This is a genomic window from Chryseobacterium sp. IHB B 17019 (assembly GCF_001456155.1).
In the GTDB taxonomy this organism is placed as follows: Bacteria; Bacteroidota; Bacteroidia; order Flavobacteriales; family Weeksellaceae; genus Chryseobacterium.
Genome location: NZ_CP013293.1, coordinates 230,687 through 692,059, shown reverse-complemented (window position 1 = coordinate 692,059; position 461,373 = coordinate 230,687). Strand labels below are relative to the sequence as shown.

The window sequence follows — 461,373 nt, the reverse complement described above, 5'->3', positions numbered from 1 at the left end:
AAATGATAATATTGTATCCTCGTTATTGTTTTGATATTTCGTTTTGTACGGCAGCCATTACTCCTTCAATTTGCCCCAAAGCGAGCATTCTTCCTAAAAATGAATAACCGGGATTGTAGCCTTTATCGATATCGTCCGTTAATAATCTTCCGTGATCCACACGCATTGGCAAATCCGGATTTTCTTTTTCGAATATTTTAATTACTTCAATTAATTTTCCTCTCCCGCCCAAATGATGAGCTTCAATAAAATCGCCGTTTTCAAAGACATTGGTACTTCTTAAATGGACAAATTTTGTTCGGTGGGCGTATTTTTGGGCAAGTTTCGGAACATCATTCTGAAGACCGGCACTTAAGGAACCGGTGCAGAAAGTCAGTCCGTTGTGGGGATTATCAACAGCATTTAAGAACCAGTCGATGTCTTCTTCGTTGGTCACGATTCTGGGTAGGCCTAACAATGAAAACGGCGGATCATCGGGATGTACACACATCTGGATATTCCATTTTTCGCAGATGGGCATTATTTTTTCAAGAAAATATTTCATATTCTGACGGAGCTGATTTTTATCAATTCCATCATATAAAGCCAGTAAGCTTTTGAAAATAGCTACCGGATTCTGATCGCCTTCCTTGATGTTTCCGTTAACAAAACCTTGTGTTTTTACAATGATCGAGTCTATCAAATCATTATTATCTTCCTGCGATAAAGTATTTTTTAACTGTTCTACTTTTTGAAGAATTTCTGCATTATAATCGTTTTCTGCACCTTTTCGCTGCAGAATATGAATTTCAAAATAAGCAAATTTGGCTTTATCAAAGTATAATGACGACGAGCCGTCTTCCCACTGATAAAACAAATCTGTACGAGCCCAGTCCAGCACCGGCATAAAGTTGTAACAAACCGTTGTTACGCCAGATTTACCCAGATTTTCGAGACTCTGAATATAGTTTTCTATTAATTGGTCCCTTTTTTCCCCTCCATATTTTATCGCTTCGCTCACTGCCAGACTTTCTACGACCGACCAGCGAAGTCCGAAACTTTCTATATAATTTTTATAATCATTAATTGCTTCCAACGTCCAGACTTCCCCGTTCGGAATATCGTGAAGTGCAGAAACAATACCTTCTACCCCGATTTGACGGAGCATATTGAGTTGTATTTTGTCTTTTTTGCCAAACCAACGCCAAGTTTTTTCCATAAACTTTATTTTTCATTAAAACAAAGCAGATGTAATAAATACATCTACTTTGCTTCTGTTAACATGAATGTGTATGCCTATTAATTGTAACCGGGATTTTGATATTTAGCCTTGATATCCGGAGAAACTTCCATCGCATCCAACTGACTTTGAGGAATGGGTCTTAAATAATGGAATTTCTGAATAGTACGTGTTACAGTCTGCGGAGTGTGATCTCCATAATTAGAGCCTCCTATCTGATAAGTAGCTGCATATTCCTGCCATTTTTGTGTTCTGACAAGATCATACCATCTGTAAAACTCACCATAATATTCTCTGGATCTTTCTGCCAAAATATAATCAATAGTAATAGTTGAAGGCGTAGCTGCAATCATAGCAGCACTGTTATCCGCTGTATAAGTAACATTTTGAGCATTATTAAATTTCCATTTTCCAGCTCTTGCACGAATCACATTGATAAGATCTCTTGCGCTCATGGCTCCTGAAGCACCTTTTACAGCAGCTTCTGCCGCGATAAAATAAAATTCTGAAAATTTAGCTGCATTAAATGGACGAGTTAAACCCGCATTAGGGAATCCTAAACCATTACCATTATCTGTACGGTAAGTTCCTATTTTCCATAAACCAGGAAAAACCATTCTGCTAATACCATTCGGTGCAATCACCCAGTCTGCTCTTCCCGGTAATGTGCCGGCTCCTACACCGCTTTGCCCCGCTCCTGAAGGATAGGTTGGTGTTTGAGAATCATCATTCAGGAAAGTAAGAATGGGATCATTCGGCTGAACAGGTAAATTATTGGCATTATATAATACCGGTATATTGGTAAGGCCTGTTGCTTCTTTGTTCCAATTTCCTCTATAGCTGGTCACAAAAGTTCCATCGTAACGGGAATCATTTGTTTTATCTGCAAAGGTATTTTTTATAACTCCGATTGTAGGACACATACGTACCCAAGGACGGCCTAACGTCTGAGTAGCAGCACGCTGAACAGAACTACCGGCGTCCCATGTAGTAGAAGATTTACTGCTTTTAATATTTGTATAATTCCAGGTCTGCATCCAGGCTGCAAAATTATCCGGGCTCCATCCGGAACCAAATCCTACAGGATCGCTTTCATTATAATATGAGCTTGATGATGTGTGATCTGCATACAGCATACATTCACTATTTCTGTCATTGGATCCTACATTTACATCATAATAAGTAGGCTGTAAAGAATAAGGTCCAGGATTATTAATTCCTTCTAATGCTATATCATAAGCCTGCTGGAAATACCATTGGGCGTTATGACCATCCGGATCCGTTCTTGCAGCTTCAGGATATGTGGGAATATCATTAGGATTTTGCAGCCACCAGCCGTAAGTAAGGTATGCTTTAGCCAAAAATAATTTTGCCACATTTTTTGTAACTCCGCCCGTAACCCTTGGAGAAGCAGGTAAATTCTCTATCGCTTTTTTAAGATCAGGAAATATGGCTTTGCTATAAACCTCAGGTACAGTGTTTCTTACTGAGGTTGCAGATGGCGCAATATTAAAAGCCAGCTCCCCGGAACCAAGGTCTAACGGAACACCCCCATAAGTCTGCACCAATAAAAAATAATCAAATGCCCTAAAAAATCGAGCTTCTGAAATCAAAGATTCTGCGATTCCGAAAGACGGACCTTTTTCAATAATTCCATTAGCGGTATTGATGTATGGAAACACAGAGTTCCAAACCATACTCGGAGGAAATGTGGATGGAGTAATATTTCCATTTCCCGACATATCCAATTCTTTGAAATTACCATCAGCCTGCTGCCCAAAGGTTGATTCATCTGTACCATTCTGGCAGTTACTCATAAAATATCCATTCCCGTACAACATACGAAGATGTCTGTATAAAGATGTAACACCCTGATTGATGCCTTGTTCTGTATTAAAATACTCAACAGTATAATTTGTTCTCGGCTCTTCATCCAATATCTCATTACATCCTGTGAATGTTAATGATAAGAAGATTACTCCTGCTATGATTTTTTTATTATATTTTATCATGACTCTATAGTTTTAAAAGGTTAAATTAAGCCCCATTAAGTAGTTTCTGGTAGATGGATTATTGGTTCCGATGATTAGCTGGCGTGGTCTATAGCCGCTTACCGCCTGGTTTTGATCACCAACGGAGTTTGGTTCCGGATCCATTCCTGAAAATTTATGATAAGGAGAAAATAGTACAAGAGGATTGGTTACGGTAAAGTATATTCTTAGTGTAGTAATTTTCAGATCCTTTAAAATATCTTTGTTAAAATTGTATCCCAAGGTAATGGTACGCAGTTTCAGGTAGGAAGCGTCAAACATGGCTAAAGTTGAAGAATACTTAGGATTGTCACCACTCAAATGGCGGCCCGGACGTGGATAGTAGGCATCGGTATTGTCTTCTGTCCAGTAATCTACATCCACATTATTTCCTCTTCCGGTTAATCTATTAAGATAACTTGCTGATCCGTATAATGAACTGATCAGGATTCCGCCTTTTTGGAATGCTCCAACTGTACTTAATTCAAAGTTTTTATAAGCAAAGCGCATATTAAATCCTCCCTGGAAATCGGGTGCCGTATCAAAAATCTGTCTGTCTGCTTCACCTATGGCTCTTACAGGAGTACCATCAGCATTATAGCCTCCGGTGTAAAGAACTTTAATAGATCCTATAACATCAGCTGGAGTTCCCGGCTCCAAAATACTTTGGTAAGGATCACCTGCCTGCCATAAGCCAACATACTGAAAATCATACAACGCGTTGATGTTATGTCCCACAAACCAAAGATTGTTTACATCTCTGTCAATTCCGGACGACAGCGCTAAGATTTTATTTTTATTGGTATAAAGATTAACTCCTGCATCCCAGGAAAAACCTTCGGGATTATCGAAAATAATACCATTTAAAGAAAATTCCCAACCTTTATTTTCTGTCTCAGCAACATTTTTAGTTACAAATGAAAGCCCTGATGAAGCGGGAAGAGATTTATTAGATAATAGATCAAAAGTATGAGTTTTGTAATATTCAACAGTTCCGGTTAACCTATTACGAAACAATGCGAAATCTACACCATAATTTTGAGTCTTAGAATATTCCCATCCAAGATCAGCATTCGGTGCCTGATTTACATAAACTCCAGTACCATTACTAGTACCAAAATTATAAGGAACAACCGTTAAAGAACCCAATGTAGAATATGGAGAAACTGCCTGATTAGATGTCTGTCCCCAACCTGCTCTAATTTTTAAAAGATTAAGAGCTTTTATACTTTCCATAAAAGATTCATTGGTAATATTCCATCCTACTGATAATGCAGGATAGGTATGCCATTTGTTTCCCGGAGCTAAAACTGATGCTCCATCTGCACGCAATGTTGCCGTCAACATATACTTATTATCAAAAGTATACATTACCCTTCCCATTGCAGAAATAAGACCTGTTTGAGAATAGATCTGATCATTGGGATTAACTGAGATATCAGCTTGTGGAGACTGTCCCAAATTGTAATACTGGAAAAAATCTGCAGGAACATTTTTTGCACTCATGTAAGTACTTATATATTTGTTACCCTCTGCTGAATATAGTCCAACGGCATTGATTTTGTGCTTGCCAAAAGTGCGGTCGTATGTCAGTAAATTTTCCAACACCCAGTGGTAGGTCTGGTTATTTCCTCTTCCTGCAGATGATGCAGTAGCAGGGTTTGTACTGAAAACACCTACTCCTGTGTAATTACCACTATTGGTAGTACGGTAATCTAAACCTACATTAAGCCTGTATTTTAATCCGTTAAGAGGAAGCGTCACTTCTCCGTATAGGTTATTATATGATGCAAATATTTTACTTTCGTCAACGTATTTTTCATCAAGGTTATTCAATCTTTCTCGGGTAAAAATCCATGTATTATCATTACCTCCGGCGGTATTCATCAAAGATCTTAAACTTCCATCTGCATTATAAGGATTTACAAGGGGCGAATATCCTACTACTGCTCCCGAATTAACTCCATTACCTTCTGATTTTGTATAGTTGGTGTTGGTTGTAAAACCAAACTTGAATCTTTTACCAATTTGCTGATCCAGAGCCAGACGCATAGAAAATCGCTCATAATTTTGCAAAGGAATCAATGCATCCTGTTTAAAATAAGACAAGCCAGCACTATAATTTCCACCTTCAGTTCCACCGGAAACACTGATATCATGATTGGTCATCATTGCCGGTTTATAGTATAAACTTTGCCAGTCTGTATTAATATCATTAGATTCATCTGCCCCGTTTGTATAGATTCCCGCATCTGCACGAAGCTTGGCAAACTTTGGCCCGTCCATCATTGGGTATTTGGAAAACAAGGTCTGAACTCCTGTAAAAGTACTGTAAGAAAAACGAGGTTTTTGACCTTTTGTTCCTCTGTTTGAAGTTACTAAAATTACCCCGTTTGCCCCTCTGGAACCATAAATGGCTGTTGCAGAAGCATCTTTCAAAATATCAATACTTTTAATATCGCTTGAACTAATGTCTGACAAGGAACCCGCAAAAGGAATCCCATCAAGAACTACAAGAGGATTATTATCTCCCGATAAAGATCGTGTTCCCCTGATACGAATCTGCATCGCAGCACCCGGCTTTGTGGATGATTGAGAAATATCAACACCCGCCGTTCTACCCTGCAATGCCTGTGTGATGTTTGCAGAAGGTACTTCACGCAGTATATCACCTTTTACACTAGCTACAGATCCTGTTACAGATTCTTTCCTTTGAGTTCCATATCCAATTACAACAACTTCTTCAATCTTCTTCTCTTTTGTAATAGTATCTTTTTTACTCTGCGAATACATTAAACCGGAAGGCAAAAGAGCCATAGCAAAAAACAGGGATGCTCTGTTGGTTTTATTTAATAAAAATACATTCATAATTATTATTTTAGAGTTAGTGTTTAAGAAAGCCAATGTCATTCTAATTCTATCGGCTTTCTTATATTTTATTAGATGGACATATTTACAAGTGCCTCAAATAGTTCCTGCTTACCACTTTTTGGCTGAGGCTCTCCTATTTCATGTGCTATCTTTTGTAAATCCTCTAATGTAAGTTTACCATCTTCAAAAGCTTTCCCATGTCCATTATCAAAAGATGAATATCGCTCTGTCCTCAATTTTTTATAATCTGAGTTTTCCAAAACGTCAGCTGCTGCAAGCAATCCTTTTGCAAAGGCATCCATACCGGAGACATGTGCAATGAAAAGATCGCCTGTATCAATAGAATTCCGACGGATTTTTGCGTCAAAATTAATACCGCCTGATCCCAATCCTCCATTAGGAAGAATAACCAGCCATGCCTGTGCAAGCTCAAAATAATCTACCGGAAACTGGTCGGTATCCCAGCCATTCTGATTATCACCTCTATTGGCATCAATGCTTCCTAGCATTCCTGCATCTACAGCTGCCTGCAGTTCATGTTCGAACGTATGTCCTGCCAATGTTGCATGATTAACCTCAAGATTAAGTTTAAAATCTTTATCCAGTCCGTAATTTTTTAAAAAACCGATTACAGTTTCAGCATCATAATCGTACTGATGTTTTGTAGGTTCCATTGGTTTTGGTTCAATTAAAAATGTCCCTTTGAATCCCTGGCCTCTTGCGTAGTCGCGGGACATGATAAGAAAACGGGCAAGATGTTCTTTTTCACGTTTCATATCGGTATTCAGCAGGCTCATATATCCTTCTCTTCCACCCCAGAAAACGTAATTTTCTCCACCCAGTGCAATAGTTGCATCGATAGAATTTTTAACCTGAGTTCCCGCACAGGCGACAACATCGAAATTCGGGTTGGTAGAAGCTCCGTTCATGTATCTTTCATGGGTGAAAACGTTTGCTGTACCCCAAAGAAGCTTGATTCCTGTCTCCTGTTGCTTTTCTTTTGCATACTCCACAATTGTCTGTAGATTTTTCTCATAATCTCTCCAGTTGTCTGCAGGATCTACCAGATCAATATCATGAAAACAGTAATGCTCAAAGCCCATTTTAGTCATAAATTCAAATCCGGCATCCATTTTATATTTAGCCCTGGAAATGGCATCAGTTCCTTGACCCCAAGGGTGATGAATCGTGGGACCGCCGAACGGATCGCTTCCATCTGCACATAGGGTGTGCCACCAAGCCATTGCAAAGCGCATCCATTCTTTCATTGGTTTACCCATCACCATTCTATCTGCATCATAGTAGCGAAATGCCAAAGGATTTCTGCTTTCCTTACCTTCAAACTTTATTTTTGTAATACCTGGAAAAAACTGTTTTGTTTCTTTTAAAACGTTCATATATATCTGATTTTTTTGTTATCGTGAAATTTTTGATTTATACTATTTCTTTAAGATGATCCTGCCACCTTGAATAAGCTTCAAGATATTGTTCTCTTTTCTCATGTTCAGGCTCAATAACTGCGATTTTTTCAAGGGAAGAGAATGCTTCATTGGAATCTGCATAAAAACCAATTCCCATTCCTGCAGCTCTTGCAGCACCTACGGCTCCGTCTGTATCATATAACTCTATCACGGCGTCGCTTACACTTGAGAGTGACTGACGAAATATTGAGCTTAAAAACATATTGGCATTTCCGGCACGGATCACCTGGATATTCATGCCCATATTTCTCATGATATTCATTCCGTATTCGTAGGAAAAAACGATTCCTTCCTGCGCAGCGCGTAAAATATCGCCTTTTGTATGGATGTTAAAATTGATTCCGTGGATCGAACAACTCGTATCTTTGTTTTCCAGTACTCTTTCTGCTCCGTTTCCAAAAGGAATAATGCTTAAGCCTTTTGATCCAATCGGGGAAAGTGATGCCAGATCATTCATATCTCCATAAGAAGATAATGAGGTTGCGAAATTATGTTTTAACCAAGAATTTAAAATTCCTGTTCCATTAATACACAGCAATACGCCTAATCTGATTTCCTCCGGACTGTGATTGACGTGGGCAAATGTATTTACCCGCGACAGGGTATCATATTCTAATTGATCCAGTACTCCATAGACTACTCCTGAAGTGCCGGCTGTTGAGGCGATTTCTCCGGGATTGAAAACATTTAATGACAAAGCATTATTTGGCTGATCTCCTGCTCTGTAAGAAATCGGAGTTCCTTCTTTTAATCCTAATTCCTGAGCCGCTGTTGCAGAAACCGTTGACTGGATCCCAAAAGTCGGGATAATTTCAGGGAAAAAACTTTTCGGAATTCCATAATAATTAATTACGTCTTCTGAGATGCAATTATTCTTAAAATCCCAGAAAATCCCTTCTGACAGGCCTTCTACTGTCATCCCTATTTCGCCAGAAAGCCTCATGGCGATATAATCTCCTGGGAGCATTATTTTATCAATTTTATCAAAAATTTCCGGCTCGTTTTCTTTAACCCAGGCTAATTTTGAAGCAGTAAAATTTCCCGGTGAATTCAATAAATGTGACAAACATTTTTCTTCACCAATTTCTTTGAAAGCCTTTTCACCATACGGCACAGCACGGCTATCGCACCAGATAATTGAAGGACGCAGCAAATTCTGATCTTTATCCACCAAAATCAAACCGTGCATCTGCCACGTAATCCCAATTCCTTTAATATCTTCAGGATTGATTCCGGATTCATGCATCACAGATTCATGCGCCAGCTTTAGATTCAGCCACCATTCTGCAGGATTTTGTTCTGCCCAGCCGGGATTGATGGCGGTGATTTTCATTTCTTTTTTTGGAGAGAAATCTGATGCAATAATTTTTCCGCTGGATGCCTCAATGAGACAAACTTTTACAGAAGAACTGCCTATGTCATATCCTAATAAATACATAATTTCGAAAAAAGGGGGATTTTATTTAATTAGCCTAGTATTGTTTTTCTTATAGATTTTAGCATCGAACCTATAATATCTTGCCGCTCGATGCGATACATTTTTTTCTATCTCTTCCAAAGGAATAATGTAATTGAATGATGAAATCTTTTTGTGAAAATTCTTGATATCAATTTGTTTTTCACTTAATGCGCTGTACAGCTGATACAGTTGTCTTATGGTAAATTTTTTCGGCAGCAATTCGAAAATAATAGAAAAATCAGTCTCAATCCATCTTCTTATTTCAGTCAGAGATTCATTGATGATCTTATTATGATCAAAAGGCAATGCGGGAACCTGATCTATTGGATACCAGTCTACGGTTTCATATTTTGTGCTGTTAATCTTCTGATCTATTTTACATAAAGAAAGGTAGGCCACCGTAATAATCCTGTCAATATTATGCATATATTCGGTTCCCATCCAGATGATATCAGTCTGATTGCTTGCACGAAGCGGATCAGCAAAGCATTTGAACTGCTTGAGAACCATTTTCTTTATTCCTGTTAACTCATGAAGAACTCTGTGCGCTGCATCATCGACATCTTCATTACTAAAAATCAAGCTACCGGGCAATTTTCTTTGCCTATCTACCGCTACATCGTCTATGTGACGTTGCACAAGTAAAATATTGAGTCTATTGTCATGATCAAATCCAAATACTACACAATCAACAGAGACATAAGTATGAATAAAATCTTGGTTCATTTTTTATTAACATTTACGTAACATCACAAATATAAAAATTCAATCGAGAAAAAAAAATAAAATCTACATTATAGACTATATATCAATATTTTACATATCTATTTTTTATGATAAGAATGATATAAAAAATATGATAAGGTTATCATATTTTTAATGATTAGTATTTCAGAATGACTTAATACATAGTCATTTAAATGTAAAATAAACACTTAAAAAAATAATATTTATTTATATTCAATTTATGATAAGAAAATTTTAATTTTTATTGAAATTTTTTAGAAATTTATTAAGAAAAACAATCTTTTTTGCCAGAATGCACATATTTAAGACGTGTATTTTTTACAATTATTTGAGCGAAGATCTAAAAATTATCAGATAATCCTTATTTCCGATATGAATTTGGGTAATTTTTTAAAGTTTTTGAAAGTCTAAAAAAGTTCTACGGTTTTTATCTAATATACACCCCTCATATTGAGGTCTCATTACCTTTTTCTTATAAACACAATATATTCTCAAAAAAATTTAAGAATTGCCTAAATTAATTTAGTCTCGAAAGTGTTGAAAAAGGAATATTTTGTAAAAGAAAATGAATACTGTAAGAAAGTGGCTTATTCAGAGTAAACCGGAGTGATAGTCACTTCTTTCCGGTTTTTTTCGTGTAAATCATTGTTATTATCAAATTATCCAACAGCCGTATCTGTTTCCATATTGAATGTATAGCATATGAAGGGAAGTCTAAAAAGTAGATCTCAATATTTAAATTAATTAAAAAAAATGCTTTGAATTAGGTATGAAAAAATAAAATTTCTATGTGAATTAACTTTTAAGAAAATATTCGTTATAATTCCCGAGGAAATCTACTTCTGCATCCAGTGCCTTCAATTCTTCCAGGGCGTTTTGATGCAAGACAGGCTCCCATTTTCCTACAATATTGATGAAGAAAAAGTAATTTCCAAGTCTGGTTTTCAATGTTCTGGATTCTATTTTGCTCAAATTCATTTTTCGCCATGCAAAAACCGATAAAACCTGATGCAAGCCTCCCGCGTGATCTTCGGGAAGGGTAATAAGCATTGCAGATTTTTCACCCAGCACCTCTAATTTTTCATTACAATAAACATCCTTTTTTTTAGAGATTATAATAAATCTTGTATGATTTTGTTCAAAATCCTGAATATTTTCATGGATAATTTTCAATCCATACAAATTCGCAGCAAACTGATTGGCAGCTGCCGCCAAATTTCTTTCGGGATTTTCTGAAACATGTTTTGCTGCTGCCGCAGTAGAAGAAAAATCTTGTTTCTGAACATTCTTAAAATGCTTATTCAAAAAATGAAAACTTTGCGCCAAAGCCTGTGGATGAGAGTAAATTTTTTCGAGGTTTTTTACATCACAATTGGGATGAACCATCAAATGATGGGCAATCGGCATTACTGCTTCTGCTTCAATTTTAATTTCCGGGGTTTTGTATAAATAATCCAGCGTCATAGAAACCGTTCCCTCAATAGAATTTTCCAAAGGAACAACTGCTTTTTCTACTTCTCCGTTTTCTACGGCATTAAAGCAGTCTAGAATGTTCGCTTGTGGTAAAAGGTCCTCCTCAGGGAAAAGCTGGGCTGCTGCGAGTTCTGTGAAACTGGCTTCAGGGCCCAAAAATGCGATCTTCATTATGTATTTATATTTTTATTAATTTAAATATAAAGAAAAAAAAGTGAGTCTAGTTCAAATAATCTACACGTTGATGACTTGTATACAATTTATTCATCTCACCTTTGCTTTTTCCTTCATAATTGCAAAATAAGAAGTAGTAAATGCCGATAAACTTTTGTAGCCAATCATCAAGGCAATCTGACTCAATGTGTACTGCCCTGTGTTGATTAGCTCAATACTTTTTAAAATTCTTATTAGCTGCATGTATTTTTGGATGGTTATTCCCGTTTCTTTTTTAAAAATCCTTTGCAGGCTTCTTACTGACATGAGTGCTATTTCTGCCAGTATTTCAGTATCTAATTGATTATGAAAATTCTTGTTAATGTAGTTGCAAACTGATATCAGTCGCTGATCAGCAGGAACAGGAATATGCAGCCCCTCTTTTTCTTTGCAAAAATAAGGCAAGCTGTATAAAAGGGCATTCATAAAATACCTCTGTTCTTCATCTTCTTCAAGCAATTGACTCCATTTTGCTGCGTATTTAAGCATTTCACTTAATACTGGAGGAGCCGAAAAAACGTGTACATCATTAAAAAAATTATTATCAAAAACTGATTTAAACAATACCACCATCAGATTAACGGTGCTTGCTTCTGATTCGGTATGATGTTTTTTACCTGAAGGAATCCAAATAAGGTGGTTTTGTGGAACGAGATAAATCGTATTTTCAATATGAAAATATTGATATCCATCTTCAACATACGTAAGCTGATAACGTTGATGTACGTGGTCATGATTATCATGCTTCCAATCTTTTTCGTACCATACATAGGCATCAATTGTAGTATGGTCATCGAATTGACCTTTTTTCTTTTCAATAAGTCCGCATTTCATGTGGCGTTCTATGTGATAATTTTGGCAAATTTAATAATAATACATCATTTAAATTTGTAATACATTAAAAGTTATATCATGAAAAAATTTAATGCCTTTTTTTCGGGTCTGCTATTAACCCTTACAATGAGTTCTATGACTGCACAGCAGAAAACAAACATTCTGGTCCTTATTCATTCTGATGAAGGCGGAACATATGAAATGGCTAAAGAAATAGCTAAGGGAATAGAAAGCAATGGAACCTCGAAAGCATTTATAAAAAAAGTCACAATCAATGACAACCCAAAATTAAAAAGTATACCGGTTGCTTCCGTTAATGAAATGACCTCTTATGATGGTATTGCCTTTGGATCTCCTGTCTACTTTGGAAATATAAGCACATCAATGAGTGAATTTATATCAAAAACGACTGCCATATGGTCACAGCATGGTCTAGAAGGCATGCCTGCAACGGTATTTATGTCGGCAGGCAGTGGTGCCGGGAGAGAGTTGGCGCTTCAGTCATTTTGGAATATGCTGGCAGTTCACGGAATGATTTTGGTTTCTAACGGAATTAGAGGGTATGAAAATATTGACAAAACTATTCCGCAAGGAAATACAGTTCTCGGTACTACAAGTTTAGCATCATTAAAAAATATAGAAAGACCAACCCCGGATGAACGTTATTTAGCTGAACTGCAAGGAAAAAACTTTGCAAAAGTAGCGACAGCCCTGCAAGGTACGTTTCAAAAAAACAAAGTGGTACAAGCTACTCGTGATAAAAAAGAGGAAGATATCAATACAGTATTGCATCAGAAGAATATTAAACTTCCAGAAGTTCCCAAACCTGCAGGAAATTATCAGCCGTTTGTCCGTTCGGGAAATTTAGTATTTATTAATCAATATGCATTAAAAGACGGAAAGATTCAAAATCCCGGTAAAGTAGGCAGAGATATTACCGAAGAACAGGCAAAAGAAGCCACCAGAACTACAATGCTTAATATTTTATCTGTTTTGAACCAAGCTGTTGGAGGCGACTTGAATAAAGTAAAACGGTGTGTACAGCTTACAGGAATTTTTAATACAACGGAAAATTATTCAAAACACGCTGAACTTATGAATGCAGCTTCCGATCTTGCAGCAGATGTTTTCGGAGAAAAAGGCAAGCATGCCAGAGCTACTCTTGGAGCATATTCCATCCCTGGAAACTCTTCAGTTGAAATACAAGCCATTTTTGAAATAGAATAAATTATCCTTTTTGATTAATATCTGTTATCTGGGTTCTTTTACTTAATGTAGTCTTTATTTATAATTTAATTAGGTAATAAAAAAAGAGATTTTTGTTATAAATCTCTTTTTTTATTAGACTTAAAAAGTTTCTACAATAGGAACTCAAAACATCAAATTGGACTACCAATTTCAGCATGTCTTTTTGTTAGCTCTATCTTTAAGATTAAGGATATTTCGCTTTAGGATAAGTGATATATCCTTTTTCCTCTCCTGAGTAATACGTATCTCTGTCGCTTTCTGATAAAGACAAATTATTTATAAAACGTTCAACCAAATCAGGATTTGCAATAAAAGGCTCACCGAAAGATACTAAATCCGCATTACCCTCTTTTAGGATTGCATTGGCACTTTCTTTAGAAAAACCTAAGTTAGCCAAGATTCTGCCACTGTAATTATTGCGAAAATGAGCGAAATAATTTTCCTGCAATTCCTCTACAGGAGTTCCTGATAAGTCTTCTGATGGTCCTACGATATGCACAAAAGCCAAATTGTAGTGATCCAGTCTATTCAATATATATTTGAATAAAGCAATTGTTTCTTCGTCCGGCTTCACGATTCCAACATTGCTTAACATCACAGGAGAAAATTTTATGGCAACACGGGTATTACCCCAAACTTCTATGATGGCATCTAATATTTCAAAGACAATGCGGGAACGATTTTCAATACTTCCGCCATATTCATCAGTTCGCTTATTGGTGGCCGTACTAAGAAATTGAGGGATGAGCATGCCCGCTATTGCATGCACCTCTACCCCGTCAAAACCAGCGTCCTTTGCATTTTGAGCAGCTTGCTTATAGTCCTGTATGGTTTTGTGAATTTCAACAACTGTCATTTCATGTGGGGTTACAGTATTTTTAAAACCTTCCGGAGTAAAAGATTGTGATTGTATATTAACTGCTGATGGCCCAACAGGAAGTTCTCCGTTCTGCAGATCGGGATGTGCTCCTGCACCAATGTGTCCTAATTGCGAAAAAATCAACCCTCCATTATCATGAACAGCTTTGGTTATGGTTTTCCATCCTTCCACTTGCTCTTGGGTATAAATGCCCGGAACATTAATAAAACCTATAGACTGCGGATTCACCCAGGTACCCTCTGATAAAATCAGTCCGGCAGAAGCCCGCTGTGCGTAATATTCCGCCATCATCGCTGTAGGTACCAAGCCCGGATTAGTAGCCCTGGCGCGAGTCAGTGAAGCCATTACTACTCTATTTTTTAATTGTAAATCTCCTAATTGATATTCCTCTAAAAGAGGTTGCGATGTATTTTTCATTGTTGTTTATTTTAAATTTTAACCTTGACAAAGTTCATCCAATAACAACAAAAGCACAATATAGGAGAAATTAATACTATAGGGATAAATTTATCCCTATGCATCTTTTGGTAATATGATGTATTTTTGTCTAAATTTCACTTTTATGTACGAAAGAAAAATTCCTCTTACTATTGATTGTGGTCTACACTTAACTAGAGAAATACTCAACGGCAAATGGAAGCCGGCATTACTTAATGCAATCTCTATGGGTGTAAAGCGGCCAAGTGAAATCTTAAGAATACTACCGGAGGCTACACGCCGTGTTTTAAATGTACAACTGAAAGAACTTGAAGATCACGGAATGATAAAAAAGAAAGTTTATCCACAATTACCTCCGAAAGTAGAATATTCACTTACCGAGATTGGTTGGTCATTGATGCCCATTATTGATGCTATGAATGTTTGGGGAGATAAAAACCGGGATTTTTTAGAGAAAGTGATCGCTCAAAATCCGAAAATTAAGGAAATATCAAAGTCTCCTTGTGATCTTATTCAAGTAAACAAGGAAAGGGTGTGAATTTGAAGTACTTTTTACTCAGTACAAAGTGTTTTTAAATGATATTGTATTAAAATAATCGTTTTTTGAGACTGCTCTTTAATTGAATATTATTAATTCGAAATATAAAAGAAAAAAAGATCGTGATCTGAATTAATTATACTTTCAAGTTCATCTATTATAGTGGAAGTTTTATTACAGATCTGGATATTATGGTTTTTAATTTACTATAACTCTAATTTTTCAAACATCATTCTCTAGATCTTCCTCTGTAACGGCAGATCCTTGAATTTTCTTCATAATCAAAATTCTTAGCCTATCCTCATGATGATCTGCCCATTGACCTAAAACTCCTATTACAGGAATTAAACTCTCACCAAACTCTGTAAGTGAATATTCTACTTTTGGTGGAACAACCGGATAAATAATCTTTGAAATAAGTTCATGTTCCTCCAATTCTTTCAGCTGAATATTCAAAACCCTTCGTGAAGCATCGGGTATCTTACGCTGCAATTCACTCGGCCTTTTATGACCTTGATTAATAAACCAAAGCAAACGTATCTTCCATTTGCCGTAAAGCACTTCACCTATCAGGTCAAGACCGCAATTCAAGTTGGGTATTATTTTTCTCTCATACATATTGCAAAATTAAACCTATGTTCCGATTTGCACAATAGGGGAAAAATTTATCCCTATATGAATCGTAATTCCGTACTTGTGACAACTGTTTTTATACCCCAATTTTGTCCTATAAATAATTCTCAAAATGGAACAATTCAATTTCAACAATGAGTTATCGGGCAAGATAGCATTGGTAACAGGAGGTACAAAAGGAGCCGGAAAAGCAATTGCAGAAAGACTGCTACAAGCGGGAGCAACGGTTATTATTACCGCAAGGAACGCACCGGAAAAGGAAAACAGCAATCTGCATTTCATCTCTTCAGATCTAAGCAAGGCAGAAGGAACACAAAAAGTAATCAGCGAAGTGCTTTCGTCTTATGGTAGACTGGATATTCTTGTGAATAACCTTGGTTCCTCATCAACACCAGCCGGCGGCTTTACCGCATTGTCAGATGAAGATTGGGAATCAACCTTACAGGCTAATCTGCTTGCTCCTGTTCGACTGGACAGAGGCTTTTTACCGCAAATGATAGATCGAAAAAGTGGTGTTATTATTCATATCGCTTCAATACAGGGCAAATTACCGCTGTACGATTCTACTCTGCCGTATGCCGCTGCAAAAGCAGGATTGATCAATTACAGTAAAAGCTTATCAAATGAAGTCACACCAAAAGGTGTTCGTGTTCTGACGGTCTCGCCAGGCTGGATCAGGACAGAAAATGTTAAAGTATGGTTGGAAACAATTGCCCAAAATTCAAATATTTCTATCGAGGAAGCTCAACAAGGTGTTGTGGATGCACTTGGCGGAGTACCTTTTGGAAGACCTGCCGAACCGGAAGAAGTAGCTGAATTAGTAGGATTTCTTGTCTCTCCAAGAGCCAATTATTTAACAGGAACTGAGTTTGTAATTGACGGTGGAACTGTACCCACTATTTAATAACCTTAAAAAAAAAATAAAAAATGAATTTACCTAAAGTAGTATCAGAATTAGTAAGAACACAAAATAACTTTGACAGTGTTGCTTACGCAAATTGTTTTTCCGAAACAGCCGTAGTTTATGATGAAGGCAAAACGCACAATGGAAGAAAAGAAATAGAACATTGGATTGCGGATGCCAACGAGCGATACAAAGCTACAATGCAGCCAGTAAGCTTTGAAGAAAAAGGAACGGAAATCATTTTAAAAGCAGAAGCTTCAGGAAAATTTGATGGAAGCCCTATTGTATTGAGTTATCATTTAGAAATAGCTGATGAATTGATACAATCCTTGAAAATTACCGGATAAGTGGGAATGGCTAAAATTAGCCATTCTTTTTTTTGAAAAACTTTTTAATATTTCTTTCAAAACCTCATCCTTAGCCCAGTGTTGAATCGATTTATTAGTTTAATAAACTTTCTAAAGGTATTCCCGTTGTCTGTCATTATTCAATAAAGTAAGTACCGCTTTGATAATTTGATATATCAAGTTTAATACTGGTCTTATTGACTTTTTCTTCTTTCAGCTTTCTTCCAAAAAAGCACCGCTTTTTAGCGGTGCTTAAATTCCATCTGTGCTGTTAGAATACTATAAATTAGCCTGTGTTTAATTATTGTTTTTTATATTTACTTTACTCTGAAGAAATCCGTTACTTTTTTTAGGGAATAATCACAAATTTCCCAGATAGGTCCAAATTACTTCCTGTTCTTTAATGCGATGGGTGGCATTGCATACATTATTACCACCTAACCCCCAGGTAAATCCTGAACTATTTTCTCCCTGAGCTAAATAAATCACCCCGGAAGTTGTTATCTTTCTATCCTGATATCCTGCAGCTCCCCGAAAATTGTAACTGAAAATACCGGATGGAGTAATTAATAAGGGTAAAAATTCTACTTGGAAATATTGGACAATACGTGCTGTAAATTTATAGAATCCGGCACGGTCTGCTGTAATACTTCCGTTTGTTGCCAAATTATCCAGTATATTAAGCCTAAACGTATCTGTTGCCAGGGTTGTACATGTTGAGGAAGTGGTTTTTCTTCCTTTTGCGTACAATAAAGGCAGATTAACCGTATTGGCTGCCAATTTATAGTCCATCAATGCCTGCCATGCTGCACCGTCATATAAATAAATCAAATCTTTATAAACCCTGCCCGTTCCGGTTCCTGAGTCTGAAAGATTATATATAAGCAGTCCCTTTACAGGATTTGCGATCGTAGTAATATCTGTGGTTGAGGTAAGGGAAACCCGTGGAAGCAGTAATGCCTTATCCAGTGAGGATAGTTCTAAAATAGAAGACGCATGAGGCGAAGGAGTTCCTATTCCTACTTGCCCCGGAATAGCTATTAATGCAAAAACCGCTAGTAAAAAAAATATCTTTTTTTTCATTGTAATCTTATTATTTATTGTCCTATGTATTGCCAAACAACCTGCTCTTCTCCTATTAAATCTTGTGCCACGCAAGTTCCTCCCAAATACCATTGAAATGGCTCTGAAGTCTGTCCCTGTGTTAAATATACCGACCCTGTAAATACGGTATTCTGCCACGCTCTTGTCGTGGAAGTACCTTCCCGGAACCCGTAAGTAAGCATCCCCGGAAGCAAAAAGGGATTGTAGGCCAATTGCAGCATGTACTGTTTAATACTGACACTCCAGATATAATATCCAGTTTTATGGGCTATAATGGAGCCATTAGCATTAATGGTCGTTTTAATATTTTTAAGAGTTGTCAGAGCAAAGTTGCCCATAGTAGTGCCTGTACAAGTGGTATTGGCGGTTTTTCTTCCTACAGCTACCAATTCTGGATATAAGCTTCCTGAAGCGATTTCCCCTTCTTCTACCATTTCATCCCAACTTGTCCCATTGAATTTATACAGCCGTCCTTCATATATTGCATTCTCTCCACTGCCGGAGTTCTGGGAGGCCAGAGCCAACATACCTTTGAAAGGACTGGCAACCGTTGTTACATCAGTCTTCGAGATCAATGGCACTCTGGTAATTAAGAACCCTTTTTTTGCGGAAGACATTTCCAGAGCGGATGATGGAGCAGGAGTAGCCGTACCTATACCAATCTGACTCTTTAAGCCTGTGGTGAAAAGAAAAGGACATAGTATTAAAAATACTCTTCTCATAATTCTTATGTTGTTATTAGTTAAAGTTTATAAAGGATTCCCCAAATATTCCCAAATTACTTCCTGTTCCAGAATTCGGCCGTCTGACGGACAGCTATTATTTCCCAGGTTCCACCGGAAACCTTGGGTAGTTGCTCCCTGAGCTAAATAGATCACTCCTAGAATGGATGCACGCTGGTTTCCAATTCCTGCTCCTCTATACAAATAAGAATAAGTAGCCAAATTCGGGGCATGGATATAAGGGCTTTGATCAAAAACCTGACCGGGAGCCGGATACATTAGTTGGGTCATCTTCACCGAAAACATATAATAGCCAGGTTGAGGAGCCGTAAATCCTCCCGTTGTAGTTATTAAAGCAGTATTGCTTCTCTGGTTGAGGTTAAATGGTGCAGTGGTAATCCCAACACATCCTTCTACCGTAGTTTTTCTTCCTACGGCAACAATTCTGGGGATTTCATTGGAGATAAACTTTTCTCTCGTGGTAAGTGCTTTCCATATGGTGCCATCAAACTTATACAAAGTGTCTCTCTGTATCGCAGTGATACCTGTTCCGGAATCCTGAGTGGCATATACCATAAGCCCTTTTGCAGGATTGGGAACGGTTGTTATATCTGTTGTCGAGGTTAAGGCTACCCGTGGCAACAGTAATCCTTTATTCGAAGAATTCAGATCCAGTAATGCTGAAGGATGGGGAGTGGCAGTGTTTATTCCTACTTGCGCTTGTACTGTAATTCCCAACAGCATAGCGACGTAAAAAAGTAATTGGATTTTCATCTTGTATTATAATAGTTATTTTAGATTGAATTACTGTCGATAATTAATATACAATTCACATATCTCAAGTAAGAATTGATAATTAATTAACTTTGATTTTACCATTTGTAACAGTCAAAATCTTTTCACAAATTTATATCCTCCTCACCGTCTTTGGAAATAAAAACCATGCAACATTCTTTGCTACCATGTAGAAGTTATTCTATCATTTTTTAGAATATATTTGCAAAAAATCAGAAAAACACATTTAATAATTTTTGTATGAAGAGGTGGGTGCTCATGTTTATTTTAATCATTTTTCAAATCCAAGCCCAAAATACATCCTCATGGTTTACAATGGATAATGGTCTCCCTCAAAACAGCATTAAGGATATTGTCAAGGATAAATACGGATTCATCTGGCTTTCTACAGACAACGGAATTGTAAGATATGACGGCGCCGGCTTCCAGACCTATTCCAAACTACCCATTGACAATTTTCATTTCGGAGGCTTTTACGGAAATATTCACAGTGACAGTATCTTTCTTTATAATGATTACGAAGAGAACAAGATTCTAATCAATAAAAGAACCCCGAAAATCATACAAAAGAAGTATCCTGATTATACCGGTAAAGTATTTTACTGGTCGGGCCGGATATTGGAAAGGCCAAAGAACAAAAAAATAGAAGCAGAACTTCAATATCTTATCAAAACAGGAAATGATAAATACCATATCTACCGAGGAAAGGTCTTCTATACTGATAAAAAAGGAGAGAAAAAAAGAATCTGTACATTGCCCAAAGCAAATAGGTATAATATCTTTATTTCTAACAATATGCTTTTTATCATAGATTCTAAAAACAGGGAAACTCGCCGGATTTTTAGGGAAAGTGTTATCACGGATAAAACTCCTACTCTATTTAATGACCCTAATACAAAAATATATTGGCAACAGCTTACAGACCAGACTTTCATTATTCATAATGATGATATCTACCTGGTGAGCTATCATAAAAATGAGCTTAAACTTCACTTTGTAACCCGGTACGAAAATTTCGCCAATTACCGATTCGGATGTATGTATTATGATGCAAAGTACAACAGGCTCTATCTTGGAAGCTCCATTAAGGGACTGAATATTGTTCAATTAACACAATTTCATACAGCCCGGAAGAACTTGCCGTATGTTGATGATGTTAGCTATGCCTCTTTGCCCTTTAGTGACAATACTATTATTGATGCACTGGGTTATCAGTATACTAAATACGGAGCCATTAAAGAACATAAGTTTGGTTCCAACGAAAAATACTATATGTTATATGATAATGATAGAAATATAATGTATAAGCGTAAAAACATGATTTTAAGAAGACATAAGTCTTCAGGCTATGTCACTGCAGACAGTATTTTATTTAAAGGAAAAACCTCCAACGGTGTTTTCAGAAGCTTCGGCCTGTACGGTATTTCTGAAACGGATTTTATTAATTCTTCTTTACATCTCTTTTCAGACAGCAATTTAAAAAAAGCGGCATTCAGTTTTAAGTATCAAGGTATTATCAATAATTTTATTAAATATAACAATCATGATCTTTTAGTAGGTTCCACTCATGGCCTTTATTTAACATCTTTAGATACGAGGAAAACAGTACTCATAAAAAGATTCAACGTAAAAAACATCGTTAAAACCAGAGACGGAAATATATGGATTACAACTAATAAGGAAGGTATTTTTTTGCTGAAACAAAAAAAATTATTCAAAATACCTCTGGATGAGCAGCATTATCTTGAATCAGCACATGACATTCTTGATGATCCGTTCGGATATTATTGGATATCTTCCAATAATGGACTGTTCAAAGTATCCCGGCAACAGCTCCTGAGATCTTTTGAGAATAATAACTCCCCGGTTATCTATTATCGGTTTACAAAAAAGGACGGTTTATTAACCAATGAGTTTAACGGCGGTTCTGTACCCAATGCTCATTTGCTCCCCAACAAAGAAATGGTTTTTCCTTCGATGGAAGGATTTGTTTTCTTCGATCCGGCGAAAGTCCGTACTTATTACCCTGAAAAAAACACCATCTTTATAGAGCGCGTGAAAATAGGCAGAGAAGCCATTACTCCTTTTCATCAACATATCAATCTGGAAAATGATTATAAATCGGCAGACATATTCATCGATCTTCCTTATTATGCGGATTCTTCCAATCTTAAAATTGAAGCTAAAATAGATTATCAGGACCGGAAATGGGAGAAAATTGAAGCCGGAAATCAGAGAAAATATACTCTACGGAATCTTGGTCCCGGAAAATACACATTGCACATCAGAGTTTTGATATCACCCAACGGCGAATATCAATATCAAACCGTAACGTTTGAAATTAAACCTCTTTTTTACCAAACCAGGTTTTTTAAAATTGTATTGTTTTTATTTTTGTCTTTAATAGTGATACTTATTATCCTCAATACGACAAAATTTATCAGGAAAATGAATAAAGTCCTAAAGAAAAAAGTATCTAATATGAGCCTGGAACTGCAGGAGACATCACAAGATCTGGAAAACGCAAAAAAAAGCATACAGAAGGAATCTGAATATCAAAACAAATTTTTAGAGGCAGTAAATCACGATCTGACAACACCTATCCGGTTTATTGCAATGCTGGCAGAAAAATTAAACGAAGAAAAAGATAGCGAGGTTCAAAAAGAATATTTTGAAGGAATCCATCAAACTTCTGAAGAATTGTATAAATTTACATTAACACTGAAGGAATACAATAAATTATATGCCACCAACATCGTATTTGAAGAAACAGGATTTTCACTGAACGAAATATTTGAATCCAAACAGAGGCTTTTCGATATAATAGCAAAGAAAAAGAATAACCAAATTGAAATTCGTAGTCAAAATGATATTTTGTGCTTCATCAATAAAGGCATCATCGCTTGTATTATTCATAACATCATTGACAATGCCGTTAAATATTCCAACGACAGTATCATTACCCTTTTTGCCAAGCAGAATGGGGAAAGAATTTCATTACAAATAGCAGATACCGGAAATGGAATGACAGATGAACAGCTTCTCTACTATAATGCTATTTACCGGAATACAGATGATAAAAAAACACCATTCAAAGATTCCGGTTTCGGCCTTCATATGGTCATCCAGCTTATCAAGAAGATTAATGCTGAAATAAAATTTACAAAAAATACTCCTACAGGAACTATTGTTGAAATAAGCTTAAAAAATAAAAACTAATTGATTTATGAAAGGAAAAATTCTCATTGCAGATGATCATACGGTAGTTCGTCTGGGAACAAGAGCGGTATTAAAGTCACAATATCCTGATATTGACGTTCATCTGGCTTCAGATTATGATGCAGTAAAATCAAGTCTGCATGCCAATAATTACAATCTGATCCTGCTCGATATCAATATGCCGGGAGCTACTAATACTGAGATGATTCATGAAATCAAACAATTACAGCCTAACATACGGATACTTATTTTTTCAGGCTACGATCAGGATATTGCTCTTCAGTATATTAGAAAAGGTGCTGAAGGATACCTCAACAAGCAATGTAGTGAAGATGAACTTACCTATGCCATTCATACTATTCTGCATACAGGTTACTATTACCCCGCTGAAATAATACCCATACTTATAAATTCTAAAGAAAAAAAAGGAGTGCAATCTCTCACACCACGTGAATTTGAAATCTTTGAGCTTCTTGCCAACGGCCACGGCAATTTGGAAATATCGAACATTTTGAATATTCAGATCAGCACAATCAGCACCTTTAAAAAGAAAATTTTTAAAAAACTTGGTGTAAGCAATGTTGTTGAATTATCAAAAGTTTATGAAAAGTTACACTAGCAAAAAATCTTCAAGAAAAGCTCGGTTGTCAACCAGAAGATTATATGGGATATGAGCTTCAAGTCCCAATGAAGCATTTACCACCTCTCCCACATAACAATTGAGTAAATGCTATACAGCTCACTATACTACTAATTGCAAATAAAATTTATTCTGAATGAGCCACAAAGCCATAGATTCATTAACTAACAAAAGTCAAGTGCATGGGTAAATAGTTATTGCAATTTTGTGTCATTAAAACAAAACATTATGACACAGAATAATCTGGCGCTGGTATCCGGAGCTAATGGGCATTTAGGAAATAATCTGGTTAGATTACTGATTGAAAAAGGAATTCCTGTAAGAGCTACCGTACGGAATATTAGCAATAAAGCACCCTTTTCCGGGCTGGACTGCGAGGTAGTACAGGCAGATATCACCGACAAATCATCTTTCGTAAAAGCGCTTCAGGGAGTGGAAACTTTCTATGCTGTAGGCGCTTCTTTCAAGCTCTGGGCAAAAGATCCTAAAAAAGAAATTTATGATGTCAATATCCAGGGAACAAGAAACACTATTGAAGCTGCTGCAGAAGCTGGTGTTAAGCGCATCGTCTATGTAAGTTCGATAGCGGCTTTGGATTACACCATCCTTCCCACCAAAGAAAGCTACGGCTACAATCCCGACCGAAGAGATATGTATTATAATTCTAAAAATGACGGTGAAAAGCTCGCACTTGAGCTGGCCAAAAAGCTTGGAATAGAAATCGTTTCCGTTATGCCTTCCGCAATGATCGGAAGCCATGCTTTTCTTCCACTTAATGTTTCTTACGGAATTTTGAAGCTCATCCTTAAAGAAATTCCGGTAGATACCAAGATCACCATGAATTGGGTCGATGTGAAAGATGTGGCAGAAGGCTGTTATTTGGCCGCTTGCCATGGCCGGACGGGAGAACGTTACATCCTTGCCAACGAAAAGTGCATGTCCATCACAGAAACCACCATTCTGGCCAATACCTTATATCCTGATCTAAAGATTAGAGTACCAGGTTCGGTACCGAAGTTTATGTTATTTGCTATTGCGGGAATTATGGAACTTTCTGCTAAAATAAGCGGAAAGCCTCCGATGCTAACGCGAAAAGATATTGCCATGTTCTCAGGATTACAACAGAATTTTGACATTACAAAGGCAAGAAAAGAATTGGGATTCAACCCGAAAAGTCCTCAGCAGACAGTAAAAGAAGCTCTCGCCTATTTAATTCAGCATAAAGAGCTATTGAAATAGTTATTGTAAATTTGAAAAATATAGGGTAACCAAAAAGGTATTATGCAGCAGAAACTAATTGATTTTATAAAATCCGGCCATATTCTTTCAAAAGAAGACGAGGATCTGATTGTTCAGTTTTTTGAGCCGGTGCTCTTTCCTAAAAACCGCATCATTGAAGAAGAAGGAAAAGTACCGGAGTACCTTTACTATATTATTTCAGGTTATCTCCGGCTTTTTCATTATGGTGAAAATGGTGATGAAGTAACCACCCATATTAATTGTCCTCCAGGATTTTTCACCTCTTATGCTTCTTTCATCAATGCAGTAAAATCCAATGAAAATGTTGAATGTATCACTGAATGTGAGCTATTACGGATCACCAAAAAAGACCTTGAAGATTTTACTTCAAAAAGTATAGCCATGAAAAACTTCAGCATAGAGGTTTTTCAGCAATCTGTGGTCTATAACGAAACCCGTTCTCTTGAGCTGGCTACCTTATCCGGTGAGCAGCGTTACAGGAAACTTATCAAAAATTATCCTGGAATCCTGCATAATGTACCTATTTCCTACATTGCATCCTTCCTGGGAATGAAGCCCGAAAGCTTGAGCAGAATCCGCAGAAAGGTATTTAAATAATTGTCATACTCATAGGTTATTTTTGTCTCTTAAAAACCTTTCAGATTCAAAAAGACAACAAGGAGGCTTTCAGAATTCATTGATCCAAAGCGCATCATAGAATTTGAAGACCTCCAAATATTTGTTGATTGATGTTCACTGTCCTGCCAACTTAATAGCTTCTACAACTGTTTCTACAGCTCTATAAAGTAAAAATTACTGAATTACAATACTTCCCCCACTCAATGTATGCGCCGAAAAATATCCTAAAGCACCATTATTGATATTACTTGGAGGATTGGCAGGAGTAATGCCACCACCAGGACCACTACCATCTCCGGAAATCTCAAGAAGCGCACTGTAATAGGTAAATATATTGTTATCAATGCTCCGCATTTCAACATGAATAGTATCTCCGACTACAACTTTATGATCATCATCCTCATCATCATTAGGAAGGAATAAAGGCCGTTGATTAGGCAATCCGTTATTCACATTATCTGAAAATACTTCAAATGTCTTTTTGGGTCTGTTATTTACGCTAAAACTAAAAAGATAACGGTTTCCTAATGTGGCAGGATCTGTAAAAATAGGTAAAAGCGTATAAGTCGTTTCCCCTCCAAAATCAAAGGAATCTTGAATAAGGCCTTCAAAATCTACCTCCTCAGGCATTGTGCTTTGTGCTGTGTATTGCTTGCCCTCAGCCTGTATATTCAACATGTATGTTCTGCCTGTTACCCCATTGAAAGATGTGGTCTGGTAGATTCCATTACCCGTGTACTGCAATGTTTCAGTTTGCCCAGTATTATCACTTAAAATCACTTGGGCATCGGCAACTGCAGGATACTGATTACTTTGAGTAAAAGCTACAGATTTTGTTATTTTTACAAAGTATGGTCCCGGTTGGTTTGTTATATTAGCTTCAATGACAATGTTTCCGCTTTTGTTATCAAGATCTAAATCGATTTCTTTTTCACAAGCAGTTAATAAAAACAGGGATAATATGATAAAAAATGTATTCTTCATGATTTAAAATTTGAAATTATAAGTGATGTTTGGTACCCAGCGAAATAAAGAGGTTTGCATGGCGCGTGTTGTTCCGGGATTATTCGGGTTATCTTCAAAGGTAATGGTATAGGCATTTTCTCGGCCATATACATTATAAATACCAAAGGACCAAGAGCCGCGGAAACGTTTTGTGGATTCTGGTTCGTAAGTAGCACTTAAATCCATTCTGTGATAAGCAGGCATTCTGTCAGCATTTCGGCTACTGTACTGAAATATGGTTTGTCCGTTCAGCTCATATTTCCCGGTAGGAAAAGTAACGGCATTTCCGGTACTATAAAGAAATAATCCTGAAACAGACCATTTTTTGTTGAGTTCATAGGTTGCTACTATAGATAGATCATGGGTTTTATCCATTCTGGCATTATACCATTCGTTATCGTTGATACCGTTTATTTTTCTTTCTGTTTTTGACAAGGTATATGAGATCCAGCCGGTCAGTTTGCCGCTTTTCTTTTTGGCGATCAATTCTAAACCATAAGCTCTGCCTTTACCGAAAAGCAATTCACTTTCGATATCTGCTGCGGTATCAAATGAAATTTGAGCACCGTTTTTAAAATCGATTTGATTTTTCATTGATTTATAATAAACTTCAGCATTAATTTCATAATTATTGTTATTAAAATTCCTGCTGTAACCTGCACTGATTTGATCTGCAATCTCCGGTTTCACACTATAGCTGCTTCCTATCCATTGATCTGTAGGGTTTCCGCTGCCGCTGTTGCTCAAAAGATGTAGATTTTGAGTATTACGGGAATATCCTCCTTTTATACTGCTCACCTCATTGATGCGGTAATTTGCAGTAATTCTCGGTTCAGGATTGATATATGTTTTTCCGAATTTTCCTTTTTCTAAAAATCTACTATCTGTAAGAATTCCATTTTCATAAGTATTAAATGTATCTCCTCCTAAAACACTGAATGCAGAAAGTCTCAAGCCATAATTAATGGTCAGCTTTTCAGTAGCTTTAAAGTCATCATTGATATATACAGCATTTTCCCATGAAGATCTCGGATTTCTCGGAAAACTGCTGACACTCGTCCCCGAAGCACTGCTTGGAGTAATAGTATGGTAAATAGACTGAAAACCAAAACGCACGGAATGTTTATTTCCGGCAAACCATGTAAAATCCTGTTTAAGATTCCAGTCTTCGATCTGTGAATCTAATCCGAATGTATTATTATTGCTTTCCAGGCTGATGTTATAATTATATTTGCTGTAGATTAATGAAGTATTGGAGAACAGCTTGCTGTTGATAATACTGTTCCATCTCAGCGTGGCTGTTGTATTTCCCCAGTCTGTTGAAAAAGTTCTGCCAATTCCCAAAACATCTCTTCCAAAATATCCCGACAGGTAAAGGCGGTTATTATCATTGATCTGATAATTCGCTTTTAAATTAAGATCATAAAAATAAAGTTTGCTGTCTTTAAAATCATCACTCCCTTTAAGAAACAGGTCTGCATAGGTTCTTCTACCAGAAACAATAAACGATGATTTTTCTTTCTGGATTGGCCCTTCCACACTCAATCTGCTGCTTATCAACCCAATTCCTCCGTTGATGTTATAATCCTTATTATTTCCGTCTTTCATTTTTACATCAAGCACGGAAGATAGCCTTCCGCCATACTGTGCGGGACTATTTCCTTTGATAATACTTGCATCTTTTAAGGCGTCACTGTTGAAAGTGCTGAAAAAACCCAACAAATGCGAAGCATTATAAACGGGTGCTTCATCTAACAAGATTAAATTCTGGTCAGTTGCCCCACCTCTTACACTGAATCCACTGCTGCCTTCACCGTTGCTTTTGATACCCGGTAACAGCTGAATAGTCTTCATAACATCCTTTTCTCCAAATAAAACAGGAAGTTTTTCTATATTTTTCATGCTTAAAGTTTCCGTACCCATTTGAGCGGTCGAAAGATTTTTATCTTTTTTTACTCCGGAAACAATAACCTCATCAATATTTTCTATTTTTTCTTGTTTTCCTTCCTGATTTAATGGGAGGTCAAGCTTAACATTCTGATCAACTTTTATAGCCTGCACAAAGTCCCTGTACCCAGGATAAGAAATAATTATGTTGTAGCTGCCTTCTGGTAATGATAAGGAATAGAAGCCGTATTCATTGGCTACAACATTGATCGAAGGATCTTCAGCTACTTTTACGTTGACTCCGATCAGCAGCTCGCCGGTATTTTGATCTTTAATAGTTCCGCTTACTGAGTATTTTTGCTGGGCTACAGCTAATGTACTGAAACAGAGAGCAGCCGATGCGGCAGCAATTTTAAAAAAAGATGTTTGCATTCAGTTTTTATTTTAATGTAGTAGAGATTTTTAAATAGTAATTATATTTATGATGTTATATATGAGTCAAATAGAAATTCCATTGAACAAAATTTAAATATTGAATGAAAAATAAAAATCAGTCACTTTTTTCTTGTTCATAATTCTAATCCAGAATTTTGCTGAAAGATAATACAATTTGCAATAAAACAATTTGATATCAAAATTATTGCCCAGCATTAATAAAAAACTGAATATTATTCCGTGGCTTTATTTAATTTATCTGTTCTTGTGTAAAAAATCTTAGTTATAATTGCGGCTTTAGAATAGCACTTTTATCTCTCCTCAATGAATCAAAAAAAATCGAAGCTAGCTACTTAAAAACACTCATTTTCTCATTATAAACAGGACTTTGTACCCCCAGAAATCTCAACACACTATGAAAAACATAACTTTGAGACACAAATTTATCATTTTTTATTGCCGGACCTCCTGAAGACCAGACGATAAAGGGTATTTCATATTGTTCTTTGGGTGCAAGGCTTACTGGCAGCCCATGCATATATAAGTTTTTCTCTCCTAAAGACTCTCCATGGTCTGAAACATAGATCATGGAACTGCGATAGCCTTTCAATTCCTGCAGCTCACTGATCACACGGGATAATATGTAGTCTGTATATACGATAGTGTTGTCATAAGCATTGATGAGTTCCTGTTGGGAGCACTTACCCAGTTCCACACTGTTGCAAACCGGGATGAAAGTTTCAAACTGTTTCGGATATTTTTTACTGTACGTGGGCCCATGGCTGGTACTGGTATGCAGGATAATCAGAATTTTATTGGTATGACTTGATACTATTCTTTCTTTGAGGCCTGAAATCAGTACTTCATCATAACCGCAATTTTCACCGTTACATTCAGATAACAGCGTTTCGCGGGTTTGATAATCCTTAATGTGAACCGGCGGTTCTCCCCAGTTCGTAGTTCTCCATACGACGTCTACATTATTCCGGTACAGATAGTTCGGAAGTATTTCATAAAGCTCATCCGTATCTTGATGCTGAAGGATACATTTCACTCCGGCTGTAGTATAAGTAGCACAGGAATTCGCCTGGAAAGTATGGACGTTATCGATTTTGGAAAGTAACGGATTGGTTTTCTTTCCGTATCCGTAAAGTGAGAAATTTTCCCGTCTTGCAGATTCTCCGATGACCAGTACCACAACTGCTTTCTCGTTATCGCTCATCGTTGCTGTCGGCAATAGCATTTCTTTTTCATTCGATTGATGCTGATGGATGTAAAAAAGCGCTGTATTGACAGTGTAAGACCAGGGCATAACCAACCCGCCCAGTGTTTTGGAGTTTTTATCGATCCAAAGCCAATTGCTGCTGTTGACAAAAACAAATAAAAGAATAAACAGAATGCTGCTCAGCAACGTTAATAAACATTTTTTTATTGATTCTTTAACTATACCTACGGTAAGGATAAAATAACCTGGAACAAATCCAAGAAAAATAATATACCCTAAGAGTTTAAAGGAAAAGAAACTGCTTGATTCTCCATAATTGGTATTTAAAACATTTCCTATCATGCTTTCATCAATGATAACACCATACGTATTAATAAAATAAAGAGCCACTGCATTGATCAGGAAAAAAATGCATATCAGGATCCTGCCTGCAATTCCCGAACGGAAAAGCAACATATAAAAAGCAAAAAAGTTGGCAACAATCGTCATTATACAAAGACTGAACACCAGGAAGCTGCCATTGACTGTTCTATAATCGATATTGCTGATAACAAATTTGAAGAACGGAAGGTGGAACAGCAATAGATTGAGTATACTGATCCCTAAAACATAGAACGAAAACTTAAAATTATTTTGTAACATAATTCTTGATTAGGTTATAAGTAGTCATGAATAAGCTCAGCAATGAAAAATAAAAGATAAGTAAATTATCGCACAGCATCTTCTGTATCAAAACCATGCTGCAGACCATGAATAATATAATCAATAAAAGATAATATCGCTTCAGGCCAATCCAACTCCATATGTTACAGTACCGATTTATGACAATCCCTGAAATTCCCGAAATATATCCTATAATGCTTCCTATTACTACATCAAGTAAATAATGCGCTCCTACCCCAACCCTGGATAATGAAAATAAGATTCCCATACCGATAATCAGCATGATCGAAATTAATTTTAAATAAATATTTTTAGGCATCAAAGCTAATAACAAGACAGTAAGCACCGTAAATAAAGTAATGGCATGTCCGGATGGCAGGCTGTTATTCCCAAAATAAGCCTTGCCTATGATTACAAAACTGTCTTTTTCAAGTACTGCGGCCGGCCGGGGTATTTCGAAAAACCGTTTAAGAGAGCTGCATAAAAGGGCTGATATGAGTGATGCCCATATCAAAGATTCCCATATCCTGGGAGCATACAAGATAAGGATGGTGCATAAAGAAAGTATAATCAGTGCATCTCCAAGCTGCGTGAAGTTAGACATCAGTACAGGAAATTTGGATAATCGCAGATTGAAGTAAATAAAAGCTTCTTTTTGTATGCTTATATAATTACCGGCTGACCATGCATTATGGGTATACAGATAGGTAGCGACAATAGCCAACAGCAATAGTGGCAAAAGAAAATAAGAGACCTTAACTTTGTTAAAGTTCGAGATAGCGGTTTCATTCATTATTTTTATTATTTCTGTATGAATTCATCGTTCTTGTATAGATTTTATCTGTACCATGTTGCCCGATATATTTGCGTTGCTTTCAATTCCTTTATTGTTCGGTTTATAGCTTTATCAACATTTTTGAGGGAAAACCTTGCATATGAGGTGATAGAGAATTGGTAGTAATGCCGACTTTAGCTTCTGGAATGTAAATGTTCACGCCAATTAATGTTTCGGTATTGGACTTATTGGCTATTGTACCGCTAAGTGTCACTTTTTCCTGCGAATATGTGTGGGTTGCAAACGCAAAAAAGAATAATAGAAAGAGTCTGATACTGCTTTTCATTTATTAAAATTTAGAATTAAATGTTACAATTTTCAGCTAAAGTATATTTTTGCTTACCCCGTATATTTTATATATACAAAATGCGTTAATTAATATATTAAAGCAGCTTTTTCATCTAGTAAAAAAAATTGCACCCTAAAATTTCATCGGAAAAAAGCTGGATTTCCAGAACAAAAAAAATCATAATTGGAAATGCCTTTTCTTGATTTTATTTTATTATTTAAACTCCTAAAAAAGGTTTGCTATGTTTAAATCTTATGTTGGTATATTAATAATGTGCTTTTGTATAGAAAAAAATTATATTTCTTGCATATTGTTACATTTGCTTGAAATCTAAAATCGGCCTATGAGTAAAACTAAGCACAGAAAAACTTTGGATGCCAATTGGATGGTCGAATTTTTCATTTCAGAAAAATACCGTCTTCGCCGCCATTCGTTGTTAGTTGCATTTAGTATTGTTGTTTTATATTACAGCCCGGCGGACTATGTAGAACCTTTTGAAAGCTATAATCGGATCGTTATTTTTTTACAGATAATTTTACTAGCCTACAGTAATATGTATTTTTTTGTGCCTAAATTTTTGTTTAGGAAAAAATACGTGAGCTATAGTCTTTATGTGCTTTCAGGCATGATTCTATCGTTTTTCGTACATCAGATTGCTGCGTATTATTTTAAACCTTATTTACTGCCTTATCAGGATGACGATATTAACTTTTTTACCTTTTCATTTATGGTTATGGTGCTTATCATTGCGTCGGCATCGGTAAAATTGTTTCAACAATGGATAATGGATGCTCAACTTATCAACGAATTGGAAAGAACCAACGCTCAAACTGAGCTGGAACAACTGAAAAACCAAATCAATCCGCATTTTTTATTTAATATGCTGAATAATGCTAATGTTCTTACCCAAAAAGACCCGGAAAAAGCTTCGCAGGTTTTGGTGAGACTTAGTGATCTGCTGCGCTATCAATTATATGACAGCGCAAGAGAAAAAGTTTTACTGACATCTGATATTCATTTTCTGGAAGATTTTCTGAATCTGGAAAAAATACGACGTGACAATTTCAGTTTTCTTATTTCCAAAGAAGGAAATCTCAGCAGCATACAGATTCCTCCTCTATTATTTATTTCGTTTGTGGAAAATGCAGTAAAGCACAATAATGATTCTGCAAGGTCGTCCTACGTCAATGTTTTTTTTGAGATAAAAGATGATGAGCTTAGCTTTCAATGTATTAACTCAAAACCTTTATTAAAGGCCATTTCGAATTCCGGAGGACTTGGACTTACCAATACAAAACGAAGATTAGAACTATTATTTCCATTAAATCATACTTTAAAAATTATTGACGATGTAGAAACTTTTACTGTTTATTTAACTATTAAACTGTGAAATCGCCAAGAATTGACTCTGTCAATCCAAAAATATTACGCGATCGCATACCTATGAAAAAAATAAATTCTGCGTATGAAATGTATTATTGTAAACGACGACACTTCGATGAGAAAGACCATTGAAAAACTGATTGCGCAAACTGATGATATGGAGTTTGTATCAGCATTTAACACAACTTTCGAAGCGCATGTGTTTTTGAAAAGTATCAAAATAGATGTTGTATTCTTTGATATCCAGATGTATGATGTCAATAATTTGGAGTTTTTACAGAATATTCCGGAAAATATTTTCGTAATCTATATTCCTGAATTTTCACCTTTTGCCAATACTGCCTGCAAAACAGATCTACAGCATCTATCGGAGTCTGTAATTTCAAAACGATTTAAAAAAGGAGTGGACGAAGCACGTGTCTTCTTGGAACTCATACAGGAAGAAAAATCGGATATTTCGGACGATTATTTTGTTATTTAGAAAGTAGATGGAGAAATTGTAAATTTATAATGTGAAAACTCTAGAAAAAAAAATGAAATGCATAGTCGTAGATGATGAGCCTTTGGCAAGAGAGGCCATACAAATGTTGATTGAAAAAACTGATAATTTGGAATTGTTGCAGACTTTCAACGGAGCGGAATCTGCAGGCGGATTTTTAAAAAATAATCCTAATACTATAGATTTGGTGTTTTTGGATATTCAAATGCCTGGTACGAACGGGATTGAATTTTCCAGTACAATCCCTAAAGAAACACTTGTCATTTTCACAACTGCTTTTTCAGAATTTGCCGCAGACAGCTATGAAGTGGATGCTGTAGATTATCTCATCAAACCGGTAAAATTAGAACGTTTCCAAAAGGCTGTTGAAAAAGCTAAAACCTATTCCCAACTTTTCGAAACGAAAAATGGAACCTCCAATATAGAAACAGCAACAGATGATTACTTATTTGTAAAAGCGGAACGGAGGATGTTTAAACTACATTTCAGTGACATTCTATTTATCGAAGGCTTAAAAGATTATGTAGTGATCTGTTTAGATAATCAAAAAGTGATTACGCTGATGAATATTAAAACTATTCATGATTTGCTTCCAAAAAGTTTCTTTGTGAGGGTTAGCAAATCTTATATAATTAATGTAAACAAAATAGATTCTGTAGATAACAATACTGTATACATAGGGAAAAGTGAAATACCAATTGGCAATATTTACAGGGATTTCTTTTTTAATGAATTTATAACAAAGAAGCTTTTGAATAAGTAATAAAAATACTTTTATAACCATGAAAATCAACATATAAGAAATGGACAAAAAGAATGTAAAAAACACACAATATAATCAAATGAAACTTCCACCCTATTCTAACTTTCCAAATATTAAAGGAGAAAAAATTTCGTTGAGACAAATTGAAAAATCTGATCTGGAAGATATCATCGAAATTTCTTTTTATAATGCTGTACAAGCAACAACTGCGGAAATTGCAGGCGAAATGCAAACTAAAATCAATAATGATTATAAGGAAGGAAATACCGTCCATTGGGGAATTGTGGAAAATTCTACCGGTAAAATTGCCGGGACTTGCGGTTACTATCGCGGATTTGAAAATGCTACCGGAGAACTGGGCTGTGTTTTGCTTCCTCAGTTTCGAGGACAGGGTTTTATGACCATGGCAATGCAATTAGCCATAGACTTCGGACTAAACAATATGGGATTACAACGTATTTGGGCTATTACAACAAAACAAAACTCCCAGGCAATAAGTTTGCTTGAACGGCTTCAGTTCATTAAAACAACCGAAATCGGAGATGATGAAATTGAATATGAGCTGAGGATAAAAAGGAGTCTCTAAGAAAAATACATAGGTAAAACAACATTATGGGTAAAAGAATATAGCATAAAATGAAAGCAAAATTGATAGATCAACCAAGCTACAACCATTTCTATTGAGTTATCATCTGTAATTTTTGAGAAAAATATCTTCTGAAATTAATATACCATACACTTCAGTTTAAATGTGATGTAGATCACGCCTCCAAGTGCAAAAAGCTACCGAAATTTGTTGTACTTAGAAGCAACAAAATGAAAATCGCAAATCTATTATATTTCACTGTAATCCTATCAGCAGCCAAAATACAGGCCCAGAGTTTGGACAATAAAAAGATAGGAGATGTTTATCCGGAGGACATTAAATGGACGTCATTCCCCGCATTCCCGCCAAGCGCTCGTATCGCTGTATTGGTGGGTGACCCGAACAAAGCCGAGCCCTATCTGGCAAGAGTAAGTGTTCCTGCGGGTACAATACTTATGCCTCATATCCACCCGGAAAATCGCATTTACACAGTTATCTCAGGTGTCTTTTACATTGGCATCGGTATCAAGTATGATCCTTCAAAATTAAAAGCATATCCTCCGGGAAGTGTAGTCGTTCTTCCAGGAAATACCCCTCATTTCCATTGGGCCAGATCCGGTGCTTATGTCACACAGGTTACCGCAAACGGCCCATTAGGATTAAGCTATATAAACCCTGTGGATGATCCGCGGAATAATAAGATTTTAGACTAAATCAATTTCATTATTTCTTTGATTTCCTCTTTAATTCACGCAATTTTACGGTTATCAGCTTACGCAAATCATCATGAAACTGTTTGTAATCTTTTATACTTTTCTCCAGTTTCTTTTTATTGCTTAAATAATCTTCATACAAAGCCTGTAATTCAGAAGCCCGTGAAATGATTTCAAAAGACTCAGCATCATATTCTTCCATTTTTTTTATTAAATAACGGTAAGAATCCATGCGTTCTGTCAGACTATTGTGAATTTTAGGCTCTATTCCTTGCATTTTAATTAAACTTATCTTGCAATTCCGGCAAAAGGATTATCACTCTGAAATAAAACTTTCACCTTCTGATCTGAAACTGATCCTCCATTGGATGATTTTGAATAAATCTTATGCAAAGCCGATGAAAGCAGCGTTTCTGTTGACTCACCAAGAGGTAAAAGAGGTAATGAGCTATATTCATCCACCAAAATCTGCGGTGCAATCCCGTTACTATAGCCTCCTTCTCCGTTTGCATTGAAAACTTTATAAATAACAGGATGAATCTGCCAGGAAATTTTCTTAGGCTTCCGTTTGTCTTCAATCGCAAAGCCTGCCATATCTTTCCCCAACGTTTTTTCTCCGAGCTGGATAACCTGCATAAAAGGTTTTAAATTATTAATAACAATTTCCGAAGCCGAAGCCGTACTGCTTGAAGTAAGAATATATACTTTATTTAAGCCTAATAAATTGGCTTGAAGCGTATTAAAGTCAAGTGCATTGGGATCGTATGCAATCTGTTGTGAAAATGTACGCTTTACTTCTCCCCCATTTTTATTTCCTTTAAACGTTATAAATTGTGAACCGGCCGATATTCCTGAAGGAATTAACGAGCATAAAGCAGCAGCCGATGAAACCGAACCACCGTAATTGTAACGAAGATCCAGAATAAGTTCCTGAACTCCGGCAGCTTTAAATTCACTGAATTTATGATTCAAATTCTGTGTCATCCCATCAGGGAAATCATAAATATAAAGATAGCCTGTTTTTTTGCCGGCTTGTTCAAAAATCTTAGAATTAATAGGCTGTTCAAGGGAATACCCGTAATATACCGTAATATTTTTTTCATTAACAATCGTATTATTTTCCCAGTCTCCCACCGTAAGATCAATAACGGTCTGATTGGGAAGCGAGGACGTTAACTGTTCTGCATTGGAAGCTGTAATCGTTGTTCCGTTGATTTTTTTAATCATCATTCCTCTTTTTAATCCTGCATTCATGGCCGGAGAATTGGTGAGGACGAGTTTTATAGCGGTAACTACTTCACCATTTGCGAGCTGTAAAACTGCATAGTCAAAACCATACATCCCCCGAATAGAACGCGGATAGGTAGAAGAATCATTGGTGTCAACAATATAAGAAAAACGATCTTGCGGTGATAATAAACTTTTAAAAAAATCCTTTACGGGAAGATGATAATCCGGTTTTGCGGGCATCTGATCAGCCCAATAATAATACCGTCTCATACTATCCTGAACCCAGAGATTCTTCGATTCAGTGCTGCCTTCCGGAAAATCCGGCAAGCCGTCCTCTGCATCCCTGCACGAAAAAACAGTAATGCCAATTAAAATAATCAGCAATAAGTGATATTTAAAAAAAGTCTTTATTTTTTTCATTGTTTTATAGATAATCGGCAACGTCTATATCTCCTTTTACCACCCATACTCCATTCTCCATTTTCTCCTGAATAACAATCATATTGGCTCCAATATCCTGCTTTATTTTAGCCTGAATCGGGTTGGAACCGGTATAAGGCTCGGTAGTTCCCGGCTTGTACAATTCTAAATAAACGGGTGCTGTAGCACTGAAAAAATTATAGATTTTTACCGTCGTAAAATTGTCTTTTCCAATATTGTCAAATTCTGCCAGGACAACACCGTTTTCCCTTTTCAGGACACCTTTGACCTGAGTCAGTGGCGACCCTGAGAATTCGCCCAGATTCGGGAAAATAAATTCAAATCCTACTTTTCCAAGATTCACCTGTGGTTTTACGGCATAAGTTTTCAGGAAAATACCGGGAAGATTGAAAAAACTAAGGTTTTTATAATCATTAAAATTATTGTAATTGATCGTATATTTTGCAATCTGAGCCCCAGTTTGAGTATTGTAAATCCCAAGTTCATCGGTTTCACCCTCATCGAGCACAAAATTGATCTTAGTTTCTATTTTATCCGTATAAGAATCATTTCCGTTGATGGTGACCGGAGAGCCGTTAAGCCTCAACTGCAAAACATCCGGATTGGAATAGCCTTTCACATTGATTTCAGCGGCTTTTTGCGGTTTGTCGTATGGCTGCATCATATTATTATCGGTACAGGAAAAAAGTATGGTAAACAGTACCAGTGCTATGATATTTTTCATCTATATTATTTAAATTATAAAAATTAACTTAAAAAATTGCCCCACCCAAGAAGCAGGGCAATAAAAATTATAAAAACTCAATTGGATATGTTTCTGAATAATAATTTTAAGTTTAAAAGCCTACTATATAAAAAGTTTTCATGGTTATTTTTTTTCAAAATCAGTGTTTGTTTTTTTTGAAATGTTATTTCTTAATGAATTTCAATCTTTCTGTTGTCTTTCCATCGGAAACCTCAGCGATATAAGCTCCTGTTGACAATGCAGTTACATTAATGTTTTTTGAGTATTTGGTCATCACCACTTTTTGACCTGCCAGATTATAAACAGTAACTGTAGTTGTATTTTCTTTTAAACCAGGATTAAGCTGTAATTGTAAAGAATTTGTTACAGGGTTTTCCATTATTTTGGTTAAGTTTTTAACTGTTTTTACATCATTTGTTTTCAAAACTGATGAAAAAATAGCCATCTCATCAATATTGATATTCTGAGAATTAATAGGTGCAGAAACTATTCTGTTTGACCATAAGCCGATGTAAATCTTTTGTCCTGCAAAAGCCGAAATATCTACTAAAGATTCTGCAAACTGAGTAAGATCTGCCGGCAAAGTTGTACTGGCGATGAATTTATGGGTTGCTCCTCCTGCATTTTGTGCTGCTGTCGCCAATTGCTGAAAATCAGACAGTTCAGGCACTGGTTTCTGAGGTGTGCTTACGAAAATATAGATATCTCTTCCCACGCTTGTATGTGTGGATCTTTGTCTTCCGATATAACCCGCTAATGTGATGTTTCCTCCTGCATTTGTAAGATCGATTTCGGGTGAAATGATCCAGTCATTTTCTGTTCCGAACCCGGTTGCATTACCTGAAGGAACCAAATTAATAGAATGACGAAGAACTCCTGAAGTTCCATAAGCCAAAGTACTCCCGTTATGGTAAATATTTTGTCCCTGTACCCATCCGTTTCCGTTACCGTTCAGGTCATGGAAGGTCCATCCCTGCAGAGAAGACGGTGTGTCAAAAGAATTGCTCCAGACAGGATATTGTGCAAATATTGCTTGTGATAAAAACAGAACAGAAAATAAAATTAATTTTTTCATAATACCAATTATTAAAGTTTTTGTTTGTAATAAAAGCAGGGAATGGCAATGAAACCATCCCTGCATTTGAAGTAAGATTATTCTACAATTGAGAAATCATATTTTGTCCAAGTACCTTGGAAGTTTCCACAGTTTCTTGGAGATACGTTCCAAGTTAAGCTGAAGAATGGGCTAGACATCCCGAAAGCATTTGCTGTAGGATTAACCACTAAGTTGGCAGCAGGAATTCCTGCAGTACCTAAACCTGTAACAGCAGTTGTGAATCCGTGTACTTTGATAGAGCTGTACGTAGATGCAGAAGATAATTCAGAACCTGAACCTTCTACTTTGATCCCTGTAGGATATCCTGTAATTACAGCGTCATTTAAAGTTAATCTACCGTTTCTTCTGATGTGGATACCGTTTTCATAAACAGGTCCTGAAAGTGGCGAAGACAACATAGAATTAGTACGTGTTCCAACGATTGTAAGGTTGTTGATAACCGGGTGAGTAAGCAACGTAGTTGATGTACCTCCTGCGTTGTTATCAAGCTCAATACCGTTTGTATCAGAAACTCCACCGCTTACCGTGTGGTCTGAACTTAAATCTGCTAAAGCAAGAGCACAAGTAATTGTACCTGTATATCCGTTGTCGAAATCGAAGTTATCATCTTCTGATGCAAAAGATACTAAGTTTGTAGCGTTTACAGTACCTCCGAAGAATTCAAAAGAATCATCCTGACCGTAAGAAACCTGGATATGATCCAAAGTAGTTCCGCTTCCAACACCCGCAACTGTTAATCCGTTAATTTCGTTACCAGAGTTAGCCCCTACGAAATCATAACCTGCGAATTCGATACGAACATATTTCATAGTTCCGGCAGTATGACCAGAATTTGTACCACCGAAATAGAATTGAGAATTCTGAGGAAGACCTTCAACAACAGTTGTAGTAGGTACGTTTGTAGGAGCGTCACCTAATAACATTACTCCTCCGAAATCTCCAGGAACTGCAGTAGTATCTTCATTACCATCCAATAATCTGTAGCTTGTAAAGATGATAGGCTGAGTTTCTGTACCTGTAGCATTGATTTTACCTGTTTTTGTAACGATTAAAACCCCTCTACCTTCTCCGGCAGCGTTTGGCTTAGCTTTGATAAAAGTTCCCGGCTGGATAGTAAGTGTTGCACCGTCTCTTACTGAAATATTACCATCAAGCTCAATTACTCCACTCCAAGTAGTGTTAGAAGTAATATCTGCATTTACAGTAGTTACAGGAAGAGCTGAAGCTGTAATATATTCAGCAGAAGTAGACTTCATATCAAAAGCGTTTGAAGAATCTGCTAAAGAATCATTTTGACAAGCAGTAAGAGATAAAGCTGCTGCTGCGATTAAAGTTAATTTTCTCATTGTTAAAAGTTTTGATGATCAGGCCTTTTGTTTATTGTTTCAAGCCCGACTGTTTTTAATATTTAGAAATACCCGCCTCTGTATTTCTGCGATTTGGTTAATAGTTACTCTACAATACAGGAGGAGCTGCAGTGAAGAGTTCCCGGTTTTGTTTTCTGCTGATATTCGGGAAGATACCGGCATCGGTTTTTTTCGGAATCATACTGTGTTGCGCATCATCAGTATTGTTTTTTGATTCATCTCAGGGTACCGGAACCTGTACGTTGCAATGAGCTCTTTTCTATTTTTTATAATGTTTTAAAAAGTATAGTTTACATTTAAGCCAAATATTCTTCCGCTGTAGGCACGAAACAGGATCTTATCGATATTTTTGTCATATTTATCGGTAGCTCCGGGCAAAAGTTCCAGCATTTCCCTTTCTGTCTGTGAAGCACCACCTTTCGACACCGAATAAGAATTATAATTATTGTAAAACTCCTTCACCCTGTTGAAAAGGTTTCTGGCATTAAATTTCACCTCTAAATTCCTGTTTCTAAGAAATTTATATGAAATCTGTGCATCCGCAACAGCATAAGGCCTTTGTATCTCCTCCCCGTTGTATCCGTATCCTACCGTGATGTACTGATCGCCTTTTGCGTTGTATAAAAAGCTTAATCCCAAACGTTCTCCATCATACATCAGACCCAGATTGTAAGCATAGGGAGTCTGCCCGTAAAGCGGCCTGTCTACTTCGTATGTTTCGTCTGCATCCGTTGTTTTTGTCTTGTCTTTAAAAGCAATTACTTTAGTATCGTTAAACGTAAAGTTTCCACTGATAAAAAGTTTTTCGAGGAAAGAATCTGTTGCTATGAAGCCTAAGTTTTTTCTTACCTCAGCTTCAAAGCCTTTCAGTTTTGCGTTTTTAGAATTTCCGTTATAAAGGTGCAGGTTTCCTTCGTTGGAAATATTTCCCTCCCTTTCAATTGGTTTGTCGATATTTTTATAATATAATCCTACTGAAAATATTTCTCCTAATCCTGGGAACCACTCAAACTTAAAATCATAATTATTCACTATTGATGATACCATTTCCGTATTATGAATCAATCCGTTAGCAATAGGATCGAAATACGGCAGTCCCGTTCTTTCATTAAATTGAGGCCGGATCACCATTTTGTTATAAGCCAGTCTCAGGTTAATTTTATTCGTTGGGCTATAGGTAAAGTTGGCAGAGGGCATAAATTGCCACGGCTTGTCTTCCACAGCGGTTTTGAATAGATTCTGCTGATCATCCGGATCTATCTGCTGAGAAATTAAATTATACCTAAAATATTCCGCTCTCAATCCCCAAACCAGCCTAAGTTTATTCCAGCGATTATCAAACATGATAAATCCTGCGTGCTGATCTACTTCACCTTCATATTTCTCGTCACTGTAAAGTGGCCTTGTTTCCCATCCTATCCCACCTGAAACGTAATATGAACCATCCAGCCAATCTGAAAGCGCTCCATCCAGTGCTCTGATTTTAGGGGCACCGTTGGTTTCATCCGTTCTCAACAAAAATTTCTGCTGAATATTAGTATTGGCTTTTGATGCTCCGGCATACCCTACTTTAATATCATTTTTAAAATTTCCTGCATCCATATTCCATTTGAAGGATGCTCCGTAATTGTAATCTCTCTGCCTGTTTTCTATATATCCTCTTGCAAAATCACTTGATGAATTATTTACCTGATGATAAGCTATTATTTCTTTTCCAATAAAATTATAATAGGTCTGATGCAGTGTATAATCTTTGGTATCTGATGCCACGCCTGTTCTTGCTAAAAACCAGTCGATATCTATATTTCCGATTTTATGACTTCCTTCCAGCTTATTTTGCAAAAGAGTCTGATAGACAGGATAATTGGCGTTATCAGCATAAGGTCTGTCTAATGTTTTTATTTGTTCCGGGTCATTATTAGGGATGATTCCGTTGTAAAAATAATTGTAAGCTAACTCTGCATTTTCCGGCAATCCGCTTCCTCCTGAATATTCGTTCCAGCCTGTAATTCTTGTGACTGTATTGTCATAAATATGAGTATAAGAATTCCGGAATGAAAACCTGTTTTTACCCAACTGCAACCCGAAATTCATCATTCCCGCCACCGTGGAATTGTAGGTATAAGATGCTCCCTGATTTTTAAAATTATAAAACTTTACGGGTGCTTCTCCGGTTTCCTGCCAGTTATTGATAAGTTGCGTAGTATCCAGCCAGTTTCCTCTTCCAGTGTGGTCGATATCTAATTTATTTTGTTCGTTTCTTACAACCAAAGCTCCTGCAAAACCCCATTTATTGTTATTTTTAAGTTTAAAAGTCCTACCCAAAGCCAGCTGCATATTAGATCCCATATCCGCTTTCATTGCATAATTGGTGAAATTATCGTTGGTAAACTGCTTCGACTGCTCAAAAAACTCAGGATTTTCCCAGTTCATTGCTTTGAGGCCCATCGGGAAGTCCCTTGTTCCGTCGTCATACCCGAAATAGTCGTATTTTCCTCGCTGGCGGGTCAAGAATTCTTTAAAAGTAGAAATATCATTATATGAAGCCCCCAAAGTAACCGTCGTAAAATTTTCATTGGGAATATCTTTTGTCCTTACTTCTACATAACCACCCGCGAAGCTGGCATTCATATCGGGGGTCGCGGTTTTGCTTACCACCACGCTTTCCACCATTGAAGTCGGGATAATATCGAATGAAAAATTCTGGTTATACGCTTCCGTGCTCGGCAGGCTGATCCCGTCCATCGCAGCGGTGTTCCAACGTTCTCCCATTGAACGGACAACCACGTATTTATTATCGATCGTGGTAACTCCCGTTACTCTTTTTAATGTCCCGCCAACGTCGTTATCAGGCGTTTTGGAAATCTGTTCCGCAGAAATACCATCACTCATTTGTGCAGCTTTTTTCTGTTGGGTCAATAATCCGGCCTGGGTATCTGCCTTGCGGGTTCCGGAAATAACGACTTCTTTAATATTCGTTATTTTATCGGAAACCTGCTTCATGGCGAATGAAATATTATTCGTTTCGTTGTTGCTTACCGTTAATTTTTCAACTCTTAAAGGATTGAATTTTGTTGCTCTAACACTAAGGGTATAAGTTCCCGAAGGCAGATCAACAGCGAATTCACCATTATTATCGGTGGTCAATGTCTTTCCGGCAATGGTTACTTGGGCTCCGACAACCGGATTCCCGACTTCATCAACGATTTTTCCGGAAATTCTTCCGTTTCCCAATACAGAAACACTTGAGTTTTCATATTTAATTGAAATAAGGTCTCCACGCAAGCGGTAAACAACCGGAAGACCTGCCGTAATATCCTTCAGGCAATTGCTGACAGTAATATTTTCGCATTTTATATCTTTTACCTTTAATTCTTTAATATCTGATTTAGAATAAGCCAGCCTTGTTCCTGTTTTACCAGCAAATTCTTCCAAAACGTCAATCAACGGTCTGCTTGCCGGAACAGAAAATGATACTTTTTGTACTAATTCCTGTGCCTCTACTGCTGTTACACTAAAAAACAACGCCGCGATTGTAAAATTACACTTCAAACTTTTCATCCTCTTTTTTAATTAAAATTTTTCTGGTTTATTCTTTTTTTTGATTTAATGTTTTGCTGATTTTTATTTTTTCAGGATATAAGTGTTGTTCTCCTTTTTCACTTCCAGACCTAATATGAATGCCAGTGCTTCTATATTTTCATCGGTACTTCCCCCCGTAAAGTCTGCCGTGATTTTCTTACCGGAAACTTCTTTAGGATATTTAATACTGATCTGATGATTTTTCTGTAAAACCTCTACAACCTCATCCAGTGAAACATCGTTGAAACTTAAAGACAATAAAGCCGAACCGTTTTTGCCGGAATTTTTTCCAGGTGAAATTGAAAGAACAGCCGCCGTTCTCGGAATCCCGAAATTGGTCCATTTTTGATGAGGTTTAAGAAAATAAACCGGAACTCCTTCAGATGAAACAGCTACTTTACCTTCATACAGATCAACCGCTTTATCGTTTCCTGACTGTGAAATTTTAAAAACCGTTCCCAATACTTTGGTGCTGAAACCATCTGCGTTTACAATAAAAGGATGTATTTTGGATTTGGCCACGGAAAATATGGCGTCTCCTTTTAAGCCAACAATTCTGGTATCTGCAGGAAAAGATTTTTCTACCGTAAGCTCTGCACCCGGAAATAAATTCACTATCGTACCGTCTGCCAGATGAACTTTTCTGTTTACAGATTCTGCGATATACACATCCGGTTTAAAGAAAGTATAATATGTAAAAACTCCTCCGAATGACAGTAATAATAGAATAACTGCCGCCGCCTGATAAATATATTTTTTAAAGCTGATATTGTGATGAACAATCGTTGGTTGAGCAAAATAAGGTTCCAAAGCGAATAAAATTCTTTCTTTAGATTCCTTAGATCCTGTTTCATTTAAATCTTTTTCAACGTGGATTTTCCATTTTTCCAAAATTTCAGTTTCCTTCTGGGAGATTTTTTCTCCGGAAACTTCCCGCTCCCAAAGTCTGAAAACAAATGCTTCAACTTTTTTATATTTTAGGTTCTTCATAAAAAATATTCAGTTCTAATTCTCAATGTAACTATTGATAAGACTGCGAAAAACAGAAACTTCCCCAAGCCAATCTTAACATCTTATTCATATTAAAATCAAGTTGTTAACAGTTTTGTTGATTTTTGATACTTTATCAATATTAGCTTCATATTGGAGCGCTTTTTTTTAGAAATAATTAATGTTGGATTTACGAAAGTTCACAAAAAGTTAATTTTACATTAGGTAATTTTGCGGTGTAATTATGAAACTGACAGATCACACTTTATTGAATAAAATAAAATCAGGAGACAAGCCTGCTTTCATGATACTGTACGAAAGATATTGGGACAGCCTGTATGGTTTTGTTTTCGGGAGAACGAGAAATAAAGAAGTTGCAGAAGAAATTTTACAAAATCTCTGGATTAAAATCCTTGAGGATACCAAAGCCATACAGACCGACGAATCGGAAAGCGCAAAGGGCTATCTGCTGCGATACCTTCATTACAGGATCATTGATTTTTATAACAGTTCAAAAAAAAATTCAGCAACGGTAAGCATTGATGAATCCGACATCCCAATAGAAATAACAGACACCGAATATTTTGAGATTCTTGAGGAAAGTGATATTTCCGCTTTGTTTGAGATGATTGATGAGGTGGTTTCCCAGCTTTCCGCTACAGAACGAGAAGTCTTTGATATGAGAATCCGGAAAAATATGTCTGTCGAGGATACAGCAAAAGCCCTCGGGTTGAGCAGTAAAACGGTAAGTAACAAGCTAAGCAAGACTCTGGGTGAAATAAGGGAAAAGCTTAATCCAGATTATCAATCTTCCAAAAAGCTTATTTCTCTGTTGGTTCTCATGGAAATCCTGGCCAAACAGGCAGCAACACTACAGGATATGTAAAACCTTATTCATCAGGAACATAGCCAGGAATAATTTCAATAACAGCTGGACCGTAAGAGCTGCGGGCATCCCTACTGAAGCTGATACCAATGCTGTTGACGATTTTCTGTAGATTATCCGATTATGTTGAAATATTTGCACAACATATTTTCTTCATAAACGATACTTCAAGCAATAAGCGGACAGATCATTAAATGATCTGTCCGCTTTTGTAAATTAGAATATTAAACTATTTTTTTATAAATTTTATATTGGATTGCTGGTCTTTGTCCATCACAGATATGATATAGGAGCCGTTTAAAAGTTCAGAGATATTTATTTCTTTTTTAGAATCGGCGGTACCACTTTTTACAATTCTACCTTCTGCATTGTAAATTTCAAAGGCAGAAGTCTGTTTCAGATTCGGCAGCTTTATAAATTCTGAGGCAGGATTAGGATATAATTCCATTTTAGCAGGATTTACATGATGATCGCCTACTGCTAAGGAACCTCCCGTATTTCCGGTTGTAATGGATGTATTTGGAGTACTCTGATAAGCATATGATTTTATTCTCAGCTTATTGGTGGTGAAAGAAACAAGTATCCAACCGTAATAGTATTGACTTCCTACAAGAAATCTAACCCCAATATACCGGTCTCCCAATGCTAAAAAATTCTGGGTTTCCCCATCACCAATAAGAGGGCCTCTCGGCTCGGTAATCCATCCGGCAGATGTGGAGCTTAATGATACTCCGGAGCTTAAAGGCATTGCATAAGGCACACCGAAGGAATTAAAATTTCCGGTACCAATTGCCTGATTACTGGGATTATAAGAGAAAGAATTGGAGCTGGTGATATGCATAAAATAAGTGCCGGGACCAAAAACATCCCATCTGAAATTGAAATCCACAACCCCGTCATTATTAAAATCAATAGGGAAAAGGTTTGCACTGCTTCCTCCTGTCGGGGAAAGATTGATCTCAAAATTGGGATTCACTGGTGTATACACAATCTGTGAATAGGCTTTCCCCATCATAAGCAGGAACAAGCCAAGAAATACATTTTTTTTCATACATTTAGGTTTATTATATAAATATTGTTTTACTCTAATAGCAAAGCTGATGCCGTTAAAGAAATTAAACTTGCATCGGCACTTTTCCCGCTTCCGAAAAATATTCGTCTTTACGAAGATCTAATCTTGTTGCCTTGCGTCAGTTTGATGTTATTCAAATTACCAAACCGTAAAAATGTATTCAATAATTCTTTCCATATGATAAAGTCATAAAAAGCTATGCCGTGACCAATATGGTAAAAAGTTCTACTGTCGGTCGGTCGTCTGCGTTACATGGTAACCTAGACAAAAATCTCCCACATTTGACTTGCAAACATGGGAGATACCCTTATTAAGTTTAAAAATATTAAATTTTGAGCTGAGAAAACCTTATTTTACTTAAGTAAAGTCAGGGTAAAGCTATTCTGAGAAAAAGTACTTCTGGAGGTGTTTGTGGTACAGCCTGGAGAAGAAGATCCTCTTACTTGCATATAATATGTTCCTGCTGTCAGGTAAGCTATATTCGAAGTGTAAATAAAGTCATAACTACTAGAACCGGTAGGTACATGGATATCCTGCGAAGGAAATGCAACATTTACTGCTGCCGTTGGGCTTTTGCTCAAATTATAGGCAAGAAAAGCTCCACAACCCGCTGGGCTTTTATCGGTAATAAGACGGGGTGAAACAATATAATATCCGGGAGTAGTAACAACGGCGCTTGCTCCAAGGTAGGTCATAGCCGCAAGGATATTTACATTGGTACCTGTTGTAGAGTTAATGACAAGTGCAGAACCCGTAGTGTCACGCCAAGTGGCTACACCACTCGCATCAGAAACCAGAACTTTACCTTCTCCCTGTGTTCCGTCTGCAATTTTAATGGCCCCTGCAACGGTTCCGTTGTCAATGTCTAATCTTGTGGCAGGAGCTGCAGTTCCCATACCTACTCTATTATTTACCGCATCAACATTTAAAGTAGTATTGTCTACCTGAAAATGACTGGTTCCTGTAGTAGCGGAAGAGGTAAAAGAAAGGGTTTTGTCAGTCATTGTTACTACTCTGTTTGATGCAAGAGTCCCATTATTTTTATAAATATTCGTGTCCTGATTTATTTTCTGCCAGATATTTCCATCGAAAAAATAATATCCTTCTTCTGTAATGTTGACGGTTTTTGTGGAAGCTGCACTTACGGCAGAAGTGGCATAAACAATATTGCCTTTTTGGTCTATTGTATACTGCGTATCTCCAGCTTTGATCTGATCTCCTGTAAGCCTTGGCACAAGAAGTCCTTCCGGTTTGCTGCCATCGGTTGTTTTTGCACTTATATCCAGAGTAGACTTTGGGTTATCTGTATTGATCCCTATTTGGGAAAATAAAAATTGAGTACATAAAAGACCTAATAATAGATTGATTTTTTTCATTATTCTGTATAATTTTAAATATAATTCCGTAATCTGATTTCGTTCGGTATCCTGTTGATTATCCTTTATAATTATGCTACACAAATTCTTAAAAACGCTGTAAAATTAGATCAATCAGCAACCATTTTGAAGACAATACTTTGTCGTTGACAATACAAAAAAGACACATAAACAAATTTTAATTTAAATCTTACAATAAGTACTTTTATAAAGTTACTTTAGGATAAATTTCTGATAGAGAACATAAACATGGCCGAAGGTCCGGCCATGCAGGTAGCCTGCAGATAATAGAGGGATGTTCCGCATAGCAATAATCAGTTGTGTTTCTGAATCGCAAAGTAGAAAATGATTATAAAAGTTATTTTTAATAGTTTGACTCGGATTAAATGAATGCGTTGCAATAGCATTTTTAGTTGATCATTAGGATTTTTTGATTGCTGATTGCGTGGCAAAAGTAGCAGATCCATTATTATGATAAAAGAAAACACCTTGTTTTTTTCCTGAAAAAGACAAGGTGTTTATAATTGGTAAATTACTGGTTATAAAATATTTAAACCTTTTCTTGAAGACTTTCTTCTTCAATATATTTTATGAATAAAGAAGGAGATAAAGAAGTTTCTTTTTTAAAGACTTTACTGAATTTGCTATGCGAAGAAAACCCAACTTCATCGGCTAAAGAAGCCATTTTATAGTTCCGGTATTGAGGTTCATTCTTGAGTTTTTCAATGATATAATTAATCCTTAATTCATTAATATAATTGTTGAAATCTTTCTTTTTGTGCGTATTGATAACATAGGAAAGGTATTTCGTATTAGTTTCAAAGCGTCCCGCTAAAAAGGGAAGAGAGATATTTTTATTATTGAAAAGATTGGATTTCTCAAATTTCTTCAATTTGGCAAGCAGTTTTTCTTCCGTTTCGGATGTCATTAAAACCGGCACTTCATTATTTTCTATCTCCATAGGTGTCTCGGTTTCCTTTAAGGCGGCAGAATCAACGAACCTTGGTTTTTCATTAGATTTTCTTAGTATTTGTTTGAATTTTTCAATGTTTTTCTTTTGTTGTATTTTAGATCGTATATATAGAACAAGGATAAGAATAACAAGGAATCCTGTAATTACAATAAGGTAATTTTTCCGGGTACTTTTTTGCTCTGCCTTTACTATTTTTTTGTCAAGATTAGTATAAGATTCATCAACAAACTGCCGCGTTTTTGAAGTTATTTTGCTTTCTAAAGTATCCTTTTTTTGATCTATTTCTTTGAGTTTTTCAATATTCTTAGTTGCTATGTAATATTTCTCCACTGTACTATAAACTTCTTGCTTAAGCTCAAGATTTTCGGCTTTATCAGAGACTTCTTGTGCAAGATCAAGATATTTCTTTGCATTAATTAAATCGTTATTTTCTAAATATACATTCGCTAAGCCATTATAAATATCTCCCGTAATTTCATTTTCAGGAAAATCTTTAACTAAATTTAAAGCCTTCCTATAATGAAATAAAGCAGCTTTGATATTTTTCAGATGGTAATAATTAGAACCAAGCATCTGTTCGTTATCAGCAGTAAAGAAATCTTTTTCTTTTATAACATTATTGAAATGAAGCTGAGATTGTTGAATATACTGATTGGATTTCTTGTATTTTTTTTGATCCATTTCGTAATAGGCCATTTCTTGCAGAATTAAACCCTGGATTTTGTGTGCTATTAGCGTATCCTTAATCATTTTGCCTATTTCGAGTGTTTTTTGAGCATATTTTTTTGACTGGTTGTAGAGTTCGACACCACGATATTGGCCGGCTAAAAAGAGAGAAATCCGTGCTTGCCAGTTTAAATCATCCGTATTTTCAATAATTGTTTCAGCTTTTTCGGCATACGATAAGGCTTTCTTAAAATCTTTCGTATCTCTGTAAAGGGTAGCCGAAAGCATTAAACTTTTTGCTTGAAGGGTCGGTGTTTCAGAAATCTTGTATAAAGAATCAGCAATATAAAGTGCTTTTTTGAAATCTTTAGAAGCTGTTTCTAAATAGACTTTGTTATATAATTTATTATATGCAGTTAAATCCTGTGCATTAATTGATAAACAAGCGAAAAGTAGTAAAAGAAAAAATTCTTTTTTCATGTGTTATGTTAAGTAAAGTGTTTTTTTAAATTTTTTAGAAATGGAATCAACATAAATAATATGATCTCTGAATTATGGTAACAGCTTTATCAATAATTAGTTGACACCAAAATTAATTATTTAAAATTATACGCCATTTAAGGTTAAGATCAAATTATTTTTAAGAATATGGTTCAAATATTAGATTTCAATTAATCATTATCACCATTTTGAATAATTTTTTTCATAGCTGCAAAATTATACTTTTTGGCGCATATTTCAAGGTTCCATATATTAAATAATACTTATAATAAATTAGATTTTTTTCGAGATTGAAGCCCAATTCAAATAACAAACAACCGAAGCAATAAACTCCGGTTGTCATATAATTAAGGAAGATTTTTTACTTTTATTATCCGCTAACTAAGGATTCTGCTCATATCCAGCCACCTGAATTTGAGATAAAGGAATCTGATACAAGTAATCCTTCGTTGAAATGGTGAAATTATAGTTAAGATCCGCCGCTGCCTGATTAATGACATCCACTGCGATATTCCAACGCACCAAATCATGCCAGTAAACACCTTCGCCTGCAAACTCCACTCTTCTTTCCTTACGGAGCGCCGCAGTAAAATCGGCAGCTGACATAGATGTAGAAAGCGGAGCTAACCCTGCCCTCTGACGAATTCTGTTTAAAAATGGAACAGCACCGCCGGTATTACCCTCATTATTCAACACTTCTGCATACATTAAAAGAACATCCGCATATCGGATCACAGGAAAATTAATCGGCCAGTCGTAGCGGTTGGTCAATGCAAGCCCCGGCTCACGGAATTTCACGAAATAATTGGCATTATCCGGTTGCCCGTTTTGAGCTATAAATTGGGTTTTAACGGTTAAGGCACGTCTTAAATCCCCAGTTTCGTAGGAGTTAATCAATGATTGGGAAACCCCTAATTCCGCAGAACTGTAAAGACTTCCCTGCGCATTGTACAAAGGATCTGCTACTCCAAAAGTAGGTGAAACATAACTTGGTAAATAAGAACCCTGCGACAGCCCGCCACTAATATGCTGGATTTCAAAAATATGATATTTGTTGTCATTGACACTTTTAAACAAATCTGCATAATTCGTCGCAAATGTGACATACTGCCCTTCCACCTGAATGACTGCAGATAAATGCTCTTTTGCTTTAGATAAATAAGAGCTGTTGTTGAGAGGATAGCCGTATCCTGTAAGATAGATCCTGCCTAACATCGCATGAGCTGCAGATTTTGTTATTCTTCCCTTATTAGCTGCGTTGTAAACATTTTTTAAGCCAGCTACAGAAGCTTCAATTTCCGAGGTAATGAAACTATACAGAGTTGCCAGATCAGTTCTTGGTATCGTTGCAGCTTCTTCAGGGCTCACCGGATGATCTATCAAAGGGACTTTTCCAAAATTACGCATCAATTCGAAGTATGCATATGCCCTTAAAAAACGGGTTTCTGAGCGGTATTGCTCCCTTGTCGCAGGATCTGCAAATGGAACGGCATCGATTCTTGCTAAAATATTATTCGCATAAGAAATCATCTGATAGGCATCTTCCCAAAGAATATCCATTTCTTCGGTTGAAGAGGTATCCTGAAAACGGTTAATCGCGTAATAATCCCTGTTTCCGTTTTGGGAAATGGCATTAAAATTATTGGAACGGACTTCCGAAGCCAGCAGATAAAAATTAACATCGAAACCTCCTCTGGACGAAGCATTTATCATTCCGGAATATACACCCGACAAGGCTTGCTGGATTTGCAGCTCGGTGGTATAAAAAGAAGTTTGCGTGATATTATTTTCAGGTTCCAGCATGAGATCTTCTTCGCAGCTGATTATTCCTAATGTTAATGTTCCGAAAATTAAAGTTTTTGTGAGAGTTTTACGGTTTAATCGTAAAAAGGATGTATATTTTTTATAAGTTGTTTTCATTTTTAAAATTTTAGAAATTAAAGTTTAGGCCCATCATATAAACCTTTGCATTAGGGTATGCACCGTAATCAGTTCCGTCCGACTGTACGGATTCCGGGTTGTATCCGCCGTAATAATGGTCTTTTCTCCAGACATTTTCTAAGCTGATGTAAATTCTCAGGTTAGACATTTTTAATTTACTGGCTAATTCCTGATCAAAATTATATCCCAATGTTATATTTTTCAATTGAATATAAGTGGCATCATACAGCCATCTTGTATCCAGAAGACTTCCTGTTGTTCCATCTAATCTCGGCGTTTTTCCATCTCCGGGATCTTCATCGGAACGCCAGCGGTTTGCCCAGTTTCCCATGACATTGACAGTAGTTCCCATACCTGTGCGATCGATTGCACGACCTAACAAAGCATAGCTGTAACCTCCTTTTTGCCCCTGAAAGAATACAGATAAATCGAAATTTTTGTATGAGAAAGTATTGGTAAAGCCCCAATAATAATCAGGAGTAGGACCTCCGATGATATGACGGTCGTTTTCATTGATAACACCGTCTCCGTTGACGTCTCTGTATTTAACATCACCAGCAATGGCACCAGTTGTTTTAGCAACACTTGCATTGTTGATGTCCGCTGTAGAAAGCACGCCAATTGCTTCATAAAGATAAAATGAATTCAGCTCCTCGCCTACTTTTATGATATTGGTGCTGTTGCTAAAACCTGTATAAATAGGCGCATTATCAGTACCTAGCTGCAATACTTTATTATCATTAAAAGCGATATTAGCCGATGTATTCCATTTGAAAGCACCTGTTAGGTTTTTTGTGCTTAATTCTAATTCCAATCCTCTGTTTTGAACTGAGCCAACGTTCTTCCACATTGTGGTATAGCCCGTTACAGAAGGTACCGGCTGTTCTAAAAGAAGGTCTTTTGTTTTTTTAATATAATAATCTGCGGTAAAATCAATTCTGTTGAATAATCCCAATTCAAGACCGAAATCAGATGACTGTGTTTTTTCCCATGTTAAATCCGGATTGGGAATCGTATTGGGTATTAAACCGTTTGATAAACTTCCTCCAAATGAATAATTCCCGCCTGCAAGTGTCCCAAACGCCCTGTAATCACCAATTGAATTATTCCCGTTTTCTCCCCAGCTGTATCTTAATTTAAGGTTATTCAACCAATTTACATCTTTTAAGAAATTTTCGTTATCTATCTTCCAACCGGCCCCAAACGCCGCAAATGTTCCCCAGAGATTATTCCATCCAAATCTGGAAGAACCGTCTCTACGAATACTCGCAGACAACATATATTTTTCCTTATAATCATAATTTACACGTCCAAAATAAGACAGGAGCATCCATTCCGAAGCTGTATATTCCGAATTAAGCACAGATGCGGATTGGTTGAAATTGAAAGTCTCCAAATCATCATTCGGGAAACCTTTATTTCGGTTGTATTGAGTGGTTGTTCTGTAATTTTCCGCACTGTAACCGGCGATGGCATTGATATCATGTTCACCGAAAGATTTTTTGTAGCTTAACAAAGCTTCACCCAGATATCTGTTGTAATTTACCGTTCTTCGGCTGGCGATACTTACCTGTCCCGGTATATTAGTAATTAAATCAAAAGTAGGCGTATAACCGTTATTAATATTGAAATTATTGGTTGCTCCACCGGAAATTTTTATGTTTAAATCAGGCAAAATATCATAAGACACATACAAGCTGGATAAGAGACGGAATTCGTTTGTTTTATTGGTAGTTTCTTCCAGAAGTCCGATTGGGCTTTGTGTAGAACCTGCCCATCTGTATCTTTGATTTTTCCAGAAATTCGTATAAAGACCGGCACTCACCTCTGCTACAGGAACCATAGAAAGCATTTTATGGGCTAAATTGTCTTTTCCGTCTACCGTGGCACCGTAACTTTGTGAATAGCTTGGTCTTAATGCAATTCCCGCCTTCCATTTATCTGAGAGATTAACATCAAGAACCGCGCTTAAATTAAATCTGTTAAAGCCCGTATTAATTGCGAGACCTTCCTGATCAAAATACGCCCCCGAAATCATATATTTCACATTCTTGCTTCCTCCACGCACCGCCAATTGGTAACTTTGAATGGATGCCGGACGGTAAAAAGCATCCTGCCAGTCGATATTGGCAACCTGGTTGGTTCCCCAGCGAGGATCAATCATATAATTGATATTGGCCAGATTGTAATCAGTGGTATTGGCCAAACCAAAATAATTTGCCCTTACAGCGTAACTATCTGATGCTGAATGACCCGGAGCCAATGCTACCCATTTTTTGTTAATCGCTTCTGTAGCATAATCAATCCATTCTGAACTGGTCATAATGTCCAGCTTTTTTTCAATGGTCTGAACTCCATAGTATTGCGAAAAAGTAAATGACGGTTTCCCCGAAGTTCCCTTTTTTGTCGTCACAATAACCACACCATTAGAACCTCTGGATCCGTACATCGCAGTGGATGCCGCATCTTTCAGAACTTCAATAGATTGGATGTCATCCGGTGAGATATTTGCCATATCATCTACTACCATTCCGTCCACCACATAAACCGGGGAATTACTCGCCGATATGGAAGCCGTACCCCTTACCCTGATTTCCAGTGGTTCGCCGGGTTTTCCGGTAGTTGAACGTGTTTTAACCCCTGCAATCTGACCGGTTAATGCCTGATCAACCCTCGCAATGGGACGGTTTTTAAAACTTTCAGCATCTACCCTGCCAACGGACCCTGTAACTTCACTTCTTTTCTGTGTGCCGTATGCGATAATAACTACTTCTTCGATATCTTTAGCTTTATCATTGGGATTTGGTTTTATACTATCGTTAATCGTGGCGGTCGTTGGTTTCTCCTGTGCGAAAATTAAACCTGTAGTGCTTACTAAAAGGCCGAGAGTTACTATAGAATTTTTCATTTACTTTTATTAATTATTTAAAAAAATTACTATTACTTTTCAATATTTTTAAATTATCTAAACAAAAAATCAAGAATATCCTCAGATTTCTTTTTATGTTTGTTTTTATAAAAGTATACTTATCGAAAAACTCAGCTATCCTGTAGTTACCTGTTATTATTCTCATTTGAGAGAGATAGTGTGGGGTAATTAAAATTAATCAGGTAGTTGATCCAAAAACGTTAACAATATTCATAAAAACAATAAAACCTCCTGGGACAGGAGGTTTTTGGAACAAGTTTTTTATGTTTTTAGAATATATCCGATATCTATTTTGGTTTTATTTTTAATTATGGTTTCCAATATGACCATTTGCTGCCGTTGAATACAGCCAGGCGTTTTGCCCCTTCTTTATTGATGTACACCATCATTCCGGCAGACGGGCTGGGAATATTCTGAACATCCTGTACGGTGGGAAGCACCATTGCTTTGGTGGTGGATTCTAAGACCAAAACACCATTGGCCGCGCTCGACGCTGCCCCGATGATTACTTTTTCACCAGCTCCTTCCGCTATTTGTGAAACCGTTGGCTGAGTGGCTAAAGCAGCACTTACATCAGCATCCTGACCACTTAGATCAATCCATGCACCGTTGTAATATTTTACACGGGCTTTGGTAGCATCAGTGGCATCAAGAATCAACGTTCCTTCTGCCGGTGCAGTGGGTAATGTTCTTACGTAAGGCAAGATGATTCCTTTATTTTCGTTGGGAGCAAAATCCAGTAAAACAGAGGTTTTTACGGCTGCCGTACCTACAGCATCCCCTACGATAACCTGGGCATTTGAAAATACTGCTGTACCTATTAATAATATGGTTAGTATATTTTTCATTTTATAATTTTTAAACAGGATTAAATTTTAAAATAATTATGGACAAGTTGGGGTACTGAAGCAGCTCCACGCGGTTCCACTGTATATTTTTAAACATTTTGCAATAGTATCATACACCATCATTCCTTCCTGGGGAGAAACTATGGCTGTTATCTGTGCTGTCGTCATTCTGGAAATGACAAAACCTTTATTGTTGGATTCTAATACGATATGGGCAGATTTCCTGCTCGCGGGCCAGCTTCCGTCATTTGGGATTATTTTTTGAAGGTTAGAAAAACCTACCTTGCTGTCAATCCCTGCTGTTGCTGTATTGGCATCATCGTAGCAGACACATCTTTGTATAGTATAATTATTGGTTTGAGGATAGTAAGTATCTCCGTAAATTGGGGATGAGGTTGAAACAAAATTATTGGTTGAGCCATTGGTTCCCTGTTGTTTGATTTCAAATTTAAAGGTTTCATTGGGCTCATAAACCGTATCATTTAAAGAAGAAATGTTGATTGCAATTCCGTCTTCATCATTATTCGGGCTGGAATATCCGGGAGTTACCCCGCCGTCATAATTTCCTGTAGGTATTGTTACTAAATAAATACTGCTTCCCGGAGTATGGGTGACCACCGGTGTCCCTCTTGAATTGGTAACACCTGTTAAAGTAATATCGCTGTCTGAGGCGAAAGCTGTACCATTATTTGGATTGATAAGCTCGACAGCTACTGTAGTTGCAGTTGTCACCGCACCACTGACTCTCAGAAATAAAGTACCATCACTTAATCCTTCACAAGCCGACAGAGCGTTGGAAAACTTCAAGTCAATAAGAGGATTAAGCGTGATTCTGATATCATCCAATAAGTTACCTGCACCGGGATTGGTTGTATTAATTGCCCTGAAACCTACCCTGTACACACCGGAAGTTCCCGTAAAAGTATAAGATCCTGCATTGGTAGACCAAACTGTCGTACTTGAAGGTAACACAGTCTGTCTTACGGTAGCTATATTTACCTGGTTTTGATTTTCAATCACCATGGCAGCACGTTCGGATGTATCTAATCTGGCCCTGTGTCTAAAATTAAAGCTGATGATATCGCCATTGGCCAAATACATATTCTGATAGATCATGGAACTTACATAGGCATTCAGCTCAACAAAATTGGTTCCCTGTGCAGCCGATACACCCCCAAAACCACTTCCCCAGACTTCAACAGGGTGACATAAACCGACAGCACCAACAACACAAGCACCTGCCTGAGTGGGATGCGAGGTATACCAGGGCGAACTAACGGGTAATCCTGCATCAAAAGTTGTCTCAAATCCGAAATTGGTATCGGTTTGCTGTCCTGTTCCATTGGCAACTCCAAATTCTAATCCGGGGTTGACAATTACCCTGGTTTGGGCAAAGCTATTTTGTGGAGAAATTAATAATAAGAATAAAATTACAGCACATGCAAAATTGATTTTATTAAATAAAAACACTGTAATTCGATTAAAGATTTTCATAGTTTATGCTTTTTATGTAATTGATTATGAGAATATATAAAAGTAATATCCGTAATGTCTAGCCTGGATTATAGTATAGAACAGATAATTGAAAAAACTTCACGATCATTTTACAATTAAAATGTAATCACAGCGCAACCAATAATGCAGTTTGCTGCCCTATCAAAAACATTAAAGTTTTAAATTTTTTCTCTCGTTGACGATCACAAAAGTAGCTTTCATAATGGTATGTAAGAAGATAATAGCTTGTCATTTTCAGGAAAACGGCCAAGTATGTTTTGCTATTACAATATTGATTACAAGACAATTATATACAATAGTGTGGCGTGAAACCTGTAAAATTACAACTGTCGGAAAAATAAAACTTCAGACAAAATACCGGAAAAAAAATGGTAGAAAAAGTGAGAATACTGTCGCAAATGACAAACGTGCCGTGTTTTATCAGTAATAAATTTTTCCGGGTTTTACCTTTACTAAACTTTCGCTTTCCACAATGAACTACTTAGTAAACTGTTGTAATTATTAGTACAAACAACAAACCATACAGCATGTTGACTTTTGACTTTTGAAATGTCCGAATTTAAAGTAAACCTGGATTTGAAAGCAGTTTAGATTCTATCTTCATAGAGCAAAGCCTCTCTCAATGCGAGGGTCTTTTTTCATAATCAAATTGTTTAATTTAGCTTTAAATAGATAAATTAATTTGTCCGAATGAATAAACATAAGTTGCACATATTTTGCTGATAAACCATTATTATAGAAAAAATAAACTGGGAAAAACAAAAAAGAACTAAAAATAACACTATGAACCTAAGCAACAAAGAAATTCTGGAAAAAGCAAACGCTGCTGTTTCCAAAGGCAATTATGAGGAGTTTTTATCTTTTTGTACAGATGATACCGTCTGGACATTTATAGGCGAACAAACGCTGACCGGCAAAGAAGAAGTCCGGAAATATATGGAAAAAGCATATGCAGAACCTCCAAAATTTGATGTTGAAAACCTCATCGCCGATGGTGATTTCGTAACAGCAGTAGGCAAAATCAGCATGAAAGATGAGCACAGCAAAATGATTACGTATGATTACTGCGATGTATGGAAATTTAAGGACGGTAAAATGTGGGAATTAAAGGCATTCGTTATAGCAGCGGAATCCACGGAAAATTAGGTTAATTATTGATTAAACTAAATAATAAAAAAGCTACGGAAACCCCCATTTCCCGGCTTATCAAGATAACAGGAAAAGCAATACAAATTCGTTTTTTCCTGTTTTTTTATTTAAACCAAAACATTACTTTAAGTTGATCTCAAACTGCTATAAATTTTTAAAATTAATTTTGAATCTGCTGTACAATTTGCATTTTACTTAGTACTTTTATAGAAATAAAATTTTGATGCCCAAAAGATTAATCGCAGAGAAAATAATAAACCTTACCCCATTAAAAGCCAGCTACCCGCTGAACTATATGATTCCCGTTTATCATTCTGTTTCTGATGAGCACATCCCCCATATCAAGCACATTATCAACTATAAAAGCCGACAGCAGTTTGAAAAAGATATTGATTATATGTCGAAAAAATTTCATTTTGCAGACTGGGACTTTTTTAAGGAAAATCATAATAAAACAGCCACGAAACCTTTAGCATTAATGACTTTCGATGATGGATTTTATGAGTTTAAAGACATTGTTTTGCCGATATTGGAACGTAAAGGAATTTATGCAATTAATTTTATCAACCCCGCATTCACAGGTGATCAGGATTTGATGTTCAGGTGTAAAATAAGCTTGCTTATTGAAAGGCTTAATGAATTTTCTTCCGTTCCTGAACCTTTATTTAAATTATTAAACTTAAAAAACGGCTCCAAAACAGATATCATCCGTAAGCTAAAATCTATAAGCTACAATCATCAGGATCTTATCAATGAAACAGCCGCTTTACTGGAATTTAATTTTTCCGATTATCTTAAAAATAATAAAGTGTATCTTGATCTTGAAGACCTAAATTATATTAAAAACAAAGGTTTTGGAATTGCCGCACACAGCTGGGATCATCCTTATTACAACGAATTACCCGTAAATGAACAGATTAAAAACACTACCCTTTCCATTCAGTATATGAAAGAAAATAATTTTCTTGATGATATCTTTGCTTTTCCTTTTACCGATTTTGGTGTTAAAAATGAATTTTTCGTAAAATTGTTTCACGGAAATAATAACCTGAAATATACTTTTGGATGCGCCGGACTCAAACTTGACAGTTATCCTGAAAATTTGCAGCGAATTCCCATGGAAAATGGACTATCTGCAGAAGATGAATTAAAATTCCAATGTTTATATTTTAAACTTAAAAAGTATATTAATAAAAATACAATTATAAGAAAGTGATTTCCTTAGAAAGATATAATAAAGAAAGCTTGGACAAATTGATAAATTCCCATCGGTTTGATTCCTTTTCTTTCAAACCAATTTCCCATCACAGAGCGGTATCTCACATTCATAATCCCCGAGCTGCAGATGATGACACCTTGCTTATACTTGCTATTGATGGCGATAAGCTGGCCGGATATATCGGGATTTTGCCGGACTTTATATTTTACAGAAATCAAAAGACAAAAATTGGGTGGCTGAGTACGCTGTTTGTACACCCTGATTTCAGAGGAAAAAGGATAGCCCAACAACTGCTTGCAGAAGCCTGCAGTCAATATGAGGACAAAATTCTCATCACAGAATTCACCCCCGAAGCAGAAAGCATGTACGTAAAAAGTAACCGCTTTGAATATGTGAAGCCATTAGAAGGATATACTTATCACTACCGCGCAAATTTGACGAAAATTTTACCACAAAAGAAAACTTTCTGGGAAAAATATACATCATTACTGAAAGGTCTGGATAGTACTATAAATCTCTTCACAACACCCGTTCTGAGACTTTTTACATCAAAGAAAAAATACAAGGTAACTAACAAACCGGACGCAGAATCACTGGATTTTATAGCTAAAAATCAACTTAATAATAGTTTTCACAGGAATACCGACGAAATCTCATGGATCGTGAATTATCCGTGGATTCTCAACAGTAATTTAAATGATGGCAAATACCTGTTTTCGTCTTTTGCAAAGGAATTTAAGTATGTTTTCATCAAGATGTATGATGAAAAAGATATTCTAAGCAGTCTGATGATGCTTACTGTAAGGGATCAACAGGCAAAACTGCAGTATAAATTCGGCGATTATGACAATAAAGTATGCGCTGAAATCCTACATCAATTTATCATTAAAAATAAAATAAACAGCCTGATCTGCTACGATGAAACCATTAATTTCCACTTAAAAAAAGAACCTGCACTATACAAAAAAACACGCATCAGGAAGTATCAGATGACAAAAAGTTTGAAGGTTGCCTTAGGAAATGATTTTCGTTTTGAGGTTTTTGGTGGTGATGGGGATTGTGTGTTTACCTAAGTTGTATTTCTTTTATTAATATTTTTAATATAAATTTTACTTTTAATTTAAAAATCCAAAAGCCCATCCGTAAGGCTTTTCCACTGAATTTTTGAAGCACCCATCATACCTCCGATGGCGATAAAGATATTCCGTATGATGTTTACAAAAGTTGTATTGAAATTTGGGCTTTCATTTCTACCGTAAACGGCTGTAGTAATGCAGTTATCCTGTCTTAAAATCATAAAATTGGAGGTCGCCTCTGCCGAGTAAAAATGGGCTATATGATAATCTTTAGGCTCTCCCGGAACAATCGAAGGGCTGCATGAAATCAGAATTCTTTCGTAATTGTCATTTTTTTCACTGAAAATACTTATGATCTTTACCCAGTCATACCCTTTTGCTTCCGTATCTCCGGGACCCGGAATATCTATTTTGATAAAATCTCCTATTTGAGGATCACGCTCGATAAAATAGCCGTAGGAATCATATAGTTTGAAATCTGCCAGATTGCCCCCACAATATTCCTTCCACTGGCTGATATTAAGAAACCTCTTCTTTAAAATCTCAAACTGCTGAGCTGCAGCTGATGAATTTTCAAAATATTTCTGGCTTTCGGTGTCGTGAAAGCTTCCTTTTTTTTGTTGCGGAACTCCCGGAATCTGTTTAGCCTTCATACTTTTTAATTTTAGATATTATAAAATTATTACTATCAAACCAGAAACTTTATGAGCGGAATCATGAAAATTAATATCACTTAAAATAATAAATTTTCAAATAAAAAATATTAACTATAAATAGCTTTAATATTAAAAAAAATCAACCGATAAAATGATGAAACAAAGCAATAAAAATAAAACAGGCCGGAACAAAAATCGCAAAATATTTCCCGAAATTCGCCAAAGCCCTTGCATATTTATTATTAAATCCTACCGACTGCATTGATGAGTAAAAGCCGTGCCACAGGTGGAAACCAAGAAGTACAAAAGCACAGCAATACAAAAATGTGCGCACCGGATTTTGAAATTTATGCACCAATTCTTCATAATATCTTGTCTCATCGGGAACATTCATTTCTATAAATTTATAATTCAGTTCCTGAAACCAGAAATCATACCAGTGCAAACAAAAATACGACAGAATCACGGCTCCGGAAATTATCATATTCCTGGAACTCCACGTACTGTTCGTAGAGCTCGCATTATAAGCGTATCGAACCGGTCTCGCTTTACGATTTTGAATTTCCAGAATAAAACCCATTACAAAATGAAAGACCAGCCCAAAAATAAGGATCGGCTGCCCTATATATTGCACCAAAGGATTATATCCCATAAAATGTGAAATCTTATTAAAAAGATCCGCACTGATCACTGAAGTGAAATTCAAAGATACATGCAGCATCAGGAAACTTATAAGGAAGAAGCCGGAAAGCCCCATTGCCACCTTCCTCATGATAGATGAATCAAGGATTTGTTTTGCCATAATAATGAAAATTAGTTACTGCTTTTTATGATAACAATCTACTTTTTGTTTTTGGACAAAAAAGATAAACTAATTGCAAATATGGTCTTATTTATTAAATCTTTCCTCTAAGATTTTATATCGATAATCAAAGATATTTTCAAGTTTTTTCTTTACAAGAACTGAATGAGCAATTTCTCCCAAAAAGCCAAAAGGCAACTCATAATCAACAGTATCCTTCATGAGAACACCATTTTCATTTTCAATAAATTCATGATGATGATGCCAGATCTTGTATGGCCCTTTCCTCTGAAAATCTGTAAAGCTCTTTTGAAAATCAACCTGGATAATCTCAGTTTTCCATTTCATTTTGATTCCAAATAACGGTGAAACAAGATAATCAATGATCATTCCTTCAAAGATTTCATCGTTTTCAAAATGCGTAAGCACAGTGAAATTCATATCTTTTGGAGTAATTTCAGACAAATTGCTTGCGGAGGAAAAGAATTTCCATGCGGTTTGTATATCACAGTTTAATTGCTGTTCGCGAAAGAGCTGGTGTTTCATTTTTATTAAAATTTAATTATAAATCCACATCAAAACCGGTTTCCTGGCATTCTGCAGCATCGGGTCAATTTCCTTCATCGCATTATTTGAAACCGTGGGACAGCCCCACCCTTCCGGTGAACCGTCCGGAAAAACTTCTTTATCACTCATCAGATCCCACGAATGAAAAACGATGAATCTTTTTAAAGCGTTGTTATTGGTTTCTTCCAAACCATGCATTAAATATTTTACATGAATTCCCCAATCACTGTATCCACGCCCTTCCAGCTTATATTTCCCTAAAGCCGAAAGGTGACTTCCATCCTCGTTACTGAATTTCGGATTGTCTTTTGAATGGTCCTTACTCCAGCTATTTGATCCACAACCGTGGCCAACCAGATATTGTTTTGAAACAACATCCTTTTTAAAATCCCAGATAAAAAACCGTTTGATCCCGGAATGCAACTCCATATCAATCAGAATACAAAAATCTGTATTTAAGTTCTTCGATTTGCAAAACTGTAGTGCTTCTTTGGCCTTCAGCTTTGTTTTATTCACATCAATTCCGGGTCTTTTTTCAGCAGTGACTTCAGGAGTTTGCCGATCCACAATAATTTCCTTTTTTGATTCTGTTTTACATGAAATCAAAAGAAATAGCGTAAAAATTAAACTTAAAATTTTCACTTAAATTATTTGTAATGAAGGAAAATACCATAATCTGAAGGAGTCCACAAGGCAGCCTTCTGTTCGGCGGCTTTTAAAGCGTTGTTTGACCAGGTATTGCAGGTATTCAGGAAACTGTATTTTCCCTTTGCGTCGTAAAAAGCATCGTTGTTACCGTAAACCGCATCGGTAGGAATCAAAACGAAATTTCCGTTTTCATCTTTGTCGAACTTATTTTCAACAAATTCTGCCAGCTTTTTGTACTGATTTCTACTGATCATGATCATTTTGCAGTCGTTACCCACCTTCATTTCTTTATAATAAGTACAGTGCATTGCCGATTCGCTCAGCCAGAAGGCTGCTTTGAAAGCTGTTGAAAATTTCAGATCTGCCCAGGTTGGCGTATCAAGATAGAAACCTTTGTCGCCCCATCCGATTCCGACAAAATTATAATCCGTCTGTCGGGATTTTGTATTGGTAAAAGGTATTTTGGCGCCCCAATCCTGCAGACCATTCTTTACAGGCATCACGATATCAGTGTGAACCCCATTCGTATAAATATACACAGGGATTTCCTTTTTTTGGCCGTCATCTTTTGCCGAAACTTCAATAAAAGGCAGCAAATAGCCCAACGCTATGTACAAAATAACGATTCCTACAATAATTCCTAAAGCTTTGAGAATAAGAAACAGCATCTTTTTCACACTCATGTTTTAATTACAGTTAATAAAAATTTAATTTAATTTTTTGTAAAAGTATTTGTTTCAAATGAAATTTTCGCTAAATTTAAGTACGAAATATTCACAAATATGCAGAAAGACACTAAATCAAACAAAAGATTTAAAGTAAGAGTAAAAGTAGCTCCAAAAAGAATACAAAAAAAACGTTGATTTTCGGTGAGATCTTAGTCTCCTGAAAGTCATTTTTTCTTTTTAGGGAAAGCTTTTTTCGAGTTTTACTTAAGACAAATCTTTTCACCTCTTTAAAGTTAGAATTTAAAGAATGGTCGTTTATCCACTTTACTTTGGAACATAAAAATTCCAGACGAGGATTTATCACCAAAAAATATAGCTAAATTTTACCGGAAGACTTCTCCAAAAATTCAATATTTCGCTTCAAACCTGAAAATTTTGTACGCTTTACGGGAGATTTTTTAAAAATTTCTGAGAATAATTCCTGCGTAAGTTCTTTCCACTCCCCTTTTTTAAAGTTTTTTAAGGCTTCATTCGGGTTGAATCTACTTTGAGTATTGGGAACCGAAAACCTGTTCCACGGACAGACATCCTGACAAACATCGCAGCCAAACATCCAGTCGTCCATTTTATCTTTAAAATAATCAGGTATTTCGTTTTTTAATTCGATGGTGGCATAAGAAATACATTTACTGCCGTCAATGATCTTTTCTGATACAATTGCATCAGTAGGACAAGCGTCGATACATTTTCTGCAAGTTCCGCAGTGGTCGGTGGTTTCATGATCTGGAAGTAATTCCAAATCACAGATAATTTCGGCTAAAAAATAAAAGGATCCGCTTTGTTTTGTAATTAAGTTAGCATTTTTCCCGACCCATCCTATCCCGGATTTCTTGGCCCAGCTTCTTTCCAGAACCGGCGCCGAATCTACAAAAACCCGAAACCCAAACTCTCCTATTTCTTCCTGTAATTCACTCACCAATTCGCGGAGAATTTCTTTAATGACTTCATGATAATCTTCCGCATAAGCATATTTTGAGATCTTAAAATTCTCAATGGTAGAAATTTTTTCTTTAGGAAAGTAATTATATGAAAGCGAAATGACTGATTTTGAGCCCTCAACAAGTAACCTCGGATCAAGTCTTTTATCAAAATAATTTTCCATGTATTTCATTTCTCCATGAAAATTATTCTTTAGCCATTTCTCCAATGGTTTGGCATCTTCTTCCAAAAAATCTGCTTTTGAAATACCACAATTTTGAAAGCCAAAACTTTTTGCCTTGGATTTTATTAATTGAGAATATTTTTCAGCAGTTGAATTCATGATTTTTACCTTGCAAAACTAAGATTATTTTATAAATTTGTTTGTACTTTGAAGATCGAATTATTGTATGACTGTTTTTGATGCTTCAAATCTAAATTTTAACTTAAATATTAATATATTATGTCTTTATCAGAAGTTTTAAAATCAGGAAACTATGAATTAATCGACGTTCGTGAACCAATGGAATTGGAAATGGACGGAAATATAGATGGCGCTAAAAATATTCCACTGGGTGAAATAGAAGATAGACAGGACGAAATACTGTCAATCGAAAAACCCGTAATCATCTTCTGCAGAAGCGGAAACAGAAGCGGAAAAGCATTGGAATACCTGAATGCCCAAGGCTTGAAAGACGGCTACAACGGCGGAGGCTGGGCTGATCTGAAAGCAACTATTCAAGCAAACGAAGGAACTTTTTAAGTTCCTTTTTTTATTCTTAAGTTTTAATCATGAATTTGAAGGAAAGATTTATACAAAATTGCCTGCAGTTTAGCAATGATCAGGACATTATAGATGATTTATGGACTGAGATTGAAACAAAATATTCTCAAAAAAGCAGATATTATCATAATCTCGAACACCTCGAAATTATGTTTTCGGAACTGGAGTCTGTAAAAAACAAGATTCAAAATTTTACTAAGGTTTCTTTTTCTGTCTTTTATCATGATATAATTTATGATGCAACTTCAAAATTAAATGAAGAGAAAAGTGCAGAATTTTCTGAGATCAGACTTAAAAAATTAAATGTAAATTCTGAATCTATTGAAAAAATTTCACAACAAATTTTGGCCACAAAATCTCATCTGAAGTCTGATGATAATGATATTAACTATCTTTTGGACGCTGACCTTGTGATTCTTGGGAAAGATTTAGAAACTTATATTGATTACACGGAAAAGATCAGAAAAGAATACGCTATTTATCCAGATTTACTTTATAAACCTGGAAGACGTAAGGTTTTGAAGCATTTTCTGGAATTGGAAAATATTTTTAAAACCGAAGATTTTAGAGAAAAATATGAAGTTCGGGCGAGGGAGAATATTTTGTTTGAGATTGAGAGGTTGTAGATTAATTTGACAGTAATTTACTTTAATTAATACTTATTAACCACTCCGTCAAAAATTCTTTGAATTTTCGCCACCCCTCCAGAGGAGGGGATTTTTTACATCCGCTAAAATTTCAGTGTTGACTTATTTACTATTTTGAACTGTTGTATTCTACATAAGTTTTTAACCATTACATCTATAATTCTTTCATTCATTTAAGTTTAATTTATAAACTTGGGTTAACTGTACTTTCAAATTCTTTTAATAAATTATTGAAAACCGTTTCCACAGGAAGCACTTCATCAATCAGGGCTGAAACCTGCCCGATTTCCAGTTCGCCTTCCTCCATGTCGCCTTCAAACATTCCACGTTTTGCCCTGGCTCTGCCTAAAGATGCAATTAATGAGTCTTTATTTCTTCCGGTATTGTAAATTTCTTCCAGTTCATTGAAGAACTTATTTTTTACCATTCTCACGGGAGCTAATTCCTTCAAAGTCAAATGAGTATCACCCTCCTGAAGTTCTGTTATTTTTTGCTTCCAATTGTCATGGGCACTTGCCTCAACCGTCGCCGCAAATCGGGATCCAATCTGCACCCCGTCTGCGCCAAGAATCATTGCTGCTTTTATTTGCGAACCTAAAGCAATTCCGCCCGCCGCGATCAATGGTTTTGAGATATGTTTTTTAACGTTTGGAATTAAGCAAAATGTTGTTGTTTCATCCCTTCCGTTGTGACCACCTGCTTCAAAACCTTCTGCTACAACAGCATCAACGCCTGCATCTTCACATTTCATGGCAAATTTTGTAGACGAAACTACATGAGCTACTTTTAATCTTTCTTTTTGTAAAGTTTCTGTATAAGTTTTCGGGTTTCCGGCAGATGTGAAAACAATTTTCACTCCTTCTTCCAAAATGATTTGAATAACTTCATCTAAATTAGGATAGAGCATAGGAACATTCACTCCAAAAGGTTTATCTGTAGCCTGTTTGCATTTTTGAATATTTTCCCTTAAAACATCAGGATACATGCTTCCAGCACCGATTAATCCCAATCCTCCGCAGTTTGAAACTGCTGAAGCCAGTTTCCATCCCGAATGCCAGATCATTCCGGCTTGTATGATAGGATATTGAATATTAAAAAGTTGTGTGATTCTGTTTTGTTCTGACTGCATCTCGTGAAGCTTTTTCGCTGAATTAAAATCTATAAAATTGCTCATGTTGTAAAAATACTAAAAATAGAGGTTTAGGAAAGATTTAGACATAAAAAAAACCTCCAGAAATCTGAAGGTTTTTGATTTTATTTTTTAACTGAATCTTTTTTCCAGCTTCCTTTAAAACTACAAGAGTCGTAACGCCCGTCGATGGAAATAAATGTTGTCGGAAGTCTTGAGTTTACAAACTTTTCGACCATTTCATTTCGTTTTTTGTTGAGTGCCATTTGTTTGATTCTATCGTAATCTGTTTCCAGGGTAATCTGGTGGGCAGGAATTACATCCTCAATTTTCACGATTTTCACAACTTTTCTCTTTCTTTCGTCTTCGTCATCAAAAGCCGTTGTGATATCTCCTTTATTTAAACCCGCCAATTCATAGCTGATAGTACCTGGAATACTTTCTCTTTCGATTTTACTTGATCCGTCTGCACCGGCAATAACCCCAGCATTGAATTTCGTCCTTTTATCATCAGAAAATCTGAAAGTAGCATCTTTAAAAGAAATTTTATTTTCATTAATTAAAGTTCTGATACTGTCCAGTTTAGTTTTTGCGGTTTTAATTTCTTCATCCGTTGGCGTTGCCATCAAAAGGATATGCCTTGCATCATAGACCTTTCCTGATTTTCTTACCAGCTGAATAATGTGATACCCGAATTCAGACTCAACAGGGTCTGAAATCTCTCCTTCCTGAAGGTTTAAAGCTGCAGCTTCAAAAGGTTTTACCATCTGGCCTTTAGAAATATTTTTCATCAAACCGCCATTCGAAGCAGAACCCGGATCTTCGGAATAAATTCTTGCCTGGCTCTCGAAGCTTTCTCCACCTTCGATGTCTTTTTTAATTTTCTTAAGCCTGTTGATCAAATCTTCTTTATGAGCCTCCGTAAGCTTAGGATACATCATGATCTGAGACAGAGAAATTTCGTCTTTGATTTGCGGTAATTGCGCTTTGTAAGTATTATAAAAGTCCGTTACTTCATTAGGTGTAACGTCTGCTTTTTCAGTGATTCTCTGATATTTAGCCTGTCCGTAATACGTATCGGTATCAATTTTCTCGATAGCGTTTTTCATTTCGTATCCGTTTCTGAACTTATAGGCTGCCAACATTGCTTTTTCGTCAGGAAACTGGGAAAGAAGCTGCTGGTATTTTGCATTAGCCTGCTCTTTGATTGCGGCAGAACGGTTTTCAATTAAGGTATCTTTCCTTGCTTCATACACGAGAAGTTTGTTGTTGAGAAGGTTTTCCAAAAACTCACATTTATCTATATTAGAAGCTCCCTGCTGTTTTGCATAGTTCATCTGCTCATTCACGTCAGACTCCAGCACAATTTCATCACCGATTACAGCAGCAATACCATCCACTAATTCTCCTTGTTTCAGCTGAGCTTTCATCATATTTGTCGCGAAAAACATGATGAAAATTCCAAAAAGAAAAGTGATCTTAAGTTTATTTGTCATTTTACTATTTTAAACAAGTTGCAAATTTAGAATTCTTAATGAATATCACTAAATTTTTTATTATAAATATTTCTTAAAAAGACTTATTTATTGTACTTCCACGTCGAAAGTCGTTAATTCTTTGAATTGTCTCAATCTTGCGAACATATCAGATTCGTTTACTTCCTCAATTCTCTCCGTCCCGAATTTCTCAACCGTGAAAGAAGCCATCGCAGAACCTACGATTAATGCAGATTTCATAGTTTCGAAATCAATCTTTCCTTTTTTAGCCAAATATGCTGCAAAACCTCCTGCGAAAGTGTCCCCGGCTCCGGTAGGATCAAAAACCTCTTCCAACGGAAGCGCAGGAATCGCAAATACCTTACCATCATGGAAAAGTAAAGCGCCGTGCTCTCCTTTTTTAATAATAACATATTCCGGACCCATTGTATGGATTTTTTTTGCTGCTTTTACCAAAGAATATTCCCCCGAAAGCTGTCTTGCTTCTTCATCATTAATGGTAATTACATCGGTTTTAGCGATCATATCCATTAAAATATCCCAAGCGGTATTCATCCAGAAATTCATGGTATCAAGGATAACCAGTTTCGGACGGTTGTTCATTTTTTCAAGAACGGAAAGCTGTACGCCGGGATGTAGATTTCCTAGTAGTAAAATCTCTGCATCCTGCATAGAATCAGGGATTTTTGGGTCAAAATTTTCCAAAACATTAACTTCGGTAGCTAATGTATCTCTTGTATTTAAATCATTATGGTATTTCCCGGACCAGAAGAAAGTTTTTCCTTCTTTTACGATCTCAATTCCTTCAATATTGATGCCTCTGTTTGTGAACATATCAAGGTGTTCCTGTGGGAAATCTCCTCCAACAACGGAAACGATTCCGGATTTTACACCCAAGATAGATGAAGTGATCCCGATATACGTTGCTGCACCTCCTAAAATTTTATCAGTTTTTCCAAATGGCGTTTCGATCGCGTCGAACGCAACACTTCCTACAACTAAAAGTTTCATATTTTTTATCAAAGTATATTAAAGTAATTAATTTTTCCATTCAAATGTGTCGAGCAGATGTTTCATATCTTTTTTGATATAATCCACTGCGGGAGCCAAAGAATCAGGCTTTGGTCTTGTGTTGAAGTATAAATAAGCGGTCACGAAATGCTTCGTGCTGTCTGTAATGTAAAATTGAAGATTGGATGCGCTCTGCCCTTTAAGCTCATAAAAATTCCCATACACCCTCTTTTTAGGATATTCGAAAGACTTTGTGTCAATGGCGCTTGCTTTAATCGTATGTTCGTAAACCATTTTTTCCGCTTCCTTGATATGTTCTGCAAAATCATTCTGAATCGGGTAATATGTCACAAAAATCTTCGCCTTCATTTTCGGGTAGTTCAAGTAGTACCAGCAAGGTTTTTTGGCATTCGTAATTTTTGCAAAATCCGAGTATTCAAAAGTGTATGCACAGTTGTTTTCAAATTTCTGATACTTTGGCGCGGGATATTCCAAACGGAGCTCCCCATAAGGCTTCGGAACAGGATCTTTTCCGCAAGACACCAAAAGCAATGCTACAAAAATAAAAATGGCGTTTTTAAACATTTTGCAAAAGTACAAATTAGATTTCAGATTTCGGGAGACAAATTTCAGGATTTCAATGGGTTTTGAATTTCAATTTTATTTAATGTAAATTTAACTATAAAAGGTTTTATTTAAATATTATTTTAAACGCAAAGTCCGCTAAGATTTTTTTGACTATTAAACGTTTTAAGTTCGCAAAGGCTGAACTACGTTCGTAAACCTTCAGTTTATACTCAGCAAAGAGCGGGGAGAATGTCATTCTGACGAAGGAAGAATCTCTATCCACAGTCTTGTAAACTTCCATCTTCCAGCCCCCCAACTTCCATTGCGCTAAAGAATTCTATACGCTGTATGATAATTTTGAATATAATTTTCCAAAGGTTTTGGGAATGATCTTTCGTGAGAAGCTTCAACGTCCGTGACAATAAAATTATTTTCTTTAATAAAGTTTTGCCAGGTTGTTTCTGAATCCACCTCAATATTAAAAATTTCAATGCTTAAATTCTTATGAGTCAGCTTATGATTAACCATTTTTACGCTTTTAATAAAAGGAACTAATTCATCCGAAATTTCAGGTGGAAATTCAAATAATTTTTTCCAGATAAAATCATCTTTTCTTTGCTGGATTAAAAATTTACCGTTTCTGTGAACGAAATAATATTTTAAATCTAAGTCTTCGGCCTTTACTTTTTTCGTTTTAACGGGAAATTCTGAAACTTTATTTAAAGAAAATGCCAGACAATCTTCGTTTAAAGGACATGCACTGCAAAGAGGATTTTTGGGTTTACAGATTTCCGAGCCCAGATCCATCATTGCCTGATTAAAATCCCCGACATTTTCGGGTAAAATTAAATGTGCCAGCTCAGAAAAATAATTGAAAGCCCTTGAATTGGAAATATCAAAATCATCTGCAAAAACACGGCTTAAAACCCGGTAAAAGTTCCCGTCAACAGCTGGTGTTTTTCCATCAAAACAAATGCTGGAAACCGCCGCAGCCGTATATTTCCCGACACCTTTTAATTTTAAAATTTCTTCATATTGATGAGGAAAAACTCCATGATAATCATTCATTATCTGTTGGGCAGCTTTATGAATATTGATGGCTCTGGAATAATATCCCAAGCCCTTCCAATACAGCAAAACCTCATCTTCCTGAGCTTCTGCCAAGGTTTTTACATTTGGAAATCTTTTAATGAAATTATTATAATGATTCAACCCCTGATTGATCCTTGTTTGTTGAAAAACGATTTCACAAATCCAGATTTTATAAGGATCTTTTGTCTGTCTGAAAGGTAAATCGCGGGCATTTTTTTTGTACCAGTTCAGGAGTTTGTTGCCAATGTGTTGAAAGCTTTGGGTTTCTGTATTTTTCAAAAATTGTTGCTTTAATTTGAGGAGAATTGTTTCTCTTATGTCTAAACCTTATAGGTTTGAGCACGTTATAAATATAATGCAAAGATAAAATTTATTCATCAGCTTTCACAGAATAAACCGGTGCGCCTTTCAGCCATTGATATTTTAGATTCATTTCTTTGGCGATGAAACGGTAGCCTTCCAATTTTTTAAGATAAACATAAGTGGAATCTTTTTTAAACTTTAATTCCTGGCTAGAAAGAAACTGAAATGGAAAATTGACAATGGAATCCCGTGTTGTTTTCAATACATTTCCGGAATGTACCCTGTAAATGAAAATGGATTTTCCGCGGCCTCCGGATTTGTCGATTAATTTAATATTTGAAGTGGAAACCACCATATCACTTCCGTCAAAACATTCCTGAGGTTTCATGATATAAGCTTTTCCTTCCTGCCTTTCATCGGCAAAAAGATCTATTTTGTGATCCTGTGGAACTTTTTTTTCTTCACAACTTACCATGAAGATCAAAAATATGGGCAAAAAGTATATTAACCTGCCTTTCATATTAATAATTTTAATGATTTGATAGAAAAAAACCGATGAAAAATTTGCATCGGTTTTTATTTTAATGTTGATATTTTTTATTCCTGAGTGTATTCTGCATCCCATTCGTTACCATCGTCTCCTTTGTGCCCGTCTAATTTAATAACGAAACTTTTTGTAGGAAAATAAGGCGTTAAACGAATATCCAGCCAAACTCTGTCTTTATTTACTCTGTCCTGCTCGAAACGAACAATTTTGAATTTTTCAATTAATTTGTCCGGACCTTTGATGTTATCTAAAAACGTAACAATCTGTCTTCTCAAATCATCTTCATTTTTTGCATTCCAATTTTCGAAGGCTCTTCTGTTCAGAAAATCAAGTAAAACTTTCGTCACATAGTCGAATACACGAACTACAGAATACGTCTGAAGTCCTATATTGTCTCCCGTGAACAAAGTTTTTGCCGAGAAAGCCATGATTTTTCCGTATTCATTAACCATAGGAACCAGTCCCATTTTTTCAAGCTGAGAAATTTCGCTTTTCTTTAATTCAAATTTTACGGCATCCACTTCATTGATGTTACCGTGCTTTTTACCTGCAGCAACCTGAGACATCAAAGTTTTATGGATTTTTCCTGCCAATGAAGTGGAAGGCGGAAGCTCCACATTGTCTTCTTCGCCCACTTCCTCTGCTTTCCCACGGCCAACCAGCCAGTTACACGTCATAATAACGTTGCTTCTGTGCAGTTCGCCACCGGTAAGATTTGCGGAATGGAATAAATCCACCACATCATCCGGCTTATCCAGGTTTGCAAAGTCTGTAACCATCATTACTTTATTTTCATTACAGATTTTTGCCCATTTTTCAATGACTTTATTTGATCCCAAATATCCCGGAATCGCAAGAATCGAATAATTGTCCCTAAGATCCAATCTATCGTAATAGTTTTTGAATTCTTCGGCAATTGCATCGATAAATAAAGGATTATCAAGATCCGAAACCTGATCAAGACTTGCATTAACGATACTTACGTTATCAACCTTGTCAAGCTCGGTATTTTTGTAGAATTGAGCCACAGTTCTGTAGTTTGTTTCAAGCAAACGAACCGCGTCTAATGTATTTTTTAGGTTTTTCTTTAAATTTTCTTCGGCTTGTTGCGCTTTGGTTTTGCACGTATCTGCCATTTTATCTGCAGATTCATTACCTTCCAAAAGGTTTACCCAAAGATTAATTTTTTGAAGAAGCTCTTTCCTTTCATCCGTTTTATTGGCGTCGGTAAGAAAGATTTCTTTTCTGGCTTTTCTCGTCGGGTTCATGTTTGCGATACCGTCTACAACGGATTCTACAAAACCAAAACCACCTATTTTATTGAGTTCGGCAAGCGGATTCCCCTTCGGTTGGCCTGCGTGTTGCTGTTGACCTTGCTGTTGGCTTTCTGCCGCCTGCTGTAATTTACTATCCATGATTAATGTAAAGTCTTTAGATTATTTTTCAAGTTCTTGTGCCACTTCTTTCAATACCTCGATGAATGCAGCTCTTGTCTGATCATTCTCCAGCATATTACGCAGAATTTTATTTGTTTTCAGCTGGCGGACAATTTTGTTGTATTGTTCCTGCTCCATGCTAAGCTGCTGTAAATAAGTTGATTTCTGGGTAAGACTTTTAGGAGTGAAGTCCGCAAGATTCTGAAAACGGAATTCTTCTTCCACTATATTGCCATCTTCCGTCTCGTGCTGAACAGCCACGGAAGGTTGGAAATGTCTGAAGACGTCATCCACAGTCTTTAATCCTGTTACAATTTCAGGGACATAAGATTCATCGGTTGTAAGCTGGCTCACAATCAGCGACTTATTTTCCTGTATGTCCTGAATAGCTTCATTAGCGTCTACTTTTACCTCGTTTCCGCCAACACCATAATTAAACATTGCCATATTATTATTATTTTGAGATTTCTTATTTTGGTGTGAATTGTTTTTATCAGCATCAAATAACTGACCAATCCAATGTTTAAATTTAAAAAAAAACTGTAACATACAAAATTTTGTTAAGATTTTTCTTGAAATATTTAATTTAATGGGTTAAATATTAACCAAATTGTTAATATTAACGATTCACTAAGCTAGGAAAAATAAAATAAAAAACGCACCATTTCTGATGCGTTTCTTTTCTAACAATTTTGGCTTGTCTTACCAAATTTTTATCCTGTCCTGAGGAGCTTTATACATTTTATCTCCCGGCTTGATATCAAAGGCTTTGATGAAAGAATCCTGATTCACCAACGGACCAAATGCCCTGAAAACTCCCGGCGAGTGCGGATCTGTCTTCACTTGGTTCGTCATATACTGATCGGTAGATTTCGTTCTCCAAACTGTTGCCCAGCTCATAAAGAACCTCTGATCTTGTGTGAAACCACTGATTAATCCCGGATTTCCGTGATCTTTAAGATACATTTGAAGCGCATCGTAAGCAACTGCAACTCCACCTAAATCACCAATGTTTTCACCACTTGTGAATTTACCGTTTACAAAGCTTCCTTTTACAGGTTCGTAAGCACTGTATTGAGCTGCTAACTGAGCTACTTTTGCATCGAAGTTTTTACGGTCTGCATCTGTCCACCAGTTATTTAAGTTTCCATCACCATCGAATCTTGAACCGCTGTCATCAAATCCGTGAGAAATTTCGTGTCCGATAACCGCTCCGATTCCCCCGAAATTAACCGCAGCATCAGCTTTTGGATTATAGAAAGGTGGCTGAAGGATCGCGGCAGGGAAAACGATTTCGTTGTTTGAGCCGCTGTAGTAAGCATTTACCGTTTGCGGAGTCATTCCCCATTCTGTTTTATCAACCGGTTTTCCTACCTTATCCAAGTTTCTCTGATACTGCCATGCAGAAACATTCTGAAGGTTGGAATATAAAGTTGCACCCGCTTTTGGAGATTCCACTTTTAGCTGAGTGTAGTCTTTCCATTTGTCAGGATAAGCAATTTTTACGGTGAATTTTGATAACTTTTCCTGAGCTTTTACTTTTGTTTCAGGAGACATCCAATCCATATCATTGATATGCTGTTTGAATGATTTTAAAAGATAATCAATATAGGTTTCCATCTGCTGTTTTGCTTCCGGAGTGAAGTATTTTTCAACATATAATTTTCCGAAAGCCTCACCAAGAACACCATTTACAAGAGAAAGACCTCTTTTGTCCATCGGGCGCTGCTCTTTTTGCCCCTGGAGATATTTAGAATAGAAATCAAATCTGATCTGCTCTAAACCTTCATCTAAATTGCTTGCGTTACCGTTGATTAAATGATATTTAAGATAATCTTTCAACAACGGAAGGTTCTTTTGGGTAAGGAAAGAATCCATGTTCTGGTAATATTTCAATTCACCAACGATTACCTTATCAGTGCTTACTCCTGCATCTGCAAGATATTTTGGAAGGTTAATATTTTTAACCAAAGCAGGCAATTCAGATACATTTTTTGGATTGTATCTTAAATTCGCGTCTCTATTTTGTTCAAGCGTTAATAAATAATTAGCCAATTGCTTTTCGAAATCAACCACATTTTTTGCCGCTACATCAGAATTTTTATATCCTAAAACCCCGAAAAGTTTTCCGACATAGTTTTGATATTCCGCTAATGTTTTGGTATTCGCTTCATTTACTTTCTGGTAATAATCTCTTCCCAAACCAAGATCCGGACCGCCAAGATATACTGCATTCATTTTTGAATTCTTCATATCCGCGCCCACTCTCCAGCCGTAAAAAGAATTGTCGCCCAACCTTGTCGCTTCCAACAAATATTTCTGAAGATCATTAAGGTTTTTAATAGCATCAATTTTTGCTAAATCTCCTTTAATAGGAGCCAAACCTTCTGCATTTCTTTTATTGGTATCCATAAAAGAAGCATATAAATTCTGGATTTTCTGACCTTCTGACCCTTCGGAATAAGATTCAGATAAAATTTTGTTTAAAATATCCAAAGATGCATCATCCACATTCTCCCTCAACGCATTGAAAGATCCCCAGCTTGCCTTATCAGAAGGAATCTGAGTGGTTTTCACCCAATTTCCGTTCACATAGCTAAAAAAATCATCCTGTGGACGAACGCTTTTATCCATGTAAGATAAATTGATTCCCTCTTCTTTTATTTCTGATTTCACCGGATCTGCAACAACTACCGCAGTATCGGTTTTTGTCCCGTTGTCAGCTGTTTTTGTTGTACCACATGAATTTAAAAATACCAACCCCGAAAAGGCAAGTATTCCGATATTTAGCTTTTTCATTGAAAATTATTTTTGATTTTACACAAACTTACCAAATATACGAATTTTGATGAATTATTTGGAGTTATGAGTTGTAAGTTATGAATTATGAGTTTAAAGGGTAGTTTTTTTGGCTATTGCTTAGATTTTGGCTAAAGTCTTTGTTTTTGGGTGTTTTTAAAACGGGCTAAGCCCGTTCCTATTAAATGATTATTATTTATGGAGGGGTGCTTCGACAAGCTCAGTATGACACCGCTACAAAATGCTGTTGAGATAAACAGTTATATCAGAAATAGCGTGGAAAGATTCGTGCATGGATCCTTTCAGGATGACAAACTTTGTGGATATTTTTCCAAATATTGAAAAGATAATCGTAACCCTAGCCCTGATCGAAGCATTTGTTTGAGCTCATTTTCTGGGTTTTTCGGCGGCGGCTTTGCCGCCGCCGAAAAACCCAGAAAATAGCGAGTGCGGAGAGCAGGAAATTGCTCCTTAAAAACAATAAAAATACAATTCGACGAAGTCAGAAAGCTACAAATAAAAACAAAAAAACCGCTCATTGCTGAACGGTTTCAAATATTATTATCTGATTATTACCAAATTTTAATTCTGTCTTGAGGAGCTTTATACAATTTATCTCCTTGTTTCACGTCGAATGCTTTGTAGAAAGCATCAACATTAATTAACGGACCGAAACTTCTGAAATATCCAGGAGAATGCGGGTCTGTTTTCACTTGATTTACCATATATTTTTCACTTGACAAAGTTCTCCAAACGGTTGCCCAGCTTAGGAAAAATCTTTGTTCTTGAGTATAACCGCTGATTGCTCCAGGGTTTCCTTTATCTTTTAAATACATTTGAAGTGCATCGTAAGCGATGTTTACACCACCTAAATCTGCAATATTTTCACCGTTTGTGAAAGTTCCGTTTACGAAAGTTCCTTTTACCGGCTCGTACTTATCATATTGAGCAGCAAGAGCTTTCGTCGCTTTTTCGAAGTTGGCTTTGTCTTCCGGCGTCCACCAGTCTACCAAGTTTCCATCTGCGTCAAACTGTGCTCCTGAATCATCAAATCCGTGGCTCATTTCGTGACCGATAACGGCACCGATTCCACCAAAATTCACCGCAGCATCAGCTTTAGGATTAAAGAAAGGCGGCTGAAGGATTGCAGCTGGGAATACGATTTCGTTGTTTACCGGGTTGTAGTAAGCATTTACCGTCTGTGGAGTCATTCCCCACTCTGTTTTATCAACCGGTTTTCCGATTTTAGCTAAATCTTTATTGTACTGCCATTCTGTGATGCTTTGAAGGTTGGAATATAAATTTCCACCTTTGGCTTCAGAAGTGATATTTAATTTAGAATAATCTTTCCATTTGTCCGGATAAGCAACTTTTACAGTGAATTTATTTAATTTCTGCATTGCTTTTTCCTTTGTTGTAGAAGACATCCAAGTCAAACCATTGATGTGAACGGCAAAGCTTTTCTTTAAATAATCAATTAACTCAACCATTTGAGCTTTAGCTTCAGCAGGGAAATATTTTTCAACATATAATTTCCCGAAAGCCTCACCCAACGTTCCGTTGATAAGCTCATATCCTCTTTTGTTAAGCGCCCTTTGCTCCTGTTGACCTCTTAAATATTTGCCATAGAAAGCAAATTTCATGTCTCCTAACTTCTCGCTCAAATAAGAAGAACTTCCGTGGATCATGTGGAATTTAAGATAATCTTTAATTATGGGAAGATTCTCAGCACTAACTAATTTATCGAAGTTTTTGTAATAACCGAGTTCCCCGATGATTACTTTGTCTGAACTTATGCCCACTTTTTTAAGATAAGTCGGAAGGTCAACACCTTTTACCAATGTCTTAAGCTCAGCCATTGTTTTTGGGTTATACTGAAGCGTATTATCACGGCTCTGCTCGTTTGTCAAATACGTCTGAGCAATGCTTTTTTCATAATCAACGATTCCTTTTGCGGCAGCATCAGCATTTTTGTAACCTAATTCCTTTAACATTGAAGCTACATATTTTGTATATTCCGCAAGAGCTTCCGTATTTTTTTCGTTCACTTTCTGGTAATAATCTCTTCCCAAACCTAGAGAAGCGTTTCCTAAGTAAACAGCATTCATTTTAGAGTCTTTCAAATCAGCATCAATTCCCCATCCATAAAGAGTATTTTCCCCTTCTTTTGTAACTGATGTCAAATAGTTTTGAAGATCATTAAGATTTTTAATTGCATCAATTTTGTTGATATTTTCCTGAATAGGCTTGATTCCATCGGCATTTCTCTTCTGCATATTCATGTATGTCGCATACAAATCCTGGATTTTTTTACCCTCAGTTCCATCTGCAAATTTATCCTTCAAAAGAGAGTTCAGGATCGTCATTGAGTTGTTGTCTGTATCATCAGCCAGCTTGTTGAAACTTCCCCAAGTTGGTTTATCAGAAGGAATTTTGGCTGTTTTCATCCAAGTTCCGCTTACATAGTTATAGAAGTCATCCTGCGGACGAACAGACTTATCCATCAAGCTAATATCCAGACCTTTGTCTGTATTGGCCACTGTTTTCACGGCACTAGCCTGAGCATTCACTATTTGTGAACAAACTCCTGCTAATAAAAACAAAGAAAGTGTTAGTTTTTTCATTATAATTACAATTTATACAATAAGTATGTTTTTTCTAAAGTTTGTTACGGATGTGTTAAATTTAATAATTAAATTATTCCGCAACTAAAATTCCTACCAGATCCTGGATAATTTTCTGCGAGACAAAATTCATAAAATCAAGACGGTCCAGATGCGGCATATACAATTTTGAAGTAACTACCTTATCATCAACCCTTATGGTATAAAAAACAGTTCCCACCTCTTTTCCGTCTTCCCCTTTTCCGGGGCCTGCAACACCTGTTGTAGAAAGGGAAATATTGGTTTTGAATAATTTCTGACAGCCTTCTGCCATTTCAGCTGCAACCTGCTCACTTACAACGGTAAATTCGTCAATAGTTTCTTTTTTTACCTTTAAAATTTCAATCTTTTTCTCGGTTGCATAGGCTATAATTCCGCCCAAATAATATTTTGAACTTCCAGAATTTGAGGTGATCATTTTTGCTAGGTCTCCTCCTGTACAGCTTTCTGCGGTGGAAATAGTTAATTTTTTTTCATTTAAAATTTCCCCAAGAATTTTTTCAATTTTATCTTCGGAAGTTGCGATCACATGATCTTTGATTAAAGGCAATAATTTTTGAATTTCTTCCTCCAATTGCTGTTGTAAAGCCATTTCACTTTCTCCGGTTGCCGTCAATCTCAATTTTACGCGGGTTCCGACAGGGAGATAGGACAATGCTAGATTTTCAGGTAAAGCAAGCTCCCAATCTTCGATGGTATCCGCCAAAATACTTTCAGGAATTCCCACAACGGAAACTATTCTTGTTGAAATATAATTTAACTTAAACTTTTCCTGTAAATAAGGAATAATCTGATCTTTTATCAATGGTTTTACTTCATAAGGAACACCCGGTAAACTGAACAACAATTTTCCTTCCTGCTCCATCATCATGCACGGAGCTGTACCGTAATGATTCTGAAAAACGGTGGATTTTGTTGGCACAAAAGCCTGTTCGCGGTTTCTTTCAAGGATTTCCAGCCGTCCGCGTTTTTCCATATAATTTTTAAGATGATTAAAAGTAACATCATCCAATGCAATGTCATCATTAAAAAATTCTGCGATGGCTTTTTTTGTTTTGTCGTCTCTGGTAGGACCCAAACCACCTGTTGTGATTATCAAATCCCCAATTTCAAGAGCGGACTCCAACGTATTTTTAATTGTATTAATCTCATCTGAAATAGTAAAAATCTGCGTAACCTTTATTCCTATATTTTTAAGTTCGGTAGCAATGAAATTAGAATTGGTATCAACCGTATTTCCGGAAAGTATCTCGTCTCCAATTGTAATCAAAACAGCTTTTTCCATATATTATTTTAGAAAATTTCTTTACAAATGACGGAAAATTCCGTATTACGGGCAATATAAATTGATTTTTTCTATTTTTGACTGAAATTGTTTAAAACTATAATTAAAAATTATGTCTAAATATGATGATGCTTCATGGCATTATGGTGGTGATTTTCCAGATGGTCTTCCTGAGAAGAATGGTGCAACCCACACCGGAATGTTCCTGAATTGGTGTATAAATAATGATCTGATTTCCAATGAACTGAAAGAAGATTCTGCAGAAGAAATTGAAAAACTTAAACGAAGAGAAATCACGGGTGCAGAGTTTGTAATGGATCATTTGGATGGCAAATTTTCCGAATTTGATCTGAGTGACTGGGGAAATAGCTTTGCGAAAGATTATTATGCAGATGACACGGATTTCGGAAATAAATTCAGTTCATGTGCTGATGATTATGTAAATCTTTTTGATACAAAAGCTGAAGAAAATGATTATGAATACGAAACTTTTTATCATATTGAAGACACCTACGAAAATTATGATCTGATGAGACAGGTTATTGATCACCGTTTTGAGGAATGGAAGGAGTATAAAAGCTTGAATTAATTTTACTGTCATTGCGAGGAGCGAAGCGACGAAGCAATCTCTTCGCAATGACAGAAACAATTTTCATTAATTATGTCTCACCCAAATTAATTCTTCTGTCTTGTAGCCTATTTTCCGGGCTTTTTCCAAGAATCTTTGTCTGATACTTTCCGGAATTTCTTTTGTTCTGGAGAGAATCCAAAGGTATTTCAAGCTGCTTCCGGCAACTAAAGCATATTGATAATTGTCGTCAATATCTATTACATTATAACCTGCCCAAAATGGTTTAAAAAATGATACTTTTAATCGGGCTTCGTTTTTATTTTTCACAAATTTTGCTTCTCCAATTGATTCTTTCCATTCTTTCTTGACATAATTGTAGCCCTTATTGTCAACACGGATTGTTCCGTTCGGATTTTGGGTGTACGTTGCCGTTACATTATCCATATTTCTCTCGAATTTGTAGTCGAAACGGGCGATTTCGTACCATTTTCCGAGGTATTTTTCTGCATTGAAATTTTGTACAGCTGTTGCTCCTTTAGGAATTCCAACCGAACATGAATTTAAAATAAATATCCCCAAAATACCCAAAGAAACGGGAATCGCTATTTTTTGAAGAGTTTTCATAATATATTTTTTAAGTGTGATTAGAAAAATTCAAAAATAATGCCTGAAAAATTTACTGCATATTTTTCATGAAGCTTAATTTTATTTAAGACTTAGATTTTGTTTAGAGTTTTAGGTTTCGGCGGCTTCGCCGCCGAAATCTAAAACTACCTCCCAAATTTAAAATATCTCGAAAGCGGATGCTTTTTACCCTGCATAAACAGGGAAGCCATTTCCATTCCTGTTACCGAAAAGGTAATTCCGTTGCCTCCAAAGCCCAACACGAAATAAGAATTTTTAAACTTATCATGTTCACCAATATATGGAAGCCCATCCTTTGTTTCCCCGAAAGTTCCTGCCCAGACAAAATCGGTATAAAATTTATAATCAGGTTTTATTTTCTTTAAATTTTTCAGAATTTCTTTTTCTTTTTTATTAAGAATTGCGTCACGTTTTTCAGCGTTATAAAAATCCTCATCACCACCGCCAATCAACAATCTTCCATCATCGGTTGTCCGCATATACATATAAGGTTTGTCGGTATTCCAGACTAAAGTGCTGGTGATATTTTTAAATTTAGTCTTGTCGATTTCTGAAACGGCAGCATAAGTACTTTTTAAATTAACAAAGTTTTCTTTAATTAAAGTTTTACTTTCATATCCGATACAGTAAATAATTTTTTTAGCTTTAATCTGATATCCCTGATCAGTGGAAACCAGATTATATCCTTTATGATATTCAATATTAACCATTTCGGTTTTGTCGAAAATTCTTAAGCCTTTTTTTATATTTAACTTAAATAATTCATGAGAGAATTTGAAAGCATCAATACTTGCTCCTTGCTTTGAAAGAATACCTCCAAAAGTATTTTCAAAACCGAACTGTTCTACAATTTCCTCACTTTCCAGCCATTTTACATCAAATCCGGCACTTTTTCTTATTTCAAATTCTTTTTTCAACCACTTACTGTCTTTCTTTCCTGAAGCGAAATACAGTGATTTTTTTCTTTTAAAACCTGAGTTTGACTTAATTTTTTCTGAAAGATTTTCAATTTTATCAATAGCATCGGAGCAGGCTTTATAACTTCTTACAGCACCTTTCTTTCCTATTTTTTCAATAAGGTCAAAAAGAGGAATGTCTATTTCGTACTGCAGCATTGAAGTTGTTGCCGAGGTGCTTCCGTTGCAGATTTCCCGCTTATCAATAAGAATGGTTTTATAACCTTCCGCTACCATCTGATGGGCAATTAAACTTCCTGTAATTCCGCCGCCGACAATTAAGACATCACATTCTTCATTTGATTTTAATGATGGATATGAGGCAATCAGACCGTTTTTTAGAAGCCAAAACGGTTCGTTTGATTTAAGATTCATGTTGATATTTTCCTGAAAGTAAACAATAATTGCGCCTTTCCATATATGAAAGTTAAATAATGGTTTAATTTTTGTTGTCGACTAAAAACCAAACCACACTAAATATAAAAATATGATAACGATTATTCCAGAAGCTCCGGAAAATGTTGCGGCTTTCAATGCAACGGGAGAGGTAACGAAAGAAGATTTTGAAAACCTTGTAATTCCTAAAGTAAAAGAAAAAGTAGAACAGTTCAATGAGCTGAATTATCTGCTTTACCTGGATACGGATCTGGATAATTTTACGATGGGAGCATGGTTACAAGATGCGCTTTTAGGATTAAAAAACTTAGCAAAGTGGAACAGAACCGCTATTGTTACGGATAATGAAGGGGTTCAGAATTTCACTGATATCTTCAGTGTTCTGATGCCCGGAGAATTCAAATCTTTTCCAAAAGAAAACCTTTATAATGCCCTTTACTGGTGCAAAAACGGTAATGAAGTTGAGGCATAAACTCCATCTTCATTAAAAAAGAAAAGAGAAGCAAAATTGCTTCTCTTTTTTATTTGTCACATGGGACACAGTCGGAAGAAATCTCTTCTTTATCAACAACTTGTGAGCCATATAAAGTCTTATATCTCAGGGCAACAACAAGTCCAATTAAGGTCATGCCCACTCCTACCAACGAGGGATAATTAAATGAATATCCATTTTCCAAAGGAATTCCACCCAAAAATGCTCCCATCGCATTGGCAATATTAAAAGCTGCCTGCATAAAAGCTGCCGCCATCATTTCGCTTTTCGGGGCGGCTTTCATCATCATAATATTGATGGGTGCGGCAACAGACATTGACAAAGCTCCACAAACAAAAGTAAGAGCCAATGCTATATTTTGATATTCGGAAAGGAAAAATACCCCTCCCAAAGAAATCATCATTAAAAAAAGTAATAAAGCACATGTTTTTTCAGGACTCAACCGGTCTGACAAATATCCTCCGACTAAATTCCCTACCACCATTCCGCCTCCCGCAAGAATCATTACGTAAGCCATCTGGCTTTCTTTTATGCCTGCAACCACCGTCATCAAAGGTGTTATATAGCTGAACCATGTGAATAGCCCACCAAAACCTATTGCCGTAATCATCAATACAAACCATGCCTGTTTTCTTTTCAAAAACTTCAGCTCTTCCATAAAATGGGTATCCTGATTGGAATTTAAAACAGGCAGCCAGAGCTTTATAAACAATAATGCCAATAACCCAATAACCGCTACAATAGCAAAATACCACCTCCAGTGAAATGTATGCCCTATATACGTTACCAAAGGTACCATCGCGAGATTGGCTATTGTAAGCCCCGTGAACATCAGTGAAATATAAAAAGCTTCTTTACCTTTCCCCGCCATTCTGGTCGCTACAACAGTTCCCACTCCGAAAAATGCCCCATGCGGAAGACCTGATAAAAACCTGATCACCAACATCATTGAATAATCCGGTGCAATGGCAGATAATCCATTAAATAAAGTAAAAATTATCATCAAGACCATTAACACTTTTTTCGGTGGAAACTTCACAGAATACCCGATCAGGATGGGAGCTCCGATCACTACACCCAAAGCATAGGCCGAAATCAGATGCCCTGCTTCCGGGATTGTTATCTGTAAACTTTTAGCAATATCCGGCAACAGCCCCATAATGGTAAACTCCGTCGTTCCTATTCCCAAACCACCGATTGCCAGCGGAATTATTCTTTTATCTATTCCCATTATTTTATTGTAATTTTAAACAAGGTTAAACGTTTACTCAAATTTTAGTGCAAATTTAAATTAATTTTAAATAGCTCAATAATATTTAATTAGAATAACAAAATCGCTCCGTTGAAAGAGCGATTTATATTTAATGAATATGTTTTTCTGCGTGATAAGAGCTTCTTACAAGTGGCGAGCTCTCAACATGCCTGAATCCTAAGCTTCTTGCAAAATCCCCGAATTCATCGAATTCTTCAGGAGTAATAAATTTTTTTACAGGAAGATGTTTTTTTGTAGGCTGTAGATATTGACCTAAAGTAATCACATCTACATTTGCATTCCTGATATCTTCAATGGTCTGGAAAACCTCATCTCTCGTTTCACCCAAGCCCAGCATTACTCCGGTTTTTGTTCTCCTTTGTCCTGCTTCTTTCAAATATCTTAAAACTTCAAGGCTTCTTTCGTATTTTGCCTGGATTCTTACTTCTCTTGTCAGTCGTTTTACGGTTTCCATGTTGTGAGAAATCACTTCTGGAGCTACATCCACCAATCTGTCTAAGTGTTTTGTAATTCCCTGGAAGTCCGGAATCAAGGTTTCCATAGTCGTTCCAGGAGAAATTCTTCTTACGGCATTTACTGTTTCACCCCAAAGGATTGATCCCATGTCTTTTAAATCATCGCGGTCCACCGAGGTCAGAACAGCATGCTTGATTTTCATTAATTTGATAGAACGTGCTACTTTTTCAGGTTCATCCCAGTTTACATCGAGTGGTTTTCCGGTTTTTACCCCGCAAAATCCGCAGCTTCTGGTACAGATGTTTCCTAAAATCATGAAAGTTGCCGTTCCTTCTCCCCAACATTCACCCATATTCGGGCAGCTTCCACTTTGGCAAATTGTATTTAATTTATATTTATCAACCAAAGTTCTTAATTCTCTGTAATTCTTTCCTGTAGGAAGTTTTACTCGGATCCATTTTGGTTTTTGAACGGTTGTATCCTGAACTAAATTCTCCATTTATTTCTAAAATTGACTTCAAAGTTAAGGATTTTTTTATCGAAACAATCAAACACAGAGATTGATGAAACAGATAATTTTGTAATTTTAAACTTCAATATTTTCTTATGAGGATGACATTTTGCTTTTTATTTATCATTTTCAATACACTTTGCTTTGCACAAAATGAATTTCAACCTGAGGGTTCCACAATAATAGAATCAGTGGACGGAGATTTGGATGGTGATAAAAATCCTGAAAAAGTAATTATTTACAATACAAAAGACACTACTGATCTTGGAAACATCCGTGAAATCCAAATCCTGAAAAATGTTAATGGAAAATGGACAATCTTAGAAAAATCTACAAATGCAATTCTTGAAAGCAATGGTGGACGCATGATGGGAGATCCTTACCAGGATACTCAAATACAAAAAGGTGTTTTAATGATTACCCAAGCCGGCGGAAGCAGTTGGAAATGGGGATATACGGATAAATACAGATTTCAGAACGGTCATTTTGAATTGATTGGATATGAGTCAACTTACGGAAAACCGGAAGAATATTTTGCAAGTGTAGATTTTAATCTTTCAACCGGGCAACTTAGCTATGAAAAAGAGGTTGAAAACACTGCTGAATATGGTAAATCTAAAAAAGAAACTTTCGTTAAAAAGGGATTAAAGATTAATCTTCAAAATAGGAATCAAAGGGATGAGAGAAAAATTACGCTTCCAAAAACGAAGGAAGATATTTATTTTTAATCATCCTCAAACTCATTATTTTTCAACAGTTCGGCTAATACTTTTTTGGCGCGCATAATCCTTACTTTGGTATTGGCAACGGAAATTTTCAGTTCTTCAGCAATTTCCTTAATACTTTTTTCCTCGAAAAATCTTAATCTGATAATATCCTGGTAATTGGCATCCAAAGATTCAATTGTTTTAATGATTTTTTTCTGTTCTTCATTGGAAATCATTAATTCTTCTGGGGATTTTGCGTATTGATTTTTTACCTCATCAAGATTTTCGGTAGGATCCTGATTTTCCCTGGTTTTTTTTCTCCAGAAATCAATAATCGTGTTTTGAGCGATCGTTAAAACCCATGTTTTAAACTGAAAATGAGGATCATACATATCCAGTTTCGACAAAACTTTTGAAAAAACATTCACTGTAATCTCATCCGCATCATTTTCATCCTTCACTTTCTTCATCACAAAAGAAAAAACATCAACCCAAAAGTTGTTGATAAGCTTTGTCTGGGCTTTCTGATCTTTTTCCTTTGCCTTACCGATGAGCTGGAATAGTTGTTCGTCGTTCATTAGTAACAAATATAATTGATTTTGGGCAGAAAGGCAATACATGAATTATCTTTATTTTAACGAAGATTAAAGGTCTGCAAACGTAGTTTAGAAGTGATGAACCAATCTTTAGAAGTTTAAAATCTTTTCAACTGTTTAGATTCTTTCAGGATGACAAACAGAGTGGAAAATTGCGATATAGTTCAGTGTCGGAATACAAGTCTAACAGGTTTTAAAAATTAGTTAGGTTTAATAATAAAAACCAAAATCTGTAATTCTAATTATCTTTTGGATTAAAATTAATCTCAATTCTCTGCTTCTCTGCCTTATTCACCTTGAATTTCTTATCTTTGCACCTTAATTTAAAGCAGAAAATAATGAACTCTTTTATTGAAGAACTGAAATGGCGCGGGCTTTTTGCCGACATGATGCCCGGAACGGACGAACAACTGGATAAGGAAATGACAACTGCCTATATCGGGTTTGATCCTACCGCAGATTCTTTACATATCGGAAGTCTTATTCAAATCAAAATTTTGGCGCATTTTCAGCAGCACGGCCATAAGCCGATTGCTTTAGTGGGGGGTGCAACCGGGATGATTGGTGACCCGTCTGGAAAATCTGCAGAGAGAAATCTTCTGGATGAAGCTACTCTTCTGCATTATGTTGACTGTCTGAAAAACCAGCTTTCAAGATTTTTGGATTTCTCAGGAAACGAGCCCAACAGAGCGGAATTGGTGAACAATTACGACTGGATGAAGAATATTTCTTTCCTTGACTTTGCCAAAAACGTTGGAAAAAATATCACCGTAAACTATATGATGGCGAAAGATTCCGTGAAAAAGAGACTTTCCGGGGAAGCGGGTGTTGACGGCATGAGTTTTACGGAGTTTACGTACCAGCTGATTCAAGGGTATGATTTTTTACATTTATACCAGAATAATAATGTAAGGCTTCAAATGGGAGGTTCTGACCAGTGGGGAAATATCACGACAGGTACAGAATTGATCCGTAGAAAAGCCCAGGGAGAGGCATTTGCGTTAACGGTTCCATTGATCACAAAAGCGGACGGCTCAAAATTCGGGAAGTCTGAAAGTGGTGAAAATTACTGGCTTGATAAAAAGAAAACTTCGCCTTATAAATTCTACCAGTTTTGGCTGAATGCTACTGATACTGATGCTGAAAGATTTATTAAATTTTATACTTTTTTAGGAAAAGAAGAAATTGAAAATTTAATTGCCGAACATAAAACTGCTGAACACGAAAGAAAGTTACAGAAGAAATTAGCTGAAGAAATAACTGTTTGGGTTCATGGAAGAGAAGAATTTGAAAAAGCTCTTAGAGCTTCAGAAATCCTATTCAGCAAGGGTATGGAAGATATGACAAGTGAAATATTTACTGAGATCTTTGATGGAATTTCAAATAAAGAAATGTCAAAATCAGAAGTTATTGGTTCAAGTATTACTGATTTACTTTCCGGTTCAGGTTTTTTGAAGTCAAAAAGTGAAGCCCAAAGACAATTGAAGGGGAATGCCATTTCAATAAATAAGCAAAAAGTAAATGATAGTTTTATTGTTGATGAGAGCGACCTTATTGATAATAAATATTTGTTGCTTCAAAGGGGAAAAAAAGAATATTTTATTATTAAAGCTAATTAAGATACAAACATAAAAGAGAGGCTGTCTTCAATACGGAGACAGCCTCTTCGTTTATAACCAGATGATTTTGAGAATTTGTATTAACACTGGGTTATATCATTTAATATGTTCCTATTCTTTCTAATTTGACAGAATATACATTTCCAACATTTCCTAAATTGGTAATCTGGACCTGAAAGTTCGGGCTTGTGATTATAGAAGCTCGAAGATTAAACTCAGTAGAATTACTTCCATTACAATTTCCTCCATATCCCGTCCAGGTTACTGTACTTGTTGTCTGGGTTTCCGTAAAAGTATGTCCTCCTGTTCCCAATGTAGACAAACCCGCGTCTCTACCCTGCAAAAATGATCCGCCGGTACTTCCTGCTCTTACCCAAAAATCTGCAACCTCTGTAATATTACATGCATTACTCATAACAACAGTAAGCTTATGCAAAGAACCATCCGGAATACCACTGATAACAGTTTGAGTTCCACCTGCCGGAATTAGGGTACTGACACCTGACATAATATCGCCGTCTCCCACTGGGAAAGGTCTTACAAGATTACCGTTAATGTCCTGATATACTGGTGTTACTATAGCTGTTCCACCACCATTGGACACCAATGGTGTATTACGCACCCTGGCCGTACCATTCACATCCAGGTTTGCTGTTGGATTTGTAACACCAATATTAATACCCAATTGCCCATTGGAATGTAATACCATATCGGGTGGTGTTGCGGGTGTTGCTGATGCTGTATGGAAGTGCAATAATCCGCCGCTCAGTCCAAAGCCATAGAAGTCATTTCCGGCAGCAGCATTATAAACAGCCAGCTTTGTGCTTGCAACATCCGTACCTAGATCAAGTTTAGAATTTGGAGTGGCTGTACCGATTCCCACGTTTCCGTTACCCAAAATACGGGCTTTTTCCGTATTGTTTGTACGCAATACTAACGCTTGGTTATCAGTAGTTCCCAGGAAATTGGTAGCAGGATTTGTTCCTGTATTTCCTAGAATATTCCAGGCAGAGCTTAATGATCCTGAAGATATACCGTTATTGGTAGCTCTCCATCCTCCGTTACTGTAAGTAAATTCCATAGCCTGACCATTAGAAATAATAAAGCCATTAAGAGTGGCTCCAAAGCCTCCTGTGGTATTGTTGTAAATAATAAGCCTTTGTCCTGCATTGGGAGCTGCAGGTGCTGTAATAGCAACTGATGCCGTAGCTGCCCCGGTAAGCTGCACCTGGCTTATATTAGCGGGTACTGTGGCCGCGTTACCTGTTACTGCTACTGCTGTTTCACGGTTGGTAATAGCACCGTTTACATCCAAAGTCGTTCCGGGTGTTGTAGTATTGATCCCTACATTCCCATTTTGCGCATACATTGCCGTACTCATGACAAACAATGTTCCTAATAGTAATACTTGTTTTTTCATAATTTTTATTAATTATTATTGTTATTTCCAAATACCTAGCTAATCACAATTAATATATTGCATAGCTAAACCAATGCTGTTTAAATCAACAACATATCTTACAAGCTCGAGTATAATTAGGTGGATGAATGATGTTTGGCTCGGATTATACTAAACCGATCATCAATTGGTGTAAATTCTGTTTAGGTAAAAAATAATTTTTTCTCATAACTTAAGGTATTAATTAATGATCAGTTTTAATCCCTAATCAATCAATCTTTTTATATTCTTAAAAAGAATTCTTTGTGTTTATTAATACAAATATAGTTTCAAAAATTTAATATATTGCTATTTTATTTAACTTTTTTTAGCAAAAAGACCATTATTAACATTTATTAATTCGCAACCATTAAAAAAATTAACGAATTTCGTAATTTATATTTTTTCTATAAAAACAATAATTGTAGTAAATTTTTACGCTTACAATAATATCTATTTACCATTATAAAATTAAATCCAGCAATATTAATTTTTTTTTCACTTAATACCTATTCATCTTTCTGTATTTTAAAAATAAACAGAATCCGTGTTTGGATTCTGTTTTAATAAGATAGTTGAGATTTGTATTAACAAATAAGGTTAATATTTATTTAAATTATCTTTTGGATATACTATTACTAGTCACTTTTATAGTTTTGAAATTTTTTTTATACCAATCATTCCTGTATATCTTTCAACTGTTGTATTCTGAAAATTTTAAATTTAAATAAAAAAAATCATCTAATATTGATGGAATATATTACCATAAAAAACGGAATCCTTTTCAGAATTCCGTTCAATTGAGATATTTAGTTTAAAATCTGTATTAACACTAGGTTAATTTTAATATTTAATATGTACCTATTCTTTCCAGCTTAGCAGAATATACATTTCCAATATTACCTAAGTTGGTAATCTGGATCTGGAAGTTCGGGCTTGAAATAATAGAAGCTCTCAGGTTAAACTCTGTAGAGTTACCACCAACACAGCCTCCTCCATATCCCGTCCAATTTATTGTACTTGTAGTCTGGGTTTCTGTAAAAGTATATCCCCCTGTACCAAGTGTAGACAAGCCAGCATCTATACCTTGCATAAATGATCCTCCTGAGCTACTTGCTCTTACCCAAAATTCCACAACTTCGGTATGGGTACAAGCATTCCCCATGACTACTACAAGCTTGTGTAGCGAGCCATCCGGAATACCACTAATAAGAGTTTGGGTTCCACCTGCAGGAATTACAGTACTGATACCCGACATGATATTTCCTGATCCGGCAGGAAATGCTTTCACAAGATTTCCGTTAGCATCCTGATATACAGGAGTTAGAATAGCTGTTCCTCCTCCATTGGCCGCCTGTGGTGTATTTCTTACTCTTGCTGTACCGTTAACATCCAGGTTTGCAGTTGGATTTGTAACGCCAATATTAATTCCTAATTGCCCGGTAGAATGCAATACCATATCTGGTGGTGCTGTAAGTGTTGCTGATGCTGCGTGAAAGTGTAATAAACCGCCACTTAGACCAAAACCATAAAAGTCGGTTCCGGCAGGATCATTATAAATCGCCAGTTTTGAAGTTGCAACATCACTTCCAAGATCAAGTTTAGTGTTTGGAGTTGTTGTACCAATCCCAACATTTCCGTTAGCCAGAATACGTGCTTTTTCCGTATTGTTTGTACGGAAAGCCAAGCCCTGGCCATCAGTAGTTCCGAGGAAATTTGTTGCTGGGTTTGTTCCTGTATTACCTAGAATATTCCAGGCAGTATTGGCTGGCGCAGCCCCATTGTTGGTTGCTCTCCAGCCACCATTACTGTAGGCAAATTCCATTGCCTGTCCGTTGGCAATGGTAAAGCCGTTGAGTGTAGCTCCAAAACCTCCTGTAGTATTGTTGTAAATGACAAGTCTTTGTCCCGCATTAGGAGCTGCAGGTGCCGTAATGGCAACTGATGCCGTAGCAGCTCCGGTAAGTTGTACCTGGCTTATATTGGCAGCTATTGTAGCGGCATTACCCGTTACCGCAACTGCTGTTTCACGGTTGGTGATTGCACCGTTTACGTCTAATGTAGTTCCAGGAGTCGCAGTATTGATACCCACGTTTCCGCTTTGTGCATACATTGCCGTACTCATAAGACACAATGTACTTAATAATAATAGATTTTTTTTCATGACTTTGTAAAAATATTTAGATTATTGCTTATTAATTAGTTGATGGACACAGCTATCATAAATAGATAGTAATTCCTTAAAATAGATTAAGTTTCTTAGATTTTGTATACAGCAAGTTCGGTGATAAAGCTATCACATTAATCCGGCATCCGGTCTATATCCCAAACTAGGCATGTATAAAAGATTGTTAACTTTTTTGGTTGCTTGTATTAGGAGAATTTTTTTTCATAGGTGGAGAATATGGTTTGACAGTTTTTTCAATTCCAACTTAGTCAATTCTTTTATATAAGGAAAAGAATATCATAGTGTTTTGTTTATTACAAATATAATTCAAAAAATCATATAAAAAACATTTCCGTTGTTTTTTTTGCAAATAAAATCAACTAATAATATAAATTTTATATTAAAACTCTGTTAAAAGAATTATAATATCAAAACAAATCTACTATTTATGGGCTTTTTTATAATAAAATATTTCATCTAAGAATGAATTTATTATCTGCAATTTTTTCTACAATTTGATATTTATTGAAATGTAAACACAGTTTTTTTTCAAAAATATCTTAATATTTTTTTCAATCTTTTGAGAAATATTAAAAATAGCCGTACAGCTAATAATTAAATAAAAGAAAGATAAAGAGACAATAAAATCTGTTACTATAATTTTAGATATAAAAAAACCGCTATAAAAGCGGTTTTCAAAATATATATATTTTATCTGCTTATAATTCCAGAAAGCTGTGCGCTACCGCTGCACTTTTTTCTCCTGACCCAATTATGGTATCAGTTTTAGCAACTTCTCCATCTACCCAGATATTCACTATTAATTTTGAATCAGCATAAGGTAGAACTGCATTTGCAGCCAAGTTTAATTGAGATTGGCTAGAACTAATGAATTGCTCACCACTTGACCAAAGAGTACCTGTAGGGTTGAAAGTAGTATTCTGACCTGTTCCTATCTGAGTAACAACAGTTTTAAAAGTACCATTAACAGGGGGTGTAGGTGGCGGTGTGGGGCCGTTAGTAATAATCTTTGCTTCAAATTGAACAATGTGATCTGTATATTCATTATCGTCGTCGTCATCTTTACAAGAATTAGCAACAGAAATTACTGAAAATAATACGACGAATAAAAAAGAAAGTCTTAATAAACTTTTTGATTTGTAAAATTGCTTCATTTCTCCAAATAGATTTTTAATGTTTCAAATATAGGTTTTTTATCAATATAAAAATAACTTTTATGAAAAATTTCCAACAAAGATTTCTAAATAATATCAAATCAATAAATATTTTATTACCCGCTTACATCTTCATTTTGAAAGGGTCATATGATATAATAGACATAATGTCACAAGTTTTAAAACGGTCCCATTTTTACTTTATTATTTAAAATAAATCGTTATTAATTATATTTGTCCCCATGAATTTAGATTACATCGTCAGAGAACCCGAAAATATTACACCTTCTACCACAATTCTTTTTATGCTTCATGGCTATGGAAGTAATGAGCAGGACCTTTTCAGCTTCAGGGAAACCCTTCCCGAAGACTGGATCATTGTGAGCTTCAGAGCACCAAGAACTACGCAGTTTGAAGGATATTCATGGTATGATATTGATTTCAACAACCCGGAAAATTTTGTTGATGTTCCGCAAGCTACAGAATCTTTGACCAGCGTCTTGGAGAGTATTTTAAAAATAATAAACCATTACGGGATCACAGAAGGTAAAACTCACCTTTGCGGTTTCAGCCAAGGGGGAATTTTATGCTATGCCCTGGCTTTAAAATATCCTGAAATGTTCAATCTTGTTGCTTGTATGAGCAGCTATCCGGAAGAAAAACTGCTGACAGATATTGTAAAAGATAAGAAGAAACTGGAAAAGCTTAGATTCTTCATTTCTCACGGAACGGATGATGCTATAATCCCTTTGGAATGGGGAAGAAAAGCAGCAGACCTTCTCTATGACCTGAACTGTTATTTTACCTTCCGGGAATATATGAGCGGTCACGGAGTGAATCAAAAAAACTATATGGATCTGATGGATTTTTACTCCAAATAATATGAAAAACTAAACAATTACCTTATTTCTATACAAAATAAACAAGCATTCTCAATTTTGAGAATGTTTTTTATTTTTGATAAGAATTATTTTACTAAATTCAGAAAATGAAATTAAAGTATTTTTTCTGGATTCTTTTCTTAAGCATTTTTACTAATGCCCAGAATTCATTTGAAATACAGAGCGAGAAAAAAACAGTTATCCCTTTTAAATTTATTAACAATTTAATTTTCATTCCTGTTAATATCAACGGGGCTAATCTTACCTTTTTACTTGACACAGGCGTTGCGGAAACATCCATTTTCAGCCTCGAAAATCAGGACTTAAAACTTGATAACCTTGAAAAAATAAGATTTTCCGGACTCGGCGGAACTAAAAGCATCGACGGCTTCCGGTCTGATAACAACATTGCAAGAGTCGGGAAAGATTATGTGAATTATACCCTGACGCTTTTTATCATTGTTGATCAGGAATTTAATATCTCAGCTCATGTAGGAATCCCTGTGAACGGAATCATAGGCTATCATTTTTTTAAGGATCACCCTGTCCTGATTGATTATTCTTCCAAAAAAATTACCATTTATAATGATGAGGAATTATTTAAGAAAAAGATTAAAAAATTCGACGAACTTCCCATTTCCATAGAAAAAAGTAAACCGTACATTCTTGCAGATGTAGAAATGACGAACGAAAGAAAAAGCTCAAAATTATTAATTGATCTTGGGAATAGCGATCCGATCTGGCTCTTCCCTGCCCTGATCAAAGACTTTGTGTACAACCGTCCTAATATTGATGATTTTCTGGGAAGAGGTTTTAATGGTGATATTTATGGCAAAAGGAGCAGAATTCACAATTTTTATTTGGGAAGATTCCAATTTGAAAAACCGCTTACAGCAATGCCTGATGAATATTCTATCCAGCATGTCAATCTGGTAGAAGGAAGGAAAGGATCAATTGGTGGCGATATTTTACGACGTTTTACCGTAGCTTTTGATTATCCCAGCAAAAAAATGTATTTAAGGAAAAACAGAAATTTTGATGACCCTTTCCATTTTAATATGAGCGGGCTGGATTTCCGGCAGGACGGCCTGGAGTGGACTAAAGATATTGTAAATCTCCCGACAAAAAACAGGGATAACGCTTCCAGCGGAGTTGAAATTCTGAACAACAGCCTGCAATATAATTTTGTTTTAAAACCGATTTTCTCCATTGCAGGTGTCAGGAAAGATTCTCCGGCACATAAAGCCGGTATTAAAAAAGACGATAAACTGATAAGTATCAACGGAAAAAAAACCGCAGATATGACAATGGAACAAATTATGGAACTGATGAAATCTGCCGAAGGAAAAACCATCAATATGATGATTCAGAGAAAAGCTCAGGAAATGACGTTAAGTTTTACCCTTGAAGACCCTATTCCCTACCAAGAACACGAATAATATGAATACCGAAGAAACTACCTTAGATAAGATCAGAAGCCGGCCGCGCTTTAAAATGTACACCAATCTTACCAAAGAAGAATATGCTGAAAATCTGAAAAAATATCTCGCAGACCACAAAGACGAATTCTCAGGAAACATCAATAAAGAAGTCGCAACCATCTGTGTAGAAACGGAATATGATAATTATTGGAAGCCAAGGTTATCTTTAAGAATCGAAATTGAAGATGAAAAAACGGCAATACGAGGCGTTTTTGGGCCAAGTTCCGCTGTATGGACATTTTTTATGTTCCTTTATTTCACTTTTTCTATTCTCTGGATGACATTTTTCTCGATGTATTATGTTGAAAAACAAATCAAAAGCCAGGAATTCCCCTGGGCATTGACGGCCTCTTTCGTTATGCTTTTTTGCATTGCCCTCACTTATGCGGCAACAAGATTCGGGCAGTATAAAGGCAAGGAAGAGATGCTGAAGCTCAGAAGATTTGCAGAAGAATCAACCTTACAATACGAAAAAAAGGACTAGTTAAGGAGCCTGGGTTTTGGGATTTTCAGGCATTTGCTCTATCACCGCTTTTGCAGCTTTGATAGAATCCACCACCTTTTCCCTGTTATCCTGCTCTCTCAGCATCTTTTCAATATTAGGTTCGATCATTTTGGTCATTTCTTCTACGGAGATATTATTTGCATTAGGATCATTCAGCAGTTCTCTCCAAGGCTTTCTTCCGCCCCATTTATAATCCCCAAAAACCAATACCGGTGTTCCCTTCGCTTTTGTCGTCGCTCCTCCAGGATTCAAAACCCAGGTATCCGCGTAAGCATACAGCCATTGCGCATCTCTCATCAATAATCTCAAACATGAATGCGAGGCAGGATATCCCGGAAGATCATACTGATGCCAACCAATTCCGTCCGTATTAAAAATATTAAAGTTATAAGGCAGCTTCCACTCTGTACTTACAGAAGAGATCGACAGTTTCTTTTTCCAGTTGGCAAATGTAAGGCCTGTTTTTGTCTTGGCGGCTTTCTTACCCATGCTTGTCGGGCCCCATTTCACAAGACTTCCGTTTGAATATACTCCATAAGCTTGAATCGGGTACGAAAAGACCACAAACTTTTTTACCGGGCTCAATACATCCAACTGCATCGGAAATGGCGAATATTCCATCAACGTCGTGTCAATTTTTGCAGGAACCACCAATGTATCAGCGTTCCATTTGTTTTTTGAATCCAATCTGTTTAAAGCTAAAATTGCATACCGCTCCTTTTCCGTATATTTTTTGTTGAAAACAGAAAAGAAAGAATCTTTCAGCTTTTTATCTTTCGGGAAAATAAACGCATTATAGAAGCCATCTTCCTGCATTGCGGGAGGCAGAGACTCTTTCTGTATGACAGAATCTTTTTTTATTGAATCTTGTTTAGGAGCTTCAGTTTCCGAAGTGGAAGATGTTGTATCTTTAATTGTATCACTTATTTTTTCAATTTCTTTTTTACAAGAAAGCAGCATCAATGCAATAAAAAGTGTGTATAAGAATGACTTTTTCACAAATATGTTTTTCATAAATAAAATGGTGGCCTATTTTTGCTACTCAGTGCAAATATCAGACCTAAAATCGGAATATAAAAGTACTTCCTCGAATTACCGTAAAAATACGGGAAAACCATGACTTAAAAGATTTCGTAGTTTAATTTTAAAGCAAAAAAATAAACCCTTCAATTGTTGAAGGGTCTACATTGTCAGCGATCCGGACGGGACTCGAACCCGCGACCTCCGCCGTGACAGGGCGGCATTCTAACCAGCTGAACTACCGGATCATTTTTGTCTGCTCCCGTTTACAAATAATTGTTGAAATTACCTTAAACAAAGGGTGAAGCATTTTGTTTAACTGGTGCAAAGATATATATTTTTTTATTTTTCGCAAATAAATCTAACGGTATATTCTGTAACATTCTATAATCATCAGATTTTCAAACACAAAATTTTGATATTTAAAGGTGGTAATTATAGATTTATTCTAACCACTTTCACAAAATTAAAAGTTAAATTTTGTTAAATTCCAATATACATATAATGATATACCACATTTTACTACATCTGGTTTATTTTTTGTATTGCAATTCATGCCAATTTTACTTCTGATGTTATCGTTAAAAAAACTATAATAACTTGATATATGGTAATTAGTGAAGATTTATTATTAGCGAATGGTGCACACTATGATCAGTATAACATGGGCGACACCATTTTTCATGAGGGAAGTGCTCCAAAATTCTATTTCCAAATTGTAACCGGTGTAGTTGAACTTAATAATTACAGTGAAGACGGGAAAGAATTTACGCAAAATATACTCTCTAATGGGCAAAGTTTTGGTGAATCTTTATTATTCAATGATAAAGTTTATCCAATGAATGCTGTTGCAAAAACAGATTGTACAGTATTGAAGCTTCCGAAAAAGGATTTTATTAATCTTTTAATTCAAAATCCCGAGGCTTCGGCACAGATGTTCAAATGTCTTGCAGACAGGCTTTACCACAAGTACGTAATGCTTTTCAATAATTCTTTATCAGAACCGTCCGCAAAAATCAAAACTTTAATGGACTACCTTAAAGATTACAACTCGAATAACGACAAGTATTCTTTTGAAGTTCCTTTTACAAGGCAACAATTAGCTAATTTAACAGGGCTTCGTGTGGAAACGGTCATCAGAACTATAAAGAAAATGGAAAGCCAGAACTTATTAAAAATAGAACAACGGAAAATATATTATTAATGCCATAAAATTACTCCGTAGTTCAATATTTCCAGACTGATAAACTTCTGAAATTTAAACGAAAAAATGCTGTAAAAAATTTACAACATTTACTATTTTGATCGAATAATGCGATCCGGACGGGACTCGAACCCGCGACCTCCGCCGTGACAGGGCGGCATTCTAACCAGCTGAACTACCGGATCATTTTTTTTAAAGTAAATTGATAAAACTTATGCGATCCGGACGGGACTCGAACCCGCGACCTCCGCCGTGACAGGGCGGCATTCTAACCAGCTGAACTACCGGATCAAATTTATTAAGAACTTCGTTTCTTTTTTGTGATTGCAAAACTACAACTTTTTTCGATACCTGCAAATTATTTTCACAAAAAAAGCCTCCCGAAAACGGAAGGCGTTCATTATCAAACTTATTTTTTTATAAGTGTGCGCTTAATTTCTCAGCGATTACATCTTTTGGAGCCACACCAACTAATTTGTCTACAACTTCACCATTCTTAAAAATAAGAACTGTAGGGATATTTCTGATACCATATTGCATAGAAATTTCCTGGTTGTTGTCTACATCTACCTTTCCTACTATTGCTTTTCCTTCAAAGTCATTTGCAACTTCCTCAATGATTGGTCCCAGTGTTCTACAAGGTCCGCACCATACCGCCCAAAAGTCTACTAATACAGGCTTATCTGATTTTAAAACCGTTTCCTGAAATGAGCTATCTGTAATTTCTAAAGCCATTTTGTTTCTTTTATTTAAATTAATATTATTCTTACTTATTTCTGTTAATTGAATACCCAAAATTACGCCATTTAAGTAATATTGTTATCTATGCTCAACATTTGTATTTTCTATAACAAAATCTTTTGAAATCTCTTTTAAGGCCGTTACCAAAGCATCAATATCCTCTTTAGTAGTCAGGTGGCTGAATGAAATACGAAGCGGTGTACAATGATCCATTTCATCCTCTGATAAAACCATCATCATCACCATTGAAGGTTTTGAAGCTCCCGAAGAACATGCACTACCTTGGGAAATAGCGATTCCTTTCATATCAAGCTGAAGCCCGATCAATGGGTTTTTGTATGGCAATAAAGCACTTAAAACCGTATAAAGACTATTTTCCTTCTCTGCACTTCTTCCATTGAATTTTACCCCCGGAATTTCTGCGACAAGCCTTTCTGCAGCATAGCTTTTGATTTCCTGCATGTGGTTGGTATACGCTTTCATGTTTTTTAATGATAGCTCTAATGCTTTTCCTAATCCAACAATTCCTGCTACATTTTCAGTTCCTGCTCTTAAACTTCTTTCCTGTGGACCGCCGGTAATAATACCTTTTAAGCCACTTGATTTTCTGATAAAAGCAAAACCAACTCCTTTCGGACCATGGAATTTGTGAGCACTGCAAGAGGCGAAATCAACCTGGATATCAGAAAAATCCAGATTCACATGAGCCATTGTCTGCACGGTGTCTGAATGAAAAAGCGCATTATTTGCCTTGCACAATTCTGCGATTTTTTTAATATCGTAAATATTTCCGATCTCATTGTTGACGTGCATTAAGCTTACCAACGTTTTCTTGTCGGAAGATTTTAATAGCTCTTCTAATTTATTAAGGTCAATATCTCCTTTTTCATTAGGACGGATGTAGTTTACTTCTACTCCTTTCCTGTTTTTCATATCCAAAATACTCTCAGAAACACATTTGTGCTCCAATGGAGAACTGATGATTCTCTCAACTCCAAGATGATCTACACTGGATTTGATGATCATGTTATTCGATTCTGTACCGCAAGAAGTGAAGATAATTTCAGCGGGTGTTACGTGAAGATAATCTGCAACCTGTCTTCTCACATTTTCGATAAGAATTTTAGCTTCCTGTCCGAAGCTGTGCGTTGAAGAAGGATTTCCGAAATTCATTTTCATGGTCCCAACCATTGCATCAATTACTTCTTCCGAAAGAGGCGTTGTAGCAGCGTTATCTAAATATACTTTATTCATTTTACTTTGAATATTTTAATTCTACTGAGGTGAACTGATAATCTGAAGGTACGGTAAAAATAAACCAGGGATTTGACATCACCTGAATTTCCATTCCGCCAGACTGATACTGAGGAACTTCCACATACAAAACGTTATCTTTTACCGAGATATTCTTAATATGGGTAATCTTGTGATCTCCGGAATTGAACATGCCCAGATTGTACAAAACTACTTTTTTGTCTTTAGGAAATTGGGGATAAACAGCTTCTTTACCAAGATCTACTACCCTAGAATTTCCTTTGATAGCTTTCTGGAGTTCCTGTTCGTTCCTGATGATGGTAAAATTAGCTTCATCACCGCCTCCTTGCGATTCTGAAATGAGAATTTCTGCATTTTTTTGCATTTCTGAAGACTTTTGGGATGGAGTGGCTGTACAGCTCATTATGAATGCCAGACACAAAATAAGGAATCCTTTCATTTTATATTTTTACTACCCCAAAATTAGTGAAAAAATTGGTAATGACCTTCATTTGCCCATTTCAACATCGGCTTATCGCCGGAAGTATCTCCGAAAGCGATAATTTTATCATATTTTTGATCGCTGATTTCAGCCTTTATTCTCTCCAATTTCTCCTTTCCGTTGCAGTTTCTACCAATGAAATTTCCTGTGAAAACACCGTTCTGGAACTCAGCTTTTGTAGAAACCAGCTGCATATTGAAAGCCTCCGCAAACGGTTTTGCCCAAATATCCAGAGATGCTGTTACCAATAGGCTCTGTGTATTATCTCTATCAATATTTTGAATAAAGTCCAACGCATTTTCCCTTATTATTTTAGGATAATGTTCATCAAAAAACTGTCTGGATTTTTTTTCGATTTTTTCCTGAGTCTGGCCTTTTAATATAGAACCAATAAAGCTTTTTTTTACTTTTTCAGTTTCAGCAAGTTTTAATTTTAATAGAACAAAAAGCGGAACATGTTTTAAAAACTGTAATCGGAATTTTGCAGGATCGTAGAATTTCAGATACATAAACATGGTATCCTTGTAGGTAATAGTTCCATCAAAATCAAAACAATACAATTTTCTCATTCTGGTTTTTATCTAATTTAAATTTTATTCTAATTTATTCTAACGTGGAGTTCGTATAGATATTTTTTAAACTTTATCTTTCTTCGGATCGCAAAGGCGTTTCACTCAGGCGAAGTAATTGATAGTTTGCGTTTATTGCTGAGTGAAACGCCTTTGCGATCGGGAAATATTTTCAATTTATTCAAGAAACTTAGCGATCATTACATTTAAAATATTAAATTAAAAAAAATATTCTAAAGTTTTAATTTTTTAAATATAAACTCAGGAATGTTTCTGATAATCATCATGATAATTCCCCATATCGGTAAGACATACACCACATTTTTCTGCTTTTTGTAAGCTTTAAAAATACAATCTGCCGCCTGTTTCGGAGTTGCTGTTAATTTTGGATTTAATGGTAATCCTTCCGTCATCTTCGTTGCCATGAAACCCGGCTTCACCGTTAGAACATGAACTTTTTTATCGAAAAGATAATTTCTTAAACCACTTAAATAAGCTGTAAAAGCCGCTTTTGCACTCCCGTAAATAAAGTTACTCTGTCTTCCGCGATCTCCCGCCACAGATGAAAGCCCGATGATTGTCCCTGATCTTCTGCTTTCAAATTTTTGGGCAAAATAGTTCATTACCGGAACCAATTTTGAGTAGTTGATATCAATAATCCGTTCCGTATTTTTGTTGTCGTACAAGCCTTCTTCCGTGCCTTCACCCAAATAACCTGTTGCACAAAATAATAAGTTTGAATTGATATTGTCAAATTGTGTGTAATCAATTTCTTTCATCAGATCAAGCTCGACAACTTCGGCCTGCTGAAGAAACTTTACATCAATATGTCTTGCAAATCTTTCGGTAGTTTCTTTATTTGAGGTAAAAAGATAGATTTTCTCAAATTTTTCCCCTTCCTGTAATGCTTTTTCCACAAAAGCTTGTGCTACTTCCGATGTACTTCCTAAAATGATCATTTGTGCTAAATATTATTTAAGATTCTTTTGTGCTGCAAAGACACAAATTTTGAACTCTGGGTGTTTTTAAGATAATTGGTAAGAGAAGATCTGCTCATACTGTCTTTCGTGAGGTAAATCCTGCCGCCGTATTCCTGAACAATGCTGTCCAGCTGCTCAACCAGTTTTTTCAGTTTTGAATTCACTTTAAAGTCTAAAGCCAAAGTATATCCTTCCACAGGAAATGAGTTGTAGGCTTCCGGATTATTTTTCCCAAACAATTTTAAAACTGCTAAGAACGAACCATTTCCGCTGTTTGCGATAGTTTCAAGGATTTTTTTCATCCCCTCTTTTCCTGTTTCTTTTGGAATTACCATCTGATATTGAATGAAGCCTGATTTTCCATAAATCCTATTCCATTCATGAATAGCGTCCAGCGGATAGAAAAATGTTTCGTAATCAATGAAATTCTTAACTTCTTTTTTCGTCTGTTTATTAAAATACAGTAAATTAAAAATCTTCACCGTTAAAGCATTCAAAACAAATCCCGGAAAATAAAACGGAACCGTCGGTTCGAATTTTTTCTTTAATCTTAAAGGTTTGTCTTTTAAATTTTGAGGAAGCTCATGTTGAAAAGCATGTTCCCCTCTCATTAAAATACTTCTTCCTATATTTTTTCCTTTCTGAAGACAGTCGATCCAGGCAACAGTGTATGTCCAACTTTCGCTTTCTTCAAATAATCTGAAAATTTCATCAAGATTTTCTGCTTTAATGCTTTCCTGACGAATGTATGAGGATTCTATATTTTTAAGCTTAAATTTTGCAGTAAGAATGATTCCCGTAAGTCCCATTCCACCGATGGTTGCCCAGAATTTACCTGCATTTTCTTCTCTTGAACAGGTGATAATTTCACCGTTTTCATTCATTAATTTAAATTCAATCACATATTCCGAAAAGCAACCTTCTGCGTGGTGGTTTTTACCGTGAACATCCGATGCGATGGCTCCTCCTACAGAAACGAACTTCGTTCCCGGAGTTACATACAGAAAATATCCCTGCGGAACAGAGATTTCCAAAACTTCGGAAAGCAAAACTCCTGATTCGCATTCTATAATTCCGTTTAAACGGTCGAAGTTGATGAATTTATTTAATTTTTTTGTTGAAAATATATGTTCACCCAATGAAGCATCTCCATAGCATCTTCCGTTTCCTCTTGCGATTACTTCATTATTGCTGAGTACAAATTCTTTTATTTTGTTGAAGCTGTCTTCAGACTTAATTTCCTTTTCCACTATGGGAAAATTGCCCCAGTTTGTGACTTTCTGTATAAAATTCGGCTTCATTTTTTAAAGTAAATTTGGATTAAAAATGCAGCGACCCACAATAACAATGTGAGTTGGATGTACCTGTCCCTATAAACTATTTTCGTTGGGGATTCTGTCCTATTGTACACCAAAGTCTGTTGTAAATATCTTAAAAAAGCGAATACAACGAAGATTACGGTATAAAAAACTCTTTCATGAAATCTTTCCTGAACTTCCGGCGACAGCGTAAACATTAAGTAACATACAATGGCTAATGTTACGGAAATGGAAAGGGCAATATCTGCAAACTGCACATTGTAGCCGTCTAAAGCACGTCTTGTTTTCCCTGAAACCTGAGCGTTGATTAATTCTCCTCTTCTTTTCCCAATCGCCAAAACCAATGCTAAAACAAAAGTCAGCAAGATTGCCCATTGAGAAATATTGATCCCGGTAATATAACCGCCGGCCAGAACTCTGAGGACGAATCCTATTGCAATGATAGAAATATCAATAATGGGTACATGTTTCAGCTTGAATGTATAGCCCAGATTCATCACAAAATAAAATCCTACGATGGTCGCAAACTTCCATAACTGCTCGTGAAAATAGGCTTGAGCAAAAAATACCAACGCAATATCTGCCGCAATAAGTCCAATAAAAATACCTATTGCCTGAGATTTTGAAATGGCTCCGCTGGCCAAAGGTCTTCTTCTTTTTTCGGGATGCTGTTTATCTGCCTCAATATCGTTGTAATCATTTAAAATGTAAACAACACTCGCTGCCAGCGAGAAAATAATGAAGGCAAAAATACTTTTGGTAAGCAGGTCCAGGTTTGTAATATTACCTGAAAAAAATAGAGGAACAAATACAAAAAGGTTTTTCACCCATTGCTCTACTCGGAGCAGTTTAAAATATTTCTTCATTTATTTGGTTTCAAATGCAAAAATACGAATTTCAAATTATCCGGATAAAAATACAAAAATAACCGCCAATAGCGGTTATTTAAGAAAATATTTATATGTTAATTAATTATTGCCCTTGTTGCTGAGCTTCATTAATCATTTTTTCATTTGCAGTGATGGCAAATTCTACTCTTCTGTTTTTAGCTCTGCCTTCATCTGTATCGTTGGTAGCAACCGGCATGCTTTCTCCTTCACCTAAAGCGAATAATCTTGAAGAAGCGATTCCTTTACCAGATAAATATGCTTTTACAGAATTGGCTCTTTGCTCTGAAAGTGTTTGGTTGTAAGCATCCGTTCCTTTACTATCCGTGTGACCATAAATATTGATATTTGTGTCTGGATTATTAATAAGAACCTGACCTAGTTTATCAAGGTTTGTTTTAGCTGTACTTGTAAGAGCTGATGAGTTAAAATCAAAGTTTACGATACTTTCGTTCAACGTAATTTTGATACCGTCTCCTACTCTTTCCACTTGAGCACCAGGTAAAGTTTGTTGGATCTCTCTGGCTTGCTTGTCCATTTTATTACCAATCACGTTACCAGCAACACCACCGATAATACCTCCTAAAACTGCACCTAACGCTGCATTTTTACCTTTTCCTACGTTATTTCCCAAGATACCACCAATTACCGCTCCGGATGCAACACCTACTGCAGTACCTCTTTGCTGGTGGTTAGAATTCTGTACAGCTTCACAGCTTGTAAGCAATAGAGCTGATGATAAGAAAAGAGCTCCGATATATGTTTTTGTAAATTTCATCTTTTTTAATTATTTGAGTTTAAATTATTTCATTCCAGCTCTTTCAAAGTTGTAAACAACTCTTACATTTTCTCCGTCAAAAGGAATATTTTGCTCCAGCGAAAACTGATCTGTAGTTTGGTTTGTCAGCGTTAAGGTATATCCTGCTGTATTTTGTTTTGCTTTTGTACCGTCAGCAATTTTCTTGAAATTAAAAGTATTTCCACTTATAACATCAATTTTAATCGGCTGTGAATATCCTGCTCCGCATGCTCCTCCTCCATTTAAAGTATAAGCTCCGGTCCAGTTATTCGGAATTAATCTCCAATGGCTTCCTACAAAACATTGTGCATCCACCCCGTCATCGAAAGGTTTAATTTTAAATTTCTTATCGTAATCGATACTTACGATCTGCCAGTCTCCTTTCATTTTAAGGAATTCTGATCTTTGGTTTTGGGCTGTTTTAGCGTTATTAACGGCGGAACAAGACACTGCAAAAAGTGATGTTCCCAACATCCCTGCAAGTAGTAACTTTTTCATTTTGTTGTTTATTATTTTGTTAAATTAAAGTTACAAAAAACCGTGCCAAAAATGAAAAATAAAAATAAAAAAAGTCCGAAAATTTCGGACTTTATATGGTTCTGTCTTAAAAACAGGAGGATATGCTATTTTTTAACAGTCTTTTTTACGGATTTTTCAGCCTTTTTTACTGCACCTGATTTTCCGTTGTAAAAATTTGTATAAGCGTACTCAGCAGCCTTTTTCAAATCAATTACACCTCCAGCCTGTGAGTAATCACCAAACTGATTTGTTGTACTCAGATTGCTGGTTTTTACTAAAGATTCAATGATTTGATTTGGTTTTAAATTTGGCATATAAGCTAATAAAACCGCAGCAGCACCTGCTACAACCGGAGAAGCCATTGATGTTCCCTGTAAATATTTGTATTCATTGTGAGGAACTGTAGAGTAAATTTCTTCACCCGGAGCGAAAACGTTTACCATTTTCTTATTATAATTGGAGAAGCTTGCTCTCAACGCATCATTTTTATTGGTACTTGCACCAACCACCAAAACGTTGTTTACAAATGGTGCTTCATCAGTTACATTTTTAAAGTTGGTAGGATAAGCCAGGTGTTCTGCAACATCTTCATTTTCATTACCAGCAGCTTTTACCAAAAGAACTCCTTTATCCTGAGCATATTTGAAGGCATCCCAAACTACATTTTTACCAGGAGAAACAGGCTTACCAAAGCTCATATTTAAAATTTTAGCTCCGTTATCAACCGCATATCTGATGGCATTGGCAACATCTTTATCTCTCTCATCACCGTTAGGAACCGTTCTTACGGTCATGATTTTTGCTACTTTAGAAGCAACACCGTACTGGATTGCTTTTCCATTCGGAAGACCTGCAATGATACCAGCTACGTGAGTTCCGTGCTCTGCATCAGGACCTTCATAGTGGTTATTTCCGTAAGATTTTTCAGAATAATCATCATAATTATCTCCTACGATTTCTTTTCTCGGATCATAATCCAAATTATATTGTTTTTCCTGAGGACCGAAATAATCCAACGCTTCTTTCATCTGACCTTTCATTGCCTTCTCAAATTCAGCAGCCGATTTTCCCTGAAATTCAGGGCTTTGAGAAACCTGAGCCAAAATATTAGCAACCATTGCATCTTTTTGGTCAGCAGGCTTTATTGCTGCAACAGTTTCAGGAGTAAGAGCTTTTCCATTCAACAATTTTACCATTGCAGGAATGGCATCGTTAATCATTGTATATGTCTGGAAGCTCTGTTTTGCCTCAATACTTTTCTTGCTGAAAATATCCTTAGCTTTCATGTACATTGCAAATTCCTCGGGCATTTTAGCCTGATTTGCTTTATTTTTAGCAGAGTCGTCCCCTTCAAAAACAGATTTGTATTTAGCAACAACTCTAGTTACTTCCATATTATCAATGTCGATATCTCCATTTTTTCCACCAATGAAATTCCATCCGTGAATATCGTCGATATATCCGTTTCCGTCATCATCTTTTCCGTTATTCGGAACTTCATTAGGGTTTGACCAAAGATTGTTTACCAAACCCGGGTGATCTACCTGAACTCCGCTGTCTAAAACTCCTACTACAACAGTTTTTGGCTTAAGACCTTTAGATTCTAAAAATTTATATGCGTTTTCAGTATTTACACCATATACTTTTGAAGTACCGAAGTCTTTATGATACCAGGTCATAAGATCTTTATCTTCTTTCGGATCAACACCTGCCTTCGCTTCCTGTGCGTAAGAAAAACTGAATCCCGCTAAAAAAACAGCAGCTAATAATACCTTTTTCATATGTATAGATAATTTTATTTAAAAAGTCATAGGATCATCAATTTTCAGAATTTAGCTTAAAAAATTGGTTCCAGACGATTCAATGTTAATATGATTGTTTTATATTTTTAATATAAGTCATAGATTCCGGTCCTTTGTTACAAATCAGGTCTAAAATTGATAAATCTTTTAAAAAACCTAATTTATCAGAGAATGTTTGATAATATTCTTCCATTTCAAATTCTGAAGGAAGTTTTGCAGAAAATTTTTCTCTAAAATTAATTTCTTCCGGAATTTTGATATATTCTTCATTCAAAGAGTGTGCCTTTTCTGTTTTAAGGATCTGCTGAATAATTTCCAGCCCTTTAACATTAAAATCCAATAAATATTTTTCTTTTAAATCAAATATTTTCCTGAATTTATCTTCATAAAACTCGAAATAAGGAGAACTTTGATAAGCCGTTTTGATTGATTTCCAATGAAGGTTTCGCCAATCTTCGCGGTGAGAAATCTCAATATCTTTCATTTCTCTTTTACCATTGTGATGAATGGGAATAATTAATGACAATTTTCCATTGGCCCCATAAATATTGGCTCTGTTTCTATAAGTCTGCTTCGGAAAACTTTCGAACTGCTCAAAAACAATTTCATTTTCAGGATCTAAAAACACTGAAAACCAAGAAATTGGCGGTAGATAAAATACCGGTAATAATACATTCTTCATATTCATAATGCAAAAATGAAGCATTTTTTCAAATACTTCATTTTATTTTCTATTTATTTTTTGCTTTTGTCAACAGAATTTATTTTAAAGCTTTGTCAAGATTTAAACTTTGACAAAGTGATTATAAATCGTCTTCTGTTTTTTTCTTTCCGAATAATTTCATGAAATATTCCCATCCAAAAAACAAGATCAGAATCATTGCTGCAATCCACCAATATGAAGTTTTGTTAGCTTCACCTGTATTTGTTGCTTTAAACATTCTATCCCAACGGATTTTCCAAGGCGCTTGATAAGAAGAGCTTGCATCTTTGAAAGCCCCCTGAATACTCATCCAGGTAAACATCGGCTTTCCAACGATATTCTCTTCAGGAACGAAGCCAAAGAATCTTGCATCCAAAGACGCATCTCTGTTATCTCCCACCATCATGTAATAATCCTGTTGGATAGTATATTGATTGGTTTCTTTTCCGTTGATGAAAATTTTTCCGTTTTTGTTTTCTAATTTGTTGTGTTCATATTTAGAAATAATCCACTGATATTCCGGTAATGTTTCCTGATTAATGGTAACAACATCACCTTTTTTAGGAATTTTAAGCGGGCCGTACCAATCCTGATTCCACGGTTTGTTGATTGGGAAAATGGATTGAGTGGTATCAATACTTTTTGTATAAGCTGTTTTATCAGCATTTAATTTATAGGAAACCGTAGCTGAATCTTTAGGAAAAATACTTTCTTCCATACCAATGACATTCGGTAAAGCTTTAATTTCTTTCGCTGTTTTGTCAGTAAGACCTTGAAACATATATACAAAACCTTTGTCATCCTGCATCTCTCTCACAGGTAAGAATCCGTAAGTATTGTACAACCCCGGAATATCCAATTGAGTTCCCGTGTTTACCGTATAAGCATGCTGAACTTCCTGATCTCCCAAAACCATTTCCGGTTTTCCGTTTACAAAAAGTCTTCCGACTCTCATTTCAAAAGTATCACCAGCAACGGCAACACATCTTTTTACATAAGGATCTTTTCTGTCGATCGCTGTATGCACGGAATCCTGAGGATAGTTGAAAACAACTACATCATTCTTCTGAGGTTTATTGAACTGTAAAATTCTTTCATAAGGTAATTTTACCCCGTCAACATACGATTTCGGATCATCTTTCGGGTTTCCTTTTTCACCGGAATCGAAAATAGTTCCCTGTAAGAAAGGTATTGCCACAGGACGCATCGGAAGTCTGTATCCATAGCTCCATTTGTTTACAAAAAGGAAGTCACCCACCAATAACGTTCTTTCCATAGACCCCGTAGGAATCCCGAAAGGCTGCGTTATAAAAACGTGGATAATGGTTGCAAATACTACCGCAAAAGTCACAGATCCTAAGAAAGAATCTTTCTTTTTTGCATTTTTTTCTTCGTCTGTAAGGAACAAATCGTTTTCATCTTCTAACTCTACCTCTTTTCCATAATTCACTGTTGCCATATAAATGAACGGAAGAATTGCAGTAAGAAGCGCACTTTTCCCGAATTTTTTCATTAAATAAATATGAAAAACAGTCATCATAATCGGGCCAACAATCGGCAAATATGATAAGACAGCCCACCATTTCGGGTGTTTTGTTTCTTTCAGAATAATGAAATAATTATAAAAAGGGATAAATGCAAAGAGCGGATTATACCCCAGTTTCTTGAACAGCTTCCAAGTGGAAAGTCCCATCAATACAGATAAAATGAGAACATAAACTGTATAAGTTAAAAAATAATTCATAATTTTTTGTACCTAATCTATAATATAATTGATGAATGATAATTGATAAATGATCGCAAATTCACGATTGACGGTTCACCATTCATTTTATTAGTTTGCAATGTAGGAAATTTGTTACAAATTAAAGTCCCAAAACATCCTTCATCGCGAAATTTCCTTTTTTATCTTTAATCCATTCAGCGGCCACTACAGCTCCCAGTGCAAAACCGTTTCTGTTGAAAGCCGTATGCTTGATTTCAATTTCATCCACCTCGCTTCTGTAGAAAACGCTGTGTGTTCCGGGAACCTCATCTTCACGGATAGCAAAAATACCCAACTGATTTCCCTGGGTTTCTTCCAATTTCCATGCATCAAATTTTGGGTTGTGCTTAAAGATTCCTTCCGCAATGGAAATCGCGGTTCCACTCGGCGCATCTTTTTTGTGAACGTGATGGATTTCTTCAAGTTGACAAGAATATCCATCCACATTTTTCATCAAATCAGCTAATTTTTCGTTTAAAGCAAAGAATAAATTTACGCCTAAACTAAAGTTTGAGCCATATAAGAAAGCTGTTTCATTATCAACAGCCAGTTTTTCAATTGCAGGTTTTTTCTCCAGCCATCCTGTTGTTCCGCAGATTACAGGAATTTTATTTTCAAGACAGGTTTTAATGTTGTCAAAAGCAACTTCCGGTAAGGAAAATTCAATGACTACATCCGGATTATTAAGGTTTTCAGCAGTTGGGGTTTCTTTTAGACGGGCAACGATTTCGTGACCTCTTTTGGTGGCAATTTCATCGATGATTTTACCCATTTTACCGTATCCAACTAATGCTATTTTCATATTTGTCCTATTTTTAACGCAAATGGCGCAAAGTTTTATTTAAAATTTTCTGTATATTTTTCGTTCGAAGGCGTTTCACTCAGCAAGAGATTAACCAAAACAGTTTATCTATTAATTATTTTAAAATCTATAACTTAAACTTACACCTGTTTTTGGAGGGGTAATTCCATATTGATCCTGAATGACCGCAGGATTGAATGTAAGATCCGGATCGTGACGGGCTTCATACAAATGTGCATCTACAACGGCATCTACAATATTTAAAATATAAATTAACCCAGAGATCGCAATCGCATAATCTCTTTGTCTTTTTGATCTGTCCTGCGCGTTTCCGAGAGCTACTTTATCCAGCCATGGGTGGCTGTCGACAAACTCATTGGGAGTCCCGTTGAGCTTGGCGATGTAGTATTCACGGTATTTCCTATACTGATTGTCATTCCAGACTGCAATACCAACTCCGGCTCCTACTGCTCCCCAAACGATCGGGATTTTCCAGTATTTTTTGTTGTAATATTGTCCTAATCCGGGCAATACAGCAGAATATAACCCCGCTCTTGTAGGATTAAGTTTTAGTGTTTTCCTTGTTGGCCCGTTTGCTTTTTCAAGATCTGTAACAACTTTAGCTGCAGTCTTGGTATTGTTTTTCTCCACCGATACGCTGTCTTTCGGATGGTTTTCTACCCGGATCGTATCATTGGGATTTACCTGCGAATAGATAATCGCAGACAGGCACAGGAAAAATGTGAAAAATATTTTCTTCATTTATTTAATATGAGATAAAATATATTCCAGTTCGTCTTCATTTTTGAAGTCAAGGACAATTTTACCTTTTTTACCGTTTCCGGAGGTTTTAATCTCCACTTTTACATCTAATATATCGGCAATCGCTTTCTGAGCCCTCTTATAATTATTGGAAAGCTCTGCTTTTGCTTTTTTTGCGGCCGGTGATTTCGGGTTTTTCAACGCTGTTGCAGCCTGTTCAGCCTGACGGACATTCAGTTTTTCTTTGATAATTAAATCAAATAAAGTCTGCTGATATTCTTCATTTTCAAGACTGATGATCGCTCTTCCGTGTCCCGCAGAAATCTCACCGCTTCTGATAGCATTCTGAATATCAGGACTTAACCTCAACAATCTGATCGAGTTGGTGATTGTACTTCTATCCTTTCCTACTCTCTGGCTCAGATTTTCCTGCGTAAGACCGATTTCGTCCATTAATCTTTGATAAGTTAAGGCAATTTCGATCGCGTCAAGATCTTCCCTTTGGATATTTTCTACAAGAGCCATCTCAAGAAGCTCCTGGTCATTTACCAAACGGATATATGCCGGAATAGACTCCAGTCCTGCAATTTTACTTGCCCTGTAACGTCTTTCCCCGGATATGATTTCGAACTTTTCTCCATCTTTCCTTAAAGTAACCGGTTGAATTACCCCTAAGTTTTTGATGGATTGAGCAAGCTCGTTTAATGCTTTTTCGTCAAAATAAGTTCTTGGCTGGGTTGGGTTGGGATAAATATCTTCTATCGCAATTTCTACGATATTCCCTACAAACTTATCTGCTCCTTCATCAGTGGCAGAATTGATCGTTGCTTTGGATTCCGCACTTAAAATTGCACCCAAACCACGCCCCATCGCTCTTTTTTTGTCCTTCATAGTATACTTTAAGCTTTAAGCTTATGGCTTTAAGCCTTTTTAATTTTTTACTAATTTTTCGTTGTTCAACAGAACTTCTTCCGCCAACTGAATATATTGGATCGCTCCTTTGCTTTCGGCATCGTAATTTAAAATACTTTCTCCGAAACTTGGTGCTTCACTTAATCTTACGTTTCTGCTGATAATGGTTTCAAAAACCATTTCCGGGAAGTGTGCATTCACCTCTTCTACTACTTGATTGGACAATCTTAATCTGCTGTCGTACATGGTAAGAAGCAAACCTTCGATGTCTAAATCTTTATTATGAATTTTCTGAACGTTTTTAATGGTATTCAATAATTTTCCAAGACCTTCCAATGCAAAATACTCACATTGAATGGGGATAATCACAGAATCTGCAGCGGTAAGCGCATTTACCGTGATCAGACCTAAACTCGGCGCGCAGTCGATGATAATATAGTCATAATCATCTCTTACACTTTGTAATGCCTTTTTCAGCATGTACTCCCGGTCTTCTTTGTCTACCAGTTCGATTTCCGCCGCAACTAAGTCGATGTGAGAAGGAACGATATCCAAATTCGGGGTAGCTGTTTTTTTAATACAGCTTTTTGTATCAACACTGTGCTCCAATAGATTGTATGTGGAATACTGAACATCTTCAACTCCTAAACCGGAAGTTGCATTAGCCTGAGGATCAGCATCAATGATTAATATTTTCTTTTCCAATACCCCTAATGCTGCGGCTAAGTTAACAGCGGTAGTTGTTTTTCCAACGCCTCCTTTCTGATTAGCGATACCTATGATTTTTGCCATTATTCGAACTTTAAGCCTCAAAAATACACATTTTTCCTTGCTCTAAATGAATGGATAAAACGAAAATAGAGTTAAAATATTGTTAATAAGCATTTTAAGCATAAAAAAAATTATCCACAAAAAAAATTCTTTGTGGATAACTGTTCAAGATTTGCTTTATATTAATTATTCAAACTTCATGGATATTGGAAATTTGAAGTAACTTCTCACGGATTCTCCTTTTTTATTTTTCCCCGGAATCCATTTTCCTTTTGCGGAAATTGCTTTTACAGTTCTGATGGCTTCACTGTTAAAATCTGCATCAGTACCATTAGCTTTAATTCCTGAAATTGTTCCGTCGATTTCCACAATAAAAGTGATTGTAGTTCTCATTACATCATCAGATTCAAAACCGGAACCGTCGAAATTGCTCATTACTTTATTTCTGAATGATTCAATTCCTCCTCCGAAATTTGCTTCCTTACCTAAATCTTTACCATCAACAATTTTATTAGTATCTGTTTTTTCAACAGGAAGTGTTGGTGGAGCTGTATTGATTACCGGTCCTGTTCCAATATTCTGTGTTGGAGGTGTATATGTATTTGTTGGAGCCGGATCTGCTTTAAAATTGTTTGTTAAACCCGCCACTGCATCATCCGGAATGTCTTCAGTATTAGTATCCGGAGCATTCCTTGACGGTGTTGGTATTGAACTATCAAAAGTTTTTACATCCGGGGTTCTCGGTGGAGTAACCGAAGTGGGAGGTATCACTTCAACATCCGGTGGTATTACAGGATCTATAAGATCAATAATTACACCTCCTGTCCCTTCTGTTGGCGCATCACTTTTAAAAGCATTAATAAGTAAAGGGGTCATAGAAACTGCTGCCAGTAAACTTACTCCCACAAAAAGTGCTTTGGTTAAAATTTTATTTGATTCGTTTCTTAGAACGTATGCGCCATATTCTTTGTTACGGTGCTCAAAAAGAACTTCGTTGAAGCGAAATTCCTGATTTTGATGTATATGTTTCATCACTAAAAATATTTAAACTGTTAAAATTTTGAATTGCTATTCTCATAGCTCTTATCGATAAGTATTGTTGTAATATCAAAAGATTTGCCAAAAAATTGTTAAAATTCTAACATTTTAAAAATATTTATAATAATGTTTAAAATTAACTATGCTAAAAATAATAACTTCCTATATATAAGCATTATACGGTTTTAATTTTCTAATAATAGTTCCGTATTAATTTAAAATATTCAACAAAAACTAAAATATCGTAAAAACCACATCCCAAAATCGGAAAATCACTGAGTAATTTCTTGTGTACCTGATAGATATTTGTACCATACAAAATCGGGGACGCTGAAAACCGAAAAGAGTAAGCAAGAAAAAATTTAAAAACTTATAATTATGCCAACATTAACTCAAGAAGCAAGATCAAACTCATTGATGAGTATGCTTTTAAAACAAGTTTATGATTCTGTAACCAACGGTGGAGATCCGGATTCTATCGGTCCTAATGACTTTATCGCATTCGACCCGATCGGGATTAATTTAACGGAAGATACTTTTGATTATGCATTAAACGGATTATTCGGAAACGCGCCGGCTCCAAAACCAATGCTTGACGGACAGGGAAAACCAATCCTGGATGCCAACGGAAATCCTAAAACCAATATGGAGGAATTTCAAAATGCAATGAAAGAAAGCAAATTCCGTAAATACCTTCAAATGGAGCAGTTTTCTGCAATGGTAGATGCTATTCCTTCCAATTTACCACCCCTTACACCAAGTGGAAACGGTAGAATGATGACTATTTTTAATGATTCTTCAAAAAGAGTGTCTAAAGTATATGAAGATCTTATGCAATGGTCTGTTGTAGTAGATACACCGATGGATGCTAAGGTTGAAAAAAACCTTGAAAAATTAAGAAACAAGCTTTTCAAAGTGAAAGTGGTAAAAAATCCTGATTTTGATGAAAATGCACCGGTTGATGACCTTAACAAACCGGAACTTCACCAGACTTTCGTGGCTCCGATGTATTCTAAATATATTGAGTATCAAATGAAGTACTATGATATTGTAGATACCAACAACTCTATCAGAATCGATGCAGATAACGGTGATCCTGATGCAATGGCAACTATTTCTATCGATGGTAAAAACATGAAGAAAAGAGAAGATGCAGCTTTAAAAGCATGGCAGTCTTTAGGTTACAAAGAAGCCGTTGAAAGAATTCAGAATTACCTGAGTGAAATTGAAGAGAAACACATGCTTGTCATCAAAAAACGTCTTCAATCGGAGTTCAGAAACAGCCAGAGAACAAGAGTTATTGATTATATCAACTATTCACCCTCTATTCCAATTTCTGCCAGCGCATTGAAAGAGTCTAAAAAATGGCCTACCATTTCAATGTATGAAGGAAGCGCACATAGCGATTATTCTAAATCAATCCATAACTGGAGCGCGGGTGCAGGATTCAGCATGGGATTATTCAGTATCGGTGCAAGAAACAGCGGAAGCACTTCAAGGACAGCGATGAATACAGACTTCAGCAATCTTAAAATTTCATTTAAATTAGGAAAAGTAAGAGTAGAAAGAGGATGGTTCAGCCAGGAATTTGTAGAATCCAAATATTGGAAATTACATGAAACTTCACCTCAGGCATTAAACGGAGACATCATCAGTGACGGTAAAGGAAAAGGATTAATGCCGATGATTGTTACAGAACTGATCATTGCGAGAGATGTAATGCTTGATTTCAGTGAAAACAGCACCGCATACAAAGCAGCAAGCACAAAAATCAGCAGCGGAGCAGCGGTGGGAATCGGACCTTTCGTATTTGGTGGAAGCCACAATTATGAAAACCAAAATTCTCAAAGCAACGCAAAATGGAGCGGTAAAAAACTTCAGTCGGACGGAGTGTACATCATTGGCTACAAATGTCATGTTGTACCAAAATCTCCAAACCCAAATCCGGATATCAAAAACTGGACAGACGGAAAATCATAATATTCTTCATAATCAGGGGATGACCGGCAGATAATTTTTTCTGTCGGTTATTTCTAAAATTTGTTGATTGTTGATTTTAATTTTTTAACGCAAAGAAAGCAAAGATTTTTTTTAAAACTTACTGTTGATTTTCGTTCGCAAGGGCATTCACTCAGCAAAAAAAACTTAGTTTAAAAATCATCAAGAAAATTATCATTAAGAACTAAAACTAACAACCTGCAACTACACCTAATAACCAAAAAAACTAACAGCCATGAAATATTTTGTTGCCGTTTACCAGAAATTGAGAAATATTTATATGTCTCAAAGTTCGATGGAGAATGATCTACCGATGATCTGCCCTTCCCTGAGAGTGTATGAAAATGAGGAATTGGAATTATTAAAACCTCAAAGCCTGCTGAATGATGACCAGAAAAAAGCACTTTCCATCATCAAAAAACAAAACGTGGCGTATGAACTCAACTCCGTTCCTATTTCCCCGAATTTTTGGGATCTGAATCCAAATAATGCGTTGTTTGATATTTACAGAGATATCCTGGAAAAGAACAGCTTAAAAAGTCTGGAGGAAAATTTAGATAAAGTAGTTGCCAGTCAGAGCACGGTTTTATTTGATGCAAAAGGTGCCGATACCAAAGAGCTTAAAGCGTATAAAAAATATCAGATAGCCCATGATAATACCGTTAACAACATTGCAACACACCTGGAATTATTTGACGCATTGGATACTGATGACGAAAAAAACAACTGGAATGACCGATTGATTACCCTCAATAATCTCAAAGCTCTCGCTTTTTCCGAATGGAAAGTGAAGGGAAATAAAGATATAATTGAAAAAGAACTGGCAAGAATTAACAAAAACTCTGATGCAGATTTGTATCTGGCCATGGCTCAAAATGCGAAAAATACTTTTGAAGCCGCCGAAAAGACGGATGTCATCAGCAATTCTTCCATTCATGATATTAATTTTATTCCTTACGATTTCATGGAAAACGAATCGGGCTGGAATAATATGAGAATGGAAAAATCCGAACTGGAAAGCTTACACACCGAAGCAAAAGGTTCTAATGAAAATCTGCCTGCGGAAATCCTTTCCATTGATTATGATGAAAGCGTGATTCTGGCGGTAGAATTTGATTATTCATTTGTTCATTTAAAAAGAAACTGGTTTAATAAAAACTTCATGCTTTCCCAACTTTTTGAATGGAATGAGCCTAAAAAAATCTCCGACGGACAGACGATTTCCACGGATTTTAAATTACCCGCCATCACCAAAACGATGATGCTCGTTAAAAATTTAAAAATCATTCTGGATCCGTCCATCACAAATGATACGGTGAATAACCCGAATCAGCTGATTTATTTCGGTCCGCTGATTATGAAACAGCAGCTTTTCGTTAACAAAACCAATAACCAAAAGTTCCTGAAAGCAGTAACGAATGTCAGAACCATTAAATCTGATCAATTAAATTCCTTAACTAAAAAAACCGCACCCATAGAAAGCATAAAAGCTGATTTTGCGGAAAAACCTGCCGCTCAACCAACGGTAGAAACTCCAAAAGCGAATCCAGTGGTTTTTAACCATAAAATGAACATGAATGTTATGGGAGGAATAAGAAACTTAAGACCTGTAATGCCTACTCCATACGTGGCAACACCTGTCCGGCCTCAACCAACACCCATAAAACCAGTAACTCCAGTGGTAACAGGACCTATAAAAATACCCGGGATTTTTGTTCCGATCAGGGTTCCTGTTCAGACACCAACGGCGGCCAATGTACAATTTAAGGTGTTTGATAAAATAAATAACGATCCTGTTTACAAATGCTCTATTTCCATCAAAGGAACGAATAACAGCAGGATTTTCGAGATAGAAACCAACGAAATCGGGATGATCAGCCAGATGGTTCCGGTGGGAGAATACAGCATTGAGCTGAGAGTGGATGATTACGCTGTTTTGAACCAAAATTTCAGCGTCGTCAATACCAATCCCCTGAATTTGGAGTACAAGCTTCAACGGGAGGAAGTGAAATTCAAATCGTTCTTTTTGATTGGGATGATTTGTGAGAGAATGCCGAAAATACCAGTTAATTAATATTTTTAACAACAAAAGATACAAAAGCTTTATTAAACGTAATTATTAGATCCTTCGACCTCGCTCAGGATGACATCACTAATACTATCCGTTAATAATTGAACAGCGTCATTTGCCGGTGTTATCCTGAGCGAAGTCGAAGGATCTCACGCAAAATGACCATTCAATTTCAATCTTCTTTTGATTAAACTAAATTAATCACATTTAAATTTAAATAAATAATAAAAACTAACCATCATGAAACTTTTAAAATACTACACCAAATCACCGGAAGTCACTACACTTTGTGAGCTTCTTTACAAACAAGGATACAACATCAAAATTTCAGATTCTTTTTCCCTGGAAGTTGATGCAGCCGTGAAAGATTTTCAGAGAAAAAACTCTCTAGTTGTCGACGGAATTGTCGGGATGAAAACATGGACCGTTTTACTCCAAAAAAATTCAGCTCCGGCTCCCGTAAATACAACCGATAAATTCTTAAAAGAAAGTGACCTCATCAGCTTTGCAGACCAATATTCTTTGGAATTGGCAGCCGTAAAAGCCGTAAATGAAATCGAAAGCAGCGGAAAAGGATTTTTAATTAATAATAAACCGAAAATCTTGTTTGAAGGACATATTTTCTGGAACGAATTAAAGAAAAGAGGAATTGACCCAAATAAATTATACAATGCAACCTGCAAAGACGTTCTTTACCCGAAATGGACGAAAATCTATTACCAGGGCGGCGTAAAAGAATACGACCGATTGAATGAAGCTATGAAATTGGGCGTTGATCCGAAGTTCAAAGATGCGGCGTTGTCTTCTGCTTCATGGGGCAGCTTCCAGATTATGGGATTCCATGCAAAGCCGCTTGGATACACGGATGTCACGGATTTTGTAACAAAAATGGAAATGAACGAAGGGGAACATTTGAGAGCGTTCGGAAAATTCCTTGAGAAAAACGGACTTTTAACACATTTACGAAATAAAAGCTGGGCCAATTTTGCGAAAGGTTATAACGGTGGAGGCTATAAGCTGAATAAATATGATGAAAAGCTGGCGAAAGCTTATGCTAAATATTCTAAAAACTAATAACCAATGATTTTAACGCATTGATTTTAAAGTTCCCTTTGCGTTTTTATTATTTCCCACAGATTTCAAGGAGTACACAGATGTTTATGTTTATTTTTTTGTGAGATCTGTGGGAATTTATTTTCAAGCTTCTTTTATTATTAACTATTCACTTTGAGTGTCATCCTGAAAGGATCTATACTAAGTTTTATGATGTTGTCGAGATCCTTTCAGGATGACAAACAGAGCGCTAAACTTTGAAAAAAACGACTGACAGCGTTTGGTAGCTGAGGCTCTCGAAGCTACCAGTCCCGCGACCCTAGCCCCGATTGCAGCATTTGTTTGAGCTCATTTTCGGTTTTTTTGGGCGGCGGCAAAGCCGCCGCCCAAAAAACCCGAAAATAGCGAGTGCGGAAAGCGGGAAATAGCTCCTGAATAAAAAAAGAGACCATCAAATTGACGGTCTCTTTTTATTTATTTAAAAATTCCTTAGAATAATTCTTTTCTGATGATGTTCTGACTTCTTTCCGGTCCTACGGAAACTAAGTAAACATTGATTCCCAGATACTTCTCGATAAATTCGATGTATTTCTGAGCGTTGTCCGGAAGTTCATCGTAGCTTCTGGCTTTCGTGATGTCTTCTGTCCAACCCGGAAGCTCTTCGTAAATAGCTTCGTAATCATATAATTTTGTAGTTGAAGAAGTGAAATAATCGATGATTTTTCCGTCTTCGGTTTTATAATGAGTAGCAATTTTTAAGGTTCCAATTCCTGTAAGAACATCTAGTTTTGTAATCACTAAGTTATTGATACCGTTGATCATACAAGCATGCTTTAAAGAAACTAGGTCTAGCCAGCCTGTTCTTCTTGGTCTACCTGTTGTAGCTCCGAACTCACCACCGATTTGTCTGATTTTCTCACCCAATTCGTTGTCTAATTCAGTTGGGAAAGGTCCGTTTCCTACTCTTGTGCAGTATGCTTTTGCAACACCGATCAGGTTTTGAAGGGATGTTGGCGGAACTCCTGCTCCTGTACAAACTCCTCCTGTTGACGGCGAAGATGAAGTTACGTATGGATATGTTCCGAAGTCGATATCAAGCATCAATGCCTGAGCTCCTTCGAATAAAACGTTTTTGCCGTCTCTGATAGCTTCGTTCAGTTCCAGTTCCGTATCAACGATTCTGTCTTGAAGCTGTTTTCCGATTTCTAAAAATTCGTTGTAAATTTCTTCAACGTCTAATGTCGGTTTTCCGTAATATTTTTCGAAAAGAGAGTTTTTAACCTTTACGTTTTTCTCAATTTTGTCTCTTAAAATTTCAGGATTCAGAAGGTCTACCATTCTGATACCGATTCTTGCGATCTTATCTTCATAGCACGGCCCGATTCCTTTTTTCGTCGTTCCGATCTGCGTTCCTCCATGTTCTTCCTCGCGGTAGGTATCCAAAAGAATGTGGTAAGGCATGATCACATGCGCTCTTCTGCTGATAAAAATATGGTCAGTTCTAAGTCCTTTACTTTCAATCTGACCTACTTCTCTAATAAAAGATTTAGGATTTACCACTACTCCATTCGCAATGATACACTTCCCTTTGCACTGTAGAACTCCTGAAGGAAGAAGGTGTAAAACAAATTTCTCTTCACCCACATAAACCGTGTGACCAGCGTTGTCTCCCCCTTGGAAACGAACAACATAATCCGATTTAGCCGATAAAACATCCGTGATTTTTCCTTTACCTTCATCTCCGTACTGAAGACCTACAACTACGTAAGTTGACATATTTTACTTTTGTTTTTAGATTCATGCAAAATTACTTTTAAAAAATTGGGTGGGCAAATTTGTGGTGGAATTTATTTTTGGGTGGGTGGGAATCATGTGATTGGAAGTATTAAAATATTTAGTTTTAAATAATAAAGTCACGTCGCATAATTTTTTGCAATAAAAATTTGTTTACTTTTGTTTTGTGGAAAGAAATGGTCAAATAGAAATAAAAGTTTCTGGAAAAATTGGAAACGTAGACATAAATCCTGATAATTTTGATATCAAGGAAATAGTTTCTATATTAAATAATGTTGATGATTTGCTATATTCAGGAGACAAAAAAAATAGACCTTTAATTTCTTATGACATTCAAGAAGGTTCTGTTAGAAATATATTTAAAACTGGAATACAATATATAGTTAGCTTTAATGCTATACTTGGTTTAATTTCCCAAACTAATACAATTGATTATCTTGATTTAACAACCGCTAAAGCCATTGAAAATCTTCAAGATTTAGCAAAGAAAAAGGATTTCGCACTTGATATTACCACATCACTTGAAGGCTCTAATAATATTCGAATTGATAAATTTTCTGATTTCAAAAGAACTGAAGCAATTTGGGCTGAAGCAGAGTTTTATTTTTATGGAAAAATCACTAATGCTGGAGGTAAAGATAAAGCTAACATTCATTTATTAACTGATGAATATGGAACAGTTAGGATCCAAACTCCAATTTCATTCCTAGAACAGCAAGAGGAGAATATTCTATATAAATCTCTAGGAATAAGAGCCAAAGGAAACCAACATTCCGAAAATGGTGAAATTGATTTTACAAATTTAGAATTCATTGAGCTAATTGATTACAATCCCATTTTTGATGAAAATTATTTGAAAAAATTAAGAGATAAAGCAAAACAATCTTGGCTTTCAAATATTAATCCAGATGAATGGTTAAGACAAATAAGAGGAAGCTATGAAAGTTAATGGAGTTTTACTAGATACAAGTTTCTTTATCAGATTTTTAAATGATGGTGATCCATTATTCAAAAATGCCTTAGAATATTATAAATACTTTTTAAGTAAAGAAATTAAAATGTATGTTTCAACAATTTCAATTGCTGAATATTGTGTGGGAGGTTCAATAACAGAACTCCCTTTGAGAAATTTGGCAATTCTTCCATTTAATTTAAATCATGCTACCAAAACAGGAGAAATAGCCAAACTTGTTTTTACAAAAAAAGGAAAACTAAAACTTGCTGAGAGAAATATAATTCCGAACGACTCAAAATTATTTTCACAAGCGGATGTAGAAAAAAATATTACTTATTATTTATCTTCTGACACAGAAAGTATCAAAATCTATAATCTTCTTCAAGAAGAAGGACAAAAACCTGATTTTAATTTTATAGATTTAAATATTCCATCACATGAGTATTTTGGATACTTAGATTTAAAGTAATTTTTTTTGGTTCATTAAAAATCAAACCTAAAAAAATTATAATAAATTACCATCATCAACCCCAATCTCCCTCAAAAGCTCCTCATCATGCGAAATCACTACCAAAGTTCCATGATAGCCCTCAATAGAATTCGTGAGAATTTCCACGTTTTTTGAAGATCTAAATTATTTGTCGGTTCATTAAGTTTCAATTAATTCATTTTGAAGCAATACCAAGAATTGGTACCTTTGATTTAAAATTAAATCTAATGGCAAAAAACACATCCATATTATTAGGCGATTATTTTGATAATTTTATAAATCAGCAAATTAAATCTGGAAAATATTCTTCTGCAAGTGAGGTTGTTAGAACAGCTTTAAGAATGTTTGAATATGAAGAATCCAAAAAAACAGAATTAATCAATGAATTAAAAAAAGGAGAAAAATCCGGTTTTGCTGAAAATTTTGACCGTAAAGAATTTCTGAAAAATCTACATCAAAAACATTCTGCTGACTCATGAAATAAAGAAAATGGAGAAATTGAAATCATCAGAATTCTTCATCAGCAAATGGATATTTTAACAAGATTAGATGAATAAAAATATAAACCTAACAGGTTTTAAAAACCTGTTAGGTTTGCTCTTCAAATTATCCCAACAAAACCTCACTCCTCACCCCAATCTCCTCCAAAAACACCCCATCATGCGAAATCACCACCAAAGTTCCATGATAATCCTTAATAGAATTCGTCAGAATTTCCACATTTTGAAGATCTAAATTATTCGTTGGTTCATCAAGAATAATCATATCGGGAGCTTTATTGCTGATTGAAAGTCCGCACAGAAGGAGTCGCAGACGCTCTCCGCCACTTAAAACATCGCATTTTTTGTCCCAGCTTCCTTTTCCGAATAAAAATCTTGACAATAAGGTTTTCACTTCCGATTCCTGCAACGTATTATTGTTGAATTGTTGGGCAAAATCATAAACTGTTGCCTCTTTATCAATCAAAGAATACTCCTGATCAATATAAATCGTCTGAAAATCCGATCTCGAAATATTTCCGACAGAAGGTTGTAAATCTCCCAACAACAGCTTGATCAACGTTGTTTTTCCCGAGCCGTTTGAGCCTTTAATACAAATTCTGTCACCACTGCGGATTTCAAGGTTGAGGTTTTCTTTCCAAAGGTTTTCTTCATCATATTTAAAATTAATTTCCGTCGCCGAAATCAAAATTTTACCGAAATGCAGATTTGAATCATTAAAATTCACTTTCATCTGATCCGCATTTCTCACAGACGAGCGCAAATCCCGTAAGTCACCGGAAATATCATTGATTTTCTCGGCATGAATACTTTTCAGTTTTGACGAATTTTTCTCGGCATTATTCCGCAACGTATTCATCATAATTCTCGCAACGCCTGATTTTTCCTGCTTTCCTTTTCCTCTTGCATCGAGTTTTTGCTTCCGTTCCAACGTTTCCCGTTCCTTTTCTTTTGCCTTTTTCAGCGCTCGTTCTTTGGAATGAATATCGTTTTGCAACGCTTCATTTTCGATTTCTTTTTGTTCGGCATAAAAATCATAATTTCCGCCGTAGGTTGAAATTCCCTGATTGCTCAATTCAAAAATTGTATCAACCAAATTCAGCAAAGCACGGTCATGACTCACAATTACGACGGTTGAATTTGTTTTTTCAATAAAATCATACAACAAATTCCGTCCTTCCAAATCGAGATGATTGGTTGGTTCATCGAGCAAAATAATTTCAGGCTGGTTAATCTGGATTCCGGCAAGAAAAACCTTTGTTTTTTGTCCGCCACTCAGGCTTTCCAATGTTTGATTTAAATCTAAATTTTCAAGCTTCCAGTGTTGTAAAGCAGCCTTACAGCGTTCTTCAATATCCCAATCATCATTTAAAACTTCAAAATAGATTTGATCCACTTCCCCATTCGTAATTTTTTGAAGTGCATTTAATTTTTTGTCGATTTTTAAGCATTCCGCCACCGTTAGATGATTAAAATTCCCGAACATCTGCGGAACATAGAAAATATTCCCTTGAATACTGACATTACCTTCTAAAGGTTCAATTTCGTTCGCGATGATTTTCAGCAACGTAGATTTTCCCGTGCCATTACTTCCCACCAATGCCAATTTTGTGTGAGTTTTTATCGTTAAGTTGATAGAATTAAAAAGTAGATTCCCCGCAGGAAACCCAAAAGATATATTGTGTAGAAAAAGCATGATTTCTTTCTTAATACAGTTAGACATCGACAACCAAAAAGGTCGTCACTTTATTAAAATCTGAAAGAAATTGTATCCTACATTGCTTTTGTTTTGGAGTTTGTGAGTTGCAAAGATAAATAATTTTTGTCATTCTGATGAAGGAAGAATCTCTATTCCCTCTCAATCATATAATTTCATCTCCCCTTCTTCTTCTTCTTTTTTTTAGAAGCTATTTCCAGCTTTCCGCTATATCTTTTTCGCCAACGCCTTTCAAAGCCAATTCAGAAAAAGGATGCCGCTGCAATCTGGGCTAGGGTTTGTGTCGTTTTTTTAAACTATTTAGTATCAATTCATACTAAAAGTAACAATTCCAAAGCCAAAAAAAATAATGAAAAAACATATAAAAAATTAATATTTTTCTAAAAATATACAAAATAATTATATTTTATTTTAACATCCATACATTTAACTTGCTTATTTACAGTTAATTGCTTTTACTGATAAAATAATTTATTTTTGCACCCTAACACACACAAATGAAGAACAAATTACTCACTTACTTTGCCCTGATATTATTTTTTATATCCGGTAAACTGCTCTCCCAAACGTATCAACTTACCGGAAACCCTATAAATACTACAGGCTGGGATATAGTTCCCTCTGCAGTAGTAAGTGGTGACTTTATCAGATTAACCACCGATCAAATTGCTCAAGTAGGTGGTATTAAATTAGCTGCCCCTATCAATTTGAAGTATTGCGACAAATGGAAAGTGGAATTTGATTTTAGAATTGATGGAAATGGAACATATGCTCACGGAGACGGGGTTTCATTTTGGTATTTAGCAAATCCTCCGGTTACTTATACAATAGGCGGTGGCCTGGGAATTCCTAATAACGCTACAGGATTAATGGTGGCTTTTGATACTTATAATAACTCTACCGATACAGAGATGAGTAAAGTTCATCTTTTATATGGAACCAACAACGTAAGTAATGGGAATATAGAATTTAATACTACCGCGGGAAGTACATTTCACTCTCCCAATCTTACCAGCCAACCTTTTGTAGGAGCAAATTATAAGCATGTGGAAGTAACGGGAGAAATTGATCCCGCAAATTTTAATAATTGGATTATTAAGATAAAAATAAACAATATTCAGATTGTTAATCAGTCTTTTGCACCTTCTGGAGGTGCTTCCACTATGACTCAGGGATATTTCGGTTTTTCAGCTTCTACAGGTGCTGCAAGTGCGCGACAATCAATTAAAAATGTAAAAATATATACCGATAAGGTTCCTATTTTACAAAATACAATATCCCAATCTTTTTGCACAGGAAATGGAACCGTAGATTTGACTACTTATAATTCTCAATTCGTTTCCAATCCCAGCAATTATATTTTCACTTATTATGTTCAGGGAAGTGCAAACCCAATTGCAAACCCTACAAATTTTCAGTTTAATACGAACACAACAATTACTGTTGTCATCAAAGACTCTTCATCGTTATTGTGCGACAATGCCGATGGAAAAATACAACTCAACATCACTCAAGTTCCACAACCTGTAATCACCAGCTCATCACCAACAATATGTTTCGGTGGAAGTGTTATCCTTACCTCCAATCAGGCTACAGGAAACACATGGTCTACAGGGGCTACTACACCATCGATCACTGTTACAACACCGGGAACTTATACAGTAACAAATACTAGTGGAACCTGTACGAGTGCTCCGGCATCAATAACTATCACTGCCGAGAATGACCCAAATGTTCAAATCGCAGGAAATTTAGTTTTATGTGAATCTGCAACACAGCTCACAGCCTCTGCCAACGGAACAGGAAATACATTCGCATGGTCAAACGGATCTACAGCAAATACGATTTCTGTTTCTACTCCGGGAACTTATACGGTGACGGTAAAAACTCCGGCAAATTGTCAATATCAAAAATCAGTAACGGTAACACAGGGAGTAGTTCCGGTGGTGCAAAACTCAAGTTTAAGCCAGTGTTCTGCTTCTACAACGGCTACTTTTGATCTTACCTCTGCGCAACCTGCTATCAGTACTACGCCGGGAGTAAGTTTTGATTATTATATCAATCAAGCCGATGCATTAGCAGGAAATGCCAATACTATTGCAAATCCTGCGGCTTTTGTTTCAGGGAATGCAACAGTTTATGTTCGTGTAAAATCATCGACATGCTCGAAGGTTGCAGAATTACAGCTTAATATTACTCAAAACGGATCACCTGTAATCACCAGCTCATCACCGACAATCTGTTTCGGTGGAAGCGTTACCCTTACCTCCAATCAGGCTACAGGAAACACATGGTCTACAGGGGCTACTACACCATCGATCACTGTTACAACACCGGGAACTTATACCCTAACAAATACTAGCGGAACCTGTACAAGTGCTCCGGCATCAATAACTATCACCGCCGAGAATGATCCTAATGTTCAAATCGCAGGAAATTTAGTTTTATGTGAATCTGCAACACAGCTCACAGCTTCTGCCAACGGAACGGGAAATACTTTCACATGGTCAAACGGATCTACAGCAAATACGATTTCTGTTTCTACTCCGGGAACCTACACCGTGACGGTAAAAACTCCAGCAAACTGCCAATATCAAAAATCAGTAACGGTAACACAGGGAGTAGTTCCGGTGGTGCAAAACTCAAGTTTAAGCCAGTGTTCTGCTTCTACAACGGCTACTTTTGATCTTACCTCTGCGCAAACTGCTATCAGCACTACGCCGGGAGTAAGTTTTGATTATTATATCAATCAAGCCGATGCATTAGCAGGAAATGCCAATACTATTGCAAATCCTGCGGCTTTTGTTTCGGGGAATGCAACAGTTTATGTTCGTGTAAAATCATCGACATGCTCAAAAGTTGCGGAATTACAATTAATTATAAATCAAAAACCAGTTCCTGTAATTTCAGCTTCTGCGATTGCTATTTGTAATGGCAATAGTATAACGTTATCATCGAGCTTTACGACGGGAAATGTTTGGTCAAACGGACAAACCACACAAAGTATTACGATAAATACTCCCGGAACTTATACCTTAACCAACAATAATGGAACTTGTACAAGTGATCCTGTTTCTATTACAATAACAGCAGGAATAGATCCTAATATTCAAGTCACTGGAAATTTAACATTCTGCCAAGGCTCTTCCACCCTATTAACGGCTACAGCATCAGGCACAGGAAATACATTCTCATGGTCAAATGGTGTAAATACAGCAACAAATACGATTACCGCTCCGGGAACTTATACAGTAACAGTTACTACACCATCGGGTTGCCAATATCAAAAGTCAGCGACTATAATAATGGATCAGGCTATCACTGTAAACATTTCAGCTCCTGCACAAATCACATGTATCAATTCTCAAATTACACTTAATGCGATCTCATCCGTTTATCAACCGGGAGCTACTTTTTCGTGGACGGCAACAGGGGGTGGAAATATTGTATCAGGCGGAAATACTTTAACTCCAGTAGTCAATGCAAGTGGGACTTATACGCTTACTATAACAAGTTCAAATCCATTAGGTTGTGTAAAACAAGGTTCAGTAACGGTAATTGGCAATGCAAATCCGCCAGTTATTTCTATCACTGCACCTTCTTTAACAATTTGTAAAGGGCAATCAGTTACCCTTACCGCATCAGGAGCTGTAACATACACATGGGCCGGATTATCCGGTAATGGGAATACTCAAACAGTTTCTCCTACTTCTACAACTACATATACAGTAAACGGAGTCGGGGCAAATGGCTGTGTATCTCAAACACCGGCAACAATTACCATTACTGTAGTTCCTGAAATAGTCTCTTCCTTGCATAATATAGAAATCTGCGAAGGTGACACAGGTATTTTAGATGCAGGATCAGGCCCGAATTACGCCTACAGTTGGAATACAGGAGCAACAACTCAAAAGATCAACGTAACAACTGCAGGCACTTATACAGTAACCATTAACAATGGGGCCTGTTCTAAAGTATTTTCGGCAACGGTTTCATATATTCTTAAGCCAGAAATCATTGACGTAACCTATAACAACAACACATTGACAATCAATGCAAAAAATAATGGAAGTACCCCTCTGGAATATTCTATTGATGGAGGAGTAAGCTGGCAGGCTTCTAATGTTTTTACTAATGTTCTTAAAAATACTCAATATCCTATCAGAGTTAGAAACAAGGGAACTTCTTGTGATGCCAATGTAGAATATTATACATTCTTTATTTCAAATGTAATCACCCCAAATAGTGATGGTATAAATGATGTAATAGACTTTAGCCAACTTATTAAGTCTAAAAATTTTGAGGGAAGCATTTTTGATAAATATGGAAAAGAGGTATTCAAACCAACTGCAGCAAACCCAAAATGGAATGGGCAATATACGGCAAGATTACTTCCTACCGACACCTATTGGTATAAATTATCGTGGGAAGATTCCATTACCAAAAAAACAATAAAATTATCCGGCTGGATTTTATTAAAAAATAGAAATTAAAATTTTTCTACAAAACATAAATGAGAGCAGGAAAATACTTGCTCTCATTTTTAAATTTAATGATTTTTTCTTATTTGATTTTCAATAACTAATTAAGGCAAACTCAAGAGATATACTCATTAGATTCAATTTAGAATGACCATATCATTTCAGAATGTTTTAATTAAAAAATTGAGAGGCAATATTTGAATAAATTTTTTGCTGAATCTCATCAATAACTTTACTTTAATTTTTTAGATTAAAGCTTACCTGTTGAAGAGACTTACACCATGTTTCACGAATCTGAAATAAACAAGAAAATATTTTCATCAAAAATCCGTAACTTTGCCGACTACTAATTTTTTTATGGAAAGTATTAAAGTTCACGACAAAACTTTCGTTCCTTATTTGGAGGACGCCGAAATTCAGGAGATTGTAAAGGCAACGGCTTTAAAAATTTATGAAGATTACAAGGATGAAGTTCCTGTTTTCATTGGTGTTTTAAACGGGGTAATCATGTTCTTCTCAGACCTGTTGAAGCACTATCCGGGAAATTGCGAGATTGCTTTCATCCAGATGAGCTCGTATGCAGGTACGGAGTCTACCGGCATCGTTTACCAGAAAATGGAATTAACGAAAGACGTAAAAGACCGTCATATTATTCTTGTGGAAGACATAGTAGATACAGGAAATACTGTTGAAAGTCTTTTCAAATATTTTAACGAAACACAACGTCCGAAATCTGTAAAAATAGCTTCATTCCTTTTAAAGCCTGAGGTTTATAAAAAAGATTTTAAGCTGGATTATATAGGAAAAGAAATCCCGAATAAATTTGTTTTGGGTTATGGACTGGATTATGATGAATTGGGAAGAAACCTTCCGAATTTATACCAGTTAGAAGAAGGTCAAATCAATCATTAGATTGCCGACAGCTACTAGCTTCGGCTTTTAGCTTTACAAATTAAATCGAAATAAAAAGTAAAATATTAACTAAACAAAGCTAAAAGCAAGACGCCAACCGCCAATTGCTATAAGCGAATCAACACTATGATAAACATCGTTCTGTTCGGCCCTCCAGGAAGTGGAAAAGGAACACAAGCTCAAAACTTAATCGAAAAATTTAATTTAAAGCAAATCTCAACGGGAGACCTTTTCAGATTCAATATGAAAAATGACACCGAACTTGGGAAACTGGCAAAATCATACATCGATAAAGGAGAATTGGTTCCGGATCAGGTAACAACAGATATGCTAATTGATGAAATCAGAAAACCGACCGATGCTGCAGGATTTATTTTCGACGGATACCCGAGAACTGCTGTTCAGACGGAAGCCCTGGAAAAAATCGTGAAAGAAGAACTGAATGATAAAATCGACGTTTGTCTTTCATTGGTGGTTGAAGATAAAATTTTGGTGGAAAGATTGCTGAAAAGAGGTGAAATAAGCGGAAGATCAGACGACAGCAATGTAGAAATCATCGAAAACAGAATAAAAGAATACTACACAAAAACAGCTGAAGTAGCCGAGCTTTACAAGCAACAAGGCAAATATGTAGAGATCAACGGCGTTGGAGATATCAACGAAATCTCTGAAAAGCTTTTTGCTGAAGTAGAAAAAATAAAATAGTTAAAAGTTGTGAGTGATGAGTTTTAAGTTATTACAATTCATTCTCATAATTCATAACTCATAACTCATAATTATAAGAAATGTCAAATTTTGTAGATTACGTAAAAATTCATTGTAAGAGCGGCCACGGTGGTGCAGGTTCTGCGCATCTTCGCCGCGAGAAATATATTCCTAAAGGCGGTCCTGATGGTGGAGATGGAGGTCGCGGAGGTCACGTTATCATGAAAGGAAATGCTCAGGAATGGACTTTACTACCCCTTCGATATACCCGTCACGTAAAAGCCGAACGCGGTGAAAACGGAGGCAAAAACCAGCTTACAGGAGCCTATGGAGAGGATGTTTACATCAATGTTCCCATCGGAACTATTGCTAAAAATGAAGATGGCGAAATCATTGGTGAAATAATGGAAGACGGCCAGGAAATTATCCTGATGGAAGGTGGAATGGGAGGAAAAGGAAACGAACATTTCAAATCTTCTACCAACCAGACTCCACGATTCGCCCAACCGGGAATGCCGGGTCAGGAAGGATATATCGTTTTTGAACTTAAAATCCTGGCAGATGTAGGTCTTGTAGGGTTCCCAAATGCCGGAAAATCTACGCTTTTAGCTTCTGTTTCAGCTGCAAAGCCGAAGATCGCCAATTATGCATTTACCACTTTAACGCCCAATCTAGGAATCGTTGATTACAGAAATTACAAGTCTTTTGTAATGGCTGATATTCCGGGAATTATTGAAGGAGCTGCGGAAGGTAAAGGTCTTGGACACAGATTTTTAAGACATATTGAAAGGAATTCAATCCTGTTATTTTTAATTCCAGCTGATTCTGAAAGTCACTTCCAGGAGTTTAAAATTCTGGAAAATGAATTGAAAGAATATAACCCTGAATTGCTGGATAAAGATTTTATTATTTCCATTTCAAAATCCGATCTTCTGGATGAAGAGCTGAGAAAAGAAATTGCTGCAGAATTCCCTGAAAATAAGAAACCCCTGTTTTTCTCAGGTGTTACGGGAGAAGGCCTTATGGAGTTGAAAGATGCAATTTGGAAACAACTTCATGGATAAAATTGTAAACAAATATTAAACATATAAAGTACACTTTTTGTGTACTTTTTTTATTAATATTGATCACTTCATCAAACCTATGTTTTGAAAACCTATAAGGTTTATGGCGACTTCTTCGTGTACATTTTTTATTATTATTTATTTTAAACTAATTATTAAATTTTGCTTTAAAAGCCCTTTTGGAACAATTATTGAAAGACTCCAATCCAAATTTAAACTATGAAATATATACTAGGCCTTTGTGCATTTATTTTTTTATTTTCTTGTAATTCTCAAAAAGTGAATTCTAAATATTCTAAAATTGAATACCATGCAACAGCATGCTTCGGATTCTGTCCTATTTTTAAAATGACTATTAATCCGGATAGAACAGCCGTTTTTGAAGCGGAACATTTTAATTTTACCGATAAGCCTTCCAAAGATGAATTCTCCAGGCCCCGTGAAGGGACTTTTAAGGGAACAATCAAGGAAGAAGATTACAATAAATTAATCACTTTATTAGACGGTTTAAACATAAAAAGTTTAAATGATAAATATGGTGAAAGGAATATTTCAGATCTTCCCACTTCGCATTTAACTGTTCAATTTTCGGATGGAACTACAAAACATATAGAAGATTATGGAAAGCGAGGAACTGAAAAGCTTGCAGAAATTTATAAGTTTTTTGAAGATTTAAGAAAGAATCAGCAGTGGACAAAAGTGAAATAGTCTACTTAAAAATATTTAAACTACCTTTGTAGAATAAAATTCCTTCCTTTTGAAGGAATTTTATTTTAATTAAAAAAACAATTCATTTGAATTTTACAGACTTACAATTAATAGAACCTATTGCAAAAGCAATTGAGGCACAAGGATATACCAACCCAACTCCCATCCAGGAAAAATCAATTCCTGAGATTTTAAAAGGCAGAGATTTTTTGGGATGCGCACAGACAGGAACAGGAAAAACGGCAGCTTTTGCCATCCCCATTTTACAGAATCTTTCTCAAAATAAGGTTAAAAATAATCATATTAAAGCTTTAATATTAACTCCTACAAGAGAATTAGCCATACAAATTGAGGAAAATATCAAGGCTTACGGAAAACATTTACCATTAAAACATTTAGTGATTTTTGGAGGTGTAAAACAGGGAAATCAGGAAACTGCCCTTAGAAGAGGAGTTGATATTTTAGTAGCAACACCCGGAAGATTACTGGATTTTATTGCTCAGGGAATTATCAGCTTAAAAAATCTTGAAATTTTCGTTTTGGATGAAGCCGACAGGATGCTCGATATGGGATTTGTGCATGATGTAAAGAGAATTATCAAACTCTTACCTCAAAGAAGACAGACTTTATTTTTCTCGGCAACAATGCCTTCGGAAATTCAGAAATTGGCAGATTCGATTTTGAATAATCCTGTGAAAGTGGAAGTTACACCCGTTTCATCAACTGCAGAAACCATCAAACAGTCGGTATATTTTGTCGAAAAAGAAAACAAATTAAACCTTCTTACCCATATTTTAAAGAATGATATTGCCGACTCCGTATTAGTTTTTGCAAGAACAAAGCATGGTGCTGATAAAATCGCCAGAAAACTTCAACACGACGGAGTTTCTACAGAAGCGATTCACGGAAATAAGTCTCAGAATGCGAGACAGAATGCTTTAAATAACTTCAAATCGGGAAAAACAAGAGTTTTAGTAGCAACAGATATTGCAGCGAGAGGAATCGATATTGATGAATTGAAATTCGTTATCAACTTTGAGCTTTCCGATGTTTCAGAAACGTATGTTCACAGAATCGGAAGAACGGGAAGAGCTGGAGCAGAAGGGAATTCCATTTCTTTTGTAGACGGTTTGGATTTATTAAATCTGAAAAACACGGAGAAACTTATCGGAATGAAAATTCCAGTCATTAAAAATCACCCTTTCCATACAGACGATTTAGTTGCTCTGAAAAGAGATTCGAATAATAAACCAACTTCTGCTGGTTCCGATAAACCGAGAACTCCAAGGTCAAATTCTCCGAGACCCGGCGGTAATAATAAAAAGAGAAGCTCAGAAGCAGGCCCTTCAATGGGATTTAAAAAGCCTAAGAATAAGAATTTTACAAGAAAAAAATAAAGAGATAGCCTTTCAGTTTTGAGAGGCTTATTTTTTCTTTAAAATCCAGATGTCCTGTTCCGGTTTGCCATTATTGATAAAAGAATCGATATGTTCCAGAATTTCATAATCGGAAAAGAGCTTTTTTACAAAATCTTCCGGATGAAAAGCAGAATATGTTCTGTGACCCTCTTTTACGTTTCCTCTCACTACAATATTACCTTTTTCAAAAACCTTGATTTCATCATCAGTAAGAATGGTTTTGAAGAGGTTTCCCTGTAAGGATAATAGCAAAATACCGTCTTTTTTAAGCACTCTGGTCAATTCATTTTTCCAGTCGTAATGTAATTGTTCGGAAAGGTGTGTGAAAATTGAAATCCCGTATATAAAATCAAAAAAGTTATCTTCATAAGGTAGTTTTGCGCTTAATCCATTAAGATTAAAATCAACATTTTTGATATTTTTTTTGTTCCATTCTATTGAATTCTGATTGTAATCCGTTCCAAAAACACTACTATCCGGCAACACTTCCGGAATATGTCTTACAACCCTTGCCGGTCCGCATCCCCAATCCAAAATCCTGGCTTGCTCCGTTGAATTATATTTTTTAAAGATGTTGATAAACTTTTCCGCAGCTGCTTTTCCGCTTTTGTAATAGCTTTCGTAGTTGATATTAAAAGATTCATACATTAGATAATCCGGAGGAAAAATAAATTCCGGATGTTTTGACTGAAAGGATTTATTCTTATCCTGATTTTTGAATTTTTGAATATAAAACCTCAATTTATCAGCTATAAACAATAATTTGGACTGTCTTAAAAACTTGGAAACTGTTGCTCTCATCTTTACTTATTAAACATTTTTTTTGCATTCTCAGTCGTGATTCTGTCAATTTCCGAGAAGTCTTTTCCATAAATATTCACCAGTTTACCGGCTACCAGATCAAGGTAAGAACTCTCATTTCTTTTTCCTCGGTGCGGAACCGGCGCCAGGTAAGGCGAATCTGTCTCCAAAACGATTTTTTCTAATGGAATTTCGTGTAAAAACTGATCGATTTTACCATTTTTAAAAGTCACTACTCCACCGATTCCCAAAATAAAATTTAAATCAATTGCATGTTTTGCCTGTTCCAAATTTCCTGAGAAGCAGTGAAAAATACCTCGAAGTTTGGGATGTTTTTTTCTTTCCAGCACTTCAAAAGTTTCATCAAAACTTTCTCTTGTATGAATAACAATAGGCAAATCTTTCTCAATCGCCCAGTCGATTTGGTGTTCGAAAGCTTTTACCTGAATATCCAACGTCGTTTTATCCCAATACAGATCAATCCCGATTTCTCCGATAGCCGGAAAAGCCCTTTGACTCAGATAATTTTTTACAATTTCCAATTCATTTTCCCATGTTTCTGGCTTTACATAACAAGGATGCAGACCCATCATCGAAAAAATGTGGTTGGGATATTCAGCTTCAAGCTGTAGCATTTTTCCATGAGATTCAGAATCAATTGCAGGAAGATAAAACTCGTTAATTCCTTTATCGATCGCTCTTTGAATCATTTCCTTTCTGTCTTCATCGAACTCTTCTGCGTATAAATGGGTGTGTGTATCAATCATTTTTTTTACATTTTTAATAGATCTTCATAAGGATTATTAAGTCCCAGCAACATTCCGAAAACAGGCTCTGTTTTTATACCTTTTTGCTTTAATTCTATTATTTTTTGTTTAAAATCTTCTCCTTTTTCCTGTAATATTTTGTATTCAGCAATCATGTGACGATAAGCGTTTTGCTCAATTGTCGGCTTATTCTGTCCGAAAATTTCAATAGAAAATTCTTCCAGCATGAAATTTAAAACAATACATTTTTCACCATTAATAATTGGATATTCAACTTTAACCTTTACATCATGAGGAATAAATTTGCTAAACATTAGATCATCTAAAAAATCCTCTTCAAATCTAAGATCAACCTCACAAATAATATCCAGATCGCTACCTTCAATATCAATTTCAATAGGAATGGTTCCGGCTAAAATGGGAGAATATTCTTTTAATTTTTCTAATATTCGATGTTTTGTAAGAATTTCATAAACCCTTTTTTGCTTTTTGTTTCCGTTTTTCAAATAATCGATGGTTGTAAAATCAATCATTTGAAAATATTTTATGCTTTACTTTTTGCCTTTGATCTTCAATCCTTTGGTTTAATTTTTCTTTAAACTCGATATATTTAGGGTCTTTTTCGTCTGTAGTTTTATGTTCTAATGCTTTATTAATTTTAAAATTTTCTTTAATAAACTCCTTTGTTTCATCTGAAAAATAAGCATTTCCAAATTTTTCAAAAATATAATTAACCGCTTGATTATTAGGATGAATCATATCTTCTTTGTAAAAACGATAATCTCGAAGATCATCCATTACAATTTCATAAACCGGAAGATAATGACAGTTTTCAAATTGTGGAATTGTTTCGTGAATTGCCGTGATTAATTTCGACTTACTTAGTTGATTTTCAATCATTCCGTCCTTTGTATGACGAACAGGTGAAACGGTAAATAAAATCTGAACATCATCCTTACAGATGTCTTTTAAGTTTAAAATAGTATTATACAAAGAATCAGTGAGTTCCTGATGGGTAAGCAATCTTTTTTCGAAGAATTTCTGTGGTATTTTATGACAGTTGGCAACCAGTTTCTGCTTGGGAATAAATTCATAAATAAATGAAGTTCCGTATGTAATGATCACCCAATTGGAATCCTGCAGAAAAGAATTTCCTTCTTCGATTTTAGCATTAATTTTATTTAAAGTCTGATGAATATATCTTGTATCAAAACTGGTATGATGGTCAAAAGAAATATATTCATCGTTAAAAGTAATCAGCTCATCTTCTGTATAAAACTCAGCATCATGAAGCCTTTTAATGGAATTATTAATGGAAAAAGGATTAAAAATTGTTCCAAAAGGATTATTAACAGTCTGTAATTGACCTTGTTGAAGCAAATCTGATATTTCTGAAGCAAAACATGAACCTATTGAAAATATTTTATCTTCAATATCAATTTTTTTCTGCGATTCTTTAATCTCAACTTCGGTCCTGAATTTCATTTTTAGGTATGAGGTTGCAGGTTTTAGATTGCAGGAAAAAACTACTGCCTATCATCTAATATCTGCTACCTAATTTAGCTTTCTCTTCTTAATAAATAATTTGCCAGTTCGATAAACGGTTTTTTCTTCTCCTCCGGAATATTTATTTTCTGAAGATAGCTCTGCCCGATTTCATTGTGCTTTTCTATCAGTCTCAACGCTTTTTCGTCCACCTTCGTTCTTCTGAAAATCTTTTCTACACCGTATACTTTATCAATATTATCGGTCTTTTTAGAATACCAGTAATCCAGTTCTTTTCTTTCCTCTTCAGTCGCATGTTCTCTCGCCATAAGATAAAGAACCGTTTTTTTATTTTCGTAAATATCACCTGCATGCTTCTTACCAAAACTGGCCTGATCTCCAAATACATCCAGATAATCATCCATAATCTGGAACGCGATTCCGATATGTTTTCCAAAATTGAAAATGGCTTTTGCATCTTTGAAATTTGCCTTTGCAATCAATGCCCCGATTTCGAATGAAGAAGCGCTCAAAACTCCTGTTTTATAAGTAATCATCCTGATATAATCATCAAAAGTTACATTTTCCTGAGTTTCAAAATTAATGTCATATTGCTGGCCTTCACATAACAGCAAACCTGTATGGGTAAAGATTCTGATACAAGCCTTAAAAATCTCAGGTTCAAGGTCTTCAAAAAACTTGTAAGCTTTCAACATCAATCCGTCGCCGGATAAAATCCCGACATTGATTCCGTGTAAAGTATGAATGGTAGGTTTGTTTCTTCTCAAAGGAGCCTCATCCATAATATCGTCATGGATCAGCGTGAAATTATGGAAAAACTCGATAGCCAGCGCAGGTTTAATCGCTTCATTCAAATTACCGCCGAATAAATCACATGCCATCAAAACCATAATCGGACGAAGGCGTTTCCCTCCATGGGAAATGATATAGTTCATCGGCTCATATAGTTCGGCAGGCTTGTCTTTAAAAGTGTATTTGGTAATGGCATCAGCAACCATCTGTTGGTATCTGTCTAAAAATTCCATAATTCTAATAGTTTGAACAAAAATACAATTTTTCAGGGGTCTGTAAAACAAAAATCCTCACCGTTTTTATTAAGTGAGGATTCAAAATTTTATGTGTGTAATATTTATAGCTATTTACTTAAATTATTTAAATATTAAAGTTTTATTTAGTTCTATTTTTTAAGCTTTTTTTTATTCTCAATTTATTTTCATACGTTTGTCATCCCGTAGGGATCTAAACTTAGTATTAGAAACGTTTTGGAAAGATTCTTGCCTAGATCCCTACGGGATGACAAAACTTGGTGGTTATTTTTCAGATGTTTAAATCAGCGACTGCAACCCTAGCCCTGATTGAAGCATTTGTTTGAGCTCATTTTTTTGGATTCGGCTGCGGCGGCTTTGCCGCCGCAGCCGAATCCAAAAAATAGCGAGTGCGGAAAGCAGGAAAAACTTCAGATTTTCTCAATCTATAAACAAAGACTCTGCCCATACGGACAGAGTCTTTTTTATGTTTAAAATATCTATATTAAGATAAAAATGTAACTACAAGATACGTAATTCCCGCAACAATTGCAGAAATCGGAATCGTCAGAACCCAAGCCCAAAGAAGGCTTACTGTAATTCCCCATCTTACGGCCGAGATTCTTTTCGTTAATCCAACCCCGATGATGGAACCTGTAATCGTGTGTGTTGTAGAAACAGGAATACCGAAGTGATCCGTAATGAATAAAGTAATTGCTCCTGCAGTTTCAGCACTTACCCCTTCCAATGACGTTACTTTCGTGATCTTTGTTCCCATTGTTTTAATGATTTTCCAACCACCGCTCATTGTTCCTAAAGCAATAGCAATGAAAGAAACCAAAGGAACCCAAATGTAATGTTCGGCAAAATAATCAAAACGTCCTGCAGCCGGAATATTCAAATAAATAGGATCCTGAAGCATTTCAACATGATAATAAATTAAAGCTGCCCCAATGATTCCCATTACTTTCTGGGCATCATTCAAACCATGACCTAAGCTGAACAGAGCTGAAGAAACCAATTGCAATCTTTTGAAGGATTTATCTGCTTTATGTGGGTTTGATTTTTTATAAAGGTGAACAATAATTAATGTAATAATAATCGAGATAATCATCCCTACAATCGGAGCCATGAAAATGAAAAGGAATATAGGAATTACCTTATCAAATTTCACAACACTTTGGTGGGTAACCTGATTGATGGCCAGTTTAAAAGTATCCCAGAACCCTAAATCCGGTTGTGTTGCCACTACATTATGGTAATCCATCATGAAAGCGTGCATCAGAGCTGCTCCCAGAAACCCTCCGATCAAAGTATGTGATGAAGAGGAAGGAATACCAAACCACCACGTTAAAAGGTTCCATGCAATAGCTGCTATAAGACCTGAAAAGATGACTTCAAGGGTGATAAAATTCTCATTAACCGTTTTGGCGATCGTATTACCGATTTTAAATTCTCCAATGATATAAGCCGCAATAAAAAAGGCTGCAAAATTCCAGAGTGCTGCCCAAAGTACAGCCTGAAATGGAGTTAAAACTTTTGTAGAAACTATAGTCGCAATTGAATTGGCAGCATCATGAAAACCATTGATATAGTCGAAAATCAAGGCCAGCGCAATAATAACTATAAGTAAAATAGGAAATTCCATCTGTTAATTATAATTATTAATTAAGCGTATTTAATCATGATGTTTTCAATCGTATTGGCAACATCTTCTGCTTTGTCGGTAACTACTTCAAGATAATTAAGTACAGATGAAACTTTGATAATGTTGATCGCATCGTTGGTCTCGAACAATTCCACCATTGAGTTGGAAAGTAAGTCGTCTGCGATATTTTCGATAGAATTTACTTTGATACAAGCTTCCTTTACCTGCTCCATATTTTTGAAACCTTTAAGGTTTTTCATAGCATTCTGAATTTCAAGACATGCTTTGTGGATGAGTAAGGAGAAATCTGAATATGCCTTCATTTCAGGCGATTTGTATAAGAAAATATATTTTGTGGAAGCGTAGATGTAATCAGCGATATCATCTAGACCTGTTGCCAGCGTATGGATATCCTCTCTGTCGAAAGGAGTAATGAAATTTTTTCCAAGTTCTATGAAGATTTCATGGGTCAATTCATCATTTTTGTGTTCATAATCGCTCATCTTTTTCAACATAGAATCGTCATTAAGATCGAAGTCTTTGATTCCGTGGTTGAATTCCTCAGACATTGCTACAAGGTTTTCAGTTACTTTTTCGAAAAGAACGAAGAAGATTTTATCTTTCGGTTGAAAAGCGTGGAAAATATTACCAATTCCCATTTTTAAGTATTTATAATTCGAGTGCAAATTTCTTAAAAAAGAGCCTTACCTGAAACAATACAACGTTAAGTTTTGTTAACATTGGATTAACACTTAATTACAAAATAAAAAAACCGGCTGTTGAGCCGGTTTAGTATGTTTAGAATGAGTTAATTAGCTTCTTCAGCTCTCATGTCTTTACCTTTAAATTTCATTGTGGAAATGTTGCTTAAAAGATCTCCTTTGAAAGATTTTTCAACTTCAAAGAAAGAAAATTTCTCTAAAATTTCAATATCCCCGATTTCAGCTCTTTTTTTGCTTTTTCCAGTGGATGTAGCTTTGTTGATAATATCCAAAACGTCAAGTTTCTTCAATTGATCTTTTTTACCCAGATTAAAGAAGAATCTTACCATGTCTTCGTTCTTTCTTCTCGGCTTTCCACCACGCTCTCTACTACCTCTGCTGTCATTTCTTTCTCCTCTCTCACCTCTGTCGCGGTCTCTGCCTCTGTCACGGTCTCTTCTGTCTCCTCTTTTTGAGAAATCGTCATCACGGCTGCTCAATTTCTGCTCGATAAGATCATGTCTGTCTTTGTAATACATCGCAAGATCTTTCAATTGGAACTGAAGCAACTTATGAACAAGCTCTTCTTTTGTAAACGCTGATAAATCAGGAATTAAAGAATCATCAAATTCAAAGAAATCTTCATGTACTTCGAAAAGACTCTCAAAAACACCTCCTACCTGAGCTTTGATAATATCTTTTCCTGTAGGAACAGTACTTTCAACAATATCAATCTTCGTAGATGATTTGATTTGCTTCAGTTTTCTGCTTTCTTCAGGCTTAATCAACGCCATTGAAATCCCGTCTTTTCCAGCTCTACCCGTTCTACCACTTCTGTGAACGAATACTTCCGGATCATCAGGTAAAGAGTAGTGGATAACGTGAGTAAGAGAGTCCACATCCAATCCTCTTGCTGCAACATCCGTCGCTACAAGAATATCGATATTTTTCAATCTAAACTTCTTCATTACCGTATCTCTCTGAGCCTGAGAAAGATCACCATGAAGCGCATCTGCTGCATAGCCATTCTGCATTAGGAAATCGGCAACTTCCTGAGTTTCCATTCTTGTTCTGCAGAAAATAATTGAATATTGATTCGGGTTGGAATCAATTAATCTCTTAAGAACTTCTTTTTTCTGACGGTACCCTGTCACATAATATTCATGTTTAATGTTCTTCTTAACCTCGTTAATAGAACCTACAGAAATTCTGTGTGGCTTTGTAAGATAATTTTTAGAAATTCTCTCCACCTCCTTGTTCATCGTTGCAGAGAACAGGAAAGTTTGTTTTGTTTCAGGAGTTTCTCTTAAAATTGTTTCCAATTCGTCTTTGAAACCCATTGAAAGCATTTCATCGGCCTCGTCTAAAACCAACCAGTGAATTGCTGAAAAGTCCAATGCTTTTCTGTTGATAAGGTCAATCACCCTTCCCGGAGTCCCTACAATAATCTGTGGTTTATCCTTCAAAGATCTGATCTGGTCCATAATACTACTTCCACCGTAAACTGCTGTAGTTTTGATGTCTTTCATGTACTTGGAATAGTTTTTTATGTCTTTTGTAATTTGAAGACATAATTCTCGTGTCGGACAAAGCACCAAAAATTGGATTTTGCGACTCGTTTCGTCAATCATATCCAAAATCGGAAGCGAAAACGCTGCTGTTTTGCCTGTCCCTGTCTGCGCAAGTGCGATCAAGTCGCGAATATCTGAAAGAATAAAAGGGATAGTCTGTTTTTGGATTTCTGTCGGGCTTTCGAAGCCCAGTTCGCCAACTGCCTTAAGAATATCAGGACTTAAATTGGTTTCCGTAAATAAATTCATTAAATATTTTAAAATTTTTGCAAAGATACGACATTTATTTGAATTACATTTAAAGTATCATTACAGAAATAATAATTTAACATTAAAAACCCATAATCCTTTTACAATTTTCGCATTAAAAGCATATTATTTTTATTTTTATTTTAATAATCTTACTTCCAATCCACTATTTTTTAAAAATGCCAATTTCTCATTTTTTCAATTAAAATATTTTGTAAAATTTGAACAGATGAAAGTTTTAATTAATTTTGATAAAAATAAAAATATGCCGGCTACTCTTTCTCCAAAAGTTTTCGATTTTTTAAAGAAACTGACTAAAAATAATAACCGCGAATGGTTTACAGAAAACAAAAACCTTTATACTGAGTCTCAGCAAAATGTGATTTCTTTTTTAGAGGACCTTATTAAAGAAATGTCCGGATTTGATGAAGAACTTGGTAAAGTTGATGCTAAAAAATCATTGTTCAGAATCTACAGAGACACAAGATTTTCAAAAGATAAAATTCCTTATAAAACAAATTTCGGGGCATCTTTAGGAATGGGAAAAGGCAGCCAGAAAGGCGGATATTACCTTCACTTAGAACCTGGAAAATCTTTCATTGCAGGAGGAATCTATATGCCTGAATCTTCTGTTTTAAAGGAATTAAGAAAAGAAATTTCTTTGTACGGAGAAGATTTCCTGAAAATTTTAAACAATAAAGACTTTAAAAAATACTTCCCGGAACTGGATCAGGATGATAAACTAAAAAAAGTGCCTCAAGGTTTTGAAAAGGAAGATCCGATGGCAGAATATCTAAAACTGAAAAGTTTTATTGTCGTTTATAACATAAAAGACAAAGAAATTTTAGATAAAAATGCCGTAAAAAATCTCACAAAAATCTTCGCATTGATGAAGCCCCTGAATGATTTCCTGAATGCACCGTTTTTGTAAGCGTAGATAACAAGTCGGCGCGTCGAAATTCCCCTCCTCTGGAGGGGTGGCGAAAATTCGTAAGAATTTTTGACGGGGTGGTTTAAGAGTAAATTGTCACTGGTTAATTATCAATTTCAGCTATTCACTATTCACTTACATAAGTAAAATTCACTATCAACTATTTCACCATGCCTTTCCTAGCCCCGATAGAAACGGTTACCCCACAGCAGGTGTTGGGAAAGGCTTTGGCGCGAGGAGTAAAAGTGGATAGCGGGATAAAGCTCCTAAAAAAACAACAAAACAGCAGATAAATTACTGCCTGATATTCAACGAATTACAATTCAAAAGTTTTAACATTAGTTTAACATTTTTGCTTATCTTTGTTGCTCGTCAAAAAGCTAACAATGTCCTTATATCAAAGAATCGCAGAAAAATTACAATATATTAGTCCGAATTTTTATAAAAAAAGGTATTTTAAGAAGCTGAACAACCTTAACAAAGATAATTTTTCGGCCAGAAATGTAGAGCCCGAGCTGGTCTGGATCAAAGAATATTTACCGAAAAAAGCTGTAATTCTGGATATTGGCGCAAATGTGGGAACCTTCTTGTACCAGCTGGAAAATACACTGGATCACGAACATATTTTTGCTTTTGAGCCTAATAAAAATTTATACCGCCGTCTGAAAAGATTGTTTCCGAGAATGAGGATTTTTCCTCTCGCACTTTCTGACGAAAATACGACTGCAGAATTTAAAGTTCCGGTTATAAATGGGAAAAAAATCGCGTCAAGAGGCACACTGAACGTTGATTATAAAGAGAAAGGCGAAGAAAAAAGCTATACCGAAAAAGTAAAAGTGATAAAGCTTGATGACTGGGCTGCGATAGAACACTTTAAGAGACTGGATTTCATCAAGATAGACGTAGAAGGCAACGAAATGAAAACGCTTCTCGGAGCCAAGAAAATCATAAGACAATTTGCCCCGACTTTAATGGTTGAAATGGAGCAAAGACATCATAGCACTCCTATCTGGAACGAAATTTCCGAAGTGGAATCCTGGGGCTATGAAGCAAAATACCTGAACAGAACTCATTTCAGGCTCGAAAAAATAACGGAAGAAATCCTACTAAATAATACAAACGACGAAAAAAATAAAAAAGAATACATCAACAATATTATTTTTATACCTAAAAACCTTTAAGCGTCATGAGTGTAGTAGCAAGACAGGGATTCAAGTACTCCATTATTGGTTATATGGGTTTTTTGTTGGGTACAATTTCCGCAATTTTCATTTTTCCTAACGATTTCGAATTTTACGGAAAACTTCGCTACATCCTTCCCAGCGCGGAATTTCTGGTTCCATTTGTGGTAATGGGAATTTCATATTCTAATGTGAAATTTTTTCACACCGTAGAAAAAGATGGTAAAGAACAAAATATGCTTTCCTTATCATTGCTTGTTGTTTTTATTAATTTTATCATTTTTCTATTAATATTTTTCATCCTACCTTACCTTTATCCAAAATTCAGGTATACGGAAGCCTGGAAAGCGAAGGAAATTATACTGCCGATGGTGTTAATTCTTTCGTTTTGCACGATTTTCAATAAATACACCTCCAACTATAAAAGAATTGTGGTTTCAAATATTTTTGACAACCTTTTTCCTAAAATCGCCAACCTCGGAGCGTTCTGCTTATTTTTCTATTTCACTCTGTCCCAGAACATTGCATTTGCTTTTTTCTTCGGAATGTTTTCGCTTATGCTTTTCGGATATATTTATTATACCAATAAACTGAAAAAAATAAACCTTGATTTCAGTACTGATTATTTCAAAAAAAATAACTTTTGGAAAGAGTTTTTTAATTATAGTTTCTTTGGATTTCTAGGGACTTTTGGGAATTACCTGGCTATCAACAGTCTAATGATCGGGGAATTTATGGGAATGGAAGAAAACGGAATTTATGCTGTTTTATACGCCTTGATTTCTTTGATTTCTATTCCGCAGCTTGGTTTGTTTAATGTTTCTGCACCGATTATCAGTAAAAATCTTGCCGACGGAGACATGGAAGGACTTGACAGATTTCATAAAAAAACGTCTTTATCTTTATATTTTTTAGGGGCGGTTTTGTTTTCGTGCATCATGGTCGGATTTCCTTTTCTTACTCATTTTATGCCTAAAAACGGGGTAATGCTCAGAGAATATGAGCCTGTGATATGGATTTGGGGATCAGCGGTTTTGGTAGATTTGGCAACAGGTTTCAACGGAAATATTATTTCACTTTCAAAATACTACAAATTCAATATTGTTGTGATGCTTTTGCTGGCAGGGTTAACGATCAGCCTGAATCTTTATTTCATTAAAAATACCGACCTTAAACTGATCGGGATCGCTTTATCTACGGCAATTTCCCTGACGACTTATAATGTTATTAAGATTATTTTCAATTACGTAATGTTCAAGGTTTCCCCTCTGACCATTGAGATGATTTTCGTATCGATCATCTGTACTTTAGCGATTACCGTGGCGATTGTTTTACCTAATTTTAATAATAATTTTATTAATCTTTTGTACAAACCTTTCGTTGTTTTACTTTTGATCTTTATCGGGAATTATTTCACAAAAGTTTTTCCAATTGAGGATTATTTAAACAAAAACTTCCTTAAAAGTGTTTTTAAGTTTAAATAGAAATCAAACTGTTTAAAACTTTTTCTAAGCTTTCCTGAACTGTTTTTTTGTTATATTTTTCCTGAAAATCGAAATTGTTGTTTTTAAGCTGTTTAAACTGCTCAATAATATCTTCACGCTCCGGAATAATAAAATCCAATTTGGATGTATAATTTGCTGGAAAAACTGCCAATTTCCCGTATTTAATTGCGTCGCCCAGGTTTCCGGTCATTTTTGATACACCATACATTTCTTTTTGGCTAAAAAAATTAATTTCCTGACGAATGGGGCACCAAAGAATATCAGCTTTCTGCATCCATCTTTCAAAGTCTTCCGCCGAAACTCTTTTTGAGAAATACTTGATATTCACATTTTCCGGCAGATTTAATGACAATTGTTCCAGCTGTTCCAATTCCTGATCCCTTGCTCTTCCTAGAAATACAAATTCATATTTTTCATCAGTTTTTAAATTTTGGATAATTTTAAAAACATGGTCATAATCTCTTCTTTCCTGAGAAACGCCCCCGGAAATAACAACAGTTAGAACCTGATTTGCAGGTTTTACAAAATTTTTAGTATAAAAAATGGGTAAAAAAGTATATTTTCCAGAGGTTAATTCTTCATCCAACACCAGAACATTTTTCGCTTTTTTATAAATTTTCGATGAATTAAGTAAACCTTCTTTCCACAACAGTTTTAACCTGTAAAAAACATCCTGTTTAAAGATGTTTTTTGCCAGGTTCCAATTTGATGTATTGATAAAATTAAGGTTATGAACAATTATTGCCGTATTATATATTTCCGTAATAGCCTGAAAAGTATTAAAATAGCGATGTACCGTTCCGATAATAATCAAGTCGTATTTTTCTGCTTTCAATTGATCCAGAATCATTGAGCTGTCTGATACAAACACAGAATTTCCTCTTCCAACCTGATTTTTTATCTTTTCAGAAAAATAATAATCAACAGAAAACTCATTAGAATCATCCATAATATCCATGAATGATAATGCAACTTCAGCGTGGTGATTGTCGATTTCTATGTAGGCTATTTTTTTCAAATCCTGATATTTTACCGCAAAGGTATTGAAATTAGAAGGCTCTTTAATTAGTAATTTTAAACACTAATGACACAAATATTTTCACAAATAAAACAAATTAAAACTTATGCTATAAGCTTTTACATTTTCAGCCACTTTTTCTTCAGTGCTTTCCACCGCTGATCATTGATAGTTTTTTGTTCCTGCTTTGATATTTTCAATTCAAGCTTTTTTGAGCGGCAGCTTTCATAGGATTTGATTATGGTAAAGAAAAAAGAAATAGACTTACTTTTTGCAGCCTCTTTTGATGATGCGATGTAAGCTAAAAACCTATTCAATCCCAAAAAATAAAAATATCTGCCGTAATATTCTGCCGGTTTTATGGTGTAGTCCGTACCTTTTACTTTAATTAATTTCACTTGTAATTCGGATAGGACGACTTCTTTCCAACCTAAATTTTCAAGCAAAATCGAGTCAATATTATCCCATCCCAATGTTTCACGCAGCCCTCCCATCTGAGTAAAACTTTCCTTCCGGTAAGCCTTCATCGGGCCTCTTACATGATGCTTATTCGAATTTCCTTCATATATCCAGCTTCCGTCTTTTTCCACATACAACAGTCCGCCGACCAATCCGTATTCCGGGTTGTTTTGAAAAGAATTTCTGATAGTTTCAAGATAATTTTCAGGCAAGATAATATCTGCATCGAATTTACAGATGATATCAAATTCATCAAGATTCTGAGTGTTTAAGCCATTTTTAAAAGCATTAACTACCTTTGACCCCGGCTGGTGTGAAGATTTCTGGAGATTAACAGTTTCAAACCTGGAATCGGTATCAACATATTTTTTGATAATTTCCTGTGTCCGGTCTGTCGATCCGTCATTGACAACCACAACTTTAAACTCCTTAAAGCTTTGCTGCTGTAAAGAATCGAGGGTAAACGAAAGATTATTTTCTTCGTTGTGGGCAGGGATTATAATTAAGAACCTCAAGATTAAAATATAAATGATGAATGATGAATGATGAGCGATAAATGATAAAATTTAACAATATTTTGTATCAATTATCATTTATCACTATCAATTATATTACTTACATATTATGTGGTTTCAGCATGTTTCTAGGATCCAGGATTTCGTCCAGTTTTTCCTGAGAAAGGACACCTTTTTCAAGTACTAGATTATAAACACTTTTTCCAGTTTCCAAGGCCTCTTTGGCGATTTCTGTGGAAAATTTATAACCGATGTACGGGTTAAGTGCCGTTACGATCCCGATGCTGTGTTTTACCATATTCAGGCACACTTCTTTGTTGGCTGTGATTCCTATAACACATTTATCACGAAGTGTATCCAAAGCGTTGCAAAGGAAGTGGATATTTTCCATGATAGCGTGAGAAAGTACCGGTTCCATTACATTCAACTGCAATTGACCCGCTTCGGCTGCAAAAGTCACTGTAAGATCATTCCCGATTACTTTATAGCAAACCTGGTTGACTACTTCCGGAATTACAGGATTCACTTTTCCAGGCATAATAGATGATCCCGGCTGCATAGGCGGTAAATTAATTTCAAAAAGCCCGGCTCTTGGCCCTGATGAAAGCAGTCTTAAATCATTACATATTTTTGATAATTTCACAGCAAGGCGTTTCATCGCTGAAGAATAAATCACGTAAGATCCTGTGTCAGGAGTTGCTTCTACCAAATCCGGTGCGGAAATCACGGGAAAACCTGTCAGTTCAGCTAAGTTTTTAGCACAAAGCGTTGCGTATCCAATCGGGGCATTCAATCCTGTGCCGATTGCGGTGGCACCCATGTTGACCTCCACGAAAAGATTGGCGTTGTTATTTAATTTAGAAATATCTTCTTCCAAAGTTGCTGCAAATGCTTCAAATTCCTGTCCCAAAGTCATAGGAACCGCGTCCTGAAGTTGCGTTCTACCCATTTTTATGACATCATGGAACTCCTTCCCTTTTGCCCTGAAAGCTTCAACTATTTTTTCTAATTTTTCAACCAAAATAGCATTCATCTGAAGCAATCCCATTTTAATAGCTGTAGGATAAGCGTCATTTGTTGATTGGGAAAGGTTGATATGGTCATTGGGTGAGCAAAATTCGTATTGCCCTTTATTTTTACCTAATTTTTCTAAAACTCTGTTAGCGATTACTTCATTGGCGTTCATATTAATGGAAGTTCCCGCTCCTCCTTGAATCATATCTACCGGAAACTGCTCATGAAGCTCACCGGCAAGCAATTCATCGCAAACCTCAGCAATTTTAAAATATAAATTTTCATCCAGCAAGCCCAATTCATAATTCGTTTTTGCGGCAGCTTTTTTTACGAAAGCCAAACCTTTAATAAATTGTGGATAAGAAGCCAAAAGCTGACCTGAAATTTTGAAATTGTTGATTGCTCTTTGTGTCTGAACTCCATAATAAGCATTTACCGGAACTTCCAATTCGCCCAATAAATCACTTTCTCTCCTGAAATTTTCCATTACAGATTTTTTAAAATTTTAAAGTTTAAATATAGCAAATGCGCACCGAAACCGATGCGCTTTACAGATTTATTTTACCGGATATTTTTGTATTAAAGCCTGCAATATTGAGAATGTTTCCGCATCCATGATTCCGTCATAGTTTTGAGGACGGAAATGGTACTGGAAGGCTTCAATTGTTTTTTTGGTAGCATCATCCCATTTTCCGCTGAGATCAATGCCATACCCGAATTTTTGTAATTGTGTCTGAACATTAAATATAAATGACGGATCATTGTATTTCAGCTGAAAATCTGTAGACATCTCCAGATCGTAGTAGTTTTGCTTGGTCGCTTCATCGTACCACATCCCGATCTGATATTCGTCGTATAATTTTTTCCACGGAAACATAGGTCCCGGATCCTGTTTTCTCGTCGGGGCTATATCTGAATGCGCCAAAACATTGGTTGCCGGAATCTGGTATCTTGTAATAATGTCTTTAGCCAAAGCTGCCACTTTTCTGACCTGAGCATCATCAAATGGAACAAATAATCTCTTTCCTGAAGCGTCTGCCGTATACCCCATATTAACAATCTCAATCCCGATGGACGTATCATTAAGGTTTTTATCGGCTCTCCAGGCACTTACTCCTGCGTGATAAGAACGTTTGTTTTCATCAACCAATTGATAAATTTCGTTATCCCCAGTGTTATTCACCAAATAATGTGCGCTCACCGCCTGCTGAGTAAGAACGGTAATGGATTTGTCGTCAGGAAGTGCCGTATAATGTAGAATCAGATATCTTTGTCTGAAATTCTGTGCAATGGCAGGAAAATAGGTTTTTACTACTTTGTATCCGGCTGGTTTTGCACTCACGATAGATCCGTAACTTGCGGTGTTATCATTCTTTGTAGGATCTGCGATATTGGTAGTAAAAAATTCTACTCCACGATCATTAGTGATTTGTGTTTTTGGCTTGTCTGATGTTTGTGGTTTTACAGCTGTTTTTGGCTTTACCACAGGTGTTTTGGGGATGTATTGCCTGTTTTTGGTATTCGGCTGAGACGTGCAGGAAAAAACCAAAGTGCTTAATCCGATGATATATAATGTTTTACGCATTTTGTTTATTTTTTTAATCATTTATAGCTCAAAAATACACAAATTTTTCTTGAAAAATATTTGGTAAATAAAGAAATCTATTCTATATTTGCACTCGCAATAAAGGAACAACGATCATTAAAAAACGAAGATAAACAGGAGGGTTGCCAGAGTGGTTAATGGAGCAGTTTGCTAAACTGTCGACGCGAAAGTGTCGCAAGGGTTCGAATCCCTTACCCTCCGCTTTCTTATATATCTTTTTTCGGGGCGTAGCGTAGTCCGGTCATCGCGCCTGGTTTGGGACCAGGAGGTCGCAGGTTCGAATCCTGCCGCCCCGACTTTAAAGCTTTTTATTATTTTAATAAACTAGCGGGAATCAAAAAAACTTTAGGGTGCGTAGCTCAGCTGGATAGAGCATCTGCCTTCTAAGCAGACGGTCAAAGGTTCGAATCCTTTCGCGCTCACTCTCATAAAAGCCTCTTTTTTAGGGGCTTTTATTGTTTCCAAACATTCTTTCATTAATTTTTTTTAAAAAATTTTAATAAAATACGAAAAAAAATGTGGCAAAAAATGCAAAAAGAGGCTATTTTGTTCAGGCATTTTTCAGACACCTATTCAGATATTTCAATCGATTATTAGAAATTATTAATCCAATACCAATACATTTTACTATTATCAACTCTTACTTTGATTTCTAGGTCAAAATTATCAACTATTGCCTCGGATTTATCTAATTAATCTAAAGAATGCAGGTAAAAAAGCTTATAAAATTTATTCTCAAAAAAGTTATAATTCATAATAATAATTTCCTTTAAAAAAGGCGTAATTATTAATAATCAGATGGTTGTAAAAATATAAATATGTAATTTTTTTTTATTTTTTTCAATATGTATTAAAATTTTATGTAATTTTAACTAATCTTAATTCACATATCGACGACATATTATTCTAAAAGTGTAAATGATCTAAAATTGCTTTAGAGGAGGGTTTATAACAAAAAAGGGTCGGTAATAGATTATATATAGAAATTTATTAACAATAATATATATATTACAAAAGAGAGACAATTTTATTCTTTAGTTGATTTCGTTTGATATCAACGTTATTACAGGTAGGGATAAAAACAGTAAATCCTTAGAATGTACCAAATTTGAGAGGCAAGGCTTCCGCGCAGAAAAAGTCTTGTTTAGGTATAGATTGAAAGTTACAGTTTTAGTTGAAAACAATTCTTAGCTTTTTCAGACAAAACTGACATCAAGATTGGCCACAACTCATTTATTACAACTTAATTCAAAAACACAATTAAATTTAAAAGCTTCAACGTTAGATACCATTTGTTATACCCCCGATATCTTCCCTCATTAATCTTCGATATTATGATTCTAAAAACACCAAAAAACAATTTGTTAAAAACTTAAAAGTATGAAAAACAAAATGATTATCTTATGGGGATTTCTTTTCTCAGGATTAGTCTTCGCCCAGATTGGGATCAATTCAAAAGATCCTCTGTCCACTTTAGATATTAATGCAAAAAATTCCACGGGAGTTACAACTGCAACAGATGGAATACTCATTCCCAGAGTAGACAGGCAAAGAGCCCAAAGTATGACCAATATTCCTATTTCAACATTAATCTATGTGAATAACATCAGTACGGGAACCCAGTCCGGAGTAGCCTTTAATATAGACGAGACGGGATTTTATTACTTTAATGGTACTGAATGGGTAAAACTTAGAGACCCTTTTAAGACTGGTACAATAGTGACAGGCTGGGAAACTTCGGGTAATACTGCTACCGATCCCACAGCAAACTTTATTGGAACTACAGATAATCAGGGTCTTGCTATAAGAACCAACAATACGATCAGAGCCATAATAGAAAACACGGGTATCATGAGGATGGGAAATATAACAAATGCATCCGGAAACCAATCTACTGTAAGCATTGCTAATGAAAGCACTTCTGGTGCAAGTGTATTACCTGGAGTGCTGTCTGTCGTCGACAGCCGATTATCTACCTCATCGATCGAAAACCCGCCTACAGCAGATATTTTTAACGGAAGAGGGGGCCCTGCGTCTGATCTTCTTACCCTTGGAACTAATACCAATAGCCAGGCACCTAATTATACACCAAGAAGTATAGCATTCTATAATGTGAATGCAACAAATACCGGAAATATCGGTCAGATTGCATGGGTAGCTACTCCCGGAAAAGTAACCAGATTATCCGAAACAGCAGCCTCTATTTCAGATTACACACGAGATAAGACCAATAATTATGCAGGACTAAGCTTCAGTACAAGAGGAACGTCAGGCTTTGGTTCAAGAATGGTTATAAATCCAAATGGATTTGTAGGAATAGGTACAACTACCCCAACCAATGTACTCGACTTAGGAGCATCTTTTGGAGGCACCATTACCGATAATGTAGGAAAAAAGCTGGCAGTTTATAATGATGCTGCGGGAACAGATTTTTACGGCTTAGGAATTAGTCCAGGAATTCTTCAGTTTCATGCAGCTTCTACTGCGAATGAAGCCCCTGCAATGATTCTTAACGGAAACGGTAATGTAGGTATAGGAACTACGACACCTGCAGGTAATGTTATTTTAGAGCTATCTGCAAATAACAAAGCCTTTCTTCCCCCAAGGCTTACTTCAGCCCAGAGGACTGCCCTGAGTCCTAAACTAGCAGGAATGATGGTTTATAACGTAACTACAAACTGTCTTGAGTTCTGGGATTCTAATGCCTGGATACCTACGTGCGCGCCAACTCAACCTGCACAGGGAACAATAACCGGAATAAGTTGTGCCACTGCTACTGTCAATGGAACCCTGATGGCCAATGCGCCAGCCTCAGGAGTAACTGTTACAATTCCTTATACAGGAGGTAACGGAGGTTCTCACGGAGGACAAACCGTAGCTTCTACAAATATACCGGGCTTAACGGCTACTCTGGCAGCAGGAAGCTTTACCACTGCAAGCGGATCCCTGGTCTATACCATTACAGGAACACCGGTAGTTGCGGGAACAACTAGTTTTGCGATTAATATTGGTGGGCAAACATGTACATTAAATATTCCGGTAGGTCTTCCTGCTGCAGCAGTTACTACCTTATCATGTGCAACCGCAGTTAATAACGGTACTTTAACAGCAGGAACGGCAGCTTCAGGGGTGTCTTCCAACATCCCTTATACAGGTGGAAATGGAGGTAGTTATCCAACACAAACTGTAAATTCAACAGGAGTAACAGGATTAACAGCTACTCTTACAGGATCAAACCTTCTCAACGGAAGCGGAAATCTTACCTTTACTATTACAGGAACTCCAAATTCTGCAGGAACGGCAAGTTTTCTTATCAATATGGGAAGCCAATCATGTACTTTCTCAAGAACAGTGACTGCTCCTGCCGGTATTGCAAATATAAACTGTTCAGGAGCCACGCTTAACGGAACCCTAAAAAACAATAATGCAGCTTCAGGAGTTACCTTATTGGTTCCTTATACAGGTGGAAACGGAGGTTCTTACAGTGCTCAGTCTATACCTTCTACAGGTGTACCGGGATTAACGGCTACTTTATCAGCAAATAACTTTAATGTAGGATCAGGTACACTTACATTTAATATTACAGGAACTCCTCTTGGGGAAGGTACTGCAAGCTTTAGTATAAATATGGGTGGAACTCTTTGTACAGCAAGTGTAACGGTAAATATACTGCAATCAGGAGACTATAACTGCCCTGCAGGGCCAGATGGTGCATATCCATATCCTAATGTACCAAATAAATACGTACAATGTATAACAGTTGGAGGGGTAAAATATGCATATATATACACATGTCCTGCGGGAACACAGTGGAATAATACTACTAAACAGTGTACAGCACCGTAGTAAGCTTGATTCAAGTAATAATATTTTTAATTTGAGAATCCCTGCATTGCTGCAGGGATTTTTTTAGTATTTCTTTCGATTTAATTAATTCCTTTCAAGGTTTCATTTGTTCGAACCGTACAAAAAATTCAATTATTTACATAAAGTATGGAAAAGCCCATGGTCAGACATCAGTACCATGAACAAGCTTCTTCAGATCATGTTGAAAATAGCTCGAAAATTTTACCGGCAGGGTCACAGAAAACCTATGGCTTTGTTGTGATTTTTACTTTTAAGGCTTTTCTGATATATCATTAAAGAATAATATTGTTTTTACCACTCCATTTTCTCTGATCTGAGCTGTTATAGTATCATCTAAAATTTTCTTTTTGGTGATTTGTTGTTTTTCAAAAGAAAGATCTTTTAAATAAAAAACAGATTCTTTATCAAAATAAGACCTTTTTTTCTGAATATCTATTGCTCCATACATTTTGGAGGTTACATTAAGTATTTCAGTCTTTTTTTCGGAGCCGTATTTATTTTTAAGATGAAAAATTAAACCTCTTTTGGGAAATTGATTCTGTTTTGAGTAATGGTTAATTAAAAAACCTACTCTTACATCGTAATCATTCAAATCAATATTTGACTTTCTATATCCGATTGTAGAATATTCTGTACACCCTAAAAACAACAAAAAAATTAAAGAAAAAAGAACACTTTTTTTCATCATGACAAATTGAGATAACTTAGTGGTTAATAACCCTCTAAAGTTAACAAAAAAACAAACATCAGAATTTTAAAACAATTATTGATTTTTTTACTTTCATAATTCAAAAAAACATCCTATATTTGCACCCACAAAAAACAAGGTAATCTTGTTTGAAGATGACTTCAATCGGGGCGTAGCGTAGTCCGGTCATCGCGCCTGGTTTGGGACCAGGAGGTCGCAGGTTCGAATCCTGCCGCCCCGACTTTATAAATCGAAAAACTTTAGGGTGCGTAGCTCAGCTGGATAGAGCATCTGCCTTCTAAGCAGACGGTCAAAGGTTCGAATCCTTTCGCGCTCACGAAAACAGCCCACAATTATTTGCGGGCTGTTTTTATTTTCTAATAATGACAGGATAAACTATGACTGTTGAACTTCTAGCAATAATTCTCTCTGGTGAAAAGCAGATCATCCATTATATATAATGGGTAGGTTAGAGTATAGAAAACATCATCATTCGGTATTGAAGCAATCAAAAAATTAACGCCCGGACTACACGTTTGCGTATCCGGACGTTATTTAAATTAAAGTTTATACTTAAAGTTATATACTTAATGCTCTCCTAATAGCCTCAACTACAGGACTACCGGAACTAGGATCACTGATATCAAACCCGCTTCTAAGTAGCAAAGGCGGTTGCGCCATAAACTTGGGTGACCGGCCCTGATGCCGTTGCGCTGCATGAACCAGGAACGGATGACAGAGGTATACTGTGCCCGCTTTCCCGGTAGCCAGAGCCTCATCTCTTTTCGGCAGCTCCGGCAACTTTTGGGCAAGTTCCATGAAAGACAATCCGTCTTCGCCTTCCGGTTCCAGCAATCTGGCAACATCAAGATGCGAACCTTTTAAGATCCTTGTCGGCGCATCCAGCTCACTGACATCTGAAAACAGAAAGAGCATCAGAAGTCCTCGGCCTTTTGAATGTATGTTGATTCTGGCAGCGAAAAAGTCGTTTGGATCATCACCAAGAAAACCAGCATCAACATGCCAGCCGGTATCACCGGAATCAGCTTCTGATGGGAAACGAATAGGAAAAGCACCCATGCTCATAACGGGAATCCATTTTTCCTTACCTACCAATTGATCGAATGCATTATGAAGAATGGTTGTATTGGCAGCCTTGATGAATGGCTCCTGTGAGTACATTCCCAGCCAGACGACAGGTTCTGTCCATGTGGAGCAGTCGTTCGGATCGGCAGGAATATCTTTCCATAGGATATTTCTTGCTTCAGTGGCAAGATCAGCTGAAAATGCATTATCAATACGGATAAAGCCATCAGCAATAAATGATTGTATTTGTTGTGAGTTTAAAATGTTGTGCATAATGTGTAAATATAAAGTTAAGACAATAGAAATTTAACCCCACTTGTTTGGGGCATATATTCATATTTGAAAACTTATATTATAACATTACGGTCATTCTCATATCACAAATATAATAAAATTTAAATAATGCAGCTACTGAAAAAATTGCCGTTATGATTCACCATCAGAGGACTTCGGGTATTTATCTCTCTAATTTAATATCAAATTGAAAATATAATTCTGTTATACACGAAAACAACCCACAATTAATTTGCGGGCTGTTTTTATTTTAAATTACGGCAAAATTTACTTTTTAAACAAAAGTGTTTATTCTTTATTTAAACTATCCTGTCCGGACGAAAACCTTCCTGCAATATTTTTAAACAGAAAAAGAAATATCCCTGTAATAACCAGGATAAAACCTGTAGGAATCAAGAAGAAAAACGGCTCATGAAGATAACCTTCTGATGTAATGCTTGACTTGGTAGCATCAAATGACTCTGTAGCCATTTTTACTATAAAACACAATACTCCCGCACATAAAGTGACAACTGATAATAAATTTAATTTTTTCATTTTTGGTTTTTTACTAATGATCATGTCTCAAAATATATGCCACAAAATAAAACCACCGTAACAATACGGTGGCTATTTTTTATTTCGGTTGGAAAGAATCTCCGTTCCAGACATAAGTTTTTGAGGATTGCTTTTTCTTTTCCTTATCATTTTCATCCCGTTCCATTTCTTTCATTTTAAAAATAAAACCATTGGGAATTCCTCCTTTATCATTCGGGAAAATAAATTCTTCACTGTGATAGTAAACATCCGCATCACCAACATTCATCAGCTGAGGAAGGGGAATTAATTTTTTGTCCTTAAACAAAAGATATTGATCATACGCTGCAATTCCGCATGCCTCGCCGGAAACCGTTGCCTTCAAAGTGAATTCAACATTTTTAAGCTTATGATTACTTTCAATGTTAAATGTTGCAAAACTTAAACTTTCACCAGAGCCTGTTTCAAAAGCAGCCTCATCAATTAATGTATTTCCTTCGACAATCTTTATTGCTGCAATATTTTGCTTGTAGCTCTCATTAAATTTTTTGTCTTTTTTATCCACTGTTCTCAACAATCCGAACAGAAAATCATATCCGTTTTTATTTCTGTAGCCGATGGAAAGATTTCCGCCCCAAATATATCCTTCAGAAATCGTATTTCTTTTTTGGTAAGAGATTTTGTACCAATTTGCACTTCTTTCACCCAGCTTTAAAACTTTATCTTCTTTTTTAAGAATCAAAACCTGTTGATTCGTTTGCAAAGAATCCAGGATTTGAGAATTTTCATCCGGACTTTCCCTTACTCTGGCCCAATCGGTGAAGATTTTCTGTGATTTATTCTCTTCAAAATTAAAAACGCCATTGGCGAAGGCTTCTTCCTGAGCAGAAAAAACCTGAATCATGAATAGAAACAGAACAGTGAATAATGGTTTCATGGTAATAGTTTAAATTATTTTTCAAGCAGTAAACTTACCCATTCTTCGCGTTGAAGCTGTTTTTTAAGGGTCAGGCCGCTTTCTTTTGTAACTTCCAGAATATCATCAACATCAAAAAAGCAAAGTCCCGAAAGTAATAATTTCCCACCGTCATTCAGAACTGAAACATAGGTTGGAATATCTGAAATCAGGATATTTCTGTTGATATTGGCTAAAATAATATCGTAATTTTCTTTGCCTAAATTTTCTGCAGTTCCCTGTTCAATATCCAGCTCAACACTGTTTCTTTCGGCGTTTTCTTTTGAATTTTCAACAGACCATTCATCGATATCGATGGCTTTGGTTTCTCCGGCTCCTTTTTGTTTTGCATAAATCGCCAATACAGAGGTCCCACAGCCCATATCAAGTACTTTTTTATCTTTCAAATCCATACCCATCATCTGTTGAATCATCAGGTGCGTTGTTGGGTGATGCCCCGTTCCGAAAGACATTTTTGGTTGAATGACAATTTCATGCATTCCGGGAACAGATTCGTGGAACTCTGCTCGGATTAATACTTTATCATCGATGTTTATTGGTTCAAAATTCTTTTCCCATTCTTCGTTCCAGTTGATATTCGGCATTTCCTGGAAAGTATATTCTATTTTTACATTTTCATTTTCGAAAAGTGGCAATGCTTTTAATTCATCTTCATTAAATAAATCTTTCTGGATATATCCTAAAATCCCATCAATCTCCTCCGTGAAGCTATCGAAACCTATTTCTATAAGTTCTGCCATTAATATTTCGTTCCAGGGCTGAAGCGGAGAAATTTTGAAATTGAATTCTAAATAATTTTGCATGTGAATAATTTACTGCAAAAATAAAACTTGTTTTTTGATTTAATGGAATTAAGTTTTAAAACAGTGTTATAAGTTTTTAACGCAAAGAGCGTTAAGTTTTTTTTGAATTGCTTTATGTTTTTAAGTTCGCAAAGGCGTTTTACCCAGCAAAGAACGGTAATGTTTTTAACACCCTATTTGTCTTCCCGTAGGATCTAAGCGCGAATCTTTCCATATAATTTTTTAAACCTTGCCTAGATCCTTTCAGGATGATAATCTAAGTGGTTGGTTCATGTTTATGAGATTGCTTCGTTCCTCGCAATAACAAATGTTGAAATAGCGACGAATATCCTAGCCCCGATCGCAGCATTTGTTTGAGCTCATTTTGTGTTTTGTTTCGGGGCGGCGGCAAAGCCGCCGCCCCGAAACAAAACACAAAATAGCGAGTGCGGAGAGCGGGAAATAGCTCCAAAAAAATATGAGTAATAGGTAATTGGTAATAAATAATTTGATCTTATATTTAAGTTTTGGCTAAAGCCATTTATTGCGAAAATGAAAGCGGGCTAAAGCCCGCTCCTATTGATTTAATTTATTTTTATTAACAACCCGTCTTTTTGTTTTTACAAAAATCCACCCCTTCAAGGAAGGGGAATTTCAACGTTTCTAATACTAACTTCTAACTTCTATTTAAGGATTTGTAGAGAAAATAGAACCGTTGGCGATCAACGCTCTTCTGTTCATTTTTAAAATATCTCTTACCCATTCTGCGAAGTCTTCCGGTTGAAGAACAGTTTCGGGATTTCCGTCTGTCAAACCACCTTGGATAGACATATCTGAAGCAATTGTACTTGGCGTTAAAGTGATTACGCGGATGTTTTGCTTTCTCCATTCTGCCATCATAGATTGGGATAGAGAAACGACCGCTGCTTTTGAAGCTGCGTACGCCGACATGTTTGGGCCACCTTTCAAGCCTGCTGTTGATGCTACATTGACGATATCGCCTTCCCCTTTTGCCTTCATAAAAGGATGAACGGCTTTTGCGGCGTAATACACTCCGAAAAGATTGGTTTTAATGACTTGTTCCCATGTTTCGGAAGGCATTTCTTCGATGGTTCCGAAGTCGCCGATTCCAGCATTGTTGATTAAAATATCAACTCCACTCAACTGCTCTGCCAGCAACTCTATTCCGGCTTTTACCTGTATTTCGTTATCGACGGAGAAAACTGCGTATGAAACATTTACACCAAGATTTTTGATCTCTTCAACTGTCATTTTCAGGTTTTCTTCGTTTCGTCCGGTGATTCCGATATTTACTCCTTCATTGGCTAATGCTAAAGCAACTGCTTTTCCAAGTCCTCTTCCACCGCCTGTGATGATGGCGTTTTTTCCGTTTATATTCATTTTAATAGTATTTGTTCGTTTAACAAATTTACTTGTTTAAACACAAATGGACACGAATATTTTTCACAAATAGCATGAATTTTAATAGAAGATTTGGATTATCGAGATGCTTCGACAGGCTCAGCATGACATTGCTAAAACTAACTGTTTTTATTTACAATACAATTACTTATACTTATTTATTGTGTTTATTTGTGAAAAATATTCGTGTCCATTTGTGATTAAGTTTTAAATTAAAAAAACAAAACCGACTTCATCTGAAGCCGGTTTCTGAAAGTATAGTAAAAAATGAAAAACTAAGGAATAAGAACCGAGTTTTGAACCTCGAATTCTTCTGATGTTGAGAACTGATTTCCATACATGTCCTCCGCTCTTACCTCAACCTTATGTTTTCCCAGTGTTAACTTGTTTCCGAATCCTCCTACCCAGATATGTCTGGACATTTCAGGGTTTGAAGGCCTTCTTCCAGGGAAAAGATTCTGTGTTGTATCCCATTTGAAAACGGATAGTGCGAAATTCGGGTCGATGGTTTCGTTGTATTCCATTTCCTTCCATTCACCACCGTCGATTCTGTATTCTACCTTGTCTTTTTTACTTCCTATAAAGAAGTTAGCCAAAATTTTCGCAGATGTTTTTGACGGATAAGGAATGACTTTCGGAACAGATAATTTAATCTGATAATCTTCCGGTTTTCCGGCTGTTTTGTATTTAACTTTATATTGATTATCATTAAAACTGATGAAGGAATATCCTTTTGCAGTACCGTCTCTCATGGTGGAAGTCGGCAATCCTATTTCATCCGATGTTCCGGACCACCAATCACCGCAAGTTGTTCCCACATTGTATTCGTGAAGGTCTTTTGAACCGTTCCAACCTGCTTGTTTTCCGTAGAAAATCTGCTGTTGGATGTGCGTGTGAGCCGATAAAATCAGAGCATTTTTAAAGGGTGTTAAATAATCAAACAATTTCTGACGGTCTGTATTTCTGAAATTATCCTCGTTTTTATGATCCAACGGAATGTGGAAAGAAACGACAACCAATTTGTTTTTATCAACCAATTTTAAGTCATTTTCAACGAATTTCAACTGATCTTCGCGGAAACCTCCCCAATATCCTTTCCCGTCTCTTGGATCCGGATACAAAATATCATCCAAAATAATGAAGTGAACATTTCCGTAGTTGAAAGAGTAATTCGCTGGCCCGAAGTTTAATTCAAAAGTTTCGTCTGAGAACAGGTCTTCTTTGGCATCGTAGTTCATGTCGTGGTTCCCCATTACGTTGTACCAAGGCAATCCTACTTCTTTCATCACATCAGCATAAGGTTTTTGTAAACTTAAATTATCCCCAACCAAATCTCCCAAACTGATTCCCAATACCGCATTTTTCTTGGTATTTTTAACCTCATTTACGATCGCTCTTCTGAAATAATCCAATTCTTTCTCCGTGTAAGGTTGTGGATCTCCGAAAACTAAAATATCAAAGTTTTTGCTTTCGTTTTGTTTATTTAAGGCAAAATTTAATTCTTTTGGAAGCTCGCCAGTTGGTGCCGTTCCTTTGTATTTAAAATCTGCAGGTGAACCTTTTGGCTTATATTGATAATAATATTGAGGAAGATTATTTCCATTAACAGGCGTCATATATCCTGAGGGCTTAATCACAAAAATAGACTGATTTTCCTGAACTGGAAGGCTGTATCTTCCGTTTTTATCTGTTAAAATTACCTGAACTCCATTGGAAACTGCAACTCCTTCGATTCCTTTTTCGCGGTTTTCTTTCTTCTGGTTTTTGTTGCTGTCTTCATACACATATCCCGAAACGGAAGCTTGTGAAAATGCCATTGTCGAAACTAATAAACACGGCATTAAAAATTTTATATTCATTTTGATTTTAATTATTTAAAAATTAAGAGATTATGAGATTTAGAAATTCGGAAATTGAAAATCTTAACCTACACCTTAATCTAACTTATGGCTTATTCCACCACACTTTTACGTTGATATCGTCGCCACCCATTTGCTGAACTGCTGTCTGGTAATTAGCTGTATTCAAAACTTTTGGATTTGGAGGATACATCAATCTTGATGGTAGATTTCCGTTGTTCAGAAGTCCGCCGTTGTTGGGAAGTATAGGGAAACCTGTTCTTCTCTTTTCAAACCACTGTTGTTGATCTACAAAGAATAAAGAAACGTATTTTTGAAGCATAATTCTCTCTAAAGTCCCGTTGTAAGCGACATTCGGGTTCGTAAAATAATTGGCAGGCATTGTAGAACCCCACTGCTCGATGGTTGCTTTTACCCCGTTTTCATAAAAAGTTTGAGCGTTTCCTGGAATAATTCCTTTAAATGCTAATTCTGACAGAATAAATTGCAGCTCAGCATAAGGAAAAACTAAAATATTTAGCGGAGCTTTTGATAAATTCTGGTTCATATTGGAAGGCTGATAATTGAATGTCGTTCCAAAAGCGTATCCTGACGGAGCTCCCTTGTAGCCGATATTTGCATTCGTTGCTAAATCTTTAGCCTGTCCGAAAAACATTGACATTCTTGGGTCGTTATTTGCTTTTAAAGTTTCAACAAAAAATGCTGAAGCCGCTCTTCCTGTTGTAAAATCCTGTGGTCTTGCAATTGGCGGAAGAAGCGGTGCAACACCCGTTATGTTAACCTTTGTTGTTTCTGCGTTGCTTTGAAAAATAGGATAAATTGTAGGATTATTAATGATTTCAAGGATTCTTTCATTCACATTTACTTCTCCGTTTTTGCTCAAAATTCTCGTTAGCAACCTCAATGAAAGTGAATTACAGAATTTCTTCCAGTTTGTAATTCCGTTTGCATCTGTTCCAGCATTATAGAAAAGATCGCTTCCAGAAAGTGGTTTATTGGTAACGAAAAGCGAGTTTGCTTCTTTTAAATCATTCAATAATTGGATATAAATATCTTTCTGCTTGTCAAATTTCGGCTGGGTAATGCCATCATCCAATCTTGAGGCTTCTGTGAAAGGTACATCACCGAAGGTATCAGTAAGATTAGAATAAATCCAGGCATTCATTACCATAGCAATTGCCTGATAATTTTTGTCATTTGATTTTATGGCAGCCATTTTAAGATCTCTGATTTGCTTTAGCCATCTATAATTGTTATTCCAAAAACCTGCTCCTGTATTTTCGGTCATATAATAACGGCTCAAAGAATTACCTTCATTAGGAAAATCAAGAGAAGTCTGCATGATATCGAAAGTAAAATCATTAGCCCTCATATAATTGATTGAGGCCATATTGTACTGAGCCGGCGCCAAAAAGCTTGATACCTCCGGTTCTAATATTCTACTTGTATCTGAGTTGATTTCGTCTAAACTTCTGTCGCAAGAGATGGACGCAATGCCCAATCCGGCCAAAAGAAAATATTTAAGTATTGTTTTTTTCATGTCTTAATTAATTTAGAATTTTACATTAAGCTGGAACCCTACGGTTCTGGCAGTTGGTAATTGACCTATTTCTACACCCGGAGTAACGGTTGCGTTATCTAAAGTCGCAGCTTCCGGATCGAATAATGGGAATTTCGTCCACATCCAAAGGTTTCTACCGAAAATTGCTATGGTAAGATCTGTTAATTTTAAATTTTGAGTAAGTGATTTAGGGAAAGAATATGAAATTCTTGCGTCTCTCAATTTTACAAAAGAAGTATCGAATGTATTGGTTTCTACATTGGCTCTTCTGTAATAATCTGCATAGTACGTAGATAGTGGAATACCCTTCACATTGGTTGAGAATGATCCGTCAGCATTCTGTACAACTCCTGTCCCGATAATCAAACCATCCGGATTTTCTCTTCCTACAAGGGTATGCTTAAGTTTCCCCTGCTCTGTCATCTTGTGGTGAGACTGGGAATATGCTACCCCTTTGTACTGCCCGTCGAATGAGAAACTTATGGTAAAGTTTTTAATTTTAAATTCATTCTGAAGACCGGCTCTCCAAAGTGGAAAAGCATTTCCGATTTTCTTCATTTGAGTTGGTTTTGCCGTTAATCCATCAGATCCGAAAATTACCTGACCGTCAGGAGAATACATCAGACCATATCCGTACATATCTCCAAGAGATCCGCCAACAACAGCGTTATAGTACACTACTCCACCTACGCTTCCCATTGTGTAAGGTTCTCCGTTGAATTCTTCAGGCAAAGAGAGAATTTTATTTCTGTTCATAGACCAGTTTGCCGATATATTCCAAGAGAAATTCTTGTTTTTAACAGGGTACGCATTCAACATCATTTCAATTCCACGGTTTCTGATCTCTCCGGCATTAATTACCTTTAATGAATATCCTGTTTCCCATAATACAGGGACGTTTCTGATGATCTGATCTTTGGAGTTACTCTGGTAAGCGGTAATATTATAGGTCAATCTGTTTTTAAATAAGCTGAAATCCATACCGGCTTCAATATTGGTAATCATTTCAGGTCTTAAGTTCGGGTTTGCATAAGTGCTTGGTATTTCTACCGATCCCGGGAATGAACTTACACTGTAATAATTCGCCAATTGATAAGGGGTGGTATCATTTCCAACCTTCGCCCAAGAAGCTCTGAATTTCCACATATTAAGATTATTCGACCTCAATGAAAAAATATCGGAAAGAATAAACGAAGAAGCTACCGACGGGTAAAAATAAGAACGGTTTGCTTTTGGAAGCGCACTGCTCCAGTCATTACGAGCAGTGATGTCTAAGAATACTTTTTCCTGATAATTGAAGTTTAATAGACCGTATAAGCTATTTACCATTTTATCATAAGGCTTCGGAATCTTGAAATCCTGGGCAATCGCGTTTGTAAGGCTGTAAACTCCCGGATTTTTAAGACCAATTGCAAAATAATCCTGAGTTTTTTGCTCTTCATACTGAGAACCTGCACCTGCACTCGCCGATACATTAAGGTTTCCGAATTTATTTTTATAATTAACCATTAAGTCATTATTAAAATTAAATCCGTTGATATATTGTTCTCTGTAATATCCTTTCAAATAATTCGCAGAACTGTAAGGTCTTCTCTGTGTACGCAATTCATCATTCCAAATCATTCCTGATCTTAATAGGACATCAAAATGCTTATCAACCTGATAATTTAAGCTTACATTCCCTGTGATTCCTTTCCTGTTCACGCTATTTGTCATTTCATAAGCGATCAAATAAGGGTTGTCGATAAAAGAACTGAACGGGTGAATCTGGTCAACATTTTCCTGTCCCGGCTTCCAGATAGGTTTGTACCATGCAAGATCTACATTCGGATTCTGGAAGATCATGAAGTAAGAGATAGACTGGTTGTTGTATCCTGTTGCAGGTAGGTTATCACTTTTTGTCTGTGCATAGGATAACTTGATGCTGCTTTTTAATTTTGAAGTTAATTTATGATCTACCGAAAACTGTGCATTCCATCTGTCGAAGCCTGTATTTGGCATCATCCATTCGTTTTTCAGATAGGTTAAAGAGCTTCGGAATGAAGTTTTATCGTTAGAGCTTTCTATAGATATGTTGTTTGAGTAGGTAGAGCCTGTTCTCCAAAAACCTTTGATATTGTCCTTGTAGGGTCTCCACAACTGTCTTTCTTTGCTTTGCCCATTTTCATTCGGATCATATTGGAAAAAGTACTGCCCGTCAAATTTTGGCCCGAAAGCACTACTCGTTCCACCGGTACTTACGCCATCGGCAGAAGCTCCATAAGAATAATAAAATTGTCCTGCTGTATTTTTTGTTAAGGTTCCCTGCCCGTATTCATATTGATAATCCGGCCATTTCAGTACGGTATCGTAGCTGGAATAAGAGTTGAAATTCACTTGAAATTTACCGTCTTTTCCTTTTCCGGACTTCGTGGTGATCATAATCGCACCTTTTGCACCTCTGGAACCATACAAAGCGGCTGCCGTAGGTCCTTTCAATACTGTGATGCTTTCGATATCATCAGGGTTGATGCTGCTCACCTCATTTCCATAATCAATCGGAAGATCTCCTCCAGAACCGGCACCATAAGCAGGTGTTCCTGTTCCTACAGATCTGTTGTTCATTGGAACGCCGTCTACCACAATCAAAGCCTGGTTATCATCCATGCTGCTCATCGAAACATCACCTCTCAAAGTGATTCTGGGTGTAGATAAAGGCCCTGCTCCCGCAGTCTGAATCTTTAGCCCTGCAACTTTCCCTTCCAAAGCTCCGGTCCAGTTGTTGTTTTGGGTTCTTAAAAGTTCATCAGACTTAATGGTTTCCGTAGAATATCCCAAAGACTTGTCCTGTCTCTTGATACCTAAAGCAGTTACCACCACTTCATCAATACTTCTGATCGTGTCTTTTTTAGCTTTTTCCTGAGCCGCCAGATTGACACTTACTAATCCTAGCAGTGACAATACCAACAACTTTTGTGTCTCTTTACGCATATCCTTTTTGTTTGCGCAAAATTAAAACGACATTATGGTTATGGTTTTAACACGGTTTTAACATTTATTAAAGAATTATTAAACACTATATTAATTTATTTTTAACAACTTTATACAGGTAATTGGTTAACAGCAGGTTAAATTAGTTAAGCATAATTAATACAAACAATGTATTTTATTTACCTAACTTTATTGTCTTTTCCTGATAAATTAAGTTAATCCTTTGTTTATCAGCAATTCAACAGATTAAAAAAATAACCCATCTCAGAAAGATGGGTTTTATAATTATTATTGTTGGTTAAAAACTATTTATTTTTAAGCTGATCCGGAATATTGGTTGTAATAAATCCGATACCTTGCTTTTTCAACTCATCATAGACTGAAACATCGTTTACCGTCCATGCATTTGTAATCAATCCTAATGCTTTCGCATCGGCAATCCATGTTGGGTTTTTCTGGAAAATGCTGTAATGATAGTCGATACCGTCTAAACCTTCATCTTTGATCTGCTGAGGCGACAGCTCTCCTTTCAAATACTGAACTTTAAAAGTAGGCTCCAGTTTTTTGATCTCTTTACAGATATTTAAGCTGAAAGAAATGAATTCACTTTGCGACTCCAACTTCATATCCTTAATCATTTTGATTGCTTTCGCTGTCAGTTCATCTTCTTTTTCCTTCGTTTTATCAGGTTTTATTTCAACAATCAGCTTTAATGATTTATCTTTTTTACCTTGCTTTAAATAATCCTTTAGTGTAGGAAGGTCTTCACCATTCGATAGCTTTACTTTTTTCAGTTCTTTGAAATCTGTTTCTGCGATTTCCATTTTTGCGTGATGCTCATCGTGATTTACTACCAAAACACCGTCTTTTGTCATCCTGACATCGAACTCAGACCCGTAAATCTTCAGGTTTTGTGCATTCTCCAATGACTTCAGTGAGTTTTCTGTTGTCGGAGGTTGCGATTGGAAATAGCCTCTGTGCGCAATAATCTGGGTTTGTGCCTTCATTATAATGGTGCTTAAAACTGCTATTCCTAAGATAAAATTTTTCATAATATGATTCATATTTAAATTAAAATTAAAGTGAATGGTGAATTTGCTTTGCAAGTCAATTGCCATAAATCGACAAAGTAATTCACAATTGACCATTCACATTTCACATTTTTTAGAATGAATACTTCGCTCCTACCTGAATTTGGTATGGATTTCCTGATAACGGCTCCAGTCCGCTGGTGTTTAAGCTGTATTTAAGCTCTTTCGTAACCGGATCAAATCCTGTAATTCTGTAAAGCGATGTATTTCCGTAAGATTTGTTAACTCCCCATTCTCTGTTCAGTAAGTTAGCTACGTTAAAAATATCAACCGAAAGCTCAAAGTTACCGATTTTTTCAAATTTAATTTTCTTTGCTACACGAACATCCCAAACTCCATAAAATCCGTTTTTACCGCCATTTCTTTCTGCAATCTGGTTATTATAGTCTGTAATATAGTTTTTTAATGCTTGTCCCACTTCAGGATTATCAATTAAAGTCTGAGTAAGAGTCGGGAAAATATACGCCAAATCGTTAGAATCAACAAAATCTCCGTTTACGTTTCCACCCGCCGTTACAGAAAAACGCGTTCCTCCAATTCCTGAATATCTGAGACCTAAAGTAAACCCGGCAATCGTTGGTGAATTCCCGTACAATACGACTTTATTTCTAAACTGGTTATCAGAATATGTCATTCTTAAATTTCTCGGATCACTCTGAACCAATGTCGACAATGTCGCAGAATTTGCCACGTTTCCGTTGTATGAAGTATTATCCTTAATGTCTGACCATGTGTAACTTGCAGTGATTTCTCCGTCTCTCCAGTAACGGTAACTTGTATCAACAACAAACGAGAACTGGTTAACTTTTCCATCGCTCACAAGCTCAAGAACTCTTCCAAAATTTTGGTTAATTCTTCCATCTTTCCAGTTCATGGTTCCGTTTGCAGCTACCGAGGTGATTGGTACAAAAACTCCTCTTCCACCTTCATTATCCAGCGTAAAGAAAGGATTTGCTGCCATATTCCTGTCATAATAGAAATAGTTATTTCTGCCCAAAGCCATATAACCCGCAACTCCCGCTCTGAATTTTTCATTAAAGAAGTGAGTATATGAAATATTGGCTTTATAAACGATAGGAATTTTCGCATCTTCACCTGTATAGTTAATCGTAGGAAGCTGATACTGAGGAAGTGACGGAACTGTTCCATAATCATTTCTGTAAGCATTAAAATCCGGAATAAGGCCAATCTGCGAAGGATTCACATCCACTGTCGCCAAATGTCTTCCATCAAAAACCAAATTATTGATAACCATATAGTTATTGATATCAGAAGAGAAAATTCCCGCTCCAAATTTCAGGAAATCCTTGTTTCCTTCATTGATATTCCAGTCAAACTGAAATCTTGGCTGAATGATAAACGATTTAATCTGATTATCCGTCCTGATTCCCATTTCATCAAATAACTTTTGGTTAAACTCTGCTTTTGGATAACCTCCGTAATCTAATCTTAAACCAGCCATTAAGTCAAGACCTTTCGCTATTTTCGTCTGAATTTGTCCGTAAATACCTACATTCCAGATGTTTGATTTCACAGAAGGATCTTCCATCAAAGGAACTTCTCTGTAAAATCTGTAAGCCGTCATATTTTCAAAATTGTAAAGGTTACTTGGGTTTGTAGCGGCTTCCCTGAAGTGGAATCTACCGTTAACCTCGCTTCCATAAACAGATCTAGCCGCGGTATACATCAGATCTGCCCCGAAAGTATATTTAATTTTATCAGTGTTGTAATATAAGTTGTCAACAATCTGAAATACGTTATTCCTAAAGCTTTCCTGTGCAAAACGATGTCCTCCGATCTGGATATTTGTTCCACGGTCTTTTCCATCAATATTCGTCAACACATTTTCTACAATAGCTCTGGGAACGGCATGTCCAAGCTCATCGTTCTGGTAACTGTCCTGAAAAGTGTATAAATATTGCGCCTTTAATTCATTAGTTATATTAGGCTTTAAGTTTGACCTTAAAGTCAACAATAAGCTGTTATCCAGGTTTTTATCATTCCCGTAAGATTCAAAGAAATTGATTGATGTATTATCACCCAATCCGTTTTTGTTCATATCATACGTGAAATTATTTCTTAAGGTTAACAAGTTTTTATCGTTAATCTGCCAATCCAAACGTAAAAATGCCGCATCAGAATTTCTCACTTTATCGAAAGCTCCAAACTGCTGTGTGTTTGCAACACCATATTTGGCTCTTGCGACATCCAGAAACTTGTTAAGCGTCGCTGTTGTTGTATTTAACCTTAATTCGTCGTCATGCGATTTGATATCAGCGATCTGCAAAGGCCTTGAATCCAGCTGATGATCCCAAGCTACGAAAAAATGTAATTTATTTTTAATAACCGGTCCGCCTAATGAAAAACCAAACTGGGAAGTTGAGAAATCATTATCCCTTTTGTTACCTCTGATATCGTACGGACTTGAAAGCCAGTTTGTTCTCAAATATTCCCAGGCACTTCCGGAGAATTTATTCGTTCCGGATTTTGTCACGGCACTTACTGTTCCGCCTCCGCTTCTTCCCAGCGTAACATCATATTGGTTGGTTGTGATTTTAAATTCACGAACCGCTTCGATAGAAATTGAAAACGGCGCACCGCTTCGGCTTGTTGTAGAACCTGCTGAGGTAGGGTTTTTCGCGGTCATCCCATCGATGGTAAAGTTGGTAGAAGAACCCAATTGCCCCGAAAGATTTCCACCTCTTCCGCTTAAAGGAGAAAGCTCGGTAAGGCTGGTAAAATTTCTTCCGTTTACGGGTAAAATCCCGATATTTTTCGCTGTAATTGCTGTTGCAGCTCCTAAATTTCCGATTTTATTTTTCAGGTTTCCTACAATAATTACTTCTTCAATCGATTTTTCACTATTATTGGAAAGATCCATGTTTACGGTAACCTGATCACCAAAATTCACAGTATACCCTTCTTTTTTCTCCTCATTCACGATTACCGTGTAAGGCCCGCCAAGAGGAATTTCCTTAAAAATATATTCCCCTTTTGAGTTGGTTTCCGTTTCGGTTTTAAAGCCTGTTGACTCGTTTACAATCGTCACTTTTACCTTATCCGAAGCTCCGGTTACTTTTCCAACAATAGAAGCCTGCGTTGTCTGTGCATACGCCAGTGTTCCGAAGCTTAAGAATAATAATCCCAATACAATCTTTACTTTTCTCATATTTACAATTTAGCCCTGCAAAGGTATTTCGACTTTGGGAGCCCACTGTTTAAGGCAGTTTTAACAATTTTTCAATTAAATTATAACATTATGTTAAGTCATTGTAAACACTTATTTTATCTTGAACAAAATCAATAGCTTGAGATATATTACGTGATCTTAATTTTATCAAAATATTTATTTCTCTTATTTTTTAAATGAAATTAGTTTAGTTATTTTTGCTTAAAAGATAAAACCTCAATGCCCGAAAATATTCAACAAAAGATAGAACAGCTTCGCCAGGAGCTTCATCAGCACAATGAAAATTATTACCAGCTGGACACACCCACCATTTCAGATTATGATTTTGACATGCTGTTGGAAGAACTTCGTGACCTGGAGGCAAAATATCCGGAATTTTATGATGAAAACTCACCAACGGTACGTGTCGGAGGAGGAATTACAAAGGTTTTCCCGACAGTTCAGCACAAATTCAGGATGTATTCTCTGGATAATTCCTACGATTTTGATGATCTTGAAGATTGGGAAAAAAGAATTATTAAAACCATCGCGGAACCCGTAGAATTTGTTGCGGAGCTAAAATATGATGGAGCTTCCATTTCCATTCTTTATGAAAACGGAAAGCTGGCACAGGCCGTAACCCGTGGAGACGGTTTTCAGGGGGACGAAATTACATCAAATGTAAGAACCATTTCAGATATTCCTTTAAAATTGAAAGGCGATTTTCCGGAACATTTTTTTATGCGTGGCGAGATTTATTTAACCCGAAAAAATTTCGACAAAATCAATCAACTGCGTGAGGAAGAAGGCTTAGATCCATTCATGAATCCAAGAAATACCGCAAGCGGAAGCTTGAAAATGCAGGACAGCGGTGAGGTAAGAAAACGTGGGCTTTCATCGGTGCTGTATCAATATATTTCAGAGGAAATTCCTGCAGAAACGCATTGGGAATTACTTGAAAAGGCGAAATCATGGGGTTTTAAAACTTCGCAGCAGGCAAAACTTTGCACGACTCTGGATGAGGTGAAAGAATTTATCAATTTTTGGGATATTGAAAGACATAATTTACCTTTTGAAATTGATGGAATTGTATTGAAAGTCAATTCATTAAAACAACAAAGACAGCTTGGATATACCGCAAAATCTCCACGCTGGGCGATGGCTTACAAATTTAAAGCTGAAAAAGTTGAGACCGAATTACAGAGCGTTTCTTACCAGGTCGGAAGAACGGGAGCGATTACTCCGGTTGCGAATCTGAAGCCTGTTTTACTGGCCGGAACCATTGTAAAAAGGGCTTCGCTGCATAATGAAGATATTATTAAAAAACTCGATTTACACGAACATGATTTCGTCTATGTAGAAAAAGGAGGTGAAATTATTCCGAAAATTGTCGGCGTAAACACAGAAAAAAGAACCGAAAAAAGCAAAGAAATTGAATATATCAAGCATTGTCCTGAATGCGGAACCGAGCTTGTAAAAATTGTAGATCAGGCCATCCATTTTTGCCCGAATGATCTTCACTGCCCGCCGCAGGTCGTGGGAAGAATGATCCATTATGTTTCCAGAAAGGCTTTAAATATTGAAAATTTAGGCAGCGAAACGATCGAACAGCTTTACAGGGAACGATTGATTGAAAATCCAGCAGATTTTTATGCCTTAACCAAAGAACAGCTTCTTCCACTGGAAAGAATGGCGGAAAAATCTGCCCAGAATATCATCTCCGGAATTGAAAAATCAAAAGAAATCCCGTTTGAAAAAGTGTTGTACGGAATTGGTATAAAGCACGTCGGGGAAACGGTTGCGAAGAAATTAGTTAAAAATTTCACAACCATTGAAGAGTTGAAAAACGCGACTGTTGAAGAGCTTTGCCAGGTGGAAGATATCGGGACAAAAATTGCGGTAAGTATTGTTGATTTCTTCAATAATCCTGAAAACATTTTAATGCTTGAAAGGTTAAAATCTTACGGCGTTCAGCTTGAAAAAGGCGAAAGTACAAATGAAGTTTTATCTAACGTCCTGGAAGGAAAAACTTTCCTGTTTACCGGAAAATTGTCTTTATTTACAAGAGAAGCGGCAGAGGAAATGGTAGAAAAACACGGCGGAAAAAACATTTCGGCGGTTTCAAAAAACCTTAATTTCCTTGTTGTGGGTGAAAAAGCAGGAAGCAAATTAAAGAAAGCTCAGGATATCGGAACGATTGAGATTCTGGATGAGCAGCAGTTTTTAGATTTGATCGAGAAACAATAAAATTCAGAATAATATAAATCAGACTGTCTTTCCGGGCAGTCTTTTTTTATAATCCGAATCATAATGCATAACAAAATTTTTATCGTAATTTTATTTTAAGCTAAAAAAATAAACAATGGAATTTTTAAATGATCATTCTATTCAAAACGAATTGTTGTTGATTTTTATCTCCGTCGTACTGGGGATTCTCATCGGTGCAGAGCGGGAATACAGGAACAAATCGGCCGGTTTGCGTACTTTTATTCTGATCTGTTTCGGGTCCTGTCTTTTTACGATTCTATCTATAAAAATCGGTGTTGATGATCCGGATCGTATTGCCGCAAATATTATCACTGGAATCGGTTTTTTGGGAGCCGGAGTTATATTTAAAGGAGACAATAAAATCGACGGAATTACCACTGCCACTACAATCTGGGCAACAGCTTCCATTGGGATGGCGGTAGGTTCCGGATATGTTTATTTGGCCCTTTTAGGCACTATCCTCGTTTTGTTGGTTTTAAGCTCTCTTACTGTTTTTGAAAAACTAATTGATAAAGAACATAGAATCAGGGAATATAAAATTGCTGTTGTTAATCATGAAGACGTCAAGCACTGCGAAGATATTTTCAAAAAAAATCATTTGAAATTTGTTATATCAAAACAGCAGTATTCGCAGGGAAACCTTGCCACCTCCTGGATTGTGATAGGAAAAAGCGCAAATCATGAAGCTTTACTGAAAAATCTTATGGAAGATGAAAAAGTAATCGCCTATCAATTCTAGCAAAAAAATAAAGGCAAAAATGCCTTTATTTTTTCATTAAAATATACATAGATTTCATTTTTCCATCTATTTCTTTTCCATCTATATCAAGATGTACTAATTGATTCTCTGATAATTTATATTTCCAGCTTTCTTGTCCGGATTTTAATGTAATAACACTTCCTGTAGAATCCCACTCTATAACACCCTTGTCATTGAACTTGTTATCTTTATCGCCCAAATATTCGGTCGCTATATTAAAAGTATTATCCTTATTTAGCGTAATTGTAGTTTTTATTCCTTCACAGCTTGCACATGGTAATGTTCCTTCATATGTTCCAACCCAATTTAGAGAGTTTTTAACATTTTCAGGCTCTTGTGCAGAATTTTTGACAACAGTAGAAGTGGAATCTTTTTTTGTTTCAGGTCCATTTTTCTTTTCATTTTGTGTACATGAAACTAATAAGCCCATCATTAAGAATACTGAAATCGATGTTTTTCTTTTTTTTATCATTTTGTTTTTATTAATCGGATTTGTACCAACAAAATTTGTACCGTTGTAAAAATATTACATCAATTAGTATGAAGTGACGACAGGCATGCTTATAATCTTTATTTTCTTTGTAAATTGGAGGAAAATTTTTGATTATGACAAAAAAGATACTTTTATCTGTATTTCTTTTGCCGGCTGTAATGACGTTTGCACAGCAATACGGAGGAATGTGGATCCCCACAGAGCTTAATGAAAAGGAAATGAAAGATTTGGGAATGAAAATCTCTGCGAAAGACATCTTCAACCCTCAAAAAGCAAGCATTAAAGACGCTGTAGTACAGTTCAACGGTGGCTGTACCGCTGAAATTATTTCACCAAAAGGATTATTGCTAACCAACCACCACTGTGGTTATGGACAGATCCAGGCGCACTCAACTGTTGAGAATGACCTTTTATCAAACGGTTTCTGGGCAAAAAATCCTCAGGGTGAGCTTCCAAATCCGGGGGTAACAGTGGATTTTATTGTTGATATTAAAGAAGTTTCCAATCAAATTTTGGAGGGAACAGACAACCTTACAGAACCTGAACTTTCAAAGAAAATCGCCAATAATATTGAGATTTATAAAAATGCTCAAAAAACTGAACCTTATCAGTCGATTTCCGTAAAATCAATGTATTACGGGAATAAATATTACGCTTACACAATTGAGACTTACAAAGATATTCGTCTAGTAGGCGCGCCGCCGCAAAGCATTGGGAAATTCGGTTCTGATACGGACAACTGGGTTTGGCCGAGACATACGGGAGACTTCTCGATGTTCAGAATTTATGCTGATAAAAACAATAAGCCGGCGGAATATTCAAAGGACAACGTTCCTTACGTTCCGAAGCATTATCTCCCGGTTTCCATCAAGGATAAAAATGAAAACGACTTTACTTTTGTTTTCGGATTTCCGGGAAGAACAACGGAATATCTTCCGGCAATTGCAGTTGAAAAAATCATGAAAGAGATTGATCCTGCGAGAATTGCAGTAAGAGATGTCGCGTTAAAAACATTAGACGAAAAAATGCGTGCCGATGATGCCACCCGTATCAAATATGCTTCAAAATATGCTTCAGTAGCTAATTACTGGAAAAAATGGATCGGTGAAGTGGAAGGTCTTAAAAAATCAAACGCAGTGGAGAAAAAAGTGATGTATGAAGGTTCTTTAGTTGCTAAAAATCATGAGATTAAATCAACTTTAGATCAATTAAACAAGCTTTACAACGATCAGGCTCCATTTGCTTTAAACAATGCTTATTATTCCGAAACTGTAAGAAATGCCGAGACTCTGACGCTGGCAAACCTCTATTACAACTACATCACTGCCGTGGAAGCCGGAAGAATGGATGAAAAAGGTACTGCTGCTCTTAAGAAAAAACTGGCTGCTTTCTACAAAGATTACAGCGCGGAACTGGATGCAAAAGTAACGGCAAAATTATTGGCTCTTTATGCAAACAAAACCGCTCCACAATTTTTGCCTGCAGGATTTGAAAAGTATAAAAATGAAGCTCAGAACATTCAGAATATTGAAGAAATTTCTAAAAATTCTATCATCACAGGAAGATCAGAGGTGAATGGTGTTTCATTGTCTCAGGATATTGAAAAAGGATTTTCTAATCAGGATAAATTAATTAAAAGTTTAAAGAAAGACCCTGTTTATCAGCTTTTCAACTTGATGAGAGAAACTTATATGACCAAAGCCGATCCTCAGTTTGCATCTCTTCAAACAAAAATTGATGCCTTGCAGAAAACTTACATGGCACAACAAATGGCAACGGATAAAGACAGAAAATTCTTCCCGGATGCCAACTCCACGTTACGTGTCACGTACGGGAAAGTGAAAGGCTCTTTGCCAAGAGATGCGGTTTCTTACAACTATCAGACGCATTTGGCGGGTGTGATGGAAAAGTACGTTCCGGGAGATTATGAGTTTGATGTTCCTAAAAAGCTGATCGATCTTTACAACAAAAAAGATTTCGGAAATTATAAGGATAAAACCGGCGATGTTCCTGTAGGATTTACGGCCACAAACCATACAACCGGCGGAAACTCAGGAAGTCCGGCGCTGGATGCCAACGGAAATCTTGTCGGGCTCAACTTCGACAGACAATGGGAAGGTACAATGAGTGATATTAATTATGATCCGCGTTTCAGCAGAAATATCATGGTTGATACGAAGTATATTCTTTTCATTATCGACAAATTTGCTGATTCAAAATGGTTGGTTGATGAAATGAAAATTGTGAAATAATTTAATTGAATTCATATAAAACCCCGAAAGTTTTCTTTCGGGGTTTATTTTTTGTTTTGTGGAGATGCTTCGATTCCGCTCAGCATGACATTTCTAATACTAACTGTTATTTCTGCATTGAACTACATATTTGTAGCGTTGTCATGCTGAGCTTGCCGAAGCATCTCATATTTAAATTAATTTTAATATCCAAAAATATCCTTTAAACTCACTTCTTTGAATGTTCCCATTTGATTAACAGCATCCATATTCAGGTTTTCTCTTTTACCTATGATGGCTGTATTGAAGCGGATCGGTTTAATTTCTGTGTTATAAAACTGCTTCAGATCTTCAAATTTCAGATTTTGAATCTGGTTATAAATATCTTTCCTGAAATCGTGCTGAATGTTTAATTTTTTTAACCTTAATGTATTAAAGAAAATATTCGTTCTGGTAATTCTTGTTGATGCAATTTGCTTTAACGCTGCACTTCTGGCATTTTCAAACTGAGCCGGAACCTCCGGAAGCTCAGTCATCAATTCGGTCATTGTATCAACTGCAATCTGCAATTTATCCGGCTGTGTTCCGATGTATGTTGTAATATAATCCGGATGATTCAACTCTGCATTCGCTGCATAGGAGACATACGCAGAATACGCCAGACTCTTACTCTCACGGATTTCCTGGAAAACGATGGATGACAAACCGCGTCCGAAATATTCATTAAAAACATTAATTTTCCCAAAATTTTTGGTATTCACCAAATGCCCTTTCCCTATTTTACTCATTTCCATCTGAACCATATCATAGTCGGTGAAATAAACATTTCCGCTCGTTTCAGGCTCAGGATATTTTTTAGGTTCCGGAATCTGATAGCTTCCGTTTTCAACATATTTTCCGATATATGATTTAAAATTTTCAAAATCTTTCCCGTAAAAAAATATCTGATAAGGAAACATGAATAATTTTTTCATCCTGTCTGTGAAAACTTCAACTGTACTGCCTTCCAGCTCTTCTTTCGAAATAATATCTGTAAAACGAGAGAATTCGCCTAATTTTGTATAGTTAGTTAAAGCCGTCATGATACGGCCTTTATCTTTTTTCACAGCAGCCCGGTTTTCCAGAACCGTTTCTACAAATTGATTGTAGATTTCCTGATCAGGTTTCACATCATACATCCAGTGTTGAAGCAGTTCGATTCCCTTCTCGATATTTTCTTCAAGACCATTTAAGGATATAGTAAGCTGGTCATTTGTTGTTTTAAAATCATTGGTAACTCCAATTTTAAAGAACTCTTTTTTAAGATCTTCCGGCGAAAATTTTTCCGTTCCTAAATATTGCAGAATCTGTGTAGAAATTCCTAAATCACGGTCATTATCACTTCCAAACGGGAAAATAAAATGAACCTGTGCAATATCATTGTATTTATTTTTAACGAAACTTAATTTTTTATTTTTAATTAGATCTGTATTAATTTCTTTTTGATAATCAATAAATTCCGGTTGAATGTCTCCTGTTTTTTCTGATAAAATCTGTTCCAGGAATTCAGACTGCGTTTCACGGTTGATTTTTATGGGTGTAATTCCCGGGTTTTCAACCCTGATCAGTTTATCGTTTACTCCTTTTTCCTTATAAACAATTACATAATTATCCTTGAAAAACTCATTGGCAAAGCTTACAACATCTTCTTTTGTAAACTCGTCGTATTCATCCATTTCGTTCAGTTCCTGTTCCCACGTTCTGCCTTTGATGTATGTGTCATAGAGGTTTGTCGCCAATCCGTCTGCCGTTTCCAATGTTTTCATCCTCTGAATTTTAAAATCATTGATGATCGCGGGAAGCACCCAATCCGGGAACTCACCTTTCTTCACTAATTCAATCTGCTCCAGAACCATGTTTTTGGCTTCATCCAAAGTCTGTGTTTCCTTCGGAACGGCTACAATTGAAAAATATCCGTATTGCTTTAAACCTACTGAAAAAGCCTGTCCCCAAAGCAGTTTTTGAGTCTGGTTAATATTTAAATCCATTAATCCTGCCTCACCTCTGTTGCTCAAAATATTGGCAACAACATCCGCCAGCAAAGCTTCTTTTGTTCCGTAGCTTTCTGTTCTCCAAGCCAATTGAATTCTCGGTGTAGTCGGACTTTTTACGGTTCTTTTTACAATTTCGGTGATCGGTTTTTCGATGATCGGAGTTTTTTGGGGCAATTCTCGGTAAGGAAGTGCTCCAAAATATTGATCTATAAGCTGAATTGTTTCTTCAAAATCAAGATCTCCAACCAAAACCAGTGCATAATTATTGGGAACATAATATTCATCAAAATACTTATGAATCGCCTTCATGGAAGGGTTTTTCAAATGTTCCGCTTTTCCCAGGGTCGTTTGCTGACCGTTCGGATGCGTTGGAAAAAGCGCGTCCATCAGTTCATACTGAACCAATCTTGTATCATTGTCCTGCGCTCTGTTGAATTCTTCATAAACGGATTCTAATTCCGTATGGAAAAGTCTTAAAACCAACTCGGAAAATCTTTCTTTTTCCACTTTCAGCCATTTTTCAAGCTCATTGTTGGGAATATTATTTTTATAAACCGTTTCGTCGAACCAGGTATGTGCATTCGTCCCCGTCGCTCCCAGCGAAGAAATCGCTTTATCATATTCATTAGCAATAGCATACCGACTTGCTTCCTGAGAAATTTCGTCTATTTTCCTATAGATTTCTTTCTTTTTTCCAAGGTCTTGCTCAGCTTTATGATTTTCGTATAAATCTGAAATTTGGTTTAATAATTCCTTTTCCTTTTCCCAGTTTTGAGTTCCGATTTTTGATGTTCCTTTAAACATCATGTGCTCCAGATAATGAGCCAATCCTGTATTATCAGCCGGATCATTATTACTTCCCGTTCTCACCGGAATATAAGTCTGAATTCTCGGAGCATCGAAATTTTGGGCAAGAAAAACCTTTAATCCATTTTTCAATGTATAAATTCTTACCTTATTTTCGTCGTTGGGAATTGTGATATATTCGTAATTGTTTTTATCTGTATGAATTGTTTCGCCGTATCTTTTGTCAGTCATATATAAACTCATTTTCATTCCTTTAACATAGTGAGATACAAATGTAAGCAATCGAAAAGCAAACTTTGTGAGTTTTCCGGAATATTACATCTATTGTGATGATTGTTGAGTAAATAAATGCAGTTCTCTTAAAGTATCGGGCTGTTTCGGGGCGGGAGCTTCGCTCCCGCCCCGAAACAGAAAATTTGTATTTAAACTTATAAAATGTATATTTGCAAAGGCGGGATGAAATTTTATTCATCCCGCTTTTTTATATCACTGCGTGGATGAGCTGTAATTAATTAAAAACATGTAATTTTTTATTAGATTATTGACATTTATAAAATACAATTAATGACATGAGAAACACTATTTCCAAATTCCTGGACCTGCATATGGGTGAGGAAAATCCTAAAATTGTTCTTGAAGACGTCACCAGTAATGTATCTTTCCGAGGAGCCAATCTTTGGATTCTGGCTTCCGCGATCCTGATTGCATCAGTAGGTCTTAATGTAAATTCTACTGCCGTGATTATCGGAGCAATGCTTATTTCCCCTTTAATGGGGCCGATTGTAGGAGCCGGTTTTGCTCTTGCAACTTTTAATTTCGGTTTATTAAAAAAATCAATCAAAAACTTGATTATTGCGACCATTGTAAGTTTGGCGGTTTCTTCATTATATTTTTATCTAAGTCCGTTCAAGGAAGTACAATCAGAGCTTTTGGCAAGAACATCTCCCAATATTTATGACGTTCTTATTGCCTTTTTTGGAGGAGTTGTAGGTGCAGTATCCATTACCAGGGTTGAAAAAGGAAATCCTATTCCGGGCGTAGCCATTGCCACAGCTTTAATGCCGCCTTTGTGCACCGCCGGATTTGGTATAGCTACAGGTAATCTTTCTTTTGTTGCAGGGGCTTTTTATCTGTATACTATCAATTGCTTTTTTATCTGTATTGCCACATTTTTAATTATAAAATTCTTAAAATACCAGGCCGTAGCCAATACCGATAAAACTCTTGAGAAAAGAATCCGTTATGGGATTTCTGTCTTAATCATTATTATGATTGTTCCCAGCTGCTATTTGGCTTATGATCTTCTGAATGAGAAAAAATATACTCAAAACGTAGAGAAGTTTATCAACAGTGAGTTTACAAAAAACGGATATACGATTATTTACAAAAAAGTGGACCATCATACGAATCCAAAATCTATCGAACTCGCATTCTTGTCTAAGGAGTTTGACAGTGCTGAGATAAAAAAACTAAACAATTCACTGAAAGATTTCGGAATAAATAATACGACACTTACCATTAAGCAAAATACATCCGACCTGAAAGCGGAAATCCTCAATGAAATCAATCTTCAAAAAACCAATACTTCAGAGAAAGACCTTCAGATCAATGTCTTAAAAAATGAGCTGAATCAGTATAAAATGGACAATCCGGAACTGGTGAAAGAGATCAAAATTTTATTCCCTGAAGTGAATGAAATTGCCGTCGGGAAAATCCAGAATTTCTATACACTGGATTCCACGGGCGTTGAAACGGCTTTCCTTTACAAAACAGACTCTAAAATTGATGAGCCAAAATTAAAATCATGGCTGGAAAATAAATTAAAATCCAACAAAATAATATTAGTAAATACAAAAACCTTTAGCAAATAGCTAGAGGTTTTTTCAGGAAAATGGATTATCTTGGATACAGGAATTTAGTTTAATTAAAAAATGGAACCAATATTCTTCAAAACACCGGATGAATTCAGAAAATGGCTGGAAAAGCACCACGAAACCGAAAAAGAATTGCTGGTAGGATTCTACAAAGTCGGAACGAAAAAACCTTCCATGACGTGGTCGGAAGCCGTTGATCAAGCCCTATGCTTCGGATGGATAGACGGAGTGAGAAGGTCTATCGACGATGAAAGCTACTGCAACCGTTTTACTCCAAGAAAACCGACAAGTAACTGGAGCGCGATCAATATCAAAAAAGTGGAGGAGCTCACCAAAGCCGGATTGATGACGCCTGCAGGTCAAAAAGCATTTGAGCTGAGAAAAGAAGAAAAATCCGGGGTTTATTCTCATGAAAATGAAGTTGCAACCCTAGATCCTGCCTACGAAAAACAATTTAAATCCAACAAAAAAGCATGGGAATTCTTCAATAATCAGGCTCCGTCATACAAAAAAGTGATGCTTCACTGGATTATGAGTGCGAAGCAGGAGAAAACAAGATTATCGAGATTGGAGAAAGTGATTAGGGAAAGTGAACTTGGGAAAAGGGTAATTTAAAGCAATATATTTATTTTAATTATTTAAATTTGAAATTCCGTTTAATAATCATCTTAACGGAGCAACAATAAGCAATTATGAATATAGAAACATTAGATTTTTGGGTAGGAAACTTCAAAACTGAGGAGGATTTTTATGAGTTTGTAGAAGAGGATGAAAATTTCTACATGGAAGAAGAATCTGACGAAAAATATATTTCAAAATTTGCAGAATCGCAGGACACAATCTGGCTAGATCATGATTTTGTAGAATACGGTTTTGAAGATGGAAACAGAACAATTTACGAGAAATTTGCAGACTATTCTTTTGCGGAGCAATGGCTTCCGATTCTCATCAACAGACTTAATGAACTTAATCTTGATTTCGATATCAATTCTATTATTTTCCTGAACAGAGGACAAATTCCTAAACCGACTTCGGTTGAAAGCGATTGGTTTTCTTTGGTTTATATTGGTGGGATTGAGTTTGCGGTTTAAAAATTCAAATAGTACAAACATGAATAAGAATTTCAAACTCACAGGTGGTGTAAAAATTGGAAGTGCTAATCTAACTTATCCTTTTGTAGATCTATATGTTGATGAAAATATCTTTAAAATAAACGCTTCACTACTCGGAAGCTTCATTTTTCAGCCGCAGGATATTATTTCTATAAAACCTCACAATTCATTTCCTCTGTTCGGGCAAGGAATAAAAATCTATCACAGAGTTACAAATTATGATCAAAATGTGATTTTCTGGACGATAAAAAATCCCAATTTTGTTATTAATGAAATTAAAAATACCGGATTTTTAGATAAGATGCATTTACCGTTAACAGAAAAAGATCCGAAAATCATTGAACAGCAAAAACAGGGTGGATTTCCGATAAAACTTTCTGTAGCTATAGGCTTTTTTATTATATGGAATCTTTGTATTTGGTATGAGTTTATTCCTATGTTCAAACAAAATAACTCACATACTTTTGGCTACGGAATTTCTACAGCCCTGGGAATGCTTTTTATTACAGCTTTAATGACGCTCATTTCAAAAGAATTCAGAGGTTTGATTTTAAAAGAAGGAAAAGGTCTTGAAGATGTAAAGAAGTTTGTTATTTTTTTAATACTTATAAGTGGGATTATGTTTACAGCTTTTATTACATTAACCTTGTCATAATTTAAATCATTATAAAATTAAACCACAGTTTTAGTATAAAACAAAAACTCCCACTAAAAGTGAAAGTTTTTATTTTATTATTTTTTTAATGTGCTTCCAGCCAGTTGTTTCCAACACCAACTTCCACTAGCAACGGAACCTGCGTTTCAATGGCACTTTCCATTTCCATTTTGATAATATTAGTGGCTAGTTCAACCTCATCAACCGGAGCTTCAAAAACCAATTCGTCATGAACCTGCAAGAGCATTTTTGTCTGTAATTTTTCTTTTTCCAGTTCTTTCTGAATTTTAATCATCGCCATTTTCACAACATCCGCCGCACTTCCCTGAACAGGTGCATTCACGGCATTTCTTTCCGCATGGCCACGAACCACAAAATTATTGGAGTTAATATCTTTTAAATGACGTTTTCTTCCCAAAATCGTTTCAACGTATCCTAACTGACGGGCTTTATTTACCTGTTCTGCCATGTATTCCTTCAGCTTCGGATAGGTCTCAAAATAGGCTTCGATCATTTGCTTGGCTTCCGATCTTGATAAGCCGGTTTGTTCCGCCAAAGCGAAAGCACCCTGTCCGTAAATAATCCCGAAATTCACGGTTTTAGCCTGGCTTCTCTGTGTTTTTGAAACTTCTTCCAACGGAATTTTAAACAATTTCGCGGCCGTTGAAGCGTGAATATCTTCCCCGTCCTGGAAAGCTTTAATCATATTATCTTCACCAGAAATTTCGGCGATCAGACGAAGTTCGATCTGTGAATAATCGGCAGAGATAATTTTTTTACCTTCCGCTGAAACAAACGCCCCACGAATCTGCTGCCCTCTCAAAGTCCGGATCGGGATATTCTGTAAATTCGGGTTTACACTTGCCAGACGGCCTGTTGCAGCCGTAGTTTGTGAGAAATTAGTATGTACCCGGTTATCCGTTTTTTCAATCTGTGACGGCAACGCATCAACGTAGGTTGATTTTAATTTCTGATAGGTTCTGTATTCAAGAATATGCTTAATGATTTCATGTTTTGAAGCTAATTTTTGAAGTACATCTTCCGAAGTTGCGTACTGACCGGTTTTTGTCTTCTTTGCCTTCGGATCAAGCTGCATTTTTTCGAAAAGAATTTCACCCAATTGTTTTGGTGAATTCATATTGAATTCTTCTCCTGAAAGTTCAAAAATTTTGGCTTCCAACTGTCTTAGATCGTTCTCCAGGTCGATACTTTCCTGAGCCAGCCATTTTTCGTCAAGGGAAATCCCTGAAAGTTCCATTTTGGCCAATACTTCCATTAAAGGCATTTCGATGTTAAAGAATAAATCTTCAAGATTTTCCTTCTTCAATTGCGGCGCAAACAGCTCGTACAACTGGAAAGTGATGTCTGCATCTTCCGCAGCATAATCCGTTTGAGTCCTTAAATCGGCATCTCTGAAATTCCCTTGATTTTTTCCTTTTTTCCCGATAATCGTTTCAATGGAAACAGGTTTATAATTTAAATAAACTTCTGATAGATAGTCCATTCCGTGTCTTCCGTCTGGGTTTAAAAGATAGTGTGCGATCATCGTGTCGAACATGGCTCCTTTCACGGTAATATTATATCTTTTCAGAATCTTATAATCGAATTTTAAATTGTGAGCAACTTTTACCAAATCTTCTTTCTCAAAAAACGGCCTGAAAATTTCAAGAGTCTGTAAAACTTCACCCTGATCCTCCGACAACGGGATATAATAAGCCAGTCCTTTTTTATAAGAGAAGCTCATTCCCACTAATTCAGCTTCCAGCTCGTTCAGGGAAGTGGTTTCCGTATCAAAACAAACTACTTTTTGCTGTAAAAGGTTTTGAACTAAAATTTTCTGAGCTTTTGGATTGCTGACAAACTGATATAAATGGTCGTTTTGCTCAATTGTTGATTTCGTAGAAGTGGCCTGTTCGAGCTCTTCGTAGGTTGCAAAAAGATCCAGCTGAGTCACCTGTCCTTTCACCTGAGTTCCTGCCGAAGTCTGTGTAACCTCAACTTCACTTACAACAATGGTTTCCGTAGGTGCAGGCGCAAAAGCACGGTATAAATTTTCGTACAGCCTTCTGAATTCTATTTCATCGAAAACTTCTTTTACCTTCTCAAAATCAGGGGTTTCCAGATCGTATTGCTCCTGATGGAATTCAATAGGCGCATCACAAATGATAGTTGCTAATTTTTTGGATAAAATCCCACGTTCCGCAGAAGCTTCTACTTTTTCTTTTAATTTTCCTTTTAATTTATCCGTGTTGGCTAAAAGGTTTTCAATGCTGCCGAATTCTTTAAGGAATTTCATGGCTGTTTTTTCGCCAACGCCTTCCAGTCCGGGAATATTGTCAACGGCATCACCCATCATCGCAAGGAAATCGATCACCTGTTTTGGGTCTTCGATCTCATATTTTGCTTTGACTTCATCAACACCAAGAATTTCTATATCTCCGCCTTTTAAGCCTGGTTTATAAATTTTAATTTTATCTGTAACAAGCTGTGCAAAGTCTTTATCGGGTGTTACCATGAAAGTCGTGTACCCTTCTTTTTCGGCTTTGCAGGCAATGGTTCCGATCACATCATCGGCTTCATATCCTTCCACTCCTAAAATCGGGACGTGCATCGCTTCTAAGATCCTGTGGATATACGGAATCGCAGTTTTGATAGCTTCGGGAGTTTCGCTTCTGTTGGCTTTGTAGGCCGCAAAATCATCCGTTCTTACACTTGCCTGTCCGACATCAAAAACCACCGCTAAATGTGTCGGTCTTTCTCTCCTGATCAATTCGATCAAAGAGTTGGTAAAACCGAAAATAGCAGAGGTATCCACCCCCTTGCTGGTAAGCCTGGGATTCCTGATCAATGCGTAATATCCCCTGAAAATCATTGCATAGGCATCAATGAGAAATAGTCTTTTATCTTGAGTTGCGTCCATATTTTCCATAAAGAACAAATATAAGAAATTACTGTCTTTTCTTTTGTCTTAAAATAAAAGAAACAAAAGTTCAAGACCGAAAGCTTGTTTAATATTTCATTTCCCCGGACTGTTTTAACGCGCTGGAATTCCCCTCCTCTGGAGGGGTGGCGAAAATTCGTAAGAATTTTTGACGGGGTGGTTTGAGAGTGAATTGTGAAATGTTAATCGTCAATTTTTACAGCACTCATTCACTATTCACTTGCAAAGCAAAATTGACTATTGACGAATTGTCCACCACCCGTATAACGACAGACTCCCTAGCCCGATTGAAGCATTTGTTTGAGCTCATTTTCTGGGTTTTTTTGGCGCGGCGGCTTCGCCGCCGCGCCAAAAAAACCCAGAAAATAGCGAGTGCGGAAAGCGGGAAATGGCTTCAAAAAAAATAAATCTGCAATTCGACATAGTCAAACAGCTCCTAAAAAAAAGACCCCGAAAACGAGGTCTTTACATTGTATAAAATATTTTAATCTATTTCTGCTTTTGAAAATAAATCCTGAATCACCATTTCATCTTCGCAGGCTTTTTTAAAGTCCGTGACAAATTCTTTGAGACTTTCCGGATTCGAGGAATAGGCGCAGAACATATCTGCTTCGGGATCAAATTTGATGTCTTCTGCCAGATGGGATTTTTTTTCGTTCAAAAAAACTTTTGCCAAAGACGCCCAATCGTACCCGTTTCCTTCAAAACCTTCGTCTTTTCTCCACTCGAAAATGTCCGGTTTATAAGATCCTGCATTCAAACATACTGAAAAAGTTTTTTCTGAGGCTACCCAAAAAAAGGGTTTAATCGTTGTTTCAAAGTTGTAGGCTTCCATACTTTAGTTGTTTTTATTTTCCTTATTTAAAGATAATAAAATTCTGTTTCGGGAAATTTTTTATAACATTAATTAACTTTTTTTAGGACATTGTTGATTATTCCACTTCAAACCTCCCGATGTACTTCATTCCAAGGTTCATCCCAATTTTTTTTCCGTCTATTTCTGAAGTTTCATTTAAAAATAAATCTAAAATAGCATTGACTTCATTGGGAATTTTCATTTCATCAGCTTTTAAGATCATTTTTTCCGCCACATTAAAATCTTCTATCCGATTGATGATCATATCATCCAGCTTTTCTTTCATGTAGCTGTAATAAAAATTTAAGTCTATAATTTCGTTTTCATCTACATCAATTATTTCTTTAATTTCCTCTTTTTCAAAGTCGTACCTGCCTACCCATAAATGATGAACTCCAAACTCATCGGTGCTGGCTGCTGAAATCCGGGTTATTTTACCTAAATATTCGACCGTTTTTGAGTTGGAGGCATCTTCTTCACTCAAATCATTGACCTTATAGGCAATTACAGCGTTTGCATTATTGATCGTATGTTTTTTCCATACGCTGCCAAGCTCTTCTTCATCTGCCAGAATATCTTTTGCTAAAGCTCTAATTTCTATTGCATCCTGATAATATTTCATGATCATAGAATCTTCGTCGTAAGTATAAAGATTGACTTCTTTACAGAAATCGCATCTTAGCTCTGTATCCGGCTCCACGTCGTCTTCGTTTCCTGTAGGGAGTTCATTGTCATAGATTGCCCATGCATCGAGATATTCTTTCTGATCCAGGTATTTTTCAAACTCCCTTTCTGATTGAAAATTTCCTAACCAAATGTGCATTATTTATATATTTAGAATAATTTCGTATCTGTTTACTAAATCCTGAAATTGCTCTTTATGCAAATTTCCTGATAATTACTTATTATTTCTAAGCTCATTCTTATTTTAAAGTCATTCTCTCCTTATTAAGAACTGATAAATTTCATCCTTAGATAAATCCCATTCATAAGGGGCTTCAGGGATTTCGGCCAATTGTGTTTCAAGCAATGGGTGAATGATTTTTACATTAAGTAATCCTTGATCTTTTCTAATTTTTTCTATTGATCTGATTTCATATGGAATATAATTTAATGAAAGAATTTCAGAAAATTTGTTTTTCAAATCCAATGAGCTGTAAATATGAAAATCACACATTTCAAAAAGTAAATCACCTAATACTTTTTCGTCCGTTGATTCCCAATTATCCAGATATCTTTTATAAATATTTTCTTCGGGTAAAGCTGCATATAATTCCTGATTTATTTCTTTTGTTTCACTCAGGTCATACAAAATCGCCATAAACAAGTGATGGGTTTCTTTTTGCTTGTATTTTTCTTTATCATCTTCAAATAATAATTGAAAATATTCTCTTGACAATTTTGCAATATCTTTCATATTCCAAAGAAAAGATAAACCAATAATGCATCCTACAGATCTTGATGTAACTTCTTTATAAGTAAAAAGCTCTTGTAAAATATGTTGCTGCCAAAGTAAATAACGGGTAATATATTTCCAGCCTTCTTTCTGGTCATTTAAAATAAGGTGTTTAGGATAATCTCCAGCATGTATACCAATGCCTAAAGTGAGATTTCTGGCAATTGTTTCCTTAAAACCGTCTTTAATATCATCCTGAATACTTTGTTTTATCAAGTCATAATATTGATCGATTTCTCCTTGGCTTACTCCTTCTTTTTTTAATGTATTAATCTGTTTATTAAACTCACTTATTATTTTTTTATGCTCCATATTTATGAATATTTCTGTGGCCACTTACTCATTCTTGTCATTGTAGCATCGCCAGTTGCCTTATTTACTTTATATTTAATCAGCCTTCCTTCAATGCCGTGAGCTCTGATATCTCTGTCTATAATATTTGCAGTTCTTACCATTGAAGGATCAACTTTTTGCCCTCGTAATGTTCCTTTGTTTCTTACTTCATCTAAAATGTTCTGAATATAATCATCTCCTTTTTGCAAAATGCTTAGTCTTGAAGTGTTTGCTTTTACTTCAAAAACGTGTACTTTCTTCGTTAAAGGATGCTGTGCAACAACATCAATACCATTTTGAGAACCATTTTTAATTTCGGTATAAACATTCCATCCTCTTTTTCTTAATCCATCTACAAAATTTCCTTCCGCCATATCACCAATTGGCGTATTATTAGGCATCAGACCTAGAATATCCAACAATGCATTAGTATCTTTCACATAATTGTATAACCCGAAACCACCTAATAATCCAATTGGGTCCTTACTAATATAAACTCCGGAATCCAGGTCATAATAACGAAATCTATTGTAATTCAACTCAATTTCCGGATCATAATACTGTCCCTGATATTGAAAAGGTATAAAATTAAAATTTCCTTTTTCTTTTCTTATATCTCCATAAAGATCAAGCTCCCTTTCCCAAATGAGTTTTCCATTTTCATCAAATGCCTGAATCGGTGTTCCTAAATAATCGCTTATAATAGAATATCTTTCACCTCCAATACATTTTGCAACAGGAGTATATCCACTTCCGTCATATATCCAGGTCACAATATTTTCTACAGGTTCTGAACTTGTTTTCAATTCACCTTTATCATCAATATCAGTTGCTGGAATATCCTCTATATCATAACTCCATTCATGCAACAATACATCGTCATCCCAAATATAGCGCGTTATTTTTCTATTTCCAATTTTTGAAATTCTTCTTCCGAGCGCATCATACTCAAAGCTCACTTCCTTCCCATCCGGCCGTTTTACTTTTGCCAGCATTCCATTCGCATTCCATGAATACGCCCAATCTCCGCTTTCCCATTCCGGTTTTTGAATTTCGGATGAAGGATTTTCATTAACGTTTGGTAAATTATCTCCATCCTGCAATTTCGGTTCATTCAACCAGTCTGCGGCGATAGATTTGTAGTATGGATGAGAATTATTTTCTTCTTCTTTTTGATGTGATTTTAAATTATTAATTGGCCTTTTGCTTGTTAATAATAAATTTCCTTCTTCATCGTAATGATAAAACCAATTTTTGTCGCGCATCAGCTTTCCGCCTTTGTCATAAATTCGGTCGGTTCGTTTTGCACTTTCATATAAACAGCCCGTTTCATCAGGATTTTTGTACTGAATTTCGCCGTTTGAATATTCCGCCGCAACCAAACTTCCGAAAGCGTCATAATCGAATCTTGTTCTTCCACCCGTTACCCTATCTAAAACCTGTAATAATCGGCTTCCGGCTGCCCAATGATAATCTTTATGGAAAGCCGTATTGGTTTTATTCACCATTACTTTCTGACTTACAGGCATTCCGATATGATCAAATTCGAAAATACTTTCGACACCACCGGTCATTTTACGGGAGAATAATTGCCCGTTCCGGCTTATGTCGATATCCATCTGCCAAGGCTGATGAACATCTTTTGTAGCTGCAGTCACGTTTTTAAGCTGGCCAAGATCATTATAAGCATAGTCGATTTCTGCGCCTAAACTGCTTTTTAAGCCAATCAGGTTTCCTTCACTGTCGTATTCATAATTAATGGAATGTTCGCCTTGTTTTTCGCTGGTTACCAATCCCAGTTTATTTCTCTGGAAAGTTACGCTGCTGTCTTCATTATCAGCTTTTATCAACATCCCCGAAGTATCGTATTGATACGCTTCCCAGGTTCCGTCAGGATAGTGAGTCTGCGTTAATCTTCCGCCTAAATCATATTCGTAAAAAATATTTTTCCCGTTCGGATTTCGACTTTGAGTAACTAATCCGTCCTTATCCCTTACAAAGAATTTCTTCTGTCCGTCGAAACCGGTTTCCCCAATAATATCGTCGTTGTTATTTCTTTCAAATTGATAAACTTCGCCTTTTTCATTGGTGATGCTCATCAGGTTTTCATAAGCGTTATAGCCAAAAACCAGGGTTTCTTCTTTTTTATAAGTTAAAGCATTTCTCCGAACCTGACGTTTCAGGCTTCCCATCGGAGTGTAGCTCAGCAACCATTCTGCCTTTCCGTCGGTTGCATAAACCGGAAGATCATAAGCATCATAACGAAGCTTTAATGGCAATTGTCCCGGCTCATTTATTTCAACCACACGGCCCATCTTATCCCGATTCCAGAGTGTTCTTTTCATAGCTCTCGGACTGAAAACCAGCAATCTTCCATAATCATCATACTTCCAGTATTGTTCGCCTCCGATATTGTTGGTTACTCTTGTGATTTGGTTTCGGTTGTTGTATTCGTAATGTGTTTCAATTTCCTGTTTTTTACTGCCTTCAGGAAGTTTTTCATCATTTAAATATTGATAATTAATTGTTTCTTCCGTAGGATCTGTATAACTTATTAATCTTCCTTCTTCATCATAAATCCATGTTTCGGAAGTTCCTGAAGGAGAATAACGCGCGATAACCTGCCCGAATTCATTGTATTGATAATGATATTCTTCACCATCCGGCGTATGGAAAGTTTTAATATTCCCAAATTCATCGTAAGTATATCCCTGAACACGGCCTTCCGGAGTCCCTATCATTTTTAATTCGTTGTGGGAAGTATAGTCATACCAGGTTTCACCGCCTTCACCATCGATTTGTTTGTACACCAAAAGATCTTCATCGTAATAATATCTTTCGGTTTTATTGTTTTGTTTTGGATAAATGACTTCTGTATAGCCTTCTTCATCGTTATAGTTTAAAAAACCTTCCATGAAACCCTCCAGACCTTTGGTATGAACCACTCTGTTTTTTTTGTCGTATTCCCAGTGGTAGCTCATTTCATTCCTGTTGGTTCTGCGGATCACCCGATTTTGATCATCATATTCAAAAACGATGGCTTTCTTGTGAATATCCCAGACATGGGTAAGATTTCCGCGTTCATCGTAATCATAACGAACCTGCAGGTCTCTTTTATTTTTATAGCAATAATAAACTTCAGCAATTTTTTTAAGTTCAGGATGAAGAACCGTTTCGATGCTGAAACCACTTTTAACATCTTTAATGCTCTTTAAAACAATATTTCTATCCTGATAATCATATTCCCTCATGGTTCCGTCGCCATATTCAATATGAATTACCTTAAAAATACTTCCTTCCGTAGCATGGTGGAAACGTTTGTAGGTATAAATATCCGTTCCTTTTCTGATGATCCAGATACTGCTGCTTGGACGGTATTGCCAGATTTTCTGACTTCTGTAATACGTTAATTCTTCCCCAATCGGCGGAACAGGAATCGGCATCGGCTGCAATTCTTCGGGATGAACCCAGGCTGCAACATTATCTTCTTCATCTGGAACGATATACAGATCATGAGAATTGAAAATTCCGTTTCCTAAAATTCCATGTTGGTACGGTCTGTCGCTGTACCAGATATTTGTCCATTTTAAAGGTATTCCGGCTTCAATTTCAAAATCATCCCATTCAAACAACATCGCTCCGGAAGCAAAGTTTACCGGTTCTAATCCAACTTTACACAAGGCTTTTGAAACAGGATTTGTCTTTCCGAATTTTCCCTGTAAAAAGTGATTAAACTTAGTAACCCCTTTTCCTAAACTCTTCGTTAACCCTCTCATTAAGGCCATTCCCGCAAAACGCATCAGCATTTCGCCCGGCGTGTAAACGTGAGGTACAAACGCACCACCCACCAACACAGGGCCTCCCGTATTAATTTGAATATATAAACTTGAGAAATTATTATAAAAAGCAAAATAAGCCAGCGGATTTTTCTTCGGCTTGTTCGGCATGGCAGGAAGCATGGTCATCCCAAAAGGCAATCCCATACACGTTAGAACCTGCTGCGGTTGATTTCCGCTCATTTTACTTCCCTGTCCCAGAACGGTTTGTGCGCCGTAGTACACTTCCCCTTCATGCGGAGCTTCCTGTAAAAACGGGATCAAGTAAACGGGAATCAAAGAAGTAACGTGCCTGAAAGGAATTACAACACCCATCACACTCGTAGTAGTCGTGGCTTTGTGTCTTCCATGAACATATATTGAACCTCCCATTGGAATACTTTCCGGAAGGTCTGGTTTTAAATTTCTAATAAATTGTGGAATCGGAATCGTGAATTTTATGTAATCCATGATATCAAAAACGATCCCGATAAACGGATGGGGCAACGGCAACGGAATCAACATAAATGACGGCGGCGGCGGAATCAAAGTCCAATGGATATCGATCGCCAGGACAATATCAAAATGCTTGCTCGTATGTTGAATTGCGGTGGGTGAAATGGCAGGAGTATTAACTTTAATTAATTTAACCTTGCTTTGCGGCGCAGCCTTTTCCGCCGTTACGGAAGGTCCGCCTCCGCTTCCACCTCCTGATTGTCCTGCATTGCCGTCTGCCCCGACTACAGATTTCACCATAGAAACCGGATTCAGGGAATCGAAATTGTTTTTCATCCCGTTTTTCCAGCCTTGCGTGGTTTTTTCTGTGCTGAATGAAGTAACGTCCGCCGAAACACTCAGCGAACGGTCCGGATTCATATCTGGCTTTGCAACCTTTATTTTTTTTACATTTTTATTTTGAGCTGCCATGATATTTTAATTTGAGATTTGGTGTGTTTTAAAATTTTTATCGCAAAGCCATATAAAGTTTTTGAATATTTTAATTTATATAACATAAACAAAGCGCTCTGCTTATTTTTTTGAAAGACAAAATTGTCTAATTATACTTCGGCTTTTCCACACTCACCGTCCAGTCTTCGCCAAAATAATTTTTCATTTCGTTATCTAATGTCGTTTTTTTGTCTTTGTCGCCTTCATATTTAATGTAAAGCATGGATGCTACAAATTTCAAACTGCTTGATTCCCTTGTTGAAGGTTCCATTAGTTTTGCTATGTCGAGACATTTTTCGAAATATTCGATCATTTTATCTTTCGTTAAAACCGTATCGTTTAATGTTCCTATAATCCTGTAACATTCGATGGCCATTGCATGTTCGCCGATTGTCTGGGCTACTTCGGCAGCTTTTTCGAATGCCTGCTCTGCCTTTGATTTTTTTGAATTTCCCAACAAATAACTCCCGTAATTCATGTACATCTGAACTTCCAGCGGGGAATTGGGTTCTACTTCTTCAAATATTGTACGGTACGTATCTTCTGCTCTTTCCTTTTTTTTATCGGCGATATAAGCCTGAGTCAGCATAAAATAAGCTGAGATTTCTCCCTGTTTGTTTTTCTGTTCTTTGGCTAATTTTACCGCATTTTTCAATGCAAATTCAGCTTCTTTGTATCTTCCTTTACTTAAATGATTACTTGCCGTAAGAATCTGCTGCTGGAAATCCGTATCTACACTGTTTTTCTTTCTATTGGTATGAGCTGCCGTATTTTGCATTAATTGATGAATATCAACCTCAACCCTAAAACTATGTGCTGATGAATTGTCCGGTAAGGTTTTGTACTGATGATGTTCTGCCCAAACCAGCTTAATATCCTGATTTACTGACTTTTCGCAGAGTTCACACCATTCTTTTACCCAAAGTGATAATTCTTTAATATCGTTGATTCTCACCGGAGCGATGTACAAATAGATCTTGGAATCTTTAATATTCGGAAAGTTCTTTTTTAAATCTAATAAAGGAAAAAACGCTTTATAAGCATCAGTTTTAAACTTATTATCAGCAGCATTCAGCTCCCATTGCGGAATATTTTCTTCGCTTTTTTCCAGTAATTCATAAAATTCTTTCCATTCATCAAATAAGCTTTGACCGTAAGAATCCATGCCGTTAAATTCCTGATAATGAATTAAAAAAACATCTTCTCCATCATAATCCTCAGACAATCTTGATTTTATAAATCCATCAAAAAGCTCGGTTTCATGTTTTTCGCCGAGACAGATGAACATGGGTTTTTCTTCGTTTTTTGAAACGACATTGTGCCATTGCCTTTTTAATTTTACCAACTCCAGATCTACAGGATTCATTAGTTTTAAATTAAATTTAATTCAGTTTTACAGTTCCACTTACGATATTGGTTTCGCTTCCACCTCCGATGTTGATCTTTGCACTGCTCAGATTCGCTTCGGTTTTTGCTCCCATGGAAAGCGTTGTAGTTCCTACATCCAGTGTAGTGGGTTCAATACCGATTCCCGAAGTAGGATCTCCACCTTCCGGACCTACGCCCATGCCAATGCTCGCCGTTCCTGCAACACCAATGTTATCGCCTTGAACAAATATTTCTTTTCCTTTGATTTGGATATTTCCATCCTTATCCATGAAAATCGAGCTCTGACCGCACGTCATGGTAATGGTAATCTTACTGGTAACACTTATATTTCCGGCTCCGTCGAGAAAAACGGAGTTTTGATCTTTATCTACAACCGTCATTCCACCGCCGTCGTCGAGACTGATGGTATGACCGCTTTTGCTGCTTAAACTTTTAATATTATTTCCGGCCCCACCGCCTCCGCCAACTCCGCCGTGGAACATTCCTCCCATGACAAAAGGCCTGTCAGGATGCTGATGTGCAAAATTTACGACCACCTGATCCCCAACTTCCGGAACAGCCATAAAGCCACGGTTTTTGCTTACTTTTTCGCTTCCACCGCCGTCTGGAGTCATTACACGGATGTATTCTGTAGTGGTAGAGCCGTTTTGCCAGTCAAACTGAACCTGAACTCTTCCCTGATTTAAAGGATCTGTATTTGAAATTACTTTTGCAAACTGTGCATCCGCTTTCGGAGTCTGAAATTCCGGTCTGGGAATAAAGCCCGTATCTGAAGCAATGGCATCGAAAGTCCCTGTGTAATAACCTCTTGCATCCACTTCATGGTTTACTTCCGTGATCATTAATTTGGTGAAATAAGAGGTTTCGCTGCTGTCGGTTTTCCGCATTTCAATATCTGCAATGCAGCCCGGATATAAAAACGGAACCGTTGTATTTCCGGAGGTTACAAAAACATCAGAAGCCTTGCTTCCTGCCGTTCCTTTTTGGGAAGTTTCCACATCCATGAAAGATGATGCCTTGATTGGGGCAACCCTTAATGAAGGTGTTGTAAAGGTTTTTTCTGAAATTTCATAAGCGCGTTTTGCAATATCTGAAGTATGGGAAATTTTTGAGCTTCCGGTAGTCAGTTTTTCGTTTTTACTGCTGTTGTAGCCGTAGAAACTTGGATTGACATGCTGTGCTTTCATTCTGATTCTAACATCATTAACACTGCTTCCATACGTTAATTTCACAGGTTTTTCCTGTGGTGGTAACTTTCCGAAATGAAGGACTTCGCCATCGTAATAAAACTGTTCGCCATACGCTTCTGCCATTCTCGCCAGATAGTTGTAATGCGTTTCTTCGTATTGTGAGCTGTAGGAAACATTGCCGTGCTGAGCATCTACTCTGACATCAAATTTTCCCTGTCCCAGACCTTCTTTTATGACCTGATCTGCAATACTGTTTAAGCTGATTTCCTGCGTGCCTCCAAAACTTTGGATATGCGGGGCAGAATCTAAAAGAATCGTAGGACTATTGCCTGTGAGAACGATATTTCCCAAGCTGCCTTTTTCCTGGCTGAAGCCAACTTCCGTGATGACTCCCACGAAACTCCTTTCCGGGCCGTCTTCAACGTCTTTATATTTGAAAACTACGGTTATTCTTTTGCCAAGAAAATTCTGGGCTTCTTCCAGATTGTGATTTTCTGCACTTCCTAATGTGTCGTGAGCCAGCGTAATGCTGAACTCATGGTGTCTGGTTGCACTTTGTTTTAACTGAAAATGTTTAAAATGCTTTACTGCTTTTCCTTCTACTACAATATCGAGCTTCACCACACGGTTGATACCCTGAATCTGGCTTTCGGGAATTGCTTTTGCATTGTGTATTTTTGAAGTCGGCTGCTGAGACCAGACTTTATCTTTAACTAGAGTGGGCGTATTGGGCTGTAGTTTTTGATTCATCAGCATTCCGGATGCGCCCTGAACAACACCTGTATAAGCCTGTGCCTGAGCCAGCTTTTGAGTTGCTTTTTGAACAGTTCCACTTGTTTTCTGCTGAATTTTTTCTGAAGCCTTGCTTATCGCCTGGTTTTTGGCCATTTCTTTCATTTCCCCGACCTGTTTTGTCATGGAAGATTTTCCTGAAGAAGGCACTTTTGGCGTATTGTCATCCTGAAACATAGCCTTAAATTTTGATAATTTGGTGTGTTTTGTTTTAAATGCTAAAATTTATTCGATAAAAAATCAAATAAATTTCTATTAGTCAAACTTTAATTTTATTATTGATTTTACAATCATTTAAATTTAAAATTTTGAAATAATTTAGTTTCAAAAAAGAAAAAAACAGAATAGCTGACTCTGTGAAAGAGCTGCACTATTCTGTAACCAATTTTATTTTTACTAAGATGATTGTAGTTTTTAGTTACTACCTCCAGGCCACAGACCTGCGTATTTCGAATTTCCGTAGTCGATCGTTTCAGCGCTTACGATGAAGCTGATCAACATACTGTTTTCGTCTACAGCATCGAAGTCTACTTCGTGTTGGATTACATATCCGTTTTCCCAAGTCAAAGTAATTAAAGTACCTTCTTCGTGAGATTTGTTGAATGTAACTTCACCTGTGGTAGGCTTGTATTTTCCGTTTAATAAGCTTTCAAGGATGTCAGATTTTTCAGTAGCTTCCACTGTAAGTTTGATAAGAGCGTTTGAAGGGTCTGAAGCTACTCTACCAGAAACATCTGTAGATCTTGATACGCTGTAGTTTAGCTTTAATAATTTTAGACCTTCGCCGCCGTTGAATTTTAAGATTCCTCTTGAATTTGCTGCCATGATTTGTAAATTTTAATCGTTAATATTTTGTGATTTGGTGATTTTGTTGAGTCAAAGATAGACTTCATATTTTTAACCTGAAAGCTTTTAAATATTAATTTTATTTTTTGTAGTAATACTACGATTTGTTGTAGTAATTCTACTATAAAGGGAAATAATTACATATATAAACAACTAACAACCAATAAATTAACAACAATAAAATCACGATAACTCAACTATATTTTCACACTATAATGGGAAATATTAATAATTAATTAAGATAATTTTAATGATTATTAACATTTAATATAATATTATTAACCCGCTATGCATTGTATAATGCTAACGTAATTATTAATATTCCTATCAAATAATACTGCTGGGCTGTAATTACAATGGCAAAATCTGGTTCCTACTAAAAAATTACTGTTCATAGTCCATATCCGAAAAGGAGAAGGTATCGTAATAACGATTAGTATCGTTCATTGCCCATTCATGGTTGCCGCTTGACATTGCTTCTAGAGCTTGTACATAGCGTAAAAGCTCACTGTCCGTTTGAGGATCTACAGAAGGTAATTGTAATTTTAACTCTTGAAACCTGACCAAAGCCTTATTATGAATATCGAGTATTTCATCAATAGCTGACGAAAATGTAAGTTGTCTGGCTTCCCTTAGTAGGGAAATCAGATTACTAATACGATTTTCAGCCTTTAACTCTTTACCTAAAGAATGTAGCTCATTGGCTAATGCGGGGACACTAGCGGCGATATGCATAAGCTCCTGCACCACCGGGTTTTGGTATATATAGTGGGGCAAATGAAACTTAGTTGCTAGCGAGACCATAGAAAGACATACACGCCCGCCAGAAAAATAAGGACGCTGATGTAAAAAATCTTCCAACTGAAAATATTCATTGTGATCTAAATGTTCGGCTTCCTGAATCCAGGCCTCAAAATAGTCTTTCATTTCCTGAATATACCATGTGAGCCACTCTGAGTCTGCCCTTTGCTTAAAGCGTTGCCATAAATCTACAAAGCAGGCCTCAAAAACATTATCTTTTTCAAATGATACAGGTTCATTCTGCAAAATATCCATACACGTTTTATAAAGCCCTTCTACATAGGCTTTCTGTTGGCCTACAGGTACTTTATCACAGATATCGTCAGCTAAAAAAAATAATGTGGTCCAGCAGCAAGTCAGGAATAAACCCTCGGGATCTGCGGTAGGGTATAGTCTTGCCGAAAACCAGTTTAGTTTCCCTTCATCAAATTGCTTTGCAGATTCTTCGGAAGGAAGCAGATTAAATTTTTTTGCCCAATCAAGGGCATCCTCATTGATTTCTTCAATAAATGGGTTTACCCCATAAGAGAAAGGGTAATTAAGCTTAAGAAGTACAGCTTTCATATTATTTCATTATGGATTAGATGAAAAATATTTGTACTTAAATTACTTGTAGGACAAGTCAAATGTGCTAAAGTTTTCAGTTTCATGATTTTGATGGTTTTAGTTTTTAGAATACTAATATATCATTATTATGAATAACGACAATATTATTTCACTTAAAATTGATATTTAATATAAAACATTAACTACCAATGTGTTAATTCAATTTTCAACCAAAAAAAATCCGATAAATATAAATTTAACGGATTTTTTATTTAAAAAGTTACGGGAGCTCTGTTATTTATAAGAATCTTTAAAAGTAAAATTACTTGGATATATCCTTGTACTGTCGATTTTTATAGGATGTCCCATTAAAAGAACATCAAAACTTTTGTTATCTGAAGCGATTTTTAATTCTAATTTAAAATTTTCACCTGCATTTTCAAATTGATCATCGGTTTCAGCCCAATTAAAAAAAGCACGGCCTTCGAAAGCTTCCCCGTTTCCTGTTTCCCAGAAAAAAGAAATCTCCCTTGGAAGCGCCCTTTCTTTCATTGGCGGATTTTGTACCCATGGACGAAGCATACCTTCTCTTTCACCATTATAATATTCGGTGAGGATGTTGAATAATCTGAAACCTTTATTTTCTGAAACTACTGTCGGAGTCCATTTGTAACGGGTCCTGTATTTGTCCCACATCAATGGTGAAGCATCGGCAATGAACATTTTCTGCTTGATTTCGTCTCTTGTTTGCGAAATTTTAGAGAATAGTTTATCTGCATATTTTTTATCGTCTTTTACTACCTCAGCTTTAAACTCTCCAAGCTCGATCTGCGTATACCCGAAACGCAGCCAGACAACGACCATTCCCTTTGGTGCAAAACCAAAAATAAGGTCTGTAAATTTGTCATAAGCCATTCCCAGCTTATTGTATTTTTCATCATAATCCGGCTGATCTTTTCTGTTGATGAATTCTTTCAAAGGTTCATCAGAAGATTTGGATTCATTGGTTGCATAGGCTCTTTGAACGAGATCCTTGATTTTATCCTTTGGAAATTCTGCCTTCAGGTGATAAAAAGTATCTTCATACCTTGAAAAATAGACAATATCTGCACCAACCGGCGTCCCACTCTGTTCTGTAAAACCTTTTCCCGAATCTCCCCAGGTTCCCGATGAACTTCCGTAAGGCAAATGGGAGGGTACATTTTCCAGGGTAATAATCTGATCTTCAACCGGGGTCACCAGATATTGATTACCAGGGTGCGAAATCTGTACATTATAAGTAGGTAAAGGCATGTCATTTTTCTTCATATCCTGACAGTTAGTAAGCTGGAGCATTCCCAGTAAGAAAATAAAAATTTTTAGTTTATCCATTTAATATATACCTTTTGCGTTCAGATGCAGGTCTGGCTCCTGATACTCTCGGCCCCATCCCGAAGGTCGCCATATTTGCAGACCAGTGGAGATAAGTATGTCTGAGTTTTTTGAGATCTTCGTCACTTATTCCGGAATCAAGGTAAGAAAACTCTTTGGATTCTTTGATATATTGTGCCGGAGAAGGTTTTTTGCCTTCATTATGATTTTTCACATATTCATTCCTGCAATTGTTGCATTTTGCGATATAATTGATCAGCTGACTCCCGACGTTTTGTATGAAAGCATCTTTAATTTTATGATCACTTTCGAGATTTCCGTCGTATTTTACATCAAACTGTTTAGAATATTCAAACATGTGGTATAACGAAACTTTGTTGTACTCATTTGATACCTTTCTTGTCCCCCAAAGCTTGTACTGAGGATCTACATCATGAATGTGCGGACTTTCCATTTCCACCCGGATTTCTTCAGGATAAAACCATCCTTCTTCGATTAAAATCTCCCTGAACCTGTCGCATTCTGTCCTGCTGCTTTCATTTCTGTATAACAAAACTTTTTCTTCAGCATTATTCACATATCCGCCTCCGATATCGGAATGTACTCCGGGTAAGGTTAATTGTAAGCCTTTAATCCCCGCACTTTCAATATTGGTAAGGCTGAAATTGTCCCTGTATTCATCCGATGAGGCAATCTGTAGGACGAAAGCTCCGTTTTTAACAGCATTTAAGCCTAATTGTTTTGAATCATCATCAATAATACTCAATCCGAAAAGTGAAGTTCCTTTATGATTGGCTCCATAAGATGCAACAGTATCGTATAATCCTACAAAATTGAACTTAATTTTATTGATGACAAGATTATTCCTCAGCAGACAGGCCCCGAAATATCCATAGCTTAAAAGTGGAGAATCTGCTTTATCAATCACAAATTCCTGCTGTACATTTTCTTCAGTTTTTGATTTTTCATAATATTCCGGCGGATAAATCATCACCTGATTCTGAAAAAGAGGCTCCATATTGGCCGGATTGGTTGCAACGTGCAAAAAATGACGTGCTGCAGCAGCTCCACGGCTGAATCCGTAGACATTTACAGTGAGAACATCAATAGTTTTTCCTGAAAATTTTGACCGAAGAATTTCCGCTCCTTTGATGCAGCCTTTTACTACTTTTGCTTTAATTCCTCTTTCGCTGGTTCCTAATCCCGCCCCGCGAACCGGCAAGCCTAAAGTATCATTATCCGATTTTAGGTCAACTGTTCCTATCCCTTCCACATAGTACGAAACCTGATTCTGCGCATTAGAATCAATGGCATCATATCCTTTGGCTACATTACTAAAATCATTGGCATAGCTGTCGTTCCCATTGGAAGAAGAGTGTTGTGGTCCCGCCTGAGTATTGGTTTTATTGTTTAATGTTCCGTCAAAAAATAAATTCAGACTTACATCAATGGTATTAACAGGCTTATCATTGGGATGAATTTTCTGGGCCGCATTGTAGCTGACACCCGTTTCCAATCCTTTCTGCTCAACTGTTGCTGTGCTATTATGATTGATTCCTTCTTTAGCAAAGGTTTTATAATCACCTCCTGTCTGGGTGATCGCTTTGCCTTCTACAAAATACTCGATGCTCATTTTTAGTGATTTTTAGATTTCTCGCCACTATTATTTTGCACTTCTTTTTCTGCGTGATGCTCTACCTTTCCCTGGCTGCTTACTTCAACTCCTTTAAGGCTTGTTAATTTATGTTCCTTTTCACCATACACTTCCATGTCACCTTTTACGTAATGGCTCATTTTCCCTACTACATTTGTCATGAAATCTGCTCCTGTTGTCAAATATTTCATAGAACCTACACTTTCTGTGTGATTGGCCATGATAGTGTCTGATTTGTTCATACCGACATTGGTTGTCATGTTCATACCTACGTTGATATTCATATTTTTACAGTTCAGGGTCATGGTTTCCGGGGCAGTAATGGTGATATTGCTTCCGGTGGTATCAAGGTGAATTTCGTTTCCAGATTTATCAGTGATGATAATGCTTTCATCCTCGGTAAAAATTATTTTGTGTCCGCTTCTGGTCTGGATGGATTTTACTCTGTTATCCGGGCCGCCGCCGAGACCTACAGCTCCATGAAACATTCCTCCCATTACAAAAGGTCTGTCAGGATGACTGTGAACAAAATTTACCATTACCTGATCTCCCACTTCCGGAATTGCTACATACCCTCTGTTTTGGGTTACCAGCTCTGTTCCTCCCGCATCGGGGCTCATCATTCTGATAAAATGTGTTGTATCATTGGTCTGCCAGTCGAATCTTACCTGCACTCTTCCCTGTCCTTCAGGGTCTGTATTGGAAATTACCGTTGCTATCTGAGGTTCTGCTTTTGGAATTTTAAACTCAGGTTTCGGTAAAAATCCTGTGTCTGAAGCTATTCCTTCAAAACTTCCGTGATAATGGCCGATGGTATCAATTTCATGAGACACTTCCGTTACCATAATTCTTGTAAAATAAGAAGATTCATTGGTGTCAGGCTTGCGCATCTGAACATCTACCACACAACCCGGATGTAAAAACGGCACTGTAGTATTTCCCGATAAAGAAAATACATTCACTGCCTGGCTTCCGGATGTGCTTTTTTGAGAATATTCTACATCCAGATGGGTTGATGCCTTGATTGGGGCAACCTGTAAAGCTGGAGTTTTATAAATTTTATCATTGTGGGCATATGCCGTTTTTGCCAGATCACTTACATGCTGAATCGGAGTTTCTCCAGATTTCAATTTTTCATTTTTACTGCTGTTGTATCCGTAGAATTGCGGTTTTGTGTGTACCGCTTTTAATTCAACTTTAATATCATTGGCGCTGCTTCCGTAGGTTAATTTAATTGGTTTATTCTGAGGAGGAAGCTTTCCGAAATGAAGAACTTCACCGTCATAATAAAACTGTTCGCCATACGCTTCCGCCATTCTCGCCAGATAATTGTAGTGTGTTTCGTCATATTGACTGCTGTAAATGATCTGAGAATAATCATTGGTATCAACCCTTACATCAAAACGGCTTGAATCTATACCTTGTTTTATGACTTCATTGGCAATAATTCCCATATTCACAGGAGATGCACCTCCAAAGCTCTGAATATGAGGAGCTCCATCCAGTAAAATTGTCGGGCTGTACCCCGTTAAAACAATATTTCCGAGGCTCATTTTTTCCTGACTGAAACCTACTCCTGTGATAACTCCCACAAAAGTTCTTTCCGGGCTGTTATCAATATCTTTATAGGAAATTACGGCAGTAAGACGTTTTCCGAGGAATTTATTAGCTTCTTCCATCGTGTGGGTCTGACGGTCTTCCAATGCATCGTGGGCCAGTGTAACACTGAATTCATGATGACGTTTTGAGCTCTGAACCAGCTTAAAATGTTTATAATATTTAATGACTTTGCCTTCGATGACCAGGGAAAGCTTCACCAGCCTGTTGATTCCGGCGTGATGATTTTCTGAGATTCCATCAGCATTCTGAGATGGACGGAATGAAGGGCTTTTCAGTATATTTTGTGATTCTGTTTTCATATGGCTGTGATTTGGATCTGTTAAACATTATCGCTTAGTGTCTATTTAATATTGAGTGAATTTCCTTCTTTTATTGATCTTGAAAGTATTTTGTTTTTTCTTAATAAAAAATCAGGCATTAAATCTGTGGGAAGATATAATGTACTTGCACCTTTTTGCTGCAATTCTTCATTGATTCCGGGGTTCCATGAGAGAAGCTTTTCTACATCCACATCAAGCTCGTCTGCAATCACATTCAAATTAAATCCTGCATTAATATCCGTTTCTGCCAACTGGGAATTGTCTTGTTTACTTCCACCGTTCACAAGAAAAACCGTGTTCATTCTGGACGAATTGTAGTTACTTAAAACACTTTGCAGTTCTCCGGTTGCGTAACATGCATTGAGATATTTTTTAACGTGATTAATGGTTTCTGCCGGTAAATATTTGTAAAAAACATGATATTGGGAAGAATTTGCGGCTGTCATTGCCTTTGAAATGTTTCCCTCACCGCAGTTGTAGGCAGCAACTACCGTTACCCAGTTGTTATATTTTTTATACAAATTAGTCAAAGAAACCACTGCTGTTTTTGTACTTCTGTATAGATCTGTTCTGTTTTGTTCCGTAAGCCCATATTGATTGGCATGAGCGGTCATGAATTGCCAGACTCCCACTGCTCCCGCTCCCGAGGTAATATTCCTGTTGAAGTGGGATTCTATCAAAGCAAGATTTCTTAAATGTCTCGGCAGTCCTTTTTCAGCCAGAGAATATTCGATAAAATTTACAATATCTTTATTGGCATTAATAATATTCTTGTATTTCTTCACGCTGCTCTCCGATGTGTCTGATGCAGAAAGAAACTGTGCGTTGATGAAATTTGAACACAAAAACAACACTAATACTAGTAAAATATTCTTGTAATTTGGCTTCATTGTTAATATTTTTTAGATAAAATGTCAAAAAAATAGCAAAAGAAAATTGATATTGTCCCTCTGCAATTTATTCTTAGTCTACTTTCCAGTTCAACTTTTCCTCTTCTGTATTCCAGTCTACATCAATAATTTGTCCTGATTTTACTTCTTCTCTTACAATCATTTTCGAAATCGGCCTTGCCAACTGCGATCTGATCACTCCGGAAATCTGTCTTGCTCCATACTTACTGCTGAATCCGCCTAAAGCCAGGTTTTTCACAGCTTCATCTGTAATTTTCAAGGTCATTCCCAATCTATGAAGTGACGCATGAAGCGATTTTAATTGGATATTAAAAATTCTTTCCGCTATAGATTCGGTGATCGGTGCAAAAGGAATAATTTCCGTAATTCTTGCCAAAAACTCTGGTCTGAAACGTCCTGAATTCGACATAATCTGCATTAATGAAGATGATTCCGGTACTTTTCCTTCCTCAAACTGCTTTACAATTTCCTCACTTCCAATGTTTGAAGTGAATAAAATTAAGGCATTACTGAAATCTCCTTCTTTTCCAAGTTTATCATGAACTTTTCCTTCGTCCATAATCTGTAAAAAGACATCAAAAACCGAGTGATGTGCTTTTTCAATTTCATCAAATAAAACTACGGTATAAGGCTGCTGACGAATTTTATTCACCAACATACCCCCTTCCTCATAACCGACGTATCCAGGAGGCGCGCCGTATAAAAGTGCTGCCGAATGTTCTTCTTTGAACTCCGACATATCGAAACGAACCATCGCTTTTTCATCATTGAAAAGCAATTCTGCCATTGATTTTGCAAGCTCTGTTTTTCCGGTTCCCGTAGGTCCCAAAAGGAAGAATGAACCGATTGGCTGCCCTGGTTTATTCAGTCCGCTTCGGTTTTCAACAATAGCATCTGAAAGGATTTTCAAGGCATGATCCTGGCCGACTACCCTGTTCAATAAAAGACCTTCCATATTCAGAAGTTTTTCTTTTTCCTGAGCCTGGATTTTTCCGATCGGAATATTGGTTTTTGCCGCCATTACTGCTGCCAGTTCAAGACGGTCTACTTTTTCCCTTTTCTTTGATGCATGCTGTAAAAGCTCAGCATACGTATCTTCAATGATTTTCTGAATTTCTTCAACGGGCATTGAATTGTCGATTTGCGGTTGCTCACTTAAAGATCCCCACAAAATCGGACTGATTTTATCTCTTAATAAATTATAATTCCAGATTAATTCATCTGCTTTATCTTTTTCATCTAAATACTCTTCTTTTAGAATATTTTCATAGATTTCTTTCCAGCTTTGTAATTCTTTTTCTGAAAGCTCATCCAGCATTTTGATGGCCGCCATTGTTCTGTCCAGCAAATCAATAGCAGCATCCGGCAGTTTTTTCCCCTTTGCATATCTTTTTGCCAAACGGACACATTCCGGAAGAGCGGTTTTTTCAACTTCAATTCCGTGGTGTTTTTTATAACCTTCCAACAGAACGTCGATCATTTTAACACAGGTTTTTTCGTCTGGCTCATTCACTGTTAAAACCTCAAAACGACGGTTGAAAGCCTGTTCCGGCTCAATAATTTTCCTGTATTCTTCCTGAGTTGTAGCTCCGATTACGGTGATTTCGCCTCTTGCCAATTCAGGTTTCAGCAAATTAGCAACATTTCCGATACTTCCTTTTGGATCTAAAAGAGTGTGGATTTCATCAATAAAAAGAATTGCTTTTTCTATCTTTTTGCACTCGTTGATTACTTTTTTAAGACGGTCTTCAATTTCTCCTTTATAAGAAGTTCCAGCCAGTAAAGCGCCTGTGTCGAGTTCTAAAAGTGTTCCGTTTTTCAACATTTCAGGAACATTTCCTTTGATGATTTCAGTGGCAAAACCTTCTACCAAAGCCGTTTTTCCGACTCCCGGTTCACCAATGATAATGACATTCGGTTTACTTCTTCGGCAAAGAATTTCGACTAACATTCTCAGTTCTTTATCCCTTCCGATGATGTTTTCCAGGTCACCTTTTCTGGCTTGTGCCGTTCTGTCTACACAATAACTTTTAATGGACGGAAAAGAATTATCAGAATAATCTGAACCGTTTTTTGAAAGTAATGACGAAAAATTTCCGTTTTCCGAAATTTCGTACGGAGTATCTTTTCTATATAAATTGAAAATCTCATGTTCTCTAAGTGGCAGAGATTTAAGCTGTTGTAAAGTAAAAGCAACCTGTGGCTTTACAATTGCCGTCAAAACGCAGATAGGAGTAATTTCGTCCAAACCTAATTTTAAACGAATATCATCCGCTTCTTCTATAATCTTGTCTACTGCCTCATCTTCACCTACTTCATCCGGAAGATGTGTTGTTTTGGGGTAATCTTCAATCCGCACATCCGCCCATTCATAAAAATATCCCGGATCTTTATCAATATTTTTCAAAAATTCATTAAGCCCGATATCTTTGTGCATAAGGGCTCGTAGAATGTGTGGCCCTCCATACGTTGCGTTGTAATTTTCCCTCGCGATAGACTGTGCAATATGAAAGAGCTGTTTTACAGTTTCATTGGTTACTAGTACTCCCATCTTGTATTTTTATTCAAATTAATAGTATCTGGATTGGTCGTAATTCACCGATTATGTTTTCGCCTAAACTTCAGCAAAAATTAATCCATAATCGTCTGAATTTTTACAGTTTACTAAGATATTGGTTTTTTTTCATAAGACCTCATGTATCTCTTATAAAAGTGACATATTAACATTATTTAAAACATAAGAAAAATTTTAACCAGCTTATTCTGAATGGTAAAAAAAGACCGCCTTATTGGGACAGTCTTTTTTCTATGAATGTTAATGGTGTGTAATTTTTAGTGTGGCCATAGACCTTCGAACTTAGAATTTCCGTAATTGATGGTTTCAGCGCTTACGATGAAGCTGATCAGCATGCTGTTTTCATCTACCGCATCGAATTCCACTTCGTGCTGGATTACATATCCGTTTTCCCAAGTCAAAGTAATCAAAGTACCTTCTTCATGAGATTTGTTGAAGGTAACTTCACCTGTTGTAGGCTTATACTTCCCGTTTAATAAACTTTCTAAAATGTCTGATTTTTCGGTAGCTTCTACCGTAAGTTTGATCAATGCATTGGAAGGATCTGAAGCAACTCTACCTGAAACGTCTGTAGATCTTGACACACTGTAGTTTAGCTTCAATAGTTTCTGACCTTCACCTCCGTTGAATTTTAAGATACCTCTTGAATTTGCTGCCATAATCTGTAAATTTTAATCGTTAATAATATTTTGTGATTCGGTGATTGTGTAACAAAGATAAGATGGTTAATTTTTGTTTGAAAATTTTTAAATGCCATTTTAAAAATTTGTAGTAATTCTACGATTTGATGTCGTAATTCTACGATAAATGACTTAACAATTGCTTAATATTCCTTTATTTAAAGAGAATCATGACAATTCCTGAATGGTAAGAAATGTAGTATTTTTCACACCGTACTGGGAAATAATATGCTTGATTTCCAGTTCTTTCACCAATCCGGTTTTCATATTTACAACATATTTTCCGTTGAAATCAATACCGTTTTTGGGCTGATTATTTTGTTCAAGCACAATTTCATCAATGTATTGCTTGTCCATCACTTTCTGGAGAACTTCAATCGGAATATTTTCCTCGCCTATTGTTTGTTTAATTAAAGATTTTCCATTTTTGAAACCATTTCTCAAATCTGCGAAATATGTTTTAATGAAAATATCTTCTCTCATTCTCCTGTCAAACATATTTTTATCCAAAACTGCCAGCTCAAATTCATCCAGATAAATTTTTGCGTATTGATCAGGAAAAAGATCGGCAAGACGCTCCTTATTATCTTTGAAATTATAAATTGTCTCTTCCTTCAGACTGACATTGATAACTCCACCTTTCTCATCGGTTTTTATAACAATCGGGTTCAGCGAACGAATACATTCCGATGCCAAATCTGACATCATGCTGCCCTGTTGATCTGAAAAATTGTTTTTAAAAAGCTGAAAAATGTGAAAATTTTCTTCCTTGCCGATCCATTTTAAGGAAACGGTGTATAAAAGGACATTGCTTTTCTTCTCAAATTCTGTTTCTTCGATTTCTTTATTTATTACTGAAAATATTTTACTGAAATTTTCAGGTTTGAAAGGCAATTCAGGATTGAGTTTGGAGTCTTTGAATGGTGCATCATTTCTGCTGTTGTATTCTTTGATTGTTTTATGGTCAGGAATGAGAAGTTTTTTCCGCGGAATCAGCTTATCATGAATGATATCTTCTTTTGCACAATGTGCATTGTGAAATTCTTTAAGGTATTTTGGGTTTTCCAGGTTAATTTCTTCAGATATACTTTCCAAAGTTTCTCCGGAAAGAATGAAGTGAACGATCATATATTTTTAGTTTTTTGGCTTAAATCAAATTTATCTAAAATTTTTACTTTACAAAAGGATTTTACATGTATTTAATTCTAAAAATTAATAATTTAATAAAAAAAACGACACACAAAGATTGTATACCGTTTCTATTAAATTTTAAAATCTATTTCTGCTTATTAAATTCAAGATATTTTTCCGAACAGTCAAAATGCTGGTAAGGATTCATTGAATTACCGGTATTCTGGATCACCATTTTATCGCCTTCTATTGAGGCACCAATCTCACCCATTAAAATTCCTGCATCGCCGATTGAAGCGTTTCCTGAAGCAATCACTTTAGTTTTATCGAATATTTTAAAGGATGGTTTGCCGTCTAAATTTTTGAGTTCTATAGAATATCTTCCATTTTCACAGCCATTTCTTGCAATATATTTTCCTTCAAACGAAGTATTTGTAGAATCTTTTTCAGCAGATTTGTTTTCAGATTGAGCAATCTCAGGGTTTGCTTTTACAGCATCCGGTTTTTGGGAAATAGAGTCTGTTTTTTCCGACTGAAAGACGCCGGCAGAATCTGCAGCTTTGCTTTTGGTATGGGTTTCATTCTTTTTACATGAGATCACCACAAGCCCGGCCACAAGGCAAAAGCTGATAATATTTTTTTTGATCATAGGTTTATTTTACGGTTACAAGAATCATCAATATAAATGCCAAATTTATCATTCAAAAAACTAAGAATCTTTAAAAATAAAAAATTTTCAAATTAATATCTTTAAAATAAATTTATTTACAAAAAAAGAGATCATGCTTATAACATAACCTCCTTAATTAGTTTTGATTAACAAAATTTATGGATAATAAACTTTTATAATTTTACCTGATTTGTACACTTCAATCTTATCAACAGGACCTTCCGGGGAATAATTCCACTCACCGTCTTTCAATCCGTTGACGTAATTTCCGTCTTCAATAATATTTTTATTGTAATCAATTGAATATTTTTTCTCGATCCAATAGCCGTTTTTTACATGATTGCTGGTCTTTCCTTTTAGTTGATATTCATATCCGTTTTTTTCTTTCCCCCACTTTTTATCAATGGCGGGAACATCAAAATAATCTAAAAAAGCACCATTTTTCACCTGAAACTGAAGGTTTTTTCCCGTATCCTGCCGCTTTAAAACCATTTGAACTTTATCTCCTTTCACTTCGCAATGCCTTTGATAATTTTCTTCGGATTTTAAATCTTCATACACAACCATACTGTTGTAAGGTGTATTTTCATTTTCATTAACTAATAAAATACATTGATATTGGCCATCTTCATAATTAATTTTTGCGTAATAGGATTTAAACGAATTATTATTAATCGTAAAATCTTTATATGGATAAAACTGCAGCAAAGAATCATTGGATGCCACAAAAATATCCCACATATAAGGTCTTTCCACCTCTCTCTGCAAACCGTTTTTCAGAAGACCTTTCAACTGTTTTATTTTTTCATTATCATTAATCTTTTCTCCGATTGCTTTTAAATCCACTGAATTAATTACAAAAGAATCCGGCAGTTTTTCGGGCGCAGATTTTAACTCAACAGGTGAAACCGCAGAAATTTTTGCTGAAGCCGGGGTTTCCGACTTACAGTCTTTCATCTGAAATAAAAAAAGCAGGCAAAAAATAAACTTCATGTTATATCTCTTTTAAAGTTGGCGCAAACCCTTGAATATGCAAGTGGTCATTGTGATTTTTATCCTTGTCATGCGTACAGTGATTCAAAATCTTTTCATCTTTCTCACCATAATTCTGGGACAGCATACTCTTCCACCCGAATTTGTACAAAGCATCATTAAAAGTATTCTGCCTTGTTTCGTCCAGGCCTTTCCAGCCGGTTTCCTCGCCACTGTTGAAGAGGTCCGTCATTCCTCCTTTTTTATCGGTTCTAAGGTATCTCAAATCTCCGTTCATCCCGTTTTTGTGGGACTTACTTCCTCCGACAGATTCCCCTTTTTCATTACTGAAACCGTTGAATACGAAATCATCATAATTGCATTCCAATAACGCGCCAAACAACCCTGCCATCGTCACATCATTCATATAATAACGGCTTGTATTAATGGTCATGGTAAAGCCTATCGTGCCTTTTTTATAGGTATGCTTTACGTTTCTGATATCAATTAAATAAATATTTTCCGTGTCTTTTCCGAGCTTATCTTTATAAACCCCGCCGTAATTTTCCTTTACCTTGACCAATTTATATTTACCTAAATCATGCACCGTTCCGGCACTGTCGTGGTAGAAATAAGCAGCTGTTTCACGCTTCTCATTTTTATACTTATACTGAATTTCTCCCGAACTCTGAATATGATATTCCACATCGGCATCACCGGTATTTGTCGCCTGACATTCATCGGTTTTCAACACTTCTTTTATTTTGGCAAGAATAGTTTCCCTTGCCGCAACATCATCTGTGGATCCGTGTACAAGCCTCGTCGTTTCTTTGAAATCACCTTTCTCAGCAACGGTATTCAAGTCTTTTTCACTGCCGTTATTCAATAGAACACCGTGTTTCCAATACCACCCTGCAGAACGTGTTGCGAGGTCAAGATCGCTTAACAACAGATCAGGATCGGCTACTAAGTCTTTTCCAGCATATTCACCAAATCTTCTGTACCCTTTTTTTCTTGTAATCTGGATGAGACCGCGACCTCTGTATTTATACCCGTCACCACTGGCTTCATCACCGTTTTCCGCGATTCCGCGATATACATAATTTCCTAATTTTTCAGGACTTTTAAAAAACTCGCTCGGATTGGAATACAATCTTGGGTGACTGGATTTTGACCAAAAACTATGCAATGCACCTTCGGTTGTATAGTATAAATTTTCGTCTGCTCTTGAGAAATAGCCTGTTTCTTTGGTGATTTGAGTTAAAAAGAAAGCTTTTTTAACGCAGGTGTTTATTTTAAATTCCTTTAAAGTTTTGTTTAAGGAAGTAAGGAAAGTTTCAATAGTCGGAGATCCGAAACTGTTTGTCCCTTTATCGAATAACTGGGCAACATCGGGGTACATTTTTTTAAATTCATCCACTGTGATCGCAGCTTCACATCTCGGGCACTTTTTGGCAACTTCGAAATAGGCTCCGTCCTTTTTCAGGAATTCACCTTCATGTTTTTTAAGATTTCCGGTACATTCTGCTTTTAACCATAAAAATTCCGTTACTTTTTTAAAAACATCGAAAGTCACTTCCTCATCTTTATTGTAAACTTCTTTGGTGAGCGCTTTTACAATGGCTTCTGTTTTTGCTAATTTTTCCTGTTTAGCCAGTTCATCCTTGATTTTATTGGCGATAACTCCGGCGACTCTTTTTTTCTCTTCAGCTGTAGCCGTTTTATTGGTTCCCCCGAATTTATATGTGTGAGTTCCGTCTTTTTTTCCGCTGAGCTTCTCATGCCATTCTTTTAAAGTCTCATCGGATTTCGGGCGAAGTTTTATTTTTACTTTTGCAATACCGTTTTGAGCGGTTGCCTTTAAAGTGGTCAATTCTGCCCCGTTTTCTTTGGCTTCCATCACGGGGAGATTAGCGTCTTTTGCCATTAAATATTCTTCTTTTTCTTTAATATTAATACTCACTTCCTTCCCATCAAGAAGCATCGTTTTTGCAACTACAAATAATTCTTCTTCCAGCGGTGCATTGTTGATTCTGACCATAATTGGTCCTAATTTGTACAACGGAAAAGAGATGGATTCGCCTTTTTTGTAGGAAGTTTTGGTTAAAGCATTTTTAATATCATCGAGTTTCGCGTATTTCTTATCTTTTTTTACGGCAGGATCTACCTTTCCTTTGATAATTTTCGCGATATTTTCTTTATTAATGTTATTATTATCCCTTGCAAAACCGTAGGTATGAGTTCCGTCTTTTTCATCGGTCGGTTGTGTAAATTCTTCTTTAGCAAAAAAAGCATCCAGTAAACCTTCTGTTTTCGGTTCTTCCACAACGCTTGTTGTTTTGCCCTCCGGTTTTTCTGCGGTTGGTTTCTGTTCCGGCTCTACAGTTCCTTTTGTTTCATTTACAGCGTCAGGTTTTTGAGAATTATCACCGATTCCGCTCTCTTCTTTTTTGGAAACGGGCTGCTGAGGCTGCTGATTATTGGTATTTGTAGGCGTATTATTTTGACTGGAGCCAGAAGTTGGTGTTTTTGCATCAGAAGCTGGCTGTTGTGCAGGCTCTTTATATTCCGGATTTTGAATATCTACGTTATTGGTAGCATGTTTTCTGTTTCTGTAGTATTCTACGGTAACGTAAAATTCAAGCTTTTTGGGCTCGGTTTCTCCATTGGATGCTTTTTGCATTAAAGCTTTGGTTAAAGCAAATTCTGCGGTGGCAACTCCAGTCCTGTTAACTAAAACTTCTTTACTGTCAATAAAAATATTTTTAGCATCATGACCATCTCCGGCTGCATCATCTTCCCAAAGTGTGAACAATAATTTTTCACCCGATAGATTGACACACTGGGCTTTAGCTATTAATTTTTCATTATAGCTGAAAACCGTTCCCGGGGAATCATCTGCATAATGCAATTCCACTTTATCGATTTTTGGGATCCCGGCGGGTTGAGGCGTAATATCTATTGTTGTGGAACCATGTCCTTCCGGCTCATGAAGATAAGCTTCAAGCCGGTATGTATTTTTAGACGCCACTTCACCGAAAGTGAAACTGCCGTCGCCTACTTTTTTGATATTGGTTGTTGTATAACTTCCGTTTGAGCGTTTTTTAAACAATTCCCAGGTAACAAGAGCCGGATTCTGCTCTGCTTTCGGGGTTCCGGGATACCATTCTTCAATTTTATACAGCGTTTTTTCTCCTATTTTTGGAGAAGGATTTCCGGAAATTCTTGAAACTCCTGTTTTTGACATAGAAAGTGTTTTTTAGATTTAATTAATAAGCATCGATTTCACTTTCCAGGACAGTCTCTTTGAAGTCCTGCATTTTCACTAGCGGATTAATATGCTGTACTGTTTTGTTGTCAGCATTTTGTACGCTTTTTTTACTCATTTCTCCGCGTTGCCCATGATCTTTAATGGTAATTTTTCCACCGATCACACATTGCAGCTCAGAAACTTCAGTCACTATCTTTTTACCCATGATCTTTACCTTATCATAGGTTTTCTGCCACTTTCCGGCCGGAGCATAAGAACATGGCAAATATCCACCGGAACTCGGTTTCAGCTTGCATTTTCCGAAACTTGGTCCGGGAGGATTGAACTGGAGATCATTTTCAGTGACTCCGAGAAAATCTGCATTTCCATCAGAATCATTCCAAAAATGTTTCTGGTGGGTAGTGACTTTATGCTGAGGGAATTGATCTCCCTGGTTGCATTGGGCCTTACCTTTTTGAACGACAAAATGTTTGCCTTCATGAGGAGATGATTGCTGTGACATAATACTGTGATTTTGGGTAATACCAAAGATAAAAATTTTACATTAAAAAAAAGAAAAGCAGAAAAAAATTTCCGCTTTTTCATATTATAAGTTATTAATGTTTAGTATATTCCGGTTCTTCGGTTGGTAACATGGTTGGCATAAAGTATTCATTCAGCCAATAGAAAGTCTGCCCGTTTTGCTCAATTTTCACCGCCGGATTATTTCTGTGTGACAGCATTCTGTCTGCCAGATCTTTGTAATGACGGAAGTAAGTTTTTACCGTTTCATTGGTAATAATTTTAGACTTTTTCCAGCCTTTCAGCTTGTATTTCGACATTAATTCTTCTTCAGAATTATCAAAACCAGTGCTGATTCCCACCGCATAAGACATCGGCTGCTCGTAAAGATCGCCCTTATCCAGGAATTTTACAGTTGGATTGTACTTTTTAAGCAAGCTTATATATTCCTTGATTGCTCTGGACTGGTTGAAATCCGCTCTTTCTGCGCCTGTTTTCTGGTAAACTTCGGTGTAGAATAATTTTAAATTATCATATTCCGTTTCAGAAATTAAGATTCCTTTTTCCAATCCTGGTTTGTAATCCTTCAGGTCTTTTGGAATATAACCCTTCACTAAGAATGGGCTTCCGTAGTTGATCAGCTGGGCTGCAATTCCTGCCGGAACCGGATTTGTAAGGCCCGGATAAAGATATTTATACTTTAAATCTACATCCGTCCTTCCCGCTCCCACCGATGAATGGAAATAATCATTTAACGATTTGTCTAATGTTTCATTGTCCAAAGTAACCTGTGCAATTAAGCTGTCGACAGATTTTTTAAGATAACCCGGAGTTGCAATATCCCCTTTTTTAGGGAAAATCACGAAACCTTGAGACATACTTTGTTTAGGATAATCTAAAGAAAAGAAACCCTCATCTCCTTCAATTAAGCTGAAATTATTTTTTGTTAAAACATCATTTTGATTAATAATTTTCTGCTTCTTTAATTCAGCTATATTTTTTGCCGTATTGGTAACAACATTTTCAGCCATTAAGACAAAGTCATTATAAGTATCTGATGATCTTGCACTTGTCTGGAACATGATAATTCTTGCCTGAGCTTGTGTCAAAGAATTGATTACCCCGTACATATTTCCGCTCTGATTGGCTGAAGTCCCAACGGTTACCACAATATTGGTTTCATCCGGAACGTTTGACAGAAGATTTCCGGCTGCCATTAAACCTTCATTTACAGGCTGATAACCACTGTTGCTAGCGCAATTCATCTCATTGGTTTTCTGATCAATGAATGTAGTAATCTTGCTGTAATCCGTACTTAAATTGGAAACGGCTACATTATCCCCGCAAGAATTATTTTTATATAAAACCACACCATATTTCACCTGATTGAAGTAAGACGGCTTTTCAAACCTAAGCTGTAAATCCTGCAATAAAGACTTTACAATCGGGGCATAAGGGGCATTCGGGGCACTTATATCCAAAGCAAAAACAATATTTATTTTTTTATTTTTCTCTGTGATTTCCCTGTAACGGTCGAAATAAATCGGTTCACCCAAAACATTAAAAACATAATTTTTACTATAATCTAAAATATTCGTAAAATATTTCGTTTTGGACTCGGGAGTCGGAGTTTCATTTAATGGTAAACTTACCGGATAAATATTTTCAAGAGGTGTTCTTTTATTAACATCGGTCAAAAGAATTGCTGTCCTGTTTTCGGTTTCATTTCCGCCCGGAGACCCTTCGTGAAGACCCAGAGCGGTTTCCGTAACACCTGTCGTATTTTTCATTTTCACGGCAGAACGTTCACCCCACGCTGAAACTACGTTTGAACTTACCCAACCGTATAAACTCGTGTTTATACTGTCCATGTCAATAGTTGGCTTTTTACCGACCAAAAATCTCTTGTTGTTTTCGGCCTGCTTATAAACGTAAACAATTTGTCCGTTCGGGATTTTGACATCGGCCTGCTCGATCAGACTTGGTGAATTGAAGACCATGATCGAATCATTTTTATAATATCTTTCCGAGCTTCTGATAACCTCACTATTGTTTGGTAACACCGCGACTCTTACAGGGAAACCTGTTTTTTCGCTTTTCAAGGAATTACTCCAGAGAAGAAGGTCGGATTCCGGGATCCAGCCGTAGGTTTTGATCTGTTTAGACGAAACTTTTTTCATCAAAGCATCAGGAATATATTCTGCTACTTTTACCATTCCGTCTCTGTTTTTTAAAACCATTAAAGGCTCTAAAAATTTTACTTCCTTATAAGATTTTTCATCGCTTTTATCAAGATACGCCGTATTTCTTGTTCTGTCCGAGATGGCAATCCACGGAACTGATTTTTTAGGAAAACCATTTACGACCGGTGAATTATCAACCTGCCCGTAATGTGACGGCTCAGGGGTTCTTTTTGACGGTAATTTTACCTGGCAACTTACCAATAAAACCGAAACTCCTATGTAATATGCTGCTAGAGGAAATTTATTTTTCATCCTAATTTATTTAATGATTGGTGCGCTCAGAGAAATTCTGAACGAGAGATTATTTACTTTGGTTTATATCAACTTTGGTTACACAATTCTGTGCGTCGTCGAAGTTCACTTTCACAGTCTGGATGACCATATTTTTGTCAAACTGAAGTCCGGCGCAATACATGTAGAAGTTGTTTACTTTGCTGTCGCTTACTTTCACTACAGTATTTTCGTTGTTGCACAGATATGTTTTCAATAAATAATTGTAGTGCATATTGAAACTATTTCCGTTGGCGATCTGCTGAAGGTGGTATTTAAAATCATTATCAATTTTCGCATACGCATCTTCTACGCTCACTTCATCTTCCAACGCATCGTACGCAGGAAGGATTTTAATCTGATGCAAAGTAGCTTCCTCGCTTTCGTCTGTGTAAAGCGTCACGATATAATCGCCGGGTTTTTTGTAAGAGTAAATTGCCAGCTTGTCTTTGGAGTCTATATTTCCGGTTTCGCCGAATTTCCATGTAAACTGTTTGGCATCGGAAACTGCACGAAATTGTACGTTTTCAAACTGCATGGCCTGAGACGGCGCATCGATCAAAGCTTTTGCTTTTGTAGAATCTTTCGGTTTCGGGGCACTTCTTGCAGAAACCATTACGGGAAAAGATTTGGAATATTTGTTATCAATAATCAAAGTTACCTGATAATATCCCGGTTTATTGTAAAAGTGGATTCCCCTGCTTTTATCAGATGATTGTCCGTCTCCAAAATTCCATCTTCTTGTTTTTGCAAATTGAGTCATATCCTCAAACAAAAGCGTATCTCCTACTGCAATGGAAGACGGATTTACAACCCCGACAATATCATCAGCGGAGTGTATCACCTTCTTCTGCAACCATAATGCAACTAAAGCAGCTATGAGCAAAGTTGCAATAACACCAATGATAATGTTCTTTTTGTTTTTTTGAAAGTAATTCATAGTTAAGATTGTGTGATGTGTTTTATTTTTCGTGTAATTCTTTCTTGAGTTAAAAAAAATCAGTTACTGAGTCCGTGATTTCAGGGCTGTTTCGCGTTGAAAAAGCTGGTTTTTCTTTTCCTTGAAGCCAATGGAACATTCTTCAAACTGCTTTTCAAAGCTTTTGATATTCTCAGTTTTACTTGAAATAATTTTTTTATCGTTAAAATACATTTTGTAAAATTTCGCGATCTGCGGATAAGCATCTTTTCTGATATCGGAAATATTGTCCCCGTTTTGGAAATAATTTACTACATCATTGATTCCGTACTGGATATTATTTTCCACAAAAGGCTGCGGAGGCTCATCCGTAAGCTTGTTGATCATGGAAAATGTACTGTCTAATGTTTTAAAGGAAAATTTCTGTTTCTGATCAAATTTTGCTTTCTCCTCAAGGTTCTGAACAGAAATAATGTCTTCATCCGAAAATGGAGATTCAAATCCTTTTAAAAAAATGATTCCCAGAAATATAAGTGCTGCAAAAAGCATTAATATTAAGTATAAAAACTGATAATGCTTTTCTTTTTTTGATAGTGTGATTTGTCCCTGCATAGCTATAGTTTTTATCTTTTACGTCTGCTTCCTGAAAATTTTCTTGTAGGGTCTACTTTCAGTTCATTATTGACGATTCCTACCTTTCCACGGCATTCGCTGAGGTCTCTCAAAGCAGCCTGCTCTTTGTAGGAAACGTTTACAATTTGATTTTTTAATGCGAGCATCGGCTCAATTTGTTTCATTAAAATCGAGTAATGCTTGAAGTTGTCTGCACTGTCTTTCCCCATGATGTTTTTGGCATCCCTTACATTGTCCATAATGTAGTTTCTGAGGAAAATATCGTTGTCCACCTTGTTGATATCAAGCTGGTCCATCCTGTACATAATGCTGTCAACATGGGTTCTGAGCAGATCGCTGCGGGTAAGAAGCTCGCGGTAATCATCAGCCTGCTTTTTGATCCCTTCTCTCTGGATGTCGTAACTCTTAAAAAAGAAGAACACACAGATGAAAGAAACAACTGATAATACTACAAATGATAGAACAAATTTCCAAATGCCTATCCTGACGTCTGATTTATTTAATTTTTTCTCCCTGTTCGAAGACATATTCTGTGATTTGTTTGGCATGTGAAATTATAAAAAAATAATTTATGCACAAAATTTAACTTTTAATGTGAAATAATACTACAGTCTTAATTAATTTAAGATTAATTTTCACTTTCACTATATTTTCATAATTTAGTCCCCTAGATTTTAATTATCATACACCAAATCGATAATAAAGTGAGTAAATTATTAACTAATACTGTGCGATTTTCCATAGCAGACAGTGATTTTTATTTTAAGAAAATAATGATCAAGACGCTTACAGAAAACCCGTTTTATATGCTTCTTAATGACTGCAACAACGGCCATGAGCTTATCAGCAGAAATTACAGAAGACAGGAAGACGTGTTTATCGTGGATCTTTTTATGCCGGTATTAAGCGGAATAGAAGCCATAAAGTATATCCGTAAAAGCAATACGGAAACCCCCATCATCACTTATTCCGGGACTTACCAGGAAGATATGGCGGAAATCCTTGCAAAAATTCCCAATATTTATTACTGTCAGAAAAAAAGCAACGTCATCAAAGATATTGTTAAAGGGAAAATAGCCTCAGACAGCTTCGATTACGAAGCCTACACCAAAGAATGGGAACAGCAGCCACTTGCTGTCCTAGAGTACATGGACAGGCAGAAAAAGAGCCAGGAGGAGCTTTCCCCAACAGAGATCCAACTGATGAAGTTCTGCTACGAAGGCTTCAGCAATAAGGAAATCGGGGAAAAACTAAACCTCAGCACAAGAACCATCGATACGTACATCAACAGGCTTACGGAAAAGCTCGGCCTGAAAACAAAACTTCACCTTATCCGCTTCTGTGTGGAGAATGGATATTACAATTCCAGCATGTAAAAGTGAGTTAACACGATATTCATACAGACTAAACATTCCGTTTTCAACCCTTTATCTAAAAATATTTTGCCACTAATTTGCTAATATTCAATTTTTTTAACTAAATTTGCACACCTAAAATTTAAAATTAAAAAAGGAAATGACAAAGGCAGAATTGGTAAACACCATCTCAAATAAGTTGGGAACAGAAAAGAATGAAACACAGAAAGTTGTAGAAGCTTTTATGCAAGAAATCAGGACTTCTATGTATAATGGGGATAATGTTTATCTTAGAGGTTTTGGATCTTTTATCATTAAGACTAGAGCAGCAAAAACGGGAAGAAACATTTCTAAAAACACTGCCATTGAAATCCCTGCGCACAACATTCCTGCTTTCAAACCATCAAAATCTTTTGTTGAGAAAGTAAAAACGAAAGTTACCGTAAAATAAGACATTAACTGAATATTAACTAGTTACTAAAAAATTATAATTATGCCAAGCGGAAAGAAAAGAAAAAGACACAAGGTTGCAACTCACAAAAGAAAGAAAAGAAGAAGAGCGAACAGACATAAGAAAAAATAATCTCTTTTTTTCGAGATCTACAATATAAAAATATAGTTGGTGATTTTAAATTTTAAAAGCTCGCCGACTATATTTTATTTTGCAACTATAAGATTCCGCAGGAACGGACAATGGTTTTATTTTTTTAATGAAAAGTGTGATTTTTTCAAAAGTATTTATTAACTTAAGGAAATTATTTACCAATAAAACCATGACATTTCCTACAAATCTTAACAATTTTATCTTACAACAAAATGAAGAAAGAACTAATAGTTTCGCATGAAGATGATCTTACAAAGATTGCACTGCTGGAAGACGGAAGACTATGTGAACTTCATGAGCAAGAGGACAAAAGCGATTTTATAGTTGGAGATTTGTTTATTGGAAAAGTAAAAAAACTGGCACCAAACCTTAATGCCGCATTCGTAAATATCGGGTATGACAAAGATGCTTTCCTGCATTATCAGGATCTTGGCCCGCAATATCTTACGTATAAAAAGTTTTTGAGAGACACCATTTCCAAAAAGCAAAGCGCTTCAAGCTTAAAAAATTTCGAGATACAACCCGAAATAGATAAAAACGGAACCGTAGACAAAGTAATCACCAAAGATGACCTTGTTTTACTACAAATCACTAAAGAGCCCATCTCTACAAAAGGACCCAGAATTTCTACCCAGATTTCCCTTACAGGACGCTTTTTAGTGCTGATTCCTTTCGATAATAAAGTTTCGATTTCCAAAAAAGTAAAAAGCTTTGAGGAAAAAGAGAGACTGAGAACATTGATCGAAAGTATTAAACCTGAAGGATTCGGGGTTATTATAAGAACCGTAGCCGAGGGTAAAAAAGTAGCAGACCTGCACAATGATATGAATCAACTGATTCAGAAATGGGAAACTACTTTTAAAAATATACAGAAAAATAAAGTTCCGTCCAGAGTCTTAAGCGAAGATGATAAAGCTTCAGCTATTTTAAGAGACAATTTCAACCAGGATTTCGTAAGCATTACCTGCGACGACGAAGAAATGGTAGAAGCAATGAAAAGCTATGTGGAGGTTATAGCTCCCGAAAGAAAGAATATTGTCCACTTTTATAATTCTCATATTCCTCTTCTGGAATATTATAATGTTGAAAAACAGCTCAAGCAAAGCTTCGGGAAACACGTCAATATCCCTAGCTCAAAAGGTGCTTATCTTGTCATAGAACATACAGAAGCACTACACGTAGTCGACGTAAACTCCGGAAACAATATCACTACCGGAACCGCTGTCAATAAAGAACACGCACTGAAAGTGAACAAAATGGCAGCCACCGAGATCGCAAGACAATTGCGTCTCCGTGATATGGGTGGAATCATCGTAATCGATTTTATCGACATGACGAACCCCGAACACAGAAGAGATCTGTACGAACACCTGAAGGAAGAAATGAAGCGCGACAAAGCACGCCATAAGATTCTCCCTCCGAGCAAGTTCGGATTGATACAAATCACCAGACAAAGAAACCGTCCGGAAAAACAGATCGACACCAAAGAAGAAAACCCGAATAAAGACGGAGAAATCGTAGCTCCGATCGTAATCGTGGAAAGAATGAGCGAAGCCTTGAGAACCATCATGCAAAAGGAAAAAGGAAAGCTTTACCTGCATGTACATCCGTTTGTGGAAGCTTACCTTACAAAGGGGATCAACAGCATCCAGACGAAATGGTTCATGAAATATAAAAAATGGGTCAGCGTTATTCCAAGGGATTCTTTTAAGTACTTAGAATACAGGATTTATAATTCGAAAAAAGAAGAATTGATAGGATATTCTAATTGATACAAAATTTAAAACCTCTAGTTTTTCTGGAGGTTTTTTTGTTTATTTGGGAAAACATTTAACCATAACTTTAGTTATATGAACTCACAAGAAGATTCCAAAGTTCACCTAGACTGGTATTCTAAAAATAGACCTATTTATAAGGATTTATGTGCAAAAGTAGAATTTATTTTAAAAGAAGTTCTTGAAATAAATAACATAAATTATCATAGCATTACTTCTAGAGCTAAAGATATTTTAAGCTTTGAAGCTAAAATAAATAAGCCCAAATATACAGATCCAAAAACTCAAATCACAGATTTATGCGGTGTAAGAATTATTTGTTATGTAGAAAGTGATTTACAAAAAATATGTAAATTATTAGAAACAAATTTTATTATTGACAAAGAAAATAGTTTAGATAAAAGCTTATTATTAGGAGATGACAAAGTTGGCTATAAATCAATCCATTATGTATCATCACTTGATAGCAATAGACTATGTCTACCCGAATACAGTAAGTTTGAAGGCTTAAAATTTGAAATACAAGTAAGAACAATATTACAACATGCGTGGGCAGAAATCGAACATGATAGAAGCTATAAATTTTCCGGAGTATTACCTAGTGATATTGCACGAAAGTTCAAACTCCTTGCCGGCAATCTAGAATTAATAGACAAAGAATTTGATAACATAGCTAATTTGATTGATGCAATCTCAGATGACGTAGTAAGAGGAACCAAATCTGGGAATTTAGATTTTGAATTAAATTCAACAACCTTAAGGAATTTTTTAGAAACAAAATTTCATGATCTCATTGAAAGTGGTCTAGCTACAAAAGAGTATGGATTTTACCAAGGAGAAGAAATTGTTATTCAAGAACTTAATGATTTTGGAATAAGTACAATTAAAGAATTAGATGATATAATTCCTGAAAAGTTATCTGAAAAACTAAAACAATATAAAGTATTAACAAATCTATTAGGTATATTAAGAGATGTAATGCTGATTAATGATTATAAAAAATACTTTAAAAATTGTTATAAAGATAAATGGGCAATCATTAGCATGTATGACGAAAGTAATTATTACAATGATTTTGGTATTGATGTAAAGCAACTTGCAAGAGAATATGACAATCATAATTTATGAGCAAACACCACCACTACAAAACCACCATCCAATGGACCGGCAACAAAGGAACCGGAACCAGCGGCTATCGGGATTACGAGAGGAGTCATACGATTTCCGTAGAAAACAAACCAATGATTGAAGGTTCTTCCGATCCTGCTTTTCGGGGTGATAAAACTAAATATAATCCGGAGGAAATGTTTTTGTCTTCCCTTTCGTCCTGCCATATGCTTTGGTATCTGCACTTTTGTTCGGAGGCGGCAATTATTGTGACTGAATATGTCGATCATGCCACCGGAATTATGGAAGAAACTAGTACAGGAAGCGGCCGGTTTACTGAAGTTACTTTACATTCTACCGTCACTGTAAAAGATAAATCAATGATTGAGAAAGCAATAGAACTTCATCATAAAGCCAATGAATTCTGTTTTATTGCCAACTCCGTAAACTTTTCCGTGAAACATATCCCTAATGTGTTAGTTAATTAAATTTAATTTAATTTTTAACTACTCAGAGCGACCATTAACAAAAGGATTATTAAACAATAACTCAAAAATTTTTCATCAAAACTCCACTTTAAGGGAATTATTTATCAAATAATCATTAAAATTTACTTTATTTTGAATATTATCATACAATAAAACGCATTTTTTTGATTATTTTATGCAAAAATTGAAGTTTTTTTTATATTTTTATATAACTAAAACTAACCATGATGAGACCAAGATTAACCATCTTTGACGAGCCCTTGTTATATACAGAAGGGCTTTCCAAACTTCTCGGACAAACTGAGATTTTTGCCAATATTCATATCTGCAATTGCCCACAGGCTCTGGCCTTAGTCCTCAAAGATGATCCACCTGAATTTCTCATGATAAGCTCAAACATGCTGATTCTCACAGATCTTTACAAATCAGTAGAAAATATTACATCAAAAAACAAGGGAATAAAAATCATCATTATCGGTAATGATTATGATGTAATCGATATTCGGAAGCTATTCAACAAAGGGATAAAAAGCTATCTCGACAAAAACAGCCGTTACGACGAATTCATCAAATCTATTCAGGCTCTACTTCTCAACGAAATCTACATTTGCGATCACGCCAAAAACAGGATGATCAATTTCATAAGCCATGAGCAGAACCAAACTAAAATCCACATCAAGGACCCTCTCACAAAACGTGAATTGGAAATCCTGAAACTCATCTGCGACGGACTTAGCAGCAAAGACATCTCAGAAAAACTTTTTATAAGCATTAATACGGTAGAAACACACAGAAAAAGAATTTTATTAAAACTTAATGTAAAAAATTCTGTCGGAGTTGTGAAATATGCGCTTGAAAACCACATTATCGACTGATAAGTAACAACCTTAATTAACCAAAAAAATTCCAGACCCGTAAGTTTGGAATTTTTTAATATAAAGTGAATTGTGAATTTTGCTTTGCAAGTGAATAAAAAAGGTCAAATGGAGAATTGTTGAATTGTCAATTTTAAATATTCACTATTGACTTGCAAAGCAAAATTCACCATTCACTATTCATAATCCGGCATTTCAGCATTGTTGAAAAGAACAGCCCTAGTGAGATCAGTCATAGAGCTGTTCAAATCAATAACCATAACATTCTTCTGAGAAATGTTATCATTTGAAGTATTCATGAAGATTACTTGTGCATTATTGGGCGAAAATCTGGGATCAAGGTCATTCGTTCCCATTGCTTTTTCGCTTTCCAATGAAATATCGTAGGTTATATTTGTCATTAAATTATATATAAAAATATGAGAATCAAGCTGCCTGTAATTGCCAGAACCATCCTGATAGCCGGATACATCGTTTGAATAGACAAGCATTTGCCCGTCTACAGAGAAGTTGAGCCCACCACTTGCACCGGAAGTTCCTGTAAGAACCGTTTTCAGAATATTCCCGAGCATATCTATCACATAGATTTTTGTATTATATCCGTTAAAGTCATTTGTTTTTAAGGCAATTTTACTGCCGTCATAGCTCCAGTCACACTCTGAGATCATGCTGCCGTCGGGAGTTGTGTAGACCAGAGCCAGTCCGCTTCCATCTTTATTGATTCTGTATAATTTATTAAAATTAGCGTAAAGAATCTCCTGTCCGTTCGTACTCCACGCAAAATCAAGCACATCATTTCTAAATCCCGCCACCGGAACGGTCGTCACTTTAAAAGGATTTGAGCCATCAGGATTAGCGGTATAAATATGATTACTTCCTCCTTCAGTCCTCAAAAATGCAATCAATCCCGAATTGTTATTTTTTCTCGGCCTCCAGCTGTTGTAAGAAGAATTGGTAAACTGGAAATTCGTACCGGAGGCATCACTTGATATGACAACCAGATTTCCGTTTTGCTTTTGAACATAATGATAACGGTTGGTAGGAACGGTGTTGGTAGTAAATTTACTCACCGGACTTAGCACCGGAGAATGAATCCCGTCTGAGACAGAGACCTGCCAGAAATAACTTACACCATAATTCAGGTTTGAGAATGTATAATGAGTCGCCGTAAGATCATTTACCTGAATGATATTAGTATTTACATTATTTTTTATGGTTACATTATATTTTAAAACGTCAGTAGCATCAGGATCAGTTGCACTCCAGGTAAGTTCTACGCCTAAAGGCTGATCAACAGCGTTATCAATGGGGCTTAATAATTTCGGTGCCGTGGGTGGAGAGTTTAAAGATTCATCATCGTCCATTTCAAAAACTACCGTCACCTCCTGATTCTGGTTCTGGATATTAACTCCCTGATAATTGCTGATATATCCTGTGAGTTCCGCTTTTACAGAATAATTCCCGATTGGCATTGCGGTGATCTCAAAAGATCCGTCCGTTCCTGTAAAAACCGTCTGTGTGGTGGGTGAGGTGAAAATTTTCACATTGGCAATAGGCTGGTTGGTACCTCTTTTCACTACTTTTCCTTTCATGCTTCCAGTCTGTGCCTGATCTACAAGCTCTTCATCACAGGAAAATAGGCAAATAGCAAGAATAAATATGCTGAGAATTTTTAATAAAGTTTTCATAGTTCATGTTTTATTTGTTACCAATGTAAAAATTAAGTCCCAGTGCAAACCGCAATGCCTGATCTTTTCGTTTTCCGTTGACAAGGCCTTCCCAATCGTCTTTAAAACCTACATCATATTGAGAAGAAGCCCTCAAGCCGATATCTTTTGCAAGCATATACTCAAAACCGCCGCCGAACTGCCCTTTATATCTTGGTTTAATTCCTGAATAAAGCGCTCCTGCACCGCCGTAGAGGTATGGACTGAATTTATATTTGGGAAAAAGAAGATATTCAATATTGATCTCCGGTACGAAGAAATTCCGTTTGATGATATTCTCATTTTCAAGTGTGAAAAAATTTGAATTGAATTCAAGATTAAAATTCGGATTTAAAAAATATTTAAAACCTAGTTTTCCACCGATATTCATCTTAGGATTTACATAATCGTCTTTTACTTTTTGGGCTTCCACATTAGCGAAAACAGCAAATTTCTGTCTGTAATCGCCAGGAAATTTGTTTCCTATCACCCGCCCGATATTTTCCTTCTGCTCTCTGTCATATTCATCAATTACAGCTTGGTAATTGGCCGGATTTTCTACAGATTTCCCCCAAATTTTATCTCGAATACCTTCTACAATCAAAGATTTCACGGCTTTTTCGATGGCTTCCGTTACAGCAAGCTGTACAGGTTCATTTTGTGTTAAACCCACCTCGGTTTCCAATAATCTTTCCGTATCAATATACCTGAAAAAACTTCCGTTGATACTGGTAGAAAGGATAGTTTTGGAGGTATAGACGGTTTTTAAAATTTCACCATTTAAAGTAGAAACAGCCCGAAGGTAGATCGTAATCCTGTCCTGTCTGTACTGGGTAGAAGCTCCGATCCCAAAATATCTTGCTCCCAAACCACCTGTCATAATATTGCTGTCATACGAAATGACACCTCCTTCAAGCAAAATTCCCGCATATAAAAGCGGAGGTAAAGACTGGCTGTTTTTGTCTGCATCTTTCAGATATTCCTGCCTCGTGGAGCGGATGATCTGTCTTTCATTTAAAAGGTTGGCGATATTTTCTCTTTCGATGGGGATGAACCATTTACTGTCTTCCAAAGCTTTGATCAAAATGGTTGTAGTACCCTGCGGAACAGCTGTACTCCAGTTGTTTCCGTTTTCAGAAGGTTTGTATTGGCCGGTCTGGTCCCTGAATTTGTAGACCCCAATAACGATTTTTTCGTGGGGTAAAGGCAAATTTTTTAATTCTGTAGTATATACTGTGTTTTCACCGAGCGTAGATTTTTCGGGACTGGAGGGCAATCCCAGCAAAGAACTGCAGGCCTGCAAAACACATAGCAGTATGGTACAGAAAAAAATTCTGGTGTAGGTATAAGTTCTCATGGTTATGGTTAATTGATTTAGTTTTTTATTTTTATTTTGGAATAATTACCTCAGACTGATCTCCTGTAGCGGTATCCAAAATATTAATCAGCAGTCCCTGAGCGGTGGTGGTAATCTGTAGGTACATCGTTCCGAAAAGATAATTCCCGGGCTGGATGCTTCCTTCACCGAACTGGTCTTCAAATAATTTTCTTGACAATTCACTCAAAACCTGCCGATTAAGACTTTGGCTGAAACTATCCAGAGAATTCATGTTATCCAATAAACTGCTATAATCATTTTTCTGATCAAACTGGTTTTGAGCGTTTGCAGAGCTCAAAAGCCACTGATAATTGAAGGTATCTCCCCCAAATGCCGGATTGATCGGTTTATAAACGAGCTGTTGGGATTTTCCGGAGAATATTCCTGCGAATGTCAAAATAATTATAAAAGTTTTCATGGTTGAGGTTTTTAGTATATAAATTCATTTTTTATTAAGTTTTTCCTGGTATTAAATTCTTTAATATATTTTAAGGTGGCACCCAACTGATCTTTCAGATAATCCTCACCGGGATTTGTGATAAAACTGTAGACCACTTTATCGTCTATTTCGATGTTAATCTGGCCGCTCGTTCCACGAACAGGAAGCTCGGTAATCGTAACTGCAGAATTTCCCTTATCCGGAAGCTGGCTGTATTGGATGTAAAAAAGATCGTAAAAGTCTTTTCCCACTTTACTTTTGGTTTCGTCGATGGTTAATCCTTTTAATTCATAGAAAACGTCCTCTTCTATTCTGGCTACTTTTTTTTTAAAAAGGTCACTGTTAAGTTCCAGGCTGTCCTTGGCAATAAGTTTTTGGGATTCTTCATCTTTTATATAGAGAAAAGCTTTCAGGGCGTCTTTTTTTTCAAGGTTTACATTTATTTCAGATAAGATTTTTACTTCATTGGGATTGATAGAGAATTTTCCGCTTTGCTTATTATTGGAAAGATTACCGCCGTTGCCTTTTTTAATGGAAACTAAAAGATAATTCAGTTCTTTATAAATAGTGGTATTATTGGTAACAACAGCTTTTAATTGTATCTGATTCTCTACCGTACTGCTCTCGATCCTTGCAATGACTTTTCTATCCTCCTGCCCGTACACGAAGACAGACAAGAAGATAAAAAAAGTACACAAAATCAAAGAGTATGAGTTTTTCATCAATTGTTTTTTAATAATTCCTTACGAATATTGTTTTATTATCACCTTTTACATTGATCTGCATTCCGTCTGAAATGCTGTTGCTTCCTGTGACATCTATAATATTATTATTTCCCTGCGCTGAAATTGCGGTTCTGGTTTCTGCATCAGTAAATGAATTCACAAAATAGAGGGTGTTATAATCACCCACCTGTCTCACTCCGATGTCAGTATTTGCGTTAATGGAAAGCTCCGCATGATTGTTATTTCCTACCTGCAGAATGTTGGAATAGGAAGAGGCCGGATCAGGATTTTGCATGGCAATAACGTTCAGAATGTTATTACTGTTGATTTTATTCCAGTCGATCTGCTGTGATTTCACGGATATGAAAAACAGAAGTATCAGGATACTCCACCTCAATGTAAACATGTTATTAGTTTTATTCAAAGTTACCGGATTATCATACAGCAGAAAACACGAATAGCAGGTAATCACGAAAAATCATGGTTTTCAGGTATGCCTTACGCCTTTATTAAAACAAAAAAAGGAGAAGCAATCGCCTCTCCCTGCCTTCAGATTACGAAGAACTAATTTGATTGATTAACCATTAAAGAATTATTATTTCCAGTTTGATTCCCCACATGTACATGTGCGTCACCGCTTTGGCTTATGATTGCAATATTTCCGTCACCTACTTGTGCATCCGTAGCAGAATTACCGTCACCTATCTGCAATTGTACCAATAGGTTGTCAGATCCAATCTGGCTGCCAATAGACATATTATCATCTCCTACCTGAACAGAAGCAGCAATATTATCATCTCCTATCTGAAAATGAGTGGCACTGTTATCATTTCCCTGTTGGTATTGTACCAAAAGGTTGTCATCACCTATCTGAACTCCTGTTGCAGAGTTTCTTCTTCCAAGCTGTACCTGGGCAGTGGTGTTACCGTCACCCCACTGTAGAGATCCAGCCATATTTCTTCTGCCATCCTGATATTGTACGGCTGTGTTATCATTACCCAATTGTATAGATGTTACTTCATTTCTTCTTCCTATTTGAGTTTGTTCTGTAGAATTATAAGTTCCTACCTGCCACGTTGTAGCTTCATTTCTGTTTCCTTGCTGGCTTACTTCGTTGGAATTCCCAACACCCAATTGATCTACGTCGATTGAGTTTCTGTTTCCTGTACTTTCTGCCAGATTGGTGTTCATAGCTCCCACCTGATCGATGTCTGCCGTATTTCTGTTTCCGTCTTGTGTCAACTCATTAGAGTTCATAAGACCAGTTTGATCCACAGTAGCAGTATTCATATTTCCGTTTTGAGTACTCATGTCGCTGTTTGCCTGTGCAAAAGTGAAACTCATGGCCATTAGTGTAAAAACACCAGTAATTAAGTTTTTCATTTTATTAAAAATTAATTGGTTAATAGTGACAACAAAGGTATATGCTAAATCAACTGTACGAAACACAAAAAAAGTGTAAATTTTCAAAATCACTGATTATGGTTTTAAATATCACCGTTTAACAGCTTTTGTGGTATCACCGTAATTAATTAGGGGGAAATACGGAGCGAGGGCTTGAGTTATGAGTTATGAGTTAAGAGTTATAAGTTATGAGTTATGAGTCGTGAGTTATAAGTTGCTGGTTACTAGTTGTTAGTTTGGTGTAAATAACACAAAGTTTGTCATCCTGAAAGGAGTATAAGCCTTTAATTGTTTTAAATCTATTTACTATTACTTATTTTTCAATTGTTATTTAATTTGTTTATTATTAGTATTTTAAATAATAGAAGTATATCTTTAAAGTTAAATAAACTAAGATGGATTTAAAATAAAAAACCATATTATTATCTAGGAATTGACTAAATGATTAAATTTGTATTGTTCAACTTTACAATAATGGCTACCATAAAATTTATTATTCAGTCAAAGAAACAAAATTCTACAATATATGCCCGCTTTTCCATTGGAGCAAATCAGGTATATAAGCGAAAAACCAGAGAAAGGGTAAATCCTGAGAATTGGAATTTCAAAAAAGGTTCAGTAATCCAAAGAACTGCATTAAGCAAAGAATCACACCAAAAGCAAAATGAACTCGTAAGTACTTTAAATAAACTTGAAACATTTATTTTAGACCAGTACGGCAAAAGAACCGAAACGGAGATAATTAACAGTGAATGGCTGGATGAAATTATTGAGGCGTTTTATTCCGGCGGAAGAAAAGCCGACCAGTTGAGTTTTATAGATAATTATCTGGAACATTACAAGCTTAACATCCTTCCCTTTAGAAAGTACAGAGGAAAAGCCATTACTGAAGGAACCAGGGAAAATCATTTGACCATTATAGGTAAGTTTTATGATTTCCTGAAAACTGAAAAAAAGAGATTAAAAGTCTCGGATTATAATATTGCTGTTGGGAACAGGTTTGTGACTTTTTTAAGGGGACAACATTTAAATGACAATACGGTCGGAAAATATTTAAAATATACCAAAACCATTTTTAAGGATGCTAAAATAGACAATATAGAAATCAGTGAACAGTTAAGCGAGATAAAAGGATTTTCAACAGAAACACCTACTCCTTATTTGAAAGTAGAGGAACTGGAAAGAATACAAGAATTACTGATTGTAAATGAAAGGCTGGAACAAACACGGGACTGGCTGATTATCGGTTGTTATACCGGACAGAGAGCCTCAGATTTATTTAGGATGACACCGGAAAAAATAATCAATATCAACGGAAGGGAGTTTATTAATCTAAGCCAAAGGAAAACAAAAACTCCGGTTCTGGTTCCTATTCATGTAGAAGTAAAAAAGATTTTGGATAAAAGGAATGGTAATTTCCCTCCGCAGTATTCTGATAATATTGAAAGTGCCAAAACTATTTTTAATGATAATTTAAAGAAAATATGCAAACTGGCAGAGATAGACCGTCAGGAATACGGAAGGGTTTACGATGAGGTTAAAAAGCATTATGTTTACGGAAATTACCCAATGTATGATCTTGCCTCTTCTCATTTATGCAGGAGAACCTTTGCCACGATGTATTATTCTAAAATTCCTACCGCTATTATTATGAGTGTGACAGGACATAAAACAGAAACTGAATTTTTAGGATATATCGGGATTGACAACAGTACCCTTTCTGAACAGATGTATACTTACTGGGAACAGTTAGATAGTAAGGAAAGCAAAATCGATTCACAGATTAAAAATGCCAATTAATTTTTGAAAATTTATCAAAATCCCAAATTACGCACTGGTTTATATAGCAAGTCAAAAGTTTGACAATTTCTCGGTATCTGCTGAAAGAAGACATAATTAGAACTAAAGTGCGAAACTATTCCACTTCATTTCCAAACAATTTCCACCATTTCGCAATAGTAGTCCTGCTCATTTTGTATTTCTTTGATATGAAATTGGCCGAAAGATCATGTTTCTTTTGATATTGCAGGATCTTTAGCACCGTTTTTTTATCATAATTTTTTAATCGCTGGTTGTTTTTAGAACTTTTTCCTGAAGAATCACATACTAATGCATTAATCCTAAGTATATCTTCCATTGTTTTTAGATTGTCTAGGAGATACAAAACTTTCGCATCTTTTAATTTCTCAGGATGCTGGTCCTTAAGTATATCATGATAAATCCTCTTATAATTAGGTCTCATTAGATATTTTTGTTGGTTAGATCAATTTTTGAATATCATATATTTTAGTCCAGAATAATAAACTTATATCCTTTCTGAAATATACAAATTTTTAATTGAAAGAATATACTCTGCAGATTATTATCAAACTAAATGAGATAGTTTACGTAATAAAAATGTTTTTTCAATAGTCTCCAGCTCAAGTAATTATTGCTATTAAGAATAAGGAAGTGATTAGACTCTAATAAATCATAAGTGTGTGATTAATACAAAAAACATACCTTTATTTTGTTCAAGTACACAGATTAAGAATTATTATTTGAACAAATTGATTATACTGCAACTAACAAAAAGATATAAATAAAATATCTTGCGTAATCATCAAGAATCTTGGCGGACTATATTCAATTATTGAAGTGACACCAACAAAAAGCTTCTCTAATAGAGAAGCCCAACTTTTCTGGTTGTAAACTAATTGAGAATTAACCTTTTATAAATTTACAATAACTTTATTAAAAAAGCAAATGTCTCCCAGGGGCGGGAGACAAATGAAAAAAAATCTACCATTATTAAGTGGTAGATGACAAATATATGTAAAAAATCAATTTGTAAAAAAATTATTTCATAATATTTAATTTAAAGAAATACATTCGTTATGCTTGACAAAAACTTTAGTAGAACTTAAGGGTTAAAATATAATTTCAGTTTGATATTAAAAATCAACAAAAAATTACTGATGAATCAAAACATTAGTAGTTTTGTAGAAACAGTTATAAGAACCTTTAAGATTATGGAAATAAATAAGGTCGTAAAAATAAAAGATCAAAAAGTGTTCTATTAATATTGCTAAACTATAATTCAGATTTATTAATCAATATATGCTTTTTATAAAAGTTTTGTATGTTTAATGAAGAAGTCTAGGCACTTTTAGGATTCCAAGTCCATAAAATTCCGATAGCACTCGTTTGTTATTAACAATAAGTAATATCTGGAGTAACATTCGCTATGCAGAATAAATTAACTATGGAGCGATTCTGCAAGATGATACTTTAGGCGAAAAGCCTGATCTGGATGATCGCCTAGTAGTTTGAGAAATGAGTGTTTACGAAGCTTAAGGACCATAACGTCTGTACTTGCTATAGCACTTACAAAATACCTTTTTTGCAAAAAAAGAAAAACTCACCACAACAACTGCCCTATAGAATACTTATGGTAAGTAATCGCATACATATCCCTGACACTTTTAAGTTCTACAGTTCCATAGACAATTTGGAAATAAAAATATGGGAACTGGCCTTCAAAGAAAAGAAACTCTCCTTTTTTATGGCTTTCGTAGGTTGCACCGTATTGAAGTAAAAGATTTTCATCGATAATCATAAAACATACTTTAACTGACATCATTCCAGTTAATTTATTCATATGTATAGCAATACCTTCTATAAGTCTCCTTTATTACCTTTATTCCCAGAAATGTCTATCAATAATTAGAACTTCAAATTTACTTACTGGTTTAATTATAATTTTATAATCCTGATCATAAAGTATGGCAGGTATTGTGAAAATGAAGGATATAGATATGGTTACAAGGATTTTTAACTGATTACCTTTCACCAGCAATTTGGACAAATGGCCAAGGAGCCAAAAAAACAGATTCATAACCGTGAAAACGGTTTCAAAACGGTTATTCAAAGATTTTTCCGACATTATATAAGCGCATGAGGATAGTATTAATTTACAGGACTGTTAAAGGATCGGGGCTATTACTCAGAAAAAAGACGAAGCTTTCAGAATAGAAAGGATCCGTTTCTTACCTAAAAAAGAGTTTTCTTAAAATCATGTAGAGCAACAACACTGAAGAATTGACATTTACGACTGTTTTTACTACCATTTTTACGGAATAATAGCCATTAATGTAAACATTAACTACAATTAAAACAGCATTAACCGTATTACTGTAAACATTAATTATGATAATGTCTTCAAAAACGGATCAAATTTTTTTTATCTTTGAAATGTACTTATAATCTTAAACTAATCATTTTTTCATGTACCGTGGTTCGTTTCTTTCTGCGGTATTTTTTCAAAGTTCCTTACTATATTAGGTTATTAAAAAAATAAAATTCCTTTATTGCCCGCTCATGAGAAACTGCAATAACCCGTGTACTCCATAATTATAAATGTATTTTACTTTGAACATTGGTAGGCATACTCATTTTTTACAGCTTTATTTGCTTAATACTTTTACTTTACATAAATAGATTGTATTTTGTCGGCAAAAGAAGTTTTTCGACTCATGAAACTACATGCTGAATTAGAAGACCAATATGCAAAAGAAGTTCTAAACAATACTTGCCTGGAAGATCTTCCGGGGGAAGAATGGAAAGTAATTCAAGGTATTGAAAATTATGCAATCTCTAACCTTGGTCGGGTGAAAAGCCTTGAGCGTTGGACCCCAATGGCAAACGGAGGAAAACGTAAAGAAGAAGAAAGAATCATGAAATTAAGCTTTGTAAAATATTCCAATAATTACCTTCAGCGCACCTTCTATAATGTATTTTGTGGACTTTCTTTGAACAGCAGAAAGTTCCGTCGATCTGTTGCCCGCTTAGTATATTACCATTTTGTTGAAAAGTTTAATATGGACGATCATTCCATAGTCATTTCATATAAAGACAATAATTCTCTTCATCTGAATTATAAAAATTTAGAATTACTTTCCAGCAGCGAATTAAACCTTAAAAAGTTTCGTGAAGACAGGGCCAGCCATCCTAAGCAAGCAGTTAACCAATATACTGTAGATGGTAAGCAAATTGCTTATTTTGAAAGTCTTAGTGCTGCAGCCAAAATTTCGGGAGCCAGTGCAGGCGGTATTTTGTCAGTATTGCAAAAGATAAGCTTTACAGCAGGAGGATTCCGATGGTTTTCAGAGGATTATACGCCCACAAAAAAAGATTTCTTGGCAACACCAAAGAAGGCTCCCAATTGTAAAGGAATCCTTAATATTTCTTTATGGGAGAAACTGGGAAAACCTGCTATTGACATTAACAACCCGCCAGCGTGTATGAACCTTTCACTCTCAGACCTTCCCGAGGAACAATGGAAAGAGATACCGGATTTTGGCGGACAATATACAATCTCTAATAAAGGAAGGGTAAAACGAAAAAGTGGCTGGGCTTTTGGGAGAAGAAGCAAAACTTTTGTTAAAGAACAGATTATGTCTGTAAAGATTAGAAATCCTAAAGATAAAAACATTCATCTTAGTGTAAATTTAAGAAAACACGGGCGAGAGATTAGTATGACAGTTCCCCGTTTGCTTTATTGTTGCTTCGTACAGGAATTTGATCTCAATGACAGAAGCCTTGTCATCAATAATCTAAATGAACCAAAATGGGACATGGACATTTCAAAGCTCTCACTTCATCCTATTTATTCCCTGACCCACTCAAACAAAAAACGATTACGGGAAGATATATAACCCTCTAAACATATAAGCACTAATCTTTTCCCAAGTTTCCCTACGTCTTTGTGCGTAAGAAATTTTTATGGAATAATTGCTGTTTCTGTTTTACGGTTTTCCTCACCGACAGTTGAAAAAATATTTTTATCTTTGCTCTCAAGATTTTAACGAAATAAAAAAGCGTAAGCTGTCAGATTGGTTAAAGAAAACTGCGAATCTTCTTTGACAACCAAATTTTGATAGGCTTACGCCCATGTTCTTATATGGGCACGGGCGGAGCCTTTCTGGTTGTCGGGTTCTTCGCAGTACCTCTTTAACGGATTGGCTTCTGCTTCGTGCCTTTCTTATTTTTAAAAATTCCAACAAAAAACTACATTATTAATATAATACGACATGGCTTGTCGCCTTGCATTTGTAGGTTTGCATCAGACAGTAAATGTAATTATTAAGGATTCAATTTTAACAAAAAAATAATATAGTATGAAAACATGGATGGATTCAGGATAAACAGCACCTCAGTACAATCACGGTTAAAAATATGGGGTTTTCCCCACCTTAGGAATTAAAAAATAGTATTAAATTCGCGCATTAATAAACAGGTATGAAAAAAAATTACACCCTCGCACTTTTCTTAAGTGCATTTCTGGGGATTTCCGGCCAGGAAACAGAGGTTATTTGGCAACGTGATATTAAATCCTCCACTCAGGACTTTCTTTCGCAGGTTACCACAACCATAGATGGACAGTATTTAGTTACAGGAAGCTCAATTCAGAGTAATAAGCTTGAGGCTTCAGGCAGTAAGCAAAATAAAGGCTACGACTATCATTTGATAAAATTAAACCAGCAGGGTGAACAGGTTTGGGAAAAATATTTCTCAGGACAGAACCATGATTTCTTATCAGCAACAGTGGCAACACAAGAAGGAGGTTTCTTGTAGCAGGAACGACTTTTTCCAATGCAGGATTTCAAAAGAAGGACAATTCCAAAGGTGGTTCAGATTTATGGTTGATAAAAATCAATGAGTTTGGAGACGAAATTTGGCAAAAAACCATTGGTTCAGCATCCGATGAAGAAGCAAGGGTTGTCATTCAAACCACAGATTTCGGGTTTTTTGTGGCTGGAAATGTTCAGAATTCAATCAAAGGTTACGGATCAAAAGATGTTTTGATTGTAAAACTGGACAAAAACGGAGGCATAGCCTCTCAAATTATATTAGGAGGAAAAGGGCTTGATGAAGTAGAGAAAATGATTCCAACGAAAGATGGTGGAGCTTTATTGGGAATATATTCCAGAAGTAATTTAGGAGGAGCAAAAAAGACCGAAAATTATGGAGAAGGTGACTATTATATCATAAAATTAGATAAAAATAATAAGGTTCAGTGGGAGAAAAACTATGGAGGAACAGGCGACGACCATCTGAGAACTTTAGCTTTAACCTCATCCGGATATATCATCGGTGGTGAGTCAAGGAGCCCTATTTCCGGGAACAAATCTGTCGGTATCGAAGAGGGTACAGACCTTTGGCTCATTGCTTTAGATGAAAATGGGAATGAGCAATTTCAAAAATCTTACACGTTCGGAAATCGTGATGTATTGATGGGAATGAATGTCTTGCATTCTTCGGATGATAAAACTTCAAAAGGAATTTTACTTGGAGGCTATACGCAGGCAGAGGGAAGAATCGAAAATGATGATGAAAAATTCTGGATGCTGTATTTGGATCAGAATGGAAATGAACAGTGGCGAAAGCACGTCGAGGGACAGTCTCATAAAAAAGAAGAAAGATTATCTGATATTAAATTAAACAGGGATGGTTCCATTATTCTGGCAGGAACAAGCGCAGAGGAACTTGGGAAAGAGAACTGGAAAATTGTAAAGCTGGGAGATCAGCAGATTGATCAGCTAATAGAAAAACAGGATATTAAGATTTACCCGAATCCTGTATCAGATTATACTTATGTAGAAATGGGCGTTGACTTCAAGGAAGCAGATATTTTGCTGTATGATATGTCTGGTAGACAGTTACAGATTCTGAAAACCAAGAATAAAGTAACGAAGATTAATACCCAGCCTTTAATTCAGGGAGCTTACCTGGTGACCGTGAAAACGAATGATAACAAAACAGCGAGTGCTAAATTGATTAAGAAATAATACAAATGAAAACGATTAAAATAACCAAGCTTTTTTTAATATTCTTATATGCTTTTGTGTTTTCTCAGGAAACACAAACATTTCAGGTAATTCCGGGTGGAAGTGAAAGTGTCATTAAAATTCCCAATGTTATTCCCCCGTCACCTAATGCTTCTTTTAAAACAGACTTTGGAAACTTGCCTATGGATGAGTATCGAGGGGCTCCCTCTGTAACAATTCCCATTTACAACATTGAGAATGGCAGCCTCAAACATAACATTTTTTTTAATTATAATAAACTGGGTGTTAAAGTGAATGATATTTCGGATATAGTTGGAATAAGCTGGCTGTTAAATGTCGGAGGAGTAATTAACAGAACAACATATGACTTACCCGATGAAAAAAATGACCGTTTCCTAGTGAACGATATATCAAGCTTAAATATTCCGCTTATACAGGAAGGAACTCAGGAGGCGTATTTTATTGCTGATAAAATAAAAAATGCCAACATCGATAATCAAGTGGATATTTTTAGTTATTCAGTAGATAACTATTCAGGTACGTTCTATTTAGATGCTAATTTTCAACCCGTTCTTCTTGAAGAAGGGACAGGAGTTAAGATTAGATCAGTAGGAAATTTTGCCGTTACCCATGAATTTATCTTAACAGCACCTAATGGTGTGAAGTATTATTTTGGTGGAGAAGGGTTTACAGAAGAAACATACATTCGGAATAATCCCATGCTTAATGCAATATCAGGATTTTATCTGTATAAAATCGAGGATGGAAATAATAGTATAAGTTTTAGCTATTATACCGATTCACTCAAACAAATTTCTCTGAATATTAAAGAATCAAGGAGTGTTTCCTTTTATGCTAATTTCACACCAGGAATAGAAGATTGTTCGCCGCCGTCACTATATCAAAATAATATTGAAACCAGTTTTTTAAATATTAAAAATACAAAGCGGATCAAAAAAATTACTTACAATAATCAGGAAGTATCTTTTGAATATCTTCCGGTTAATGGAATGAATTATGGAAAACTGGATAAAATCAAAATAGCTTACAATCAGAGACTGGAAAAAGAAATCGATTTTTCTTATATTGACAAACTTTATGGAACTGTTATAGAGAGATTTTTTTTAGAAAAAGTGCAGTTTTTTGAAGTGAAGAATACTCAGAAAACCTTAAATAATGAGTATTCATTAGAATATGATGATCCTCTGGCAATTCCGCAAAGGTTAAGTAAAAGTATTGATATATTAGGCTATTATAATGGAAAAGTAAATAATACGCTTGTACCGGATCTTGCTCTTCTTGGATCCACCTCATTTAATGAGCCAAACCTGGCAGACAGACGTGCAAACTTTCAATACACAAAAAAAGGAAGCTTAAAGTCCATAACATATCCTACTAAAGGCAAAACCTATTTCGAATACGAATCTATACCAACAAAAAACAAAGTATTTACAGATCTTAACCTGATTGTTGGGAATAATGACTGGATTACTTCCATGCTTCCGGCTCCTGTTTTAGATACAGTGAGAACTTATCAATTCAGCTCATTGGTAAATGATAAAATTAAAATCAACCTGCATCTTTTCTCAGAAGTTACCGATCCGGTACTTAATAAAGGTAAAACCCTATTTCAGATTATTGATCAGAGTAACGGCCAAACTGTTTACAGTAAGGAAATGTTTTTAGGAAAGATTGTAAATCAGGCAAATTTTGAAACCGAATTTACAGTAGACAAAACCAAAAATTATCTAATTAAATTTAAGGTAGTCGATTATTGTAATCAGTGTAATGCCAGTGCAGATATAAGCTTCCATTCCGGATATGAGAAAAAAAATGGTATCGGTATAAGATTGAAACGCCAGTTGGATATTAATGAAGCAGGCGACACAGTAAATATAAAAAGGTTATACTATAATAAAATCGAAGATGTCAATAATGTAAGTCTGTTACCAGATAATTTATATACTCCTGGAAGTTTTATTTCAACTTATTATGTGCAATCTACTCCTATGAATATAGATCCTAATCAACCGGGTTGTGCCGTTCCAGACTTTTTTCTTCAGCAAAACATTGTTCATTCAGAACCTGTCGCACCCATAGATTCAGAATTGAATTCAATGTTTGGAATTTTTGAAAATCCGATTATATCCATAAGCTATGGTGGAGATAATTTTGAAAAAGGCGGAGAACAAAAAGAGTTTATACATGCTGATGAGCCAAGTTTGGTATTCGTTAAGGAACCGATAAGCGAATACCCATACTTTAAAGGAGAACCATCGTCTATTTCTACACTTGTTAATACGGCTTACAATAAGATGATCAGAAAAGTAAACTTTAATAAATATAATGGACTGTTAACTAAAAGCCGTATTTTTTCCAAATCCAGTAACGGAAGTTTACTTTTAAAAAGCGGAGTGGATAATACCTATTTAAGATCAGGGGTCGTTTCAAATTATGATATTTCCGGAACACCAATATATAATGCTCTCTATTTTCCTACTACAGGAATTGCAGGAGCTGAATTGCATAATTTGCTTATTGCGAGTAATTCAGTAAGTGTATTCTTTAATCGTCTGGTGACGTCATATGTTACAGATTATATTGATGATGTGCCCGCTACTATCACTGATGATTCAGCGTATAAAAAGATGGTGGTTGAAACTAACTATGAGTATGATACACCCGCGAAACTTCCAACTAAAGTTTCAACAAAATTTTCTGATAATACGGTAAACTCAACATCATACAAATACGCAAATGAAAAAGGCAATCAGTTAATGATTGATAAAAACATGGTTGGTATTCCTTTGGAAACAACAATTACAAAAGCCAAAGGAGGAACTACTAAAATATTATCGAAGACAGAGACGGTTTATCCAAACACAGCTGCTGAAATTATCAATAACAGTACAGGTTTGGCGCTTCCGTTATCTGTAAAATCATTTGATATTCCAAATAATACCTCATCAGTAGATATAGCCTACAATAAATTCGATGAAAAAGGAAATCTATTGCAATACACGATAAAGGAAAATGTTCCGGTAGCGGTTGTTTGGGGATATAATAATGCCCAGCCTATTGCTATTATAGAGGGAATCACTTATGATCAATTAGTGAGCTTAGGACTAATTGCTCCGATTGTAACCGCTTCCAATACTGATGCTTCCGATCCAACTACTGAGCCTGCATTGATTACAGCACTGGAAAATTTCAGGAAATCATCCTCACTGGCAAATGCAAAAGTTACAACAATGACTTATGATCCGCTTATTGGGGTTACGAATATAATTTCACCACTGGGAATTAGACAAACCTACAAATATGATAATGCCGGAAGATTAGAAAGAACGTCTGATGAAGAAGCAAAACCGCTAGTGGATTTCAAATACAATTACAAAAACTAAAAAGATGAAAAAAATTATAATCCCTGTCAGTGCATTATTTTTAACAGGATTTTCCTTTGCACAGACAACACCGAGTAATTCGGAAAATTATATTTACACCAAAACGTATCTTTCTGATCCCTCGCTGTCAAATCCTAAAACCTCAGAAACAGTACAATATTTTGATGGATTGGGAAGACCAGAGCAGGTGATAAATGTAAAAGCATCCCCCACAGGAAAAGATATAGTACAACATTTTGAATATGATGGGTTTGGAAGACAGGTAAAAGACTATTTGCCAATTCCACAGTCAGGAACTCAAAACGGAGCCATTTATACAGACCCGAAATCTGGTGCTCCTGCAATTTATGGAACGGAAAAAATATTCTCCGAAAGTATATTGGAAAATTCACCTTTGGATAAGATCTTGCAACAAGTACAAGCGGGAACAGATTGGGCGACAAAGCCCGTGAAGTTTAATTATGAAGCCAACAGTGTGGAAGATCAGGTAAGAATTTATCAAACTTCAACCATTTGGGATGCAGCTAATAAAATGTTTGTTACCTCTTTGCAGACTTCCCAATTTTATCCCGCCGTACAGCTATATAAAAATACGGTTATAGATGAAGACGGGAACAAAACGATCGAATTTAAAAATGGGGAGGGGCAAACTATTTTAATAAGAAAAGTTGTTTCTGCCTCCGAAAATGCAGATACCTATTTTGTATACAATGAATATGATCAGTTGGTGTATAAAATTCCGCCAATCGCCTCAAAATCAGGTTTGGCAGATCAGACGACTCTGGACAACCTTTGTTACCAGTACAGACATGACGGAAAATACAAACTTGTAGAAAAGAAGCTTCCGGGTAAAGGATGGGAATATATGGTGTATGACAGGGCGGATCGATTGGTAATGATCCAAGATGCTAATCTTAAAGTTCAGGGAAAATGGATGTTTACGAAATATGACCAGTTTGGAAGGGTGGTTTATACAGGAATCACCAATAATATTGCTACAAGGCAAGTTCTACAAAACAATGTTACTGCAGCTACCTATTCAAATGAGATACGAAGTGCAAATACTTTCACTATAAATGGAATGCCCATCTATTACACCAACAGATCACTTCCCGGAAGTATCGCACAGGTTCTAAGCATTAATTATTATGATACCTATGCTGTCTATAGCTTTAATCCTTCTTTTCCAAGTACTATTCTGGGAAAAACAACCTTAACGGATAATCCTGTAAGTAGCGGGAAAAGCACAAACAGTCTTCCGGTAATGAGCTTTGTTAAAAATATTGAAGACGACAACTGGACAAAAAATTATAGTTACTACGATACCAAAGGCAGAGCAATAGGAAGCTACTCTATCAATCATTTGGGAGGGTATACAAAAACAGAATCGGATTTGGATTTTGTTGGCTTGCCAAAACAGACCAAAACGTATCATAAAAGGGTTAATACTGACACAGAAAGAATTATTACCGAAACCTTTGAATATGATAACCAGAACCGAGTAAAGAAACATTATCATCAGATAGACAGCCAGCCACAGGAATTGTTGGCAGAAAATACCTATAATGAACTTTCTCAACTAAGTAATAAGACGGTTGGAAATAATCTGCAAAACATTGATTATTCCTACAATATCAGAGGCTGGTTGACCAAGATTAATAATCCTGCTAATTTAGCAGGTAAGTTATTTGGGTATGAAATTAAGTATAACAACCCTGTCAACACCTCATCAGCTACCGGAAAGTATAGCGGGAATATTGCTGAGGTGGATTGGATGGCTTCCAATGATGGTGTTTTAAAAAGATACTCTTATCAATATGATGGGCTAAACAGACTGAAAAGTGGAATTTACTCAGAACCAAACACTTCCATTCCTCAAAATAATTATTATAATGAGATATTGAGCTATGATTTGAACGGAAATATTACTTCACTGCAAAGAAATAGGAATACAGAATATATCGGAGCACAGCTTATGGATAACCTAAGCTATTCTTACACAGGAAACAGGCTTGATACCGTTACCGACTCATCAGGAAACTACATGGGTTATCCTGATACATCAGGAAATTTGATTCATTATGATGCCAATGGCAATATGACAGATCATGTGGATAAAGCTATTTTACAGATCGACTATAATTATCTTAATCTTCCCAAATATGTTAAATTTAATCAATATATAACAGGCAGAAATAGTGCTATTTATGTAAATTCTACCTACAATTACAGGGCGGACGGATCTAAAATAGCAAAAGTATATACTTTTAAAGATCCGCGCATCTCTAATACATTAGCCACAACATCAACAGATTATCTTGATGGGTTCCAGTACGAAGCAAAATCAGGTGGAACAGAGTCGACTATTGCTACATTACAATTTATACCGACCTCAGAAGGATATTTCGATTTCGGGCAAAATAAGTATATTTACCAATATAAAGATCAGGTTGGAAACATCAGATTGGCGTTCTTTAAAGATGGTTCGGGAAATCCTGCGATAGACAGAGCAACAGACTTTTATCCTTTTGGGTTAGAGTTTGGGGGTAATGGATTAAATATTAATAATTCTGTATCACCGAGCTATACCTACACTTTTCAAGGACAAGAAAAGCAACAGGAAACCGGATGGAATTCTTTTAGATGGAGAAATTATGATCCGACTATCGGTAGATTTTTTAACATAGACCCACTCGCAGAAAAATTCCCGCACAACAGTACCTATGCATTTCAGGAAAATATGATTGGGATGGGGATTGAATTAGAAGGATTGGAATTGCTTCCTGAAAACAAAGGATATTTTGCAATACGTGGAAACGAGATGATTGTAAAACAAGCCCCTGCTACACAAAGAGACAGTTTCGGAAGACCAACTTTCACGGCAGCAGATATTGGATTAACTACCAATGGATATAATCCTACTGCTCCAAGGATTAGTACAGGTGAAACGGGGCTAAGACTTAAGTCTTACAATTATGGTGGTGCAACGGCTGAAGGTGCAACAATGGAAACTATTGATACTCCTTCAGGTTTTGCTGAACAAGAGGTCGAGACTGAAAGACCAAATAGACTAAAAGAAGCTGTAGGTACATTAAGTGATGTAGTAGATGGTGCTAAAGAGTTATGGAATAATATTTCGATGGCGATGGATGTACCAGAAGCTTTCAAAAGTATGGACAATCATGTACAAGCAGCTAAAGATATAAAGTCTGTAGATTTTAATGCCACACAGATGGATCTTGCAATAGACTATGTTAATTCAAGCAAAATAAAGATGAACCAACAAACAAAAAATGATGTTATTAATTATGTCTATGATGGACATTTACCTAAAAAAGGATTGATGCAAAACTCATTAATTATCCAGAATGGAAATGCTATTTTAAAAGCGAATCATGCCCCAATACGTCCTACTGCTGATCAGGTAAAAAGATTGTTTGATAAAAGAAATAAAGAGATAAAAAATAACCAATTAAGAAATATCCCCCAATAATGAAAATAATTAAATTATTCTATGTGCTTGTAATATTATTTGGTTTTAGCAATTGTATAGATCAAAAACAAAAAGACGATGAACAAATAAAAAATGTGGTATCTAATTTTTGGAAGGCTGTTAAAGAAAATGATGAGACAGCTTATCTAAGTTTAATTGAAGATAGTGAATCAGAGTATAAATTAGCTATGTTAAATCAATTACATTATCTAAATAGAAATTATAATAAACTTAATCATCAAAATAGCTTGTTAAATAAAGTAGAAATAAAAGAAACAAATGAATCTGGAACTCCTCAAAAGGTTGTAGGATATGAGTTTATAAAGCAAAATTCTACTGTTGAGCCGTTAAGTGTAAGATTATTTTTCTATAAATCAGTAGGTTATAATAAAATATTTAATGTTCAAATTTTAGGAAATTTGCCTGAATGGGAAAAGCAATAATGAAAATTAAATTCAAAAAGATGAAAAATATTATTTTATTGATTCTACCGATTCTTTGTTTTTCACAATATAAAAAGAATGATTTAGAATATTTACAAAGAGCAATGAAAGATATTCAAAATAAGGATTTCACTACTGCTATTTCAAATCTGGATAAAAATTTAGAAGTATTCCCAAATGATAGATCTTCTTTATATTTCAAGGGATATTCTCAAATTATAATTGGAGAAAATGAAAAAGGTTGCAAAACTCTAATTGATGCAATTTATTATGGAAGTAATGATGCAAAAAAAGTATATGCAGAAAAGTGTATCGATTATGATCCTAAACTTAATATTGAGAAATTTAAGTCAGGAAAATTTTCTTTACAGATTTTAAGCGAAGAAAATTTAATTTATACTTTTGAACGTAGAAATGATATTCAATATGAAAAATATGAAGATCAAACTTATGCAGGGAAAATTGTATGGCTTGGAAATGGTGACTATAAGATAATTGCAGACCAAAAAACTGAGGATGTCATGACTGAAAATCCTGAGTTTATAGTTAGAGTTTTGAAAATTGAAAAGAATCAATATTTATATGAAAAAATTGAAAATGCTCAAGTTCAATTTGGATTAGTTAAAAAACTCTAATTGTTTTTTTTAAATGAATTTGTAATTCAATAATGGAGATAAATAAAATACATTAAAAGTAAAATCCCTGTAGAATTAATTAGCGTGTCACTTTGATGCGCTAATTTTTAATATCATAATTAAGTAACAGTCTCTTATTTTTTACTTTAATGCGACAACCTTTGTCGTATTATTTGTTTAATATTGAACCAAAAGAAAACAAATGAGTTTGAATAAAAAAAAAATTAATTTCCGAAGTAGAAAACAGGCTAAATGAACAGGGATTTACATTGTTTAAAAATACAGTTACAAAAACAGATGGATTGTTCATTAAAAAGATTAAACCTGACCTTTATCTAACATTAGGATTAAATATTTCCCGTTGTAATAAAAATACTTTTACAGGTAGTTTCTATTTATCAAAAATAACAAACTTTGCTAGTGTGTGGGGTGATATTCCGGATAATTCTTCTGTTAGAATAAGTTCAATCTTAAATGAAAATGAGAAAAGAAGATTCTTAGGAGGAGAGTATGAGCCTAATGATCGTTGGTGGAATACCAATTAACAAATGTTTATGAAAATTTTCTTAATGCAATTCAATGTGCCGAAATAAATTTTATTACCCCTGAACTTGTAGAAGCAATAAATAAGAGTAATGATGTAGCAATCCTCAGTGAATTATCAACAAATGTAATTTCAACTGTAAAAAGTAAAGACAAACGACTGGAAATTTCACACTTAATGTTTACCCCGCCTGTGGAAATTAACAAAATACCAGTTATTTGGTTTAAGGGACAGAATTAATATTAAGTGAAAGCAAGGAAATTTTAAACAAGAAAAAAGTTAATTTATTGGCTTCTGATGCCTATAGAACATACATCTTAGATTTATAAAAATAATTTAAGAATGAGACTGTTTTAAAATAACAGTCTCTTATTTTTTAATGCGACATTCTTTGTCGCATTAGCTATTTAAATTGGTCTTCTAAAATTAAGATCATGGATTTACCATTTTATTATTCATTTAAAGACTTTGAAGAAAATTACACCAAAGATTTAAACAATTTTATAGATAAATATCAAAATGCCAGAGAAATAGATTTTTTAAAGGAAATTAAAAGGCTATGTTTATATTGGACTAAGGTTGAATATGGAGGAAGGGTTTTTAATAACTTGATTTGGACTAAAGAATTTACATATTCTGAATATGAAGGATTTAGTTCAGATGATGCCGAAATTACCCTTGATATGTTTGCTTATATTGTTGATTGTAATGTTAAGCACTATTTACCATTTATTGGAAATCCATTTCACTCTTTTTCGAATATAGATCCATTTGGAGATGATGATGATGATGATGGAATTATAATTATGCACCCTATTGAACACCTCTTTTCATTAATTGAAAATCAACGAAAAAGACCTGATTATTTTCACATACCTAACGATTATAAATCTATTCATAAAAAGTATTTATTGGATAAAATTTATCATTTAGAGTATTTTCATTTTTTATATTATGAAGATGGAACTATAAAAGCTGACAATGAAAAGTTTAAAGATTTTGGATTTGCTGTGTTCAAAATCATGGATGAAATTGATAGAAAAATTAAACTATTTGAACTACAAAAAAACAATATAATTCCTGTTAATGGAAATAGTAACGAAAATAAAAAACAGGAAATTTATAAAGAGGAAGAGCAAGAAGACATAAGTAATCTGACAACACCGGAAAAAATAGCCCTTCTTGAATATTTAGGTGTTTTTGCCAAACTTATTAAAGATGGAGTAAGTCCCGAAAACGAATATAAGATTATTCATAATCTGATTGGTGGAAGTTATACCAACATTAAAAAATATTGCCTTAACAGGAAAACAAAAAATAAATCTTCAAAGGATTATCAGATCACTGAAAAGCATAAAAGTAAAATCAAAAATTTCTATAATTCAAAGACTTTTTAACAATATTTTTTTGAAATTATTTTAAACTATTTACTACCACAAGACTACCCCAGCACTACCCCTAAAGAATAAAATAGGGTAAGCATAATTCCAACCTTTGTATTGTGAAACAAATAAAACTCACAATATAATGGAAACCATAAATTTTGTCGGGGTAGAACCCGAAAACCTCATCAATGAAATCGTAAGCAAAATAAAAGAATCTTTACTTACCGACTTAGAAAAAACCTTCAAAGAGAACGAACCGAAACGCTACCTTTCCGCAGACGACATCTGCGAACGTTTCGGAGTGTCAAAACCGACCATCCATGAGTGGCGCAGGCGAGGAATCCTGAAATCCTATAAGCTCGGTTCCAGGGTTTATTACAGGCTGGATGAAATAGAAAATGCAATGATTGTTAACGATTAAATTTTCTATGATGCCTGTTTCTAATAACAATTACCAAGACTGCACAACCATTATCTACCAATTAGATGAGGTTAAAAAGACTTTCCGGCAGTATAGAAAGCAAAATATACAATCAACCGAAAAAGATGATTTCCTGCCTGAGCTTCTGCGCATTGAAAAGAACAACGGCTATAATACCTATAGTGGATTCAATAACTTTTTACGGCTTCGAGATGCTTCCAATTGGTCCGTATGTACCAAGCTGGGCTTAAAGCCCACCGGAATCAGTAATTATTATTCTACGGATATATTTGTAGAAAATAAAAAAAAATTATGTATTGTCTGTTATCTCAAAGATAACCAGTCTGTTGAACTCAATGTTTTTCCTGAGTTTTATCCGTGTGAAAAATCTGAATTAACAGAGAAAGTAAAGGAACTAGCCCAGAGTAGCCCATAAAAAAGGGATATAAAAAATTACATCCCTTAAGTTGTTCAAACTTGACAAAGGTTTACCCCTTTTGTCTTTACAAAGATAAGAAATTATGCCGACCGACTTTGTAAAAATTCAGTATACGGATAAAAATTATGAGCTTCCCACCGACAAGACCGATTTTACCATTTCCGTAAACAATGAAACCGGAGAAACGGACAATAAAAAGGAAGGAGAATATTTCGGAATGCAGATCATCAAATATGCTTCGGGTCGGGTAATGGTAAAGGGAAGCATTCATAAATTCTTTAACCGTATAGACTTTAACGGAAATGATTTTGATATGATAAACCTTTTCTCAGCTTTACAAGACCTTGAAACAGAATTAGGCTTGAAACCCGAATCTTGCAGATTGGAGAATATTGAAATAGGAGTAAATATACAATTGCCATTTGATCCGAACAGACTCCTTCAAAATTTACTGTTCCACCGATCAGCAGAATTTAATAAAACTATTTCCGGTTCTTTTTATTATCAGTCTGCAAAGAGAGATTATATTATTAAGATTTACAATAAAACAGCGCAGTATGAAAAAAAGTTAAAGAAGTATTCAGAAAACGTAAATTTTATGAAACCCGATGAAAAGAAAGAATTCAGTGTATTTAAAAAGACTGTAAACGAGCATTTACAACCCAATACTTTACGATTTGAAATTAAGTTCTTAAAAATGAATGTACTGAATGATTTGGATATTGTGTGTCTATCGGACCTTATAAAACCTGAAATGATGGATCTATTCAAAAACCTTTTATTAAAAGAGTTTCAGGAAGTTTATTTCTATGACTATACGATCGATGAAACAAAAATGAGACTACCGGAAATCAATAAGCTGAAAGACTACCGGAATCCTAATTACTGGATAAACCTCAGCAAAAAGGATAAATATTATCACAAAAAAAGATTTGAGAAAATGACATTGAAATATTCTCAAAATTTGAAAGGTAAAGTTTCGGAACTGATAAAACAGAAAATAGTAAAACTTACCGAAAAAAGTTTAGACTTTTTGACCGACAATTGTAACAAAAATGAAAAACAAAAGTTTAGACTTTTCGACCGTTCAGATATAGGGTCAAAAAGTCCAAATCAATCCTCACAAAATCTAAGGTTATGAAAAAGAAAATTACAGCAGAAAAAAAGGCTGAAAAAGTAGAAACCCAGAATTATGATTTGTCTAACAATATGCAGAAAAATGGAAACGAACAAAAAATAAAGCAAAAAACAAAAATGGAAGCCATAGAAATTAATCTTTCAGAATTAGATATTGATATATTAAAGATATTAGATGTTGAAATTGATATGCCTGAATTGGATATAACAGAATTAAATATGGAAATTCCTGAAATGAATATTGATTTTCCTGAAATTGAATTCCCTGAAATGGGCATAGACTTACCGGATTTACTGGAAAGAACAGACTTTGAATTCCCTGATTTTGATTCGTTTATTGAACAGTAACGCCGTTTTTATAGAGAAAGAAACGGATTTTAGCCGTTGTTTAACGGTATTTTTCCGGACATGCTTTAAACGCTTGTAAACACTATGAATAAAGGATTTGTTACAAAAAAAGGCTAAAAAAGATGGAAAGTTCCTTAATAATTTAGGTTATTTCGGAAAAGAAATACAAAATTAAAGAGCTTCAGCAAAATTTAATAAAGCAAATGCCAAAGCAATGCAAACGCTAAGCGAAAGTAAAGCAGATGCAGAATACTACAAAACACTAATAATTAATTAAGATTAACATAATGGGAAGATGGAGCAACGGTCCCGATGAGGTAGAAAGTTTAAAACGAATTACGATTGCTGATCTAAAGAGACTGGGTTACTTACAGCCCAATGTATGGCTCAATCAAAACATTCACTGGACTAACCAACATGGGGAAAGAGTAAGTTCAATAACGGTTATTATAGAAACTACAGACACCGGGGGTTATATTACCTTTGACTATACTTATAACCAGTCTCAGAAAATAAATTACAAAGTCAAACTTATTACCCGTCCTTCTAATCTGGGAAATGGCTTACTGTGGTTCTTTGTTTGTCCGAACACCCAAAAGGTTTGTCGGAAACTGCATTTGAACGGTGGTTATTTTCTACATAGGACAGCTTTTAGTGATGTGTACTATGAAAAACAATTACAGTCTAAGAAATGGCGGGATTGGGAAAAGGTCTTCGGTTCTTATCTGGATGATAAATTATATGAGGAGCTATATAAAAAGCATTTTAAGAAGTTTTATAACGGTAAACCAACAAAGAAATACCTACAGCTCACAAAAAAGATTAATGCACGAAAAGACATCAGTTTTGAAGATCTGGAAAAGGCTTTATTATTAGGATAATAAAAGAAAAATTCAAGATTAGAATATATTAAAAACGGTCGGTTTCATGTACTTTCTTTGAAAACTACTTGACAACTCTTTTTTATTTCCTTTTCAGTACATTTTCGTTGTACACAAAAACAAATTACACTATTTTTGAAATAAATGAGTAAAATGTACTTATGTTAATTGGATATGCAAGAGTAAGCAAGTTTGAGCAAAATCTTGATTTACAAACTGATGCTTTAAAGAGTTTAGGAATTGAAAAAATTTTTATTGACAAAGTTAGTGGTGTTAAATCAGAAAAGCCGCAGCTTAACGATTTATTAAATTTCGTACGAAAAGGGGATACTTTAACCGTGTGGAGATTAGACAGGATCGGTAGGACTACAGTTGGACTAATCCAGTTTGTGACAGAACTGAATGAAAAAGGAATACATTTTAAATCTATTTCGGAAAACATTGATACAAGTTCGGCAAGTGGCAAATTAATTTTCCAGATTTTCTGTGTTTTGGCAGAGCATGAAAGAAATGTTTTGATTGAAAGAACAAATGCTGGATTGAAGTCTGCGAGGGCCAGAGGTAAAAAGGGAGGCAGACCAAAAGGAATGACCGAAAAATATAAAAAGATTGCACCTTTAGTAAAGAGCTCCTATGAAAGTAAGAATGTTCCAATTGAGGAAATTATGAATGCTTTTAATATTGGAAGTAAAGCAACTTTTTATAAAATAGTTAAAAGTTAGTATAATATACGCTAATAGATTGCGCAGTAAGAATATATCTTTGAGCATATCTGTAAAAATTTAATATGAATGTCTTTAATAACGAAATAGAAATCTTTAAAACTGAAGTCCATAACATCTATAAAGCTTATCGCTTTTCTCATTTCGGATTGTATAATTTGAGAAGTGTTTTTAATGATTACAAAAAGAAAAACAATATTGAGAATTTTAAAATTGTAGATCAGGAATGTAATATTGAGATAAAGTTTTCTGAGCTAGATATGGAGGAAGCAAAAGAGCACGGATTTTATCAAATGATAATGGCGGGTAATACAATAGTAATGATTTATAATTTATGGGAAGATAATTACCGGACAATATTTGCTAAATGCTTAGGTTATACAAATAAAACTGACCTAAAAAATAACCTATTTGGAGATTTGGGGAAAATTAGAAATGCAATCGTACATAATCACTATAAACGTACTTCAGATATTGATAAGCTTGAAATATTAGGATTTTTATTTCCAAAATGATAGATTTATTTTGGATAGTTTTGCTGTCCATGATATATACGTAAATGCATTGAAAGCTTTGGAGTTAATGAAACAACCATCAGCAAATTAAAATAAATAACCTATAAATAATATCAAAAAACGATAACTTAATTAGTGGACTAAGAAGTCAATGGAAAATTACATGAAAGAGGCGAACGCTTCCATATCTTAAAAAGGATATATGTTTTCAGAATCATTGTTACAGTTTGCCATGTTAAGACATTTCTAAAAGGAAATTAAATTACTGCAAGAATGACAACTCTACACTAAATATAAATCAAAAACCTCCCAATGAGAGGCTGAATAAACACAAATGATAAAATCTTTTCTCCGTTCTTTCTCATCATTTTTGTAAAAGTGATATGAATTGTGGGAACAAAATGAAGGAGAAAAGATGTATGATAAATAAATGGGACGGTTGGCGTAATGGTTCCGATACCAACCGATCCAATCGTAATAATAACGTCATTTAATTTCTGTGTGGCTGCGGAGCCCCATTTGCGTTGTTGTCTTTAGCGCCATCTATATGAAAAGAGCCTTGCGGGTTACTGCTTCAATACAGATAGATATGTAAGTATGGGTTCTGAGGGGGCTGGAGTAGAAGTATTATTAGAATGTAGAAAACTTGAATGATTACCAATTATGGATACCTGGTCACCAGCATTTAAATAGTAATTGACTGATGCATTTGCAGTTCCACTTCCGGGTTGAAAGCCATTCACTGTACCATCGACAACTACAGCAGCTGATGCCTGTGCTACTGTACTACTGTTCACTAGTATCACCACATGTTTAAAAGGTGTACGAATGCCGCCTGTTGCATAATTTGCGTTAGTGCTATAACCCGCACTGATATTATACCAGCCCTGCATACCCACTGGCACTGTAAATACACTGCCATTCCAGGCGGCACCAAAATTATTTGTCGTTGCTACCCAATCATTAATGACCTGGGCGCCACTAAATACCTGTGTCCCTGCTGACCTGGCAAATAACCCAATAGGTCCGCTTGGATTTCGGATAGCGGTCCAGCTTCCGTTAGAATAGGTAAATTCCTGTGCTAATCCTGGCAAAACTGAAAAACTATTCAATACTCCAGATTGCGAAGTGGCATTTACTATTGTCAATCTTGCTCCGGCTATTATTGCTGTAGTACCACCAGAAGTTGTTGGGCCGGTAATTGTAAATGTTGAAGAAGGTGTTCCTGTTAACCGATATTGCGAAAAAGACAGATTAGGAATTACAACTGTGGTTCCACTGACTGTTATAGGTGCTCCTTCGCGATAAGTGATGCCCCCATTTATATCAAGTTTTGTGGTAGGCAAGGCGGTATCTATACCAATATTACCAGTTTGAGCATGTGCAATTATAATTCCTGCGAAAGCAAGAATGAATAGAATTTTTTTTACCATAAGATTATTTTTTTAAGGATGGGTTAATGGTTATTATAATTTATTTATTAGGTTTGACTAAGTTAATAATTTATATATAATATTTAATTAATATGATTATTAATTTTAATATACTTAATATATTTTTAATAAAATATTGATGTTCAATGTTTTTAACGAAAAATTTACTTTTCGCAGGAAAGTCTATTTATTATTTGGTAAAGCATCATCTATAATTAATTTTCTTGTAATAAATAATCTCAAAAAACGATATTTTCGGTTGTGTGTACAAAATGAAAAACAGCCAACTGTCTTAGTTACGCCGATTTTTTTAAAACATTAGTAGTATATAACTTTATATATATTATATTGATTAAAAAGTTATATAACTAATATATTCAATTTATGCTGTGCCTGTTTTTGCACAATTTATTAGTCTATAATATATAAAAAAGTATTCATATATTTAAAGCTAATAATCTCAAAAACAATTATAATAAGTGTTATGAAATTAAAAATATTATTTTACTTTTTATTGATTTCCAATATTATTATTGGACAAAAACCGGAATATCAATTTATAAAAAAGGGAGATTTTCCTGGAGGTGTATATATGACATTGGAAGATGTATTAGATAAAAAACCATCATCAACAGATGAAGTTTACTTCGAAACAAACGAAAAATATGATGATATAAATTTGCCTGAAAAAACATTTTTCTATTTTAAAAAGGACAATAAAAAAATTAAATTCCCACTAGCAGTTTCATATAAAGGAGAAATGTATTTTCAAACTTACAGAAAATATACTAACAAAAAAGACAAGGGATATGATCCAGATGTATACTCACGGTTTTGTAAGGTAACTAACTATGGTCGATTTATTTATTTTGAAGAAAGTATGAGAGGACAGTTTTCAAAATCTGCATTAGGAGCAATAAATCCCCTAACTTATTCAATAGATGGAAAGATAAAAGGTATTGTGCTAGATTTAGAAAATAAGGAATTTAATATGTTACGAGATTGCGAAGATCTGAATAACTTTTTAAAAGAAAAAAATATTCCAGAAATTGAATGTAAATCTGATAAATATACTATTGGAGAATTGCGAGCAAAAATTGATGAAATTAATAAGCCATATCGTTAGGATTTAAGGATTTCTACTGATAGAGTTCTGAATAGCACATTAACTGTTTAATAAATCTCATAAAACAATGAAAAAAAAGCAGTTCTATATTTTCGCAATAATAATGGCAATTATCTTATTTCTAGTTATTTTTTCTAAATATGAAAAAGAGATAAAGTAGGAACTTGGGGGGGAAAATAGATCTATTAATTGGTAATAGAATTTTGGATTTTGATAAACATTAATCCTATTTGCAATCTCAAAAAACGATGAAACCATGAATAATGAATTAAAAAAAGATAGTTCTTTTGATAAAACAATAAAGTTTCATGATCATGAAAAATTAGTTGAATACATATTAAAAACTGTTGAATTAGACACCGGAATCAGTAGATTAGATTTCACTTCAAAATTAAGAAAAGAAATTTATATAGATGCTAGGAAAAAAGCAGCAAAACTTTTAATTGAAGAAGCACAACTGTCAGATGAAGGAATTGCTAAGTTTTTGGGAGTTTCAAGAAGTACTGCTAATACTTATAGGAATAGTCTTGGTTTTCATCGTAGATTGTAAAATATAAAATCTTAAATAGGAATGAAAAAAAAGAAGCTTTATATTTTTGCAATAATTACAATAGTTATTATATTTCTTGCCTTTTTTCTAAGTATGAACAAGGTTTGAAAATGGGAACTTGGGGAATTAATAGAACGATTAACTGGAAATAGAATTAAAGTATCAAGTAATCTCACAAAACGATTATAAAAATTGTTATGAAAATAAAAATATTATTTTACTTTCTATTGATTTCCAATATTATTATTGGACAAAAGCCAGAATACCAATTTATAAAAAAAGGAGATTTTCCTCAAGGTATATATATGACATTAGAAGATGTATTAAATAAAAATCCTTCTTTAAAACATGAAGTTTACTTTAAAACAAACGAAGAGTACAATGACATAGTTTTGCCTGAAAAAGCATTTTTCTATTTTAAAGAGAACAATAAAAAAATTAAATTTCCATTAGCAGTTTCATATAAAGGAGATATGTATTTTCAAACTTACAGAAAATACACTAACAAAAAAGACAGGGGATACGATCCAGATGCATACTCACGGTTTTGTAAGGTAACTAACTATGGTCGATTTATTTATTTTGAAGAAAGTATGAGAGGACAGTTTTCAAAATCTGCATTAGGAGCAATAAATCCCCTAACTTATTCAATAAATGGAAATATAAAAGGTATTGTTCTAGATTTAGAAAATAAGGAATTTAATATGTTACGAGATTGCGAAGACTTGAATAATTTTTTAAAAGAAAAAAATATTCCAGAAATTCAATGTAAATCTGACAAATATACGATTGCAGAATTGCGAACAAAAATTGATGAAATTAATAAACCATATCGTTAGAATTTAAAGGACTTCTACTAATAGGTTCGGTAATGGCGAAAAGTATTTAATTCAGGTTTATCCTTCGATTGCCCACCATAGCCAAACCTCAAAAGCGTTAGAGATAAGCTCTTATAGCCGTTAGCTCCGGCTTAAATTTATGTCTCGAAAAACGATACATTTTAAATTTATCTCTGAAAATATTGATACGAGTCCGCCAGTGGAAAATTAATTTTCCAAATATTTTGTGTTTTGGCGGAACACGAAAGAAATGTACTAATAGAAAGAACAAATGCAGGATTGAAGTCTGCGAGGGCTCGAGGGAAAAATGGAGGCAGGCCAGAGAAGGCGAAAATATTCTTTATACTTTTGGTTTTCAAAGGAGACCACTATACATCCCTATTTCTATTCCAACAAAATCAGTTTTAGAAAGATGTGAAGTAACCGGTGGGATTGAGGGATATATTGATAAGAAATAACTAATAAATTAGATGAGTTTCTATATTGTTTTAATTTACATAAAATAAACTTATTGACTAATGGTTGACTAGATAAATTTAATAATATTTGAAAACCAAATAGTTATAAGATAGATTACAATCCTGAAAGGATCAAAACAATTCATTAAACTTGATATAAAATAAATACTACAGTCATTCATAACTCATAACTTATAACTCTTAACTCTTAACCCATAATTTAAATCAAGATTAAAAAATATATTCTTAAATTTGAGATATGAGTTTTGGAAAAGATTTATTAGGAAAAATAAAAAGTATTGAATTGCCCGGAGAAAACGCTCACGGCATTTTTTCACCTCCTTACCGCCCTGTTTTTACTTATGAAGAAGTTTTGGCCAACAATCCAAAATTTGCCGCTGTAAACATTGTTTTATATTTAAAAAATGATGAATGGCATTTTCCATTAATTCAAAGGACAATTAATGAGCACGACAGACACAGCGGACAAATTTCCCTACCCGGAGGAAAGCGTGAAGAAATGGATCAGGATTTTGCAGAAACTGCTATCCGGGAGACTTCGGAGGAAATTGGGATCGACAAGGATTATGTAAGAATAATCAGGGAAATGTCACCCATCTACATTCCGCCAAGCAATTTTTACGTTTATACCTATATTTCATATACCAAAAGGAACCCTGAATTTATTTTGCAGCAAAGTGAAGCTGTGGAAATCATAGAATTTCCCATCACTTCTTTCCTTAATCTTCCCGATAAGCCCGAAATAATGGCGTTACCAAGTGCCGGAGGGAAGGAAGTTCCTGTAATTAATTTCAATGGATACATCATCTGGGGCGCTACAGCAATGATATTAAGCGAATTCAGCCAGTTGCTGAAAAATATGTAACTTTGCACTACCGTGTTTAATTGAGAGATGGCGAAGAAAAATATTTTTACCGATGCATTCGGGACACCTTATTTTTTAAAGAGGTTTATTATTTTTATTTTGGGTATTGTGTCTTACAGAAGATTCAATGGCTTTAATAAATTGAAAATTACCGGTACCGAGCACCTTGTGGATCTTCCGGATTCCAACGTGTTGTTCGTATCAAACCATCAGACCTATTTTGCAGATGTAGCAGCAATGTATCACGCATTCTGCGCTGTAAACAACGGATATTTGGACACCATTAAAAACCCGATCTACCTGCTAAATCCAAAGATCGATTTTTACTATGTAGCAGCCGAAGAAACCATGAATAAAGGTATTCTTCCGAAAATTTTTAAAATTGCAGGCGCTGTTACGGTAAAAAGAACATGGAGAGCTGAAGGCAAGAATGTCAACAGAATGGTAGACCTGAATGAGGTGGATAATATTATGAAAGCCTTAGACAATGGCTGGGTAGCTACTTTCCCTCAAGGAACTACCTCCGCTTTTGCACAAGGAAGAAGAGGAACGGCGAAGCTTGTAAAAAATCAGCGCCCGATCGTAATTCCGATAAAAATCAACGGATTCCGAAGGGCATTTGATAAAAAAGGCCTCCGTGTAAAGGTAACAGGCGTAAAACCTACCATGGAGTTCAAAGCACCTCTTGATATTGATTACGACAAAGAAAACGCACATGAAATTTTGTTGAAAATCATGACTGCCATTGAGCAGACGGAAGATTTCAATTTACTGCACAATTATGATGAAGAACTTAAAGCTAAAAAATTAGAACAAAAGGATTCAGATAATTAAAGTAAATTAAAAATTATGAAAAGAATAATAGGGCTCTTATTCGCAATCATAGTATTAGTTTCGTGCAACAGCCAGAAAGTATATTCGGAGTTTGACATCAGTTATTCTAAAAGCGGAGGCTATGCTCCCATTTATGAAAATTTACTGATCAAAGGTAATAATGCACATTATTCTTTCGAAGGCCATGGAAAAAAGCATAAGCAGGATTTTAAGATCTCAGACGAAGATCTGAAAAAACTGGATAATACGCTTTCCCAAAACAATTTCAGAAGAATACAGGAAGATCACCAAAAGATCTATGATAATGTAGCGACTTCTATTAATGTAAAAAAAGGTCCGAATGAAGGCAGCAAAACAGATGCAAGTTCTATAATGACCAATTATAAAAGCAATTGGACGAACATTACGGATGCCTTTCAGGAGATCATTAATAATAATGTAAAAAAACAGTAGACAAGTTGAAGACCCATTTCATTGCTATCGGCGGAAGCGCCATGCATAACCTTGCCATTGCATTAAAAGATAAAGGATATCAGGTAACAGGTTCGGATGATGCTATCTTTGAACCGTCAAAATCCAGATTGGAAAAAAAAGGAATTTTACCCGAAGAAATGGGCTGGTTTCCTGAAAAGATCACTCCGGATATTGACGCTGTAATTCTCGGAATGCACGCTCATCAGGACAATCCTGAATTAGCAAAAGCTAAGGAATTGGGTTTAAAAATATATTCTTATCCCGAATTTTTATACGAACAGTCTAAAACTAAAACCAGAGTTGTTATCGCAGGTTCTCACGGGAAAACTACGATTACATCAATGATTCTTCACGTGTTGAATTTCCATCAGAAAGACGTAGATTTCATGGTGGGAGCACAATTGGAAGGTTTCGACTGTATGGTAAAACTGACTCAGGATAATGATTTTATGGTATTGGAGGGTGATGAATACCTTTCCTCTCCTATTGATCTTCGCTCAAAATTTTTACTCTATCAGCCAAATATCGCTTTGCTAAGTGGAATTGCCTGGGATCACATCAACGTTTTTAAAACGTTTGATGATTATATCGAGCAGTTCAGAAAGTTTGTGGCAAGCATTACTCCGGGCGGCGTTTTAGTTTATAATGAAGAAGATGCCGAAGTAGTAAAAGTAGTGGAAAATGCTGAAAATTATTTCAGAAAAATCCCTTACAAAACTCCGGAATATGATATCAGCAACGGAAAAGTTCATTTAAAAACTGGAATGGGAGATATTCCTCTTTCCGTATTTGGAGCTCATAATTTATTAAACCTTGAAGGTGCAAGACATATCTGCCACACTTTGGGGATTATGGATGAAGATTTCTATGAGGCGATCATGAGTTTCAAAGGCGCTTCAAAACGTCTCGAAAAGGTTGAAAGAGAAGATAAAGGGGTTCTTTATAAAGATTTTGCCCATGCTCCGAGTAAGGTAAAAGCTGCTGTGAAAGCTTTTTGCGAACAATTTAAAAACGAAAAAAAATACGGTTTCCTTGAGCTTCATACCTATTCAAGCTTAAATCCTGTATTTTTGGAACAATATGACCACGCCATGGATGGCTTGGATGAAGCCGTTGTTTTCTATTCCGAAGATGCTCTGAAAATCAAAAGAATGGAGCCTATTTCTCCAGATCTGATTAAAGAAAAATTCAAAAATGAAAATCTAAGGGTTTTCACAAACGCTGAAGAGCTTCATGCTTACTGGAATACGCTGAACAAAGCCCAGGGAGTTTACATGATGATGAGCTCCGGAAATTTTGGCGGACTGGACTTGACCAAATAAATTTTATCATAAAAAACTCCTTTCGAATTGAAAGGAGTTTTTGCTTATTTTTTGTCTTTGTCATGATGATTGTATTCACCATGAGTAGGTTCTACGCTGTTTTCGGGATGATGCGTTGGTGTAGTATTGGCGGTGGTATCCAGACTGTAAATCTGTATCACTCCCTGTACAGTCGCAGCCTGTCCCAGAATATTCTGCTGGTTTTGGTCGCTTATCGCATTCTGATATAGAATGCCTGTAGAGTGTATTGCGTCCCGATAAATGCCGCCATGCCCGAATGTTGGATGCTCGGGAACATCCATTAAGTTGTTTATTCCCTCGGTAGTTGGCTCGTTGATATCTTCAGGAACGGCACTTTCTGTTGGTTTCTTCTCTTCTTTTGACATGGTATCAATTTTTATGGTTTGGAATAGTAAAGTTAAATTTTATTTTGTAAATTTTTAATTGATTCACAAAAAAAAGAAGCAATAAACTACTGCTTCTTAATTATTTATAATTTTTTCACTTAAATATCTGCCACAGCATTTAACATTTTCTGTTCCCAAGCCGGATCTTTCGGATCAAAAAACAATCTTTTTCCTGTGTCTAAAGAACGGACAACATTCATTTCATTTTCTGCCAGTTCAAAATCAAAAACATTGAAATTTTCTTCGATTCTGGAAGGTGTCACAGACTTTGGAATCACACAGAAACCTTCCTGCAAATGCCATCTCAGGATGACTTGGGCTACTGTTTTACCATGTTTTTCTGCGATATTTTTTAATTCTTCATTCTCTAAAAGTCCCGCATTTCCGTTCCCAAGCGGACTCCAGGGTTGAGTCACAATATTATTTTCCCTATTGTAAACCTGCAGTTCTTTTTGCTGGAAAATCGGATGCAGCTCGATTTGATTGATAACAGGAAGAACTGTTGAATTTGCCTTTAATTCTTCCAATTTTTCAACTGTAAAATTACAAACCCCTATTGCCTTGATTTTACCTTCTTGATAAAGCTCCTCCATCGCTTTCCACGCGCCTATAAAATCCCCATAAGGCCAGTGAATAAGGTACATATCAAGATAATCCAGTTGCAACCTGTCAAGCGTTCTCTGGAAAGCACTTTTTGCCTTTTCATAGCTTGCATCCTGAACCCAAAGTTTTGATGTGATGAACAATTCGTCTCTGTTTACTCCACTGTTTTTGATTGCGTTTCCAACTGCTGTTTCATTAAGGTAAATAGCAGCAGTGTCAATCATCCTATACCCTGTCTCAATGGCTTTGATTACTGCATTTTCGCACTCTTTCAAATCTTCCATCTGCCAAACTCCAAAGCCCAAAGCCGGAATATTCACTCCGTTATTTAATGTAATTACAGGCTGTCCTGTGTATGTTTTTTGTTGCATAATTGCTTATTTTATTTAATTAAGTATCTAACAAATTTCGATAAAATTTTTATACTAATTTCTAATCTCTAACTTCTGGTCCTCTTCCTTACTCATCATTTTTCTGAAAAGACTTTTAATATGATCAATTTCATCCACATAATTGGTCTTCTTTCTACATCCGAAATACAGTGTATTTTCCAATGTTTTTTCACCTTCCCAGATTAATTTTATTTCCCCGTTTTCGATTTCATTTTTGCATAAAAAATCAGGAACGACAGCCAATCCGGTTCCGCCTTTCAGGCAACGGATGATTGAGTTTAAGTTCGGAACAATATAATTCGGACGGAAATTAGGTTTATGTCCAAAATTCAGAATCCAGAATTGGAAAAGATGCTCCATATCGCCCGTAGTTCCATACCATTTTTCCTGTTTCAGCCATTCCTCAGCGTGCTCTATACCTTTGGCTTTTAAAGTTTCTTCAAAATCTTGTGTATCAACATCTTTTCCACCCACCAAAATAATCTGTTCCGAAGAAAATGCTTCATGTAAAATATTAGGTGAAGTCCCTTTTTTGGGTGTAATAATTAAATCTAAAATTCCTTTATCCAGCTGATCCAGCATTTCCGGATATTCCCCGAAACTGATAATTAAATTAAAATCTAAAGTAGAAACATATTGTTCCAAAGTTGTTTGAAAAGTTTCAAAACACATTCCCACACTTATCGTTGGAGTATGTTTTTCAGTAGATTTCTGAAAATTTTTCTCAGCATCTTCAAGTTTCGATAAAGGTTCAGAAACAGCATTAAATAAGACTTTTCCCCTTTCCGTCGGGATCATTTTCCTTCCCGTTCTGTCGAATAATTTATATCCCACATAAGCTTCAAGCGAACTTAAATGTAAACTCACGCCCGGCTGTGAAATAAACAGGGAATCCGCCGCTCCGGTCAGTGTTCCGGTTTTATAAATCGCTTTGAAAGTTCGGTACCATTCTAAATTAACCATAATTTCTACTATGAATAGTGAATTTGCTTGCTGTCGATTGTCAATTTTTAAAATCGAGAGAAATTGATAAAGCAAATTTAATTGTCAATTTCACTTCACAAAGGTAGGAGTAAGTTTTTAAAAACCGACACTTTTACTATCATAATTATAATACAAAACTATAATTTATATAATTTTTATTATACAATAATCGAACATAACTTTGCATTGTAAAATTTAAACAATCATAAAAACAATGAAAAAAGTATTAATAATCAACGGTGGACAAAACTTCGGGCATTCCGGCGGAAAATATAATCAAACCATTACAGAAAACACAATGGAAGTCTTGAAGAAGTTTGAAAATGTAGAAGTTAAAATCACAAATGTTGATGAAGGTTATAATAAAAATGAAGAAGTTCAGAAGTTCGTTTGGGCAGATTATATTATTTATCACACACCAATCTGGTGGTTCCAACTTCCGAATGGTCTTAAAAAATATATTGATGAAGTCTTCACAGCAGGCCATGCCAAAGGAATTTATATGAGTGACGGAAGAACTTCAGACAATCCGGAAATCAATTACGGCACCGGCGGAATGCTTGGCGGAAGAAAATATATGGTGACCACAAGCTGGAATGCACCCGAAACAGCTTTCACGCTTCCCGGAGAATTTTTCAATGAAACAAGTGTAGATAATGGACCATTATTTGGATTCCATAGAATGAACGCTTTTGTTTCTTTAGAAAAGATGAAAAGTTTTCACTTCCACGACGTGGAAAAGAATGCGAATATTAAACGCGATATGAAGCTTTACAGGGAACATCTTACATCTGTTTTTGAAAAAGAATTAAAACCACAATTAGTTTAAATGAAAATTTATCTTACCGCAGTTATAAAGGCAAAAGAAGAGTTCAGAACCGAAGTTTTGGACGTTCTTCAAAATATGGTTGAACAAACCAGAAAAGAGGAAGCCTGTGAATTGTATACGCTCCATCAGGGAATTGAGGATAAAAATCAATTTATTTTCTATGAAATCTGGAAAAGTGAAGAAGGCTTATTTCAACACAATCAGCAACCATATATTTTGGATTTCGGAACTTTAGTTGATGAAAAATTACAGGAAAAACCTCAGATTTATAAAACCAATATTATTTAATATGAAAAAAATAGCATTTTTATTGCTTGCCTTGTTCACCGTAAGCTTGATCCAGGCACAAACAAAAAAATCAAAAAATATGAAAAAGAAAATTTTATTTGTCGTTACCAGTCATGACAAAAAAGGAAATACAGGCGAGAATACCGGATATTATCTTGGTGAAGTTTCGCATCCCTGGGAAGTCCTTCACAAGGCAGGCTACGAAATAGATTTTGTGAGTCCGAAAGGCGGAACTCCTCCCGTTGACGGCTTTGATTTGAAGGATCCCGTAAACAAAGAATTCTGGGAAAGTAAGGACAAAAGTAAAATTGACCGCTCGTTACAGCCCTCTCAGGTAAATCCTGATGAATATTCTACCATATTTTATGCTGGTGGCCACGGTGCGATGTGGGATTTTGCAGATAATAAGGATTTATCCAATATTGCTTCAAAAATTTACGAAAACGGAGGAATTGTAGCCGCTGTTTGCCACGGACCGGCCGGTTTGGTTAATATTAAACTTAATAACGGGCAATATTTGGTTGATGGCAAAAAGATCAATGCTTTTACCAACGAAGAAGAATCTGAAGTGAAATTAACGAATGTTGTTCCTTTCCTTTTGGAAGATAAATTAAAAGAAAGAGGTGCAAAATTTGAAAAATCCGGGCTTTGGCAAAATCATGTGGTGAGCGACCAAAGAGTAATTACAGGACAAAATCCTCAATCTGCAAAAAGTGTGGGTGAAGCTATTTTAAAAGAATTAAATAAATAATTTACTTTTCATTTGCTGATTTGGTGTAAAAATTTCATTCTTAATTTTAAATATAATTGATATGAAGTTATTGAAATCCATTATTTTACTATTTACAATTTTAATTATGAATATCTTTTCAGCACAACAAAAAGAGATTTGCCGTTACACAAAAACGCCGACAGGCTACCTGATGGTACTTCGACAAGGTGATGATGTGATTGCTCATATTGAAAATCTGGCCAAGACAGAAAATATTCCGTCTGCCAGCTTTACAGGAATCGGTTTTGCATCGGACGTTACTTTTGGATTTTATGATTTTAATGCCAAAAAATTCAATCCGAAAACATTTAATAAAGTAGAAATGGGAAGCCTCACCGGATCAATTGCATGGAACGAAAAGGGCCCTTCCATCCACGTTCATGGTGTTGCTACTGATGATCAATTCAATGCTTTTGGCGGACATATTTTATCACTTCACGTCGGAACCGGCTCAATGGAAATTTATATTACTTTACATGATAAAAAGTTGGAACGGAAAGTAGAACAGCCATTAAATGCCAATGTTTTACAGATTAAATGCCAATAAAAAAATAGCTTCTCCAACCCGAGAGGCTATTTTTCGTAAATAACTTTAAAATTGAGAATTATTTTCCAATCGGCGCATGCGTGCTTATCGCAATTCTATTCCATGCATTGATTGTCACAATCGCCAAAATAATCTGCGCTATTGTATTCTCGTCAAAGAGTTGTTTTGCCTTGTAATAGGTTTCTTCTGTTAATCCTTTTTGACTGATCAGAGTAATTTCTTCCGTCATTTCCAGGATTACCTGCTCTTCTTCTGTGTAAAGCTCTTTAGCTTCTCTCCAGGCATTCAAAAGGAAAATCCTTTGTGGAGTTTCTCCGTATTTTATGGCATCTTTCGTATGCATATCAATACAAAATGCACACCCGTTGATTTGTGAAGCTCTGATTTTAATTAATTCCTTCTGAATTTTATTTATAGAAATTGTCTGAAGATAACCTTCTAGTCCCAATACTGCTTTGTAACCTGCCGCTTCCGTAGTCGCCATATCGAATCTTGTGCTCATAATGTTTTATATTTTTTTAATTAAATTATCTATACTTAATGAATATTTTTCATGTGATGCCAATAAAAAAGCGGCTGCACTTCCTACCCAGACCGAGTAATCTAAAGGAGCTTTTGGACCTAATGTAATGGTCATTGATAAAGCAAAAATCAACAACAAGAATCCTGCACCATATACTGAAATTTTGGTTTTAAATCCTAAAATCAGCATTAATGGAAAAATTATTTCTAAAAAAGTTGCTGAATATGCTGAAAAAACACTCAAGCTTTCAGGAAGAAATGAGGTAATTTTCATTGTATATTTTTCGAAATTTTCCCAGTTGCCCCATGATGAATTTTCGCCCCAAAAACCGAACCTGTCGGCCACTGCCGAAAGCATGGTTACAGCGATTGCAAGTCTTAAAAATAATTGCGGATATTGAACTTTTTGGTCTGTCATGATATTGGCTTTTAATTACATGACAAAGTTCCGATTTGTAACCCGTAAAAATCTTAAACTGGTTTAAGAACGTAATTTTGCTCTGATTTCACTTAAATATTCCGGTGTAAAACCTAAGTATGAAGCAATGAGATATTGTGGAATTCTTTGAATAAATTCAGAATATTGCGTACTGAAATGCGTGTACAGTTCTTCTCTGCTCATTTCGTATAAAAAACGAATCCTACGCTCGGAAGCCGCATAAGCCCTTTGGTAAATCATTCTAAAATATCGCTCCATCAATGGATGCTTTCTTAATAATTCTTCCTGAGCCTGAAAATTAATAACTAAAATCGTTGAATGCTCAACCGCCTGAATACAGAAATCTGACGGAATCTGTCTTTCATAAGCAAAAGTATCAGTGATCCACCAGTTTTCTATAGCAAATTCCGTGGTGTGTTCTACTCCTTTTTCATTAACAAAAAATTTTCTGAGACAGCCTTTCACTACAAAATACATGGATTTACAAATTTCGCCATCAAGCATTAGATTATGTTTTTTTTTCACTTCCAATACCTCAAAAAAAGAAAGAACAGAAATATATTCTTCTTCATTAATACTGATAAACTTATCTAAATGTGTCTTGAAAGTATCCATTTTGAAATTGTATAACCAAACTTAACTTTATTTTTTTAGTTTTACAATGACAAAACAGTAAATCATGGAAATCGTAGCAAAAATTTTGATCGCAATTGTAGCAATAGAGCATATCTACATTCTCTGGCTGGAAATGTTTGCATGGGAAACAAAAGGAAAAGAAGTTTTTAAAGCTGCTTTGCCCGCAGAAATGTTTAAACCGACAAAAGGATTGGCCGCTAATCAGGGACTTTATAATGGTTTTTTAGCGGCGGGATTAATTTGGTCTTTCTTTATTGAAGATCCGAAATGGCAGACTAATGTTGCCTTATTTTTCCTGAGTTGTGTAGCGATTGCAGGAATTTATGGAGCAATTTCCGCGACGAAGAAAATATTTTTTGTTCAGGCTTTACCTGCAATTTTGGCGATTATTGCTGTTTTATTGAAGTAAATCTTTGCGAACGTTGCGTTTAAAAAACCTACAAAGCAGAAATCTCTACCAACTTCTCCTTCACTTTTTCAGGTTTAAACTCTCCTTCATGATAATAAACCAAATTCTGATTTTTATCTAAAAAAATCCACAACGGATAAACAGGCTGATTTTTATTCTTCGATAAAGCCAAAGTCAACTCATGAATCCCCGAATTTCCATTAGGCAAATAATTAAATTCTTGCCCTAGAAAATTAATTCTCTCTTTCGTTTTTTCTGCTTCAAAATTGATGAAATAAAAATCTTCATTAATTTTTTTAATCAGTTCTTTGTCTTTACTTAAATTATATTTTTCGATTTTACAGACAGAACACCAGTCCGTGTAAATGTGAATAATAACCGGTTTAGAATCTTCCTTTTTAAGTTTTTCAAGATCAGAAAAAGTACCTGTTTTCATCTGCGAAAGACAAAAACAAGGCACTAACATTAAAAATAAAATTATCGTTAAAACTTTCATTACATTTATTTTTTTACCGTAAAAGAGGCAAAAGATTTCAGTTCATTTTTGAGATACTTAAAAGCCGACAAAAACATGAAGCATAAAAAACCTTGCATTTTGTAAGCTTTTTGTCACTCTTTTTTTCAACCATTTCTTTTGTTTCTTTTGCGGTAAAATTTTATTTCAAAATATATTTTACACCCAAAAACCCTCTGATTTTCTGCATCGGAGCATAGCCGTAAGTGGTGTCAAAAGTATAATGATTGGGATTATTAATCGGATCATTTACGTGTTGATCAAACGGGTCAAACGGTCGCATCAATGGATCTTTCGGAGTGAAATTGAACAGGTTTTTAATTCCGCAATACACTTCAAATCCGGATTTGAAACTTTTTGAAACCTGAATATTTGCCAGTGAATAAAACGGAGAATATTCCGGTCGATAGTCATTTGGTAAAACCGGTAATCGCATCGGCCCGTAAAATTGTCCGGTGAAATCTACCGTTAAATTACTAGGAAATTTATAGGTTAAGTTATATGTTCCGCTCCATTTTGGGGCATGAAGCTGCTGCACTTTTCCGGTTTCACCATCAAATTTCTGATAGACATCAAGATAAGTCACCCCAAAATTAACACTCAATGGAAAACTAAAATTATAATCAATATTCATCGAAACCCCTCTCGAAATTCCGTAACCATTGAGATTATCGTAAATAATTTTTTCAGGATCAGAATCAAAATCACCGACAATTTTATTGCTGAAATAGGTGTAAAACGCAGAAGCATCCAAGTTTATCAACCGTTCTCCGACAGGGATTTTCCAAACATAATTCAAATTCCCATTGATGGATTTTTCGGGTTTTAAATTGGATTTAATCACCACTTCACGCGAGCCCGTTAAAGCTGCATGATCTTCCGTAAATAAGTTCACGACACGGAAGCCTGTTCCAAAATTGAATCGTAAAGTATGATAAGGATTGGGAGAAAATTTCCACGCAAAACGGGGTGAATGCACAGAATGATGAATTTTATCGTAATCAAATCTGTAGCCCAACAACAATGTATTTTTTTCGTTAATTTCCCATTGATCCTGAATAAATGCTCCCAAAATTGGAGATTTCATAGGTTCGTTAGTTATTCCGTCTGACGAAAAAGTTCCGGGTGTGTTGTCGTCATAAAATGTTTTTTTAAAAGTTGCTCCCAAAATCAGATCATGGTTTCCGAATTTTTTATCCCAATACGTTTGAACAAAAGCTACCTTCTGCGTCGCTTCAAAAGGATTTGTTCCATAAAAAGAGTTCTGATCATGAAAATTATATGAAAATTGAGTGAAAATATTCTCTTTCATCGGCCATTGATACATCCCGAAAGCCTCTACTCTATTGGTATAAATACTTTCTCCATACACTTCGTTGCTTCCTCTGTAAGATTTATTCCACTGCATTTCTCCCCCGAAACGATCTTCATACAGGTACCGTAAGGCAAAACTCGCCATCCTGTTTTCCTTTCGTTGAAAATTCCATTTATTGAAGACAGAAATCCTGTTTTGTAAAGCAGAATCGGTGAAATTATCTTTATTTTCATCAATTTTTCTTTCAAAACTGAAATAATTTAAGCTTAATAATGAAGCTATATTCTTCCCGATATTAAATTTTGTTGACAAGTCAATATTATTTTCACTCCAGGTTGTTGTCATGAGATCAACACTTAATTTTGGAGCGGTCAAAGCATTTTTGGTGATAATATTAATAACTCCGCCCATTGCTTCTGAGCCGTAGAGAGAGGATGCGGGGCCTTTTACAACTTCAATTCGATCAATCAAACTATTGGGGATTCCGCTTAAACCATAAACCGTAGAAAGCGAACTTACAATTGGCATTCCATCAATTAAAATCATTGTGTAAGGCCCTTCCAGACCATTGATATGGATATCTCCAGTGTTACAAACCGAACAATTCAGTTGGGGTTTTACACCATTTACCATTGCAATGGCTTCAAAAATATTCGGAGTGGGATTTTTCTGGAAAAATTTCTGACTGTAAATCTCCACTGCAACAGGACTTTTTGATCTGCTGATCGGTTTTATAGTCCCAGTAATTACAACATCATCAATTACCTTTGTTTTTATCTCCCGCTTCTTTACAATTTCAATTGAATCAAGCTTATTTGATTGATTTAATTCCAAACTATCCGTTTCCTGGGAGAAACAAAAAGATGGTAAAAAGATGACAAAAAATAATATTTGTTTCATGAAATTAAAATTGTTAGACAAAACTAACAATTATTTTTGAAAGAAAAAACTTTGTGGTAAAATCTCCTGAAAATTTATTCATCAAAAATTATTAAATTTGAGAAACTTCATATAAAAGTAAAATGAGCTATCATCAGTCGGGAAAAATCCCTCAAAAAAGACATACTATATTTAAGTCTCCGGAAGATAAATTTTACTATGAACAGCTTTTCGGGACGGAAGGTTTTCATGGAATTTCATCTTTGCTATATCATATTCATCGTCCGACCCAGATAAAATCGATCGGCGAACCAAAAGATGTTACCCCAAAAATTGCGGTTGATAAAAACGTTACGCCAAGAATGTTTAAAGGAATGAATGTCACTCCCGAGGACGATTTTATGGACAGCCGAAAGTTTTTAATGGTCAACAACGACCTGAAAATGGGATTGGCCAAGCCAAGAAAATCAATGGATTATTTTTACAAAAATGCAGAATGTGACGAACTTTTATTCGTTCATCAGGGAAGCGGAATTTTGAAAACTTTTGTAGGAGATCTTGATTTTTTTGTTGGTGATTATCTGATTATTCCTCGAGGGACAATTTATCAGGTGGAATTGCATTCCGATGATACCGTTTTCTTCGTATTGGAAAGTCATTCCCCGATTTACACTCCAAAAAGATATAGAAATGAATTCGGGCAATTGCTGGAACATTCGCCGTTCTGCGAAAGAGATATTATCGCTCCGACATTTAAGGAACCTAAAGACGAAAAAGGAGAATTTTTAATTAAGGTAAAAAAAGAAAATCAGATCACGGATTTCATATACGCAACGCATCCGTTCGATGTTGTCGGCTGGGACGGCTATTTTTATCCATATAAATTTAATATCAAAAATTTCGAGCCGATTACGGGTAGAATTCACCAACCGCCACCAGTTCACCAGAATTTTGAGGGGCATAATTTCGTGGTTTGTTCGTTCTGTGCAAGAATGTACGATTATCATCCGTTGGCAATTCCTGCACCTTACAACCATTCAAATATTGATTCTGATGAGGTTTTATTCTATACGGAAGGAGATTTTATGAGCCGTAATCATATTGATTTAATGGACTTTACCCTCCACCCCGGAGGAATCGTTCACGGACCTCATCCAGGCGCAATGGAAAGAAGTATCGGTAAAAAATTCACGGAGGAATATGCCGTAATGGTTGATCCTTTCCGTCCTTTGAAAATTACTGAAGAAGCCTTGAAAGTAGAAGATCCTTCCTACAAAACTTCCTGGTTGGAAGAGCAGGATAAAACAATGGAAGACCGTTCTCAGGAATAAAAATTATTTTAATATAAGACAATTTAATAAGGCTAAATATATTAGATTTAGCCTTTTTCTTTTTTTAAAATTCATTTAAAATATGACAAATGTTTTAAAAATTTCAGTTCAATTTTAAGTAATATAAAGTATCTTTAAGTAATTAAAATCGTAAATAATAATTACTAAAACTTTAATATGCATAATTATATTAGCGCAGAAGAAGCTATTTATACGATCAAAAGCGGGAACCGCGTCTTTTTTCACGGAAGCGCGTGTACCCCAAATTATTTAATTGATGAATTAGCGAGGCAATCCCACCGTCTCGAAAATGTAGAAATGGTTTCCATTACCCAGCAGGGAAATGTGGAAATTGCAAAACCGGAATACAAAGACAAGTTTTTTATTAATTCATTGTTTGTTTCTACGCCTGTACGCGATGCGGTGAACTCTGACAGAGGTGATTTTGTGCCTGTTTTTTTAAGTGAAATTCCTATTTTATTCAGAAAAAATATTCTATCGCTGGATGTTGCTTTAATCACAGTTTCTCCACCGGACAAACATGGTTTTTGTACATTGGGGACTTCCGTTGATGTGGCCAGATCCGCCGTTGATACAGCAAAAATCATCGTTGCAATTGTTAATCCGAGAATGCCGAGAACCCACGGTGACGGGATGATCCACATCAGTAAAATCCATAAACTGGTTTGGCATGAAGAAGAGCTTCCGACGGTAGATTACGGAGCAAAAGTCGGTCCTGAAGAAATGGAGGTCGGAAAAAATGTAGCTGAATTAATTGATGATAGATCAACATTACAAATGGGTATCGGAACAATTCCGGATGCTGTTTTAAAGTGTTTAAACAATCATAAAGATCTCGGTGTACACACGGAAATGTTAAGTGACGGCGTGGTTGATTTAATTCAAAGTGATGTTATCAACAACAAATATAAAGGCTACCATAACAATAAAACCATTACCAGCTTCTGCTTCGGTACCAGGAAGTTATATGATTATGTAGATGACAATACAGTTTTCGCCTTCAATGATGTAAGTGCTGTCAATTTCCCGATCAATATCATGAGAAACAAAAAAATGGTTGCTATCAATTCTGCTATTGAAATTGATTTAACGGGACAAGTTTGTGCAGACTCCATCGGAACCATGCAGTACAGCGGGATTGGCGGTCAGATGGATTTTATGCGGGGAGCGGCTTTAAGTGAAGACGGAAAACCAATTATTGCCATCACTTCAAGAACGAAAAAAGGGGTTTCGAGAATTGTTCCTTTTCTTAAACAGGGAGCGGGGGTCGTTACTACAAGAGGTCACATACATTATGTGGTCACGGAGTATGGGACAGCTTATTTATATGGGAAAAATCTTCGTCAGAGAGCTCAGGAATTGATCAGTATTGCTCATCCTGATGATAGAGAGATGTTGGGAAGGGCTGCTTATGAGCGATTTAAACATTAATTTAGCGTTTATTGTTAAAAATTTTCACTAATTAGTTGTATTAATCTAAAAAAACGTACTTTTAATTTAATATAAGGAAATAATAAAAAACCCTCAAGGTTTTGGCAGTATATTTGATAAAAAGCTTTTTAAACATTGGAAATTGAAGACTATATATAATTCTATACGGGAAGAAGTTGTAAAGCATTCTAAGGTGAGGAATTCGGTTTTGGGGAATGTCGATGAATGGAAGAGAAGCCATTATATTATTCTTTCCGAAATCATAAAAGACGAATTATCTGATGCTGAGGAGCTAAAAGGTGGAAAAAAATTCGAGATAGGAAATACTATTTCGCACGTTACATTACAACGTTTTTTTGAAAACGATTACCAGGACAAAACGCACAATGATCTTAGGTTTTTAAAGACATTAGATAAAATATGTATTTTTCTGGGCTATAAAGATCTAAACGCCTATATCCAGTTTGTCAAGGAAAAGAGACAGGAAAATGAAGACAACAACAATCAGAAATTCCTGCAGATAGTATATGATTACTGCGCAACTGTTTTTGGGTTCTACAAACAATTCCCAAAGCATAAAACCGAATTATTCAAAGATCTTGTTTTTGACGAATCTCCTTTCCTTGAAAGAGCATCGCAGTTCAGCAAAGAATTATGTGACAGAGAATTCCAGTTGGTAACGAAAAACAACAGATCGAATTATGAAGTTTTTGATATCAACATCGTAACGGATGAGCCCGAAAAAAAAATCTTAGAATCTCAGGAATTCTGGAATCTTCTATTCAAAGTTGGTGAAACCGGTGAAGAGCATTTCGTCAATCAGCTTAATACTCAAATTTACTTCATCCGGAAAATTGACAATGTCTGGAAGATCTGGGATAATTATAATCCTGATGCAGGAAGATTAAACAATATAAAATAATTCACAATAAAAATAAAGGCCACAGAAAATTCTATGGCCTTTGTGTTTTCGAAATATTTTTTTTTCACTTGTCTTTGTATTACAAAAATATACATATTAGTTACAACATAATAAACTTAAGCATACTTAAATGAACTCTTCTTCATATTATGTTAAAAACTCTCCTAACGTTTGTTTGTGAATATTTTTCGTATTAATAAGAAATTCGTAATTTGCATACCCATAAATATAAAAGTAAAAATAGAAAATATGTCAACACTTACATTTGCCGAAAAAATTGCTCAAGCAGAGAATTTTTTGCCAATCAACGGTACAGATTACATTGAGTTTTATGTAGGGAATGCTAAACAGGCTGCACATTATTACAAAACCGCTTTCGGTTTCCAGTCTGTAGCTTATGCCGGTCCTGAAACAGGAGTAAGAGACCGTGCATCGTATGTTCTTCAGCAGGGGAAAATAAGATTAGTTCTTACAACAGGACTGAAGTCTGATTCACCAATCAACGAACATGTAAAAAAACATGGTGACGGGGTAAAAATTTTGGCACTTTGGGTAGATGACGCATACAAAGCTTTCGAAGAAACTACTTCAAGAGGCGGAAAGCCTTACCTTGAGCCGGTAACTTTGACAGACGAAAACGGTGAAGTAAGAATGTCCGGAATCTATACGTACGGGGAGACTGTTCACATGTTTGTAGAAAGAAAAAATTACACTGGCCCTTTCATGCCGGGTTATGAAAAATGGGAAAGCGACTACAAGCCGGAAGAAGCCGGTTTACTATATGTAGACCACTGCGTAGGGAATGTAGATTGGAACAGAATGCTTCCGACAGTAGAATGGTACGAGAAAGTAATGGGATTTGTAAACATCCTTTCTTTTGACGACAAACAGATCAACACAGAATATTCTGCTTTGATGTCTAAAGTAATGTCAAATGGAAACGGATTTGCAAAATTCCCGATCAATGAGCCCGCAGAAGGTAAAAAGAAATCCCAGGTAGAAGAATACCTTGATTTCTACGAAGGAGAAGGCGTACAACACATCGCTGTTGCTACAAGAGATATCATCCACACCGTAACTCAGCTTAAAAAACGTGGTGTAGAATTCTTATCTGCTCCGCCTGAGGCTTATTATGATATGGTTCCTGAAAGAGTTGGTCACATTGATGAAGACCTTAAAAAACTTCAGGAATTAGGTATCCTTATCGACCATGATGAAGAAGGATATTTATTACAAATTTTTACAAAACCTGTAGAAGACCGCCCTACTCTTTTCTTTGAAATCATTGAAAGACACGGTGCACAAAGCTTCGGGGCAGGTAATTTCAAAGCATTGTTTGAAGCATTGGAAAGAGAACAGGAAAGAAGAGGAAATCTTTAAAATTTAAATACAATATGGAGTTTTGTCAGGATGGAAAATCTTGACAAAACTTTTTTAAGAACACATTATTATGAGAAAATTATTATTCGGAATTTTATTTATTGGAGCAACAGTTGGGTTAAAAGCACAATATGGTACATTAAACGAAATTCTTAACAGACTTGAAGAAAGAAAAGGAGTAAATCAACATCTGGAATCTGTAAACATTGACAACAAAAAATTTGTTTTCATTAAAGACGAGGCAGACCACACAGAAAGGGATTTTATTGTAATCAAAGGAAAAACAGCTACTTATGTAGAAGTTTTCGATGATAAAGCAACAGGAGAAAGCAGTTCAAACGTTTTCACAGGTGATATCATCAGAAAGAAAAATATTGTTTCCCTGAGAGCAGATATGCTTGAAAATAAGAAAGTTCCGATACCGGTAACCAAAACTTTATTGTTGACAAAACAGGATAACATCTTATACCTTATCGATGTCAATACAAAAGCCAGATGGATAGACGAAGAATCTTTTTCCAAAGCTAAAGCTAAGGCTAAAAAGTAAATATTTTTATTTAAACACTTAAAACACAAATATTTTTCACAATAATACAATTTTTCAAACTGTGTTATCCGTGAAAAATATTCGTGAAATTTGCGTTTAAACTTAATCCAAATTAAATCTAAAATTATGAAGTCATTTGTAGAGTATTCAGCAGATTCGGATTTTTCTATCCATAATATTCCGTTTGGAGTAGCAGTTTTCAACAAAGAATATATCGGATGCTGTACAAGAATCGGAGATCAGATTATTGATCTTGCAACATTATACGATTTAAGTTATTTTGAAGATATTGAAGGCTTGGACGACAATGTTTTTGAAGCTTATACCTTAAACGAATTTATCGAGCTGGGAAAACCTGTAACCAATGCCGTTCGTCTAAAAATTCAGGAATTATTACAGGAAGGTTCAATCTTGTCTAAAGATGAGAAAACCATTGAGGATGCTTTCTATGACTTGGATGAAGTAAAAATGATGATGCCTGTTCACATCCCGAATTATACGGATTTCTACAGCAGCATCGAGCACGCAACCAATGTCGGAAAAATGTTTAGAGATCCTGCCAATGCATTGCTGCCCAACTGGAAGCATTTACCTGTAGGATACCACGGAAGAGCTTCATCCATCGTGGTTTCAGGAACTGAGATCAACCGTCCGAAAGGCCAGACAAAGCCTGCAGATGTAGAAAAACCGATCTTTGGAACTTCAAAACAATTGGATTTTGAACTGGAAATGGCTTTTATTATCAATAAAAATACCGAAATGGGTGAAAGTATTTCAACAAAAGAAGCCGAAGACGCAATTTTCGGAATGGTAGTTTTCAATGACTGGTCTGCAAGAGATATCCAGTCTTGGGAATATGTTCCGTTGGGGCCGTTTTTAGGTAAAAATTTCGGTTCGTCGATTTCGCCTTGGGTTGTTACGCTGGAAGCTTTGGAGCCATTCAGAACAGCTTCTCCTACACAGGAACCCGAAGTTTTAGATTATTTGAAATTTGAAGGCGATAAAAATTATGATATTAATTTAGAAGTTTATTTACAGCCGGAAAATGGTGATCAAAATTTAATTTCTGAAAGCAATTATAAGTTCATGTACTGGAATATGGCTCAGCAATTGGCTCATCATACGGTAAATGGCTGCAACGTGGAAGTTGGTGATTTATACGCAAGTGGAACGATTTCAGGAAGCGATCCAAAATCTTTCGGTTCTATGCTTGAGCTGACGTGGAGAGGACAAAACCCAATAAAATTAAGCAACGGACAGGAAAGAAAATTCATCGATGATAATGATACCGTGACCATGAAAGCGTGGGCTGAAAAAGATGGTGTGAGAGTAGGTTTCGGTGAAGTGAGCGGAAAAATTATTCCTGCGATTTAATTAAAAATTAATTTAACACATTAGTTACAATAGAAAGCCATACCAATATGTTGCAAAAAGAACATATTAGATTGAAAATCTTTGATTTTCCTTTAGATTAATAGATATTTTAATGGAATTTACCAAGAAATACATCAATGAACTTACTTAATGTACTCTAAATATTTTCAAAGTCTTAACTATAAAACTTATGTGACTTATGTGTTAAAAGAATAATATAAAAATGAAAACAGTAATCCCATCCGAAATAACATCCGTACAACTTCAAACCATCATGCAAACGGCAGTTTCACCACGCCCGATTGCATTGGCTTCAACGGTTGATAAAGACGGCAACAGTAATTTATCGCCGTTCAGTTTTTTCAATATGTTCAGTACAGTTCCTCCGATTCTGATTTTTTCACCATCGAGAAGGGTTCGTGACAATACCACAAAGCATACCTTAGAAAATGTTCATCAGGTTCCGGAAGTGGTTATTGGAACCGTTAATTTCCCAATTGTACAGCAGATTTCTTTAGCTTCAACGGAATACGGTGATGGTGTGAATGAATTCATAAAATCTGGCCTCACAATGAAGGATGCTGATTTGGTGAAACCTAAATTAATCGAAGAATGTCCCGTTAACTTTGAATGTAAAGTATTAGAAATAAAATCTTTAGGTGATCAGGGCGGTGCAGGAAATCTGGTGATTTGTGAAGTTCAGAAAATCCACATTAGGGAAGAATATCTGGATGAACAAGGGAATTTGGATCAGAAAAAACTGGATATGGTTGCCCGTTTAGGTGGAAACTGGTATTCCAGAAACAATGAAAATAATCTTTTCGAGGTTCCGAAACCATTGGTAACCAAAGGAATCGGCTTCGATTTTCTTCCAGATCAAATCAAGTACAGCAAAGTTTTTACAGGAAATGATCTGGGAATGCTTGCCAACGTTGAGGTTTTACCTTCTGAAAATTGTTATGAAGATGAAAATATTCACAAGGAAGCTCAAAAACTATTGCTGGAAAGCAAAATTGAAGAAGCCTGGAGAATTTTGGTTAAATAATTTAGCTGGAAGATGGAGTTTAAGGATAGAAGTTTTCAAACTGCGATATTAGCGTTTCAATTGTAGCCTCAAGCCTCCATCTTCCAGCCTTTATTCATTCACAATTTTATCATTAATAAATTCAATAGATTTCTCAACAACTTTGTTCAAATCCTTCGGCAAATTATTCTCGTCCCATGGCTCTTTTGCGCCAAATGTATGATTGGCATTTTCAATTAAAAATAATTCGGAATTCGGGTTTAAAATATGAAGATGTTCTGCATTTTTTACACTCACACTTTCATCATTTGTGCCGTGAATAATTAAAAAATGTGCTTTAGCCATTTCAGCGGCTCTTTCTACATCAAAACGATGCACATTCTGTTCAAAATCTTCATAAAACTGGTAATAATGAGGCATTTCCTGTTTTGTTCTTCCATTTAAAACATAATAAACTCCAGCTTCTTTCCACTTTTCGAAAGCATCATTTTTAGGAAAACGCTCCAATGTATCAACGCTCGCCAGTGTAATTAAACCATTAATTCTTTCATCTTCAAAAGTTTTAACAATTGAAATTCCTCCTCCCCGACTGTGCCCGATCAAGATTATTTTCTGATTGTCAACATTGGAATTTTTAATAAAAAATTCAATTACAGCATCTAAATCTGAAACTTCCTTAGAATAATTATTATTTCCGAAAGCTTCTAAATCAGCAAAATTGTTGGGATCGGCTATCGTTGTTCCATTGTGTGAAAAATTAAATTTGACAAAGAAAAATCCGGCTTCGGCAAACTTTTCAGCCATCAGATTCCAGGCTCCCCAGTCTTTATACCCCTTGTATCCATGAACAAAAACAATCAGCGGCAATTTTTTATCTGTTTCAGGATAATATGCATCTGCAAGAAAATCTCTGGTTTCCGGGTTTGGAATGGTGATATTTTGGTTTTTTATAATATTCATATTTATTTTTTGCTAGCTTAAAGATTCTGTTGTCATTCTTACAAAGGAAGATCTGATCAAAGCATAGATAGATTATTTACTACGCTCCGCTTCATTCGGAATGACAACTGCACTTTTACAAATTAACTAATTTTCATTTTTCATTTAAAAATATTAAAAATAGAACTAAACACAAAGTAAAATCTTATTTTTGCTGTATGTTGGATTTAAGAACAGTAACCGTGACGCGTTACATTCTGCCCCTTCGTGAGGGAGGCTCGCTTCCGGCTTTGGCAGAGGCTGATGATGATTTTAAGTATGTTTTAAAATTTCGTGGCGCCGGTCACGGAGTGAAAATGCTCATTTCTGAATTGCTGGGCGGAAAAATCACCGAAGCATTAGGATTAATGATTCCTGAACTTGTTTTTATAAATCTGGATGTAGATTTTGGAAGAACCGAAGCTGATGAAGAAATTCAGGATTTATTGAAATTTTCAGAAGGTTTAAATTTGGGATTACATTACCTTTCAGGCTCTATCGCTTATGACCCGAGTGTGAAAATTGATCCGTTTTTAGCTTCAAAAATTGTATGGCTGGATGCATTTATCACCAATATTGACCGTACTTTTAAGAATACCAATCTGTTGATGTGGCACAAAGAATTGTGGGTAATCGACAATGGTGCCTCTTTTTACTTCCATCATTCATGGCAGAATTTTGATACAGCAGCGAAAACTCCTTTTAAATATGTAAAAGACCACGTCCTGCTGCCACAGGCGACAAAACTTGATGAGGCCGATACATTTGCTAAGGAAGTTTTAAACGAAAATATTTTCAGGGAAATTGTCAATCTGATTCCTGAAGACTGGTTACATTGGAATGATGCCGATGAAACTCCGGAAGAAATTCGTGAAATTTATTTTCAGTTTTTGAAAACACGATTAGAAAATTCTCAAATATTTTTAAACGAAGCCAAAAATGCAAGAGGATAAAATTTACGAATACGCTGTAATACGTTTGGTTCCGAAGGTTGAGAGAGAAGAATTTTTCAATATCGGACTGATACTGTTTTCCAAAAAAGAAAAATATATCCGGATAGAATTTTATTTGTGTCCTGATAAATTTAGATTGATGCACAGCAAATTGGATTACGATGACATTATCCAAAACCTGGAAAGTTTTCAAAAAATCGCGAATGGGGAAAGTGATGGCGGGCCTATTGCCCAACTTGAAATTCCCGAGCGTTTTCGCTGGTTGACCGCGGTAAGGAGCTCTGTTGTTCAGACTTCCAGACCTCATCCGGGAAAATCTAAGGATCTGGATAAAACGTTTGGTAAACTTTTTGAGGAGTTAGTATTATAACCACCTCAAAAAATAATATTCTATGAAATCATTTAATAACAGCATAATTTACAGGTTTTCGATCAACCTGTTTTTTGTTTTATTCTTAGGATTATTTAATCTAAGCTATTCTCAAAATCAAATCGAGCCGGAAGCACAGAAAAGTGTACTGTTACCGGAAAGAACGATGTTTTCCGAAAATATTATTTATAAAACAGACCAGCAGGGAAAATCAATATTATTAGATCTTTATAAACCTAAAAAAGCTTCTTCAGAAAAACTTCCTGTTGTCATTTACGTTCATGGAGGAGGTTGGGTGCAAGGTGACAAAATCATCAGAGCCGACAGCTATATTGAAAATACTATTTTAAAATTAATAGAAAAAAACTACGCCGTCATCAGTATTGATTATACTTTGGTAAGCGAGACAGTTCATTTCCCAAGTCCCATTGAGGATACAAAAGATGCGGTAAAATGGGTAAGAAAAAATGCGGATAAATATAATTTTGATCAGAATAATATAGGACTTTTCGGAGCTTCGGCGGGAGCACATCTCTCAATGCTGGCCGCTTATACTAATGATAATGAATTTGTGGGAAACCCAGAGCTTTCGCCATATTCTGCTAAGGTAAATTATGTCATAAGTAATTTCGGGCCGACAGATTTAAACAAACTTTTACACACCCGTGCAGGCAAAATTCCTGTTTTTTTCATTGGGCTGTTTGCCAAAAACATTGTTGATCTGAGGGAAAAAATTGTGACCGGCATGTCCGGCTATGACATTAAAAAAGACAAAAGAAAAGTGATCGAATATTTCAAAACCATCTCCCCGCTCACTTACGTTGACAACGGAATTTCTACGCTTATCGTGCAGGGAGATAAAGATAAAGTTGTTCCCATGAAACAATCTAAAAAACTTCACAGAAAGCTTAAAAAAGAAAACATACAAAACTCACTGACGATCGTAGAGGACGGCCTGCATGGCTTCAGAAGTACGGATAAGAAACATCTGGACAGAATTACCGATGAAATGGTGAATTTTGTAGTTTCCCAGAAGAAATAAATCAGTTGATTGGCTCCGGATACAACTGTCTTCCCCAAAACTGTATATTTCTTTCGTCCAAATTTGAATTAAAAAATAAATGATCAACTTCTTCGACAATCTTTCCTACCGCATTATGATCGGTTGTCCTTATTCTTGTTTCGTGGTTTTCTTTTACACCGTTTCCCGTAAAATTAAGGGAACCCAGATAGGCAATTTCGTTATCTATGATGTAAATTTTACTGTGAATAAAAGTTCTGTTAAAAGATTTTTTATCGGGAGACACAAATACCTTAAAAGGGAATAATTGCCTGTACGTATAATTATATATTCTTTTATTTTTAATTTTCTTAACAGTAAAATCTCTTATCAAAAAAAGTAAAATAACAAGGACAAAGCCATAAAACAATCTCCATTCTTTCAACAAGAACACTAAAGAAAGTACAACGACAGACAGACCTAATATGGTAAGAAGCAATGTGCGCGACAAAGCAATAAGATTATCCCTGGATGCTTTCGCCTCTTCATCAATATGCTTGTTTTGGATGATAAGCTTATTAATATTTCTATCATAATTTCCATAGAAATCTTCAATTCCATCTGTGGTAATCAGACTTATACCGATCCCTTTTGAGTGCAGGAAAATCAATTCTTTAATAAGAAAAGGAGAAAGATAAGGTGATATGATTTTCACATTTCTTTTGGCGCTCCTGATTTCCTCCATTAGCTTTTTCCCTGCACTTTTCCCGATATAGATATCGCAAACTGCATTATTATAGAAAGTTCCCATATAAATTATTCACTTTTAAAAGAATTAAAAATAAAAAAAATTCCGGAAGAATAATCCTCCGAAATTCATATTAGATATATTGAACTAAACTTTATAAACAATTAGCAAATTTATTTCGCTGTTTTGAGCTTTTCAACTCTTTTTATTTCGTTTAGCAGCAGGGGAAATGCCGGCTGGGCCATTCCACCATGATCAAAACCGTCGAGTTCGTATAATGTTGTTTCTTTATGCCCTTTCAACTTCATCATTCGGGCCATGTATGCGTTTTCTTCATACCTTCCCAGCAATTCTTTTTCGCGGTCACCGGTAATTAAAAGCAAAGGCGGGGCATCAGCTCTGATAAAATGAAGCGGCGCCATTTCATCAATTCTGGCATCAAGCTCGTCAATTCCTTTTTCTTTTCTTGTTGTAAAATGAGAGATCATCTGTCCGCTGAAAGGGACAATAGCGGCCAATTTATCAGCGTTTATTCCGTATTTATTTAAATATACTTTGTTTAAACCAACCATTATTGCAAGGTAACCTCCCGCAGAATGCCCTGAAATAAAGATCAGTTCTTGACTTCCGCCATAATTTTTAATATTTTTAAAAACCCAGGCTGTTGCTGCGGCTGCATCTTCAATATATTTTGGAGCGTTCACTTTTGGAGAAAGCCTGTAATTCACACCTACTACTGCAATTCCTTTGTTTTTTAAAGCTTCCGGGATTTCTTTTTCACCGCCCGTCAGACCACCGCCGTGAAACCAGATTACCGTAGAAAAATTTTTCACATTTTTTGGAACATAAATATCCAGCACACATCTTTCCTTGATATAAGCATCAGATGCATTCGTTTTTGTATCATAATAATGAATATTATTAACAATGCTATAATCCTGTGAAAAAAGCGGTTCCGAAAATAAGGTTAAAATTAAAAATACAAGAATTCTGTACATAATAACTGATTTTAAGCTTTAAATATACAAATTCACATTGTCTCAATTTGGGAAAAAATTAAACTTTATTCAAATAAAATAAACATTTTCTGGCCTTGCGATAAATAAAAAAGCCTGCTTTCAAATATGAAACAGGCTTATATTTTGATTATTTTGTACTATATTCTCTCGCAATGACATTTTATATTTTCGTCAGTTTAGCATATTTAAGAATTAAATTCTTCTCACCTTCATGCTGGAAGATTACTTTTGCCTTGATATTTTGAGGATCGGTTCCGTCTAAGAAAGTCACTTCCCCTACTCCGAAGCGATCGTGCCTTACTTTGTCGCCCACTTCGATATCCTGTGAAGAAGCACCGCTTGGGTTAATAATTTTCGCTGTACTTACCGGTTTTAGTTTACGGGGTTCAGCAATAGGTTTTGAATTATCGCTCCTTTCAATACTTTTCTTTTCAACCTTTTTGAAACTTCTAAGCTCAGAAGGATGCTCATCAAAAATATTTGATTTAATTCCTGAATTATTGATAAAACGCTTTTCAATGGCAGGGTTTACAAATTCGATATATTCTTCATCAATTTCACTTAAGAATCTTGATGGTTCCGCATCGGTAATTTTTCCCCACTGGAAACGTGAAATAGCATACGAGAAAAATGCCTGTTTTTCAGCTCTCGTTAAGGCAACATAAAACAAACGTCTTTCTTCTTCCAAATCTTCCCTCGTTGTCGAGCTCATAAAACTCGGGAAAAGGTTTTCCTCCAAACCAACAAGGTGAACTACCGGAAACTCAAGGCCTTTGGACAGGTGAATGGTCATTAACGAAACCATATCATCCTCATTATTTTTGTCCTGAGTATCTGCGGAAAGCGCGATGTTTTCAAGAAAATTCGATAAACTTGGGTCTCCGTCTTCCAGCTGCATCTGCTCTTCAATGAATCCCTGCATGGAGTTCATCAATTCCTGGACGTTTTCTACACGGGAAATCCCTTCCGGAGTCTGGTCGTCTTTTAAAAATTTGATCAGTCCACTTCGTTTTGCAACTTCCATGGCAACGCTATAAGCCGTTTCAGTTTTTAATAACACCTGAAAAGCTTTGATCATTGACCAGAAATCATTCAGTTTATTCAAAACTCCATTGTTAAAGCCTAAATGTGGAGCATATATCGGAAGATTATCCAAAACTTTTGATATAGAAACGTTTTGACTATCTGCAAAAACGATCAATTTATTTTGAGTGGTTTCACCAATTCCTCTTGTCGGATAATTGATAATCCTCGTTAATGCTTCAGAGTCGTTTTCGTTAATTAAAAGCCTCAGGTAAGCCAATAAATCTTTCACCTCTTTTCTTTGGTAGAAAGACAGGCCTCCGTAGACTTTGTATGGAATATTTTTACGCCTTAAAGCGTCTTCAAAAGCACGGGTTTGTGAATTTGTCCTGTATAAAATGGCAAAATCACTATATTTTCTCTGTTCACGATTGTGGATTTCCCAGATATTTCCGGCTACAAAATTCGCTTCATCGGCATCGGAAAGTGAACGGTAGACTTTAATTTTTTCACCTTCTTCATTTTCACTGAAAACATTTTTCTTGAACTGCTGGATGTTTTTAGCAATGACAACATTAGCTGCATTAACGATATTTTGTGTAGAACGGTAGTTTTGCTCCAACGAAACCGTTACGGCATCCGGATAATCTTTTTTAAAGTTTAAAATATTATAAATATTCGCCCCACGGAAAGAATAAATAGACTGGGCATCATCCCCCACCACGCAAATATTTTCAAATTTTGAAGCCAGTGCTTTTACGATAAGATACTGAGAATGGTTTGTATCCTGGTACTCATCCACCAAAATATACCTGAAACGATCCTGATATTTAGCTAAAACTTCCGGAAAACGAGTTAGTAATTCATTGGTTTTTAATAATAAATCATCAAAATCCATGGCTCCGTTTCTGAAACATGCATCAACATATTTTTGATAAATCTGCCCTATGAATTTCATATTGGCTTTTTCATCAGCTTCTATTAATTCGGGGTTGTTGAAGTATGCTTTTACAGTAATCAGATTGTTTTTGTAGGTTGAAATTCTTGCCTGGACTTTTTTGGGTTTATACAAATCAGAATCGATATTCATGTCTTTCAGCACTTTTTTAATGACATTCAAAGCATCCTGCTGATCGTAAATCGTAAAGTTGGAAGGATAGCCCAAGTAATTTGCTTCACTTCTCAGGATTCTCGCAAAAACGGAGTGAAAAGTTCCCATCCAAAGGCTTCTTGCATTGCTGTGCCCCACTACTTTTGCGATACGGTCTTTCATTTCCCGTGCCGCTTTATTGGTAAAAGTAAGGGCTAGAATATTGAAAGGATCGACCCCATTTGTGATCAAATGAGCGATACGCATCGTAAGCACACGCGTTTTCCCGGAACCTGCTCCTGCAAGTACCATCAACGGCCCATTTAAAGTGGTAACGGCTTCAAATTGTGGTTCATTCAGTCCTTTCAAATAATCCTCCATGCTGCAAAAAAAATTAGGAACACAAAATTAGTGTATTCTATGGAGAATTCAAATTGTATTTGGAAGTTAGATATTAGATGGTAGAAATTAGTTTAAAATGCTTTTTTAGTTTAAAACAAAATTATTTTTAAAGAATTATCAATACTAATTTCTACCATCTAATATTCAACCTCTCAAAACAAAATATTATTTCCATTATTGTAACATTTAAAGTAAATTTGACACTAATTGATAAAACAATTTCTACTTTATGAAAAAGCGACTTCTTTCTGTTGCTGCAGCGGCTTTCTTTGGGATGGCTCTGAATGCACAACAAATTAAATTTGAAGAGTATGACTTACCAAACGGTCTTCACGTAATTCTTCATCAGGACAATTCCGCACCAGTGGTAACAACAGGTGTAATGTACCACGTAGGTGCAAAAGATGAAGTAAAAGGCAGAACAGGTTTTGCCCATTTCTTCGAGCATCTTTTATTCGAAGGAACACCAAATATCAAAAGAGGTGACTGGTTCAAAATCGTTTCTTCAAACGGAGGACAAAACAATGCAAACACAACGAACGACAGAACGTACTACTACGAAACTTTTCCTTCAAACAATGAGCAACTTGGCCTTTGGATGGAAGCTGAAAGAATGCGTCACGCTGTGATCAACCAAGTGGGTGTTGATACTCAAAGAGAGGTTGTAAAAGAAGAAAAAAGATTGAGAATGGACAACCAGCCTTACGGAAACCTTTTCTCAACAATTCAGAAAAATTTATTTACAAATCACCCGTACAACTGGCCTACAATTGGGTCTATGGAAGATTTGAACTCTGCAAAGCTGGAAGAATTCCAGGCTTTCTATAAAAAATACTACGTTCCGAATAACGCAACTTTAGTTGTTGCAGGTGACATCAAGCCTGAGCAGACTAAAAAGTGGATCGAAACTTATTATGGAGGTATCCCGAAAGGAACAGTGTATCCAAAAGATTTCCCGAAAGATACTCCTATCACTCAGGAAAAAGAAGTAACGGCAACTGACCCGAACATCCAGCTTCCTGCATATATTTTCGCCTACAGAACTCCAGGTAACAAAGAAAAAGACGCGTATATTTTAGATATGCTTTCTTCTTATTTGAGCAACGGTAAATCTTCTGTTTTATACAAAAAATTAGTAGACCAGGATAAAAAAGCGCTTCAGGTAGCAGCTTTCAACCAGGGTCTTGAGGATTACAGTATTTTCGCATTTTTCGCGATCCCGATGGGACAGACTACAAAACAAGCATTGCAGACGGACATTGATGCTGAGATCAAAAAACTTCAGACGACCTTAATCTCTGAAGAGGATTACCAAAAACTTCAAAATCAGTACGAAAACCAGTTTGTAAACGCTAACTCAAGCATCCAGGGAATTGCTGCTTCATTGGCTACAAACCACGTATTGATGGGTAACACGAATTTGATCAACAAAGAAATAGACATTTACAGATCTATCACAAGACAGGACCTTCAAAATGCTGCTAAAAAGTATCTTAATTCCAACCAAAGAATAATCATTAATTACGTACCTGAAAAAAAGTAATCATTTAGAACTTTTAGGTTAAAATATGATTATTAAAAATTAAATTTTTACAAATGAAAAAGCAATTAACATATATAGCTGCAGCGTTTTTCTTCGCGGGAATGGTTTCAGCACAAAAAATAGATCTTAATGCAATGCCAAAACCGGGGCCAACGCCTGCGATCAACATTGCTAAGCCAAAAACTTTCCAACTAAGCAACGGTCTTACGGTAATGGTTGTAGAAAACAACAAGCTACCGAGAGTAAGCGCGAGCCTTTCTATGGACAGACCTCCATATTATGAAGGAAGTGTAGCGGGTGTAAGCCAAATCATGGCTGAACAGTTCGAAAACGGAACAACAAATATGAGCAAAGATGATTTCAACAAAAAGGTTGATTATCTTGGAGCTAATCTTAACTTCTCTTCGAATGGTGCCGCTGCAAATTCACTTTCAAAATATTTCCCTCAAGTTTTAGGTTTAATGGCTGATGCTATTATTAATCCTAAATTTTCTGCTGAAGAAATTCAAGATTCTAAAGAAAGAGCAATCGAAGGATTAAAATCTGACGAAAAGAATGCTTCTTCTATCGCTTCAAGAGTTTCCAATGCCCTGATGTACGGAAAAAATACTTCAAGAGGTGAATTTGAAACGGTTGAATCTATTAATAAAATTCAATTAGCTGACGTACAAAATACTTACAAAAAATATTACGCTCCGGATAATGCTTACCTGGTAATCGTTGGAGACGTAAAATTTGATCAGGTAAAACCATTAATTGAAAAAGCTTTCAGCGGATGGAAAAAAGCGAATACGCCTATTACTCCACTAGAGCCGGCCACCAATGTTGCTAAAACCGAGATCAATGTAGTGGATGTTCCTAGTGCTGTACAGTCTGTTGTTTCTTTAAACAACCTGAATACGCTGAAAATGAAAGATCCTAACTACTTCCCTGCAACGATCGCAAACTACATCCTTGGAGGTGGTGGTGAAGCAAGACTTTTCATGAACCTTCGTGAGAAAAACGGATTTACTTACGGAGCGTATTCAAACATGAGCGCAAGCAAATATTCTCCGGAATTTTCTGCAAGTGCAAGTGTAAGAAACGAGGTTACAGACAAGGCTGTAAAGGAATTCATGAATGAGCTTAACGCTATTTCCACTGTAAAACCTGAAGAGCTGGAAAATGCCAAGGCAAAACTGAAAGGTTCTTTCATCATGTCTTTGGAGCAACCTGCAACGATTGCAAGATTTGCTTTAAATCAAAAAGTTCAGGACCTTCCTTCTGATTTCTATACCAATTACTTAAAATCTATTGATAAAGTAACTGCAGCAGATGTCTCAAACGCTGTGAAAACTACAATTCTACCAAACCAAAGCAGAATTTTCATCGCTGGTAAAGCATCTGATATTTCTGAAGGATTGGAAAAATTAGGCTATCCTGTAAAGTACTTTGATAAGGACGCAAATCCTGTTGCAAAGCCAACTACACAGAAAGTAGACGCGAATGTAACGGTAGCTTCTATCGCTGACAAATACATCAACGCTATCGGAGGAAAGGCAAATTTGGCTAAAATCAATTCTTACACAACGACTGCTTCTATGTCTATGCAAGGACAAAATATTGATTTTAAAATCATTAAGGCACAAGGCGGGAAAGAAGTAACAACCGTAACTGCGATGGGTCAAGTTGTTCAGAAACAGGTATTTGACGGAAAAACAGGGTATTCTGAGCAAATGGGACAAAAAGTTCCTATGAAAGCTGAGCAGATCGCTGAAAAAATGAAAAATACAGAACTTTTCGAAGAACTTGGTTTTGCAAAGTCTCCTGACTACAAAGTAGCGGGTATTGAAAAGATCGAAGGTGAAGATTCTTATGTAGTGAAAGGTAATAATACAACCTATTACTACAGTGTAAAAACGGGACTAAAAACCGGAGAAACTAAAACGGTAAAAGCTCAAGGAAAAGAAATGAGCATTCCTACAACATACTCTAACTACAAAGATGTAGCCGGCGTAAAAATGCCATACACAATCTCTGTAAACCAAATGGGGATGGACATGAAGATGGAAGTAAAATCCATCGAAGTGAACCAGGCTAAGGACGCTGATTTTAAATAAAAACAAGCTATTTAAATAGAAAAAAGCGGCAACCATGGTTGCCGCTTTTATTTTCTCAATATTTGATGACATCTTTCTTTGTCATTCGGTAAAAAAAGATTAAATTTGCCCATTCTAAAAGATATCAAATTAATGGATTCTATATTTATACTATTGATGGTTCTTGTTATGATTGCCAGCGTTTTATTGGTAATCATCGTTATGGCTCAAAACCCAAAAGGTGGAGGCCTTTCTAGTACTTTCGGGGGCGCTTCCTCTACACAGTTCGGAGTACAGAGAACCAATGACTTTATGGAAAAAGCAACCTGGACTTTAGGTGGAGTGATTATTGTTCTTATCCTTTTAAGTGTTATACTTACAGGTAAGCCTACACAAACAGCACCCGTTCAGCAGCAACCTGTAAAACAGGAAGCTCCGGCAAAATCTGCTCCAGCTTCTACTTCTACACCAGTTCAAGCGCCAGCTAAATAAGCAAATAATATTTTTATATAACAAAAGCAGCTCAAGTTGAGCTGCTTTTTTATTTCAATTTAATTTTTTCAATTTTATGTCTAAGCTTTAGGCCGGCTTTTAAAAATGAATATTGCAAAGGCTTGGATTCTTTATAATATTTATTAATGAAAATCTGCATTGCGCCGTAAAACCTTTCCAGATAAACTTCATTTTTTATTGTACTTTCGCCTTTATAGTGAAAAATTGATGCTTTCCCGTAGTAGAAATTTCTATAACCGTTCATCAGCAAAGTATAGCACAGATCGATATCTTCACCATACATGAAATACGCTTCGTCGAAGCCTCCTACTTTTAGATAAACATCTTTTTTTATCAGCAAAAAAGCACCCGTAATAACGTCCACTTCAGCATTCTCGAATTCACCGATATCATTTCTGTAATACGATTTTGAATTATTCTTTCTAAAATTCGTAAATAATTTTTCAAAAGAATTATACATATCCGGAACCGAACGTTTGCTTTCCGGTAAAAATTCTCCGTTTGCATCGTGCATTCTTACCCCAAGACATCCGAAATCCGATTGAGATTCGGCAAAATCTAAAATATCTTTCATGTAAAAGCCTTCCATCTCGGTATCTGGATTTAAAATAAGAAGATATTCTCCTGTTGCAGATTGTACAGCTTTATTGTTGGCCTTAGCGAAACCCTCATTATTTTCCGAAGATATAAAATGAACTTTGGGAAATTCCGGAATCAGATCTCCCCAGGAAGAATCCGTAGAAGCATTATCGATTACAATCACTTCATAATTCAGATCCTCCATATATTTCTGAATAGAAAGAAGACAGTTCCTAAGTAATTGAGTTACATTGTAATTAACAATTATAATTGAGAGCTTCATGGATTATTTTCTGCTATTATCTTGTTTTAAATTATAATAAAATGTTCTTGCCAGCAAAAGTAAGTATTTAGCTTTATAAAAAAGCTTAAGAGAAAGATACTGAATAGAATTAATTTTCTTTAATTCATATATATCTCTCAAATTTTTCTGAAAACCATCTTCCATAGCAGAAAGATTCGCTGAAAGCCCCGAAACCCCGAAAGTTCTTTTTCCCCCATCCGCAATCAGAAGACTTTCATCAAGAATATACATTTTGTTGTTTTGAGAAACCTTCATCCAATAGTTTAGATCTTCAGCGTATTTCTGATCATCTTTAAAATATCCCGTATTTTCCAAGACTTTTCTTTTGAATATAACGGTAGAAGGCTGAGCTTCATTTCTTAATAATAATTTTGGGAAAGTAATTTCTGCAAGATGATTTTCGACCCGGTAAGGTGGTAGAATTTTGATGTTATTTCTTCTCGTTGCCAGAAAATCAATATCCAAACTTTTATTTTGAAGATATTCTAGCTGTTTTTCTGTCTTTTCCGGCAGCCATTCATCATCCGCGTCCAGTAAAGCGATATATTCTCCTTTCGCAACTTTCAGTCCTGTGTTCCTGGCTTTAGACACTCCTCCATTTGATTGTTCGAGCAACTGAATATTCATTTCTGGATTTTCCTTTCGGTAACTTTCGGTAACATTTTTACTTTTATCAGTAGAGCCGTCATTAATAATAATAATTTCAAATTCCCCCATGCCGACAGTTTGCGCTTTAATAGAATTTAAAGCATTAATTATAGTTCTTTCTGCGTTATACATCGGGATAATTACGGAAATCATTTGTGCAATTTATGAATGTTAAGAGTTGCTTTCGTTGTAGGGCAACCTGTTCATAATCGATCTTCCCAACGAAATCTCATCCGCATATTCCAGCTCATCACCCACCGAAATTCCCCTTGCAATGCTGGAAAAATTTACAGTGAACCCTTTAAACTTTTTATAAATATAATATGCCGTGGTATCACCTTCCATAGTTGCACTTAAAGCAAAAATAAATTCTTTTACCCTTCCATCTTTAAGCTTTTTTTCAATGCTCGGAATGTTTAGCTGATGAGGACCAACACCTTCCATCGGAGAAATTTTCCCGCCTAAAATCAGATATTTTCCGGTATATTTTCCGGTATTTTCGATCGCGATCACATCCCGAACATCTTCTACAATGCAGATCAGCTCGTCATTTCTCTTTTCATTGCTACAAATTTCGCAAACGTCAAAATCAGAAAAGTTATGGCATTCTTTGCAGTATTTTATTTCATTAACAAGGTTAATCAGGGAGTTTCCAAGACTCATCGCCCTGGAATTGGGTTGTTTCAATAAATGTAATGCTAAACGTAAAGCGGTTTTCCTGCCAATCCCGGGCAATCCGGAAATCTCATCCACTGCTTTCGCCAAAACTTTACTTGGGTAATCCATAAGGCAAAAATAAGGATTTATAAGTTAAAAGTTATGAATTTTAAGTTAGAAGTTGTTGGGTAGAAGTCTGTAATTAAGAAAATTAATTTTAATTAAAATTCACTTTATGAGCGGATTTATAAACTATAATTAATTCACTAGTACCTCATAACTCTGAAAAAAAACTTTATCTTTGGTAACCTAATATTAATTGAGAAAAAAATAAACTAAAATGGCACTTAACAATCTAAATTATCCACTGGATTTTAAATTTAAGATCACAACATTAGCAAGTGATTTCAACATCACTGACAAAAACGGCAGCTACGTTGCATATGTTCGTCAGAAAATGTTTAAATTTAAAGAAGATGTTGTTGTTTTTAATGACGAAAGCAAAACTAAGGAACTTTTCAGAATTCAGGCAAACCAATGGATCGATTTTAATGCTTCTTACTCTATCAAAGATGCCATTAATACTAAGAATTATGGAAGATTAGCGAGAAAAGGAATGCGTTCTCTCTGGAAATCAACCTATAATATTTTAGATGAAAATGATCAGCAGAAATTTACGGTAACAGAAGACAATGCGTGGACAAAATTCTTCGACGGAATGGTAAGTGAAATCCCGATTATCGGTATGTTTACAGGGTATTTTCTGAATCCAGCCTATACGGTAACCGGAATTGACGGAAAAGCTTATTTTAAATTAAAAAAAATGCCTTCGTTCTTCGGAAGAAGATTTCAACTGGACAGACTGATTGATATTGATGATGAAGACGAAAGTTTAGTGATTCTTTCATTATTGATGATGACTCTTCTGGAAAGAGCAAGAGGATAATAAAATAAACCACAAACAATGAAATACTTAATTATTTTCGTTGCAGCAATTCTACTGACTGCCTGTAAAAAAGAACAGCAGACAGTTCCGGATTCTGCACGTACAACAGATTCTTTGACAGTTCAGGATACAGCAAAAACGGAAGTTTCTTCCGGAAATGTTCTGGTTGAAACCTTTCCTTTCCATAAAGAAATTAAAGAATGTTCCTGCTATTTTGCAAAAAACAAAGCTGACTTTGAAGCTGAGAAATACATCTATGCCGATGATGCCGGAAAAACAGCGTATATGAAACTGGATGGAAAAAGACAAACCATGAATCTTATCTCGTCAAGCGACATGGAAGTGGATGAAGAATTGAGCAAGGAAATTGAAAGCGGAGATTACAAAATTTCTGTAAAAGGTAAGAAAATAAAAGGTGAAGAAGCTCTGTTATTCCAAGGCACTCTTACGATCGAAAAGCCTGATGGAACAGTAGAAACAATGCCTGTTTACGGAGAATGTGGATGTTAACCCACTTCTAGCTTCTAGCTTCTAGCTTCTAGCTTCTAGCTTCTAGCTTCTAGCAAAAATATTGCTTCTGATTTACGGAAGCATTTTTTATTTCGTAATTTTGAGAAAAATAAAATTCATGGAGCTATCTAATATAGAACCGCAGATAATATGGAAAAATTTCTCCAAATTAAATGCCGTTCCAAGACCATCAAAAAAAGAAGAAAAAGTAATTGCCTTTATCAAAGAATTCGGTGAAAACTTAGGATTGGAAACTAAGGTTGATGAAGTAGGAAACGTTATTATTAAAAAACCTGCCACTGCAGGAATGGAAAACCGAAAATCCGTTGTTTTACAGTCGCATCTGGACATGGTATGCCAGAAAAACAGCGATACAAACTTCGATTTTGAAACAGAAGGCATCAAAATGGAAATAGACGGGGATTGGGTAAGGGCAAAAGGCACTACATTGGGAGCCGATAATGGCTTGGGAGTTGCCACAATCATGTCAATCCTGGAAAGTTCAGACATTCCGCATCCGGCATTGGAAGCATTGTTCACAATTGATGAAGAAACCGGGATGACAGGAGCTTTAGGCCTGAAACCGGGACAATTAACAGGAGATATTTTATTAAATCTTGATACAGAGGAAGATGATGAGATTGATATAGGCTGCGCCGGTGGAATTGATGTAACGATTACTCAGACTTATGCTACAGAAGCCGCCAAAGGGCAAATTGTAAGAATTGAAGTGAAAGGATTACAGGGTGGACATTCCGGGATGGATATTCACAAAGGTTTCGGCAATGCCAACGTAATTTTAGGAAGGCTGCTTTACAAAGGACTGGAAAAAGAAAATATTCAATTGATTTCAATTGACGGTGGAGGATTGAGAAATGCCATCCCAAGAGAAGCTGTAGCAACTGTTTCTGTGAGAAATGCACAGGAATTCATTGATGAAATAACAACGGGTCTTAAAAAAGAAATTCTTGAAGAGTTCGCTACTCTCGAGCCTAATATTCATATCAATATTGAAAACTCAACATCTTCTGAGAAAGCAATTTCTGAAACGGATTCAAAGAAAATTATTCTGACGTTAAAATCCCTTCACAACGGGGTTTACAGAATGAGCCCGGATGTAAAAGATTTGGTAGAATCTTCAAACAACGTGGCAAGGGTTGAATTAAAAGGCGGAGAATTGAAAATTTTAAACCTTTCCAGATCATCAGTAGAATCATCTAAATTTTCTGTAGCAGAACAATTAAAATCTGTTGCAGAATTAGCAGGAATGAACACCGTATTCAGTGGTTCTTATCCGGGTTGGAAGCCGAAACCAGGCTCTGAAATCGTTCAGCTGATGGAAAAGATTTATACTGAAAAATTTGGAGAAAAACCGCATGTTGTTGCCTGTCACGCCGGTTTGGAATGCGGAATCATCGGAGCCAATTATCCTGAAATGGAAATGGTAAGCTTCGGGCCAACCATTCGTGGTGCCCACTCTCCAGATGAGAAGGCAAACATCCCTTCAGCACAGAAATTCTGGAATTTTACTAAGGAGATTTTAGCGAATATTCCTCAGAAATAATTTTAAATTAAATTCTAAACATAATCTTTGTCATTCCGTAGGAATCCAGTCGTTATTTAATAACAAAATTGAGATTCTTACAGAATGACAATTTTTGTGATTATTTGTGTAAATATTTATGACATTTGTGTTTAAAAACAATTAAAAGACAATGAAAAGCATCACTGTATTTTGCGGTTCAAGTTTCGGTTCTGATACTGTTTTTGAAGAGCAGGCAACTTTGCTTGGACAAACTTTAGCAAAACAAAATATACAATTGGTCTACGGAGGATCAAATACCGGTTTAATGAAAGCCGTGGCAGATGGAGCCCTGAACGCAGGCGGAAAAGTTACCGGCGTTTTACCCCACTTTTTACAATCCAAAGAAATTGCTCATAAAAACCTGACTGAATTGATTTTAGTCGAAACCATGCACCAAAGAAAAACCAAAATGAATGAATTGTGCGACGGTGTAATCGTTCTTCCGGGAGGTTACGGAACCTTGGAAGAATTCTTTGAAATGATAACTTGGGCACAGCTTGGACTTCACAAAAAACCTATAGGCATTTTGAATATTGACGGATTTTATGATGATTTGATTAAGCTTGTTCAAACAATGGTAGATAAAGGTTTTTTAAAGCAAATTAATCGTGATATGTTATTGATGAGTGATAATATTGATGAGTTACTGGAGAAAATGAGAAATTATCAGGCTCCAACGGTTGGGAAATGGATTTCGAAGGAGGAAGTTTAGCTTTATATAAATATAATGGAAAATACATCTTTCAAAACACTTGAAATTCCTGAACCATGGTATTGGACTAATGAAAATTTATCCGATCAATTACAGATCGAATTAAATAAAGATCATATTTTAAAAGGAAAGATTGTAAAAACAGTTGCACGTAGACAAGATAATGATGATATATTATTTGAAATGGAAAAGGGAAAGTATGCAGTTGTACATCTAACTTGGCAAAAATTTGCTTATAAAGATACATTATTCCCGATTACAGAACTATATAAAAACTGGCAAGATGTATTTGAAAACAGAATTTTAATTGATGCGAAAAATTTTCAACTATAAATAGAGAACTCCTGAAAAATTAATCTTCAGGAGTTTTTTATTTTAAATTAAAATAATTTTCTTTTTTAAGGATAAGGAGCAATCTCCACTTCCAACCCTTCCATATCCATTGCCATATGCAGCTGGCAACCCAATCTGCTGTTTTCCTTTACATGGAAAGCTTCGGCGAGCATTGCATCTTCCTCATCGCCCATTGGCTCAAGTCCGGGATCGCTGATTACGTAAACCTGACAAGAAGCGCACATCGCCATTCCTCCACAAACCCCGATCGTTCCTTCTTCTGCCAATTCATACGAACGGATGATTTCCATCAAATTCATGGACATATCCGTAGGAGCTACTACATCGTGAGTTACACCTTCTCTGTCGGTGATTTTTATATTGATATCTGACATAATTTTGCAAAATTAGTCAATTTTTTTCACAACAGCTTTCTCCGCCTCTTTTCTGCTTCCATCGAATCCGTCTACACCACTTACCGTTGTGTATTTTAATACGAATTTTTTACCCGGATTTAATCTGTTATAAACGCTCTGGCACATCAAAGTAGCTTCATGGAAACCACAAAGAATCAGCTTCAATTTTCCAGGATAAGTATTGATATCTCCAATTGCATAGATACCTTCGATGTTCGTCTGATAATCCAAAGCATTGTTTACAACGATTGCATTTTTCTCAATATTCAATCCCCATTGAGCAATTTCCCCCAATTTTGGAGTCAACCCGAATAAAGGAATAAAGTAATCAGTTTCAATATCATGCGGCTCCTGACCGTCAACTTCTACAGTGATGGCTTCAACTTTACCTTCACCTTTGATCGCTGTAACTTCAGCCGGCGTAATTAATTTAATTTTACCCTGGTTTTTCAGATCCTGAACCTTTTCTACAGAATCTAAAGCTCCACGAAACTCATTTCTTCTGTGAATCAAAGTTACCTCACTGGCGACATTAGACAAGAAAATACTCCAGTCAAGCGCAGAATCTCCACCACCGGCAATCACTACTTTTTTATTTCTGAAATGCTCAGGCTCTTTTACAAAATATTCAAGGCCTTTTTCTTCATACTCAGCAATATTTTCAATGGTTGGTTTTCTCGGTTCAAAAGTTCCCAGACCACCTGCAATGGCAATTGCTTTAGCTCTGTGAACAGTTCCTTTATTGGTAACCACTTCAAACCATTCATCATCCACTTTGGTATAAGAAACAGCTGTTTCACCCAATGTAAAACCAGGTTGGAACTGCTTGATCTGCTCCATTAAATTATCGATCAGCTCCCCTGCATTTACCGACGGATAACCCGGAATATCGAAAATAGGTTTTTTAGGATAAAGCTCTGCCAATTGTCCTCCCGGCTGAGGAAGTGCATCAATGATATGGCACTTCATTTTTAATAAACCCGCTTCAAAAACTGCAAAAAGTCCCGTAGGTCCCGCTCCTATGATCAATATATCGGTAGTTATCATATTCGTAAAGATAATTTAATTATACATGTAGCTGCAAATTTACTAATTTTAATGCGAAGCATATTTAATTCATTCTAAATAAAAAACTGAGATTTATCAAATATCCTAAAAATCTTTGTTTTAATTTGGCAACGTTTTTGTAAAACTTTAGTTATGAAGAAAATTTTCAATTTTTTAGCAATATTTATATTCTTTCTGGGCTTTGGCCAAATTGATAATATTGCAGACGGCGAATCCATTACTTTCAGGATCCACTACGGGTTTCTGAATGCCGGAACAGCCACTTTGACCACTCAAAAAACCAATTACAGAGGCATTCCTCATTTATATGCAAAAGGTACAGGCGCAACAACAGGGGCTGTAAAAGCCTTTTTCAAAGTTGAAGATTTGTATGAAAGTTTCATTAATGTAAATACCGGTCTTCCAAGTTTTTATGTAAGAAATGTAAAAGAAGGAAGCTATTCCCAACATTTTGAAACGGTTTTCAATCACGATAATAATACTCTGATTTTAACGGATAAAAAAACTCCGGCCAACGGATCTAAAGTTATTAAATCTGTAAAAGGTGTTCAGGATATGCTTTCCTGTTTCTATTATTTAAGAAGTAAAAGCCCAAATGAACTGAAAGTAGGAACTGTACTCAACATGAATGTATGGATCGATGATGAGATGTTTCCTTTTCAGCTAAAGGTTATCGGAACAGAAAATCTTAAAACAAAATTCGGGACCATTAATTGCCTGAAAATTATACCGTCCGTAAAAAGCGGCAGGGTTTTTAAAGAAAAAGAAGGTGTTACCATGTGGGTTTCCAATGATGCAAACCACGTCCCAATGCTGTTGAAGGCCGAATTGGCGGTGGGTTCATTAAAAGCAAGTATTGATGATTTTAAGAATGTAAAATATCCTTTAAAATTCTCAAAATAAACATATAGTTAAGTTTTTTTAACCATGAAAATGTCTGTAATTCCACAGGCATTTTTTTTATTGTGACATGTAATAAATCTTAGATTTGAATTGTCTTGATTCTATAACACTAAGAACCATGAAAATCATTACTGAAAATTGCAAAAGAACTGACAGAAAGAGACGGCATCAGCAATGATGATTTTTTTGTATGACATGCTTTTCAGTGAGCCTACTGTGAATAATTTTTCTATAAAGCTGACTTACTTTTTAGACTACAACAGGGTGAAGTACGGGACAAAGAAAAAAGCTGCAAAAAAGTTGATTGTTAAGTTTTAAAAACATTCCAAAACAACAAAAATTATAATAACCGTAGTAAATTTTTCAATAATCAGTTTTTAATTACGTTTTGTTTCTTAGGTCAGTAATTAAAAACAAAAAACCTCCGATAATTTCGGAGGTTTGATTTTTTATAAAGTTTTAAACTGTTCTAAAGTTCTTATATCATTTTCGAAGAACATTCTGATATCACTCATTTGGTAAAGAAGCATTACGATTCTTTCGATTCCCATTCCGAATGCATATCCAGAATATTTCTCGGAATCAATATTGACGTTTTTCAAAACGGCAGGATCTACCATTCCGCATCCCATGATTTCCAGCCAGCCTGTTCCTTTTGTGATTCTGTAATCAGTTTCAGAATTCAGTCCCCAATATACGTCGATCTCGGCACTTGGTTCCGTGAAAGGGAAATAAGAAGGTCTCAATCTGATTTTAGACTTTCCGAAAAGCTCAGTGGTAAAAAACTGAATGGTTTGTTTTAAATCAGCAAAGCTCACATTTTCATCAATATATAATCCTTCAATCTGATGGAAAATACAGTGCGAACGTGAAGAAACCGCTTCATTTCTGAACACCCTTCCCGGAGATAAAATCCTGATCGGTGGCTGATTTTCTTCCATATAACGGATTTGTACAGAGGAAGTATGCGTTCTCAACAAGATATCCGGATTTTGCTCAATGAAGAATGTATCCTGCATATCTCTTGCAGGATGATATTCGGGAAGATTAAGGGCGGTAAAATTATGCCAGTCGTCCTCGATTTCCGGCCCATCTGCTACAGCGAACCCGATAGATTTAAAAATTTCGATGATCCTGTTTTTTACTAGATTAATAGGATGTCTCGAACCCAGATCCAATGGAAAAGCAGGTCTCGTAAGATCTTCTTTTTCTATAACAATAGAAGATTCCGAAGCATTTTTCAAATCCTCCAGCTTTACGTTTACAGCCTGCTTCAGAGTATTGATCTTCTGTCCGAAATCTTTCTTCTGGTCATTGGGAACCTCTTTAAATTTTTCAAAAAAATCGTTCAGAATTCCTTTCTTACCATTGTACTTGATTCGGAAGTTTTCAATCTCTTCTTTAGATGTAGCATTGAAGCTGTTTACCTCGACGAGTAATTCTTCTATCTTTTCTATCATTGTTTTACCCTTTCAAAAATGTTTTGCAAAAATACGTTTTTTCAATTGAATATTTTTCCTTCTTTTGTTAAAAAAATCTGCCCCATTTCGGAGGCAGACTTCAATCACTTATTTCACTTAAATAAAAAAATTATTTTTATTTTTCTTTACAGGTAGAACACTCTATAAGGAATAACCGACAGTCAATTGCCAGCACTATCCTAATATCATCCCTATTTCTTTTCAAGAGCTTTTACGTTGATCTGAAGAGTCACCTCATCTTTAATCACACCGTTTGCCGCTGGGGCCTGGAATTTCACACCAAACTCTTCTCTTTTAATATCTTTCGGTTCTGTTGCAATGCTTACTTCTCCTTCTTTCACGGAGACGTTTGCTTTGAAAGAAACCGGTTTTGTAATTCCTTTAATAGTAAGATTACCATCCAAAACCGTGTTGTAATCACCCTCTGCAGATGGAGTCACTTTTGTAATTTCATAAGAAGCGGTAGGGAATTTTCCTGTTTCAAAAAAATCTCCGCTTTTCAGATGTCCGTTCAGTTTTCCCAATTGGTCGGCATCATTTTGTAAATCAACCGATGTTAAAGAATTCATATCCGCAACAAATTTTCCGCTTTCCAGTCTCCCGTCTTTTATCGTTACATCGCCGCTTTCAAACTTGATAGTTCCGAAATGGCTGGTATTTTCAGATTTAAAAATTTTATATCCTTTCCATTCCACTCTGCTGTTTAAAGTGTCCACCACAAACTGAGCTCCGTCTTTAGTTGTTGTCACCTCATTGCTTTCGCTGGAAAGTGGCTTGTCTTTTTTACAAGAAATCACTACAGCAGTTGCAAAAAGTGCAGGAATAACTAAGGAAAACAGCCTTCTCTTCATAATTTTTGAATTTTTCAATACTCCCGCTAATATAATAAAAATAATTGTTCTTTCCTAAAAACATTTCATTTCATTACATTTGTATTATGCTATTAGAAATAAACAATTTATTTTTTTCATATTCTAAAGAAAAACCCCTGTTTCAGAACCTTACCCTAAGGTTTGAGGAAGGTAAAATTATCGCTCTGGCCGGAGAAAGCGGATGCGGGAAATCAACATTGTTAAGTTTGATTTACGGGCTACTTGACTGGGAAAGCGGAGATATTATTTTCGATGGAGAAAAATTGATGGGTCCGAAAGGAAATCTTGTTCCCGGAGAAGCGAAAATGAAATTTGTAGCCCAGAATTTTGATCTGATGCCTTATGCAACCGTTGCCGAAAATGTGGGAAAATTTATTTCAAATATTAATTTAGCAAAGAAAAAAGAAACCGTTGCAGAACTTCTGGAAGTTGTTGGTCTCGAGGAATTTGCCAATACATTACCTAAAAATTTAAGTGGTGGACAGCAACAAAGAGTTGCCATCGCAAGGGCACTTTCTGTTCTTCCGAAGCTTTTGATTCTTGACGAACCTTTCAGTAATCTGGATTTTTCGAGGAAGATTGAACTTCGCGAAAGGTTATTCCGATTTGTAAAGCAGCAGAATATTTCTTTGATTATTTCAACGCATGAGCTTCAGGATATTGTCCCGTGGCTGGATCAGATTATTGTTCTCCAGGACGGAAGATTAATTCAAAATGACAATCCTGAGGAGACTTTCAGAAGTCCGTATAATTCTTATGTAGCCAAGCTTTTTGGAGAAGTAAATATTTTTAATGAAAATGAAATTTCTGAATTTCAAATACCAAGGTTTTCGTATTATCCGCATGAAATTAAAATTTCAGAAAATGGCTTTGAAGCCGAGGTTCTGGAAAGCAGATTTGCTGGAAATCATTACTGGAATAAGGTGAAAACGAAAGGTAAGGAATTGGTTGTTTATACGAATGAGAAAATTGAAAATAAGACAATTAAATTTTCTTTTGTTGGCTAAAAATATCAACCCGGAAGGTTTGTCATTCCGTGTAATATAAATATTGAAGATATGATTAAGTCTCAGATATATTCTGGTGAATAACAACCTTCAACAATGCTTATTGTGGATTTGTGGATAAAAAAATACAAACATAAGAAACTGATTTTAAAACTTTTTCTTACATTTGTATTTCCACAGCATAAGGAAATTTTTGGTTAATTCTCTTTCTGCCTCCAAGACGAAAATTAGCAGTCTGCAATCTAGTCTTTTGAAAGATTACACTGTCCAATTCTTTCCTTTTTTTATGCCTTTTTCACAAATTCCGACTTCAAAGCCATTGACCCGAAACCATCTATTTTACAATCAATATTATGATCGCTGTCTGGTCTTAAACGAATATTTTTCACTTTAGTTCCGGCTTTTACAGGTTTCGGAGCACCTTTTACCGGTAAATCCTTAATAACAACAACAGAATCTCCATCCTTCAGCTCATTTCCATTTGAATCTAAAATTTTCCCCGAATTTGAAGCATCGGAAGTTTCTTCTTCTGGATTCCACTCATAGAAACATTGGGAACAAACCGTCATATTATCGCTCGGATAAGTAAATTCAGAACCACATTTCGGACAAAGTATAGGATCACTCATATTTTTAATTTTTTGCAAAGATAGGTTTTTGAGTGATGAGTTAAAAATTAAGAGTTATGAGTTAAAAAAGTTGGCTATTAACCATAGTTATGGATTTAATACAATAATAATTTAAAATAATTCAAAACTTATAACTTATAATTCATAACTAATAACGTTTATAATTTTCGTATTTTTGCAGATTCAAAACAGGAGAAGCAATTTTATGGAACTTATTCACAGAAACTTAGCGATCGGAATTCACGATGCTTTACAGGAAACATTTTTCGAGAAAAATAAATATGCTGATAAAGTAATCGAAAGACTTTTAAAAGCGAACAAAAAATGGGGAAGCCAGGACAGAGCCGTTGTTTCTGAGATTTTCTATAATATCATCCGATGGAAAAAACGCCTGGAATACTACATGGGAGAAGGGGTGAAACCCAACAATATTTATAAGCTAATCATTGCTTATCTGCTTTGGAGTAAAACAAATTATAAAAAGTTTGAGGAATTTGACGGAATAAAAATCGCCGATATCCTTACAAAGCTTAAAAAAAATACAGTTCCCACCAAAGCCATAGAACACTCAATTCCGGAATGGCTGGCTGAAACATTAGAAAAAGAATTAGGTCCGAAATGGGAAAAGGAAATACACGCCCTGAACGAACAGGCACCAACAGTTCTGCGAGCAAACTCTTTAAGAACCACACCAAGAGAACTTATTTCTGATCTTGCCGATGAAAATGTTGTTTCCTACCCTGTCAAAAATTATCCTGATGCAGTACAACTGGAAGAAAAAAAGAATGTTTTTCTTACAACTGCCTTTAAAGAAGGATTATTTGAAGTTCAAGATGCTTCTTCGCAAAAAATCGGGTATTTCCTGGATGTAAAAGAAGGTCAGCGAGTGGTTGATGCCTGCGCAGGAGCGGGTGGAAAAACGCTTCATTTGGCTGCTTTAATGGGAAATAAAGGACAAATCATTGCCTTGGATATTTACGAATGGAAGCTGGCAGAACTAAAACGTCGTGCCAAAAGAGCCGGAGCCCACAACATCGAAACCCGCATGATTTCTGATAATAAAGTGATTAAAAGACTTCATGATAAAGCAGACAGATTATTGATTGATGCACCTTGTTCAGGTCTTGGGGTTTTAAAAAGAAATCCGGACAGTAAATGGAAAATTGATCAGGATTTTATCGACAGGATCAAAAAAGAGCAACAGCAGATTCTTCAGGATTACTCCAAAATGCTCAAAGTAGGAGGAAAAATGGTATATGCAACATGTTCTATCCTTCCTTCAGAAAATAATGAGCAGGTGGCAGAATTCATCAAGAATAATCCTAATTTCAAAATGGTCAAGGATGAAAAAGTAATGCCTAGCGAAGGTTATGATGGATTTTACATGGCTTTAATTGAAAGAATTTCTTAAACAAATAAAACATACAAACTATAAACTACTCTACTTTTAGGGTAGTTTTTTTTGTTAAATAATACAAAACAATTAAAAAATAAAAAACTGTGAATCAAAAATATGCTATAAAATATTTCACACGTGTGTAACTTTTGCACAATATCTCACACCTATATCCTAAAAAACTAATGTAAAATTCACAAAGTTGATATTTAGGTTAACTAAATTTATCTTTGCGGAAACCAATTCCAATTATGATGCATCAAAAAACTTTATTAAGCTTTTTTATCTTTTTATTTTGTCTTTCGTTTGCACAAACTTATGAAGTTCAGTACATCAGTTCATACAACGGAAAAGTTTTGACTGAGCAATCACCTACTTTAGTCTGGACAAATGAAAAGGAAAATTTTATCCTGAATAATAAAATAAAAGAACAAAAGGCAGAGTTTCCATTTGAAATAACGAAAATTGAAAAACCATCAAACACGGTAATTTCTTATGCATTTTTGAAATCAAACGAAATAATTTCAACCTCAGATGCAGAATCTATTAGCAAACAAAGTTTTGAACTTACCAATGAAACCAAAAAGATATTAGGCTATAACTGTAAAAAAGCAGTTACCAAAATCAATTCCAACACTATTGAAGTTTGGTATACAAATGAATTAAAAATACAGGGAGGCCCTTCAACAATTGGGCAAGATCTCGGTTTCGTTTTGGAAATTGAGAGAAATAAAAACTCGGTAATTACAGCTAGCTACATCAAAAAAGTAAAGAAAACCGATATTGAAAACCTTCTTAAAGGTTCTATTAATTCTACGGATCAGCTGGGTTACAGAGATCTTCTTTGGAAAAGCAGATTTACAACTTTGAAAGTTTTTGAAAATGAAACAATCAACTTTTCCGATGAATCAAAATCTGATGAAAATGTAAAAAGATTCGCCAACGGAACTATTATCCTGAAAAAAATTAAGTTTCCAAAAATATCGGAAGGCGAAAATATTTTCGTTGAATTGAAACAACATTCAAACGGTGACGCTTATGACAGAACAGGAACTGCTTTCTTTGTCCCACAAGATAAGTCACAATCTTTCTTCGACGGGCTGGAAAAAGGTGCCAAAACACTTCCAATCTATGAAAACGGAAACGGAAAACAATATTTTGGAATCGCAACATCCGAAAATTACAGCCCAGCCATTGAAATGATGCGTTTTTTCACGGCTTTCGGGATTAATAAATTTAATCATATTCAATTAAAAGATAAAAACTGGCAAAGCATTAGTCCGTTCCGTGAAGACATTACAGAACTGAAACCTTCCCTTTCTGAGAAAGAATTATGGGTTGGTACATTTATTGGTAACTACGACAAAGGCGGTCACAAAGTGAGTCTGGAGATTACGATTCACAAAAGTGACCAGAATATTTATAAAAACAACACGGTGATTCCTTTATTTAACACATTGAATATCATGGAAATGGCCGGACAGGACTATTCCACAATGTTCAATAATGACAAAGGATTGATGGTAGAATTTACCTTGAAAAAAGATTTGAAAAACGCACAGCTGAGATATACCACAACAGGCCATGGCGGCTGGGAAAACGGCGATGAGTTCGTTCCTAAAGCCAATTCTATTTTCCTTGACGGGAAGATGGCTTTTTCATTTGTACCGTGGAGATCAGATTGTGGCTCGTACCGCCTTTACAATCCCGCTTCAGGAAACTTTCCGGACGGGCTTTCCTCCTCAGATTTAAGCAGATCAAACTGGTGTCCGGGAACGGTTACCAATCCTAACTTTATTCCGCTTGGAGATTTAAAAGCCGGAAAACATACGATTCAGGTGAAGATTCCACAAGGCCCTACAGAAGGCACAAGTTTCAGTTCTTGGAATGTTTCGGGAGTTCTATTAGGATCAGAATAAAAAAAACCTTCTCGCAAACTGAATTGCAAGAAGGTAAAAACACAAATGATGAAAAAAAATTATTTCGAGCCACAAAGTAAAGACTAAAATTCCTATAATAAATTACCATAGATTAATAAATATGTCGATATTATTTCGTATGTAATTACCTTTTTTAATTTCACGGTGAAAAAAATTAACTAAAACAACGATTTTATTTAAATTAAATTAAAGTTTTTCTTTCAAATCAAATATCTAGTTAAAAATATTAACTTATTTGATTTTTTTATTGTTAAATTTAAACCAGTAATTTAATTTCGCTTTAAAATAACAATAAAATGTGTGGAATTGTATGTTTGTTTGATGCCAAACAAAAGACCGAAATATTAAGATCCCAGGTTCTTGAAATGTCAAAAAAAATCCGTCACAGGGGACCGGACTGGAGCGGCGTATTTCAGGATGAGAAAGTAATCTTCTCCCATGAAAGGCTTGCTATAGTAGATCCTGCTTCAGGAAAACAACCCTTATTTTCAAAGGATGGAAAAATAGTTTTGGCCGTGAACGGAGAAATTTATAACCATAGAGAATTAAAAGAAGAATTCCCCAATTATGAATTTCAAACCCAGTCTGATTGTGAAGTAATTTTAGCACTTTATGAAAAATACGGAAAAAATTTCATTGAAAAACTCAACGGAATTTTTGCTTTTTCTTTATACGATACAGAAAACGATGTATATCTGATTGCCCGCGACCACATGGGAATCTGCCCACTGTATCACGGTTGGGACAGAAATGGAAGCTATTATGTAGCTTCAGAATTAAAAGCACTGGAAGGTTTTTGCAAAACTATTGAAACTTTTTTACCTGGACATTTGGTGTACAGCAAAGACGGGAGCCAGCTTCAACAATGGTACAAAAGAGATTGGGAAAGTTTTGATTCTGTAAAAGATAATGAAACCGATATATCAAAATTAAGAAAAGGGCTTGAAGATGCTGTTCACAGACAACTGATGAGCGATGTTCCGTACGGAGTTTTACTTTCCGGAGGACTGGATTCTTCTGTAATTTCTGCGATTACTGCAAAATTTGCAAGACAGAGGGTTGAAAGTGGTGATACCCAGGAAGCATGGTATCCGAGATTACACAGTTTTGCGGTTGGTTTGGTCGGTTCACCGGATTTAGAAGCTGCCCAAAAAGCGGCAGAACATATTGGTTCGGTTCATCACGAGGTTAATTTTACCGTTCAGGAAGGTCTGGATGCCATCCGTGATGTGATTTACCATCTGGAAACGTATGATGTAACGACGATAAGAGCTTCCACACCGATGTATCTTCTGGCAAGAGTCATTAAATCAATGGGGATAAAAATGGTACTTTCCGGAGAAGGTTCTGACGAATTATTCGGAGGATATCTGTATTTCCACAAAGCTCCGAATGCGAAGGAATTTCATGATGAAACCGTAAGAAAATTAGGAAAACTTCACCTTTACGATTGTCTGAGAGCCAACAAAGCCCTGATGAGCTGGGGAATTGAAGGGCGTGTTCCTTTTTTAGATAAAGAATTTATGGATATTGCGATGACCATTAATCCAAAAGATAAAATGGTAAACGCTGCAGAAGGAAAAATTGAAAAATGGGTATTAAGAAAAGCATTTGAAGATATCCTACCCGATTCTATTGTCTGGAGACAGAAAGAGCAGTTTTCCGATGGCGTTGGCTATTCATGGATCGATACGTTAAAAGCTGTTGCTGAAAAAGAGGTAACGGATGAAATGATGACCAATGCAAAATTCAAGTTTCCTTTACATACTCCGCAAAACAAGGAAGAATATCGATACAGAACGATTTTCGAGGAACATTTCCCAAGTGAAACCGCGGCGGCAACAGTTCCGTCTGTACCATCAGTTGCATGTTCTACACCGATTGCCCTGGAATGGGATGAAGCTTTCAAAAATATGAACGACCCAAGCGGAAGAGCAGTAAAAGTGCATGAAACGTCGTATGGCAAATAGTGATGAGTTATGAATTATAAGTTATGGATTTTTCTGAAGATTTTATTCTTAATTGACTAATTTCTAACCTCTAATTTCTAGTTTTTCAACCAAAATTTATCAATCCTGTAGCAATACGGGATTTTCTTTTGAATTAACGATAATAATATTGTCAGAATTTAACCGTTAATCAAATTTATTATCTAATAAATAATTATATTTGGAAAACGAAAAAATCAATTATAAAAAAATGAGAAGAAACATTACTATCTTATTTGCTTTATTATCCATGACTTTTGCTTTTGGACAGGGGAAATATGGCAAATATCTTAGCTCCAAAAAGCTGGCTATGGTGTATAAAAGCGTGAAGGATCAAGATAAAGATGATTATTATCAACAATATTACTGGCTGGCAAAAGCTGAACAGCTTAAAACCTATCCTCACCTTAAAGATGTAAAACCTGTTGTTTTATACGAATTTGTAAAAAAAGTAAATCCTCAGAACCCAACTAAAACATTGGACACAAGAGGAAAAGAATTGAGAGAAACGGCAGAATTATCTTTAAATCAATATTTTAAAAATAAAAAATTTGAGAACAATTCTGTATTGATGTATAATCTTGAGACGTATGTAGATCCGTCTAAAGGTCAGTATTACACAAAAGTAGATCCTGAAAAAATCAAGGAACTGGTTCCGAAAGAACTTTTTGCCTTCAACTCAAACAACAGAAATACGGCGGAAGAAAAAACATATTATCTTTGGATTGATAAGAAAAAAGATGATTTCAAGATCGTAGACATCATTCCTGACGAAAAAGAAAATAAAGCTTTCTACGCAAGAGTGAAGCAATATCTTCCAAGTTATAAATTCTCCAAATATGTACCTTCCGTGAAAAAAGGGACTAAAACAGACAGAACAGACGTAGATTATTATTACATAATGCCGTTTGAGCAAAATACCGATAATATCGAATACAAAACAAAAGACTTTGAAACTTTTGAACTGAGCCAGTACAGAAAAGCCGGCGACGAATGGAAAGGAGTAGAAAAACCTAGAAAATAAATCAAAAAAGTCCTGTGAATTTCGCAGGACTTTTTTTGTTAATGTGAAAATAGTCTTTCATGTAAAAAACTATTTAAGGAATAAATATTGCTTTAAAATTTAAACAATTTTAAATTAAAAATAAACCTGGATCATCAGTAAAAATAAAATGTCAGAAGTAATCCCGCAACCCAATTCGATAAAAAAAATTCTACCTCTGATTTTGGCAACTGCTATTTTTATGCAGATGCTCGATTCCACTATCCTTAATACATCACTGCCATCGATCGCCCGGGATTTAAATGAATCTCCGCTCAATATGCAGAACGCGATTATCAGTTATGTATTGACCTTGGCTGTGTTTATGCCTGCGAGCGGATTTTTAGCAGACAGATTCGGGACGAAAAAGATTTTTATTTTTTCTCTGATGCTTTTTAGCTTGGGATCATTTTTCTGTGCGATTTCGCAAAACCTTACTCATCTTGTAATTTCCCGTGTGATACAGGGTGTTGGAGGAAGTCTGATGACTCCCGTCGGAAAATTAGCTTTAATTAAAACTTTTGATAAAAATGAATTATTAAAAGCTATGAATTTTGCTATTATCCCTGCGCTGATCGGCCCAGTTTTGGGGCCTTTGGTAGGCGGTTATATGGTTGATTACCTTTCGTGGCACTGGATTTTCCTTATTAATATTCCGATTGGTATCTTGGGAATTATTTTGGGATTAAAATATATGCCCAATTATAAAACCAAAGATGTAGATTTTGACTTAAAAGGATTTTTAATTTTCGCGGCGGCCTCGCTCCTACTCTCAATTTCTTTGGAACTTTTTGGGAATATTCAGAATACGACTCCGGTTTTGGTGGTTTTTATTCTCGGATTTCTTTTTATGTATTATTATTACAGACATGCTAAAAGAGATGATGCCCCAATTTTCCCCTTAAATTTATTCCAAGTTAGAACCTTCCGTGTGGGAATTGTAGGAAACCTGGCAACAAGATTAGGAATCAGTTCCGTTCCTTTATTATTACCGTTAATGATTCAGATTGCGTACAAACAATCGGCGGTCACTTCCGGTTGGATCATCGCTCCGATGGCACTTACAGCCATGTTCGGGAAATCTTATGTTATCAAAATTTTAGATAAATTCGGGTATCGGCAGACTTTGATGGCCAATACTTTTATTATCGGAACTTTGATCTGTCTTTTGGCCATTCCCAATATCCACAGCTCGTTATATTGGTTTGTCCCTATTATTGCGGTGTTAGGGTTTTTCAACTCCATTCAATTCACCTCGATGAATACCATTTCCATTGCCGATTTGAGAAACTTTCAGACCAGCAGCGGAAATTCATTAATATCTGTCAATCAACAGCTTGCCATCGGTTTCGGAATCGCATTTGGATTAATTGTTTTAAAAATATTTGAAAACACCGACCTCATCAAAGGCGAGATTCACAACGCTTTCCGTCTAACCTTCCTCTCCGTAGGCGTTCTCACGATTTTATCCGGATTCGTTTTCCGCAGACTTCACATTTCAGACGGGAAAAACATGAAATCGAAAGAATGAGGAGAGTTTTGAGTTTTGAGTTATTAGCTATAAGTTCTTGACCTTATAAATTTTATTCTCAATCATGTAAACCTCCGCTTCCATTTTCCTGCTTCCCTCTTTTTTCTGGAGCTTTTTCCTGCTTTCCGTTGCAATCTTTTTTTTCAAAAAAGGATTTCCACTGCAATCAGGGCTAGGGTTTCGGGAGTGGTGTCTTCGAGAGCCTCAGCCACCATTGGGACGGCAGCTTTTTTCATCAATGTATAACCTATGGGGTTTAGACAAAAAGACAGCTTCGTTCTCTCAATAATAAACTCATAACTAGAATTCACTCTCTTACTTATCACAGATCAATGTACCGGATTTTCAACTGGCGTAATTTTGCTTTATAATACTAACAACAAATATTATGGCAACTAAAAAAGTAGAAATCATAGCATCTCCCAAGCCCGCTCATCTGGTGGGTGACGGTTTTAGGGTTCATAATTTTATCCCAAGCATTGCCGGACTGGATATGAAGAGAATGGATCCGTTCCTGATGCTTGACTACAATTCAAAATATCATTTCAACGGTACAGAACAGCCGCGAGGTGTCGGAGTACATCCTCACAGAGGTTTTGAAACCATAACTATAGCTTATCATGGCAGAGTTCAGCATCATGACAGTGCGGGCGGTGGCGGAATTATCGGCCAAGGTGATGTACAATGGATGACTGCTGCAAAAGGCATTCTGCACAAAGAATATCACGAAACAGAATGGGCAAAAACCGGTGGAATCTTCCAGATGGTTCAGCTTTGGGTAAATCTGCCTTCCGTTTATAAAATGAGCTGTCCAAAATACCAGTCCATCAAAAACTCCGATATGCAGAAAGTTGATCTGGGTGAAAATGGTTTCATCGAAATTATTGCAGGAGAATATAATGGTCAGAAAGGCCCGGCCTTTACTTTCAGTCCGGTTCACATGATGAATGCAAAATTGAAAAAAGACGGAAAAGCCAGCTTTAGTTTTCCAGATGATTTCAATACGGCAGCTTTAGTTGTTGAAGGAAATATTATCATTAATGCTGAAGAAAAAGCTCCAACTGATCATTTTGTTTTATTTGAAAATAAAGGTGAAGATTTTACTATTGAAGCAACAGAAGACTCAATTATCCTAATCATCAGCGGAATGCCTTTAAATGAGCCAATTTATCCGCACGGCCCTTTTGTAATGAACTCCAGGGAGGAGATTATGCAGGCTTTTGAAGATTATAATTTGGGAAGATTCGGATATTTGCCGGATTGATAATTTTAATTAATCTTAAAATTTTAGTTATTATTTTCTTTATTTTTATATAGACATTTATTTGCTACGAAATGACAAATTAAGTGGAAATTAAAACATAAAATTGCGCCTTTGCGTGATCCAATAAAAAATTAAAAACAAAAAATCCATGAAACCAGAGTTTGAAAATATCCCATTAACAAATACCGGAACAAGATTCCAAATAGAATTTAATGACAATTTCGCTTTCATCGATTACCGTGCAATGGGAAGCCAGATCGCATTAAACCACACCGAAGCAGACATTTTGATTGCAGGAACTGGCGCCGCACAGGCAGTTGTTGAAAAAACATTACATTATATTGAAGAAAACAAAAAGAAAGCTCTTCCCTTTTGCCCGTACATCATTTCATTCATCAAAAGAAATCCGGAATGGAAACGTGTTGTAGATGAGAGATTTCACGGGTACGACCAACTTTAATTTTTATTAAAGTACCATAAACATTAGAAAAATTAACTACATTAGCTTAACAAAGATTAAAAAACCACTTTACTTATCATGTCAAATATCGGACTTATTATTGAAGAAAAATCAGCAGATATAGGAAACTTTTTGGTGGGAAGGCTTTTACCTTTCCGTGAAAAAAGAGCAGTCGGACCTTTCGTTTTTATCGATCATATGGGACCTGCAGAACTTAAAGATTATCAGAATCTTGATGTTCCTGCTCATCCGCACATCGGACTTTCCACGTTGACATACCTTTTGGAAGGATCTATTTTCCACAGAGACAGCGTTGGAAGTGCCATTGAAATTCAGCCGGGAGCGGTTAACTGGATGACGGCCGGAAAAGGCGTTGTACACTCCGAAAGAACACCGGAACATTTAAGACATTCGGATAAAAGACTTCATGGGTTCCAGATCTGGGTAGGACTTCCGAAACACCTGGAGCAGGCCGAACCAAGCTTTCATCACACTGAAGCTGAGGAAATTCCGGCTTGGGAAGAAGATGGGATCCAGTATAAATTAATTGCCGGAGAAGCTTTTGGAAGAAAATCTCCCGTGCCTGTTCACAGCAAATTATTTTTTATTGAAATTAAAACTAAAGAAGCCAAAAAAATAAGCATCGGGAAAGATCTTTACGGTGAAGCAGCAATGTACGTGTTGGACGGAACAGTTTCAACCGAAGGAAATTCTTACGGTTCAAAACAATTAATGATCGCAAAAGATACCAAGCTTTGCGAATTCGATATGAGTGAAAACGGAACGGTCTATCTTTTCGGAGGCGAACCTTTTGAGGAAGAACGTTTCATATTCTGGAATTTTGTAAATTCAGACAAAGAATTGATCGAGAAGGCAAAAGTAGACTGGAACGACCAAAATCATGATGCATTTCCTTTAGTTCCGGGCGATGAGGACGAATATGTTCCGCTTCCAAAAGCAATTTTAAACAGAAAACCTTAATAAATGAAAAGAATAATCCTTGTATTTTTAATGATCATATCTTTTATAGGTAATGCTCAGACAGTCAATGAACCCAAAAACAATCCTGAAGAATGGTCAAAAATGTATGAACCGTTCAGAGTTGCAGGAAATCTCTATTATGTAGGAACTTACGATCTGGCATCTTATCTTATTGTTACCGACAAAGGAAATATTCTTATCAATACAGGATTAGCAGATTCTCTTCCGATCATCAAAAATAATATCAAGAAACTTGGTTTTAAGTATAAGGATATTAAAATTCTGACACTAACACAGGCTCATTTTGACCACATGGGAGCAATGGCTGACATCAAAAAAGAAACAGGAGCCAAGCTTTATGTTGATGAAAAAGATGCGCAAGAATTGAAAAGCGGAGGAAAATCAGACTACGAATTGGGGAAATACGGAGTAACTTTTAAACCTGTAAACCCTCATTTTCTTTTGAAAAACAATGATAAAATTAAACTCGGGAATACTACCCTGACTTTACTTCATCATCCGGGCCACACAAAAGGATCATGCAGCTTTTTATTTGAAACCAAAGATAACAATCAAACGTATAAAGTTTTAATTGCGAATCTGCCTTCAATAATTATTGACAGAAAATTCTCGGACGTAAAAGATTATCAAAATATTCAGAAAGATTATGCTGAGACCTTCAAAGCGATGAAAAATGTGGATTTTGATATCTGGGTAGCTTCTCATGCGAGCCAGTTTGACCTGCATACAAAAAGAAAAGAGGGAGATTCTTACAATCCGAAATTGTTTACGGATAAAGAAGTCTATTTTCAGAAACTTGGAAAATTAGAAGCCGATTATCTGGAAAAAGTAAAACAAGATTCAGCAGAAAAATAATAGTAAGTATTCGTAAATTATGAAGATACTGGCATTTGCAGGAAGTACTTCTTCCACTTCCATCAACAGAAAACTGGTAAAATTTGTTTTGAAAGATTTTCAGAATGAGGAAATTAATTTAATTGATTTAAATGATTTCGACATGCCCGTTTTCTCTGTTGACCGTGAAAAGAAAGGTTTTCCGGACGCGGCACACAATTTTTTAAAAGTAATTGAAGAATGCGACGTGATTATTTGTTCGCTTGCTGAACACAACAGATCGTACAGTGCGGCTTTTAAAAACGTTTTCGACTGGGCTTCAAGGATTAACGTAAAAGTTTTTCAGAACAAACCGATGTTTCTGATGTCTACTTCTCCCGGAGGTTATGGCGGTGGAAACGTGATGAATACAGCAAAAACATTTTTTCCGAATTTTGGAGCCGATATAAAAGATACTTTTTCACTTCCGAAGTTTTATGAAAATTTTGATTTTGAAAGCGGCGTTATTAATCCTGATATGCTGAAAGATTTGAAAGATAAAATTGAGAATTTTAAAAATCAGATTAAAAACTAATGACTAAAGGAAGATTAGAGGCCTTCAGCGACGGAGTTATTGCCATCATTATCACCATTATGGTTCTTGAGCTGAAAGTGCCTGAAGGACATCAATGGGCAGACCTCAAACCTCTCATTCCGAAGTTTTTAGCTTATATTTTCAGTTTTATTTATATAGGAATTTACTGGAACAACCATCATCACCTGTTTCAGACGGTAAAAAAAGTGAACGGAAGTATTCTCTGGGCCAATCTTCATCTGCTGTTCTGGCTTTCATTAATGCCGGTTGCCACAGAATGGATCGGGGAATCGCGTTTTGCAAAAAATCCTGTCGCCGCTTACGGAATCGGGCTTATTATGTGCGCCGTTGCTTATACAATTCTGGAAAATTTAATTATAAAACACGAAGGTGAAGATTCTCAATTAAAAGAAGCAATACATTCAAAATCAAAAGAATATATATCAATCGCATGTTATGTTCTGGGATTCGCGACTTCCTTTTTTTATCCTTATATTGCCATAGGTTTTTATTATATCGTGGCTTTGATATGGCTGATTCCGGACAGAAGAATTGAAAAATCATTAAGAGAAAATTGATATGGAAACACACGAATATATAAACGGAGATATTACCGTGATCTGGCAGCCAAAAAAATGTATCCACGCTGCAGTTTGCGTGAAAATGCTTCCAAAAGTATACAATCCGAAAGAAAGACCATGGCTGAAGGCGGAAAATGCAAGTCCGGAAGAACTTAAAAATCAAATAGACTTATGCCCTTCGGGAGCTTTAAGTTATAAATTCAATACAGAAAAATAATGGCGGTAACGGTAAAAGCTAGCTTAGGAAAAGAAAAATATTATACGGAAGTTGTCGCCGGCGAAAATATTTTAATTACAGATGAACCTGTAGATAAAGGCGGACAAAATAAAGGCTTCAACCCCTTTGAAATTCTGGCAACCTCTCTGGCAAGCTGTACGGCAGCAACTTTGAGGATGTACATCGACAGAAAAGAATGGGATGTTGAAAAAATAAATGTAGAAGTGGAACTGGAAAATTTCCCTTTAACCAAAAGAGCCATTTTTAAAAGAGATATCAGTTTTGAAGGAACAAATCTTGACGACGAACAGATGAGAAGGCTTCATACCATTGCAGACGCCTGCCCTATTCATAAAATACTAACAAACGACATAGAAATACTAACTAAATTTTCATAATATGATTGAAGTAAAACAAAACAACGACGAAAAACGCGGAAATTTTGAAGCTTTCATAGACGGAAACCACGCAGGATTAATGACTTATACCTGGGCTGGAGAAGAAAGATTCATTATAGACCATACTGAAGTGGAAGAAGCATACAACGGAAAAGGCGTTGGTAAGGAAATGCTTGAAGCTGCGGTAGATTTTGCAAGAAAGAACGGAAAAACCATTATTCCGCTTTGCCCTTTTGCAAAAGCTACTTTCCAGAAACATGAAGAGCTTCAGGATGTGCTGGTGAATCAGACACAGGCTTGATTTTAAGATTAAGGTTAAGAAAATAATCAAACTAATTCAGCCTTAATTTCAACCTTACATAACATAACCTTCCAGAGTAAAATCCGGAAGGTTTTTTCTTTTCCGGCAGAAACAGAAAAAAACTATATTTGCTAAAATTTAAAATCTCAGCATGAACCCCGGAACTACCCTTTTGCTATTTGTTTTTATATATTTTATCGGACTTTTGGTAATTTCTTATTTTACGAGCCGAAATTCTGATAATCAGTCTTTTTTTATCGGTAATAAAAAAAGTAAATGGTGGCTTGTAGCATTTGGGATGATCGGTACAAGCTTAAGCGGTGTCACCTTCATTTCAGTACCGGGAACTGTCGGAAAAATGACCGGAACCGAATACATTTTCGGCGGTTTTGAATATTATATGATGGTAATCGGGTTTTTCATCGGATATTTTATTGTCGCTGCTATTTTGCTTCCTCTATATTATAAGATGAATCTTACGTCGATTTATACTTATCTCGGCAAAAGATTTAATGTAGAAGCTCATAAAATCGGGTCTACTTTTTTTATTATTTCACGGGCAATCGGTGCTACGGCAAGGCTTTATCTTGTGGTAAATGTTTTACAGATCTTTTTGCTGGAAGGCTTGGGAGTTCCGTTTTGGTTAACGGCGCTTGTCCTTCTGTTGATGGTACTTTTATACACTTTTGAGGGCGGCGTGAAAACGATCGTGATTACCGATACCTTGCAAACTTCTTTCATGATTATCAGTTTGATAGCCTGTATTATTTATATTTTATCAAATCTGAATCTGTCTTTTGGTGAAGCTTATACCATTTTGGAACAGAAAAATTATACCCATTTTATTAATTTTGATCCTAATTCCAAGACATTTTTCCTTAAAACAATTTTAGGGGGAATCTTCATTACCATTGCAATGACGGGGCTTGACCAGGAAATGATGCAGAAAAATATTTCCGTTGACAATCTTAAGAATTCAAAGAAAAACATGCTGACTTTTGCAGGAACATTGCTTTTTGTAAATCTTGCATTTTTATTTTTAGGAGGTTTGCTCTATCTTTTTGCATTGCAGAACGGCGCGGAATATGAACAGATAAAAGGTGAAACCGTTACCAATATTTTCGGATTCAAAGATTCTGCGGGACAGATTAAAAATATTATGGGGGATGACTTATTCCCGGCTTTATCACTTCAGGGACATTTCCCGATGGTTATTTCTGTGATTTTTATTATTGGATTGATTTCAGCGCTGTTTCCTTCTGCGGATGGAGCTTTAACAGCTGTAACAAGCTCATATTGTGTTGATTTACTAAATCTTAACGAAGATAAAACAAAAACGGAAAAAGAAAAAAAACACCTTCGTATGAAAGTTCATTTGACTTTTACGGTCGTTTTCTTTATATTGATTATGGTTTTCAAAGCCATGAATGACAAGTCAATTGTTTATCTTATCATGGAAATCGCAGGCTATACGTACGGGCCGCTTTTAGGACTTTTTGCATTCGGGATTTTCACCAAATCTTATATTTCAAAAAAATATTCGATTCTTGCCGTGACCATTTTAGCTCCGTTTATAACTTATTTTATTAATCAAATAGTGACGCTTTATACGGATTACAGAATTGGTGTGGAATTAATTATTCTGAACGGTTTATTGACATTCATCGGGCTGTGGCTGGTGAGAAACAAAAAAACATCCTTAAAAATAGTAAAACCATGAAAAAAATTATTCAGTTATTCCTGCTTGTATTTGCTGTAAGTTATCTGTCGGCTCAGGAATTTGAGATTTCAACACTAAGAATCGGTCCTTACAAAATCTTCATGAAAAATGATGAAGCGGATCAATTCGGAACAAAATTAAAGCAATCCAATTATGAATTAAAAAATGCCGTGAAATACAACGGTGAAACTATTTTGATTGCTACCACCCAGGATTATGACGACCAGGGAAAAGAAACCAGTAAAATGGTAATTCAGGGACTTTCCACAAAGAGTAAAAAGTTCAAAACCAAAAGCGGAATCGGCATTGGAAGCACAAAAGATGATGTGATTAATGCCTATAAAAATTATCCTAGCTACAGCGTTTACCCAAGCTATGATGATAAAGGAAACAAACAAAACAATTCCAGCAATTTTGTTTTAAATGATTTGGATGCAGGAACTACACTTACTTTCACCATCGTAAACAATATCGTGACAGAGATGCAGGTTTTCATTAACGAAGGCTGCTAAATATTAAAATATTTTAAACAATTCAAAATCCGGACTTTATGCCCGGATTTTTGTATTTCCGTAAGCCAGTAAAAAATTGTAAATTCGCGTGCAAATAAATCTTATATAATGAGTAAAAGCATCGAAGAGTTAAAATCTCTTACTACGCAAATCAGAAGAGACATTTTAAGAATGGTTCATGCTGTAAATTCCGGTCACCCGGGAGGAAGTTTAGGTTGCACCGAATACTTCACAGCACTTTACGGAAAGGTAATGAACTATAATCTTCCTTTCACAATGGAAGGTAAAAATGAAGATCATTTCTATCTTTCAAACGGACACATTTCTCCGGTATTCTATTCTACTTTAGCTAGATTTGGCTTTTTTCCGGTGGATGAACTGAGAACTTTCAGAAAATTAGATTCAAGATTGCAGGGTCACCCAACGACTCACGAGGGTCTTCCGGGAGTAAGAATTGCTTCTGGTTCTCTTGGACAAGGGCTTTCTGTAGCGCTTGGTGTAGCTGAAGGTAAAAAATTAGATGGAGATAACTCTCTTGTTTACACTCTTCACGGAGACGGTGAATTGCAGGAAGGACAGGTTTGGGAAGCATTAATGTATGCTGCTGCAAAAAAGGTTGATAATATCATTTCTACAATCGACTATAACGGTCGTCAGATTGATGGTGATACGGATGATGTATTGAGCTTAGGAAATCTTCATGCAAAATTGGAGGCGTTCGGATGGACTGTTTTGAATGAGAAAAACGGTAATGATCTTGAAGCTGTAATCGCTATTTTGGAGAAAGCAAAAACGGAAACCGGAAAAGGAAAACCTGTTGTTATCATCCTTCATACAGAAATGGGATTCGGGGTAGATTACATGATGGGAACTCACTCTTGGCATGGAAAAGCTCCTAACGACGAGCAATTGGATACGGCTTTCAAACAATTATATTTAGAAGCTCCTTCTGATTACTAATATCTTTTTATCAAAAATCAAGTTGACCATGAAAAAGTTTTTGCTCATCTGTTTATTATTCAATTTTATACTGGGAATTTCTCAGGAAAAGAAAATTTCTTTCGAAAAAGAAATTAATTATAAAATAATTGATAAAAATAAAACTGATGTTTTTCTGAAAACTTTTGCCAGCAATACAGGCGAATTTTTAACTAAAGTGAATATTAAAAGTTTTCCGATGTACTTTTTTACGGATGCATTGGGAACGTCTGCGGTAGGTCTGGAAATGAATAATCGTCTTGACGGATCCAACGCTTTATTTGCGTCTATGTTTGGAGTTGGTAATTATGGATACAACGATGCGAAAGAGGAATATGTTCTTGAAAGTAAAAAACTGGGCACCAAAGAAACAATTTTAGGAGTTCCTTGTTCTCATTATTTAATTAATTTTAAATTAAAAGATGATGAAAGAAAGGATAAAGAAGCTTTTAAAGTTTGTATTGATGAAAAATCAGGGTATAATAACCTTCCTGTTTTGAAGGGTTTAATAAAATTTTTTGACAGGAAAACAATCTTTAAAAATTCAGACTTAAAAGGTTTTATTCTAAAAGGCGGCCCGGAAAAATCATATGACAAAGATTATTTTGTAGCTACTTCAATGAAAGATTCTAAAGAATTTGTGTATTTCGATCATAAAAAAGCTATGGTTGAACAGCAAAGAAAACATGATTCTATCGCAATCGCTTATAAAAAAGAGGAAGAAGAATATGCTAAAATGGATTCTGTTTATGCGCCTTCTGATTCTGCTGCGGTTGTGGCAGATGCCACTTATCCTCCTTCTATAGCACCTTATGGCGAAGAAGTTTATTATATTCCGGATTATGTTTCTGAATATAAAAAGAATAACTCTGAAGACGGAAGCCTGGCAATTGCTAATCTCCCGAACGAAACTCTTTGGAAAGGACTTCCGAAACACTGCAAAAATTTAGAAAAAGACATTCCTGCTTTTAATAATAAAGAACTGAAAGGTCATTTGAAAAATTATGTAGGACAGGTTTGTGATATGTATCTTACGCAGACAACCAACCATACTGTGGGAATTAAAATCACTTTAGACGAAATAAGACGTGAAGTTTTGTACCTCAGCGAAATTCAGGATAAACTTGATCCATCTGATAAAAAGAAATTAAATACTTATTTAAAAAATCTAGATTAAAAAAATAAAAATGAAATATACATATACAGAAAAAAAGGATACACGTTCAGGATTCGGAGCCGGATTAGCTGAGCTTGCTGATAAAAATCCTAATGTTGTAGCCCTATGTGCAGACCTTATCGGATCTTTGAAAATGGAAAAATTCATTGAAAAAGCTCCTGAAAGATTCTTCCAGGTAGGTATCGCTGAAGCCAATATGATGGGACTTGCTGCAGGTCTTAGCATCACAGGGAAAATTCCTTTTACGGGAACTTTCGCGAACTTTTCTACTTCGAGAGTGTATGACCAGATCCGTCAGTCTATCGCCTATTCAGATAAAAATGTAAAAATCTGTGCTTCTCACGCAGGTCTTACTTTGGGGGAAGACGGTGCAACCCACCAGGTTTTGGAAGACATCGGTATGATGAAAATGCTTCCGGGAATGACGGTAATCAACCCTTGCGACTACAACCAGACAAAAGCGGCTACGATCGCTATTGCTGACCATAAAGGCCCTGTATATTTAAGATTCGGGAGACCAACTGTTCCGGTTTTCATTCCGGAAGATATGCCTTTCGAAATCGGAAAAGGAATTATGCTTCAGGAAGGAACTGATGTAACGATTGTTGCAACAGGTCACCTTGTTTGGGAATCTCTTGTAGCTGCCGATGAGCTTGAAAAAGAAGGTATTTCTTGTGAGGTAATCAATATCCACACGATTAAGCCTTTGGACGAGGAAATCATCTTAAAATCAGTTGAAAAAACAGGGAAAATCGTAACAGCTGAAGAGCACAACTACCTTGGTGGTTTGGGAGAATCTGTTGCGGGAATGTTGGCAAGAAGAAGACCTACAAGACAGGAATTCGTTGCGGTAAACGATACTTTTGGGGAATCTGCAACACCGGCTGAATTGATGAAGAAATATAAGATTGATTCTACTGCTGTGAAAGAAGCGGTGAAGAGGATTTTAGAGAAATAATTTCTTTTAGATATAAATGAAAAGCATCCAGTTTTGGATGCTTTTTTTGTATAATGAAATAAAATATAGTACAAAAAAATTAAATCAAATAAATATTTACAATTAAAAATAAAACAACAATTATGTTAAATATATAATTATTTTTAACTAAATATTAAAATAATTAATACAATAATCTAATTAAGTTATTAAAATTTATAGAATCAAAAAAGTTAAAATTTATTAAAAAGTACTATTCTAACAAATATATTATTAGTTTTGGCGACATTAATAGTGATAAAAATCAATGTATGAAAAAATTAGAAAAACTTAGAGAAAAATCTCTTAATACAGCAGCTTTAGGTCAAATTAAAGCAGGAGGAGAAGAATGTACAGGAGGAGGATTCAGCACACAATATAATTGGACCACTTGTACTGCTTATACATTTTCCTGGCAATCTGACACAGTAGATAATGGAATCTATGTATTCCAAGGTGGAAAAACCTCTATTAAGCCCGTAACTTGTATATACTAACTATTTTATAAAAAGCAAAAAACGCAATCAAGACGAATTTGATTGTGTTTTTACTTTTTAGTAATACATTTCCAGACCTCAGCCAATGCTGAAAATCAAGAATTAAGATGAATAAAAAAATTATAATCAGCGTTATATACTTATTTTTTTTGACTTATGTAAAAGCCCAAAACATCCAAACGTATAGCAATATAAGTAATAATGCAGAGGAAGCAATTATTGAAAAACAATATGATAGGGCTTTACTTAATTATAATGATTTGAAAAATCAAAATTATGTTTTTAGCAGGGATATTTACAATGCAATCATTTGTAGTAATAAATTAAAAAATTGGGATGAGCTTTATAATTGGGCAAAATTATTTATTTCAAAAGGTGTTGATGTTTCATTTTTTAACCAAACAAAATTTAAGGATTTTAGGAAAACAAATTACTGGAGAAAACTTAATGAATTAAAGATTGAAAATAAAGTAAATAAAGACTTAGTAAAAAGTTTAGATTCTCTTACCAATACTGATCAACAACTCTTTATTAAATTGAAAGAAAATCCAACAATTGATGCCTTCAGCTTAACAGAAAAAATAGATAAGAAACTATTTGCTTTAGAGAAAGCATATGGATATTTTAATGAAGAAATTACGGGAGTAAATATTGAAAATGATACCATTTATTCTTTTAGACCAAAATATGCAGTGCTATATAGACATAGCTATCAATCTCATAAACAGAACGGCTTTTTTAATGAAAAAGTAAAAAATAATCAATTAGAAAGAGTATTCTATTATAACAGCATTGATTATAACTTAATGCCAATATTAGAGTATCAAAACAAATTATATTTCTTGAAAGAAGATTTTCTACCTCAAGAATATAGGACCGATTTCGTTCATTTTTTTAAAGTAACTAAAACTGCTTATAAAAATAAAAATTTTGCAGAATTTTCTTTTTATTATCCAATTTTTAGATTCCAAAATTTTGTTGATGAGGAAAGCACAAAAAACTTTGAACAGGTATTAAGAGAAATGTATCAAAAGTAATGAAAGTTTTAATCCTATCAACATCAAATGATTATACAACAAATAAAGTCATAAAATGGCTACAATATTTCAGTATAGATTTTGTCAGATATAATTTAGACGAAGAAATAGATATTTATGATATAAATGTAGATGAATTTACTGCATATTGGTACAGAAAAGGTAGTTTGCTTACTAAAAAGACTGATGTATTTTATAGTAATGAACTGGAAAAGTATTTATATGAGTATAATAAAAAAATAGCTCAGTATATTGAATTTAGGCTAAGTAAAAAAAAGCATTTGAATTTATTTTTTGATGTTGAACTAAATAAATTAATAGTTTTAGAAGAAGCAAAAAATATAGGATTACTGATTCCAAATTTCATGCTACTTACTAGCACTAAGCAAATCAAAGAAGGCTTTAAAATTTATAAAACAATTAATGAACAAGCTGCAATATATGATAGTTATGATAATTCTATTTTAAGTACATTAACCCAAGAGTACAAAGAAACAGAAAGTACATATAGTTTTTCTCCAACCTTATTTCAAGAAAAAATTGAGAAAAAATATGAGATTAGAGTATTTTATCTAAATGGATTATTTTTTTCAATGGCTATTTTTTCTCAAAAAGCATCCCAAACCTCCTTAGACTATAGAAATTACAACCATAATTTCCCAAATAGGACAGTCCCATTTAAACTCCCCGTTGAGATTGAAAACAAATTAGATTTATTGATGAAAAATTTTAATTTGAAATCGGGAGCTATCGATTTGATTGTTAATCTCAAAAATAATTATTATTTTTTAGAGATTAATCCTGTTGGTCAATTCGGAATGATATCAAATCCTTGCAATTATTACATAGAAAAAGAAATTATAAACTATTTCACAAATGGAAAAAAAGACTGAATCTTTTGAACAATTTTTTAAAGAAAACAGAAATAAGCTACCCTACTATTTTAAAGATTTAAAAGCCACAAAATTGGTAGTAGATGATAATAATATTACAATAAACAAGATATTCAATTCTAACTTTTTTAACAGTAAATACTGCATAGTTGAACGATTTTACAAAGATATAGTTAGACTATGAAATATTTTAAAATTTTCTCGAATTGTACTGTTACTAGAGGATTTACACGTTCTTTGATAAGCGATCTACAACGAGGTACTTCTGAATTCATTCCTAATTCTATGGCAGAAGTGATTGTCGAGTTAAATTCAAATATTCCCATTAATACAATATATGCAGAATATGGTGATGAGAATAAAGAAACGATTAAGGAATATATAGACTTTTTAGAAAGAAAAGATTTAGGCTTTTATTGTGATAATGAGGATATAAAAAGATTTTCAGCGTTAAATGAAAGTTTTAAAACTCCTTCTCATATTACAAACATAGTAATTGAAATCAAAAAAGACGAAATTTTTCGGTTAAAAGAATATATAAACTCCCTTAACCTTTTACTTTGTAGAAATGTTTGTTTAGTGTTTTATGAAAATTTAGAAATGAATGATTATTTACTTCTAAATTCTTTTTTTGAAGAATCAATTGTAGAAAATATTGAAATAATAAATCTATTTGACAATTTTATTAATAATCTTTTTCTTGAAAAGCTAAGTAAAGAATTTAATAAATTAACAAGACTTACAATCTTCCAATCACCCTTTGAAAAAGTTATTTTATGGAATAATAACATTTTAATGGATGTAGTTTTCTTAACAAAAAGTATCACTAATTTTAAATTTTGTGGTGGAGTATCCGCTGATTATTTTAATGTTAATTTGAATAAATATCTGGAAGCGGTTAACCATAACTCATGTCTTCATAAAAAATTAGGAATAGATATAAATGGAAACATTAAAAACTGTCCCGCAATGTCTCAAAGTTTTGGAAATACTAAAGACATAGCTTTAGAGGAAGCTATTAATCATGAGGCCTTTAAAAAGTATTGGAACCTAACTAAAAATGAAATTGAAATTTGCAAAGATTGTGAATTTCGTCATGTATGTACAGACTGTCGAGCTTATACAGAACAATCTCACACAAACAAAGAAGGTCTTGATACATCAAAACCTCTTAAATGTGGTTACGATCCTTACACAGGAGAATGGGAAGAATGGAGTACAAATCCTTTAAAACAAAAAGCAATTCAGCATTACGGAATGGAAAATTTAATCAAAAAATAAGACCCTCAGAATTTTGAGAATTTTTATTTTATAAAATAAAAAATTTACTTAAAAAACTTCCATTTCGGAATAATCGCCAACATCCCAAAACCAGTAAATAAGAAAAGATTTGTAACATCCGTGTACAGGAAAGTAGACAGATAGTAATTATGCATAAAAAAATGCAGAACCAATAATGCCGGAAAAGTGAAAATCCCTATTTTTTTGTAAAAAAACATCAGAATGAGACTGATTACCATTAAAGCGTCAATTGCGAAAATGACAAAGAAATACCATCTCGGAATATTAAGATATTCATGTTGAAGGTATTCGTCCAGATCAATACCGAATCCCATTATCGTAAATAACAGTAAGGCTGCAAAAGCCAGGATAAATCCCCATCCTTTCTTCGGATCTTCATCAAAATAGCTGTATTCTTCCATAGGTACAAAAATAAAGAACTTACGAGAAATTTCATAAGTTCTTTTATATAATTCGTTTAAAATTTGATTATATAGAAATAGCGTTGATCAATCTGTTTTTGTCACTTAGGTATTCTTCCATAGAAATCATACTTTCCGTTCTCATTACATCTTGAATATCGTCTATTTGATAGATAATTCTCTTTGCATCGTCAGTATTCTTAGCGCGTACTTTACAGAAAATATTATATTTTCCGGAAATTACACTAGCTTCGATTACATTAGGAATAGTTGACAACTCTTTCAAAACTTCCTGAGTTCTGTTAGATTTTGTTAATAAAATTCCGATAAAAGCTGTAAAATGATAGTCTAGCTTTCCGTAGTCGATATTAAGAGATGATCCCAAAATAATACCCGCATCTTCCATCTTTTTCACTCTTACGTGAATTGTACCTGCAGACACATCCATCTGTTTTGCAATTTCAGTAAAAGGCATTCTTGTGTTTTCTACTAAGAAATCAAGAATCTTCTTGTCTATTTCGTCCAGTTGATAATTCATATTAGTTAAATTACAATTTTTTTAAAAAATCTATGTATTTTTTGCAAATTTATGAAAAATAATTTAACCATGAAAATTATATCAAACATTAACAATAATTAACACGGATGATAAAAATCATTAAACTTTTACAATTATTTAGGTCCTGATTTTGTAGAATCTGTTTTTATTTCCCTTTTAGGATCTTGAACTTTTTTATCTTTTTTACCTTTTTTGAATAAAGAATTAAAGCTCTTACTCCAAACGATACCTCCACCATAGGCTTGATTAGCAGTTCCGTTTGATCCGGCTCCATTTACCATTCCGATGTTGGATGGTTTGGAATATCCTCTTAAAATCAAGCTGCCGTCGTTCTTTTTAGAGATATCATATTCAATAGTACCTTCTCCTGACAGATAATTGGCCTCCGTATTTTCAGTTTTAGATAAAGGAATCCCAAGTCCTGTTTTTACTTTAATCCTCGGTGAAAGGGCAAAACTTACCCCTGCATTCGCACGGTCTCCCGTATTGGAATACTGGTCTCCTTTTACATAATTAAGGTCAATCTGGAACTCATTACTCATCGTGTTGAGAACAGACCCCAATTGCTTTAAAAGCATATTATAACCGGAAGATTGTGCTACTCCTGCAACGTCCACATCTACTCCACCCGTATTTGAAACATTAAAGCTGCTCAACAACAGAACCGAACCAAACTGGAGAACCTTTTCCCCATCCTGACTCATTTTTGCCGCCAACGTTTCCCTTACCTGGCTGGAAACATCCAGTGCCGTCACATTCAGATCCACTTTAGGATCAATAAGAGACTGTGTAATATTGGCCTGAAGTAAAATACTGATCGGCTGTATACTTCCCATATTCAAATATTCCCCGGCATTGGAAACCATTCTCACATAGTTCGCCGTGATATCAAGAGCCGGCTTCATCGCATCACCATCCCAACGGATGCTGCTTCCTTTTTCAATCTGGAATGTTTTATTTAAAATAGCTTTAGAAACAAACGTTCCATTATCTACTTTATAGGTACCGTTCATCGCAATATTTCCCTGTCTGCTCATCTGGAAGCGTAATTTCTCTGCAGCTCCTTTTACCATAATATTTCCGACATCATCACCGATCAAGACATTCACCGTAGTTCCTTTATCTACATCCAGCGAGAAGTCAATATTCATGTTTGCTCCGGTTTTTTTCTTTTCTTCAAGGGTTACCAATCCGTCTTTTCCTTCTTTTAAGAACCTCAACATTTTAAATTCTTCCACATTGGAAGTAGACCCCGAATTGAAAGTAAATGTACTACCACTCAATGCTTTCATATTGGGAGTTGTAATGCTTAACCCTGAAACCGGACCATCGACATAAAGATCGCCTTGCCCATAAATCCTTCCCCAGAAAAGGTCATAATCCTTCTGAGTGGTATTCAACATTAATAAATTATCAGCTCTCATTACGAGGTTGACCCCCATTGAAGAAATGGTCTCAAACTGAATTGCACCCGAAATATTTCCTTTAGAATTTGTTCTTCCGTCATGAACCTCAATATTGTTAAGAATCGCCAAGCCCTTCGTTAAAGGAATCACCGTATCACCGAATGAATAATCAACACCTGTAAATAAAAGTTTTAAACCAAAATCTTTCAGTGCAATATCTCCACTATAATCCAGATCACTGAACTTTCCTGTCACCTTAAGGTCTCCCGTGGCTTTTCCACGAAGATTTCCGAAAATTGTCTTTACAAACTGTTGGGCAAAAGCTACATCAAAATCCCGCATTTCCGCCGTAAGATCAATAGTTGGCGAAGCATTGTTATTATTAACTGTTCCGGTCACATGAAGGCTGTTGTTTCCGATAACACCCGCAGAATTTACTTTAATATCTACATCATACACATTCAGTGAAAAACCATTTGTTGCAGAAATGGTGATATCTCCCATATCATTTCCATTCATCATGATATCATCAATGGTCATATCCACTAAAGGCTGAAGTGTACTTTTATCCATCCTGATCTTTACACTTCCGTTGGCAAGACCTTTAATATCCATTGAATTTCCTCCGGATTGCATCTCCAGAAGCTTCTCAATCGCAAAATTGTCAACTTCAGCATCCACATAAAAATCTTTAGCAGATTTGAATTGTCCCTCTTTTATAAATAAAGCACTGTTATCAGAATAAATCCTCAGATTCCTGACATCAAAATCACCTTCTTTTTTGCGATAGGTAATAGAATGATTGAGCTCCGGACTTGTATCAATGGCCCAGGTCACTTCATTAAACTTCACTTCCGTAGGCTCAAATCTGAATACAAAATCTCCTGCTGTATTTGTGGACTGGTTTACATTGATAGCATATTCTTTCAATTGATCTGCCAATTCATCTTCCGGGCTTCCGTGCTTGAATTTTGTTGCTAAATGAAGAATTGTATTGTTTTCGTTTCTTCCGCTTAAAGTAACATCTTTAAGGATATTTTTGTTGTATTCTACACGGCTTATTCTTGCAAAAATCTGCTCATCTAAATTGGCTGTATTGATTCTCACCATAACACTGTCAACCATTGCGCTGTCCCTGGTGATTTTATCTCTTTCATTGATTTTGTACTCAGGATTGGCAGCCGCCAAAGCTTTATCAGCCTCTGTGATTTCCTGTTCTTTGGTCATGATATATTTTAGGGAAGCAGCATCAACATTCAGAATTAAATTATTTGAATTACCATCATATTGACCTTCCACTTTTGCGCCCTGAGGAATTTTAAGATCGGGCAGAAAATAACTAACCAAACCTTGCTGAACATCGAAGTTCATTGTAAAATTCTGACCTCGGTATAATTTTCTCGGAGGAGGACCAACTAAAATTTTATTTAACCCGTTTTCTACCATTCCCGCTAAGTCACCAAGATTATATCTGCCGGATATTTTACCGTTTGCGGCACCCGGAGCATCTACATCAATGACACGTCCGCCATTTTCAATAAAAGTTTTAAGCTTAGCATTCGGTATTGAATATTTTTGTGTAGCTGTTGCGAAATTAATATTATTAGCCTCAACATCTAAAGTAAGGTCATTAATCGAAGACATGGCCATTTTACCGTTTACCTTTCCGCTTACAATCTGGTTTCCAGGTTTATTGGTAAAATAATTCATGTTTAAATAATTAACATCAGCATCCACATTCATAGAAATTCTTGAGGTGCTGAAATCAATTAACCCTTTTATAGTAGCTTTGGCCTGTTCGTCATTAACAGTAATTAAACCATTATATTTTTTATGATCCAATAATCCGTCCAGATAAAGATTATTGATCTCTTTATTCATGATTTCGATGCTTGAAATCTGGGATTTTGTCGTAAGTCTCATCGTATTGACATCAAAACTTTGCCCGTTGACATCAAATCTTCCAGAAATCAAACCAACCGATTTATTTTTAGTAATCACCGAAGTATTAAGGTCTTTCACCTCGGCAATTCCGGAATATTTCGGCATTGCAGTGCTGTAACCTGTAAGTGAAAATTTTGTAATTTTTGCCTGCCCTATTCCCGTCATTAGATTTCCACTGGAAACATACACCTGATCAGGGTTTACCTTTGCTGCACCATTGTATTTTAACCTTCCAAAATCATCAGCGAAGTTTTTCATTTTTTTAGAAATAAATGAAGGCATCATCGCTTTCAAATCTTTATATGTAAAATCCGTTGAAAGATTATTGGTTTCGATTAAAAAATTACCTTTAAGCAAATTATTAACCTTCATGGTCTTGGTGGCAATATTCACATCAGGATTCCGGATCAGGAAATTTTCAAGATAGAATTTATTTAAAGGACCGGTCATTTTCCCGGAAACATTGAAAGGCTTAAAATTGTCCCAATTTGTTACAAAATAACTGATGTCATAACCACTCAACTGGCTTCCCTGCTGGAGATTCATATCCCAACGAACACGATCTGCAAAATCTGCCCACGAACCTTTATTTAAGTTAAATTTAATATTTCCCTGTAAAAGTGTGTGGTCTGTATTTAATGTAAGGTCTTTCAATGAAAGATAGTCCTCCGTCATCGATAATTCCGTAGAAAAAGTGTCTACAAAATGAGATTTCCCCCATCTTTTTGTAACGAAAGACATATTGTTGATTAAGGCTGAAATATTGCCTCCGTTTACTTTTACGTTCGGAGCTTTTAAATTAAAATTCGTTGCAGTGAGCCATTTTCCGGCTTCTCCGGGAGAATTTTGATTAACGATAGACACTTTAGAATCGAGAATTTGTAACCTTGAATTAAGCTGAAAAGGTGGTTTGCTCGGATCCTTCTTTTTTCCGCTGTCAAACAATTGCGTAAAACGGATAAAATTTGAAATACTGTCGCCTTTATAGGTGATGACTTTTACGTCGGCATTTTTAAGCGTAAGAGAATTAAAGCTCAGGGAATTATTTTTCCCGATATTGGTAGCCAGAGAAAACCAGTCGGAATTGGCAATAAATTCCTTCGAAGTGATGAAATCCAGGCCTTTATAATCTTTAATTTTTAAGCCTTTGATTTTTACGTTACCGAAGAAATTCACCTCAACACTTTCTGTAGACATTTGCGCCTTAAAATCTCTATTTACAATTTGTAACGCCTGATTAGCAGCCCATCTTTTGGTCACCGGAAGATTTATAATAATGAAAACCGCAACTACCAGTCCCAAACTAAGCCAAAACAGAATCAATAACAACCTTGCCCACCAGGAATAGCTTGTAACGTCTTTTACAGCCTGTTTTCCGAACTCTTCAGCTGTTTCTACGGGATGATGAATCGCATCTGATGCTAATTCAGACGCTTCCTTAACTGTTTCTTTTACAGCACCTTCAACATTCTCAACAGTCTTTTGTACCTGATCCCCTAAGTTTTCAGCTACTGATTTTTTGTTCTCATTCTCGTTATTATTCTCTAACTTTGCCATTATTATGAGCGACTCTATAATTTTAGGTATTGAATCGTCTTGCGACGACACATCAGCAGCTATCATCAAGGGAAATTCTATTTTGTCGAACATCGCTGCAAATCAGGCAATCCATAAAGAATATGGCGGTGTTGTCCCTGAACTGGCATCGCGTGCGCATCAGCAAAATATCATCCCCGTTGTTGAAAAATCTCTAACTAAAGCAAATATACAACAAAATGCAATTTCTGCGATCGGTTTTACACGTGGACCCGGACTTTTAGGCTCACTTCTTGTGGGAACCTCGTTTGCTAAGTCTTTGGCAATGAGTTTAGACGTTCCTTTAATTGAAGTAAACCACCTCCAGGCGCACATTTTAGCCCATTTCATTGCAGATGCAAATCCTATGCCGCCAAAATTTCCGTTTTTATGCCTTACCGTGAGCGGAGGACATACAATGATCGTTCTTGTGAAGGATTATTTTGACATGGAAATCATCGGAAAAACAACTGATGATGCGGCAGGAGAAGCATTTGACAAGATCGGAAAAATCTTCGATCTGGATTATCCGGCTGGCCCCATTATCGATAAACTGGCTAAAAAAGGTAACCCTAATGCTTTTAAATTTAATAAGCCAAAACTGGATAATTATGATTATTCCTTTAGTGGGATTAAAACTTCTGTATTATATTTTATCCAAAAAGAAGTTAAAAAAGATAATGACTTCGTAAAAAATAACATTAATGATCTTTGCGCTTCCGTTCAGAAATCAATTATTGAAATTCTAATAGACAAACTTGAAAAAGCAGCCAAGGTTTTAGATATAAAAGAAGTTGCTATTGCAGGTGGAGTTTCTGCGAATTCTGCCTTAAGAAAGGCGATGCAGGATAATCACGAAAAATTAGGCTGGAATATTTACATTCCAAAATTTGAATATACTACAGATAACGCTGCAATGATTGCGATGGTGGCTCAATTGAAGTTTGAGCGGGGAGAATTTACGGATCTGAGAACTTCCGCAACTGCAAAATATGATTTATGAAAATACTGTTAGAAGAAAAAATACTGGGAAAACATTCTAAAAAGAATTCAAAATATTATTGGATATTAGAAACAATTACTGGAAAAAATGATGCATCAGAGCTTTATGTAGATTATTTTCCGTCCAGTTCGGAAATTGGATATGTTCAAAATATAAAGGAAGAAATTATCGAGAAAATCAATTCAGAAAATGTGTTTAGCTTTACTTACGAACCCAAAGAAGGTGATTATTTATCCATCAAAAATAATTTAAGAAAAAACGAATATTTGAATTTAATTTTTATGAATAATAAGTGGATCGAAGAAATTTATGCATGTTCATATAGAGATTGTGAAGGCGATATTTATACCACGATAAAAACCGGTGTGGCATTTTTAAGCGATAATGAAATCACGTTTTAATAATCATTTATAAATAAATTCAGGCGGATCTAAATATCAATCTATGAAACTTTTTTTTGGCGAAATCAATAACGGAAAAGTAATAATAAACGACGAGGAGCAACAACATATCGTAAAAGTTCTTCGCATGAAGAATGGTGAGGAAATTCATGTGACGAATGGAAAAGGAACTCTGGCATCGGGAAAACTAGTGATAGAAGGAAAAAGAGCAAATATTGAAGTCGCTGAAATTAAAACTGATTATCCGGATTTTAATCCGAAACTTCATATTGCAATCGCTCCGACAAAAAATATTGACCGTATTGAATTTTTTGTAGAAAAAGCTGTAGAAATGGGTATTTCTGAAATTACTTTTTTACAAACCGAAAAAACCGAGCGTAAAAATATTAACATTGATAAAATCAGGAAACAGGCGATAGCAGCTTCAAAACAAAGCTTGAGATTCCATTTTCCAGTCATTAATGATTTAACTAAACTTACAGATTTCCTTAAAAATATTAATCCGGAAAATACTTTTGTTGCCCACTGCCATGAAAATTTGGAAAGAATAGGTTTAAAAGAAATTCCGAATTTGGAACAAATCACATTTCTTATTGGTCCGGAAGGTGATTTTTCAGAGAAAGAAATCTCACATCTAGCCAATAATAAAATAAAAGCAGTATCACTTGGAAGCCAAAGATTGAGAACAGAAACAGCCGGAATCTTCGTTGCAGCCTGGAATTATTTCCTTTAAAAATTAAGTATAACTAGGTTTTGACTTAAATTTCAAATATAAAGGATAAAAAATATGATACGGAAACAAAGCTATTAACACAAAATTTTTAGCATCCTGAAAATCCGCCAATACGAAAAAATCCGTGTACCAATGGAAAATATACAGGAAAATCATAATGAATGTAAGATATTTTCTGTTAAAGGCTCCCAAAAAACTTGAAGCTTGTACTACGATTCCAAAGACGGTAGTAATAACCCAGAAGTTTTCATAAGCATATAAACTCAGGACCCAATCCGGAACCTTGATATCTGCGATCCAATAATTATCCAGCGTATTGATTTTGGCTGCGTTTTTATCCAGCCATGTAATTTTTCCTGTTTGTTTGATTACATTTTTCGCAATTCCTAAAAACTTGGAGATCCCCGCCATACTGTAAGTTGCCAATATTCCCAGATAGAAATACTGTACCCATTTGTAATCATTTTCTTTGATTAAATTTTTAGGCAGTAAAAAAATCGCCATAAAATAACCAATAATTATCAAATGATTATGATGCCCCACACTGAAATTAAGAGAAATCGGGAAATTAATGATTGCTATTAATACAAATATTAAAAAATTAAGAATATAATTTTGCTTAAATAAAGTTATTATTAGAAGTAAAGCACAAATCAATAAAATACTCCCATATAAAAACTCACTCGGATATACCGGGAAAATAAATCGTTGAATCACAAGAAATGGTTCATAAATTTCTTGAGGCCACTTGCTGATTCTTCTGAATGTAAGATATTGCATCAACAACCAATACAACCCGAAAGTACGCATTGCATAATAGGCAATTTTATAATTGAAAACGGTAAGTTCCTTATATTTCATTAGAGTTTGGTTATCAAAATTTTATTGATTTTAAAAGACGCTTTTCCTAAATCCCAGGGATTGAAGCTTTCTTTATACAAAAGAAGATTATTATACTCCGGCCGGTAGCTTTTCATGAAAATTTTCATCTTTTTGATACTTTCTTCCCGGTTTTCATTTTTTTCAATTTTTTTGCCATAAAAACCTGTTATTAAAGCTAAATTATTTTCATCGTAAATTTCTGTGGCCTGATACAAAACTCTGATCGTATCATTTCCCTCAACCCTGTACAGCCTGTATTGTTCCTCAAACTTTTCGCTTCCACTAGGGCTTGTAAATAATTTCCAACTGTAGAAAGGATAAATTTCTTTCCCACCTTTTCCAATGATATACAAAGACAACAAGGACAGGAATAGGGAAATAAAGAAAAGATATTTCGTATATTTTTGCATGGTTTCGTGTTTTTAGTTAAAAATATTAATTAAAATCAATATTGTGATCCTTTAAATATTTCTCAAAAATCTGCTGCCCGCTTCTCATAGAATTTACAGCCCATCGGATTTTCATTTTCAATAGCTTTTCTTCACTTAATTTATAATTAATATCTGAACGTAACAACTTCTGTTTCAATTCATACATACAAATTCCCGCTGCCACAGAAACATTATAACTTTTCGTAAAGCCATACATCGGAATCGCTAATGTTTCATCCGCAAAATCAATTACTTCTTTTGAAACTCCTTCAAGCTCAGTCCCGAAAACCAGTGCAATCGGCTCCGTCACTTGATAATCCGGTAACATAACAGCATTTTTCTCCAATGAAACTGCCAGAATTTTATAACCTCTTTCTTTAATATTTTTTAAAGAATCCAAATTTTTCGGCATTTTTTCAACCTCAACCCATGTTTCAGCGCCTTTTGTAACGGTAAGATTCGGATTAAAAACATTTTCTTCTTCCATCGCAATTACTTTGTGAAAAGCACAGGCTTCGACCGACCGTATGATCGCCGCTGCATTCCTGAACTGATACACGTCATCCATCACAGGAAGCACGAAATCAGAACTTTCCTGAGAAAAATGATCAATTTTCGCCAGTCTTTCCTCCGTTAAAAACTGTTTTAAATATTCAAAAGTTTGTGCTAAATCGTTCATTATTTTCAAATCTTTGCAAATTAACGTAATTTTGAGGAATCATCCTGAAATGGGGATCAAATTCTATAAAAGTCCTGTATGAAACGAAAAGTCCTGTTGATATATACCGGTGGAACCATTGGTATGGAAAAAGATTACGAAACCGGAAGCCTTCGTGCCTTTGATTTTGGAAATATTTTTGAAAAAATGCCCGAAATGAAGCTAATGGAATGTGAGGTTTTCGTACACCCTTTCGCCAAACCGCTTGACTCCTCGGATATGGGACCGGAAGAATGGAAGATTATAGCTCATTATATCCGCAAAAATTATGAAAAATATGACGGATTTTTAATTCTTCACGGAACAGATACGATGTCTTATACCGCTTCTGCTTTAAGTTTTATGTTAAAAGGATTAAAAAAACCGGTAATTTTAACAGGCTCACAGCTACCTATCGGGGATCTGAGAACGGATGCAAAGGAAAATCTTCTAACGAGCTTGTACTACGCAAGCTTATATGAAAATGATAAAGCTGTGATTCAGGAAGTTGCAATTTATTTTGAATATAAATTATTGAGAGGAAATCGCACTTTGAAATATTCGGCTGAATATTTTGACGCCTATGCAAGCCCTAACTACCCTATTCTTGGGCAATCCGGAGTTCATTTAAATGTAATTAAGGAGAATCTTCACCGCAGTAATTCTGATATTGAATTTCATGTTGACGATCATATTTCGGAGGATGTTTTGTTCTGGAGGATTTTTCCGGGAATGAAGCTGGATCATTTTAAAGAAATCCCAAAAATGAAGGTTTTGATCCTTCAGGTTTTTGGTTCGGGAACGATTTTCAGCACTGAAAAAACCCAGAAAACGCTGCAGGAAATCCGAAATAACGGGACTGAAATTGTGGTGGTAAGTCAGTGTATTTCAGGCGGAATCTCATTTGGAAAATATGAAAACAGCAATATTTTTTCAAGAATTGGAGCAATCAGCGGGAAAGATATGACTGCGGAAAGTGCGATCACTAAAGCGATGCACCTGATTGACAATCCAAGCTATAAAGGAAGTTTTGCAGAACATTTCGCAAAAAGTCTTTGTGGAGAAATTTCCGAGTAATTGCATCAGAAAATTTGCTAATTCAAGAAATTAGAGTATTTTTGCAATCTCAATTAGAAAGGTGTCCGAGTGGTTGAAGGAGCTACCCTGGAAAGGTAGTATACGGGTAACTGTATCGAGGGTTCGAATCCCTTCCTTTCTGCAGAAATACACTGAGAAGATCTGTTATTAGTGTAGAAAAGCTTATTAAGCCTACAATTTTTCAAAAATTGTAGGCTTTTACTTTTAAGAGAATATGCCAAAATTTTCAAAATTGCTATAATCTTTATGGCAAATCTGTGGCTATTCCTTTTGACGCCAAAAATAGCCACAGAATTCATCTTGATCCAATACTGAACGCTATTAATTCAACTTTATTAACACTAAAAATTGTTGAACTATGCTAGAACACAGTTATGGGCTAAACTTCTTTTTGAAGAGCCAATCAGGAAAATCTGAAAATCTCAGATATGTTTATGTAAGGGTAACCGTAGATGGGGTACCAAAGGAAACGTCGACTAAGCGAAAGTGGGATGTGACAAGGTGGGATCAGGCCCATGAAAAGGCGTCGGGAAACAAAGAAGACGCGAGAAGTCTTAATCATTTCCTCGAAACTTTAACAACCAAGATTAACAACTACAAAACAGAACTGATAAAAGCCGGAAGAAAGATTACGGCATTATCCATTATTGATTTTGTGAAAGGTAAAAACCCGTTAAATCTAAAAGTTTTAGAAGAATTTCAGAAACATAACGACAGAATGAAGCTACTCGTGCCTGGCGAATATGCTGAGGGGACATATAAAAGATATGTCACTGCCAGATCCCATGTGCAGGAATTCCTTCTTTTCAAATTCCAAAGAGATGATATTGAGTTTTGGGAGCTTAATTATGAATTTATTAAGGACTATGAATTTTATTTGAGAACAGTCAGAAAATGCGGCAACAATACGTCTTTGAAATACATTCGGAATTTTAAAAAGATTATTCTAGATGCCGTAGCCAAAGATATTCTTCCGAAGGACCCCTTCAAACTTTTTAAAGGGAAAATGACTAAGCCTAAAAAAAAGCCGCTAACTAGAGCTGAATTACGAAGTCTTGAAGATAAGAGCTTTGAGAATGAAAGATTGGCAACAATTAGGGACATTTTTGTATTTCAATGTTACACCGGTCTGGCCTATATTGATGCCTTCCAACTTAAAAAACATGACATAAAAGAAGGAGACGACGGCAGACTTTGGATTATGAGTTCTAGACAGAAGTCAAAAGCCAGGACAGACATACCGCTACTGCCAAAAGCGCTGGAGATTCTGGAAAAGTATCAGTCGCATCCTATTTGTATTCAACGCAACTCAGTATTGCCGGTAAAATCCAATCAGAAGATGAATGCCTACTTGAAAGAGATTGCTACTCTTTGCAATATAGATGCTGCTCTCAATACTCACAAGGCAAGGCGCACATTTGCAAGTACTGTTACACTTAATAACGGTGTACCTATATCCATTGTAAAAGAAATGCTGGGACATAGTTCCGTGAAACAGACGGAAGATTACGCGATCACTGAGCAAGAAGCTGTTGCTAACGAAATGACAAAACTAGCTGAAAGATTAACGAAGCCTGCAACCACGAATGAAGCTTTATGCATATCAGATCTAATTCAAAAGCTGGAAAATGAGTTAAATGATTTAAAGAATGGCACCATAAAAACTCACGATTCTGGAAGTTCTATAGAACAAAGACTAGTGCAGTTCGAAAACAGGCTAGTCTCACTGAAATCCCAAATAAAAGCTTAATTAAAACTTGCTGCCACACTAGTTACAGGTATAAGTTAATGAAACAAATAGCAAGTCAGAACTTGCATTACAGCAGCAGTGTTGCTGAAAAATTTAAGGAGTATGATACTTAATTCTGCTCCTTTTTCATTTTTCTGCATTCTCAATTAAACGACTTTCCAAACGCTAAAGGACAACGTTGGTCTTTGTCTAAAAAGTTTGCTGGACGATTAAAATGAGAATAGCCAATGTGAAAATCTTTATAACCAGCACAATAAAGGATAGTATAATTCCACTGGCATTATTATTTCCGTGGCCAAAAGATAAAAGCCAGAACAATAACCAAAATCCATATTGATCCGCTTAAAACCGATAGATATTCCTTCATATTTTTCGTTTTTTAAGAATTACTGGCCCCAACGAAATTAGGATTTATTCTATCCTAAAAAAACGCTGATGGTTCCAGTAACCCAATTTTGACCATTCGGACGCTGTTGGAATTCTAATTAAGTACAATTCCATTTCCTGAATTTCGTCATCAGTCCAATCCTTAACTTGAACCTTGATTTGATAATTTCCTAATCTGGTTAATTTAATATCGGCAACTTTGCACGCAGCAAACCTATCATTTGCCCAGTCTTTTAAGGCAATCAAAAGGTCATCCTTGTTCGTTACTATAAATAGATACTTTAATAATGTTCCATTAAAATAACCTTCCTCTCCCTCTTCGTCATTGAGAAGGTACACTCCTTGATCTATTTTCATAATCTTAAATTCGTTTTTATCCAACTTAAATTAGGTCAATCAATAAATAGAAATAAATAGATGAGAGTAGAAACCAGGTGTTAACTTATCAGTTGAACCCTCAATCTTCTGGTATGTGTAATTAATTATGGCTTTATCAATTAATACCGTGATTTCATTATCTGTCATTTTCTGGAAGCTTAAACAAAAATCAACATTAGTTCCTGCTAAACGTTGAGCTTCGAGCATTACCAAGTAATCTATTTTATAATTTTTTTCAAAAGATTATCCTAAATTCAAATTACAACAATAAAGGGGAATGGCGACTATTTAATCAGGTAAACTTTCTTATCGTTATTGGTAAAAAGGGCATAGTGCAATTTTTCATTGGTATAATACAGGTAACCCCTGATATCCTGGGTTGGCTGTTCTTTATTTTTGGAGAGTGCACCGATATTTTTTCCATCGATTTCTATATCCGAGGTGTGCGATTCTTCATTGAGGTACATGAACTCCCTGAGCCTAAGTGTATCTTTATTAAAAACCACATCGGTATATAGATTTCCATGATATAGGATCTCCCTAAAGCCTGGCGCATTGCCGCCCCCGCCTGAAAATTGGACCTCTTCCCGCTTGAGCTTTTGAAAATACCAATATTTGATGTAAGGTGTTTTGCTGATCTCCACTTCAGAAATCGCCTCTTTATTGATCCGTTTAAAGAGATTATTCCATAGCATCTTCTCCCTGTAAGACCAGGGGAATTGTTTACTTACATCTAAAGTGGTGTAGAACTGAAAGCAGACATCGTTGATACAGTAAGTGATTACCGAATAATGTGTAGCCACCTGGGCAGTCCGTAGGCCCTCACTATCGGGTTTATAGGGCGCAGTATTACTTTTTTCATAATCTACGCGGACGGTATTTGATTTTCTGGCTATGTCTGTAAGCTGTTTGCGCTGCTTTTCTATGTCCCATTTAAAATCTGCATTTTGAGCGGTGATTTTGATCGGTAATTTACTGCCGTTAAAGCTCCACAGGTGATATCGATGAGTCTTCATATTTATAATGAACCCTTTTAGAAATGCGATATCCCCGGCATCGGAATTTAATTTTAACGAATCGATTACCTGGCCTTCGGGATTGAGCTTAAAAAAGAATTTTTCTTCTTTATCTGGAACAATAGAGAGGATAATATTATTTTCTGGTGTTAAAAAAGACTCAATGTCCTCAGTGCTTTCAACCAGCAGATTCAATGTGGCGGCTCCACTCTTAATCGATTTTAAACTATCCAAAGGGTGGTACTGTATAAATCTTTTAGGAAGCTCATCGTTAATTCCTGCTCTGTTACTAGACACCACATAGTAAAGCAAAACCAGTATTGCGATAACAGGAATGATATACAGTATTCTCATGCGGCTCAGAATTGGTATTATGTAAAACTATTCGTAATTATTCTCTTCTGATTAAAAACTGATACACTTCATCATTTGACAAATCCCATCCATAAGCAGATACAGGAATATCTGCCAACTGGCTTTTCATTAATGGGTGATCGATTTTAACGTTGATTAACCCCTGTTCATCCCTGATTTTTTCGATCAACCTGATCTCGTATGGAATATAATCCAACGAGAGAATCTCAGAAAATTTATTCTTTAAATCCATTGCACTATAGAGATGGAAATCACAAAGCTCAAAAAGCAGTTCACTTAGCAACCCTGCATCTGCTGTCGACCAATTATCCAAAAACCTTTTATAAATATTTTCTTCCGGGAAAGCTGAATACAGTTGTTGATTGATTGATTTTGTTTCTTTCAGATCATATAAAATTGCTATAAATAAATGATGCGTTTCGCTTTTTTTATATTTCTCTCTGTTATCTTCAAACAACAATTGAAAATAATTTCTTGAGCTTCTTGCAAGTTCGCTCATTCCCCAGAGAACTGCCAGTGCGATGATTGGCCCAATTGATCTTGGCGTTACCTCTTTGTAGTTGAAAAGCTGCTGTAAAATGTGCTGTTGCCATAACAGGTATCGGGTAATGTATTTCCATCCGTTCGTTTCACCATTCAAAATCAGGTGCTTGGGATATTCTCCAGAATGAACACCAATTCCCAATGTCAGATTCCGTGCAATTGTTTCTTTGAAACCTTCTTTGATATCATCTTCAATGCTTTGCTTAATCAGATCATAATATTGTTCAATTTCTCCCCGGCTTACTCCTTCTTTTTTGGTCTTATTTATCTGTTTGTTAAAATGGTTTATTATTTTCTTGTGCTCCATAGTTTTCATAGCATTTTAGTGGGAACCGAACTTTCCGATGTATTTCATTCCCAAAGCATCAGCTACAATTTCCCCATCTACTTTAAGGCTACCTTTTACAACCAGATCAAGCATCGATCTGGCGGTAACAATCTTCATTTCATCTGCTTTCAGTACCATTTTTTCGGCAACACCATACTCCTCAACCTGAAGAATCAGTATTTCGTCCAGTTTACCGCTTTTGGCAGCATGGTAATAGGTAAGCTTTACAACTTTGCCCTTGTCAATCCCTGCCAGCCCCAGGATACTTTTTTTATCCAGTTTGCTTTCACCTACCCATAAATAATGGAAAGAAGAACCACCAGATAAATTTTCATTAGAAGCCGCCGGTAGTTTTCCGATATATTTTACCGTCTGTGAACCTAAAGCTGCTTTTCCATTTAAGCCGCAGTCTTCATAGGCTATAATTGAATTAAAAGCACTAACCTTATATTTTTTACATAAAGCAGCAAATTCTTGCTCATCAACAAGAATATCATGGGCAACCTTTTTATAGTCAACAGGTGTTTTATAATACTTCATGACGATAAGATCTTCATCATAGGTATCTAAGTCGAGTTCCTTGCAGAAATCACAACGGAGTTCCGGAACGGGCTCCGCATCTTCTGCTTCGTTTCCGGTAGGTGGTTTATGGTCGTAAACTGCCCATGATTTCAGGTATCTTTTCTGGTCCAGATATTTATCAAACTCCTTTTTTGAACCAAAGGTTCCAAGCCATAAATGCATATCTTTTATATTTTATAATAATCTGGTTTTCCAACAGCCACAGTCCAGAAATATTTTGTTTTTTCTAAATCCATGTCCATTAATCCTTTGGATTCTTCATAGGTTCCCTCATTTTTCATTTCGGCAACAATAGATTCAATATCTGCGGGAACGGATGCTCTCCAGATACCGACTGAAATTTCTAAAAAAGAATAACAATATGGTGCTTCAAAACCATCGATTTCCCCGCTATTTTTATCTGTCAATAAATCGACAAGTTCATTGTCCTTAAGTTTAAACGGGTTTACACCGTAAATATCGAATATAGAATTTTCGGGATATGGGCCCTGGCATTCGATAAATTCGAGTAGACCATCCTCATCGAGATCAAATCTTACGTTCAGATTATCATAAAAGATTTGGCTTTCTTCTACATGGTCAGGATTGCCAAGCAAACCTATAACGTCATGCTTTGTTTGACCAAAGTTTATTTCCTTTTCACCTATTGTAATTCCTGCTAAGGGTCTTAATGTAATTTTATTCATAGTTAGCGCGATTGCATTCAAGTTTGTTCAAACACTTTGAACATGATTATGACCGCTATGTAAATATAATAATTTAATTTATATCTCGTATGTGTGATTTATTATTAAACCAAATTGGACAAGTTATCAGAGCAGGTTTTCCTCTACCGCTTGATACACGGTTCTTACCGTTGCCTGAAAGCCCAAACCGCGGGCCAGAGAGGCGTCAGCATGCAGGTACCAGGGGTTCGTCAGTGGTTCTGAGGATGAAGTCATAGTTTCGCCAACAAGCTGCAGTAATTCGTAAAGCGTGGTTGGCGCCTCATCTGCGATATTGACCACCCGGCCATCCATGATCCCCTGCAAGGCCATGATGACAGCCGTATAAATATCGCGGTGGTGGATGGTACTCATCCGCATAGCCGGATGAAATTTAGCAGCAAGTACATGTTTAGGCAATTCTTCCAGGTGGCCGTCACCATCCCCATAAACAAATGGAAAACGTAAAACAGACCAGTTCAATCCGCTTTCACGCAACTCCTTTTCCGCAGCAACTTTGCTGGCAGGATAGGCATGCTGCGGGTTAAGCGCATCGTCCTCCCGGCCGGGGTGGGGGTTGGCTGCATCATAAACATGACTGGTGCTTGCAAAAATAAAGCGGGCATCCGGGGCATTGTTTTTTGCGGCAGCAATGAGGTTGCGCGTACCCTCCAAATTACTTTTCCAGATCAGGTCCGTGTCAGGTGAGCGGAAGACGGCTGCCAGGTGAATGATCGCTTTTACATCTTTCACCGCTTCGTGCAGTGTTGCAGGGTCAAATAAGTCGCCTTCTATAGCTGTTACTCCGGCCGCAACTTCCTTACCACGTACCAGTGCGAAACAATCATATCCTGCTTCAACAAGGCGGGGCAAAAGCCTTGAACCCACTAAACCGGTCGCTCCGGTTACCAATATTTTACCAAATGGTCTGTCCATAATTTATTTATTTTAGACAAAGGTGGGGCTAATATAATTGTATGGTCCGGACAAAAACCGCTTTTAAAGGGACAAATCCCGGTAAAAGCCGGCTACCGTTTTACCGGTCACTTTCTTAAACAAACGCGAAAAATAACCTGGATCATTAAAGCCAAGCTCATATGCCAGTTCCTTTACCGACGTATGCTGGTTATTATATATTCTACGCCTGGCCTCGATGATCAAACGGTCTGTGATATATTCTTTAGGTGAAACGCCGGAATGCTGTTTTACAATCCTATACAGGCAATCCGTGCTTAAGGCCAGCTTTTCTGCGATCTCTGTTATGGCAGGTTGATCAGTAAAATGATCTTCTACAAATAGCTTGAACCCTAAAAATTTATCAAGGTCCCCTGCCCTGTGCTTTTTATCCAGTACAAAATAAGCGGCGTTTATTTCCGTAAGCATGCTGTTCAGGTACGCCAGGATCAGTTCCGGATCCGTATCTGCTCTGCGCAATAGTTCATTTAAAATCTTGAAGGTATTCCAAAGTCTTTGTGCCACATCATGCGGAAAGCTTATTTTTTGCTGATTCAGGGGGTTAAGCAAAAAGGGTAACTTCTTTGGCAATCGCGAAAGGCACTCATCGTCAAACCCCAGCTTATAATAGTCAGCGTTATGGCCTGCTTTAGCCAGTTGCCTGAGCTGGTGGGGCATTGCAAATAAAAGCTCATGCTCACCTACCTTGATGGTTTCCCCGTCGATAACCTCCTGACTGCTCCCCTGCAGCACAAAAAGAAAGAAATAATAAGGCAGCCGTTGAGCAGAGCCGTATTGGGCTACGGACTCGGCCGATAGATGGCCGAATTCCGGGGAAACAATACGGATTGAAAGCCCTTTGTTTTGACTCAGATTTTCAGGAAAAATGTTACTTCGCATAACTTCTAACGATTATCATTTAAGCAAAGTTAATCAATTGGTATTTGTTTATACTTTAAACAGGTTGGAGTTTCCCTTCCATCTTATTCAAGGATTATCTAGGCATTTCAGTTGAAGGACTGCCGGAAGTCCAACGGGCTTTGTTTGGTCTTGCTCTTAAATAACTTATTGAAGGACTGGGGATGCTCGAAACCAAGCTGATAGGCGATCTCACTTACAGACATCCGAGTCGTAGACAACTTTTCCTTGGCCTTCTCGATCAGCTTCTCATGGATGATCTGCTGCATCGTCTGACCGGTCAGTTGTTTCAACAGGCTGCTTAAGTACTTAGCAGATATGTTCAATGCGTCAGCAAAGTATTGCACGCTTGGCAATCCTTCGGAAAGCAGCGCTTCGTTGTTCAGGTATGTGGTTAAGAGTTCTTCCACCTGGTTTAAGATCTGATGGTTAGTAATCTTCCTGGTGATGAACTGGCGCTGGTAAAAACGTTCGGCGTAATTCAGCAGGGTTTCCAGGTTTGAGATAATAATGTCCTGGCTGAACTTATCCATATTGGCATAATATTCAGTTTTAATATTCTTGACAAGGTCATTGATCACTATCTCCTCCTTATCCGAGAGGAACAGCGCCTCACTGGTAGCATAACCAAAGTATTCGTATCGCCTGATCTTGGTAGCAAGTGATGTGTTCCAGAGAAAGTCAGGGTGTACGAATAGCATCCAGCCATCCAGGTCCGGAGGCACACCGTTCTCTTCGCCACGCAGTATCTGGCCGGGAGACATAAAGGCCATCAGCCCTTCGTCAAAATCGTATTTCTGTTGCCCATAATGCAAGCCGTCACATCCTCTTTTCATAGATATCACGTACAGGTCGAATATGACTGCATCTATACCCGTATCATTTCTCAGACCTTTCAGGTCAACCATGCTGATCAGTGGATGATGAGGTTTGGGAAGTCCCATCAAACGGTGTATTTCCGTTATGGAACTTATCCGGTAGGGTTTACTGTTTGCCATACTGCAAGTTACTTAAATTTGAACGGATATTTCAGCCATATCATCACCAGTGGCATCACTAAAAAAGGAATCTCTATCAATGCGATGCGGTAGTTTCCGGCCCGCAGTGCCAGCCCCATGATCATTACGATCAGGACCGCATTTAACATATTGCCCAGGAAAAAGGTGCTGGGAATGAGCAAAAATATGCCAACCGCTATGGCTACCACAGCCAGGTACGGAATGAACGTTTCACTGATCCCTAAACTTTCCATCATCTTTAGCGACTCCGGATTACTTTTGTAGTACAAGGTATCCCAGGCATGTTTAAAACTGAGCGTTACCGAGATGAGCAGCAGTACTGCCGAAATAATGTTTCTTGCCATAATTTAATTAAGGACAAAAGTGTTCATGATACAAGCTGCAAGTATAGCGATCGGCACGCCGATTATTGCGCTTCTTAACGCCCTATCGGCCTTATTTGGATATGCCTTCCTGTGCCTAAAGTAAAGGAAGAAGCCTACAGGGGGAAGGGCATTGGACACAACGAACCAAAACCCCGACAGTTGATCTTTATTATCTTTCATGAGAATTAATTTTATAATAATTACTGAACTCTTTTCCATTTAAATGATTTCCCAACCAGTGGTATACCTTTGTAGCCCCGGGTTTCAAGGTCATTGGGACCCGTCAGTTTCCCTTTCAGGCTATAGGTATTTCCATCCTGTACACTATACAACTTACCGTCCACGTATTCGCCGTCCTTGTAGACAAGATCGGTGATATGGGTAAGGCCCTGCACAGACCTGTTCCGGAGTTTTTCATTGGGGTTTTTAACATCCTTCTTAGATGTTTTTCCATCAGCTTCGAACATATCTTTCGACCATAAGAGCTTGGCCGAGTACGTGTTGCCTGCCCTGAACACCTCGATCTTGTAATCATCACATTTCCAAACACCTGTAATCTGGTCCTTAGAGGGTTTCTGCGCGAACGATACCATAGAAAACAGCAGCGCAAACACTGCTAAAATTGATTTTTTCATATCTGATTGTTTATTGTTGATTATTTAATTTTTTAAATTTTTCGAATTCCCTGTGTCCTAGTTTCATCAATTGGTTAGGCATCAGCCTGCTTAAAAATTTTATTACCTTCACCAGGAATGGCTTGATCTCGGGCGTGTCGTTCAGAAGGCCCTTGATGGCTACACCAACCAGTTTATCCACATCCATCATTTGGCTTGGATTCGGTGGCAGCACCCAATCATTCTGAAGATTGGTATTCACTCCCGGAGGAACCAGTTCTAACACTTTGACACTGGTTTTGTCCAGTTGCAAACGCAGGGCCTGGGAATAAGCATGAACTCCTGCTTTTGAAGCACTATAAACCGGAGCGGTGGAGTAAGGCATGAAAGCAATGGCAGAGGAAACGTTTACAATTGCCGCCGAACGCTTTTTGATCAGGTGCGGTAAAAACTGATGAACCATCCGGATTGTTCCCGTAAGATTAATATTAATCTCACGGGCTATGTTTTCCAGGTCCTTGCTGGCGTCCTGAAGGTCAAGCAAACGCATTTCACCTACATTGTTGATAATCATATTCAGATCAGGGAATTGTTGTGTCACCTCTTTATACAGGTGCTCAATATCTTGCGGATCACTTACATCGCTCCGAAAGACGTGTATTCTTGGGAAGCGCCTTTTGGCATCATTTAAGGCCTCTTGTTTGCGGCCTGTCACGATGATCGTTGATCCCTGCTCGGTAAGTTGCCTTACAAGTTCCAGCCCTATACCGCTGGTTCCTCCTGTGATCAGGATGGTGCTGTTCATTAAATCCATATTATTCTTACTATTGTTGATTGTTGATACAAAGTTCGGGCAATGCCTCTGAGCAGATGTATCCAAAAGTCGCGAAGTTGTAGTAAAAAGGAATATTTTGTCGGTTTTATAATCGGCAAGTGGTCTCCTGTGTATTCCGATAAACCCGCTTCTTCCCCACTTTTAGTGGTTACCACGGTTCCCTGTTTTACCTCCCACCTAGAAATCTTCCCCTGAACAAAAAGTACACTTGCCCCGGAGAAAGCTGTAATTTGTTTATGCAGGTTTCTTGTCTTATGAAAAGCTGACTAATGAAGAATCTTTATAACTTGCAATTTTATAATCAAAATGTTAGAGAGCCTGCCTTTATATATCCCGCTTATTTTCGGACTGACAACAGTCTTAACACTTATATTATTCTACTGGGCTATTAAAAATTCAAATTCACAAAATGTACAACGACATGCAAGTAGAATTTTGACAGGCTTAACATTGTGGCTTATTGTTCAAGCAGTTTTAACGTGTCAGAATCTTTATACTGCCAATATAGATTTCTTTCCACCCACTATCCTATTATTTGGGATTTTACCTGCAATACTTACAATAACAGGTTTGTTTTCAACACAAAAAGGACGGCGATTTATAGATAGCTTGCCTTTGATATATTTAACCTATCTAAATATAGTAAGAGTACCTCTGGAGCTTGTGCTCTTTTGTCTTTTCCTAAACAAAGCAATCCCTGAACTGATGACCTTCGACGGACGAAACTTCGACATTATTGCCGGGATAACGGCACCAATAGTTGCATATCTCGGGCTAACTAAAAGAAAAATTAGCAAAAAAATAATATTGATCTGGAATTTTATTTGCCTAGGACTTTTGCTAAATATTGTTATAACTGCTTTTTTATCCGCACCATCACCAGTACAAACATTTGGTTTCGACCAGCCAAATATAGCCATATTGCATTTTCCCTTTAGTTGGTTGCCAACTTTTATCGTTCCGGTGATTCTATTTGGGCATTTGACTTCAATTAGACGACTATTTCAAATGGACACCATAACACAAAAAACTGATACAAAAGTTGTTTGAATTGCACTAGTTTAAGCCATGCAAAGCATCTGGAAAACAACCTATAATTTACGGTTGTCGAAATCTGGGCAGAGAAAGCAAAGCCGGTTACCTGCAAAAAAATATGGGCATATCTCTATGCCCATATGGGAAATTAATAAACTTGAGGGAGATTAGTTATAAAACTAAGTTGAAGGGCTAGAGTTATCGCCAACCTTGCTTAACCCTGTTCTTAATGGTTGCACTACCAAAATGATTCTGATTTATTTCAATAGCAGATTTCGTATCATTTTGTATGAAATAAAATAAGTTACCCGTAATTCATTCTGATAACCTTAACAAGCTATTCTTTTTCCTTCCTGAAAATCATAATTGCTGGAAGTGTTCTTCCGTTTTTTGGTGTAGTTCCAACTTTTAATACCTTGCCACGGCCTAAGACAAGTTCAATTGTTTTACTGTCTTTTTTAATGATTTTAACATCAAAAAATTTACTTTTTGGTTCATCTACCAAATTACCACTTATAGTATCCCTTTTTTGGTCTAAACCCGCTATTATTGAATGCTTATTATCTTTATAACTGGATGTGGAGTTTTTAATGTTGTCTACAATTAGCTGGTTACCATGTTTGTATGAAATGTAACCCAAAACAACATCGGCACGTATCTCAAGCCCATCTTTAATCGAAATATTTTCAATTTTCAATTTCATTCTAATAGTATCTATACCATTGATCGAAATCCAGTTACCCCTAAATTTATTTAAATTTGGGTTGGTTAAATTAGAACCTTTCTTCGGCAAATCCTGGGCGAATGTAACCGGTATATAAAATACTGCTAAGGCAATAAATACAATTTTCTTCATTGATCTGTTTATTCTTATTGAATTTTTCATATTATTAAATTTAATTACAGGGATCATTTACAACATTATCATCTTCTACCTTTTTAGGTGTCCAGCTACTAAAATCACTATTTCCTTTAAATAACTTTAAACCACTGTTTGTTGCCTTTATATAATTTAAAAAAGATTTTTCATTTTGATCATTTGTGTTATCAGGACTTATATGGTAAATGCCACCATAAATGAGAGAAAAATTATCCAGATTAGAGTTATTTAAACTTGTTGCAAAGGCAGAAAATTTAGTCACGTCATCAACCATGAGCATATATTGTGTTCCATCAGCTGTTACCAGTGTCATAGTAAAAGTATTAACGTCCGACATTTTCCCCTCAGCATAGGCTTTAGTCATAGCCATTAAGTCATCAGGAGAAAAAACAGATAACAAATCGTCATAATGAGTATGTGCTATACCATCTACTGTACCATTCGGTAAAGTGAAGTCAATACCTGCAAGATCGGGCTGCCCACTGATTGGATACTGACTGAATGCGCCGTTGCTGCCAAATTTATAGATGAACCCATGCTCTCTATTATCATTTAAAATTATGGGGTTTTTTAATACGTTTAACATAATCTTAAAATTCTCATGATTTTCTAATGCGTCTGCCCTATCACAAGGATCTTCATCGCTTGTGGGTGGCTCTTCTGTACCTGGATCATCTGGGTTATCTGGATTGCACATCCAGAAATTGCTAGGGTCTAAGCACGGATCTCCATTATCTGGATCATCAGGATTTTCAGGGTCTGGTACTTCAACCCAAACGTCTTGGCAATCTTCTCCTACTTTTTCCCATTCTCCGCATTCCTCAACATACGGATCGCCGCCACCTGCACAAACTTGTCCCATAACATCAGTACACTGGTAGTCATAATACCCTCCGGAAACTAGTTTGTCTTTTATACTTAAACTAATCCGCCCTGTTGTACGACTTAATTGTGCATTGGACTTTATGTTCGAGGTGCTAGATTTATTTTCCTTCCGCGCGTATCTCTTTTTTATCATTTTGCCGTTTCTAAATTGCAGTAAAAACCATTTACCTCCTCCATTTATCGGGCTAAATTCCAGATAACCGCTATAATTGTCCATCTTCGTAATTTGGGTGGCACTGGCATCAAAATGGTTTTTTTCTAAATAATCATAATCGGGTAGGTATGTTAACCTGGCCTGATGTAATTTACCTGTCTTGGTCTTGTAGATCAACAGCCGTTGTAATGATGAATTGGCCCTAATCAGATCTTGTTTTTTATCCGGTATACTTTTATCAAAGTTATATAAAGAAATCTGCTTTATACCTACTGCAATTGGTACTTCGACAAAACTATTAGTTCCAGTTTGGGAAGTATAATTTTTATACCATAGAGGTGTGATAGTTGTATTGACACCGGATGCACGGGTAGCTCCATTTAATGCCATTTTTTTTACAGAAGTAATCCCATATTTTTTAATCTCTTGATAGTAATAATTTTTCGCCTCTGTCAAAAAGGGTTTAGTTTGTTCATCATTAATATCTTGCATTATATCTTTTCGACAGGAAAAAATTATAATAATGCAGATTGATGCAATGCTGAGAAGTGTTTTTTTTCGCATAGTTGTTAATTTAGATTGAAAATTGGTTATAAATTTATATCCTTAGTTAATTCATTTTTAATTTGGTCGATCAGCAATGATGGAACTTTTATTGGCATATTTAATATTTGAACAGCGGTTTTATTTGCATTTTTAACCTGCTTTGTCGACGCATAAAATTGATACAGCTTATATCGGCTCATTACTCTGTTTGGCACCATATCAATAGCCAGTTTATACGCAAACTCTGCCTCTTTAAACCTATGATTGATTTCATAAATATTTCCTAACCTTAAAAATGCTGTACTGCTCGGTCGTATATCAATTAACTTAAGGGTTGCCTTTTCAGCATTGGTCAAATCCATGCCGCTTACTTTCATATATGAACTCAATTCGAGATATTCCGCATCATGACTGATTTCTCCTGCGATATCATTTAAAATTTTATTTGCTTCCGTTTTATAACCAGCTTGTGCTAATTGTCTAACATGCTTCAGTTTCTGCGAAGCAAAAAGATTCTTTGAATTAAAATTGTAGGAAGCCCCTATTACCAGAAATAAAAAGACTGACCCAATGGGTATAATTGTAAGCCCTCTTTGCCTCTTATCATATGCAAACAAAAAGCAAACACTAAAACAAACAACATAAACAACCTGAAAAAATAGTTTATTAAATACATAAGTAAAAAAAGCAGCAACAGAAATGGCAATTATGACCCCCACTGCAGTTAATACTATTGGTGAATCATAGCAGGCTGTAAGAGTTTTAATGAATTTAATTAAGCCAATCATCATGAGTATGATAAAAGAAATACCCACTAAACCTGTCTCAATAATAAATTGGAAATAATCATTGAAGGCAAAATATGTATTATCCGCAAGCAAAAATTCACTGGTGTTGTAATTGCCCTGTTTAAAATAATTTGCCTGGTAGTACATATAGGTTGTTTTAAATTTTCCAAAACCTACACCTAAAAGCCAATTATCCTTAAAAATATTGAATGAGATTTTGTAAATAAATATCCTACCAAAGGACGAACCTGTTTTTACATAAAAAACTGTATAAAGTGTCAAGAGAAAAAAGAAGGAAAAAATCAACAAATAAATCCCAGCTGTAAATCTAATTTTCCTGAGCAAAATGAATATTGTCACAATAGCTGTAATAAATCCGATTGAAAAGGCCCTACTTTCGAAGTAAATAGATATGATCAATCCAATAAACAATACAATACTTTCTAAGAAAAAAGTATAGGATGTTTTAAAAAAATTAACTCCTAATTGCAATTTCATCTTTTTATAGTAATGCGTAGAAAGTAAGCGGATTTGAATAACAAATATTAAATTAAACTGAATTTTAAATTGTAATCAATTTAGATATAAGGTAAAACTTATTACTTTTAAATATATGCTTTTTTAAAGACGATAATAAATTGCGTCGTCTTTCTTTACATATATAGGCCTAAAAACGTGATACATAGGTGAAATTCCGTTACGAATTTTTGGTTACAGTTATTATACCCGTACCATCGCCTTTCACTATGAGGGACATTAAAAGGAAAATTACCGGATTTAACTATGGAACGGGACCTGCTGGATTGTTGATGACACTTTCACAGATAAATCAATGTAGAGCAAAGGAATGAAAGCAGGATTATTATTTATGGCATCCCTATCGGCCGTGCTTTCCGCTAAATCTCCCACACCCGAAGTTTATATTGGAATGTAGGGATAAATTAAAAAGCATCCGGGCAGAACATAAAGAGACATTTGGAGGAATAAAAGATTTTAAAATCGATAATAAAAAAATTGACCTGCATATAAAGTATGCTCCATTTACCGGACACGAATCGAGATTATCTCATTACTATCGACATTTGTTCAGCGCAGTAAAATTTGTTGTAAAAAAAGAAAAACAAGGTCTTTTGACTATAAACAGTCAAGAGAATATTTAAAAATTCTGCGCGCGCAGATGTCCAACGACGAGCAGATTTTACTCTATCACAATTATATATCCGGCATAGGTGAAAATTGGGAAAAAGAATCTAATTTATTTCTTTCTAAATATCGCATGCTGCATAATCTTCCAGTAGACCGAGTTCGTCATGTCGAACCACCCCGCAAACATTTTCGTTCCCAGATTGAAAGCATTCAGGCACAATTCGGGCAGTGATCCCATGTTTGAGTGGGGTGATACAATCGACTAAGTTTAAACACATTAATAAAAAACCATTTCTAACATTACAAATATGCTTGAACAAATCAAAAACGTATTTGAACTGATAAATATTCGTAGCTACGTTCATATTGGCAGTCTATTTAAATCAACCTTTGCTAGAAGCAATAGAGAATCTACCAAATACTTATTGGTATATTAAAGAACACGGTGCTATTAATACTGAGGATTATTTGCAGCAAAGCCCTTAAATTCGTTAATGAGGTCATTCATCTCTCTGTCATACCGTTCGTTGAATGAACGGAATAGGTCTTTGAAAAATAGATCATCCTCTATGCGTAGTTTTAAATTGCTGTAATAAATTGTACCTATCGAAACCCAGGCGCCAAGAAATACATTTGCATCAATTACTTTAGAGTAATAAAAAGTAATATCAGCTGCGAACAGCAGTACAAACAATATCGTGTGTGTTTTGTCGAGTAAACGAGTCATGTGATTAGAGAAAGCGCCAAAGCATTAGCTGCTAAAATATTAAAAACAAAATAGCTTTTGCGTTAATAGTAGAATGACTGCATTACATTTAATTAACAATATAATTTTCTGATTATAAGACAGAAGCGCTAATTGTAAGAAAATAAATTTTAATATATTTACTGAAACTAATCAACTCTCCCAAACATGAATTCAACTTGTGACCTCTGTTTTATCGCAACACCAACAACATATAACCCAAGACATCCTGTTGATGTTAATAAAGACATCTAAATCTTTTTTAGGCAAAAACCTACAGATTTCATCGGAAGATGCCGAAATATTAGGCGCTTTTTTTTAAAAAAAAGGAAAAATTAACCTCTACAAATTCTAAATAAAAATGGAACTCATAAAAAATATAATTACTATATCCGCTGCCTTTCTAACACCTACAGTTGCCATTATAGGAATTTATATTGGAATAAAAAATTACAAGCTACAGATTAGGAAAAGAAAGGATGATCTTTTTGATAGACGGTATCAGTTTTTGCAAGATTTTGAGGAACTATGGAAAACCACCGGACCAGAAAGTTTGGGAGCAACCAGAATGTGTTTGGAGTGGGACGATATCGCTCCATACGCCCAAAAAGCTTACTATTTATTTGGAAATGACATTGTTCAACATTTACAATCTTATGAGGGCAAAAGTTATGATCGTACATTTCCTTGGGTTCCAGATTCCGAACTAGCAAAACCTTTTGACAGATACTTATGCTTTGAGGATAATAATTAAATCGCATGGCCGACCAAAATATAAACCACCATTAAATTCTTAGCTATGCATATCAGTAAAGTAATTATAAAGAATTTCAAATCATATCGCGACACGTTTAGCCTTGAATTAAAAAAAGGACTAAATATCCTTGTAGGAAATAATGAAACTGGAAAATCGACTATACTTGAAGCGATCCATCTTGCTTTATCAGGTCTTTCAAATGGAAGATATTTTATAAACGATCTTTCAGAATATTATTTTAATTATCAATCAGTACAAGAGTATCTTCTAAGTTTAAATACACTTAAGCCATTACCGCCGCCAGAAATAAGCATTGAGATTTTTATCGCTGGTGATGATCTACCCTTTTTTGAAGGTGATGGAAATAGTACTAAAAAGAACGAGTGCGGCATCTGTTTTAAAATTGCGTTAGCTGAAAAATACAGATCAGAGTACAATGAATATGTGTCAGAAGGAAATATCTCTGCACTGCCCATAGAGTTTTACGAAGTAAATTGGACAACCTGTGCTAGAGAACCTATTACTCCTAGAAAGATACCAGTTAAGTCCGCTCTGATCGATTCTAGCTCAAGCAGATATAAGAATGGTTCTGATGTCTATATATCTCATATATTACGCAATCATCTTGATGAAAAAGACAGGAATGGTCTTGCTCATGCCCATCGGCGCCTACAGAGTGCGTTTGTCAATGATTTTTCAGTAAAAAAGGTAAATGAGATAATTAACGGAATAGCAGTCGATGGATCAGTAGAAAAGAAATTGAAGTTAACTATAGACCTTTCCTCTAAGGATGCTTGGGAATCAAGCTTCCTGACTGCGGTTGAAGACATTCCGTTTCAACACATTGGAAAGGGTGAGCAGGCTGTCATAAAGACCAAATTAGCTCTCGAGCATAAAAAATCCAAAGAAGCCAATATTATACTTCTTGAGGAACCAGAAAACCATCTATCCCACTCGAAACTAAATCAACTGATCCAGGATATTCATGACAAATGTATTGAGAAGCAAATTCTCATTTCTACGCATAGCAGTTTTGTAGCCAACAAACTTGGGCTCGAAAATCTTATAATAATTGACAATAAGATTCCAGTCGTCTTATCCGATCTACCGCACGATACAGAGGAGTTTTTTGAAAAATTGCCCGGCTATGATACTCTTAGATTAATACTTTGCAAAAAGGCGATTTTAGTCGAGGGAGATTGCGATGAACTTTTAGTACAGCGTGCATATATGGATCAAAACAACGGAAGACTCCCAATCCAAGATCAGATAGATGTTATTTCTGTTGGAACAAGTTTCTTACGCTTTCTACAGATTGCTAGTAAAATTGAGAAACCGGTCTGCGTAGTGACTGACAGTGATGGTAAAGTTGATGCCATTAAGGAAAAATATAAAGACTATTTAGGTGCTAACATTAAATCTTTTATCAAAATATGTTTTGACGAAGTTGTTGATTCGGGACAGCTGTTCATCGGTCAAAAGTCATTTAATTACAATACTTTGGAACCTAAATTTCTAAAAGCGAATGGAGTAGCCAAAATTAATAAGATACTTGGGGTTAACAAGACTGAAGAAGAATTGCATCTTTATATGCACTCAAATAAAACAGCTTGTGCATTGAAAATTTTTAAATCCAGCGAAGAATTAGAATTTCCAAAATATATCCTTGATGCAATTGCCAAATAATAAACTGATCATTTCGGTAGCCGGATCTGGCAAAACCACTTATCTGGTACGCCAAGCATTAGAAATTTTGTATGAAACTGTCGTAATCACCACATATACAGAAGCGAACGAGAAAGAGATAAGGAAAAAATTTTACGAAATTAATGGCTCCATACCCGCCAATATAACAATACAGACCTGGTTTTCGTTCCTTATACAACATGGGGTCAAACCTTATCAGGGCACTTTGTTTGATGGCAATATTAACGGTATGTTGTTGGTCAACGCGTCCTCAGGAATCAACTATCGAAATAGTAAAGGGATATCAGTGCCGTTTACAGAAGAGAAAGATTTTCTCAAGCATTATTTTACTACCAGCGGCAAGATTTATTCTGATAAGCTTTCAAAATTTGTTATCAGATGTAATGAAAAATCGAATGGAATGGTGGTTAATAGGCTCGCAAAAATATATGACCATTTATTCATCGATGAAGTTCAGGATCTTGCTGGTAACGATCTTGAACTATTAAGGTTATTTTTTAAAACAAAGATTAAGACCACATTAGTTGGAGACCCGCGTCAAGTTACTTACCTAACACACAATGAGAAAAAGAACAATCAGTATAAAGATGGTAAGATTAAACAATTCATACTCGATAAATGCAAAAGGGACTGTGTTGTTGATGAACTAACATTACAATATTCTCATAGGAACAGTGCTGAAATATGTGATTTTTCCTCCAAGTTATATCCCGATTTGCCTCCAAGTATGCCATGCGATTGTATTGAATGCAGAAATGCAGTTAATGATCACAGCGGTATTTTTCTAGTTAAAAAAAACCAAATTAAAGAGTATATCGGAAAATATTCTCCCACTATACTAAAATATCATTCAGCCATTGAACCAGAATGGAATTATGGAAATTGTAAAGGTCTCGGCTTTGACCGGGTACTGATACATCCAACTGAACCTATTATTCAGTATCTAAAAGATGGGCTTTTAACGAAAACCGTAAAGGATAAGTCCGGCAAAACGAGGGTTAAAAATGCATTCGATATTGCAAAACTATACGTAGCACTTACGAGAGCTAGATATAGTGTAGGGATTATATATGATTACACTGATGAAATTTTTATAGAAGGTATAAGAAAATATAATTAGAAAAAATTTTTGTTTATTATCCTTAATGCTGTAAGTAAATCTCTCCGTTAGTTACTGAATTAAAGGTAATCCGTGCTTATGGTAATAACTATTGAGACAGCGTTTTCTACATGCATCGTAACTCTCTTTATACTTAGCCAATTCGGGATAATTTTTTAGTGTGCTGCTTGCATATTGCCAAGCCATCTCCTCCCTCAGCACCTCATTGTCTTGTGCTTTTCTTTTAGGTGACTGAAAATGCCCATACTCATGAAAAAGTATCCAAAATACTTCTAATGGTTCTACTACGTTCCTTAGACTTATACGAATTCGTGTGTGATTGTCTGTACTATAATCCTCAAAATTGGAAAAATCAACATCGTAACGTGCTGATATTTTGACACCACTAGCTTGAAATTCGTCAAGAATTTTGGTCAGGATAACGCGGTACGTCTCTAAATTGCCATTGGCACAAAACTCATTAATTAGTTTTTCACGTCGTGTTCTCAAAATCATAGTGATTTAATGTATCTTCTAAAATATTATTTTTTTTTTAACTAAAAAATGTGATGATCGTTAATCATTGAAAAACCGCAACAACGTTAGCTTATCTCCAGACTTAAAATACATATAAGATCATGGAATTGGCTATTATATATGAGGTATTTACAAGTATCTTTCTCAGAAAGTATTGGCACATCCGAATGTTTGCTTAGTACAATATCGAACCTGAGCTTAACCGTAGCAGTATAGCTGGCACCTTTTTTTGCTGCGAAAAACATGTATGTATTGGCCAACAATATACCAATGCCGAATCCAAGGTTCTAATGCACAAACAAATAGAAGTAACCAGAGAGTCCTGCAAAAATTAAAAATATCAAGGTGACGGTGGTCGGAAATCCGTAAGCTTTCAGCAGGACATAAAAACCCATCAGCACAAAAATGGTAATGATAATAATGGCAAGTATGGAAAATCCATTTCGTCCGCTTTCACCAGCTCCACTCAACGGATGCATCTCCACCTTCACGCCTGCGGAACAGATCAGGAATTAGGATTGTAACCAGCAGAGATAGGATAACACTAATTTAAATCACCGGCATCTGCCCTGGGTAAAGCGCTGAAAACAGCGTCCTTCAAATCAAAGTAAAGAAAGTATATTATTCCAAATTGGTTAAAGTACTCCCAAAGATAAAAACAGGCCTAAAGCAGGCAATATCAGCGTTAGTTCAGCAATTTTAACCTACGGCTTTTCTGTGGTCGGCTAGTAAGAAGAATTTAAATTTTTTGGCCAGTGCGGTAAATTTTTCACGAAATGTTTGAAAGCTCATATCGATCGTTTTTCAAGAGTATTTTGAGCAGCAAAAACAAAGTCAACAGGAAATATTTAATTTCTATGGTTTGTACAGATTAAGGCAGCATAATCATACGCTGATTTGAACCCTCACGGATGACTATTTTTTTCTGTGCTGCCAGGCGTTCAAGAAACGCATTCCGCTCTGGGATCGATAAGTTTAGTAGATGGTCAAAATCGCCGAAGAAATTACCGTTATTTCCCCCGGTTCTCTTTTGTTTTTCTTTCACAATTTCTAATATTTTTCGTTCCAGTTCTTCCATAATGCAAAGATAGGAAGAAATGGTTAATCAGCTTTATATTTCAAGAAGCCAATGATAATATTAACTATGTACCCACCAAGTTATAAATGAATAGGCTTATAAGAAAGAGCCTTTTCAATCATTTCTTCTGCTGTTAAATCTTCATATTCCATAGAAAAAACAAATCTGATGCATTTGGATTAGGGGCGTTATCCAAAAACTTCTGTAATATTGCATCATTTTCTTCTTGGGTTTTACCAACAGCATTCATAATATCTGTTGCTAATTGTGTTATCTTCTGTAAATAGAAAAGTACGATTTGACTATCAATAGTACAAGGAGCAACCGAATCTATCTTGATTTTTCGTAAATTTACTCTGTGACAAACTTTCTTATATAATTCCAGAAAAAGCCTAAAATGTCAGAAAAAGTAATTATTAGATCGGCAACTATTGATCTTCATGGTGACTATATTCCATTGAAAATGTTGCAAGATTATGTTGTTGCAATCAACGGAAACACCAAGATGCGGTACTTAGCTAACCATCGTAGGGACATTCCGCCAATTGGCTACTTTGATAACGCTGAAATTCGAGAGAAGGAGGGCATTCATCATGTCCTCGTGGAACCTATATTATACAAGAATAGAACTGTTATACCATGGGACAATAAATTGTTTATGGAAGAGACTAGTATACCAGTTTCTTTTATTGGACATGAAAAGAAAGATAACTTCCGTATTGCAGTTGATAAAAACAATTTCCCCAGCATGGCTGCTCTCCATGAAACTGGTAAAAAATTAGTAAAACTGTACGAAGAAGAAGTATCTCTCCAACTTAACACCCGCAAGAATCTTATTCCAGATCCACAAGTTATAGTTACACTGGCTAATTATGCGTTTATTCTTTATCCTTTATTGAAACCTTTTTTATCAAAAATGGGAGAGAAAATCGCAGAAGATATAGCTGACGACCTTTATAATACGTGTAAATCCAATTTTAAGGTTGTTAAGAAAAAACTTTCTGAATCTGTTCGATTAATAAGAGGAGAAATGATTCCAAAAAACAAAGTCTTGACTACAATATTTGAAATTCCAGGAACTCCATATATAGAGCTACAGATCAAATCAGATGATCCAACTAAAATTGAAAAAGGTCTCAGCGCAGCAAATTTGTTTAGAGTTCATAAAAAAATCATGAATTTACAACTGCAATTGGAAATAGTTGAAATCTACTTTTTTTTAAATACTAAAGACAAATGGGAATTTAGCTATTTAATTACACAGGATGGAAAAATTGTGGGAACAAACAATGCTTTTAGGAAAAGAGATAGATTAGTACAACGTATTCAATTGAGTCCAACAAAAGCCTTCAGCCTAGGTGCCGATGGCGTGCAATACGAAAGGCGAGCCTCTATCAGCCCTCCTGATGGAATATGAAAAAAGATAACATGAAATTGCTGAGATCGATAGCAGGGAAAAATTTCCTCCACTTTTATCCCCAAAAACTTCTTTCTAAGTGACTTTCGGTAGACATGCTTTTTTATTCATTTATACTCGCTCTAGGTATTGATATCGTAATAGTGTTAATACCTAGCAAGATTCCAAAATTATGCGGCGCCACTATTATAAGCAGCGCTTAAAGATCTTATTAGATTAAAGTTTCGTTTAAACGAGAGGAACTGTGACATGTTTGAATAATACTTAGTTAACCCCTAAATACTTATTTAATTCAAACTGAAATAGTTCGGATTGCGTAGAAAGGTAGTGCCTAAAATTAGCATTGCACACAAGATTGCCATTCTGATCAAAACCCAAATTTTCCCGTTGTTGATCCGTACTTAATTTTTTTACAATACTTACATTTAACCCAAATCGAATCAATTCTATAAGTCTTGGATCATTAGTACCGTAAACATAATTCAAATAATATTCCTCTGGGATCAATTCAAAATCAAACAGAAAAATGATCAACTTGTTTAATTTAAAACTAACAAAATCTTCCTCTATTTTAATCTTTACTATCGCTAGATTAATTAATTTCTGATCGTCCTTCTGGCTTAGGTTGACATAAACTGGCCTAGTATATTCTGCATGTTTATACTGTTCGCTGTACCTAATTTCTTCTCCGTATGACGATCCTATAAATAGTTGTGGATCATTAGTTGCAGCTTTAATTTTGAAATAATTGAACGTATGATTGATTTTTTCTTTTAAGGACTGTTTTTGAGTGATTTCTAGAAAGTTATTATAATAATTAACAGCCTTTTGGTTTTTAAGACGTTCAATTTCAAAATCCTTTATATTATTTTCACTACTTATAATAAAGATGTAACTGACAATATCAACTACTTTTTGACCTTCGGCAAATTGATAATTGGACAGTCTTTCGTAGATAGCGTCTACTGCAAGATCTATATCTTTATAAAAATCGTCTATTGAATTCTCTACAAGATACTTCTTCAAATACAGTCGTGGATCCTCACCAATTTCTGCTAGTATTGTATTTGTCGCTGCTACAATTTTGGTGTTTTCCAAAATTCGTTTATCTTTCATTTCCGGGCTTAGTCCTAATTTATCGACGTCATATTTAACGAGCAAAGGATTCTTAATTTCGTCCTCAAAACTATGATCCCTCAGAAGCCTCATCTTATTTTTAATATCATTATTCCCATGGAATTCCGCACTATTCATGAAGTGAATCTTTGACAACAAAAGCTCTAGATTTTCGTGCTTGAAAACATAGTTCAGTCGATTGACACGTCCGATAAGATTTGTTAGTTCCTTTCCGCCAAGGCCATACGAAGAAGTAATAAAAAGGCAGTCTATGGGCAAGTTAATACCCTCTAATATTACATTATTGGCAACAATATAATTTAACGGAGTTATGGTTTTGAACTTGTATTCGAGGTATTCCTTTACAACATTAGGGATCTTACCGTGCAGGTAAACTATTCCCTTTTCAAGTAGAGATACCAGATAAAAGGATGTATGAACTTCGTCCCTCAAAGTCTTAATCATCCTTCTGAGCTCTTCAGTCAAGTTGATATCTGGCAGATGATTGGCTAAGCCTATGGAAAGTTCTTCAATTTTTTTAGGCCGATTATGATAAACAAAGTTCTTTGTCCTAGAATTTGATACTATATATGAAAAGAACTGAAGTGGCCTATCTAGATTGTATATATTTCCCGTAAACTTATCATAGATAAAACTATTGTCATCTTCAAACAAATAGACATCTGCTACTTTGAAATCATGCTTAATTTTTCTTTTATAGATGTTAGCCTCCGTAGTCTGAATTAATTTAATATTATCGGGTTCATCAATTAGGGGAGACAAATAGACAACCCTTTGCTGCGGATTTCTCTTTTCATTCAATTGTATCAAGCGAGATAAGATAAAAGACCTCGAATCCCGTTCTAATAAACTATGCGCTTCATCGATGAACAATACATCAAAATTCGCTCCATGTTTAACAATTAATCTAGTAGCGCGTTCTTGCGTTAAGATACCTATAAACCTTTCGTTTTGTGCATACATATCATCATGCAATATAAGCTTGTAGTCCAGATTAAGTACCCTTATATCATTATAAGTTTGTATCAACAATGATTTAGTCGGAACAACTATTCCGATTCTATAAAAATTGTTTTTCTGAATTACATCTCTAATGATGGAACTCTTACCATATGAAGTTGGGGCAATGTAGGCTATATTTTTGTCCAAGTTTTCCAATATAGATACGGAAGATGAGTTCTGCTCCAATGTCTCGACATAATTCTCGGCAGATACATAGCGTTTCTTTATGGATCGGTTAAGCATTCCCTCATCTAGACTTTCGGGGGTAATTATTTTTTTATTAAGCAGGAAATCTGATATAGAGTAAAAACCAATCTGAAGACTAATGTCGTATAGAGGTCGATAATCATTAAATAGCAAGGCATATTTTAAAACGATATAATACCCTATTTTAAAGTAACTTAAATACCTATTATCCAAGTCGTAATGGCGAAAAAATAGTACAGCACAGGACAATATAAACTCTTGCTCGCTTTCGGAAATTTGATTGTTATCAGTAACAAGTTTCGCGAAGACCGTCATAAATTCACCATTATTTCCTAACGAAGTTAGTTGCTTTTTCTCAGAACCGGATTGTTTCTTATCCATTTATAAAAGTGATAAAGTCGTCAACAGTTTTCTTATTCAGACATATTACTGCTATTTGCCTGCAAGTATATCGGTCTATCAATCCTAATATTTTTTCTCCCAAATCATCGCTATCAATAGCGGTCCAGCCAGCGTCCATATAAATCGTTGAACTTGGTATTACATTGAAGTTCGATATGTTATAATACTTTCCTAATGTATAATCACTGGAAAAAGATTTTAACGTTTGAGATAAGGTCGCATTCTCCTTGATAGCTCTATTAGCAGCATGGCTATAAGCATTTTTCCAAGGATTATTCTTTTTGGTTTCATCGTACGTACCTTCAACTTTTTTCTTCAGATCATTATATGCTTCACTGATATTCGCATTATGAGAGGCCCCTGCCGTTGTCGGCAGAGTAGACTTACTTTCATAAAGCCAATAATAGTCATCCAGTATATACAAACCATCAAAACCTTTTTTCATTCCCTTTTCTTCCAGGTTACGGAATAGAAAATGTTGCTCATATCCAGAGGATCTAAGATATAAATGACAAATGAATTCGGATACAAGACCATGCTTCTGTTTATCGCTTTTTCCATCGAATAACTCACGCAGCTCAGCTTTGATCAAATCTAAATCATCTTCGCCATCTAAATCGCCGTTCCATATTTTTCCAACTTCTGCGCAAATTCGTTCAATTAATTCAGCGCTGTAGTTTTCTATACTAATAAAATGTAGGACTGATTTATCATTTGAAATTACATCTAGATTACTAAACATAGATGTGAAATATTGTTGTTCGGTTTATCACATTAGGAGGCATTAATTAAAGATTATTCTTTCGTTAAATATAAAAAAAATATTTTATTCCTATTTTTTGTCATCTCTAATGGAATTTTTGAAGATATTTCGGTATTTTAGGTCATTCAGGTTCTACCTTATATTTGCAGGTTCTTAGAAACCATCCTCTTCTAAACTCGCTTATTATAAGCTTTGCTACTTTCGAAATCGGTTGCACTCAATAATTTATCAAAGGAGTTTTTCAGCAAGAAACAGATAAAAAGGCAGCCAAGGTAATGCGGCCAGCCTTTGTGCTCATCCCACCAAAAGACTACGGCATAACGGACTACTTCCCTAAAGGGCACCCTTCCAATATTCTATTTTGTTTATTGCTATTGAGCGCACTAATTGTTCATTTAATAAGCCTAGTTAATTTGAGGTTATATAAATAACAAAGCCTGAATCGGTTCACGTTCAGGCTTCTTTCCGGAATATTTTGATGAATTTAATGAAAACTTAAAATTTTTAATTGATTCAGTTATTGGTAGACTACAATAAAATCACCCCATAAACTAGACAGTTGGGTCATTGAATTCCTGAATCTGACCCGAACGTGATCTCCAGAATATAAATGATAGGGGCCCCATTCAACCGAACTGTAATTGGTCAGGCTCGAAGTACCTGCTGTGTCATTAACTTCTACGTCTACCAAGTCATAGTTTGGATCACCGCTTGGTGCATCAAAGGTTAGTCTTAATATATATTCTCCAGGATCGTAATAAAGACGGATACCATTGGATACTTCCGAAAAGATATATGGGTCGCGCTGTGGCTTGAGAAGCACATTCTTGTAAGTGATGCCTTTATTTAACGGTGTTGAAGCGTGTGACTGAACAACAAAAAACGACACAAAGAGAGTTAGTACAAAGATTATTTTTTTCATAAGGATTTAGTTTGAAATATTCCAGTGAATTAAATTTATAAAACTTTTCGCCACCAAAACACAATTTACTAGACGCTCCGCGTAACATTAATAATACATAACTAACTTGCCGTTGTGCCTTGTGCATGCAGGAATAATATCAACGCCTATAGTCATTACTAGATGTAGGTAATGGTATTTGGTTTGTGCATCATCAGGACTTATTTAGGCAACTTAGAGCGGATACTCTCCAGATCTTCACGAATTTGATCCTCATTTAAAGGGACTGCATCAGCGGAATAGCTTAGATATGAAGATTCTATTAAAGCAATTTCAGCTTCGGTACATTTTCCATTTAAATAACGATCTAGCATTTCCTTTATTTTGATTGAATTATCCGCCATAGCATTCTACTTTTATTCATCTAAATTAAGTTTTTCTTTAGACACTTTATAATCCTTTAAAGTTGTCAACGGACATAAAACCTTAGGGATATCAAAAAATACCGATACTTTTTATCGAAGATAAAAAAACCAGAGATAAGTTCTCTGGTCTTTGTTGATGTTGTATTCTTAGGGTACTAATTCCTAACTGAAACGCCATAAACTTTAGTTTGTCGGTGGAATCTCCGGTTCCCAATATGTTACCGGAAAGACAACTGTTTTATCACTCACCCCCGCTCTTCGAAATGTAAAGATATAGTTGGTGTTATTAAACAATTTGTAAGGACCGTACTCGATACCACTACCCAAAGGACTCTGTTGCCAAAAAATTCCATCGTTTAAAAAAACAACCTCCCAAGGCTCGTCCCAAGTCATTTTAAGAAAAGCGTCAGCATCATAATAGGTAAGTGTTATCCCATCAATGGTGGCTGAATACCAGCCGTTACCTAAAAACTTAAAGGCACTCAGGTCAATTTTTGCAGATTTTAAACTAATTGTTTTACTTTTCGTGGGGCCTCCCAATGAAATTGGGCTTCCAATGCTTCCCTTCGTATATGTAAAAGCAACAATCATACACGCGGTCAAAATGATTTTTTTCATAGGTTAAGTATTTGGTTATCAATAAGACTAATGTACCGATTTTTTTTATTTTTTTTATAAAAAAACTTGTTTTGAGCGTTGCATATGGCAAATAACTACCAGATACTACTCTCGGCCCAGGAAGCCTCTAAGCTCCCACTTTGCTTCACAATTGGATCAATAAATTAATACTAGACAATTGCGGTTCTCAACACAACAGGTGCTTCATAAAAAATAGCGTAATGATCTCATATGCACGCCCATCATAAAGAAGTTTAGCTTTAATTATCCTTTCTGCCTAAAACCCCTCCCACATGTACGGGATAACTTATTGCATAAGACCAAGGACTTTTGGATTATAGATATTTTAAAAGTTATCGGTAATAACTGATGTACTGGTTCCCATCACATTCGACCATTTCCTTAATGCTGTTTTTCATCACTTCCACTTTGGTCTTTTACAGGTCAGACCCGGGATGCTGTTTTTGTTTCAGTTCAAGAGCAAAGGTAACAACGTGTTCTTAACGCAGCAGCAAGTTGGGTCCTTGCAGGATTTGGCAAAAAATCTCCACCCTGCGGGTAGTATTTGTTTGCCAAAAACTTGCTCCTGCTAAACACTAACCTTTTTTGCTCGTGAAAAGAAACAAAGCATACTCCGGCTCTTAGACGAATAAAAAAAATGTCAGCTATGAAAAACTACAGCATTGGAAATGGTAACAGAGTGAAAAGAAACAGCTCCTCCATCTCATACCGAATAAATCAAAAAAAATTCATGGCAGGGCAGTGAAACAACAAGTACAACAACCTACAAAAATTTAAGGACATGAACATCATCGGACGATTGACACGCGATGCGCAGGTACGCACAGTGTCGCAGGACAAACAGGTAGTGAACTTCTCAGTGGCTTCAAATTACAGCTACAAAAACAAGCAGGGCGAACGCATAGAGCAGACAACGTATTTCGACTGCGCATATTGGATCAGCACCAACGTTGCTAAAATCCTGACCAAAGGAACTTTGGTCGAGCTTTCGGGCAGGGCATCGGTAAGATCGTGGCTAGGAAGTGACGGACAGGCACACGCAGGGCTCAATTTCCATACTTCAGAAATCACGGTGTACGGAGGTGGCACAAAAACGCATGGTGCTAAAGCTACTGCATCCAAAGAGGGTAAGGACAGCAAAACTGCAAACGGCAGTGAGGACGACGATCTCCCATTTTAGCCAACACCAGTAAAGTACAGCACATAACAAAACAATTAACAACTTAAAAATTTCAATCATGGCACATAATTTAAATTTCAACGAAAACACAGGCAAATACTCATTTTTTAGTGTTAAAGAAAAAGCTTGGCACGGCTTAGGGCAGATTGTAGAAGATTTTCCGACAAGCGAAGAAGCCATTAAGCACGCAGGATTGGACTATGACGTGATCAAAGCACCCTTATTTACGCAGGGCAGATCAATAACCATCGGAAACGAGGGCGAAATCGTAGAACCTGATCATATTCTGCTTCCCAACAATTTTGCAACACTCCGCACGGACAACAATACTGCATTGGGTGTAGTGGGCAAAGATTATCAGATTGTACAGAACCGCGAAGCCTTTGCATTTTTTGATGCCATTGTAGGCTGTGGTGACGGGATTCTGTACGAGACCGCAGGAGCATTGGGTAATGGGGAACGCATCTTTATCACCGCCAAACTGCCCGATTATATCAGGGTGGGAAACGGTGACGATGTAACTGAAAAATATATTTTCCTGACCACCTCGCACGATGGTAGCGGAAGTATCACGGCTGCATTTACCCCCGTAAGGATTGTTTGCCAGAACACCCTTAACGCTGCATTCAGCAATATGTCCAATGTGGTGCGTATCAAACATACAGCAGGTGCTAAACAGCGTTTGGAAGATGCCCACAAAGTCATGGGACTGGCGAACAGAATGGCAACCCAACTAGAGGGGATTTTTAACGAGTGGGCAAAAGTGAAGGTGAATGACAGGGAGGTTAAAGAACTGATCCAGTTGGCACTATGCCCGAACAAAGAAACACTGGCACATCTGCAAAATGGCAATGAAGATGATATTTCAACAGTCTTCAAAAATACCGTGGAGGATGCCTTTGCCTACGCTATGACGAGCGATACCCAGCAAATGGAAACCACCAAAGGCACACTGTTCGGGGCGTACAACGCTGTGACAGGCTACTATCAAAATGTACGGAAGTACAAAGATAGCGAAGCCAAATTACAATCTATCGTAATGGGCGGTACAGCTCAGGGAAAAGCACAAAAAGCATTTGAACTGTGTACCTCATTCTCAAAAATCGGAAGTGATGCCCTTTGCTTCAACTAGTATTAACCATTGGCGACCGCCTTTTGGCGGTTGCCTTTAAATCCAATAATATGAAAACATTAGAAAAAATGGGCAACGTAGAAAAAGGAAGATTACTGGCTCATCTACTGCCCGAAGAACTATCCAATATTGTGCAATACATCGAACAGCAAACCACAACTTTTTTACACAATGAAACTGAGATCAGATCGAACTGGAAAGGAACATTGGTAACAGCGGAATTTTGGTTCACATTGGTCAGGAATATTGATAAGTCCATCAAAAATTGCGGGAGCAGACTGCATAAAAACCACCGTTGGTTTGCCGACCAGTTATTTGATGGTTACGATGCATTATTCACCATCTATTGCCTTGTCGAGTATTCAGCAAAAGAGGAATGCAACCTCAAATTAAAACAGGGAATACACTTCTTTTTTGGGGACGAGCCATTGATTTTAACAATAGTAAACAATAACAATCATGGCTAACTGATGCCACAGTAACCTATTATATGAAAATTAATGATCTAAACGGCTTCGAGATTGAGGTGACCAACCTTAAAGAAGCTATCAAGCAGGCAAAGGTTTTTAAAGACCTGCACCATACCCCACCCGTTCCCAGCGATCAGGAACGACAGGCGTACTGGAAAGATTTCTATGAAAAATTATTAAAGCTCAAAAACCAAAAACATCATGAGCAATTTGGCAGATAAAACAGAGTACAGGGCTTTGAGCATCATAGCCCGAATGGTCAAGGAATTTGAAAGGCTTCACTATTTGGATATGACAAAAGCTGATGATTGGGATGCCTGTCAGGCGAGGAATCTCTTGCAGGGAATCATTGAAACAAGTGGATATCAGGTCAACTATGACCGTAACAGTAACAAACCACTTTTAAAAAATCATAAACATGACTTACGGAAATAATAATGAATTCGCGGAATGGCTCTATAACAGGTATGTCGAAGCCCTGCGGAAAAGCGATGCGATGCGGGCAATGTCGTTTTACGATGTATTGAACCAGTATATCCTGAAAGCACTCGCCGATCGCAGGTTAAGCAAACAGAAATGCTATGCCGACAAGCTCCTGAAAACCATTCAGAAAGCCCATAAGAACGGTACAGCAAACAAGCTTCAACTTTTAGGAGAAGAATGGCAACGGGAATTTGAAAAAGCAATGGCTGATTATGAAAACATGCTCCGTGAAATGGACTTGGGCGAAGAAACAATAACAGCATTATTAATTGAAAAAAGATACAACTATGGCAACGATTAATTTTTTTACTCAGATAGCCCAAATGAATATTACTGGTGATTTGAATATCACCATTAGGCAGGGCACAGAAAATAATTGGGTAGTGTCGGTACTGCTTCAAAACGACAACTGCGGAGACCGTGCGAAAAACCTGATTGTCCCCTGTACCTTAAAAGGTACAGCCGAAGAACTGGACGAAGACTTTTTTGAAACAATCACCTCACCATTGGAACGGGTGTCGGGACTGATGACCAATATGGAAGCCTTTTTGAAACAGGTGGAGGAAGCCGAAAAACAGTCTGCAATGGTAAAGCAGAACAGCGAAAGGGAGAAAAAACTTGTCGAGGGAAAAGATAAGAAATTTCTGGACGCCATGTCGAAATCCGCCAACCTTGAAAAAGAAAGGAAGTACAAGGAATCTTGGACGGCTTTACCAAAAATTGCCGACTACCCTGATCATGCGGAAGCTATCCGTAAACGAATGTCGGAACTTGAAAAATTTTTAGCCCCTAGCCTTTTTGGGGAACCTACCGAATAATTAACTTAAAAACAATCATCATGTTATTAGCAACGCAACTTGAAAGAATTTTCAAATTCACAGATAAAGGTCACGAAATCGTTTTGACCGATCCCGAACCAAAATGGAGTGTGGATGCTGTACTTAACTTTTACGCAAACACCTATCCGATTTTGACGACAGCCAAAATTTCTCATCCCAAGATTGAAGATGACAAAGTCAAGTACTCCTTTGAGAGTGTAATGGGAACAAAGGGTTAACTATAAAAACCAAAAAAATGGATTATGCACCAACATATAGTATCGGGATGTATAAAAACACCCGCAGAAAAAAAACAAAGGAAACTGCACCTACAAGTAGCCGAGTTCGCGTCATGGATGAAAAGACCCAAAGATGCGTCAGAAATACAAAAGGACAGGCGGAAATCCGTACCATTGAGCCAGTTGCCAATGGTTTTCTAAGAACTAAAATTTTGCCGAAGTTACGGGCAGAAAGTAAAATACATGTTGATAAAACAGCTAAGCTGCAAAAAGATTTTTATCAGTCCCTTTTAACATTAGCGAAGCACTATCAAGGATTTACGCCCAGCGAAGACCCCTTGTTAGCCTATCCTTATAATATTTCCTTCTCGCTGTCCGAAACCAAAAACTTTTTGAAGTGCAACGTGAGATACTGGAATGATCTAAAAATCGTGCAGGACAAGACAAAGACTTTTCTGATCACTGAAGAACGGTTTTCGACCGGAGCAACATTATATTATATCCCAATCATTCCGCTCTTTCTGATGTTGAAGGACAAGTATTACAAAAGAACTGCCCATATCTTACTCTCGGTCTGCTCCTACCTTTACCATATTGCCGATATCCCCTATTACAGGCAAGAAGGCTCTTACCTATACTGGCAGTATGAAATGCTGAGAGAGTGGATGGAGACAGATGATGAATTTGACTTTCAGGAAAGTTATTTAAAAGAATTCACGTTAGCGGGCAGTATTGGGGACTGGATAGAGAAGAAACTCTATAACCTTAAAAATCTTGATTTTTTTGAAAACCGTCTGCAAAAATTCAATGCTAACAATAGTTTTCAAAAAGAATGTATTGACCTTGCTTTAAGTGCTTTCCGACTGCATACGCAGTATCCTAACGAAAAATATTCAAGAAATGCCCATATCGATCACTCCCGACTGGATGATGAAGAAATGGATGATTATGAGGAGAACAATGTGGTCGAAATGAATATGTATGTTTCATTTTATGCGCACAGCAGAGGCAGGTTATCAGAAAACCTGTATGACACCTTGAACATGAATTTTGGAGAAATGGGAAAGATCGAAGAGCCAACGGTTTTCAAGGTTTTTGACGGCAGTTCATTAACTAACAGAAATCTTGATTTTGAAGAACAGTTGTTCGACATTATCGATAACCTGATCTATCTTTTAAATAAATACAATGATGATTATTATGGAAAATCTAATTGACCTGACAGAAAACTTCGCAAACCTTTATCATCCGAAAAGTGCATTGATCATTTATGCAGGTAAAAATGACGACACAGATATTTACGTTGAACATTTCGATATGGACAAAAACGGTAACCTTATCAATGCCCACCCTTTAACCGTTAGGGAAGCCAATGCTTTGTCTAAGTCCCTTCAGACTGCCGAAACCGAAAAAAAGTCATTCCTAAAATCACAGGGAATTTTGGGAAGCCATATTTTACAGGTGAATCCCACCGATAACGGTCGGGTGATATGGTTTACAAAAGCAACAAACAGGAATCTTTTCTTCGTTGAGAACTTGGGCATCCCCAATGGAATGGCGGGCGTTCCCTCTATGATCTGGGTTGCCAACCGCAACCAGTTATCAGTCTATGCGCTTAAATCACAAAGCAGACCGACAGAAAAAACACTACTCTATCACGCCCCATTTTTTAATGTCTATAAGGATGGTGCGGTTTGTATGGGAACGGTAAATGTTGAAATCAAAAAATCAGCATCACTCGAAACATTTATCACGGCTTGGGAAAATTATTTCTTTAACAGCTATTTCAGCCACCTGATGAATGAACACAACCCCGTAAAAGGCAACTGTGTAATGCTGTGGAAAAAACTGGTTAACGCTGGTGAAATATTTCCAAAAGAATCGCTGAAAAAAACAGGGCTCACACTTAAAAATTTACTGACATGAATACCCAAAAAATAAAAATGCATTTTACGGACGGCTACCTGATCAACCCGACCAATCCTGTTGAAATCAACCTGATCGGAGCAGGTGGCACAGGTTCTAAGGTTTTGACCGCTCTTATGGAAATGAACCATTCGCTCACCGAACTCGGACACGCAGGATTGTCCATCCGCCTTTGGGATGATGATATAGTAACCAGTGCCAATCTAAGCAGACAGCGTTTTGCCGAATGTGAAACAGGACTGTATAAATCAGTAGCATTGATAAACCGCGCCAACAGATGGGCAGGAACCAACTGGAAAGCTGAAACGGTAAAATTCGCACGTAATGCAATTGGAAAATTGCCAGAAAATGCATCTGCCACCATAATGATTTCCTGTGTCGATACGGTAAAAGCCCGTTTCGAAATTGCAGACATACTCAAGGAATTAAACGGTGGAAAATTTTTACGAAACCAAACCAAATACTGGATGGATTTTGGAAACAATAAACATACGGGACAGGTAGTACTTTCCACGATTGGAGCAATCAGGCAGCCGAGTTCTGAAAAATACGAAACCGTTTCGGACCTACCTTTGGTAACAGAAGAATTTGGGGATATACTCAAGCAATCTGAAAGCGAAGATAACACACCAAGCTGTTCACTGGCAGAAGCACTGGAAAAACAGGATTTATATATTAATTCGGTATTGGCTCAAATGGGCTGTTCTTTATTGTGGAATCTGTTCCGCAACGGAATCACCGAAAACAGAGGATTTTTTATGAACCTTAAAGATTTCCGTTCTCAGCCAATCAAGGTTTAATCATGCCAAGCCCGAAATATCGGGCGGCGCAAAGACAGGCACTCGCTAAGCTCGTGGGTGTCTTTGCGCGGAAAAATCGGTGTAAGCTGATCCGTAATTCCGTCATTTTTTCCAAACAACATTTCCCCCGCAAAAATTCCTGAACTTCGGATCGCCTTACGTGTCATTTGTTGCGATCTAGTTGATCGCACTACTATGATAATATATAATCGAAAGCTTAGCGGATAATATCAGGCATTTAAATCAAAAATCGTATCTTTTCAAGGCAAAAACAAACTAACCATGAAAAATCTTACACTAATTCTTCTGAGTATTCTCTTGCTTGCGGCTTGCAGGCAGAATGCTAAAACAAATTCAAAACTGCTAGAAAAAACAGCCGACACATTAAAAGCTACCTCGCAGTATGTCATTGAAGCCAACACAATGGTTATGCATGACTGGTCAATTAATGATCAATTGGCTTCCCGAAGATTTTTTAAATGCGATGATGTGTTCTCACTAAAAGTCTATGCCAAACTATATAGAGCTGATGGGGTGGTTATCAATTTTAGAATACTGAGCATAATCTATGATGAGAAAAAAGCCCTAGACATAAGCCTTGACGAGCCAAGTGATGCTCCGACTTACACTCCGATCGAATCTTTGCTTTTAGGCTATTCAATAGAAAACGATTTTGGAAGCATTAATTTGATGGCAGTAAAACCCTCCGATTTTACAAAAATCGACATTTATGTGAAGGATATCAAAACATCGATTGCTGCCCTTACAAATATGGCGTACGATAGCCGAAATGTTATGGCGGATCAAATTGTAAACAAAAAGTTGAATAATAGTAACAACAGTTTAATTCCGTTTAGAAGAATGAATGTATTCGGTGATGACATCTATGTCAAACACCCTACTAATAACACAAAATTGAAAGTGATAAATATTTATCGTCCTGCTGAACTTGCTTACAGTATAAGGACAGCACAGCCAGTGAACAATATCAAATGGTTTGTTACCGCTACCCCTGTAGACATTGACGGTAAAAATGCAAGCGGCCACCTATACTATATACCTAACCCACGATTGATCGAAAAGTAATGTTTGTTCAACTAAAGTATTGTTATATATTTCTTAACCATTTGATGCATCCGATATAATCTTTTCCATGTTAATCCCTTTTCCCAGAACAGGCTTAAAAATATCGCCCAAACTTTCAAGCCTTTCCATCGCATTGAAAATATTAAAATCTTTCATTTTTAAGCCTTGTTTTACCTCGTCCCATTGCAAAGGCATTGAAACAGTTGCTCCAGGCTTTGGTCTTAATGAGTATACTGAGGCAATGGTCGCATGTGGGCGGTTCTGAAGGAAATCAAGGTACATCTTTCCTTTGCGGTCAGAAATAGCCCTTTCGATTGTTGTAAACTTCGGAAGTTCGCGATGTATTAGCGTCACGATCACCCTTGCAAATTCCTTGCTTTGCTCATAGGTGTATTTATTGCCAAGCGGTATATAAATGTGAAGCCCCGTTGATCCGCTGGTCTTACAGTAACTCGGCACACCCATATCATCAAGAATCTGCTTGGCAACTAGTGCTGTTTCAATTACCTGGTCAAAAGAATTTTTATCTGGATCAAGATCAATAATACAGTAGGTCGGATGATCGGTTTTTTTAATTGTGCTATTCCACGGATTCATCTCAATACAGGCGAGGTTAGCCATATAAAGTAACGTAGCTTCATCACTTCCCACAAGATACTGCCTTTCGCGATGATCAGAATCGCTGGTGTAACTATATCTTTCAATCCAGTCTGGTGCCTTTCCGGTCACATCCTTGAAGTAGAACCCCCCGCCTTTAATACCGTCAGGAAACCGGTTCATGCTCTGCGGGCGGTCTTTCAGGTAAGGTAAAATATACGGTGCAATCTGATAATAATAATTGATCAGGTCCCGCTTTGTAATTTTTTCATCCGGCCAGAAAATTTTATCGAGGTTGGTAAATTTCAGTTCGTGCCTGTTTATTTTTTTTACCTGCGTTTTTTCTGTTGGATTTAAAAGCGTTTTCCTCCCTTGCTTACCTCGCGGATTCACAATGGTATCTTTTTCATCCGATAAAACGTCTTCTGTGTTCCTTTCTCGTTCAAGCACTACCTTTTTTGCACTTTTATCTGACCGCATGCCTTTGAATGAAGGATGCCGCATGACCCCGTCGCTGGTGAGTTCCGTGTAGCTCACCTCACCGATCAGTTCCGGTTTAAGCCAAGTTACAGTCGCATGCGGTGGATTGGGACGGAAGCGCGATGGTTTATTTACATCAGGCTCTTCGGAAAAAGGTGGTTTATCCGTGAACAGCGGTTTGAACTGTTCCATCATTTCTTTCTGCATCTTATCGTTGAAACCCGTTCCCACTTTTCCTGTGTAAATCAACTTTTTACCTTCGTAGACCCCGACAAGTAGACTGCTGAACTGTTTATTGGTGTCATCATTACGGGTAAAACCGCCAATAACAACCTCCTGCCGTTTATTCGCCTTAATTTTGAGCCAGTCTTTGGTGCGATTGTGAGTGTGATATATACTGCCTTTACGTTTCGCCATAATACCCTCAAGGCCCATCTTTGTTGCCGCTTCTAAAAATTCTAACCCAGAGGTATCAAATTCCTTGCTGAGGAGAATAGTCTTGCTTTCCGGCAGCACCTGTGCGAGAATGGCTTTTCTCTCTACCAAAGTAAGTCCTTTCAGATCCATTCCCTTATACCACAAAATATCGAAAACATAGTACACCAGATCGCCATCTGCTTCACTACGCCAGTTCTGAAGCGAGCCGAAGTTTGCTTTGCCATGTTCCCCAAGAACAACAATTTCCCCGTCGAGTACAGCGTCCAGTTTCAGGTTTGTCAGCTCATCATATATAGGGTAAAATTTTTCGGCAAAACTTTTATCGTTGCGGGATTTCAGTTCTATTTTTTTCCCTTCCATAAAGGCAACTGCACGATATCCATCCCATTTTATTTCATAAAGCCAATCATTACTGTCAAATGGCTCATCAACAAGCGTTGCCAACATAGGCTGCACACTGTCATAAAATTTCTCCTTGGTTGTTCCTTTCAGAAGGTTTGTTAATTTTGGCTGTTTCGCTACTTGAGTTTCCGGCTCCGCTGCCAGTTGTGAATCAATTACCTCAACAGCTTTTCTGGCAGTTGCCTTTTTATCCTTAACAGTGGTATTTTTTTTCATGATATTACGGCCATAAACATTGTCGGGTGCTTTTTCCATCTGTTCAATGGTTTTTCTGGATATTACAGATTTATCTTTTAGGGTGACATCATCTTTACTGGCATATTTATCATCGAGTTTCATTAACAGCCATCCATTCTCTCCCCGCCCATGTGCCTTAACCAGGGCAAACTCGCCTTTGAGCTTTTTACCTTTCATCAGTATCTTTATCTTACCCGAATACAACTGATGCAACAGGTGTTTCTCCTGTTTTTTCAAATCGCCATCCACGGGCTCCGCGGGTTCGTAGGTTCCTTCATCCCATACGATAACTGTACCACCACCATATTGCCCTTTAGGAATAATTCCCTCAAAATCCCTGTAATCATAGGGATGGTCTTCAACCATCATAGCCAGCCGTTTGATCTCAGGATCTAACGATGGTCCCTTGGGGACTGCCCAGCTTTTCAGCACTCCATCCATCTCAAGCCTGAAATCGTAATGCAGGTGCGAGGCGTCGTGCTTTTGTACTACAAATCGTAACTCTTTTCCTGAGGGTTCGCCTCCAAAAGGTTCAGGCGTCTTTTCTTGTGATCGTTTCTCACGATATTTAGATAAGCCCATAATGTTTAGGTTTTTGGTTGAGGGAGAAAGCTATTATCAGTGTATTCGTCTATACTAAAAAGAAAATACCCAAGTATCACTGCTTTGAGTGGTACTTGGGTAGAAAGATATCATTACTTCTTGTGCTTGTCTTTGAGATATTTCTCAAGCGTTTTACGGTCATTCGAACCGGTAGCTTTAATTGCACCGACTACTGCCTGTGATGTTACATTCAGTTTCTCTTTGAAATACTGGATTTCGTAGTTTTCTGAACCGCTTACCTGGTTACGGTCCTGTTTCCCTTTTTTTGATTTATCATCTGCCATAGCGTTGATTTTTTAGTTATTCTACAAAATAAATGCCATTGAAAGCACAGCAACTTAACCAGATCGGGTAAACTGCATGACTTTTAATGCATGTTTTCACTATAACAACATTAACTTTTCGACATTGTTCTTCACGACGGAAATTTTAACTTCGGTCTTTGCAAAAAGCGTAACTTGTACCAAACAAAAATTAATGCCATGACAAATAACTCTCTATTTTGCACCTTAAGGCAGAATATCCATTACCAATCAGAATTAGCAAGCGCAAGAACACCAAAATAGCATAATGATGGCAAAAACAATTACGGCAGCTATTGCTAGGTATGGTCTTCTTGGCGGCGATAAGTTGTACCAAGTGAGGGCGAGGTTGACCCTTCCATATCTTGTCAGACAAGCGAAGGCAGGTCAAACCATCTATTATTCTGATCTGGCTCGTGAACTTGGCATTCAAAATCCCAGAAGTTTCAATTACATCCTAGGAGCAATAGGCAACGCCCTTACAGAGCTGGCCGATCATACAAAAACGGAAATTCCGCCGATACAATGTATTGTGATCAATAAACAAAATGAATTGCCGGGGGAAGGTGTTGGATGGTTTATCAGCAGAAAAGATTTTGGTAAACTTTCTAAAAATCAGCAGAAAATAATCGTAGATAGTGAACTTGCCAGGGTTTATACCTATCAGCACTGGGACTGGGTATTAGATCAGCTCAGCCTTGAACCGCTCACAATAAACATCAGTGAGGACTTAGAAAAAGCCAAGAACTTCAGGGGTGGAGGCGAAAGTGACAGCCACAAAAGATTTAAAGAATTCGTGTCTAATAGACCGGAACTGTTAGGACTAAAAGCAAGTCTAAAAAATGGAGACCTTGAATATAAACTCCCATCAGCTGACACTGTTGATATCATGTTTTTTGATAGAGAACTTATGATTGGCGTGGAAGCGAAATCGAAGATTTCAAATGCAGATGACATACTGAGGGGACTTTTTCAATGCGTTAAATATAAATCACTGCTCGAAGCAGAGCAGATTGCCAAGAATAAGATTCCAAATTGCAGAGTTCTTTTAGCTTTGGAAGGATTACTGCCTGATAAGTATTTAAACATCAAAAATCTTTTGGGCATAGAGGTAATTGAAGGAATTGAAATGCGCGAGAAGATATAATTATTTAAGTTTAATTGTGTTTATCAGTGTTTTCTAACCGCTTTTTAATAAAATCGGTCGGACGCATGCCATTAAACTCCTGAAATAAATTAGAGAAATTTGTTCTGGAGGCAATCCCGCACTCCTCTGCTAACGTTTCTATTTTATAATGGAGGTACTTTCGGTCATTATACAGCTTATCTGTAATGTAGGCGATGCGAAGCTCACTTAGATACCTGTTAAAATTTGTCCCTTTATATTCGTTTATGATTTGTGATAAATAAGAGTTGTTGGTATTGAATTTTGAAGCAAGCTTATTTAGCGTTAATCCGCTTTCGACAAACTCATCTTTTTGCTCGAAGCGCGCAAGTTTTAGCAAGATGTCATCGACGATCTTCATGTCCAGTTCTGTTCCCAGTGTATTAGCTATTGGCATAACGGAAGGCTCAGACTTCAAGGTTTCTCTATTCAGGATCTTCTGCTCCAGATGTTTATACTGTTCACGAATCCTACGCTCATTCCTGATTCGTAAAAGAGTTATTACCAACATGGCTACCGTAAAGGTTGCAAGCAACCAAATAACCCAAATGGTCTGCGAAATCCTTCGTTCAAGTCTGCTCCTACTTTCAAGCAAGGTTTTTGTGTCATACTCCCGATGGATTTTGGACGATAAATAGGCAAAGTCTTTGGACAGTATCTCATCTGCTTTCAACAGTTGCTTAGTATAATACAGTTCTTTTTCGGTGTTACTTTTAGTCTTATAATAATCAATCAACAGCTCATAGCCGCTACGCAGTTCAGGCAGTATAAAATTATGTTTCTGAAATACAGAATCCACTTTTTGCAGATACATGATTTCATTGTCTGTTTCATCAAGTTGCAAGAAATTTTTGCCGATGTAAGAGTAACAAACTGTTGTCCAGGCAAAGTCGTTTACATCGGCAATTAACGAAACTGCATTCTTCAGCGAAGTGATGGAAGCGGTGTATTTTTTTTCGCGGTACTCACGGATTCCACGTTCTTTGAGGAAATATCCATACTCCTGCGTTGTAGTCTTATTGTTTACTGCGGTTGATATTCCAATATCAATAAGCGAGTCCGCTAATTTATAACTACCCAGGTTACGGTTACAAACGATCATCTGATGAATGCTATTCAAATATCCCCTTCGTATTCCATATTTCAGATTGGGATGCATCTCTTTTTTTGATTCAGATTCAAAAAAAGCTACCGTCTCTTTAAACATCGGCAGTGCTTCGTCATACTCACCAATATAACTTTTTACCACACCAATCAGGTATGCCAGACGGTGCTTATGGTATTGATCGGCTGTCCTTTTTGAATATGCGTAGGCATTCAGGTATTCGTTGAGTGCCAGTTTATATTTTTTAAAATTAAAATAATAAACGATTCCTTTTTGCAGGTAGGCCCGGCTTAATATGCTATCATTATGCGTTCGTTTTGCCGCCCATACTGCGCTATCGGCATACTTTAATTTATTTCCAGGGAATCGGGAGTATTCTATCCCATCAAGATATCCCTCTACCATTCTATCATATTGCTTCTCTTTTTTAGCTCTGCTTAGATATTGGTTTATTAAGGGCAATGCAGCAGGATCATTTTCTGGCAGAAACTCGTACTTACTTTTTATAAGATAGTAATCGCTATATTTTCCCTTTTGTGCAAAAAGGGGCTCGGAAATTATTATCAACAGGATAAAAATATAATGACTGTGCCTGATGGTCATTAACATGGTTAGCGTTTTCCATACAAAATTATAAAAAAATTCACCTGTACAAGAGTTATGAGGACTGAACTTACAGCTTGCACCAAAATGCCGTTAAACCATACGTTTCCAGCTTATTAACAGCGTGCTAATTGATGAATTAGCACGTACTAATTGATTAATTGGCGCAGGCAACAGTTTTATGGCTTCTTGAACTGCTATACCTTCGGGTTAGAATTCTTTAAAAAAACCCGGCCGGGATAATCTTGAAATTACTAAAACAATGAAAACGATTATCTCATCAATTTTAATTATAACGGGAATGACCTGTTTGAATTCCTGTCGGCAACAGGATGACGAGCAGCCCTTGACAAAGCAAGCCCTGAAAAAAGGATCGCTCAATGAAGACGCCCGAAAAAATAGTGACAGTGTAAAAGCAAATGAAAAGGATTTAATACCGAAAGACCCGCCACCAAAGGACGGAGGACAGTGGAGATTAAGAAATTAAACCATATCCGTGGGAAACTATTGTAGATAGCTATAGAACTAAAGCAACAAAAATGTCTAACGAAAACCAGTAACCATGAAAGCAAAAACCATCATTTTAGAAATTATTGTTGCGCTATTAGTACTGTTATGGGTCTATACTGCAATAAGTAAATGGGGAAACCACCAAGCCTTTTATAGGCAACTGAGCTGGAATCCCACAACAAGTGGCTATCAGGATATATTATTTTACTTACTACCAGGAATAGAACTACTGGCTGCGTTTTTATTAATATTAAAACCTATTAGAGTTTATGGATTATGGCTATCAGCGGGCTTAATGTTAGTATTTACAATATATGTGTTTTATGTAATTTTTATAGATCCTACAAAAGCCACTTGTACCTGCGGAGGTGTATTATCTGCAATGACTTGGAAAGAGCATCTTGCCTTTAACATTAGTTACCTGTTGATTAGCTGTGCCGGAATATATCTGCACAAGACGGGCTTGGGAACTGATCGAACCAATTTATCAATAAACTAAAGCGAACTCGTAACAGTTTTCATAGATGATCTTTGGAATACAGGTAATTTAAAAAAAACATGATAATATAATTTTCAATTATTGGGGGTAGCTGAAAACCCATCAACAGAGTAGGCAAAACTAAATACAATCATATATTATGAAAAAGTTAACAAGTATTTTGGGTTTGCTAGCAGTTGCAGCAGGTCTAACGGCAGCAGTTGCTATGGCACCTGCGCCAACAGCAAAAACGGATGTAAAAGCTAAGGCTGGTGAACTATTCTGGATCAATGCAGATGGTTCTGACGGAGGATTTATGACCCCGGCAGTTAAGCAAACCCAATGTGGCGATCAGGAAGTATTATGCGCCAGAGGCTACGAAAGTCTTAATCCTGACGGAAGCGGGGCCGGACCCGCTACTCCAATTTTGGGAGACCAAGAATAAAAATTGGCCGGTAGTTTCCACTACCGGCTTTTTAATTATCTAATTTGGGTCTTCTAAAATGATCACTTTTCTGCGCCGCTTTGTCCTTTCAATCTTTACATCAAATTTCGCTAGCGTCTTATTCATTTTTTTCAGATCATTTAAGTCCCAAAGCACTTCGAAATTCATACTTCTCTCACTTCCAAATTCAAATAATACAGGTGTTGGTAAAGTGGTGTTTATTACATATTCTGTGAATGAAGGTAATTGCCTGCTAACATAGAATATCTTATGTGGTTTTAGAGAACGGTTGTACAACTGTTTTTTGCCATCCGGATCTAGGGTTTCCCGATATCTTGTACCCTTACCATTAGGACGTATCACATAACACGGAATATTGCGTGTCGCTTCACGACTCTTAACGTTAAGGTTACGGTCCAAATCAGCGACCATATATTTTCCAAAATTATTTAAGGTTTTGGTACTGTCCTTATATATCAAATCATAGCAAAAAGAAGTAGTGAAATTTTTTCCATCATAATCTACAGGTAAATTAGTATGATCTCTCCTTATTAATCTGTTGGCTCTATTGAAACTTGCATTATCCATCATTGAGCTTTTATATGCATAATCGTATAGCATAGCGTAATCAATATTGCTAAATTTGATCCTGACAAGACGATTTACAGTATCAATTTCATGGGTAATACTTCCATTAAATTCAGCACGGCGTTTACTGAAATAAGAATAACTGATGATCTTGTCTTTATTCTCTAAATAGCGTATATTCATAAGCGGTTCGATTCCCCATCTAATTTTGCTGTCAAGTTCTTCTTTCTTTTCAGAAATTTCTAAATCACTATTTTCGACAAGCTTACGGATGTTGACCCTTGTTGAACTTTTTCCATTGGTGATCGCTACCACAACACCACTCTTATCAATCCAGATCTGATGTGGAAATGAAACCGCCGGAAATAACTTACGTAGTAAAGTATCTTCCACCGCCTGAGTAAATTTTAATTTGTTTACCTCTGTGTTTTTTTTCCAAAATTCCAGTATTTCAGGTTCACTCTCCCATGTAACAAGCAACACCTGCAGGTCATTTTTAAATTCTTGTTGCAAACTGTCTAAATGCGGCATACTACCAATACAGGGAGCACAAGTGTGAAACCACATGTCTATAATAATTGCCTTTCCTTGAAAATCCGATAACCTACCTTTAGAGCTACTATGGTTAAGCATTTTTGAAAAATATAGGTCGGGAACCTTATCGCCAATCTTCAGTGGCTTGATGATCTGGGCATTCAATGCTAGGAACGGTAATATAAACGGTATTATCATCGAAATTCTTCTTATCAACTTCATTATAGCTAAAATTAATTATAACCTGGGTTTTGTGTTAAATTAGGGGAAGACAAAATCTCATTGTTGGGAATAGGCCATAATACGGCAGTATTTACCCAGCCGCTTTTTAAAGGACCGATAACATGATCAAGCTGATTTGTGCGCTTAAGGTCGAACCAACGCAAACCCCATTCCGCAAACAATTCCAGGCGTCGTTCGTTTAATATCTCATTAATCAAAGGCTGACCAGAAAGACCGGAAATATTCGTAAGTCCTGCACGATTCCGTATTTTATTTAAATCATCCAATGCAGTAACATCATTTAGATGTGCCTTTGCCTCCGCACGATTAAGGTAAACTTCACTAAGCCGAATCATTGCCTGAGCCTCAGTTTTGATAGAGCTTGACCGAACTTTATATTTAAACGGATAAGCATACAAGGTACCTGACACTGTTTTGGTTGATGTCCAGCTGGTTTTTCGTTTATCAGCAACAGTAAAAGCATTGTACAGCGTATTACGAAGGGCAAACAACGGTATTGTAGTGGCCGCAGTTGTCGGAATAAAATTACTACCCTCATAAGTGTTGGTTAACGGCTGATCGTACGACATTTGCCATATAACTTCATTACTGCCGATAAGGAAAACCTTGTTTAAATCATTTTCAAGTCCATAAGCGCTATTTCCAATCACTTCGTTGCAGTTTGATAATACATCATTCCATTTACCCAAATAGGTGTTTATTCTGGAAAGCATAGCCATCACTGTAAAATAATTTGGCCTGAATCTGCCAGAGGTCGGATATGCGGGTTTTAAGCTTTTCCTTGCCTCATTCATATCAGCTAATACTTGATTAACGACCTCAGAGCTAGGAGTTCTTGTCATCTGCACAGTTGCCGCATAGTCATCCGCCTGCAGCACCAAAGGTACATCACCAAATAAGCTGACCAAAGTCCAGTAGCAGTATGCTCGAACAAAATATGCCTCTCCTAGTAACTGCACACGCAGTTCCGTGTTTATCGCTGATGTTTTAAGGCCATTAATACAGCTATTAGCGGCATAAATAAGTTGATAGGCTTGTCCCCAAAAGTTTCCGTATACAGTTCCGTTATTGGCCGCCAGTTTACTGTCAGAAAATTGGGAGGTTACGACAGAGGTGGAAGTATAAAACAATTCATCGCTGTAAAGCCCTAAATAGGCAGTAGTTCCACCGGATGTAAAATAAAGGCTATTGGAGGTCATTCTTGCATACAGCCCCACAATGGCAGCCTTGGCAGTGCTTTCATTTTCAAAAACTGTTGAAGCTATGGTTTTGTCAGAGGGTGGGCCGACCTCAACAAATTTTTTACAGCCATTTCCAAAAATGGCTAATAATATTATCAATATAATTAGGATTTCTTTTTTCATGGTTTAATAGCTTATTTGCATTCCCAGTGCGTAAGTCCGGAGGGCAGGTAAAACATATGGATTTTGTATCTCAGGGTCATAACCATTATCCCGGTTAAAAGTGTACAGGTTTTGCCCCTGTATATATACTCTAATCATTTTTGCTCCAATTTTAGATAAAACTGTTTTCGGCAGAGTGTAGCCTAACGAGACATTACGTAAGCGGATATACGATTGATCGCTGAACACATAGCTTGATGTACCGACATTTGTAGCTGTTGAGCTTGGTAAGAACTTGGGAACATCACTAACGTCTCCCTCCTTTTGCCACCTGGTGAGGACAGCAACACTTTGGTTTATCATACTTCCCGGGATAAAAGATGTGTTATATATCCAATAGTTGGCATTTCGTCCTGTTTGCTTTTTAAAATCAAATAAAAATTGAAGTTCAATTCCCGCATAAGAGAAACTGTTCTGCCAGCCACCATAAAATCGTGGATCTCTTTTGCCCAACAATTGGAAATCTGAGGTTGTTAACACATTGTTTCCATCACTATCCGATAACTCCACTAATCCTGTCTGAGGATTAACACCCTTTGACAGATAATTGTATATCAGATTTAAGGACTGCCCAACTTTATAGGTATTGTTGTAAGATGTGCTTTCTATCCCCGGAAATTCAAGCAAGGTGTTTTTGGGCAGGGTAAGATTGAAACTGCTATCCCATTTAAAGCTGCCGCTTTTTACTGTCGTAGATAGTGAAAATTCCCAACCCTTATTTTGGACAAGTGCTGGAAAATTAGCAATTATAGTATTGAAGCCTGTGGTAAAGGGTAAACGATAATTTATGAGCTGGTTTCCACTACGGTTTTGAAAATAATTAATGGAGAGTAAAATTCTATCCTTAAAAAAACCTAAATCAAGTGCAGCCTCTAATTTATTATTTTTCTCCCAGGCATAACCTGAATTATATAATGTACTTGGCGCTAAGCCCGAAGTCCCTTGATAGGTTATCGAGTGTGGTTTCCATGTTTCTACAAATTGGTAGTCACCAATCTGGTCGTTACCGGTTACACCATAGCTTGCCCTTAATTTGCCGTAGCTTAAAAAGCTTAGTGGTGCCATACATTTCTCACTACTAAATATCCATGCTGCACCTATTGCTCCAAAATTGGCAAACTGTTTACCCGGCCCGAAACGACTGCTTCCATCTCGTCTTCCTGTTAGGTTCAGCAGGTATTTATCTGCAATATTGTAATTGATGCGACCAAAAACAGCTTGATAACGGTATTGCGACCTTACACTACTGGCGTCTATAACTGAAGCCGCATCAAGAGCTTCCATTAAAGAATTACTGCTATATCCAGATCCCTCAACGAGCAGGCTATTATTGTTTCGTGCATTAAAAGTTGTGCCAGCCAGTACGTTAAGTTTGCCTTTCCACACCTGTTTTACATATTCCAGCTGTGGTTCGATATTCCAGCTGCTAAACTGATTACGACCAAATTGAGTTGTGGGTCCGCTTGTAGCAGATGAGGGGCGTTTTGCCTCAGACGGTGATAACAGCTGCTCATTGGTAAATTGCTGGTTATAGCCCAATAAAGCCTTAACAGAAAGCCCTTCAATAATTCTGTAAGATGCATTTAAGCTACTTGTAAGGTTGTTGTTGCGTATCAAATAACTTTCTTTTAAAAATGCATAGGGGTTGTCGTATTCTATTCCGCCTTCAATCCATTTTAAATTTCCGCCAGCATCGAAAAAAGACGGCGTATTTGGAGAGAGGTATGCGTAATAACTAAAATCTGTTTTGGGTGCACGGTTTTCATTTGAGGTAAAATTTCCAGAAAAAGCAATATTTAGCCGATTATCTGCTGAGCGATGATTTATGTTTGCAAGCAATCCTCCCCTTTGGTTTGGCAAATCTGATGGAAAAACACTTGTTTCACGGTTGTAATTTCCACTGATCATGAACTGCGTTCCCGCTGAACCGCCCAAAAGAGAAAGGTTTGCATTGGTGATTTTTCCTATTCCACCTAAAAACTCGCTCTGAAAATTGGTATAACGATTGGTATCCCACACAGTAAGATCGGGAGCATTACTGATTGTAGCTGTAGCACCCGCGTTTTTAAAGGCTTCGCGACGCATTGCAGTATACTGTTCTGTATTTAAAAGAGAGGGCTTCTGTCCCACTTCTGTTATACCATAATGGAGGTTGCCGGTAATTTGAGTTTTGCCGGCTTGTCCCTTTTTAGTGGTGACGAGAACCACACCATTTGCTCCACGGCTCCCGTAGATAGCGGTGGCATCTGCATCTTTAAGTATTTCAATACTCTCGATGTCAGACGGACTGATCCCATTAAATGGGCTCACGCCGCTTTGTTGATTGAGATTGCTGATAGCAGAGCTAATCAATCCCAAATTTTCATTTCCTGCTGCGAGTGGAATCCCATCGACCAATATAAGAGGTTGGGTACCTTGTGAAATTGAATTACGACCACGGATCTGGATGGAAAACGACGAACCCGGAACACCAGATTGCTGAGTTATTACAAGCCCCGGAACACGGCCTATTAAAGTAGCAAGAGGATTTGAAACGGGTTGCCGTTCTATATCTTTAGCCGAAACTGAAACAACGGAACCTGTATTAAGACGTTTTGTTGTTGTGCCATATGCTATCACTTGCACATCGTCCAATTTTGAATCACTTTTGTGAAGAGTAATTTTGATAGCACTTTCCAAATAGACTTCCTTTGTGCTATATCCAATATAACTAACAATTAAGACTGCGTTGTCGGGTATATTTTGAAAGGTATAATGTCCTTCACGATTGGTTACAGTTGTTTGGTTTATTCCCTTTATGGTTACTGTTGCACCAACTAATGGTTGACCATTTTCGTCTGTAACTGTTCCGGTAAAGCTTGAGTCATTCTGCTTATCTTTGTTTTTTGCGGGAAGGGCTGCTTTTTCCTTCACTACGATGGTTTCGTCTACAATCTCGTAGTTGAAAGGAGTGTCTGCAAATATTTTATCTAATGCTTGTTTAAGAGGTAAGTTGTTAATGCTCGTTGTGATAGGCGTATTGATGCCTGTCATTTTGGAATTGTACCAAAACTGATAGCCAGTTTGTTTTTCGATCGTTCTAAAAGCTTGCTGTAATGGAATTGCTGTGGCTGGCAAGGATACATTTTGCGCCTTAACCTGCACTGCTGTCGCCACGAGAGTAGTTATGAGCCATATAAATATGATTAAATGTAACCTCATGATGGCTGGATTTAAAAATATCGTCTGGATGGTTTTTTTGAAAAAAACCAAAAAAACTGTTGTACAATACCGCTTGGTATAGCACCAGTTTACTGAAAAAATCATAAGTTTGTTTCGGTTTGCTGCTTGGTCATCCTGATATTAAGCTGTTAAGAGACCTGCAGTTAGTTGATAAATTAGTTGGTACTGATTGTCAAAAAGACCCACTTGAACCGGAGCATCCTCGAACGATGTTTCCGGTTCTTTTTTGCGGGTATCATTAACTAATCCTAAAATTGAAAAATACTATCTCATAGGCATTTGCTTTTTAAATTTAACACTTGAACTTATTTCCTACCGGACGACTAGGATTGTTGTATTATTATTTTTTGTCAGGGTAAAATTAACGTTGCTTAGCTCCAGAATACGCAATACTGCCGTTAGATTTGAGGTACGTTTTATACCTCCGGTGAATCTCTCCTTACTTGGCGCACCTTGATAGTCTACGCTGATGTTATACCAGCGGCTCACCTGCCTCAGCACTTCCTGAATTGTCGCATCCTTGAAGTACAAATTACCTTCTTTCCATGCCAACGCGCTCTGCAGGTCAGCCTGACGTACAATTATATTTCCGCTGGAATTTAAAGATTGTTGGCCAGGTTTTAACGTAGCAGTATTGTTTGCTTTTGCACCTTGTGAAGAAGATACTCTTACAGAGCCTTCTTCCAACGTCGTTGTTGTATATCCTTCATCCTGATAGCTATTGATACTGAAATGCGTTCCCAATACTTCTACCTTTTGTTTTGCGGTCTCAACCACAAATGGATGCTGTTTGTCTTTGCTTACTTCAAAGTAGGCTTCGCCAGTTAATAACTTTACTTTCCGAATTCCCTGCGCTCTCAGGTCAGCAGAATATTGTAAAGTGGTCGCCGCGTTAAGCCATACTTTGGTGCCGTCGGAAAGCACAATCCTATAGGTCTCCCCTTTTGCTGTTGACAGGGTATTTATTTGATTATTGGATTCTGTATCAGATTGACCCGATGTATAAATTATTTCTCCGTAACTGCTTTTTGAAACTCTGATCCCGCCCACTTTTGCGATATTTCCATTAGCAACATCGTTGAGAAGGATTTTCTGTCCATTGGCAAGAGTAAGAGTTGCTGCACTGTGCCCAGGCTTCACATCTACAATGATCTGCTGCTGTTCCTTTTCGTTTTCATGTGCCCGGATGATGTAAAGCGAAATACCAGCTACCGCAACTAAAAATAGAACGGCTGCCTGAAGAAAGTATTTTCTCAATGGAACTGTTTTCCGCGGCTGTAGCATCTGGCGGAGTTTGTGCTCTACTGAATTTACAATCTTATTTACTTCAATATTATTATCATTAACCGGAATATCTTCTGATAGGGCATTATGTATAAGCCCGTCCAGCTCACTTTCATTTTCGGGTTTTCCAAAATATTGAAGCAGTACATCATACTCTTCCCTGCTGATTTTTTTGTCCAGGTATTTATTAAGGAGTTCTTTGATATGGTTGGCTTGTTCCAAAGTCTTTTCTGTTTAATACTATTACGGAGATAGATCGAAAACCAATAGCTGTGTTTTTTAAAAAAAATTAACTTACTGATTATCAACAACAAATAAATCAAAATACATTGTCTTATGTATGGGTTTGCATCGATTTCTCAGGATATAACTATTAGAACCCGCCTTTTAAACAAAGAAAATTGCGTCTTTTAAACAAAACTCCCAGCTCTCATTTCTACGAATTTTGTTAAGTAAAATAATTTATAATGGAAACAAAGTCAAATTCTGAAAAACTGGTATTAGTGACAGGTGGGTCGGGATTCATTGCTATGCACTGCATCATTCAACTTTTAGATCGAGGTTACAGGGTAAGGGCGACCGTACGTACGCTAGAACATGATGCAAAAATAAGGGCTATGTTACTTGAAGGCGGAATCCAAGATAGCGGTAAGCTTACATTTGTACAAGCCGATCTGTCCTCTGATAATAATTGGAATAATGCCGTTAAGGACTGCATGTATGTATTGCATGTTGCTTCGCCAACTCCGAAACTGGATTTTAAACATGAAGACGAAATGATCATTCCCGCACGTGAAGGTGTATTGCGGGTTTTACGCGCAGCACGTGATGCAGGTGTAAAACGGGTCGTATTAACCTCAGCCATCGGCGCTGTCGTGTATGGGCACCCAAAACAAACTGTGCCTTATAATGAGACGGACTGGACCAATACAATCAATGCACCGGCCTATCAGAAATCTAAAACGCTGGCGGAAAAAGCGGCCTGGGAATTTATCAAGAATGAAGGTCGTGGAATGGAGCTGACTGCCATTAATCCGGTGGCAGTAATGGGACCTGTATTAGGAGCTGATTATTCACATTCTATCTATTTGATCAAAAATCTCCTTACCGGAAAAATGGCTGGCTGCCCTAAGATTAATACTGGCTTTGTTGATGTACGTGATGTCGCTGACCTCCACCTGCGGGCGATGGTTGATCCGGCAGCCAACGGCGAACGCTTTATCGCGACAGGCGGGGAAAGCATCTGGCTGGTGGAAGTGGCAAAAATTTTAAAAGAAAATCTTGGGGCGGCTGCCGACAAAGTGAAAGCAAGACAGCTACCTAATTTCCTGTTACGTATCGCTGCATTGAAGGATCCAATGGTTAAAAGTATGGTCCCATTATTAGGCATACCGATGAATACAACAAGTGCTAAGGCAATCCGCATCCTCGGCTGGTCGCCACGTTCGGCATCTGAAGCTATACTTGCCACGGCAGAAAGTCTGATTAGGCTAAAATTGTTGTAAATTGCAGTATGGAAGTCGCTGAAGTTTTCATATCGTGTAAAAAGGAAGCCCATTACAGCCGGGAACTGATGCTTCAGTGGCCGGCACTGGTCCGGGTCATTTCAGGCGAGGTTCGTATTGCTACCGCTGACCGCAGCTTGTGTTTTTTTGCCGGCGACACCATCCTATTCCCACGTGATCAACTTGGCCGGATGAGCAAACTGCCGCTCGATGGAAAACCCTGCTTGGTAATCTCTGTCGTTTTCCGGAATGACCGCTTAAAACATTATTATCAGGATATCCAACCTTTAGTACTTCGAAGTAATGAGCCAATACTGTTTGGTGACCATCCGTTACTCCAAAGCCTATTCAACTCTTTACAACCTTATTTTCAACTCGCCGATGCATTACCTGCCGACATTGCCGCATTGAAGGTGGAGGAAGCTATCCGGGTTTTGCGTACTGTCGATGTTGCAGCGGATGGACTGCTCGGGTATTTTGAAAAGCCTGGAAAAGTCGATCTCGTCGCTTTCATGGAACAGAATTTCATGTATAATCTTCCGTTGGAGAAATTTGGGTATCTGACGGGCAGGAGTTTAACCACTTTCAAAAAAGACTTCAAGGATGCTTTTCGCATTTCTCCAGGCCGATGGTTAACCCAGAAGCGGCTTGAACTGGCACATTACCAGATCATCGAACAGAAAAAAAAACCATCTGAGGTTTATTTAGATACAGGGTTTGAAGACCTCTCCCATTTTTCCTTTGCTTTTAAAAAACAATTTGGTTATAGCCCGACTAAAGCCTCATCCTAATAGCATTAAAATATTATTGTCCGTAAAAAACGGCAGATATAATGGCAGCAAAGGAAATTGCTTTATCGTAATTATCTCTTAAAAACGGTTTGCCTTAATAATATCATCATTAACGGCAGCTACGGAGATGGTAATAAAACCAATAGCTGTATTATTAAAAAAGGATTAAATAATTATTAACAACCCCGATTTTCGTTTCCGCGAGAACATGAACACACAAAACAACAGATAGTTGGCCAACTTTTACCAAAAGGTTCCTTTAAGTCTGTAAAGCTAACTTCCTTATATTTGTATAATGAAAAAAATATTAGCGCTCAACAACATCAGTACCATTCAATCCGTTTATATTGACTTATCTTATAGGGATATAGCATACACTGATAAGCTTCTTGAACTTGATGTCATTATTGATTGGTGTTCCTCTTTCTAATAAAGTAAACAACCGGGATGAGACAAACGTATTAGCTACTATCCACAGAGAGGGTACTTTCCATCAATATATGCTCTTCACAAGTGCCGATGTGCTGGGGCCACTGGTAATTACCCGCCTTATTGTGGATGCTGTTCAGTTTATTGAAACCTGTAATAGAGAAAACGTTATTGAAGAATTAAAAAAAATCGCAACAGACTATAAAGTTGTCGAGAAGAATAAAGAGGATTTAAAATCCTACAAGATTACCGAAACAGAGTATTTTGACGCTATAAGAATGATTGAAAAAAGCAACGAAAAATCTTAAATAAATACTTAACCTATCAACTGATTGCAGAAGACAATTACAGCAAATGGTATGGCTTTATCATAATTATCACGCAGGAAACGGTTGGCCTTTGTGATATGGTCGTTGACGGCAGCTTCTGAGATCTGCAATAATCTGCTGACTTCAGCATAACTTTTCTTTTCCAGCTTACAAAGAAGAAAAACTTTTCTTCGCTGTTCGGGAAGCCGGTCAATAGACCGGAAAAGTTCGCTGTCTGCACTTACCTGAGATATTTCTTCGAATGGATTGTAGAATTCAGAAATCCTATGCCACAGTTCTTCGGCCAGTTTCTTGTTTTTCGAGATTTCCCGAAAATAATCGTTAACTAAATTGGTCGCAATACGGTATAAGTACGCTTCAATTGGTTTTTCTGCGTCTATACTTTTTCTGTTATTCCATAATTTGATAAAAAGCTCCTGCAGAACATCTTCAACCAGGTCCGGCGAAGTCAGCAACCTGAGCAGCCGTTGGGTGATCTTTTTTTTATGGTTGGAATATATGATTTCAAAGGCGGTATAATCCCCTTTCTGTAGCCGAAGCAGCAGATTCCTTTCATCAATTATGGGTAAGGATTTCATTGTTTGAAACGATATTAATTTAAAGTTACTGAAATGTTATCTCATTTTGAAATGAAAAATCACTGTATCGTTTTAGTAAATAAGCACTTTGAAAAGTGCTCAATGTATAATGTTTACTCCAAAAGCTCAGCAGAATATTTAATCATTCTCAGATAAGGTAAATAGATTTTCAAGGGTTTTATGTATATTAGCAATACTAATTTCCACGAATGCTCTCCAAATTAATCAATTCACATCGCGCAGAAATAGCGAAAAAAATAAAGGAAAATCATTCCGATTTATCTCCTAGCACCTTCAATATTATAAACAACTATTTTAATTATTTGTCAAGAAGGGATAAATGGTGGTTAGTGTTTTTAAACGTAGTAGCCTTATTTGTTATTCTGGGATTCTTACAAATTGATATCTTTTCATTTATTAAAATGGATAAGAAGACTGCCGATATCTTGATCGATCAACGAACTTCAAACGTTGCTACAATTATCAGTATGACCTTGGCTGTGATAGGACTCCTTTTAAGTAATTTAGCAATTAAGGATAATCAAACATATAAATTGTTATTTGTAAATTCAGGCTTGTACCTAATCTTATATTATACATTAAGTGTAATCTTATGCTTAATGTTACTGTCAACTCTTCGGGACACTTTAGATGCTCCTTATTTTCAGCATTTTGTTTTGGCAGGCACTTACTTGGCATTGATCATATTGGTAGGTATAGGATATTTATTTAGAACTATAATTACCTTTACGAATGCTAATAGAATTCAGAGCGTCTTAACTGAACAATTATTATGGGAAGCGAAAGCTAATCTTCGAATAACTTTACTTTCAATGTATAGCAATATTGAATTCTTAAAGTTTATGTCTGATCATGAAATAGAGAATATAAAAAAAAATCGGGTAGAATATCAAAGAAGTTTGAATAAAATGACCGTTTCTAATGAAAAGCTTGTTTATGATATCAATCTAAGTAGATTAGAAAGGCAATTTTTAAAGTGGAAGAACAAAAATCAAAAATATTATTTTACAAATATTTTCTTCGTTAATTCCGTTACAAGCAATTATAATGATTTTATTTGGCCAAAAATAATAAACAAAACTGGCCGGGAGCTGAAATTCTCTAAATGCTTTCGCTTGAAACACCCTTCTAAACTGATAGGACGTTCAAATGAATACAAGAACTACTTCGACAAGAAATTGCATGAATATTCTTTAGATGGAAAACACGGTAAGGTTGATGAAATCCTTTCTATTTACAGTGAGTTATTTATATTAACGATGAAACATGGTGTATCATGAAAGGTATTGATATCACCGAAGGGCTTGCAACAAGTGTTTGGTCTTCTCTAAGCAGCGCAATCAAAAGTAACAACTCAGATGCAGTTTATTCCTTTGTCAGTTTTTTTAGAGGAATTTTACGTGAAAGCCTAATCTATTCTAAATTGGATCCATTTACTGAGTTTGTATCCTTTCCTGTAATCATTTATAGTAGAATTGCTTATCAGCACAAGAAGCATCAAACATATGGTGAAATGATTGGGCAAATTTCTGAGCAAATGTCGCTACATCTTAAAGAAGTTGTTATGTCAATTGGATTTCATGGAAAAACCTTATCAGATAAAAGCCGTTTAAATGACTTTTATTATCAGGCATTTAAAACCTATAATAACCTTTTTTATCAACAGGCCAGATTTTTGGACTGGAATCTCTTAGCTTCATCTTTGAAACGATATAGCCACTTAACCGGTGAGATGTTAAGTGGATCTGAGAGTCAAGTTATAAAATTAAAGAATTTGATTGCTAATAATCAAGATGGAACCAAAAATGAAGAAATATCCAAATTGGAATTTGAAATCCGTAATCAGACTGCTTATGATAATTTCAGAAGGCAACCATTAACTGCCTTAAAATATTGGTTATTCTTCTTATTTGATGAAAGAATTCTGGAACTTGAAAACCTGAATAGGTTGTTAAGGATAATTACTGAGGAAAGAAGTTATGACCAAAACAAGGAAATAGAAGATATTCTTTTTTTTAGAACCGCAGATTTAAGGATATATATGGGATGGGAAGATTGGGACTATATTGAGCGACCTGAAAATGAAATTTATGCCCCTCCAATGCCAGTCAACTGGATGACACAGGGATTTGTAGTGGACAGAATCCGTACGAAAAATTCAAATTTCACGTTGTCTGTTAGCGACCCAAAATTAAAAGCAACCATTCCTTTTTTTTATGATGCGGTAAAGATGAGTCTTGATGTATTTCGTACGGACTTTGAAAAATGGAAAAAAGTTTTACAAGTAGAAACAATTAAAGATTTTAACTCTATTGGTGAAAAGCTTTTATCCTCAATTGCATTGGCGAAACGTAGCGTAGTTGGTGTAAAAGAAAGGGGTATTGCCGAAGCTCCTTTGAGCCAACTTCGCTTAGATGAGTTCAAATCACAAGCAGCCGCCGCCTGGCGTTCGCAAACCCGGATTCGCAAAGTGTTTAATTATTTTGGGAATATCCAAGACGTTACCGTAGAGGAAATACTCTTAAAACGAGTAGGAACTAATAATTTATTGGAAAAAGGCAAGATACACTTCATAGATGGTGATTACCACCAGACAATATATGGTATTGACAATTTTGGAGCAACTGTTGGTAGGTGGGAAAACAGTTTGTTTCTTGATGTAATACAGAAGTCTGATCCAACAATAATTGAAGAAAGATCACTATTGTTAATACTAGAGAAATCTATTTTGCAATTTCACAATAATAGTGTCGTTCCAACTGCAATATTTCTGGAACCAGAATTTTTATACAAGGATGAAGAGTTTCTTAAATCACCAAAATATAGCGGTGAGTATAATTCTGAACTTAATCCAGACAATGTTGATTTTTTTGTACTGGGATTGTTTGATGGTATTCCTTTGTTCTCATTTCACAGCTCTCATTTGAAGGATAAAGTTATCATAAGCGATTTTAGAGATGCTTTTATAATGTATTACAAAAGAAATGAAGCATGGGTTGATAGTGAGCTATCAGTTATTGTAACCGAAGTAACAGATGAAATAGTGGATAAAAAGTATTCTGATAATCCAGAAAAGTGGAGATTTACAGATGAGGGAGTAGAATTATCCGAAGAGGATGCTAAAATTTTAATAAAAACATCGGTTGTTGTAGATATAGAAACAATAATGGATTTTAAGGTAATTGACAAATCAAAGCTAATCGTGGGATACATTACAGAACCCGTACCTGATTAATAACAATCAAATTTAGCACATTAAATAACGGTTAATAGTTTTAATGACGGTTAACCTGAAATTCTTACCGCCTTTCTTATTTGTATTTTTGTAAGATTATAAGCATCCGCGTTGGGTACCTGGCAGTCAGGGGTAGACTTTGGCTCGATATTAAATTCCAAATAATATTTATTACCGATAACCCGAAGCGAATCCGGTAGGGAAAGAGTCCTCACCACGTTCGTATAGGATTTATTATTATAGGTTATATTGTCACCATAAACCTTGTTGCTTGCCCCTGGCTCAGGAAAACTGATCAGCCATGCATTCGTAGATACATCAGTCTTGCATGTTTCCATGCCTATAACTGTACCTCTTGCCATTTCGTAATCGGGAATATAGGGGACTTTATTGTTACAGCTGAAGAAAACTGAAATTAGAACAATAAAAATTGTGGGTTTGTAATTCATAATGATCTTATTTAATGTTTAGATATGCTGGTAGCGATCACACGTCACAATACCACTTTAGAAATTATGGTCGATAATCAGCATGTGCTAGCCCACCTACTCACTGCATATAAAAGCCCAAATAGCTGACAGTTAGCATAATGTAAATGTAATGCAAATAAACCGAAATCCAATATTATTTCTCGTAAATGAGATATATATTTAGTAGATTTAACTTTTGCTGTAAAATCAGGCTATTTTTAAATCTTACATATTAAACCAGTCATTAAATACAACATAATGCGGCAATTATTCATCTTTATCCTTGGCCATCCGGTTTCGTGTTCCTGTGGATATCACAGGTACAACCTGCATCAACAATGAAGTCGTTTTTAATTTTATATTTTGCTATATTGCATGTATGGATATTCAGCAACCTACATCCGAAGAGTTAGAAACTTACAAAAAAGTGGATAGATATCTTAAAAGCAAAATGGATCAGAACAACGATCAGAATCGCCTAAGTATTCTCCCTAAACCACAATTGTTATTCATAATTATTTTAGCGCTTGTAGCATTCTCATGTTATTACGGGCTTACTACCATGCTTTTCGGGGAAGAGTTTTGGGTTAGATCCATAACTGGAGCTCCTTTAAAATAGTCTTCATAACAGCCGAACGGATATAACATATTTTTTTGCAAAAGTTAAACATATCCTATTATACAATAATTACAGATCATGCATCTTAATTCTTGGCAGTCCAATCTCGTGTTCCTGAGGATATGGAAGCCTATGGGTCATACTCACATCTTCCTTTATGCGCTGATGTGCTTCGTATTGTTTGTCACTATCATAAGCATATCTGGGATCTGGGATAAATGGCATTTTTTCCATTTTAACAATGGTAACCGTAGGAAAATGAAAATCTACTTCCACAGTACCGAGCAAGAGATAACAACCACCACCTTTGAATGGATATTTTTCGAGGCAATCGGCAAAATGCGCAGTGTCAAAGTAATTGCCTTCGGCATCGATCCATGTTCCAAAGAACATGGTCCCCCTATTGGTAGGAACGTGCTTTCTTGAAATCAGGTAAGCGAGCATCTTTACCTGTTTTTTGTGATATTTTACAAGGTCATTGGCCATTACCGAGCCCCGGTATTTTGTGACCAAAAGATCAAAAGGGCTGCATGATACCGGAAAATCCAACAGTTCGATTTCATCAAATGCATCCTCAAAAACCTCTCTTTTAAGCTCCGGAAATCGGTATTCTTTTATGGGCTCTTCAAACAATGTCTCCATTTTTCTCTCTGGCTTGAAATCATTGAGCAACATTCTGGCTTCAAGCAGAAGTTCATTTTTTTGCTTTCCCGTAAAGCGGAAAGCACCGATAAATATAAGAATCTGCATGGCGGCTATACCTATGGGAATCCGTTTGATAAAATCACCCAGTGATCTGAAATTACCATTTCGATGGCGATCTGCTGTAATCAATAAAGCAGTTTTCGTTTCCAGAGACTGTAAATGCATAAAGCCTAGATATACATCGTTTCCGTACAGTGTCGTTTCCCAATCACTTTTATTTACACATGGGTTCATTATATTGGCACCGGACATTTTTGCTTCGTGAACATACACTTCAGTTCGGTAAAACCCGCCACCGTTATTGATCGCCGCAACCATAAATTCAACAGGGTAATAAACTTTCAGGTAAAGGCTCTGATAACTTTCCACTGCATAAGATGCAGAGTGTGCTTTACAAAATGAGTATCCTGCAAAGGATTCGATCTGACGGTACACTTCGCTACTAAGTTTTTCAGGATGCCCTAACTTTCTACAGGATTCAAAAAAGTGATCTTTTACTTTTTGTAATGCTGCAAGCGACCTGCCCTTTCCGCTCATGGCACGGCGAAGAACATCACCATCCGCAGCAGGAAGGCCTCCATAGTACAATGCGATCTTGATCACATCCTCTTGATAGACCATAATGCCATATGTATCGCCCAGTTGCTCCTGGAAAACCGGATGGAAGTACTCAAACTTATCGGGATAGTTGTGACGGAAAATATATTCTTTCATCATTCCACTCTGCGCTACACCAGGCCGGATAATGGATGACGCTGCAACCAACACCTTGTAATTATCGCATTTCAGCCGCCGCAGCAAACCGCGCATAGCAGGGCTTTCAATGTAAAAACAACCAAGGGTTTTCCCTTGACTCAGAAACTCATTGCACTTTTCTTCGTCTTTGGAAAGTTGGTTGTCTCTGATATTTACATCAATTCCCTTGTTCTTTTTTATCAATTTTACAGCGTCATTAATCGTACCGATACCCCTCTGGGATAGAATATCGAATTTCTCCAAACCAATATCTTCGGCAACGTGCATATCAAACTGAACGATGGGAAATCCCTTAGGCGGCATTTCTAGCGCGGAGTAATTCGTAATGGGCTCTTCGGAGATCAGTATTCCACAGGCATGCATACTCCTTTGGTTGGGGAATTTCTCAAGCATTTTCCCATATTTATGAACTTGCTTTACAACTGAATTATGGTCATGGCTTTCCATTGGTTGTGTAGCCAACGCATCCAGTTCATCCTTTGTCAGGCCAAATACTTTTCCGACTTCCCTAAAAATAGACCTGTACTTGAATTCCACATTCGTTCCGCAGAATGCCACATGGTTTTTCCCGTATTTTTTAAAAATATATTCCAGGATCGTATCCCGCTCCTGCCAGCTCCAATCGATATCAAAGTCAGGTGGAGTTTTCCTGTTGAGGTTCAAGAACCGCTCGAAATAAAGATCCAATTCTATCGGGCAGATATTGGTGATGCCGAGACAATAACTGATGATGCTGTTAGCACCACTCCCCCTTCCTATATGCATGAATCCCATCGAATTGCTGTACTGGATAATGTCCCAGGTGATGAGAAAATAACCGCTGAAATTTAGTTCATCAATAACCTTCAGTTCTTTTTCCACCCTCTTTTTAGCTACCTCATCATTTAACCCGTACCTTTCTGCCAATCCTTCATACGCCAGTTTGGTAATGAGCGTGAGATCATCCTTCTTGCTTCCTGTATAGTACTTTTTGTTTCTTGGGGTAAAAAATTTAAACTCAAAACTACACTGGTCAAGAACAGCCTTTGTGTTCTCTATAATCTGGGGATATTGTTGATACTTTTGAATTAGATCATTGAGCGGTTTTAAAACCTCATCTTCTTTGCAGTGCTGATGGGCTTGGAGTTTGGAGCCTAAAATATTTAAATCAATTGCCCGTAAAACACGGTGGAGATGGTATTCTCTTTTTGTTTTAAAAGTTACGGGTTGTAAAACCACCATTCTGGGGATTAGACCTTTCCATTCCGCTCGGAACAAAAGATTAAGTTGATCAGAACGAACTCCAATGTACTCGTCCTCAGAAAATGTTTCGGGAATATTTTCGATAGGATAAATGGCGATTACGTTTTTAAAAGCAGGATTGGTTTTGGGTAAGGGGATATTATCACAGTTTCTATCCGTAACTAGCCTGTTGATTTCTGCGATACCTGTGGCGTTTTTTGCCAAAGCAATATATAAAAGTTCATTGTCCTGCCTGATCTCCATTCCGACAATAGGCTTTATTTTCGCTTCTTTACATAGTTTATAAAACTCATAGATTGCTGTTACCGTATTAATATCCGTCAGGCACAGCGTCTCCAAGCCCAGTTCTGATGCAGACTGAACTAATGCTTCTACAGAAATTGTTCCGTAGCGCAGGCTGTGGTAGGTATGGCAGTTTAGGTACATTTTTACTATTTTTTTGTATTGTTATAAAAAATTAAATCCGGAAGCACGTCCAACAGCATTTTTTCCAAAGCGTTTCTTGATATAATCCATTGACTGGTAGAGGTTCATCATTTCCTGTGTATCTTCAAAAATATTCATCTGGTATTCCCCGTGCACCAACCCTGTAAGTTTTAAACCGACCAGACGAATGCGCATCCTTCGGGTATAAACTTTATTGAAAAGTTCCAAAGCATACTTGCAGATGGTATGGTCAGATGAGGTATAACTTACACGGCATTGTTTGGTCTCGGTATCGAAATTCGAGTAACGGATTTTTATAACAATGGTAGAAGTCAGCCATTTTTCCTCCCTGAGCTGATTGGCAAGCTGTTCAGCCATTCCTGTTATCATGGATTTAATTGCTGTGATATCTATTGAGTCCTTGGTAAAAGTACGCTCTGATGAAATTGATTTTCTTTCCGAATATTGTATTACCGGCGTCTCGTCAATTCCATTGGCTTTTTTCCAGAGTTCCAATCCGTTCTTTCCCATTATTTTTTGCAATACCTCGGCGGGCATTTCAGAGAGTGTATGGATTGTTCTGATTCCAATCCGCGAAAGAAGCTTGTAGGTTTCCCCACCGACCATCGGGATTTTCCGTACAGATAATGGGTTTAGAAAAGGCCTCACCATTGTATCCTTTATCTCCATATGTCCGATAGGCTTTGCTTCGCCAGTACCGATTTTGGAAACCGTCTTGTTATTGGAAAGTGCAAAACTGATGGGCAGTCCGGTATTCTTCATTACATTTGATGCCAGTTGCTGCGTCCATTGATAACATCCAAAAAATTTATCCATGCCGGATAAATCCAGGTAAAATTCATCAATACTGGCCTTCTCCATTAACGGAACTTTTTCTTCAATGATTTCTGTTACTTCGTGGGAGAGTTTAGAATATAAATCCATATCGCCTTTGATCACTTTAGCCTCTGGGCATAGCTTAAGTGCCATTTTGATAGGCATGGCCGACCGTACTCCGAAGCGGCGGCTTTCATAAGAACATGATGCAACAACACCACGATCACCACCACCTATAATGATGGGCAGACCGTTTAACCGCGAATCATTCCTGCGTTCACACGATACAAAAAAGGTATCCAAATCCATATGTACAATCGCTCTTTCCATCTCTTGAATAAATTACCCAACAAAATTGCTAATATATTTAGCAAAATGATTTAACTTTGTTGGGAAGAATTTTGACAATGTTATATTTTGCAGGAAACATCAGATATCTGAGAGACAAACTTGAGATCTCGCAAAGAGTGCTTGCAGAAGGTCTGGAAATAGACCGAAGCCGCCTTGCGAAATACGAGGATGGGCCTACACAGGCACCTTATGAGTTGTTGGTTAAGATTTCACGTTATTTTAATGTGAGCATTGATCTTTTACTGACCGTCGACCTAAGGAAATATTCATTGGATGATATTGTTAATCTTTCAGATAACAGGATTGTTCTTCCCATAAAAGTCGGCAAAACCGGAGAGAATAAAATTGAAATAGTTCCCTATAAAGCGCAGATGGGTTATGTCACTGGCTTTAGTGATCCAGATTACATTGAAGGCTTACAGCATATTTCGTTACCTTTCCTAAGAAACGGAAAATACCGGGGCTTTCCGGCTGAAGGTGATTCGATGCCGCCTTTTAAAGACGGAACCTATATCATCGGAAAATATACCGAGAAAATTATTGAAATGAAAGTAGGTAAAAGTTACCTACTAGTAACCCGTAGCGGCTTTGTGTATAAACGACTGGCACGCATAGGCGAAAATTCTATTTGGGTGGAATCGGACAACAAGGTTTTTCAACCATATGAAATTTCCTCCTATGAGCTGCTTGAAGTGTGGGAATATGAATACAGTCTGCTAAAGGAATATGATGTACTGGATTTTACAGATGGAAATGTAAAAGAAACGATCTTTTCTCTCAAAGAGAATATTATCAAGCTTGAAAAACATCTGATCCGGTAACCATGATCTAACATCCGCGAATAAGTATTTATTCCACATTTAATGAAAATATAAATTTGTAACAATAAAAACAGACATGTGAAACTGCCCGGCAAATTTTTCAACGCCGAAGAAAATGCTTATAAAAAGTTTTTTCACCAACACAACCATCAGGTCTCTTCTTACATTTCCAGAAAGATTAAGAAAAGAGAAGACGTGAAGGATGTGGTTCAAGATGTCTTTATCCACCTATGGGAATACCGCCAGTCTTTATACTCAGGAAAGGCAGAAAGCATTATCTATAAAACCGTTAATCAGAAAATTTTCGAATTTTACAAGTTACGAGCAAGACAACATTTTTTTGAAGACAACAATATTGATTTTGCAGATACCTCATATGATGATCTGAACTCAAAAAAACAGAAAGAATTCAATCTCACTGAGCTTGAAGCGAGCATCGCACTCATCATTCCCCCACTCCGCAGACAGATTTTTAGAATGAATAAATTAGAGGGAATGACCCAGGAACAGATTGCTATCCAATTGAGCATTCCAAAAAGCACAGTCAAAAATCATATTTTAAAAGCAATGGATTTTCTTAAAAACCGTCATCAAAACTCTTAAATTAAGTTAAAGTCCCTTAAAAAGAGTTAATTTTTATAGAATACATTGTCCTTTTTTTCCATTTCGCAGTAATACATAATATAGACCTGTATTATTATGGAAGAAAAAAACAATTTCCCATCCAGTACGCCAAATAAGGACAGACAACTCTGGGAAGATATTCTTAGTGGAAAAGAAACAGGTGATCATCCGCCACTGACTCCTGAAGAGAACGGTCAAATGTGGGAGAACATCATTACTGGGATAAGGAATAAGGAACGAAAAAGTAAACAGCGAAGATTAAGGATATATGGTACTATGGCTGCAACAGTCATATTAACTATTTTTGGCCTAATCACGTATAATACTCTTTTCAAGCCAGAGGTTTACCTTGCAGCATCAAATAATTCTGAAATAAAGTTAGCTGACGGTTCTGTGGTAATCCTTTCACAGGGAGGCAAACTGACCGTTGAAAAATCATTTCCTTCTGATACAAGAGAGGTATTCCTTGAAGGTGATGCCATATTCAAGGTAGCAAAATCTAAAGAACATCCTTTTATCGTTCATGGAAACAGCTATGAAACAAAGGTACTTGGGACTATATTTAAAGTCTCTCAATCTGGAAAAACTTTCAAGGTAGACCTGTTTGAGGGAAAAGTTCTGGTTTTTAAAACAGGTCATCCAACGCCTATACCATTAGCTCCCAAGCAGACATTTACCAATTATGGGATTCCAGAAGCCTCTTCTGTAATTTCAACGGAAAATGCAAAAACTACAAGGTTATCCAATAAATCTGCATCCTTAACATTTCAGGATTGTCCGCTAAAAGAAGCATTTCAGGTTATCGAAAAAACCTATGGGGTAACCATCCATTATCCCCGTCAGCTTGACAACATCAAAATTACAAGCTCATCGATTGACTCAAATGCAGCAGTTGCTACTCATATGCTGGCTTTTCAGCTTAACCTTAAATTTAAACAAATCAATGATTCCATTTTTGAACTGGAAGAATAGAATATGGTGCGTTATGACACCTGCTATGGTTCCGGATAAATAGAATAGTATATGTACAAAACGACCGACGGAGGGCACCCGTCGGTCAAGTACCAAACTAATAAATCTTCACTGACTATTAATTTAAAAATACTTATGCAAAATTATGAAAAATATTTGCACCGCCGCCCTATTGCTGTTATCGGGGATAACGCATTTTTATGGGCAGCAACAAAAAGAACTTTCAAAAATGAAAGTCAATTATTCCGCGGAAAACATTCCAGCCGCGAATGCGATTGAACGTTTTCTACTTGAAAACAAGATTAAACAGTTTTCTTTTTCCACAGACCACCTAAAAAATTATAGGATTAGAGCGGTCACATGCACCAACGAAAGTGTATTGGACTGTGCGAATAAGATATTAAAAGGCTTACCCTTTGAGGCTATTATCTACAACAATTCGGTAATCATCAGGCAGAAAATCTCAAAAACATCTGCTTTTTCAGATCAAGAGGAAATTGCACCTGCCGTAGCTACTCTTCAAAAAGTAAAGGACACTGCCGCTTTTATCAACAACGAAACCAAGATTGAGGAAATTACGCTCAATGCTGGCTACTATTCTGTAAAAGATAAAGAGCGAACCGGAAGTATTGCAAAAGTAACCGCTAAAGAAATCGAAAACCAACCCGTAACCAATGTGCTTTCAACCGTGCAGGGACGTATGGCGGGCGTAAGTATTACGCAAAATTCAGGTGTACCGGGTGGTGGTTTTGACATTCAGATCAGAGGTAGAAATAGTCTTAGAACTACCAGTAATAGTGGCATTGATGGTAGTCAACCGTTATATGTGATTGATGGCGTACCGATTGGAGGTGAAATGACTTCGACTTATTCTGGTGTGATCTTGCCTGGGGCGAGCATTAACCCTCTAAACAGCATCAACCCTAATGACATTGAAAGCTTCGAAATACTTAAAGATGCTGATGCAACAGCAATTTATGGATCTCGGGGTGCAAATGGGGTTATTCTGGTTACCACGAAAAAAGGGAAAGCAGGAAAATTGAGATTATCTTTTAATACGAGTTATGCCTTAAGTCAGGTAGTATCAAAAATGAAAATGCTTGACACCTCTCAATACCTGACAATGCGTAAGCAGGCTTTTGCAAATGATGGTATCACAGCCTACCCCGCCACTGCTTACGATATCAATGGTGTCTGGAATCAAGACCGTGATCCGGATTGGGTAAAAACACTGATCGGTAATACAGCCGCTACCTCCAACATGCAGGTTTCGCTAAATGGCGGAAGTGAGAACACTACGTTTTTATTGGCGTTTGGGCATAATGAACAGTCCACTGCATTCGGAAGCGATTTCAAATACAGCAGCAATAACTTTTCCAGCAATATCTCCCATCGCTCATTGGACAGGAAGTTTCAGTTAAATGTTTCCAATATGTTTTCCATCCAAAAAAACAATATTGTAAGATCAGATATCACAAGGCAGGCTTATTGGTTAGCACCGAATTCGCCTTCACTTTATACCGAAAATGGAAGCTTGAACTGGGAAAACAACACCTTTGCTAATCCTGTGGCTCCATTCAATAGTACCTATGCCAATCAAACCAAACAGTTTCTTACCAATATCAATTCAATGTATGAAATCTTTACTGGTCTTAAGATCAAATTTAACGGTGGAATCAACTATCAGACCCTTGATGAAATAGCCATACAGCCCAACACAATGTACAACCCATCGTTCGCTCTTGGGCAGTCTAGCGCCACCTCGAGGGCGTCAAAAAGCAATCAGGATAGGTTTTCGTTTATATTGGAACCACAGGCAAACTGGATTTACAAAAACGGAAATCATGAACTGGACGTTTTGATCGGCGGGACTTTTCAGCGGGACGTCAATCAGCAGGGCTCCATGACGGGGATAGGTTTTGAGAGTAATCAGTTCATCGAGAACATAGGTGCAGCTCAAACCAAAATCATATCAGATCAGGTCAACACTGAGTACAGATACGCAGCCGTTTTTGGCAGGATAAATTATCAGTACAAGAACCGCTACATTATGAACGTCACCGGAAGAAGAGATGGGAGCAGCCGCTTCGGACCGAATAAAAGGTTTGCCAACTTTGGCGCCATCGGTACAGCATGGCTGTTTTCAAATGAAGCTTTGCTCAAAAACAGCAAATGGCTGAGCTTTGGGAAGCTTCGTGGGAGTTTCGGTTCCGCGGGAAGTGACAATATCGGCGATTACCAATACCTTGATACCTTTACGGTTTCTTCATCAATATATAATGCAGTTACGGCCTTGTTACCTTCCCGTCTATATAATCCCGATTACAGTTGGGAGAAAACGGTGAAACTGGAAGCCGCGCTAGAACTCGGATTTTTTAAAAATAGATTGAATCTAACCACAGCATGGTACCTTAATCGATCCTCAAACCAGCTAGTGGGAATTCAGCTACCTGCGATCACAGGCTTTCCGTCGGTTCTGGCTAATCTGCCAGCTACTGTGGAGAATACAGGATTCGAATTGGAAATCACTGCCCGTCCTTTGAAATTGGATCAGATTCAATGGGAAACAGGTTTCAATATCAGTTTCCCCAAAAACAAGCTGGTTGCCTTCCCAGGATTGGAAGGCTCGACCTATGCCAATCAGTACATGATCGGAAAACCCACTTCAATTATAAAAGTTTATCAATTTGAAGGAATTAACCCACAAACTGGTCAATATCAGTTTACCGACTTTAATGGGGACGGAAAAATATCATCACCTGACGACAATAAAGTTGTTGAGAAGATTGGAGTCGATTTTTTCGGCGGCTGGAACAATACATTACGTTACAAAAACTGGGACATATCTTTTTTGTTTCAGTTCGTTAAACAGAGAAACCGAAACTACAATAATATTATGCCTGTGCCAGGCAGTATGAACAACCAGCCTATAGAGGTTTTAGATGTGTGGTCCACCGAAAACCCGTCAGGATTCTACGCGCCCTATAGATCAGCAACGAATGCATCGCACAATTTATTCCAGAATAGCACAGCGGCGATTTCAGATGCATCATTTATCCGTTTGAAGAACTTACAGGTTGGCTATAAAATCCCAATTATCAACGGAGTCTTTAAGGAGGCAAAAATCTATTTTCAGGGACAAAACGTTTTCACCGTTACAAAATACTTCGGTATAGATCCTGAATTTATCGCTATGGGTTACCTGCCCCCATTGAGAACATATGCTTTTGGCGCCCAGTTTAACTTTTAAAATCTAAAACAAATGAAATTATTTAAACTTATCAATATAATTTTACTATTGTCTTTTTCAGCATACTTATGCGTTTCATGCGAAAAATTAGTAGAAGTCGATGTACCTAACAACCAAATCACCACTGATCTCGTCTTTCAGGACGTACAGACTGCAAATGCAGTTTTGGCAGGCCTTTATGCCGGAGTAAGGGAAAACTCTTTATTCGCCGGCGATAAAATGGGACCACATCTGGGTGTCTATACCGACGATTTGGATTCTTATTCACCTACCGCCACCAATGGGATATATGAACTGTATCAAAATGAACAGACCGATATCAACGCGCTGATCTATAGCAATTGGGCAAGCACTTATCAGCAGGTATTTGTCGCCAATGCAATTATAGAGGGCGTTCAATCATCGACCTCATTGTCGACTTCAGACCGGAACCGCTTAAAAGGGGAAGCATTGTTTTTGCGTTCTTTAATGTTCTTTTACCTACAACGGCTCTTTGGCGATATCCCCTATCCCATTACAACAGGTTATCAGATCAACACAGTTTTATCAAAGACATCGGCTTTAGAGGTGTTGGAAAGACTCGATTCAGACCTTCAAGAATCAATAAGCCTGTTAAATGATACTTATGGAAATTCTGAAAGAATTTTTGCAAACAGTAAGACAGCGCAGTTACTTCTAGCAAAAGTTTATATGGCACAAAACCGATGGAGTGATGCAGAATCTTTGCTTGCAAATATTGTTCAAAGTCCTTTATATTCTTTTGAGAATGACCTCAGCAAAGTATTTATAAAATCAGGAAACCACATTCTTTGGCAGCTTAAACCTAAAAATCCGGGCGATGCAACCAAAGAAGCAGGTCTTTATTACTTTACGGGTGCGCCAACCAACAGCTATGCATTAACAGCAGATCTTGTTGCTGCGTTTTCCCCTATCGATCTGAGAAAACAAAAGTGGATGACCACGGTTACAAGTGGTACAAACACTTGGTACCGTGCCGATAAATATAAAAACAGGTCGGCTAATACAACGGAATATTCGATTGTCTTTAGGTTGGAGGAAGTATATTTGCTTTTGGCGGAAGTGCTGGCCAGACAGAATAAGATAAATTTAGCCCTTCCCTATATCAATGCCACACGACAAAGAGCGGGGCTGAGCGCTTTGGATAACGCTATTTCTCAAGGAGCGCTTTTAAATGAGATCCTATTAGAAAATAGAAGAGAGTTCTTTACTGAAATGGGGCACCGCTTTTTTGATCTTAAAAGGACGGGACAACTTCAAAGCTTGATTCCAGTTAAAATTAATTGGAAAAGTCATCACGAGTTGTGGCCACTCCCACAAAAGGAACTGCAACTCAATCCTAATTTAAATCCACAAAACTCAGGTTACTAATGGAACGGTTATTACTACTATTGATCTTGTTTTTATTAGGTTCTTATCAGTCTCTTGTAGCACAGAACAGGGATTACAGTTTGGAACATGAAATGGATCGCCAGTATAGGCTCAAAATTTTAGGGTTGTCTGAGAGCGGAAAATGGGCAATGGTTGCAAAATATTATGACCGGAACCGCGATACCACAATGATAGTCAGATCATCAACCGTTAACAAGAATTATCTTACTATTATTGGGACACACCAAGTCAAATCGTTTGTAAAGGACGAAGCTGTTCTATCCTTTGGCAATCAAAAGGTAGAATATACGAATCTGAAAACACTCGAAAAAACCATTTATACAGATGTTAAGCATATCAATGTCCTGTCAGGCGCAGGACAATACGCTATCCTTGATTTCTCGGAAACGCTGCATGTTTTCAATGCTAAGGGAGAGAAACTCTATGCATTAACTGGCATCAAAAATCTGCCGATCACAGATCAACATGATCAAAGTTTTGTTTATAGGGAAAATATTGACGGCTGTGAACTTATCGATATTTCCGGTACAATGCCCAAAAACATATACAAAACACCAAATGCGATAAAGCGCATTGAGATCAGTAGTTCGGAAAATTCACTGAAAGTTTTCGAGACGGAAAAAGGTTCATCGGCTGAAACTTTAGCGTTCATTAACATTAAAAATGGCGCAATCTTTAAACCTGCGCTACCACTCCTGATGAAAGATACCTATCTGGAATCTACTGAGATCAGTAATGGTCCAGCATGGTTAATCAGTGCAAACAACAAAATATTAAATAATGAAATTGTTGATATCTGGTATGGAAACGATGGCAACCTGATCAACAAAGACAGAGGATTTCATGTGGTAAGCAAATATTGGCATTATGATACAAGCACAGGAAAATTATCTGCTTTGCCGTCTGAATATAGTTCAGTAATACCTACCGCAAACAAGCGCTTTTTGTTGATGTACAACAATGGAGAACTTCAGAATTATGTTTCTGCGGTACAGGATATCAGCATGAATTTCTATGATTTACAATCAAAAAAAACAATAAAACTAGATACCATAAAAACTGCCACACTCATTATGCCCCGGTTTGGGAACAATATCTTATACCGTTCAATGGACGATGAGTGGATTTTGACTGATCTTGAAAAAATGGTAAAAACAGAAATCAGGGAAAAATTTCTGCGCGATCCTGCTTTTAGCGCTGATGGTAAGGACATTTATTTTGAAAGTGAAAAAGGACTATTTGCTTATAATATAGCCACAAAGGTTCTTTACAATACAGGTATCGGAGTAAACCAAATTGTACGGATAGTTAACAAATCAAGAAGCAATCTAGCAGGCGGAAATTTAAATATTAGTATAGTGCAGCTTCCCGATGGAGTACCAATACTTATTGAGATAAAAAATGAGGCTTGGAATAGCATCAGTTATGTTTCTCTTTCTACAAAAAAACAGAAGGTACTGATACCTGGAACCCATGACAAAATCAGGGAGCTGTATTATGACAGACGGATTGAGAAAATTTGGTATTCTTCTGAAAATTATAACAGTCCCACTGCAGTATATAGTTTTGACACTAAGAAAGCTACAGGTAAACAGATACTCTCACCCAATAAAAATGATATGTTGGTAAAGAATTTAAAACTGGAAATTATCAACTACCAAAATATTGAAGGAAAATCATTAAAGGGATTGTTATATTATCCTGAGGGATTCGATAATTCTAAGATATACCCTATGATTGTTAGAATCTATCAGATTCAAAGTAACACGTCGAATGAATATCAGGTGGTAGGCTATGACAACCCGATTGCCTTTGATCTTAGGGCACTGATACAAAAAGGCTATTTTGTTTATCTTCCCGATATTGTTTTTGAAAGAATGGGCACTGGACTTTCTGCACTGGACTGTGTGAACAGTGCATTGAACGCGCTTTCCGAGAAACCATATATTAACTTTTCCAAAATCGGGTTGACAGGACATTCTCATGGCGGTTATGAAACAAATTTTATTGCTACCCATTCAGACCGTTTTACAGCATATATCTCTGGAGCCGGAAACAGTGATATAGTAAGATCTTATTTTTCTTACAACCGGAACTTCCACAGCCCATTTTACTGGCAATATGAAAACGGCCAATACAAAATGCCCTATTCTTTTTCAGACGATAATGAGTTGTACTTTAAAAACAATCCGATCCACTATGTGCATCAGGTCAATGCCCCCATTTTGCTATGGGCAGGACAAAAAGATGAAAACATCAAATGGGATCAATCTCTTGAATTTTATATAGGGCTAAAAAGAAATAGAAAAAATGTCATTGCCCTATTCTACCCAAACCAGGGTCATGCACTTGGACTTGGCTCACCCGAACGTGTAGATTTATATAAGAAAGTTTTTGATTGGTGGGACTATTTTTTAAAAGGAATAGAAGTTCCGTGGATCAACCACCAAATGAAAAAGGATGCCTTGTAGCATCCTTTTTTTGGGGTTTTAATTCACTTTGAACAATTCTTCACCACACATGGTTGAAGAGATTGGTTCATCATGAAGCGGCGTAACACCATCAGCGGTCCATGTACACGTTTCGCTACCCAAAGTGCTACATTGCTGCTCAGCACTAATACAACGCCCGGTTACGGCATTGATACGATAAGCATCTACTAAAGCATTTTTACTTGTTGTTGCTTTCGTTGCAAAAGCTGCGCCTGCACCTATTAATATAACAGCTACAGGAAAGATTAATTTTTTCATAATAGAAAAATTTAAGATTAGTTTTGCCTACTCTATCAGGTTTTCGGCTTCCCCTGGTTTAGTATTTATTGTGTCTTTCTGAACATATATCTGATCATCTCATTACCGATCAAGACAAACAAATATTTGTCCGTAGCCATCATATAGGACATTGCGTTATTCTTTTTAGTATTATATATATAGAAGCTTCCCACATATTCATGCTTATCAATGCGGTAGATATCTACAACCGAAGCTTTCTTCCAGGTTTTTGACGACTCATGTTTTCCAACCAGATTTGACTGATTGAATAACAGGTTCCCACTAGCTGTCTGATTTTTATTGACGATATATGAAGGTGCTGCCATTTTGTTCTTCCCATCAGCAAGTTGCCTTACACGAACCAGAGCTTTGGTTGTTGTGTCGATGGTTCGAAGCCGTTGTTTTATATTAAGATCAAAGTCCATCACAATGGACTGATTTCTGTACGCGTAAGTATATATGAGAGTGTTCGAGATACTGCTCTTAACCAATTTCCCGTCTACATCAAAAACACCATCAATCTGCTTTTCAAGAATAGTCGGATGCAACTTTACCTTGGGGTTCTGTTTCAAATCAAAACTAGCCAGCGTATATTCTCTATTGTTGCTGTTTTGGGTTCTTAGTGCAAACTTTGTTGAGTCGATTACAATTAACTGATTAAAATAAGCATCCCTGTAACTAATTGTTTTTGCAAGCGTATCCCCCAGCAATCCTCTGTAAATTACGGGAACACTACCGTCATATAAAAAATAATAAGGTGCCATGATCTGAAGCTGTAGATTTCGAAATTTGTGATGAGATTCATCAATATCAATTTTCACACTGGTGCTGGATTTGAGAGCAGTATCTACAACTGTTAAAATCAAGGGTGCGGTAACATTGCCCAGATAGATTCTGCCGTTGTCTGATCCCGCGAAATAATATGAATTAAGTTTCAGGTCTAAAGTTTTGTCTTTTATAACAGGGTGTAATAAGAAGCGCCTTGTAAAATTATTTTCCTTTTTGATGACATGTTCTGACGATACAAACAAGCCGATGATAACGCCAGCAGAAACAAAACTCATAGTAGACATAGCTATAACAGCCTTGTATTGTTTCCATTCATTTTGTTGGTTTATAATATAAATGCTGGCTAATGCAAAAAAAACACATATAATATTAAAAATAAGATGCTCTGTCCAGCCCATTTTTTCCAGAATCCCCCCACAAGAACAAGGCACAAAATCACTGTAACTAAGGATCAGATAAATGTAAACTGTAAAACTTACCATCAGGCCTAATGATAAATACAGCCCCACCAGCCTGGTACTTTTTATACCTAGCAGTACAGCGATGGTAAGTTCAGAAATGAGTACAGCATAAGAAATAAATCCGGCGTAGGCACTTAGTAAAGGAGATTGCGCCAGCTGAACCTGAAAATTTTCAAAATCCAACATTTTGCTTATGCTCGCGTAGACAAAGAGCAATGCAAAAAAATAAGCCGTCATAATAGGCATGATCTTAAGAAGTTTTCCCATCGCTCGTTTTGTTGTTTTCTGTAGGTAAAACTCTTTAAAAAGCAGCTAATTAGGAATACGATAGAGTCTAAAAAGAATGCGAAAAGGTATAAATGATATGTGAAAAAGTACTGGCAATATGTAAAAAAGTACCACTGGGGAAGAATTCGATAATTTTACTACACTTCCGCTAAAAGTCTTGGAAATAATTCGAATGGAATATTATATTTTTTTCTGAATAAGAAGTGCATATTTTGATAACCTGCAAAACCATTCCTATGTGCAATTTCTTTACAGCTATAACTAGTAAAGAGTTGGTCTCGAAGTGCACCAAGCATCTTCATCTTATTAACAAATTGATGAAAAGTATCACCGAAATACTCCTTGCAATCTTTCTGAAACTGGTTATAGTTGATACCAAAATTGCGGACTAAAATTCTTAGCGATTTTACTTCTGCATTGTTTTCACTTTCCAGTATGGTATCTAAATATCGTAACGCGCTTGGGGTATATGTAATTGAAGCTTCTGAAATCGTTAGCTCGTAGAGATAGAAAGAAATCGATGGCGTTTCGCCATCCAGTATACCGAATCCACTAAAAAGATGTAAATCTTCCGTTGTTCTTAAATGTATATGAACTGGGATAGTCTGCGTTTCTAAAAGAGTCGGTATAAGCTCAAGGAGTTTTTTGTCCAGCTGATCAAAGTTTTGACCGACTAGCGCTGATAGGTCATAATGCTTTATCGGCTCTACTTTTTGATAAAAGTAGCTGTCGGGTGCAATATGCACCTTTTGAAAAAAAAGGATGTAGCTATTCAAAACTTTGTAAAGAGAATTGGATAACCTTTCGAGATGGTTCGTGCTTAATAGTGATGATTTTATCGGAAGTTCTGAGAACCGGACCATCGCTTCACCGATACTTTTATCGAGGAGAGAAAGTAAGTAAATATTCATGAGCGCGTGATTTTAGTTAGCAAAAAACTAAATAAAAATTTAATATACTTTTTTTTATTCATATTAATTCTCATCTTAGAGAATTAATATGAATTGTAATTAAATAATTACAACTATGTATGCTTACATAGAATAATAGTATAATCTAAAAGTCTCTCAAATAATTTACTCTTATTTATTTTCAAGATAGGATCATCGAATTTATTAACGATAATAAAATGATCTCCAACAAGAGTAAAATCCTTAAACATGTTCTGAAATATTATTTCATCTGGCTCAGTTCTTATAATAACTCCTTTCACCAACTCTTTTTCAGAGGAAAGCTGATTAGCTGTGGCTACAATCTGAAAATAATTAGTAGTAAATTCACAAGTTAGTGTGATCTCTAAGTCATGCTCCTTAAACTTTTTCCTTTTAAATATCCATTCATTCTTACAATTTTTTGTTCTAAAGTCAGCAAGTAATGTTAATAATATATCTAAAGGAATTTGTTTAAAGTCAGCTGCTTTTTTGAATCCTTCTTCAAATATATCAAGATAAAAATCACAATCTTCAGATCCTCTTATTTTCTCATAATGAGTTCTGTCAAAGGGTAGTTCGACCTTCAGCACATCTAGTGGCACGATGGATGGGGCTTCAATTTTATCTTCATGTACACTAATGGATAGCATATTAAATGTACCATCAGTCTTAAACTTATATTTACGTATTGCTTTTGAAAAAAAATTACAAATAAATCTTGTATTTAGTTGAAAATCATAACGAATTTGATTATCATTTTCAATATATGTCTCATAATCTAATCCTAATGTGATGTATCTTAAATTCATATTACGGTCTTTTATGGTATCTTGGGTCTAATGTTGACCTATTCTTATTTACATTTTTAGCTTCTGCTTCTTATATATTTTTTCTTGCATTTGGTCCTGCCGGTTCAGTATTTATTATCCTTAAATCAACAATTTTTTTACCTTCAGATTGGTAATTATATTATCAATTTAGGGCGAGTTCATGAAATTGATAAAGATTTTGACTACTATCATATAACGATCGCCAAATTCAATGAAACACAGATACATAAATTCTTACCAGGTGAAGAGCTCATCATATTTGAACATGTGATAGTTGACGACCCAATGGAATTCCTTTTGTCTTCCGCGATGAGGGACAATATGAAGAGCATGTTTACTACCACACGGGCTGAATTCGAAACTAAACGCGAGCAGAAAGATCAATCAGAATAGCTTAACGATCAGGGACTCAGCACACGTAAAAAGTAAAGCCACTGGGAAGTGGCTTTACATTGTACCTATATCATTCGTTAAGAATTAATTCTTAACATTGTCCATTACAATTTTAACATCATCATTAGTACGCACAACCTTGTAGACCAATTCATACCAGTCTTGTCCATTTGAGGTATTGTAGATCATAATTACATCGCCAATATCTTCTATCTTCGCATCAACGCAAACTCCTCCAAACTCAGTGTTTCCTTCTTCAAAATCTTTAACAATCGTATTTATCAAGAAGCTTTTCATATCATTTGAGTCCATATTTTCGTCGTACGTAGCCAAGTCTATCCATTCGCCATCTTTATAAATCAATCCAAATGGTGCAAATTCCTTTAATTGCTTCAGAAACTCTTCTGCTGTTATTACAATCTGATTAATTCCTATTACATGTTTTTCTGACATATTCTATAATTCGTTTTTTGTTAATACTTAAACACACCCAGGTATCTTACCACACTTGTCTTCCTTTGGAGCAGCATTCTGCGGATTTATTACAGCAGGAAGGGGCGTAGTTGCTCTTGTATTATCCACTTTAGCAGGTGGAGTAACACTATAAGGTTGAATCTCTACTCCAGAATCTTTTAAAGGCTTTGTAATTTGTGCATCTTTATTTATTCGTAGGATTAATCTTTTACCTTTAGTCAGGTTATCCTGAAGCCTCAACTGCCTAGTAAAGCCCTGTTTCTTGACATTTTTCACCTCAACTGGTCTTCCCTCCTTCGTAAAGCCATCGGGTCTAGTTTCTCCGGTTCTACCGGTCTTAGGATCAGTTGCTTCATAATTTTTCCCGTTTTTAGCAACACTTTGTCCCTCTTCATTCATTTTGTTGATCTGCTCTAATTCAACTCTTCGACCTCTATCAAAATGTCCCAGTTGTTCTTTGGAAAATCTACCTACTTTAACAGTACCTTCAACCACTTCTGGTTTAGTTATTGGTTCTATTATTGGCCGAACACTTGAATTCTCCATTAGAGGCATTACTCTTGTAACTACACCAACCCACTCAAGGCCTTCCAATTCCTTGCCGTCAATTACTCTATTTTCAGAAAAGTTATAATGTGACTGAAAAGCATATTTCTCACTTAACGGGTCAACATTAAAAAACCTACCTACAGATGGGTCATAATTTCTCCACTTAAAAGAACTCCATCCTTGCTGAACCTGTTTTTCTTGGGACTGAAAGCCATACTTGTAGCTAGGAGTAATTGATTGTGTAATACTTCCGTGTTCCAGTCCAAATGGGAAATAATCTACTTCATTATCAATAACTGCATCTCCCGTGGCATCTTTGTAGTAAGATACTCTGATATTTCCTACCTGATCTTTATAGTGATAAATATACTTATTATTTTCAAAACTGTAATATCCTTCCGAGGTTGAAACAAATTTCAAACTAGCAGCTGTTGGCAGCAGCGAAGTAAATTCATAATGAAAGTTATCCAAATACTCTGTATCAATAATTGTCGACTGTTTGGTATACCTCCTTCTAAATTTTGTCCCATCTGCACCGTAGATGTAGTTAAAAGCATATCCTTCGCCAATGGCAGCATTCATTTGAACATTGGTAGGCAGGTTTAGGAAGTTATAGTCAATTTTCTTAATTCTCTTGTCAACCATACTGGTCATGTTACCATTATCGTCATAACTAATAACATTACCTCCACCTCGATAACCGGCAAAATTCCCAGATGCATCGGTTATTGTCAAAAGCCTATTCCCTTGATAAGTGTATGTCAAGTTGTCTATCACCTCAGTGGTGGTTGGACTTCCCATTCCTTTTTGTCCGCGCTGCAAAACTGTAATATTCCCGTTATTATCGTATTCTACAGTCTCGTAGTAATCTATATTTAAGGTTGATGATAAGGGCTGGTAGCTTTTTCCATCTGTAAGTCTGTTTAGACCATCATATTTATAAGTATATCTCTTTAGGATACCATCAGTTGCCGTTTTCCAGTCAACCTCGGAAATATTTCCGTTATATTTTGGCTCCTGAATTCCCAATAAAGGATCAGGATTATGATATTTAATTTGATAACCGAACAATTTGCTTCCTAAACTCGCAGGATCATTTATTTTAGTCATCCAGCCTCTAACATCATATTCATAATCGATGCTTTGAAGATTATTCCCAACCTTTTGATTGGACAATAATGACCGCTCACTGTAGGTATTGTCGGTCAATAGTTCCAATGTTCCATTGTTCACCTGATGCCAGTGCTTTTTAAGCCTTTTTAGATCATCATACTCGAAGTCTTCATTGATTACAACTTCTGTATCTGTAGATAATCTCTTATGGTGTGTTTTTACCTGGATTGTTTTTCCAATAAAATCCAATTTATTTTCTACACGGTTATAACCACCCAAATGATTAATAGTATATTGTCCTATTATTCTGCCTTTTTTATCATAATAACTGTATTTCCTAGTCCAACTGTCATTTTCAATGTTTTTAATTAAGCTAATGACAGGAAGGCTTTTCGTACTTACGTTCTCAGAAGCTTCATTCTGCGTTAAAGTGGGCTCGCCCAAAATGGAAGTCGGAAAAGAAGGGTTAAAACTATAACCTGGGTAGGTATCATAGTAATTTAATGATAATAAGGTTACCCATTTTGTAGAATTCGGATAGGTACTGTCTGGATTTCCATAATAGACATCCATACCCTGCCTTTCAAAAAAAGCTGTAGTTAACCTATTGACATTGTTAGAACCATATGTATCAACAATAGCTTGCTCTGTAATTCTGTCCGCCCCTGTACCAATTCCTGTAATAGCAACTCGTCCAAATTGATCATACTTTGTATAAAGCCATCTTCCCTGCAATCTTAGGTTGGCATCCTGGGTAGCAACTACACGGTCTTGCTTGTCGTACAGAATAAACTCCCAGTCTTTCCCAGGCAGCTTTTTTTCAACCATTCTGTACCTGTTATCATACTTATATTGATAACACAGATCGTCCTGCCTCACAGTATTTGTAACAATATCCGAGTAATTATTTGCCTTCGATGGAATAATAAAAGCCAACTGATCAAACTCGTTATATACATAGTAGGTATCAACATAATCACCTACTGTAATTTCCTTTCTTTTAAGAATAAACTGTCCACTACTATTAATAAATTCAATGGTAGAATACCCGTCTTCATCTGTTACGGTTTGTTTACTTAGTTGGTTAGCCGCGTAATTACTTGATTCGCCAAGCGTACTTTTGGTAGCATTATTTTGCCAAATAGTAGTGGCGGTGAATTTTCTTACAGCATCGGAAACCGTATTAGCACCATAGCTGTAATTAGCAGGATGTAAGGTCCAGTCATTTCCGTACTGGATCTTCTGTTTGATCCTATCGTACGGCGAGTTTTCTAATACGTTTTCAGAATAGATCTTTTCAGATCCGTAAATAGCGCTCGCATTAGCCAGCGGAGTTGTGTAGATCGCTCCATTTTGGGTTCCTACTTGTGGAACCGGAAGGTGGTTTTTAGTTTGGATTCCAAAAGGGTTGTATTCAAAATGAGTAACAACATCTTTTGCAGTAGGGGACGCTTTTACATTTACAGTCTGTTTAGCCCTTCCTAGTCCGTCAAAATAGTTGATTGTTTCGGTATATTTTACACAGTCCGCATCGAAGCATGATTTTTCTGATATGTAGTTTTCAGTATTGCTTGCCTGGGCAATTAAAGCATTGCCGGCAAGAAATACAGAAAAAAGTAGTATTATTTTGTTTGTTAAATATTTTTTCATGATCTGTATTATGGTTTGTAGTTATACTTAAATTCTTTAAGCAGTTTTCCATTAACATCCTCTATTCTTTCGAGCCTGCTATTACTGTCATATTTGTAAAACTCCGAAATTCCTGATGGTGGAGTAACGCTTCTAACCCCAATAACCGGATCGTAGGAATAAGTAGTAATTTGATAACCAACCAGCGCAGGATTTTTTCTAAATACATTTAAGGCCTCTACCATCGCTGTTTCTGTTTGGTCGGCAGTCACTCCGGTTGGTGGTATGAAATCATTTTCCGAAGCGGTAAGAATAGCGGAAATATATGGCTGTACCTGATCGTAAGTAGCTCCTTCAATTTTTGCAATAGGCTGCGTTTTATTATACCCCCATATAATAGTGACAGGTATATCATCTTTGGTAGTAAACTGAATAACATTCCCCCCAGTATCATATTTATTGTAGGTCAATTCCGTACTTGGACTACTATTTTGCGGATTAAAATAGGTTTCAGAGGTTGGCAACAATAAGTTTCCGGTCTGTGCTGTCGGCAACGAAGTTGGATACACTGTTTCTGTTTTAGAAAGAACAATATTGTTTTTCTTCATTTCCTGCCCTAACGGAACTCCCACCATATATTTATTAATCATTGCTGTATTATTTGTATCATAAGCATATTTGTAATTGGTAACATAAATATTGCCGTCACTTTCTGTACGCCATATGGAGGTAGGGGTATTATAGGTGTAATTGTAAAAGTTCTGCTCCAGAGACTCTACATTTTCGAAAATGGTTTTCTTCTGGGCTAAAAAGCTGCTGTTAAAATTTATATTGTGTGCATCTAATAAAGCACCATATGAAACCCCTCCTGCATCGCTCCAACTACCCCAAGATTGAACCTGTCCAAATTGCTTTGAAACGAAGGCATATGCCCTCAAATAATCGGTCTGCTGTGTGTAGGTATAAATTGTCTCGCTTATTTTATTGGTGTTGGAATACACAATTTCTTTCAATGGTTTACCTCTCATTAATGAAAATGAGGTATAAGGTAATTGTTTAAACAATATCGGTGCAAGCCAGCCAAAATAACTGTTTCCAGACTTATCTTTGTAATCAGATTGCTCTAGATTAGTGAAGTAGGTTTCCTTTTTACCGCCATTATCGTCTAGCTCGGTTACTTTGCTATAAAGAATCGAATTATCTTCACTTTTTAGACTTTGAAATGAATTATAGTTAAATTCCCAAAAATTTAAATTAACAGATGGCTCGTATCCATCTAAAAGGTACACAGGTTTATAGGGAAGTATACCGCTTGATGTCACTCCATCATCGCTTAGATATGAGTATGTTTTATTAATGCAGTTGTTATTCTCATTGCAGGATTTTATTTTTTTAATTCTAAGTCCCCCTGCAACCTCATTGGAAGGAGTAGGAATCACCTTTAAATACGTTTCATTGAGGTCTTTATCTCCATATTTTGAATAGTCATTCAACTCATATTCGAATGTTGTAGTTCCCCCAGTCGGATAGGTAATCTTTTCAAGGGTTTGAGCCCTACTCATGTTCAGGTTTGGAACTTTATATGTCGGATATACATTTTGGAATATATTCTTCATTTGATCCTGAGGTACATTAAAATTAATACCTGATTCATAAAAACTTGTTCCATTATAATACCCCCAATGATCCGTAGCATCAGATATATATTTAGGAAGCTTTTGCGAATTGTATTGAAATGCATACTTCTCAATGCCATTAATTAAAACATTATTTAGAAGTAACCTATCTGTCGGATCATTGTTGTAATTGAATACAATATTTTTAATCATCCTTCCTGCTTTATCGGTTACATTAACATTGTCCAGCTTGTACCAGTGTTTAAAATTACTGTAAGCAGAAATATGGTGTGTATAAGGTGGTTCCCATTGATTAGTAGGCACATCGAACTGTTCGTATTCCTTTTGATTAGCTAATGACCTGTTAAGATTGACTATAAAATCTTCACCTTCCACTTTCTTCAAATAAACATTATTTAGCCTATTAGAACTTAATGCCAGTAAGTTTCCTGATGAAGCCGAGTTTCCAATTGAACCTGAATTTGATCCTTGCGTATAATATGATCTGTTTCCACTTCTGTTAACTACAAACACAGCTCTCTGATCTCTTTCGTAAGTAAATTTTATGTTTTTACCAGTGGGATAGATAATTTCATTGATATTCCAAGCCGAGGGAACAATGTGCGAATTGTAATTGGTATCAGCTGTCGAAGGAACTGAAGAAAATTCTATAGCATTATCATCCAACCCAAAAATATACTTGGTGCCATCATCGGCTGTGACGGTAAATCCATACAAAGTGCGTTTAAGGGTGAATGAAGTGTCCCCAATATAACTTCCGCCCAATATCGTTTTTTCAGGCAAGACGAAGTCGTTTTTATACTGGTATTCTATCTTAAGCGTACGCCCATCGCGTGTGCGACCAATCCACTTTCCTTTTTCATTGAGGTAAAAACTACCTGTAAGGCCACCTATATTAATTATAAATTCGTCGGGATTAGGGACAACATTGGGTTCATTATTTAATATGAATTGCAAATTAGCACTGTAGAAGCTCTGTAAGGCAGACGGACTGTCCCAATTTGGATTGTCTAATGTAGAAAAATTGTCCAAATAGGAATATCTGTTGTTCGGTACAGCACCACTGACATATACCTCGTCCACACCACTATTTACAATTCTTGTAATTGATCCTCCTATATCTAAACTCCAACCCAATCCGACCCATGTAGGTATTGTCGATGGCTTAATGGACTTTACATTATAACTAAGTGACGTCGTAAAATCATCTGTATCAAATAGTTGAATATTTATATTGGGTACACCTTTATACATATCTACAGGATACTTACCTGCAAGTGCGAAAGGTGTGGCATTTGGACTCTGTGGAAAAAAATTTCCACCAAAGTTCTGATAATTCTGTATCCCCTGTGCATTAAGCAGCGACGCTAATAATGCGGAGAGTATTATTAAATTCTTTTTCATTTTATTTCTTAATCAATTTAGCATTTGCTGTTTTATTGGTATCGGTTTTAATGGTGATGAGGTAAGCACCCTGAATTAAAGGCTGGGTATTGATCTTCGTAACTTTATTCTTGGTTTTTAGATTCTGCAACTGTCTTCCAGACATATCATACAGCAAAATATCAGCTTCCTTGAAATCAAAGCCGATTTCTACATATGCATAATCCGACACAGGATTCGGGTAAATCTTAATATCCTGCGTTTCTATTAACTGATCAATCTGCTTATCTCCAAGCTTTACAATCTTCCAGTTCTCTTTTCCAAGTTCTTCTGCACTTGTTCCTGCCAGAATAATAGAACCGTCTCTATTGAGTTTTATGTCAGATAGCCTTTCCTCTTTCTTTCTGGATTCTCCTTTTACATGTTTTCTCCACTGTTCATTTCCATTTTGGTCTAAGTATAACATCCAAAACGTTTCATCATCATTTTCCGTTCTTCCTTCTGCCTGGGTATAACCGCCTATTAATATTCCTTTGGACGATATATCATCAGAAGCGTGGAGAACACTCATTCCCATCAAAACATCCCGGTTTTTGAAATTGTAAGACTTCTGCCAGATTTCTTCCCCTCTTTCATTAAGTGAGATAAGCCATAAATCTGTTCCTTCTTCTATTCCTACAGATTTATTGCCTGATCTTTCTGATCTTGATTCTCCACCGATTAAAAAACCAGTTGATGTTAAAGCGAGTGTTCTTAAATGATCATCTCCTTTTCCGCCATAGTTCTTTTCCCATTCTACTTTTCCGTCTTTGCTAAGCTTAATGATCCAGTAATCTCCTTCACCAAAGTTTTCTGTTTTCTTTGATCCTCCTGAATTGCTTCTGGAGTAGACTCCCAGTAAAGCTCCGCCATCTTTGGTAGGAATCATTTTCTCTACTTCGTCCAATCCTTTTCCGCCCAACACGATTTGTGATAATTCTTTTCCGTTTTTATCCAGTCTTACAATCAAAACATCTTTGGAGCCGTAACCTTTTGCCGAATTCTGAACATTACCCGCAACGAAAAATCCAAAATCTGTGGTTTGAATTGCAGCTCTTGCTTCTTCATCGGATGTAGAACCAAAAGTTTTCTGCCATAATTCATCTCCAAGTTCATTAATCCTAATCAACCAAAAATCTGATCCTCCTTTAGATTCTTCTTTTTTGTCTAAAGATTTTCCACTATAAGAAGTTCCGGCAAGAAAAAATCCACCTTCTTGCGTAGCAACAGTAGCAGAAAGAAAATCATGATTGTTTCCAACAAAGAACTTTTCATAGATCAGTTCACCTTGCTGATCAAGTTTGACTAAGTGAAAATCGTAACCATTGTTCTGGTTGTCCGCCACAAGGTCTTTGGTTTGTATCGAACTTCCGGTAATTAAATATTGCCCGTCGAGCGTCGTGGTAAGTTGGCTGAGAAAATCCTGTGTGCTTGATTTGATCTCCTTTTCCCAGATTACTTCTTGCGCGGACAAGCCAAAGACAGCGCAGATAGTAAGTGCTGTCACATAAACTTTTTTCATAAGCATTGTAATTTTTTAATTCAAAGCAGTAAAGCTAGTCCCAAACCACTTTTCAAGGCAATGGGGTTTTTACTGATTTTTTTATATTATTTTTCCGTAAAAACCCTGAAATGAGTTTAAAAAAAACTTCATATCATCCAGCTTTACTTTACTAATGCAAAGCTAGATCGTCACTGCGACAGAACTTGTCGTATTATAAATGACTTCGATAACTTATAAATCGTTAGAAATTTTTGGACTAAGTAGAATATATATAATAAAAAAGTCTGCCCTCGGGCAGACTTCCTGTTAACCATTATATCTTATACTTTTTATTTGTCACTTGCATTAAACTGGAAACTTACCTTCTGCTCGTGACCCCAGTCATCGGAAACCCAAACGTCAAAAGATTGTGAAACTATGGATTCGGATATGTAATACATCCTGAATATCTGCTCAGGTAGTATATATGTGTTATTTGGCTTTAAAGTAAACATTTTTCCGTTTGCCAACAGTAGTTTACCTTCGCCGTCGAACTGGAAATACCGGATAAAATATTTAGTTGCCTGATAATTTCCTTCCGCCTCTATAGCACATCTGATCTCTATTGTTTCCCCATTCCCAATGTTTTTAGGGACAGGCATAATTTTGAGTTCAAAGGGAAAATCCGTTTTAATATCCAGTTCTTTGTCACAGGAATTCAGTGCAGATACTGCGATTATCATTAAAAACATACTTATCGTGAAAATCACTCTTTTCATAAATGAGCTTTTCTCGCTATCAAAATTCTTCATTTTTATAGATTTTAAAAGTTAAAATATGTATCGGACGCCGACACCTGCTGATGGACGGATTCGTTCAAGGGATGTTCCCCATACCGCTTTTGTCCTTCCCTGCAAAAGCAACAGCACATGATCGGTGATAAAAGTTTCCAGAGACAGCCTCACCCCGCCTCCATAAATAAAGCTGTCTTTATTTTGGATCATAGCACCATTGGGAAGGGTACTTTCTCCCCGGTTAATGACCTCGTACCCTACCAGAGCACTGAGCCCTATATTTAATGAAACGACTTTGGTCCAATCGCCCAATAAAACAAAGCTGTAACCGGTTTCGGCAACATAGCTTTCTACAGGAATAGCATATTTTTGAAACTCATGTTTTTTGTAGGAGTATTCCAAAGAAAAGAAATGATACCCCCCTTTTTTGCCGTTTACGGTCATTCCCACTTGCGCATAAAAATAATCATGAACAGGCTTTTTATCTGAAATCAACCCTATCGTGGCTTCAAATCCTTTTTGACCTTTAAGCAGTCTTTGTGCATAAATACTTGTCGTAAACACGACCGAAAATAATGCGGTAAAAATATATTTAGTCATAGCAGTCAGGCGTTAGTCGTTGAAAGTCAGTTGGAGGTTCTTTACGGGTTTTGCATGGATCAGGTCTTCATTTTGAACTTCCAGTCTCTGGTGTCTGCCACCGTTTTTTTCATAAAGTTCAATGACGAGCATCTTATCGTCCGCAAGGGTAAATTGGTTGAGTAAAAAAACATTCCGTTCTGTGCGGTGATCTTGTACATCAGTCAGCGGAATATAGGTTCTCAAGGGAGCCATTTCATTTTCCTGCACAGCTGTCTGTCTAGCGCTTTTGTTGTCTACGATCTTGAAGGTCATGAAATCAATGGGAAACGGCACATTGGTGTTGTTTTTGATTTCGGTATGAAAGTAGAATTTTCCCATATGGATGTAGATTCCTTTCAATAAGAAGCTTATTCCAAAACTGTACGAGCCGATATGCCTGATCAGTTTCTTGTTTTTAATGTAAATATTTTTTAGCGCAGCTTCGGTCAGCGATGGGCTGTGATCTCCAAGGTCTTCAAAGAGAACATCATTAACTTTTTCCTTCTCCTGGTGCTGAAGCATTTTCAACACATCGTAATTTAAAGTAGAGGGATATCCACTGTAGAAAACGTCGAAACTGTAAAATTTACCATCCTCCGTTATGACTGAGAAATTCGTTTCAGATTCAAAGTTTCTCACTGCTGCTTTTACGCGCAATACATTTTCGGCAGCATCGGCTTTTCCCGCAATCAGGTTCTCACTACCCAGATCCACATATTTTATTTTGGAAGGGAAGATAATATGTGTAGTCTTATCGTACGTGACCGTCAACCAATAAGGTTCAATCTTTCCTGTCCTCAACCTCGATTCGGTTACAAGGCTGTCTTTAATCGGTATGCTGTCGTGCTTCTGCGCTTTGGTATGCAGGAAAAAGACTGAATGCAGCACAAACACACAAAAACTTTTAAATAGTATTTTCATATCTTTTATTTTTAATGATTGTTATTTTTTGCCAACCAGAAATACCCGGTAGCCGGTTTTAAGGGTTACTTTTGGCATCCTGACTTTCTTTGAGAAATAACCAGAAATTCCCTGAACTACACTTTTGCTAAGATCGGTCGTGATCTGCTGACCTGCTGTTGAACTAAGCGATACGCTGGTCCCCGAAGTATTGCCCATATTGGCAATGGTTTCAGTAATGGCACTTCGTTCAGCAGATACCGAAACGGCGAGTCCGGGCTGTCCTTGTAGATCATAGACCGCAATTTCTACGGGAATAATATTGCCTTTATTTTCTATTGAACTGATCAAAAGCTGCAATCTGGCCCCCTGAAACTTGGCTGTTCCCGTCAATACCGTTCCTTTGGGAATAATCTGCCCGGTAATTTTAGCATCTTCCAAAAGCCTGATAGCAACAGCACTGTTATTAACAACAACCTGCTCCTGATGGATACAGGCGCGGATGCTGTTTGCGTCTTGAAAAGATTCTTTGGTTTTTTCGATGCCGAAAAAATTCCGGTATTTTCCTCGGCTGAGCTCAGCCAGCCAGGCACTGTCGGATGGTTGCCTGTTCAGAGCTGACACTATAATATGGGTAGCAGGGTACAATCCGGCGAATGAAATTTTCGGCGTCTTTTTTTCAAAAGTGTCTTCTGGGCTTTTTTGCTCTTTTATATCCGGTTTCGCGTTTCCGCCTGTCGGAAAATACTTGGCTGCCATTTGGTAGGACTTTTCCATCAGCGCTAGTTGACTTTCCACGGGATTACTCTGGACAACATTTTCCTTTTGAGCCAACTGGGCTTTCAGGGACCGAACTTCGTTCTGTAAGCGGGTCTCCTGCCCTTTGTCTTCATAAAAATTGCCTAAGGTCCCCTGGATATTGCGGTAGTTGTTCAATGCCTGACTATGATGGTCAGGAATTGGCCGGGCAGGATTTAGACCCTCCTTTTCGACATCACTTCCTGATGCTGCGCTGTCTACATTCCAATAATCAGAAAGCGTAGCTAGTGATTTTTTCCGTTCCAGTTCTTTTTGTTCTATTAGCTCTGATTCGTAGGCTTTGCCCTTGTCTTCCTGCATTCCCGCATCGGTTGCCTGCGGCACCACCTCGTTCAGCCCCAGCTCATTGGTGGCTTTTTTATCAGGTATAAAAATCATGTACATACAGGCGGCAAAAACGATGGCCATCAACCCATAAATAGCAGGTTTCCGTAGTTCCTTTAATCTGCCCTGAGAGGTTTCCGCCGCTTCAGGACTCTCGGACTGTCCTACTTCTGTAAGCCTCACCGAAGTTTTATTATTATCATTCTCTTTCATGTTGTTTACTTTTTAAAATGATTGATGATGAATCACCCAATTGATTTTCCCGTTTCAGAATTGGGTTCTGGATATGCTCTATGCCGTTTTTTCGCACCCTTGTCTCTGTTTTGGCATCATACCAAATAGTTGCAATCACGCATCCTGTGATCACCAGGTAGCCCGCGAAAAATAGGACGACAAACCTTCGCTGTTTACGCTCAGAGAGTTTAGACCAGCCCTCTTCTATTCGGCTTTCCCAGATATGGAATATTGCTTTTAATTTTTTCATTGGTTTATGGTTTTTAATTGAAATTTTGCCTTTAATGGCGCTGCCTTCCCTTTTTTTCCTGTAAAGGCTTATGTTTTGGCACATCACTGACCAGTTCTATGGCCTTCTTTGTGGTCGGTACAGCATCTAGTGACAGCTTATTCAGTTCACTTTTTCTGACCAATGAGCCATTAGCGTGTTTTTCGATAATCATTTTATCCATGCCCATCTTCCCATGATTCTCTTTCAGCCACATATCACACGAAACGAACTGTTTTCCATCAGCACTCCAGCTGATGTATGTGAGCAACCACAAGGCATCGCAGCCGCCCACCCTATTTTTGATTTTACCATCCATATAGTCTGCTACAATTTCCCTCAGTTTCCCAACTGTATCTCTTTGTGCCATCACATAACCATCATATCCTTTTGCGATAAGTGTATCGACAATCCTTTCTAGTTCTTTTTCTTTATCCATAAGGAAGGTTTATCGTTCTACAACCTGGATATCTTTATTTTCAAGTATTCTGAATCTTTCCATATTGAAACCCTGCGGATTGTTGTCGGAGCGGACCGAATTAACCAAAAAGCAGGAAGTGATCAGGTTTCTCTCAGTGACATTGCTTGAACGAAGGATAAACTGCCTGGCAAAAGTTTTCACAGCATACGGATAGCTATTAAAATCACACTGTACGCTGTCCACTTCTATGCGCTGTTGCACGTTTCCGGAGATAATCCTATTGTAATAGCCTTTCTCGGATAAATCCTTATAGTAGTCAAATGCACTTCTGTCAGCCAGATTGAAAGCCCTTTTCATGTTGCTTTCAATGGCGGTTTTATCAGGCGCCAGTGTAAAAAACAGTTCATGAAAACGGCGTACATGTTCCCTGGCTTCTACCGGGCGGTTTATGGTGGCATCCTGAGCCAGTGCCAGCATCAGCGATTTGCCGTTATCCAATACATAAATCTTTTGCCTTTGCTTTTCGGCGAAATCATACGATTTCCAAAGGGCATAACCTACAACTGAGCTGCACAGAACAGCGAATATGATGGCATAGAGTCTAATCTGCCTGAAACTGTTTTCTATGTTTCTTAAGGTTTTAAATTCCATTGTTTGACGTTTTATTGATTATTTTAAAAGTCGTCCGGCAATTTTCATTGCCTGACCACCGGCATTTCCTACTGTTGCCCCAGCACCAGCTCCGGCGATATTCCCGCTCTTATTTGCTGCCTGATTGATATTTCTGGTGAAGTTTCCTGCACCACCTGCCTGAATTACCCATCCCGTCACGGTTGGTATCGTGAAATACCCAACGATTCCTATGATCATGAAAATTGTATAGATCGTATTTGAGCCATCGGGAATAAAGTTGGGGTCGGACAGGCTTTCAATATCCTTTTCAAGCATCAACGACTGAAGTTTCGCGAGCATCGAGCTGAATATATCTGCGACGGGAAGCCACAGGTAAACGCTGATATATCTTGACAACCACTGGTTCAACGTCGACTGAAACCCGTCCCAGACTGAGATTGCAAAAGCAATAGGTCCGAGGATCGAGAGGACAATGAGAAAAAATGTCCTTATTGTATCAATGACCAATGCCGCAGCTTGAAAAAGGATTTCGAGGAGATCCCGAAACCAGTTTTTGATCGTTGTTTCCAGTTCATAGCTCTGCCTTTCGAGGTACATACCAGCCATGGTCCCGAGATCCGATGGTGACCAGCCGAGTTCTTCCAGCTTTTTATCAAACTCCTCATCAGAGATCAGGTAAGCCTGCTCAGGATTGCGGAGCATCGCCTCGCGTTCGAGCTGGTCTTTTTGCTGTTGCAGTTTATTCAGGTCGAGTACCTGGTTTTCCAGCATACTATGGGTGCCTTTTACCACTGGACTCAATACCGCATTGATCGTACCGAGTACTATTGTCGGAAAAAACATAATACAAATGCCCAGTGCAAAAGGTCTTAACAACGGAAACACATCGATTGGTTCGGCGCGGCTCAGCGCTTGCCAAACTTTTAGAGCGACATAAAAGAGCGCGCCAAGCCCCGCCACCCCTTTTGCTATCGCTGCCATCGTTGCCGACAGCGGAAGCATCTCGTCATAGAGCGAGCGTAATATTTCGTGCAAATTTTCGAATTCCATAATGTATAAATTTAGAGGTGATAGGGTTCTACCAGTACTTCTGATTAGCTGTACCATAAAGCTGCAATACACGCTTGCCGTCGTTTTGCTTTTTAGCGCGTAGATAGCTAACCGAAATATTTTTGTTCGTGTAGTAGCGAACCAACTTATAATACTCACTTACCTCCTTGTAAACGCGGTCGATAATTTCCATACGCTCTTTATCGTTCATGGAAAGACTGGAGGTATTCACGATCTGTTTGAGATCGCTTAGAAGGCCGCCACTTTCATTCAACAGTTTAGAATACCCAAAGGCAATCGCACTGAGCTCCTGGGAAGAAAAATTGGGGTCATCGATCATCTTTCCGAAATTGGTCACATACATTTCTGAGATGTCACCAACCATCAGTACCGTCTGCTGCACCTTTCGGGCATCTTTAATCAGATTATTGACCGCTTTGAGCTTGTCATAATATTCCTTTCCCTGTTCATAGACTTTTTTGACTTCATTGAAATTTTTAATCACATTGGAAACGGTATTGGAAGTCTGCACAATTTCATTGGCAGAATTCAAAATGCCCGATGCCAGATTAGTAGGATCAGTTACGACGAACTGCGCTTTTGCTGTGGCCATACTCAATAATATGCCGCACATTAACATTAACTTTTTCATTGTTTTCGATTTAAAATGTTATGATTTTGTTGAAATTTTATGGGTTCTCACTTTTGTAGGCAGCGATCCTTTTTATAGAAAGCTCCACATTGCCGTCAAGCTCTTTGGCCAGTGCCATTACTTCTAATTTTTCAGTTTCTTCGGTCGTATAGGCCAGGTATTCCTGAGCCGAAACTTCTGTCGCATAGACAGCTGAATGCGTTCCGCCCAAACCAATCCATACTTCTTTATAAAAGCGGTTAGGGTCGTTGTTCATATTGATAGAAAGTACCTGCGCTTTTTCTTTGTCGGTAAGGCCAAGCATCGCCTGAATGTCATCGAACTTGTTCATGTACTTGCGCTGGTCGAGCAGGATCTTACAATCGGAGTTGTTGATGATACTCTCACGAACAATTGGAGAATGAATGATATCATCCACTTCCTGCGTAACCACAATCGCCTCACCAAAGAACTTTCTGACAGTTTTAAACAAATATTTTAAATATTCTGCCATCCCTTCCTTTGCGATTGCCTTCCACGCTTCTTCAATTAAAATGAGCTTTCGGATACCTTTCAGCCGTCTCATTTTATTAATGAAGACTTCCATGATGATGATCGTCACGATCGGAAAAAGAATCTTATGGTCCTTGATCGAGTCGATTTCAAAGACAATAAAGCGCTTGGAAAGCAAATCAAGTTGCTTTTCTGAATTGAGCAGGTAATCATATTCTCCACCTTTGTAATAGGGCTCCAGCACATTCAGGAAATTGGCGATATCAAAATCCTTTTCTCTTACCTTCTTTTCCTCCAGTATCTTAAAGTAATCGCCTTTAACATACTCGTAGAATCCATTAAAGGAAGGGTTTGAGTTATCTTTTTTGATCCTGTCGATATAACCACTTACAGCATTGGAAAGTGCCACCTCTTCCGCGCGGCTTGGCGGTTCATCATCTCTTTTCCAAAGCGTCAAAATCAGGGTTTTGATACTTTCCCTTTTTTCAATATCGAAAACTCCATCGTCGGTGTAGAAAGGATTAAAGGCTATCGGATTATCTTCCGTATAGGTAAAATAAACCCCATCCTCTCCTTTGGTCTTTCCTTTGATCAGCTCACACAATCCCTGATATGAATTTCCGGTATCGACAAGTAATACATGCGCTCCCTGCTCGTAATACTGTCTCACCATATGATTGGTGAAGAAGGATTTGCCGCTACCTGACGGACCCAGAATAAACTTGTTTCTGTTGGTGATGATCCCTTTCTTCATGGGGAGATCCGAGATATCCAGATGGATAGGATTCCCCGTCAGGCGGTCTGCCATCTTGATACCGAAAGGAGAAGGTGAACTCTGATAATTCGTTTCTTCGGTAAAAAAGCATAGTGCTGGCTCAATGAACGTGTAAAAACTTTCTTCGCTTGGGAAATCCCCTGCATTGCCCGGAATCCCTGCCCAATACAGCGTTGCTACATCTGTAGTATTATGCCGGGGTTTACACTCCATGAGCGCGAGTGCGCTTCCCGTGTCATTTTTTAACTGTTTAAGTTCATGTGGATCATCTGACCAGGCCATCACATTAAAATGAGCACGGATCGAAGCAAGCCCATGTGAATGTGCTTCGTTGAGGTAACGCTCGATCCATTCTTTATTGATCTGATTGCTCCGGCTGTATCTCGCCAATGAATGCATGTTCCTCGCAGACTTTTCAAACTTTTTAAGGTTATCATCGCTGTTGTCGAGAAATAAATACTGGTTGTATATGTGGTTGCAGTTCAGCAGCAGTCCCACCGGTGCAGCAAACGACAACCGACAGTCGCTCCTATCTGTTGAAAGCTTTTCGTAACGGCTGTCGGTGGAAACCGTTGACGGCAGATCATCAGTATCGGATAAAGTATGCAGACAAAGCCTGTTATTTCCGATCCGCATTTCCTCAGTGCCGAGCGCAATATCCTGCAAAGCAGTTCCTGATTTTCGGGAAAGAGTAAAATACTGTTCAAGCAATCCCTGGTTATCTTTATTTCCAACAATACCCTCCTCATTCAATTGCTCGATTCTGATCAATCCGGAATCGTTAACTATCCGCTGGAACTGGCTTACTGATTCCATAAACCTAGCTACTGCCTCCTTATCCCTGATCTCTTTGGGAACCAGTACTCCTTTGCACAGCGAAGAGAAATTGCTTTGCATCCGCATGCGCTCTTTGGAAGTTTTGGTAATGAAAACATAGCAATAATGATTCAAAAACGGGCGCTCATTGAAATGCTGCTGATAGGATTTTGCCAAAAAGCTTAAATCGTCTCTGTCAATATCCGGTGCATAATTTTCCTTGATATACCAATCCTGTTTATGGACCACGGTGTAATCAGGTAATGTTTTTACTGCCTTATGCCATGCCGAATGTATCGCATCGTATTGCGGTCCTGCGACTGTAAAAATCTCAGGAAGGCTCACTTTAAAGCAAGCAGTGATATCAGCCTCCTTGGAAATAATACAATTGTTTTCCAGTGCCAGCAGTGGAAATTTATTCTCCAACGTGGTTGCCCTTGATCTGTTTCTCATAAGGCAACTTTTTTAATGGTGAATTTCAGATAGCGGTAGATCGGCTTACGGCAGATGATGTATTTCGGGTGTTTACTTTTTGCACCGATTTTCATCAGCCCATGCTCACCATACTTCCGGTTCAGTTTGAAAGTCTGCCAGATAATTAGTGAGGCTCCACCTGCCCCGATGATAAGGCAGATGTAAGAGTTGACCCCGGCCATGTAGAGGATCATTGTGAGGATCAGAATGCTCAGCAGGCCTCCTGCGAAAATGAACAGGTACTGCGCTTTTAATCCCTTAAACTCGACGGTTCTCCCAATGCCCTTGTTGATGTTGAATGTTGTTTTCATAAGGCATCAGGTTAAAGGAAGAATGAACGAAGGATCGTTGCCGCTACGATCAGGAAAATACAGGCCCCGAACCAGCTTGCCGCTGTTTTACTTGTATCGGGATCTCCGCTACTAAACTTGTTGTACACTTTTACCCCACCGATCAATCCCACGACAGCGCCTATCGCATAAATCAGCTTGGTTGCCGGATCGAAATACGAGGTGACCATCTGGGTGGCTTCCGTAATTCCTGCAGCACCATTGCCCTGCGCAAAAGCGCCCGAAAATGACGCAAAAACCAGAACTGCCAGCACTAGCTTTTTTCTTTGTTTTTCCATGATTAAATACATATTTGTTAGTGATTTCCCTGCTTCCTGCAGGCTTGGAAACAAATGTATTTGGCATCGAAAAGCGCGTTTACGATCTGGTATTTCGTGGTAGAAGTAGGCACAAGTTGTCGCTGAACAGAGAGCTGGATAACTTAAAATTTCAAAAAAAAAGCACCCAAGATTGGGTGCTTCTTCAGAACCTACTTCAGTAGGTATGTGTAGCTTTGAGAGATGGATGATGTATGCTGGTCAATAACCTTTATTAGTTATTTTGGTGAGTTACACGTAGGAGAATAGAAGATAACTTAACCTGATCACGATCGATTTGTGACATGCTTGGGGATATCAAGCCAAGGATTAAATCATAATTTTCTTCCTTTTCCCCTTTTGCGGGAATCTGATTTTATTGGTTTGTTCTGAAATAATCTTGCCTTATTCTCTTTAATAACTTCTTCAATACCGGTGTCTTTCCATGGGATTTGACCCGCTTTGAAATGAGATTTAATATTGGTCTCTTTTAACTTGACGGCATCACCAAGATCTTGCTTTATGTTATTATATCCTATGGGGTCTACTTAGTTTGATGCGGGAAAGTCACCATAATTAAATCTTTGGGGATCTCAATGATTTTTGTGACATCAAAGTCCTGAAATTCATGTGTTTTAGGATTGTAAGGCACCCAGTATCTTTCTTTTTCATCAATATAATAGTCTTCAATCTTAGAAAACTCAATGCCTTTTGATAAAAAATCATCTTTGGGGCGCAACATATCCATCCGTAAATCAACATAAAATGTATGTCCGGCAATGTCGACCGTCGGTAAGAGCCCGCTAAGCCGCTGTTTCAGTGCGCCCTGATCAACCATTAAATCAAAATCAGTTTTAGTGGAAAACAGTTCCAAAGGAACACCATACTTGTTTGACATTCCTTCCGGATCTAGGGTGACCAGTTCTGGCAATACCACAGCTACTGTTTCATTGCGTGTCCACGGACCGGCGACATTTTTTTCTACTTTATCATAAGCAAAAAGATAACCTTTTCCGTTCTGACGATCCTGCATTTTAAAGATTGAAATAGTGTTTTCTGGGTTACTTTTCTCCCGAAGCTCAAGTTTATCGACATCAACCAGAAAGTCGGTACCTTCAATACTGAATATTGGCAATTCTCTTTCCATATCTGCTTTTCCTTAAAAAAATACAGAGGACTCGTCAATTAGACGAAATCCCCTATATCAAATCCATTCGGATTTTCATTTCGCAGTTTAATAGAACTGGCATCTGATCCGGCGGAGAGGCTTCGATCCAGTAGCATGGCTATTTTTTGCGAAGCTCCCTCCACAGAGCTTTCCAATAAGCTGAACAATTCGGTTCCCTGTATTTTGTGAACAATAGTGGCCGCTTGCCTTTCTAAAGATGGCTCCGGCTTTTCAAGCTGAAGCACCATCCCCACGGCACTCAGTTCTTCGAAGGTAACTCCCTGTGCAAAACCGTTGTCATCATCGGAAATCCCATATGCCCTATACTCTTTTTCCTCTTCTTCTATATCAAGTGCATTATCGAACACTTCATCCAGTTCTTCCTGCGGATTTCGGATCTCGACATTTTCTTCGTCGATTTCCTGATCAAAATTATCAGTAACATTTCCATTTACCTTTCCGTGGCTATCACTGTCCGGTTTTGGCAGTAAATGTCTCTTTACTGCTTTCGTTGAGCCGATGATATCCGGTAGGTTAACATCACGACCAGTATGACTTTCTGTTCTTTTGGGGTTCACATTGAGGACAATTTTATCCTGCAACAGCAAAAGGATTATCAGCAGCAGACAGACAACTATCATTATTTCCATAATTACTTTTATAAAATTGGTTTATACTTATCATTGAAACTTTTTGTGATCTGCTCACCAAATTCTTCAAAGTGGTAAGCCAGAAGATTATCTAAATAGGCATAGATGGTTAGCTTATCCTCTCCTATGACCTGTACTATTCGTGAGAGTTTCTCATGAAAATCCTTTCTTATATAGACCGTCTTTCCATCGCGGGCATTGCTTTCTACCTTATTTAAAAAAATATGTTCGTAGTTCGCTTCATTTGTCCGTTTTAATCTGGATTTATCTTTTTGAACCGTTCTCTCAACCGCGCGCTCTACCCCATTATCTATTGGTTCGGCATTGTTTTTTAGACCTTCCATCCTCACGCCATCAACCATTAAATGCATCATTTCTTTTTCGTTGATCTCTAGTGCACTTGATTTTTTACTACCTTTTTCCATGTTGTTATAATCGAACGATTCTTAAAAACTCTTTCATAAACTGGTCAAAGCGGCAGGCTTTCATAGCCTGCTCATCCGGGGGCAAAACTGTCGAGCGGAAAACTGTTTTAGCGTTCAATTCACTCTCCTTACGAAAACGCATACTGTTCATAATCTGGCACGGCATCAGGCTTAACCCCAATTCTTGAATAAGTTCATTGTAAATATCATATAAGGGCGAGCGCTCCCGGCCATCAACTTGATTCCAGAACAGGTTTATAGTCTCAATAGAGGTTTCACCTTCTTTCATAATCACGTCCTTCATCAGCTGAGTGAAAACCAACGTACTTTCCATTACGACCCTATCAGCTGTTATAGGCGTGAAAATATGGTGCATACCGGCAAGCGCCTGTAAGATTCCAGGGGTGTTTACTGTCCCCGGAAGGTCAAAAAAAACAACATCTATTGGAACTGGAGAGGTGCTAAGGAACTCATTCGCGCCATCTAGAAGTCCCTCAGCATTGGACTGAACAATTGGATAAGCCTTCTTATTAAGTGTAGTAAACTGTTTATAGGCCATTCTTTTCAAAACATCATTTTCCATCACCATTGTCAGATCGCGTTTTTTCATTTTTAGCAAACTGTACTGCGGAAAATCGGCATCAAATACTACCACGTTATACCCCAATCGGTAATGTAATGTGCTTGCAGTAAGTGTGGTAAAAGTTGATTTGCCTACACCACCCTTCTGAGATGAAAATGCAATAAATAAGGTTTTGTGTTCTGTTTCCATTTTTTATCTGTATTAATGATTAACTATCTAATTACAGCGCTGCATCCATATAACTATACCACCCAGCGCATTGATGTATCGACATGAGTTTGTACCTATTGACTTGTCGGCGTAGCGACATATTTATCGCTGCACTGGAATATACCTGCGTGTAATTTTACGCGTGCAATTATACCCCCCTATATGTGCACCGAGATATATTTTCATCTGATCACATCAACACCTCGATACATTGATTTGTATCTGTGTACGTACGCACGTAACAACCTACTTACCTCACTGCATCCGCTTGTCGGCACAAAGAACCAGAGTTACATATTTGACCAGAATAAGGTGGTAGTGTCAGGTGTACTTTGGCAGTAGTTGGCTGGGTTTTACATTGCAATCATTTCATTCCGTAGCCTTTACTTTGTATAAATTTTTGATATGAATTTTATTTTTAATTCGCACCAACCTGGATTAAAAAACCCAGCGGATCAGACGGAAATCTCCCTTCTTTCTGAAATCCGTCCCGTAGGGCGGATTATCCTTACACCCGTAAGGAGCAAGGTATGTTTTGAGGCACTAGAAATTCATTTCGTGCCCCAAAACCCTTGCTCTTGCAGAGGGCCGAAAACCCCCTCCGAAGTCGGGAGTTTATAATCTTAATCTTGTAATTCTTATGGATCAGAATAATAAAAAACCACAGCATAAAGGCGGACGTCATCCAAAAGACAACCCAAGTATACACCGCCATGTTTTTCGGCTTACAGCCGAAGAGAATAGCAGATTGTTATCACTTTTTGAAGCATCAGGAATGAACAATAAAGCAAAATTTATCGTTTCGGTACTGTTTGGGAAGGAAATAAAAACTGTAAAACTTGATCAAGCGACAACGGATTACTATATGCGTCTCACCACTTTATACGGACAGTTCAGAGCAGTAGGAATCAACTATAATCAGATTGTGAAAATTCTATACCGCAATTTTTCTGAAAAAAAAGCAGCTGCTTACCTCTACAAACTGGAAAAACAAACCGCTGAATTGGCAAAATTATGCCAGCAGATTATTGAACTAACGAAGGATTTTGAACAGAAGCACCTTAAAAACTAGTATTGATATGATTGCAAAAATTGGAAAAGGCGAAAATTTGATCGGTGCGCTTAGCTACAATCTATTAAAAGTTGAGAAAGACAACGGGCAAGTCCTTCACACACATAATATGGTGGAAACTTTAAATGGCTGTTATTCTGCCCCTGAATTGTTGCGTTCTTTTGAGCCCTATCTCATTGCAAATAATAAAACTGAGAAACCAGTTCTGCATATTTCGCTCAATCCGCATCCGAGAGATGAGGTGAACGATGATACATTTCAGGCTATTGCACAGGACTATATGGAGCAGATGGGATACGGAAACCAGCCATTTGTAGTTTTTAAACATACTGATATTGACCGTACTCACATCCATATAGTATCCATATGTGTTGCAATCGATGGAAAAAAAATTTCCGATAGATATGACCATCTGCGTTCAATGAAAGTATCTAGGGAACTTGAAAGCAAATATCAGCTGATACCGGTAGAGGAAAAAACGCTTGCAGTTGATAAGAAAATTTTTGACCCGGTTAATTATCAAAAAGGCGATATAAAAAGTCAGATCGCATCGGTCGTGCGACACCTGCCGAAATATTACAAGTACCAAAGTCTAGGCGAATATAATGCTCTCCTTTCCCTTTTCAATATAACCGCTGAAGAAGTAAAAGGTGAGATCCATGGCATACTCAAACAGGGTCTGGTGTACTTTGCCCTAAATGAAAATGGTGAGAAGGTAAGTAATCCTTTTAAAGCATCGCTTTTTGGCAAAGATGCCGGATATCTGGGATTACTACTGCATCTTACCGCGTCTACGCAATCCTTAAAAAATAACCCTTTGAAAGCTTCTCTTAAAAAAGCCATAGAAATTGCATTACATATTACAGGCGATCCAACAAGTTTTAAAACGCTTTTGCTTGACCAAGGTATCAATACCGTGGTTCGAAGAAATGCCGAAAGCCGCATTTATGGAATAACATTTATCGACCATAACTCGAAGACAGTATGGAATGGTTCACGCCTCGGGAAAGAATTTTCCGCAAATAAATTCAACGATTTGTGGAACAATAATCATGGACCTGAAATTAAGATGAGACCAGATGAAAGTTCTAAAGGCTTAGCCACATCCGCAGACCGATCACACGAGGCAGCCCCACATAATCTTTTTGATTTTTTAAATAAAGAACCAGTTCAATACACAACTGAAGATCCTGGTCTAATTGAAGCTTTAGGAGGTTTATTGCCGGGAGCAAATGGAGATAATGTGGACGAACTATTATTCGAAAATCAAATAAAGAGAAAAAGGAAACAAAACTCAAAAAAATAAATTAGAACAGATTGCAGCCCCATTTATAGTTGACATTTGTTAAAAATAAAATTGTCTTTTATTTACAAAGAAAACTGCTATCAATAAAAAAACTCAACGAAGTGGTCCTCTTTGATTTAAACTTTTTTTTAGAGTAAAGGCAACCATTACCTTTCCGGTCACCTTCTTTAATCACATATCCGCGTCATCAAATGCCATCCGATGACAATGAACGCCAGCGGACAATAATCTCAAAAAAGCACCTCTACATTTCCTTTTCTAACAAAAAAGTTTAAAGAATGCAGGGAGAAGATGACTTAAGAGGTCTTGCTAAAATCATGGCTTTTATGCGTGCAGTAAGTATCATTTTAATACTCATGCACTTTTATTGGTACTGTTACGGATTCTTTCTTGAACAGGGATGGACGCTTGAAATTATCAATAAGATACTTCAAAATTTCCAAAAGACGGCGAGTTTATTTTCGCATACACTCTACACCAAAATATTTGCTTTAGTGCTTTTGTCATTGAGTTGCCTGGGAACTAGAGGAGCTAAAAATGAAAAAATCACATGGAGGAAAATCCATACTGCATGGGCAGTAGGATTTGTATTGTTCTTCTTCAACATTCCTCTCCTAAAACTTCCCGTTGAGATCGCAGCGTTCTTTTATGGCTTAACGCTTATGGGTGGATATATTTTACTACTGATGGCCGGAGTTTGGATGAGTCGACTGCTGAAAGACAATTTGATGGATGATGTCTTCAATATGGAAAATGAAAGCTTCATGCAGGAAACCAGGTTGATCCAAAATGAATATTCAGTCAATTTACCTACAAAATTCTATTACAATAAGAAATGGAACAACGGGTGGATTAATATAGTGAACCCCTTTCGCGCCACAATTGTCCTCGGTACGCCAGGCTCCGGCAAATCCTATGCAATTGTCAATAATTACATCAAACAGCAGATCGAAAAAGGCTTTTCGATGTATATCTACGATTTCAAGTTCGATGACCTTTCGACCATTGCGTACAATCATCTTTTAAAGCACACCGACAAATACTCAGTCAAACCGAAATTCTATGTCATCAATTTTGATGATCCAAGACACAGCCACCGTTGCAATCCTATTAATCCGGATTTCATGACAGACATTTCGGATGCGTACGAGTCAGCTTATACCATCATGCTAAATCTGAACAGAAGCTGGATTCAAAAACAGGGGGATTTTTTTGTCGAGTCTCCAATCATTTTGCTTGCAGCCATTATCTGGTTTCTAAAAATCTACGATAATGGCAAATACTGCACCTTTCCCCATGCCATAGAATTGCTCAATAAAAAATATTCCGAGGTCTTCACGATCCTTACCTCCTATGCCGACCTGGAAAATTATCTATCTCCTTTCATGGATGCATGGCAGGGAGGTGCCCAAGATCAATTGCAGGGTCAGATAGCATCTGCGAAAATCCCCCTGTCGAGAATGATTTCTCCCCAACTCTATTGGGTGATGACAGGCGACGATTTTACTTTAGACATCAATAATCCTAAAGAGCCTAAAATTCTTTGCGTAGGCAATAATCCCGACCGTCAGAATATCTATTCCGCCGCACTAGGTCTCTACAATTCAAGAATTGTAAAACTCATAAACAAGAAAGGGCAATTGAAAAGCTCAGTAATCATCGACGAACTACCGACGATTTATTTTCGTGGATTGGACAATCTTATTGCAACAGCAAGAAGTAATAAGGTAGCCGTTTGTTTAGGATTTCAAGATTTTTCACAATTAATACGGGATTATGGCGATAAAGAGGCTAAGGTAATACAGAATACGGTCGGGAATATATTTAGTGGCCAGGTTGTTGGTGAAACAGCAAAAAGCCTATCGGAACGTTTTGGTAAGGTACTCCAAAAGCGACAAAGTCTGAGCATTAACAGAAATGATAAATCCACCTCCATTTCCACGCAGCTAGATAGTTTGATCCCTGCTTCTAAGATTTCAACATTGACGCAGGGCGTATTTGTGGGTGCGATATCAGACAATTTCGATGAACGGATCGAACAAAAGATTTTTCATGCAGAAATTGTGGTGGATAGTGGAAAAGTAGCCGCAGAAAGCAAGATTTACAAGAAGATCCCGCAGATTGCAAAATTCTTAGATGCACAGGGACAAGATAACATGAAACAGGAAATCGAAGATAATTACCGTCAAATCAAAAGCGATATCATGACAATCATCACAGATGAGCTCGAAAGGATCAAGAACGATCCGGATCTTCAGCACCTTGTGATCACTTAATACACGGGACTCTCTGGTGAGTACCAGCAAAGATCCTGCGCGGATGTTGGTATCTAAAAATATCCTATTTCTAATCAAAAAAGAATCTTACGCATACGCCCAATCTATGATTTGCCTAAGGGTCTTCTTTATTTCTGAACTGCCTCTCTCTGTGGTTATATCGATGCCGCACATCGTCTCGCCGCTCATCTTAGCTTGTAAGGTTAGATAATAGACACCTCCTACGAGGATTCCCGTTATAGCCCTAAAGTTTTTTTCGCTTTCTTTAAAATGATCATCTGTTAATTTTGAAAAAAATTGCTCACCAAATCGTTCTCGTTCTGTATTAAGCTGCTTAAGCGGTGTTAAGTTTTCACTTAATCCCCAGAGAATAATCTTACGCATTTCTTCGTTACTCATCAAAGCCTCAAATTGGTTCTCCAGAAGCAAATACGCTGTTTGCTTTCCAAAATCTTTTTTACTCTCTTCTATGATACCATCAATCTTTTCTGGGCTCATACTCCAATAGTCCCTGCTGTTCAGATAGTCCTGCACAAGCTTTTCTAAGCTGCCAAAATAGGCATAAATCAGCTTTCTGTTTACTTCCGCTTTATTGGCTATGTTAGTTACACTGATGCCACTAAAGCCCTTCTTTTTTAAGATCAGACCAACAGCAGTCAACAGTTTCAGTTTGGTACGGTCTTTATCCCTAATAGGTCCGCTTGTGATTTTTCTTGTCATGAAAATTAAATTCATAAGCAATTTGCAACTTTTATCTCAAGATATAAAGAGTTTTTTAACTGCCTGATTTTTTATAAACTTATGTAAGCGGTTCTTTATCCAAAGTCAAATCGTGACATCATAGTGTAATGATTTTTTCATTATTTTTATATAAAATTAACGTGTATGAAAAAAAAGGTTGTCCTGATTCAGGATAATGAAGAAATCCTGGAAATAATGGACCAGGTTTTGGAAGAGGAAGGCTTTGATGTCACTCCATCACTAACTACCGAACCTGTAGAAAATATTGAGGAAATCGATCCTGACGTAGTTGTTATAGATGATCACATCAAGGGTGAAAAGAGAGGATCCAAAGTGATCAAAGAATTGAAATCCGATCCTCAAACGCAGGACATCGGTGCTATCCTCACGTCAACAGCAAACGACCTGCCTCAAACGGCAAAAGAAAGCCAGGCAGATGACTACCTCCAAAAGCCTTTTGATATCGATGATATGATAGAGGTCGTCAAAAAAAATTCGTAAAATACTGTAATTAAGTCCAACCGGCCTGGTATCTTATCCAAGCCGGTTAACCGATTCAACGCAAATTCTGCTCGTCAAAATACCATTTGAGAACCAGCGCTATTCTCTGTCCTACTTCTTCAGCTTCCCGGATACCAAGAAAACCAATGCTTAAAGAACACCTCTGGGCAAATGAATGCCTTTAACCGAGGCCAATGATATAGAGTTATCAGATGCGGGGGCCTGCTTTTGCTCCTGCACATCCGATCCTGTTTCTGATTCAGGCGTTAAGGATAACTGTATCTTTCGGTCTATAGCTAAAAGATCCGATTTCAGCACTGCTAATATATTTTCCTTTGGCCATATACCATTAACAATATGTGTAAGTACAGGAATATCTTTTTCTATCGCCTCAATATTTTCTTTTTCCTTATCAATAAGCCCCGATATTTTCTGTAACGCGCTTAGAAAGTTCATCGCAGCCAATTTAGGATCAGCAGCAATCTGCCCGTTATTGTAGGTATACTTGAAATTGCTTTCTCCCTGCGCAAAAAAACGGTTGGTCTTTAAATGCGCACCCTCTTTCTCTGAAACCTCAGTCTTCACCAGCAAGGTAAAACCATACAAGCTTCCTATCTCCTCGTAGTCGCCTCCAGTTCTTACTTTGTCGGAAATACTATTTAATTTCGCTCCAATCATATTGATATCGGCGTTCTCAGGCAGACCTACCAGTTTTATAGGATTTAAGGGTTTCCCATCCGTACTTTTTTGAAGCCTTTTCTGAAAATTGTTGCAGTCGAGCGTCATGCGGTCTAATTTGGTCCGGATACCTTCCAGTGAAGCGGTAAGATCCTCGAGCTTATACTTAGACGAAAATTTGGAGCGGTTGAACGACTGCCGTTCACTTTCCAACCCTGCAATCTGTTTTTCAAGCTTGGCCTTATCCAGCAGATCCGTATTTCCGGAGAGAATCGCTACATATTCTGAATAGCTCATACCGGACGACTCATCCATACTACCTTCATCAATCGTCCGCTTGCCAAGATTATTGCTTTTCAGCTGATCAATAAACAATTGCTTATTATACAACAGATTGAATTTAAAGGCGTCGAGAGACTTTTCAACAGCGTAAATAATTACATCAACCTTGTTGTCCGAGAAAAATTTAGCGATCTCGTTTCCTTTTCGTATAGCTCTACCGTCTCGCTGTGCAAGATCGCTGGGTCTCCAGGGAGTATCCAAGTGATGGACGGCGACGGCTCTTTTTTGCGCATTGACTCCCGTCCCCAGCATATCTGTTGATCCGAAAAGCACGCGGATCTTGCCCTCATTCATCCACTGAATCAGTTCTTTGCGCTGTTTGTCATTCTTCGCTTCCTGAATAAAACGGATTTCATGGGCCGGAATATCATGATCTTCCACCAGCTTTCTTTTGATCTCTGCATAGATGTTCCAAACTCCTGGCTTGTAAGTACCGAGGTCAGAAAAAACGAACTGCGTACCCTTTTGCGCGCTGAATTTTTTATAGTATTTGGCTATGCTGGCCGCGCAATGTGAACTCTTGTTATCAGGATGGTCTACATAATGAGGACTGATCAGCCTCATATCCAGCGACATCTTCCTTGCATAATCGGTAGCAATCAGCATCTTGGCTTTTTCTTCCGTTGGCGACAATGGAGCCCTACCCAATAGCCTGGCATTGCCGGTTTTTGCAAATTCGGTCAGTTTTTGAATAAAGGCCTGCTGCTCGGGTGTTGGGGGAATGTTGTAGAGAATTTCATTTTTATCCGGCCGGTCAATTCCGATATCTTTGGCAGTCCTGTAATCTGTGATCTCAGAGTAGAACTGTGCAAGTTCCGGAACTTTGATAAAATAACGAAAACGCTCTTTCATGACAATGTTATTCGCGACCGAAAATTCGTAATCGGTTGTTTTTCTTGCGTAAATGGCTGCCCAGGCGTCGAAGCAAGTAATACCTTGTTTTTCCATTGCTTTGGGGCGCAGGTATTTGAACAGCAGATAAAGTTCTGTCAAAGAGTTGCTGATCGTTGTACCCGACAGAAATGTTGCCCCTAAATCTTTTCCGGTTCGTTCCTGTATCGTCCGGATCGCAAAAAGAAGGTTGATTGCCTTTTGGCTGCCCTGCATATTACCGAGCCCAGCTACTCTGTCGTGCCGGGTGTTGAAAATCAGGTTTTTAAACTTATGGCTCTCATCTACCAGAAGGTGATCGACGCCCATCATTTTAAAATCGACGACATCATCCTTGCGGTTTTCAATATCGTGTTCCAGTGTCTTGAGCCTGACTTCAAGATTGTTTTTTCTGATCTCCAAGCCCTTTAGCATCGCTCTTGAAACGTCCGTACCCTGAGTTCTTGCAGCATCAAGATTATCAGTAACACTTTGCAGTTCGCCGTCCAGTATTTCCTTTTGCACTTGGGGGGACTGTGGGATCATGCCGAATTGATCATGGGTAAGGATAACACAATCCCAATCATTGTTTTTAATGTCACCAAAAATCCGTTGACGCTTTTGAGGCGTGAAATCTTCTTTGCCGGGATATAAAATTTTTGCAAAAGGATAGGCGGTGCGGTAGGTTTCTGCGATTTCATGTACATTTGCTTTTAACCCTATGATCATGGGCTTGTGTACCAGTCCAAGCCGCTTCATTTCCTGAGCAGCCGTACACATAATCAGGGTCTTTCCAGCACCTACTTCATGATCACATATGGCCCCCCCATTGAGTTTGATCATCCATACCGCATCTTTCTGGCTGGAATAAAGATTATTTATACCTAATGCTTTCTTATCTAGCCCAGGGAATTCCTGATGACTCCCATCATATTGCGGCCTTACAAAGCAGTTAAAAGTATCGTTGTAAGTATCGGTCAGGTCTTTCTTAAATTCTTCATTCTGTTCATGCAGCCAATCGGTAAAAGCAGTCCGTATCTCATCAATTTTGGTGTTTGCCATTTGAATGGCTTCCATATCACGAACTTTAACTTCCTTATCATCTATCGTTAGCTTTTTGGTGATGTTTGGCGTCGTATTTACCAGTGCATTTCTGAGCAGGGAAATGCCATCGAACGTTCTGCTTTCAGACTTAACCGCATATTTTTCAGTAATGAGGACGTTCTTCTTATCACACTTCACTGTAAAATCGTCGCTGCTTTCCGAATATTGCACCCGAACATCTGTATCAAATAAATTGGAGGCGAAACGGTTATAAGTATCTGTTGCAATCCAACGCTCGCCTAAATTAAAATCAAGCTCTTCAAATTCAATCCTCCGAGGTGTAGCTTCTTCAAGCACCTTAAGGCTTTCTTCTGCGTTTTTATCGTCAGGATATCGGTCGAGGTACAGTTGGACCTGCTCAGCTTTCTCAACCACGTTTCCAGAGACCCATTTCTCAGCGATCTCATATCCCTGTTGCAATGGATTATAGTAGATACGTCCTGCTAAAGCTTCTTTCAGATCATCCACCGATAATCTGCTGATCTCTGACATATATTCAAGATCAACATAGCCGTATTTATTAAGCGATGCCGCTAAGACTTCATTGGGATCGTCTGTGGCCACTACGGCGGTCGAGAAGCTGACAGGACGGCTGAAGATATCAGCTTTATGAACTACTCCACCCACTACCCTTTCCAGATAGGGAATTTCCTTTCCAGCACTGTCGGTTTTTATGAGTTTAATATTATCGGCGCTGTTGAGATGTCCAAACTTTTTGACAAACTCATCATATAATGTATTTAAACTTTCCCTTTCCTGCACATGTTCAACTTGCCGCTTGGCTTCTTTATCATAAAGATTTATGTAGCAGTCACGCAGTGAAACATAAGCTTCAGCCCTTGCTTTTTGCGACGGCACTAATTTCAGGGGATGAAACATCGCCTGCTGACGGTAACTATCAAAGTTTTTAAGGTAGCCTACATTCCCCTTATCGACCACAAGACAATCGTCACGATGGAAAGACTTTAATGCTTCTGAAAATATTGCAGGCTCGGCAATAATCTGATCTAAATTAATGTTTTGGTATTTGTCCGTTCCATTCAGTCCAGAGAACAAGTCTCCGACAATTTTTGCGCCCTCACTTTTACTCGATTTATGGCTAGCATTAACATGATTTTTCGCACTAAAGTCATACTTCAATGCCGATGTAAAAAGATCAGGCACTTGCGTTATAGCCTGTTGCGTTTTCTTGACAGAATTGTTTTTTACCTGTTTTCTTTTATTAGGAAGCGGCGTAATCTTTTCTCCCGCCGCTTCAAAGAGATCAAAAAGGCTTAACTGCTTTTCTTCGCTGATTTTATTCTGCCCTCCTGTAGGCGAGAGAGACTCTGTTTGTACCACAATGGCAACGGGTTTATCAGGAACAGTTTTTTTTAAGGTAAGAATATCTTTAGCCGGGCCACTATACCTTTCACCGTTATATAGCCTGATATCAAGACTTTTATTTACATCTTTGGTAAGCTTTGCTCGTAGATCCGTCGCAATTCTTTCCACTCCACCGGAATGATGATATAAATACGTAGGCTTTCCGTAGATATTGGTAGACTGAATAAGGTCGGTGTAGATTACCCGCTCAGCATGTAAGAAGAGTGCGTTGCCATTTTCGCCGGTATAGTTGCTAACGATCGACCGGCAGAACTCCCTTTCTTCGTAAGTCAAGCCCTTTTTCAAGGTGTTCTTTTGGAGGACGATCAGGTCGCTGCCTACATCGGTTCCTGCATAATCGCTGAAAAGATTATTAGGTAATCTAATTGCAGATATAAGGTTATGCTCTTTCATCATCGCTTCGCGAATGGCAAGATTCGCAGGGCTGTTGAGAACTCCCTGGGAAGTTATAAAAGCCAATATGCCGCCATCACGAAGTGCATCTGTTCCTTTCATGAAAAAGTAATTGTGAAGACTTCTTGCAGCCTGTGCCCTCGCAAGATCTTTACCCCTTGAATACGAGAGATCGAATACAGAATTATCACCGAAAGGAATGTTAGAGGCAACAACATCGTAAGTAGCGATCTCGCTTTCGGGAATTTCTTCAAAGCCTGTTATGATCACTTTATGATCAGGGTAAATATGCTTTAAAATTTCGCCTGTTAATAAATCCTTTTCATAGGCGGTTACTTTTATATCTTCGGTATCTGCAAAGGCTTGTATAAACGAGCCAATGCCTGCGGATGGTTCCAGAAAGTTTTTAATAATGACTCCGTTTTCTTTTAAACTCTGTGAAATCGCGTCGATTATCGCTGGCGGGGTATAAAATGCAGTTAGGACAGAACTACGCATACTGTCCACGTAGCGACGGTACTGTTTTTCCTCAGCTGAATTATCTTTTAAAAGCTGATGGAGTTCAATGGTTGCTGGAAAAAAAACATGATCAGTTTTCCTCCAGCTGTTGATGTCTTTTTCGCTTTCGATGGGATTAAGCACAAACTTCAGTCCCCCGAATCCGCTGTATTGCATCAGGAGCTTTCGCTCTTCTAGCGAGGCCATTCTTTTTTCTTTTCCGAGTGTAAAAGCAATCCTCAGAGCATCAATGTTCGCCTTTAGATGTTGACGCTTACCAAAGCCCATTTTCTTCAATCCAGATTTGAATGGTACCCGTCAATTCGGTATAAAGCACATCAAACTCAGGGCTGTCAGCAAATTCATCTGTAAGAGGATATTCCCTGAAAACAGGCTCACAGACAGGGAACATTTTTAACGCAAAAGGACGAAGTTCCTCATCCGCCATGATCGAATCAAATTCACCACACACCACTTTAAAAACAGTGTCGAATCTGGAAAAATGTAGATTCTCACACAGAATATATTCAGCAATTGCGTTGCATTGCTCCAATCGGTTGCCCGATCTGAATGCAGCTTCATAGGCATTTGCGGCATGCTGTGACCTATGGTTGATAAAGTCGGTATTACCAGATAACTCGGGAAAACTAGTGTTAAGTAATTCTTTTAGTCTCAGCGCATAATACGACAGCTGTTCTTTTTTTGTATTCATGATCTAGATCTTTTAGGATAGCCACCTTAAAATAGTTGACTAGTCTTGGATAAACCAGGGAATGGAGTTCGGTGGAACCGATTGGCATTGTATGTCCAGTGTCGAATCTTGAAATGCCAGAAACAAAAAAAATCCTGCCTTTTAAAGCAGGAGTTTTCCAACTAAAGATGGGTACTTATTATTATTTTGTACTTGTTTTATCTTGAAATACAAAAGATGTTTGAGCCCGCTCGTTCAAAACGATATAGGCATCAAACCTTTTTCCTCCCTTGGTTTTCATGCCCTTGATAAGTGACGTTCTTCCGTTAGTAACAAGTCTTTCAATCTCGGCAACACTGATTGATACACCACAAACATTACGAAACTGAACCCAATTACAGGCTTTATCGGGACATTTGACGAGCTGGTCACGAATTGACAAATGCTGCTTTTTGCATTTAGGGCACGTCAGTTCGGGCAGAATTTCTTTACTAATTGATAGGGTAAGCAATTCCGATGTGATCAAAACGGTGTATTGTTCCATTTGTTTTTGAAATAAACCTTCACTCGTTTCTCCGGCCTCAATCTTCTGCAATGCAAGTTCCCATTCAGCGGTCATTGCTACATCTGCAATTTTTTTATCTTTTACCAGATCATAAACCTTCATTCCCTTTTCAGTAGGAACCAACGATTTATTTTCTCTTTTGATGTAGTCCCTGCCAAGTAGCGTTTCAATAATGGAAGCCCTCGTTGCAGGAGTGCCAATGCCAATGTTCTGCAAAGCTTTTTTTCCCTCTTCGCTTTCGACCTCTTTTCCGGCGTTCTCCATAGCTGATAATAAGGTACCTTCGGTATATAACACAGGCGGATTGGTCTTTTTGGCAAGAATCTGTACATGATTTATCTTCACTTCATCACCTGCTTTCAGCTCTGGTAAATCCTGCAGGATTTCAGCAGTGCTTTCAGAATAACTACCTTGAATTTTCCGCCATCCCGGTTCAAGAACCTTACTTCCTTTTAAGATAAAATTGAGATTCAAAATGTTCAATGTCACATCGGTAATCTCCTTTGAACAAACGCCGGCAATAGATTCAAGCAAGCGAAGTGCAATCATCTCATAGACTTTTTTATCTTTTGGCGGTAGCGCTGATGGAACTCTTTCTGTGATGAGTAGCCCATGATGGTCAGTGATTTTGAGGTCATTAACTATACGTTTATTAAAGCGTCCCCAACTAACCTTTGAAACGGCTTCTTTAAAGTCAATACTATCTCCCAATGCTCTAACCAGATGAGCAACTTGCGGCCACACGTCTTCTGGGATGTATCGGCTCCCAGTACGAGGATACGTGATGAACTTATTTTCATATAAATTTTGGGCAATATTGAGCGTTTCCTCGGCAGAGAGACCCAATTTTTTGTTTGCCTCTCTTTGCAACGCAGTAAGATCGAATAACAAAGGAGGCTGTTCTGAAACGGTTTTCTTTTTTATACTTGCTACTATTGCCGGGCCATTCCGTTGAAGTGCTCTAAGTACATCATCTGCTTTTTTCTTTTCGTCGTATTTAAATTCCGATAAGCTATTAAAATCATGGAAATCCTTGCGGTGTTCCAGCTGGATCTGCCAGTAGTTTTTAATATCAAAATTCTTATTTTCCAAGAACCGTTTACAGATCAATGCCAGCGTTGGCGTCTGCACTCTACCCAATGAATAAATACCACTACCGATAGCAATACTCAACGCCTGCGAAGCATTAATACCTACAAGCCAGTCTGCACGGCTTCTACTTCTTGCCGCTTGGTAAAGGCCGTCGAAATCAGTGCCAGGACGGAGATTCTGAAATCCATCCCGGATTGCTTTTTCAGTGAGTGAGCTGATCCATAACCGTTCAAAAGGCGAACGGAAGTTCAGATGTTCATAAATATAACGGAAAATCAGCTCCCCTTCACGGCCAGCATCTGTTGCCACAATGATGCTATCACAACGGCCAACAACTTCTTTAATTATTTTTAACTGCTTTAATGCACTTGGATCTGGCACAAATTTCTTCTCTTTTTTCAGTTTCCGAACAGTCAATAAGAAAGGATCAGGTATTATTGGCAACCCCTCTTTCTGAAATCCTGTAATCCCATAGTCGTCGGGCATTGCAAGTGCCACTAAATGACCAAACGCCCAGGTGACACAATAGCCGTTTCCCGAGAAGAAACCATCATGTTTCTCTAAAGCGCCAATAAGTGCTGCAATTTCTCTTGCCACGCTTGGTTTTTCTGCTATTACTGCTTTCATATTCTATATTTTATTGTACCACATACAAAAAATGCCTATCGACTAGGCATTTTAATAGTTTCATTGATTATGATATTTTGGTCTTCTTTTGTGGCTTATTGCTTATTTCAGACTTATCTTGCTGTATTTGTTCCTTCTTGCTTGAATTCGCAAATGAGAAATCGGTCTTTCCAGTTTTTTGATCAAATGTGATATAACCACCGTATTCCTTTTTATTTTGACCTTTAAAGTCGGGTACCAAGATTCTTTCGCCTGCGCTAAACTTTTTATACTCTTCATCGCTGAGTTCTTTACCCCTGACAAGCCTTGGTGCTTCCTGTACCGGACTTTCAATATTTTTTTGACTTAATACATTAGAATTTCCTTTATCGAAAAGAATTTCGACGTAACGTTTTTCTGCGTTAAACTGAACAATTGAACTGAAAGGCTCGCCTTTTGTCGAGATCATATCAACGAGATACAGAGGCTTGCCCTCCATCAACGTCTTTTTCTGATCTTCGGTTAACTTGACCTGTTTGTATTCATCCGGAACTTTTATCTTATCAGCCCGTAATGCTACGATCTCATTTGTCTTCTTATCTATACTTATTATTGCGGGAGTTTTTTCAGTGGATTTTGGAAATTGTAGATCTACGACCCTACCCATATTTCCCGTTTTCAGCAAATTATCTTTGTCTTCCTTGGTAAATTCGTGCCCAAAAAACGGGTAGCTGAGGCTCGGCTCTTTACGGATTCCGTGAATCGCCATCACTACATTACCCTCAGGATCTCGTTGCAAAGAAAGCCTTGCATCCAACCGGGTGATTGCGGTACCTAAATTTAGGCTGATCGGTACAAGGTCATTGGTTTTATAGCCCTTTAGCAGCCCGTCTAATAGGTTGTTTTTTTCCAATTTTTCTTTGGTTAACCCAAGCTTAGACATAGTATCCCAGTCAATTTCTTCCGCTTTATAGCGGTACTCGCCCTCTGTCGGCGTAGTAGTTTGTGTGTTTTCCATATTGTTCTTATTTTGATGTTCATTTTGCTTTTCCTGATTTTTTGTAGTACTTACTTCAAATTTTGACAGTAGCTCATCGCCCTTTACTGATGGCGTAGCAACTGCTTTCTGTAATTCATTAGCTGTTTTCACCGCTGAAGATGCGGGAACCTTAAAAAATGAAAAGTTTGAAGGATTCTTAAGCTGACTTAGGAAGTTTGTAAAGAAGTTGGAAAATATATCTCCGTTTTTGTCAACCTTCATAAACTGGTTCTCATTCTTCTTAAGAGGTGAAACCGTTTCTAATCTACCATCCTTCCCCATTTTTTTAACCGCCTCTATTTTCATTGTCTCTTTATTGAGAACTAGCAAAATATCGGAAAGCTGTTCGGGGGTTTCTTGTTGTAGCGTTTCTGATTCATTCATGACATATACATTTATATTTGATAGCAAAGCTAGATTCAGTATAAATGCTTGTAAACCCAATGGCACTTCGAGGCGCTAAATGTCCTTCTTTGTCTTTTGCCTTTCAATAGAATTTGAGAAACCGCTTCTGATAAAATCATTAACATCAGACAGCTTATAGTAGATTTTGCCACTAATGGTATAGTAATTTAGTTTTCCTGTCGAACGATAGCGCTGCAAAGATCGCGCGCTAATTTTAAGCTTTTGCAAAACGTCCTGATTGTCTAAAAGCTCTTCTCCATCCAAACTTTCCTTATCTTTAATCCGGCTATGAAGGGAGTTTTGTAAAATGTCAAATCTATCCATGATCCGCTTCATCCAATACGCGAATTCTGCTTTATCAATTTCCATAGTAAGTGATTTATATACTTACCAAAGTTGGAAAGCCTTTTTTGTTTTTTCTTCCAAGCCTGCAACCAATGCTAACCAAGACCTCTTATATAAAATTTTGAAAAAGAATAGCTTGCCTAATCTCGATTCTCTTAGGTTTTGGAATATTTAATTTTAAAAAAGGTGTCTTGTGCCAATTGGTTAGCATTGGTAAAGGCCAGGTGAATTTCACATACGACAGATTTGAGTAGTCGCTATTAGATTATGGTTAACGGATTCGAAGATCATTTCATGCCCAAATCCCTGTCCATATAATTTTCTACCGAGGCTTTTAAGTTATCCAGATAAACCGTTCTGCTACCTGCGCGGAACTTCATCTTATGAAAGGCATGATGAATGTCGCCCAGCTTAATTCTAAATACATCCTGCATAACAGCACTGATCTTGCTAATTCCGACCCTGCCGCCGGCAATACTTTCCGAACAATGTAAGGCATAAATAAGTTCAACGAGTGCGTTTTTGGATTCTGTCCAAAAAATCTCTTTGTCAGTAGCCGGCGTTTCTACATAATCAGCGTTAATTTTTGTCAGCAAAAATTTTAGCAGTAATTCATAAGCTACAATTTTGGCAATCTTATAATCGTAATAGGTGGAGAAATGCTCGTCTATTTCAAACACGTAACTGCTCAGACCTGAATTAAAATTGATTTTTCCAAGTTCAAAAAACTGATGATCTAAATCGCTACGACCCGATCGATAGTAGCGGAAAAAATCAGTTCCACTGATTTGATCGATATATTCTTGTTTTAGATGATGAAGTTCGCTCGAATAATACTTCTGGTATAACTTACCACTGCTAATAGGACATGGACAACCAGTTTCAATCCTGTATAATTTGTTGTAATAAATAAGCTTACCCAAGATCTGTGGCTTATATTCTTTAAAAAATTCTACTTCTTCGGATTTGTTCGAGAATCCGTTTTTTAAAACATGATCTTTAAGCTTAGACAATAAATCATGGAGGAATAATGTCATCCGGTAACTATCGTCAATAATCGCTCGGGAGTCAAGTAGGATCCCCTTTTCTCGCGCTGAGATGCTTCGCAGCACGTCATCGTAAATTTTGTTTTTCATGGTAGTAGTTTTAGGATTAGTTAATAATATCCTAAGAGAGTTTTCTTTAGGCAATTCAACTTAATCAATAAATTATTAATTCTCTACAATGAGAAATAAATTTAATCAATTATGACGATTTATATTATTTAATATATAATATGGACAAGTGACATCAGGATTAAACAGACACTGCGCTTATTCGCCACAAGCTGTGACAGATCTCAGTGGTAATTGATGAATTAGAACTCATATCGAAAAGAATGCAATTTGGACATGCAGTGCCATAATGAACCAGTAATTACCAAATCGCCACCCTCCTTTTTGTCGCGATATAAATTGATAAGAAAAGTATTAAGATGGAGCCAGTAACAAAAGACGATTTAAGACAATGGGGAATGAGGTTCATGCATGATATGGAAAAAATGCTTGATCAAAAATTAAAAGGAAAAACTAACCATGAGGATCAAGAATGGCTTCGCAGCAGAACTGTTCGCCATGTTATGGATATCTCGGCAGCACAATTGATCAATATTCGTATTCAAGGCAAAATACGGTATAAAAAAATAATGGGCTCATACTATTATTGCAGAACAGATCTACTAAAATTATTTGCCGATGAAAACAAAAAATAACATTTAATAGCTTCAAGTAAGTTTTACACGCATGGGAGTACAAATCATACAATGTGTTTTTGTATTCCAATGAGGATGATGGTATGGAATCTACACTGATTGTATATCAAGGTAATAGCAGCACGCTGTTTAAGCTATAGTTTGTTCAGATCATATATCCAGAAATCTATTTCATTGTAACTAAAACAGGCTACACAAAAAAACATGTAAGCCTTAAATATAAAAAGCCACTGATCACAATCAGTGGCTTTATTCCCAAAACAGTCTCCTGCTTATTTTGCGCTGTTCTTTTTCTCGGTCACCTCAGCCCTGATCGCCTGGGCAAGATTTTTAAGGTCCTGCATTGCTTTACGGACACGTGTACCAGCTGCCGCGTTCCCGCCATCATAAAATTTTGCTACATCAGCTTCAACTGAAGCAATCACTTCCTGTACCTGTTTGAATTTCTCCATAACTGTTTTTTAAAGGGCCAATTGATCCCGGATATAAATTATTTTGTTTTTGGAAATTATATTCCACCTCCAAAACTAAACATTTAAGCGAGAAAGCAAAAAAGATCTATTGAAATCCAAGGTGGCCGGCTTCACTGCTTACCCCTATCGCATTGGCTCTCCACAGGATAAAGCCCAGCCTACCGCAGGATTCTGCTACAAAATACTCGATATCCGCAGGCACATCATTCACGATACGGTAGCGGATTTTATATTTAGGGTTGTAACTGATATAGACCACCAGGTCATCATCGGAAAATCCCCTGCCGGACAAAGGTTTGAAATGAACTTCCTGCAACTCCTTGGCACTCCGGACTAAACGGTCGTTCATTACTTTCGCCAATGCTTTTTCGGGCTTAAAATCTGTTTCTAAAATAGCCAGTACGGTTACGGTCATCTCGCAAAAATAGACAGATTGGGCACATTTTCAAGTGCCCATGGTTAAGCACCTGAAAATCAGGTAAAATATTTTCATAGATCATACATAAGGTTTAGACAACTATCTGTCGAAATTCATCGCATTTCTACTCTTTAAACTTTAAATAAGGTCTTTTAAGTGTGCAAAAGCTAATAAGGCTTACGACTACTATAGCCTATAAAGTAGAAATTGTGAATTCGCCCAGTAAATAAAGGTTGTACAGTGATACTTGCTCATGCAATAGAAATATTGTAATTTAGCAATAGAATTAAAACGTTCATTGAATCAAGTTGTTGAGAAATTTTGAAAAAGGCAAAGATTGGCTAAATCGTGGCTGCCGTAAATCTTAATAATATAAATAGCTGAAAATAAGACATTTGGAATAAAGGTTCAAAACCCTCGCTTTCCGCCAAATAGAAAATGGGTCTTATTTAAGGCCCATTTTTTTTATGTCTGAAAAAAATGGCTAAGTCATGGCTGTTTTAAGATCACAAGCGACAAAAGTAGGTTTTATAGCACTTTAGAAGAATGGGTTCGAAACCCTTCCTTTCTGCTGATAATCAGAGTCTTAGGTTTTATAATCTGAGACTTTTTTATTCAATAAAATCTAAAAAATCAATCATATTCTTATTAAATACTTTAGAATTTTCTTCTGTAATAATTTCAATTAAAAATTTTATTGGAATTACAGTTCCATATCCAAGATCGTCATAGTTGCCTTCACCAGAAGGAAGATTTGAAGAAATACCAACAACATTACCATTATTATTAATAACAGGTCCTCCACTATTTCCTGCTTTAATTTTTGCTGTAATTAACATTAAATTCTGTCTCATCCAAATATCTTCTGCTATTGAGGCTATGCTACCAATAGAGGCTGTATATCTTGAAGAGATAATTGCCTTTTCAGCGGTAATAAAAGAGTGGAATCCTGGGACTTTAGGAAATCCAAGAGCTAAGACTTCATCCAAGACTTGTCCTTCTTCATATTGAGCATAACGATGTTGTGTCAAGAAACTCTCTGGAAATTTTATATAGATTAAATCCATTGCGTCAATATTATGGACTAAAAATGTTGATTCTTGTAGGACACTTTTTGGAATACCTTTAATTGAGATTTTAGAAGCACCTTCAATGCAATGTTTTGCAGTAGCTAAACCATTAAAAAAAATAAAGGAACTTCCTATAGCTTGGTCCTCATTAATATAATGACAGATTGGTAAAACTCTGTCTCTGTAAACTGTATTAATATATTTGAAACCAAATATTAAGGACTTCAATTTCTCATTTAAGAAAGTTTTAAGGATTGGATTTTTGAAGATTGCACCATGTCCATCAGATGGCAGATACCAATATGTATCATCAAAATTACTTGGTGTATCCTTAATGATTAAATGCAAGTAATTATTCTTGGCAAGGGACTCACATAACTGTGCAACAAGAGTTGGATAAGGCATCTCAGGAGTACTATATTTCTCTTTATAATACTCACAGAACTTTACAATTGTTCTTTCTTCATTTTTTCTAGTTTCACCAAAGTTATGATGAGTTGAAAAATATTCTAGTAATTCAACTAAAATTTCACTATATGTATAAGGATATTGTTCAAGGTTAATCATAAATAGAAAGATTTAATACTAAACTAATATTTTTATTTGAATGTTTAACCATCATATTTTCCCCGTGTTAGTACCAATATTCGACTAATCACTCTGGTGATAACTAAGCCTTAGGCTTCAATTTGACACTTTTTATTTTTAAACAAATTTAAGTTTAAAATTATTTATAATTTCAAAATAAATCCCAATCAAATTTGACTGGGATTTTCCGTTTGAAAAAAGTACCAACTAATTTCCAAACAATCTAGCTATATGAATGTGAATGTTTAGTGTTAATCAATTACACATCGTCAGAAACTGATGGCTCATCTGTACCTTGAACTTGGCATCTGATTTAAGTTTTGTGTAAATTGTGTGTTCAAAAGCGTGAATATCCTTTAATTTCTTATCAATAAATTCTGCAATTTGGACAATTGAGAAAATAAAATCTCTATAAACCGCGATGTTTACCGTCTGTCCATATACCGGAAGATAAGCCTTCAGGAAAGGAAGCGTTGATTGGTGCAAATTATAATTCACGCAATATCCCGCTCCTTCCCTGGAAGTAATAATTTCATAATTATTGATGAAGTCTAGTGTGTTTTTACCTTCTTTGCAGTTATTCTTAGAAAAATATCTGTTGATTTTATCTAAAATATGTTGAGCATATTCCATCATGGTAATTGTTTTCCATTCGAATATATGGTTCATGCTTTTTACATTTTTTGAAGACTTTCCGTTTTCACAGTTCGTACAGAATGAAATCCCGATCTTTTCATAATACGGAAGAAAGCAATCCTTGATCTGAATTGAAGCATCCGCCTGAAGCCTGTCATTTGCAAAATTGTAATACAGATACGGACTGTACATTTTTACAAGGGCTTTCAGATACTCTGTTTCGGAGGTATTCTTGTATTCTTCAAACCATTTTTCAAGATTGTCGTAATAACGGTTTTCAAATTCATTAAAACTTAAATAAAAAGGCAGTTCCATAGCTCTGTAATTTTGATATGACAAAGCTAATAGCGTAATGCGACAAAACTTGACGTGTTATAATTTTATTTAAAATTTTTGAATGTTAAAAACTATGGTAACGAAAGTGTGTAAAAATCTCCTCCATCTTTAGAACATTTAATATAGATATTTTTAGGGATACTGTCTTTTAAATTAATTTTAGTGCTTTGATCACAGGATTCATTATTATAATTAAAAATTAAATACCCTTTAGAATCAATAAATTTTGGGACTCCCCATAGACTTCCAACATAATAGGATCCAAGTAAGTTGTCATTATTATCATAAATGAAAAAATAACTATTTCCACGCTTGGATTGAGGATATCCTACAATATTTTGCATGTTAACAATTTTAAGAATTCCATTATTTGAAGTATATATTTGTCCTAAATATTCAACTGTGGCTTCATCAACGTTTTTTCCTAACCTGCTAAAGAAATATTTTTTTCCTATTTTATTTTCAGACAGAACTAGTAAACGACACTTTTCATAATAATCATCTTTTCTTTCTTTTCCTTTCTTTGTTTCAGATGACTTACTACAATTATGAAAGAAGAATAAGATTATTAAAATAAAATAATAAGGTATTTTCATTTTTGATTTAGTTATCATAGTTCGTCATTATAAACTCAAAATAATGAATCATTTTCATATAGTTTTCAATGCTGATGTATTCGTTGGTGCTGTGAATGGATTGTTTTTCGGCGTCGGTAATTTTGATCGGCATGAATCTGTAGATATTCCTGCTTACGATCTGATATTTGTACGAATCGGTAGCTCCAACGGTAAGATAAGGCGTGGCAATGGCAGTCGAATGGATCTCCCTGATAGCCGCTTCTATTAACTTAAACGACTTCGTATTTGTAGGTGAAACGGCAGACGTTTCTTTTACATTGTCAATTTCTTCAATTTCCACATCAAAACCTTTGGTTGCTTTTGCAATATGGTTTTTGACGTCTTTCACAGAATTTCCGGGAAGAAGCCTGAAATTAACCACAAATTCAACTTCCGGAGACAGGACATTGGGTGCGTCGCTTCCTTTCATCATCGTCAAAGCTGTTGTGGTACGAACTAAGGCGTTGGTAGAATTATTCTTTGTCAGCTGCGATAAAAGAACGGGTTTCAGCAACCATTGATTGGAAATTGCCATTCGGTTGATAAAAGACATTGATCCGCCTATATTGGTGAAAAATTCATTAATTAATGGTGTGATCATCGGTTTCATCTGGTCATTTTCAAGTCTCTGCATGATAACGGCTGCTTTTCCCATGGCGGTTTCTGTGGGAGGCATGGAAGAATGTCCGCCCAAACCTTTTATTTTAATTTTCACCGACAGAAAACCTTTTTCCGCACACCCGATTACTGCGACATCAGAATCAATTCCTGCCACACTTCCTTTTTGTAGAATAAGTCCGCCTTCATCGTAAACAGCATCGAATTTTAAATTTTTACTTTTAAAATATCTGGCAATCTGATCGGCTCCTTTTTGTCCTCCCACTTCTTCATCAAATCCGAAAGCAAGATAAATATCCCGTTGAGGAATATGTTTATTTTTAATTAAATTATTCATGGATTCGAGTAAGGAAAAGAGCATTCCTTTCATGTCAATGGCACCTCGTCCATAGATCCGTCCATTCGCGACAGCTCCGGAAAACGGACCGAAATCCCAGTCTTCGGAAACTTTTAAAACAGCAGGCAACGGCTGATCATCCGGCCTGAAAATATTTTCAGCACTGTCTTTTATATCTGCATCACCAGGAGGAACCACGTCGCTGTGGGATAAAAATAAAATGGGGTCAAGTGAGGGATTGCTTCCTTTTAATCTAAAAATTAATCCATATTTATTAATCTCAATATATTCCGTATTCCCATAAATCAGCGGATAGGATTTTTTTAAATATTCTTTAAAAGTATCAAAAGTTGAATAATCAAAATTCCCTAGTTCTCCTGTGGAAACTGTCGGGATTTTTATTCCGCCGGAAAGTCTATGAATTGCTGAATCGTCTCTAACTACCTTCCAACCCGTTGAAACTGTAGAGTTTATTTTTTTGAAAGGGTAGGTGAAAGTTTTAATCAATACTATGATAGCTAAAATAATGAGAATACCCAGAATAATGAAAAGGATTTTTTTCATGATCAATAATTTGAATGGTGCTATCAAATATAATGAAGATTGTTTATGTATTCGAAAAAATAAAAGCCTTCAATAAATTTTACTTTGATTCTATATCGGTTTTAAAGTCGAAAAATTCCTTTTGTTATCAAGTTCCTGTTTTCTTTTTCTTATAAAATCTGTCGGGCGGATTCCGTTGATTTCATAAAAAAGATCGGAGAAATTCTGGCGTGAAGCAATACCACATTCTTTGGCCAGGGTTTCAATGCCATATTTCAGATATTCCTTGTTTTCAAAGAGTAAATTTGTGATATAATTGATCCTTAGCTCGCTGAGATATTTGTTGAAGTTTACTTCCTTATATTCATTGATGACCTGGGAAAGGTAGTTCGAGTTCGTTCCAAATTGAGAAGCCAACTTATTGATTGTAAGTCCTTTTTGTGTAAATTCTTTTTTATCCTCAAATATTTTCAGCTTTCGGAGTAATTCTTCCACTTTACCTTCATCAAGACTGGTTCTCTTTTCTTCCGTTGTGGAAATAGGTTTTTCAGAAGGATTTTGTTGCAGAATAAATTTTTCTTCCAATAAAATGTATTTCTGCTGGATATTTTTCTGAATTTTATATCTTTTAATTAATAAAATAATGAGTCCGAGAGCAAAAATTATCAATCCGATAATAATGAAGTTTCCCCATGAGTTTGCTTTTTCCAATTTATTTTTTTCTTCCAATAGTGTTTTTGTATCATATTCTTTATGGATTTTTGGGGCCAAATAAGTAAAGTCTTTCGAAATAATGCTGTCTGCCTTTAAAAGCTGACCTGTATAATATAATTGCTGGCCCTGATCTTTTTCCTTTTTATAATGATTAATTAAGATCTCATAGTTTTCCCGTAATTCAGGAAGGATAAATTGATGCTTTTGGAAAATAGAATCTACTTTTTTAAAGTAAACGATAGATTCTTTAGTATTTTTTGAATATAAATAACTCTTACCAATGTAAAAATAATCTACGGACAACCAGGCGAAATCCCCCGCTTTTTTAATAGGCGAAAGAGATTGGTTCAAATTATCTAAAGCTAATGGATAGGTTTCTTTTTTGAAATCGGAAATTCCTTTTGCCAAGAG

405 protein-coding genes, 9 tRNA genes and 2 pseudogenes (1 of these 416 running past the window's edge) are annotated in these 461,373 nt (G+C 36.4%); 181 read left to right on the top strand and 235 right to left on the bottom strand.

The window, feature by feature from the left end; genetic code table 11:
- Positions 1–22: 22 nt before the first annotated feature.
- From uxuA to ATE47_RS03150, 8 genes are all read right to left on the bottom strand, one after another.
- Positions 23–1,198 carry a mannonate dehydratase gene (uxuA, locus tag ATE47_RS03185; RefSeq protein ID WP_062160596.1) on the bottom strand — a complete coding sequence of 392 codons (1,176 nt, stop codon included), beginning with the start codon at positions 1,196–1,198 and terminating at the stop codon, positions 23–25.
- Between the two features lie 80 nt (positions 1,199–1,278).
- Positions 1,279–3,231 carry a RagB/SusD family nutrient uptake outer membrane protein gene (locus ATE47_RS03180; protein ID WP_062160595.1) on the bottom strand — a complete coding sequence of 651 codons (1,953 nt, stop codon included), beginning with the start codon at positions 3,229–3,231 and terminating at the stop codon, positions 1,279–1,281.
- A 12-nt stretch (positions 3,232–3,243) separates the two neighbouring features.
- The gene (locus ATE47_RS03175) at positions 3,244–6,117 is read right to left on the bottom strand and encodes a SusC/RagA family TonB-linked outer membrane protein (protein WP_062160594.1); all 2,874 of its coding nucleotides are present in this window, start codon (positions 6,115–6,117) and stop codon (positions 3,244–3,246) included.
- A gap of 71 nt (positions 6,118–6,188) precedes the next feature.
- Positions 6,189–7,517, bottom strand: a complete 1,329-nt coding sequence (gene xylA / locus ATE47_RS03170) for a xylose isomerase (protein WP_062160593.1) — start codon at positions 7,515–7,517, stop codon at positions 6,189–6,191.
- Positions 7,518–7,554: 37 nt separating this feature from the next.
- Positions 7,555–9,039 carry a xylulokinase gene (locus tag ATE47_RS03165; protein WP_062160592.1) on the bottom strand — a complete coding sequence of 495 codons (1,485 nt, stop codon included), beginning with the start codon at positions 9,037–9,039 and terminating at the stop codon, positions 7,555–7,557.
- 21 nt (positions 9,040–9,060) lie between these two features.
- A complete protein-coding gene (locus ATE47_RS03160; protein WP_062160591.1) occupies positions 9,061–9,786 on the bottom strand; it encodes an NUDIX hydrolase in 726 nt (241 codons plus the stop codon).
- 816 nt (positions 9,787–10,602) lie between these two features.
- A complete protein-coding gene (pheA, locus tag ATE47_RS03155) occupies positions 10,603–11,451 on the bottom strand; it encodes a prephenate dehydratase (RefSeq protein WP_062160590.1) in 849 nt (282 codons plus the stop codon).
- Positions 11,452–11,544: 93 nt separating this feature from the next.
- Positions 11,545–12,327, bottom strand: coding sequence for a helix-turn-helix domain-containing protein (locus ATE47_RS03150; protein ID WP_062160589.1), 783 nt, complete (start codon positions 12,325–12,327; stop codon positions 11,545–11,547).
- A 78-nt stretch (positions 12,328–12,405) separates the two neighbouring features.
- Here ATE47_RS03150 and ATE47_RS03145 point away from each other — a divergent pair, with 78 nt between their 5' ends.
- Positions 12,406–13,554: an NAD(P)H:quinone oxidoreductase gene (locus tag ATE47_RS03145; RefSeq protein WP_062160588.1), complete on the top strand. Its 1,149-nt coding sequence runs from the start codon at positions 12,406–12,408 to the stop codon at positions 13,552–13,554.
- 205 nt (positions 13,555–13,759) lie between these two features.
- Here the strand turns inward: ATE47_RS03145 and ATE47_RS03140 are convergent, their stop codons facing one another.
- Positions 13,760–14,872 carry an alkene reductase gene (locus ATE47_RS03140; protein WP_062160587.1) on the bottom strand — a complete coding sequence of 371 codons (1,113 nt, stop codon included), beginning with the start codon at positions 14,870–14,872 and terminating at the stop codon, positions 13,760–13,762.
- A 145-nt stretch (positions 14,873–15,017) separates the two neighbouring features.
- Here ATE47_RS03140 and ATE47_RS03135 point away from each other — a divergent pair, with 145 nt between their 5' ends.
- Positions 15,018–15,431: a winged helix-turn-helix transcriptional regulator gene (locus tag ATE47_RS03135; RefSeq protein WP_062160586.1), complete on the top strand. Its 414-nt coding sequence runs from the start codon at positions 15,018–15,020 to the stop codon at positions 15,429–15,431.
- A 222-nt stretch (positions 15,432–15,653) separates the two neighbouring features.
- On the opposite strand, the gene ATE47_RS03130 is transcribed toward ATE47_RS03135, so the two are convergent.
- A complete protein-coding gene (locus ATE47_RS03130) occupies positions 15,654–16,022 on the bottom strand; it encodes a winged helix-turn-helix transcriptional regulator (RefSeq protein WP_228376313.1) in 369 nt (122 codons plus the stop codon).
- A gap of 154 nt (positions 16,023–16,176) precedes the next feature.
- On the opposite strand from ATE47_RS03130, the gene ATE47_RS03125 reads away from it, so the two are divergent.
- Positions 16,177–16,968: an SDR family oxidoreductase gene (locus ATE47_RS03125; protein ID WP_062160584.1), complete on the top strand. Its 792-nt coding sequence runs from the start codon at positions 16,177–16,179 to the stop codon at positions 16,966–16,968.
- A 23-nt stretch (positions 16,969–16,991) separates the two neighbouring features.
- Positions 16,992–17,315 carry a hypothetical protein gene (locus tag ATE47_RS03120; protein ID WP_062160583.1) on the top strand — a complete coding sequence of 108 codons (324 nt, stop codon included), beginning with the start codon at positions 16,992–16,994 and terminating at the stop codon, positions 17,313–17,315.
- A 360-nt stretch (positions 17,316–17,675) separates the two neighbouring features.
- Here the strand turns inward: ATE47_RS03120 and ATE47_RS03115 are convergent, their stop codons facing one another.
- From ATE47_RS03115 to ATE47_RS03105, 3 genes are read right to left on the bottom strand one after another with little or no spacing between them, the layout of a single operon-like run.
- Complete coding sequence (locus ATE47_RS03115; protein ID WP_062160582.1) at positions 17,676–18,398, bottom strand: hypothetical protein; 723 nt, start codon at positions 18,396–18,398, stop codon at positions 17,676–17,678.
- A gap of 14 nt (positions 18,399–18,412) precedes the next feature.
- Entirely contained in the window at positions 18,413–19,141 is a 729-nt protein-coding gene (locus ATE47_RS03110) for a hypothetical protein (RefSeq protein WP_062160581.1), read from the bottom strand.
- Between the two features lie 27 nt (positions 19,142–19,168).
- On the bottom strand, positions 19,169–19,915 hold the full coding sequence (locus ATE47_RS03105; RefSeq protein ID WP_150114765.1) for a hypothetical protein: 747 nt from the start codon (positions 19,913–19,915) through the stop codon (positions 19,169–19,171).
- Positions 19,916–20,251: 336 nt separating this feature from the next.
- Between ATE47_RS03105 and ATE47_RS03100 the strand changes: the two genes are divergently transcribed.
- The 4 genes from ATE47_RS03100 (at position 20,252) to ATE47_RS03085 (ending at position 25,652) form a co-directional block, all read left to right on the top strand.
- Positions 20,252–23,155, top strand: coding sequence for a sensor histidine kinase (locus ATE47_RS03100; RefSeq protein WP_228376312.1), 2,904 nt, complete (start codon positions 20,252–20,254; stop codon positions 23,153–23,155).
- A 7-nt stretch (positions 23,156–23,162) separates the two neighbouring features.
- On the top strand, positions 23,163–23,774 hold the full coding sequence (locus ATE47_RS03095; RefSeq protein ID WP_062160578.1) for a response regulator transcription factor: 612 nt from the start codon (positions 23,163–23,165) through the stop codon (positions 23,772–23,774).
- A gap of 249 nt (positions 23,775–24,023) precedes the next feature.
- The gene (locus ATE47_RS03090) at positions 24,024–25,034 is read left to right on the top strand and encodes an NAD-dependent epimerase/dehydratase family protein (RefSeq protein ID WP_062160577.1); all 1,011 of its coding nucleotides are present in this window, start codon (positions 24,024–24,026) and stop codon (positions 25,032–25,034) included.
- A gap of 42 nt (positions 25,035–25,076) precedes the next feature.
- Positions 25,077–25,652, top strand: a complete 576-nt coding sequence (locus ATE47_RS03085) for a Crp/Fnr family transcriptional regulator (protein WP_062160576.1) — start codon at positions 25,077–25,079, stop codon at positions 25,650–25,652.
- Between the two features lie 195 nt (positions 25,653–25,847).
- Here ATE47_RS03085 and ATE47_RS03080 read toward each other — a convergent pair whose 3' ends face one another.
- The 4 genes from ATE47_RS03080 to ATE47_RS03065 all read right to left on the bottom strand — a co-directional run bounded on the left by ATE47_RS03080 (position 25,848) and on the right by ATE47_RS03065 (position 31,492).
- Positions 25,848–26,657: a DUF4249 domain-containing protein gene (locus ATE47_RS03080; RefSeq protein ID WP_062160575.1), complete on the bottom strand. Its 810-nt coding sequence runs from the start codon at positions 26,655–26,657 to the stop codon at positions 25,848–25,850.
- Positions 26,658–26,660: 3 nt separating this feature from the next.
- A complete protein-coding gene (locus ATE47_RS03075) occupies positions 26,661–28,997 on the bottom strand; it encodes a TonB-dependent receptor (RefSeq protein WP_062160574.1) in 2,337 nt (778 codons plus the stop codon).
- 352 nt (positions 28,998–29,349) lie between these two features.
- Entirely contained in the window at positions 29,350–30,867 is a 1,518-nt protein-coding gene (gene eptA, locus ATE47_RS03070) for a phosphoethanolamine--lipid A transferase EptA (RefSeq protein ID WP_062160573.1), read from the bottom strand.
- Positions 30,854–31,492 carry a phosphatase PAP2 family protein gene (locus ATE47_RS03065; protein WP_185097119.1) on the bottom strand — a complete coding sequence of 213 codons (639 nt, stop codon included), beginning with the start codon at positions 31,490–31,492 and terminating at the stop codon, positions 30,854–30,856. Before ATE47_RS03065 ends, eptA begins: the two co-directional genes overlap by 14 nt.
- An 863-nt stretch (positions 31,493–32,355) precedes the next feature.
- On the opposite strand from ATE47_RS03065, the gene ATE47_RS03055 reads away from it, so the two are divergent.
- The 5 genes from ATE47_RS03055 (at position 32,356) to ATE47_RS03035 (ending at position 35,956) form a co-directional block, all read left to right on the top strand.
- The gene (locus tag ATE47_RS03055) at positions 32,356–33,402 is read left to right on the top strand and encodes a sensor histidine kinase (RefSeq protein ID WP_062160570.1); all 1,047 of its coding nucleotides are present in this window, start codon (positions 32,356–32,358) and stop codon (positions 33,400–33,402) included.
- Between the two features lie 75 nt (positions 33,403–33,477).
- Positions 33,478–33,876, top strand: coding sequence for a response regulator (locus ATE47_RS03050; RefSeq protein ID WP_062160569.1), 399 nt, complete (start codon positions 33,478–33,480; stop codon positions 33,874–33,876).
- A 52-nt stretch (positions 33,877–33,928) separates the two neighbouring features.
- On the top strand, positions 33,929–34,657 hold the full coding sequence (locus ATE47_RS03045; RefSeq protein ID WP_062160568.1) for a LytR/AlgR family response regulator transcription factor: 729 nt from the start codon (positions 33,929–33,931) through the stop codon (positions 34,655–34,657).
- A 40-nt stretch (positions 34,658–34,697) separates the two neighbouring features.
- Positions 34,698–35,243 carry a GNAT family N-acetyltransferase gene (locus ATE47_RS03040; RefSeq protein WP_228376311.1) on the top strand — a complete coding sequence of 182 codons (546 nt, stop codon included), beginning with the start codon at positions 34,698–34,700 and terminating at the stop codon, positions 35,241–35,243.
- A 230-nt stretch (positions 35,244–35,473) separates the two neighbouring features.
- Positions 35,474–35,956, top strand: coding sequence for a cupin domain-containing protein (locus tag ATE47_RS03035; RefSeq protein ID WP_228376310.1), 483 nt, complete (start codon positions 35,474–35,476; stop codon positions 35,954–35,956).
- Between the two features lie 10 nt (positions 35,957–35,966).
- Here the strand turns inward: ATE47_RS03035 and ATE47_RS03030 are convergent, their stop codons facing one another.
- The 7 genes from ATE47_RS03030 to ATE47_RS03000 form a co-directional block, all read right to left on the bottom strand.
- A complete protein-coding gene (locus ATE47_RS03030; RefSeq protein ID WP_062160567.1) occupies positions 35,967–36,233 on the bottom strand; it encodes a hypothetical protein in 267 nt (88 codons plus the stop codon).
- A gap of 11 nt (positions 36,234–36,244) precedes the next feature.
- The gene (locus ATE47_RS03025; protein WP_082632461.1) at positions 36,245–37,606 is read right to left on the bottom strand and encodes a S41 family peptidase; all 1,362 of its coding nucleotides are present in this window, start codon (positions 37,604–37,606) and stop codon (positions 36,245–36,247) included.
- A 4-nt stretch (positions 37,607–37,610) separates the two neighbouring features.
- Positions 37,611–38,351, bottom strand: coding sequence for a hypothetical protein (locus tag ATE47_RS03020; RefSeq protein ID WP_228376309.1), 741 nt, complete (start codon positions 38,349–38,351; stop codon positions 37,611–37,613).
- Between the two features lie 184 nt (positions 38,352–38,535).
- A complete protein-coding gene (locus ATE47_RS03015) occupies positions 38,536–39,447 on the bottom strand; it encodes a T9SS-dependent choice-of-anchor J family protein (protein WP_062160566.1) in 912 nt (303 codons plus the stop codon).
- A gap of 77 nt (positions 39,448–39,524) precedes the next feature.
- Complete coding sequence (locus ATE47_RS03010) at positions 39,525–40,835, bottom strand: hypothetical protein (protein ID WP_062160565.1); 1,311 nt, start codon at positions 40,833–40,835, stop codon at positions 39,525–39,527.
- A 297-nt stretch (positions 40,836–41,132) separates the two neighbouring features.
- The gene (locus tag ATE47_RS03005) at positions 41,133–44,417 is read right to left on the bottom strand and encodes a TonB-dependent receptor (RefSeq protein WP_062160564.1); all 3,285 of its coding nucleotides are present in this window, start codon (positions 44,415–44,417) and stop codon (positions 41,133–41,135) included.
- Positions 44,418–44,480: 63 nt separating this feature from the next.
- Positions 44,481–45,428 (bottom strand): FecR family protein, encoded by a 948-nt coding sequence (locus ATE47_RS03000; RefSeq protein WP_062160563.1) that lies wholly within the window; start codon positions 45,426–45,428, stop codon positions 44,481–44,483.
- A gap of 244 nt (positions 45,429–45,672) precedes the next feature.
- Here ATE47_RS03000 and ATE47_RS02995 point away from each other — a divergent pair, with 244 nt between their 5' ends.
- Entirely contained in the window at positions 45,673–46,314 is a 642-nt protein-coding gene (locus ATE47_RS02995) for an RNA polymerase sigma factor (RefSeq protein WP_062160562.1), read from the top strand.
- 229 nt (positions 46,315–46,543) lie between these two features.
- On the opposite strand, the gene ATE47_RS02990 is transcribed toward ATE47_RS02995, so the two are convergent.
- The 7 genes from ATE47_RS02990 to ATE47_RS02960 all read right to left on the bottom strand — a co-directional run bounded on the left by ATE47_RS02990 (position 46,544) and on the right by ATE47_RS02960 (position 58,114).
- Positions 46,544–47,365 carry a T9SS type A sorting domain-containing protein gene (locus ATE47_RS02990; protein ID WP_062160561.1) on the bottom strand — a complete coding sequence of 274 codons (822 nt, stop codon included), beginning with the start codon at positions 47,363–47,365 and terminating at the stop codon, positions 46,544–46,546.
- Positions 47,366–47,739: 374 nt separating this feature from the next.
- Positions 47,740–48,762 (bottom strand): hypothetical protein, encoded by a 1,023-nt coding sequence (locus tag ATE47_RS02985; RefSeq protein ID WP_062160560.1) that lies wholly within the window; start codon positions 48,760–48,762, stop codon positions 47,740–47,742.
- Between the two features lie 550 nt (positions 48,763–49,312).
- The gene (locus tag ATE47_RS02980; protein ID WP_062160559.1) at positions 49,313–50,881 is read right to left on the bottom strand and encodes a helix-turn-helix domain-containing protein; all 1,569 of its coding nucleotides are present in this window, start codon (positions 50,879–50,881) and stop codon (positions 49,313–49,315) included.
- A gap of 402 nt (positions 50,882–51,283) precedes the next feature.
- Positions 51,284–52,822, bottom strand: a complete 1,539-nt coding sequence (locus tag ATE47_RS02975; RefSeq protein ID WP_062160558.1) for a RagB/SusD family nutrient uptake outer membrane protein — start codon at positions 52,820–52,822, stop codon at positions 51,284–51,286.
- A 10-nt stretch (positions 52,823–52,832) separates the two neighbouring features.
- On the bottom strand, positions 52,833–55,751 hold the full coding sequence (locus ATE47_RS02970) for a SusC/RagA family TonB-linked outer membrane protein (RefSeq protein ID WP_062160557.1): 2,919 nt from the start codon (positions 55,749–55,751) through the stop codon (positions 52,833–52,835).
- Between the two features lie 329 nt (positions 55,752–56,080).
- Positions 56,081–56,620: a hypothetical protein gene (locus ATE47_RS02965; RefSeq protein ID WP_062160556.1), complete on the bottom strand. Its 540-nt coding sequence runs from the start codon at positions 56,618–56,620 to the stop codon at positions 56,081–56,083.
- 36 nt (positions 56,621–56,656) lie between these two features.
- Positions 56,657–58,114 carry a hypothetical protein gene (locus ATE47_RS02960; protein ID WP_062160555.1) on the bottom strand — a complete coding sequence of 486 codons (1,458 nt, stop codon included), beginning with the start codon at positions 58,112–58,114 and terminating at the stop codon, positions 56,657–56,659.
- A gap of 804 nt (positions 58,115–58,918) precedes the next feature.
- On the opposite strand from ATE47_RS02960, the gene ATE47_RS02950 reads away from it, so the two are divergent.
- The 3 genes from ATE47_RS02950 to ATE47_RS02940 all read left to right on the top strand — a co-directional run bounded on the left by ATE47_RS02950 (position 58,919) and on the right by ATE47_RS02940 (position 61,576).
- Complete coding sequence (locus tag ATE47_RS02950; RefSeq protein ID WP_062160553.1) at positions 58,919–59,281, top strand: nuclear transport factor 2 family protein; 363 nt, start codon at positions 58,919–58,921, stop codon at positions 59,279–59,281.
- A 226-nt stretch (positions 59,282–59,507) separates the two neighbouring features.
- Positions 59,508–60,500: a polysaccharide deacetylase family protein gene (locus tag ATE47_RS02945; protein WP_062160552.1), complete on the top strand. Its 993-nt coding sequence runs from the start codon at positions 59,508–59,510 to the stop codon at positions 60,498–60,500.
- Between the two features lie 29 nt (positions 60,501–60,529).
- Entirely contained in the window at positions 60,530–61,576 is a 1,047-nt protein-coding gene (locus ATE47_RS02940) for a GNAT family N-acetyltransferase (protein WP_185097118.1), read from the top strand.
- 47 nt (positions 61,577–61,623) lie between these two features.
- On the opposite strand, the gene ATE47_RS02935 is transcribed toward ATE47_RS02940, so the two are convergent.
- The 6 genes from ATE47_RS02935 to queG form a co-directional block, all read right to left on the bottom strand.
- Positions 61,624–62,232 (bottom strand): hypothetical protein, encoded by a 609-nt coding sequence (locus ATE47_RS02935; RefSeq protein WP_062160550.1) that lies wholly within the window; start codon positions 62,230–62,232, stop codon positions 61,624–61,626.
- Between the two features lie 142 nt (positions 62,233–62,374).
- Positions 62,375–63,037: a succinate dehydrogenase cytochrome b subunit gene (locus ATE47_RS02930; protein ID WP_062160549.1), complete on the bottom strand. Its 663-nt coding sequence runs from the start codon at positions 63,035–63,037 to the stop codon at positions 62,375–62,377.
- 87 nt (positions 63,038–63,124) lie between these two features.
- Positions 63,125–63,583, bottom strand: coding sequence for an SRPBCC family protein (locus tag ATE47_RS02925; protein ID WP_062160548.1), 459 nt, complete (start codon positions 63,581–63,583; stop codon positions 63,125–63,127).
- A 12-nt stretch (positions 63,584–63,595) separates the two neighbouring features.
- Positions 63,596–64,171: a murein L,D-transpeptidase catalytic domain-containing protein gene (locus ATE47_RS02920; RefSeq protein ID WP_228376308.1), complete on the bottom strand. Its 576-nt coding sequence runs from the start codon at positions 64,169–64,171 to the stop codon at positions 63,596–63,598.
- Positions 64,172–64,251: 80 nt separating this feature from the next.
- Complete coding sequence (locus ATE47_RS02915) at positions 64,252–64,929, bottom strand: TIGR02117 family protein (protein ID WP_062163425.1); 678 nt, start codon at positions 64,927–64,929, stop codon at positions 64,252–64,254.
- A gap of 367 nt (positions 64,930–65,296) precedes the next feature.
- Positions 65,297–66,241 carry a tRNA epoxyqueuosine(34) reductase QueG gene (gene queG / locus ATE47_RS02910; protein ID WP_062160546.1) on the bottom strand — a complete coding sequence of 315 codons (945 nt, stop codon included), beginning with the start codon at positions 66,239–66,241 and terminating at the stop codon, positions 65,297–65,299.
- 120 nt (positions 66,242–66,361) lie between these two features.
- Between queG and ATE47_RS02905 the strand changes: the two genes are divergently transcribed.
- Both ATE47_RS02905 and ATE47_RS02900 read left to right on the top strand, forming a co-directional pair.
- Complete coding sequence (locus ATE47_RS02905) at positions 66,362–66,661, top strand: rhodanese-like domain-containing protein (RefSeq protein WP_062160545.1); 300 nt, start codon at positions 66,362–66,364, stop codon at positions 66,659–66,661.
- A 29-nt stretch (positions 66,662–66,690) separates the two neighbouring features.
- Positions 66,691–67,308: an HD domain-containing protein gene (locus tag ATE47_RS02900; protein ID WP_062160544.1), complete on the top strand. Its 618-nt coding sequence runs from the start codon at positions 66,691–66,693 to the stop codon at positions 67,306–67,308.
- 205 nt (positions 67,309–67,513) lie between these two features.
- Here ATE47_RS02900 and ATE47_RS02895 read toward each other — a convergent pair whose 3' ends face one another.
- The 11 genes from ATE47_RS02895 to ATE47_RS02845 all read right to left on the bottom strand — a co-directional run bounded on the left by ATE47_RS02895 (position 67,514) and on the right by ATE47_RS02845 (position 81,657).
- Complete coding sequence (locus tag ATE47_RS02895) at positions 67,514–68,503, bottom strand: NAD(P)H-dependent flavin oxidoreductase (RefSeq protein ID WP_228376307.1); 990 nt, start codon at positions 68,501–68,503, stop codon at positions 67,514–67,516.
- A gap of 80 nt (positions 68,504–68,583) precedes the next feature.
- Positions 68,584–69,954, bottom strand: coding sequence for a peptidylprolyl isomerase (locus ATE47_RS02890; RefSeq protein WP_062160543.1), 1,371 nt, complete (start codon positions 69,952–69,954; stop codon positions 68,584–68,586).
- Between the two features lie 87 nt (positions 69,955–70,041).
- Positions 70,042–70,965: a PfkB family carbohydrate kinase gene (locus ATE47_RS02885; protein WP_062160542.1), complete on the bottom strand. Its 924-nt coding sequence runs from the start codon at positions 70,963–70,965 to the stop codon at positions 70,042–70,044.
- Positions 70,966–70,992: 27 nt separating this feature from the next.
- Positions 70,993–71,550 (bottom strand): gliding motility lipoprotein GldD, encoded by a 558-nt coding sequence (gene gldD / locus ATE47_RS02880; protein WP_062160541.1) that lies wholly within the window; start codon positions 71,548–71,550, stop codon positions 70,993–70,995.
- Positions 71,551–71,859: 309 nt separating this feature from the next.
- Complete coding sequence (mutY, locus tag ATE47_RS02875; RefSeq protein WP_062160540.1) at positions 71,860–72,903, bottom strand: A/G-specific adenine glycosylase; 1,044 nt, start codon at positions 72,901–72,903, stop codon at positions 71,860–71,862.
- Between the two features lie 91 nt (positions 72,904–72,994).
- Positions 72,995–73,447 (bottom strand): hypothetical protein, encoded by a 453-nt coding sequence (locus ATE47_RS02870; RefSeq protein WP_062163423.1) that lies wholly within the window; start codon positions 73,445–73,447, stop codon positions 72,995–72,997.
- A gap of 77 nt (positions 73,448–73,524) precedes the next feature.
- Entirely contained in the window at positions 73,525–74,889 is a 1,365-nt protein-coding gene (locus ATE47_RS02865; RefSeq protein ID WP_062160539.1) for a DUF5458 family protein, read from the bottom strand.
- Between the two features lie 21 nt (positions 74,890–74,910).
- Positions 74,911–75,459, bottom strand: coding sequence for a type VI secretion system contractile sheath small subunit (locus ATE47_RS02860; RefSeq protein ID WP_062160538.1), 549 nt, complete (start codon positions 75,457–75,459; stop codon positions 74,911–74,913).
- A gap of 153 nt (positions 75,460–75,612) precedes the next feature.
- Positions 75,613–77,709, bottom strand: coding sequence for a M13 family metallopeptidase (locus tag ATE47_RS02855; RefSeq protein WP_062160537.1), 2,097 nt, complete (start codon positions 77,707–77,709; stop codon positions 75,613–75,615).
- A gap of 572 nt (positions 77,710–78,281) precedes the next feature.
- Complete coding sequence (locus ATE47_RS02850; protein ID WP_062160536.1) at positions 78,282–80,333, bottom strand: M13 family metallopeptidase; 2,052 nt, start codon at positions 80,331–80,333, stop codon at positions 78,282–78,284.
- A 73-nt stretch (positions 80,334–80,406) separates the two neighbouring features.
- Positions 80,407–81,657: a CinA family nicotinamide mononucleotide deamidase-related protein gene (locus tag ATE47_RS02845; protein WP_062160535.1), complete on the bottom strand. Its 1,251-nt coding sequence runs from the start codon at positions 81,655–81,657 to the stop codon at positions 80,407–80,409.
- Positions 81,658–81,769: 112 nt separating this feature from the next.
- Here ATE47_RS02845 and ATE47_RS02840 point away from each other — a divergent pair, with 112 nt between their 5' ends.
- Positions 81,770–82,246 (top strand): DUF7832 domain-containing protein, encoded by a 477-nt coding sequence (locus ATE47_RS02840; protein ID WP_062160534.1) that lies wholly within the window; start codon positions 81,770–81,772, stop codon positions 82,244–82,246.
- 66 nt (positions 82,247–82,312) lie between these two features.
- Here ATE47_RS02840 and ATE47_RS02835 read toward each other — a convergent pair whose 3' ends face one another.
- Both ATE47_RS02835 and ATE47_RS02830 read right to left on the bottom strand, forming a co-directional pair.
- Positions 82,313–82,852 (bottom strand): lipocalin family protein, encoded by a 540-nt coding sequence (locus ATE47_RS02835; protein ID WP_062160533.1) that lies wholly within the window; start codon positions 82,850–82,852, stop codon positions 82,313–82,315.
- 146 nt (positions 82,853–82,998) lie between these two features.
- A complete protein-coding gene (locus ATE47_RS02830) occupies positions 82,999–84,204 on the bottom strand; it encodes an NAD(P)/FAD-dependent oxidoreductase (protein WP_062160532.1) in 1,206 nt (401 codons plus the stop codon).
- A gap of 112 nt (positions 84,205–84,316) precedes the next feature.
- On the opposite strand from ATE47_RS02830, the gene ATE47_RS02825 reads away from it, so the two are divergent.
- The gene (locus ATE47_RS02825) at positions 84,317–84,697 is read left to right on the top strand and encodes an STAS/SEC14 domain-containing protein (protein ID WP_062160531.1); all 381 of its coding nucleotides are present in this window, start codon (positions 84,317–84,319) and stop codon (positions 84,695–84,697) included.
- A gap of 49 nt (positions 84,698–84,746) precedes the next feature.
- Here the strand turns inward: ATE47_RS02825 and ATE47_RS02820 are convergent, their stop codons facing one another.
- The gene (locus ATE47_RS02820) at positions 84,747–85,949 is read right to left on the bottom strand and encodes an MFS transporter (RefSeq protein WP_062160530.1); all 1,203 of its coding nucleotides are present in this window, start codon (positions 85,947–85,949) and stop codon (positions 84,747–84,749) included.
- A 130-nt stretch (positions 85,950–86,079) separates the two neighbouring features.
- The gene (gene lipA, locus ATE47_RS02815) at positions 86,080–86,946 is read right to left on the bottom strand and encodes a lipoyl synthase (protein ID WP_027379017.1); all 867 of its coding nucleotides are present in this window, start codon (positions 86,944–86,946) and stop codon (positions 86,080–86,082) included.
- A gap of 107 nt (positions 86,947–87,053) precedes the next feature.
- Between lipA and ATE47_RS02810 the strand changes: the two genes are divergently transcribed.
- Positions 87,054–87,686, top strand: a complete 633-nt coding sequence (locus ATE47_RS02810; protein WP_062160529.1) for a hypothetical protein — start codon at positions 87,054–87,056, stop codon at positions 87,684–87,686.
- Here the strand turns inward: ATE47_RS02810 and ATE47_RS02805 are convergent.
- Positions 87,683–88,243 carry an RNA polymerase sigma factor gene (locus tag ATE47_RS02805; protein WP_062163422.1) on the bottom strand — a complete coding sequence of 187 codons (561 nt, stop codon included), beginning with the start codon at positions 88,241–88,243 and terminating at the stop codon, positions 87,683–87,685. The genes ATE47_RS02810 and ATE47_RS02805 overlap by 4 nt on opposite strands.
- Positions 88,244–88,599: 356 nt before the next feature.
- Between ATE47_RS02805 and tyrS the strand changes: the two genes are divergently transcribed.
- Positions 88,600–89,880, top strand: a complete 1,281-nt coding sequence (gene tyrS, locus ATE47_RS02800) for a tyrosine--tRNA ligase (protein WP_062160528.1) — start codon at positions 88,600–88,602, stop codon at positions 89,878–89,880.
- A 100-nt stretch (positions 89,881–89,980) separates the two neighbouring features.
- On the opposite strand, the gene ATE47_RS02795 is transcribed toward tyrS, so the two are convergent.
- The 3 genes from ATE47_RS02795 to ATE47_RS02785 form a co-directional block, all read right to left on the bottom strand.
- Positions 89,981–91,300 (bottom strand): hypothetical protein, encoded by a 1,320-nt coding sequence (locus tag ATE47_RS02795; protein ID WP_062160527.1) that lies wholly within the window; start codon positions 91,298–91,300, stop codon positions 89,981–89,983.
- An 868-nt stretch (positions 91,301–92,168) separates the two neighbouring features.
- Complete coding sequence (locus ATE47_RS02790) at positions 92,169–93,482, bottom strand: hypothetical protein (protein ID WP_150114764.1); 1,314 nt, start codon at positions 93,480–93,482, stop codon at positions 92,169–92,171.
- A 722-nt stretch (positions 93,483–94,204) separates the two neighbouring features.
- Positions 94,205–94,660 (bottom strand): hypothetical protein, encoded by a 456-nt coding sequence (locus ATE47_RS02785; RefSeq protein WP_062160525.1) that lies wholly within the window; start codon positions 94,658–94,660, stop codon positions 94,205–94,207.
- 242 nt (positions 94,661–94,902) lie between these two features.
- On the opposite strand from ATE47_RS02785, the gene ATE47_RS02780 reads away from it, so the two are divergent.
- From ATE47_RS02780 to ATE47_RS02770, 3 genes are all read left to right on the top strand, one after another.
- Positions 94,903–95,541: an alpha/beta hydrolase gene (locus tag ATE47_RS02780; protein ID WP_062160524.1), complete on the top strand. Its 639-nt coding sequence runs from the start codon at positions 94,903–94,905 to the stop codon at positions 95,539–95,541.
- A gap of 107 nt (positions 95,542–95,648) precedes the next feature.
- A complete protein-coding gene (locus ATE47_RS02775) occupies positions 95,649–96,980 on the top strand; it encodes a PDZ domain-containing protein (RefSeq protein WP_062160523.1) in 1,332 nt (443 codons plus the stop codon).
- Position 96,981: 1 nt separating this feature from the next.
- A complete protein-coding gene (locus ATE47_RS02770; protein WP_062160522.1) occupies positions 96,982–97,506 on the top strand; it encodes a hypothetical protein in 525 nt (174 codons plus the stop codon).
- On the opposite strand, the gene ATE47_RS02765 is transcribed toward ATE47_RS02770, so the two are convergent.
- Complete coding sequence (locus tag ATE47_RS02765) at positions 97,507–98,526, bottom strand: L,D-transpeptidase (RefSeq protein WP_228376306.1); 1,020 nt, start codon at positions 98,524–98,526, stop codon at positions 97,507–97,509. It lies immediately after the preceding gene.
- A 195-nt stretch (positions 98,527–98,721) separates the two neighbouring features.
- Positions 98,722–98,795 (bottom strand) — tRNA-Asp (locus tag ATE47_RS02760).
- Between the two features lie 359 nt (positions 98,796–99,154).
- On the opposite strand from ATE47_RS02760, the gene ATE47_RS02755 reads away from it, so the two are divergent.
- The gene (locus tag ATE47_RS02755; protein WP_062160520.1) at positions 99,155–99,751 is read left to right on the top strand and encodes a Crp/Fnr family transcriptional regulator; all 597 of its coding nucleotides are present in this window, start codon (positions 99,155–99,157) and stop codon (positions 99,749–99,751) included.
- A gap of 111 nt (positions 99,752–99,862) precedes the next feature.
- On the opposite strand, the gene ATE47_RS02750 is transcribed toward ATE47_RS02755, so the two are convergent.
- The 19 genes from ATE47_RS02750 to ATE47_RS02660 form a co-directional block, all read right to left on the bottom strand.
- Positions 99,863–99,936 (bottom strand) — tRNA-Asp (locus ATE47_RS02750).
- Between the two features lie 32 nt (positions 99,937–99,968).
- A tRNA-Asp gene (locus ATE47_RS02745) sits at positions 99,969–100,042 on the bottom strand.
- 126 nt (positions 100,043–100,168) lie between these two features.
- Positions 100,169–100,486 (bottom strand): thioredoxin, encoded by a 318-nt coding sequence (gene trxA, locus ATE47_RS02740; protein ID WP_062160519.1) that lies wholly within the window; start codon positions 100,484–100,486, stop codon positions 100,169–100,171.
- 84 nt (positions 100,487–100,570) lie between these two features.
- Complete coding sequence (locus tag ATE47_RS02735; RefSeq protein ID WP_062160518.1) at positions 100,571–101,746, bottom strand: cysteine desulfurase family protein; 1,176 nt, start codon at positions 101,744–101,746, stop codon at positions 100,571–100,573.
- Between the two features lies 1 nt (position 101,747).
- Complete coding sequence (locus ATE47_RS02730; RefSeq protein WP_062160517.1) at positions 101,748–102,206, bottom strand: hypothetical protein; 459 nt, start codon at positions 102,204–102,206, stop codon at positions 101,748–101,750.
- A 23-nt stretch (positions 102,207–102,229) separates the two neighbouring features.
- A complete protein-coding gene (locus ATE47_RS02725) occupies positions 102,230–102,817 on the bottom strand; it encodes an HAD-IB family hydrolase (protein ID WP_062160516.1) in 588 nt (195 codons plus the stop codon).
- A 233-nt stretch (positions 102,818–103,050) separates the two neighbouring features.
- The gene (locus ATE47_RS02720; RefSeq protein ID WP_062160515.1) at positions 103,051–103,776 is read right to left on the bottom strand and encodes an SDR family NAD(P)-dependent oxidoreductase; all 726 of its coding nucleotides are present in this window, start codon (positions 103,774–103,776) and stop codon (positions 103,051–103,053) included.
- A 5-nt stretch (positions 103,777–103,781) separates the two neighbouring features.
- A complete protein-coding gene (locus ATE47_RS02715) occupies positions 103,782–105,098 on the bottom strand; it encodes an FAD-binding oxidoreductase (protein WP_062160514.1) in 1,317 nt (438 codons plus the stop codon).
- A complete protein-coding gene (locus ATE47_RS02710) occupies positions 105,095–105,982 on the bottom strand; it encodes a decaprenyl-phosphate phosphoribosyltransferase (RefSeq protein WP_062160513.1) in 888 nt (295 codons plus the stop codon). The genes ATE47_RS02715 and ATE47_RS02710 overlap by 4 nt, the downstream gene beginning before the upstream one ends.
- A gap of 106 nt (positions 105,983–106,088) precedes the next feature.
- A complete protein-coding gene (locus tag ATE47_RS02705) occupies positions 106,089–106,781 on the bottom strand; it encodes an OmpA family protein (protein ID WP_062160512.1) in 693 nt (230 codons plus the stop codon).
- A 24-nt stretch (positions 106,782–106,805) separates the two neighbouring features.
- Complete coding sequence (locus ATE47_RS02700; protein WP_062160511.1) at positions 106,806–107,300, bottom strand: hypothetical protein; 495 nt, start codon at positions 107,298–107,300, stop codon at positions 106,806–106,808.
- Between the two features lie 125 nt (positions 107,301–107,425).
- Positions 107,426–109,102 carry a S8 family serine peptidase gene (locus ATE47_RS02695; protein ID WP_062160510.1) on the bottom strand — a complete coding sequence of 559 codons (1,677 nt, stop codon included), beginning with the start codon at positions 109,100–109,102 and terminating at the stop codon, positions 107,426–107,428.
- A gap of 85 nt (positions 109,103–109,187) precedes the next feature.
- A complete protein-coding gene (locus ATE47_RS02690; protein ID WP_442857088.1) occupies positions 109,188–109,811 on the bottom strand; it encodes a WbqC family protein in 624 nt (207 codons plus the stop codon).
- Positions 109,812–109,926: 115 nt separating this feature from the next.
- Positions 109,927–111,570 carry a signal peptidase I gene (gene lepB / locus ATE47_RS02685; RefSeq protein WP_062160509.1) on the bottom strand — a complete coding sequence of 548 codons (1,644 nt, stop codon included), beginning with the start codon at positions 111,568–111,570 and terminating at the stop codon, positions 109,927–109,929.
- A 121-nt stretch (positions 111,571–111,691) separates the two neighbouring features.
- Positions 111,692–112,393 carry a 4-hydroxy-tetrahydrodipicolinate reductase gene (dapB, locus tag ATE47_RS02680; protein WP_062160508.1) on the bottom strand — a complete coding sequence of 234 codons (702 nt, stop codon included), beginning with the start codon at positions 112,391–112,393 and terminating at the stop codon, positions 111,692–111,694.
- A 120-nt stretch (positions 112,394–112,513) separates the two neighbouring features.
- Positions 112,514–113,155 (bottom strand): DUF5683 domain-containing protein, encoded by a 642-nt coding sequence (locus tag ATE47_RS02675; protein ID WP_062160507.1) that lies wholly within the window; start codon positions 113,153–113,155, stop codon positions 112,514–112,516.
- Complete coding sequence (locus tag ATE47_RS02670) at positions 113,156–114,046, bottom strand: ParB/RepB/Spo0J family partition protein (protein WP_062160506.1); 891 nt, start codon at positions 114,044–114,046, stop codon at positions 113,156–113,158. It lies immediately after the preceding gene.
- Positions 114,047–114,085: 39 nt separating this feature from the next.
- Entirely contained in the window at positions 114,086–114,859 is a 774-nt protein-coding gene (locus ATE47_RS02665) for a ParA family protein (RefSeq protein ID WP_062160505.1), read from the bottom strand.
- A 165-nt stretch (positions 114,860–115,024) separates the two neighbouring features.
- Complete coding sequence (locus ATE47_RS02660) at positions 115,025–115,870, bottom strand: hypothetical protein (RefSeq protein WP_062160504.1); 846 nt, start codon at positions 115,868–115,870, stop codon at positions 115,025–115,027.
- A 384-nt stretch (positions 115,871–116,254) separates the two neighbouring features.
- Here ATE47_RS02660 and ATE47_RS02655 point away from each other — a divergent pair, with 384 nt between their 5' ends.
- The 3 genes from ATE47_RS02655 to ATE47_RS02645 all read left to right on the top strand — a co-directional run bounded on the left by ATE47_RS02655 (position 116,255) and on the right by ATE47_RS02645 (position 121,019).
- Complete coding sequence (locus tag ATE47_RS02655) at positions 116,255–117,856, top strand: hypothetical protein (protein WP_062160503.1); 1,602 nt, start codon at positions 116,255–116,257, stop codon at positions 117,854–117,856.
- Positions 117,857–118,109: 253 nt separating this feature from the next.
- Positions 118,110–119,948 (top strand): hypothetical protein, encoded by a 1,839-nt coding sequence (locus ATE47_RS02650; protein ID WP_062160502.1) that lies wholly within the window; start codon positions 118,110–118,112, stop codon positions 119,946–119,948.
- Positions 119,949–120,185: 237 nt separating this feature from the next.
- A complete protein-coding gene (locus ATE47_RS02645) occupies positions 120,186–121,019 on the top strand; it encodes an N-acetylmuramidase domain-containing protein (protein WP_062160501.1) in 834 nt (277 codons plus the stop codon).
- 468 nt (positions 121,020–121,487) lie between these two features.
- On the opposite strand, the gene ATE47_RS02640 is transcribed toward ATE47_RS02645, so the two are convergent.
- Complete coding sequence (locus tag ATE47_RS02640) at positions 121,488–122,774, bottom strand: adenylosuccinate synthase (RefSeq protein WP_062160500.1); 1,287 nt, start codon at positions 122,772–122,774, stop codon at positions 121,488–121,490.
- Positions 122,775–122,958: 184 nt separating this feature from the next.
- Between ATE47_RS02640 and ATE47_RS02635 the strand changes: the two genes are divergently transcribed.
- From ATE47_RS02635 to ATE47_RS02625, 3 genes are all read left to right on the top strand, one after another.
- Entirely contained in the window at positions 122,959–123,741 is a 783-nt protein-coding gene (locus ATE47_RS02635; RefSeq protein ID WP_062160499.1) for a hypothetical protein, read from the top strand.
- Complete coding sequence (locus ATE47_RS02630) at positions 123,731–124,216, top strand: hypothetical protein (protein WP_062160498.1); 486 nt, start codon at positions 123,731–123,733, stop codon at positions 124,214–124,216. Before ATE47_RS02635 ends, ATE47_RS02630 begins: the two co-directional genes overlap by 11 nt.
- Before the next feature lie 248 nt (positions 124,217–124,464).
- Complete coding sequence (locus tag ATE47_RS02625) at positions 124,465–124,716, top strand: type II toxin-antitoxin system ParD family antitoxin (protein WP_062160497.1); 252 nt, start codon at positions 124,465–124,467, stop codon at positions 124,714–124,716.
- Positions 124,717–124,843: 127 nt separating this feature from the next.
- Here the strand turns inward: ATE47_RS02625 and abc-f are convergent, their stop codons facing one another.
- Entirely contained in the window at positions 124,844–126,433 is a 1,590-nt protein-coding gene (gene abc-f, locus ATE47_RS02620; protein WP_062163420.1) for a ribosomal protection-like ABC-F family protein, read from the bottom strand.
- A 518-nt stretch (positions 126,434–126,951) separates the two neighbouring features.
- Between abc-f and ATE47_RS02615 the strand changes: the two genes are divergently transcribed.
- The 6 genes from ATE47_RS02615 to ATE47_RS02590 all read left to right on the top strand — a co-directional run bounded on the left by ATE47_RS02615 (position 126,952) and on the right by ATE47_RS02590 (position 135,721).
- On the top strand, positions 126,952–130,947 hold the full coding sequence (locus ATE47_RS02615; protein WP_062160496.1) for a T9SS type B sorting domain-containing protein: 3,996 nt from the start codon (positions 126,952–126,954) through the stop codon (positions 130,945–130,947).
- A 345-nt stretch (positions 130,948–131,292) separates the two neighbouring features.
- Complete coding sequence (hpt, locus tag ATE47_RS02610) at positions 131,293–131,847, top strand: hypoxanthine phosphoribosyltransferase (protein ID WP_062160495.1); 555 nt, start codon at positions 131,293–131,295, stop codon at positions 131,845–131,847.
- 126 nt (positions 131,848–131,973) lie between these two features.
- The gene (locus ATE47_RS02605; protein ID WP_062160494.1) at positions 131,974–132,552 is read left to right on the top strand and encodes an adenylate kinase; all 579 of its coding nucleotides are present in this window, start codon (positions 131,974–131,976) and stop codon (positions 132,550–132,552) included.
- A gap of 80 nt (positions 132,553–132,632) precedes the next feature.
- Positions 132,633–133,616 carry a GTPase ObgE gene (gene obgE / locus ATE47_RS02600; protein WP_062160493.1) on the top strand — a complete coding sequence of 328 codons (984 nt, stop codon included), beginning with the start codon at positions 132,633–132,635 and terminating at the stop codon, positions 133,614–133,616.
- Positions 133,617–133,835: 219 nt separating this feature from the next.
- The gene (locus ATE47_RS02595) at positions 133,836–134,324 is read left to right on the top strand and encodes a DUF6438 domain-containing protein (protein WP_062160492.1); all 489 of its coding nucleotides are present in this window, start codon (positions 133,836–133,838) and stop codon (positions 134,322–134,324) included.
- Positions 134,325–134,410: 86 nt separating this feature from the next.
- A complete protein-coding gene (locus tag ATE47_RS02590; protein WP_062160491.1) occupies positions 134,411–135,721 on the top strand; it encodes a DEAD/DEAH box helicase in 1,311 nt (436 codons plus the stop codon).
- A gap of 27 nt (positions 135,722–135,748) precedes the next feature.
- Here ATE47_RS02590 and ATE47_RS02585 read toward each other — a convergent pair whose 3' ends face one another.
- The 8 genes from ATE47_RS02585 to ATE47_RS02550 form a co-directional block, all read right to left on the bottom strand.
- The gene (locus tag ATE47_RS02585) at positions 135,749–136,543 is read right to left on the bottom strand and encodes a class I SAM-dependent methyltransferase (protein ID WP_062160490.1); all 795 of its coding nucleotides are present in this window, start codon (positions 136,541–136,543) and stop codon (positions 135,749–135,751) included.
- A 2-nt stretch (positions 136,544–136,545) separates the two neighbouring features.
- Positions 136,546–137,310, bottom strand: coding sequence for a TatD family hydrolase (locus ATE47_RS02580; RefSeq protein ID WP_062160489.1), 765 nt, complete (start codon positions 137,308–137,310; stop codon positions 136,546–136,548).
- A 5-nt stretch (positions 137,311–137,315) separates the two neighbouring features.
- Positions 137,316–137,843 carry a DUF4269 domain-containing protein gene (locus tag ATE47_RS02575; protein ID WP_062160488.1) on the bottom strand — a complete coding sequence of 176 codons (528 nt, stop codon included), beginning with the start codon at positions 137,841–137,843 and terminating at the stop codon, positions 137,316–137,318.
- Positions 137,836–138,795, bottom strand: coding sequence for a GSCFA domain-containing protein (locus tag ATE47_RS02570; protein WP_062160487.1), 960 nt, complete (start codon positions 138,793–138,795; stop codon positions 137,836–137,838). The genes ATE47_RS02575 and ATE47_RS02570 overlap by 8 nt, the downstream gene beginning before the upstream one ends.
- Before the next feature lie 74 nt (positions 138,796–138,869).
- Positions 138,870–139,841 carry a polyprenyl synthetase family protein gene (locus ATE47_RS02565; protein ID WP_062160486.1) on the bottom strand — a complete coding sequence of 324 codons (972 nt, stop codon included), beginning with the start codon at positions 139,839–139,841 and terminating at the stop codon, positions 138,870–138,872.
- 505 nt (positions 139,842–140,346) lie between these two features.
- Complete coding sequence (locus ATE47_RS02560) at positions 140,347–141,489, bottom strand: inorganic phosphate transporter (protein ID WP_062160485.1); 1,143 nt, start codon at positions 141,487–141,489, stop codon at positions 140,347–140,349.
- Between the two features lie 20 nt (positions 141,490–141,509).
- Positions 141,510–142,148, bottom strand: coding sequence for a DUF47 domain-containing protein (locus ATE47_RS02555; RefSeq protein WP_062160484.1), 639 nt, complete (start codon positions 142,146–142,148; stop codon positions 141,510–141,512).
- A 149-nt stretch (positions 142,149–142,297) separates the two neighbouring features.
- Positions 142,298–144,010, bottom strand: coding sequence for a DEAD/DEAH box helicase (locus ATE47_RS02550; protein WP_062160483.1), 1,713 nt, complete (start codon positions 144,008–144,010; stop codon positions 142,298–142,300).
- 229 nt (positions 144,011–144,239) lie between these two features.
- Between ATE47_RS02550 and ATE47_RS02545 the strand changes: the two genes are divergently transcribed.
- The 3 genes from ATE47_RS02545 to ATE47_RS02535 all read left to right on the top strand — a co-directional run bounded on the left by ATE47_RS02545 (position 144,240) and on the right by ATE47_RS02535 (position 147,606).
- Entirely contained in the window at positions 144,240–144,941 is a 702-nt protein-coding gene (locus ATE47_RS02545) for a DUF2461 domain-containing protein (protein WP_228376305.1), read from the top strand.
- A gap of 386 nt (positions 144,942–145,327) precedes the next feature.
- Positions 145,328–146,122 (top strand): FkbM family methyltransferase, encoded by a 795-nt coding sequence (locus tag ATE47_RS02540; protein WP_062160482.1) that lies wholly within the window; start codon positions 145,328–145,330, stop codon positions 146,120–146,122.
- A 5-nt stretch (positions 146,123–146,127) separates the two neighbouring features.
- Positions 146,128–147,606 (top strand): lipopolysaccharide biosynthesis protein, encoded by a 1,479-nt coding sequence (locus ATE47_RS02535; protein ID WP_062160481.1) that lies wholly within the window; start codon positions 146,128–146,130, stop codon positions 147,604–147,606.
- Here the strand turns inward: ATE47_RS02535 and ATE47_RS02530 are convergent.
- From ATE47_RS02530 to ATE47_RS02515, 4 genes are all read right to left on the bottom strand, one after another.
- Positions 147,599–148,645 (bottom strand): hypothetical protein, encoded by a 1,047-nt coding sequence (locus ATE47_RS02530; RefSeq protein WP_062160480.1) that lies wholly within the window; start codon positions 148,643–148,645, stop codon positions 147,599–147,601. The genes ATE47_RS02535 and ATE47_RS02530 overlap by 8 nt on opposite strands.
- A gap of 119 nt (positions 148,646–148,764) precedes the next feature.
- Positions 148,765–149,619 (bottom strand): glycosyltransferase, encoded by an 855-nt coding sequence (locus tag ATE47_RS02525; protein ID WP_062160479.1) that lies wholly within the window; start codon positions 149,617–149,619, stop codon positions 148,765–148,767.
- A gap of 100 nt (positions 149,620–149,719) precedes the next feature.
- On the bottom strand, positions 149,720–151,120 hold the full coding sequence (gene aspA, locus ATE47_RS02520; protein WP_062160478.1) for an aspartate ammonia-lyase: 1,401 nt from the start codon (positions 151,118–151,120) through the stop codon (positions 149,720–149,722).
- 69 nt (positions 151,121–151,189) lie between these two features.
- Positions 151,190–152,218, bottom strand: coding sequence for an N-acetylmuramoyl-L-alanine amidase (locus ATE47_RS02515; RefSeq protein WP_062163418.1), 1,029 nt, complete (start codon positions 152,216–152,218; stop codon positions 151,190–151,192).
- A gap of 137 nt (positions 152,219–152,355) precedes the next feature.
- Between ATE47_RS02515 and ATE47_RS02510 the strand changes: the two genes are divergently transcribed.
- The 4 genes from ATE47_RS02510 to ATE47_RS02495 all read left to right on the top strand — a co-directional run bounded on the left by ATE47_RS02510 (position 152,356) and on the right by ATE47_RS02495 (position 156,085).
- Positions 152,356–152,440 (top strand) — tRNA-Ser (locus ATE47_RS02510).
- A gap of 20 nt (positions 152,441–152,460) precedes the next feature.
- Positions 152,461–152,535: transfer RNA gene (locus ATE47_RS02505), tRNA-Pro, on the top strand.
- 52 nt (positions 152,536–152,587) lie between these two features.
- Positions 152,588–152,661, top strand: a tRNA-Arg gene (locus tag ATE47_RS02500).
- A gap of 958 nt (positions 152,662–153,619) precedes the next feature.
- Positions 153,620–156,085: a carbohydrate-binding module family 14 protein gene (locus tag ATE47_RS02495; protein ID WP_062160477.1), complete on the top strand. Its 2,466-nt coding sequence runs from the start codon at positions 153,620–153,622 to the stop codon at positions 156,083–156,085.
- Positions 156,086–156,356: 271 nt separating this feature from the next.
- On the opposite strand, the gene ATE47_RS02490 is transcribed toward ATE47_RS02495, so the two are convergent.
- Complete coding sequence (locus ATE47_RS02490; protein ID WP_150114763.1) at positions 156,357–156,794, bottom strand: hypothetical protein; 438 nt, start codon at positions 156,792–156,794, stop codon at positions 156,357–156,359.
- 166 nt (positions 156,795–156,960) lie between these two features.
- On the opposite strand from ATE47_RS02490, the gene ATE47_RS02485 reads away from it, so the two are divergent.
- Positions 156,961–157,035: transfer RNA gene (locus tag ATE47_RS02485), tRNA-Pro, on the top strand.
- A 22-nt stretch (positions 157,036–157,057) separates the two neighbouring features.
- Positions 157,058–157,131, top strand: a tRNA-Arg gene (locus tag ATE47_RS02480).
- Between the two features lie 242 nt (positions 157,132–157,373).
- Here the strand turns inward: ATE47_RS02480 and ATE47_RS02475 are convergent.
- The 10 genes from ATE47_RS02475 to ATE47_RS02430 all read right to left on the bottom strand — a co-directional run bounded on the left by ATE47_RS02475 (position 157,374) and on the right by ATE47_RS02430 (position 172,520).
- The gene (locus ATE47_RS02475) at positions 157,374–158,153 is read right to left on the bottom strand and encodes a phytanoyl-CoA dioxygenase family protein (RefSeq protein WP_062160475.1); all 780 of its coding nucleotides are present in this window, start codon (positions 158,151–158,153) and stop codon (positions 157,374–157,376) included.
- A 309-nt stretch (positions 158,154–158,462) separates the two neighbouring features.
- The gene (locus ATE47_RS02470) at positions 158,463–158,711 is read right to left on the bottom strand and encodes a DUF3955 domain-containing protein (RefSeq protein WP_181898042.1); all 249 of its coding nucleotides are present in this window, start codon (positions 158,709–158,711) and stop codon (positions 158,463–158,465) included.
- A 79-nt stretch (positions 158,712–158,790) separates the two neighbouring features.
- A complete protein-coding gene (locus ATE47_RS02465; protein WP_062160473.1) occupies positions 158,791–159,627 on the bottom strand; it encodes an SH3 domain-containing protein in 837 nt (278 codons plus the stop codon).
- A gap of 14 nt (positions 159,628–159,641) precedes the next feature.
- Entirely contained in the window at positions 159,642–160,469 is an 828-nt protein-coding gene (prmA, locus tag ATE47_RS02460) for a 50S ribosomal protein L11 methyltransferase (protein WP_062160472.1), read from the bottom strand.
- Positions 160,470–161,135: 666 nt separating this feature from the next.
- Positions 161,136–161,849, bottom strand: coding sequence for a 3-ketoacyl-ACP reductase (locus ATE47_RS02455; protein WP_062160471.1), 714 nt, complete (start codon positions 161,847–161,849; stop codon positions 161,136–161,138).
- Between the two features lie 296 nt (positions 161,850–162,145).
- On the bottom strand, positions 162,146–163,711 hold the full coding sequence (locus ATE47_RS02450; RefSeq protein WP_150114762.1) for a calcineurin-like phosphoesterase C-terminal domain-containing protein: 1,566 nt from the start codon (positions 163,709–163,711) through the stop codon (positions 162,146–162,148).
- A gap of 103 nt (positions 163,712–163,814) precedes the next feature.
- Positions 163,815–165,269 (bottom strand): SusD/RagB family nutrient-binding outer membrane lipoprotein, encoded by a 1,455-nt coding sequence (locus ATE47_RS02445; RefSeq protein WP_062160469.1) that lies wholly within the window; start codon positions 165,267–165,269, stop codon positions 163,815–163,817.
- 12 nt (positions 165,270–165,281) lie between these two features.
- Positions 165,282–168,260 carry a SusC/RagA family TonB-linked outer membrane protein gene (locus ATE47_RS02440; protein WP_062160468.1) on the bottom strand — a complete coding sequence of 993 codons (2,979 nt, stop codon included), beginning with the start codon at positions 168,258–168,260 and terminating at the stop codon, positions 165,282–165,284.
- Between the two features lie 305 nt (positions 168,261–168,565).
- Positions 168,566–169,312: a glycerophosphodiester phosphodiesterase family protein gene (locus ATE47_RS02435; RefSeq protein ID WP_062163417.1), complete on the bottom strand. Its 747-nt coding sequence runs from the start codon at positions 169,310–169,312 to the stop codon at positions 168,566–168,568.
- A 112-nt stretch (positions 169,313–169,424) separates the two neighbouring features.
- The gene (locus ATE47_RS02430; RefSeq protein ID WP_062160467.1) at positions 169,425–172,520 is read right to left on the bottom strand and encodes a TonB-dependent receptor; all 3,096 of its coding nucleotides are present in this window, start codon (positions 172,518–172,520) and stop codon (positions 169,425–169,427) included.
- A gap of 240 nt (positions 172,521–172,760) precedes the next feature.
- On the opposite strand from ATE47_RS02430, the gene ligA reads away from it, so the two are divergent.
- Positions 172,761–174,767: an NAD-dependent DNA ligase LigA gene (gene ligA / locus ATE47_RS02425; RefSeq protein ID WP_062160466.1), complete on the top strand. Its 2,007-nt coding sequence runs from the start codon at positions 172,761–172,763 to the stop codon at positions 174,765–174,767.
- 115 nt (positions 174,768–174,882) lie between these two features.
- A complete protein-coding gene (locus ATE47_RS02420; protein ID WP_062160465.1) occupies positions 174,883–175,527 on the top strand; it encodes an MgtC/SapB family protein in 645 nt (214 codons plus the stop codon).
- Between the two features lie 25 nt (positions 175,528–175,552).
- Here ATE47_RS02420 and ATE47_RS02415 read toward each other — a convergent pair whose 3' ends face one another.
- Positions 175,553–176,020 (bottom strand): copper resistance protein NlpE, encoded by a 468-nt coding sequence (locus ATE47_RS02415; RefSeq protein ID WP_062160464.1) that lies wholly within the window; start codon positions 176,018–176,020, stop codon positions 175,553–175,555.
- Between the two features lie 134 nt (positions 176,021–176,154).
- On the opposite strand from ATE47_RS02415, the gene ATE47_RS02410 reads away from it, so the two are divergent.
- Entirely contained in the window at positions 176,155–178,293 is a 2,139-nt protein-coding gene (locus ATE47_RS02410) for a S46 family peptidase (protein ID WP_082632459.1), read from the top strand.
- A 182-nt stretch (positions 178,294–178,475) separates the two neighbouring features.
- Here ATE47_RS02410 and ATE47_RS02405 read toward each other — a convergent pair whose 3' ends face one another.
- Positions 178,476–181,343, bottom strand: a complete 2,868-nt coding sequence (locus tag ATE47_RS02405; protein WP_062163415.1) for a M16 family metallopeptidase — start codon at positions 181,341–181,343, stop codon at positions 178,476–178,478.
- A gap of 338 nt (positions 181,344–181,681) precedes the next feature.
- Here ATE47_RS02405 and ATE47_RS02400 point away from each other — a divergent pair, with 338 nt between their 5' ends.
- From ATE47_RS02400 to ATE47_RS02385, 4 genes are all read left to right on the top strand, one after another.
- Entirely contained in the window at positions 181,682–182,983 is a 1,302-nt protein-coding gene (locus ATE47_RS02400) for a DUF389 domain-containing protein (protein WP_062160463.1), read from the top strand.
- Positions 182,984–183,043: 60 nt separating this feature from the next.
- Positions 183,044–183,601 carry a YdeI/OmpD-associated family protein gene (locus ATE47_RS02395; protein ID WP_062160462.1) on the top strand — a complete coding sequence of 186 codons (558 nt, stop codon included), beginning with the start codon at positions 183,044–183,046 and terminating at the stop codon, positions 183,599–183,601.
- A 77-nt stretch (positions 183,602–183,678) separates the two neighbouring features.
- Positions 183,679–184,077 carry an immunity 22 family protein gene (locus ATE47_RS02390; RefSeq protein WP_062160461.1) on the top strand — a complete coding sequence of 133 codons (399 nt, stop codon included), beginning with the start codon at positions 183,679–183,681 and terminating at the stop codon, positions 184,075–184,077.
- Between the two features lie 19 nt (positions 184,078–184,096).
- Positions 184,097–184,753 (top strand): hypothetical protein, encoded by a 657-nt coding sequence (locus tag ATE47_RS02385; protein ID WP_062160460.1) that lies wholly within the window; start codon positions 184,097–184,099, stop codon positions 184,751–184,753.
- A gap of 85 nt (positions 184,754–184,838) precedes the next feature.
- Here the strand turns inward: ATE47_RS02385 and polA are convergent, their stop codons facing one another.
- The 24 genes from polA to tssO form a co-directional block, all read right to left on the bottom strand.
- Positions 184,839–187,673 carry a DNA polymerase I gene (gene polA / locus ATE47_RS02380; protein ID WP_062163414.1) on the bottom strand — a complete coding sequence of 945 codons (2,835 nt, stop codon included), beginning with the start codon at positions 187,671–187,673 and terminating at the stop codon, positions 184,839–184,841.
- Positions 187,674–188,178: 505 nt separating this feature from the next.
- Entirely contained in the window at positions 188,179–188,529 is a 351-nt protein-coding gene (locus ATE47_RS02375) for an immunity 51 family protein (protein WP_062160459.1), read from the bottom strand.
- A 97-nt stretch (positions 188,530–188,626) separates the two neighbouring features.
- Positions 188,627–189,373, bottom strand: a complete 747-nt coding sequence (locus tag ATE47_RS02370; protein WP_062160458.1) for an immunity 22 family protein — start codon at positions 189,371–189,373, stop codon at positions 188,627–188,629.
- Positions 189,374–189,484: 111 nt separating this feature from the next.
- Positions 189,485–190,318 carry a hypothetical protein gene (locus ATE47_RS02365; protein WP_062160457.1) on the bottom strand — a complete coding sequence of 278 codons (834 nt, stop codon included), beginning with the start codon at positions 190,316–190,318 and terminating at the stop codon, positions 189,485–189,487.
- Positions 190,319–190,320: 2 nt separating this feature from the next.
- Positions 190,321–195,081, bottom strand: a complete 4,761-nt coding sequence (locus ATE47_RS02360; protein WP_062160456.1) for an RHS repeat-associated core domain-containing protein — start codon at positions 195,079–195,081, stop codon at positions 190,321–190,323.
- A 127-nt stretch (positions 195,082–195,208) separates the two neighbouring features.
- Positions 195,209–196,468, bottom strand: a complete 1,260-nt coding sequence (locus ATE47_RS02355) for a tetratricopeptide repeat protein (protein ID WP_062160455.1) — start codon at positions 196,466–196,468, stop codon at positions 195,209–195,211.
- A gap of 16 nt (positions 196,469–196,484) precedes the next feature.
- Positions 196,485–198,650 carry a type VI secretion system Vgr family protein gene (locus ATE47_RS02350; RefSeq protein WP_062160454.1) on the bottom strand — a complete coding sequence of 722 codons (2,166 nt, stop codon included), beginning with the start codon at positions 198,648–198,650 and terminating at the stop codon, positions 196,485–196,487.
- 237 nt (positions 198,651–198,887) lie between these two features.
- Positions 198,888–199,298: a type VI secretion system tube protein TssD gene (gene tssD / locus ATE47_RS02345; RefSeq protein ID WP_082632458.1), complete on the bottom strand. Its 411-nt coding sequence runs from the start codon at positions 199,296–199,298 to the stop codon at positions 198,888–198,890.
- 405 nt (positions 199,299–199,703) lie between these two features.
- The gene (locus ATE47_RS02340) at positions 199,704–200,684 is read right to left on the bottom strand and encodes a terpene synthase family protein (RefSeq protein WP_062160452.1); all 981 of its coding nucleotides are present in this window, start codon (positions 200,682–200,684) and stop codon (positions 199,704–199,706) included.
- Positions 200,685–200,960: 276 nt separating this feature from the next.
- Positions 200,961–202,037, bottom strand: coding sequence for a DUF2931 family protein (locus ATE47_RS02335; protein ID WP_062160451.1), 1,077 nt, complete (start codon positions 202,035–202,037; stop codon positions 200,961–200,963).
- The gene (locus tag ATE47_RS02330; RefSeq protein ID WP_062160450.1) at positions 202,030–203,670 is read right to left on the bottom strand and encodes a T6SS phospholipase effector Tle1-like catalytic domain-containing protein; all 1,641 of its coding nucleotides are present in this window, start codon (positions 203,668–203,670) and stop codon (positions 202,030–202,032) included. The genes ATE47_RS02335 and ATE47_RS02330 overlap by 8 nt, the downstream gene beginning before the upstream one ends.
- 2 nt (positions 203,671–203,672) lie before the next feature.
- The gene (locus ATE47_RS02325) at positions 203,673–205,610 is read right to left on the bottom strand and encodes a type VI secretion system Vgr family protein (protein WP_062160449.1); all 1,938 of its coding nucleotides are present in this window, start codon (positions 205,608–205,610) and stop codon (positions 203,673–203,675) included.
- Positions 205,611–205,651: 41 nt separating this feature from the next.
- The gene (locus tag ATE47_RS02320) at positions 205,652–206,521 is read right to left on the bottom strand and encodes a lytic transglycosylase domain-containing protein (protein ID WP_062160448.1); all 870 of its coding nucleotides are present in this window, start codon (positions 206,519–206,521) and stop codon (positions 205,652–205,654) included.
- Between the two features lie 73 nt (positions 206,522–206,594).
- Positions 206,595–209,093 (bottom strand): ATP-dependent Clp protease ATP-binding subunit, encoded by a 2,499-nt coding sequence (locus ATE47_RS02315; protein ID WP_062160447.1) that lies wholly within the window; start codon positions 209,091–209,093, stop codon positions 206,595–206,597.
- 281 nt (positions 209,094–209,374) lie between these two features.
- Entirely contained in the window at positions 209,375–209,776 is a 402-nt protein-coding gene (tssD, locus tag ATE47_RS02310) for a type VI secretion system tube protein TssD (RefSeq protein ID WP_062160446.1), read from the bottom strand.
- A 189-nt stretch (positions 209,777–209,965) separates the two neighbouring features.
- Positions 209,966–210,925 carry a hypothetical protein gene (locus ATE47_RS02305; RefSeq protein WP_062160445.1) on the bottom strand — a complete coding sequence of 320 codons (960 nt, stop codon included), beginning with the start codon at positions 210,923–210,925 and terminating at the stop codon, positions 209,966–209,968.
- A gap of 148 nt (positions 210,926–211,073) precedes the next feature.
- A complete protein-coding gene (locus tag ATE47_RS02300) occupies positions 211,074–211,577 on the bottom strand; it encodes a hypothetical protein (protein WP_062160444.1) in 504 nt (167 codons plus the stop codon).
- Between the two features lie 177 nt (positions 211,578–211,754).
- Complete coding sequence (locus tag ATE47_RS02295; RefSeq protein ID WP_062160443.1) at positions 211,755–212,591, bottom strand: hypothetical protein; 837 nt, start codon at positions 212,589–212,591, stop codon at positions 211,755–211,757.
- A gap of 1 nt (position 212,592) precedes the next feature.
- Positions 212,593–215,817, bottom strand: coding sequence for a glycoside hydrolase family 19 protein (locus tag ATE47_RS19335; protein ID WP_062160442.1), 3,225 nt, complete (start codon positions 215,815–215,817; stop codon positions 212,593–212,595).
- A 22-nt stretch (positions 215,818–215,839) separates the two neighbouring features.
- On the bottom strand, positions 215,840–216,343 hold the full coding sequence (locus ATE47_RS02285; protein WP_062160441.1) for a DUF4280 domain-containing protein: 504 nt from the start codon (positions 216,341–216,343) through the stop codon (positions 215,840–215,842).
- 94 nt (positions 216,344–216,437) lie between these two features.
- Positions 216,438–218,837, bottom strand: a complete 2,400-nt coding sequence (tssR, locus tag ATE47_RS02280; protein WP_062160440.1) for a type VI secretion system protein TssR domain-containing protein — start codon at positions 218,835–218,837, stop codon at positions 216,438–216,440.
- Between the two features lie 49 nt (positions 218,838–218,886).
- The gene (locus ATE47_RS02275) at positions 218,887–219,795 is read right to left on the bottom strand and encodes a PKD domain-containing protein (RefSeq protein WP_062160439.1); all 909 of its coding nucleotides are present in this window, start codon (positions 219,793–219,795) and stop codon (positions 218,887–218,889) included.
- Between the two features lie 63 nt (positions 219,796–219,858).
- Positions 219,859–220,386: a type VI secretion system transmembrane protein TssO gene (locus ATE47_RS02270; RefSeq protein ID WP_062160438.1), complete on the bottom strand. Its 528-nt coding sequence runs from the start codon at positions 220,384–220,386 to the stop codon at positions 219,859–219,861.
- Between the two features lie 11 nt (positions 220,387–220,397).
- Positions 220,398–220,955 carry a type VI secretion system TssO gene (tssO, locus tag ATE47_RS02265; RefSeq protein WP_228376304.1) on the bottom strand — a complete coding sequence of 186 codons (558 nt, stop codon included), beginning with the start codon at positions 220,953–220,955 and terminating at the stop codon, positions 220,398–220,400.
- Between the two features lie 156 nt (positions 220,956–221,111).
- Between tssO and ATE47_RS02260 the strand changes: the two genes are divergently transcribed.
- The 6 genes from ATE47_RS02260 (at position 221,112) to ATE47_RS02235 (ending at position 226,611) form a co-directional block, all read left to right on the top strand.
- Positions 221,112–221,783 carry a response regulator transcription factor gene (locus ATE47_RS02260; RefSeq protein WP_062160437.1) on the top strand — a complete coding sequence of 224 codons (672 nt, stop codon included), beginning with the start codon at positions 221,112–221,114 and terminating at the stop codon, positions 221,781–221,783.
- 139 nt (positions 221,784–221,922) lie between these two features.
- Complete coding sequence (locus ATE47_RS02255) at positions 221,923–222,213, top strand: HU family DNA-binding protein (protein ID WP_027388329.1); 291 nt, start codon at positions 221,923–221,925, stop codon at positions 222,211–222,213.
- Between the two features lie 365 nt (positions 222,214–222,578).
- Complete coding sequence (locus tag ATE47_RS02250; RefSeq protein WP_062160436.1) at positions 222,579–224,138, top strand: Rne/Rng family ribonuclease; 1,560 nt, start codon at positions 222,579–222,581, stop codon at positions 224,136–224,138.
- 78 nt (positions 224,139–224,216) lie between these two features.
- Positions 224,217–225,269: a GTP pyrophosphokinase gene (locus ATE47_RS02245; protein ID WP_062160435.1), complete on the top strand. Its 1,053-nt coding sequence runs from the start codon at positions 224,217–224,219 to the stop codon at positions 225,267–225,269.
- Positions 225,266–225,736 (top strand): OsmC family protein, encoded by a 471-nt coding sequence (locus tag ATE47_RS02240; protein WP_062160434.1) that lies wholly within the window; start codon positions 225,266–225,268, stop codon positions 225,734–225,736. The genes ATE47_RS02245 and ATE47_RS02240 overlap by 4 nt, the downstream gene beginning before the upstream one ends.
- 227 nt (positions 225,737–225,963) lie before the next feature.
- Positions 225,964–226,611 (top strand): response regulator transcription factor, encoded by a 648-nt coding sequence (locus tag ATE47_RS02235; RefSeq protein WP_062160433.1) that lies wholly within the window; start codon positions 225,964–225,966, stop codon positions 226,609–226,611.
- A 176-nt stretch (positions 226,612–226,787) separates the two neighbouring features.
- Here ATE47_RS02235 and ATE47_RS02230 read toward each other — a convergent pair whose 3' ends face one another.
- From ATE47_RS02230 to ATE47_RS02205, 6 genes are all read right to left on the bottom strand, one after another.
- The gene (locus tag ATE47_RS02230; RefSeq protein WP_062160432.1) at positions 226,788–228,299 is read right to left on the bottom strand and encodes a carboxypeptidase-like regulatory domain-containing protein; all 1,512 of its coding nucleotides are present in this window, start codon (positions 228,297–228,299) and stop codon (positions 226,788–226,790) included.
- A 10-nt stretch (positions 228,300–228,309) separates the two neighbouring features.
- Positions 228,310–229,674, bottom strand: coding sequence for a CsgG/HfaB family protein (locus ATE47_RS02225; protein ID WP_062160431.1), 1,365 nt, complete (start codon positions 229,672–229,674; stop codon positions 228,310–228,312).
- Positions 229,675–229,705: 31 nt separating this feature from the next.
- Positions 229,706–230,113 carry a curli assembly protein CsgF gene (locus ATE47_RS02220; RefSeq protein ID WP_062160430.1) on the bottom strand — a complete coding sequence of 136 codons (408 nt, stop codon included), beginning with the start codon at positions 230,111–230,113 and terminating at the stop codon, positions 229,706–229,708.
- 11 nt (positions 230,114–230,124) lie between these two features.
- On the bottom strand, positions 230,125–230,856 hold the full coding sequence (csgH, locus tag ATE47_RS02215; protein ID WP_062160429.1) for a curli-like amyloid fiber formation chaperone CsgH: 732 nt from the start codon (positions 230,854–230,856) through the stop codon (positions 230,125–230,127).
- A gap of 10 nt (positions 230,857–230,866) precedes the next feature.
- On the bottom strand, positions 230,867–231,265 hold the full coding sequence (locus tag ATE47_RS02210; RefSeq protein WP_062160428.1) for a hypothetical protein: 399 nt from the start codon (positions 231,263–231,265) through the stop codon (positions 230,867–230,869).
- 158 nt (positions 231,266–231,423) lie between these two features.
- Positions 231,424–232,242, bottom strand: a complete 819-nt coding sequence (locus ATE47_RS02205; protein WP_062160427.1) for a hypothetical protein — start codon at positions 232,240–232,242, stop codon at positions 231,424–231,426.
- A gap of 495 nt (positions 232,243–232,737) precedes the next feature.
- On the opposite strand from ATE47_RS02205, the gene ATE47_RS02200 reads away from it, so the two are divergent.
- Entirely contained in the window at positions 232,738–234,063 is a 1,326-nt protein-coding gene (locus ATE47_RS02200) for a site-specific integrase (protein ID WP_062160426.1), read from the top strand.
- 115 nt (positions 234,064–234,178) lie between these two features.
- Here ATE47_RS02200 and ATE47_RS02195 read toward each other — a convergent pair whose 3' ends face one another.
- A complete protein-coding gene (locus tag ATE47_RS02195; protein ID WP_062160425.1) occupies positions 234,179–234,505 on the bottom strand; it encodes a hypothetical protein in 327 nt (108 codons plus the stop codon).
- Between the two features lie 1,158 nt (positions 234,506–235,663).
- Positions 235,664–235,903, bottom strand: a complete 240-nt coding sequence (locus ATE47_RS02190; RefSeq protein WP_062160424.1) for a hypothetical protein — start codon at positions 235,901–235,903, stop codon at positions 235,664–235,666.
- A gap of 874 nt (positions 235,904–236,777) precedes the next feature.
- On the opposite strand from ATE47_RS02190, the gene ATE47_RS02180 reads away from it, so the two are divergent.
- The 17 genes from ATE47_RS02180 (at position 236,778) to ATE47_RS02105 (ending at position 254,459) form a co-directional block, all read left to right on the top strand.
- Positions 236,778–237,959, top strand: a complete 1,182-nt coding sequence (locus tag ATE47_RS02180; RefSeq protein ID WP_062160422.1) for an NUMOD4 domain-containing protein — start codon at positions 236,778–236,780, stop codon at positions 237,957–237,959.
- Positions 237,960–238,542: 583 nt separating this feature from the next.
- The gene (locus tag ATE47_RS19330) at positions 238,543–238,878 is read left to right on the top strand and encodes a hypothetical protein (RefSeq protein WP_228376303.1); all 336 of its coding nucleotides are present in this window, start codon (positions 238,543–238,545) and stop codon (positions 238,876–238,878) included.
- A 68-nt stretch (positions 238,879–238,946) separates the two neighbouring features.
- Entirely contained in the window at positions 238,947–240,092 is a 1,146-nt protein-coding gene (locus ATE47_RS02175) for a T9SS type A sorting domain-containing protein (RefSeq protein WP_228376302.1), read from the top strand.
- 5 nt (positions 240,093–240,097) lie between these two features.
- Complete coding sequence (locus ATE47_RS02170) at positions 240,098–243,496, top strand: hypothetical protein (RefSeq protein WP_062160421.1); 3,399 nt, start codon at positions 240,098–240,100, stop codon at positions 243,494–243,496.
- 4 nt (positions 243,497–243,500) lie between these two features.
- Positions 243,501–246,989, top strand: coding sequence for a DUF6443 domain-containing protein (locus ATE47_RS02165; RefSeq protein ID WP_062160420.1), 3,489 nt, complete (start codon positions 243,501–243,503; stop codon positions 246,987–246,989).
- Positions 246,989–247,432: a hypothetical protein gene (locus ATE47_RS02160; protein WP_062160419.1), complete on the top strand. Its 444-nt coding sequence runs from the start codon at positions 246,989–246,991 to the stop codon at positions 247,430–247,432. The genes ATE47_RS02165 and ATE47_RS02160 overlap by 1 nt, the downstream gene beginning before the upstream one ends.
- 20 nt (positions 247,433–247,452) lie before the next feature.
- Positions 247,453–248,067, top strand: a complete 615-nt coding sequence (locus tag ATE47_RS02155; RefSeq protein ID WP_147296998.1) for a hypothetical protein — start codon at positions 247,453–247,455, stop codon at positions 248,065–248,067.
- Positions 248,068–248,336: 269 nt separating this feature from the next.
- Positions 248,337–248,612 (top strand): hypothetical protein, encoded by a 276-nt coding sequence (locus ATE47_RS02150; RefSeq protein ID WP_062160417.1) that lies wholly within the window; start codon positions 248,337–248,339, stop codon positions 248,610–248,612.
- Entirely contained in the window at positions 248,597–248,851 is a 255-nt protein-coding gene (locus ATE47_RS02145; RefSeq protein ID WP_115980921.1) for a hypothetical protein, read from the top strand. Before ATE47_RS02150 ends, ATE47_RS02145 begins: the two co-directional genes overlap by 16 nt.
- Positions 248,852–249,045: 194 nt before the next feature.
- Positions 249,046–250,008, top strand: a complete 963-nt coding sequence (locus ATE47_RS02140) for a hypothetical protein (protein WP_062160415.1) — start codon at positions 249,046–249,048, stop codon at positions 250,006–250,008.
- Positions 250,009–250,138: 130 nt separating this feature from the next.
- Positions 250,139–250,417 (top strand): helix-turn-helix transcriptional regulator, encoded by a 279-nt coding sequence (locus tag ATE47_RS02135; RefSeq protein ID WP_062160414.1) that lies wholly within the window; start codon positions 250,139–250,141, stop codon positions 250,415–250,417.
- The gene (locus ATE47_RS02130) at positions 250,404–250,853 is read left to right on the top strand and encodes a hypothetical protein (protein WP_185097116.1); all 450 of its coding nucleotides are present in this window, start codon (positions 250,404–250,406) and stop codon (positions 250,851–250,853) included. Before ATE47_RS02135 ends, ATE47_RS02130 begins: the two co-directional genes overlap by 14 nt.
- Before the next feature lie 85 nt (positions 250,854–250,938).
- Positions 250,939–251,997: a hypothetical protein gene (locus tag ATE47_RS02125; protein ID WP_062160412.1), complete on the top strand. Its 1,059-nt coding sequence runs from the start codon at positions 250,939–250,941 to the stop codon at positions 251,995–251,997.
- Positions 251,994–252,341 carry a hypothetical protein gene (locus tag ATE47_RS02120; protein ID WP_062160411.1) on the top strand — a complete coding sequence of 116 codons (348 nt, stop codon included), beginning with the start codon at positions 251,994–251,996 and terminating at the stop codon, positions 252,339–252,341. Before ATE47_RS02125 ends, ATE47_RS02120 begins: the two co-directional genes overlap by 4 nt.
- Before the next feature lie 287 nt (positions 252,342–252,628).
- Positions 252,629–253,222 carry a hypothetical protein gene (locus ATE47_RS02115; RefSeq protein ID WP_062160410.1) on the top strand — a complete coding sequence of 198 codons (594 nt, stop codon included), beginning with the start codon at positions 252,629–252,631 and terminating at the stop codon, positions 253,220–253,222.
- A 161-nt stretch (positions 253,223–253,383) separates the two neighbouring features.
- Positions 253,384–253,944: a recombinase family protein gene (locus ATE47_RS02110; RefSeq protein ID WP_062160409.1), complete on the top strand. Its 561-nt coding sequence runs from the start codon at positions 253,384–253,386 to the stop codon at positions 253,942–253,944.
- A gap of 65 nt (positions 253,945–254,009) precedes the next feature.
- Positions 254,010–254,459, top strand: a complete 450-nt coding sequence (locus tag ATE47_RS02105) for a hypothetical protein (protein WP_062160408.1) — start codon at positions 254,010–254,012, stop codon at positions 254,457–254,459.
- 566 nt (positions 254,460–255,025) lie between these two features.
- Here ATE47_RS02105 and ATE47_RS02100 read toward each other — a convergent pair.
- Complete coding sequence (locus ATE47_RS02100; protein WP_062160407.1) at positions 255,026–255,892, bottom strand: hypothetical protein; 867 nt, start codon at positions 255,890–255,892, stop codon at positions 255,026–255,028.
- 484 nt (positions 255,893–256,376) lie between these two features.
- Between ATE47_RS02100 and ATE47_RS02095 the strand changes: the two genes are divergently transcribed.
- The 8 genes from ATE47_RS02095 (at position 256,377) to ATE47_RS02065 (ending at position 262,381) form a co-directional block, all read left to right on the top strand.
- Positions 256,377–257,018, top strand: coding sequence for a hypothetical protein (locus ATE47_RS02095; RefSeq protein ID WP_062160406.1), 642 nt, complete (start codon positions 256,377–256,379; stop codon positions 257,016–257,018).
- Between the two features lie 256 nt (positions 257,019–257,274).
- Positions 257,275–257,568: an SIMPL domain-containing protein gene (locus tag ATE47_RS02090; RefSeq protein ID WP_062160405.1), complete on the top strand. Its 294-nt coding sequence runs from the start codon at positions 257,275–257,277 to the stop codon at positions 257,566–257,568.
- 197 nt (positions 257,569–257,765) lie between these two features.
- A complete protein-coding gene (locus ATE47_RS02085; protein ID WP_150114760.1) occupies positions 257,766–258,407 on the top strand; it encodes a hypothetical protein in 642 nt (213 codons plus the stop codon).
- Between the two features lie 182 nt (positions 258,408–258,589).
- Entirely contained in the window at positions 258,590–258,865 is a 276-nt protein-coding gene (locus ATE47_RS19505; protein WP_236847945.1) for a hypothetical protein, read from the top strand.
- Positions 258,866–259,124: 259 nt separating this feature from the next.
- Complete coding sequence (locus tag ATE47_RS02080) at positions 259,125–259,751, top strand: NUDIX hydrolase (RefSeq protein ID WP_062160403.1); 627 nt, start codon at positions 259,125–259,127, stop codon at positions 259,749–259,751.
- Positions 259,752–259,778: 27 nt separating this feature from the next.
- Positions 259,779–260,585, top strand: coding sequence for a lysophospholipid acyltransferase family protein (locus ATE47_RS02075; protein ID WP_062160402.1), 807 nt, complete (start codon positions 259,779–259,781; stop codon positions 260,583–260,585).
- A gap of 15 nt (positions 260,586–260,600) precedes the next feature.
- Positions 260,601–261,038, top strand: coding sequence for a hypothetical protein (locus tag ATE47_RS02070; RefSeq protein WP_062160401.1), 438 nt, complete (start codon positions 260,601–260,603; stop codon positions 261,036–261,038).
- A gap of 5 nt (positions 261,039–261,043) precedes the next feature.
- Complete coding sequence (locus ATE47_RS02065; protein WP_062160400.1) at positions 261,044–262,381, top strand: UDP-N-acetylmuramate--L-alanine ligase; 1,338 nt, start codon at positions 261,044–261,046, stop codon at positions 262,379–262,381.
- Positions 262,382–262,425: 44 nt separating this feature from the next.
- Here ATE47_RS02065 and ATE47_RS02060 read toward each other — a convergent pair whose 3' ends face one another.
- From ATE47_RS02060 to ATE47_RS02050, 3 genes are all read right to left on the bottom strand, one after another.
- Positions 262,426–262,767: a RebB family R body protein gene (locus ATE47_RS02060; protein ID WP_082632455.1), complete on the bottom strand. Its 342-nt coding sequence runs from the start codon at positions 262,765–262,767 to the stop codon at positions 262,426–262,428.
- A gap of 119 nt (positions 262,768–262,886) precedes the next feature.
- Positions 262,887–263,762: an aldo/keto reductase gene (locus ATE47_RS02055; protein WP_062160399.1), complete on the bottom strand. Its 876-nt coding sequence runs from the start codon at positions 263,760–263,762 to the stop codon at positions 262,887–262,889.
- Between the two features lie 54 nt (positions 263,763–263,816).
- Positions 263,817–264,746, bottom strand: a complete 930-nt coding sequence (locus ATE47_RS02050; protein ID WP_062163412.1) for a LysR family transcriptional regulator — start codon at positions 264,744–264,746, stop codon at positions 263,817–263,819.
- A 235-nt stretch (positions 264,747–264,981) separates the two neighbouring features.
- On the opposite strand from ATE47_RS02050, the gene ATE47_RS02045 reads away from it, so the two are divergent.
- From ATE47_RS02045 to ATE47_RS02030, 4 genes are all read left to right on the top strand, one after another.
- Positions 264,982–265,596 carry an NAD(P)H-dependent oxidoreductase gene (locus ATE47_RS02045; RefSeq protein ID WP_062160398.1) on the top strand — a complete coding sequence of 205 codons (615 nt, stop codon included), beginning with the start codon at positions 264,982–264,984 and terminating at the stop codon, positions 265,594–265,596.
- On the top strand, positions 265,597–265,884 hold the full coding sequence (locus tag ATE47_RS02040) for a putative quinol monooxygenase (protein ID WP_062160397.1): 288 nt from the start codon (positions 265,597–265,599) through the stop codon (positions 265,882–265,884).
- A 79-nt stretch (positions 265,885–265,963) separates the two neighbouring features.
- Complete coding sequence (locus ATE47_RS02035; protein ID WP_062163411.1) at positions 265,964–266,635, top strand: type 1 glutamine amidotransferase domain-containing protein; 672 nt, start codon at positions 265,964–265,966, stop codon at positions 266,633–266,635.
- A gap of 61 nt (positions 266,636–266,696) precedes the next feature.
- Positions 266,697–267,203: a PPC domain-containing DNA-binding protein gene (locus ATE47_RS02030; protein ID WP_062160396.1), complete on the top strand. Its 507-nt coding sequence runs from the start codon at positions 266,697–266,699 to the stop codon at positions 267,201–267,203.
- Between the two features lie 58 nt (positions 267,204–267,261).
- Here ATE47_RS02030 and ATE47_RS02025 read toward each other — a convergent pair whose 3' ends face one another.
- From ATE47_RS02025 to ATE47_RS02015, 3 genes are all read right to left on the bottom strand, one after another.
- Positions 267,262–267,705, bottom strand: a complete 444-nt coding sequence (locus ATE47_RS02025; RefSeq protein WP_062160395.1) for a carboxymuconolactone decarboxylase family protein — start codon at positions 267,703–267,705, stop codon at positions 267,262–267,264.
- A gap of 6 nt (positions 267,706–267,711) precedes the next feature.
- Positions 267,712–268,143, bottom strand: a complete 432-nt coding sequence (locus ATE47_RS02020; RefSeq protein ID WP_062160394.1) for a DoxX family protein — start codon at positions 268,141–268,143, stop codon at positions 267,712–267,714.
- A 63-nt stretch (positions 268,144–268,206) separates the two neighbouring features.
- Positions 268,207–268,779: a Crp/Fnr family transcriptional regulator gene (locus ATE47_RS02015; protein WP_062160393.1), complete on the bottom strand. Its 573-nt coding sequence runs from the start codon at positions 268,777–268,779 to the stop codon at positions 268,207–268,209.
- A 64-nt stretch (positions 268,780–268,843) separates the two neighbouring features.
- Here ATE47_RS02015 and ATE47_RS02010 point away from each other — a divergent pair, with 64 nt between their 5' ends.
- Positions 268,844–269,209, top strand: a complete 366-nt coding sequence (locus tag ATE47_RS02010) for a DUF1304 domain-containing protein (RefSeq protein ID WP_062160392.1) — start codon at positions 268,844–268,846, stop codon at positions 269,207–269,209.
- Between the two features lie 28 nt (positions 269,210–269,237).
- On the opposite strand, the gene ATE47_RS02005 is transcribed toward ATE47_RS02010, so the two are convergent.
- Positions 269,238–269,705: a thioredoxin family protein gene (locus ATE47_RS02005; RefSeq protein WP_062160391.1), complete on the bottom strand. Its 468-nt coding sequence runs from the start codon at positions 269,703–269,705 to the stop codon at positions 269,238–269,240.
- 160 nt (positions 269,706–269,865) lie between these two features.
- Complete coding sequence (locus tag ATE47_RS02000; RefSeq protein WP_062160390.1) at positions 269,866–271,938, bottom strand: TonB-dependent receptor plug domain-containing protein; 2,073 nt, start codon at positions 271,936–271,938, stop codon at positions 269,866–269,868.
- A gap of 122 nt (positions 271,939–272,060) precedes the next feature.
- Here ATE47_RS02000 and ATE47_RS01995 point away from each other — a divergent pair, with 122 nt between their 5' ends.
- The 7 genes from ATE47_RS01995 to ATE47_RS01965 all read left to right on the top strand — a co-directional run bounded on the left by ATE47_RS01995 (position 272,061) and on the right by ATE47_RS01965 (position 279,968).
- Positions 272,061–273,248, top strand: a complete 1,188-nt coding sequence (locus ATE47_RS01995) for a homogentisate 1,2-dioxygenase (RefSeq protein WP_062160389.1) — start codon at positions 272,061–272,063, stop codon at positions 273,246–273,248.
- Positions 273,249–273,425: 177 nt separating this feature from the next.
- The gene (locus tag ATE47_RS01990) at positions 273,426–274,700 is read left to right on the top strand and encodes an acetyl-CoA hydrolase/transferase family protein (protein ID WP_062160388.1); all 1,275 of its coding nucleotides are present in this window, start codon (positions 273,426–273,428) and stop codon (positions 274,698–274,700) included.
- A 142-nt stretch (positions 274,701–274,842) separates the two neighbouring features.
- The gene (locus tag ATE47_RS01985) at positions 274,843–275,622 is read left to right on the top strand and encodes a hypothetical protein (RefSeq protein WP_062160387.1); all 780 of its coding nucleotides are present in this window, start codon (positions 274,843–274,845) and stop codon (positions 275,620–275,622) included.
- A gap of 249 nt (positions 275,623–275,871) precedes the next feature.
- Positions 275,872–277,002: a 4-hydroxyphenylpyruvate dioxygenase gene (gene hppD / locus ATE47_RS01980; protein WP_062160386.1), complete on the top strand. Its 1,131-nt coding sequence runs from the start codon at positions 275,872–275,874 to the stop codon at positions 277,000–277,002.
- 70 nt (positions 277,003–277,072) lie between these two features.
- Entirely contained in the window at positions 277,073–277,549 is a 477-nt protein-coding gene (locus ATE47_RS01975; RefSeq protein ID WP_062160385.1) for a hypothetical protein, read from the top strand.
- A gap of 126 nt (positions 277,550–277,675) precedes the next feature.
- Positions 277,676–278,923: a fumarylacetoacetase gene (gene fahA / locus ATE47_RS01970; protein WP_062160384.1), complete on the top strand. Its 1,248-nt coding sequence runs from the start codon at positions 277,676–277,678 to the stop codon at positions 278,921–278,923.
- 223 nt (positions 278,924–279,146) lie between these two features.
- The gene (locus ATE47_RS01965; protein ID WP_062160383.1) at positions 279,147–279,968 is read left to right on the top strand and encodes a flavin reductase family protein; all 822 of its coding nucleotides are present in this window, start codon (positions 279,147–279,149) and stop codon (positions 279,966–279,968) included.
- 90 nt (positions 279,969–280,058) lie between these two features.
- On the opposite strand, the gene ATE47_RS01960 is transcribed toward ATE47_RS01965, so the two are convergent.
- Positions 280,059–280,907, bottom strand: coding sequence for an alpha/beta hydrolase family protein (locus tag ATE47_RS01960; protein ID WP_062160382.1), 849 nt, complete (start codon positions 280,905–280,907; stop codon positions 280,059–280,061).
- A gap of 197 nt (positions 280,908–281,104) precedes the next feature.
- Here ATE47_RS01960 and ATE47_RS01955 point away from each other — a divergent pair, with 197 nt between their 5' ends.
- The 3 genes from ATE47_RS01955 to ATE47_RS01945 are packed head-to-tail and all read left to right on the top strand — an operon-like array spanning position 281,105 to position 283,290.
- Complete coding sequence (locus ATE47_RS01955) at positions 281,105–281,878, top strand: HipA family kinase (RefSeq protein ID WP_062160381.1); 774 nt, start codon at positions 281,105–281,107, stop codon at positions 281,876–281,878.
- Positions 281,865–282,248 carry a DUF3037 domain-containing protein gene (locus ATE47_RS01950; protein WP_062160380.1) on the top strand — a complete coding sequence of 128 codons (384 nt, stop codon included), beginning with the start codon at positions 281,865–281,867 and terminating at the stop codon, positions 282,246–282,248. Before ATE47_RS01955 ends, ATE47_RS01950 begins: the two co-directional genes overlap by 14 nt.
- A gap of 22 nt (positions 282,249–282,270) precedes the next feature.
- Positions 282,271–283,290 (top strand): alpha/beta hydrolase, encoded by a 1,020-nt coding sequence (locus ATE47_RS01945; protein ID WP_062160379.1) that lies wholly within the window; start codon positions 282,271–282,273, stop codon positions 283,288–283,290.
- A gap of 1 nt (position 283,291) precedes the next feature.
- Here the strand turns inward: ATE47_RS01945 and ATE47_RS01940 are convergent, their stop codons facing one another.
- The 3 genes from ATE47_RS01940 to ATE47_RS01930 all read right to left on the bottom strand — a co-directional run bounded on the left by ATE47_RS01940 (position 283,292) and on the right by ATE47_RS01930 (position 287,509).
- Complete coding sequence (locus tag ATE47_RS01940; protein WP_062160378.1) at positions 283,292–284,059, bottom strand: phospholipase D-like domain-containing protein; 768 nt, start codon at positions 284,057–284,059, stop codon at positions 283,292–283,294.
- A 110-nt stretch (positions 284,060–284,169) separates the two neighbouring features.
- The gene (locus ATE47_RS01935; RefSeq protein ID WP_062160377.1) at positions 284,170–284,994 is read right to left on the bottom strand and encodes an alpha/beta hydrolase; all 825 of its coding nucleotides are present in this window, start codon (positions 284,992–284,994) and stop codon (positions 284,170–284,172) included.
- 181 nt (positions 284,995–285,175) lie between these two features.
- Positions 285,176–287,509: an ATP-dependent helicase gene (locus ATE47_RS01930; RefSeq protein ID WP_062160376.1), complete on the bottom strand. Its 2,334-nt coding sequence runs from the start codon at positions 287,507–287,509 to the stop codon at positions 285,176–285,178.
- A 250-nt stretch (positions 287,510–287,759) separates the two neighbouring features.
- Here ATE47_RS01930 and ATE47_RS01925 point away from each other — a divergent pair, with 250 nt between their 5' ends.
- The 3 genes from ATE47_RS01925 (at position 287,760) to secG (ending at position 291,643) form a co-directional block, all read left to right on the top strand.
- A complete protein-coding gene (locus tag ATE47_RS01925) occupies positions 287,760–289,073 on the top strand; it encodes a M16 family metallopeptidase (protein ID WP_062160375.1) in 1,314 nt (437 codons plus the stop codon).
- Between the two features lie 53 nt (positions 289,074–289,126).
- A complete protein-coding gene (locus ATE47_RS01920; RefSeq protein ID WP_062160374.1) occupies positions 289,127–291,172 on the top strand; it encodes a M16 family metallopeptidase in 2,046 nt (681 codons plus the stop codon).
- 132 nt (positions 291,173–291,304) lie between these two features.
- On the top strand, positions 291,305–291,643 hold the full coding sequence (gene secG, locus ATE47_RS01915) for a preprotein translocase subunit SecG (protein WP_062163410.1): 339 nt from the start codon (positions 291,305–291,307) through the stop codon (positions 291,641–291,643).
- 49 nt (positions 291,644–291,692) lie between these two features.
- Here secG and ATE47_RS01910 read toward each other — a convergent pair whose 3' ends face one another.
- From ATE47_RS01910 to recR, 3 genes are read right to left on the bottom strand one after another with little or no spacing between them, the layout of a single operon-like run.
- Positions 291,693–292,526: a glycosyltransferase family 2 protein gene (locus ATE47_RS01910; protein ID WP_062160373.1), complete on the bottom strand. Its 834-nt coding sequence runs from the start codon at positions 292,524–292,526 to the stop codon at positions 291,693–291,695.
- Positions 292,527–292,529: 3 nt separating this feature from the next.
- On the bottom strand, positions 292,530–293,348 hold the full coding sequence (locus ATE47_RS01905; RefSeq protein WP_062160372.1) for a glycosyltransferase family 2 protein: 819 nt from the start codon (positions 293,346–293,348) through the stop codon (positions 292,530–292,532).
- 18 nt (positions 293,349–293,366) lie between these two features.
- Complete coding sequence (recR, locus tag ATE47_RS01900) at positions 293,367–293,981, bottom strand: recombination mediator RecR (RefSeq protein ID WP_062160371.1); 615 nt, start codon at positions 293,979–293,981, stop codon at positions 293,367–293,369.
- 211 nt (positions 293,982–294,192) lie between these two features.
- Between recR and ATE47_RS01895 the strand changes: the two genes are divergently transcribed.
- The 5 genes from ATE47_RS01895 (at position 294,193) to ATE47_RS01875 (ending at position 297,938) form a co-directional block, all read left to right on the top strand.
- Positions 294,193–294,798 carry a hypothetical protein gene (locus ATE47_RS01895; protein WP_062160370.1) on the top strand — a complete coding sequence of 202 codons (606 nt, stop codon included), beginning with the start codon at positions 294,193–294,195 and terminating at the stop codon, positions 294,796–294,798.
- A gap of 18 nt (positions 294,799–294,816) precedes the next feature.
- Positions 294,817–295,308: a hypothetical protein gene (locus ATE47_RS01890; RefSeq protein ID WP_062160369.1), complete on the top strand. Its 492-nt coding sequence runs from the start codon at positions 294,817–294,819 to the stop codon at positions 295,306–295,308.
- A 118-nt stretch (positions 295,309–295,426) separates the two neighbouring features.
- Positions 295,427–296,872 carry an aminoacyl-histidine dipeptidase gene (locus tag ATE47_RS01885; protein ID WP_062160368.1) on the top strand — a complete coding sequence of 482 codons (1,446 nt, stop codon included), beginning with the start codon at positions 295,427–295,429 and terminating at the stop codon, positions 296,870–296,872.
- A gap of 151 nt (positions 296,873–297,023) precedes the next feature.
- Entirely contained in the window at positions 297,024–297,605 is a 582-nt protein-coding gene (locus ATE47_RS01880; protein WP_062160367.1) for a TIGR00730 family Rossman fold protein, read from the top strand.
- 15 nt (positions 297,606–297,620) lie between these two features.
- On the top strand, positions 297,621–297,938 hold the full coding sequence (locus tag ATE47_RS01875) for a hypothetical protein (RefSeq protein WP_062160366.1): 318 nt from the start codon (positions 297,621–297,623) through the stop codon (positions 297,936–297,938).
- A 65-nt stretch (positions 297,939–298,003) separates the two neighbouring features.
- On the opposite strand, the gene ATE47_RS01870 is transcribed toward ATE47_RS01875, so the two are convergent.
- Together ATE47_RS01870 and ATE47_RS01865 are read right to left on the bottom strand one after the other, a co-directional pair.
- Positions 298,004–298,333 carry a 2Fe-2S iron-sulfur cluster-binding protein gene (locus tag ATE47_RS01870; RefSeq protein WP_062160365.1) on the bottom strand — a complete coding sequence of 110 codons (330 nt, stop codon included), beginning with the start codon at positions 298,331–298,333 and terminating at the stop codon, positions 298,004–298,006.
- 12 nt (positions 298,334–298,345) lie between these two features.
- Positions 298,346–299,401, bottom strand: a complete 1,056-nt coding sequence (locus ATE47_RS01865) for an NAD(P)/FAD-dependent oxidoreductase (RefSeq protein ID WP_062160364.1) — start codon at positions 299,399–299,401, stop codon at positions 298,346–298,348.
- A 153-nt stretch (positions 299,402–299,554) separates the two neighbouring features.
- Here ATE47_RS01865 and ATE47_RS01860 point away from each other — a divergent pair, with 153 nt between their 5' ends.
- Together ATE47_RS01860 and ATE47_RS19500 are read left to right on the top strand one after the other, a co-directional pair.
- Complete coding sequence (locus ATE47_RS01860) at positions 299,555–300,325, top strand: DUF3108 domain-containing protein (RefSeq protein WP_062160363.1); 771 nt, start codon at positions 299,555–299,557, stop codon at positions 300,323–300,325.
- 174 nt (positions 300,326–300,499) lie between these two features.
- Positions 300,500–300,643 carry a DUF5916 domain-containing protein gene (locus ATE47_RS19500; RefSeq protein ID WP_442857075.1) on the top strand — a complete coding sequence of 48 codons (144 nt, stop codon included), beginning with the start codon at positions 300,500–300,502 and terminating at the stop codon, positions 300,641–300,643.
- Positions 300,644–300,774: 131 nt separating this feature from the next.
- On the opposite strand, the gene pheS is transcribed toward ATE47_RS19500, so the two are convergent.
- Together pheS and ATE47_RS01850 are read right to left on the bottom strand one after the other, a co-directional pair.
- Complete coding sequence (gene pheS / locus ATE47_RS01855) at positions 300,775–301,785, bottom strand: phenylalanine--tRNA ligase subunit alpha (protein WP_062160362.1); 1,011 nt, start codon at positions 301,783–301,785, stop codon at positions 300,775–300,777.
- A 212-nt stretch (positions 301,786–301,997) separates the two neighbouring features.
- Positions 301,998–302,657 (bottom strand): YceI family protein, encoded by a 660-nt coding sequence (locus ATE47_RS01850; protein WP_062163409.1) that lies wholly within the window; start codon positions 302,655–302,657, stop codon positions 301,998–302,000.
- Positions 302,658–302,743: 86 nt separating this feature from the next.
- On the opposite strand from ATE47_RS01850, the gene ATE47_RS01845 reads away from it, so the two are divergent.
- Entirely contained in the window at positions 302,744–303,685 is a 942-nt protein-coding gene (locus ATE47_RS01845; protein WP_062160361.1) for a sulfate/molybdate ABC transporter ATP-binding protein, read from the top strand.
- Between the two features lie 284 nt (positions 303,686–303,969).
- Here ATE47_RS01845 and ATE47_RS01840 read toward each other — a convergent pair whose 3' ends face one another.
- The gene (locus ATE47_RS01840) at positions 303,970–304,314 is read right to left on the bottom strand and encodes a zinc ribbon domain-containing protein YjdM (RefSeq protein ID WP_062160360.1); all 345 of its coding nucleotides are present in this window, start codon (positions 304,312–304,314) and stop codon (positions 303,970–303,972) included.
- A 205-nt stretch (positions 304,315–304,519) separates the two neighbouring features.
- Between ATE47_RS01840 and ATE47_RS01835 the strand changes: the two genes are divergently transcribed.
- The 23 genes from ATE47_RS01835 to gwsS all read left to right on the top strand — a co-directional run bounded on the left by ATE47_RS01835 (position 304,520) and on the right by gwsS (position 326,913).
- On the top strand, positions 304,520–305,725 hold the full coding sequence (locus ATE47_RS01835) for an RsmB/NOP family class I SAM-dependent RNA methyltransferase (RefSeq protein ID WP_062160359.1): 1,206 nt from the start codon (positions 304,520–304,522) through the stop codon (positions 305,723–305,725).
- Between the two features lie 236 nt (positions 305,726–305,961).
- Positions 305,962–307,629, top strand: a complete 1,668-nt coding sequence (locus ATE47_RS01830) for a GLPGLI family protein (protein WP_442857073.1) — start codon at positions 305,962–305,964, stop codon at positions 307,627–307,629.
- 317 nt (positions 307,630–307,946) lie between these two features.
- Positions 307,947–309,620 (top strand): asparagine synthase B, encoded by a 1,674-nt coding sequence (asnB, locus tag ATE47_RS01825; RefSeq protein WP_062160357.1) that lies wholly within the window; start codon positions 307,947–307,949, stop codon positions 309,618–309,620.
- A gap of 229 nt (positions 309,621–309,849) precedes the next feature.
- The gene (locus tag ATE47_RS01820; RefSeq protein WP_062163408.1) at positions 309,850–310,662 is read left to right on the top strand and encodes a hypothetical protein; all 813 of its coding nucleotides are present in this window, start codon (positions 309,850–309,852) and stop codon (positions 310,660–310,662) included.
- A gap of 148 nt (positions 310,663–310,810) precedes the next feature.
- Complete coding sequence (locus ATE47_RS01815) at positions 310,811–312,211, top strand: MFS transporter (protein ID WP_062160356.1); 1,401 nt, start codon at positions 310,811–310,813, stop codon at positions 312,209–312,211.
- Between the two features lie 388 nt (positions 312,212–312,599).
- Positions 312,600–313,475: a pirin family protein gene (locus tag ATE47_RS01810; protein ID WP_062160355.1), complete on the top strand. Its 876-nt coding sequence runs from the start codon at positions 312,600–312,602 to the stop codon at positions 313,473–313,475.
- A gap of 148 nt (positions 313,476–313,623) precedes the next feature.
- Positions 313,624–313,935, top strand: a complete 312-nt coding sequence (locus ATE47_RS01805) for a GNAT family N-acetyltransferase (protein ID WP_062160354.1) — start codon at positions 313,624–313,626, stop codon at positions 313,933–313,935.
- 78 nt (positions 313,936–314,013) lie between these two features.
- On the top strand, positions 314,014–314,916 hold the full coding sequence (locus ATE47_RS01800) for a pirin family protein (RefSeq protein ID WP_062160353.1): 903 nt from the start codon (positions 314,014–314,016) through the stop codon (positions 314,914–314,916).
- A 3-nt stretch (positions 314,917–314,919) separates the two neighbouring features.
- Positions 314,920–315,792 carry a subclass B3 metallo-beta-lactamase gene (gene bla, locus ATE47_RS01795; RefSeq protein ID WP_062160352.1) on the top strand — a complete coding sequence of 291 codons (873 nt, stop codon included), beginning with the start codon at positions 314,920–314,922 and terminating at the stop codon, positions 315,790–315,792.
- 19 nt (positions 315,793–315,811) lie between these two features.
- Complete coding sequence (locus ATE47_RS01790; protein WP_062160351.1) at positions 315,812–316,345, top strand: NADPH-dependent FMN reductase; 534 nt, start codon at positions 315,812–315,814, stop codon at positions 316,343–316,345.
- Positions 316,345–316,923, top strand: a complete 579-nt coding sequence (locus ATE47_RS01785; protein ID WP_062160350.1) for a TMEM175 family protein — start codon at positions 316,345–316,347, stop codon at positions 316,921–316,923. Before ATE47_RS01790 ends, ATE47_RS01785 begins: the two co-directional genes overlap by 1 nt.
- Position 316,924: 1 nt before the next feature.
- The gene (locus tag ATE47_RS01780) at positions 316,925–317,143 is read left to right on the top strand and encodes a (4Fe-4S)-binding protein (RefSeq protein WP_062160349.1); all 219 of its coding nucleotides are present in this window, start codon (positions 316,925–316,927) and stop codon (positions 317,141–317,143) included.
- Complete coding sequence (locus tag ATE47_RS01775; RefSeq protein WP_062160348.1) at positions 317,143–317,541, top strand: OsmC family protein; 399 nt, start codon at positions 317,143–317,145, stop codon at positions 317,539–317,541. The genes ATE47_RS01780 and ATE47_RS01775 overlap by 1 nt, the downstream gene beginning before the upstream one ends.
- Position 317,542: 1 nt before the next feature.
- A complete protein-coding gene (locus tag ATE47_RS01770; protein ID WP_181898043.1) occupies positions 317,543–317,842 on the top strand; it encodes a GNAT family N-acetyltransferase in 300 nt (99 codons plus the stop codon).
- A gap of 151 nt (positions 317,843–317,993) precedes the next feature.
- Positions 317,994–319,562 carry a sodium:solute symporter gene (locus ATE47_RS01765; RefSeq protein ID WP_062160347.1) on the top strand — a complete coding sequence of 523 codons (1,569 nt, stop codon included), beginning with the start codon at positions 317,994–317,996 and terminating at the stop codon, positions 319,560–319,562.
- Complete coding sequence (locus ATE47_RS01760) at positions 319,559–320,074, top strand: hypothetical protein (RefSeq protein WP_062160346.1); 516 nt, start codon at positions 319,559–319,561, stop codon at positions 320,072–320,074. The genes ATE47_RS01765 and ATE47_RS01760 overlap by 4 nt, the downstream gene beginning before the upstream one ends.
- A gap of 108 nt (positions 320,075–320,182) precedes the next feature.
- Positions 320,183–321,034, top strand: a complete 852-nt coding sequence (locus ATE47_RS01755; RefSeq protein WP_062160345.1) for a transketolase — start codon at positions 320,183–320,185, stop codon at positions 321,032–321,034.
- 28 nt (positions 321,035–321,062) lie between these two features.
- Entirely contained in the window at positions 321,063–322,229 is a 1,167-nt protein-coding gene (locus ATE47_RS01750; protein ID WP_062160344.1) for a hypothetical protein, read from the top strand.
- Positions 322,230–322,239: 10 nt separating this feature from the next.
- Complete coding sequence (locus tag ATE47_RS01745; RefSeq protein WP_062160343.1) at positions 322,240–323,187, top strand: transketolase family protein; 948 nt, start codon at positions 322,240–322,242, stop codon at positions 323,185–323,187.
- Between the two features lie 290 nt (positions 323,188–323,477).
- Positions 323,478–323,702 carry a hypothetical protein gene (locus tag ATE47_RS01740; protein ID WP_062160342.1) on the top strand — a complete coding sequence of 75 codons (225 nt, stop codon included), beginning with the start codon at positions 323,478–323,480 and terminating at the stop codon, positions 323,700–323,702.
- Positions 323,703–323,809: 107 nt separating this feature from the next.
- Positions 323,810–324,739 (top strand): hypothetical protein, encoded by a 930-nt coding sequence (locus ATE47_RS01735; RefSeq protein WP_062160341.1) that lies wholly within the window; start codon positions 323,810–323,812, stop codon positions 324,737–324,739.
- Positions 324,739–325,632: a grasp-with-spasm system ATP-grasp peptide maturase gene (gene gwsG / locus ATE47_RS01730; protein ID WP_062160340.1), complete on the top strand. Its 894-nt coding sequence runs from the start codon at positions 324,739–324,741 to the stop codon at positions 325,630–325,632. Before ATE47_RS01735 ends, gwsG begins: the two co-directional genes overlap by 1 nt.
- A gap of 180 nt (positions 325,633–325,812) precedes the next feature.
- Positions 325,813–326,913, top strand: a complete 1,101-nt coding sequence (gene gwsS, locus ATE47_RS01720; protein WP_062160338.1) for a grasp-with-spasm system SPASM domain peptide maturase — start codon at positions 325,813–325,815, stop codon at positions 326,911–326,913.
- A gap of 44 nt (positions 326,914–326,957) precedes the next feature.
- Here gwsS and ATE47_RS01715 read toward each other — a convergent pair whose 3' ends face one another.
- From ATE47_RS01715 to ATE47_RS19135, 3 genes are all read right to left on the bottom strand, one after another.
- Entirely contained in the window at positions 326,958–327,335 is a 378-nt protein-coding gene (locus ATE47_RS01715; protein WP_062160337.1) for a hypothetical protein, read from the bottom strand.
- Positions 327,336–327,402: 67 nt separating this feature from the next.
- Complete coding sequence (locus tag ATE47_RS01710) at positions 327,403–327,873, bottom strand: Lrp/AsnC family transcriptional regulator (RefSeq protein ID WP_034682046.1); 471 nt, start codon at positions 327,871–327,873, stop codon at positions 327,403–327,405.
- 134 nt (positions 327,874–328,007) lie between these two features.
- The gene (locus tag ATE47_RS19135; protein ID WP_062160336.1) at positions 328,008–332,801 is read right to left on the bottom strand and encodes a translocation/assembly module TamB domain-containing protein; all 4,794 of its coding nucleotides are present in this window, start codon (positions 332,799–332,801) and stop codon (positions 328,008–328,010) included.
- A 4-nt stretch (positions 332,802–332,805) separates the two neighbouring features.
- Here ATE47_RS19135 and tsaD point away from each other — a divergent pair, with 4 nt between their 5' ends.
- From tsaD to ATE47_RS01690, 3 genes are read left to right on the top strand one after another with little or no spacing between them, the layout of a single operon-like run.
- Entirely contained in the window at positions 332,806–333,822 is a 1,017-nt protein-coding gene (gene tsaD, locus ATE47_RS01700) for a tRNA (adenosine(37)-N6)-threonylcarbamoyltransferase complex transferase subunit TsaD (RefSeq protein WP_062160335.1), read from the top strand.
- Positions 333,819–334,223, top strand: coding sequence for a hypothetical protein (locus tag ATE47_RS01695; protein ID WP_062160334.1), 405 nt, complete (start codon positions 333,819–333,821; stop codon positions 334,221–334,223). The genes tsaD and ATE47_RS01695 overlap by 4 nt, the downstream gene beginning before the upstream one ends.
- 43 nt (positions 334,224–334,266) lie before the next feature.
- Positions 334,267–334,956, top strand: a complete 690-nt coding sequence (locus tag ATE47_RS01690) for an RsmE family RNA methyltransferase (protein WP_062160333.1) — start codon at positions 334,267–334,269, stop codon at positions 334,954–334,956.
- Between the two features lie 3 nt (positions 334,957–334,959).
- Here ATE47_RS01690 and ATE47_RS01685 read toward each other — a convergent pair whose 3' ends face one another.
- Genes ATE47_RS01685 through ATE47_RS01675 form a run of 3 tightly spaced genes read right to left on the bottom strand, consistent with a single transcriptional unit; the run spans position 334,960 to position 336,948 of the window.
- Positions 334,960–335,817: a hypothetical protein gene (locus tag ATE47_RS01685; protein ID WP_062160332.1), complete on the bottom strand. Its 858-nt coding sequence runs from the start codon at positions 335,815–335,817 to the stop codon at positions 334,960–334,962.
- Entirely contained in the window at positions 335,817–336,248 is a 432-nt protein-coding gene (locus ATE47_RS01680) for a hypothetical protein (RefSeq protein WP_062160331.1), read from the bottom strand. The genes ATE47_RS01685 and ATE47_RS01680 overlap by 1 nt, the downstream gene beginning before the upstream one ends.
- 25 nt (positions 336,249–336,273) lie before the next feature.
- A complete protein-coding gene (locus ATE47_RS01675; protein WP_062160330.1) occupies positions 336,274–336,948 on the bottom strand; it encodes a TrmH family RNA methyltransferase in 675 nt (224 codons plus the stop codon).
- Between the two features lie 78 nt (positions 336,949–337,026).
- On the opposite strand from ATE47_RS01675, the gene ATE47_RS01670 reads away from it, so the two are divergent.
- From ATE47_RS01670 to ATE47_RS01660, 3 genes are all read left to right on the top strand, one after another.
- Positions 337,027–338,043: an asparaginase gene (locus tag ATE47_RS01670; protein WP_062160329.1), complete on the top strand. Its 1,017-nt coding sequence runs from the start codon at positions 337,027–337,029 to the stop codon at positions 338,041–338,043.
- Between the two features lie 55 nt (positions 338,044–338,098).
- Positions 338,099–338,185 (top strand) — tRNA-Ser (locus ATE47_RS01665).
- Between the two features lie 237 nt (positions 338,186–338,422).
- Positions 338,423–339,814 (top strand): site-specific integrase, encoded by a 1,392-nt coding sequence (locus ATE47_RS01660; protein WP_062160328.1) that lies wholly within the window; start codon positions 338,423–338,425, stop codon positions 339,812–339,814.
- Positions 339,815–340,225: 411 nt separating this feature from the next.
- On the opposite strand, the gene ATE47_RS01655 is transcribed toward ATE47_RS01660, so the two are convergent.
- The 11 genes from ATE47_RS01655 to ATE47_RS01595 form a co-directional block, all read right to left on the bottom strand.
- The gene (locus ATE47_RS01655; RefSeq protein ID WP_062160327.1) at positions 340,226–340,558 is read right to left on the bottom strand and encodes a hypothetical protein; all 333 of its coding nucleotides are present in this window, start codon (positions 340,556–340,558) and stop codon (positions 340,226–340,228) included.
- Positions 340,559–340,863: 305 nt separating this feature from the next.
- A complete protein-coding gene (locus ATE47_RS01645; protein ID WP_062160325.1) occupies positions 340,864–341,949 on the bottom strand; it encodes a hypothetical protein in 1,086 nt (361 codons plus the stop codon).
- 37 nt (positions 341,950–341,986) lie between these two features.
- Positions 341,987–342,829, bottom strand: coding sequence for a hypothetical protein (locus ATE47_RS01640; RefSeq protein ID WP_062160324.1), 843 nt, complete (start codon positions 342,827–342,829; stop codon positions 341,987–341,989).
- 6 nt (positions 342,830–342,835) lie between these two features.
- Positions 342,836–343,585 carry an immunity 22 family protein gene (locus ATE47_RS01635; RefSeq protein WP_062160323.1) on the bottom strand — a complete coding sequence of 250 codons (750 nt, stop codon included), beginning with the start codon at positions 343,583–343,585 and terminating at the stop codon, positions 342,836–342,838.
- Positions 343,586–343,590: 5 nt separating this feature from the next.
- Positions 343,591–344,109 carry a hypothetical protein gene (locus ATE47_RS01630; RefSeq protein ID WP_062160322.1) on the bottom strand — a complete coding sequence of 173 codons (519 nt, stop codon included), beginning with the start codon at positions 344,107–344,109 and terminating at the stop codon, positions 343,591–343,593.
- A gap of 126 nt (positions 344,110–344,235) precedes the next feature.
- Positions 344,236–345,063: an NAD-dependent epimerase/dehydratase family protein gene (locus tag ATE47_RS01625; protein WP_062160321.1), complete on the bottom strand. Its 828-nt coding sequence runs from the start codon at positions 345,061–345,063 to the stop codon at positions 344,236–344,238.
- A 63-nt stretch (positions 345,064–345,126) separates the two neighbouring features.
- Positions 345,127–345,981, bottom strand: coding sequence for an AraC family transcriptional regulator (locus ATE47_RS01620; protein WP_062160320.1), 855 nt, complete (start codon positions 345,979–345,981; stop codon positions 345,127–345,129).
- A 107-nt stretch (positions 345,982–346,088) separates the two neighbouring features.
- A complete protein-coding gene (locus ATE47_RS01615) occupies positions 346,089–346,997 on the bottom strand; it encodes a helix-turn-helix domain-containing protein (protein WP_062160319.1) in 909 nt (302 codons plus the stop codon).
- 8 nt (positions 346,998–347,005) lie between these two features.
- Positions 347,006–347,362 (bottom strand): hypothetical protein, encoded by a 357-nt coding sequence (locus ATE47_RS01610; protein WP_062160318.1) that lies wholly within the window; start codon positions 347,360–347,362, stop codon positions 347,006–347,008.
- 221 nt (positions 347,363–347,583) lie between these two features.
- Positions 347,584–348,018, bottom strand: coding sequence for a DUF2147 domain-containing protein (locus ATE47_RS01600; protein WP_062160316.1), 435 nt, complete (start codon positions 348,016–348,018; stop codon positions 347,584–347,586).
- A 10-nt stretch (positions 348,019–348,028) separates the two neighbouring features.
- The gene (locus ATE47_RS01595) at positions 348,029–348,802 is read right to left on the bottom strand and encodes an SDR family oxidoreductase (RefSeq protein WP_228376301.1); all 774 of its coding nucleotides are present in this window, start codon (positions 348,800–348,802) and stop codon (positions 348,029–348,031) included.
- Between the two features lie 336 nt (positions 348,803–349,138).
- Here ATE47_RS01595 and ATE47_RS01590 point away from each other — a divergent pair, with 336 nt between their 5' ends.
- Positions 349,139–349,882, top strand: a complete 744-nt coding sequence (locus ATE47_RS01590) for a hypothetical protein (RefSeq protein ID WP_062160314.1) — start codon at positions 349,139–349,141, stop codon at positions 349,880–349,882.
- Positions 349,883–350,204: 322 nt separating this feature from the next.
- On the opposite strand, the gene ATE47_RS01585 is transcribed toward ATE47_RS01590, so the two are convergent.
- The 3 genes from ATE47_RS01585 to ATE47_RS01575 are packed head-to-tail and all read right to left on the bottom strand — an operon-like array spanning position 350,205 to position 353,618.
- On the bottom strand, positions 350,205–350,753 hold the full coding sequence (locus ATE47_RS01585) for a DUF6705 family protein (protein ID WP_150114759.1): 549 nt from the start codon (positions 350,751–350,753) through the stop codon (positions 350,205–350,207).
- 10 nt (positions 350,754–350,763) lie between these two features.
- Entirely contained in the window at positions 350,764–352,350 is a 1,587-nt protein-coding gene (locus tag ATE47_RS01580) for a hypothetical protein (RefSeq protein ID WP_062160312.1), read from the bottom strand.
- 26 nt (positions 352,351–352,376) lie between these two features.
- The gene (locus ATE47_RS01575; protein ID WP_062160311.1) at positions 352,377–353,618 is read right to left on the bottom strand and encodes an O-antigen ligase family protein; all 1,242 of its coding nucleotides are present in this window, start codon (positions 353,616–353,618) and stop codon (positions 352,377–352,379) included.
- 679 nt (positions 353,619–354,297) lie between these two features.
- Here ATE47_RS01575 and ATE47_RS19495 point away from each other — a divergent pair.
- Positions 354,298–354,360: pseudogene (locus ATE47_RS19495) on the top strand (hypothetical protein); the annotation flags it as partial.
- A 15-nt stretch (positions 354,361–354,375) separates the two neighbouring features.
- Here ATE47_RS19495 and ATE47_RS19430 read toward each other — a convergent pair.
- A complete protein-coding gene (locus tag ATE47_RS19430) occupies positions 354,376–354,504 on the bottom strand; it encodes a hypothetical protein (RefSeq protein WP_257721515.1) in 129 nt (42 codons plus the stop codon).
- A 213-nt stretch (positions 354,505–354,717) separates the two neighbouring features.
- Positions 354,718–354,993 carry a hypothetical protein gene (locus ATE47_RS01560; protein ID WP_062160308.1) on the bottom strand — a complete coding sequence of 92 codons (276 nt, stop codon included), beginning with the start codon at positions 354,991–354,993 and terminating at the stop codon, positions 354,718–354,720.
- Positions 354,994–355,372: 379 nt separating this feature from the next.
- Here ATE47_RS01560 and ATE47_RS01555 point away from each other — a divergent pair, with 379 nt between their 5' ends.
- Genes ATE47_RS01555 through ATE47_RS01545 form a run of 3 tightly spaced genes read left to right on the top strand, consistent with a single transcriptional unit; the run spans position 355,373 to position 358,595 of the window.
- Entirely contained in the window at positions 355,373–355,765 is a 393-nt protein-coding gene (locus tag ATE47_RS01555; RefSeq protein ID WP_062160307.1) for a hypothetical protein, read from the top strand.
- A gap of 45 nt (positions 355,766–355,810) precedes the next feature.
- Positions 355,811–357,454 carry an ATP-dependent nuclease gene (locus ATE47_RS01550; protein ID WP_062160306.1) on the top strand — a complete coding sequence of 548 codons (1,644 nt, stop codon included), beginning with the start codon at positions 355,811–355,813 and terminating at the stop codon, positions 357,452–357,454.
- Positions 357,438–358,595: a UvrD-helicase domain-containing protein gene (locus ATE47_RS01545; RefSeq protein WP_062160305.1), complete on the top strand. Its 1,158-nt coding sequence runs from the start codon at positions 357,438–357,440 to the stop codon at positions 358,593–358,595. The genes ATE47_RS01550 and ATE47_RS01545 overlap by 17 nt, the downstream gene beginning before the upstream one ends.
- 51 nt (positions 358,596–358,646) lie before the next feature.
- On the opposite strand, the gene ATE47_RS01540 is transcribed toward ATE47_RS01545, so the two are convergent.
- Positions 358,647–359,090: a hypothetical protein gene (locus ATE47_RS01540; protein ID WP_062160304.1), complete on the bottom strand. Its 444-nt coding sequence runs from the start codon at positions 359,088–359,090 to the stop codon at positions 358,647–358,649.
- Between the two features lie 892 nt (positions 359,091–359,982).
- Positions 359,983–360,189: a hypothetical protein gene (locus tag ATE47_RS01530; RefSeq protein WP_062160302.1), complete on the bottom strand. Its 207-nt coding sequence runs from the start codon at positions 360,187–360,189 to the stop codon at positions 359,983–359,985.
- A 397-nt stretch (positions 360,190–360,586) separates the two neighbouring features.
- Between ATE47_RS01530 and ATE47_RS01525 the strand changes: the two genes are divergently transcribed.
- Positions 360,587–361,606, top strand: a complete 1,020-nt coding sequence (locus tag ATE47_RS01525; RefSeq protein WP_062160301.1) for a hypothetical protein — start codon at positions 360,587–360,589, stop codon at positions 361,604–361,606.
- 264 nt (positions 361,607–361,870) lie between these two features.
- Here ATE47_RS01525 and ATE47_RS01520 read toward each other — a convergent pair whose 3' ends face one another.
- The 5 genes from ATE47_RS01520 to ATE47_RS01500 all read right to left on the bottom strand — a co-directional run bounded on the left by ATE47_RS01520 (position 361,871) and on the right by ATE47_RS01500 (position 367,061).
- Positions 361,871–364,333, bottom strand: a complete 2,463-nt coding sequence (locus ATE47_RS01520; RefSeq protein WP_062160300.1) for a DEAD/DEAH box helicase — start codon at positions 364,331–364,333, stop codon at positions 361,871–361,873.
- A complete protein-coding gene (locus ATE47_RS01515; protein WP_062160299.1) occupies positions 364,326–365,096 on the bottom strand; it encodes a hypothetical protein in 771 nt (256 codons plus the stop codon). Before ATE47_RS01515 ends, ATE47_RS01520 begins: the two co-directional genes overlap by 8 nt.
- Positions 365,097–365,634: 538 nt before the next feature.
- Positions 365,635–366,039, bottom strand: a complete 405-nt coding sequence (locus ATE47_RS01510) for a hypothetical protein (RefSeq protein WP_062160298.1) — start codon at positions 366,037–366,039, stop codon at positions 365,635–365,637.
- 200 nt (positions 366,040–366,239) lie between these two features.
- On the bottom strand, positions 366,240–366,422 hold the full coding sequence (locus tag ATE47_RS01505; protein WP_062160297.1) for a hypothetical protein: 183 nt from the start codon (positions 366,420–366,422) through the stop codon (positions 366,240–366,242).
- 204 nt (positions 366,423–366,626) lie between these two features.
- On the bottom strand, positions 366,627–367,061 hold the full coding sequence (locus tag ATE47_RS01500; RefSeq protein ID WP_150114757.1) for a hypothetical protein: 435 nt from the start codon (positions 367,059–367,061) through the stop codon (positions 366,627–366,629).
- Positions 367,062–367,863: 802 nt separating this feature from the next.
- Between ATE47_RS01500 and ATE47_RS01495 the strand changes: the two genes are divergently transcribed.
- From ATE47_RS01495 to ATE47_RS01440, 12 genes are all read left to right on the top strand, one after another.
- The gene (locus ATE47_RS01495) at positions 367,864–368,262 is read left to right on the top strand and encodes a single-stranded DNA-binding protein (protein WP_062160295.1); all 399 of its coding nucleotides are present in this window, start codon (positions 367,864–367,866) and stop codon (positions 368,260–368,262) included.
- A gap of 58 nt (positions 368,263–368,320) precedes the next feature.
- Complete coding sequence (locus ATE47_RS01490; RefSeq protein WP_062160294.1) at positions 368,321–369,394, top strand: DUF932 domain-containing protein; 1,074 nt, start codon at positions 368,321–368,323, stop codon at positions 369,392–369,394.
- 50 nt (positions 369,395–369,444) lie between these two features.
- On the top strand, positions 369,445–369,861 hold the full coding sequence (locus ATE47_RS01485; protein ID WP_150114756.1) for a hypothetical protein: 417 nt from the start codon (positions 369,445–369,447) through the stop codon (positions 369,859–369,861).
- Positions 369,862–369,884: 23 nt separating this feature from the next.
- Positions 369,885–370,085 carry a hypothetical protein gene (locus ATE47_RS01480; protein WP_062160292.1) on the top strand — a complete coding sequence of 67 codons (201 nt, stop codon included), beginning with the start codon at positions 369,885–369,887 and terminating at the stop codon, positions 370,083–370,085.
- Positions 370,066–370,299, top strand: coding sequence for a hypothetical protein (locus ATE47_RS01475; RefSeq protein ID WP_150114755.1), 234 nt, complete (start codon positions 370,066–370,068; stop codon positions 370,297–370,299). Before ATE47_RS01480 ends, ATE47_RS01475 begins: the two co-directional genes overlap by 20 nt.
- Complete coding sequence (locus ATE47_RS01470; protein WP_062160290.1) at positions 370,283–370,648, top strand: hypothetical protein; 366 nt, start codon at positions 370,283–370,285, stop codon at positions 370,646–370,648. Before ATE47_RS01475 ends, ATE47_RS01470 begins: the two co-directional genes overlap by 17 nt.
- Complete coding sequence (locus ATE47_RS01465) at positions 370,635–371,165, top strand: PRTRC system protein E (RefSeq protein WP_062160289.1); 531 nt, start codon at positions 370,635–370,637, stop codon at positions 371,163–371,165. The genes ATE47_RS01470 and ATE47_RS01465 overlap by 14 nt, the downstream gene beginning before the upstream one ends.
- A 20-nt stretch (positions 371,166–371,185) precedes the next feature.
- On the top strand, positions 371,186–371,404 hold the full coding sequence (locus tag ATE47_RS01460) for a PRTRC system protein C (protein ID WP_062160288.1): 219 nt from the start codon (positions 371,186–371,188) through the stop codon (positions 371,402–371,404).
- 17 nt (positions 371,405–371,421) lie between these two features.
- Positions 371,422–372,621, top strand: a complete 1,200-nt coding sequence (locus tag ATE47_RS01455) for a hypothetical protein (protein WP_150114754.1) — start codon at positions 371,422–371,424, stop codon at positions 372,619–372,621.
- On the top strand, positions 372,605–373,330 hold the full coding sequence (locus tag ATE47_RS01450; RefSeq protein WP_062163406.1) for a PRTRC system protein B: 726 nt from the start codon (positions 372,605–372,607) through the stop codon (positions 373,328–373,330). Before ATE47_RS01455 ends, ATE47_RS01450 begins: the two co-directional genes overlap by 17 nt.
- Positions 373,327–374,130 carry a PRTRC system ThiF family protein gene (locus ATE47_RS01445; protein WP_062160286.1) on the top strand — a complete coding sequence of 268 codons (804 nt, stop codon included), beginning with the start codon at positions 373,327–373,329 and terminating at the stop codon, positions 374,128–374,130. The genes ATE47_RS01450 and ATE47_RS01445 overlap by 4 nt, the downstream gene beginning before the upstream one ends.
- A gap of 429 nt (positions 374,131–374,559) precedes the next feature.
- Positions 374,560–375,216: a hypothetical protein gene (locus ATE47_RS01440; RefSeq protein ID WP_185097115.1), complete on the top strand. Its 657-nt coding sequence runs from the start codon at positions 374,560–374,562 to the stop codon at positions 375,214–375,216.
- 33 nt (positions 375,217–375,249) lie between these two features.
- Here the strand turns inward: ATE47_RS01440 and ligD are convergent, their stop codons facing one another.
- Together ligD and ATE47_RS01430 are read right to left on the bottom strand one after the other, a co-directional pair.
- The gene (gene ligD, locus ATE47_RS01435) at positions 375,250–377,952 is read right to left on the bottom strand and encodes a DNA ligase D (RefSeq protein ID WP_062160284.1); all 2,703 of its coding nucleotides are present in this window, start codon (positions 377,950–377,952) and stop codon (positions 375,250–375,252) included.
- A 113-nt stretch (positions 377,953–378,065) separates the two neighbouring features.
- On the bottom strand, positions 378,066–378,257 hold the full coding sequence (locus tag ATE47_RS01430; RefSeq protein ID WP_062160283.1) for a DUF3606 domain-containing protein: 192 nt from the start codon (positions 378,255–378,257) through the stop codon (positions 378,066–378,068).
- Positions 378,258–378,543: 286 nt separating this feature from the next.
- Between ATE47_RS01430 and ATE47_RS01425 the strand changes: the two genes are divergently transcribed.
- On the top strand, positions 378,544–379,422 hold the full coding sequence (locus ATE47_RS01425) for a hypothetical protein (RefSeq protein WP_228376300.1): 879 nt from the start codon (positions 378,544–378,546) through the stop codon (positions 379,420–379,422).
- Positions 379,423–379,432: 10 nt separating this feature from the next.
- Here the strand turns inward: ATE47_RS01425 and ATE47_RS01420 are convergent, their stop codons facing one another.
- Complete coding sequence (locus tag ATE47_RS01420) at positions 379,433–381,154, bottom strand: AraC family transcriptional regulator (RefSeq protein ID WP_062160282.1); 1,722 nt, start codon at positions 381,152–381,154, stop codon at positions 379,433–379,435.
- 256 nt (positions 381,155–381,410) lie between these two features.
- Between ATE47_RS01420 and ATE47_RS01415 the strand changes: the two genes are divergently transcribed.
- The 3 genes from ATE47_RS01415 to ATE47_RS01405 all read left to right on the top strand — a co-directional run bounded on the left by ATE47_RS01415 (position 381,411) and on the right by ATE47_RS01405 (position 382,581).
- A complete protein-coding gene (locus tag ATE47_RS01415) occupies positions 381,411–381,635 on the top strand; it encodes a hypothetical protein (RefSeq protein ID WP_062160281.1) in 225 nt (74 codons plus the stop codon).
- 75 nt (positions 381,636–381,710) lie between these two features.
- Positions 381,711–382,157: a MauE/DoxX family redox-associated membrane protein gene (locus tag ATE47_RS01410; RefSeq protein WP_062160280.1), complete on the top strand. Its 447-nt coding sequence runs from the start codon at positions 381,711–381,713 to the stop codon at positions 382,155–382,157.
- 139 nt (positions 382,158–382,296) lie between these two features.
- Entirely contained in the window at positions 382,297–382,581 is a 285-nt protein-coding gene (locus ATE47_RS01405) for a hypothetical protein (RefSeq protein ID WP_062160279.1), read from the top strand.
- A gap of 39 nt (positions 382,582–382,620) precedes the next feature.
- Here ATE47_RS01405 and ATE47_RS01400 read toward each other — a convergent pair whose 3' ends face one another.
- The 4 genes and pseudogenes from ATE47_RS01400 to ATE47_RS01385 form a co-directional block, all read right to left on the bottom strand.
- Complete coding sequence (locus tag ATE47_RS01400; RefSeq protein ID WP_082632453.1) at positions 382,621–383,925, bottom strand: TlpA family protein disulfide reductase; 1,305 nt, start codon at positions 383,923–383,925, stop codon at positions 382,621–382,623.
- Positions 383,926–383,936: 11 nt separating this feature from the next.
- The gene (locus ATE47_RS01395) at positions 383,937–385,310 is read right to left on the bottom strand and encodes a RagB/SusD family nutrient uptake outer membrane protein (protein ID WP_062160277.1); all 1,374 of its coding nucleotides are present in this window, start codon (positions 385,308–385,310) and stop codon (positions 383,937–383,939) included.
- Positions 385,311–385,379: 69 nt separating this feature from the next.
- Positions 385,380–388,382 (bottom strand): annotated as a pseudogene (locus tag ATE47_RS01390) (SusC/RagA family TonB-linked outer membrane protein); the annotation flags it as partial.
- Positions 388,383–388,883: 501 nt separating this feature from the next.
- Positions 388,884–390,077, bottom strand: coding sequence for a FecR family protein (locus ATE47_RS01385; protein ID WP_062160275.1), 1,194 nt, complete (start codon positions 390,075–390,077; stop codon positions 388,884–388,886).
- Positions 390,078–390,322: 245 nt separating this feature from the next.
- Here ATE47_RS01385 and ATE47_RS01380 point away from each other — a divergent pair, with 245 nt between their 5' ends.
- The 3 genes from ATE47_RS01380 (at position 390,323) to ATE47_RS01370 (ending at position 392,888) form a co-directional block, all read left to right on the top strand.
- Entirely contained in the window at positions 390,323–391,360 is a 1,038-nt protein-coding gene (locus ATE47_RS01380; protein ID WP_062160274.1) for an SDR family oxidoreductase, read from the top strand.
- 8 nt (positions 391,361–391,368) lie between these two features.
- Complete coding sequence (locus ATE47_RS01375; protein ID WP_062160273.1) at positions 391,369–392,151, top strand: helix-turn-helix domain-containing protein; 783 nt, start codon at positions 391,369–391,371, stop codon at positions 392,149–392,151.
- A 398-nt stretch (positions 392,152–392,549) separates the two neighbouring features.
- The gene (locus ATE47_RS01370) at positions 392,550–392,888 is read left to right on the top strand and encodes a hypothetical protein (protein WP_062160272.1); all 339 of its coding nucleotides are present in this window, start codon (positions 392,550–392,552) and stop codon (positions 392,886–392,888) included.
- Between the two features lie 8 nt (positions 392,889–392,896).
- Here the strand turns inward: ATE47_RS01370 and ATE47_RS01365 are convergent, their stop codons facing one another.
- Positions 392,897–393,487 carry an RNA polymerase sigma factor gene (locus ATE47_RS01365; protein ID WP_062160271.1) on the bottom strand — a complete coding sequence of 197 codons (591 nt, stop codon included), beginning with the start codon at positions 393,485–393,487 and terminating at the stop codon, positions 392,897–392,899.
- A gap of 209 nt (positions 393,488–393,696) precedes the next feature.
- Here ATE47_RS01365 and ATE47_RS01360 point away from each other — a divergent pair, with 209 nt between their 5' ends.
- A complete protein-coding gene (locus tag ATE47_RS01360; RefSeq protein WP_062160270.1) occupies positions 393,697–394,788 on the top strand; it encodes a hypothetical protein in 1,092 nt (363 codons plus the stop codon).
- The gene (locus ATE47_RS01355) at positions 394,785–396,743 is read left to right on the top strand and encodes a hypothetical protein (RefSeq protein WP_062160269.1); all 1,959 of its coding nucleotides are present in this window, start codon (positions 394,785–394,787) and stop codon (positions 396,741–396,743) included. Before ATE47_RS01360 ends, ATE47_RS01355 begins: the two co-directional genes overlap by 4 nt.
- A gap of 50 nt (positions 396,744–396,793) precedes the next feature.
- On the opposite strand, the gene ATE47_RS01350 is transcribed toward ATE47_RS01355, so the two are convergent.
- The gene (locus ATE47_RS01350; protein ID WP_062160268.1) at positions 396,794–397,192 is read right to left on the bottom strand and encodes a hypothetical protein; all 399 of its coding nucleotides are present in this window, start codon (positions 397,190–397,192) and stop codon (positions 396,794–396,796) included.
- 400 nt (positions 397,193–397,592) lie between these two features.
- On the opposite strand from ATE47_RS01350, the gene ATE47_RS01345 reads away from it, so the two are divergent.
- A complete protein-coding gene (locus ATE47_RS01345; RefSeq protein ID WP_062160267.1) occupies positions 397,593–397,832 on the top strand; it encodes a hypothetical protein in 240 nt (79 codons plus the stop codon).
- Positions 397,833–397,901: 69 nt separating this feature from the next.
- Here the strand turns inward: ATE47_RS01345 and ATE47_RS01340 are convergent, their stop codons facing one another.
- Positions 397,902–400,961 carry a DNA polymerase III subunit alpha gene (locus ATE47_RS01340; RefSeq protein ID WP_062160266.1) on the bottom strand — a complete coding sequence of 1,020 codons (3,060 nt, stop codon included), beginning with the start codon at positions 400,959–400,961 and terminating at the stop codon, positions 397,902–397,904.
- 21 nt (positions 400,962–400,982) lie between these two features.
- Complete coding sequence (gene dinB / locus ATE47_RS01335) at positions 400,983–402,128, bottom strand: DNA polymerase IV (RefSeq protein WP_062160265.1); 1,146 nt, start codon at positions 402,126–402,128, stop codon at positions 400,983–400,985.
- Between the two features lie 77 nt (positions 402,129–402,205).
- Here dinB and ATE47_RS01330 point away from each other — a divergent pair, with 77 nt between their 5' ends.
- The 6 genes from ATE47_RS01330 (at position 402,206) to ATE47_RS01305 (ending at position 411,697) form a co-directional block, all read left to right on the top strand.
- Complete coding sequence (locus ATE47_RS01330; protein ID WP_062160264.1) at positions 402,206–402,970, top strand: XRE family transcriptional regulator; 765 nt, start codon at positions 402,206–402,208, stop codon at positions 402,968–402,970.
- 78 nt (positions 402,971–403,048) lie between these two features.
- Entirely contained in the window at positions 403,049–403,573 is a 525-nt protein-coding gene (locus tag ATE47_RS01325; RefSeq protein ID WP_062160263.1) for a sigma-70 family RNA polymerase sigma factor, read from the top strand.
- A 96-nt stretch (positions 403,574–403,669) separates the two neighbouring features.
- Positions 403,670–404,566: a FecR family protein gene (locus ATE47_RS01320; protein ID WP_062160262.1), complete on the top strand. Its 897-nt coding sequence runs from the start codon at positions 403,670–403,672 to the stop codon at positions 404,564–404,566.
- A gap of 145 nt (positions 404,567–404,711) precedes the next feature.
- Positions 404,712–407,816 (top strand): SusC/RagA family TonB-linked outer membrane protein, encoded by a 3,105-nt coding sequence (locus tag ATE47_RS01315; RefSeq protein ID WP_062160261.1) that lies wholly within the window; start codon positions 404,712–404,714, stop codon positions 407,814–407,816.
- Positions 407,817–407,828: 12 nt separating this feature from the next.
- Entirely contained in the window at positions 407,829–409,205 is a 1,377-nt protein-coding gene (locus ATE47_RS01310) for a RagB/SusD family nutrient uptake outer membrane protein (protein ID WP_062160260.1), read from the top strand.
- Positions 409,205–411,697: an alpha/beta hydrolase family protein gene (locus ATE47_RS01305; RefSeq protein ID WP_062160259.1), complete on the top strand. Its 2,493-nt coding sequence runs from the start codon at positions 409,205–409,207 to the stop codon at positions 411,695–411,697. The genes ATE47_RS01310 and ATE47_RS01305 overlap by 1 nt, the downstream gene beginning before the upstream one ends.
- An 18-nt stretch (positions 411,698–411,715) precedes the next feature.
- Here ATE47_RS01305 and ATE47_RS01300 read toward each other — a convergent pair whose 3' ends face one another.
- The 24 genes from ATE47_RS01300 to ATE47_RS01180 form a co-directional block, all read right to left on the bottom strand.
- Positions 411,716–411,976, bottom strand: coding sequence for a DUF6520 family protein (locus ATE47_RS01300; RefSeq protein WP_062160258.1), 261 nt, complete (start codon positions 411,974–411,976; stop codon positions 411,716–411,718).
- Positions 411,977–412,041: 65 nt separating this feature from the next.
- A complete protein-coding gene (locus tag ATE47_RS01295; protein ID WP_062160257.1) occupies positions 412,042–413,514 on the bottom strand; it encodes a MauE/DoxX family redox-associated membrane protein in 1,473 nt (490 codons plus the stop codon).
- Positions 413,515–413,672: 158 nt separating this feature from the next.
- Positions 413,673–414,446: a helix-turn-helix domain-containing protein gene (locus ATE47_RS01290; protein WP_062160256.1), complete on the bottom strand. Its 774-nt coding sequence runs from the start codon at positions 414,444–414,446 to the stop codon at positions 413,673–413,675.
- 113 nt (positions 414,447–414,559) lie between these two features.
- Positions 414,560–415,276, bottom strand: a complete 717-nt coding sequence (locus ATE47_RS01285) for a hypothetical protein (protein ID WP_062160255.1) — start codon at positions 415,274–415,276, stop codon at positions 414,560–414,562.
- A gap of 498 nt (positions 415,277–415,774) precedes the next feature.
- Positions 415,775–416,143, bottom strand: coding sequence for a hypothetical protein (locus ATE47_RS01275; protein ID WP_062160253.1), 369 nt, complete (start codon positions 416,141–416,143; stop codon positions 415,775–415,777).
- Between the two features lie 27 nt (positions 416,144–416,170).
- Entirely contained in the window at positions 416,171–419,476 is a 3,306-nt protein-coding gene (locus ATE47_RS01270) for a DUF6443 domain-containing protein (RefSeq protein WP_062160252.1), read from the bottom strand.
- A gap of 8 nt (positions 419,477–419,484) precedes the next feature.
- A complete protein-coding gene (locus tag ATE47_RS01265) occupies positions 419,485–422,496 on the bottom strand; it encodes a hypothetical protein (RefSeq protein ID WP_062160251.1) in 3,012 nt (1,003 codons plus the stop codon).
- A 1-nt stretch (position 422,497) separates the two neighbouring features.
- Positions 422,498–424,036, bottom strand: coding sequence for a T9SS type A sorting domain-containing protein (locus ATE47_RS01260; protein ID WP_062163404.1), 1,539 nt, complete (start codon positions 424,034–424,036; stop codon positions 422,498–422,500).
- 311 nt (positions 424,037–424,347) lie between these two features.
- On the bottom strand, positions 424,348–424,809 hold the full coding sequence (locus ATE47_RS01255; protein ID WP_228376299.1) for a DUF3872 domain-containing protein: 462 nt from the start codon (positions 424,807–424,809) through the stop codon (positions 424,348–424,350).
- 18 nt (positions 424,810–424,827) lie between these two features.
- Positions 424,828–425,391 carry a conjugal transfer protein TraO gene (locus tag ATE47_RS01250; RefSeq protein ID WP_062160250.1) on the bottom strand — a complete coding sequence of 188 codons (564 nt, stop codon included), beginning with the start codon at positions 425,389–425,391 and terminating at the stop codon, positions 424,828–424,830.
- A 12-nt stretch (positions 425,392–425,403) separates the two neighbouring features.
- On the bottom strand, positions 425,404–426,333 hold the full coding sequence (traN, locus tag ATE47_RS01245; protein ID WP_062160249.1) for a conjugative transposon protein TraN: 930 nt from the start codon (positions 426,331–426,333) through the stop codon (positions 425,404–425,406).
- A gap of 21 nt (positions 426,334–426,354) precedes the next feature.
- Positions 426,355–427,668, bottom strand: coding sequence for a conjugative transposon protein TraM (gene traM, locus ATE47_RS01240; protein ID WP_062160248.1), 1,314 nt, complete (start codon positions 427,666–427,668; stop codon positions 426,355–426,357).
- A complete protein-coding gene (locus tag ATE47_RS01235) occupies positions 427,655–427,939 on the bottom strand; it encodes a hypothetical protein (protein WP_062160247.1) in 285 nt (94 codons plus the stop codon). The genes traM and ATE47_RS01235 overlap by 14 nt, the downstream gene beginning before the upstream one ends.
- A gap of 31 nt (positions 427,940–427,970) precedes the next feature.
- A complete protein-coding gene (locus tag ATE47_RS01230) occupies positions 427,971–428,396 on the bottom strand; it encodes a hypothetical protein (protein WP_062160246.1) in 426 nt (141 codons plus the stop codon).
- A gap of 9 nt (positions 428,397–428,405) precedes the next feature.
- Positions 428,406–429,029: a conjugative transposon protein TraK gene (traK, locus tag ATE47_RS01225; protein ID WP_062160245.1), complete on the bottom strand. Its 624-nt coding sequence runs from the start codon at positions 429,027–429,029 to the stop codon at positions 428,406–428,408.
- An 18-nt stretch (positions 429,030–429,047) separates the two neighbouring features.
- Complete coding sequence (traJ, locus tag ATE47_RS01220) at positions 429,048–430,061, bottom strand: conjugative transposon protein TraJ (protein WP_062160244.1); 1,014 nt, start codon at positions 430,059–430,061, stop codon at positions 429,048–429,050.
- A gap of 28 nt (positions 430,062–430,089) precedes the next feature.
- Positions 430,090–430,713: a DUF4141 domain-containing protein gene (locus ATE47_RS01215; RefSeq protein ID WP_062160243.1), complete on the bottom strand. Its 624-nt coding sequence runs from the start codon at positions 430,711–430,713 to the stop codon at positions 430,090–430,092.
- A gap of 37 nt (positions 430,714–430,750) precedes the next feature.
- On the bottom strand, positions 430,751–433,249 hold the full coding sequence (locus ATE47_RS01210) for a TraG family conjugative transposon ATPase (RefSeq protein ID WP_062160242.1): 2,499 nt from the start codon (positions 433,247–433,249) through the stop codon (positions 430,751–430,753).
- Entirely contained in the window at positions 433,246–433,581 is a 336-nt protein-coding gene (locus ATE47_RS01205; RefSeq protein WP_062160241.1) for a DUF4133 domain-containing protein, read from the bottom strand. The genes ATE47_RS01210 and ATE47_RS01205 overlap by 4 nt, the downstream gene beginning before the upstream one ends.
- A gap of 11 nt (positions 433,582–433,592) precedes the next feature.
- Positions 433,593–433,898: a DUF4134 domain-containing protein gene (locus ATE47_RS01200; protein WP_062163402.1), complete on the bottom strand. Its 306-nt coding sequence runs from the start codon at positions 433,896–433,898 to the stop codon at positions 433,593–433,595.
- A gap of 562 nt (positions 433,899–434,460) precedes the next feature.
- Positions 434,461–435,063 (bottom strand): hypothetical protein, encoded by a 603-nt coding sequence (locus ATE47_RS01195; protein ID WP_150114752.1) that lies wholly within the window; start codon positions 435,061–435,063, stop codon positions 434,461–434,463.
- 38 nt (positions 435,064–435,101) lie between these two features.
- Positions 435,102–435,662 carry a conjugal transfer protein TraD gene (locus tag ATE47_RS01190; RefSeq protein WP_335338441.1) on the bottom strand — a complete coding sequence of 187 codons (561 nt, stop codon included), beginning with the start codon at positions 435,660–435,662 and terminating at the stop codon, positions 435,102–435,104.
- Positions 435,663–435,742: 80 nt separating this feature from the next.
- Positions 435,743–436,159: a DUF3408 domain-containing protein gene (locus ATE47_RS01185; RefSeq protein ID WP_062160239.1), complete on the bottom strand. Its 417-nt coding sequence runs from the start codon at positions 436,157–436,159 to the stop codon at positions 435,743–435,745.
- Positions 436,160–436,163: 4 nt separating this feature from the next.
- Positions 436,164–436,931: a ParA family protein gene (locus tag ATE47_RS01180; protein ID WP_062160238.1), complete on the bottom strand. Its 768-nt coding sequence runs from the start codon at positions 436,929–436,931 to the stop codon at positions 436,164–436,166.
- 661 nt (positions 436,932–437,592) lie between these two features.
- On the opposite strand from ATE47_RS01180, the gene mobA reads away from it, so the two are divergent.
- From mobA to mobC, 3 genes are all read left to right on the top strand, one after another.
- Positions 437,593–438,024 (top strand): conjugal transfer protein MobA, encoded by a 432-nt coding sequence (gene mobA, locus ATE47_RS01175; RefSeq protein ID WP_062160237.1) that lies wholly within the window; start codon positions 437,593–437,595, stop codon positions 438,022–438,024.
- Positions 438,025–438,031: 7 nt separating this feature from the next.
- Complete coding sequence (mobB, locus tag ATE47_RS01170; RefSeq protein ID WP_062160236.1) at positions 438,032–439,330, top strand: conjugal transfer protein MobB; 1,299 nt, start codon at positions 438,032–438,034, stop codon at positions 439,328–439,330.
- Positions 439,331–439,608: 278 nt separating this feature from the next.
- Positions 439,609–441,606, top strand: a complete 1,998-nt coding sequence (gene mobC / locus ATE47_RS01165) for a conjugal transfer protein MobC (protein ID WP_062160235.1) — start codon at positions 439,609–439,611, stop codon at positions 441,604–441,606.
- 87 nt (positions 441,607–441,693) lie between these two features.
- Here mobC and ATE47_RS01160 read toward each other — a convergent pair whose 3' ends face one another.
- Positions 441,694–442,326: a TetR/AcrR family transcriptional regulator gene (locus tag ATE47_RS01160; protein WP_062163401.1), complete on the bottom strand. Its 633-nt coding sequence runs from the start codon at positions 442,324–442,326 to the stop codon at positions 441,694–441,696.
- A 165-nt stretch (positions 442,327–442,491) separates the two neighbouring features.
- On the opposite strand from ATE47_RS01160, the gene ATE47_RS01155 reads away from it, so the two are divergent.
- On the top strand, positions 442,492–442,848 hold the full coding sequence (locus tag ATE47_RS01155; RefSeq protein ID WP_062160234.1) for a response regulator: 357 nt from the start codon (positions 442,492–442,494) through the stop codon (positions 442,846–442,848).
- 150 nt (positions 442,849–442,998) lie between these two features.
- On the opposite strand, the gene ATE47_RS01150 is transcribed toward ATE47_RS01155, so the two are convergent.
- The 6 genes from ATE47_RS01150 to ATE47_RS01125 form a co-directional block, all read right to left on the bottom strand.
- Positions 442,999–448,407, bottom strand: coding sequence for a helicase-related protein (locus ATE47_RS01150; RefSeq protein WP_062163400.1), 5,409 nt, complete (start codon positions 448,405–448,407; stop codon positions 442,999–443,001).
- Positions 448,394–448,831: a DUF1896 domain-containing protein gene (locus tag ATE47_RS01145; protein WP_062160233.1), complete on the bottom strand. Its 438-nt coding sequence runs from the start codon at positions 448,829–448,831 to the stop codon at positions 448,394–448,396. Before ATE47_RS01145 ends, ATE47_RS01150 begins: the two co-directional genes overlap by 14 nt.
- 181 nt (positions 448,832–449,012) lie before the next feature.
- The gene (gene topB, locus ATE47_RS01140) at positions 449,013–451,094 is read right to left on the bottom strand and encodes a type IA DNA topoisomerase (protein WP_062160232.1); all 2,082 of its coding nucleotides are present in this window, start codon (positions 451,092–451,094) and stop codon (positions 449,013–449,015) included.
- A gap of 67 nt (positions 451,095–451,161) precedes the next feature.
- Positions 451,162–452,496, bottom strand: coding sequence for a DUF3945 domain-containing protein (locus ATE47_RS01135; RefSeq protein WP_062160231.1), 1,335 nt, complete (start codon positions 452,494–452,496; stop codon positions 451,162–451,164).
- A gap of 75 nt (positions 452,497–452,571) precedes the next feature.
- Positions 452,572–452,886, bottom strand: coding sequence for a helix-turn-helix domain-containing protein (locus tag ATE47_RS01130; protein WP_062160230.1), 315 nt, complete (start codon positions 452,884–452,886; stop codon positions 452,572–452,574).
- Between the two features lie 263 nt (positions 452,887–453,149).
- Positions 453,150–453,998 (bottom strand): RteC domain-containing protein, encoded by an 849-nt coding sequence (locus tag ATE47_RS01125; RefSeq protein WP_062160229.1) that lies wholly within the window; start codon positions 453,996–453,998, stop codon positions 453,150–453,152.
- Positions 453,999–454,336: 338 nt separating this feature from the next.
- Between ATE47_RS01125 and ATE47_RS01120 the strand changes: the two genes are divergently transcribed.
- Entirely contained in the window at positions 454,337–454,612 is a 276-nt protein-coding gene (locus ATE47_RS01120; protein ID WP_062160228.1) for a hypothetical protein, read from the top strand.
- Positions 454,613–454,884: 272 nt separating this feature from the next.
- Here ATE47_RS01120 and ATE47_RS01115 read toward each other — a convergent pair whose 3' ends face one another.
- The 7 genes from ATE47_RS01115 to ATE47_RS01085 form a co-directional block, all read right to left on the bottom strand.
- Positions 454,885–455,064, bottom strand: coding sequence for a hypothetical protein (locus ATE47_RS01115; protein ID WP_062160227.1), 180 nt, complete (start codon positions 455,062–455,064; stop codon positions 454,885–454,887).
- A gap of 106 nt (positions 455,065–455,170) precedes the next feature.
- On the bottom strand, positions 455,171–455,500 hold the full coding sequence (locus ATE47_RS01110) for a hypothetical protein (protein WP_062160226.1): 330 nt from the start codon (positions 455,498–455,500) through the stop codon (positions 455,171–455,173).
- 614 nt (positions 455,501–456,114) lie between these two features.
- Positions 456,115–457,140, bottom strand: coding sequence for a S1C family serine protease (locus ATE47_RS01105; RefSeq protein WP_062160225.1), 1,026 nt, complete (start codon positions 457,138–457,140; stop codon positions 456,115–456,117).
- A 276-nt stretch (positions 457,141–457,416) separates the two neighbouring features.
- The gene (locus ATE47_RS01100) at positions 457,417–458,112 is read right to left on the bottom strand and encodes a hypothetical protein (RefSeq protein ID WP_062160224.1); all 696 of its coding nucleotides are present in this window, start codon (positions 458,110–458,112) and stop codon (positions 457,417–457,419) included.
- Between the two features lie 92 nt (positions 458,113–458,204).
- Complete coding sequence (locus ATE47_RS01095; protein WP_150114751.1) at positions 458,205–458,729, bottom strand: hypothetical protein; 525 nt, start codon at positions 458,727–458,729, stop codon at positions 458,205–458,207.
- Positions 458,730–458,736: 7 nt separating this feature from the next.
- Positions 458,737–460,269, bottom strand: a complete 1,533-nt coding sequence (locus ATE47_RS01090) for a M20/M25/M40 family metallo-hydrolase (protein WP_062160222.1) — start codon at positions 460,267–460,269, stop codon at positions 458,737–458,739.
- A gap of 90 nt (positions 460,270–460,359) precedes the next feature.
- Positions 460,360–461,373, bottom strand: the 3' portion of a protein-coding gene (locus ATE47_RS01085) for a helix-turn-helix domain-containing protein (protein ID WP_062160221.1). Its footprint extends 708 nt past the window's final position; 1,014 of the gene's 1,722 nt are visible here — the last part of the coding sequence; its start codon lies beyond the right edge, outside the window — the gene reads right to left on this strand; the stop codon is at positions 460,360–460,362.

Bases quoted from the DNA above. Each gene is read 5' to 3' on its own strand.
- ATE47_RS01695 (WP_062160334.1), top strand. From the start codon at position 333,819: ATGAAAATACTGTTAGAAGAAAAAATACTGGGAAAACATTCTAAAAAG.
- ATE47_RS01870 (WP_062160365.1), bottom strand. From the start codon at position 298,333: ATGTCAGATATCAATATAAAAATCACCGACAGAGAAGGTGTAACTCAC.
- tyrS (WP_062160528.1), top strand. From the start codon at position 88,600: ATGAACTCTTTTATTGAAGAACTGAAATGGCGCGGGCTTTTTGCCGAC.
- ATE47_RS01455 (WP_150114754.1), top strand. From the start codon at position 371,422: ATGGATTATGCACCAACATATAGTATCGGGATGTATAAAAACACCCGC.
- ATE47_RS02490 (WP_150114763.1), bottom strand. From the start codon at position 156,794: ATGATGAAAAAAAGTGTTCTTTTTTCTTTAATTTTTTTGTTGTTTTTA.
- ATE47_RS01415 (WP_062160281.1), top strand. From the start codon at position 381,411: ATGAAAACGATTATCTCATCAATTTTAATTATAACGGGAATGACCTGT.
- ATE47_RS01945 (WP_062160379.1), top strand. From the start codon at position 282,271: ATGAAATCATTTAATAACAGCATAATTTACAGGTTTTCGATCAACCTG.
- ATE47_RS01805 (WP_062160354.1), top strand. From the start codon at position 313,624: ATGAAACCAGAGTTTGAAAATATCCCATTAACAAATACCGGAACAAGA.
- ATE47_RS01760 (WP_062160346.1), top strand. From the start codon at position 319,559: ATGAAAAAAATTATTCAGTTATTCCTGCTTGTATTTGCTGTAAGTTAT.
- dapB (WP_062160508.1), bottom strand. From the start codon at position 112,393: ATGAAAATAGCATTAGTTGGATACGGTAAAATGGGTAAAATCATCGAT.
- ATE47_RS02395 (WP_062160462.1), top strand. From the start codon at position 183,044: ATGGAACCAATATTCTTCAAAACACCGGATGAATTCAGAAAATGGCTG.
- ATE47_RS02340 (WP_062160452.1), bottom strand. From the start codon at position 200,684: ATGAAAGCTGTACTTCTTAAGCTTAATTACCCTTTCTCTTATGGGGTA.
- ATE47_RS01895 (WP_062160370.1), top strand. From the start codon at position 294,193: ATGGCACTTAACAATCTAAATTATCCACTGGATTTTAAATTTAAGATC.
- ATE47_RS02650 (WP_062160502.1), top strand. From the start codon at position 118,110: ATGAAATATTTTGTTGCCGTTTACCAGAAATTGAGAAATATTTATATG.
- ATE47_RS02385 (WP_062160460.1), top strand. From the start codon at position 184,097: ATGAATAAGAATTTCAAACTCACAGGTGGTGTAAAAATTGGAAGTGCT.
- ATE47_RS01545 (WP_062160305.1), top strand. From the start codon at position 357,438: ATGCAATTGCCAAATAATAAACTGATCATTTCGGTAGCCGGATCTGGC.
- ATE47_RS02575 (WP_062160488.1), bottom strand. From the start codon at position 137,843: ATGATTGATTTTACAACCATCGATTATTTGAAAAACGGAAACAAAAAG.
- ATE47_RS02035 (WP_062163411.1), top strand. From the start codon at position 265,964: ATGAAAAAGAAAATTTTATTTGTCGTTACCAGTCATGACAAAAAAGGA.
- ATE47_RS02015 (WP_062160393.1), bottom strand. From the start codon at position 268,779: ATGGATACTTTCAAGACACATTTAGATAAGTTTATCAGTATTAATGAA.
- ATE47_RS02440 (WP_062160468.1), bottom strand. From the start codon at position 168,260: ATGCGTAAAGAGACACAAAAGTTGTTGGTATTGTCACTGCTAGGATTA.
- ATE47_RS02410 (WP_082632459.1), top strand. From the start codon at position 176,155: ATGACAAAAAAGATACTTTTATCTGTATTTCTTTTGCCGGCTGTAATG.
- ATE47_RS03045 (WP_062160568.1), top strand. From the start codon at position 33,929: ATGAAATGCATAGTCGTAGATGATGAGCCTTTGGCAAGAGAGGCCATA.
- ATE47_RS03020 (WP_228376309.1), bottom strand. From the start codon at position 38,351: ATGAAAAATATCATAGCACTGGTACTGTTTACCATACTTTTTTCCTGT.
- aspA (WP_062160478.1), bottom strand. From the start codon at position 151,120: ATGGAAAATTTCAGGAGAGAAAGTGATTTATTGGGCGAATTGGAAGTT.
- ATE47_RS02785 (WP_062160525.1), bottom strand. From the start codon at position 94,660: ATGAAGCAATTTTACAAATCAAAAAGTTTATTAAGACTTTCTTTTTTA.
- ATE47_RS01230 (WP_062160246.1), bottom strand. From the start codon at position 428,396: ATGGATAAAGAAAAAGAACTAGAAAGGATTGTCGATACACTTATCGCA.
- ATE47_RS02250 (WP_062160436.1), top strand. From the start codon at position 222,579: ATGAAGAAAGAACTAATAGTTTCGCATGAAGATGATCTTACAAAGATT.
- ATE47_RS02835 (WP_062160533.1), bottom strand. From the start codon at position 82,852: ATGAAAACTCTTCAAAAAATAGCGATTCCCGTTTCTTTGGGTATTTTG.
- ATE47_RS02570 (WP_062160487.1), bottom strand. From the start codon at position 138,795: ATGAAATTCAGGACCGAAGTTGAGATTAAAGAATCGCAGAAAAAAATT.
- ATE47_RS01950 (WP_062160380.1), top strand. From the start codon at position 281,865: ATGCAAGAGGATAAAATTTACGAATACGCTGTAATACGTTTGGTTCCG.
- ATE47_RS03055 (WP_062160570.1), top strand. From the start codon at position 32,356: ATGAGTAAAACTAAGCACAGAAAAACTTTGGATGCCAATTGGATGGTC.
- ATE47_RS01745 (WP_062160343.1), top strand. From the start codon at position 322,240: ATGAAATATACATATACAGAAAAAAAGGATACACGTTCAGGATTCGGA.
- ATE47_RS01480 (WP_062160292.1), top strand. From the start codon at position 369,885: ATGAAAATTAATGATCTAAACGGCTTCGAGATTGAGGTGACCAACCTT.
- ATE47_RS02795 (WP_062160527.1), bottom strand. From the start codon at position 91,300: ATGAAAAAACAAGTATTACTATTAGGAACATTGTTTGTCATGAGTACG.
- ATE47_RS02725 (WP_062160516.1), bottom strand. From the start codon at position 102,817: ATGAGAAAATTGTATTGTTTTGATTTTGATGGAACTATTACCTACAAG.
- ATE47_RS01820 (WP_062163408.1), top strand. From the start codon at position 309,850: ATGAGAAGAAACATTACTATCTTATTTGCTTTATTATCCATGACTTTT.
- ATE47_RS02405 (WP_062163415.1), bottom strand. From the start codon at position 181,343: ATGACTGACAAAAGATACGGCGAAACAATTCATACAGATAAAAACAAT.
- ATE47_RS01685 (WP_062160332.1), bottom strand. From the start codon at position 335,817: ATGAAATATAAGGAACTTACCGTTTTCAATTATAAAATTGCCTATTAT.
- ATE47_RS01485 (WP_150114756.1), top strand. From the start codon at position 369,445: ATGAAAACATTAGAAAAAATGGGCAACGTAGAAAAAGGAAGATTACTG.
- obgE (WP_062160493.1), top strand. From the start codon at position 132,633: ATGTCAAATTTTGTAGATTACGTAAAAATTCATTGTAAGAGCGGCCAC.
- ATE47_RS02710 (WP_062160513.1), bottom strand. From the start codon at position 105,982: ATGAAGAAATATTTTAAACTGCTCCGAGTAGAGCAATGGGTGAAAAAC.
- ATE47_RS02285 (WP_062160441.1), bottom strand. From the start codon at position 216,343: ATGTCACAGCAATCATCTCCTCATGAAGGCAAACATTTTGTCGTTCAA.
- ATE47_RS02960 (WP_062160555.1), bottom strand. From the start codon at position 58,114: ATGAAAATCTTTAATCGAATTACAGTGTTTTTATTTAATAAAATCAAT.
- ATE47_RS01515 (WP_062160299.1), bottom strand. From the start codon at position 365,096: ATGTTTAGTAATCTAGATGTAATTTCAAATGATAAATCAGTCCTACAT.
- polA (WP_062163414.1), bottom strand. From the start codon at position 187,673: ATGGACGCAACTCAAGATAAAAGACTATTTCTCATTGATGCCTATGCA.
- ATE47_RS02080 (WP_062160403.1), top strand. From the start codon at position 259,125: ATGAGTTTTGGAAAAGATTTATTAGGAAAAATAAAAAGTATTGAATTG.
- ATE47_RS01195 (WP_150114752.1), bottom strand. From the start codon at position 435,063: ATGGAAAGAGAATTGCCAATATTCAGTATTGAAGGTACCGACTTTCTG.
- ATE47_RS02170 (WP_062160421.1), top strand. From the start codon at position 240,098: ATGAAAACGATTAAAATAACCAAGCTTTTTTTAATATTCTTATATGCT.
- ATE47_RS01365 (WP_062160271.1), bottom strand. From the start codon at position 393,487: ATGAAATCCTTACCCATAATTGATGAAAGGAATCTGCTGCTTCGGCTA.
- ATE47_RS01460 (WP_062160288.1), top strand. From the start codon at position 371,186: ATGTTATTAGCAACGCAACTTGAAAGAATTTTCAAATTCACAGATAAA.
- ATE47_RS01800 (WP_062160353.1), top strand. From the start codon at position 314,014: ATGTCAAATATCGGACTTATTATTGAAGAAAAATCAGCAGATATAGGA.
- ATE47_RS01125 (WP_062160229.1), bottom strand. From the start codon at position 453,998: ATGAAAAACAAAATTTACGATGACGTGCTGCGAAGCATCTCAGCGCGA.
- recR (WP_062160371.1), bottom strand. From the start codon at position 293,981: ATGGATTACCCAAGTAAAGTTTTGGCGAAAGCAGTGGATGAGATTTCC.
- gldD (WP_062160541.1), bottom strand. From the start codon at position 71,550: ATGTTTAAAAACGCCATTTTTATTTTTGTAGCATTGCTTTTGGTGTCT.
- ATE47_RS03135 (WP_062160586.1), top strand. From the start codon at position 15,018: ATGTACGAAAGAAAAATTCCTCTTACTATTGATTGTGGTCTACACTTA.
- ATE47_RS01300 (WP_062160258.1), bottom strand. From the start codon at position 411,976: ATGAAAAAATTAATCTTTCCTGTAGCTGTTATATTAATAGGTGCAGGC.
- ATE47_RS02805 (WP_062163422.1), bottom strand. From the start codon at position 88,243: ATGAACGACGAACAACTATTCCAGCTCATCGGTAAGGCAAAGGAAAAA.
- ATE47_RS01350 (WP_062160268.1), bottom strand. From the start codon at position 397,192: ATGAATTACAAACCCACAATTTTTATTGTTCTAATTTCAGTTTTCTTC.
- queG (WP_062160546.1), bottom strand. From the start codon at position 66,241: ATGAATTCAACTGCTGAAAAATATTCTCAATTAATAAAATCCAAGGCA.
- ATE47_RS01965 (WP_062160383.1), top strand. From the start codon at position 279,147: ATGAAAACAGTAATCCCATCCGAAATAACATCCGTACAACTTCAAACC.
- ATE47_RS19335 (WP_062160442.1), bottom strand. From the start codon at position 215,817: ATGTCAAAAACAGGAGTTTCAAGAATTTCCGGAAATCCTTCTCCAAAA.
- ATE47_RS02845 (WP_062160535.1), bottom strand. From the start codon at position 81,657: ATGGAAAAAGCTGTTTTGATTACAATTGGAGACGAGATACTTTCCGGA.
- ATE47_RS01470 (WP_062160290.1), top strand. From the start codon at position 370,283: ATGACTTACGGAAATAATAATGAATTCGCGGAATGGCTCTATAACAGG.
- ATE47_RS02030 (WP_062160396.1), top strand. From the start codon at position 266,697: ATGAAGTTATTGAAATCCATTATTTTACTATTTACAATTTTAATTATG.
- ATE47_RS02615 (WP_062160496.1), top strand. From the start codon at position 126,952: ATGAAGAACAAATTACTCACTTACTTTGCCCTGATATTATTTTTTATA.
- ATE47_RS01370 (WP_062160272.1), top strand. From the start codon at position 392,550: ATGTCATTATTGATTGGTGTTCCTCTTTCTAATAAAGTAAACAACCGG.
- ATE47_RS02850 (WP_062160536.1), bottom strand. From the start codon at position 80,333: ATGAAAAAACTAACACTTTCTTTGTTTTTATTAGCAGGAGTTTGTTCA.
- ATE47_RS02900 (WP_062160544.1), top strand. From the start codon at position 66,691: ATGAATTTGAAGGAAAGATTTATACAAAATTGCCTGCAGTTTAGCAAT.
- ATE47_RS01840 (WP_062160360.1), bottom strand. From the start codon at position 304,314: ATGAGTGATCCTATACTTTGTCCGAAATGTGGTTCTGAATTTACTTAT.
- ATE47_RS01925 (WP_062160375.1), top strand. From the start codon at position 287,760: ATGAAAAAGCGACTTCTTTCTGTTGCTGCAGCGGCTTTCTTTGGGATG.
- ATE47_RS02435 (WP_062163417.1), bottom strand. From the start codon at position 169,312: ATGAAAAATTTTATCTTAGGAATAGCAGTTTTAAGCACCATTATAATG.
- ATE47_RS01655 (WP_062160327.1), bottom strand. From the start codon at position 340,558: ATGAAAATAGATCAAGGAGTGTACCTTCTCAATGACGAAGAGGGAGAG.
- ATE47_RS01920 (WP_062160374.1), top strand. From the start codon at position 289,127: ATGAAAAAGCAATTAACATATATAGCTGCAGCGTTTTTCTTCGCGGGA.
- ATE47_RS02895 (WP_228376307.1), bottom strand. From the start codon at position 68,503: ATGAGCAATTTTATAGATTTTAATTCAGCGAAAAAGCTTCACGAGATG.
- ATE47_RS01155 (WP_062160234.1), top strand. From the start codon at position 442,492: ATGAAAAAAAAGGTTGTCCTGATTCAGGATAATGAAGAAATCCTGGAA.
- ATE47_RS01880 (WP_062160367.1), top strand. From the start codon at position 297,024: ATGAAAAGCATCACTGTATTTTGCGGTTCAAGTTTCGGTTCTGATACT.
- ATE47_RS02775 (WP_062160523.1), top strand. From the start codon at position 95,649: ATGAAATTAAAGTATTTTTTCTGGATTCTTTTCTTAAGCATTTTTACT.
- ATE47_RS03090 (WP_062160577.1), top strand. From the start codon at position 24,024: ATGACACAGAATAATCTGGCGCTGGTATCCGGAGCTAATGGGCATTTA.
- ATE47_RS02660 (WP_062160504.1), bottom strand. From the start codon at position 115,870: ATGAAACATATACATCAAAATCAGGAATTTCGCTTCAACGAAGTTCTT.
- ATE47_RS03075 (WP_062160574.1), bottom strand. From the start codon at position 28,997: ATGCAAACATCTTTTTTTAAAATTGCTGCCGCATCGGCTGCTCTCTGT.
- ATE47_RS02455 (WP_062160471.1), bottom strand. From the start codon at position 161,849: ATGAATATAAACGGAAAAAACGCCATCATCACAGGCGGTGGAAGAGGA.
- ATE47_RS02665 (WP_062160505.1), bottom strand. From the start codon at position 114,859: ATGGCAAAAATCATAGGTATCGCTAATCAGAAAGGAGGCGTTGGAAAA.
- ATE47_RS02010 (WP_062160392.1), top strand. From the start codon at position 268,844: ATGGAAATCGTAGCAAAAATTTTGATCGCAATTGTAGCAATAGAGCAT.
- ATE47_RS03105 (WP_150114765.1), bottom strand. From the start codon at position 19,915: ATGAAAATCCAATTACTTTTTTACGTCGCTATGCTGTTGGGAATTACA.
- ATE47_RS01400 (WP_082632453.1), bottom strand. From the start codon at position 383,925: ATGAAGTTGATAAGAAGAATTTCGATGATAATACCGTTTATATTACCG.
- ATE47_RS01115 (WP_062160227.1), bottom strand. From the start codon at position 455,064: ATGGAGAAATTCAAACAGGTACAGGAAGTGATTGCTTCAGTTGAAGCT.
- ATE47_RS03115 (WP_062160582.1), bottom strand. From the start codon at position 18,398: ATGAAAAAAAAGATATTTTTTTTACTAGCGGTTTTTGCATTAATAGCT.
- ATE47_RS01540 (WP_062160304.1), bottom strand. From the start codon at position 359,090: ATGATTTTGAGAACACGACGTGAAAAACTAATTAATGAGTTTTGTGCC.
- ATE47_RS02180 (WP_062160422.1), top strand. From the start codon at position 236,778: ATGAAACTACATGCTGAATTAGAAGACCAATATGCAAAAGAAGTTCTA.
- ATE47_RS02190 (WP_062160424.1), bottom strand. From the start codon at position 235,903: ATGAATAAATTAACTGGAATGATGTCAGTTAAAGTATGTTTTATGATT.
- ATE47_RS02965 (WP_062160556.1), bottom strand. From the start codon at position 56,620: ATGAAAAATATACTAACCATATTATTAATAGGTACAGCAGTATTTTCA.
- ATE47_RS02230 (WP_062160432.1), bottom strand. From the start codon at position 228,299: ATGAAAACTTTATTAAAAATTCTCAGCATATTTATTCTTGCTATTTGC.
- ATE47_RS03005 (WP_062160564.1), bottom strand. From the start codon at position 44,417: ATGAAAAGTTTGAAGTGTAATTTTACAATCGCGGCGTTGTTTTTTAGT.
- ATE47_RS02140 (WP_062160415.1), top strand. From the start codon at position 249,046: ATGGATTTACCATTTTATTATTCATTTAAAGACTTTGAAGAAAATTAC.
- ATE47_RS02550 (WP_062160483.1), bottom strand. From the start codon at position 144,010: ATGAATTTATTTACGGAAACCAATTTAAGTCCTGATATTCTTAAGGCA.
- ATE47_RS02730 (WP_062160517.1), bottom strand. From the start codon at position 102,206: ATGAAAGGATTCCTTATTTTGTGTCTGGCATTCATAATGAGCTGTACA.
- ATE47_RS01095 (WP_150114751.1), bottom strand. From the start codon at position 458,729: ATGAAAATACCTTATTATTTTATTTTAATAATCTTATTCTTCTTTCAT.
- ATE47_RS01630 (WP_062160322.1), bottom strand. From the start codon at position 344,109: ATGAATAAAATTACATTAAGACCCTTAGCAGGAATTACAATAGGTGAA.
- ATE47_RS01810 (WP_062160355.1), top strand. From the start codon at position 312,600: ATGGCAACTAAAAAAGTAGAAATCATAGCATCTCCCAAGCCCGCTCAT.
- ATE47_RS02495 (WP_062160477.1), top strand. From the start codon at position 153,620: ATGAAAAACAAAATGATTATCTTATGGGGATTTCTTTTCTCAGGATTA.
- ATE47_RS02475 (WP_062160475.1), bottom strand. From the start codon at position 158,153: ATGCACAACATTTTAAACTCACAACAAATACAATCATTTATTGCTGAT.
- ATE47_RS02025 (WP_062160395.1), bottom strand. From the start codon at position 267,705: ATGAGCACAAGATTCGATATGGCGACTACGGAAGCGGCAGGTTACAAA.
- ATE47_RS02075 (WP_062160402.1), top strand. From the start codon at position 259,779: ATGGCGAAGAAAAATATTTTTACCGATGCATTCGGGACACCTTATTTT.
- ATE47_RS01575 (WP_062160311.1), bottom strand. From the start codon at position 353,618: ATGAAATTGCAATTAGGAGTTAATTTTTTTAAAACATCCTATACTTTT.
- ATE47_RS03140 (WP_062160587.1), bottom strand. From the start codon at position 14,872: ATGAAAAATACATCGCAACCTCTTTTAGAGGAATATCAATTAGGAGAT.
- ATE47_RS02000 (WP_062160390.1), bottom strand. From the start codon at position 271,938: ATGAAACAAATATTATTTTTTGTCATCTTTTTACCATCTTTTTGTTTC.
- ATE47_RS02195 (WP_062160425.1), bottom strand. From the start codon at position 234,505: ATGAGACCTAATTATAAGAGGATTTATCATGATATACTTAAGGACCAG.
- ATE47_RS03050 (WP_062160569.1), top strand. From the start codon at position 33,478: ATGAAATGTATTATTGTAAACGACGACACTTCGATGAGAAAGACCATT.
- ATE47_RS01625 (WP_062160321.1), bottom strand. From the start codon at position 345,063: ATGGACAGACCATTTGGTAAAATATTGGTAACCGGAGCGACCGGTTTA.
- ATE47_RS02320 (WP_062160448.1), bottom strand. From the start codon at position 206,521: ATGAAGCCAAATTACAAGAATATTTTACTAGTATTAGTGTTGTTTTTG.
- ATE47_RS01145 (WP_062160233.1), bottom strand. From the start codon at position 448,831: ATGAATACAAAAAAAGAACAGCTGTCGTATTATGCGCTGAGACTAAAA.
- ATE47_RS02790 (WP_150114764.1), bottom strand. From the start codon at position 93,482: ATGAAAAAAAATCTATTATTATTAAGTACATTGTGTCTTATGAGTACG.
- ATE47_RS01670 (WP_062160329.1), top strand. From the start codon at position 337,027: ATGAAACGAAAAGTCCTGTTGATATATACCGGTGGAACCATTGGTATG.
- ATE47_RS19330 (WP_228376303.1), top strand. From the start codon at position 238,543: ATGAAAAAAAATTACACCCTCGCACTTTTCTTAAGTGCATTTCTGGGG.
- ATE47_RS03025 (WP_082632461.1), bottom strand. From the start codon at position 37,606: ATGAAAAAAATAAAGACTTTTTTTAAATATCACTTATTGCTGATTATT.
- hppD (WP_062160386.1), top strand. From the start codon at position 275,872: ATGTCAACACTTACATTTGCCGAAAAAATTGCTCAAGCAGAGAATTTT.
- topB (WP_062160232.1), bottom strand. From the start codon at position 451,094: ATGAAAGCAGTAATAGCAGAAAAACCAAGCGTGGCAAGAGAAATTGCA.
- ATE47_RS02120 (WP_062160411.1), top strand. From the start codon at position 251,994: ATGAAAAAGAAAATTACAGCAGAAAAAAAGGCTGAAAAAGTAGAAACC.
- lipA (WP_027379017.1), bottom strand. From the start codon at position 86,946: ATGGAGAATTTAGTTCAGGATACAACCGTTCAAAAACCAAAATGGATC.
- ATE47_RS02935 (WP_062160550.1), bottom strand. From the start codon at position 62,232: ATGAAGGCTAAACAGATTCCGGGAGTTCCGCAACAAAAAAAAGGAAGC.
- ATE47_RS01680 (WP_062160331.1), bottom strand. From the start codon at position 336,248: ATGCAAAAATATACGAAATATCTTTTCTTTATTTCCCTATTCCTGTCC.
- ligD (WP_062160284.1), bottom strand. From the start codon at position 377,952: ATGGGCTTATCTAAATATCGTGAGAAACGATCACAAGAAAAGACGCCT.
- ATE47_RS01495 (WP_062160295.1), top strand. From the start codon at position 367,864: ATGAACATCATCGGACGATTGACACGCGATGCGCAGGTACGCACAGTG.
- eptA (WP_062160573.1), bottom strand. From the start codon at position 30,867: ATGTTACAAAATAATTTTAAGTTTTCGTTCTATGTTTTAGGGATCAGT.
- ATE47_RS02700 (WP_062160511.1), bottom strand. From the start codon at position 107,300: ATGAAAAAGTTACTACTTGCAGGGATGTTGGGAACATCACTTTTTGCA.
- ATE47_RS02315 (WP_062160447.1), bottom strand. From the start codon at position 209,093: ATGGGAGTACTAGTAACCAATGAAACTGTAAAACAGCTCTTTCATATT.
- ATE47_RS01185 (WP_062160239.1), bottom strand. From the start codon at position 436,159: ATGGAAAAAGGTAGTAAAAAATCAAGTGCACTAGAGATCAACGAAAAA.
- ATE47_RS02135 (WP_062160414.1), top strand. From the start codon at position 250,139: ATGGAAACCATAAATTTTGTCGGGGTAGAACCCGAAAACCTCATCAAT.
- ATE47_RS02545 (WP_228376305.1), top strand. From the start codon at position 144,240: ATGAAAGTTTTAATTAATTTTGATAAAAATAAAAATATGCCGGCTACT.
- ATE47_RS02045 (WP_062160398.1), top strand. From the start codon at position 264,982: ATGAAAAAAGTATTAATAATCAACGGTGGACAAAACTTCGGGCATTCC.
- ATE47_RS02860 (WP_062160538.1), bottom strand. From the start codon at position 75,459: ATGTTACAGTTTTTTTTTAAATTTAAACATTGGATTGGTCAGTTATTT.
- ATE47_RS02390 (WP_062160461.1), top strand. From the start codon at position 183,679: ATGAATATAGAAACATTAGATTTTTGGGTAGGAAACTTCAAAACTGAG.
- ATE47_RS03000 (WP_062160563.1), bottom strand. From the start codon at position 45,428: ATGAAGAACCTAAAATATAAAAAAGTTGAAGCATTTGTTTTCAGACTT.
- ATE47_RS01865 (WP_062160364.1), bottom strand. From the start codon at position 299,401: ATGATAACTACCGATATATTGATCATAGGAGCGGGACCTACGGGACTT.
- ATE47_RS01845 (WP_062160361.1), top strand. From the start codon at position 302,744: ATGCTATTAGAAATAAACAATTTATTTTTTTCATATTCTAAAGAAAAA.
- ATE47_RS01330 (WP_062160264.1), top strand. From the start codon at position 402,206: ATGTTATATTTTGCAGGAAACATCAGATATCTGAGAGACAAACTTGAG.
- ATE47_RS02110 (WP_062160409.1), top strand. From the start codon at position 253,384: ATGTTAATTGGATATGCAAGAGTAAGCAAGTTTGAGCAAAATCTTGAT.
- ATE47_RS02355 (WP_062160455.1), bottom strand. From the start codon at position 196,468: ATGAATCCTGTAGATCTGGAGTTGGTAAAATTAAAAAGGCAATGGCAC.
- ATE47_RS02995 (WP_062160562.1), top strand. From the start codon at position 45,673: ATGAAACTGACAGATCACACTTTATTGAATAAAATAAAATCAGGAGAC.
- ATE47_RS02020 (WP_062160394.1), bottom strand. From the start codon at position 268,143: ATGACAGACCAAAAAGTTCAATATCCGCAATTATTTTTAAGACTTGCA.
- ATE47_RS01550 (WP_062160306.1), top strand. From the start codon at position 355,811: ATGCATATCAGTAAAGTAATTATAAAGAATTTCAAATCATATCGCGAC.
- ATE47_RS02755 (WP_062160520.1), top strand. From the start codon at position 99,155: ATGGTAATTAGTGAAGATTTATTATTAGCGAATGGTGCACACTATGAT.
- ATE47_RS02870 (WP_062163423.1), bottom strand. From the start codon at position 73,447: ATGAAAGGCAGGTTAATATACTTTTTGCCCATATTTTTGATCTTCATG.
- ATE47_RS01160 (WP_062163401.1), bottom strand. From the start codon at position 442,326: ATGACAAGAAAAATCACAAGCGGACCTATTAGGGATAAAGACCGTACC.
- ATE47_RS03145 (WP_062160588.1), top strand. From the start codon at position 12,406: ATGAAAAAATTTAATGCCTTTTTTTCGGGTCTGCTATTAACCCTTACA.
- ATE47_RS02295 (WP_062160443.1), bottom strand. From the start codon at position 212,591: ATGAAGTTTATTTTTTGCCTGCTTTTTTTATTTCAGATGAAAGACTGT.
- ATE47_RS02275 (WP_062160439.1), bottom strand. From the start codon at position 219,795: ATGAATTACTTTCAAAAAAACAAAAAGAACATTATCATTGGTGTTATT.
- ATE47_RS02825 (WP_062160531.1), top strand. From the start codon at position 84,317: ATGATAACGATTATTCCAGAAGCTCCGGAAAATGTTGCGGCTTTCAAT.
- ATE47_RS03015 (WP_062160566.1), bottom strand. From the start codon at position 39,447: ATGAAAAAATTAATTTTATTTTCTGTTCTGTTTTTATCACAAGCAATA.
- ATE47_RS01250 (WP_062160250.1), bottom strand. From the start codon at position 425,391: ATGACTAAATATATTTTTACCGCATTATTTTCGGTCGTGTTTACGACA.
- ATE47_RS02645 (WP_062160501.1), top strand. From the start codon at position 120,186: ATGAAACTTTTAAAATACTACACCAAATCACCGGAAGTCACTACACTT.
- ATE47_RS02095 (WP_062160406.1), top strand. From the start codon at position 256,377: ATGAAATTAAAAATATTATTTTACTTTTTATTGATTTCCAATATTATT.
- ATE47_RS01555 (WP_062160307.1), top strand. From the start codon at position 355,373: ATGGAACTCATAAAAAATATAATTACTATATCCGCTGCCTTTCTAACA.
- ATE47_RS01765 (WP_062160347.1), top strand. From the start codon at position 317,994: ATGAACCCCGGAACTACCCTTTTGCTATTTGTTTTTATATATTTTATC.
- ATE47_RS19430 (WP_257721515.1), bottom strand. From the start codon at position 354,504: ATGGGATCACTGCCCGAATTGTGCCTGAATGCTTTCAATCTGGGAACG.
- ATE47_RS03160 (WP_062160591.1), bottom strand. From the start codon at position 9,786: ATGAACCAAGATTTTATTCATACTTATGTCTCTGTTGATTGTGTAGTA.
- ATE47_RS01735 (WP_062160341.1), top strand. From the start codon at position 323,810: ATGAATAAAAAAATTATAATCAGCGTTATATACTTATTTTTTTTGACT.
- ATE47_RS02050 (WP_062163412.1), bottom strand. From the start codon at position 264,746: ATGGTTAATTTAGAATGGTACCGAACTTTCAAAGCGATTTATAAAACC.
- ATE47_RS02705 (WP_062160512.1), bottom strand. From the start codon at position 106,781: ATGAAATTTACAAAAACATATATCGGAGCTCTTTTCTTATCATCAGCT.
- ATE47_RS01465 (WP_062160289.1), top strand. From the start codon at position 370,635: ATGGCAACGATTAATTTTTTTACTCAGATAGCCCAAATGAATATTACT.
- ATE47_RS02720 (WP_062160515.1), bottom strand. From the start codon at position 103,776: ATGATCATTTTAGGAAGTACATCGGAAGTAGCACAAGCTTTTGTGGAA.
- ATE47_RS02865 (WP_062160539.1), bottom strand. From the start codon at position 74,889: ATGGATAGTAAATTACAGCAGGCGGCAGAAAGCCAACAGCAAGGTCAA.
- ATE47_RS03120 (WP_062160583.1), top strand. From the start codon at position 16,992: ATGAATTTACCTAAAGTAGTATCAGAATTAGTAAGAACACAAAATAAC.
- ATE47_RS02565 (WP_062160486.1), bottom strand. From the start codon at position 139,841: ATGGAATTTTTAGACAGATACCAACAGATGGTTGCTGATGCCATTACC.
- ATE47_RS03100 (WP_228376312.1), top strand. From the start codon at position 20,252: ATGGATAATGGTCTCCCTCAAAACAGCATTAAGGATATTGTCAAGGAT.
- ATE47_RS01885 (WP_062160368.1), top strand. From the start codon at position 295,427: ATGGAGCTATCTAATATAGAACCGCAGATAATATGGAAAAATTTCTCC.
- ATE47_RS01780 (WP_062160349.1), top strand. From the start codon at position 316,925: ATGGAAACACACGAATATATAAACGGAGATATTACCGTGATCTGGCAG.
- ATE47_RS01490 (WP_062160294.1), top strand. From the start codon at position 368,321: ATGGCACATAATTTAAATTTCAACGAAAACACAGGCAAATACTCATTT.
- ATE47_RS02040 (WP_062160397.1), top strand. From the start codon at position 265,597: ATGAAAATTTATCTTACCGCAGTTATAAAGGCAAAAGAAGAGTTCAGA.
- pheS (WP_062160362.1), bottom strand. From the start codon at position 301,785: ATGATAGAAAAGATAGAAGAATTACTCGTCGAGGTAAACAGCTTCAAT.
- ATE47_RS01940 (WP_062160378.1), bottom strand. From the start codon at position 284,059: ATGGGAACTTTCTATAATAATGCAGTTTGCGATATCTATATCGGGAAA.
- ATE47_RS02205 (WP_062160427.1), bottom strand. From the start codon at position 232,242: ATGAAAAACTTAATTACTGGTGTTTTTACACTAATGGCCATGAGTTTC.
- dinB (WP_062160265.1), bottom strand. From the start codon at position 402,128: ATGGAAAGAGCGATTGTACATATGGATTTGGATACCTTTTTTGTATCG.
- ATE47_RS02300 (WP_062160444.1), bottom strand. From the start codon at position 211,577: ATGATCAAAAAAAATATTATCAGCTTTTGCCTTGTGGCCGGGCTTGTG.
- ATE47_RS02370 (WP_062160458.1), bottom strand. From the start codon at position 189,373: ATGCACATTTGGTTAGGAAATTTTCAATCAGAAAGGGAGTTTGAAAAA.
- ATE47_RS02360 (WP_062160456.1), bottom strand. From the start codon at position 195,081: ATGGCAGCTCAAAATAAAAATGTAAAAAAAATAAAGGTTGCAAAGCCA.
- ATE47_RS02465 (WP_062160473.1), bottom strand. From the start codon at position 159,627: ATGAAACCATTATTCACTGTTCTGTTTCTATTCATGATTCAGGTTTTT.
- ATE47_RS02100 (WP_062160407.1), bottom strand. From the start codon at position 255,892: ATGGTAAAAAAAATTCTATTCATTCTTGCTTTCGCAGGAATTATAATT.
- ATE47_RS01835 (WP_062160359.1), top strand. From the start codon at position 304,520: ATGGAACTTATTCACAGAAACTTAGCGATCGGAATTCACGATGCTTTA.
- tssD (WP_082632458.1), bottom strand. From the start codon at position 199,298: ATGGCAGCAAATTCAAGAGGAATCTTAAAATTCAACGGCGGCGAAGGT.
- ATE47_RS02515 (WP_062163418.1), bottom strand. From the start codon at position 152,218: ATGCGTAAAACATTATATATCATCGGATTAAGCACTTTGGTTTTTTCC.
- ATE47_RS02810 (WP_062160529.1), top strand. From the start codon at position 87,054: ATGAGGATGACATTTTGCTTTTTATTTATCATTTTCAATACACTTTGC.
- traJ (WP_062160244.1), bottom strand. From the start codon at position 430,061: ATGGAATTCGAAAATTTGCACGAAATATTACGCTCGCTCTATGACGAG.
- ATE47_RS02715 (WP_062160514.1), bottom strand. From the start codon at position 105,098: ATGAAGCCGAATTTTATACAGAAAGTCACAAACTGGGGCAATTTTCCC.
- ATE47_RS02225 (WP_062160431.1), bottom strand. From the start codon at position 229,674: ATGAGAACTTATACCTACACCAGAATTTTTTTCTGTACCATACTGCTA.
- ATE47_RS01850 (WP_062163409.1), bottom strand. From the start codon at position 302,657: ATGAAGAGAAGGCTGTTTTCCTTAGTTATTCCTGCACTTTTTGCAACT.
- ATE47_RS02115 (WP_062160410.1), top strand. From the start codon at position 252,629: ATGGGAAGATGGAGCAACGGTCCCGATGAGGTAGAAAGTTTAAAACGA.
- ATE47_RS01505 (WP_062160297.1), bottom strand. From the start codon at position 366,422: ATGGCGGATAATTCAATCAAAATAAAGGAAATGCTAGATCGTTATTTA.
- ATE47_RS02200 (WP_062160426.1), top strand. From the start codon at position 232,738: ATGGCTACCATAAAATTTATTATTCAGTCAAAGAAACAAAATTCTACA.
- ATE47_RS02595 (WP_062160492.1), top strand. From the start codon at position 133,836: ATGAAATATATACTAGGCCTTTGTGCATTTATTTTTTTATTTTCTTGT.
- ATE47_RS02335 (WP_062160451.1), bottom strand. From the start codon at position 202,037: ATGGATAAACTAAAAATTTTTATTTTCTTACTGGGAATGCTCCAGCTT.
- secG (WP_062163410.1), top strand. From the start codon at position 291,305: ATGGATTCTATATTTATACTATTGATGGTTCTTGTTATGATTGCCAGC.
- ATE47_RS02830 (WP_062160532.1), bottom strand. From the start codon at position 84,204: ATGAATCTTAAATCAAACGAACCGTTTTGGCTTCTAAAAAACGGTCTG.
- ATE47_RS01610 (WP_062160318.1), bottom strand. From the start codon at position 347,362: ATGGCAAGAAACATTATTTCGGCAGTACTGCTGCTCATCTCGGTAACG.
- tssD (WP_062160446.1), bottom strand. From the start codon at position 209,776: ATGGCAGCAAATTCAAGAGGTATCTTAAAATTCAACGGAGGTGAAGGT.
- ATE47_RS02350 (WP_062160454.1), bottom strand. From the start codon at position 198,650: ATGTTTCAGGATGACAATACGCCAAAAGTGCCTTCTTCAGGAAAATCT.
- ATE47_RS01425 (WP_228376300.1), top strand. From the start codon at position 378,544: ATGATGGCAAAAACAATTACGGCAGCTATTGCTAGGTATGGTCTTCTT.
- ATE47_RS01520 (WP_062160300.1), bottom strand. From the start codon at position 364,333: ATGGATAAGAAACAATCCGGTTCTGAGAAAAAGCAACTAACTTCGTTA.
- tssO (WP_228376304.1), bottom strand. From the start codon at position 220,955: ATGCCAAACAAATCACAGAATATGTCTTCGAACAGGGAGAAAAAATTA.
- ATE47_RS01990 (WP_062160388.1), top strand. From the start codon at position 273,426: ATGCATAATTATATTAGCGCAGAAGAAGCTATTTATACGATCAAAAGC.
- ATE47_RS01315 (WP_062160261.1), top strand. From the start codon at position 404,712: ATGAAAAATATTTGCACCGCCGCCCTATTGCTGTTATCGGGGATAACG.
- ATE47_RS02585 (WP_062160490.1), bottom strand. From the start codon at position 136,543: ATGAGAGCAACAGTTTCCAAGTTTTTAAGACAGTCCAAATTATTGTTT.
- ATE47_RS02950 (WP_062160553.1), top strand. From the start codon at position 58,919: ATGAACCTAAGCAACAAAGAAATTCTGGAAAAAGCAAACGCTGCTGTT.
- ATE47_RS02925 (WP_062160548.1), bottom strand. From the start codon at position 63,583: ATGAAACACCAGCTCTTTCGCGAACAGCAATTAAACTGTGATATACAA.
- ATE47_RS02655 (WP_062160503.1), top strand. From the start codon at position 116,255: ATGCCAACATTAACTCAAGAAGCAAGATCAAACTCATTGATGAGTATG.
- ATE47_RS01200 (WP_062163402.1), bottom strand. From the start codon at position 433,898: ATGGAAAAACAAAGAAAAAAGCTAGTGCTGGCAGTTCTGGTTTTTGCG.
- fahA (WP_062160384.1), top strand. From the start codon at position 277,676: ATGAAGTCATTTGTAGAGTATTCAGCAGATTCGGATTTTTCTATCCAT.
- ATE47_RS01420 (WP_062160282.1), bottom strand. From the start codon at position 381,154: ATGTTAATGACCATCAGGCACAGTCATTATATTTTTATCCTGTTGATA.
- ATE47_RS01755 (WP_062160345.1), top strand. From the start codon at position 320,183: ATGAGTAAAAGCATCGAAGAGTTAAAATCTCTTACTACGCAAATCAGA.
- ATE47_RS02890 (WP_062160543.1), bottom strand. From the start codon at position 69,954: ATGACAAATAAACTTAAGATCACTTTTCTTTTTGGAATTTTCATCATG.
- ATE47_RS01150 (WP_062163400.1), bottom strand. From the start codon at position 448,407: ATGGGCTTTGGTAAGCGTCAACATCTAAAGGCGAACATTGATGCTCTG.
- ATE47_RS01860 (WP_062160363.1), top strand. From the start codon at position 299,555: ATGAAGAAAATTTTCAATTTTTTAGCAATATTTATATTCTTTCTGGGC.
- ATE47_RS01235 (WP_062160247.1), bottom strand. From the start codon at position 427,939: ATGAAAAAATTAAAAGCAATATTCCATATCTGGGAAAGCCGAATAGAA.
- ATE47_RS02005 (WP_062160391.1), bottom strand. From the start codon at position 269,705: ATGAAAGTTTTAACGATAATTTTATTTTTAATGTTAGTGCCTTGTTTT.
- ATE47_RS01635 (WP_062160323.1), bottom strand. From the start codon at position 343,585: ATGCATTTATGGCTTGGAACCTTTGGTTCAAAAAAGGAGTTTGATAAA.
- ATE47_RS01995 (WP_062160389.1), top strand. From the start codon at position 272,061: ATGAGCTATCATCAGTCGGGAAAAATCCCTCAAAAAAGACATACTATA.
- ATE47_RS02155 (WP_147296998.1), top strand. From the start codon at position 247,453: ATGAAAAATATTATTTTATTGATTCTACCGATTCTTTGTTTTTCACAA.
- ATE47_RS01690 (WP_062160333.1), top strand. From the start codon at position 334,267: ATGAAACTTTTTTTTGGCGAAATCAATAACGGAAAAGTAATAATAAAC.
- traK (WP_062160245.1), bottom strand. From the start codon at position 429,029: ATGGAATTTAAAACCTTAAGAAACATAGAAAACAGTTTCAGGCAGATT.
- ATE47_RS01310 (WP_062160260.1), top strand. From the start codon at position 407,829: ATGAAATTATTTAAACTTATCAATATAATTTTACTATTGTCTTTTTCA.
- ATE47_RS01510 (WP_062160298.1), bottom strand. From the start codon at position 366,039: ATGAAAAAAATAATCTTTGTACTAACTCTCTTTGTGTCGTTTTTTGTT.
- ATE47_RS01785 (WP_062160350.1), top strand. From the start codon at position 316,345: ATGACTAAAGGAAGATTAGAGGCCTTCAGCGACGGAGTTATTGCCATC.
- ATE47_RS02885 (WP_062160542.1), bottom strand. From the start codon at position 70,965: ATGAAACTTTTAGTTGTAGGAAGTGTTGCGTTCGACGCGATCGAAACG.
- ATE47_RS03165 (WP_062160592.1), bottom strand. From the start codon at position 9,039: ATGTATTTATTAGGATATGACATAGGCAGTTCTTCTGTAAAAGTTTGT.
- ATE47_RS01130 (WP_062160230.1), bottom strand. From the start codon at position 452,886: ATGGAAATTGATAAAGCAGAATTCGCGTATTGGATGAAGCGGATCATG.
- ATE47_RS02375 (WP_062160459.1), bottom strand. From the start codon at position 188,529: ATGGAAGCCTACAACTTTGAAACAACGATTAAACCCTTTTTTTGGGTA.
- ATE47_RS01770 (WP_181898043.1), top strand. From the start codon at position 317,543: ATGATTGAAGTAAAACAAAACAACGACGAAAAACGCGGAAATTTTGAA.
- ATE47_RS01445 (WP_062160286.1), top strand. From the start codon at position 373,327: ATGAATACCCAAAAAATAAAAATGCATTTTACGGACGGCTACCTGATC.
- ATE47_RS02445 (WP_062160469.1), bottom strand. From the start codon at position 165,269: ATGAAAAAAACAATACTTAAATATTTTCTTTTGGCCGGATTGGGCATT.
- ATE47_RS01740 (WP_062160342.1), top strand. From the start codon at position 323,478: ATGAAAAAATTAGAAAAACTTAGAGAAAAATCTCTTAATACAGCAGCT.
- ATE47_RS02085 (WP_150114760.1), top strand. From the start codon at position 257,766: ATGAAAATAAAAATATTATTTTACTTTCTATTGATTTCCAATATTATT.
- ATE47_RS02990 (WP_062160561.1), bottom strand. From the start codon at position 47,365: ATGAAAAAAAATGTATTTCTTGGCTTGTTCCTGCTTATGATGGGGAAA.
- ATE47_RS02210 (WP_062160428.1), bottom strand. From the start codon at position 231,265: ATGTTTACATTGAGGTGGAGTATCCTGATACTTCTGTTTTTCATATCC.
- trxA (WP_062160519.1), bottom strand. From the start codon at position 100,486: ATGGCTTTAGAAATTACAGATAGCTCATTTCAGGAAACGGTTTTAAAA.
- ATE47_RS01615 (WP_062160319.1), bottom strand. From the start codon at position 346,997: ATGGCAAACAGTAAACCCTACCGGATAAGTTCCATAACGGAAATACAC.
- ATE47_RS02905 (WP_062160545.1), top strand. From the start codon at position 66,362: ATGTCTTTATCAGAAGTTTTAAAATCAGGAAACTATGAATTAATCGAC.
- ATE47_RS01620 (WP_062160320.1), bottom strand. From the start codon at position 345,981: ATGCGAAGTAACATTTTTCCTGAAAATCTGAGTCAAAACAAAGGGCTT.
- ATE47_RS01930 (WP_062160376.1), bottom strand. From the start codon at position 287,509: ATGGAGGATTATTTGAAAGGACTGAATGAACCACAATTTGAAGCCGTT.
- ATE47_RS01645 (WP_062160325.1), bottom strand. From the start codon at position 341,949: ATGAGAATACTGTATATCATTCCTGTTATCGCAATACTGGTTTTGCTT.
- mobB (WP_062160236.1), top strand. From the start codon at position 438,032: ATGATTGCAAAAATTGGAAAAGGCGAAAATTTGATCGGTGCGCTTAGC.
- ATE47_RS01090 (WP_062160222.1), bottom strand. From the start codon at position 460,269: ATGAAAAAAATCCTTTTCATTATTCTGGGTATTCTCATTATTTTAGCT.
- ATE47_RS02695 (WP_062160510.1), bottom strand. From the start codon at position 109,102: ATGAAAAAGGTATTATTAGCTGCTGTTTTTTTAGCGGGATTCAGTTTT.
- mobC (WP_062160235.1), top strand. From the start codon at position 439,609: ATGCAGGGAGAAGATGACTTAAGAGGTCTTGCTAAAATCATGGCTTTT.
- ATE47_RS03110 (WP_062160581.1), bottom strand. From the start codon at position 19,141: ATGAGAAGAGTATTTTTAATACTATGTCCTTTTCTTTTCACCACAGGC.
- ATE47_RS02060 (WP_082632455.1), bottom strand. From the start codon at position 262,767: ATGTCAAAAGAAGAGAAGAAACCAACAGAAAGTGCCGTTCCTGAAGAT.
- ATE47_RS01525 (WP_062160301.1), top strand. From the start codon at position 360,587: ATGTCAGAAAAAGTAATTATTAGATCGGCAACTATTGATCTTCATGGT.
- ATE47_RS01960 (WP_062160382.1), bottom strand. From the start codon at position 280,907: ATGAATATTATAAAAAACCAAAATATCACCATTCCAAACCCGGAAACC.
- ATE47_RS02240 (WP_062160434.1), top strand. From the start codon at position 225,266: ATGAGCAAACACCACCACTACAAAACCACCATCCAATGGACCGGCAAC.
- ATE47_RS01260 (WP_062163404.1), bottom strand. From the start codon at position 424,036: ATGAAAAAAGTTTATGTGACAGCACTTACTATCTGCGCTGTCTTTGGC.
- ATE47_RS02125 (WP_062160412.1), top strand. From the start codon at position 250,939: ATGCCGACCGACTTTGTAAAAATTCAGTATACGGATAAAAATTATGAG.
- ATE47_RS03065 (WP_185097119.1), bottom strand. From the start codon at position 31,492: ATGTCTAACTTCACGCAGCTTGGAGATGCACTGATTATACTTTCTTTA.
- ATE47_RS02975 (WP_062160558.1), bottom strand. From the start codon at position 52,822: ATGAAAACAACTTATAAAAAATATACATCCTTTTTACGATTAAACCGT.
- ATE47_RS01395 (WP_062160277.1), bottom strand. From the start codon at position 385,310: ATGAAAAAAGAAATCCTAATTATATTGATAATATTATTAGCCATTTTT.
- ATE47_RS03080 (WP_062160575.1), bottom strand. From the start codon at position 26,657: ATGAAGAATACATTTTTTATCATATTATCCCTGTTTTTATTAACTGCT.
- ATE47_RS02985 (WP_062160560.1), bottom strand. From the start codon at position 48,762: ATGAAAAAAATCAATCTATTATTAGGTCTTTTATGTACTCAATTTTTA.
- csgH (WP_062160429.1), bottom strand. From the start codon at position 230,856: ATGAAAAACTCATACTCTTTGATTTTGTGTACTTTTTTTATCTTCTTG.
- ATE47_RS01205 (WP_062160241.1), bottom strand. From the start codon at position 433,581: ATGAAAACAACATTCAACATCAACAAGGGCATTGGGAGAACCGTCGAG.
- mobA (WP_062160237.1), top strand. From the start codon at position 437,593: ATGGATCAGAATAATAAAAAACCACAGCATAAAGGCGGACGTCATCCA.
- ATE47_RS01890 (WP_062160369.1), top strand. From the start codon at position 294,817: ATGAAATACTTAATTATTTTCGTTGCAGCAATTCTACTGACTGCCTGT.
- ATE47_RS02930 (WP_062160549.1), bottom strand. From the start codon at position 63,037: ATGGCAAAACAAATCCTTGATTCATCTATCATGAGGAAGGTGGCAATG.
- ATE47_RS01360 (WP_062160270.1), top strand. From the start codon at position 393,697: ATGCTCTCCAAATTAATCAATTCACATCGCGCAGAAATAGCGAAAAAA.
- ATE47_RS02690 (WP_442857088.1), bottom strand. From the start codon at position 109,811: ATGAATATGAAGAATGTATTATTACCGGTATTTTATCTACCGCCAATT.
- hpt (WP_062160495.1), top strand. From the start codon at position 131,293: ATGGAAAGTATTAAAGTTCACGACAAAACTTTCGTTCCTTATTTGGAG.
- ATE47_RS02535 (WP_062160481.1), top strand. From the start codon at position 146,128: ATGAGTGTAGTAGCAAGACAGGGATTCAAGTACTCCATTATTGGTTAT.
- ATE47_RS02400 (WP_062160463.1), top strand. From the start codon at position 181,682: ATGAGAAACACTATTTCCAAATTCCTGGACCTGCATATGGGTGAGGAA.
- ATE47_RS01450 (WP_062163406.1), top strand. From the start codon at position 372,605: ATGGAAAATCTAATTGACCTGACAGAAAACTTCGCAAACCTTTATCAT.
- ATE47_RS01875 (WP_062160366.1), top strand. From the start codon at position 297,621: ATGGAAAATACATCTTTCAAAACACTTGAAATTCCTGAACCATGGTAT.
- ATE47_RS02450 (WP_150114762.1), bottom strand. From the start codon at position 163,711: ATGCCGTGTTTATTAGTTTCGACAATGGCATTTTCACAAGCTTCCGTT.
- ATE47_RS01675 (WP_062160330.1), bottom strand. From the start codon at position 336,948: ATGAACGATTTAGCACAAACTTTTGAATATTTAAAACAGTTTTTAACG.
- ATE47_RS02560 (WP_062160485.1), bottom strand. From the start codon at position 141,489: ATGGAATTTCCTATTTTACTTATAGTTATTATTGCGCTGGCCTTGATT.
- ATE47_RS02235 (WP_062160433.1), top strand. From the start codon at position 225,964: ATGAGACCAAGATTAACCATCTTTGACGAGCCCTTGTTATATACAGAA.
- ATE47_RS02245 (WP_062160435.1), top strand. From the start codon at position 224,217: ATGAACTCACAAGAAGATTCCAAAGTTCACCTAGACTGGTATTCTAAA.
- ATE47_RS02820 (WP_062160530.1), bottom strand. From the start codon at position 85,949: ATGGGAATAGATAAAAGAATAATTCCGCTGGCAATCGGTGGTTTGGGA.
- ATE47_RS01180 (WP_062160238.1), bottom strand. From the start codon at position 436,931: ATGGAAACAGAACACAAAACCTTATTTATTGCATTTTCATCTCAGAAG.
- ATE47_RS01270 (WP_062160252.1), bottom strand. From the start codon at position 419,476: ATGAAAAAATATTTAACAAACAAAATAATACTACTTTTTTCTGTATTT.
- ATE47_RS02625 (WP_062160497.1), top strand. From the start codon at position 124,465: ATGGCAAAAAACACATCCATATTATTAGGCGATTATTTTGATAATTTT.
- ATE47_RS01590 (WP_062160314.1), top strand. From the start codon at position 349,139: ATGTTAGAGAGCCTGCCTTTATATATCCCGCTTATTTTCGGACTGACA.
- asnB (WP_062160357.1), top strand. From the start codon at position 307,947: ATGTGTGGAATTGTATGTTTGTTTGATGCCAAACAAAAGACCGAAATA.
- ATE47_RS01790 (WP_062160351.1), top strand. From the start codon at position 315,812: ATGAAGATACTGGCATTTGCAGGAAGTACTTCTTCCACTTCCATCAAC.
- ATE47_RS01120 (WP_062160228.1), top strand. From the start codon at position 454,337: ATGGAGCCAGTAACAAAAGACGATTTAAGACAATGGGGAATGAGGTTC.
- ATE47_RS02630 (WP_062160498.1), top strand. From the start codon at position 123,731: ATGAAAGTTAATGGAGTTTTACTAGATACAAGTTTCTTTATCAGATTT.
- ATE47_RS01715 (WP_062160337.1), bottom strand. From the start codon at position 327,335: ATGGAAGAATACAGCTATTTTGATGAAGATCCGAAGAAAGGATGGGGA.
- ATE47_RS01215 (WP_062160243.1), bottom strand. From the start codon at position 430,713: ATGAAAAAGTTAATGTTAATGTGCGGCATATTATTGAGTATGGCCACA.
- pheA (WP_062160590.1), bottom strand. From the start codon at position 11,451: ATGAAGATCGCATTTTTGGGCCCTGAAGCCAGTTTCACAGAACTCGCA.
- ATE47_RS02220 (WP_062160430.1), bottom strand. From the start codon at position 230,113: ATGAAAACTTTTATAATTATTTTGACATTCGCAGGAATATTCTCCGGA.
- ATE47_RS02055 (WP_062160399.1), bottom strand. From the start codon at position 263,762: ATGCAACAAAAAACATACACAGGACAGCCTGTAATTACATTAAATAAC.
- ATE47_RS01580 (WP_062160312.1), bottom strand. From the start codon at position 352,350: ATGCGAAAAAAAACACTTCTCAGCATTGCATCAATCTGCATTATTATA.
- ATE47_RS01305 (WP_062160259.1), top strand. From the start codon at position 409,205: ATGGAACGGTTATTACTACTATTGATCTTGTTTTTATTAGGTTCTTAT.
- ATE47_RS01830 (WP_442857073.1), top strand. From the start codon at position 305,962: ATGATGCATCAAAAAACTTTATTAAGCTTTTTTATCTTTTTATTTTGT.
- bla (WP_062160352.1), top strand. From the start codon at position 314,920: ATGAAAAGAATAATCCTTGTATTTTTAATGATCATATCTTTTATAGGT.
- ATE47_RS02735 (WP_062160518.1), bottom strand. From the start codon at position 101,746: ATGAATAAAGTATATTTAGATAACGCTGCTACAACGCCTCTTTCGGAA.
- ATE47_RS01405 (WP_062160279.1), top strand. From the start codon at position 382,297: ATGAAAAAGTTAACAAGTATTTTGGGTTTGCTAGCAGTTGCAGCAGGT.
- ATE47_RS02365 (WP_062160457.1), bottom strand. From the start codon at position 190,318: ATGGAGCATAAAAAAATAATAAGTGAGTTTAATAAACAGATTAATACA.
- ATE47_RS01275 (WP_062160253.1), bottom strand. From the start codon at position 416,143: ATGTCAGAAAAACATGTAATAGGAATTAATCAGATTGTAATAACAGCA.
- ATE47_RS03180 (WP_062160595.1), bottom strand. From the start codon at position 3,231: ATGATAAAATATAATAAAAAAATCATAGCAGGAGTAATCTTCTTATCA.
- ATE47_RS03010 (WP_062160565.1), bottom strand. From the start codon at position 40,835: ATGAGAAAATTAACTTTAATCGCAGCAGCAGCTTTATCTCTTACTGCT.
- xylA (WP_062160593.1), bottom strand. From the start codon at position 7,517: ATGAACGTTTTAAAAGAAACAAAACAGTTTTTTCCAGGTATTACAAAA.
- ATE47_RS01285 (WP_062160255.1), bottom strand. From the start codon at position 415,276: ATGAATTTAAGATACATCACATTAGGATTAGATTATGAGACATATATT.
- ATE47_RS02770 (WP_062160522.1), top strand. From the start codon at position 96,982: ATGAATACCGAAGAAACTACCTTAGATAAGATCAGAAGCCGGCCGCGC.
- ATE47_RS02540 (WP_062160482.1), top strand. From the start codon at position 145,328: ATGTCCTTATATCAAAGAATCGCAGAAAAATTACAATATATTAGTCCG.
- ATE47_RS01110 (WP_062160226.1), bottom strand. From the start codon at position 455,500: ATGACCGTAACCGTACTGGCTATTTTAGAAACAGATTTTAAGCCCGAA.
- ATE47_RS02270 (WP_062160438.1), bottom strand. From the start codon at position 220,386: ATGCAGGGACAAATCACACTATCAAAAAAAGAAAAGCATTATCAGTTT.
- ATE47_RS01410 (WP_062160280.1), top strand. From the start codon at position 381,711: ATGAAAGCAAAAACCATCATTTTAGAAATTATTGTTGCGCTATTAGTA.
- ATE47_RS02330 (WP_062160450.1), bottom strand. From the start codon at position 203,670: ATGAGCATCGAGTATTTTGTAGAAGGCAAAGCGATCACCCAGACAGGA.
- gwsS (WP_062160338.1), top strand. From the start codon at position 325,813: ATGAAATATTTTAAAATTTTCTCGAATTGTACTGTTACTAGAGGATTT.
- ATE47_RS02160 (WP_062160419.1), top strand. From the start codon at position 246,989: ATGAAAATAATTAAATTATTCTATGTGCTTGTAATATTATTTGGTTTT.
- ATE47_RS01440 (WP_185097115.1), top strand. From the start codon at position 374,560: ATGCATGACTGGTCAATTAATGATCAATTGGCTTCCCGAAGATTTTTT.
- ATE47_RS03030 (WP_062160567.1), bottom strand. From the start codon at position 36,233: ATGCAAGGAATAGAGCCTAAAATTCACAATAGTCTGACAGAACGCATG.
- ATE47_RS01210 (WP_062160242.1), bottom strand. From the start codon at position 433,249: ATGAGAAACAGATCAAGGGCAACCACGTTGGAGAATAAATTTCCACTG.
- ATE47_RS02970 (WP_062160557.1), bottom strand. From the start codon at position 55,751: ATGAAAAATTCTATAGTAACTCTCGGCCTTTTAGTAAGCACTACAGGT.
- ATE47_RS02555 (WP_062160484.1), bottom strand. From the start codon at position 142,148: ATGGGAATTGGTAATATTTTCCACGCTTTTCAACCGAAAGATAAAATC.
- ATE47_RS02675 (WP_062160507.1), bottom strand. From the start codon at position 113,155: ATGAAGAAAATATTTTTCACATTTTTCCTGTGCCTGTCTGCGATTATC.
- ATE47_RS02945 (WP_062160552.1), top strand. From the start codon at position 59,508: ATGCCCAAAAGATTAATCGCAGAGAAAATAATAAACCTTACCCCATTA.
- lepB (WP_062160509.1), bottom strand. From the start codon at position 111,570: ATGAATTATTTTTTAACTTATACAGTTTATGTTCTCATTTTATCTGTA.
- tsaD (WP_062160335.1), top strand. From the start codon at position 332,806: ATGAGCGACTCTATAATTTTAGGTATTGAATCGTCTTGCGACGACACA.
- tssR (WP_062160440.1), bottom strand. From the start codon at position 218,837: ATGAAAAATAAATTTCCTCTAGCAGCATATTACATAGGAGTTTCGGTT.
- ATE47_RS01375 (WP_062160273.1), top strand. From the start codon at position 391,369: ATGGAAGTCGCTGAAGTTTTCATATCGTGTAAAAAGGAAGCCCATTAC.
- ATE47_RS01955 (WP_062160381.1), top strand. From the start codon at position 281,105: ATGTTGGATTTAAGAACAGTAACCGTGACGCGTTACATTCTGCCCCTT.
- ATE47_RS03035 (WP_228376310.1), top strand. From the start codon at position 35,474: ATGAAAATCGCAAATCTATTATATTTCACTGTAATCCTATCAGCAGCC.
- ATE47_RS03125 (WP_062160584.1), top strand. From the start codon at position 16,177: ATGGAACAATTCAATTTCAACAATGAGTTATCGGGCAAGATAGCATTG.
- ATE47_RS02470 (WP_181898042.1), bottom strand. From the start codon at position 158,711: ATGAAAAAATTAAATTTATTATCAGTTGTCACTTTATGTGCGGGAGTA.
- ATE47_RS02090 (WP_062160405.1), top strand. From the start codon at position 257,275: ATGAATAATGAATTAAAAAAAGATAGTTCTTTTGATAAAACAATAAAG.
- uxuA (WP_062160596.1), bottom strand. From the start codon at position 1,198: ATGGAAAAAACTTGGCGTTGGTTTGGCAAAAAAGACAAAATACAACTC.
- ATE47_RS01640 (WP_062160324.1), bottom strand. From the start codon at position 342,829: ATGAAAACTATGGAGCACAAGAAAATAATAAACCATTTTAACAAACAG.
- ATE47_RS01295 (WP_062160257.1), bottom strand. From the start codon at position 413,514: ATGGGAAAACTTCTTAAGATCATGCCTATTATGACGGCTTATTTTTTT.
- ATE47_RS02605 (WP_062160494.1), top strand. From the start codon at position 131,974: ATGATAAACATCGTTCTGTTCGGCCCTCCAGGAAGTGGAAAAGGAACA.
- ATE47_RS02165 (WP_062160420.1), top strand. From the start codon at position 243,501: ATGAAAAAAATTATAATCCCTGTCAGTGCATTATTTTTAACAGGATTT.
- ATE47_RS01935 (WP_062160377.1), bottom strand. From the start codon at position 284,994: ATGTACAGAATTCTTGTATTTTTAATTTTAACCTTATTTTCGGAACCG.
- ATE47_RS02580 (WP_062160489.1), bottom strand. From the start codon at position 137,310: ATGATTGATACACACACCCATTTATACGCAGAAGAGTTCGATGAAGAC.
- ATE47_RS03175 (WP_062160594.1), bottom strand. From the start codon at position 6,117: ATGAATGTATTTTTATTAAATAAAACCAACAGAGCATCCCTGTTTTTT.
- ATE47_RS01320 (WP_062160262.1), top strand. From the start codon at position 403,670: ATGGAAGAAAAAAACAATTTCCCATCCAGTACGCCAAATAAGGACAGA.
- ATE47_RS02640 (WP_062160500.1), bottom strand. From the start codon at position 122,774: ATGTCAACTTACGTAGTTGTAGGTCTTCAGTACGGAGATGAAGGTAAA.
- ATE47_RS02325 (WP_062160449.1), bottom strand. From the start codon at position 205,610: ATGAAAACAGAATCACAAAATATACTGAAAAGCCCTTCATTCCGTCCA.
- traN (WP_062160249.1), bottom strand. From the start codon at position 426,333: ATGAAAATACTATTTAAAAGTTTTTGTGTGTTTGTGCTGCATTCAGTC.
- ATE47_RS02670 (WP_062160506.1), bottom strand. From the start codon at position 114,046: ATGAAGGACAAAAAAAGAGCGATGGGGCGTGGTTTGGGTGCAATTTTA.
- ATE47_RS03150 (WP_062160589.1), bottom strand. From the start codon at position 12,327: ATGAAATGCGGACTTATTGAAAAGAAAAAAGGTCAATTCGATGACCAT.
- ATE47_RS01560 (WP_062160308.1), bottom strand. From the start codon at position 354,993: ATGACTCGTTTACTCGACAAAACACACACGATATTGTTTGTACTGCTG.
- ATE47_RS01595 (WP_228376301.1), bottom strand. From the start codon at position 348,802: ATGAACAGCACCATCCTGATCACAGGAGGAACCAGCGGTATAGGGCTG.
- ATE47_RS02840 (WP_062160534.1), top strand. From the start codon at position 81,770: ATGTCTAAATATGATGATGCTTCATGGCATTATGGTGGTGATTTTCCA.
- ATE47_RS01600 (WP_062160316.1), bottom strand. From the start codon at position 348,018: ATGAAAAAATCAATTTTAGCAGTGTTTGCGCTGCTGTTTTCTATGGTA.
- ATE47_RS01910 (WP_062160373.1), bottom strand. From the start codon at position 292,526: ATGAAGCTCTCAATTATAATTGTTAATTACAATGTAACTCAATTACTT.
- ATE47_RS01255 (WP_228376299.1), bottom strand. From the start codon at position 424,809: ATGAAGAATTTTGATAGCGAGAAAAGCTCATTTATGAAAAGAGTGATT.
- ATE47_RS01710 (WP_034682046.1), bottom strand. From the start codon at position 327,873: ATGAATTATCAACTGGACGAAATAGACAAGAAGATTCTTGATTTCTTA.
- ATE47_RS02305 (WP_062160445.1), bottom strand. From the start codon at position 210,925: ATGATCGTTCACTTCATTCTTTCCGGAGAAACTTTGGAAAGTATATCT.
- ATE47_RS01430 (WP_062160283.1), bottom strand. From the start codon at position 378,257: ATGGCAGATGATAAATCAAAAAAAGGGAAACAGGACCGTAACCAGGTA.
- ligA (WP_062160466.1), top strand. From the start codon at position 172,761: ATGCCCGAAAATATTCAACAAAAGATAGAACAGCTTCGCCAGGAGCTT.
- gwsG (WP_062160340.1), top strand. From the start codon at position 324,739: ATGAAAGTTTTAATCCTATCAACATCAAATGATTATACAACAAATAAA.
- ATE47_RS01355 (WP_062160269.1), top strand. From the start codon at position 394,785: ATGAAAGGTATTGATATCACCGAAGGGCTTGCAACAAGTGTTTGGTCT.
- ATE47_RS01345 (WP_062160267.1), top strand. From the start codon at position 397,593: ATGGATATTCAGCAACCTACATCCGAAGAGTTAGAAACTTACAAAAAA.
- ATE47_RS01105 (WP_062160225.1), bottom strand. From the start codon at position 457,140: ATGATTAACCTTGAACAATATCCTTATACATATAGTGAAATTTTAGTT.
- ATE47_RS01975 (WP_062160385.1), top strand. From the start codon at position 277,073: ATGAGAAAATTATTATTCGGAATTTTATTTATTGGAGCAACAGTTGGG.
- ATE47_RS01475 (WP_150114755.1), top strand. From the start codon at position 370,066: ATGAGCAATTTGGCAGATAAAACAGAGTACAGGGCTTTGAGCATCATA.
- ATE47_RS02420 (WP_062160465.1), top strand. From the start codon at position 174,883: ATGGAATTTTTAAATGATCATTCTATTCAAAACGAATTGTTGTTGATT.
- ATE47_RS01530 (WP_062160302.1), bottom strand. From the start codon at position 360,189: ATGGAAGAACTGGAACGAAAAATATTAGAAATTGTGAAAGAAAAACAA.
- ATE47_RS01775 (WP_062160348.1), top strand. From the start codon at position 317,143: ATGGCGGTAACGGTAAAAGCTAGCTTAGGAAAAGAAAAATATTATACG.
- ATE47_RS01815 (WP_062160356.1), top strand. From the start codon at position 310,811: ATGTCAGAAGTAATCCCGCAACCCAATTCGATAAAAAAAATTCTACCT.
- ATE47_RS02415 (WP_062160464.1), bottom strand. From the start codon at position 176,020: ATGATAAAAAAAAGAAAAACATCGATTTCAGTATTCTTAATGATGGGC.
- ATE47_RS01500 (WP_150114757.1), bottom strand. From the start codon at position 367,061: ATGAAAAAAATCATTTTGACCGCGTGTATGATTGTTGCTTTTACATAT.
- abc-f (WP_062163420.1), bottom strand. From the start codon at position 126,433: ATGCTTTTTCTACACAATATATCTTTTGGGTTTCCTGCGGGGAATCTA.
- ATE47_RS02780 (WP_062160524.1), top strand. From the start codon at position 94,903: ATGAATTTAGATTACATCGTCAGAGAACCCGAAAATATTACACCTTCT.
- ATE47_RS01290 (WP_062160256.1), bottom strand. From the start codon at position 414,446: ATGAATATTTACTTACTTTCTCTCCTCGATAAAAGTATCGGTGAAGCG.
- ATE47_RS02105 (WP_062160408.1), top strand. From the start codon at position 254,010: ATGAATGTCTTTAATAACGAAATAGAAATCTTTAAAACTGAAGTCCAT.
- ATE47_RS01660 (WP_062160328.1), top strand. From the start codon at position 338,423: ATGCTAGAACACAGTTATGGGCTAAACTTCTTTTTGAAGAGCCAATCA.
- ATE47_RS01750 (WP_062160344.1), top strand. From the start codon at position 321,063: ATGAAAAAGTTTTTGCTCATCTGTTTATTATTCAATTTTATACTGGGA.
- ATE47_RS01265 (WP_062160251.1), bottom strand. From the start codon at position 422,496: ATGAAAAAGAATTTAATAATACTCTCCGCATTATTAGCGTCGCTGCTT.
- ATE47_RS02980 (WP_062160559.1), bottom strand. From the start codon at position 50,881: ATGAAAAAAGAATTTTTTCTTTTACTACTTTTCGCTTGTTTATCAATT.
- prmA (WP_062160472.1), bottom strand. From the start codon at position 160,469: ATGCAAAATTATTTAGAATTCAATTTCAAAATTTCTCCGCTTCAGCCC.
- ATE47_RS01100 (WP_062160224.1), bottom strand. From the start codon at position 458,112: ATGGAACTGCCTTTTTATTTAAGTTTTAATGAATTTGAAAACCGTTAT.
- ATE47_RS02855 (WP_062160537.1), bottom strand. From the start codon at position 77,709: ATGAAAAAGCTAAATATCGGAATACTTGCCTTTTCGGGGTTGGTATTT.
- ATE47_RS02430 (WP_062160467.1), bottom strand. From the start codon at position 172,520: ATGAGAAAAGTAAAGATTGTATTGGGATTATTATTCTTAAGCTTCGGA.
- ATE47_RS03040 (WP_228376311.1), top strand. From the start codon at position 34,698: ATGGACAAAAAGAATGTAAAAAACACACAATATAATCAAATGAAACTT.
- ATE47_RS01380 (WP_062160274.1), top strand. From the start codon at position 390,323: ATGGAAACAAAGTCAAATTCTGAAAAACTGGTATTAGTGACAGGTGGG.
- ATE47_RS19500 (WP_442857075.1), top strand. From the start codon at position 300,500: ATGATGATTTTTTTGTATGACATGCTTTTCAGTGAGCCTACTGTGAAT.
- ATE47_RS02255 (WP_027388329.1), top strand. From the start codon at position 221,923: ATGACAAAGGCAGAATTGGTAAACACCATCTCAAATAAGTTGGGAACA.
- ATE47_RS03085 (WP_062160576.1), top strand. From the start codon at position 25,077: ATGCAGCAGAAACTAATTGATTTTATAAAATCCGGCCATATTCTTTCA.
- traM (WP_062160248.1), bottom strand. From the start codon at position 427,668: ATGAAAGAGAATGATAATAATAAAACTTCGGTGAGGCTTACAGAAGTA.
- ATE47_RS01340 (WP_062160266.1), bottom strand. From the start codon at position 400,961: ATGTACCTAAACTGCCATACCTACCACAGCCTGCGCTACGGAACAATT.
- ATE47_RS01585 (WP_150114759.1), bottom strand. From the start codon at position 350,753: ATGAAAAATTCAATAAGAATAAACAGATCAATGAAGAAAATTGTATTT.
- ATE47_RS01905 (WP_062160372.1), bottom strand. From the start codon at position 293,348: ATGATTTCCGTAATTATCCCGATGTATAACGCAGAAAGAACTATAATT.
- ATE47_RS01135 (WP_062160231.1), bottom strand. From the start codon at position 452,496: ATGAATGAATCAGAAACGCTACAACAAGAAACCCCCGAACAGCTTTCC.
- ATE47_RS03095 (WP_062160578.1), top strand. From the start codon at position 23,163: ATGAAAGGAAAAATTCTCATTGCAGATGATCATACGGTAGTTCGTCTG.
- ATE47_RS02070 (WP_062160401.1), top strand. From the start codon at position 260,601: ATGAAAAGAATAATAGGGCTCTTATTCGCAATCATAGTATTAGTTTCG.
- ATE47_RS19135 (WP_062160336.1), bottom strand. From the start codon at position 332,801: ATGGCAAAGTTAGAGAATAATAACGAGAATGAGAACAAAAAATCAGTA.